A 446,511-nucleotide genomic window follows, 5' to 3' on the forward strand; every position below is an offset into this window, starting at 1 on the left:
TATTCGTCGGGCGTGTAGATCACCGCCTTGATCCACGGTTCCTCGATGCTCTCGATCCGGTTGGTGTCAGGCCAGTCGGCCGGGTTGTGGAGCATGATCTCCTTCGCGTCCTCGGTCTTCGTATGGCCGAGCTGGATGCGATAGACCACGCTGGGCGCGGTGGTGATCAGGTCGAGGTCGTATTCGCGGCTGAGGCGTTCCTGGATGATCTCGAGGTGCAGCAGGCCGAGGAAGCCGCAGCGGAAGCCGAAGCCCAATGCGGCGGAGCTTTCCATCTCGTAGCTGAAGCTGGCGTCGTTGAGCCGCAGCTTGGCGATCGATTCGCGCAGCTTCTCGAAATCGGCGGCGTCGACCGGGAACAGGCCGCAGAACACCACCGGCTGCACTTCCTTGTAGCCGGCGAGCGGCTTTTCCGCCCCGCCCTTCACCGTGGTGATGGTGTCGCCCACGCGGGCCTGCTCCACCTCCTTGATCTGCGCGGTGATGAAGCCGATCTCGCCCGGGCCGATTTCGGCCAGGTCGATGCGCTTGGGGGTGAAGGCGCCGACGCGGTCGATCAGGTGCTGGGTGCCGCCCTGCATGAAGCGGACCTGGAGGCCTTTCCTGATCACGCCGTCGAGCACGCGGACGAGGATGACCACGCCGAGGTAAGGATCGTACCAGCTGTCGACCAGCATGGCCTTGAGCGGGGCGGCGCGGTCGCCCTTGGGCGGCGGGATCTTGGCGACGACCGCCTCCAGCACGTCTTCGATGCCGATGCCCGACTTGGCGCTGGTGAGCACCGCTTCGGACGCGTCGAGGCCGATGATGTCCTCGATCTCGGCCTTGACCTTCTCGGGCTCGGCGGCGGGCAGGTCGATCTTGTTGATCACCGGCACGATCTCGTGGTCGTGCTCGATCGACTGGTAGACGTTGGCGAGCGTCTGCGCCTCGACCCCTTGTGCGGCGTCGACCACCAGCAGCGCGCCTTCGCATGCGGCGAGCGAGCGCGAGACTTCGTAGGCGAAGTCGACGTGGCCGGGGGTGTCCATCAGGTTGAGCTCGTAGGTCTCGCCGTCCTTCGCGGTGTAGTTGAGGCGGACGGTCTGGGCCTTGATGGTGATTCCGCGCTCGCGCTCTATGTCCATGTTATCAAGGACTTGCTCGCTCATCTCGCGGTCGGTCAGCCCGCCGGTGAACTGGATCAGCCGGTCGGCCAGCGTCGACTTGCCGTGGTCGATGTGGGCAATGATGCTGAAATTGCGGATGTGCGACAATTCGGTCATGCCGCGCCCTTAGCCGCAGCGATGCCGCGTGTCAGCAGCCGATGATCACCCGTGCGCCGCCCTCGTCGCGGCAACGTCTACTTGCAGGAATGTCGGCCTGCTACGAGTTCCGTCATTGCCGATATTCGTCGGGTTGTAATTGCCGGGCGGTAGCGCAGCGAGCGGCATCCCGGCAGCGGCCAGAGCATAGGGGCTGATACGATGGCGGGTGCACAGGCCGTCGGCCCCGTCGCTGATCAGCGGGATTTCAAACAGCAGGCCCTGCGAGAAACCCTCCGAACGCACCACCTGGCCGACGACCAGTTGTCCGCCACCCAGATCGAGCACCAATTGAGTGCCGAGCGGAACATCGAGCAAACCTTCGATCGCCGCGCCGGTCTTCGAGAGATTGCGCATCACCGCTTCGTAGCGGTGGTCCTCGTGGATCACACCGATCCGGCGGAACATTCGTTTGCGGTCCGCCCGGTGCTTGGGCGGGCCTTGAGGGTCGAATTCGAGCTTGCCGTTCGTGAGGCGCTCGAGAACTTCATCCTGAGGCAAGCCGCGCGAGAAGATGTACCCTTGGATGTGACTGGCACCGAGTTCCTTGACGAGCGCGAGTTCGTCCATCGCTTCGACACCCTCGGCGACGGTTTCCATCTTTAGCGCATTTGCGAGGCTGACGATCGCAGTGATGATCGCGGCGTTGTTGTTGTCGTCTTCGGTGGCACCGCGAACAAATCCCTGGTCGATCTTGATCTTGTCGAACGGTGCAGAGCTGAGATAACCGAGCGACGAATAGCCGGTCCCGAAATCGTCGAGTGCGAGACGCACACCGAGTTCCTTCAGCGCGCGAAACACCAGCTGGGTTCCCTTGGGGTCGCCAAGGAAAACGCTTTCGGTCACTTCGAGTTCGAGCCGACTCGGCTCGAGCCCGCTCTCGGCGAGTGCCTTCTTGACGATCTTGGGTAGGTCGGCGGTCGCGAACTGGACTGCCGAAACATTGACTGCAACCCTCAGGTCTCCCGGCCATTCGGCAGCTTGCCGGCACGCTGTGCGCAGGACCCATTCGCCCAGCGGATTGATCAGATCGGTATCCTCGGCAACGGGTACGAAATCCTGCGGACTGATCCAGCCACGCTCGGGGTGGTTCCAACGAACAAGAGCCTCGAATCCGCTAACGTGATTGTCTTCGCTTTTCACGAGCGGCTGGAAATGCAGCTCGAGCTGGTCTCCGACGATTGCATCACGAAGGTCTTCCTCGATTTCGCGTCGAAGGTTAGCTCCGTCCTTCAGCTCTGCGGAGTAGAAGCGATATTGCCCGCGCCCTCCACCCTTCGCCGCATAGAGCGCAAGGTCGGTTGCGCTTACGAGTGCGTCGGGTTCGATCCCGTCATAGGGAGCGATCGCAATTCCGATCGAGGTGCCGATGATCGCCCGGCTTCCGTCGAGTGAATACGGCTGTGAAATCATCTGGATCAGGCGGTCAGACAGGTCTCCCAGCTCTCCGCGATCGTCGATGTCGGGCAGGATGATCTGGAATTCGTCGCCTCCGAGACGGCCGATTTCTCCTCTATCCCCGACAATGCGGTTCAGACGTTGCGCCACTTGCTTGAGCAGATCATCGCCTGCCGGATGTCCGAGCGTATCGTTGACTTGCTTGAACCGATCGAGATCGAGCATCATTAGAGCGCAACTGCGCTTTGCGGCCTTGTATGCGATCAGTGTCGCGGTCAGGCGCTTGCTCATCCGGTGACGGTTGGCGAGTCCGGTCAGCGAGTCATATTGCGCCATGCGAGATGCATCGCGCTGGCTTTCGCGCACAGCGGTTATGTCCTTCGCGCTGCCACGATAGCCCAGAAAGCGGCTCGTCGAATCAAACTGCGGCTTGCCCGAAATCGACCACCAGAGTTCGTGGCTGCACCCGGCGAGCCGAACCGGCAGCTCGACAATCGAGTTCCGTGCGGTCAACAGGAATCCGAGCGGTCGCTGCGAATGTTCCTCGTCGTCGCGGTCGAGTTCGAACAGATCCGCTAGGGCGGACCCGTTGAGATCCGGTGCGCGCTCTCCGAATTGCGCCGCTGCCCTTTCGGACAAATAGATAAGTCTTCCGTTTTCATCGGTCGCCCAGAACCAACTTATCCCGAGGTCTTCGAACTGGTCGAGCAGCGCCAGGCGCTGGCCGGAACTGAGCGCTGCGCCTGCTTGGCCGTGGGCGCGCGAAGGACCGGAGGCGTGGTCGCCACCCGACTTCTTCGCAAACAGACCGCCAAGTGCCATCGCTAACCTTCTTCCTTGATCGGTGCGTACCCGCGCCAGCAAGCTTCCAACCGACGCAAACTTATCGCAAATCAGCTAATTTAATCTTTATCCTTTAGATAGAACACTCACTGACCGCATCGGGCCGGATGCGCCGCCTAGAGATCGATGAATCGCCCGGAATTGTCCTGACGGAGCGGCTTGGAGAACTCGACTCCCATCCTGTTTTCGGTACTCCAGCGAGAAGTCGCCGTTACGATCAGGGTATCCGAGAGGGCGATCTTGAAGATCGTCCCTGGAGGCACGTTCCAAAGCCCTTCGACCATCGCTCCCGAGATCGAGATGTTGCGGACCGTTCCATTGTAGTGATGCCCGGAATTCTCGATAACGACTTTACGCAAGACTTTGCTGCGCGGCGACCGCGCTTGTCGCGGCCCCTGGGCGATCGCCTCCAATCCAGTCTTCAGCCGGTTGGTCGCGTCCTCTTGAGAGAGCGCCTTTTCGTAGATGTAACCCTGAACGTGACTGCAACCGTACATCCGGACGAGGTCGAGTTCGTCGAGCGTTTCGACACCCTCCGCCGTGGTGTCCATGTTCAATGCCTGCGCAAGGCTGGTGATCGACGCGATAATCGCACCATTGCGGCTACCGGCGATTGTTGCACCGCGCACAAACGACTGGTCGATCTTGATCTTGTCGAATGGCGCCTTCTTGAGGTAGCCGAGCGACGAGTATCCTGTTCCGAAATCATCGAGCGCCAATCGGACTCCGATACCCTTCAGGGCCGCAAACATCGCGTCGGTGCCTTCGTCATCATTGAGGAACACACTCTCGGTAATCTCGAGTTCGAGCCGCGACGGATCGATTCCGGCGTGCGCAATCGCGTTGGCGACGATCGTCGGCAAGTTGTTGTTGGCGAACTGCAGGGGTGAGACGTTTACCGCACACCGTACCTCCGCAGGCCATCCAGCTAGGTCCTGGCAAGCGGTGCGAATTACCCATTCCCCAATCGCATGGATAATGCCGCTTTCCTCGGCAATGGGGATGAACTTGGCCGGCGAAAGCCAACCTTGCTCCGGATGATTCCAGCGCAGCAGTGCCTCGAAGCCCGAAATCTTCTCGGTCGAGGTGTGAATCACCGGTTGGTAGTAGAGTTCGAGATTCCCCTGCGTGACTGCATCTCGCAAATCCTCCTCCAGCCGACTGCGCTCCTCGGCAGCCGAGTGAAGATCGGCAGCGTAGAAATGGAACCGTCCACGACCGCCATCCTTGGCAGCGTAGAGCGCGAGGTCGGCATTGCGGATCAACGCTTCGCTGCTGGTTCCGTCGTGGGGTGAGACCGCGACCCCGATCGATGCGCCGATGACGACGCGCTGGCCTTCGATCGAATATGGTTGCGAGAGGTTCGCGATAATCTCGCGGGCTAGAGCAGCCAGGGCGTTGCGTTCATAGCGACCGGGAACAATAACCTCGAACTCGTCACCACCCAGGCGTCCGACACGCCCCATCTTACCAACCGTGCGTTCGAGCCGCTGTGCAACCTGCTTGAGCAAAGCGTCACCTGCGGGGTGTCCCATTGTATCATTGACGTGCTTGAAGCGGTCGAGATCGAGCAGGAACACGCTGCATTCGCGATGCATGTCGAGCGGTGCCGATAGGATCTTCTCGAGGCTCTGCGCCATCTGGAACCGGTTCGCGAGTCCGGTCAGCGAATCGAACCGCGCGAGCCGGGTCACGTGCTCGGCATTCTTCTTCTTCTCGGTCAGGTCGGTCCCCGACCCGCGGAACCCGCAGAAATTGCGAAAACTGTCGAAGATCGGTCGTCCGTTGACCGACCACCACCGCTCCTCGACCGTTCCTGCCCGCACCGCAAGTTCGGTAAATGCGGAACGCGCCGAAAGGTGGAAGTTGAGCGTCCGCTCTCCTTCACGGTTGTCGTGGTCAAGCTCGAACAGCTCGGTAAAGGGACGACCGACCAAGTCTTCCGCTGGCTTGCCGAGTGCGCGGGCCACGCTGTCCGAAACGTAAGCGATCTGGCCTCTCCGGTCGGTCTCCCAAAACCAACCCTGACCGGTATCCTCATAGTCGCGCAGGATGTCTTCCGCGCGATTGCGGATTCGCTCCCGCGCCTGGCTGCGTTCCGCCTCTACCCGCTGGATCCCCGCTTGGTATTTGTTAACCGCCCCAAAGACGACAATCGCAACAGATACCACGCCCAATGCTTCCAGCGAGCCGTCCACGACGGCAAATGTGCCCCAGCACGCCACCTGGGCGCAGAACCGGGGGACGAGCCGAGGCCCGAGCAAGGCAAGCGCAACGGCATTCAGGCAGACCAACTGAGCGACCCCGACAATGGCGTCCAGTCCGCCTGTCTGCATCCAGTACGAAATAGCGAATGACATCAACGCGACCGGGATCGGAATCGTGAAAGCCATCAGCGCAAAGCGGAATATCGGGCGAGGCGCGACACGGCGCTCCAACGCAGCCAACTTCCCGGAAAAAACGACCATGACCCCGGCAATTGAACCTGCAACGAGCGTCGGCACCGGTGGCGCGGCCATCGTCGTCGGCACCGCCAGGATCACTGCGACAAGGATGAACAGGGCCATCCTGTTCCAGTCGAACGGAATACAAAATGCCGTATCGTCGGGGATCAGGGTGCTCGCGTTCTCCGTACTGCGCTCGACCCGGCGCCCGCTGGACTGGCTACGACGATCACCTTGCGTATCCTCGTCTCCCCGATCGGCGAGTTCGTCAATTTCGACCTCGAACTGCTCGAGAGAGGCCTGCCCCGGGCGCACGCGCTGCCTCGCGTCGCGTGTCTCGCGCGAGCGATCGTCGGCTTTTGCAACGGCTGAACGCAATCCGGCCATGACAGCGCTTTGCCTTAAGCGGTTTGAAATTCGGTTAAGCGCGAAACCTTTCAATGCCCTGCAGCCAAGACCGCAGCAGCGCCTCCGATGGTTAACCGACCCTTGCCCAGCTTATCTGCGGGCTTGCTTGCCAAGGAAGATGGTGATTGGCATTAGTCACGCGAGGGGAAAGAGGAGACGACAATGGCGGAACCAGCTTCTGGAGATGCCTTGGGCTCAACTACCGCGCTGGGACCGTTGACCGGCCTTGTGCGCGAGGATTTTGCGGGGGCAGTGGCGCTGCTTTTGCGCGAAACGATGTCCGATCCGGGGCGGACCATGCGCCACATGGCGGATATCAACCAGGACATGATCAAGATCATATCCGGTACCAGCGACCTGGCGCCCGATCCGAAGGACAAGCGTTTTCGCGATCCGGCATGGCAGTTCAACCCGTTCCTGCGGGCCGGAGCCCAATATTACCTCGCGGTGCAGAAGGGGATGCACAACTGGCTCGCCGACCTGGAACTCGACGCGATCGAGCGCGACCGGGCCAATTTCATCTCGCAGATCATCATCGACGCCCTCTCGCCGACCAACACGCTACTCGGCAATCCGACGGCGCAAAAGCGGCTGGTCGACAGCGGCGGCCTCTCGTTGGTGAAAGGGTTACGCAACGCCTACAACGACATAGTCCACAACAAGGGTATGGTCAGCCAGGTCGACAAACGGCCGTTCAAGCTCGGCGAGAATGTCGCCACCAGCAAGGGCTCGGTGGTGTTGCGGACCGAGATGATGGAGCTGATCCAGTACGCGCCGACCACCGACGAGGTTTACGCGATCCCCCAGCTGACGATTCCGCCGCAGATCAACAAGATGTACATCAACGATCTGAGCCCCGAGAAGTCGGTGGTGAAATGGCAGGTCGACAACGGCATCCAGACGTTCGTGATCAGTTGGCGCAACCCATCGCCCGAGCAGGGCAAATGGGGCATGGCCGATTACGTCGCATCGTGTCAGGAAGCGATGGAAGCGGTTGCCAGGATTACCGGATCGGAAAAGGTCAACGTGTCCGCCGGATGTTCGGGCGGGCAAACCGCTTCGGTGCTTGCCAGCAAGCTTGCCGCTGAAGGAAGCGACCTGCTCGGTGCTTTGACTTTGATGGTCTGTGTCTTGCATCCGATGCAGAACGATATCGAGGCTGGCTCGTTGATGACCGACAACGGCCTTGCATTGGCGAAGCGCCGCGCAGCCAAGGCCGGGATCATCAAGGGCGACGATCTTGCCCGCGGGTTTGCCTGGCTCAGGCCGAACGATCTGATCTGGAACTACGTCATCAACAACTACTTGCTCGGCGAGGATCCACCCGCCTTCGATGTCCTGTTCTGGAATTCGGACACCACCAACCTTTCTGCCACCCTGATGGGCGATTTCCTCACGCTCTTCGAAACGCTGGCGTTCACCCGCAAGGGCGAAGTGGAGATGGCCGGCCATGCGGTCGACCTCTCGAAGGTCGATGCAGACGTTTTCATTCTTGGCGGGACGACCGATCATATCACGCCCTGGAAGGCCTGCTATCGCTCGACACAGTTGTTCGGATCGGACGATGTAACCTTCGTCCTCAGCCAATCCGGCCACATGCAGGCGATCCTCAATCCGCCGGGCAATCCGAAGGCGAAGTATTACCTGCCCAAGGACCGCAGCGCGCCGCCGCCGCCGAATGTCGAAGACTGGCTGGCGAGGACTGAGGAAATTGCCGGTTCGTGGTGGCCGTACTGGACCGAGTGGCTGCAGCAGCGATCGGGCTCGAAAAAGAAGGCCCCAAAGCAGCTCGGCAACAAGAAATATCCCCCGCTCGATCCGGCACCCGGACTCTACGTTCTCGAACAATCCTGAAAGGATACAACTGCTTGACCGATCCCCTATCCGGAGCAGACGTCTCGATCATGCATGCGGGCGGACGCGACCTGCGGGTCGCACGCTGGCGGCTTGACCAGCCCTCCGAGCATCTCCCGGTGCTGTTCTTCAACGGGATCGGTGCCAATATCGAAGTTGTTGCGCCGCTTGCCGAAGCGCTTTCCGACCGCGGGTTCGTCATGTTCGACATGCCCGGCGTCGGAGGGTCTCCCGAACCCACCGTTCCCTACAACGCTTTCACGATGAGCTGGACAGCTGCAGAGCTGCTCGACCAGCTCGGGATCGAGGAAGTCGACGTCATCGGGATCAGTTGGGGCGGCGCGATGGCGCAGCACTTCACCTTGCAGCATTCCGCCCGGGTGAGGCGGCTGGTGCTCGTTGCGACCACAGCCGGGATGCTGATGGTGCCCGGCAACCCTGCTGCACTCAGCAAGATGGCCGATCCGCGTCGCTACATCGATGCGGCGTTCATGGAGAAGCACTTTGCCACGCTTTACGGCGGGGCGCTTGGCGAAACCGCCGGCAAGGGCGACCATATCAAGCGGATGAAGCCGCCCACGCGGCGCGGATACTTCTACCAATTGCTCGCGATGCTGGGTTGGACGAGCGCCCCAGCACTGCCCTTCCTGAAAAAGCCGACGCTGATCATGATGGGTGACGAGGACCAGATCGTTCCGGTGATCAACGGGCGGTTCCTCAACGCACTGATCCCGGGCAGCGAACTAGATATCTTCGAAGGCGGCGGACACCTGTTCCTGTTGAGCCATCGCGAACAGGCGGTGAGCTCGATCAGGCGGTTCCTCGCCAGCGAAGAAGAACTGGAGCAAGCTGCCTGATGCGCCACATCGCGATCGTCGGTTCGGGGCCAGCAGGCTACTACACCGCCGAAGCGGCGCAAAAGCTCTGGGGCGACGACGTATGCGTTGATGTGATCGACAAGCTACCGGTTCCCTATGGCCTTATCCGGACCGGCGTTGCACCCGATCACCAGTCGATCAAGGGCGTGAGCCGCCGCTACGAAAAGACAGCCCTCACTGACAACGTTCGCTTCGTGGGCAACCTGACGATCGGGCAGGACGTAACCGTGGCGGAACTGCGCTCGTTCTACGACGCGGTCGTGTTCGCGACCGGCGCTCCGCACGATCGCAAGCTCGGACTTGAAGGAGAAGACCTCGCGAACGTGTTCGGAAGCGCGGCGTTCGTGGGCTGGTACAACGGCCACCCGCAGTTCGCGGGGCTTGACCCGGACCTGTCTGGCAAGAGCGCGGCGGTCATCGGAATGGGCAACGTTGCGCTCGATGTGGCGCGCCTGCTGTCCAAGACCGAGTGCGAGTTCGAAGGGAGCGACATCGTTTCGCACGCGCTCGTGGCTTTGTGTGGCTCTTCTATCGAAACGGTCACCATCGTCGGCCGGCGCGGCCCGCACCAGATCATGATGACGCCCAAGGAACTGGGCGAACTGATGCACCTCGAGCGTGCTAGCCCTCGCGTTGACCCGGCAGACTTGCCCGATGTCGAGGAAGACGTTTTCCTCGAGCCGGGCTTGCGCAAGTCGGTCACCTTGCTGCGCGAGTTCGCCGCGATCCCCGAGAGCGAACGCGCCGACAAGTCGGTCGAAATCGATTTCGACATGTTCGCGAGCCCTGTTCGCTTTATCGGAACCGAAAAGGTCGAAGCGCTGGAGGTTGAGCGGACGAAAGTCGAAAATGGCCGGGCGGTTGGAACTGGTGAATTCTACACGATCCCCGCCGACCTTGTCGTCACTTGCATCGGCTACCGCAGCTCACCGATCCCGGATGTCCCGTTCGACGAACGTGCGGGTAAGTTCGCCAACACCGACGGACGGATACTTCCCGGGCTCTATTGCGTCGGCTGGGCAAGCCGGGGGCCAACCGGAACGATTGGCACCAACCGACCGGACGGCTTTTCCGTTGTGGATCGGATCGCCGAAGATCTTGCAGCGGGAACAATCGGCGGTGTCAGATCGGGTCGGGCCGGGCTCGACAAGCTGATCGCCGAGCGTGAACTCGATGTCGTCACCTTCCGCGACTGGAAAAAGATCGAACAGGCCGAGGAAGCCGCTGCGCGCGAAGGTTCTCCGCGCGAGAAGTTCGTCGACATCGAAGCGATGATCCGCGCGCGCGGATAAGCGCAAACCGATTGGCGCCAGATAGCGTCGCCTAGTCTCGATCGCGCTGGACTCATCGGTTGCAATGTGGAACCTTCCCGACAGAGACCAAGCAAGAGGATCCCTGTCATGCCCGCATTCGACCTGATCATCCGCGGCGGTACCATCGTCGACGGAACCGGCGCGCAACGATTCACCGGAGACGTGGCGATCAAGGACGGCTTGATTGCACAAGTCGGAGAAGTGCGCGGAGACGCAGCAGAGGAATTCGACGCGACCGGTTTGCTGGTCACGCCCGGCTTCGTCGATGTCCACACCCACTACGACGGCCAAGCGACCTGGGACCAGGAGATGGCTCCGAGCAGCTGGCACGGAGTCACAACGGTTGTCATGGGCAACTGCGGCGTCGGCTTCGCGCCGGCTGCGCCCGACCGCCACGAATGGCTGATCGGCCTTATGGAAGGTGTCGAGGACATTCCCGGCACTGCGCTCGCCGAAGGTATGAAGTGGGATTGGGAAACCTTCCCCGAATACCTCGATGCTCTCGAGAAGCTTCCGCGCACGGTCGATGTCGGCACCCACGTCCCGCACGGTGCTGTGCGCGCCTATGTGCTTGGCGACCGCGAACAGCCGGGCGCGATTCCGACAGACGAAGACATCGACGCAATGGGCAAGATCGTCGAGGAAGGGGTGCGCGCCGGCGCGCTCGGTTTTTCCACCAGCCGGACGGTGCTGCATCGCTCCGTCGATGGCGAGGTAGTACCCGGCACGACCGCTACTGCCGACGAACTCGTCGCGATCGGCCGCGCAATGGGCCGCGCCGGACACGGCGTGTTCGAGATGGCCAGCGACATGATGCGCGAGTGGGACGAATTCGGCTGGATGGGCAAGATGAGCCGCGAGACCGGCCTGCCCGTCACCTTCGCCGCGCTCCAGTCGATTGCCAAGGAACTGCCGCTCGAAGAGCAGATCTCATCGATGCGAGCGGAAAACGACAATGGCGCGAACATCGTCGCTCAGATTGCATTACGCGGCAACGGCATCGTGATGGCGTGGCAAGGCACGGTCCATCCCTTCCGCCTCAAACCCAGCTGGCAGGAAATCGCCGAGCTGCCATGGGAGCAACAAAAGGCGAATTTGTTCGATCCCGAGTTCAAAAAGCGGCTGTTAGCCGAAGAGCACGACTTCTCCGAGGTGAACAAGGACATCATCGGTCTGATCATGGTCGTCTGCGGCGGCTGGAACATGCAGTACGAGATGGACCCCGACTTCGACTACGAGCCGCAAGCCGACGAGAGCATCATGGCGCGCGCGGCGGCCGCGGGTGTATCTGGCGACGAATACGCGTACGACCTCCTTTGTCGCGATGACGGAAAGGGATTCATCTACCTTCCGATCCTCAATTACGCCGACGGCAACCTCGATTTTCTCGAGGCTCTTCAAGCGAGCGATGATACCGTGAACTCGCTCAGCGACGGCGGCGCGCACTGCGGTACGATTTGCGACGCAGCGAGCCCTACGTTCATGCTTCAACACTGGGTGCGCGATCGCAAGCGGGGCGGCAAAATCGCCATCGAGCACGCGATCAAGCGCCAATGCCAGGACACCGCGCGGCTCTATGGCCTCGAGGATCGCGGCGTGATTGCCCCGGGCTATCTAGCCGACCTCAACGTGATCGACTTCGACGCTATCAAGCTCGGCAAACCTTGGCTGGCGTTCGACCTACCCGCCGGTGGGAAGCGCCTGTTGCAGAAGGCCGAAGGATATGTCGCGACGATCAAGGGCGGCGAAGTCACCTTCCGCAATGGTGAATGGACCGGCGCAACGCCAGGTGGGTTGATTCGTGGGCCGCAGCAGGTGGCGATGCTGGAGGCTGCCGAATGAAGGCGGTCCGCACCGGCGCATCGCCTTCCACCCTCGAAACTCTCGAATTGGTCGATATCCCGGAAGCAGCCGCGCCCGGGCCGGGTGAAATAACAGTCGCGCTCAAGGCGAGTTCGCTCAACTTCCATGACTTCGCTGTCGTGTCGGGAATGATTCCCGCTGCGCAGGGTCGCATCCCGATGTCGGACGGTGCAGGCGAAGTCATTGCGGTCGGCAGCAACGTCAACGAATTTGCCGTGGGCGATCGCGTTGTCAGCACATTCTTCCCCGATTGGCTCGACGGAGCGCCTCCCGCGACTGCATTTCGCGGGGTGCCGGGTGACGGGATCGACGGCTACGCCCGCGAGGCGATCACTGCACCGACGACCTGGTTCACGCGCGCACCGGCGGGTTACAGCTATGCCGAAGCGGCAACGCTGACATGTGCCGGTCTCACAGCATGGCGCGCGCTGTTCGTCGACGGCAGTACCAAACCGGGCGACATCGTGCTGATCCAGGGTACCGGCGGGGTGTCGATCTTTGCGCTCCAGTTCGCCAAGGCAGCAGGCGCGACGGTGATCGCAACCAGTTCGAGCGCGGAGAAGCTGAACAAGCTCAACGCGCTGGGGGCCGACCATCTGATCAACTACAAGGAAGTCGAAGCCTGGGGGCCGCACGCGCTGGCCCTCACCGGAGGTCGCGGAGTGGATACCGTGGTCGAGATCGGCGGTCCGGGTACGCTCGACCAGTCGATGCTCGCCACCCGCGTAGGTGGTCACATTGCCCTGATCGGGGTACTCACCGGCGTTGCGGGACCGGTCCAAACCGCATTGTTGATGGCCAAGAACCTGCGCGTACAGGGCCTGACCGTCGGCAGCAGGGCGCAGCAACTCGCGATGATCGCGGGGATCGAAGCCAACGGGATCAAGCCCGTAATCAGCGATACGTTCCCGCTGGCGGATCTGGCCGACGCCTTCCGCCACCAGATCGCCAACAAGCACTTCGGCAAGATCGCTGTCGCGATCTGAACCGAATCACGCTCAGGGCTCGATGACGATCCCCGTCGAAGGGTCGATCTTCCCTGCCAGCGTGTCGAGATAGGCGCGGCGCGCGGCCTCGAGGCCTGCTTTCCGGTCGATCCGTATCGAGCCTGAGACCGAAGCGAGAAACTGCCCCCAGGCTTTCGCGATCATGGCGACCGCCTCTTGCGGGCCAACCTCTTTGAACAGCGCAACCGCATGATCGGGCGCGAAAAACAGGGTCGGTGGCGGGCCCGGCAGGGCCTCATCAGAAGCAAGCGTACTCGTGCGTGCTTCGACGTGGGTCGCGCCAACGAGGCACGAATACTTCAGGTTATCCTGAAGCGTTCGGTGGACCTCGCCGAGAAGCGCTGCATTTCCCGCAAAATCGACCGACACGCTCGGCTCTTGAGGAAGCGCCACTACATCGTCGTAGGACAACACCTCGTCATAGAGCCCGCTTTCGCGCACGAAACTGACGTTCCCCGAAGAGGTCAGCCCGATCCGCCTGACCTGCGGCGAGTTCTGGCTGGCGACGCTCGCCAGCCCCATCGCGGTCTTCGATGAGGCGCTGGTCAAGATCACCTGCTCAGCACCGAACCAGCCGTTCGCGCGCATGAAGTAATCGATCAGGAACCCGGTCTTGAACAGAGGGCCGAATATCATCCGTTCGCCTTCGTGCATCGGATCGTGCTCGGGATCGGCGGCAAGCCGGGAATACTGGTTGTAGATCGGGCTCATCGGCTGCCGGTGCGCCGAAGTATCGACAAACCCGGAAGGCGAAACGCTGCCGGGCACGACATCGAGATGCGTGCCCATAGGCAGATATCCGTAGACCCGTTCCCCGACGGCGACATCGGGACAATTGCTCTCGATGACCTCGGCGTGCCCCCACATCGGCACGATGCCCTTGCCTTCGGGTGCCGGGAAAAAATTCCAATATCCGAACCCGTCACCGACAACCGCATAAGTGACGTTATTCGCCGTCACCGAGAAGCTCTCGATCTCCAGCCGCACAGCGCCCTCGCCCAACGGCTCCTGTACCACATCGGCCAGCTCGGCCTGGTCGAGTTGCTGCTTGGTGACGTGAACTTGCTGGGCCATGCCGTACTCTCCTCTTCGGGAGAGCAAGCTAGCGCGACCGAACGGCCAATGCGAGCGCTTACACCCGCATCGGCATCAGCACGTAAAGTGCCGGGCTCTTCTCGTCCTGCCGAATCAGGGTCGGCGCACCAGCGTCGGCCAAGTGCATCTCTACCGTATCACTGTCGATTTGGTGGAGGATGTCCTTGAGATAATTGGCGTTGAAGCCGATTTCGAAGCCTTCGGCGCGATAGTCTGCCGGGACTTCTTCCGCCGCAGTCCCGTTGTCCGGGCTGGTAACCGACAACGTGACCTTGTCGTTCTCTAGCCCCATCTTGACCGCGCGGGTCTTCTCGGTGGCGATCGTCGCCACACGGTCGACGCCTTCGTAAAGGCTCCTGGGATCGAGCTTGAGCAGCTTGTCGTTGCCGGTCGGGATCACGCGCGAATAGTCGGGGAAGGTGCCGTCGATCAGCTTGCTGGTAAGGACCACCCCGCCCTCGCCGCCAAGCGTGAAGCGGATCTTGCTCGCCGAAAGGTCGACCTGGACGTTGCCGTCGAGCGCTTCGTCGAGCAACTTGCGCAATTCGGCGACCGCTTTGCGCGGCACGATTACATCGGGCATTCCCTCTGCACCTTCCGGGCGCGGGATCGTGAACCGGGCGAGCCGGTGCCCGTCGGTAGCCGCCGCCTTCAGCACCGGCTGTTCTTCATCCGAAACGTGGAAGAAGATGCCGTTGAGGTAATAGCGGGTTTCCTCGGTACTGATCGCGAAGCGCGTGCGGTCGATCAGGTCGGCGAGCGTCTTGGCGGGAATCTCGAAGCTCGTCGGCAGGTCGCCCTCGACGATCACCGGGAAATCGTCGCGCGGAAGCGTCGGCAGCTGGAACCGGCTGCGCCCGGCCTTTACGACCATTCGGTTGTCGGCGGTTTCGAGGCTGACCTGGCTGCCTTCTGGCAACTTGCGGGCGATATCGAACAGGAGGTGCGCCGAAACCGTGATCGCGCCGCCAGCGTCAACCGATGCTGCCGCGATATTTTCTACCACCTGCAGGTCGAGGTCGGTTGCCATGACCTTGAGCGAACCGCCGTCCGACGCGTCGAGCAAGACGTTCGACAAGATAGGGATCGTGTTGCGCCGCTCCACGACCGACTGGACGTGGGAAAGACACCTGAGGAGTGTCGCGCGTTCGATGGTGGCCTTCATCGGTGCTCTTTCAGCCTTCTGTGCGCGCTCGCGACCGGAATCGCCCGCCAGCGCCGGAATGTGTCCTTCGAACCTTAGCGATGGTGTGGGGCGGGACAAGGGCACGGGGCTCCGCTTGGCAACGGCAAGCTCGATTCCTTGGGGATAATTGCCGCTAAACGCCTCTCAGAAGCCGCTTAGCGCGGTTTTGTGGCCATCAGAGCATTGCCATACCGCCGTTAACGTGCAGCGTCTGTCCGGTGATGTAGCCGGCTTCCTTCGAGGCCAAATAGGCGACCGCCGCACCGATATCGCTTCCCTCGCCCATCCGTGCCATTGGGATCTTCGCATTGATCGCATCCTTCTGCGCATCGGAAAGTGCATCGGTCATCGCTGTGCGAATGAAACCGGGCGCGACGCAATTGACGGTAATCCCGCGGCTGGCGAGCTCCTGCGCCAGGCTTTTGCTCATTGCGGTCAGGCCGCCTTTCGCAGCGGTATAGTTCATCTGGCCGGGATTGCCGGTCGCGCCGACAACGCTGGTGATCGAGATCATCCGGCCGAACCGGGCTTTCATCATCGGCTTGGCCGCTGCACGCATCAGGCGAAACGACGCCTCGAGATTGACCCTGATCACCTGGTCCCACTCGTCATCCTTCATCCGCATCGCGAGGTTGTCGCGGGTGATCCCGGCATTGTTCACGAGGATGTCGAGCTGCCCCAGCGTGTCGATTGCGGCAGGAACGAGATGCTCGACGCTTTCGGAATTCGACAGGTCGCAGGTAATCTCGACATGATCGCCGCCGATATCCTCGTTGAGCTCTTCGCGGAAACTCCGCAGCTTGTCGGCGTTCGAGCCCGAGAGCGCAAGGCGCGCACCCTGCGAAGCGAGCGTGCGCGCGATGGAAGAACCGATGCCGCCGCTCGCCCCGGTTACGAGTGCGGTCATTCCTGTCAGATCGAACATCTCAATTACTCCCCGATCGGTTTGCGGGCGAGAAACTGTACCGTTTCGCTCAGCCCGTGATGATACTTGCCTTCGTTGACCTCGCGTTCGACTTCGCGCGCGATGACGATGTCTAGAGCTGCGAAATCCTGCCGCAGCATGGCCTCGGTGAAAGTCCGCTCGCTCTGCGCGGGCGGCGGACCGCCAAAGCCCGGAAGCTCGTATTTGCGGGGCGTGTAAGCCTCAATCAGCACAGTCCCGCCCGGCTTGAGCGCGCGGACGATACGCGCGTGCACGCCGATGCGAAACGGCGGTGGCAGGTGGACGAAAATCGACACGATCGAGTCCCATCGTTCCGCGCCCATGTCGAAGTCAGCAAGATCGCCTACAACCGTCTGGATAGTCACGCCCCGCGCTGCGGCAAGTTCCTGCGCCCTGCCGAGCCCGACCGCAGACTGGTCCATCGCCGTAACCTCGAACCCGCTTTGCGCGAGCCAGACTCCGTTGCGCCCCTGCCCATCGGCCAAGCACAAGCATTTACCCTTGCGAAGCGAAGCGGTTTCATCCCGCAGGAAGTCGTTCGGCTGGTCACCGTAAGCCAGTTCCGCTTCGCTGAAGCGTTTGTCCCACATCGCGTCAGAGCGCCTTTGCCAGTGCTTCGAGGTCGTCCATTGAAATAACGCTGTATACGCTGGAATCCCCGTCGATCCGCCCGATCATCGGTCCGAGCACCTTGCCGCCCAGCTCGACGAATTCCGCGACCCCCGCCTCACGCATCGCCAGCACGCTTTCGCGCCAGCGCACGCGCCCGCACACCTGCTTTACCAGCAGGTCTTGCTCGATCGCAGGATCGGAAACGGCAGAAGCAGTGACATTGGCATAAAGCGGCAGCGCCAGCGCTCCCGGCGGAGTTGCCGCCAACGCCTCGGCCATCGCGTCCGCAGCCGGTTGCATCATGTCGCAGTGGAACGGCGCGGAGACGGGCAGCAAAATACCGCGCTTGATGCCGTAGTCTTTCACAAGCCCCACCGCGCGATCGATCGCTGCCTTCGCGCCGGATAAGACAACCTGCGTCGGATCGTTGTCGTTGGCGACTTGGCAAATTTCGCCTTCAGCAGCCGAATCGGCCAAGGCCTGCGCCTTTTCGAGGTCAGCCCCAAGGAGCGCGCACATCGCTCCCTCACCAACCGGCACCGCCGCCTGCATAGCCCGCCCACGCAGCTTGAGTAACCGGGCGGTATCGGCAAGACCAAATGCACCCACGGCACACAACGCGGTGTACTCGCCGAGCGAGTGTCCGGCGACGCAATCGCCCTTGTCCACCAGCGAAACGCCGAACTCCTGCTCGAGCACCCGCAGCGTGGCAATCGCGTTCGCCATGATCGCAGGCTGGGCATTCTCGGTCAGCGTGAGCTGGTCTTCCGGCCCCTCGGTCATGATCGCCGAGAGCTTCTGGCCGAGCGCATCGTCGACTTCTTCGAACACCGCGCGCGCGGCGGCGCTGGCAGCTGCCAGCTCGGTGCCCATTCCGACCTTCTGGCTCCCCTGCCCGGGGAAAACGAACGCTCTCATCGTATTCTCCTGAATCGTTGCCTGCGCGCCTATGCGCCAAGCGGCGGCGCGGCAAGGCCGAAGGGAACGATACGGTTGTCGGCAGTATGCCCGAACTCGGCGCGCCCGAGGTAAGGCACCCCTGCCCGCTCGCACCAGAACTGCGCGATTTCCTCCGCCGTCTGTCCGAACGGGCGGTCGTTTTCGGGCACGTCGGTGACCGAGCCGAGACGAAGCCCTGCAATGCCTTTCAGGTATGGCATCAGCGCAAAGAACAGCCGGTCGATCGCGTAAAGATACTCGTGCACTTCCTCGACCATCACGACGTGGCCGGTAAGGTCGGGCATCAGCGGCGTTCCGCTGAGCATCACCAGCGTGATCAGGTTGAAGGCAACGGTCGGCTGCTTGCCGATCGTCGGCTCGAGCCCTTCCTCGCTCCCGGCAAACCAGGCCAGCGAACGCAGCACGCACGCCCCGTTGTCGTTGCGCCCCACGTCGACCGGCATCGGTCCGCTGATCGGACGCCCGATCCTGTTGCGATAGAGTCCGGCAAGCAGGTACCCGCAGTCCGAATACCCGATGTAGGCCTTCTTCTTCGCGGAGGCGTTCATCCGCGCAATCGCATCCTCGGCGATCCGGTCGGAGCCGTAACCGCCGCGCGCGAACCACACTGCATCGACCGTCGGGTCGTTAGCGCAATCGAGCAGCGCCAATAGCCGCTCCTCGTCGATCCCGGCGAAATGGCCAGCTTCGGCAAAGCACTGTGGATGAAAATCGAGCGTCAGGTGCGGGAAACTGGACTTGGCCAGCGCAGTCACCTTTTCAGACACCTCTGGTCTGATCGGAGCGCCGGGCGCGCAAATCGCGATGCGGGTCATGCGCGCTTCATATCAGCCGGTTCACATTTGACGAGTCCCGCACTAGCCAGAGAGCTGCATGACCCAGACCGCCAACCTTGCCGACACGCCCTGGTTCTTCTGCGGAATCGGCGGATCGGGAATGCTCCCGCTGGCGCAGATCCTGCACGGCCTCGGGGCAGAAGTCGCCGGGTCGGATCGCAGCCATGATCAAGGGCGCACCCCGCAAAAGTTCGAATGGCTCGAAGAACACGGCTTCACGCTGTTTCCGCAGGATGGCAGCGGAGTCTCCGCGGGCAATCAGGTCATCGTCGCCAGCGCTGCAGTGGAAGACACGGTGCCCGAGATGGTTCGCGCTTCCGAATTGGGCTGCCGCCGGATGTCACGCGCGCAATTGCTCTCGACTCTCTTCAACGCAGCCGAAAGCAGCATTGCGGTTGCCGGGACAAGCGGCAAATCGACCACCACCGCGATGCTCGGCTGGATACTTCACAAGGCGGGCCGCGATCCGACGATCATGAACGGCGCGGTCATGAAGAACTTCGTCACGAGCGAAACCCCATATGCCAGCGCCCGGGTCGGCGGCGGCGATCTGTTCATTAGCGAAGTCGACGAAAGCGACGGGTCGATCGCGCTCTATCGCCCATCGGTCGGCCTGCTGCTTAACGTCAGCCTCGATCACAAGTCGATGGAGGAGCTGCGCCAGCTCTTCGGCGATTTCCTCCATGTATCCGTGGCACGCGCGGTCAACTTCGACAGCGCTGAAGTGCGCACACTCGCTACGGGCCTGGGCAACCTGACCAGTTTCGCGATCGACGCTCAGGACGCGGACCTCGTGATCGAGCCAGGCAGCATCGACGACGGCCAGGTCGCGATCGCTGCAACCATTGTCGACCGGCGCGACGAAAGCCGTCACCCGCTCAGGATCGCGATGCCCGGCCGCCACAACCTTGCCAATGGACTCGCGGCGATCGCTGCCGCCAGCGCGGCGGGGGTTGCGGTGGCGGAAGCAACCAAGGCGCTGGACAGCTTTACCGGCCTCGCCCGCCGGTTCGATATAATCGGGACCACCGACAGCGGCGTGAGCGTGATCGACGACTTCGGGCACAATCCTGAAAAGTGCGCCGCGACCCTGCGCACCCTAAAGGCACATCCGGGCCGGGTGATCGTATTCTTCCAGCCCCACGGCTACGGCCCCCTGCGCCAGATGGGCGACGAACTGGCCGAAACCTTCGTATCCGAACTGGGAGACGGCGACCGCGTGATGTTCTCGGACCCTGTCTATTTCGGCGGAACTGTCGATCGTAGCGAAGGGTCCGAACGGATCATCCGGTTGATCGAAGCCGGAGCGGACGCTGACGGCAAGGAAATCCAGGCCGACTATATCCCGACCCGCAAGGCCATCGCCGACAGGATCGTGCAGCTGGCACGGCCGGGAGACCGGATCGTGGTGATGGGCGCGCGCGACGATACTCTGACGGGCTTCGCGCGCGATATCTTCCAGCGGCTTGCCTAGATGGCGGCAGGACCGGCAGATTCGCGTACTTGGGCGCGGCGATAGCCCTCGCGGTCCTTGAGCCGCTCTCGATACGCCTTGAGCGGTTCGGGCACGCCTTCATCCAACCCGACGCGTTCGGCCAGCATCAACGCATACCCGCAGCAGATATCCGCCACCGTGAAGCGGTCGGCACACAGGAACTTGCGGCCTTCCAGTCGCTGCTCCAGCTTTACCAAGCGCTTCCAGAACCATTTGGCATAGGCATAGCCTGCCTCTTCGAACCCCTTGTCCTTCTCGAACAAGGCGAACCGCATGAAGACCGTTTGCGGAAACGTGATCGTCGCGTCGGCGTGATAAGTGAAGTCGCAATAGGCGGCATAGTCGGGCTGGCCAGGAGCCACCGCGAGAGGCGTGAATCCTTCCTTCGTCGCGAGGTAGTGCGCGATGGCGCAACTTTCGGTCATCCGTACGTCGCCATCGACCAGCAGCGGCACCGTGCCGAGCGGGTTTTGCTCGAGATACTCAGGTGCCAGGTAGCGCGGCGGGAACGGGAGCAGTTCCAGCTCCAGCTCGACCCCGGCTTCTTCTGCAGCCCATGTCGCACGAAATCCGCGCGAACCTGCGCACGTATATAGGACCGGAGCCCCGGTCATCGGACGGCGATCAATCTGTCAGACACAATCCCACCCCTTTGCGATAAACGAGCCGTTGGATCGCCGGATTGCCGCTTGTCGAAGTGCCGCGCAAGGCTTGCAATTGCCGTCGATCCCGCTATGTGCGCGCCTTCCCTGCCGCAAGGCGGGGATCAAGAAAGCCGGAGGGGCCCCGTGGATCCGCCACGGATCAGCCAGCGATCGGCATTGTGAAAGGACGCGACAATGGCTCTGTACGAGCACATTTTCCTCGCGCGCCAGGACCTGAGCCAGGCTCAGGTCGATGCACTGGCCGCGACCGCCACCGAGATCGTCGAGAAGCTCGACGGCAAGGTGACGAAGACCGAGACCTGGGGTCTCAAAAGCCTCGCCTACAAGATCGACCGCAATCGCAAGGCGCACTTCGTGCTGCTCAACATCGATGCCCCGGGCGCCGTGGTTGAAGAGCTCGAGCGCCAGACGCGCATCAACGAAGATGTGATCCGTTACATGACGATCCGTGTCGAAGAGCACGAGGACGGCCCGAGCGTGATGATGCGTAAGGGCGATCGTGATCGCAAACGCCGTGACCGTGAGGAGCACGATTGATGGCCCGCCCGTTTTTCCGCCGTCGCAAGTCCTGCCCGTTCTCGGGCAAGAGCGCGCCTAAGATCGATTACAAGGACGTGCGCCTGCTGCAGGGCTTCATGTCCGAACGCGGCAAGATCGTTCCGAGCCGCATCACCGCCGTTTCGGCCAAGAAGCAGCGCGAGCTGGCCAAGGCCATCAAGCGGGCACGCCACATCGGCCTGCTGCCCTACATCGTGAAGTAAGGAGGGCAGAACCGATGGATATCATCCTGCTCGAACGCATCGCCAACCTCGGCGGCATGGGCGACGTCGTGACCGTCAAGGACGGTTATGCGCGCAACTTCCTGCTGCCGCAGAAAAAGGCGCTGCGCGCCAACGAAGCCAACAAGAAAGTGTTCGAGGCCAACCGCGACCGGCTCGAAAAGGAAAACGCCGAGCGCCGCACCGACGCCGAAAAGGCTGGCGCGAAGCTCGACGGTGTCGAGATCGTGCTGATCCGCGCTTCCTCGAACGCCGGCCACCTCTACGGCTCGGTCAACGTCCGCGACGTGGTGCTGGGCCTTGAGGAAAAGGGTCACGCGGTCGACAAGCGTCAGGTCGTGATGGGCCACCCGATCAAGGTGCTGGGCATCCACGACGTGACGATCGCGCTTCACCCCGAAGTGCACGTGACCGTGAAAGCCAATGTTGCCCGTTCGGACGACGAAGCCGAACTGCAGCGCCAGGGCGTCGACGTGATCGGCCAGATGGCCGAGGAAGAGCGCGCCGAGAGCGAAGGCTTCACTGAAGCCGTCGATCCGACGCTCGAACCCGGCGAAATCCCGGCCGACCTGCTCGAGGACGCTCCGGCAACAGCCGAGGCGGAAAAGGCCGACGACGCAGACGCCTGACCCGGCATTCAAACGATTATGACGAGGGCGCGGTCCGCAAGGGTCGCGCCCTTTTCGTTTGTTCGCTCGCGCGCTATCTGCTCGCGATGAAAAATATCGAATCAATAATAATTGAACTCAAGGCGCACTACGAACGCGCCGTTACCACCCTCCGCGATGATATCCTGGCTTTCGCCGACAACGGCACGCTTCCTGCACCGGGCAAGCGCAGCGATGGCAGCTACGCTTATCCCGAACTTCGGCTCCATTTCGCAGGCGAAGGCAACCCGACCGACCGTTCGCGCGCATTCGGGCGACTCGAAACCGAAGGGACCTATACAACCACGATCACGAGGCCCGAACTGTTCGAGGATTACCTGCGCGAACAGCTTGGCCTGATCGCCAGCGACTACGAAGTCGAGGTGGAAGTCGGCAGTTCCAGTCAGGAGATCCCGTTCCCCTATGTACTCGATGGGGAGCAGGGCGCGCGGATGGCCGGAATCGCCCCGCAAGAACTCGCCAAGCATTTTCCCTCAACCGACCTCGCGCTGATCGGTGACGAGCTGGCGGACGGGATCAATTTCGGGTTCGAAAACGAGCCGCTGCCGCTCTCGCTGTTCGACGGGTTGCGGACCGATTACTCGCTGGCGCGGCTGGCCCACTATACCGGCACGCGGACCGAAGACTTCCAGCACTTCATCCTGTTCACCAACTACCACCGATATGTCGATGAATTCGTTGACTGGGGTGCGCGGCAGATCGGCTCGCATGGCTATACCGGCCTGACCGGAGCTGGCGGGCTTTCGATTGACCGGGCGACTGAAAATGCGCGCGAGCAATTGTCGGACACTGCGTGGCGCAGGCACCAGATGCCGGCTTATCACCTGATGCGTGGCGACAAGGCGGGCATCACGTTGGTGAACATCGGTGTCGGTCCTTCCAATGCCAAGACGATCTGCGACCACCTGGCAGTGTTGCGCCCGCACAGCTGGCTGATGATCGGCCACTGCGGGGGGCTGCGTTCGAGCCAGAAGATCGGCGACTTCGTGCTCGCGCATGCATATCTGCGCGACGACCACGTTCTCGATGGGGTACTTCCCCCTGAAATCCCGATCCCGCCTATTGCCGAAGTCCAGCAGGCGCTTGCCGGAGCGGCAGAGTCGGTCTCGGGCACGCAAGGTGCCAACCTCAAGAAGCGGATGCGCACGGGCACCGTCGTCACCACCGACGACCGCAACTGGGAACTGCTCTATTCGCGTTCGGCCATGCGGTTTTCGCAAAGCCGCGCAATCGCGATCGAGATGGAGAGCGCGACCATCGCCGCGCAGGGATATCGCTTCCGCGTTCCCTACGGCACCCTGCTGTGTGTCAGCGACAAGCCGCTCCACGGCGAGATAAAGCTACCCGGACAAGCGAACCAGTTCTACGAGGAAGCGATCGCCGCGCACCTGCAGATGGGCATCGAGGCCTGCCACCGCCTGCGCGCCGAAGGCGACCGCCTGCACAGTCGGAAGCTTCGCGCCTTCAACGAGCCGCCGTTCCGATGAGTAGCGTTGGCCTCTCGCGTTCGGTTGCGGGTCGCAAGGCGATCGTCACGGGCGCGGCAAGCGGCATGGGCCGTGCCACGGCGCTGTTGCTTGCAGAAGAAGGCGCACAAGTCGCAGTGACCGACCGCGACCTTGCCGGATGCGAAGCGGTCGCTACAGAGGCTGGTCCCAACGCGCACCCGTTCGCGCTCGATGTCGGCAATGCAGTGGCCATCGCCAGCACGGTCCCGCAAATTGCCGAGGCGCTGGGCGGGATCGATATCCTCGTGAACAACGCGGGCGTTTCTTCGTTCGCGCCGCTCGACGCGGGCGAGGAATACGATGCGACGTGGGATCGCGCGCTTGCTGTCATGCTCACGGCGCACCAGCGAATGGTGCGCGCTGCCCTGCCCTGGCTACGGCAAAGCGATGCCGCCCGAATCGTTAACGTCGCATCGACCGAAGGATTGGGCGCGACACCGGGAGATACGCCGTATGTCGCCGCCAAATCGGGTGTTGTCGGACTGACCCGCGGACTGGCGGTCGATCTCGGCAAGGATGGCATCACGGTCAACTGCGTGTGCCCCGGCCCGATCCGCACCGCCATGACCGACGCTATCCCAGCCGAACACAAGGCGATCTTCGCCAACCGCCGCACGGCCCTGCGACGCTATGGCGAGCCGGAGGAAGTTGCGCACATCACGCTGAGCCTGGTGCTGCCCGCAGCAAGTTTCATTACCGGCGCTGTGATCCCGGTCGATGGCGGACTCATGGCGCGCAACGCCTGAGGCGGTCTAGCCCTTCCCCTTGGTCCTGGTTTTCCCGGCCACGGCGTTGTCCTCGATGAACTTGATGATCATCCCGGCAATATCCTTGCCGGTCGCTTCCTCGATGCCTTCGAGCCCGGGCGACGAGTTGACCTCCATGATCACCGGTCCGTGATTGGAACGGAGCATATCGACCCCGCACACGTTGAGCCCCATCCGCTTGGCCGCGCGGACCGCGGTCGAGCGTTCCTCCGGTGTGATCTTGATCAGCGTGGCGCTACCGCCCCGGTGCAAATTGGAGCGGAAATCATCGGGCGCGCCGGTCCGCTGCATCGCCGCGACGACCTTTCCGCCGACGACCAGTGCGCGAATATCCGTCCCTCCCGCCTCCTTGATGAACTCCTGCACGAGGATATTTACATTCGCTCCGCGAAACGCCTCGATCACAGACTTCGCGCTGGCTTCGGTTTCGGCCAGCACGACCCCGATCCCCTGCGTGCCTTCGAGCAGTTTGATGACCACCGGCGGCCCGTTGACCGCCTTGATTATCTCGCTGGTCTGCTTGGGATCGTGGGCAAAGGCAGTCAGCGGCAGGCCGAGGCCGTGCTTGGCGAGGATCTGCATCGAGCGGAGCTTGTCCCGGCTACGCCCGATCGCCACGCTCTCGTTCAGCGGCCACACGCCCGCCATCTCGAACTGGCGCAGGATCGCCAGCCCATAGTTGGTAATCGACGCGCCGATACGCGGGATCACTGCGTCGTATCCACTGATCGTCCTGCCTTCGTACGCCACAGTCGGGCGATGACTGGCGATCTGCACGGTACACCGGAGCGTGTTGAGTATGTCGAGTTCGTGCCCGCGCGATTTGGCCGCCTCGACCAGGCGCTGGTGCGAATAGAGCGACGCATTACGCGCCAGCATCGCGATTTTCATTTGAGCAATGTCCTGCGTTCGGCGGCGTCCGACTGGAGATACGAACGCCCGCTATCGACGAGAAAGCGCCCCCTTAGTGCGGTGCGACCGATGAGGATAGGGAATTTCATGTCGGAGCGATCACTAAGGCTGAATTCCGCTGGGAACAGCAGGCTACCGATGCGAAGTTGCGTCTTGATGATAGGGCGCGATTCGGTCTCGCCATTCGAACTGGTGATTGTGCGCCGGTCTACCCGCGGAACTTCCACGGTTACCGGCTCGCTCGAGCCATGCCCGACATCGAGCAGGAAGCGAAGCCAGCGCTGCCCGTCGCGCTCGAACCGTTCGACCTCGCTAGCGTGCAAGCTGGAGGTGCGCGCGCCGGTGTCGATCTTGGCCGGGATCCGGGCCGACGTTAGATCGGGCAGCGCGACCAATTCGCGCCACCCGACCAGTGCCCGATCGTTCTCCCTGCTTGCCACTACGCCTTGCGCCGATCAGCCGGTCAGGAAGTCGGCTATGGCTTGGCCGAGATCAGCGTGCGTGACCGAGCCCATATGAGTCCCCGGCACTTCTGCAAGCGTGGCGTCGGGCAAGGCCTCGACCAGCCTGCGGGGATCGCCATTATCGCGATCCTCGGTGCCGCAGACAACCAGAGTGGGCATGGCGATCACTGCGAGGTCCGCCGGATCGGTGTCCGCAATCGAAGCGATCAACAGCCCCACAGCTTCGCGATCGGTCCCGCTTGTCTTGAGGAACTGCTGCGCGAAATAGGCCGGATCGCCGGGTTTGATCGTGCCGAAACGGGCGATCACGTCTTCGAAGTATTGCCTCCTCCGCAGCCACCCGGTGACCCCTTCGAGGCCCATCCCACCGAGGACGAGACGGCGCGGGCGCAGGCCCGAGACGACACCCCTAACCGAAGTGCGCGAGCCGAGCGAGAAGCCGACAAGGTCGAAATCACCTAAGTCGAGGTGCGCAACAAGCGCCGCCAGGTCGAGCGCCAGCACATCGGGCGGATAGGCCGCCGGATCGTGCGGCGCAGCGCTCTGGCCGTGCGCGCGCAAGTCGGGCATGATCGCTTCGAACCCGGCATCGGCGAGCAGTTGCGCATGGCCGAAACGGATCCAGTTGGTTTCGGCGCTCGAAAACAGGCCATGGAGAAGCAGTACGGACCGCCCTGCGCCCAATCGGTGGAGCGCCATCTCGTCGCCACCGAACCCGGGATAACTCTCGGTTCTGACGTTGGTCATTCGGGTACCTCGAGTCCGGCCGCGTGCCAGCGATCGGCAACGCTCTTTGTTTCATCGCTGCGCTGTCGCGGAAGAGCGCTGGTATCAAGCCATGCTTCATGGATCGATTCGGCTCCGGCGTGGGCGACAGGCACGAAGCCCGACGGGTCATCGAAACTCCCGACGGTCAAATCCATCCCGGTGCCATCGTTGAACATGAATCCGAGCGGCGTGCCGCAGCGCGAACAGAATGGTCGGCGCGCAATAGGGCTGCTGGCGTACCAGTCTGGCTCGCTTTCCCAGGCGACCGCCTCGAACGGAAGTTGCACGAATGCCGCTGCAACTCCGCCGGTAGCCTTCTGGCACATCCGGCAGTGGCAAAGGTATGCCTCCGCCTTACTGACATCGGCATGATAGCGAACGCGGCCGCACTGGCAGCCACCACTCGAGGTCTTTTCGGTCATGTCCTCCCCTTAGCGCGACTGCTGGTCGGGCAAAAGCAATTGCGGAGCGTGTCGCCAGTGTAGAACCTTGCATATAATAAGCATCCTTATTATATGCGCACGCATGGAGAAGAACATAGGATACGTCCTGTCGGACAGCGCGCGACTGATGCGGCGCTCGTTCAACGAGCAGGTGCGTTCTTTGGGCATAACCTCGACCCAGGCACGCCTGCTGCTGATGCTCAATCGCCATCCCGGCGAAAACCAGACCGCTTATGCCGAGCGGCTTGAGGTCGAACCGATTACCCTCTGCCGGATGGTCGATCGCATGGAAGAAGCCGGCATGGTCCAGCGCCATCCCGATCCTCGCGATCGCAGGGCGCGAATACTGCAACTTACAAATAAAAGCCGGAAAGAGATTGAACGCATCCAGCAAGCCACTAAAGTATTGATGGATAATATGCTGGCTGGTCTGGACGAAGAGGAGGAAGCACAGCTGATGGCGCTGCTGGGTCGCGTGTCTGACAATCTGGCGAACGGTTCGAAGGAGCTCGCAGCACATGGCTGAAGCAGATCCCGCACAGCCGCTCGAGGGCACCTCGACTTCCGACGATACACAAGCGCCTGCGAAGGAAAAGCGCTCCTGGAAGCGCCTGGCGCTGATGATCTCGCTGCCCCTGCTGTTGGTCGTGGGTGCGGCACTTTACTGGCTGAGCCTGCAAGGCAAGGTCTCGACCGACAATGCCTATGTCCAGCAAGACAAGGTCTCAATCAGCTCAGAGGTCGGCGGCAAGATCGTCGAAGTAGCGGTGAAAGACGGGCAGACCGTCAAGCAAGGCCAATTGCTCTTCCGCATCGATCCGGAGCCGTTCCGGTTGCAGATCCAGCAGGCCAACGCACAGATCGCGCAAGCGCAAGCCAACCTAACGGCGTTGCAGAACTCGCCCGACCTCTCCGGTAGCAATATCGCCGCGGCCCGAGAAACCCTGGCTTTCAATCAGGCGACTCTTGCGCGCCAGGAGGCGCTTTGGAAGCGCGGGTTCACGACCAAGGCCGAGCTCGATGCGGCACAGCACGCTGTAGCGCAGTCGAAAGCCGATATCGCGGACGCGATCAACAAGCAGGATGAGGCGCGTGCGAAGCTTGCCAATGGCCCGCAAGTTCCCGGTGAAAACCCGCTGATCGCCGCAGGCCGCGCGCAGCAAGCAGTCGCCGAACTCAACCTCTCGCGCACCGAAATCCGCGCTCCGGCGGATGGGCGGGTGGCGCAATCCGACCGCCTCCAGCTCGGTCAGCAGGTCTTGCAGGGCCTGCCGGTCCTCACGCTGGTTAAGTCGCAGGATTCGTACGTCACCGCCAATTACAAGGAAACCGACCTGGCCAACATGAAGGTTGGGCAACCTGCTTCGATCAGGCTCGATTCCTATCCCGGCCTCAAGCTCAAGGGCCATGTCCAGTTCATCGGTGCCGGTACTGGCGCGGAATTCTCGGTCCTTCCTGCGCAAAACGCGACCGGCAACTGGGTGAAGGTCACCCAGCGCGTTCCGGTCCGCATTGCTATCGACGGAAAGAGTCCGCGCCAGCTGATCGCAGGTCAGTCCGCCGAAGTGACCGTGTACACCGACGGACGCAAGTGATCGCGCCACAATGGCGAGCATAGCGCAAGAACGGAAACAACCGCGCAGGCGCCAACCGCGCAAACCGATTGCCGATGTCATCTCGAACCCAGCGCGCAACTATCCCGCGCTGATCGTCGGTGCGATGATGGCATCGCTGCTGCAGGTGCTCGACGGCACGATCGCCAATGTAGCCCTCCCCCATATGCAAGCCGCACTTGGTGCGACCGCGGATACCGTAACCTGGGTACTGACCAGCTATATCATCGCCGCGGCTGTTGCGATGCCGATCACCGGTTGGCTGGCCGATTTGGTGGGAGCCAACCGGCTGTTCATGCTCGCGGTGGTCGGCTTCGTCGGGGCCTCGATGTTGTGCGGAACGGCACAAAATCTCGAACAGATGGTGATATTCAGGGCGATTCAGGGGGTCTCCGGTGCCTTCGTTGCGCCGCTCAGCCAGAGCTTCATGCTCGATTCCACCCGCCCGAGCCGCCAACCGACAATGATGGCAGTGTGGTCGGCGGGGATCATGATCGGTCCGATCCTCGGGCCCATCATCGGTGGATGGCTGACCGAGAATGGTTCGTGGCGCTGGGTGTTTTACGTCAACGTTCCGGTCGGCGCGCTCGCCTTCACAATGCTGGCGCTGGGCCTGCCTTCGCGTCCACGCAGAAAGCGACGGTTCGATATCCCCGGTTTCGCAATGCTCGGGATCGGCCTCGCGGCCATGCAGCTGCTGCTTGATCGAGGAACCCAGATCGATTGGTTCCAGTCAGCCGAAGCGTGGGTCTACGCGATCGTCATCGCTTCGGCGATCTGGATGGCAATAATTCACTTCGCGACCACGGACAACGCATTGCTCGATCCGCACATCTTCGCGGACCGCAATTTCCTGGTGGCGTTCGTGATGATGTTGCTGGTGGGCGGCATCCTGTTCGCGACGATTGCCCTATTGCCGCCTCTCATGCAGCATTTGCTCGGCTATGACGTTATCACTACCGGTCTGGTGCTTTCACCGCGGGGCATCGGCGTGCTGGTCAGCATGCAGCTGGGCGGATACCTCCTGAGGCGGCAGGTCGATGCCCGGATTGTCATCGCAACCGGATTTGTGATCGCGGACCTTGCGATGTGGCAGATGGCACATTGGTCGCTCGAGGTCGATATGCAGCACTTCATCTGGACTGGCGTGTTGCAGGGTCTCGGCATCGGCCTGGTGTTCATGCCGCTCAACTACACAGCATTCGCAACGCTCGATCCCGCAAAGCGAACCGATGCTTCGAGCATGCTCAACCTCGCACGTAATGTAGGTTCGTCGGTCGGAATCTCGATCGTAACAGTGTTCCTTGCGCGCAATATCCAGATTTCGCACGCGGACCTGGCCAGCCACGTCACATCCGCGACGACCGACCTGATCGACGTGGCAACGGTCGATCGTTTCCAGATCTTGGGGAACGGCATCCTTCAGGTCATCGACGGCGAAGTCAATCGGCAGGCGGCGATGGTCGGTTACGTTGACGATTTCTACCTGATGTTCTGGATGACCCTGGTCACTATGCCGCTGGTGTTCCTGATGGACCGGATTGTTCCGCCTAAGCCGGGCGAGATGCCAACCCCTTCTGAGTAAGTCGCCACTTCGCCATTTCGATCCGGTCCTGGCCGAAGAACGGTTCGCCATCGACCACCAACGTCGGCACGCCCCAATGTCCTGCTGCCGCGAGTGAATCCTGGTTGGCGGCGATCTCTTTATCGAGCACCTCGGCCTCGGCGCTGACAGCGGCATCCAATTCGACAAGATCAAGGCCGGCCCGTGCGGCCGCATTCGCAAGATGGTCGCCTTCGTGCCAATCATCGACCTCGCCCGACCAGATGATCTTGGAAACCTCGTCGGCAAACGCCAGACCGCAGCCGAGCCGCTGGGCGATCTGACCCATCCGGGTCAGGCGGTAGATATAGGGCTGATCCTCCGACACTTTGCGCGTCATCATGTCCTGCACCACCGGATCAGGGCGCGGCCAGCGATACGGTATGCCCAGCATCTGTGCAGAGCGCGCCGAGTCGATAAAAATGTAACGCCCCTGAAGCGCATTGGTGAACAAGATATCGGGGTCGCGGATCGCGATCGGATAGACCGGCCTGAGCGCGATATCCACGTCGTGCGTTTCGGACAGTTCGCGATAGCGCCCGATCGCCAGATAGCTGTAGGGCGAGCGAAAGCTGAAATAAAGGTCTGCGGAAAGGGTCATTCGCGCAGGCTACGCCGTTGGCGGGCGAGCGTCACCCCTTCTTGAGGCAGCGCCGCCCGAGCAGCTCCGCGATCTGCACCGCGTTAAGCGCGGCACCTTTGCGCAGGTTGTCGCTCACACACCAGATGTTGAGTCCGTTCTCTACCGTGGGATCCTCGCGCACGCGGCTGATGAAGGTCGCTCCGTCACCGACGCATTCGATCGGGCTGACGTATCCACCGTCCTCGCGCTTGTCGATCAACATGACGCCCGGAGCCTCACGCAGGATGTCCATCGCCGCCTCGGCCGAAAGTTCCTTCTCGAACTCGAGGTTGATCGATTCCGAATGTCCGACGAAAACCGGCACCCGCACGCAAGTGGCAGAGACCTTGATCTTGGGGTCGAGGATCTTCTTGGTCTCGACCACCATCTTCCACTCTTCCTTGGTCGAGCCGTCATCGAGAAATACGTCGATGTGCGGGATCACGTTGAACGCGATCTGCTTGGTGAACTTCTTGGGCTCGACCGGATCGCCGACAAAGATCGCCCGGCTCTGCTCGAACAATTCGTCCATGCCCTGCTTGCCCGCGCCCGAAACCGACTGGTAGGTCGACACGACGCACCGCTTGATCCCGGCGGCATCGTGCAGCGGCTTGAGCGCCACGACCATCTGCGCGGTCGAGCAGTTGGGATTGGCGATGATGTTCTTCTTCGAATAGCCCTCGATCGCATCCGGGTTCACCTCGGGCACGATCAGAGGCACGTCAGGGTCCATCCGCCAGTAAGAGCTGTTGTCGATCACCACGCAGCCCGCAGCGGCTGCCTTGGGCGCGTATTCCTTGGCCGGTCCACCGCCCGCGCTGAACAGCGCGATATCGTAGCCGGAGAAATCGAAATGCTCGATGTTCTTGCACTTGAGCATCTTGCCGGTGTCGCCGAACTCGACTTCGGTCCCGGTCGAGCGCGAGCTTGCTACCGCTGCGACCTCGTCGCACGGAAACTCGCGTTCGGCGAGCACCTGCATCATTTCCCGACCGACATTCCCGGTCGCCCCGACAACGGCTACGCGATAGCCCACTTGATGATACTCCGGATTCAATTGAATTTGCGCGACGCAGGTAATTGCCCGACAAGCACTTGGGAAGCCCCTGGAAGGAGAGAATACCTATGACTCCGTCCTCCATCGCCGAATGGCGTGCCGATGCAAAGCACTTCACCTTCGATGGGCAACAGATTGCCTACTGGACCGGCGGGAGCGGGAAACCGCTACTGCTGGTCCACGGTTATCCGACCGCGTCGTGGGACTGGCACAAGGTGTGGAGCACTCTCGGCGAGCAGCACAGCCTGATCGCGCCCGACATGATCGGCTTCGGCCTGTCGGACAAGCCGCGCTCGGGATATTCGATCCATCGGCAAGCGGACATGCACCTCACACTGCTCGATCATCTCGGGATCACTGAATTCGACGCACTGGTGCATGACTACGGAGTGTCGGTCGGGCAGGAATTGCTCGCTCGCCGCAAGGAAGGGACCGGCGCGCAAGGCTTGGAGCAAGTCGTATTCCTTAATGGCGGACTGTTTCCTGACCAGCATCGCCCGCGGCCGATCCAGAAGCTGGGCATTTCGCCGGTCGGCTTCCTGCTTGGCTGGACGATCAACCGGGAGAAATTCGGCAAAGGATTTTCGGAAATGTTCGGGCCGAATACCCAGCCAAGCGCACAGGAACTCGACGAATTCTGGGCGCTCATCTCCCACAATCGCGGCAACCGCATCATGCACAAGCTGCTGCACTACATCGCCGACCGCAGGGAGCACGCCGAGCGGTGGTTCGACGCGCTCAGGTCCGCGCAAGGCGATATCGGCCTGATCAACGGTGCGCTCGATCCGGTCTCGGGTCGCCATGCCTACGAAGCGTGGCGCGAACGACTACCCGATGCCCGCCACCACCTTATCCCGAACGTGGGCCATTACCCGCAGGTCGAAGACCCGCAAACGGTCGCGCGCGTCGCGCTGGAATGGTTGACCCGCTGAACAACAGGCCAAGGATCAGGCAAAGTCCGTCAGGTGGAGAACCAGCATCACAGCAGCGCCGACCGACCCCACCAACCCAACCAGCGCAACCCATTTGCTAGCTGCATGGCGGCGAATGGCGAGGAAGTTGACCAGGGCGAACACGATCAGGAAAACGAAGCTTCCGCCTTCGACCAGCTCCTCGATCCCGCCCACGAGCACCAGCACGATTGCGAGCGAGGAAATCACGATCGTCCCGAACCACGGCACATCGCGCTCGTCACGGCTGGCGAACAGTCTGGGCATCTCGCCATCCTGTGCGGCCTGTTCGGCGAGCCGCGCAGTCGCGAAAACAGTGGCATTGATCGCCGAACCGGCGGAGAAAGTGGCCGCAATCGAAACAGCGATAAAACCAATCATGCCGAGGGCCTCGCGCCCTGCGACTGCCAGCGCCACTTCCTTGTGTGCAACGATTGCGTCGGCCCCCGCGAGCATACCGGCACCGAGCGCAACTACGATGTAAGTCAGCGTTGTAACGATGATTGCCAGCGGCATCGCGACAGCAATCGTGCGCGGCGCATCGCGCATTTCCTCGTAATCGTAGCTGAGGAGCTGGAAACCTTCGTAGGCCATGAACACCACGCCCATCCCGATCAGCGCTTCACCGAAGCCGACCGGGTGCCCGGCTGCAAGTACGAGGCGATCCGGTGCCCAGTGCCACAGTCCAATGCCCGCCAGAGACAGCAGGATCGCCAGCTTGCCCCACACCGCGACTTTTTCCAGTAAGGTCGCCTCCGCCGCCCCGATCAGATTGATGCCGGCAAGAATGACGATTGCGGCGATCCCTGCCAGTTTCGCCGTCCAGGCAGGCATCGAGAGCGCGTAGGCCGCATAGGACCCAAAGGTCACCGCATAGACCGACACGGTCAGCGTATATCCCGCCACAAGCACCCAGACGACGATCCGGGCGGCCCATTTCCAGCCCGTTTCCCGCAAATAGGCATATGAACCGCCCGATTGACCGATCTGCCGAGTCAACTTGGAATAGGAATGGCCGGAGGCGAGCGCCACGATCCCGCCGAGCAGGAAGCTGACCCAGGTCCACTCGCCCGCAACCGAAATGACGACCCCGAGCGTCGAGAATATACCTCCGCCGATCATCCCGCCCACGGCCATGGCCCATGCCCCTCCGGGACCGAGCACATGGCCGTTGTCAGGAGAACCCGGCGGGCTACCTGCCACCCGGCGGCACCCCGTTGCGTTCGAGGAAGTCAAAGATCGTATCCCACACGTGGACGCTGATCTTCGGCCCGGCGACCCTGTGGGTGTATCCCGGGTAGAGCATCATATCGAACGGCACCGCGTTGGCCTGGAGCTTGGCAATCAACGCGCTCGAGTTCTCGAACACCACATTGTCGTCGCTCATCCCATGGATCAACAGCATGGGATCGGCGATCTTCGTCGCGTCGCCCATCGCATCGGACTTTTCATAGGCAGCCGCATCGGCATCAGCGGTCGGCAGGCCCATGTAACGCTCCGTGTAGGCGGTGTCGTAGAGTTCCCACTTGGTCACCGGCGCGCCGGCGATACCGGCTGCGTAATAGCCCGGATCGGCCTCGAGCATCTTGAGCGTCATGTAGCCGCCATACGACCAGCCATAGATCGCGATCCGCTTGGGATCGACATAGTCAAGCGACTTGAGGAATTCGGCGCCGGCTTTCTGGTCGGTCACCTCGATCCCGCCCATCGCGCGCCAGATCGGCTTTTCGAAGTCGACCCCGCGGTTCGAGCTGCCGCGGTTGTCTATCTCGAACCAGATATAGCCGCGATCAACGATCTCCTGCTGAAGTGTGCCACCCCAGCTCTTCTTCACTGTTTGCGAGTGCGGACCACCGTAGTGGCTGAAGAACACCGGATAGCGTTTGCCCGGCTCCATCTTCGGGGTGATCATCTTGTAATAGAGCGTCGCCCCGTCTGCGGTCTTGAACGTCCCGAAGGTCGGTTCATGATGCGCGGAGAGATACGGCGCGTATGGGTGGCTGGCATCAAGCGCGTTCTGCTCGATCCAGGTGATCCGCTTGCCGCTCGTATCGGCGAGGTAGCTCTGCGGCGGTTGGTCGGGGTTCGAGCGGGTCACGATCAGCGATCGCGCCTGATCGTCCATCGAAGCGCCGTTGGAAAATTTCAGGTCGGTCAGGCGCTTCGGTTCTCCCCCGGGATGAGAAAGCGAAAGCGAATAAACCTGCTCTGCGAGAACATCGTCCTTCGTGCCCGTGAAGAACACCGTACCGGATTTCTGGTCTACACCATCGAGGCCAGTAACGACCCACGGGCCCTTGGTTAGCTGGGTCCACTTGCCCTTGGCGAAGTGGTAGAGATGGCCAAAACCGTCGCGCTCGGACCGCCAGATCAGGCTGCCGTCCTTGAGCCACTTGTAGTCGTTGGTCAGGTTGATCCAGTGGTGCGGCGCGGCCTGTTCGGTGAACAGCACCCTGCTCTTGCCCGTCGCCGGGTCGATTGCGAGCATGTCGAGCCGGGTCTGCAAGCGGTTTAGCCGCTGGACGTAGAGCGTCTTGCCGTCAGGTGCCCAATCGACCCGCGCAAGGTAGATGTCCTTGTCAGGCCCGAGATCGACCTCGACGCGGTTCTGGCCGTCCGGGTCCATCACGAACAGCTGCGCTATCACGTTCGGGGTGCCCGCTGCCGGGTATCGTTGATCATAGGTTCGCGTGCCGTCGGCACCTATCGAAGCGCGCGTGACCACGCCCACCGGGGCTTCGTCGAAGCGCTCGACCGCAATCCGCTTCTCGTGCGGCGACCACCAGTAACCGGTGTAGCGTGCCAGTTCTTCCTGGGCGACGAATTCGGCTTCGCCCCAATGGACCGTGTCGGAGGTTTCATCCGGCGTGATCGCCTTCGCTGGCGCGCCGCCGACGGTTCCGGTCCACAGGTGTCCGTCGCTCACGTAGGACAGGTACGTCCCATCCGGGCTCAGCACCGGGTTCAGCTCATCGCCGCTGCTGTCGGTAAGCCGCTGCACGCTGCCGTCGATACCCGTGAGGTAGAGATCGCCGTCGATCGGCACGAGGATGTGTTTGGAATCGTTCGACCAGTCGTATGTAACGATACCCTTGAGCCCGCCGATGCGCTTGCGCTCGCGCTGCATCTTCTCCGCTTCGGACAGCTCGCGCCCGCTCCCGAGCTTTTCGGAATCGACGAGCATCGCCCATTTGCCGGTTTCGCGATCGTAGGCCCACAGGTCGTAGCGCTCGCGATCGTCGCTACGGTTGCGCAGCAGCGTCAACCAGCGGCCATCAGGCGAAAGCTTGACCCCGCGCGGGCTCGCACCGTCGAGCGACGGGCTGGCAAAGACCCGCTCCAGCGTCAGTTGCCCCGTCTGTGCGGCGTCTGATTGTGCAGTCATGGGCGCAGTGATCTCCCGGGCCTCGGTTGTAGTGGAAACGGCAGCCACAGCTGCCAGGCTCGCAGTGGCGAACCAGAATCGAAATGTCATTGTCGGTGCAACCCCGAAGTTGTCTATTGCGCTCCCCTTGAGCGTCGCGTGCCGCCTTCATAACCAATTCGCCACCAGTGGAAAGGGGTAGCCGAACACCGTGTGCGTGCCGCTCATCGATCCATGAAGAAAGGGGCGCCCCGGCTGGTTGCCGAGACGCCCCTCTTCGGTGATTGCAATACCTGCTGGACGGCCAGCGTCAGGCGTTCTCGCGACGCTCGGCGATACGGGCGCGCTTACCGGTGCGGCCGCGCAGGTAGTAGAGCTTCGCCCGGCGCACCACGCCGCGGCGGACCACGGTGATGCTTTCGATGTTCGGCGAATAGAGCGGGAACACGCGCTCCACACCTTCGCCGAAGCTCATCTTGCGGACGGTGAAATTGCTGTTGATGCCCCGGTTCGAGCGCGCGATGCACACGCCTTCGAAGTTCTGGGTACGGGTGCGGGTGCCTTCGACGACGCGCACGCCCACGCGGACGGTGTCGCCAGCGCGGAATTCGGGAATGTCCTTCCCTTCGGTGAGGCTCTCGACGGCTTCGGCCTCGAGCTGCTGGATCAGGTTCACTGGTCCGGTTCCTTCGTTTCTCGCTGCACACCAGAGGCAGGTCGGCCCCGAGCGTTACCGTAACGCTCCCAAAGGTCCGGCCTGCGTAGCCGTGTATCTTCCTCGGCGCGGTGTTTCCGCCACGCCGCAATCTTCGCATGATCCCCCGATCGCAGCACTTCAGGGATCGTGCGCCCTTCCCATTCGACAGGTCGGGTATAGTGCGGATACTCGAGCAAGCCTTCCTCGAAGGATTCCTCGGCCCCGCTGGACGGCGCGCCCATTACGCCGGGAAGCAGGCGAATGCAAGCGTCGAGAAGCGTCAGCGCCGCCGGTTCACCGCCTGACAGCACGATATCGCCCAAGCTGACCTCTTCGACCGGCCGTGTCTCGAAGATTCGCTCGTCGAATCCTTCGAACCGCCCGCACAGGATTGTGACCCCCGGGCCCGCCGCCAGTTCGCGCACACGAGCCTGGTCGAGCGGCTTGCCGCGCGGGGTCATCGCCAGTACCGGGCACTTGGGTTGGCAGCGCAGCGCGTGGTCGACTGCTGCAGCAAGGATATCAACCTTGAGCACCATCCCCACCCCGCCGCCCGCAGGCGTATCGTCGACGGTATGGTGCTTGTCGGTAGCGAAGTCGCGGATCTGGATGGTGTCGAGCGACCAGCGCTGCTCCTCAAGCGCCCGCCCGGCGAGCGATAGCCGCAGAGGCCCGGGAAACATCTCCGGATAGAGCGTGAGGATAGTAGCGGCGAAAGTCATGCCACCACGAACCCTGCTACGATCACCACCCGTTCGGAATTCCATTCGGGCACGGCTTCGTCCGTCAGTGGTACCATGAAGCGCTTGCCGTCAGGGCGTTCGATTTCGAGAATGTCGGTCGCGCCGAAGTTCTCCACCGAGACGACCGCGCCCAGCGGATCGCCCGCATCCGAAACGGCGGGCAAACCGATCAAGTCGGCGTAGTAATACTCGCCCTGTTCGAGCGGCGGCATTTCGCCGCGTGGAACGGTCAGTTGGGTACCGCGCAGCGCTTCGGCATCGTTGCGGCTGGCGACTTCGGCGAAACGGGCGATTGCGCCGCCCTTGCCGTCATCGCGAACCTTCTTGAGCGTCAGTGCGCCATCGTTGAAGCTGGTATAGCGGGAGAGCGCCGCAGCGCCCTCCCCGAACAGCTTCAGGCGGACCTCGCCCGCCACGCCGTGCGCGCCGGTGACGGCGGCCAGCATGACGGGTTTGTCCGCAGCCAAGGCTTAGCCCTCGGCCTTTTCCTCGCCGGCGTCTTCGGCGGGAGCTTCCTCTGCGGCAGCCTCTTCAGCCGGCGCTTCCTCTGCGGCTGCTTCTTCTGCAGGCGCTTCTTCTGCAGCGGCTTCTTCAGCCGGGGCTTCGGCAGCAGCTTCCTCGGCCGGAGCCTCTTCGGTCACGGCCTCTTCCGCCGGTGCCGCTGCTTCTTCTTCGGCAGCCTTGGCAGCTTCGGCGGCTTCAGCAGCCTTCTCGGCCTTCTCTTCGGCGCGCGCCTTGGCGGCTTCACCCGGTTCGCCCTTGTTCGGGTTGTTGCGCGCGGCACGTTCGCGGATGCCGGCGGCATCGAGGAAGCGAGCGACCCGGTCGCTCGGCTGTGCACCGACCGAGAGCCAGTGCTTCGCACGGTCGCCGTCGAGCTTCACGCGGTTCTCGTCGCCCTTGGCGAGCAGCGGGTTGTAGGTGCCGATCTGCTCGAGGTACTTGCCGTCGCGCGGGCTGCGCGCGTCAGCGACGACGATGCGGTAGTAGGGGCGCTTCTTCGCGCCACCGCGCGAGAGACGAATTGCAATTGCCATTACGTGTTACCTTTCCAGTTCAAATTACTTAAAAATCACTTCTTTTTCATCAAATCCTGCAGGTTCGGCGGGATGTTCCCGCCCGCCCCACCAAGGCCTGGGAGCGACGGCGGCATCGCGCCGCCCAGTCCGCCCATTCCTCCGGGTCCGCCCATACCGCCGAGATCGCCGCCACCTGCGCCGAACATCGCGGCAAGGCCCTTGAGCCCGCCCATCTTCTTGATCTGCTTCATCGCACGCGCCATTTCCTGGTGCATCTTGAGCAGCTTGTTGACGTCTTGCACTTCGGTGCCGGACCCGGCCGCCACGCGGCGCTTGCGCTTGGCGTTCATCAGTTCGGGGCGCGTGCGTTCCTTGGGCGTCATCGAACCGATGATCGCGTCCATGTGAACCAGCACCTTGTCATCCACCCCGCCGGCCGCCATCGCCGCCTTGGCCTTCTTCATGCCCGGTAGCATCCCGGCGAGCATCCCCAGCCCGCCCATGTTCTGCATCTGCTTGAGCTGCATCCTCAGGTCGTTGAGGTCGAACTGGCCCTTCGCCATGCGCTTGGCGAGGTGTTCCGCCTCTTCCTGCTTGACCGTCGCCGCCGCCTTTTCGACGAGGCTGACGACATCGCCCATGCCGAGGATGCGGTCGGCCACGCGGCTGGCGTGGAATGCTTCGATCGCGTCAAGCTTTTCGCCGGTCCCCGCGAACTTGATCGGCTTGCCGGTGACCGCACGCATCGACAAAGCCGCACCGCCGCGCGCATCGCCGTCCATGCGGGTCAGCACCACGCCGGTCAGCGGCACTTCGCCGCTGAAGCTTTGTGCGACGTTCACCGCGTCCTGCCCGGTGAGCGAATCGACTACCAGCAGCACTTCGGTCGGGGCCGAAACGCTGGCGACCGCTTTCATTTCGTCCATCAGCGCCTGGTCGACGTGCAGGCGGCCTGCGGTATCGAGCATCAGCACGTCGATGTTCTGCAGCTTCGCGGATTCGAGCGCACGGCGCGCGATATCGACCGGCTGTTGCCCCTGTACGATCGGCAGCGTCGCGACCTCGACCTGCTCGCCGAGCACTGCCAGCTGCTCCTGCGCAGCGGGCCGCGCCACGTCGAGCGAGGCCATCAGCGCCTTCTTGCCATGCTTCTCGCGAATATACTTGGCGAGCTTGGCAGTGGTGGTGGTTTTGCCCGAACCCTGCAGGCCAACCATCATCACCACGACCGGCGGCTTGGCTTCGAGCAGCAGGCCCTGGTGTTCCTCACCGCCGAGCATCTCGACCAGCTCATCGTGGACGATCTTGACGACCTGCTGTCCCGGCGTGACCGAGCGCAACACGTCCTGCCCCACGGCCTTTTCGGTAACCGCATCGATGAACCGACGCGCAACCGGCAGCGCGACATCCGCCTCAAGCAGCGCCACGCGGATCTCGCGCATCGCTTCGCGCACTTCGGTTTCGTTGAGCGAACCGCGACCGCGCAGGCGGTCGAACACGTTGCCGAGGCGATCGGACAGATTGTCGAACATGCGCTCGTTCACTCCACTCGCAGCTGGTGGGCCGCGTCAAATGCCAAAAACGCCGGCGGACGAAACCTCGTCGGCCAGCGTGCGATCGGTTGGATCGACTTTTATCCCAAACGAATGGTGGAGCCTAGCGGGATCGAACCGCTGACCTCCTGCATGCCATGCAGGCGCTCTCCCAGCTGAGCTAAGGCCCCGAGCCATTCATGTACCGGCCGAAACCGGGCTACCTTGCGGCAGGACGCGCCCTTTATTGGCCGCGCCCTGCCAATGCAAGGGTTAATCAGTGGTCGTCGTCGTCGTCATCCGACGAGGTCTGCACGCCGAGATCGTCATCACCACCCAGGTCGACGTCATTGTCCGGCGAATCGTCGTCGTCGTCGATGTTCTCCAGATCGTCGTCGGCGAGGTCGCTGTCGGCGTCCTTGTCCTTCTTCTTCTCGTCCTCTTCGAACGGGATCGGCTGCTTCGACTTCAGAACCGGCTCGGGATACCATTCCTCACCGCATTCGATGCAGGTAACCGGCTCGTCCTTGCCGAGGTCGTAGAAGCGTTCCCCGCATTTGGCGCACGTACGCTTGGTGCCCCATTCTGGTTTGACCATTGTCTGTCCTTGGCTTGGCCCCGACACGCGAGCGCGCGGAGCGTGAAACTGTGCTGTGCTTGATGGGTGCGCATGACCCTTGAATCAAGAGCGCTGTCAAGAGCGCGCGCGCCTTGCCACAGGGCATGGGCGCTGTCAAAGAGCCGCGCGCATCGCCTGCATTTATTCCGGAGCTAACTTGACCGCCCACCCCACTCCGCGCCGATTTTCCGCCACCGGCCCGCTGACCGGACGCCTGCGCGTGCCGGGCGACAAGTCGATCAGCCACCGCGCGGTGATGCTCGGCGCACTGGCAGTGGGCGAGACCCGCGTCACGGGCCTGCTCGAGGGTGAAGACGTATTGGCCACCGCCGCGGCGATGCGCGCAATGGGCGCACAGGTCGAGAAGGTCGGCGACGAATGGCGCATTCGCGGGGTCGGCGTGGGCGGATTGCTCCAGCCCGAAACTGCGCTCGACATGGGCAATTCGGGCACCTCGACGCGCTTGCTGATGGGCCTCGTCGCCAGCCACGGCATCACCGCTGCGTTCACCGGCGATGCCAGCTTGTCGAAGCGACCGATGGGCCGCGTAATCGACCCGCTCGGTCTGATGGGCGCAAACTTCACTCCTTCGCCCGGCGGCACATTGCCGTTGATGATGACGGGTGCCAGCCCCGCCGTGCCGATCGCCTACCGCTTGCCCGTCGCCAGCGCGCAAGTGAAAAGCGCGGTATTGCTCGCCGGGCTTAACACGCCGGGGATCACTAGCGTGATCGAGCCGGTTCCGACCCGCGATCATTCCGAACGGATGCTGCGCGGCTTCGGCGCGACGCTCGACATCGCCCAAGAAGGCGGAGAGCGCGTGATCCGCATCCACGGCGAAGCGGAACTGCAGCCGCAACAGATCGAAGTGCCCGGCGATCCGAGTTCGGCGGCCTTCTTCTTGGTCGCGGCGAGTATCGTCCCGGACAGCGACCTCGTGATCGAGAACGTCGGGCTCAATCCCACCCGTGCGGGTCTCGTCGAAGTACTGCGCCAGATGGGCGCGAGCATCGATGAGCTGGACCCGCGCGAAGTCGGCGGCGAGCCTGTCGCAGACTTGCGTGTGCGCCACGCACCGTTGAGCGGTGTCGAAGTCGACCCGGAGACTGCCCCGAGCATGATCGACGAATTCCCTGTGCTGTTCGTCGCAGCCGCGCTCGCGCAAGGGCGTACGGTGACGCGCGGGCTGGAGGAACTGCGGGTAAAGGAAAGCGACCGCCTGGCCGCAATGGCCGCCGCTCTCGCCGCCGCGGGAGCGCGGGTAGAGGAGACCGAGGACGGTCTCGTCGTCGATGGCACCGGCGGCGATCCGCTTTACGGCGGTGGCCCGATTACGACCCATCTCGACCACCGCATCGCCATGAGCATGGCGGTGGCAGGGCTCGCCTCCAAGGACGGGGTGGAAGTCGACGACACCCGGCCGATTGCAACCAGCTTCCCCGCATTCGAAGTGCTGCTGGCCGAGGCGATGGCGTGAGCGACTGGGCGACGCTCGTCGGATTCGCCGGAATGGCCTGCATCATCGGGGCCTATGCCTATTTGACATGGAACAATGCGCCTAACCCGTTCGTGCTGCATGGCACCAACCTGACCGGCGCGGCGCTGCTGACGGTTTCGCTGCTGGTCCACACCAACTGGCCGAGCCTGGTGCTCGAAGGCTTCTGGGCGGCAATTGCGCTCTGGGGGATCACCAAGGCCGTCCGTGAGCGCAGGAGCGAGCGATGATCATTGCTGTCGATGGACCGACTGCATCGGGCAAGGGAACGATCGCAAAGGCATTGGCCGCCCACTTTGGTTTGCCTCACCTCGATACCGGGCTGCTCTATCGCGCGGTCGGGCGGCAGGTAGAATTGAACGGCGGCGATCCTGATAGCCCGGACGACGCACTTGCCGCGTGCGACTTTGCTGATGATCTGCTCGGGGACCCTGAACTACGCAGCGAGGCGACCGGCGGACTTGCAAGCCGGGTTTCGATCCATTCCGTCGTGCGGCAGGCGCTGCTCGATCGCCAACGCGACTTCGCAAGCCAGCCCGGCGGTGCAGTACTCGACGGCCGCGATATCGGGACGGTGATCGCGCCCAACGCTGACGCGAAGCTGTTTGTCACCGCCAGCATCCAGGCGCGCGCAGAGCGTCGGTGGCTCGAGATGCAGGGCCGCGAACTCGACCTCGAGCTGCGCGAGATCGAGGCCGACATCGCAGCCCGTGACGAGCGCGACATCACGCGGACCGATGCCCCGCTGCGCGCAGCCCCCGATGCGCTGGTAATCGATACTTCGTCGCTCGACCGGGATTCAGCGATCGCGGCCGCAATCAGGGCCGTCGAAAACGCCGTTTCGGCCAGGCAGTAGCCTGAAAAGCACAGCAACGATCATGCAATTGCCTTGCTTGTTCGCACAGCAAGGCGCAATTAACCCGCATTCACAACATGGTCGCATCGGGTCGCTTGTGGTCGTCCACGGACGGTAAGCCACAGCGGCAACCTGCACGTCGCGTGGTTTCCCGTCGTTTACGGGAGAGAACGCATGAAGAAGACTTTGTTGGCCGCCGTGATGTTCGGCGCAATTGCCACTCCGGCCCATGCAGAACACTGGGACGTGATCAGCACTAAGCTGAAAGACGGTTGCACGATGGGCAAGTACATGGAAATCGTGAAGGACTTCAACGCATGGGCCAAGCCTTACGGCTACCATGCCACGATCCTGACACCGATTCAGGCCCAGGACCTGACGACCTTCTGGTGGATCGGCGTCACCGAAAACACGGCGAAGTTCGGCGAAACCTGGGACACATGGCGCGACGCGTTGGCGGACCCGAACTCGGCACCATCCAAGCTGCAGACGCGGTTTGATGCCTGCGGAACCGATACTTCACGCACCGGCTACGACGCGCAGTAGGCCAGACCGCAACGGCCTGAGGGGAAGCGCAGCGGAGATTTGCCCGCCGCGCTTCCCCACTCCACCAATCTGCAACAGCCGATCCCAGCCCCTAAATCGCTTGCCTTTTGGACCCGTTTCACCTAGGCGCGCGCCGTTCTCGAAATCCCCGGATTGAAAGAACCCGTGTGGCGGCAATCGGCACCACGCGGCCTCGGCCCTCTTGCCCCGTTGGCCCCGCAATCGTGCGGGAGACGGGTAAAGACCCCGGAAAAACCGGTGGCCGGTAGCAAAACGAACGTACAGGACTGAAAACAGATGGCTTCTACTGCCAATCCCACGCGCGCCGATTTCGAGGCGCTGCTCAACGAACAGCTCGGCGGCGCCGGCGAAGACGGCTTCGAAGGCCGCGTCGTCAAAGGCACCGTGACTGCAATCGAAAACGGCATGGCCGTGATCGACGTTGGCCTGAAGAGCGAAGGCCGCGTCAACCTCAAGGAATTTGCGCGCAACGACGATGAACACGGCCTCGAGGTCGGTTCGGAAGTCGAAGTGTTCGTCGACCGCGTCGAGAACGCCGACGGCGAAGCGATGCTCAGCCGTGACCGCGCCCGCCGCGAGGCCGCGTGGGACAAGCTGGAAAGCGAGTTCGGCGAAGGCAAGCGCGTCGACGGCCGCATCTTCGGCCGCGTCAAGGGCGGATTCACCGTCGACCTCGACGGTGCCGTGGCCTTCCTGCCCGGCTCGCAAGTCGACATCCGCCCGGTGCGCGACGTGACCCCGCTGATGGATATGCCGCAGCCGTTCCAGATCCTGAAAATGGATCGTCGCCGCGGCAACATCGTCGTCTCGCGCCGCGCGGTGCTCGAAGAAACACGCGCCGAACAGCGCAGCGAGCTGATCAGCGACCTCGCCGAAGGCCAGGTGATCGACGGCGTCGTCAAGAACATCACCGACTACGGCGCGTTCGTGGACCTCGGCGGTATCGACGGCCTGCTCCACGTAACCGACATGAGCTACAAGCGGGTCAACCACCCCAGCGAAGTGATCAATATCGGTGACACCGTGACCGTGCAGATCGTCCGCATCAACTCCGACACCCAGCGTATCAGCCTGGGCATGAAGCAGCTCGAAAGCGATCCATGGGATGGCGTGGGCGCGAAGTATCCGGTGGGCATGAAGCTGACCGGTACCGTGACCAACATTACCGAGTACGGCGCGTTCGTGGAAATCGAACCGGGCATCGAAGGCCTGGTCCACGTTTCCGAAATGAGCTGGACCAAGAAGAACGTCCACCCGGGCAAGATCGTCAGCACTTCGCAGGAAGTCGAAGTGATGGTGCTCGAAGTCGATGCCGACAAGCGTCGCATCTCGCTCGGCCTCAAGCAGGCCCAGCGCAACCCGTGGGAAGAGTTCGCAGACCTGCACCCGGTCGGCTCGAAGGTCACCGGCGAAGTCAAGAACGCAACCGAGTTCGGCCTGTTCATCGGCCTTCCGGGCGACGTCGACGGCATGGTTCATATGTCCGACATCGCGTGGGGCATTTCGGGCGAAGACGCGCTGGCGCTGCACCGCAAGGGTGAAGAGGTCGAAGCGATCGTGCTCGACGTCGACATCGACAAGGAGCGCATCAGCCTCGGCATGAAGCAGCTCGAGAAGGGTGCGCCGACCGAAGCCGGTGCCACCGGATCGCTCAAGCGCGGCGAAGTCGTCACTGTGACCGTCCTCGAAGTCCGCGATGGCGGCCTCGAAGTGCAGGTTGGCGAAGACGGCGCGACCGGTTTCATCAAGCGCAGCGACCTCGGTCGCGACCGCGACGAGCAGCGTCCGGATCGCTTCCAGACCGGCCAGAAGCTCGATGCGATGGTCACCGGATTCGACCGCTCCAAGAAGCCGAACTTCTCGGTCAAGGCGCGCCAGATCGCCGAAGAGAAGGAAGCAGTGGCCCAGTTCGGTTCGTCCGATTCGGGTGCCTCGCTCGGCGACATCCTCGGCGAAGCGCTCAAGCAGAAGGGCGAGTAACCCTCCCCTCTTGCCGCAAGGCAATACGAAAGGCCCGCCCGCTCACCCGAGCAGGCGGGCCTTTTCTATGTCGTGCATCGGCGGTAGGCATGGGAAGCTGAAGCAGCCAAGCGATAGGAAGCCGCCAACTCCATGCTCGAAATTCACCAGTTCCCGTGCCTGTCCGACAACTACGGCTATCTCGTCCACGACACCGCTTCGGGCGAGACGACCTGCATCGATACGCCGGATGCCGCCGAATATCTCAAGCAGGCCGAAGCGAAGGGGTGGAAGATCACCCAGATCTGGAACACCCATTGGCACCCCGACCACGCCGGGGGCAACGAAGCGATCAAGGCCGCGACCGGCTGCGCGATCTCCGGCCCCGCCGAAGTGACCAAGATCGCTCCGCTCGATCGCGAACTGACAGCAGACGATACCGTCGCCCTTGGCGATCACGTTGCGAAAGTGATCGACGTGTCGGGCCACACCAACGGCCACATCGCATTCTTCATGCCCGACGACGGCGTGGCGTTCGTAGGTGACAGCGTGTTCGCACTCGGCTGCGGGCGGATGTTCGAAGGCGAGCCGCAACAGTTCTGGGGCAGCCTCTCGCGGATCAAGACGCTACCGCCCGAAACAATGCTATACTGCGCGCACGAATACACCGCATCGAACGCCAAATTCGCGAGCCACGCAGACCCCGACAACGCCGCACTAGCGGCCTATGTCGCGGAGATCGCTGCCAAGCGCGCGAACGATGAGCCGACCGTCCCTGCCCAACTGGGCCGCGAGCTGGCGACCAACCCGTTCCTGCGGGCCGACGATCCGGCAATGCAGCAGCGTTGGGGCGGCGCAACCCCGGCAGAGACGTTCGCCGCGCTCCGCTCTGCCAAGGACAATTTCTGAGGACCATGCAGGCCCTTGTGGTCGAGCAGCTGTCGTCCGATTTGTCGGGCGTAGGGCTTGCCGAATTGCCAGTGCCTGAGCGACAGCCCGGCGAAGTGCTGGTGCAGGTGCGTGCGGCCTCGCTCAATTTCCCCGACCTGCTCATGACGCAGGGCAAATACCAATTCAAACCCGATCTCCCGTTTGTCGCCGGAATGGAGCTGGCCGGAGAAGTAGTCGAGGCAGGCGCGGATTGCGGCTTTTCGCCTGGCGACCGGGTTTGCGGCGGAGCGAAGACCGGGGCAATGGCCGAATTCTCAAGCGTAGCCGCTTCCTCCCTCCGGCCGATTCCCGACGGGCTGGACTTTACTGCAGGGGCGGCTCTTGGGGCAGCCTACGGCACGGCCTACACCGCGCTGGTAGAAATCGGCGGCCTCAAGGCGGGACAGTGGGTCCTTGTTCACGGTGCCAGCGGCGGGGTCGGTCTCGCCGCGTGCGATCTTGCCCGGGCGATGGGCGCGCGGGTGATCGCTGCGACCCACGACGAAGCCAAGGTGGAGCGCATCCGCAAAGCGATTTCGCCCGACGCAGTGATCGTCAATCGGGATCGCTTTCGCGAGCAGGTCATCGAATTGACCGGCGGCGCATTGTGCGACCTTGTCTACGACCCGGTCGGAGGCGACGTGTTCGACGAAAGCACCCGATGTGTCGCCTTTGGCGGCAAGTTGCTGGTGATCGGGTTCGTCTCGGGGCGGATCCCGGAAATCGCCGCCAACATCCCGCTGATCAAGGGGTTTTCGGTCGTGGGCGTGCGAGCGGGAGAATACTCCCGGCGCTTCCCGGAGCGTGGTGCTGCGATCAAGGCCGAAGTGACTCGTCTCGCCAGCTCAGGCGCGATCCACCCAACGATCGACCGGACCCTGCCGCTTGCACAATGGCGCGAAGGATTCGCCGCGATGGCGGGTGGCGAAATCGTGGGGAAAGTGGTGTTCGAACCCTAACCGGGCTGCAAACCGCAGCTTCAAATGTCGGCGATCGCCTTGTCGACCAGCTTCGCGTCGGCGTCCGCGCCATGCCCTTCGGCGATCAGCTGGCGGGCAGCTGCAGCAGCCGCTGAACTTGCCTTGGCACGCAGCTCGGCAACGACTGCGCGTTCGGCTGCGGCGATCTTCTCTTCGGCCATCTTCTCGTGACGCGCGACCAGCGCTGTCGCGTCGTCCTTGGCCTTCTTGACGATCGCCTTGGCTTCTTCCTCGGCAGCGGCCTTGAGCTCTTCAGCGTGCTTCGCCGCGTTCTTCACCTTCTGCTCGTACTCGGCCTTGAGCGCTTCGGCTTCCTTGCGAAGCGTCGCCGCTTCGTCGAGGTTCTGGCGAATACCTTCGATCTTCTTGTCGAGCATCGCGCCGACGATCTGCGGCACCTTGAGGTAGATCATCAGCGCGATCAGCGCGAGGACCGCCATCGCCCACCAACCACCGGCGTTGAGCATCAACGCGGTCGGCTCGGCGTGCTCGCCACCGTGTTCGGCAGCAGCTTCGGCAGCGGCGGAGAGGATCGTGAAATCAACCATTGGTCATTACTGCCTTCACCGCAGTCCCCGCCTTGGCAGCGGTCACCTTCGCACCCGACACCTTGGCGACGATATCCTGCGCCGCTTCGGCCGCAACCGCCTCGATGCTTTCGAGCGCCTTGGAGCGAGCCTCGGCAATGCGGGCATCGGCTGCGGCGATCTTCTCGCTGATCGCAGCGTCCGCCTTGGCGACACGCTTTTCGGCATCGGCCTGCGACTTCGCCTTGGCCTCGGCCGCAATCGTCCGGGCATCGGCGTGCGCTTCCGCTTCGGCAGCGAGCGCCTTGTCATGCACGTCCTCCGCCTCGGCGCGCGCCTTCTCGGCGGCAGCCAAGTCGCCCGCGATCTTGGCATCGCGATCTTCCACGACCTTCTCGATCTGCGGCACCATCCGCCTGGCGATACCGAAGTAGATGATCCCGAGCGTCACCAGCAGCCAGAACCACTGGGATTGATAGACGACGAGGAGTTGGGTCAGTTGAGGCATTGGACCAATTCGTGCTTGAGCAGCCTGCAATCGCCCCGGCGCAGCGCGGTTACGCGCCTTGCCAGGGCAATTTCAGTGCAGATCAGACCGCGTAGAGGATGATCATGGCGACCGCGAACGCGATCAGGCCAAGAAGCTCCGCCGCGGCGAAGCCGATGAACAGGCGGCCCTGCTGGCCGTCTGCCGCACCCGGGTTGCGCAGGGCGCCCTGCAGGAACGAACCGAACACGAAACCGACGCCGATGGCGGCGGCACCGGTGCCGATGGCCGCGAGGCCGGCGCCGATCACTTTTGCAGCTGCGAGATCCATTTCAAATTCTCCGTTTCAAATACGTAATTGATAATCAGGACATCAATGCAGGTTTACCGCATCGTTGATGTAGAGCGAAGAGAGCAGCGCGAAGACGTAAGCCTGGATCGCGCAAACCAGCAGCTCGAGCGCATTTACGCCGAGCACGAAAACGAACGAGATCAGGGCAATGACGTAGCCGGTCACCGTGCCCGAATTGATCCCCTGGACCACGAAGTTTCCGAAAACCTCAAACAGGATGTGTCCGGCGATCATCGCCACGAACAGTCGCAGCGCAAGGCTGAACGGGCGGACCATGAAGCTGATGAATTCGATGATCGCGATCAGCGGGACCATCACCTTAGGCGTGCCATGCGGCACGAACAGGCTGAAGAAGTGCAGCTTGTGGCGCCAGAACCCGACAATCAGCACGATCGAGAAGCTGATGATCGCCATCAGCCCGGTCACCGTGAATTGCGCGGTTACCGCAAACGGGTGGCCGCCCGGGATGAAGCCCGACGGGAACAGGCTGAGGTAGTTGGCAAACAGGATGAACGTGAAGATCGTGAAGATCCACGGGGTGAACTTGCGTCCTTCCGGCCCGATGCTCGACAGCGTCATGCCGGAAATGAATTCCACGAACCCTTCGACCATCACCTGCCAGCGGCCGGGAACCAGCTCGCGCTTCATCCCGCCCCACATGAACACCAGGATGCAGCCGAGGATGAGACCCATCCACAGCGCCGAATTGGTGAACTGGAACGGAGACGCGACCAGGTGATCACCCACAACGGGGTTGATCATGAACTGGTGCATAGGGTCGATCTTGGCAGATGCGGCCACGGTTTCTCTTTCCTGTTGCTGCCCCGCGCCTATTCGGCGCGGTCGTTGTCCGCACCCTTGCCGATGCGGAGGACATTGATGCAGGCACCCACGAACGCGAGGAACATCATCGTGATGGTGATCCACGGCAGGGTGTTGAAGACTTTATCGAGTGCGAACCCGACGATGATCCCGCCAAGCGGATATCCGACCATCGTCGAAGCGACCTGTAGCGCGTTACCGCGAACCGCGTTGACCGCGAAGTGTTCCTTGGAAACCCGCTCGTCCTCGGACTGGCGCGCCGCGGCGATCCGCTGCTCGAGCGAATCGAACTGCGGGTCTTCGCCCATGGGTTCGTTCTCGGGGTCGTTAGCCACGACAGGTAGATCGCCTTGCGCAGGGTTGCCGATATACGCCTACGGCCGGGGGCTTCCCGGCCGAGACGGGCCGTCCTTAGGGATGCCAAAGTGGCAAGTCAACAGCCCCTGCTGCAGTGCAAACAGGTGCCCGATTTCAGGGGGAGAAAGCGGTCAGGAAGGGCAGCGGCTGTCGCGCGTCGGCGGAGCGCTGGTGCGGGTCTGCCACGAACCGTCAGGTGCCTGGTATTTTTCACCCGGAACGGTCTTGAGGATAGCGATGCACCCCGCCGTGAACGCATATTCTTCTAGCGTGGCATTGGCCGCCTGCGCCCGGTTGGCATAGAGCGCGCGACGCTTGATGTTGATATCGTTGACGATTCGTTCGAGCGCCGGGGTGCTTGCGCCGACGATCCCGAGATAGCCATCGGTCTTCTCGCCAATCTGGCCACTTGTCCGCGCGGCTTCGTAGGCGGGATCGCGCTGAGCGAACGAAGGCGTCGCGACAAGCACCATCGCGGCAGTCGCAGCAAGCGCGAAATTCCTGGTCAGCTTGGCAATCATCAGAAGATATCCTCGTTCTTGTCGATCGCGTTCGTCGCATCGGACGCGAGCCGGTAGATCACTTCCTGCCGGATATTGATGTTCAGTTCGATCACGATCGGCTTTTCAGGGGCATTCACCGAAATGCACCCGCCGAGCGCAGCCGATCCGGCCATCGCCAGCATTACACCCCGCATCGTGCGCCACTTGGATCGCTGCCCCTGCATGGAAGGAGTTCTCGCAGGCGACGCAGCACGGGTCAATTCGGCGTCGATCATGGCTTTTTCTCGCTTTCGTGAGTCTGAACGGTCGGTTCGACCGCCGTTTTGCTTTTCGGTTCGGTTGGGACTTGCGGCGACGGGGCCGGCTCGGCGGGCAACGCGCTGTCCGGCTTGACATCGACCACCGCTTGCGTCGGCTTGCCATTGGCATCGAGCAACCCGAGATCGCGCGGATCGCGCACGGCGGTGGGATCGTACATCGATCGCAGCGATCCGATCAGTTTGTAAAACGGCGCAGCGATATTGACGTTGAAGCGGATTGGCAGCTTGGCGAGCTGGCGGGTGACGAAATTGCGTTTGGCCCCTGCCCCTTGCGTGACTCCGTCGAACCGCACCTTGGTGACGATCTCGCCGGTCAGCGGCCCATCCATCCCGATGCTCATCTGCTTGTAGTCGAGCGACTTGAGCGCGTTAAACGCGAAATTTGCGATCGCGCCCTTGTCCTTGTAGGTCAGGTCGCCGAGGTAAGAGACGTTGCCACCCGGCGCGCGCGCGATCAGCAGCCCACTTTCGATCCGGCCGTTGCCGTCCTGGTCGAAGGTGATCGGCAGCGTGCCATCGAAGGTTCCGGTGGCCGCCAGGTTCTGGAAGTTCCAGTGCTGGACGAACTTCGCGGCATCGAGCCCGGTGATCTCGAACACATAGTGGCGTTCTTCGCTGATCCCCAGTTTCAGCTTTGTCGGACGCAAGACTAGCGATCCGCCCATGAACGGCCAGCGTGCGCCTGCCACCGAGAGGAGCTCGCCATTGCTTATCGCGTAAGTGACGACCCCATCGTTGACCTCGATCCCGGGATTGACCGATTTCACGTACAGCTTCTGGTCGGGCGCGGTGGTCATCCCCAACAAGTCGCTAAACTCGACCGTGCCCGAAGCGCCAGAGACTGGGCCGAACGCGGCCGCAAAGTCGACCCCATCGGACGAGAACTGGCCCGAGCTGGTCACGTGGTTCGGATTCCAGTCGATCCTTCCGCTGCCTTGCACCGTGCCCTTGGCATTGGCGATAACGCCGAGCATCAGGTAGCTGAGCTCGTCGGGCTGGAGCTGCTTGTCGAACACCAGTCCGGGTACCGAGAGATCGGCGTGCCCAGTCCCCTTTGAAAGATTGTGAACGATGTTCACCGCCATCACTTCGCGTTGCGGCTTGGGCGCGCGCAGCACGGCATCGGCATGGATCACGTTGTCCTTCAGCGTCAGTGTGCCGCCGGTTCCGGCGAGCGGGTCGAACCGCTGGACCTTGGCGCGGTCCTGCAGGATGAAACTGCCGTCGGTGAGGCTGAGCGCGCCGTCGGCATAGCGCCAGCTCCCCTTCGCGCCGAGCAAGTCGAGCGGAATTGCAGACAATCGCACATCGCTATCGGCGATAGTCCCTGATAGTTCTTCCCCGAATTTCGCGGACAGGTTGGCGATGCGGAATTCGTTGACCGCATCGTGCGGACCGAGCGCAACCTCCATATCGCTCGCGTCGATCGTGCCGGGATAGGAGATTTCGACCGCTCCGCCGGTCAGGCGGATCGGCGTTTCCGCCAAGGTGCCCGAGAGATCGAGCGAGGGGATCTCCGCAGCCATCGCCACGCCGCCTCCAGCGCTGCGCAAGATCGGCTGCCCGCCCTTCGGACAGAGTTGCAATGCGTGCTGATCGAGCGACAACGAGGCGAATTGGAGCTGCTCAAACGAAACCGCGGTGCATTTGCGCCACATCGCCAGCCCGGCGCCGGGCGACCAGCTTCCGTCGATCGGAACTGCGAGGGCTTGCGCCGATCCACCGGGTAACGGCCCGCTGGCGATTGCCCTCCCGGCAAACCCCAGCTTTCCGCCGCGCCCCTGGGCGATCACCAGTTCGGGCACCGCAAGTTGCCCGTCGCCAACCGAATAGTTCGCCATATGCAGGCGCAACACTGCGCTGCCACCCCCCGCGCGTTCCATCCGGCCGGTGATCCGCGGCAATCCCGCCCCGCCCGTTGCCACGTTGCCGGAAAAGTGCGGCGCGCCGCCGTCGGTTCGCGCCAGCTGGACTTGCGACAAAGACAGCAAGGTCGCTCCACTGCCACCGCGCAGGCTTGCTTGCGGAATGACAAGGCTGTCGACCTTGCCTGTGCGCCTCGCGGCTAATTCAGCGGTCAGGCGGCTGGCACGCCCTTCGCGCGCAAGTGCTACGCGGACCTGCCCAAGCATCGGGCCCAGGAGCGTCTCGCGCATGGCTTCCTGGCCGGAACCGAGAGCGTGATCGAGCCCCGCCCCCATACGCACACCGTTGCCCTCGACCGACGACCGCAGGTCGACATTGGTAAATCCCCGATCCGCCCGCATCGTGCCGTCGAACGTAACGATTGCCGCAAGAGCTTGGGGCAAGGTGAGCCCGCGTGCCGCCAGCGTATAGTCGGAAGTAAGCCCTTGTTTGCCCCAGGCTCCGTGGACCGTGCCGGTCACACCGTTCGCGGCGACACCGCTCATGGCGACCTGGCCGGTATCGAGCGTGCCGGTCCCTTCGATCGTGGCAAGGTCGGCGCTCGAACCCGCATCGAGCGCCACCGCGGCGTTGGAGAGCACAACGCCCTGCTGCGGACAAGCAAGCCTCGAAAGGCGTACGGGTCCGGTCAGGTTGGGCTTGCCGCCGTTGGTAGTGATTTTGCCGAAAAGCGTCGCACGATCAGCTTCGCACCCACCAATCGAAAGCTCGGGAGCAATGACCGCGAGGATCCCCTTGAAACCGCTGTCGAGCGGGCCGGCACCCTCTGCCTTGAAGCCGATCGGGCCATGATCCGATTCGATCACGCCGCGTGCATCGACCAAAGACAGGTCGAGTTTTGGCAGGCCCGGTGGGCCGCTCGACGGTGCATTCAACACCGTGTCGAGCGAACCGAAGCTCAGCTTGCCATCGTGGTACCGCCCATAGACGCGCGGTCTGACCAGCCGAACGCTACCAAGCGTCGGCGCGCCGAAGTCGTAATCGAGGGTTACCACGGCGCGCTCGATGGTGAGGTCGGGGTGCTGCGGGTTACCGACGACGATATTGCTAAGGACCTGCCGCTCCGGCCCCACGTGATCGATCTTGTAGGTTGCCGGCAGGTCGTATTTCGCCAGCTGCCCGGCAACGATACGATTGGCGATGCGGTCGCGGGCCAGCCACGCTCCGGCGAACGCAATCACGACGAGAACTGCCACCGCGATGAGTACGCGAACAGCCAGCACGCGCGGGCTGCGGGGCAGCACGTCGTCGGTCGTTTCGCCGCTGTCGAACTCGCCTTCGGCCATTGCTCCCCACTTGCGCGCAAGCCCCGGCAAAGGCAATGCATGCTCTGACAACGCGATGATGGGGCAAAGGTTGCCGCAGGCTGAAGATACTCAACCTACGAAGAAAAAAGTGCCTGCGCATAGTGGCGAAGGGCATCGCGCGCGCTTGCGGCGGCGACTGATCGACGGCGGTGCCGATGCGTTGGCCGATTACGAACTGCTCGAATACCTCCTGTTCGGGGCCAACCCGCGCGGCGACACCAAGCCTGCCGCAAAGGCACTGCTCGATCGCTTTGGAAGCCTTGCCGGAGTGCTCAACGCCGATCCACGCAGCTTGCAGGAAGTCCCCGGAGTGGGCGAGACCGCCGCGGCAGCGCTCAAGGCAGTAGCGCTCGCCACGCGCCGCAGCGCACGCAGCGAAGTGCAAGACAAGCCGGTGCTGGGCAGCTGGCAGGCCTTGCTCGACTACCTGACGATCGACATGGCGCACCTCACCGTCGAGCGCGTGCGGGTGCTTTACCTCGACACGCGCAATCGACTAATCATTGATCACCACGTCGGCGACGGGTCGATCGACGAGGCGGCGATCCATCCACGCGAAGTGGTCAAGAAAGCGCTCGAGATCGGCGCAACCGCGATGATCCTGGTCCACAACCACCCGAGCGGAAATCCCGAGCCGAGCCGGGCCGACATCCAGATCACCCGACGCATTTCCGAAGCGGGGCGTTTGCTCGGCATCGTCGTCCACGATCACGTGATCATCGGCCGCGATGGTCATTCGAGCCTGCGCGCCAAGGGTCTGATCTAGCAATGTGCGTTGCGGCAGTGGCGTGGCACGCGAGCGAACGCTGGCCGCTTGTCGCGATCGGCAATCGCGACGAATTCCACGCCCGGGCAGCTGCGCCGCTAGCCCGCTGGGCAGATTCGCCGAAGGTGATCGCCGGGCGCGACCTCGTCGGCGGCGGAACATGGCTTGGCATGAGCGAAGCGGGTCGGTTCGCGCTTGTCACCAACCTGCGCGGGTTCGGACTGCCAGACCCGGACAAGGCCTCGCGCGGGGAGATGGTGCGCCGTGTTTTGGCAGAAGCCGACGGCCCCGCCTCGCTCCACGAAAGCGACCTCGCGGGCTACAACCCGTTCAGCCTGTTTGTCGCGGAAGCGGCTAGCGGTTTGTCCTTCCACACCAATCGCCCCGCCACCCTGCACACGGCCCTGCCCGCGGGTATCTATGGCCTCTCGAACGGCTCGCTCGACGAACCGTGGCCTAAGGCGCTGGCCCTCAAGGTAGCGGTCGGCGACTGGCTCGAGCATGGCTCAAGTGAAATTGATCCGCTGTTTGCCGCGCTTCGCAGCGAAGAGCTGCCGGATGGCGGGATTGCCGCACGCGAACCGTCGGACATCGCGCTCGAACCACAAGATACCCCACCGTTCATCAACCGACCGGTCTATGGAACGCGGTGCTCGACGGTAGTGATCATCGACAGTCGCGGCCGTGGCCGGATCGCCGAGCGCAGCTTTACCGAGAATGGCAGCGAGGTCGGTACGGTCGAAATCGAATTCGAATGGCCCGGCTTCGACTGACGAAGATCACCCGTTGGCGCCTACTTGCCCGGCACGATCCCGAATGCTGCGAACCGCGCCTTCGAATCGGGATTCATCCGTAGCACCTCTGCGATGTCCTTTTCGCCGCCCGCCTTGTCGCCCATCTTGATGCGCACCACTCCGCGCATGAACCGACTGGCATAGATCCACGGAGACGCCTCGAGCGCTGCGTCGTAATCGGCCTTCGCCTCGGCAAGCTTGCCCTGGCGGAAATAGGCCATTGCGCGGCTGTCGAGCTCGGGCGCGGCCCAGTTCGACTTCTCAACCGCAGTGTTGCACGTCGCCATGATCTCGGCATCGACCATGTTCCAGATCCCCGCTTGCCAGCACAGGTTGTTGAGCAGCTGCGGATCGCCCGGACGACGGGTCAGAGCCTTTCGAATCAATGCAAGGCCTTCGGTCCTCTGGCCCGCCCACATCAACGCTTCGGCTTCCACGTTTTGCGCATTGGCGGGCGTCTTGGCCAGGTTCGCGTACTCCTTCGCCAATGCCAGCGCCTCGTCGCCCTTGCCCATTCGTCCAAGCAACATGACTTGGGCCGAATACGACTTGCCCTTGCCCTCAAGCGATTCGCCCGCGCGATAGTCCGCAAGCGCCCCGGGCAGGTCTCCGCGCCCCCATTTCAGGCTGCCACGGGTGTAGTAGAGGTCGACGGATGCGCTCTTTTCGATCGCCACGTCGTAATCACTCTCGGCACCTGCAAGGTCTCCCGTACCCCAACGAAAACTGGCGCGACTTTCGTAGTCATTGGCCTGTTCGGAGGGCTCGGCGGATGAATCGTTGGCAATCAGTTTGGCGTAGGCCGCCTCTATCGGAGCAAGCAGCTTGCGACGCGCGCCGACATAATCCCAGTTCATCAAGGTTTGGGCCGGGGCTTCCAGCTTTGGCAGGTTGTTCGAAATTGCCGCATCGCTGCGCGCTGCCGCCGGGATATCGGCAGCCGGAAGCTCGTCGGCCGCAGCGCGAACCGACTGATCGAGCGTGAACTTTCCATCGCTCAGCGATGCTTCGGATTTGATTTCGATGCCGGCAATCGAAGTGTCGATCGACTTCTTGCCGGAGGTCGAAAATCCCTTGCCGCCGTCGGGCAGGAGCATCGAAAATGCATAACCCTGGTAGGTCGGCCCCGTCAGCAAGAGGGGGACATCCTTCCATTCAGCTCGCGCGCGGTCGGCGTCGAACGAGATGTCTGCCACAGGCGTCGCCGGAGGGTGCATCTCGGTCACTTCGTTGTTGCGGTTCCATGGCGTGGTGCGGATGCCGCTGGCGGTAATGTGCGCAATACCCGATGCATCGTCGTAAGTGATCGCGGTGCTGACCGGCTGGCTGTCATCGATCACCGGCTTGATAATCGAAATGACAGCGGATCTCAGGGCATCGCCTTCCAGTTGGTCTGCCGCGGTGCGCAATGTCGCAGCGATCGGGCCGCTGAGTGCGATATCCAGGTTGTAGAGTACCGGGACATAGATCCCGGCGCTGCTGTCGTATGTCAGCGTGACCTGTTGGGTCGGCGCTTCGGGAAGCCGCTTCGGTAGCGCCATCAGGTCCGCACCTTCCTCCCGCAGAGGCAGGCCATAGCGAAAATTCGGTACCGTCGCGATGTTCGCCAGGCGCGTGCCGGATGTAGTGCCATCGAGCCAGTATTCCTTCCCGGCGATGGTCGCGTGCACCACCACATGGTCGAAATCGCCCGGCATCGGCAATAGGTCGGGCAAGGTATCGCCACCGTTGCTCAGCACGAGGAATGGCTCCGCCTTGATCCCCAAGGCCTTGAGCAAAGACAGCAGGAGCACGGATTTTGCCTTGCAGTCTCCGTAGCGTTGCTCCCACGTTTCATCCGGTTTCTGCGGGATGTAATTGCCCCCGTTCATCCCGTTGAGGAGATAGCTGATCTTGTCCTGCACCAGCCGTGTCGCAAGTACGGCCTGCGCCAGCGGATCGTCGGTCTGGCTCTTGATCGCCTTTACCTGATCATTCAGCGGGCTGTTCGGCCCGAAGCCGACTGCGGAATCGAACACGGATGCCATCTTCTTCGAAACAGCATTCCAGTCGGCGAACGTCGTCGCCTGAACGATCGGCGGGAAGTTGAACCGTACCGGAGCATTCTGTGCACCGTCGGGAACCTTGGGCAACGGCAGGTCGATCGTAAGAGTTGTGGTTCCGTTCCGGTCCACGGTCTTGAGGTCGTCAGGCCCGTGGAAGGTCGCCCACCTGACCGGCTCGCCGGTTGGCCACGAAATGGAAAGCGATCCAGTCTCAAGCGGCAGCGGCTTGGTCGGCATCGTATCGAACGCCTGCATCTGCTGACCGAGCGCCTGGTCTTTCAGAGTAATCGTGTAGGAGATCCGCAGGATGTCCCCAACCTGCGCGCCGGGAACCACCAGGGTCGCAGTGCGGGAGCCATCGACTTCGCGTTTCTCGAGGTTCTTTTCGCGCCGGAGAACTTCGAACTTTGCGCCCTGTTTGATCAGGTCGATCGTCTTCCCGTCGCGGATCAACTCGATCCGATGCACGATCAGGTCGCCCTTGTCGGGCATCCACTGCGCCTTGATCGTCCCGGCCTGCGTCAGCATTGTCGGGGTGGACAAACGGATCGCAGAATCCTGGTAGGTTGAAACCGTACCTCCCTCCATATGGATTTGCTTGTCGAGCAAAGCGACCGCCGGACCCGATTTCTCGGCATCGTCGAGCGATTTCGGCGCGACCCACTTCGCCGGCGGAGCGTAGATCACCGTGTCGCCGGCAATGGCAGGTGCGGACAGGCAGGCAACAGAAGTCGCTGCCAGGAAGTAGTACTGATATTTCATGATTGCGCCCCAATACAATCGCGTTGCGGGCCGCCCGGCGTGATCGGGCCATCTCCCTTATGAAGTATTACTTAGCCACAACTTGGTTCGCCCGCCAAGCGATAGTTTGCTTTACGATCAGAACCATGCGTCGCACCTTGGGTTGCGCGGCTCTTTCGCAGGGCGGTCGCTTCGCAAAGTCGGGTATGTCCGGGCTTGCCATAGCGAACGCACGCACCTAGCCGCTGCCTCGAAATCAATTTGATCCGACCGGAGTCGAACATGGTCCCCCGTTACGCCCGCCCCGCAATGTCCGCTATCTGGGAGCCCGAGGCTCGCTTTCGCATCTGGTTCGAGATCGAAGCCCACGCAACCGAGAAGCTGGGCGAACTTGGGGTGGTGCCGGAAAGCGCCGCCAAGGCGCTGTGGGACTGGTGGGCAACCGACCCGAAGATCGACGTTCCCGCGATCGATGCAATCGAAGCGGTGACCAAGCACGACGTGATCGCGTTCCTGACCTGGGTCGCCGAACAGGTCGGCGACGAGGCGCGGTTCATGCATCAGGGCATGACCAGCAGCGACGTGCTCGACACGACGCTGGCGGTCCAGCTGGCCCGCGCGAGCGATATTCTGCTCGAAGACCTCGACCTGCTGCTGGCCGCGATCAAACGCCGTGCGGAAGAGCACAAGTACACTCCCACAATCGGCCGAAGCCACGGCATCCACGCCGAACCGGTGACTTTCGGCCTCAAGCTGGCGCAGGCCTATGCCGAGTTCGCCCGTTGCCGCCAGCGCCTCATCAATGCGCGCGCTGAAATCGCCACATGCGCGATCAGCGGAGCAGTTGGCACTTTTGCCAACGTCAATCCGCAGGTGGAGGCACATGTAGCCGAACGGCTCGGGCTGGCAATCGAGCCGGTATCGACGCAGGTGATCCCGCGCGATCGCCACGCGATGTTCTTCGCCACGCTGGCAGTGATCGCAGGGTCGATCGAGCGCGTCGCCGTCGAAATCCGCCACCTGCAGCGCACCGAAGTGCTCGAAGCGGAGGAATACTTCTCCCCCGGCCAGAAGGGTTCGAGCGCGATGCCGCACAAGCGCAACCCGATCCTGACCGAAAACCTGACTGGACAGGCCCGGATGATCCGCGCCTATGCCCTGCCCGCGCTGGAAAACGTGGCCCTGTGGCACGAGCGGGACATCTCGCACTCTTCGGTCGAGCGGTTCATCGGGCCCGACGCGACGATCACGCTCGACTTCGCTCTCGCGCGCCTCACCGGCGTGATCGACAAGCTGCTGGTCTATCCCGAACGGATGCAGAAGAACCTCGACCGTATGGGCGGGCTGGTCCACTCGCAGCGCGTGCTGCTGGCGCTGACACAGGCGGGCGTGAGCCGCGAGGACGCCTACCGTCTGGTCCAGCGCAACGCGATGAAGGTATGGGAATCGGACGGCGCGCTGTCGCTGCTCGACCTTCTCAAGGCCGATCCCGAAGTCACCGCCGCGCTCTCCCCGACCGAGCTCGAGGAGAAGTTCGACCTCGATTACCACTTCAAGGAAGTCGACACCATTTTCGACCGGGTGTTCGCGGACTAGCGCCGCCCTTCCCTTCCACTACGCATCGCCCTAGAGACTGCACGAACGACAACAACACCGGGAACCGAGATGCAGATCGTACGCACCATCGTCTGGACCGTCCTGGCCGTCCTGCTGTTGGCTTTCAGCTACTTCAACTGGAAGCCTGTCGAAGTGCAGATCTGGTCCAACCTGGTGCTGGAAACCAAGGTTCCCGTCCTCGTCATCATCTCGTTCCTGCTTGGCCTGGTCCCGATGTGGCTGCTGCATCGCGGGGTCAAATGGCGCCTGGGCCGCCGCATCGGCGCACTTGAAAGCGCTGCCCGCTCGAATGCAGTGCGCGCCGCCACGCCCCCGATCGAACGCAGCGAACCGCCGAAAGCGACAGTCGACAAGCCGTCATCGGGGAACGAGCTTCCCTGATGAGCAATCCGGTCTATCTTGCCCTCGACGTCCACCAGCTCGACGCCGCGAAGGCGTTGGCCCAGAAGGTCAAGGCGCATGTCGGCGGGGTCAAGCTCGGCCTCGAGTTCTTTTGCGCGCATGGGCACCATGGGGTGCGCGAGATCGCACAGCTGGGCTTGCCGATCTTCCTCGACCTTAAACTCCACGACATTCCCAACACCGTCGCCGGAGCGATGCAGGCGATCCACGTGCTCGAACCGGCTATCGTGACGATCCACGCCAGCGGCGGGCGGGCGATGATGGAAGATGCCAAGGCCGTCGTGGGCGATAGCTGCAAGGTCGTCGGCGTTTCCATGCTCACCAGCCTCGACGAGCGCGATCTTGCCCAGACCGGGGTTTCCGGCTCTGCTCACGACCAGGTCATGCGGCTTGCGGAATTGGCCGAGAAGGCGGGGCTCGACGGGATCGTCTGCTCGGGCCACGAAGTGAAAGCGGTCCACAAGCAGTGGAAGAACGGGTTCTTCGTGGTTCCCGGCTTGCGACTGCCCGAGCATGCCAGCGGCGACCAGAAGCGCGTTGTCACCCCGCGAAAGGCGCGCGACGACGGGGCGAGCGTGCTGGTGGTCGGTCGCCCGATCAGCCGCGCGGACGATCCGGCTGCCGCTGCCCGGGCAATCGAATCCACGCTCTAGACCGAGCTTGCCTGCCGATGTCCGTTACCTTCCGGCCCGCCACTATTGACGACCTGTCCGCGCTCCACCCGGTGATCGAGCGAGCCTATCGCGGTGATACAGCGCGCCAGGGATGGACCCACGAGGCCGACCTGCTCGATGATACCCGCACCGACCGCGCAGAGCTGGAAGCAATCGTCAGCGACCCGGAACAGGTCTTGCTGATGGCCGAAGAGGACGGCGTGCCAATTGGTTCGGTCAATGTCGTGCGGCGAAGCGCCGAGGTCGCCTATCTTGGCCTGCTGTGCATCGAGCCGCTGCGCCAGGCAGGCGGGCTCGGCCGCCAGCTGATCGCTGCTGCCGAGGAATACGCACGCTCGACTTTCGGCTGCACGACGATGGAAATGACCGTGCTGGAACAGCGCACCGAGCTGATCGAATATTACCTGCGGCGCGGCTATCAACGAACCGGCGAACGGCGCGATTTCCCCGTCCCGCTCGATCCGCCCTATTTCATGGCAGTGCTGGCCAAATCATTGGTGTAAGGTATGGGGGCGCCATGTCTGAAACCATGATCAAGATTTGCGGGCTCAAGACGCCCGAAGCGATCGATGCCGCAGTAGACGCGGGCGCGACGCACGTCGGGCTCGTCCATTTCGAGCCAAGCCCCCGCCATGTCAGCCTCGAAGATGCCGCCAAACTGCGCCGCCGCGTACCGGCAGAGGTCAAGGTCGTGCTGCTGCTGGTCAATATGGACGTGATCCCCACCGGCCAGGCGCTCGACACGGTGCAGCCCGACGTGGTCCAGTTCCACGGCAACGAATCTTCGCAATGGGTCGGTCTGGTCAGGGACAGGACGCATTACGAGGTGTGGAAGGCGTGGGGCCTGCGCGACAGGCAGTCGCTGGTCGATATCGGCGATTTCGAGGGCAAGATCGACCGGGTGCTATACGATGCTCCGGCGAAGAAGCTACCAGGTGGCAACGGCTATCCGCTCGACTGGAACCTGCTTGCCGGGCATGAACACCGCATCCCGTGGGGCTTGGCGGGCGGCCTGACCCCCGACAATGTCGCCAAGGCGATCCGGATGACCGGCGCGCCGCTCGTCGATGCATCCTCCGGGCTCGAAAGCGCACCCGGCGTGAAGGACGTGGACAAGATCGCTGCCTTCTGCAAAGCGGCGCGCGAAGCATGAACACGCCCAATTCCTTCCGCACCCAGCCCGACGAGCGTGGGCATTTCGGCGATTTCGGCGGCCGCTACGTCGCCGAGACGCTGATGCCGCTGATCCTCGATCTGGAAAGGCATTACAATGCGGCCAAGACCGACCCGTCGTTCCACGCCGAATTCGAGGATTTGCTGGAGCACTACGTCGGCCGCCCCAGCCCGCTCTATTTCGCGCCGCGCCTGACCGAGGAATTGGGCGGAGCGCAAGTCTGGTTCAAGCGCGACGAGCTCAACCACACTGGAGCGCACAAGATCAACAACTGCATCGGCCAGATCCTGCTGGCGATGCGGATGGGCAAGACCAAAATCATCGCCGAAACCGGCGCTGGCCAGCACGGCGTCGCCACCGCCACCGTTTGCGCGCGGTTCGGGCTGCCGTGCACGATCTTCATGGGCAAGACCGATGTCGAGCGGCAAGCGCCCAACGTGTTCCGCATGAAGCTGCTCGGCGCGGAGGTGATCCCGGTCACCAGCGGCGCGGCGACGCTGAAGGATGCGATGAACGAGGCGCTGCGCCACTGGGTCGCGCACGTCGAGGACACGTTCTACATCATCGGCACCGCCGCCGGACCGCACCCCTACCCGGAGCTGGTGCGCGATTTCCAGAGCGTGATCGGCAAGGAAGCGCGCGAGCAGATGCTTGGCCGCACCGGCCGCTTGCCCGACCTGCTGGTCGCGGCGATAGGCGGCGGCAGCAACGCAATCGGCCTGTTCCATCCCTTCCTCGACGACCCGACCGTGAAAATGCTCGGCGTCGAGGCGGCGGGCCACGGGCTCGACAAGCAGCACGCAGCGAGCCTTGCGGGCGGGTTCCCCGGCGTGCTCCACGGTAACAAGACCTACCTGCTGCAGGACGAAGACGGGCAGATCGCCGAAGCGCACTCGATCAGCGCGGGGCTCGACTACCCCGGCATCGGCCCCGAGCACGCGTGGCTCAAGGAAACCGGCCGCGTCAACTATACCGCAGTGACCGACACCGAAGCGCTCGAAGCGTTCCAGCTGCTTTGCCGCACCGAAGGGATCATCCCCGCGCTCGAACCGAGCCACGCCATTGCAGCGGTCGCCAAGGTCGCCCCGACGATGGACAAGGACCAGATCATCCTCGCCAACCTGTGCGGGCGCGGCGACAAGGACATCTTCACCGTCGCCGATGCGCTGGGAGTGGAGATGTGACCTTTTCTCCCGGACGTGCGCTCGTATTCGCTTTGATCGGGTTGCCGATCGGCTTCATCCTGTCGGCCCTTCTGTTTGTCGCGCTGGAACGCGAAATCGCGGCTCCCGCGATTGCACCTTATGCGCTGGCGATTGCCGTTCTCGTGGGGATTGGCGCAGGATTGAGAAAGGCTGGGGAATGACCCGCCTCTCCTCCGCATTCGCAAAGGGGCGTCCCGCCCTCGTCTGCTTCCTCACTGCAGGAGACGGCGACACTGCCGCCAACCTCGATGCTCTGGTCGATGGCGGCGCGGACGTGATCGAGCTGGGAATGCCGTTCACCGATCCGATGGCCGACGGCCCGGCGATCCAGAAGGCCAACCTGCGCAGCCTGGGAGCGGGCACGACTACCCGCGACGTGCTGCTGGTCGCCAACGAATTCCGCGAACGGCACCCGAGCGTGCCGCTGGTGCTGATGGGCTATGCCAACCCGATGGTGCGGCGCGGCCCCGAATGGTTCGCCGCCGAGGCCAAGGGTTGCGGCGTCGACGGAGTGATCTGCGTCGATATTCCGCCCGAGGAGGACGATGCGCTCGGCCCCGCGCTGCGCACACAAGGCCTCGACCTAATCCGTTTGGCCACGCCGACCACCGACGATGCGCGCCTGCCCGCCGTGCTCGAAGGATCGAGCGGCTTCCTCTATTACGTCGCGGTCGCCGGGATTACCGGGATGCAACAGGCCGCGATCGAATCGATCCGCGACAACGTCACCCGCATCAAGCGCGCCACCAATATCCCCGTCGCCGTTGGATTTGGTGTGAGGACCCCCGAACAAGCTGCTCAAATCGCGCGCGTTGCCGATGGCGTCGTAGTTGGTTCGGCGCTGGTCGAACTTGTCGAAAAGCATGGTATCCATGCCCCCGAACACATTCGCGCGCTGACCGCATCGCTTGCCGAAGCGGTTCATTCCGCCGAGAAGGAGACCACATGAGCTGGCTCAACCGCGTCCGCAATTCGCTCCCCTTCGTCGCCAAGCGCGAAACGCCCGACAACCTGTGGATCAAATGCCCGAGCTGCCAGGAGATGCTGTTCGTCAAGGAGTTCGAGGAGAACCTCTCGGTCTGTCCGCGCTGCGGCCATCACGGACGGATCGATGCCGACACCCGGCTGGCGCAGCTGCTAGACCCCGGTTTCGACCTGCTCGAGCAACCGCAAGTCAAGGAAGACCCGCTCAAGTTCCGCGACACCAAGAAATACACCGACCGGCTGAAGCAGGCGCGCGCGAAGAGCCCGCATGCCGATGCGTTCAGCGTCGGGTCGGGCGCGATCGAGGGGCGCCCAGCTGTCGTCGGTGTGCAGGACTTCGGCTTCATGGGCGGCAGCATGGGAATGGCGGTGGGCACCGCGTTCTGCGCCGGTGCCGAGCGGGCGCTTACCCGCAAATGCGGCTACATCGTCGTCACTGCGGCGGGCGGCGCGCGGATGCAGGAAGGCATCCTCAGCCTGATGCAGATGCCCAAGGCCACGGTGATGACCCGGCGGCTGAAGGAAGCGGGCCTGCCCTACATCGTCGTGCTGACCGACCCGACCACCGGCGGGGTCACGGCCAGTTACGCCATGCTGGGCGACATCCACGTCGCCGAACCGGGAGCGCTGATCGGGTTCGCCGGGCAACGCGTGATCCAGGACACGATCCGCGAGCAGTTGCCCGAAGGCTTCCAGCGCGCCGAATACCTGCTGAAGCACGGCATGGTCGACATGGTCGTCCCTCGCGCCGAGCTGAAGGAACAGCTGGCGACCCTGCTCGATTACCTGAGCCCGGCCAAGGCCGCCTGAGGGCACACCCTTGAAGGACTTCGCGCGGTCCGACGATACGGCGGTCCAGGCGCAGCTCGACCGGCTGGCGGCGCTCAGCGTGCCGCACGGGCGGTTGGGGCTGGAGACCATCCGCGCACTGCTCGCACGCATCGACGATCCGCACCTAGCGTTGCCACCGGTGTTCCATGTCGCCGGGACCAACGGCAAGGGATCGACCTGCGCATTCCTGCGCGCGATGCTGGAGGCGCAGGGCTACACCGTCCATGCCACCACCAGCCCGCACCTGGTGCGCTACAACGAGCGTATCCGCATCGCGGGCGAGCTGATCTCGGACGAGGCGCTGGCCGCCTTGCTGGCCGAAGTGCTCGACCTTGGTGATGGCCTGAACCCCAGCTTCTTCGAAGTGACCATCGCTGCGGCGTTCCTTGCCTTTGCGCGCACGCCTGCCAACGCCTGTGTGGTCGAAGTCGGCCTCGGCGGGAGGTTCGATGCGACCAACGTGATCGAGAAGCCCGCGGTGTGCGGCATCGCGACGCTCGGGATCGATCACGAGCGGTTCCTGCTCGCTCCCGAGGACGGCACGCCCGCCGAACCGATCTCGCGGATCGCGTTCGAGAAGGCGGGGATCGCCAAGCCCGGTGTGCCTCTGGTGACGCTCGGCCCCTCGATGCGCGCTGCCGCAACGCTAATGGAAGTGGCCGAAGCGCGCGGTGCACCGCTGCTGATGGAAGGGGTCGACTGGCTGACGCACGTGGGCACCGATGGCTTCCATTTTATCGATGCGGAGACCCGGCTCGCCCTGCCATTTCCGACCATGCCCGGCCGCCACCAGGTGATAAACGCGGGGCTGGCAGTGGCGATGCTGCACTACCAAAACCACCTTGCGGTCTCACCCGAAGCGATGGCCGAAGGTATTCGCGCGGCGAACTGGCCCGCACGGCTCCAGCGCCTCTCCCCCGGCCCGCTCGTGGGCACGCGCGAAGTCTGGCTCGACGGCGGGCACAACCCGGACGCGGGGCAAATGCTCGGGAAGCAATTCGCGGGACATCGCGCGCACCTGATCATCGGGATGATCGAGGCCAAGGATCCCACGGCGATCACCGGGCCGCTATCGCGCAGCATCGCAAGCATCAGCGCAGTGCCTGTCCCCGGTCACGACTTTCATCCGGCAGAAGCATTCGGGACCGAAGCGCGCGCGATGCCCGATGTCCCGACTGCGCTTGCCGCCCTGCCCGACGACGGATTGCCGGTGCTGATCGCAGGCTCGCTCTACCTCGCGGGCGAGGTGCTGCGGCTCAATAATGAAGTGCCGGATTAGATCTCCGGATCGTCTCGCGCGTCGCCTTCACCGACTTCACCGGCCGTGCCCATGGCGGCATCGACCAGCCCGGTCCGCATCATCCACCAGAAAATCGCGATCCCCGGCAATGCGATGACGGTCGTCAGCAGGTAGAAGTCGACATAGCCGTACGTCTCTATCAGCGCCCCTGCCGTCGTCCCGGTCAGGAAACGCCCGACGATGCTCGCGCCCGCGCTGATCAGCGCGTATTGCGCCGCCGTGAATCGCAAGTCGCACAGCGCCGAGAAGTAGGCAACAACCACTACCCCACCGTATCCACTAGCGAAATTCTCGAACCCGATCGCCCCGGCCATGCCGAGATTCGAATGCCCCGCCGCAGCGAGCAGCGCGAAACTGAGGTTCGATACCGCCATCAGGATCAGGGCGATGAGAACCGATCGTTTGAGGCCAAGCTTGGCGTAGAGGATGCCCCCGACGAACACACCGACGATCAATGCCCAGAAGCCCACGCCCACGTCGTAGAGCGCGATCTCGTCGTTGGTGAAACCAAGGTCGTTGAACAGCAGGCGGAAGGTCAGGTTGGCCAGCGTGTCGCCGATCTTGTGGACTAGAATAAATGCCAGCACCAGCCATGCGCCGTTGCGGCGGAAGAACTCGCTGAACGGCCCGGCAATCGATTGCCAGACTTCACCCATCGAACGCTTCTCTGCCGTCACCTGGTGCCTCGTCGGTTCGCCAAGCACGATAACGGTCAGCATCGCCGGCAGCGCGAACACCGCGCACGCCATGTAGGCTGCGCTCCAGCCGATGCGTTCCGCAACGACCAGCGCAACGGCCCCTGCGGCAGCTGCACCGATACGCCAGCCATACTGGCTCATCCCCGAGCCGACGCCGAGCTGGTAGGGCTTGAGGGTCTCGATCCGGTAAGCGTCGATCACGATATCGAAACTGGCCCCGGCAAGGCCCAGAAGGACAGCGCTCGTCGCAGTCCAGTAAATGTCCGCCTTGGGGTCGGCGAGCGCGAGGTTGAATACCGCCGCGACAACCAGCACCCCGATCAGGAGCATCCACGAAACGCGTTGTCCCAGCACGCCCAGCACCGGAAGCCGGACCCCGTCGATGATCCACGCCCACAGCGGCTTCAGGTTGTAGACGAAGAACGCCAGCGTGAACGCAGTCACGGTCGACTTCTCGATCCCGTCCTGAGCCAGCCGAGTGGTCAGCGTCGATGCCAGCAACGCGAAAGGGAAGCCGGACGAAACGCCGAGGAAGAAAGCGGCGAGCGACTCCTTCTCAAGATAGGGCCGCACCGAGTCCCACAGGCTGCGCCGTTCGTCGGATATTCCCTCGGCCATTCCCTAGCGTCCTTCCCGTTTCGCAGGTTTCGTGCGACACTTATCGCAGGAAGAGAGGAATAAGGAAGCGCTGCAATGGCCCAGACCATGACCGCTCCGGGGAAAAGACCGACCGACGGGCAACTGGCCCTCGCCGAGGCCGTTGCGCGCGGCGAGCAGCGCAAGGACGCAGGCGTTACCCGTGTTCCGACCGAGGTCTATACCGACCCGGATCACTTCGCGCGCGAGAAGTCCGCGCTTTTCGATCGCCTGCCGCAAGTCATCGCGCCATCCGCCTTGCTGCCCGAGCCGGGCATGGTCGTGCCGCACGATTCGACCGGGCGGCAACTGCTGATCACCCGCGACAAGGCAGGCGAGATTCACGTGTTTCACAACGTCTGCCGCCACCGCGGCACGCGTCTGGTCGAAGGGACTGAAGCGGAATGTGCGGCGCGGCTGGTGTGCCCCTACCACGCGTGGACCTATCGCTTGGACGGGACGCTGCTGGCGCTCCCCCGGCCCGATACTTTCCCGGGAATGGACAAGGCGGATTACCACCTTGCCGAACTGCCGAGCTGCGAGGCTGGCGGGTTGATCTGGTTTTCGCCTGCTCCCGAGGCCGATTTCACTCATGCCCGCATGATCGGCGAGGATATGGCGGCGTTCGATGCCGCCAACCACTATCTGTTCCGCCGCAAGACCCACACGGTGCGCGGCAACTGGAAGCTGATCATGGATGCCTTCCTTGAAAGCTACCATGTGCTGCGGCTCCATGCGAACACCATCGGGCCGTTCTTCAAGGACGGCGTGACAAGCGGCGATTTCATCGGGCCGCACGCGCGCTCGGCGGTCGGGCGCGCCGAAGAGCTCGAAGGGATCGACCTCACCGACATGCCCTCGCTGCGCCGGTATGTGACGTTCGCCTACCAGCTGCTGCCCGCCACGATCATCATCCCCAGCCCGGACTACATCAACGTGATGGTGCTGATGCCTCAGGCGCACGACCTGACGCTGGTCGAGGACTTCATGCTGATCCCCGAGGCGCCCGCGACCGACAAGGCGCGCGATCACTGGGAACGTAGCTGGGCGCTGCTCGACGGAGGGGTGTTCGCCAGCGAGGATTTCCGCGCGGCGGAGCTCGGCCAGCAAGGCCTCGAGACGGGTGTAGTCAAGGAATTGACGCTCGGCACGCTCGAAGGCGGGATCAACCGCTTCCACGAGACCGTGATGGAGGCGTTGCGCGCGGCGAATTGAGCGCGTAGGCGCGCCGCCATGTCTCAGAGTGACCGACCACAGGGCGAACGTATCGCCAAGCTCCTCGCGCGTGCAGGCGTGGCCAGCCGCCGCGAGGTGGAGCGCATGATCGAAGCCGGACGCGTGGCGATCGACGGCAAGGTGCTGGAAACCCCGGCGACGATCATCCCCGACCTCAAGGGCGTGACGGTCGACGGCAAGCAGGTTGCCCGCGCCGAACCCACCCGCGTGTTCGCGTTCAACAAGCCGACCGGCCTGATCACCGCCGAACGCGACCCCAAGGGCCGCCCGACGATCTATGCCGCGCTCCGCAATGCCCTTCCTCGCAATGCGCCGCGGCTGATGCCGATCGGACGGCTCGACATGAATACCGAAGGCCTGTTGCTGCTTACCAACGATGGCGAACTCAAGCGCGCGCTAGAGTTGCCCTCGTCCAATATCCCGCGCACATATCGCGCGCGGGCATTTGGAGATGTGCAGCAGCAACAGCTTGAGGAACTGATCGAAGGTGTCACGATCGACGGGATGCACTATGGCCGGATCGATGCCGATTTGGAGCGCAAGACCGGGCGCAACCAGTGGATCGTGATGACCATCACCGAAGGCAAGAACCGCGAAGTGCGCCGCGTGCTCGAACATCTTGGGCTCGAAGTGAACCGCCTGATCCGTGTCGGTTACGGCCCGTTCGAACTGGGCGACATGCCGCGCGGCACCGCGCTCGAAATCCCGCAAGTCCAGGTAGAGCGACTTCGCAAGCATTTGGCGCGCGAGAACCGATGAGGATCGTTGCCGGTCAATGGCGCGGACGGAAGTTGGCTGCGCCCAAGGGCGAGGCGACCCGGCCGACTGCCGATCGAACCCGCGAGACCCTGTTCAACATGCTTGTTAGCCGGCTCGGCAGTTTCGAAGGGCTTTCGGTGGCAGACCTGTTCGCGGGCTCGGGCGCACTTGGACTGGAAGCATTGTCGCGCGGCGCAGCTTCGTGCCTGTTCGTCGAGCAGGACGAGGCTGCGGTGAAAGCGATCCGCGCCAATGTCGCTGCGCTCGACGCCCGCGCGCGCTGCGATGTGCGTGCATCCTCAGTCTTGAGCCTCGGCCCAGTCCCCCAGCCGTTCGACCTGATCCTGCTCGATCCGCCCTACGACACAGGCGCGGGAGCAGTTGCGCTCGACCGGCTGCAACGGCTCGGCTGGATAGGTCCGGCGACGTGGATCGCGCTCGAAACCGGAGCGAAAGAGGTAGTCGAGGTAAAGGGGTTTGAAATTGCCGCGGAGCGGAAGGTCGGCAAGGCCAAGCTCAGCCTGCTGCGCGCTGCCTGACCGGAAGGTGGTGCCACGCCCCGCAAAAGGGGCAATGCGGGGCGCAGCAAACCGAAGTCAATGATCGGCGTTATGCGGCATCGCGCTCGCCGGCTCGCCGGGCCAGTAACCCAGCGGCCTGGTGCCCTTGCCTGTCGCGGCATACCGGTTGATGCACGCGCTCTGCTGATCGCTCTTGCAGATCGGCAGCTTCGCCGGGAGAGGCGCGGTGTCGGTGGCGGGCAATTGCTGAACGACCGGATCGCTTACGAACTGGACGTTGTCCGCCCCGCTGTCCGCCATTGCCGCAGCCGGGATAGCCAATGCAACAACACCGATGGTGGCAATAAGGGTACGGTTCATGGGTTCGTCTCCATATTTGTCCCTGTTGCCCACTTTCAACGTGCGACCCGGTGCAAGAGTTCCCCACGCGACCTTGCACGCCCACGCCATGTTCCCTAGTTGTTCACCGCCCCGATGAGCGAAAACCTGCCCCTCTACCCCGGCGGTCCGGAAACCGCGCTGCCAGCCTATGCCGCGCGATTGAATGCGCCCCAGCAAGAGGCGGTGCTGACAACCGAAGGGCCGGTCTTGATGCTTGCAGGAGCGGGCACCGGCAAGACCGCCGCGCTCACCGCTCGCCTCGCACACCTGATTGCCATGCGCCGGGCCTGGCCGAGCGAGATCCTGTGCGTGACCTTCACCAACAAGGCAGCGCGCGAAATGCGCGAGCGGGTCGGCGGGCATATCGGCGAAGCGGTGGAAGGGATGCCTTGGCTCGGCACGTTCCACTCGATCGGCGCGAAGATGCTGCGCCGCCATGCCGAACTGGTGGGCCTGCAGTCGAACTACACGATCATCGATACCGACGATCAGTTGCGACTGCTCAAGGCGCTGATCAACGAGCATGGGCTGGATGAAAAGCGTTGGCCCGCGCGCCAGCTCGCTGGACTGATCGACCGCTGGAAGAACCGCGGGCTCAACCCCGGCGATCTCGATGCAGTGGAGAACGAAGCGTATGCCAACGGGCGCGGGCAACAGTTCTACATGCTCTACCAGGAGCGGTTGAAGGCGCTCAACGCGTGCGACTTCGGCGACCTGCTGCTGCACATGCTCAACATCCTGCGGCGCGAACCCGAGGTGTTGGCGATGTACCAGCAGCGCTTCAAATACATCCTCGTCGACGAATACCAGGACACCAACCAGGTCCAGTACCTGTGGCTGCGGCTGCTCGCGCAGGAGCGCAAGAACATCTGCGTTGTTGGTGACGACGACCAGTCGATCTATTCGTGGCGCGGCGCTGAAGTCGCCAACATCCTGCGCTTCGAGAAGGATTTTCCCGGCGCGAAGGTGATCCGGCTGGAGCAGAACTATCGCTCCACCCCGCACATCCTCGCCGCCGCTTCGGGCCTCATCGGCGAGAACAGCCGGCGGCTGGGTAAGGAACTGTGGACCGAGGCGGGCGGCGGCGACAAGGTCCGCGTGATCGGCGTGTGGGATGCGCCCGAGGAAGCGCGCCGGGTCGGCGAGGAAATCGAGCGCCTCGAACGCGAAGGCCTGCCGCTCGACAGGATCGCGATCCTCGTGCGGGCGCAATACCAGACGCGCGAGTTCGAAGACCGGTTCATCCAGATCGGCCTCAGCTATCGCATCGTCGGCGGATTCCGGTTCTACGAGCGCGCCGAAATCCGTGATGCGCTGGCCTACCTGCGGGTGATCGCCCAGCCGCAGGACGACTTGGCGTTCGAGCGGATCTACAACCAGCCAAAGCGCGGCCTCGGCGCGAAGACGCTAGAGGCGATGCATCGCCATGCACGGGCCAGCGGCCTGCCGCTCGCCGCGGCTTCGCTCCAGCTGGCCGACAGCGACGAGCTTCCCAAGCGCGCCAGCGGCACGATCGCGCGGCTCATGAGCCAGTTCCTCCACTGGCGCGAGTTGGCCGAACAGGTCGCTCCATCCGAATTGCTGCGGACAGTGCTCGACGAAAGCGGCTACGATGCGATGCTCAAGGCGGACAAGACTGCAGAAAGCGCCGGACGGGCGGAGAACCTGTCAGAACTTGCCCGTGCGATGGAGGAATACGAGACGCTCGGCGACTTCCTCGAACACGTCGCGCTGGTGATGGACAACGACCGCGCCGACGACGGCGAGAAAGTCACCATCATGACGATGCACGCCGCCAAGGGGCTCGAATTCGACCAGGTGTTCCTGCCGGGATGGGAGGAAGGCGTGTTTCCCAGCCAGCGCGCGCTCGACGAAGGCGGGCTCGCGAGCCTCGAGGAAGAACGGCGCCTGGCCTATGTCGCGATCACCCGCGCGCGGCGGCACTGCACGATACTCCACGCGGCAAACCGGCGAATCTACGGCCAGTGGACCAGCAGCATCCCCAGCCGTTTCGTCGGCGAATTGCCCCCTGACCACATTACCGAAGAATCGACTCTCACCGGCGGGGCTTCGCTATGGCGCGCCGGGCTGAGCGAGCACGACGATCCGTTTGCGCACGTCTCGTCCAATCGCCCCGACCGCTCGCGCATTCGCGGGCCCGGTTGGCAGCGCGCGCTCACGACAGGATACGACGCTGCGCCCAAACGGGTGAAGGAAACCACCCGGTCCGCTGCCAGCTTCGCCGCCAAGCCGCGCACCGACATCGCGATCGGCACCCGCGTGTTCCACGACAAGTTCGGATATGGAACTGTCACCGACCAGGAAGGCAACAAGCTCGAAATCGAGTTCGAACAGGCCGGCACCAAGCGGGTGATCGACAGTTTCGTCAGCGTCGCGTGAAGCGGCTGTAGGCTAGGGGCGGCTCCGTCTGGGAACCGCCCCAGCTCATCGATTACTGCTGCTGCGCCCCGTCAGATGACTGCATCCCGTCTACGCTCTTGCTGACGAGGATATTGACCGAAACGCGGCGGTTCTGCGCCTTGCCGGCAGCGGTGCTGTTATCCGCCAGCGGATCGGACTCGGCCATCCCGGTCGGGGTCAGCATCCGCCAGGGCTTCCAGCCGCAGTGCTGCTGCAGATAGTTGACCACACGTCCAGCGCGGCGTTCGCTGAGGATCTGGTTGTAGTCCTCGCTGCCCACCGAATCGGTGTAGCCAACCACCAGCAACAGCGCGCCGTTCATGCCGTCGGCCTCCGAGGCTGCCGCGCACAGGTCGCTCTCCGCCTTGGGTGAAAGGTTCCACTTGCCGGTATCGAAGAACACGTTGGTGGTGTCCTTGATGTTGTACTTGTCGATGTCGGCCATCCGCCCACGCAGCGATTCGGCCAGCGCGGCGTTCCTGCTGATCCCGGCCTTGTTTTCGCCGATCGCCTGATCCTGTTGGCCGAAGCGGGCAGCCGTACCGGTGTGGATCATGGTCGCCGTCTTGAGATCCTTGGCCTTCAGCTTGACCTCGCTCGCGATGAGACCGTTGTTCCACTGAACCGTCTTGATCGCGACCGGCAGCCCGCTGAGCAGGGATTCCGATCCGAGCGACTGCTTGCTGATCCCGAGGAAACCGCCGCTGGCTTTCACCTCGGTCGCCTGACTGATCAGCACAGTGGTCTTGGTCCCGTTTACCTGCGTGACTTCCATCTTGTCGCCAAGGCGATCGGAGATGAAGCCATCGACCTCCGGTCCTTCGGGCATCCCGGACAGGTCGGCCGGTGTCGTGCCATGCACGGTTGCAACTACATCACTCGGCTGCTGGTCTTGCTGCTGGGCCGATGCACTCAACGGCATCGACACCGCGGCTGCGGCACACAACAAGGCAACTCCGGTCGGTTTGAAAATGACACTCATCAAGCTACTCCTTCGAATTGCGCGAGCTGGCCCTGCGTTTTCGCAGTCAATCTTGCCTTCGCCGCCATTGCGGCGAGCATGTCTGCCAGAACCCCTTGTCTCGCGGAAATTGGTTTGCGGCATAAATGTCGCTCCCGGCCATCGGTTCCCTTGCCGTCCGCAACAAAATTTCCTCGCCCTTGATCTTGCACGGCAATTTATCCGGACTTTTTGCTCGGGCGGGCTATTATTCCGACGAACTGCAACCGGCCCGCAGTGGCGCTCCTACAACTTGTAGAACGCTGCAATATGCCCCCAGGCCTCGTCCGCATTTTCGCACCAGCGGAACAGGTTGAGATCCGCTTTGTTGATGGTGCCTTCTTCAGCCAATGCATCGAAATCGACCACTCGGCTCCAGAAGTCCTTGCCGAACAGCAGGATCGGGATCGGCTTCATCTTACCGGTCTGGATCAGCGTCAACAGCTCGAGGAATTCGTCGAGCGTTCCGAACCCACCGGGGAAGACCGCCACAGCCTTGGCGCGCAGCAGGAAATGCATCTTGCGCAGCGCAAAATAGTGGAACTGGAAGCTGAGGTACGGCGTCACATAGGGGTTAGGTGCCTGTTCGTGCGGGAGCACGATATTGAGGCCGATCGATTCCGAACCGGCGTCGCTCGCACCTTTGTTGGCCGCTTCCATGATCGAAGGGCCCCCGCCCGAGCAGATCACGAACTGGCGCTTGCCCTCCTGGATGATTGCCTTGTCGCTAACCAGCTTCGCAAGGTCGTAGGCGACCTGGTAGTACTTGGCCTTCTCCGCCAGCCGCTCGGCCACCGCGCGATTTTCATCCGTCGCGGAAGCGAGCAGTTCGTCGACTTTGTCGGGCGCCGGGATCCGGGCAGAGCCATACATGACGAGGGTGGAGCCGACGCCCGCTTCCTCCAGCAACATCTCAGGCTTGAGCAGTTCGAGCTGGAAACGCACCGGGCGCAGCTCTTCGCGCAGCAGGAAGTCGGTGTCGCGAAAAGCCAGCCGGTAGGCCGGATGGCGGGTTTGCGGAGTGTCGGGCGTGCCCTTGTCGGTGAATGCCGCTTCCTGTTCGGCGCGGTAGAATCGGCGACCCTTCAGGTCGCGCTCTGGATGTTCGTTTTCATCAGTCATCCCCGCGCGATAGTCGTGCGTCGGACGCTGGGCAAGTTTCTGCAAACGGCGAGGAAGCTGGATGCCCCGTGAGGATTCGAACCTCAATTGACGGAGTCAGAGTCCGTAGTCTTACCATTAGACGACGGGGCATCGGCGCGCTTTGCCGGGATGCTCCTCGGCGCGCGAGAGGGCGCACTTAGTTGGACGACCCGGTCAGGTCAAGGCCACCGAACACCGATCTATTGCCGACGCTCAAATCGAACGCTAGCATTGGCGCCAGGTGCCCGTAGCCAAACCGATTTGTCTGGCGAGGGTGTTATTGGAAAGAACGCGCAATGGCGGACATGTCTCCGCCGGACAACAACAGAAGGGCTGCTCGAAGAAGGGGCAAAAGGTCCGGCAAAGTAGCCGATTTTCGCTACAAACGCCCCTCTCAGCCAGACAGCAGCGCCAGCGGCGAACAGCCGAAGCGGCGCGACGGGAAGACAAGCGAGACCGCCCGCCCGGAAGGACCCGCGGTCGGCGCATTGCCGGGCCATCGTCACGGACCACACCCCCGGCAAGCCTACGCGGCGCTCGATCTCGGAACCAACAATTGCCGGTTGCTGATCGCGCGACCATCGGGCGAGAATTTCACGGTGATCGACGCGTTCAGCCGCGTCGTCCGCCTGGGTGAAGGGCTCGCCACCAACGGTCGCCTGAGCGACGAAGCAATGGATCGTGCGGTCGGGGCGCTCGGCGTTTGCGCCGACAAGCTGCGCCGTCGCAACGTCTTCCTCGCCCGCTCGGTCGCGACCGAAGCCTGTCGGCGCGCGTCCAATGGGGAAGAATTCATCGAGCGCGTCCGCCGTGAGACCGGGATCGCGCTCGACATCATTTCCGCACAGGAAGAGGCGCGGCTGGCAGTACTCGGCTGCCACGTTCTGCTCGAAAGCGGCACTGGCCCTGCCCTCATCTTCGATATCGGCGGCGGTTCGACCGAACTGGTGTTGGTCGAACAGACCCAGACAGTCCCCGAAATCGTCGACTGGGTCAGCGTGCCGTGGGGCGTCGTCTCGCTAACCGATACGGTCGGCCGCGTCGAAGGCGACGAGGCTGCGCGAAACGACCGATACGCCGAGATGCGACGGGTCGTGCTGGAAAGCTTTGCGCCGTTCGCGGAGCGGATCACCGACTATGCACAACAGGGCGCAGAAATTCGCCTGCTCGGCACCAGCGGCACGGTGACCACCCTCGCCAGCCTGCATCTCGAATTGCCGCACTACGACCGTCGCGCAGTCGACGGCCTGATCGTCGAATCGAAATCGATGCGTGAGATCTCCGCGCGACTCTCCACCATGTCGCGAGACGATCGCAGCGCGCTGCCGTGCATCGGCCCCGACCGGTCGGAACTGGTGGTGGCGGGATGTGCGATTCTCGAATCGATCCTCGATATCTGGTCCGCAGACCGGCTCGGCGTGGCCGATCGCGGCATTCGCGAAGGCATCCTTCGCTCGCTTATGGCAAGCAACGCATGAGCCGCTCGGGCCGCAACCCCGACAAGCGGGTACGAACTGCACGGGGGCGTACGGCATCTTCGAACCGCTGGCTCGAACGCCAGCTCAACGATCCTTATGTCAAGCAGGCCAAGGCCGAAGGGTATCGCAGCCGCGCGGCCTACAAGCTGATCGAGCTCGACGAAAAATATCGCCTGCTCAAGGGCGCCAAGCGGGTCGTCGACCTGGGCATTGCGCCCGGCGGCTGGAGCCAGGTCGTGCGCAAGCAGGTGCCGCAAGCCGCAGTCGTCGGGATCGACCTGCTCGAAACCGAGCCGCTCGAAGGCGTCACGATCCTGCAAATGGATTTCATGGCCGATGAAGCCCCTGCCGCGCTCGAGAGCGCGCTGGGCGGGCAAGCAGACCTCGTACTGTCGGACATGGCCGCCAACACCGTTGGCCACAAGCAGACCGATCACTTGCGCACGATGGGCCTCGTCGAGGCCGCTGCATGGTTCGCGGTGGAGAACCTTGCGCCCGGTGGCGCGTTTGTCGCCAAAGTGCTGGCAGGCGGCACCGATGCCGACCTGCTGGCCTTGCTCAAGAAGCACTTCCGCACCGTCAAGCACGCCAAGCCACCCGCGAGCCGCAAAGGCTCGAGCGAGTGGTATGTCATCGCGCAAGGGTTCAAGGGCGCCGACTGACGGCGCCCCTCACCTGACAGAGCTAAAGGCAGCCGACTTGCACCGGCTCCGCTTACTTTGCTGCAGCAGCAGCTGCCGGGGCGGCGGCGTCCGACGCGCCATCGGCCGGAGCGGCTGCGGCGGTCTTGACCGCGGGCAGCGGCGGACCACCGCCGAGCGAACGCAGGTAGAGGATGATATCGGCGCGATCTTGCGCATTCGACAGTCCTGCGAAGCCCATCTTGGTACCCGAGGCGAACGCCCGCGGGCTGGTCAGCCAAGCGTCAAGGTTCTCGTAGGTCCAGTTGCCGCCGTGACCCGAAAGTGCGCTGGAGAACGAGAACCCGTTCTTTCCTTCGCCGATCGGTGCGCCGACGGTTCCGTAGAGGTTCGGGCCCTGCTTCACGCCTTCGCCCTGGTTGAAGGTGTGGCACGTTCCGCAACGGCCCGCAGCGTCCTTCTCGCCCTTGGCAGCATCGCCGGTGGCCAGCAATTCGGCCAGGCTCGGCCCCTTGGGCGCAGTGCTGCCTTCCTCGACCACGCCCTCGATGGGATAGCCCATGTGGTGCGGCCGGTGGACCCTGTCGGCCAGAAAGTACTTGGCGCTGATGCTTGAAAGGCCGAGTGCGACGATTCCGGAGAACAGAACCCAGCCAGCGGCGGTATTGAAACGGTCGTCCATGCGTGCAGTAATCCCGCGATTTCTCAAAAGTGGCAATCGGAAGGCAAGAAACCCGCGGCTGCTCTAATGGGGCGTTTGCGCAGGCGCAAGTGCGCAAAGCCCTTGCCGCCCGATTGACGCACAGCTACGCGCCGCAACGCCGATGGATAGCTTCCCCGCCCCCGCCCGCGACATGGTCGCGAAGATGCGCGCCGCCGCCGAGGCCGAGCCTGCGCGCGCGGTTGCCTACCAGGGCTCGCCTGGAGCCAATTCGCACCGCGCGGCAATCGAAATGGTGCCGGGCTGCCTGCCGTTGCCGTGTTTCTCGTTCGCCGACGCCATCGATGCAGTGAAGGCCGGTCGCGCGGGCGCCGCGGCGATTCCGGTCGAGAACAGCCAGCACGGACGGGTTGCCGATATCCACTTCCTGCTTCCCGAAAGCGGCCTGTCGATTGTTGGCGAGCACTTCCTGCGCATCAATCATGCGCTGATGGCCGCACCGAACGAAGGCGGGACACACGGCCCGTTCGAATTCGCGCTGAGCCACCCGCAAGCGCTCGGCCAGAGCCGTCATTTCCTCAAGGAGCGGGGAATCAAGCCGCAAGCGCACTCGGACACCGCCGGCGCTGCCGCCTACGTCGCTGAAATGGCCGATCCGCGCCTTTCGGCCATCGCACCGCCATTGGCGGCCGAACTCTACGGCCTCGATATCGTCGAGAACGACGTCGAAGATGCTGCCGACAACACCACCCGGTTCCTGCTGCTCGCGCGCGATCCGCTACCACCCGAAACGATCGCCGGACGCGCCGCAATCACGACCTTCGTGTTCGAAGTGAAAAACATCCCTGCCGCGCTCTACAAGGCACTCGGCGGATTTGCGACCAACGGCGTCAACATGACCAAGCTGGAAAGCTACCAGGTCGGTGCCAGCTTTGCCGCGTCGATGTTCTATTCCGACATCCTCGGTGCCCCGGGCGATCCCGCGGTCGATCGCGCGCTCGAGGAGCTCGCGTTCCATTCGAAAGAGCTGCGGATGCTCGGGACTTATCCGCAAGCACGCGAACGCGGCTAATTCAGGCACTTGCGCGCATCTGCACTGCGTGTCACCACTGCTCACCGTGACGACAGGCGCGGGGGAATTGGCGAAGGCCGCCGATGCGTGGGATGCGACCCGCGCAGACCAGTCGATCCAGTTCGCTCCGCTCAAGGCACCTCCAGCGCCTGAGGAACCCGCATGGCTGAAGGCGCTGTTCGATTGGCTGGGCGAACTATTCCGACCGGTCGGCAGGGCATTGGGCGAATCATGGCCGGTCCTCAAATGGGTCCTGCTGGCGATTGCCATTATCGCGATCGGGTACCTGATCTGGCGCCTTGTCGCGCCGATGCTCGGGTGGACTCCCGAAAAGCGGGAAGAGGAGGACGAGGAAACCTGGGCGCCGGATCACAGCGTGGCGATCGCCTTGCTCGAAGATGCCGACCGGCTCGCATCCGAAGGCCGGTTCGATGCGGCGACTCACCTGCTCCTGCAGCGTAGTGTCGGACACATTGCCGACGTTCGTCCCGACCTGGTCGACCCGTCGACAACCGCGCGCGAACTGGCTGGCCTCGCAGCACTGCCCGATGGCGCGCGGAACGCATTTTCCACGATTGCATCACGCGTGGAACGCAGCCTGTTCGCGCTATCCCCGCTCGACCAGAACGACTGGAGCGCCGCGCGGGCAGCTTATTCGGAGTTTGCCCTCGCGAGGATCGGCCGTTGAGCAGCGCCCGCCGTTCCCCATTCAGCGCGAAGGTCGTGCTTGGCCTGCTGTTGTGCGGCTCGCTCGCCTTCCTCGCGACGCTCTATTTCATTGGCACCGGCCGGACCGGATCAAGCACTGGCGAAGCCCATGCCGCGTCGCGCGGACTCAACGGGTATGCGGCGCTCTACACAATGCTCGAAAAACAGGGCTACGCCGTCTCGCAATCGCGCGACCGGGCTGGCCTGAGAAGCAAGGGTCTGTTGATCTTGACTCCGTCGCTACAAGCCGAACCGGATGAGATTTCGCAGGCAATCGCCAACCGCCGCTACATCGGGCCGACACTGCTGATCGTTCCCAAGTGGTTCGCGTTCGCGCCGCCTGCGACTTACAAGGACAAGAAAAGCGGCTGGGTCCTCTTGGCCGGTGCGACCACGCCCGAGTGGCTGGAAAAGCTCGGCGACGACTTGTCGCTCAAGGCGAAGCTCGGCGAAGTTGCAAAGGGCAAGTCGCAATGGTCAGGCCTGGGGCGGTCGGGTTCGCTGCCGAAGCCGACAAGCGTCCAGGAACTGACCGGTGGGAACTTGATCGAGCTGGTCAAGGACTCGGCGGGCAGGATGCTGGTCGGGTATGACAACGACAACGGGTGCTACCCAGTCCTCGACGAAGCGGCGGATGTCACCGACGACAATGCCGATAAATGCGACGGTGACCGCTGGAACCTGACAATCGTGGTCGAGCCCGACCTGATGAACAACTATGGCCTCGAAGACCGCAACCGGGCGATGCTGGCCGCGAAAATTGTCGAACTGACCCGCGAAAAGCAGGATATCCCGATCGTGTTCGACCTTTCGCTTGCGGGGCTCGGAGGGGCCAAGAACCTGCTGACTCTAGCAGTCACGCCGCCGTTCCTTGCCGCTACCCTGTGCCTTTTGATCGCGATGATCGCGATTGGGTGGCGCGCGTTCCTGCGGTTCGGGCCGCCGCTGGCGGAAGGCCGAGCAAACGCCTTTGGCAAGCGGCAGCTGGTAGCCAATTCGGCCGGGTTCCTCGTGCGTAGTCGGCGGCTGCGCCTGCTGACCGCACCCTTCGCAGCGTTGGTCGCCAGACGGCTGGCAAACGCCTTGGGCCTGCGCGGCGCGGAACCGGCTGCAATCGACGCGGCGCTGGCCCGGCGGGCACCCGATTCACCGCCGTATTCACAACTGGCCGAGCAGCTCAGGCAAGCGCGCGGTCCATCCGAAATCCTGCGTGCAGCGCACGCGCTCAAGTCGCTCGAAGGGACGATTACGCCATGACCATGACCCTCGATGAGGTTCGCACCCTCGCCGCATCGATCCGCGCCGAAGTCGGCAAGGCGATCGTCGGACAGGACGAAATTGTCGAGCACCTGCTCGTCGCCCTGCTGGCCGAAGGACACGTGCTGCTCGAAGGGCCGCCGGGGACCGCGAAGACCTTCCTCGCGCAATGTTTTGCAAGTTCGCTCGGGCTCGACTTCGGTCGGATCCAGTTCACACCGGACCTGTTGCCAGGGGACATCCTCGGCTCGAACTTGTTCAACTTCCAGACCAGCCAGTTCACTCTCACCCGCGGGCCGATCTTCTGCGACCTGCTGCTGGCCGACGAGATCAACCGTACGCCGCCCAAGACCCAGGCCGCACTGCTCGAAGCGATGCAGGAACGGCGGGTGACGCTCGACGGCGAAACGCATTCGCTGCCCGATCACTTCATGGTCGTCGCCACGCAGAACCCGATCGAGAACCAGGGCGTCTATCCCTTGCCCGAAGCACAGCTCGACCGGTTCCTGTTCAAGCTGCTGGTGCCCTACCCATCCAACGAAGAGGAAGCGGCGATCGTCGCCCGCTTCGGCCAGCGCCAAGGCACCCCGCGCGCCGCCGACTTCGGGATCGGCGCAGTGACCGATCGCGAGAAGCTTGCTTTTGCAGCCGGTGCGCTCGGGCAAGTGACGGTAGCGCAGGAGATCGTCGATTATGTCGTGCGGCTGATCCGCGCGACGCGCGAAAATTCGGAGATATCCAGCGGCGCATCCCCCCGTGCGGCGGTCCAGCTCGCCAACGCAGCCCGGGCGCGGGCCGCGCTCGAAGGGCGCAACTACGTGATCCCCGACGACGTCAAGGCGCTCGCCACAGCCGTGTTGCGCCATCGCCTGGTGCTCAGCCCCGCCGCCGAAATCGAAGGCCGCGATATCGAGAGCCTCGTCGCCCAGCTGGTCGAAGCGACCGAGGCACCGCGTTGACGTGAGGTTTCCGCTCGTCCCCACTGCCCGCGCCGTCTGGATCGCTGCACTCGCTGCGCCGGTCGCGCTGGTCGTGGCGGCGGCACTTCCCGGTGCGTGGATGGCGGCCCCCGCCGCCGGGCTGACGCTTTTGCTTCTCGTTGCCCTCGACGGGCTGGTGGCGGGGCGGCTGGTCGACTGGCGGATCGCAGCGCCGCAGGACTGCGAAGTCGGCGAGCCTTTGCAGGTGGCTGTGCTCGCCGAAATTGCCGGCAAGGTCGGCAATGGTACGGTCGATGCCGCATTGCAGTTCGACCCGCGGCTGGCGCCGGAAGGCCGCGCCATACTCGCACTTGCGCCGCTGGTCGACGATGCGAGTTGGTCGGGCACCGCTGGCCTGCAACCCGTACGACGCGGTACTGCGGCATTGGAGCGTGTGTGGCTGCGCTGGACCGGGCCGCTCGGGCTCGGCGCGCGGCAGGTTTCACACCAGCTCGAGGATGAAGTCCGCGTGTGGCCCGACCTCGCACCCGTCCGTAGCCCCGCGCTCCAGCATTTCCTGCGCGATGCGCAATTCGGCCTGATCGCGCGGCGAATTCGCGGCGAAGGCACCCAGTTTGAAGCGCTCAGCGAATACGAACCGGGGATGGATCGCCGCCGGATCGACTGGAAGGCGAGTGCGCGCCACACCCGGCTCTATGCCCGCGAGAACGAAAGCGAGCGCAACAACCAGATCGTGTTCGCGTTCGACTGCGGACAGGCGATGTGCGAACCGGTCGACGGCCTGCCGCGGATCGACCGCGCCGTGTCCGCAGCGCTCACCGCCGCCTACGTCGCACTCAAGGGCGGCGACAGGGTCTCGTTGTTCGGCTTTGCCGCGCGGCCCGAAGTGGCAACCCCGTTCTACGGCGATTCGCGCCAGTTCCATCGGTTGCAGACCGCGGCTGCGGGGCTCGACTACCATGCCGAGGAACCGAACTTCACGCTGGCGCTGGCGACCCTTTCGGCCCGGCTCAAGCGACGCAGCATGATCGTGGTTTTCTCTGACTTCACCGATCCGACCGGCGCCGAACTGATGATCGAAAGCCTGGGAAGACTGGTCGACAAGCACCTGATCCTTTTCGTGACCATCGCCGATAGCGAGCTGGCCGAGCTCGAAGCGGTCGATCCCGACAGCCTCGAAGCGCTGGCCACCGCCGTCACCGCCGATTCGCTCTCTCGCCAGCGCGCGCTCGTGCTCCAGCGGCTACGGCAGATGGGCATCGACGTGATCGAGGCCCCGTGGGACACCATCGGCTATCGGCTGATCGACGCCTATCTTGCGATCAAGCGCGCAGGAGCGATCGGATGAAGGCACCGATCCTTTCCGGCCTGTTCGCCAAGAAGGCGCTTGCCCCTCCCCCCGACATCGAGGCGGCGGCGCTGCGTTCGGATCGCTTCCGTCTCGCTCGGCAGGGCGATTGGGAACGACTCGAACAGATCGTCCGGACAATGGAAAGCGGACGCTTGCGGCGCCTTTCGGACGAAGACGTAGTCGAACTGCCGACGCTCTACCGGACTGCGGCATCGAGCCTGTCGGTCGCGCGCGAAACGTCGCTCGACGCGGCCACGCTGGCCTACCTCGAATCGCTGGTCCAGCGGGCGTGGTTCCAGGTTTATGGGCCGCGTCAGGGCTTCTTCCGCTGGCTCGGCGGGTTCCTCGGCGGCGGCCTGAGCGCGGCGGTGCGGGAGATCTGGCTCGAAATCCTCATCGCGCTAGCGGTCATGGTGGCCGGCGCCATCGCAGGTTGGCTGCTGGTCAGCGGCAACCAGGACTGGTTCTATTCGCTGGTACCGAGCGGCCTGACGGGCGACCGCGTCCCCGGTGCCTCGCGCGAAGCGCTCCTGAAATCGCTCGATACGGTCAAGGGCCCCTCGGGTCTTTCGTTCTTCGCCGCCTACCTGTTCCAGAACAATGCCAGCGTTTCGATCCTCGCATTCGCGCTCGGTTTTGCGTTCGGCGTCCCGACGTTGATGATTCTGCTCAAAGAAATGGCCACGCTCGGGGCGATGGTGTGGCTGTTCGCCAGCAAGGGACTAACCCTGCAGTTCGTCGCGTGGCTTTCGGTTCACGGCACGACCGAGCTGTTTGCGATCCTGCTCGCCGGTGCGGCCGGGCTGCACGTCGGGCGATCGATGGCGTTTCCCGGCGACCGTTCCATCCTTGCGGCAACGGCGGAAAGCGGTCGCCGCGCAGCGATCGTGATGGCCGGAGTGGTGATGATGCTGATCGTTGCCGCAATTCTCGAATCTTTCGTCCGGCAGCTGGTCGGTTCGACGCTTGACCGTTTCCTCATCGGCGGTTCGATGCTGGCGCTGTGGTGCACCTATTTCTTCGCCTTCCGACGCGATCCGACGGGGGACTACCAATGACAGCCGCGAGCATCCGCTTTACCCGAGACCCCAAGCGCGAGCGGATCTGCGTGACCCCCGAAGGGATCGCCCTGACATTCGTGGTCGCCACTCGCTCGGCGCGCCTCGGGGCGTTGCTGATCGACTACATGATCCTGCTGTTCGGCTCGATTTTCATTTCGATCGCGATGGGCATGATCCTGGGCGGGATCGGTTCGCTGGTCGATGCCAAGCCGGCGGGTGCGGCAGAGTTCGTTGTCGCGCTGTGGGTGATCCTGTGGTTCGTCGCGTGGAATGGCTATTTCATGATATTCGAGCTGTCCGCACGCGGTGCGACTCCCGGTAAGCGCCTGACAGGCATCCGCGTCGCTGCGCGCCCTGCGAGCGATCACGAGGGCAGCGCCCGGTTGACCGCAGAGGCCGTGATCGCGCGCAACCTGCTGCGCGATATCGAGCTGTTCCTGCCGCTTATCCTGGTCATGAGCGCACCCTCGGGTGCGGGCGGCCCTGCCGGACTAGCCGCAACTGCCTGGTTCCTGGTGTTTGCGTTCTTCCCGTTCTTCAACCGCGATGCCCTGCGCGCGGGCGACCTGATCGCGGGCACATGGGTCGTCGAAGCGCCGCGCACAAAACTGGCCGACGCATTGTCGGTGGAAGGAGCCGCCAAGGGAGCGAGCAGTGTTACCGGGGCGACCTACCAGTTTGGCGATGCCGAGCTCTCGATCTACGGCGAGTACGAGCTACAGACACTCGAACGCATGCTGCGCGATGGGCAGCAGGAGGCGCTGGAGGCGGTTCATACCGCCATCTGCACCAAGATCGGCTGGTCGCCCGGAGCGGGTGACGAACGCGCGTTCCTTGAAGCATTCTATGCCCAGCTTCGCGCCAAGCTGGAGGGCGATATGCGCTTCGGAAAGCGCAAGGCGGACAAGTTCAGCGCCTGAACCCGTCCGCCTTCATATCCGAGAGATTCGGCGGATTACTTGGCCTTCCACTTCATGACCCGGAACAGCATATCGCCGGCCGCATGCCGATATTCGGAGCGCTTGGCCGAACCTGCCTGCATGTCCTGCACGGTCATCTTCATGTAATCCTGATAGGCCTTAGCCCGCGCCTTCCCTTCATCGTTGTCGACGAAGTGCGGGAACCATGTGATCAGGTAGACGTCGGGTTCACCTTCGCGCGGGTACTGGTTGACCCAGATCTGATAGCCGTCGATCCAACCCTGCGATTTCGCGAAGTCCTGAGACTTGCGGTACTGGTCCGCGAGGTAGGTGGCATATTCGAGGCTGTGGCCGTCGTCGACCTTGATCATGCTCATTTCGACATAGTCGCCGGGCTCGACAGGCCATGCGTCCTGGGCATTGGCTGCTTGCGGGGCGACAAATGCCAGGGTGGCACCGGCAATCGCGGCGAGAGCGAACTTCTTCATCGGGTTTCTCCTCACACGTCCGGCGGCGGCAGGATTGCTGCCGTCGGTTACTTGTGCAGAGGCACGGGCGACCCGTGCGAACCCGATTGACTTTGGTTTCAATCGCCAGTCCACTTGCATTCGCAGCGCTGGCGGGAACCATGCCGTCCCTCGGCGCGCGGACATAAGCACCGGAAAAGGTGGATGTCCAGTAGCATGGGGGAACGTTACCAGATGCCGCGATACGCGATCCGGACTGATGACCTGACCAACGCCGACGTGCTCGCATTGCTCGATACGCACCTCGCGGAAATGCATCGCTGGTCGCCGGAATGCAAAGTGCACGCGATGCCCGCCGAGCGCCTGCGCGCAGACGACATCACCTTCTATTCGGCGTGGGACGGCGAGCGCCTGGCCGCGGTCGGTGCGCTCAAGGAACTCGGAGATGGCCGGGCGGAGATCAAGTCGATGCGCGCTTCTCCCGGCTATCGCGGCAAGGGCGCGGCCCGTGCAATCCTCGACTTTCTGATCGCCGAGGCGCAAGCTCGCAAGATGCGCTGGCTTGGCCTTGAAACCGGAAATACCCTCGAGTTCGAGCCCGCCCATGCGCTCTATGCGCGCAACGGATTTACTCCCTGCCCACCGTTCGGCGATTATGTGTCCGACGATTTCAGCATCTGCATGGAGCGATACCTGTAGTGCCCGATAGGCGCGCCTTCCTTGCCGGCAGTGCTGCCCTCGTCGCCGGCGCATGCGTGCCGGTTCGGACCGACACCGGCGGGCGGATCGATGCGAAGCTGCACCTTATCGAAGTCGCGAATGGGGGCGCGCTGGGGGCCGCTCTGCTCGACCCGCTGAGCGGGGACGTGATCGGCAATCGGGCGGACGAGCGCTTCGCGTTGTGCTCGACCTTCAAGGCGAGCCTCGTCGCGCTGGTGCTCGACCTGGGAATAGCCGGGAAGCTCGACCTCGGCGAAGTGGTCTACTGGACGCAAGCGGACCTGCTTTCCTACGCCCCGTTCGCGAAGCAGCGCCTTGCAAACGGCGCGACGATCACCGAGCTTGCGGGTGCAGCGCAGATCCTGTCGGACAACACTGCGGCGAACTTGTTGCTGCAGAGGGTCGGCGGACCGGAGGGCCTGACGGCGTTCTGGCGCTCGCTCGGCGACGAGGTCAGCCGGCTCGACGATATCGAGGGCGCGCTGAACCACGTGCTGCCCGGCAGCGAGCGCAACACCACGACACCGCGCGCGATGGCGACGACGCTGGCCAAGATCCTCTATAGCGGCGCGATCGCACGCGAAGCTTCGGACCAGCTCAAGGCGTGGATGCGCGAAACGCAGACTGGTGCGAAGAAGGTCCGCGCCGGCCTGCCGCAGGGGTGGGATGCAGGGGACAAGACCGGCAATTCGGGTGGCTGGCCCGACATGTACGGGGTCAGCGCCGACATCGGCTTCGCGGTTCCTCCCAATGGCGCGCCGATCATCTTCGCTGCATATCACCGCGCAGCCGCGCTCGGCGCACCGAGTGCCAATGCCGATGCCGCGCTCGCGCAGGTAGGCGAAGCGATCGGTCGCTTGCCCTGAGCCAGCTGCCTGCGCTCAGTCGCCCTTCGTCGGTTCCTCGTCGGAAAAAATCGCGACTTCGTTTGTGCCTTCGCTGGTTGCGCGGCCGCGATACATCCCTGGGGTGTTCATCGCGAAAACCGGCTCGCCGTCTTTCGACATGACGATCACGCCACCGTCGCCGCCCATTTCGCCAACCTCGGCGATCACCTTGTCGGCCGCAGTCTGCACGTCTTCCCCGGCGAGCAGCATCCGGTCGCAGATCTCGTGCGCAACGCCGACGCGGATGAAGTATTCGCCCCACCCCGTCGCCGAAACGGCGCACGCCCGGTCGTCGGCCCAGGTGCCCGCACCAATCACCGGAGAATCGCCAATGCGGCCCCAGCGCTTGCCGGTCATCCCTCCGGTCGAGGTTCCTGCCGCGAGATGGCCCGACTGATCCATCGCCACGGCCCCAACGGTGCCGAACTTGAACTCGACGTCGAGCGCGGAAAGATGCTCCTTCTTGAGCTTCTCGAGCTGCTTCTTGCGCTCTTCAGTTGCGAACCACTCGGGCGGGACGATCTCGAGGCCCTGTTCGGCAGCGAATTGCTCCGCTCCCTTGCCTGAAAGGAAGACGTGCGGACTGTGCTCCATGACTGCCCGCGCCAGCAGGATCGGGTGGCGCACATCGCCGACCCCGGCCACTGCCCCGGCTGCGCGGTTCGTGCCGTCCATGATCGAGGCGTCCATCTCGTTGGTGCCTTCCCACGTATAGACCGCGCCGCGTCCGGCATTAAATTTGGGATCGTCTTCCAGAACCGTGATCGTCGCGGTCACCGCATCCATCGCGGTGCCGCCTTCGCGCAAAACCTTCGCCCCGGCATCGAGCGCCGCTTGCAGCGAAGCGCGATACTCGGCCTCCTTTTCTGGAGTCATGCGCGCGCGGGTCAGCGTACCGGCACCGCCGTGCAGCGCGATCGACCACTTGCCGTCGGGCCTGGCCTCTTCGGCACTTGCCGGAGCAATTGCCGCCAGCGCCGCGACGCAGCCCATGATGAGTGTCAGGTGATGCAATGTCATATCCCCCAGCTGGCCGTAAATCGAACGGCGGCTTCAGCATCCATATGCATGGAGCGACCAGTGCGAGGCAATCACCTTCCTTGCGCTTGCCCACCGCGCAGATGGCGGGTTTGCAGTCGCAGGTTTACCGCGTAGGGCGACAAGCGATGATCCTGCGCCACGCTACCCAAGCCGACGCCGCCGCACTCGCCGATTTCGCGCGCGATGCCTTCGCCGCGGCTTTCGCTCAACTCTACAAGCCCGAAGACCTCGCAGCATTCTTTGCAGATTGGCGCAGCGAAGAAATCTACGCGAAGGCGATCGGCGATCCGGACACTACGGTGACCCTCGCGGAAGAAGATGGCCGCATCCTCGCCTACTCGCTGATCAAGCGCGACGCGCATTTCGACGAGCGACCCGAACCGCGCCCCGCCCATCCGACGTTCCTCAGCCAGCTCTACTGCGCCTACGAAGCGACCGGGCGCGGCCTCGGGGCGGCTTTGATGGACAAGATAATCGCTGACGCCCGCGCCTGGGAGTCCGACGCGCTGCAGCTGTCGGTGTTCAGCGAAAACTTCGGGGCGCAGCGGTTCTACCAGCGCTACGGCTTCGAAAAGGTCGCCGATATCGACTTCTGGGTCGGGAACCATCGCGACGACGAATTCCTTTACGAATTGAAGTTGTAAGAACGACAGGAGGAGAGCATGGCTGGACGGGAATTCGGGTTCGAGAACACCACCGACGACGTGCTCGACGGGATCGACCTGACAGGCCGGTCCTTCTTCATCACCGGGGCCTATTCGGGACTGGGTAAGGAGACCGCACGGGCGATCGCTGCACGCGGTGCGGATGTAATCCTGTCCGGCCGCGATGCGGAAAAGCTTGCCGCAGCGGCCGAGGAAATTTCGGGCGAAACCGGCGCAAACGTCGAAACCATCGTGTGCGACCTCGGCGATCTCGCCAGCATCCGGGCTTGCGGCAAGGAAGCGCGCGAGCGGTTCGCCAAGATCGACGTGCTGATCAACAATGCCGGCGTCATGGCCTGCCCGCTTGCTCGCACGAAAGACGGGTTCGAGATGCAGTTCGGCACCAACCATCTCGGTCACTTCCTGCTCACCAGCGAACTAATGCCGTTGATCGAGCAGGGCGCGCGCCAGCGGATCGTCAACCTGTCGAGTCGTGGGCACCATTTCGACGGCGTGCACCTCGACGATCCGAATTTCCTGTCGCGCGAATACGACAAGTGGGCTTCCTACGGCCAATCGAAGACCGCCAACGTGCTGTTCGCGGTCGGTCTGGAAAGCCGCTTCGCCGACAAGGGTATCCACGCCTACGCCGTCCACCCCGGCGGGATCATGACCAACCTCGGCCGACACCTCGAGCCGGAGGATATCGAACGCCTGCGCAAGCGCGTCGAGGACACTTCGAGCGGGACCGGCCTGACCTTCAAGACCATCCCGCAAGGCGCGGCGACCACCTGCTTCGCGGCAACCGCGCCCGAGCTTGAAGGTGTCGGTGGAGTCTATCTAGAAGACGTGGCGGTCGCCCAGGTGGACGATGACGATCCCTCCGGCAGCGTACGCTCGTATGCGGTCGATCCCGCCACGGCAGACGCGCTGTGGTCGCTTAGCGAGGAACTGGTCGGGACACGCTTCGCCGCCTGAGCGGCTACAACCACTTCCAGCGCCAGAACAGGTATACTTGGAGCGAAAGGATCGCTGCGCACAACCCGCACACGATCCAGAACGCAATATTGGAGTGGACGCCGGGCATACCGCCGACATTGATACCGAGAAGGCCGGTAATGAAGCTCAAGGGCAGGAAAATCGCAGCGACAATCGTCAACATGTAGCTCGTCCGCTCAGCAGACGCGAGCGACCGGCCCCGCAGCTCGTCGAGCAGGACGACCGAGCTTTCCTTGCTGACGTCGATATCGTCGAGGAAGCGGCGCAGAAGCGCAATCGTTTCGGCGATCTCTCGCCGGTCGTGGCCTTCGAACCAATCGGGCGCGTCCCGGCTGATAGCCTCAAGCGCGACGTGCTGCGGCCCCATATGTCTCTTTAGCGCGAGGCAGTTCCGGCGGATCGAGGTGATCTTGCGCAGCAGCGGATCGGGCTCTTCCTCGTCGAAGTCGAGCTCCTCAAGTTTGTTGAGCTCGTCGTTCATGTCGACGATCGCCGCGTTCATACGGTGGACCATATGTTCGGTCAGCGAGGTCACAAGGGCTCCCGCATCGGTCGGCCCGCGCCCGTTGTCGATCTCCGACAGGGTGTCGCGCGGGGTCTGCAGCGAGAGGCGACGAAGCGTAACGACGCGAGCGCCGTCGCTCCAAAGCTGCATCGAGACCATGTCTTCCGGCTGCGCGCCCGGGTTGAAATTGATCCCTCGCAGCGTGGCAACGAGCACCTCGCCGTCACGGAATGCGCGCGGGCGGGTCGCGTCGCTCGTCAGCAGTTCTGCGGTCGGCTCGGGGATTTCCAGCTCCTGCTCGAGCCATTCCTGAACCACCGGCGCGGTTCGCTGCAAGTGAACCCACAGGACCTCGCCCGGTCGCGCTGGTCGCCAGCCCTGCACTTTGTTCCAATCGATGGGGCGGCCGCCGCCTTTCCCATCGAGCACCCGACCAAACAGCATCGGCCCGTCGGTGGCTGCATCATCGGTCTGCTCTAGCGGTTCGCGCATGGTGGCCGGGTTGTGCATCAACTTGTGACGGTTGTCATCTGCCGGAGCACGCCGGGAGGACGCGCGGTTTCCTACCGCATTTTGCGATGGTAAGGCGACACCGATGACCGAAGTTCGCCAAAAGGGTCGCAAAATTGCATCAATCGGCCCATATGGCCGTTGCCGATATATGGCACTGGGAAACGATGTTTTTGATTTCAGGACTGTGTTCCATGTGTTCCACCTTTCAGGAAACAGAGCGATAAAATGAACGCAATCCGCCCGTGGCGCACGGTCGAGCGCCGTAAATCGCGCCAGATCATGGTCGGAAACGTGCCGGTAGGTGGCGATGCGCCGATCACCGTGCAGACGATGACCAACACCCCGACTTCCGACGCGAAGGCAACGATCGACCAGATCCGCCGCTGCGAGGATGCGGGTGTCGACATCATCCGGGTTTCGTGCCCCGACAAGGACAGCACCGCCGCGCTGCCCGAAATCGTTCGTGCCGCGCAGGTGCCGATCGTCGCCGACATCCATTTCCACTACAAGCGCGCGCTCGAAGCCGCCGACGCGGGTGCTGCGTGCCTGCGGATCAACCCCGGCAACATCGGCTCGAGCGAACGGGTGGAGGAAGTCGTCCGCGCCGCCAAGGCCAACGGCTGCGCGATCCGCATTGGAGTGAACGCCGGCAGCCTCGAAAAGGACCTGCTTGAAAAGTACGGCGAGCCCTGCCCCGAAGCGTTGGTCGAAAGCGCGCTCGATCATATCAAGCTGCTGCAGGACCACGACTTCCACGAATACAAGGTAGCGGTGAAGGCGAGCGATGTGTTCCTTGCGGTCGCGGCCTACCACGGCCTCGCCGAGACCGTCGATTGTCCGCTGCACCTCGGAATTACCGAGGCGGGTGGACTGATCGGAGGGACGGTCAAATCGTCGATCGGCATCGGCAGCCTGCTGTGGGCGGGAATAGGCGATACGATCCGAGTCAGCCTGTCGGCCGAGCCCGAGCAGGAAGTGCGGGTCGGGTTCGAGATCTTGAAGGCGCTGGGCCTCAGGACACGCGGCGTGCGCGTGGTCTCGTGCCCCAGCTGCGCGCGACAGGGCTTTGACGTGATCCGCACCGTGCAAACGCTCGAAGACCGCTTGCAGCACATCAAGGTGCCGCTTTCGCTCTCGGTGCTCGGCTGCGTGGTCAACGGCCCCGGAGAAGCGCGCGAGACCGATATCGGCATCACTGGCGGAGGCGCGGGCAAGCACATGGTCTACCTCTCGGGCGTAACCGACCATCACGTGCAGTCCGAAGACATGCTCGACCATATCGTCGAACTGGTCGAGGCCAAGGCGGCCGAGATCGAAGCCGCGATGACCGACGCGGGGGAAGCGGATGAGGTCGTCGAAGCGGCTGAATAAGAGAAGGTTTCATTGGGTCGCCGTTGTGCTCTGAACGAAGGAGTTGGCACGTGGCGGATTTGGAAACGGACTACCTGGTTGTCGGCGCTGGTGCGGTCGGCATGGCATTCGTCGATACCCTGCTCGAGGAGGATCCCGACTGCCACATAACGATCGTCGACAAGCATGCGCGTCCGGGCGGGCACTGGAACGACGCCTATTCGTTCGTCAGGCTTCACCAGCCGAGCTCGACATACGGCGTCAACTCGTTGGAGCTGTGCACCGACCGTGTCGATCTTCGAGGCCACAACGCGGGGATGTATCCGCTGGCAACGCAGGCGGAAATCCTCGCTTACTACCAGCGCCTGATGGACGATCGGTTTCTGGCCAGCCGCCGCGTCGCCTATTTTCCGCTAAGCGAGTACCACGAAGATAGCGGCGGCCCCGCAGTGCGCGAATTATTGTCAGGCAAAGCGAGATCGATCGAAGTCCGGCGCAAGCTTGTTGATGCGACGTGGTACCAGACCTCGGTCCCAGCGACCCACAAGCCTGCGTTCGAGATCGCGCAAGACACCCGTTTTGCGATTCCCGGAGACCTGCCGAGCTTGTGGAAAGCGCCCGAGAAACTTCCCGAACATTATGTCGTCCTCGGCGGTGGCAAGACGGCGATGGACAGCGTGGTTTGGCTCCTCGAAGCGGGTGTCGCAGCCAGCAAGATCGGTTGGGTCCGCCCGCGCGATTCGTGGATGATGAACCGCCGTTTCCTGCAACCAGCCAAAGTGAACTTCGAAGGCCTGATCGACTTTCAGAGGTTGCACGTGCTCGCGGCTGCCAATTCAGACACCGGGGAGGAGATGTTCGCCAGGCTGGAAGAAGGCGGCGTCATGTTGCGGATCGATCCGCAAGTGACGCCCGAGATGTTCCACTACGCGGTTATCTCCGAAGGTGAAGTGGAGATGCTGCGCACGGTCAAGGCGGTGTATAGGCAAGGCAGGGTTACACGCGTCGAACCGGGTCGTCTTCATTTCGGCGATCACATTGAGTCCGTGCCGCGCGATACTCTGTTTATCGACTGCACCGCCACTGCGGTTCCGTTCGAGAGGCGAGCGGACGATCGCCCGATCTTCGATGGAAATCGCATCACGCTTCGCCTCGCGAGGGTACCGTTCGTTCCCTATTGCGCGGCGCTGGCGGCGTTCCTCGAAGCGAATTTCCAGACAGACGAGGAACGCAACGCACTCGTTCCGATCGCGCCGCTGACCGATACCAGCGATACTTATCCGTTCGGATTCATGTGCAACATGATAAGCGCGGGAATCCTGGGACAGAACGAGAAGACCAACGCTTTCAATAACCGCAGCCGCCTTGATCCGATTGGTCCTGCCCTTGCCGAACTCATCGCGGAAGGAAGCCCGAAGCTTGCAAAGCTTGAGCAGTTCGGCAGGGAACTGGAGGAAAACATGCCGAAAATAATGGCTCTCGGGATGAAGGCGAAGGCGATCCATGAGGCCGCGTGATCGACCTATTCACCTCTCCGATAGAATTGCGCTATAGCCTTTGCCGACGATGAACAGGCGCGATCTCATCAAGCATTCGCTGGCGGCAGGCGCTGCGGGGCTGGTGCTGCCGAGGATCGCGCGCGCCACGCCGCTCCCGGCAACCCCGAATGCGCTCGGCCAGCGCGATCGCCAGTTGTTCGCGATCGCCAAGGAGCAGATGGAAAAGCATTCCGCGAACTTGTGGCGCACCGACCTCGTCGGGATCGCCGATTACGGGCTCCGCTCGAGCGAACCGCGGTTCCACTTCTGCAATTTCGAGACCGGCAAGGTCAGCTCGTTTTACGTCGCGCATGGTGCCGGGTCCGACCCCGAGCATGACGGTTGGCTCGACTGGTTCTCCAACGTCCCGGAATCGATGTGTTCGAGCCAGGGTGCATACATGACCTATGGCTGGTACACCGGCAAATACGGCACTTCGATCCGGCTCGATGGCCTCGATGCGAGCAATTCCAACGCACTCGACCGCGCGATCGTGATGCACCGGGCTGCCTATGCCGAGCCGGCGTTCCTCGCCAAGTGGGGCAAACTCGGCCGTTCGAACGGCTGCTTCGCGATGAGCGAGGAAGACTTCAAGGTCGCCCTGCTGCAGATGGCCGGCGGGCGGTTGCTTTTTGCCGACCGGCTCGGGATCGGGCAGGACGGGCAGCACGTCGCCGTGCCACCCGCCGACTTGCGCGGACCGCCTTCGATGCAGCCCGAAACGCGCCCCGACGCAGCGTAAGTTCTTCTCAGGATTGCTCTAGTTCGTCTGCAGGTCGTCGACGATCTCGACGACCTTTTCGCTGGTCTTGCGCGCGCGGTTGGCCTCGCGCGGCTGATCGAAGCTTGCCAGCACCGGGGCATCGCGGTCGTAGATGTCGTCGAACTGGCGCAGGTTGCCGTCGATGTCGGTGCCCATCGTGAAATAGGTGATGTAGACCGGCATCTGCTTCTCGATCGGCACCCGGGTGTACTTTCCCGAGGTGCTGATCGCGACAGCCTCGTCGGCCGCTTCCTTCCTCGTTTCCGGCGTGTTTGCGAGGTTGCCAAGGATAGCGAGTGTGATCGCCAATTCCTGCGCCCGCTCGGTCCGGATGCAGCCGTGGCTGAGCGCGCGGTTGTCCCGATTGAACAAGCTGCGCGCGGGCGTGTCATGCAGGAAGATTGCGTGCGGATTGGGCATGTCGAGCTTCATCAACCCGAGCGAATTGTTCGCACCGGGTTGCTGGACGACCGTCACGAAGCCGGTCTTTGGATCCTTCCATCCCTTGTAGCCTGCTGCCTTTGCCCAAGTGGGATTGGTGAGCACTTTCGTGCCCAGCCCCTCGCCCTTCACGATCGACTGCGGGACCGTCCACGTCGGGTTGAAAATCACGCCTTCGACCTGCTCTGCCAATTGCGGCGTAGCGGTGCGTCCGGGTTTGCCGACGATTGTCTTGTAGGTCGAAATGATCTGGTCGTTCACCGTCAGGCGCAACTGATACTCGGGCACGTTGGTGATGAGGTATTGCTGGCCGAGGTCGCGCGGGAGCCAGCGCCAGCGATCCATGTTGGCTTCGATCAGGCGCCGGGCTGCGGGATCGATGGTCTCCGCAAGCGCATCGCGAAGCTTGGCATAGTCCGGGTTCGACGGATTGAGCGCAAATAGAGACGCAGCGATCGTATGGGTCGCCAGCGCATCGGCCATGACCTTGCCGGTTGGATAGAGGTCAGGGTCGGGATCGACCACGAACCACTGGATGCGGTCTTCCATCGGCGTGCGGCCATCGCGCAAGTCCTCGACAAGCCAGGCGAAGGACCGGCTTGCCGCCTGGTTGAGCGCATCGCTGGGACCGGTGGCGATTGCTGCACGCAGGGCGTCCGGCTGATAGTCGGCAGGCTCGAGCCCTTCACTGCCGATGCTCGTGATCACGCCCAGCAATGCCCGCGCGTCGGCCAACGACCACACCTGGACCATCGGATCGACCTGCTGGACGACTGGCGTGGCAATAGCCTGCGGCTCGGCCGCAGTGACCCCGTCCGCACCGTTTGTCACCGGAGCCGGTGTTACCACTGGAGGCGGCGGCGGAAGCAGGTTCTCTGGCCCCTTGTCTTGCGCGAAAGCCGCCCCCGGAACCGATAGTACTATCCCCCCGACCATCCACGCGCGCTTGAAACGCTTGATCACTGTATTCCTTCCAAAGTCCCCAAACAGCGCCGATCGGCGATGAACCGATCGTGCGGCCGCAATATTACGCCTAAGCAGCTGACCCTTCAACGCGTCAGCCTGACTGACTGCTGAATCAACGGATCCTTGCGCTCCGGCGGGATGACCGCAGCGCTTGCCGCGACTATGGATACGCCATGAATCGCGCCGAGCATCCACTGCTGCCCGTTCTCGTCGCAGCCTTCGCGATCGGGCTACTCTCGTTGATGGACGCGTTCATGAAGAACGCGGCGCTGGCCGTGGGGGCTTACAGCGCCCTCTTGTTGAGGGCACCCATCGGTCTCGCGCTTGCAGGACCGACATGGCGAGCGTCCGGTGGCAAGTGGCCCGCATGGACGACCCTGCGAATCCACGTAGTTCGCGGTGTCGTGATCTCGTGCATGGCATTCACCTTCTTCTTCGCCCTAACCCGATTGCCGCTGGCACAAGCGATAGCGATCAGCTTCATCGCTCCTCTGATTGCGCTGTTCCTTGCCGGTCCGGTGCTAGGCGAGCGGATCGAGCGCAGGGCAATCGTCGGTGCCGTGCTCGGGCTTGCCGGGGTGTTCGCGATCCTTGCCAGCAAGATTGCGCAGGAGGCGATGGGGGACGGCGCCCCGCTCGGTATCGCAGCGGTCATCCTGTCGGCCGTGCTCTATGCGTGGAACCTCGTGCTCCAGCGCCAACAGGCTCTCGTGGCCAAGCCGCTGGAGATCGCCACGTTCCAGAACGGTATCGTGTTCCTGGCATTGCTCGGCTTCGCTCCGTTCTTTCTGCAATGGCCGGAGCTGCGCGCATGGGGCGACATTGCAATCAGCGGTGTGCTTTCGACCAGCGGAGCGATGTTGTTCGCGTGGGCTTATGCTCGTGCGGAAGCACAACGGCTGGTGCCGATCGAATACACCGGGTTCCTGTGGGCCGCGTTGTTCGGCTGGCTCTTTTTCTCCGAAGAGGTGACGCCGGGAACCCTCGTCGGAGCGGCGCTCATCGTCGTCGGTTGCCTGATCGCAACGCGCCGCAAGCCCTCAGTCGCTGTGCCCGAACAAGCGGTCGCCTAAAGTCCCGCAAAGCGGCAGCAAAGCGATTCCTTCGCACCTGCATCATTGTCTCACTTGACCTGAGCGAACGAACCGCGCAGGTGCGCCAGCACATAGACAAGCAGGAATGCCGCCCGGCCCGATGCCGGCCATGCGCGGCGTATCCGATAGCCACTCGCGAAAGGATTGAAGCGCGCATGACCCAGGTCGGCAAGGACACGCTCGGAACCCGCAGCACCATGACCGTAGGCGGCAAGCAGTACGCCTATTACTCGTTCAAGAAGGCCGCCGAGAAGATCGGCGACGTGTCGAAGCTGCCGTTCAGCATGAAGGTGCTGCTCGAGAACATGCTCCGCTTCGAGGACGACGGCTTCACGGTCGGCGAAGAGCACATCCGCGCGATTGCCGACTGGCAGAACAACCCGGTAACCGGCGAGGAAATCCAGTACCGCCCGGCGCGCGTGCTGCTGCAGGATTTCACCGGCGTTCCCTGCGTGGTCGACCTTGCCGCAATGCGCGATGCGATCAGTAAGCTCGGCGGCGATACCGCGAAGATCAACCCGCAAGTGCCCGTCAACCTGGTGATCGACCACTCGGTGATGGTCGACGAGTTCGGCACTCCCAAGGCTTTCGCCCAGAATGTCGAACTCGAATACCACCGTAATGCGGAGCGCTACGACTTCCTCAAGTGGGGCTCGAAGAGTTTCGAGAACTTCACCGCCGTGCCTCCCGGCACCGGCATCTGCCACCAGGTGAACCTCGAATATCTCGGCCGCGGCGTGTGGTCGAGCGAAGCCGAGGACGGCGTGACTGTCGCCTATCCGGATACCTGTGTGGGTACCGACAGCCACACCACGATGATCAACGGCCTTGGCGTGCTTGGCTGGGGCGTCGGCGGGATCGAAGCGGAAGCCGCGATGCTCGGCCAGCCGATCTCGATGCTGATCCCCGAAGTCGTCGGCTTCAAGTTCACCGGCAAGCTGTCCGAAGGCGTGACCGCGACCGACCTCGTGCTGACCGCCACACAGATGTTGCGTGCACACGGCGTGGTCGGCAAGTTCGTCGAATACTACGGCCCGGGCCTTGGAGCATTGAGCCTCGCTGACCGCGCGACGCTCGCCAATATGGCTCCCGAATACGGTGCAACCTGCGGCTTCTTCGGGTTCGACGACAAGACGCTCGACTACATGCGCCTGACCGGTCGCAGCGACGAACAGATCGCGCTGGTCGAGGCTTATGCCAAGGAACAGGGCCTGTGGATCGATCCGCACCACGAGCCAGTGTTCTCCTCGACGCTCGAACTTGACCTCTCGACTGTCGTCCCCAGCCTTGCCGGCCCCAAGCGCCCGCAAGACAAGGTGATCCTCCCCGAGGTTGACGAGCTGTTCAATTCGGACCTCAAGAAGCTCTACGGCAAGGATGCGCCAGCGCGCGTCGATGTCGATGGCCGCGACCACGATATCGGTGACGGCGACGTGGTTATCGCCGCGATCACCAGCTGCACCAACACCTCGAACCCCGATGTGCTGGTTGCCGCCGGCCTCGTGGCGAAGAAAGCCAACCAGAAGGGCCTCAAGCCCAAGCCCTGGGTCAAGACCAGCCTCGCGCCGGGATCGCAGGTGGTTACCGACTACCTCGTCAAGGCGGGCCTGCAGGATCACCTCGACGCGATCGGGTTCGACCTTGTCGGCTACGGCTGCACCACCTGCATCGGTAACTCGGGGCCGCTCGCCCCGCCGATCAGCAAGGCGATCAACGGCAACGATATCGTCGCTGCCAGCGTCCTTTCCGGTAACCGCAACTTCGAAGGCCGCGTTTCGCCCGATGTGCGTGCTAACTTCCTCGCTTCACCGCCGCTGGTCGTTGCTTATGCGCTCAAGGGCACTGTCACCGAAGACATCACCGAAACCCCGATCGGGCAGGACCAGGACGGTAACGACGTGATGCTGGCCGATATCTGGCCGACCAACGCCGAAGTCGCCGAAGTCCGCTCGGGCGCGATCGACCGGGCGATGTTCGAAACCCGCTATGGCGACGTCTACAAGGGTGACGCACACTGGCAGGCGATCAAGGTCGAGGCGTCGGACACCTATCGCTGGAACCCGGTCAGCACTTACGTCGCCAGCCCGCCGTTCTTCGAGGGCATGGAAATGACCCCTGCCCCGATCACTGACATCGTCGATGCGAAACCGCTGGCGATCCTCGGCGATTCGGTCACCACCGACCACATCAGCCCGGCCGGTGCGATCAAGGCCGACAGCCCTGCCGGCACGTATCTGCAGGAGCACCAGGTCGCCCGGCAGGACTTCAACTCCTACGGCAGCCGCCGCGGCAACCACGAAGTGATGATGCGCGGCACGTTCGCCAACATCCGCATCCGTAACGAAATGGTCCCAGGCGTCGAGGGCGGGATGACCAAGTACAACGGCGAAGCGATGCCGATTTACGACGCTGCGATGAAGCACAAGGCGGACGGCACGCCGTTGGTGGTGGTCGCGGGCAAGGAATACGGCACCGGATCGAGCCGCGACTGGGCGGCCAAGGGCACAATCCTTCTCGGCGTGCGTGCAGTAATTGTCGAAAGCTTCGAGCGCATCCACCGCTCGAACCTTGTCGGCATGGGCGTGCTCCCGCTCCAGTTCACCGGCGGTGATACGCGCCAATCATTGGGGCTGACCGGCGACGACAGCTTCACGATCAAGGGCCTTGCAGACCTAACCCCTGGTCAGGATGTCGAAGTCGAAGTCACGAAGACCGATGGTTCGACTGCGACGTTCACCGCCAAGTGCCGGATCGATACCGCTAACGAGATGGAGTATTACCGCAACGGCGGCATCCTCCAGTACGTGCTGCGCAAGCTGGCTGCATAGTGCTCGCGCACCGAATCCTGCTCGCTGCGGCGGCTTCGGGCGCGTTGCTGCTTGGCGGTTGCCACGCGGAAGCGACTGCACCTGCGCAACACGAGCAAGTGAAGGCCGGTTCCGTTGATCAGGTCGATAGCTCGCAGCTGGAGAGTCTGACCCAGCAGGGCACGGCCATCCTGGTCGACGTCCGTTCGCCGGAGGAGTTCGCTGCAGGCCATATCGCAGGGGCGGTGAACCAGCCGCTCGAAAGCTTCGATCCGGCAAAGGTCCCGCAAGAGGTAGGCAAACAAACCGTACTCTATTGCCGCACTGGAAAGCGTTCCGAAATCGCGGCGGGAAAGATGGCCAAGGCGGGTGAAGACGCGACCCACCTGACCGGCGGGATCGTCGCCTGGGAGAAGGCGGGACTGCCTATCGCCAAAGGCGAGTGAAGCCAGCCTTCAGTGCAACAAAGAAAGGGGCGGCTCTGAGACGGAACCGCCCCTTTCGCTTACGGCCGACCGGGGGGTCAGGCCGCTTGCTTGAGCTTCTTCTTGCGGCGCGCGAGGACTGCGGCGGCCGCTGCGCCAAACAGCAATGTCATCGGCGGCGCGGGCACCGGGGTGCCGCTGCTGCTCGAGCTCGACCAGCCACCGCTGGACGAAGAGCCGCTCGACGACGAGCTGCTGCTCGATGAGGAAGAGGAAGACGAACTGCTCGACGACGATGACGACGAGCTGGTCGAACTGGTCATGTTGCCCGTGCTCGAACTGTAACCGCTGGAGCTACCCGACGAGGAGCCGCTCGACGACGAACTGCTGCTCGAGGAAGACGAGCTCGAAGAACTGCTCGACGAGGACGAGGAACCGCTCGAGCTCGACGAACCGCTGCTGCCGCCACCGCTCGAAGTGGTCCAGCCCGAGGTCGAACTGTGGTGACCCGAGGAGCCGCCGTGGTGGCCGCTGCTCGAGCTGTGATGCCCGCTGCTGCCCGAGCTGGTCCAGCCCGACGTCGAACTGTGATGGTATCCCGACGATCCGCCGTTGTGGCCGCACGAGCCGCATCCGCTCGACGAACCGCTCGAAGAACCCGACGACGACGAGGACGACGACGAGCTGCTCGACGACGAGGAGGACGACGACGAGGACGAGCTGCTCGAAACGTTACCCGACGAGCTCGACGTCGAGCTCACTTTACCCGAGCTGCTGGTCGAGCTCACCGTGCCGGACGTCGAACTCACGTTGCCCGAACTGCTGGTCGAACTGACCGTGCCGGAAGTCGACGAAACAGTTCCCGAAGTCGAGCTGATCTGGCCCGAGCTGCTGGTCGTCGTGCTGGTCAGTCCGCCCGTCGAAGTCGAAGTCGAACCGCCGTTGTTCGAATTGTTGTTGTTGTTGTTGATGATGATGCTGCCGGTGCTCGATCCCGAGCTGCTGCCCGAGGACGAACCGGTCGTGGTCGAGCTGACCACCACGCTGCCGCTGCCGCTCGAACCGCCGCCGAAGAAGCCGCCGAAGAAGCCGCCACCGAAACCGCCGAAGCCGCCGCTGCCGCCGATCACGGTCACGCCGCCACCGCCGCCACCCGACACCGGCGGAGCCGGCGGGAGCGGCGCAGGCACTGCCGCCATCGCCATCTGGTAAACCGGCGGGCAATCCTCAGCGACAGCGCCGTGAACCGATCCTGCACCGACACCCTGGCGGGCATAAGCACCAGCAACCGGCACTGCCGGTCCGGCCGCTTCGCAAGTCACTTCACGCCGCACGATCGTGCGCTTGCGCTTTACCACCCGCGGGATGTGACGTTTGGCGTGGTGGTAGGTCTTGGTGTACTTGACCGGCACCGCCTTCGTCGACTTGATGTTCGTCGCGTCCGCTGCCTGTGTCTCGGCGACATGCACTGCACCGCCCGCCAGCAGGACGGTTCCCGCTGCGGTCGCGGACAGTTTCGCGAGGGCCATTTTTACCGACATGGGCGTGTCTTTCGTTTCCTGTCGGGGAAATCCGGCACGGCGGCTCCGCGCTGGTTACTCCCCTGTCATCACAGGAAACGGCAGGCATCCCTTACCGACAATTGAATTAACCAACATTATTTGCCGGATCGGCCACTTTTCTGGCCTTCAGGCTGCTCGCCAGGTCGCTATGTCCCAAACTGGAACCGCTTCCCTAACGCCACTTAACGATTGGGGCGGCAATCAGGCAGGTTCGCCACCGTTCGGCGCGAATCACTTCGCGCTGTCGAACAGCCCGCCCTGCGGTTTTTTCGGCGGCGTCATGTCGAGGTGATCCCACCCCGCATCGTTGAGACAGCGCCCGCGCGCGGTACGAGCGACGAGCCCGAGCTGGATCAGGTACGGCTCGATCACTTCCTCGATCGTATCGCGCGGTTCGGAAAGGCCCGCCGCAAGCGTTTCCACTCCCACCGGGCCACCTTTGTAGATGCCCGCGATCATCGTCAGGTAGCGGCGGTCCATCGCATCGAGCCCGAGCCGGTCGACTTCGAGCCGGTTCAGCGCTTCGTCCGCGACATTGGCGGTCACCGTCCCGCCGCCCGCGACATGGGCGAAATCGCGCACCCGTCGCATCAAGCGACCCGCGACGCGCGGCGTGCCGCGGCTGCGGCGGGCAATCTCGCGCGCACCGGCACCGTCAATCGGCAGGTCGAGCAGCCTTGCCCCTCGGCTAACCACCTGTTCGAGTTCCTCGACCGAGTAGAAATTGAGCCGGACGGGAATCCCGAAGCGGTCGCGCAGCGGGGTGGTCAGCAGCCCCTGGCGGGTCGTCGCGCCGACCAGCGTGAACGGCGGCAGGTCGATCCGCACCGAGCGCGCCGAAGGCCCCTCGCCGATGATGATATCGAGCGCGCGGTCTTCCATCGCGGGGTAGAGAACCTCTTCGACAACCGGATTAAGTCGATGGATCTCGTCGATGAACAGCACGTCGTTGGGCTCGAGATTGGTCAGCAGCGCGGCGAGGTCGCCCGCCTTGGCAATCACCGGGCCGCTGGTCGCGCGAAAGCCAACGCCGAGCTCCCTGGCGATGATCTGCGCCAGCGTGGTCTTGCCCAGCCCCGGCGGGCCGAAGAACAGCACGTGGTCCATCGCTTCGCCACGCCCGCGCGCGGCCTCGATAAACACCCGCAAGTTGTCGCGTGCCGCCTCCTGCCCGATGAATTCGGTGAGCGATTTCGGGCGCAATGCGGCATCGGGATCGTCGGGCTGCCTATCAGGCGTGTGGAGGGGAACGGGGTCGGTCATTCTTCAAACTTCTCAATCCAAGGTGATCGTCCCTCTTTTTTGTATCTCTGAATCTTTTCGTTAAACGGATTCAAGAAGCCCTCAGGAATCTTTCTGTCAAAGATAAATCCCTTTAATCTTTGATGGATCTCATCCCAAGCTTCGTCGTGAGGGATACGACCTACAACGGCGAACTGGTCGTCTGCGAATCGTCCATAGTTATACATTTTGTCATTCAGAAAGCGCACCTTCGCCACGTCCATCAAGAGGTCGGAAAGGCCAAGCACTACAAGCTCATCACCCTGATCAAGTTCGAAGCTGTTGAACCGCGAAATCATTATCTGAATGCTGCTCATCAACTCCGCGACATGTCTGACACTTTGCTTGCCTCTGAGAGTTTCGACGAACTCCTTCATTTCGGTAATGACGTTGTTGGGCACCGAGATTGGTTCTAGGCGGGTAGGATGCTCTTCACGCTCAGACCGTTCGGAAAAAGCTGCTCCAAAGTCTCTGCGGACCATGATTTGGTGTCCGATTTGTTGAGCAGCGGCGCGGCAAATCTCGTTGATGGCGGACAGTGCAAGCGGCAAGGTGGCTCTTGCCGCGCTGTGACGCCGCTTGGTCCGAACTTTCTCTTGGCGATCAGATTGATCGATTTGCTCTCTAATCTTTCTAACCGTCAACCACGCACCAAAGAGGGCCACAACCGCAGCCGCCAGCGTCTGCCAGTAGTAAAGCCAGATGATCATGTCAGAAATACAGCTCACCCCGCTGCCCTCTTCAAAGCGACGCGGATCAGCTCGCTCTCGCTTGCGTCGTCTCCCAGTTCGCCTTGTGCAGTGGCGACGGCCCGGGCAGCCACGGCGGGCTTGAAGCCGAGGTTCTCGAGCGCGCTCACCGCATCGGCGCTCGCGCCGCCGGACAGCGGGATCGCGCTTCCGCCACCACCCGAAACCGTGGGAAGAGCGCCCGCCTTATCCTTCAATTCATTGACGATTCGCCCCGCCAGCTTCGGCCCTACACCCTGCGCGCGAGCCACCATCGCCGCATCGCCTTTGGCGCACGCCGTTTGCAACTCGGCGGTCTCGAGCGCCGAGAGTATCGCCAACGCGACCTTGCTGCCCACGCCCTGCACCTGGGTGAGCAGCCGGAACCAGTCACGCTCCCCGGCAGTGGCAAAGCCTAGCAGGCGCATGTCGTTCTCGCTCACCTGCAGGTCTGTGAAGACAGTGCAACCCTCGCCCACTTCGCCCAGCGCAGAGAGCGTCCTGGTCGAACAATGCACGAGGTAGCCCACGCCCGCGACGTCGATCACCGCCCAGTCGGTGCCGGTTTCGTCGAGCAGGCCTTTGAGCTTGGCGATCATGGAATTCTTGCTGCGCTACCACTTCGTTGCTTGAGCGCAATGTGTGGCGGACAGAACGGGAACAGTCCAGCCTCGCTAGACACTTGCCCGCAACTAAGCCAAAGCGACGCCCTATGAGCTGGAACACTTTCGGACGCGTGCTGCGCTTTACAACCTGGGGCGAAAGTCACGGCCCGGCGCTGGGCGCAGTGCTCGACGGGTGTCCGCCTGGGCTTGCGCTGTCCGAAGCCGATATCCAGCCGTTCCTCGACGCGCGGCGGCCGGGCCAGAGCAAGTTCACCACCCAGCGCAAGGAACCCGACGCGGTAAAGATCCTCTCGGGCGTGTTCGAGGGCAGAACCACCGGCACCCCGATCAGCCTGATGATCGAGAATGTCGACCAGCGCAGCAAGGATTATTCCGAAGTCGCCAAGGCCTACCGCCCCGGCCACGCCGACTATGCCTACGATGCGAAATACGGCTTCCGCGACTATCGCGGCGGCGGACGCTCGAGCGCGCGTGAGACCGCGGCGCGGGTAGCGGCGGGCGCGGTGGCGCGGCTGGCGATCCCCGAAGTGACGATCGTCGCCTATGTCAGCGAGATCGGCGGCGACGCGATCGACCATAGCGCGATCGACCTTGCCGAAATCGGCAACAACCCGTTCTTTTGCCCCGACCCAGCTGCGGCGAAGCGGTGGGAAAAGTTGGTCGACGACGCGCGCAAGGCGGGATCCTCGCTCGGCGCGGTGGTCGAGTGCGTTGCAACAGGTGTGCCTGCCGGCTGGGGCGCGCCGGTCTATGCCAAGCTCGACGCCGACCTCGCCGCAGCGATGATGGGCATAAATGCGGTCAAGGGCGTCGAGATCGGCGACGGATTTGGTGCAGCCAGACTGACCGGCGAGACCAATGCCGATCCGATGCGCCCCGGTAACGAGGGACCGCGCTTCGAAGCGAACCACGCAGGCGGGATCGCGGGTGGCATCTCCACCGGACAGCCTGTCGTGGTGCGGGTGGCGTTCAAGCCGACCAGCTCGATCCTCACACCGGTCGAAACGATCGATCGCGACGGCAACGCGACCGAGATTCGCACCAAGGGCCGCCACGATCCGTGCGTTGGCATTCGCGGCACGCCGGTGGTCGAAGCGATGATGGCGCTGGTATTGGCAGACCACAAATTGCTCCACCGCGCGCAGTGCGGATAACCTGCTGATCGAGCGCCAGTTTCGCGTCCGGAAATTGATCGCTAAAATCGATCAATATTGCGCACTCAATCCATTTGATTGATCGTCATGAAACTCTCATAGCTGTTGTTCATTGGTCCCCTGGGGCCACCGATTCACGCGCAACAAGGAGAGACAATCATGGACGCCAAGACCGGATCGATCACGGGCAAATGCCCATTTACCGGAGACACCGGCACGCGCCCGCTGCTCGGCCGCACCAACGAGGATTGGTGGCCGGATAACCTGCCGCTCAACCTGATGAGCGATCGTGGGCTCTCCCCCAGCCCGATGGATCCCGGTTTCGACTATGGCGCGGCGTTCGACACGCTCGACTACAGCGCGGTCAAGGCCGATCTCACCGCGCTGATGACCGACAGCCAGGATTGGTGGCCGGCGGACTATGGTCACTACGGCCCGTTCTTCATCCGCATGGCGTGGCACGCAGCGGGCACCTATCGCGTCCACGACGGCCGCGGCGGCGCGGGCGAAGGCCAGCAGCGTTTTGCCCCGCTCAACTCGTGGCCCGACAACGGCAACCTCGACAAGGCCCGCCGCCTGCTCTGGCCGGTCAAGCAGAAGTACGGCGATGCGCTGAGCTGGGCCGACCTGTTCGTGCTCGCGGGTAACGTCGCGATCGAATCGATGGGCGGCCCGATCTTCGGCTTCGGTGGCGGTCGCGCGGACGTCTACTACCCCGAGAAGGTCTATTGGGGCACCGAAGACGAGTGGGTGAACACCGGCGCGGAAACCCGCAACCAGCCCGACAAGGGTTGGTCGATCGAAGACCCACTCGGCGCGATCCAGATGGGCCTGATCTACGTCAACCCGGAAGGCCCAGGCGGCAACCCGAACGACATGGAAGGCATGGCGCGTGACATCCGCGACACGTTCAAGCGCATGGCGATGAACGACGAGGAAACCGTCGCGCTGACCGCTGGCGGCCATACGTTTGGCAAGTGCCACGGCAACGGCGACGCGGGCCTGCTCGGCCCGGCACCCGAAGGCGCGGATATCGCGGCGCAGGGCTTCGGCTGGAATAATCCCGGCGGCACCGGCGTGCTCGACGATGCCATCACCTCGGGCATCGAAGGGCCGTGGACCAACACCCCGTTCGAATGGTCGCAGAACTACTTCCGGCTGCTGTTCAAGTACGAATACAAGCTGACCAAATCGCCCGCCGGTGCGAACATGTGGACGCCGATCGACCCCGATCCGGAAGATCTCGCCCCATCGGCAGGCGATCCGAACGTGAAGGTGCCGACGATCATGACTACCGCCGACATGGCGATGAAGATGGATCCGGAATATCGCAAGATTTCCGCCCGCTTCGCGGAAGATCACGAGGCGTTCAAGGACGCTTTCGCCCGCGCATGGTTCAAGCTGACGCACCGCGACATGGGGCCCAAGGCACGCTACCACGGACCGGAAGTTCCGGCGGAAGACCTGATCTGGCAGGATCCGGTCCCGGCCGGCTCCACTCCGTCGGATGCCGACGTTGCGGCCTTCAAGACCGCGATCCTCGCCAGCGGCCTGACCGTGAGCGAACTGGTCAAGGCGGCGTGGGCATCGGCTTCGACCTATCGCCGGACCGACCACCGCGGCGGTGCCAACGGCGCCCGCGTGCGGCTCGCCCCGCAGAAGGACTGGGTAGTCAACGACCCGGCCGAGCTGGGCAAGGTGCTCGCCAAGATCGACGAGCTGCGCGGCAACCTGTCGATGGCGGACGCGATCGTGGCAGCCGGTTCTGCAGCCGTCGAGAAGGCGGCCAAGGACGCCGGCCATGCGGTCAGCGTGCCGTTCACCGGCGGTCGCGGCGATGCAACCGACGAACAGACCGATGCGGAGAGCTTCGACTACCTCAAGCCGCTGGCTGACGGGTTCCGCAACTACCGTGCGGGCAAGCTGACCGTGAAGACCGAAGATGCACTGGTCGACCGGGCCGACCTGCTCGGCTTGACGGTTCCCGAGATGACGGTGCTTGTCGGCGGCCTTCGCGTACTCGGCGCAAATGCCGGCAACACTGCGCACGGCGTCTTCACCGATCGCAAGGGCCAGTTGACCAACGACTTCTTCGTCAACTTGCTCGACATGGCGACCAAGTGGTCGGCGACCGATGCGGACGAGGAAGAGTTCGCCGGCACCTGCCGCAAGACCGGTGCTGCCAAGTGGACCGCCACCCGCGCGGACCTCATCTTCGGTTCGAACTCGCAGCTGCGCGCCGTCGCCGAAGTCTATGCCCAGAACGGCAACGAAGCGAAGTTCGTCAACGACTTCGTCGCTGCGTGGACCAAGGTGATGAACGCCGACCGGTTCGATATCTGATCGGTAGACGTGATCGAGATCGACCCACGCGGGTCGCAGGAAACCCCCGGCAGCAATGTCGGGGGTTTTCCAATGCTGACGATCGCGCCGCCAGGCGCTATGGGGCAGCCGATGAACTCCCCGCCTGGCCCTGTTCGCGTCGCCGCGCTCTATTGCTTCACCCGGTTCGAAGATTGTGCCGCCTTGCGCGAGCCGTTGCTCGCGCGGTGCCGCGACTACGCGATCCGCGGCACGTTGCTGCTCGCCCCCGAAGGGATCAACGGGACCATTGCCGGCACATCGGCGGGCATCGACGCGATGCTCGCCCATATCCGCGCCCTGCCGGGTTGCGGAGAACTCGACGTAAAGTTCTCGACCGCGTCGGAAGTGCCGTTCCACCGCATGAAAGTGCGGCTCAAGCGCGAGATCGTGACGATGGGGCAGCCCGACATCGACCCGCGCCAATCAGTCGGTACTTATGTCGAGCCGGACGACTGGAACGAGCTGATCTCCGACCCCGAGACGATCGTGATCGACACGCGCAACGACTACGAAGTCGCGGTGGGCACGTTCGCCGGGGCAATCGACCCCAAGACCACGAGCTTTCGGGATTTTCCCGCCTGGTTCCGCGCCGAACGCGAACGCTTGCTCGGCGAAGGCAAGCCGCCGAAAGTGGCGATGTTTTGCACCGGTGGCATCCGGTGCGAGAAGTCGACCGCGTTCCTGAGGCAGGAAGGGGTCGAGGAAGTGTTTCACCTCAAGGGCGGAATCCTCAAATACCTCGAAACCATGCCCGAGGAAGAAAGCCTGTGGCGCGGCGAATGCTTCGTGTTCGACCGCCGGGTGACGGTAGGGCACGGATTGTCGGAAGGAAGCTACGGTCTGTGCCACGGTTGCCGCCGCCCGGTGAGCGAGGCCGACCGGCAATCGCCGCTGTTCGAGGAAGGTGTCGCCTGCCCCGCCTGCCATTCCGAGCGCAGCGAAGAACAGCGCGCCTCCTATCGCGAGCGTTCGCGGCAGGAAGCGCTTGCCGCCGAGCGCGGCCACGCGCATGTCGGCGCGATCTTCGGCGATCCGCTGCCGGATTTGGCAAGAGAGACAGATGACTGAAACCTATTCCCACAAGGCCCGGATTGCCGCAGCGGCGATTGCCTCGCTGGAAATCATCGCGCTCAGCCTCCAGACCGGGCTTGGCACCGCGAGAGACGGCTCTGCGCTGCTCGCCATTGCCGGAATGTTTCGGTTCTTCACGATCTGGACGAATTTCGCGGTGGCAATCCTGCTCGGCTTGGTCGCACTCGGCAGGAATGTGTCGGACCGGGTACTCCTGAGCCTCGAAACGGCCATCGCGATCGTCGCGATCGTCTATCACCTGCTGCTGGCCCAGTTGATGCACGAAACCGGTGCCGGCTGGTGGACCAACCAGGTGTTCCATAGTGCAGCACCGGTCCTGACAATCGGCTGGTGGCTGGCATTCAGCCGAGGCCGAATGGCCGAATGGCGCGATGTCTGGTGGGTGATGGCGGCGCCGATCGTGTACACTGCGACGATCCTCGCGATTGCGCAGCACACCCATTTCTACCCTTATTTCTTCCTCGATGTGGCACAGTTCGGGTGGGCCCGGGTCGGCTTCAATATCATCGGGCTCGGCATTGGCTTCTTGCTGATGGGTGCTGCGTTGCTGGGAATCGGACGGGCGATCACCCGCAAGCGAGGCTAACGCGCGCGCTTGAGCACGAGGTAGAGCGCACCCTCCCCGCCGTGCTTTCGGTGCGCCTTGCGGATCGCCGCGATCGCGCTGCCGTGGGGGCCCGCCGCCAGCCAATCGAGGATATTGGCACGAATTGCTCCGCGACTGGTCGCACGATCCGCTGCCGGAGCGCCCCGCTCCTTCCCCGCGATCAGCAACACGACCCGCGCGCCCATCGCGCGGGCCTGCGCAAGTCCAGCGTCGAGCCGTCCATGTGCCGCTTCGAGCGTATGGCCGTGCAGGTCGAGCGTGAAATCGGGTTCGATCGCACCGCGCACGAACCTGCGATCCCAGTGCGAATCGAGCCCGGGATCGGGGACTGGCCGAGGGGGCCTTTGGGCCGGTCGTGAAGGCTTCGTCGCGTTAGCCTGTCGAACGCTGGTGGATGATTGGGAAGCTGAAGGTCGATCTTCGGGCGGCTCAGCTAGCGGCTCGGCCGCTCTTCCAGCCATTGGCGTAACGGTTGCTGCGAGCCGCTCCCACGCGGCCGCCTCTTCCACTGTCAGGCCGCGCGGATGGCTCACTTGCCGAGCAGCCGCGCCAAGGTGCCGCGCGGCAACAGCACCAACGCCTTGCCGTGCCCGCTCATCCCGCCGGCGATCTCGCGCGCCTCGTCACCTGCGCCCCAGAACGTGTCGAATCGATTGGGCCCCTTGATCGCCCCTCCGGTATCCTGCGCGATCCACAATCCGTTGGCGATCGGACGGTCGGTTTCAAGCCACACCGGCGCGCCGAGCGGCACGAAAGCCGGATCGGCAGCGACCGAGGATTCCCGTTTCACCGGCACGCCCAGCGCGCCGATCGGTCCGGTACCGGTCAATTCGCGGAAGAACACCCAGCTCTGGTTGAGGTCCATCAGCGCCTTACCTTCAACCGGATGCTCACGGAGGTAGGCCATGATGCCCTGCATCGAGGGCGGATATTGCCCCGGCCCGTCGCCGATCAGGCCCTGTTTGCGCATCGCGGCGCCGATACTGGTGTATGCGTGGCCGTTCTGCCCGGCATAGCCGATCCGCATGACCGCGCCGTCGGGGGCGACCAGGCGCCCTGAACCCTGGACCTGGAGGAAGAAGAACTCGACCGGATCGGCGACCCAGGCGATCTCCAGCCCCTTCCCCGCGAGTGCCCCGGCCTCGATTTGCTCGCGGGTGTAATAGGGCACGAACTGGCCGGTTTCATCGTATCGCCCGAGCGGCGGGCGGCCCGTGCGCCGGGCTTCGGGCGTATCCGCCGGCCAAGCCCGCACCAGATCGGGCGGCAAGCCGTAGACCGGCACGTCGTAACCGGCGATGTGCGTCCGGCTGCCGCGAATTTCAGGCTCGTAGTATCCGGTGGCAAACGCCTTTCCGTCTCCGACCTCGGCGGTCTCGAAGTAGCGGACGAAAAAAGCCTTCGCCTCGAGCGGGCTCCACGCATCGGCGGCGGTGCAAGCGATCTGCCAGCCGGCTCCGGTAGTCAGCTGGGACTTGTCGGTCCGTTCAAGCAGCTTGGGACAGCTTTCGCGGAACGAGAACAGCGCATCGGCGGCATCGCGCGCATCGAATGCCAACGACGCGACCGGAGGGCCCGCGCGCACGCCTGCTGCAAGCGCATTGGCTGGTGGCGGCGGAGGTTGTTCGGGTCGCGGCGTCCGCACGCAACCGGCGAGCAGGGCCAGCCCGGCCAGTGCTATGCCAAGCCGTGTCGCGCCCCCCAGCACGGCAGAAGATCAGGCTTCGTCGGTTTCGTCGAGCAGCCAGTGCGGGTCCGGGTTGCGCACATCGCGGCTGAAGGTCCACAGATCGCGTGCTTCGACAGCGTCGTCGAGCGAACCGGCGATGACGTTGCCATCCTTGTCCCGGGTCACCGCCGCGATGTCGGCCACGAAACGGACACGGACGCGCGCGGTCTTGGCAACCAGTTCGGCCATGTCGATCTTCACGTCGTCGATCCGTACCAGCCGGTTTTCGAGCGTTTCACCAGCCTGTTCACGCGCGGCGATCGCGGCGTCGAACCCGGCATAGACGTCGGCGTCGGTCAGTTCCTTCAATGTTTCCCGATCGCCTTTCCAGAACGCCTCGAGAATCATCGAATAGGCACCCTTGGCACCGTCAAGGAAAGCTGTGATGTCGAAAGAGCGGTCGGCTGCGGCGATGTCCTGCACTCCGCGTTCGACGGCCAGTGGAGCGCCTTCCAACGCTGCCGCACGCGGCGGCTGCACGGGCCGCAATGTCGGCTGCTGCACAGGCTGGTCGGCAGTGTCGCCGGCATCGAAGCGCTGCGGCACAGACTCTTCCTCGTGCTCCGCCCGGCGCCCGAGCACCGAATAGAGACGCAGGCCCAGAAAAGCTGCGATCATGGCGAGGATGATGATCTGGAGAACCACGTTTAGCCTTGTCTTTCCTCTGTAACGAAGCGGTGCTTCACCGCCGTTGATCCATAGGTGCCCTAGATAGGTACAAAATACAAATGAACAACGCCTGATGAGGGCATTCGGGTCCGCCGTTGCGGTCCGCAGCGCGCGGTGCTACGCGGCGGGCCGATCACGGGCGCACGACTGCCCCAACCAGCGAAATACAGGATACGATACGACATGGCCGACGAAGGCGACGTTCTCACCGATCTCAACATGGACCCGGCAGCGGGCGGCAATGGCGCGGACAATCAGCCCGTCGCCGGCATTATCCAGCAATATGTCAAAGACCTGTCGGTCGAAAATCCGAATGCGCCGGCTTGCTACCAGTGGCAGAGCCAGCCGGAAGTGGACATCCAGTTCAACATCGCGGCCAGCCAGGTCGACGCGGAGATCCACGAGGTCGAGCTGAAGATCACCGCCAATGCCAAGGCTCCGGAAGGTAGCTTCTACCTTGTCGAGGTGGTCTACGGCGGGCTCGTCGGGATGCGCAACCTGCCCGACGAACAGGCGCACCATTTCCTTTATGCGGAGGCCCCGCGCCTGTTGTTCCCGTTTGCGCGCCGGATCGTCTCCGATGCGACCCGCGACGCGGGCTTCCACCCGATCCAGATCGACCCGATCGATTTCAACGGGCTCTACATGCAGCAGCTCCAGCGCAAGGCGGAAGAAGAAGCCGCTGCGGCCGCAGCTGCTCCGCCGGCGGGCGAAGCCTGAGCCCGCTAGCCTCAGCGTAGTTCGGCGGACATGAGCTCGCTCGTCCGCAACGTCGGCACTATCGGCGGCCTGACTGCGGTCAGCCGCGTGTTCGGATTCGTGCGCGACATGCTGCTCGCCCGTGTGCTTGGCGCCGGGCTGGCGGCCGACGCCTGGCAACTCGCCTTCACCCTGCCCAATACCTTCCGCCGGCTGTTCGCCGAAGGCGCGTTCAGCGTGGCGTTCGTGCCGATGTACACCCGGCGGCTGGCGGGCGATGGCGGCGAAGCAGCCGCCGACGAATTTGCGACAGACGTGCTCTCGGTGTTCATCTGGGTGCTGCTGGGTTTCTCGGCGATCTGCATGATCGCGATGCCCGGGATCGTCTGGCTGCTGGCACGCGACTTCCAGGCGGTGCCGGGCAAGTTCGAGCTGTCGGTGATGCTCAGCCGCGTCACCTTCCCCTATCTCTCGCTCGTCAGCCTGGTGGCGATGCTTTCGGGCCTGCTCAACGCCCGTTCACGGTTTGCACCTGGGGCGTTTGTGCCGGTGCTGCTCAACATCGTGATGATCGCAGGCATCATTACAGGCTGGTACCTGCGAGGCGCCGGTGGCGACGACCGGATCGTCGCGTGGTCACTGGCCATCTCGCTATCGCTCTCGGGCGTGGCGCAACTCGCCTATATGTGGTGGGCGAGCCACAAGGCCGGGGTCAAGCTCAAGGTCAGCGCGCCGCGCTTCACGCCCGAGGTAAAGCGCCTGGGTATGCTGATCCTGCCTGCCACCTTCGGCGCCGGAATCTACCAGGTCAGCCAGCTGGTCGACACGTTCTTCGCCACCAGCCTGCCGCAAGGTTCCCTGGCGCTACTCAAATATGCCGATCGGTTGAACCAGATGCCGCTGGGCATCTTCGGGATTGCGCTGGGCACAGCGATCTTGCCGATGCTGGCACGCCATATCCAGTCGGGCGACCGGCGCGAGGCGCAGCGGCTGCAGGCCAACGCAGTCGAGATAGCCACGCTGCTCTGCCTGCCAAGCGCGGTCGCGCTCGCGATCTGCTCCGAAGCCTTCACCGCCGGTATCTTCCAGGGCGGCAAGATGACCGCTGCCGATACCGCGATCATGGGCAATATCGTGATGGCGCTGGTCGCGGGATTGCCCGCATATGTGCTGGTCAAGGTGTTCCAGCCTGCGTTCTTCAGCCGCGAGGACACCCGCACGCCGGTTTTCGTCGCCGCCGGTGCGCTGGTGATCAACATTGCGCTCAATTTCTACGTCGTGCCGCGCTACGGGATCGTCGGTCTCGCCGCCGCAACGGCCACCACTGCAACGCTCAACGTCCTGACGCTCTATACCATCCTCCAGCTACGCGGATGGTTCTCGATGACCTGGAAGCTGGCCGAACGCATCGTTCGCCAACTGCTCGCGACAGCAGCGATGGGTGCGGTGCTGTGGTGGCTCACGCCGGAGTTGCAGCCGTTCTGGAGCGGGTCCGCGATCGACCGCATCTGGTCGCTCGGTGCGCTGGTCGCGATCGGCGGTGTTGTGTTCTTTGCTGCCGCATTCCTTGTCGGAGCGCTCGACAAGGACCTGATCGCCCAGTTGCGCCGCCGCCGCCAACCCGTGCCCAAGGACTCGGGCCCGCCCAACCTTTCCGAGTAGGGGCTTTCGCGCCGCACCGCCCGGCGCTATGGCGCTTTTCCATGAACCCGATGCCTTCATTCGCAAACGCTGCGCCGTGCCGGTTTTTCGTGCGCGGCCGGGCGGCCTGGCGATGGCTGTGATCGCCTGATCCAGCTTGCGGCCCGGCACGGGCCAGCCCAACCGTTTTGCGAATCCATTCTCTGAAAGGCATTTATCCATGCGTGTCGTTTCCGGCATCCAGCCCACCGGCAGACCCCATCTCGGCAATTATCTCGGTGCCATCCGCAACTATGTGAAGTTGCAGGACGACGCCGTCGCTGCGGGCGGCGAGTGCCTGATCTTCATCGCCGACCTCCACGCGATCTCGATGCCGCACGATCCGGCCGAGTTGCGCGCCTCGACGCTCGAACTGGTTGCGACGCTGGTCGCGTGCGGGCTCGATACGAACAAGACCGTGCTGTTCAACCAGGCGCAGGTCCCTGCCCATGCCGAGCTGCAATGGCTGCTGTCGGGCACCGCACGGATGGGTTGGCTTAACCGGATGACGCAGTTCAAGGACAAGTCCGGCAAGAACCGCGAAGGGGCCAGCATCGCGCTGTTCACCTACCCGGTGCTGCAGGCGGCTGACGTGCTGCTCTACCAGGCGACGCACGTGCCCGTGGGCGAAGACCAGAAGCAGCACCTGGAGTTGGCGCGCGATATCGCGCAGAAATTCAACAACGACTTCTGCGCCGAAGACGCCCCGTTGTTCACTCTGCCAGAACCGATCATCCCGCCAGACGCGGCACGGATCATGAGCTTGCGCGATGGGACTAAGAAGATGAGCAAGTCCGACCCGAGCGAGATGAGCCGAATCGAGCTGGCCGACGACGCCGACACGATCATGAAGAAGATCAAGAAGGCCAAGACCGATCCCGAGCCGCTGCCGGGCGACAAGGCGGGCCTGGCAGATCGTCCGGAAGCGGAAAACCTCGTGTCGATCTGCGCCGCGCTGACCGGCGAAACGGTCGATGCGGTCTTGGCGCGCTTCGAGGGGCATGGCTTCGGCGCGTTCAAGCCAGTGCTCGGCGAAGCCTTGGTCGAGACGTTGAGCCCGATTTCAAAGCGCTACCGCGAACTGCTCGAAGACCGCGAGTCGCTCGACGCGATACTTGCGAAAGGTGCCTTCCGCGCCCGCGAAATCGGCACTCCGACGCTCGACGGGACCTATTCCGCGCTTGGCCTTGTGCGAGGGCGGGATCGCTGAATCCGGCGCTCGGGCGAGACCGTTTTGATTGATCCGGCAACAGCTTGACCTGTCCCGCGTTCAAACACGGTTCACCACGGGCGCTTTACACTTCGCCGTATCGGTGACAGCGTGCGACGGTTGCTGAAGGGGTTGGGCCGTTTCACGCTCACGCCTTGATATGCGAGGTAAAATCTCATGACCATGCCCACACACTGGGTTCGCTCCGCCAAGCTGATCGTCGCGTCGCTGGCGTTCGCCGCGCTTGCGGCCTGCGCCACCCCCTTCAACGCGCAGGTTTCGCGCTTCCAGACCGATCTGCCCGCGCCAGAAGGCCAGACCTTCGCGATCGTGACCAACAATCCGAACCTGCAGGGCGGGCTCGAATTCTCGATCTATGCAAAGGATGTCGCCGCACACCTCGAGAAGCTCGGTTATGCTCGCGCAGCGTCGCCGCAGGCGGCCAGCTTGCTGGTGAATTTCGATTACGGTGTCGACAACGGACGCCAGTACGTGGAGCGCGATCCACTTGCTCCAAATCCGTATTTCGATCCGTGGTACGGGTATAGCCGCTATTACTACTCCCCCCGCTATTGGGGTAGCCCGTGGGCCTACGGCTTTTACGACCCGTTTTTCGACAACGATCTCAATTCCTACACCGTCTACACCAGCAAGATCGACCTGAAGATCAATCGGGCGAGCGACGGCCAGCCGCTGTTCGAAGGCCGCGCGCAAGCACTGTCGACCTCGAACCACCTGCAGTACCTGGTCCCGAACCTCGTCGAAGCGATGTTCACCGGTTTCCCGGGCGACAACGGCAAGACGGTCAGGATTTCGATTGCGCCTGAAAAAATGGCGGCCAAAAGGCCCGACTGACCGCGCGATCGGGCATCATCGGTGCGGATCCCAGTTAATGCCCTCCGCTGAGCTTGAGCCGGATGTGATCGAACATCGGTCCGTATAGTCGCTGGGCGAATTCGACCCCGACATAGCCGCCCTCGGACCAGACAACGCTCGCGTCGTATGGACCGAGGGTCTCGATCCGGATGCTGATACGCTCACCACCTCGGAGCCCGCTGAACTTGTCATAAAAGCGGCACCCGCTGTCGGACAGGTCCTTCAAGACGACCTCGCGCCGGACGCCGTTGGCGAGGCGATATTTGCCCCACACTTCGATCGGATAGCGATCGGAATGGCGATGCTCGCTCGGCATGCCTCCCCCATGTGCAACAACGCGTACGTCATAGCACAGTTTTCCGCAGAAGTCCTTCGTACAACTACTGAGGCGGCGGATGGCTCGCGCCACTGCTATCCCAAGCGCGCGTGTCCTCCGGTCGAGCCGAAGCCACCCGCTCCGCGCCCGGTCGCATCGAGCTCGGTCACTTCGCTCCAGCGCGCCTGCACCACCGGAGCCAAGACCAGTTGCGCGACCCTGTCACCGCGCGCGATGGCAAACGGCTCGGTGCCGTGGTTGATGAGGATCACCTTGAGTTCGCCGCGATAGTCCGAATCGATCGTGCCGGGCGTGTTGGGCACGGTGATCCCATGCTTCAGCGCAAGCCCCGAACGCGGGCGGACTTGGATTTCGTATCCTGCCGGAATGGCCAGCGCGAGACCGGTTGCGACCGCGTAGCGCGCACCGGGCGCAATCGTCACGTCTTCGGCCGAGAGCACGTCCATCCCTGCCGAGCCGGGCGTAGCATAAGCCGGCAGCGCCAGCCCCTCGCCATGCGGCAAGCGCTTCACGCTCACGGAAACGGGATCGGTCATCAATAGGCCCTCATGCTACGCATCGAGGGGCAATTACTGGTCGCGCGGGTCCACCTTGTCGAGCGCTTCGGCGAGCTTTTCCGCAAGCGCCATCGCGACCTGTTCCTTGGGCATCTCGGGCAGGTCTTCCACGCCGTCGCTGCTGACGATGTGGACGGTGTTGGCATCGCCGCCCATGACATCGCCCGACACGTCGTTGGCGACAATCCAGTCGGCTGCCTTGCGCTTTCGCTTGGTCTTGGCGTTCTCGACCACGTCCTCGGTTTCGGCTGCAAAGCCGATCAGCACCTTGGGACGCTGCTTGCCCGCCGCGACGATCGCGAGGATGTCGGGGTTCTCTGCCAGCAGCAGTGCGGGCGGCGCTGAACCGCGCTTTTTCATCTTCTCGGACTTGTAGTCCTTGCTGCGCCAGTCGGCGACGGCAGCAACCATGAACGCAGCATCGGCCGGCAAGGCCTTCTTGACCGCATCGGCCATTTCGCGCGCGGATTCGACGTCGATCCGGTCAACTCCCGGCGGAGTCTGGAGATGCACCGGGCCGGCCACCAGGGTAACCCGCGCACCAAGCGCCGCGGCCGCGGCAGCAATGGCAAAACCTTGTTTGCCGCTCGAGCGATTGGCGATGTAGCGAACCGGGTCGATCGGCTCGTGCGTCGGCCCGGCAGTGACCAGCACGTGGCGGCCGAACAGCGGACGATGATCCGGGGCCACCTCGAACTCGGGCTGGCCTTCGAGCGGATCTTCCTCGATCGAAAATTCTTCCGGCACCGGTTCGGGTGCCTGTTCGCCGGTCCCTGTCTTGACCGTGTGGTTGATCGCTTCTGGATCGGTCGGCGGTGCCGAACGCGCCTTGCCCTTGGTCGCCATCAGCGGACCGGACAGGTCGGGTTCGGGAAGCGGTTCGGCGTCTTGTTCCTCCGCGGGAGCTTCGCCGTCTTCAGACAGTCCCTCGGGCGCGTCCTCAAGCTCGGCCTCGTGCTCGGACAGCTCTTCGATCTCTTCTTCCTCGGGCGATTCCTCGCGCGGCTGGCGCGAGCGCGGGATAAGCGCGGAAAGCAGGCTTCCAAAGCCGCCCTTGCTTTCCGGCTCCGGCTCACCCTCTTCGCCCAGCACCTCGGCTTCGTCAGCATCATCGGCCAGCTTGGCCTCCGCCGGAGTGGACTTTGCCGAAGGCGGAGGCGGCGGCGCGACTTCACCCGGGTCGAGCCCGAGCTGGTCGGCAATGGCTGCCCAGATCACCGGCGGTTCGGGCAAGCGGCCCGGGCCAAATTCGCCGCACGCCATCGTCCCCTCGTCGGGATCGATAACGGTCACACCAGCATCACGCAGCCATTCAACGTTGCGCTGGGTGGTCGCGTGCTCCCACATCCGCACGTTCATCGCCGGGACCGCCATGACCGGCTTGTCGGTCGCCAGGATCAGCGTCGTGGCGAGATCGTCGGCGATACCGGCGGTCATCTTGGCCATCAGGTCCGCCGTCGCCGGGCAAACGACCAGCAGGTCGGCTTCCCGCGAAAGCTGGATATGGCCCATCTCGACCTCGTCCTTGAGATCGAACAGGCTGGTGTAGACCTTGTTTTCGGAAAGCGCGCCTAGTGCGAGCGCAGTCACGAACTGGCTGCCGCCTTGGGTCAGCACACAAGTGACGTCCGCCCCGCCCTTGCGGATCAGGCGCACGAGCTCGCACGCCTTGTAGGCCGCGATGCCGCCCCCGACGACGAGCAGGACTTTCGGGCCGCTCAAGCGCAGCGATTCCCGCGTGTCACGTGATGGCCTTGCGACCAGGTCGTGCATCTGCAATCCCACTGTTTCATCGCGCCAGACTAGCCCCGGCGCATACCGGTTGCCAATCCTCAACCCGCAATGGTTAAGATTACGCTAGCGCCGACCCGTAATGCACGAGTAGGAATCGGGTAACCGGAGGAGAAAAAGTACCATGCGCCTGATAGTAACCGCCCTGCTTTTCGCTGTCGGATTGCTGTTCATCCTCCTGGGGTTGAACTTCCTGGTGTTCCCGGTGAACGCAGGCGGCGGATTCGGCCTCAACGCCAATGGCGCACAAGGCCTGGCGGTCCTGCGGGCGGATTTCCCGGCAATGTTCTTTGTCGGCGGCGCGACGATGCTGTGGGGGGCCTGGAAGCGAAACGGAGAGCTACTGCTCGTGCCGGCTGCGATTTTCGGCCTTGCCTTGCTCGGAAGGTTCGTATCGCTGGCGCTCGACGGCACCTACCCCGCGTTCTGGTTGCCGATGGCGGTAGAGGCGACCGCCGCAGCCCTCGCATTGATCGGCAGCAAGGTACTGCCGCACGAAGTGGTCTAGAAATGCACCAACCCCACGGCGAACGCCGCAGCAACGGCAGCCCCGCCAATTAATCCACCCAGCAACAACTGAAGCCAGTTGAGCCGCGATTTGCGCCTGCGGTCCCACATCAGTTCTATCTCGGGGAGCGGCGGCGGTTCGGGTGCGCCTCCCTTGGCGGGGAACCTCTCCTCCACTCGCCGGACCAGGTCCGGCAGGCGCAGGAGCGTCTCAGCGTCTTTCTTGATCCGGTCGGCGAGCGCGGCTTCCGGGCCAAGCTCGTCGCGAATCCAGCTGCGCACGAACGGCGCTGACACATCCCACATGTTGATCTGCGGGTTGAGGCTGGTGGCAATCCCTTCGACCATCACCATCGTCTTTTGCAGCAGAAGCAGGTGCGGCTGGGTCTCCATGTCGAAATCGCGGGTGATCGCGAACAGCCCGTCGAGCATCTGGCCCACGCTCAGCTCGCTCACCGGCTTGCCGCGCATCGGCTCGCCCACCGCACGCAGCGCGGTCGCGAACTCGTCGACCGAGTGGTAGCTCGGCACGTATTGCGCTTCGAAGTGGATTTCCGCCACGCGGCGATAGTTCCCGGTGGTCAGGCCATAAAGGATTTCCGCCAGCCATTGCCGTGCGCGGCGGTCGATCCGCCCCATGATCCCGAAATCGATCGCGGCAATCGTCCCGTCGGCGCGCACGAACAGGTTTCCCTGGTGCATGTCGGCATGGAAGAAACCCCCGCTGATCGCCTGGCGCAGGAACGCCAGCACCAGCCGTTCGGCCAGCTGTGGCAAGTCGTGTCCAGCCGCGATCAGCTCGTCGCGCTTGGAAATCTTGATCCCGTCGATCCAGTCGACGGTCATCACCCGGCCGTTGGTGCGATCCCAGTCGATCGAGGGAATCATGTAGCCCTCGACGCCGTGCATCGATTCGGCGAGTTCGCTGGCCGAGGCCGCTTCGCGCCGCAGGTCGAGTTCGCGATTGGTCCAGCGCTTGAAGTTGGCGATCGTTAGACGCGGTCGCAGCCGCTTGGCTTCGCCGCCAAACGCCTCGAGGTGTGCCGCGGCCCATTCATACGTCTCGATGTCGCGCGCGAGCCGCTTGCGGATGCCGGGACGAAGCACCTTGACCGCCACTTGCCGCCCTTCGGTCGTCACCGCCCGGTGGACTTGCGCGATCGAGGCCGAGCCGACGGGCTCCGGGTCGATTTCGGCGAAAAGCTCGCTCGTCGCCCTGCCGAAGCTGGACGCAATCGCCTGCTCGATTTCGGCAAAGGCAATCGGCGGGAGGTCGTCCTGCAACGTCAGCAGGTTGTTCGCAGCCGCTTCACCCACCAGGTCGGGTCGCGTCGCAAGCGACTGGCCGAGCTTGATCGCCGCCGGACCGATATCCTGAAACGCGCCGGCATAATCGGGCACGTGCGGCTGGTTCGTGCCGAAACGGGCAATGCGTGCAAGTCGCTTGACCTCGGGCGGCGTGTTCGGATCGCGCTCGATCCCGCGCAGGGCACCGTGGCGCGCCAGCGTCCGCCCCCACTTGAGCAGGCGAAAGATATGGGTGACGGGCCGCGTCACGTCAGATCTTCCACCCCGAATGGATGGCGACGAGCCCGCCAAGGATCGGCTCGACCTTTGTCCGGCTGAACCCGGCCTTGCGGATCATCGCTTCGAATTCGGGCATCGGCGGGAACCGGCGGATCGATTCAATCAGGTAGCGATACGAATCCTCGTCGCCAGCAACCAGCTTGCCGATCTGCGGCACCAGCTTGTGCGAATAGGCATCGTAGACGTCCTTGAAACCGGGCCATTCGGTGGTCGAGAATTCGAGGCAATAGAACCGCCCGCCGTGCTTCAGCACTCGGTGCGCCTCTGCCAGCGCCTTGTCGATATGGGTAACGTTGCGGATGCCGAACGCGATCGTGTAGGCATCGAACAGGCGGCTTGGATAGGTCAGCTCTTCCGCATTTTGCCGCGACCAGCTGAGCCCGTCGATCCCGCGATCGAGCGCGCGCTCGATCCCCACGTCGAGCATTTCCTGGTTGATGTCGGCCACGGTCACTTCCGCGCCGCGCGCGGCCATGCGGAAGGCGATGTCGCCCGTCCCGCCCGCCATATCGAGGATCGCTTCGCCCGGTTGCGGCTTCACCCGGCGGACGAACTTGTCCTTCCACAGCCGGTGCATCCCGGCTGACATGGCATCGTTCATCACATCGTACTTTGCCGCGACGTTAGAAAACACCGCACCGACGCGGCGGGTCTTTTCATCGGGTGCAACGTCTTCGTAGCCGAAGGATACCTGTTCGCTTGCCTGCTTGCTCATGGGCAAGCGCCTTAGGGGCAATTGCCGCGCGGGCAAAGGGTGTTAGAGAGCCTGCGATGCCCGAGCTTCCCGAAGTCGAAACCACCGTGCGCGGGCTTGCCGCTTTCCTCGAAGGCGAGACCATCGTGCGCGTCACGCAGAACCGGCCCGACTTGCGTCGCCCATTCCCGCCGGATCTTGTACAGGCGCTGACCGGAGCGAAGGTAACGTCGCTCGGGCGGCGCGCAAAGTACGGCTTGATCCACACCGACCGCGATCGGACGATGGTATTCCACCTGGGCATGAGCGGGCGCTGGCGGATCGACCCCGAACGCGCCGAGAAGCACGACCATCTCGTGATCGAGACGGCCGGGCACCGCTTTACCTTGAACGATGCGCGACGGTTCGGGTCGGTCGACCTGATCGATACGCCGAGCCTCGAAAGCTGGCCGGCATTCGCCGCGCTCGGCCCCGAACCGCTTGGGCCTGGCCTGACTACCGCGCACCTGAAGGCAGCGTTCGCGGGCAGGAAGCAGGCGATCAAGCTGCTCTTGCTCGATCAGCGGATCGTCGCCGGGCTCGGCAATATATATGTGTGCGAGGCGCTGTTCCGCGCCGGGATCGATCCACGCAAGGCAGCGGGACGCGTGAGCAGAGCCAAGCTGGAGTTGCTCGTCCCGGCAATCCGCGAAGTGCTTGAACAGTCGATCGTCGATGGCGGTTCGACCTTGCGCGACTACGCCAGGCCCGATGGCGAGCTGGGGTATTTCGCGACCCGCTTTGCGGTCTACGGACGCGAGGATCAGCCTTGCCTTCAGGGCGATGGCGGCAAGATCCGTCGGGTCGTGCAGGGCGGGCGCAGCTCATGGTTCTGCCCGCGCTGCCAACGATAGCGGCGAGATGGCTAGCCGATGCTTGACGATTCGCCCCCTTCCCGCTAGGGGCGCCGCTTTCCGGCGGATACCCGCCGTTAGCAACATTCGACACACAGGTTTTCGGCCGCTTGCCTGACGGGCGGCCAGCAGTAAGGACAGACATGGCCAACACGCCGCAAGCCAAGAAGCGCATCCGCCGCAACGACCGTCGCGCGGAAGTCAACACCGCCCGCATGAGCCGCATCCGCAGCTTCATCAAGAAGGTCGAAACCGCAATTGCCGGTGGTGACAAGACGGCCGCTGCCGAGGCACTCAAGGAAGCGCAGCCGGAATTGATGCGCGGCGTTGCTCGCGGCGTGGTCCACAAGAACACGGCTGCCCGCAAGATGAGCCGGCTCAGCAAGCGAGTCGCTTCGCTCTGAGTCGCGAGTCGCCCCATCTCGGGGCCGCTTGATCATCATCCGAACACGATAACGCCGGTGCAATTGCGCCGGCGTTTTTGTTGCACCTGCGAGAGCAACTGTAACCGAACTGCAAAAAACCTAGGGATTCTGCCGATTCGCAAGCCTTGCACTGCAACGTAGTTATTTTTCAATGCTTTATATGCAATTGCTGGGGTTTCGGCGAGTCAACAGGTTTTATTTCATTTTTTTTGCACCCTGCCCCTTGCAAGCCGCGCCGCGCTGTTCAATTGAATGCCCGGTCAGCAGCAGGACAGCGCTGATTCTAACATCACTGGACACGACGTTTGAGCCTTAACCGGGGGGTTTTGAGGCACGCCGAAGTTTTGTCCAGCGACGGGGCAAACAGACAGGATCGGCGAATGCCGGATTTCGGGGACGGGGACTGGCATCGATGACTGATATGAACAGCGGCGTGGGGTCGACGCGGCGCAAGGGCGGTGAGGGCAATATGGAAGATCTGGAGGCAGTAAACCTGGCAGCCGATTGGGCAGACATCAGCCAGGGCCTCCGAAAAGATCTTGGCCACCAGCTTCACAGCCAGTGGATCAAGCCGATCCAGGTCGGCGGGATCGACAAGGACAGCGGCACACTCAATCTCTACCTGCCGACCGAGTTTTCTGCCAACTGGGTCAACGACCGGTTCCACGACCGGCTGAGCCTGGCGTGGAAGATCGCGCGCGGTGAAGTCCGCCACGTCAAGATCATGGTCCACCCTGGCCGCCGCAAGCTGCCCGAACTCAATTTCGGCAATGGCCGCGCGGCGAACGATGGCGGCGACACCAGCATGATCGCGGTTTCGGCCAGCTCGATCGGCGATCGCGGGTTCACTTCGTCGGTCGGTCTGGATCCATCGCTGACCTTTGCCGCATTCATCACCGGCGAAGCCAACGTGCTGGCCTGCAACGCCGCGCAGCGGATGGCCGCAACCGAACAACCGCAGTTTTCGCCGCTCTACCTCAAGGCCGCAACCGGCCAGGGCAAGACCCACCTGCTCCACGCGATCGGTCACGCGTATCTTTCGGCCCACCCCCGCGCGCGGATTTTCTACTGCAGCGCAGAGCGGTTCATGGTCGAATTCGTCCAGGCGCTGAAATCGAACCAGACGATCGAATTCAAGGCGCGCCTGCGCAGCTTCGACTTGCTGCTGGTCGACGACATCCAGTTCATCATCGGAAAGGCGAGCGCACAAGAAGAGCTGCTCTACACGATCGATGCGCTGCTGGCCGAAGGCAAGCGGCTGGTGTTTGCCGCCGACCGCGCGCCTCAGGCGCTCGACGGGGTCGAGCCGCGTCTGCTCAGCCGCCTGTCGATGGGCCTCGTTGCCGATATCCAAGCGGCCGACATGGAGCTGCGCCGCAAGATCCTCGAATCGAAGCTCACCCGCTTCGCACCGCTCGACGTTCCCGCCGATGTGATCGACTTTCTCGCCCGCACGATCACCCGCAATGTGCGCGAGTTGGTCGGCGGCCTCAACAAGCTGATCGCCTACGCCCAGCTGACCGGGCAAGAGGTCTCGCTCCAGCTCGCCGAAGAGCAGCTGACCGATATCCTTTCGGCCAACCGCCGCCGGATCACGATCGACGAGATCCAGCGCACGGTGTGCCAGTTCTACCGTATCGACCGTGCCGAGATGGCCAGCAAGCGCCGCGCGCGCGCCGTTGTTCGCCCGCGCCAGGTGGCAATGTACCTCTCGAAGGTGCTTACGCCCCGCTCCTACCCTGAAATCGGGCGTAAGTTCGGCGGGCGCGACCATTCGACGGTAATCCACGCGGTGCGGCTGATCGAGGACCTGCGCCAGCGCGATGCCGACATGGACGGCGACGTGCGCAGCCTGCTGCGACAGCTGGAAAGCTGAGCGCATTGCGCTATGGGGGCTTCATGTCCCCGTCAGACCATTTCCACGCGCTCCCCGTCAATCTCCCGGCAACGTTCTGGCAAGCTGCCAAGCGCGGCGTCCGCTGCCGCTGCCCGCGTTGCGGCGGCGGCGAGCTGTTCGGCAAGTGGCTCAAGCCGGTCGAGCGCTGCCGCACCTGCGGTCAGGACTGGACCCATGCACGGGCGGACGATGTCCCGGCGTACATCTCGATCCTGCTCACCGGCCACCTGCTCGCCCCGCTGATCATCTTCCTGTTCGCGGACCTCGACCTGTCGCTGTGGGCGGCGGCGGCGATCATCTTCCCGCTCGCGACCGGAATGGTGATCGGCGGGCTGCAGCCGATCAAGGGCGCAGTGATCGCGTTGCAATGGTGGCTGGGGATGTTCGGTTTCAAGCGTGAGCGCCCCGCCGAGGCCACGCCTGCCCTCCCCGATACCCAATGAGTATTTCGCCCGAACGCCTGCCGCGGTTCGCACGCCATATCGTGCTGCCGCAAATCGGCGGCGCGGGGCAGGTCGCGCTGGCGCAGGCGCATGTCATGCTCGTAGGCCTCGGCGGGATCGGCAGCCCGGCGCTGCAATACCTCGCCGGAGCCGGCATCGGGAAGTTGGCGCTGGTTGACGACGACACCGTCGACGCCAGCAACCTCCAACGCCAGACGATCTATTCGGAGCGCGACATCGGCCACGGCAAAGCCGTTTCCGCGCGCCGCTGGCTGGCCAATTTCGATCCGAAGATCGCGGTTGAACTCGACGATCGCCGGATCGATGCCGCGCGCGCACCGCAGATCGTGGCAGGGGCCGATCTCGTGCTCGACGGAACCGACAACTTTGCCACCCGCCTCGCAGTATCGGATGCGTGCGTTGCAGCGGGCGTTCCGCTGCTCAGCGCCGCTGTCGGGCGGTTCCAGGGCCAGGTCGGTGCGTTCGCGGGGCACCTGGCGGACCATGCCTGTTACCGCTGCTTTGTCGGCGACGCGTTCGACGCGGAAGACTGCGACACCTGCGCCGACGAGGGGATGCTGGGCGCGATGGCCGGATGGGTCGGCACGTTTGCGGCGATGCAGGCGGTGCGCATCCTCCTCGCCCCGACCGGCGGGATTGGCGATCCGCAGTGGGGCAAATTGCACCTGCTCGACGGACTTCAACCGGGCATGCGGACGATGACTGTGCCCAAGGATCCGCAGTGCAAGGGCTGCCATAGCGCCTAGGCCGGGCGACGAATTCGTTTGCCGCTCCTGGGATTTAGTGCTTCGGTCCCGACAGGGGGCATCGACTGATGGAACAATCCCGGCCATTCGGCATCTGGACTGCGACCGCTGTCGTAGTCGGCACCATGATCGGCGCGGGGATATTCGTGCTTCCCGCAGCCCTCGCGCCTTACGGCACCACCGGCACGGTGAGCTGGATCATCGCCGGGGCGGGCGCCATCACGATAGCACTGGTCATATCCGCGTTCGCCGCCAGTCGGCCCGATGAACCGAGCACTCTCGCGATTTGCGGAGATATCCTTGGACTGATGCCTGCCCGGCTGATCGCCTGGGCCTATTGGACATCGGTTTGGACCAGCATGTCTATCGTCGCCATCACGGGCGCGGCATACCTGCTGCACCTTTTTCCCGCCGCCCCGCAGGGCACGTGGGCTAACGCGATCCTCGCCACTGCAATCATCGCGATCGTTTCAGCTGCAAACCTGCGCGGGGCAGGCACAGCCGGGAACCTGCAGGTTGTAACAACCCTGCTCAAGGTCATACCGCTTGCGGTCGTGATAGGCGTTGCAGCGTGGCTGGGAACCTCGTCGCCGCAAACCTTCTCTGCAACCCACGTCCCGTCCTTTTCGCTGGCTCTTCTGACCCCAACCCTTGCGATCACGTTCTACGCAATGGTGGGCTTCGAGACCGCCGGCCTGGTGGCAGAGCGGGTTCGCGATCCCGCGCGCAATGTCGCGCGCGCAACGGTAATTGGCGTATTGGCGGTGCTTGCAATCTATTGGGTCGTCAGCACCACCATCGTATATGCAGTTCCGACGACAGAACTACAGCACAGCAACGCCCCCATCGCAGACTTTGTTGCCAAGTTCGTTGGCACCGGTGCCGGCGACGCAGTCGCGCTGTTCGCGGCCATTTCCGCCATAGGCTGCCTCAACGGTATGGTGTTGGTAACCGGCGAAATTCCGCTTGGCCTTGCAAGGGACGGGCAAATACCCGGCTGGATGGCACCTACCAATTCACGCGATGTCGCTGACCGGCCTTTGCTGTTGGGCAGCATTCTCTCGATCGCGCTCATCCTCGGCAGCGTGACGGGCCTTGGCGAACGGGTACTGGATTTCATGCTGCGCCTGACAAATGCGTCGGCAATCGTGTTCTATGGCGGAATTTGCATCGCCGCAATCGCGGCCCGTTCGAAGCCCGTCCACGCCTTCATCGGTTTGGGTTTCTGCGTCTGGATGCTCTACGGAACCGGCTGGCAGGCTGGCGGGCTTGGGATGCTGCTGATGGCCGTTGCAGTTCCTTTGCACTTCCTGATCGGCGGACGCACGACGGCGCGCGGGACCGCGCCGGCCTAGGCCGCGTGGACAAACTCCGCACGAGCCACGGTTCGAGACCCATTTGGCTGCTTGCGAGGCGCAAAACCGAAGTCAGAGTGGGCCTCTTGCAAGGTTTTGCAACGAAGCAGGCGGCCAAATGGGCCGAACCCCGCAGGGGCCGGGCCGAAAAGCGCCATTTCTGCGTCGTTCTTCCTCGAATATGCCAGCATATCCTTCGTCCTCACTCCTTGAACTGACGCTTTTCGACTCCGGCCGTGACCGTGAGGAATTTGTCCACGCGGCCTAACCCGCCAATACTTCCTCGACCCACGCCGGCACGACTTCGCTCGCCGAGCCAAGCCGCGTCTCGTCGAACCAGCTGCTGCCCTGGCTGCGCTCGAGGTTGAGTTCGAGCGTCTGCGCACCAAGGCTCCTGGCATCGCGCACGAAGCCCGCCGCGGGATAGACCGCCCCGCTGGTGCCGATCGACACGAACAGGTGCGCGGTGCGCATCGCCGCGTAGATCTCCTCCATCCGGTAAGGCATCTCGCCGAACCACACGACGTCGGGCCTAAGCGCGCGCGCACCGCAGCGCGGGCATGGCGGGCGGTCGGCAAGCGGACCGGTCCAGCGGCTGCGCTCGTCGCAATAGGTGCACCACGCATTGAGGTGTTCGCCGTGCATGTGCAGCACCCGGCTGGCGCCGGCCCTCTCATGCAAGTCGTCGACGTTCTGCGTCACGATCAGCAGGTCGCCATTCCACGCACGATCGAGCCGAGCGAGCGCATCGTGCGCCGGGTTGGGCAGCTTCTCCTGGATCGCCGCGCGACGCATGTCGTAGAACCGCAGCACGAGGTTGGGATCGCGCTCGAACGCCTCGGGCGTCGCGACATCCTCGACCCGGTGCTGCTCCCACAGGCCCCCGCCGCCGCGAAAGGTGTCTATTCCGCTTTCTGCACTGATCCCGGCACCGGTCAGGATCACGATATTGCGAATGTCTGGCATGGCTCGATCCTAGGCCGCGTGGACAGATTCCGCACGAACCACGGTTCGAGACCCATTTGGCTGCTTGAGAGGCGTAAGACCGAAGTCAGAGTGGGCCTCTGGCGAGGTTTTGCAACGAAACAGGCGGCCAAATGGGCCGAACCCCGTAGGGGCCGGGCCGAAAAGCGCCAATTCTGCGTCGTTCGTCCTCGAATATGCCAGCATGTCCTTTGTCCTCACTCCTGGAATTGACGCTTTTCGCCTCCGGCCGTGACCGTGAGGAATCTGTCCACGCGGCCTAGCCCATGCAAGCGGTCCGGCAAAAGAGCGTGTTCCACCTTGGTCTCAATTCTTTGAAGTGATACCGCTCGTCCTTCTGACGCGCTTGGTGGAGGGGCGAGGACATGGGCATGAAGATATTCGCGATGATCGCAGCGGCGGCCTTGGCCTCGGCGGCAACGGCGCAGGATACCGCGCCTCCGCTCGCCCCCGCCGAACCGCTCAGCACCTACCTCGACAACACCGGCCGGCCCGATGCGTGGTCGGGCGGCGAGCGGATGGTGCCGATCACCACGCCCGACGGCACCTTCAAGGTATGGATCAAGCGTTACGGCAACAATCCGCACATGAAGCTGCTGCTGCTCCATGGCGGACCTGCGATGGGCCACGACTACATGGCCGCGTTCGACAGTTTCCTCCCCGCGACGGGGATCGAGTTCTACCAATACGACCAGCTCGGTTCGGGCTGGAGCGACCGCCCGGACGACGACAACCTGTGGACGATCCCGCGCTATGTCAGCGAGGTCGACCAGGTCCGCAAGGCGATCGGCGGCGACGCCAGCAACTTCTGCCTGCTCGGCCACAGCTGGGGCGGTATCCTCGCGATCGAATACGCCCTCGCCCATCCGGACAAGATCAAGTGCCTCGTCATCTCGAACATGATGGCTTCGATCCCCGCCTACAACGAATACGCAGATAAAGTGCTCAAGCCGCAGCTCGATCCGGCCAAGCTGGCGCTGATCGAAAAGCTCGAGGCCGAAGGCAAGACCGACGACCCCGCCTACATGGGCACGCTGATCCCGGCTTGGTACGAACAGCACATCCTGCGGCGCCCGTTCGACCAGTGGCCGATCGGCGCGATGCATTCGTTCGAACGGGCCAACCAGCACATCTACGTGTTGATGCAAGGGCCAAGCGAGATGGGTGCCGGCGGGACGCTCGTGAACTGGGACAGGTTCAACGACCTTGCCAACATCGCCTTGCCCACGCTGGTGATCTCAGGCAAATACGACACGATGGACCCGGCCTACATGGCAAAGATGGCTGCCAAGCTGCCACACGGCGAGCTGCTCGCCACCAACGGCAGCCACATGGACATGTACGACGACCAGGCGACCTATTTCGCCGGGCTGAACGCATTCCTGCTGCGGCAGGCCAGGACCGGAAGCTGAGACACGCCATGACACGTATCGGGATTGTCGGCAGCGAAGGACGCATGGGGCTTGCGCTGGCCGAGGCGGTGGCCGACGCCGGGCTCGACCTCGCAGGAGGCGTCGATCAGGGCGGTGACTGCGCGCGTCTGGCGGATTCGAGCGATGTGCTGGTCGATTTCTCGTCGCCGCTGGCGCTCGAAGGAAACCTCCACGCCGCGGTGGGAGCAGGAATCCCGATCCTCGTCGGAACGACCGGGCTGGAAGAGCGGCACCACACCGCGATCGACGCCGCCGCTCGGGTGATCCCGGTGCTGCAGACGGGCAATACCGCGCTCGGCGTCACCTTGCTCGCGCATCTCGTCAAGGAAGCCGCGTCCCGGCTCGGACCCGAATGGGATATCGAGATTCTCGAAATGCATCACCGGATGAAGGTCGATGCGCCCTCGGGCACTGCGCTGCTGCTCGGGCAAGCCGCAGCGGATGGGCGCGGGATCGACCTCGCCTCTCATTCCGAACGCGGGCGCGATGGGCAAACCGGCGCGCGCAAAGAAGGCGCAATCGGCTTCGCATCGCTGCGCGGGGGAACCGTCGCTGGCGAGCACAGCGTGATCCTTGCGGGCGAACATGAACGCCTGACCCTGTCGCACAGCGCGGAAGACCGGATGATTTTCGCACGCGGCGCGGTCAAGGCGGCCCAGTGGCTGGTGGACAAGACCTCGGGAAGATATGGAATGCAGGATGTTCTAGGACTATAGGTCAAATCTTCAGGTTCGATCGCATATAAAGGGGGCTATATGCGCCGGACCACGTCTGTTCTTTTGCTTATTGTACTATCAGGATGCTCGACACTGCAGGGCAGGCCAACACCTGTTCTTGACATGGGGAACATCGTAACGGCTGCCAGGGCACTCAAGCCGGACGAGACGCTCGAGAAATATTCCAAGCTCAACGATGCGAATAAGGAACGTGCCTACCGCGATCAGGTGTTGTTCACCTACATGGCCGCCATCGATGCCCGCTATCGCAATTTCATCGCGGGCCTGTCGAGCCAGAGGAAGGGTGGCAACGCACTTCTCTCGACTTTCGCCTTGTATACCAGCGCACTCGCCTCGGTAACGACCGGCGACACAGCCACCGGTTTCGCAACAAGCTCAACATTTCTTCAGGGCACGCAAGGCCAGCTCAACAAGGAATTATTCTACGAGCAATCGTTGCCGGCCATAATCGCTTTAATGGAAAGCGAACGCGCCAAGGTCAGGGCCCAGATTCTCACAAATCTGAAGATCGACAGAGCAAAAACCAATGTCGAGTATGGCCTGAGCGAAGCGTTCGTGGATATTGGGAAGTATGAGGATGCAGCTTCGGTTGAGAAAGCTGTTGCCCGACTCGTCCAGCAAGCGTCGCAAAAGCTCACTAGCGCCGAATACAACGAAGATAATGCTATCAAGGGCTTGTACGAAGCGCGCGAGAAAGCCGAACAACCGAAAGATCAATGACCAAAGACCAGATCTTCGAATTCTTCCGGCGGCTGGCCGAGGACAACCCCGACCCGCAGACCGAACTCGAGTTCGGCAACGCCTACCAGCTGGTCGTCGCGGTCGCGCTTTCGGCGCAGGCGACCGATGTCGGCGTAAACAAGGCCACCCGCGCACTGTTCGCCAAGGTGAAGACCCCGCAGCAAATGATCGCGCTGGGGGAGGACGGCCTCAAGGAATACATCAAGACGATCGGGCTGTTCAATTCGAAGACCAAGAACGTCATCGCGCTCAGCCATATGCTGGTCGACGATTACGGCGGCGAAGTTCCCGACAGCCGCGACGAGCTGGTCAAGCTGCCCGGGGTCGGCCGAAAGACCGCCAACGTCGTGCTCAACTGCTGGTTCCACCAGGAGACCTTTGCGGTCGACACGCACATCTTCCGCGTCGGCAACCGCACCGGGCTCGCCAAGGGCAAGACGCCCGAGCAGGTCGAGGCCAAGCTGGAAAAGCGCGTGCCGGAACCGTTCCGGTTGGGCGCGCATCACTGGCTGATCCTGCACGGGCGCTACGTGTGCAAAGCGCGCACGCCCGAATGCTGGCGCTGCAAGGTCGCGGACCTGTGCAGCTATCGCAAGAAAGTGCTGGAGAAGCCCAAGGGTCGCGGCTGACCGCCCTGCCCCTTATTTCGCCGCGCGTGCCTTCACCGCGAGGCCCGGATCGTCAGTGAACACGCCGTCGATCCCGGCAGCAGCAATCGCCTTGAACGCGGCCGCGTAGTTGCCCTTCGCCGCCGGATTGGTGCCGATCTGGAGCGCTGGCGGCAGGAACGCATTTTCCTTGCGCAGCGTCCAGCCGTGGATCTTGAGGCCTGCGGCGTGGGCATCGGCGACCAGCGCGGTAGGCTTGCCGTCAGGGTCGACAAGCTCGCGGAAATCCGGCCCGATCGCGTCGGCATATTTGGCGATATCGGCGAGCCCGCTCGGCGTGGCCATGTTGGCATAGCTCATCCCCGGTTCGTCTGCCGGGCCACCTTCGCGCTCGACCAGCTGGACCAGCTTGAAACGGCTGCGCTGCTTGAGGCGCTGCAACGCCCCGACCTCGAAGCATTCGATGAACACCGGGTAGTCGGCTGTTACACCGTACTTTTTAAGATCGAGCAGCAGGAGGTCGACGGTATCGATGCCCTGCTCCTGCAGCAGGAAGGTCGGGTGCTTGAGTTCGAGATAGAGCCCCACCTTGCGGCCCGTCTCGGCTTGCTTCGCGCGCACCAGCCGGACGATCTGCGCCAGCGTCGGCACCTGGTAGAGCCCGTCGAACTGCGCGTTGATCGGGCGGAGGCCGGGCAAGCGCTCCTTGGCGTGGAGCGTTTCGAGCTCGGCCAGCGTGAAGTCTTCTGCGAACCAGCCGTTGATCAGCTTTCCATCGATTTCCTTCGCCTTGCGGCGGTCGGCGAATTCGGGGTGGTCCGCTACGTCGGTGGTATCCGTCAGGTCGTTTTCGTGCCGCGCGACGAGAACCCCGTCCTTGCTCACGACGAGGTCAGCCTCGATGTAGTCGGCACCATCGTCAATCGCCTTTTCGTAAGCCGCCAGCGTATGCTCGGGCCGTTCGCCGCTGGCACCGCGATGGGCGATGATCAGTTGGGCATGAGCGGTGGCGGGAACGGTCATGGCAAGTGCCGCAAGGGCGAGGAAGATTCGCATGGAGGCGGTTGTGGCAGCGCCATTGCGAACGTCAACCGAGCACGCGCGCAATCGCGGCGCGCACCTGCACTTCCCGTTCGCTCCAGTCGCCCGAAATGACTTCGTAAGTCACGCCCGTCCGTTCCAGCATGTCCTGCGCCGTCGCCGCGAACTTCGCGCGCAATTCGGCCGTGCCGAAGAACCGCGTCCCGTCGGCAATCCACGGCACATCGGGCGCAAACAACAGGTAGAGTTCAGCCTTGTCGTAGGTAAGCAATTCCTCCGGCACTTCGCCGAACAGCATCTGCGCCCATGCGGCGGTCATCAGAGGGTCGGTGTCGAGCAGCACCAGGGGCGGGTTGTCCACGCAAGCGGCGCGCATCAACCTGTCCTGCTCGCGTGCGATCGACAGCAAGTCCGCCATCGTGAAATCGGTAGTGACCTCCTCGGCATACGTACGCCCGTATTCGGGGACGAGCGGGCAGCCCAGGTCGGCGGCAAGCGTCTTGGCGAGCACGGACTTGCCGGTGCTTTCCGCGCCGTGGAAGCAGACCCGGATCACGCTGGCGCTTCTCCGCGCCGATCGGCCTTGGTCCACTCCACCAGCCCAAGCACCGACAGCACGAGGAACACGACATAGAGCCCTGCCAGCAGGTGGAGGTCGCGGATCACGTAGAGCGCAATCGAGGCGACATCGATCACGATCCACAGCACCCAGTTCTCGATCCGGCGGAAGTTGAGCAGGAACTGCGCGGCGACGCTCATCCCGGTTACCACGCTATCGGCCATCGGCAAGGCGGCATTGGTCCAGCGCGACAGTGCCAACCCCAGTCCGATGCTCACCACGCCGGTCGCGATCGCCCAGATAATTCGCGAACGCCATCCCATCCAGCGCACCGGCACCTGGTTGTGCGAATCCTTGACCTCGCTCCACAGCCACCAGCCCCAGGCGTTCACCACGAAAAAGAACACCTGCAACCCGGCCTCGGCGTATAGCCGCGCTTCGAACAGCACCACCGCGATGCAGCTGACCATCACCATCGCGGCGGGGAAATTCCACACCGACCGGCGAACCAGCATCACGATGTTGACGAGGCCGAATACCGTTCCGGCGATTTCAAGCAGACTCAATGAACCGGTTCCTCAGCCCAGTGCAGCAGACCATGCCGCAGGATCGAACCCGACCAGCACGCCGCCCGGATGTACCGCCACCGGGCGCTTGATCATCGAGGGATGCTCAACCATCAGCGCGATCGCCTTGGCCGCATCGATCCCGGACTTGTCGGCTTCGTCGAGCTTGCGGAAGGTCGTGCCGCGCCGGTTGAGCAACACTTCCCAGCCGACCTCCTTTTCCCACTCACGCAATTTGCCTGCGTCCGCACCCTCTTTCTTGTAGTCGTGGAAGGTATAGGAAATCTCCTCCCTTTCCAGCCACTTGCGCGCCTTTTTCACGGTGTCGCAATTGGGAATGCCGTAAAAATCGATGCTCATTTTCCGCCCCTTGACGTGAATTCATGGATGAGCGGATCGTCGCACCCGAACAAGGTATAGCTTTGATAGTAGTCCGCGCGGCCCTTCGCCTGCACCGCGCGGTGTTCGGCGATCCGCCCCCACGCGCGCGCCGAGGCTTCGCTGTCCCACTCGCTGATCGCAACCACTTCGCCATCGTCGGCGGTGTATGACTTGAACGAGAGGTAGCCTGGCTGCGCTGCAGCCAGCGCTTCCATCGCAGCCGCATCGGCAGCGTAGGCATCCGCATCCATGTCGGCGCGTTTGCGGTTACGGAACACCACCAGGTACATCAGCTTCCTCCCAGGTGCGCATCGGCTATCGCAACCGCCAGCGCGTCGGCCGCGTCGGCTCCGGCGACGGCGACTCCCGGCAAGAGCACCTTGAGCATTGCCTGCACCTGCGCCTTTTCCGCCCCGCCCGTGCCGACCACCGCCTTTTTCACCGCTCGCGCCGCGTGTTCGCGCACCGGGACGCCAGCCCGCCCGCACGCGGCGAGGACAGCGCCGCGCGCTTGCGCCAGCTTGAGCGTCGACTGCGGGTTCTTGTTGGAGAACACTTCCTCCACCGCCACCCGGTCGGGATCGTGCGCAGCGATCACTGCCGCAATCGCATCGTGCAAGTGATGCAGCCGCTCGGCCATTGGGGCCTTCGCCTGGGTAGGCACTTGCCCGTTGGCGATGTGCGAAATCCGGCTGCCTTCTGCCCGGATCACGCCCCAGCCGGTGCAACTGAGCGAGGGATCGAGGCCGAGGATGATCACGCCAGCGCGGTCACAGCCGCAAGCCGAAGCGCGGCCCGACCTGCATCATCGCGAGATAGAGCGCTACGGTCAGGACGCATCCCGCCAGCAATGCGATCCAGAAGCTCGTCCCCGAACGCAGCAGCGCCGGTATAAGCAGGAACATCGGCAAGCTGGGCAGTACGTACCAGAAGGTCGCTTCGGCATGGATCGCCATGTTTTCCGCATCGGGTCGCGCGTGCCAAAGGAAGATCATCCCAAGCACGGAAACCAGCGGCAAGGACGCGACGATCGCCGCCGTCGCCGGCAGCCGCCGCCCGATCTCGGAAATCGCGGTGATCATCGCGCCCGCGAGCAATGCTTTCGCGAGCAGCGACCACATCAGCCCAGCTTCTCCATGATCGCGTCGTCGACCTCGTAGTTGCCCCACACGGTCTGCACGTCATCATCGTCGTCGAGCGCGTCGATCAGGTTGAACAGCGTCTGCGCGCTGCCTTCGTCGACGTCGACGGTGATGTTGGGCTTCCACGCCAGCTTGACGCTTTCCGCTTCGCCGAGCGACTGTTCCAGAGCGCCCGCAACCTCGTGGAGCGTTTCCATCTCGGTCCAGATGGTGTGGCCGTCTTCGCTCGATTCGACATCGTCGGCACCGGCTTCGATCGCCGCTTCGAGGACTTTCTCCTCGTCGCCTGCGCTTGCCGGGTACTCGATCATCCCCTTGCGCTCGAAGCCGTGACTCACCGCCCCGCTTGCGCCGAGGTTGCCGCCGTTCTTGCTGAACGCGGTGCGCACATTGGTCGCAGTGCGATTGCGGTTGTCGGTCAGCGCTTCGACGATCAACGCCACCCCGCCCGGGCCATACCCTTCGTAACGAATCTCTTCGTAATCATCGCCTTCGTTGGCACTGGCCTTGTCGATCGCACGCTGGATGTTGTCCTTGGGCATCGACTGCGCCTTGGCGTTGTTGATTGCCAGCCGCAGGCGCGGGTTCATGTCCGGATCGGGCGTGCCCATCTTGGCCGCCACGGTGATCTCGCGCGAAAGCTTGGAAAACATCGCGCTGCGCTTCTTGTCCTGCGCGCCCTTGCGATGCATGATGTTCTTGAATTTGGAATGACCTGCCATGGGTTCGTTCTGACCGTGTGATTTCCTGATAAGGTGGACGGGGGCATTAGCCGCATGGACGGGCAGCCGACAAGGGCCGGAATTGGCCCCACGATTCCCAGCGCGATCCTGAGCGAGTGGAGACGGTTGGGCGGGTTCCTGCGCAATCCGGTCTTGCCCGACAGCGCGACCCTGCGCCCGAGCACAGCGATCAAGACGCTCGCCCCGCTTTACCTGCTCGACATGATCCTGATGGCGCTGCTGATCGGGGCGATGTTCACGGCCAAGGCAATGGGCATCAAACTGCCCGAACACATGCTGAGCGACATGAAGCTTGGCCCCGAATTGCTGGCCTACATCATCGTCCTAGCTCCGATCGGGGAGGAGACGCTTTTTCGCAGCTGGCTTTCGGGTCGCGCGGGTCACTGGATCGCACTGGCGCTGATCCTTCTCGGTGGCGCATTGACTGCCGCCCTCGCCCCCGGCCACTCGGGCCCGAACGGGCTTCCGGTGACGTTGGGCATTCCGCTGCTGACGCTGGCGGCGGCCCTGACCGTCCTGTGGGCGAAGCGCGGTCGACCGCCGCTCGGCTGGTACCAGCGCCATTTTCGGTGGTTCTTCTATCTCAGCGCGGCGGCGTTCGCCTCGATCCACCTGATGAACTTCGTCGGCGTGGCGCATCCGGTGCTGCTGCTTCCGCTGGTGCTGCCGCAACTGATCCTCGGGCTGCTCCTCGGCTACCTGCGGGTCAATCGCGGGTTGTGGGCCTCGTGCCTGATGCACATGCTGCACAACGCGCTGTTCATCGGCCTCATCCTGGCGACCGGCGGCAACTGATCAGAGCAGGCGTTGCCACCAGCTGACGTCGCGCCACGCGCCGAGCTTCCAGCCGACCTCGCGATAGACGCCCACTGCAGTGAACCCGACTGCCTGGTGCAACCCGATGCTGGCATCGTTTGGCAGCGCGATCCCGGCGAAAGCAGCATGGTAGCGACCAGCGAGACGTGCGAGCAGGTCGCCGTAGAGTGCCCTGCCCACGCCATGGCGCCTGAATCCCGGATCGACGTAAATTGCTACGTCGCATGACGAGCCATAGGCGGCGCGGGTCCGATGCGGAGAGCCGTAAGCATACCCGGCAAGTTTGCCGTCGTGCTCCGCCACCAGCCATGCATGGCTATGACCGTACTCCGCGATCCGCAGTGCCATCTCTGCTTCGCTCGGTGGCTCAAGCTCGAAGCTGACCCACGTATCGCGTACGAACGGCGCGTAGATCGCCGCGCAGCCAGGCGCATCGCGCTCGTCGGCCGGGCGGACGATTAGCGTCACATCGGTGCATCCGGAGTGAGAATGATCATGACGCTTGCACCGCTCCTTCGCCGATCGGGCGGTCAGCCGAGGCCGAGCGCCGCCTTGTAGGTGTCGAGCACCATTTCCATTTCGTTCCGGTCGTCGGGCTTCATTTTCCGCAACCGCACGACCTGGCGCATGATCTTGGGATCATAGCCGACCGCCTTGGCCTCCGCATAGACGTCGCGGATATCGTCGGCGATGCCCTTCTTCTCTTCCTCGAGGCGTTCGATACGCTCGATCAGCAGGCGCAGGCGGTCGTCGGTGGCATCGGCCATGTAAAGTCAACTCCAATGGTGTGAGAATCGGTTGGCCGTTCGATAGCTTGCGACCCGCCCTCGCGAAACCCGCTAGAGCGGCTAATCCGCGCGATTTTTCGCGATGCTGGCATCCATCCGCGCGATCTGTTCGTCGGTCGCGGGTGACTGGTATTTCGCCTTCCATTCCTCCATCGGCATCCCGTGGATCAGTTCGCGCGCCGCGCCCTTGTCGCCCGGGTAGCCGGCATCGCGAATCCAGTCGGCGAGGCAGTTGCGGCAGAACCCCGCCAGCCCCATCAGTTCGATGTTCTGCGCGTCATGGCGATGGCGCAGGTGGCGGACCAGCCGACGAAACGCGGCAGCCGCCACGGCATCGTCCAGCGCATCCAGCGGGTCACCCGAATTCGTATCCATAGTTACCATCCATCCTTGTAATGTAACCTCGCCCTGCCATAGGCGAGAGCCATGCAAAAGCTCGATCCGCGCAAGCGCAAGGTCAAGATCCTCGCTACCGTCGGCCCCGCGAGCCGCGATCCGGCGATGCTGGAAAAGCTCCACCGCGCCGGAGCGGACGCGTTTCGCGTCAACATGAGCCACGGCGACCATGCCACCCACGCCGAAACGATCAAGGCGATCCGCGCGCTCGAACGCACCAGCCAGCGCCCGATCGCGATCCTCGCCGACCTGCAAGGACCCAAGCTGCGCGTTGGCACGTTCAAGGATGGGCAGGCGGTGATCCGCCATTCGGGCCACTTCACGCTCGACCGCAATCCCGAACCCGGCGACGAAACCCGGGTCGAGCTGCCCCACCCGGAACTGTTCGAAGTGCTCCAGAAGGGCCAGCGGCTGCTGATCAACGATGGCAAGATCAAACTCAAGGTGCTCAAGGCGGGCAAGGACGAGATTCTCTGCTCGGCCGAGGTCGGTGGGGTGATCTCCGACCGCAAGGGCGTAAACGTGCCCGATGCCGAAGTGCCGATCCCGGCACTGACCGAGAAGGATCGCCGCGACCTCGCCTTCGCGGTCGAACAGGGGGTCGACTGGATCGGCCTGTCGTTCGTCCAGCGCCCCGAGGACCTTGCTGAAACGCGCAAACTGATGGGCGGAGCGGGGCCAGAGCGCCCGGCCCTTTGCGCCAAGATCGAAAAGCCGATGGCGGTACGGCGCCTGCACGAAATTCTCGAACTGAGCGACGGGATCATGGTGGCGCGCGGCGATCTGGGCGTCGAGCTCGATCCCGAGGAAGTCCCTCCGCTGCAGAAAAAGATCGTCAACCTCGCGCGCGGTGCGGGCAAGCCGGTGATCGTGGCGACGCAGATGCTCGAATCGATGATCGAAAGCCCGACCCCGACCCGAGCGGAGGTATCCGACGTTGCCAACGCGGTCTACGACGGGGCAGACGCGGTGATGCTCAGCGCGGAAACGGCTGCCGGCGAATGGCCGGAAGAAGCGGTCGGGATCATGGACCGGATCGCGCAGAACGTCGAACGCGACGATGCCTTCCTCTCGCGCGTCCGGTTCCTCGACACCCCGCCAGACAGCACCACGGCAGACGCGCTGGCCCATGCCTGCATGACGATCGCCGATACGGTCTCGGTGAGCGCGATCACGGTCTTTACCGGTTCGGGCAGCACCGCCCGCCGGGTTGCCCGCGAGCGCCCGAGTGTGCCGATGCTCGTTCTGACGCCTTCAACCAAAACCGCCCGGCGGATGGCGCTGCTGTGGGGCGCGCACGCAGTCGCCACCAAGGATATCGGCAGCTTCGAAGAGATGATCGCCAAGGGCAAGCGGATGGCTCTGCGCCACGGCTTCGGGCAGGCCGGCAGCAAATTGATCGCGCTCGCCGGTGTCCCGTTCGGCACGCCCGGATCGACCAACCTGCTTCACGTCGTGACCCTCAGCGGAGACGAGCTCAAGAAGCACGGCGGCTGACAGGAAAACGGCCGCTGCACCCGGAAGTGCAGCGGCCGCCCTCTTGGATTACCGGTCGATCAGACCAGCGCGTCGCGCTTGACCGTGATCACCTGCGAGTAAGTGAATTCCTTCAGACCCTCGACGCCGTATTCGGCGCCGAAGCCGGACTGCTTGTGGCCGCCGAACGGTGCGAACGGCGACAGGTTGAGGAACTCGTTGACCCAGACCGTGCCGGTTTCGAGCTGCTCGGCGATTTCCACGCCCTTTTCGGTATCCTTGGTCCACACCGCACCGGCGAGGCCGTAGTCCGAATTGTTGGCCCGCTCGATGACTTCGTCGATGGTCGAAAACTTCATCAGCGGCATGACCGGGCCGAACTGCTCCTCGGCCACGATGCGGGCATCCTCGGGCGGATTGTCGAGGATCGAGATCGGCACATAGTAGCCGCTGCCGCTCGGGTCGACATCGCCGCCAACAAGGAACTTGTAGCCGTTATCCTTGGCGTCCTGGATCAGCTCGCAGACCCTGTCGAACTGCTTCTTGTTCTGGATCGGGCCGACCCCGGTCCCTTGCTGCGACCCGTCCCCGACGGCCACGTTCTTCGAGTAGTCGGCAATCGCCTTGCTCAGGTCGTCGTAGATATCCTCGTGGATATAGATCCGCTTGGCCGCCACGCAGATCTGGCCCGCATTGGAAAAGCTCGACCAGAACAGCTGCTCGGCCACCTTCTCCACGTCGGCATCGGGCAATACGATCGAAGCGTCGTTGCCGCCCAGCTCGAGCGTGATCCGCTTGAGGTCTGCGCTGGCGCCTTCCATGATCTTCTTGCCGGTCGCGGTGGAGCCGGTGAAGGTGATCTTGTTGATGTCCGGGTGCGAGGTGATCAGCGGCCCGAGGCTGTCTTCGCCGGTGATGATGTTCACCGTTCCGGCCGGGACGACGTCCTTGATCAGCTCGCCGATCCGCAGGGTCGTGAGCGGGGTAAACGGGCTCGGCTTGAGCACGATCGTGCAGCCCGAGATGAGCGCCGGGACGATCTTCTGGAAGGCCATCGCCACCGGGAAATTCCACGGCACGATCCCGCCGACCACGCCGACCGGGACGCGGCGCGTGCGGCTGAGGCGCACATCGTCGTCCTGGTTGATCACGTCGTCGAGCGTCAGGGTCGACTGCGCCGACGCGAACGCGGTGGTCATCATGATTTCCTGCTGCGCCTGGATATGCGGCTTGCCCTGTTCGGTCGTCAGCAGTCGGTAGAGTTCGTCGGCGTTGTCCTTGATGACCCCGGCAATCGCCTGCACGACCTTGGTGCGTTCTTCGGGCGTGGTCTTGCGCCAGGTCTTGAACGCACGCCGGGCAGCCGCAACCGCACGATCCAGCTCTTCCTTGCCGCACGCCGGGACAGTCGCGATGACCTGCTCGTTCGCCGGGTTGATCACGTCGAGCGTGGCAGCAGTGCCGACCATCTCGCCATCGATCAGGTTCTTGTAAGCATCGACCATTTCCTGGGTCTCCTATCGTTGGGACCGGCCGCCGAAAAAGGGGGGGCGGCGACTCGGCCAAGTTTCTGAACGCAACCTACCACTCCGGCCCGGCACCGCCCACCGCTGCTGCGGTGGGTCGGGCCGGATTTGCGGACGGCCAGCCTATTTACTGTCTTCCAGCGCCTTGTCCTCGTTGGCGCGCTTGATGATGTACTGGCGGATCGCTTCTGCATCTGCCGGAGTCAGCGCCTTTGCGAAACTAACCATTCCGTTGTGCTGCAATGCGCCTTCGAGCACGACCGCCTTGATCGCATCCGGGCTGTCGATCGTTGGCGAATGCCGCAGGTCGGGCACAAGACCGCCGGAGATCGCACCGTCGCCATGGCACACGATGCAATAGCGGCCATAGAGGTCGCTACCCAGCGCAACCTGCTCCGCAGTTCCCGTGAACGGCGGCGGATCGAGCACCCGCTTGGCCATCGGCGGGGCCGCCGGCAGCTTGGCGGTGCCGCCCAGCTTGAACACCAGCAGGCGGCTGATGTTGCGCGTCGGGCCGGACTTGTCGGCCACCGCGCCCGCGACAAGGTCGTAAACTCCGCCCCAGCCTGCCAGGACAGCGACGTATTGCTCGCCATCGATCGAGTAGGTAATTGGCGCTGCGACGATCCCGGTCTGCGCCGGGAAGCTCCACAGCTTGGTGCCCTTGTCGGCACTGTAGGCCACAAACTGGCTCGCCGCGTTGCCCTGGAACACGAGGTTGCCAGCCGTCGCCAACGTGCCGCCGTTCCACGGTCCCTTGAGCTCGACCGACCAGGCCTTGGCTTGCTTGACCGGGTCCCACGCCAGCAACGCACCGGTGGTCATTGCACGCGCCGCGGCGCGAGCAGCCTTGTCGGCCGGCAACGAGGTCTTTCCGCCGTCGAGCCCGATCTGGTAACCGATCGCGGTCGGCTTCCAGTCCTTCTGGGCGAGATAGGCCTGCGCCACCTGGTTGGTCGGGATATAGACCAGCCCGGTCTTGTCGCTCATGCTCATCGCCTGCCAGGTATGGGCGCCCATCGCACCGGGTAGCGAGATGAAGGCCTTGCCGGTCTTTTCGTAGCGGGCATCGGGATTGATCTTGGGCTTTCCGGTCTTCGGATCGATCCCGGTGGTCCAGTTCTGCGTCGCAAACGGCTTCGCGTTCAGGAACTGCCCGGTCTTGGCATCGAGAACGTAGAAGTAGCCGTTCTTGGGCGCGTGGAGCGCGACGTGGCGCATCTTCCCGCCGATTTCCAGATCGGCGAGCATGATCTGCGCGTCGCTGTCGAAGTCCCAACGATCTTCCGGGGTTTCCTGGAAGTGCCAGCGGTATGCACCGGTATCGGCGTCCACCGCAACGATCGAGGCGGTGTAGAGTGCATCACCGTCACCGCGATCGACCGCGTTCGGGTTCCACGGCTCGGCATTACCCGTGCCGAACAGCACGAGGTTAGTCGTCGGGTCGTACGTGATCGCGTCCCACACGGTGCCGCCACCGCCGAGCTTCCACCATTCGCCGCCCCAGGTCTTGGCGGCATCTTCCATAGCCTTGGCGTTGGGGCCTTCCTTGTCGAATCCGTCAGCGGGATTGCCGGGCACGGTGTGGAAGGTCCACACCTCGCGCCCGGTCTTCCAGTCGAACGCGGAAATCGATCCGCGCGCCTTGTATTCCGCACCGCCGGAACCGATCAGGATCAGCCCCTTGGCCGCTCGTGGAGCGCCAGTGATGGTGTAGCTTTCCTGGTCGGGCACAGCGACGACCGACCATGCCACCTTCCCGTCCGACTGGTTGAGCGCCACCAGCCGGCCGTCGAGCGTGGCGACGTAGAGCTTGTCGCCATAGAGTGCGGCACCGCGGTTGACTGCATCGCAGCAGGCGCGAACCAGAGTTTCGCGCGGCACCTGCGGATCGTAAGACCACTTCAATGCACCGGTCTTGGCATCGTAGGCGAACACCTTGGACCACGCGGTAGTCACGTAGAGCACTCCGTTGTGCATCAACGGCGTGCCTTCCTGCCCGCGCGCGGTGTCGAGGTCGGCGTACCAGGCGAGGCTCAGCTTGCCGACGTTCTTGTCGTCGATCTGGTCGAGCGGGGAATCGCGTTGTTCGGAATAAGTCCGGCCATAGGTCAGCCATTCATTTCCGGCGGCTGCTTCGATCAATGCATCCGTCACGCCGGTCGTGGGCGGGGTAACGGCGGCGGCTTCTCCGCCACCCTTCTCGCCCGTCATCTTGCCACAAGCCGCAAGCGGCAGCGCAAGCGCTACCACGATCGCCAATCCCAAACGCATCCTCATCTCCCACTGTTCTGCTGCAAATGCCCGGGATCGTTCCGCCCCGGATCGGTTGCATCGAGGAACCTTGTGGCAGGACCGCGCGCCCGATGCGAGTCGATAATTTCGTCGGTCTCGCTCTGGACGCAACATTGGGCGCTGCTAGGCTGTATCCGGACGGGGCTTGAACGACTGGGAGATGCACCGATGTGCGATGATACCGATCTTGCCGAATTTCGCCGCCGTGGGGGCCTCAGCCGCCGCGAATTCGGCGCAGCAGGGATGGCGACCGGCCTTGTCGCTTGCACGCAGGGTTCGACCGGCGCGGCGAGCGCTGCCAGTGATAGCGCCACATCGGCGATGGCAGGGGAAATGGTCTCTATCCCGACCGAGGACGGGACGATGGATGCTTATTGGGTCCATCCCGCAACGCCCTCGGCAGCAGTGATCATCTGGCCCGACATCGCGGGCATCCGCGATGCCTTCAAGGCGATGGCCGGAAGGTTGGCAGGCGAAGGCTATGCGGTCCTCGTCGCCAATCCCTACTACCGTGATACCCCTGCCCCGCAGTTCGCCGACTTCAAGGATTTCCTCGACACCGGCGGGTTCCAGAAAGTCACTCCGTGGCGCGAGAAGCTCGATGCCAATTCGATCGGACGCGACGCGAAGACGCTTGTCCAGTGGCTCGACCTGCAAAGCGCGGTCGACACGTCGAAAGGCATCGGCACGCAGGGCTATTGCATGGGCGGGCCGTTCACCGTGTGGACCGCCGCCGCCGTCCCTGCTCGGGTGCGCGGATCGGCCAGCTTTCACGGCGCGGGAATTGTTCGCGAAGGCCCGCAGAGCCCGCACTTGATGCTCAAGGACACGAAGGCAAGCTTCCTGTTCGCAATCGCGCAGAACGATGATGCCAAGCAACCCGAAGCCAAGGACATGCTGCGCAAGGCCGCCGAAGCCGCGGGCCGGCCGGCCGAGATCGAAGTTTATCCTGCCGATCACGGCTGGTGCGTGCTCGACACGCCGGTCTACGACAAAGCGCAGGCGGAGAAGGCGTGGAGCAGGCTCAACGCGCTTTACCGAACTGCGTTGGCCTAGGCGCTTTCCTACTCTGCGCGAACCGTCCTAAACCCGCAAGCGATGGCTTGCGACCTACCGACGATATCGATCCGAAGCGACGGCGCGCCCGCCGAACTGCTCGCGACCCCGAAAGTCACACACCGGGCCGAAAAAGTCCTGCAATCCCCGTGTGCAACACGAACAAAGTCACACTTTTCTAATCCGGAAATAGCGTTCCGCTATCGCACGGCCTTTCGGGCTGGCCGCATCCGGTTTTCCTTGCCCGCCGCCCTCTGCCCGCTAGGATGCGGACAGAGGAGATTATGATGGGTTATTTTCTGATCCTGCTGCTGGTTGCGCTGCTCGTATTCCTGATGAGCAGCGTGCGCGTCGTCCGCCAGGGCTACGTCTATACGATCGAGCGGTTCGGACGATTCACCAAGTCGGCCGATCCGGGCCTGCACATCATCACCCCGTTCATCGACCGGGTGGGTCACAAGATCAACATGATGGAGCAAGTGCTCGACATTCCGGGCCAGGAAATCATCACCAAGGACAACGCGATGGTCGGGGTCGACGCAGTGGTGTTCTTCCAGGTGCTCGAAGCGGGCAAGGCCGCTTACGAGGTATCGGGACTGCACCCGGCGATCATGGCGCTGACCACCACCAACCTGCGCACCGTGATGGGCAGCATGGATCTCGACGAAACGCTCTCCAAGCGTGACGAGATCAACGCCCGGCTGCTGTCCGTGGTCGATCACGCGACTTCGCCGTGGGGCGTAAAGATCACCCGCGTCGAGATCAAGGACATCCGCCCGCCGCTCGACATTTCCGAGGCGATGGCGCGGCAGATGAAGGCCGAGCGCCTGAAGCGCGCCGAGATCCTCGAGGCCGAGGGCGACCGGGCGAGCCGGATCCTGCGCGCAGAGGGCGAGAAGCAGTCCGCGATCCTTTCCGCAGAGGGCAAGCGCGAAGCCGCCTTCCGCGACGCCGAAGCGCGCGAGCGTGCGGCGGAGGCCGAAGCGCGCGCGACGCAGATGGTGTCCGACGCGATCGCACAGAGCGGCAATGCGGCGATCAACTACTTCATCGCACAGGAATACACCAAGGCGGTCGGCAAGTTCGCGACCAGCCCGAATGCCAAGACGATCCTGTTCCCGGTCGAAGCGACTCAGCTGATCGGTTCGCTCGGCGGGATCGGCGAGCTGGTGCGCGATGCGATCAAGCCGGGCGACGTTAATGTTACGTCGACCGTGCCGTCGGCATCCGGCACTCCTCTGCCCTCAGGGCGGTCGCGTACCTCGGTCCCGCATACCGGGCGCAGCAGCAGCTGATGGACTGGCTGACCGACATCGATAGCTATTGGGCGTGGCTGGCCCTCGGGCTGCTGCTGGCGATCTTCGAGATGCTGGTGCCGGGCGTCTACCTGATCTGGCTGGCGCTCGCCGCGCTGGTCACAGGGGCGCTGACCTATGTGCTCGACTTTGGCGTCCCGCTGCAGATCGTGAACTTCGTGTTCCTGTCGTTGATCATCGTCTATTCTGCACGGCGAATAGTACGCGACAACCCGATCGAAAGCACCGATCCGTTCCTCAACAACCGGATGGGTCGGTTGGTCGGCCAGACCGGGACAGTCAGCCTCGCCATAACCAGTGGAACGGGCCGGGTCAGGCATGGTGACAGCGAGTGGAACGCGCGCGGGCCCGACCTCGATGCCGGCACGCGCATCAAGATCACCGGCTACGAAGGCGGGACATTGATCGTCGAGCCGCTGGCCCGGATCGAGGACCAGAGCGGCGAGGAAGGAACCGCACCCGCCTGATGCGGGCTATCCGGCGACGGTTTCGTTGAACCGCCCGTATTTGCGATAGCGGGTCATCCAGCGATCGAGGAACAGGCCGAGCGGTCGCGGAGCAATGCCCAGCTGCTTCATGCCGGGCAGCTTGCCGCTCGGCACGTTGCCTTCCTTGAGCATGATCCACTGATCGGTGCCCATCGGCGTACCCGGGAGCGCGGCAAAAACCGCCGACAGTATGTCGGGCATTTCGATGAAAGTGCGCTTGCGATGTTCGCTCGCCGCGATCCGCTTGTGCAGCTCGAACATGGTGATCGCTTCCGGCCCGCCGATCTCGAACGTCTTGCCGCCGTGCGCCGCCGGATCGGCAAGCGTCGCGGCAATCGCTTCCGCCGCATCGTCAACGAACAGCGGCTGGAGCGGCGAATGCGGCGCGAACACCGGCAGGACAGGAGCGATCGCGATCAGTCCGGCGAACATCTGGATGAACTGGTCGTCCTCGCCGAACAGCACCGAAGGCCGCAGGATCGTCGCCTTGGGAAACGCAGCCAGCACGGCAGCTTCGCCTTCTGCCTTGGCGCGGGCGTAGCCGCTGGCCGAATCGATACCAGCACCGATCGCGCTGACGTGGACCATCGCGCTTGCTCCCGCCTTGGCAGCGGCTCTGGCGACATTGCCAGCGCCCTCGCCCATCACTCCGGCAAGATCGCCCGAGAACGTGCCCACGAGGTTCACTACCGCGTCCGATCCGGAAACAACCGCGGCAACCGTGTGCGGCTTGGTCACATCGCACGGAAGGAATTCGATCTGGCCCAGTTGCGCCAGCGGCTTGAGCTTGAAGCCCTTCTCCGGATGCCGGCTGGCGATCCGCAGGCGCGCCCCGCGCTCGAGCAGCGCCTGGGCCACATGGTCACCCACGAAGCCGCTGCCGCCGATAATCGTCACCAGCTTGCCGTTGAGGGGATTGCGCGTTGCCATGGGTCTACCTCTGGAAGGTCGATTGGAGATGTGAATCTGTCCAGGCCGCCCTGCCAAAATGGAGCGCACGCTGCAACTGCGCATCGCCATGCGAAGTTCGTTGACAACAACCCGCCCGCTTCGCTAGTGGCGCCCGCCTACCCGCAGCCGGACTTCGATGACCGGAGCGCATGTGTGCCCAGATGGCGGAATTGGTAGACGCACCGTCTTCAGGTGGCGGCGCTCGCAAGGGCGTGGAGGTTCGAGTCCTCTTCTGGGCACCATTTCATCGATATTTGAGGGCGCCGGGACCACGGGCGCGGTGAGCGAAGCCGGTCTCGTTTGCGAACCTTGTGTTGCCTTTCGTCGCCTCGTATCGTCTCACTCGGATTGATCGAATCCGGGGGTGAAGTTTGGTCGACGTGTTCGTCTCGTATGCCCGCAGTTCGTCCGCACAGGCGCGTGCGGCGGCCGAGCGCCTGCGCGACAGCGGTTACACGGTGTGGATCGACGACGACCTGCCCGCCCACCGATCGTTCTCGACCGTCATCGAGGAAAACCTGACCGCAGCTTCCGCTGTACTTGTGCTGTGGTCCGAGGATGCGCGCGCATCGCGGTGGGTGCCCGCCGAGGCGGACATGGCCTATAATGCCGACAAGCTCGTGCAAATGAGCCTTGACGGGGCGTTGCCCCCGCTGCCGTTCAACCGCGTGCACTGCGAAGTCGCGACCGGATGGCACGGCGAGCGCGATGCTCCTGCCTGGCGCAAGATCGACGCGAGCATCGCCGAGCTGGTAAAAGGCAAGCAGCATCGCGAGCTAGCGCCCGCACCCACGCGCCATGCGACCCGGCCCCTGCGAGAAAGAATGCTCGCGGTGCTGCCGTTCGACAACCTTTCGTCGGACGAGGAGCTGACCTTCTTTTGCGACGGCGTTTCGGAAGAAATCCAACGCTCGGTTGCTGACGGCAGCGACCTCAAGGTAGTAGCCCGCTCCTCCAGCTTCCAGTTCCGCGGCGCAGACAAGGACACTGCCAAGGTGGCCGCCGCGCTCGGCGTCTCGCACCTGCTCGACGGCTCGGTCCGCCGTGGCGGATCGAGAGTGCGGATCAGCGCCGAGCTGGTCGACTGCACAACCAGGAGCGCCATTTGGGGCGACCGCTTCGACGGCGACCTAGAAGACGTATTCGAATTGCAGGACTCGATCGCACAGGCAGTGGCAAAGGCGCTCAAGGTCGCCCTCGCCCCGAAACCCAAGGAGCGATCGATGCCTCCGGATCTCTACGAAGAATTCATACGTGCTCGAGGCTGGATGGCCGAAGGCGATGCGATGTTCGACGATTCAGCAACGCGGGCGGTCCCACTGCTGGAAAAGGTCATCGCTGGAGCGCCCGACTTTGCTCCGGCTTGGGAACTGCTCGCCACCGCGCGCGCTTGGGAACTGCGGACCGGCCTCTACGAAGGGGAATACTCCATCGGGCGCGATAGCGTGATTCATGCGGCCCACACGGCTCTCGAGCTCGACCCGAGGCGCGGCGGGGCCTACGCTTCGCTTGCTAAGCTGGAGCCGTGGGGTTCTTATGAATCGCGCGAGAAGCTTCTATCGAAGGCACTTCAAGTGTCGCCGCGCGATCCGGCAATCCTGACCGACATGAGCGATTTCTACTGGAGCGTGGGCCGATTTCGCGATGGGCTGGCGCTGGCCGAACAGGCTTGCGAACTCAACCCGCTCATGCCCTCGGCGCAGCTTCACGTATCACAGATGCGGCTCTATACCGGCGACTATGAGGGCGGGATCGAAATGAACCGCAGGATCAGGCGCCGGTGGCCCGACAACCCAGGCATCCTTCTTTCGTTGGTCAACAGTTCCAGCTTCCTCGATTTCTGGGATGCTTACGATGAGGCAGTCCCCTTCATCGAGAATTTCAGCGGCTGGCAGGTCAAGGACATGCGAGCAGCCAAGGCCTACGCCGATGCCAAACGCAGTATGGATCCGGACCTGATCGAGAAGCGCGTGGCGCGCTATGTCAAGCTGCTCGACGATACCGGCACGATGCCGCTCAACCTCATCCTTTCGATCGCTGCGCTAGGTAAGCTCGAGTTCGCGCTAGATCTCGCCGAGCGGGCCAACTACGATTACGTGTTCGATCGTGACGGAGCGCGCCCGAGCATCTACTATCCTGGCACGATCCTCGCGCGGTGGAGCGAACCTCTGCGTTCACCACGTATCACACGCCTGTGCCGCAGGCTTGGGTTGGCGGACTATTGGGTCAACACAGATCAATGGCCCGATTGCGTCGAGTGGGTGCCTTACGATTTCAAGGAGGGAATCCGCGAAACACTGGCTGCCCCCGCCTAATCGGCGTCCTTCGGACCGTAAGTATAGAGCGTGCGATCGACTTCGAATCGCGCATTCGAGGTGAATGACATCGCGAACTCGACAACAACCTTCGTCCGCGCCATGCTCCAGTCGGCAGGCAAGTCGTCGTCGGGCACGGGCGTGGGGATCGTGTGACCGTGCTCGTCCTTCGGACGGGGATCGGTGAGGCCGAACAACTTCACGAATTGTTCCTGCATGGTGTCCGACCACATGAATGACAGCTCAACATCTTTGCCTGCATAGAACTGCGGCATCTTTGTAACAGTGTGACTTATCCGCGAAGCGATTATCGCCCGATATGCAGCCGACTGCATGTCGAACACGTCCCGGAACTGCTTGAGAGTGTTGATCTCGATAAAGTGGGTTGGATCCGCGTCCTGCGCATCGGGTTGAATTTCGAAGAAAGGAACAATGCTGAGCAGAGCACCACTGAATGACCCAATTTGCCTGTTCGCGAGCATCAGCGAGGCCTTGTCGACCGGAGCGGCATTCTCCTTCATGCGAATGTGCATGACCGCTAGCTCGCGCGACTTGGACCTCGGGCTGAACTCGCGAAACCCTTGCGTTGAAAGGTCGATGTGGAGGTTGTCAGGCTCAAATCCTTCGTTAAGCGTGATGCGGCCAAGCTGCTTCTCGCTGCCCCAGATTTCGCGACTTGAGAACATTACCGTGCTACTGTCGTCGAAGTAGAACGGCTGGATCCACACGATCTTGTGGTCGCCTAGCAGGTTGTCCTTGTTCACTTCGTAGCGCTCAGCGGGAAACGACCAGAACACTTCCTTGTGCGCAAGGGTGTCCCATCCCTCTTTGCCGCTGTAGCCGCTCGAGAAATCGACGTGGTCGGCCACTGTGAGCATCCCGATACAGTCACCCGCCGTCGCCCGATAGTAATACGGCGACCGATCGGGACCCGCCGAATTCAGATGGGTATCGAGGTACTCCTGCATGCAAAGCGGGTGCGCCTTGATGATGAAATTCCAGATGCGCGACCCGGTCGCGATCCAGGGGGGGATCAACTGCTGAGTGGTGAACGATTCGACGAATTCGGTCATCGCCTCGCTCCTTTCCCGAACAATCCCTTGATCGGACGGAACCAGCGCGCGGTCAGGTCGCTCATCCCGGGCCGTGCGACAATTCCATCTCCGGCATCGATCGGAAATTCGTGGATGACCCGCATCAGGTCGTAGTCGACGTCGGCAGTGAACCGGAAGGCCGCTGTTGGGCTGGTCGAGATACATCCCGGTGGGCGTTCCTCTTTCAAATCGAGAAACACCCGCAGGATGTCGCGGAAGCTTCCGAAATCGTGGAACTTTATCAATACATCCATTTCATCATACAATCGCAGGTCGCGGACGTTCGTATAGTGGGAACGACAAGTGACCAGTGCCTGGTAGACGGCTTTTTCCGGATGCGCGGCGTCGCGGTATTGCTTGAGGCCTACCGTGCGCATCGAGGTGGGGATGAGACCAGCCGAAATGTAATCGACGAAATTAGATAGATCGCCCATGCGTTCGATCGCGGCGGCGACCGCCGGACTGTCGAGCAACGTTGCGAGCGACAGCTCCGGCCTCGCGCCGAGCCTGAATGTCGGCAGAAGCGGGCCGGTCGTGACTTCGAGAAACGGCAGCATCTCCTGATACTCGCCAGGCACATCGGTCTTCCAGCCCGGCATCATGACCGAACCACTGAAGCTGTCGGGGAATTCGAATTCGCCGATGTCGATATCCGCCAATAGCTTGCCCAGCCCGAGCATTTCCCGCCCGCAAACGCACGACCACGGCTTGTCGACAACGATGAACGGAAGGATGCAGTTGGGCTCGCTTTTAGTGAAGAGGCCCGAGGTGCCATTGCCGTAGCGCATCACCGGAATCGAAACGAAGACCTCGCGCTGACTGGTAGTCCCGCGATTGGGATACGGAACTTCACCAGTATCCTCAGGCAGGCGGTTCGAGCTGACCATCTCGGGATAGTCGAGGAACATCAGCATCAGGTACGGCCAGCTTGACAGCGGACGGTATTCGAAGCCGCGCTCTTCGCGCGAGCCGAGGTTGAGGAACTTGTCGCAGTATGCTTGCACCGCCGGCAACTGCGCCTTCCACAGGAAGGAATTCACCGTCACCTTGGGGAAATGGTAGGGCGGCGGCACATCCTGGCTGGCGGCCGATTGGACATAGAGCCGCGAATGCCAATGATCGCTCATACCGTTGCCTCCCTGGGAGTGGCAACGAACTCGGCTGCGCCGGCTTGGACGATGAAATCGGATCCGAACACCAGTGACGGGGTCTGGAAACCCGGTTGAACCTGTCCATCGCGGATCCGGTGCAAGGCTTCGGCCGAGGTCAGCGCGCTTGCCGAATAGCCGTCCAGTACGTGCATGCGGATCACACGGGGCCGGCGCCAGCGATCGTGCGCTTCGACCACCAAGGTATAGCCGGTGCCTTCGGGTAAGCCGCCGGGAGGCTCCTCCGGCCAGATCTTCGATGTCGCGGCCCCAAGGCTGCGCCACGGCCCCGCCCCGGTAACCCGCGCAGTGAGCCCGGCCATGCGATAGCTCGAGCGGTGCCACCATGGCTGCTCGGTAAAAGTCTCGATGCTCCGGACCCCGGTCGAAAGCTCGCAGGTCACGACATCTGCCCAGGTCATTGCAGTCGCTTCGCTCAACCGGCCTGCGAAGTCGAACGCGCGCACCAGGCTGCCGGCCGGAACCGGCACCAGCTCCCCGTCCCGCCTCACCACAAGATCGGCATCGAACACCCGCGCCGCGCTCGCCACGCTACCAGCCGAAACGGCGTGCAGGCACGAAAATCCGATGTAGAATTTGACCGTGTCGGGCCAGGTCTCGACCGCGCGCTTGAGCAGGCAATCGCTCGCCGCAATCGTCAACCCCATACCGGGAAGCAGCATCACCCCCGCTTCACGTGCTGCCTCGTCGTGCGCGAGAAGCTGCCCGAACACCGGCCATTCCCCGGCGAGGTCGAGATAATGGCACCCCGCCTCTATGCAGGCATCGGCCATCCGTATTGCGGTATCGAGATACGGACCCGCAGCGTTGAGCACGACCGAGGCGCCGTCGAGCGCGTCGACGATCGTGGCGTGATCCGACAGGTCGAATGCACACCATGGGAGATGGAACCTGTCCGCCACTTCCGCGACCCGCTCGGCATCGCGCCCCGCGATGACCAACGGCATCGTACCGGCGATCTCCTCGAGGATCTTCTGCGCGGTGAAACCCGTCGCGCCATAAAGGAGCACATGCCCGGTCATTTGCGGTCGAAAATCCAGCGGACAAGGCCGAGCAGGAAATCTCGGTCCTCGCCTTCGGGGCATTCGCCGTAGGCTTGGTCAAATTCCTCCAGGGCGCATCCGGCCATCGCCGCCGCTACCCGCTTGCCATAGGCGATCGAGCCCTTTTCGTGCATCAATTCGGCCAGCCATTGCCCATCGGCCCGGCCGCGCTCGCCGCGATCGCAGGCAAGGAAGGCGTCGATCCGCTTGCGCTCGGCTGCACTCGCTGCCTCGCGGACATGGATCAGCATCAGCGTTCGCTTGCCTTCGAACAGATCGCCCCCGCGCTCCTTGCCGTAGCCCGGATCGGCGGTCAGGTTGCGCAAGTCGTCCTCGATCTGGAACGCGATGCCAAGGAAATGGCCGAACCCCATCAACCGGGCGGGGTCGACGCGTCCGCGCGAGCCGACAATCGCCCCGAGTTGCGCAGGCCAGATCATCCCCATCCACGCGGTCTTCTTCAGCGCCATGCGCAAGTAATCGGCGGTCGTCAGCCCGGTGACGTTGTTGTCGCGCCACCCCAGCTCGAGCGCCTGGCCTTCGGCGGTCTGGCGCGCCATCTCGATCGTCGCATCGATGACTTGGCGGGCGACCTCGGGCCCGCAAGGGCGAACCGCGTCGAGCAATGGGCGAAAGGCGGTGAACATCAGCGCGTCACCGGCATTGATCGCCAAGGGCACGCCGTGCAGCGCGTGGAGCGTCGGGCGGCCCCGCCGCTCTTCGCTGCCATCCTGGATATCGTCGTGGATCAACAGCGCGTTGTGCAACAGCTCGACCGCAGCAGCACAGCGCACAACCGATTGCAGCTCACCGCCGAACAGGCGCGCGTTGGCGATGCAGATCGCCGGACGCATCATCTTGCCGCCACGCCCGGGATAATCGGCCAGAAGATCGTCGAGGAACGGAGCAACCGAAGGGTTGGTGAGGTAGCGCGTCAGTTCCCCGCGGGTGGCGCTGGCGTATCGGTCGAGCAGCCCGGCTGGGAGGCATCCTGCGGCGCTTTCCGCGCTTGTCGCCCCCTCCTCCATCACCGCCTAGTCCTTGACCTGCACGACGATGACACCGAGCGGGATGTCCTGGCTGAGCGCCGTGACCATTCCTGAATAGACCCCCGCCGGCTGGTTTGGCGGCACATCGATCGTTACCAGGAGCCCTCCCGCTGAAACGTCCGCCTCGAATTTGATCCCGGCTGCGTCGATCGCGGGATTGTTTCCTTCTCTCGGAACGAGCGACGTCGAGGTAATTTCCCACACCCCGGTCGGGTTCGTTGGACGATCGAGCTCCTTGACCAGCGCGGCAGCCTTCTTGCCTGAAAACTGTATCGTGAGCGGAAGCTTTCGGTGATCCTGCCGGTGGTGTTCGCGGTGTGGTTGGTGCACCTTGACGCCGTGCTGAGCGGAACCGTTTGTCTTGCCCTTGGCCTTGCCCTTGACGGGCTGGATATCGCGAAATCCCGGCACGGCGGAAGCGGTTTCGCCGGGAGGCGGTGGGCCGCTCGCTGCGGCAAACTGTGCCAGCAGTTGCTCGCAGATGTCGAAAGTCGTGGTGCTCAACTGCCGCGTGAGGTCGAGCAGCCGGTGAGCCATCGCCTCGACATCGTAGGGCACCTTGCGAAAACTGTAGTTCCCCTGGCGGAACAGCTCCGCCGCCCGCCGCCCCTGGGCGATCGTTTCCGACAGCACATCATAACCCGACCGGACCGCTTCGGCGACGGCCTCGTCGATATGGAGCGCTTCGCCAGAATTGGCAGTTTTGGCTTTCGCGTGCCAGCGATCGTGGTGGTGGCCATCGTCGGGACCGAATTTCGGTCCTTGCTTCGCAGCCTCCGGTTCCGCGTGGCCCGGGTGCGGCGCGGCCGCTGCTATGTTTGCACCACTTCGGTCGGGGCGTTGACGAGGGGTGGGCTCGCGCTTGATCCGTTCCTTCTTCGACTTTGACGTTACGCGCTTCTTGCCGCGCTTGCCCGAAGCAGCATCATCAGGGGTGGTCATAGGCGGTGATGTCCTCCAACCTGGGGAGCCCGCTCAGCGCATGCGCGGCGAGCAAGCCCGACATTACAGCTCCTTCGACGCAACCCGAATGAAAACCGCTATCGGTCCAGTCACCCGCGAGAGTCAAATTGTCATAGGTTATGTCGAGCGGTGATATCCGGTACCGCCAGCTTCCAGGCGTATGAATAACGTAGCGATCGGAAGGGTTTACGTTTGCACGCCAATATTGCGAGGCAAACCGCGCCGGCCCTTTGGACTTACGCCCCTTCTCCGCCGGTTTGAGAATTTCCCAACGAAATTCGCCGCTTGAGTCGAATGCGCGGGGCCAGATTGCGCGAACCGGACCCTGCAGGAAACCTTCGGCGCTGGCCTTCACTTCAGCCGCGCGCCGCGCCGGATACCCGCTGTCGTCGTCCGCTGGCGGTTCGGGCGGATCGCGCAGCGCGGCGCAGAAATAGACCGAGGTCGCAGGCGGGTCCTTCCACCCTTCTTCCGGCACGACGTGCGCCATGTCGCACCACGTGTCGAACGGCTTGGCAAAAGCACCGGTAATGTAGGTCGGGCCCGGCCAGCCAAGCGTTTCCAGATCTTCGGTCAGCCAGACCTGGAATGCCTGCGAAGCAACAGTGGTGACATTGTCGCACATCGCCTTCCAGCGAGGATCGTGGGCCACGATTTCGCTGGCGACATAGGGCACCGCGGCGACCCCGACCGTCAGGGCGACGAAGTCAAAGTCCTCGCCGACGTCGAGCGTCTTCTCCCCTGCCCGCCGCCGATCCCAGTGCGATTCGAGGTTCCACCCTTCCTTCGCGATCCGGTCGCCCTCGCGCAGTTGTTCGAGATCGGGTTCGGACGGCCAGCACGGCTTGCCTTGAACCTGCACTAGCGGATCGTATTCCCCGCCCCCCTTAACCGTCGCCTGCACGTCGAAGGTGAGTGTCGCGACATGGCCCTTGCCCCGACCCAGCCCCATGTTGGTTAGGCGGTGGAAGAATTCGAACTTTACTCCACGCGCTTTCATCGCGGTGTAGAGCGGCGCGAACACAACGTCTCCCATTCCCGCGCGCATTCGCCACATGAACGCGCCGCGATAGCCGAAGAACGTGCGCAAAGTGCCGCGCAGCCCTTGCCCCGCCGATAGCGACGGGCGATCGGGATCGCCGTTCACGTAACCCATCGAAAGATCGTAGAGCCCGCGCAGGAATGGCGATTGCAGCGCACGGTCGGATGCGCCGTTGATCTTCATCCATTCGCGGCATTCGTAGTCGTCGATCGCGTCGAGGCCATCGGGGTCGGACATGATGCCATAGCGCATAAGGCCCGTAATCGTAGCCAGCGTAAGATCGGCCACTTCCCACATGAAGCGGTTGGGATCGTCGGCAATCCAGCGATCCTCGATCCATTGGCGGAGCTGGCCGAGTAGACCGTCAGCCGATCGCAACAGCCCGTCGGCCGTCTCGGGCGTGACCGAACGGATGAGTGCCGCCAGCACGCCCAGCCCCTCGGCCAATGCCGCAGCGCTCGCAAAAGTGCCGAGCCTGGCGAGGTAAGCGAGCCGCGAGACGATGTCGCCGTCGGGCGGACGATCGAACCAGGTCGCCGGATTATGGCCATCGACCTGGGTATCGAGGATCAGCGAGCGGAACAGTTCGAACGCGCGTGCCATGTAGAACGCCATCGTAAACGGTTCGTCCGGCGGGCGCGGATCGCCCGGCAACCCGGCCCGGGCAGGCATTCTGACAAACCATTTCTGGAAGCCGCCGTTCTCGCTGGCGGAACACAGCGCAATATCGTTCTCCGGCGTCCACGCATCGCGCCAATCGCCGTAAACATGCCCCTGCCCCGCCGCCTCGAGCTCGGCATGGCATTCGCGCATCATCCGGAAGGCGTTGTCGTAAAACCCGAGCCAGATATGCAGCCCGTGTTCCTCGATCCGTCCGCTCGCGCCGCGACCAGAAGCGCCCTTGCCTCCCAGCCGCCAGCCTTCCTGATAGACAGTGACTTCGTAGCGCCCGTTATGCTGTGGCTTCGACAGCTCCCACGCCAGCGCCATTGCCGCACACCCGCCGCCAATCACGGCAACCCGGATCGGCGCGTCGCTCAAGGGCGCGCCCCTGGGCGCATATGCGGATCATAAAAGATTGGGCCGGAATCAAACAACTCGCCACCTTCCGCGATTCTGACCCGTTATTGATTGCATAAGAACCGAAATTTGAACGCATGGCAACCCGGTCGGGGCGAGCGGACCGATACTGGCTGAACAGATCGCAGTCATACGCAATGTCGCGCCTCATACGTGGCTGCGCTTACAGACAGCGATCAGGCGGGCTTCTTCCGGAGAGCGGAGCGACCGTCTGTCAGGCCCTGCACCATCGCCGGCAGGAACAGCAACACCAGCGGAACGGCGGCGACCAGCCCGAAGATGATCGCAGTCGCAAGCGGCTTTTGCAGCCCCGCGCCCCGGCTGATCCCCAGCGCGAGCGGGGATAGCGTGAGTATCGCGATCAGCGCGCTCATCAGGATCGGGCGTAGGCGATTGGTGGCGGCGGCATGAAGCGCACCAATCGAGACAGGCTCGTCGCGGTCGATCTCTGCGAAGAAGAACACGATGAGTTCGGTCACCATCCCGATCACCATTGTCAGCCCCATCAGCGCCGAGATGTCGAGCTCGATGCCGGTGATCCACAAGCCGCACAGCACCGCCCCGGCGCTGAGCAGCACCGTGACGATCGCCGAGATGGTCCACGTCAGCCGTTCGAACAGCAGCGTCAGCAGCAGCGCGGCCAGCAGCAGGGCCGATCCGAACACGATCGTCATGTCGGTAAAGCTCTTCTGCTGTTCGGCATAGAGACCGCCGTATTCGACCCGGATCGACGGTGGGAGGTTGAGCCCCGCGACAGTGCTCTTGACCCGTTTCATCGCAGTGCCGAGGCTGATCCCGTTGAGGCGCGCGGTAACATCGATGAACGGCGCGAGGTTCTCGCGGGTCAGCTGCTTCTGGCCGGCTTCGATCGACACAGTGGCAATCTGGCTCACCCGCACGCTGTGCCCGTCGGGCGCAACCAGCGGCATGGTCGCGATCTGGCTGGCACGTTCGCGCAAGTCGCGCGGGCTGCGCAGCCGGATGTCGATCATCTGTTCGCCGACCCGCACCTGCGTCGCCGGGCTGCCATCGACCATCGCTTCGAGTTGGCTGGCGATCGCTTGCGGGTCGAGGCCCTGCTGCGCGGCCGCGCCGGGATCGACCTTCACCGAAATCGCATCACCCGCAACCCTGAGCCCGTCGACGACTTCGGCAACCCCGTTGATCTGGCCAAGCGCCTTTCCGACTTTCCTTGCCGCACCTTCGAGCGCCTTGGGATCGTTGCCGAACAGCTTGACTTCGATCGGTTGCGGCACGGCGGTGAGATCGCCGATCAGGTCTTCCATCAGCTGCGCGGTATCGATCTGCAAACCGGGCACCTGATTTTCGGCCTTGGTGCGGATTTCGTCCATCACATCCCAGATCGGGCGCCGAGAACCGCCCTTGAGCCGGATGAAGTAATCGCCTTCGTCGGCCTCGGTCAGACCGCCACCGAGCTGCAACCCGGTACGGCGCGAATAGCTGGCGACTTCGGGGGTGGAGGTAATGATCTTTTCCAGCTGGCGCAACTGCCGGTCGGTATCGGCCAGGGCAGCGCCGGGTTGCGCCTTGTAGTCGAGCACAAACCCACCCTCGTCCATCCTGGGCATAAATCCTGACGGCACGTGGGTAAGCGAAAAATACCCCCCGAGCCCCAGCAGCACCGCAACCACCAGCGCGAACAGTGCTGGCCGGACGAAAACCCGCTTGGCCAGCCGCCCATAGGCGTGCTGGAGCCGGTCGATCATCCCGCTCGCCTTCTCGGCAGCTTCGGCGTCTTCGTCGCGCAGCCAGTAGGCAGCGATCAGCGGTATCGCGAAGCGGGCATAGAGCAGCGAAATCGTAAGCGCGGCAACGATCGTGATCGCCAGCGCCTTGAAAAACCCGCCTGTCACGCCGCTGATGAACGCCAACGGCACGAACACCACGATCGTCGCGCCGGTCGATCCGACCAACGGCTTGCCCATTTCCGCCGCAGCCTCGAGCAGCGAAGGCGTATCGGTGCTCTTGCCCTCCTGCATCCGCCGCATGATATGCTCGAGCATCACCACGGCGTCGTCGACAATGAGGCCGACGGCAGCCGCCATGCCGCCCAGCGTCATCATGTCGAAGTGCATGCCCATCGCGTAGAGGATGAGGCAGGTCGCCGCGAGCACGCCCGGAAGCATCGCTGCGGTGATCGCCATCAGCCGCGCCGAGCGCAGGAACATGAACAGCACCAGGCCCGCTAGCAGCGCCCCGATCAGGATCGCATCGCGCACCGCTTTGGCTGCGCCCGCGACCAACTCCGACTGATCATAGAACGGTGTCACCTTGACGCTGCTGGGCAAGGCGAGCGCTTTGATCTGCGCCTGCACGTCGTTGACCACTTGCACGGTGTTGCCGCGCAGCGATTGGCGCACGTTCACCAGTACCGCGTTCTGCCCGTTCGAATTGACCAGCGTATAGTTGGGTGCCGACGAAGGGATGACCTGCCCGATACTACCGAGCGTGACCACGCTACCCGTCCCGCCGGCGGTCTTGACCGCGATCGATGCGATATCCTGCGGGGTCGACAGCTTGCTCTGGACCAGCACGAGATACAGGCGATGGCGATCGGCTATCTTGCCCGCACCGATCACGACATTGGCGTTCGCCAGAGCGCTCGCGACATCGGTCGGGGAAACGCCCATTGCGGCCATCCGCGAAGGGTCGAGACGAACTTCGAATTCGCGCGGCGATCCGCCCAGCACATCGACCGCCGCGACCCCTTTGACCGAAGTCAGCGCCGGGCGGATGCGCAGCTCGGCGATCTGGCGCAGGTCTTCCTGGTTGAGCGTCGGAGACGTGAGCGCGAGGCCGTAAACCGGGAAGATCGTCGGATCCATCCGCCGCACATCGAACTGGATGCCTGGCGGCAGCGCGCTTTGCATCGTCGCCAGTTCGCCTTGCGTAGCGAGCTGCGCGGCAACCATGTCGTGCCCCCAGTCGAAATCGAGCGCGAGTTCGGCCGAGCCGCGGCTGGTGGTCGAGCGGATCCGGGTGACCCCGGGGATCGAGCGCAACGCCAACTCGAGCGGGCGGGTGATCTGCGCTTCCATCCGTGCCGGGTCGCGCTCGCCCGCATCGACTGCAACGACAACGCGCGGATAATCGATGTGCGGGAACAGGCTGACCGGCAGCTTGGTCGCCGCCATCAACCCGCCCAGCGTCAGCAGCAAGATCGCCAGCCAGATGGTGCGTGCGTGATGGGCAAGCGAGCGCATTACTTGGTGCGCACCTTCATGCCATCCTCGAGCGCGGTCCCGCCCTGGGTCACGACCTTGTCGCCCGCTGCGACGCCGTTGGCTATCGCCACGATCTTGCCGTCGGTCGCTCCGATGCTCACGTCCCTGCGGTGGGCAACCCCCTTGCTTACGACGAACACATAGGGCTGCCCCGCGTCGTCGAGCAGCGCCGAGTAAGGAACGGTTACGGTATCACCCGACATCTGCACGGTGACCGTGCCCTTCAGCGGCTGGCCAGCGCCCACTTGGAAACGCGCCGGGACCGTTACGTAGATCGATGCAAGCCGGGTCTGCGGATCGGCGGAAGGATCGACCGAAACGATCGGGACGGTCGCACCTGGCCCTCCGCCCGGCGCATCGAGCTGCATCCCGGCCCCCCGAGAGAGGTGCGCGACGAGGCTCGGGTCGATCCCGAAGCTCGCCTGCAGCGCGCCGCTGCGACTGATCGTGACGATGGGAGTACCGGGGCTCACGAGGTTACCCGGCGCGCTGTCGACCGACCGGACAAAGCCCGGCCCCGGAGCGCGAATGGCAAGCTGGCCTTGCTGGACCGACAGTGCAGAAAGGGCGGCGCTGGCAGACTGGGCGGCGGTGCGGGCGCTTTCGACATCGGCGTCGCTCATCAGGCCATCGGCCCGCAGCCGCTGCGCGCGGGCGTAGGCGGCCTTTGCAGTCTGCGCTTCGCTGGCGAGGCGAGCGCTGTCGGCGCGGGTTGCCGGGCTGGGAGACAGCGCCACGACCAACTGGCCGCGCGAGACGGGCGAACCGACACTGGCGGCAATTCGGCTCACCACCGCTTCGACCGGTGCTGACAGCGTGAACTGGGTGTCCGCATTCTGTTCGACCATCCCGTAAAGCGTCTGCGTCGAGGCCACGCTGCCGGTCTGCGCGGTCGCCAGCGAGACGAGCGCGGACGGCACAGCGCTGGTGTCCCCGCCCGATGAACCCGAACAGGCGGCCAGCGACAGGCTTGCTGCCAAAACCAACCAGCGAAATCTCATTGCGGCCATGCCTCCCGCGGGGTTCCCGTCAACAATTCGAGCGCGATCATCTGTTCATCGTAATCCTGTTGGGCTTGGGCGAGCTGGATCTGTCGGTCGCGCAGCGCCTGCTCGGCGCTTTCTGCGGCTTCGAGCGACAGGTCGCCGCGATCGGCCGCCGTGCGCGAAGCCGCCGCGAAGTGCTCGATCCGATCGATCCCGGCCAGCGCGTCGGCCTTGCGCTGGAGCGCTGTGCGAACCCCGGCCTCGGCAGCGGCAATATCCGCCCGCGTCTGGAACAGGCGGGCCTGGTATTCGGCCTTGAGCGCCGCGCGGGTCGCGCGTTCGACGGCAATCGTGCCGCGATTGCGGTTCCACAGCGGCAAGGTGAAATCGACCGCCGGACCGAGCAGCAAGTTCCCGGCTGAATCCCGCTGGGAGTTGAGCGTCAGGCCGAGATTGGGAAACTGGTCGAGCACGGCCTTGTGAACCGCGGCTTCCTGCGCAGCGTAGCCTTCGCGCAATGCGGCCAGGTCGGTCCGGTTCTTCTCGGCGAGCCCGAACAGCGCGGAGGCTGGAGGCGGCGAGGCAATGTCCGGAATCGGGGCGAGCGCCAGCGGCTGATCAGGCCTCAGGCCCAGCAGGCGACGCAGATCGCCTTGCGCGGTAACGAGGCTTTGTGCAGCGGTGTTGTAGGTGTCGTCGGCGCTGAATGCAGCGACGCGTGCCGCCTGGAGCCGATCCCCGGCAATATCGCCCCGCGCCGAGGCGCGTTCGTTGCGATCGAGCAGCGAGCGAGCGGAATCGCGCGACTTCTTTGCCAGCGAAACGATCTGCTGGAGTTGCTCGATCCTCACAGCCTGGATCTTCGCTTGCCCGGCAGTCTGCCATTCGGCCCATGCCAGGTCGAGGCGGACCTGCTCGCCCTGCGCGACTGCCCCTTGCCGGCGCACCGCGCGGGTGCGCAGCGCATTGAGGTCGAACCCCAGCGCGCCGGACACATCCAGCATCGTATCGGGCCCGCTCGCCACTTTGCTAGCACCAATCGAGAAGGTTGGATCGGGCAGCAGGCCGGCGGCAAACACCTGGGCTTGTGCGACCCCGCGTCTGGCGCGCAGCGCGGCAAGGTCGGGGTTGTTGGCTACTGCCAGCGTGGCGATCGCATCGAGGCCGAGCGGCTTGGAAAGGTCGATCGATACCGGCTTGAGCCATGGCCGTTCGACCGCGCTCGCGCTTTGCTCGAGCACCGACGCCACCGGCTTCTCCAGCGCGTTACTGTCGCTTGCCAACGGGACCGGCACATACGTGGCGCACCCCGAGAGCATCAGCATGGCGGCCACAATCGCTATGCGCATCCAGGCATCCTGTTGAATATAAGTCTTACCGCCAGACCAGGTTGAGCATCGTCGAGTTCGAGCCGCGCGCTGTGGGCTTCAGCGACGGCTTCCACCAGACTCAGGCCAAGGCCATGACCTGGAGTGGAGCGCGCTCCGTCAAGCCTGACGAAGCGCTGCATCGCGCGCGCTCTGTCTTCCCGGACAATACCCGGGCCGTTATCGGCGACGAACAGGCTCACCCGCTTTCCCTGCATTGAAGCTCCAATCCGGATGGTAGAGCCAACCGGCGTATGGCGCATGGCGTTTTCGACGAGGTTGGACAGCGCTTGTGCCAGGAGATCGCGATCGCCAGGCACCAGCGCCTGCCCCGGATCGTTGTGCAATTCGAGGGTATGCCCCGATTCCTCTGCGGCGGGCTCGTGTGCCTCGGCAATCGCTTGCGTCAGTTCCGCAAGGTCGACCTCGCGAAAATGCTTTTGGATGCCGCCGCCCTCGACTTCCGAAATTCGCAGGATCGCAGAAAACAACCGCAGGATATCCTCGCACTTGTCGATAGCGGCTTCGGCATGGTCGCCCCGCTCGGCCTCGGGAGCATTGAGAAGCGTTTCCAGCTGGCCACGAAGCTGCGTGAGCGGCGTACGCATGTCGTGCGCGAGGTCGGAGGTTACTTGCCGCAGGTTGGCGAGCAACGCCTCGATCCGGTCGAGCATGGCGTTGAGCGAGATCGCCACCTGGTCGAACTCGTCACCGCGCTCGGTCACGTCGGCGCGGCCACCAAAATTGCTCGACGCGAAAGCGATGGACCCCTTGGCAATCCCGTCCAATCGGCGGCGCAGGTACCGGCCGAGCATCAAGGCGAAGATCGCGCCGAGCGCGAGCGTGCCGGCAAATGCAAACGCAAACACCACCAGGATCGTCTCGTCGAGGTGGTCGAGCGGTTCGAGGTCTGCGGCGACTACCAGCTTGTTGCCGTCGGGGAGCCGGGTTGCCAGTGCGCGCGCGGCATCGGGACCTTCCAGCGGGTCTTCGAATGTAATCCGGCTCCAGCCGATCGGCGGTTCGGCCAGTTCCATATGCCCCGCAATCTTCTTGCCTCGGGAGGAGAACACCGCGAATTCCAAAGCGTTGGCCGCGCTTGCTTCGCGCACCGCAATTGCTTCGGTGAGACCGACGTAGCGCTCGCTGTTGAATTCACCGACCAGGCTCACGCTCGCCTGCTCGATCGTGTCGTCGATCTGCTTCAGGAAGGCAGTGTGCACGGCATAAAGCACGGTCGCCCCGATCAGCAGGGTCGCCAGCGCAAAGCATGCGGCCGAAACGACCGCGATACGATAGGCAGCACTTTGCGGAAGCAGCCTCATGCAGCGTGGACCCGGTAGCCGGTTCCGCGACGGGTTTCGATCAGATCGTCTAGCCCGCCCTCGTTCAGCTTTGCGCGCAGCCGGCTCATGTGGGTTTCGATGATCTTGGTTTGCGGGTCGAAATGGAAATTCCACACCCGTTCGAGCAGCATCGTGCGGGTCACGAATTCGCCGGGATGCCGCATCAGCTCCTCAAGCAAGCGGAATTCCTTGGGCTGGAGCAGCACGGGCTGCCCGGCGCGGCGCACTTCACGCGTAAGGAGATCCATCTCGAGTTCGCGGGATGCCAGCCGCGTCTGGACCTCGCTGGGTGATCGGCGTCGTGACAGGGCGTTGACCCGTGCGACCAACTCGCTGAACGCAAACGGTTTGACGAGGTAATCGTCCGCCCCGGCGTCGAGCCCTTGCACGCGGTCCTCGATCTGGCCCAGCGCGGTCAACATGATCGCCGGGTCGTCGATATTGGCGGCTCGCAGCGTACGGAGCACTTCGAGGCCGTCGCGCCCCGGCATCATCCGGTCGAGCACGATCACATCGAACGGTTCGTCCAATCCAAGGCGGAGCGCTTCCTCTCCGTCACTGGCGACTGCAACGCTGTGCCCAAGCTCGGCGAGACCGCGCGCGATAAATTCGGCGGTCTCGGTGTCGTCTTCGGCGAGGAGGATACGCATTGCGGCCAGAGTCAGCAGCGGCTCGCCGCGATCGCAGCGAGGACCGTCCCGCTCGCCGAGCTGTATGTCGTCGCACGTGTGAGCATTTGCAGAACTGCTGGTCCCCCTGTTTTGCGATGTTCGCATAGATCACGATCGATGCCGGGATACAAACTGCACATCGGCAATTTGTACCCCGGCGCCCTGCGAGTTGCGACCCTCAGGGCATCTTTGAAAAGTAGTGTTCGAGACCATCGACAAGGTCGAGTTCGCGGGTCGAGGCGCGCCGGGCCAGCGCGACGTCCTTGGCTTGCGCGGCCTTGCCCATCGTATCGAGCGCAGCGGTGAAGTCTGCCTTGAGCTTCGCATCGGTCACTTTCGGCTCAACGAGCGCCCATTTGCCCTCGGCGAAGGCAAGCGCGGATTGCGCGTCATCCCATCGCGGAGGGCTGGCGGAAAGGTCAGCCTGGAAGCGGAAACCCGAATAGTCGAGCAGGCTCACCGCTTGCGGCACACGGCCCGTGTCCGCCGCGCTTTCCACCAGTGTGCGGTAACCCTCCACAGCGGCGAGCGCGACGCCTGTGCGGTCATCGGTCTTGATCGCGCTGTCGATCGCATCGAGCTGCGCTTCGAGCCGTTCGCCTTGCTTGCCGTCAAGAATGCTGGCCACTCCGGCTGCGGCAGCCTTGGCCTTGTCGACCAGCGCCGCGAGCTCGGCCGAACTGGTGCTTGGGGCGGATTCGGTGAGGTTTTCGAATGGCTCGGCGGCATCGAGCAACTGCTTGTTGCGCGCAGCAACCTCGCTGGCCGAAAGGCCGGACTCGGGAGGAGTTTGTGCGGCAGGCGTTTCGGGCGCTGCCGGGGAATGCGGCGCACTACACCCGGCGAGCGCAGCCGCTGCCGCAACGGGGAAAGCGAAAGTCCATCGGGACAAGGTCAATTGAGGCTCCATTTCCACACAAGGTTATGGGCCGAACGGCGCGGGTCAAACCAATGTTCCCTAGGTTGGGAAATCGTATCCTCCGCGGACAGGGCAGTTCACACACCGAGTAGTGTCGATGTTAAGCTGGCGTCATCGCTTTGTGGCGGAGCGGGAGGGATTCGAACCCTCGATACGGGGTTACCGTATACACACTTTCCAGGCGTGCGCCTTCGACCACTCGGCCACCGCTCCGCATGCCTGTGTTGGCAGGCGCTGCCCTCTAGCTGCGGCTTGAGCCGCACGCAAGGCGTGCGCGTTGGGGGCTGCGCCCCCGCCTGCGCTGCGCTTCGGCCCCGACCACTCGGCCACCGCTCCGCATGCCTGTGATGGCAGGAAGCGGGCACCTAGCGGGCGCGAGCAGTGCTGACAAGCGGCAGGTTGTTGATCCTTGCCATCCGCGCGCCGCGTGGCACAACGGCGGCCATGAACAAGCTCATCCTCGCCGCGGCGATACTTGCCTCCCCCGCCCTTGCCGCCGACGAAGCACCTGCGCCGCCAACGCCGGCCTCGGTCGTCGAAGCCGCCAAGCCGAGCGAGTGGAAGGCGATCGATCCGGCCGACCTGCTGGTGATGGACCTCGCGCCCGATGCGAAGGGCAACAAGCGGCAGGTCATCATCCAGCTGATGCCGCCACCGTTCAGCCAGGGATGGGTCGACAATATCCGCACACTCGCAAGGGCGCACTGGTGGGATGGGACGAGCGTCTACCGCGCGGTCGACAACTGGGTCGTCCAATGGGGCGACGGCGAAGGAGAGGACCCGGCCAAGGCCAAGCCGCTGCCCAAGGGGCTGAAGGTGGTGCCGGAGAGCGAGTATGTTGCTCCCGCCACAAAGGCCGAGCTGACAAATTTGGCAGACGGGGCAAGCTTTGGTGCTTCCGGTCTTGCGAAGACAACGTCATTTCTGAGTGATCCATATGCGTCGCTTACCACTTTCTACGAGGGCTGGCCGATCGCCACTTCATCTAATGCCAAATGGCCAACCCACTGCTACGGCACCGTCGGCGTCGCGCGCGACCTTTCACCCGATACCGGCACCGGGGCGGAACTCTACTCCGTGATCGGGCAGGCCCCGCGCCAGCTTGACCGCAATATCGCGGTTGTCGGGCGCGTGATCGAGGGGATCGAGAACCTCTCGACCCTGCCGCGCGGCAAGGGCGATCACGGGGTCTATGCCGACAAGAGCCTGCGCGTGCCGATCATCTCGGTCCGGCTGGGCAGCGACCTGCCCACCGCCGAGCAGCCGCACTTCGAATACCTCGACACGGGCAGCAAGAGCTTCGCCGAGTACGTTCACGTCAGCGCCAACCGCAACGATGCGTTCTACAAGGTGCCCGCAGGCGGCATAGCGCTGTGCAACGTCAAGGTGCCGATCCGCCGCGTTCCCGGTGAGTGAGACGCTCTCGTTTGCTGCGCCGCTCACCCGCTGGCGGGGCGACAGGGGAACCTATCACCTCGTGACGATCGCGGGCGAGGCTGCCGACCAGCTCGCCATGCACGCCCGCCTGCACCGGCTCGAGTTCGGTCGCAGCCGCGGGTTCGGTTCGGTCAAGGTAACCGCGCGGATCGGCGAAACACACTGGAAGAGCTCGGTATTCCCGCAGCGGAAGCAATCCGAATGGATCCTGCTGGTCTCACGCAGAGTGATGCGCGCCGAAGACCTTGCGGCGGGCGACACGGTCCGCCTCGAACTCGAACTGCTCTAGAGCCGCTGCATCAGTTCGATCCGGTTACCGAACGGATCGGACACGTCGCCGCGATCGTAACCATCGAGCGGGGAACCTTCGGTAAAGGTCACGCCCGCATTCGCCAGCTTCAGCCTCAACGCCGCAAGGTCATCCACCAACAGCGCAGGATGCGCTTTCCGCGCGGGGCTGAACGGATCCTCGACACCCAAGTGGATATGCGCCTCGCCGCCTTCGAACCAGCACCCGCCGCGCTTGGCGAGGTCCACGGGCTTGGCCACTTCGGCCAGGCCCAGCACCTCGGAGTAGAATCCACGAGCAGCGTCTTCACCGCCCTTCGGCATTGCCAGTTGGACATGGTCGAGACCGACAATCGCCATCGTCAGAGCCTCTCCGCTTCAGCAACAGCATCGCTTGCGCGCAGGGCGCTGACGATCCGGGTCAGGTGGGCAAGGTCGGTCACATCGGCCTCGACTTCGTAAGTCACGAAAGGCCGGTCGGACTGGGTCTGCGCGAGCGAGACGACATTCGCGTGCCCTTGGGCGAAGATTCCGGCCATTTCCGCAAGCGTTCCCGGCCGATCGTACAGCGTCACCGAAACACGCCCCAATGCGCCGTGGCTGCGCTTGCCCCAGCGCAGGTCGATCCAGTCGGCATCGACCCCGTTTGCCAACTCGAAGCAATCGATCCGATGCACCACGACCGTCTCATTAGGGCGGCGCAGGCCGACAATCCGGTCACCCGGTACGGGATTGCAGCAGTTTGCGAGCGTGAATCCCACACCCGGGGTCAGCCCGCGGATCGAAATCGCGCGCTCCTGGTGTTGTTGTTCGTCGCCGTCCTCGAATTCGGCAGTGCTGCCCGGCACCAGCGCTTCCATCACGTCGCGGTCAGGGATCTTGGCTGCGCCGATGGCATACATCAGTTCGTCGGCGTCCTCGAGATCGAGCCGCTCGACCGCCTCGCGGATAGCCTTCTTGCCGATCCGTGCGGGCAAGCGCGCGGCGATCTCGTCGAACAGCTGGCGGCCCAGTGCAGCGACTTCCGCTCGCTCTTTCAGCCGCACTGCGCGGCGAATCGCGGCGCGCGCCTTGCCGGTGACGACGAAACCGAGCCACGAGAGTTGCGGCTCGGCCGACTTGCCTTTGATGATCTCCACCACGTCGCCATTGTTGAGCGGAGTGCGCAGCGGCATATGCCGCCCGTTGATCTTGGCCCCCACGGTCTGCGCACCAAGGTCGGTGTGGACCGCGAACGCGAAATCGACTGCAGTCGCTCCCTTGGGTAGCTGGAACAGCGCACCTTTGGGGGTGAACGCGAAGATCCGGTCCTGGTAGATCGCCAAGCGCGTGTGTTCGAGTAGCTCCTCGGGGTCGTTGCTGGCATCGACGATCTCGATCAGGTCGCGCAGCCAGCCGACCTGCCCATCGGGCCGGTCGCCTTGCTTGTAGGCCCAGTGCGCAGCCAGCCCGAACTCGTTCGTGCGGTGCATCTCGCGCGTGCGGATCTGCACCTCCACCCGCATCGAGTTCTCGTAGATCAGCGAGGTGTGGAGTGAACGATATCCGTTTGTCTTGGGCGTCGAGATGTAGTCCTTGAACCGGCCCGGGATGAACTGCCACGTGTGGTGCAGAACCCCCAATGCGCGGTAGCAATCGTCGACGGTTTCGGCGATCACGCGAAACGCCATAATGTCGGTCACCTGCTCGAAGTTGACGTGGCGTTCGGCCATTTTGCGCCAGATCGAATAGGGGTGCTTCTCGCGGCCCGAAACTTCGACGGCAAGCCCCGCCCCGGCGAGCGCCTGCTTGATGTCGAGCGCGATCGCATCGACCTGCCCGCCGTCCTGCGCGCGGATCTGCTCAAGCCTCCCAGTGATCGTCTGGTAACCTTCGGGCTCGAGCTGCTCGAATGCGAGCAGCTGCATCTCGCGCATGTATTCGTACATCCCCACCCGTTCGGCCAGCGGGGCGTAGATATCCATCGTTTCGCGAGCGATCCGCTGGCGCTTTTCGGGCGACCTTATGAAATGCAGCGTGCGCATGTTGTGCAGCCGGTCGCCCAGCTTCACCAGCAGCACGCGGATATCCTCGCTCATCGCCAACAGGAACTTGCGCAGGTTCTCTGCCGCGCGCTCGTTTTCCGGCATGGCCTCGATCTTGGAGAGCTTGGTCACGCCATCGACCAAGCGGGCAACGTCGGTACCGAAATTGGCCTCGACGTCGTCGATCGTCGCGAGCGTATCCTCGACAGTGTCGTGCAGCAGCGCAGTAATGATCGTTTCCTGGTCGAGCTTCAGGTCGGTCATCAGTCCCGCCACTTCGACCGGGTGGCTGAAATAGGGATCGCCGCTGGCGCGCTTCTGGGTGCCGTGTTTTTGCACCGTGTAGACGTAGGCGCGGTTGAGTAGCGCCTCGTCGGCGTCCGGATCGTAGGCCTTGACCCGTTCAACAAGTTCGTACTGGCGCAGCATACAAGGCCAAACTTGCGGTGCAGTCAGGCGATACGCAAGCGAAAGTCTTTGCGGAGGAAATTTTTGACCGGACCTTTGCGCATGGCGACTCACAGCTATCAATTAACAAAAAACGCAATCGATGTTGCATGTAACGCAGGAGCCATCCGGATGAGGATCGGATAAAGATGCGGATAGATTTCTACTTTCCTGTTGTTTTCAAGTATATTAGTCATGATATGAGGGGATGCAGGTCGACAGGCGTCGATCGCGCTTGCGACAGCTCCGCGATTGCCCTATTGCGGAAACACTTACATGGTTTGATAAGGTATACACCGATGGAAACCGAGAGCGCCCTTCTCCTCGCGCGCATCCAGTTTGCCTTCACGGTCAGTTTCCACTTCATCTTCCCGTCGTTCTCGATCGGGCTGGCGAGCTATCTCGCGGTGCTCGAAGCGCTATGGCTCAAGACCGGCAAGCAACTCTACCTCGACCTGTTCAAGTACTGGCTCAAGATCTTCGCGGTGGCGTTCGCGATGGGCGTCGTCTCGGGCATCGTGATGAGCTACCAGTTCGGCACCAACTGGGCGGTGTTCTCCGACAAGGCAGGCCCCGTGATCGGGCCGCTGATGGCTTACGAAGTATTGACCGCGTTCTTCCTCGAAGCCGGGTTCCTCGGCGTGATGCTGTTCGGGATGGACAAGGTCGGGCCGAGGCTCCACTTCGTCGCCACGCTGATGGTCGCGGCGGGCACTTTTGTCTCGGCATTCTGGATCCTGTCGGTCAACAGCTGGATGCAGACCCCCACCGGCTATGTCATCGGTGCCAACGGCCAGTTCCTCCCCGGCCCGAGTTGGCTGGCGATTATCTTCAACCCCAGCTTCCCCTATCGGCTCATCCACACAGTCCTCGCGGCCTACCTCACCACCGCCTTCGTGGTTGGCGGGGTCGGTGCGTGGCACCTGCTGCGCGACAAGGCCAACCTCCACGCGCGTAAGATGTTCTCGATGGCGATGTGGATGGCGACGCTCGTCGCGCCGGTGCAGATCTTCATGGGCGATGCGCACGGCCTCAACACGCTTCAGCACCAGCCGGCCAAGGTCGCGGCAATGGAAGGACATTTTGCCGCCGAAGGCGACAACCAGCCGCTGATCCTGTTCGGCCTGCCCGACCAGGAAGCGGCCAAGGTCGATGACGCGATTTCGATCCCCTATGCCGGGTCGCTGATCCTCACGCATACGCTGCACGACCAGATCAGGGGGCTCGACACCTTCCCGCGCAACGATTGGCCCCCGGTGGCGATCGTATTCTGGTCGTTTCGGATCATGGTCGCGATCGGGTTTGCCATGCTCGGGCTGGGGCTGTGGAGCCTGTTCGCGCGCTGGCGCAAGCGGATGTACGAATGGAGCTGGCTGCACCGCGCGGCCGTGATCATGGGCCCTGCCGGGTTCGTCGCTGTGATCGCCGGATGGGTAACGACCGAAGTCGGCCGCCAGCCATACGTGATCTATGGCCTCCTGCGCACAGCCGACGCGGCAAGCCCGCTGGCAGCGCCCGCCCTTGCAACATCGCTGGCAGCGTTCGCGGCGGTCTACTTCGCGGCGTTCGGCGCAGGGGTGTGGTACATCCTGCGCCTGATGAAAGCTCCTCCGAAGCAGGGCGAGTTCGGGGTGAAGCGTACCGAGAAGGGGCCGGTGCGGACCGCCGGATTCACGCCTGGCCTGCACCAGGACACACTCGGCACTCCGGAAGTGCCCGCCAAGGATGGGAGTGCGGAATGATGGGCAGCATCGACCTCACCACCATCTGGGCGTTCATTATCGCCTTCGCCGTGTTCGCCTATGTCGTGATGGACGGGTTCGACCTCGGCATCGGAATCCTGTTCCCCACGTTCGAAGTGGGCGCTGAGCGCGACCGGGCGATGAACGCGATCGCGCCGGTGTGGGACGGTAACGAAACCTGGCTAGTGCTCGGCGGCGGCGGCCTGTTCGCCGCCTTCCCGCTGGCATATTCGGTAGTATTGCCCGCGACCTACCCGCTGATCATCGCAATGCTGCTGGGCCTGGTGTTTCGCGGGGTCGCGTTCGAGTTTCGCTGGCGCGACCCGGATCACCGCAAATACTGGGATTTCGCCTTCACCGCAGGATCGTTCGTCGCTGCGATGGCGCAAGGGATGACGCTCGGCGCGCTGCTGCAAGGGATCACCGTGGTCGATCGTGCCTATGCCGGCAGCTGGTTCGACTGGCTCACGCCCTACACGCTGCTGACCGGCCTTGGCACGGTCGCAGGCTACGCGCTGCTCGGATCGACCTGGCTGGTGTGGAAGCTCGACGGCGTCGGGCAGTTCCACGCGCGCAAGCTGGCCATTCGCTCGACTGTCGCGACGCTGGTGCTGATGGGAGCTGTCAGCCTCTACACCCCGCTGCTCGATACGAACTATTACGCCCGCTGGTTCACCATGCCGAATTTCGTATTCGCGAGCCAGGTGCCGCTGTTGACGGTCATCATCGCCTATTTCCTGTTCCGCGGGCTGGTGAAGGGACGCGAGGCCTCGCCGTTTTTCCTCGCGCTGGGGCTGTTCCTCTTGGGCATGGCGGGACTCGGGGTTTCGATGTGGCCCTATGTCGTGCCGCCGGGAATTACTATCTGGGACGCAGCCGCACCGCACCGCAGCCAGGTGTTCATGCTGGTTGGCGTGGCGCTGACGATGCCGCTGATCATCGGATACACCGGGTGGGCCTATTGGGTGTTCCGCGGCAAGGTCGGCTCCGACGGATATCATTGATGCCGCCCGACCCGACCGACCGGCCGCTGTGGCAGCGGCTGCTGTGGATGGCCGCGATATGGGCCACAAGCGTCGCGACCATCGGCGCGGTCGCAACGGTCCTGCGGCTGTGGCTCAGTCCTTCGTAAGCACCACCTTGTCGACCGCGCCCTGCGTCACGGCATGATAGCCTGACCGCGTCCTGGCGTAGATCCGCCGCGCGATCGGCTGGCCCCACACGCCTTGCTGCATCAGCGTCGCGAACAACGGGCGGACGAACTTCGTACGACCCACCGTCGAGAGGAACGTGTCTGCTTCGGCAACCGCTGGCTCATAGCGATTGGCGAGCGCGAGGTTGAGCCACAGGAACAGCTCTTCGTTGTTGCCGGTCTTCGCCAATCCGAGGGCATTATCGAGCGCTGCAAGCTGGTCCGCGCTCCGTTGCTGCGGCAATTCCTGCAGGAACCGTTGGCGTTCGGCGGAAGTCCACCCGTCCCATGCCGCCTTGACCGGGATCGTACCGCTCTCGGAATAGGCCTTGGCTGCTCCGTCGACCGCCGCAAAGGCCGCGGGATCGGGCTGATAGACGTTTGCTGGAAGGCCCGGATCGAAGATCCACTGGTGCAGCATCAGCGCCTTGGCTTCGGCCTTGCTCTTGACCAGGTGCGCCAGCATGTCGTCGTAGATCATCTGCGAGGTCGCGGGTTGGAACGCGTGTCCATCGAACCACTGGCGCAGCCATGCGTCAAACCGCGCGCGGCCGACTGCGTGTTCGAGCGTCGCCATGAACGCTGCACCCTTGTTGTAGATGATCGCGCTCCCCGCGCTTTCGGTTCCGTCGGGCTGGTGGAGCGCGGTGCCCGGCGCGTCGTAGCCAACCCGGTTGAGCGTGTTTTCCATCGCGGCAAACGAAAGCAGCGCCTCCTGCTCGGCGCGCTTCTTGCCGTAGATCTGCTCGACGATCCGGTTCTCGAAGTAGCTGGTAATCCCTTCGTTAAGCCAGCCGTCGCCCCACACCGCGTTGGTCACAAGGTTGCCCGACCAGCTGTGCGCCAGCTCGTGCGCGACCAGCCCGGTCAGGCTGCGGTCGCCCGCAATGAAGGTCGGTGTAAGGAAGGTCAGCGTGGGGTTCTCCATGCCGCCGTAAGGGAAGCTCGGCGGCAGCACGATCATGTCATACCGGCCCCAGCGGTATGGTCCGTAGAGCGTCTCGGCAGCACTCACCATCTTCTCGGTATCGGCGAGTTCGTTCGCGGCGGCATCGAGCATCGCAGGCTCGGTCCACACGCCCGTGCGGGGGCCGAGCGAGCGGAACGCGATGTCGCCCGCCGCCAACGCAATCAGGTAAGGCGCGACCGGATGGTCCATTTCGTAGGTGAACGCCCGGCGGCCATCGCCGAGATCTTCCGGTTCCCCGACCGCGAGGCCCGACATGACCACCGTCAGCGGCTTCGGCGCAGTAATCCGCGCTCGCCAGGTCTGGCGAATGCCGGGGCTGTCCTGCGTGGGAATCCACGTGCGGTTGAGGATCGCTTCGCCCTGGCTGAACAAGTAAGGATACTTTCCGCCTGCAGTCTGCTGCGGCGAAAGCCATTGCAATGCGTCGGCGTCATGCGCGGAATAGGCGATCTTGACCGTGCGGTTCGCGCCTCCAGGCCCGATATCGATCGTCAGCGGTGCTCCCTTGTCGCCGCTTGCCTCGCCTACGGCATAGGCCAGCGCATGGCCCTGCCCATCAGTTACACTGGCGATATCGAGCCCGCGATCGTCGAGTACCAGTGTCTTCGCGCCAGGTGCTGCAAGCACAGATAGCGTTGCGATGCCACCGATCGTCCGCGCGTCGAAATCGAGCGCCAGGTCGAGATCGACATGCGTAACCCGCGCGACCTGCGGCTGCGCATAAGTCGAAGTATCGAGCGCCTCGGGCGAATTCAGGATCGGCGCAACCGCGACAGAAGCCGGCGCCGCGTTGGTGTCGGCGTCTGCGGGCACTGTTGAACAGGCAGTGGAGGCCAGTAACAGGGATACGGTAGCAGCAAAACGGCGCATCGATCTCTCCAAGTGGGACGCTGGCTGGACCGATAGCGCGGCAGATAGGAACATGGCAACGCGTCCTTGGCGGCAGGTCCCAATCGCCACCGGGATATCGTATTCATCTTGGCAAACACGCGTCGCGCGACTTAAGTGAACGTTATCAACAAGGCGGCCGGAGAGATATCTATGCGCACTTTTCTTGCATTGGCAGCGGTAATGGCGCTCAGCTCTGGCGGTGTCGCGGCCGGGAAGCAGGTGGACGCATCTCCGCCGACAGACCAGGCTACGGGCGGGAAAGTGCTGTTCTACGACGGGTTCGATGGAACTGGCCTCGATCGCAAGGAATGGAACGTCGTCGGCACCGACTTCTGGGTCAACAACGAGCAGCAGGCCTATGTCGATTCGCCGGAAACCGTCTCGATCGTTCAGGGTCTCGAGGGGGCAAACGGCGGCGCGCTGGCACTGACTCCGGTCTATCAACCCGGGGTCGATCCGAACCCGCAACGTCACGCCGATTTCCTCTCCGGCCGGATCAACAGCCGGGGAAAGTTCGACTTCACCTATGGCAAGGCTGAAGCGCGCATCCGCCTGCCAGCCGATACCGGCATCTGGCCCGCGTTCTGGCTGCTTGGCTATGGCGAGTGGCCGAAGACCGGCGAGATCGACATCATGGAGAATGTCGGCGAGCCCGACTGGTACGGTGTCGCGCTCCACGGCAAGGGATATTCGGGCGAGACCCCGCTGGTGAACAAGTACTTCTTCCCCGCCGGTATCGACGTGACCCAGTGGCACACCTACGCGGTCGACTGGCGCAAGAACGAGATCCTGTTTTCGGTCGATGGGCGGCTGACCTACCGCGTCACCCGCCCGATGGTCGAACATTACGGCAAGTGGGACTTCGCCAACCGCAAATACATCATCCTGAACTTCGCGCTCGGCGGAGCCTACCCCTACAAGACCAACGGCATCGAAGAGCCGTATCAGGGAATGCCGCAATCGACCGTCGAGCGGATCAAGGCGGGCAAGGTCGCGATGTACGTCGATTGGGTGAAGGTCACCGCATCGAAAAACTGATCCATCAACTCCAGGTCGCTTCGGGCGGCAGGCTCATCAGGATTGCGTCGATATTGCCGCCGGTCCTGAGGCCGAACAGCGTGCCGCGATCGTAGACGAGGTTGAATTCGGCATAGCGTCCGCGCCATTCGAGCTGAGTCCGCTTGTCCTCGGCCGTAAACTCCGCCTGCATCCGCCGCCGGACGATCTTCGGGAACACATCGAGGAACGCGCGCCCGACGTCTTGCGTGAATGCGAAATTGCGCTCGAATGCAGCCGCTCCACCATCCTCGCCTTCGCATTCGAGATGGTCGTAGAAAATTCCGCCCACTCCACGCGCAACGCCGCGATGCGGGATGAAGAAATACTCGTCGGCCCACTTGCTGAACCTGTCGTAGTAAGTCGGGTTGTGGCCCGCACAGGCAGCGCGGAATGCAGCATGGAACTCGGCGGTGTCATCCTCGTAAGGGATCGGCGGATTGAGGTCCGCCCCGCCCCCGAACCATGCCTTGCCGGTCACGAGGAAGCGCGTGTTCATGTGAACCGCCGGCACGTGCGGGTTGGCCATGTGCGCCACCAGGCTGATGCCCGTCGCGGTAAAGCCCGGGTTCTCCTCGCTCGCCCCGTTGATCGTATCGGCAAAGCCCGGAGCGAAGTTGCCGTGGACGGTCGAGACATTGACCCCGACCTTCTCGAACACCTTGCCCTTCATCACCCCGCGCGTGCCGCCGCCGGGCTCGTCGTTGCCCTCTTCCTCGCGCTGCCACGAGGTGTATTCGAACGCTGCGTCCGATCCCGCCTCGCGCTCGATGCTCTCGAACGCAGCGCATATCTGGTCACGCAGGTCTTCGAACCAGTCCTTTGCGCGGGTGGTGTATGGGGCCCAGTCGGTCATCGCCCACACCCTTGCCAAGCCTGCGCGGCTGGGGCAAGAGCAAGCCATGGTTCCCGTTTCGTTCGCAGGTGAGGAATTCGCCCTTATGGCCGGCCGCGCGCTCTACTGGCCGCGCGAGCGTGCGCTGCTGGTGGCCGACCTGCACCTTGAAAAGGCGAGCTTCTACGCCAGTCGCGCAGGGCAGATGCTGCCGCCCTACGATAGCCGCGAAACCCTCGAGCGGCTCGCGCTGGCGATCCGCGAAACCGGCGCGCGACGGGTGTTCACTCTGGGGGACAATTTCCACGACTCGGCAGGGCCAGAGCGGCTCGAGCCGCATGCCGCCGGGATGCTCGCAGCGCTCACCCGCGCGACCGACTGGGTATGGATCACCGGCAATCACGACGCCCAGATGGAGCGCACTGCGGGCGGGACGCTGGCCGAAGAGCTCGAATTCGCCGGACTGGTGCTGCGGCACGAAGCCAAGCCCGGGGAAAGCCGCGCCGAGCTATCGGGCCATTTCCACCCGCGCCTGTACCTTACCGTGCGCGAACGCCATATCCGCCGCCCTTGCGCGGTAGTGGCTCGCGGCAAGCACGGGGCCGACCGGATGATCTTGCCCGCATTCGGCGCGCTGACCGGCGGGATGAATGCGGCAGATCCGGCGATCGTGGAGGCACTCCAGCCCGCCAGCGAGATCGATGCACTGGTGCACGCGGGTGGCAAGCTGGCCACATTCCCGCTGTGGCGTGCGGCTGCGTAAGCAATCCCCTTTGCGATTTGCAGCGATAATCCCTAAGTAGCGCCCACGACAACACGGCAACCCCAAGGAGACTGCCCCATAGCCCGTCCACCCCGGCGCTCGATGACGCCGCCCGTAAAGAGCGGCCCGCGCTTTGATAACATGATCCAGTCCGACAAGGTTCGCGTCATTGACGAGAACGGCGAGAACCTCGGCGTAATGTACACCCGCGAAGCGATCGAACAGGCCGCCGACGTCGGCCTCAACCTCGTCGAGGTTTCGCCCAACGCTGACCCGCCGGTGTGCAAGTTCCTCGATGTCGGCAAGTACCGCTACGAAGCCCAGAAAAAGGCCAATGCCGCGCGCAAGACGCAAAAGACGCAGGAGATCAAGGAGATCAAGATGCGTCCCAACATCGACACGCACGATTATGACGTGAAGATGCGCAGCGTGATGAAGTTCATCGGCGAAGGCGACAAGGTCAAGATGACCCTGCGTTTCCGGGGCCGCGAAATGGCGCACCAGGAACTCGGCATGGACCTGCTCAGGCGGGTGCAGGAAGATGTGGCCGAAGTCGCCAAGGTCGAAGCGTTCCCGCGCCTCGAAGGCCGCCAGATGCTGATGGTGCTGGCTCCGAAATAGGCTGGCGGTGCCGCCATGGCAGCGGCATTTTCCCCACACACGACACTCCATCCCCTTTGTCCCGCCGCGCGTGCTTGCTAGGCCCGCGGCGGGCCAACGGGAGGATGCACGCGCGATGACTGCTCAGCGGATCGGATTCATCGCCGGACTGGTCGCTTTCGGCCTGACCGTTGCCCTGCCTGCGCCTGCCGGGATGCCGCCGCAGGCATGGCTCGTCGCCGGGCTGGTGGTATGGATGGCCGCGTGGTGGATGACCGAGGCGCTGCCGCTGACGGCGACCGCGCTGTTGCCGTTCCTCGTGCTGCCGATGTCGGGCGTGATGACGGCCAAGACAATAGCCAGCACCTATTATTCGCCGATCCTGTTCCTGATCCTCGGGGGTGCGTTCATCGCACTGGCGATCGAACGAACCGGGCTGCACCGCAGGCTCGCGCTCGCCCTGCTCAAGTCGGTCGGGGCGAGCGGCGGCCAGAGCCGCCTGCTGTTGGCGTTCATGGTGACCGCCGCGATCCTGTCGATGGCGATCTCGAATACTTCCACCTCGCTGATCATGATGCCGATGGCGCTCGCGGTGCTGAACGGCGGCGGAATGGACGAGAGCCACAAGGAGGGGCTCAACGGGGCGCTTCCGATGGGGATTGCGTTTGCCGCAAGTATCGGCGGGCTAGGAACGATCGTCGGTAGCCCGACCAACGCCATTGCCGTGGGGCTGGCGGCAGAGCTGACCGGTGTACGCATTACCTTCGCGCAATGGACGCTATACGGCCTGCCGATCGTGATCGTGGGCATTCCGCTCGCCGCATGGATCATTTCGCGCGTCCAGCGCGTGGCCGAGCACCCGTTCGATGTCGCCGGTGCGCGCGCAGCGATCGACACCCATTCGGCGTGGACTTTGCCCGAAAAGCGGTTGATCCCGCTGATTGCGGTCACCTTCGGCCTGTGGCTTACTCAGGCATGGATCGAGCCATACCTGCCCAAGGGCGCGCTGACTGACGGGACGATTGCCGTCGCCGCCGGGCTTGCGCTGTTCATCCTGCCCGACGGGACCGGCCGCCCGCTACTCAACTGGGAAGAAGCCAATCGCGCCCCGTGGGGTGTGATCATGATGTTTGGCGGCGGTCTGGCGCTGGCCGCGGGCATGAGCACTTCGGGCCTTGCCGACTGGCTCGGCCATTCTCTGCTCCCGCTCGCCAGTGTGCCGCTGGTGGTCGTCGCGCTCGCTGTGGTCGCGATGATGATCGTGGTCACCGAGTTCGCCAGCAACGTCGCCACCGCCAGCGCGATTATGCCTGTCGTCGCCAGCCTAGCGGTGGCCTTGGGAGTAGATCCTATCCTGCTGGCGATGCCCGCTGCGCTGGCCGCGAGCTGGGGCTTCATGCTGCCCGCCGGAACCGGACCCAACGCGATCGCCTGGGCGACCGGGCGCATTTCCCTCCCCCGAATGCTCGGCGCGGGATTTGCACTCGACATTGCCGGTGCGTTTCTGATCGTCGGACTGGTGTGGGGAATGATCTGGGCGACTGGTTACGGTTGAAATCAGTTTCTCAGCCCGGTAATCGGCACGTCTGACTCAGGCGTTTCGGCGGAGATGCGATCCTGCGGAGGTTAGGATCGCCAGCGCCCCGGATGCACGTATTGGCTCCCGCCTTCCTGGGAGCGTGAGACGCAAAGGAAGGACGCCTGCGATGGCTCATCCCAAGAATACCCGCGACTTGAGGCCCAGCACCTTGATGATGGGCCACGGCTACGATCCTGCACTGTCCGAAGGCAGCCTCAAGCCGCCGGTGTTCCTCACCAGCACCTTCGCATTCGAGAACGCGGCAGCGGGCAAGCGCCACTTCGAAGGGATCACCGGCAAGCGCCCCGGCGGCGCAGACGGCCTCGTCTATTCGCGGTTCAATGGCCCCAACCAGGAAATCCTCGAGGATCGGCTGGCGATCTGGGACGGCGCGGAAGACGCGCTGTGCTTCTCCAGCGGGATGACCGCAATCTGCGTGCTGATGATGAGCCTGTGCGCGGCGGGTGACGTGATCGTCCATTCCGGCCCACTTTATGCCGCGAGCGAAGGCTTCGTCGCCAAGACGCTCGCCAAGTTCGGCGTGACCTATGTGGACTTTCCCGCCGGCGCGAGCCGCGAGGAGCTCGACTCGGTGATCGCCAAGGCCAAGGCGCAGGCAGAGGCACAAGGCGGCAAGGTCGCGATGATCTACCTCGAAAGCCCGGGCAACCCGACAAACGCGCTGGTCGACGTCGAGGCAGTCTGCGCAGCGCGCGACGCAGCACTTGGCAACGACCATGCTTGCCCGATCGCGATCGACAATACCTTCCTCGGGCCGCTGTGGCAGCGCCCACTCGATCAAGGGGCGGACATCGTGGTCTATTCGCTGACCAAGTACGTTGGCGGCCATTCGGACCTCGTGGCGGGCAGCGTCGCAGGTGCGAAGAAGTGGATCGACCCGGTGCGGATGCTGCGCAACACGATGGGCGGGATTGCCGATCCCAACACCGCGTGGATGCTGCTGCGCAGTCTCGAGACGGTCGAACTGCGGATGAGCCGCGCGGGCGAGAATGCCGAGAAGGTCTGCGCCTTCCTGAAGGGGCACCCCAAGGTCGAACGGCTGGGCTATCTCGGGATGATCAACGATCCGCGCCAGCAGGACATCTTCAACCGCCATTGCACCGGCGCGGGCAGCACGTTCTCGGTGTTCATCAAGGGCGGCGAGGCAGAGTGCTTCCGCTTCCTCGACGCGCTCAGGATCGCCAAGCTCGCGGTCAGCCTCGGCGGGACCGAGACGCTCGCCAGCCACCCGGCGAGCATGACCCACCTTTCGGTGCCCGACGCGCGCAAGACGAGCCTAGGGATCTCCGACAACCTCGTGCGGATCAGCATCGGGATCGAAGATGCCGACGACTTGATCGCCGACTTCGAGCAGGCGCTCGAAGCGGTCTGATCGGGCCGATCGACCGGACGATCAATCGTCGTCCGGGATCGTCACCTTGAACGGGTTGGACTTGCTCGGCTCGGTCGGCAACGGCGGTCGCGGAAGTTCTGCGTCGCTGTTGGCCGCTTGCCAGAGCATCGCCGCAAGGATCGTCGCCGCCTGGCGTACATCGTCCGACGGAGCATGGTCGAGCGTATCGATGCTCGAGTGATGCACGCGTGAGCCGTAGTCGAGCGGATCCTGGATGAACTGGAAGCCGGGCAGGCCCACCGCTTGCATATACTGGTGGTCAGTCCCGCCGGTCCGGCTCATCACCACTGCGGTCGCGCCCATCGACGCGAACGGTGCAAGCCATTTCTTGAGCATCGGTGCGGCGGCAACGTTGTCCTCGGCATAGATCCCGCGGATCTTGCCCGCGCCGTTGTCGAGGTTGAAGTAGGCCTTCATCCGGTCGTAGTCCGGTCCCTTGGTGATCGGGAACCTGGTGGTCCACTCGGCGAAACGGGCGACTCCGTAGGCATTCGTGTCGACAGGGCGGGTCGCCAGGTGCTTTTCGATGTAGGCGATCGAGCCGAGCAGGCCCTGCTCCTCACCAGACCATAGCGCGAAGCGGATCGTGCGCTTGGGCTTCACGCCCAGGCTCTTGATGATCCGCGCCGCCTCGATCACGACGACGCTCGGCACCCCGTCATCGGTCGCTCCATCGGCGGCGATCCAGCTGTCGAAGTGTCCGCCAGCCATCACGTAACCCGCCTTGGGATCGCTGCCCTGGATATCCGCCACGAGGTAATCGGCGGTCGTATCCTGCGGGTTTTCGTGGGTCGCAATATTGAGCTGGATTACCGGCGGCGTGCCCGCAACTTCGAGCCGGGCGAGCCGACGATAGTCTTCGCTAGAAAGCTCCATGAACGGCAGCGCCAACCGGTTGGCCGGGTCGATATTGTAGCCCTCGCCGGTCACGAGGCCGTTTTCACGGTAGCTCTTGCGAACGATCGCCAACGCCCCTTCGGCCTTGAGGAATCTGGAGAGTTTGAGCTCGAAATCGACCCGCTTCACGAACCCCTTGTACGGCTCGAGATTGTCGCTCGGCAGCGTGAATTCGTCCTTGCCCGAAAGATCCTTGGCATCGAAACGGGTGAACATCGGCCTCGACGACTGGCTCGCTTCCCCCGGCAGGTTGACCATCACGATCTTGCCCTTGAGCTTGCCGCGCCAGCGTTCGAAATCGGCCTCCTTGGCCATCGGGGCGAGGATCACCGGCGCGCTGACCGTGCCCTCGGTCGCAGGAGTCCACGCAACCGGCTGCGACGTCATTACTTTCATGCGCGGCGCGATCATCGTCGCATTCCACGAATCGAGATTCCAATTGACCCCGAACGGGTACGATTCCTTGTGGACGTTGGTCAGTCCGTACGCTTCGAACTTGGCCAGAGCCCATGCGGCCGCCTTGTCGAAATTCTCCGAATTGGTCAGCCGCGGGCCGATCCCGTCCATCAGCTGCGAGGCGTTGGCCATTGCCTGGCTGTGGCTCAGCCCTTCATCGATGATCTGCGCGATCTGCCCATCGGTGGCATCGGCTTGCACGCCGGATAGCGGCATTACGGCGAAAACCAGCGCAGCCGCGCCGGCAAGATACGTCTGCTTCATCGAAATCCCCCAGGACTCAAATTGTCGTGGCGCGGTGCTCCCACTTTTTCACCGGCGGGGCAAGGCGACAATCCATCCTGCAGGTCTCTAGCGAGTGATCAGCCTTTCCACTCGCGGCGCTCTTCGGCCTGCCGCAGGACTTCGTAGGCTACCTGAAGGGCGTGGAATTGCTTGGCGGCCTCCGCATCGCCCGGCTTCACATCGGGATGAACTTCCTTGGCCATCGCCCGCCAGGCCTTCTTGACCACCGCGAAATCGGCATCCACCTCGAGGCCGAGCAACTCGAGGGCACGCATTTCATCCGCACTGCGCGAACCATCACCGCTCCCTGCCCAGCCGTAGTGCGCGGCTTCGGCAAACCCCGCGTTGTCGCGCTTCTCGTTTGCGGCACGCTCGGCCGCCTCTTCCTTGGAAAGGCCTTCGAAGTAGTCCCACTTGGCATTGTATTCGGCTGCGTGCTGCTGGCAGAAGTACCACTTGTCCGGGCTGTTGGGTGATTTCGGCGCGGGGCAATCGCCCGGCTCCTTGCAACCGTGCCGATCGCACAACCGCACGGTCGTCGCTTCGCGCGACGAGCCATATCCGCGCCAGCGCGGGAAGCCCCAATCGTTCGATCGGCGGGCTTTGGCCATCAGGATTGTGCCTCGTTCACTTGGGTATCCTAGGGATCGGCGCGATGTTTTGGAAGGCGCGCCAACGATTTCGCAACCAATATGTTGCAATGCAAAAAGTTAGTCCTTAAATGCAACCTGTGATGTTCAAGATGAGCAAACAATTGACAATTGCCGCCACCGCTTCGGTGCTCGCGCTGTCTGCGCTGGCACTCCACGCGCCCGCAATTGCGTCCGGATCACTAGTCGGCGGGGCGACTTTGCTGCCGGCAACCGCGCAAATGTCGGCGCCGGCACTGCCGACGCTCGACATCTTGCCGTTCTGAGCGCTTACTCCACCACCACGGTCACGTCGCGGCGGTTCTTGGCCCACGCAGCCTCGTTCGAACCGAGCGCGACCGGGCGTTCCTTGCCATAGCTGACGGTGGTGATGCGATTGGCATCGACACCCAGCGAAACGAGGTAGTTCTTCGCCGCGTTCGCACGGCGCTCGCCCAGCGCGAGGTTGTATTCGCGCGTGCCGCGCTCGTCGCAATTGCCCTCCACCCGTACGTTTATGCTCGGGTAGCGCAGCAGGTACTGCGCCTGTGCCTGAAGAGCGGCCGCATCGGCGCTATCGATGTTGTACTTGTCGGTATCGAAGTAGATCACGTTCTGCCCGTTCACCGCATCGACGAAGTGTTCCTGCGTGCCCAGCGTCGGGCCGGTCGGCTGCTGCGGCGGGGTCGGGGTCGCGGCGACCGAGGGTTCCGGTTCGGGTGGAAGCGATGCGGGCGGTTCCTTCTTGCAGCCCGCCAGCATGACGGTGCCCGCCATCAGCGCGGCGATTACGATGCGACGATCCATCTTGCGTCTCCTTCTCGATGAATTCCCGGGGGGCCGGACGATTCCTGCCACCCTTGTATACCAGAAAACGAATTACGGCAGGACCGGCCCCCAAGCCGGATCCGACGCATCGACCGGGGTCGGTAGGCGGCGCAAGTTGCGCCCGGTCAGGTCGACCTGCCACAAGGCGGTATGGCCCGAATTGGGCGCCGTGCGGAAGAACTGGATCACGCGACCGTTGGGCGACCACGTCGGACCTTCATCCTGCCAGCCGTTGGTCAGCACCCGCATGTCGCGGCCCTGCGGCGTCATCACCGCAATGTCGAAATCACCGCCGATATGGGTGAACGCGATCAGGTCGCCGCGCGGGCTCCATTCGGGCGTCGCGCAGCGTCCGCCGAAGAAACTGATGCGGTGCTGGTTCATTCCGTTGGCATCCATCACGTAGCACTGCTGGCTGCCCGAACGGTCGCTCTCGAACACGATCTGGCTCCCGTCGGGCGAATACGAGCCACCGATATCGATTCCCGGGTTGTCGGTCAGTCGCACGCTCGGCCCACCGCTGGCGGAAATACGGTAGATGTCGGTGTTGCCGTTCACCGCCATCGAATAGAGAATCCACTTGCCGTCCGGGCTCCAGCGCGGCGCGAAAGTGGGATTGCGGCTCTGCGTGACGAGGTGCTGCTGGCCGGTTCCGATATCGTAGATGTAGATGCGCGGATTGCCGTCGAGATAGCTGAGATACAGCAGCTTGCTATAGTCGGGCGAATAGCGCGGGGTCAGCGCAGTCGCCCGGCCGGTAGTGATGAAGCGGTGGTTGGCGCCGTCCGAATCCATGATCGCCAGCCGCTTGATACGGTGATCCTTCGGCCCAGTTTCCGCGATGTAGGCGATCTTGCTGTCGAAGAACGGACTTTCGCCCGACAGACGCGAATAGACGAGATCCGAGCATTTGTGCGCCGCGCGCCGCCAATCCGCTGGGGGCACGATCCACCCGCCGCGCGTCAGCTCCTTCTGCAGCTGCACGTCGTAGAGGTAACAGCCTACGATCAGCTTGCCATCGCCGCGTGCGCGGACGTAGCCTTCGACGAGCATTTGCGCCCCGCGGCTCGACCAGGTCGCCCAGGTGGGAGCGGTAATCTCGCCATAGGCCGGCTGCGGCAAGGCGGCGGGACCGGTCGGTTTGAACAGGCCGTTGAACTTGAGGTCATGGTAGATCACTTGCGCCAGGCTCTTGCCGAGCGCTGCAGTGCCGCCGGTGCTCGCTGGCGTCGCCACATCGTAATCGGTCGCGAACCCGGGTATCGCGACGCCAAGGTCCTGCCATTGGCTTTCGTCGGTCACGGTGAACGACAACCCGCCATCGTCGGGTTTGGCTTGATCGACCGTTTCTACCTTGCCGCCATCTGGTGCAGGGGTCGAAAGATCGCTCGGAGGCGCGCTCGAAGCGTCTTGGGCCAGCGCCGGACCAGCGGAGAGCGCCAACACGGCGGCGAGGAATACGATCAGCGGTTTCATTTCGAGAGGTTCCTGTCGAATTTGGCGCCGTCGATCGTCTTCCACACGTTGTAGTATTCGGGCGGCAAGTTGAACGGCGCGGCGAGTTCCACGGCGCGAATTGCCCGCTCGGCATGGAGCGGTGCTTGCGGCCGGTTGGATGCGGTAACACCCGATTGGCTAACAACGCGCGGCGTTCCCGCGAGCGAACCATCGGGATTGAGCCTAAACGAAAGCACAGTCACGAGCAGGTCCGCGTCGGCACCTTGCGGCGCTTGCCAGTGCGGCTTGATCTGGCGGATGATCGCCTGGACCACCGAAGCGCGCGCGCTCGGCCCGATCTGGCTCGCCGGGATGCGGGTGTCGTCGGTCGTCGTGCTCGATCCGGAGCCCGCGAGGAAATTCGACCCGATTAGGCTGCCACCGGCCTTCTTGGATGGAGCCGACTTTGCAGGTGCTTGCTTTGCGACCGGTTTGGGCGGCACGGTCTTGGGTTGTGGCACCGACTTGGGCGCCGGTTTGGGCTTGGGAGCGGTTGTCGCGACCGGTCTCGGCGGCTCGGGCGCCGGCTGCACTTGCGGCAGCGGTGCCGGTTCGGGCGCGAGTTCGGGTGCCATCGCCGCACGACTATCGGGCACTGGAGCGGGTGCCTGCGCCTGCAATCCGACATCTGTTGCAAGATTGACCGTCATCCGCTCCGGCTGAGGCAGCGGCTGGCGACTGTTCGGCTGCAGGATCAGCACCACCGCCAGCAGCACGTGCAGCCCCAGCGCGACGCCGAGGCCGATACGTTCTTCATGGCTGAGGTGTGCGAGTGCCATCTCCCGACCGGACGCTACGGTGCCGAGACTGAACTGTTGGTGACCAGCGAAATCGAATTGAACCCGGCGTGGTTGAGCTCTCCCATCACCGCCGCCACCCGGCCCCAATCGAGCACCTTGTCAGCGCGCAAGGTTATCAGCGGTGCCTTGCCGCCACTACGCGGGAGGTTGTCGAGTGCTTGCGACAGGCCGCCAGCGGGTACCGGGACGGCATCGATGTAGATCTCGCCGGCAGCATCGATCGAGATGGTTACCTGGTCGGGTTGCTGGTCGAGCGGGTTGGCACGGCTGTCGGGCAGGTCGACCGGCACCCCGGCGGTGAGCAGCGGAGCGGTGACCATGAAGATGATCAGCAGCACCAGCATCACGTCGACCAGCGGCGTGACGTTGATCTCCGCCATCGGCGTGCGCGCCCGGTTACCTCCGCGCGCGCCGGCCCGGTGCAGGCCCATCGCCATCAGAGCGATTCCAGCTGACGGCTGAGCCCCGCATGGAACTTGTCTGCAAACCGCTGAAGGCGCGCCTCGAAGGCGTTCACCGCATGGCTGAAACGATTGTAGGCGATAACCGCCGGGATCGCCGCGAACAGGCCGATCGCGGTGGCGAACAGAGCCTCGGAAATGCCCGGCGCGACTACCGCGAGCGAGGAATTCGACTGGCTGCCGATCTGGAAGAAGCTGTTCATGATCCCCCAGACGGTGCCGAACAGCCCGACAAACGGCGCCACCGAACCGACCGTCGCGAGGAAATTGAGCCGGTTGGCAAGATCGTCCGCTTCGGTCGCAACCTGCCCGCTCATCGCCCCGGCGAGACGCTGGCGCAGTCCTTCGCGATCCTTGACCCCGCCCTTGGTCGAACGGCGCCATTCGCTCATCGCCGCCGAGACGACCCGGGCCGACGGGTTGTCGCGCGCTCCACGCTGCTTCATCAGCGCGTCGAAATCGTCGGCCTGCCAAACCTCTTCCTCGAAGGCGTGGCTCTTGCGACGCACGCTACCCATGCGAAGCGAAAAGCTGACGATGATCATCCACGTCCAGATACTCGCGAGCAGCAGCCCGGCGAGTACCGCCTTCACCACGATATCGGCGTCGAGAAACAGCTGCAGGGGATCGAGCCGGCTCGGCACGGTCAGTGCAGACAGCATGAAGAATGCAGGATTGGTCATTGATTTCCTTCGGAAAAACTGGCGAACGCCGTGCGCCATTCGGCTGGCTGGCGACGCGGGCGACCTTCCGGACTGATGAACCCGACGCGGACGGTCTGTTCGGCGACAAGCTCGTCGCCGCGCATCGCGCGCTGGACGATCCGGACGCTCGCCGCCCCCATTTCGGTGCAGCGGCTTTCGATCACGATATCGTCGTCGAGCCGCGCGGGTGTGGCGTAGCGGATGTGCAGGTCGGCGACGGCATAGGCCCCCTCGCCCGCTTCGATCGCGGCACGCTGGTCGATGCCGAGCATCCGCACCAGGTCGCTGCGCGCACGTTCGAACCAGCGCAGGTAGTTGGCGTGATAGACAATGCCCGACAGATCAGTGTCTTCATAATAGGCACGCACGGCGAACAGGTGCGTGTCGCCGCGGATCACTCCGCCAGGTGGGGTGGGCGTGGTCGTCATCTCCGGCTTGCGTCTAGCGGAGGGGCGAGTCACCCGGCAAGCGGCAATCTCGACGAACGGCGCGGGGCGCGCGACGAACCCCCTTCAGGCGATCATCCGGCCCAACGGCTGCCCGCCGAACAGGTGGACATGCAAGTGCGGGACTTCCTGGCCGCCGTGATAGCCGACATTGGCGAGCAAGCGGTATCCCGGCCCGACCAGGCCGTGCTCGCGCGCCACGTTGCCGACGGCGCGGATAAACCCGGCAATCTCTTCCGCCGGAGCCTTCGCCGCGAAATCGTCCCAGCTGACGTATTTCCCTCTCGGGATCACCAGAATGTGCAGCTTTGCCTGCGGATTGATGTCGTGAAAGGCGATCGCCCATTGGTCCTCATAGACCCGCTTCGACGGGATTTCGTCGCGCAGGATCTTCGCGAAGATGTTGTCGTCGTCATACGGCAGGGTCGGATCGATCGGCATCAGGAGCTCCTGCTGGCTTTCTCGTCGAGGCCCGAAATGCCCTCTCGCCGGTCGAGTTCGGCCAGTACGTCAGTAAGGGGCACGCCCTTTTCGGCGAGCAGGACGAGCAGGTGGAACAATACGTCCGCGGCTTCCCCTGTCAGCTCCTCATCGGAACCGGACAGCGCGGCAACTACCGCCTCGACCGCTTCCTCGCCCAACTTGCGGGCAATTAACGGCAGGCCGCGCGCGTGGAGCTGCGCGACATAGCTACCCGATGCATCGCCGGATGCGATCCGCTGGCGGATTGTGGCTTCGAGGCGGTTTAAGGTATCCATCGCCTTCGCTCATGGCGGGGCGCGAGGGCACTGGTCAAGCGATCAGTCGCGTTTGGAGCGCTTCTTGGCCGCCTGGCGACCAACAATGACGCCGATCACGCCAAGCCCGAACAGGCCCATGCTGCCCGGTTCGGGCACTGGAGTGCTGGCTGCAAAGGCCGGGCTGGCGGTAAGCAGGAGGGCGATAACAGGGAGATAGCGCATGGTGCGGTTTGCCGTAATCCCGGATGATTCGGCAATCGACCAGCGCAGTCCTGTCCCGCAACGGGACCGCATTTAAGTCGAAACTTCAGGCCCGTGCGGGCAGTCCGGCGGCGCGCAGCGCTTCGTGCGCTTCCGCGATGGTGTAGGTGCCGAAATGGAAAATGCTGGCAGCCAGCACCGCGCTGGCGTGGCCCTCGGTCACACCTTCGACGATGTGCTCGAGCGTACCGACGCCTCCGCTGGCAATGACCGGGACCGATACCGCATCGGCAATCGCGCGGGTCAGCTCCAGATCGTACCCGGCTTGTGTGCCATCACCGTCCATCGAAGTAACCAGCAATTCGCCGGCGCCAAGCTCTGCCAGCCGCACCGCATGTTCGAGCGCGTCGATCCCGGTTTCCTTGCGTCCGCCGTGGGTGAATATCTCCCAGTGATCGCCGACCCGGCGCGCATCGACCGAGGCAACCACACACTGGCTGCCCATCTTGTGCGCGATATCGGCGACGACTTCGGGCCGCGAGACGGCGGCGGAATTGACCGCCACCTTGTCCGCCCCGGCAAGCAGCAGCGCGCGGGCATCCTCTACCGTGCGCACCCCGCCGCCGACGGTCAAAGGCATGAAGCACACTTCCGCCGTCCGCCGCACGATATCGAGCAGGGTCCCGCGCCCTTCGTGACTGGCGGAAATATCGAGGAAGCACAGCTCGTCCGCGCCGGCCTCGTCGTAGGCCTTGGCCTGCTCGACCGGATCACCCGCATCCTTCAGGTCGACGAAATTGACCCCCTTGACCACGCGCCCGTCGGCAACGTCGAGACAAGGGATGACGCGGATACGGACGGTCATGATCCAATGATCCAGATTAGGCTTCCAACAAGGAAGAGTAGTGCGCAGAAGCAGTTCCATGCCGTCGCGAACCAAAAAGCCCTTGGTCGATCCTGACGTGAGAAATGGGGCTCGGGGGTCCCTATGGGAATAAGCGGTGTCATATTCCCGCTCCGAAGTCCTTTGGCGATCCAAACTGCCATGACAGCAAATGAAAACAACCCAATGACCACCCAGAATGGCGAACTGTTCACGCCCGCGCCCCCATCGCAATTGCGGCGGCAAGGTCCAGCTTGCCCTCGTAGAGCGCGCGGCCGGTTATCACGCCTTCGATCCCGTCTCGCGCGTGGAGCGAGAGGACATGGATATCGTCGAGCCCCTTCACACCGCCGCTGGCGATCACCGGGATATCGACGCTGCGCGCCAATTCCACCGTCGCATCGATGTTGCAGCCCTTGAGCAGCCCGTCGCGGCCGATGTCGGTGAACAGCAGCGAGGCGACCCCGGCATCCTCGAACCGGCGGGCAAGATCGACCACCGGCACGTCGGACACTTCGGCCCAGCCTTCGGTCGCCACCATCCCGTCACGCGCATCGACCGCAACCACGATCCCGCCCTCGAACTCGCGCGCCATGTCCTTCACGAACTGCGGGTCCTTGAGCGCTGCCGAGCCCATGACCACCCGCGCCACGCCGAGGTCGAACCAGCCCTCGACCGCCTCGCGGTTGCGGATGCCGCCGCCTAGCTGTACATAACCGGGGAACTCCGCGACGATCGCCTCGACCGCTTCACGGTTCTCCGCTCGCCCCGCAAACGACCCGTCGAGGTCGACCACGTGCAAGTGCTCCGCACCGGCTCCAGCGAAGATCATCGCCTGCGCGGCGGGGTTATCGCCATAAACGGTTGCGCGGCCCATATCGCCTTCGGCCAGCCGCACGACTTCGCCGCCCTTGAGGTCGATGGCGGGGAACACGATCATGGCTTCCACTCCAGGAACCGTTCGAGCAGCGCAAGGCCATAGGCCTGGCTCTTTTCCGGGTGGAACTGCACGCCCAGCAGGTTGTCGCGCGCGACCGCTGCGACCAATCCCCCGCCGTGGTCGGTCATCGCGGCGATGTCGTGCCCGCTGTCGGGCTGGAAATGGTATGAATGGAGGAAATAGGCCTCGCCCACCTCGACCAGTTCGGCCCCGTCGTGGTGCGGCATCGGGCGCACGTCGTTCCAGCCCATGTGCGGCACCTTGATCGCAGGGTCGGTCCGCTCGATCGGCAGGACTTCGCCTTCGATCCAGCCGAGGCCGAGCGTGCTGCCGTGCTCCCTGCCTCGGGTGGCGAGTAGCTGCATCCCGACGCAGATCCCGAGGAACGGGACGCCGTCCTGCAGCACCCGCTGTTCCATCGCCTCGACCAGCCCGGGGATCTTCTTGAGCCCGTGCGCGCAGGCCTTGAACGAGCCGACGCCGGGCAGCACCACGCGCCGCGCACCTGCGACGATTTCCGGGTCCGAGGTGACATGGACATGCCGCGCTCCGGCGGCGAGCAGCGCGTTATGGACCGACTGGAGGTTGCCCGCGCCATAGTCGATTAGCGCGAGTGCTTCAGCCACCCAGTTGCCCCTTGGTACTGGGGATCGCCCCGCCCTTGCGCGGGTCGAGCTCCACTGCCGCGCGCATTGCGCGGGCAAATCCCTTGTAGATGCTCTCGCAGATATGGTGGTTGTTGGTGCCGTAAATCAGCTCGACGTGCAGCGTGATGCCGCAGGCTTGCGCCACCGAATGGAACCAGTGTTCGATCAGCTCGGTATCCCATTCGCCGAGCTTTTCCTGGCTGAACCCTGCGCGCCACACCAGGAACGGGCGACCGGAGATATCGAGCGCGACGCGCGCCAGCGTTTCGTCCATCGGCGAATAGGCGCTGCCGTATCGCCCGATCCCGCCCTTGTCGCCCAGCGCCTGAGCAAGCGCCTGGCCGAGCGCGATCGCGCTGTCCTCGGTAGTATGGTGCTGGTCGACATGCAGGTCGCCATCGACCTTCATCGTCACGTCGATCAGCGAATGGCGCGAGAACTGCTCGACCATGTGGTCGAGAAAGCCGATCCCGGTGGCCACGTCATAGCTGCCGCTGCCGTCGAGGTTCACCTCGACGAGGATCGCGGTTTCGCTGGTCTTTCGCTCAATTTTGCCGGTGCGCATGGGTTGCCGCCTATACGCGCGGCTGGGCATGGCGCAAGCTTTCCCGCTTGACCGGGCGCGCGCGGATAGCCACCTAAAGCACGCAATGAGTGATGAAACGCCCGATAGCCTGATCCCGTACGACGAAATCGTGCAGGAGGCGCTGCGCGCCGTGGTGGGCCGTGTGCTGGGCGAAATCGAAGCCGGCGGCGGCACCCTGCCGGGCGAGCATCACTTCTACATCACGTTTAAGACCGGCGCGCCCGGGGTCACCATCCCGCCGCACCTGCGCGAGCGCTTCCCCGACGAGATGACCATCGTCCTGCAGAACAAGTTCTGGGACCTGAAGGTCGACGAGGACGGATTCACCGTGGGCCTCAGCTTCAACCAGGTTCCCGCGAAGCTCGATGTCCCGTTTTCCGCAATCACCGCTTTCGTCGATCCGGCGGTCGATTTCGGACTGCAATTCCAGGCAACCTCGGGCGAGGTCGAGCCCGAAGCGCACGACGATGCCGAAAACGACGGTGGAGAGGGCAAGCCTCACCCCGCGGTCACCGAAAGCGAAGACGGCTCGAACGTCGTCACGGTCGATTTCGGCAAGAAGAAGTAGGCTGCACCTACGGCCAAGGGAGCATCGATGTTCGGTCGCTCGAAACGCACCAAGGAAAATCTGGTCGAGCCGGAAGCGGAAGCTCCGGATTTGGCCGAGGACGCGCCCGAGCCGCTTGCGCCCGCGATCGAACAAGAGGCGATGCGTGGCCCGTCCCCCAACCCCGCCACCAACCTGATGATCCACGACGTTGCACTGCGGGTCGGCGGACGGATGCTGCGCACGTCGCTTGAAAAAGGGCTGCTATCCAACCGCTACGGCCAATCGCGCGCCAAAGAGATGATCGATGGCCGCTCGGGCACGTCGGCGCTGGCCAGTTACCTCGCAACGCGCATGGCGACACGCTCGCTGCCCGGCGCAATCGTGGTCGGCACGGGACTGTTCGCCAAGACGATGTTCGACCGTAGCAGGGCAAAGCGAAGGGTGCGGCGCGAAGCCGAACGCGCGCTGCGCAAGCAGAAGAAGCTGCCGCCCGCAGATTGACCATCGCGACGTGCGGGGTTGATTTCTTTACCGCCTATGCGGCAACAGCGCGCATGGCCGACTCCACATCCGCAACGTCTCCCCTCGCCCGGCGCGGACTGATGTTCATCCTGTCCTCGCCAAGCGGCGCAGGCAAGACGACGATCAGCCGGATGCTTCTTGCAGCGGACGGCGAGATCAAGCTCTCGGTCTCGGTCACCACCAGGCCGCCACGCCCCGGCGAGATCGATGGGGTCCATTACCACTTCGTGTCGGACGAAAGGTTCGACGCAATGGTGGCGGAAGACGACTTTTACGAATGGGCCCCGGTGTTCGGGTATCGCTATGGCACCCCCAAGGGTCATATCCGCAACGCGCTGAAAGATGGGCAGGATTTCCTGTTCGACATCGACTGGCAAGGCACCCAGCAGCTCTACCAGAAAGACCAGCAGGATGTTGTGCGGGTATTCATCCTGCCGCCGAGCATCAAGGAACTGCGCCGTCGCCTCGAATCGCGCGCGCAAGATAGCGATGACGTAATCGACAGCCGGATGGAGCGCGCCCGCGGCGAAATCAGCCACTGGGACGCTTACGACTACGTAGTGATCAACGACGACGTTGACGCGTGCTTCGCCAAGGTCGCCAAAATCCTCCACGCCGAGCGCATGAAGCGCCAGCGCCAGACCGGCCTGATCCCGTTCGTGCGCGAATTGATGAGCTAGCGACGGCGGAAAGCTGACTGGCAGCGAACGAAACGTTTGCGGACTGCCATCACGCCAATTTTTTATCCCAGAAATTGGCCAGCGACAGTCCTCTAAAATCCAAAGCCGAGCCTTGTTGGTTCAACGTGTTGAGCGAAATGCCAGATCAGTCGCGGCGGACCGCTTCCCCATTGCGCGAGCAATGGCGACCTGACGTTGATCGGCAGCGGAAGCGCGAGCTGCTTTCACGCATTGCCTTATTTCGGATAGATCTTCCTCATTCCACCAGCTGGTGGTCCGACAGGCACGACGTATAGCATGGGCGATCCGGTGATCGAGTTCGGCTTGACCTTCCTGTGTTGTGATGTCGATGTCGTGGTATCCGACGATTACTGTCTTTGGCTCCTGCGCCATAGCAGGTGAAGCCACGGCGACCAAAGCGATGGTCGCGGCTATAATAACTTTCAGCATGGCAAAGTCCTCTCGATAGTGCGGCAGTCAAAGCGCCGCAGAGGGGAAATGATGCCACCTTGAAAGCGAGCGGGCCTGACCCCGGAGCTAATCATTCGCGCATCGGAAGCTGATCCTTCGCTGATCAGGCTTCCGTGCTTCAAAATCGTATGGTCTTCATTCGATGGATGTTCTGGAGTAATTCAGACCGAGAATGTCGGAGTGATCGCCAATGCCTCCCGCCGCTGCATTCGAACAAACGAATGGCTTTGCTCCAGAAGAGCGGATCGATCTCGCGCATCAGGATTCGTTTGTTCTTGGACCGCTGACGATCCAGCCTGCGCTGCGTCGGATAGCTCATTCGGACGGCGAAGAGGAATTCCTGCAGCCACGTGTCATGCAGGTGCTGGTGGCGCTCTTTCGCGCAAATGGCCGGATTCTATCGCGGGATGATCTCATCCAGTCGTGCTGGGATGGCAGGATCGTGGGAGAAGCATCGATCGATCGCGTGATTTCGCAATTGCGCAGGGTTTCGGAGGGAATCGGGCGGCGCGCGTTCTCAATCGAAACTATCAAACGGGTTGGGTATCGCCTTGCCTTTGCGGAGGGCATTTCGGCCGAGGATGCGTACAGCACAACTGCGGTTGGAAATTCGGACCTGCAGTCAACTTTTGTGGGAAGACTTCCCCGCCGACGGATCCTGGTGTTCGGCGGCGGCGCAGTTCTGCTCGCAGCTGCGAGCGCAGGCGGATTTTTCATTCGGCGGCTCACTGATCCGGCGATACCGCCCGAAGCTCAAGCGCTCATTGCGCAAGGTTGGCAAGCGTGGGCTCAGGCGACAGCCGATGGTCCTGACCAGGCGTTGGGATTCTTCCGAAGGGCGACCGAATTGGCACCTAACTATGCCGACGCCTGGGGACTGCTTGGTTGCGTCTACGCGGATGCCTCGCATCGCGATACGATAGAGCGCGTCGCGACGTTGCGTGATCATTCGCGATCCGCAGCGCAACAGGCACTGGAGCTAGACCCACACAATGCCTACGCTCGTGTCGCTTTAGCTTATGACCGACCGATGATGGGCAATTGGCTGCACATGGAACGGGAATTCCAGCGTTCACACCGGGAGCAGCCCGATCGGCAGATCGTTATTCATGCAATCGGAAGCACGCTTCTTCGGGTGGGACGCTGTGCCGAAGCTGCCTCCGAACTGAAGCGTATTCGGATCAAGCCCGATGCTCCAATTACCTACCTGTTGAGGGTTGTCGCGGAGTGGGGGGCGAATCGTATCGAGCAGGCAGATCGGCTGATGGAAGAAGGTGTCGGGCTCTACCCTGCTCACTCTGCTCTCTGGGAAATGAACCTACAGCTCGCCATGTTTGGGGGCAATCCGCGCAAGGCAATCGCGCTGATTGACGACGAGCAAGCGCGTCCGGCAGGCATGGATCAAGGCGAGATCGATCGCCTGCTTCTCCTTGGGGAAGCGATCGCGAGCCGTGATCCTGACAAGGTCGAGCGTGCGGCGAAGAACGAAAAGGCAAGGGCGCATCGAAGTGAGATCGATGCTCAGAATGCCATTCTTGCCGCTGCAGCGCTCGGGCGAACGAACGACGCCTTCGTTATCCTAGATGCGTTCTATTTTTCGCGTGGTTTCTTAGTGCCCGACAGCCCGCCGCAGAGCGGTGACGCAAGCGAGGCGAGGCTGGACGAGCGCAGCACCGCATTTCTCTTCTTGCCAGTAATGCGACCGATTTGGGCCGATCCGAGGTTTGGTAGTATCACTTCGGCTCTCGGTTTGGAGCGCTACTGGCAAGAAGCTGGAGTTCAGCCGGATTTTCGTCGGGCCTAGTCAGTCGGCGTCCTTCGCAGATGCTCAAATTATGGCTTTGAACGCAACGCGACAATCGTAACCGTAGGGCGTCGTTCCATCCTGCGTGCGATCGCAGCCTGACGCTGCGCGCGCGCGTCAGCATAAGCGGCTTTCATGCAGTGATCGATGTCAAAGTACTCTTTCGCATTCATCCAGACGTCTGCACCGCAGACATTTCGAACGGCTTCGTCGATCCGATTGTCGAACGCAGCCTGTCCTTGCGGGGTTGAAATATCGAGATCTTCGTATCGCACTGGGACCTTTACCGGCTTTTGCGCCATGACTGGCGATGCGACAGCGACCAACGCTAATCCCAAGAAGGCAGTAGTTCGTAGCATGGCAAGATTCCTCTCGATGCCGCAGCCAACAAAGGTGCCGCGGAAAGGAAAACTTGCCACTTTAAACGCGGGCGCACCTTACCATGAAGCTAATCGTTCGCGTATCGGAGGCTGATCCTTCGCTGATCAAGGCTTCGATCGACCATTCCACACCAATCTAGATGTTTCCTGCTGCGTCGGAATAACAATGTCCGCTAACCACCCCATTGCAGACATTGAGTTGCCAGTACCAGATCCTGAGAGCGGCCAGTCCGGAATTTCCCTCACTCCTCGGGCGGCTGCCACAGTTCCAGCTTCACGCCCGCCGGATCGACGATCCACGCGAATTTGCCATAGTCCTCGCTTTGGCGATCGAGCACTTCGACGCCTTCGCTCTCGATCCGCGCGACCATTCCATCGAGGTCGTCGACCATCAGGTTGATCATGAACGGCTGGTCTGATGGCTTCATGTAGTCGGTGTCCGCCGGGAACAGGCTCCATTGCTGGAAGCCTTTCGAGACGTCGGTGAACATCGCGCTGCCCCAGTCGGTCAGGTCGAACCCGAGCACGCGTTGGTACCAATCGCGCATCGCGTCAGGGTCCGCCGCCTTGTAGAAAATACCGCCTATGCCGAATACTTTGGCCATCGTTCGTTCCTCCCCAGGAAGCGAACGCGATAACACGGACTATCCGTTCCGGCGAGCGCCCGATTGATCCGTTTCAGGGCCGTCCGGCGCGCGGCACGTCGACCTTGGCGGCAACGATCTTGCCGAGTTTTTCCGCCGAAACGATATCGCGGTGCGACGTGGGGGCGACCGCCATGAACAGCGTCTTCCCGTCCGCCCCGCCCAACATGCAGGCAAACGTGTTGAGATCGCCGGTCGGCACCGTGTCGAGCACCTTGCCGCCCTCCCCGATGCGAACGCATTGCGGCGAGAGCGGATCGGCGATCCACACCGCACCTTCGGCATCGAGGCAGATTCCGTCGGGCACGTGCGGCGCGGTCGGCGCCCACACCCGGCGATTGGAAAGTGAGCCGTCAGTACCGATATCGAACGTGGTCAGGCACATCGCCAGCGTTTCGCCGATGATCATCGTCTTGCCATCGGGCGTGATGACCGTGCCGTTAGGGAAACTGAGCCCGTCCGCCGCATCGCTGACGCTGCCGTCCGGTTCGACCAGCGCGAGCACGGTCTTCGGGTGGTCGGCAATCACAGCTTCCGGCCCGCGCGCATCGAGATCGGCATCGAGGTCGAACCCGAAGTTGCCGACATAGGCACGGCCATGCGCGTCGACGACCATGTCATTGGCCCAGAAATTGGCATGACCCGAGAGATCCGCATGGAGCGCGAACCGCCCGTCAGGCCAGCGCCGCCACACCTCCTGCGCTTGCATCTTGACGACCAGCAGCGAACCGTCGGGCATCCATCCGAGACCCGACGGCTGTCCGCCGTCGTCGAACTGCACTTCGACCCGAAGGTCGCTACCGTCCTCGTTTACCGAGCAGACCTGGTGAGCATAGAAGTCCGAGAACCACAGCCGACCGTCATGCCACCGCGGCCCTTCGCCGAAATGGATACCCGAAACGACTTCGTGCAGTTCGCTGGCCATGGCTCAGCGCCCCGCTGCCGGGTCCGCGAAGTGGGTCGGCAGGTGCGCGTTCACGATGCCGCCATCGACAGTGAGCGTTTCGCCGATCGTGTAGTCTCCCGCGCGACTGGCGAGATAGACCGCCGTTCCGCCCATATCCCACTTGTCGCCCACGCGCTTGCTGGGAATGCCCTTGGCGCTTTCCGCTTCCATGTCGCGCGCCACGCGGTTCATGTTCGACGGGAACGCCCCCGGTGCGAGGCTCGTCACGTAGATATGATCCTTCACTAGCCGCGCGGCCATGCGACGGGTCAAGTGGATCAGCGCCGCCTTGCTCGCCTGGTAGCTATAGGTCTCCCACGGATTGACGCGCTGCCCATCGACCGAGGTGATGTTGATCACCTTGGCAGGACGATCGGCGCTGGCCGCAGCCTTGAGCAGACCGTGCAGCTTTTGCGTGAGGAAGAACGGCGTCTTGACGTTCAGGTCCATCACTTTGTCCCAGCCAGCCTCGGGGAACTCGTCGAATTCCGCGCCCCACGCCGCACCGGCGTTGTTGACGAGGATGTCCAGCTTCGTCTCGCGGCTGGAAATTTCCGCCACCAGCTCGTCGATCCCTTCCATGGTCGAGATATCGCCCTGGATCGGGATGACCTTTTCGCCCAGTTCAGCGGCAGCCTCGTGCAATTCGCCGCCCTTACGCGCGGTGATATAGACCTTGGCACATCCGGCAGCGAGGAAGCCTTCGACGATCATCCGTCCGATACCCCGGCTACCACCGGTGACGAGCGCGATCCGGCCATCGAGGCCGAACATTTCCTGCAGGTTCATCCAATCTCTCCCGTTCGGCTCAGTAGCCGCTCATCTCTGCCACACGGCCCGCGTGGTAATAGACATCGCCCATGAACTCGGCGAGCGCGCGGTCGCGCTTCATATAAAGCCCGATGTCGTACTCGTCGGTCATACCGATGCCGCCGTGCATCTGCACGCCTTCCTTTACCGCGAGGCCCGCCGCCTTGCCGACCTTGGCCTTCGCGACCGAGGCCATCAGCGAGGCGTTCTCGGCCCCGGCATCGAGCAGTTGCTGCGCCTTGATGACCACGGCACGGGCGATCTCGACCTCCGAATAGAGGTGCGCCGCACGGTGCTGCAGCGCCTGGAATTCACCGATCAGACGCCCAAACTGCTTGCGCTGCTTGAGGTAGTCGATGGTCATGTCCATCGATCCACGCGCCACGCCGACGCCTTCGGCCGCCGCGCCGACGCGCCCGGCATCGAGCACGCGATTGAGTACGTCGCGACCACCGTCGACTTCGCCGATCACGGCATCGCCATCGAGCTCGACAGCGTCGAAGGTCACATGGCTTGCCATCGAGCTGTCCACCAGCCGCACCGAGTTATGGCCCACGCCGGCGGCATCCTTGGGCACCGCGAACAGGGTCACGCCCTCAGCATCGTCGTCAGACCCGGCGGTACGCGCAGCGACGACGATCATGTCCGCGCTCGCGCCCTGGACCACGAAGTCCTTCTTGCCGGTCAGCTTGAACCCGTTGCCCGACTTCTCAGCCTTGCAGGCGATCCGGTCGGGATTGTGCTTGGGGCCTTCGTCAATCGCCACGGCGAACACGCTGTCGCCCGCCAGCAGGCCCGGCAGGTAGCGGCCCTTGAGGTCGTCGCTGCCCAGGCCCAACGCGGTCGCAGCCATCACCGAGCTAGTAAGGAACGGCGAAGGGGTCAGGTTGCGTCCGATTTCCTCGAGCACGATCCCGGCTTCGACATTACCCATGCCCATGCCGCCATCGGCTTCGGGAACGAGTATCCCGGTGAAGCCCATTTCGGCCATCTGCTTCCACAGGGCATGGCCGAAACCATCCTTGCAGCCCTTATCGCGCCAGTGGCGCAGCTGCTTGGCGATCGCGCCTTCCTCGCCCATGAACTGGGCAGCGGTGTCGGCCAGCATCGTCTGGTCGTCGTCGTAATAAAGAGGCATCGATCAGGCTCCCGGCAGTTCGAGGATACGTTTGGCGACGACGTTGAGCATGACCTCGCTGGTCCCGCCCTCGATCGAGTTGGCCTTGGTCCGCAGCCAGCTGCGGGCCTTCGAGCCGCCGTTCGATTCCTCGCTGTCCCATTCAAGCGCGGCCGAACCGCCCGCCGCCATGATCAGCTCGTTGCGACGCTTATTGAGCTCGGTCCCGGCGTATTTCATCATGTTCGGCTGGGCGGGGTGCGCCTTGCCGACCTTGATCTCGTCGAGGAACTTCTCGCCCATCGCCGAATAGGCCAGCGCGTCGACGTCGAACATCGCCAACTCTGCACGCAGCACCGGATCGAGAACGCCTCCGGCCGCACGAGTAAGCATCGCGCCGATCCCGGCCCCGCGCTCGGTATCGCCAGCGCCAGAGATCATCTCGCGCTCGTGGCCAAGCAGGTACTTGGCTACGTCCCACCCGCGATTCACTTCGCCTACCTGCGCGGGGATGCCGTCGGCGTATTCCTTGGGCACCTTCACGTCGTCGAAGAAGGTCTCGCAGAACGGGCTGTTGCCGCTGATCAGCAGGATCGGCTTGGTCGAAACGCCTGGCGAGGTCATATCGAACAGCATGAAGGTGATGCCGCGATACTTGTCGTTCTTGTCGGTGCGGACGAGGCAGAAGATCCAGTCCGCCTTGTCGGCGTAGCTGGTCCAGATCTTCTGGCCATTGACGACCCAGTGATCGCCCTTGTCTTCGCCGAACGTCTGCAACGACACCAGGTCCGACCCGCTGCCCGGCTCCGAATAGCCCTGGCACCAGCGGATTTCGCCGCGGGCGATTTCATTGAGGAAACGCTGCTTCTGCACCTCGGTGCCGAAATGAAGCAGCGCCGGGCCAAGCATCCAGATACCAAAGCTCTGAAGCGGGGCGCGCGCGTGGATCCGCGCCATTTCCTCGCGCAAGACCTTCGCTTCTGCCGGGGAGAGCCCTGCGCCGCCATATTCCTTGGGCCACGCCGGGACGGTGTAGCCCTTGTCGCGGCACACTTCGAACCATGCTTTCTGCGCATCGTTCTTGAAAGTGGCATTGCGCCCGCCCCAATAGATATCGGCGTCTTCGCGCACGGGCTCGCGCATTTCGGCGGGGCAGTTCGCTTCCAGCCACGCGCGGGTTTCTGACCGGAACTGGTCGAGATCGGACATCGCTCTCTCCTTCTCTTTCGGCGCGACCGTAGGAGCGATTCCCGCCCCATCGCAAGGCCTGAATTGATGCCATACCGCTGCTACCGCCTTGCCGTAGCGTCAAGCGATCGAGCGTTGACGAAACGCGGCAGTCCAGTAACGTACCCGGTATACGAAAGGCCCGTGCACAGAGGCCGCAGGAGAGCGATGCAAGCCCCCGATTCCCCCCGCAGCTCGGTCGGCGCGCGAGTCGCCAACTGATGATTCCCGCATCGGAAAAGCTGCCGACCCGGATCGTGGTCGCCAACGGCTTCGGGTCGATCGCTTACGGGGTCAAGGACAACGGCTTTTCGACATTCCTGCTGATCTTCTACAGCCAGGTCGTGGGGCTCGATGCCAAGCTCGTCAGCCTTGCGCTGATGTTCGCCCTCATGGCCGACGCCTTCGTCGATCCTCTGATCGGCCACCTGTCCGACCGGACATACACCCGCTGGGGTCGCCGGCACCCGTGGCTCTATATCGCGCCTTGGCCGCTCGCGGTCGCGTGGATGATGCTGTGGTCCCCGCCCGAGGACCATACCCATATCTTCCTCTACCTCGTGGTGGTCGCGATCCTCGTACGGACGCTGGTTTCGGCTTGTGAGGTGCCTTCGCAGTCGCTCGTGGCAGAGCTCACCACCGACTACGAGGAGCGCACCCGGCTGACGCGCTTTCGATACCTGTTCGGGTGGGCCGGAGGATTGCTCGCTTTCTTCCTCGCCAACGCGGTGTTCCTGCGTTCCGACGCGACCCACAAGTTCGGCCAGCTCAATCCCGATGGCTATTGGAAATATGGCCTCGCCGGTGCGATCATCATGCTCAGCGCGGTGCTGATCTCGGCGATCGGTCTCCACCGCCGGGTTGCGCACTTGCCGGCAACGCGGCCCGAGCCAAGCTCGCCGCTCCATGCCTTGAAGGAAATTGGCCAGTCGCTGCGTCATCCCGCGGCAGTCATCCTGCTTTCCGCCGCGCTGATCGCGATTTCAAGCACGCAGATGACCTTCACCATCGCCAACTTCCTGTACCTCTATGTGTGGCAGTTCAGCGAGTTCTTCTTCGCGCTGCTGCCGTTCCTGCTGATGGCTTCGGTGTTCCTCGCGTTCACAGTGGTCCAGCCGCTCCATCGCCGGATCGGCAAGCGCGCCACTGCGGTTGCATGCGGGTTCGTGACGACCGGCTTCTGGATTACGCCCTATGCCTTGCGTCTCGGCGGGATCTGGCCGGTCGAGGGCACGACCTTTTCCAGCATCCTGTTGATGAGCTTCATGTTCGTTTCGAACGCCGCCGCGGTCTCCGGCATGGTTTCCGCACAATCGATGCTCGCAGATGTCGTCGAGGCTTCGCAGCAGGAAACCGGGCGCCGCACCGAAGGGGTGTTCGCATCCGGCTGGATGTTCGTCCAGAAATGCGGGACAGCTGTCGGCATCGGCATCACCGGCGTGCTGCTCGATTATGCCGGGCTGCGCAGCCATGCGATCCCCGGCCAGGTCGATCCGCTGGTGATCGACAAACTGACGATCGCCTACGCGGGGATCGTGGTTGTCGCGGCAGCGGCCTCGACCTACACCTTCAGCCGGTTCCCGATCTCGCGCGCCGACCACGAAGCACGGCTGAGTGCGCTGGCGGCCGCCGCAACTATCGATCACGACGCGGATGGAGCTCATCCGTAGAAATTGACGAACGGCCTTGGCGGGCGAATGCGACTCTGCCACGGTCCTGAATTGAAACCGACTCGCGAATGGCCTGTTTCGAGGGCGAGTCACCAAAAGAGGAATAGCGGACATGGATTTCGACCCCACCGAACGGCAGACCCACTGGCGCGACCGCGTGCGCAACTTCATCGAAAACCATGTCCGTCCGCGCGTCGGCGACTACGTCGCACAGGACAAGGAAGGCGAGCGCTGGAAAGTGATCCCGGTGATCGAAGAGGAAAAAGCCCGGGCCAAGGCGCAAGGGATCTGGAACCTGTTCATGCCGCCTCAGTCCGGTCGCGCACACGTCGACGACACGTTCGAATTTGAAGGGCCTGGCCTGACAAACCTCGAATACGCGTTGTGCGCGGAAGAAATGGGCCGCATCGGTTGGGCCAGCGAAGTATTCAACTGCTCCGCCCCCGACACCGGCAACATGGAAGTGTTCCACCGCTACGGAACCCGCGAGCAGAAGGAACAGTGGCTCAGGCCGCTGATGAACGGCGAGATCCGCTCCGCCTTCCTGATGACCGAGCCGCAGGTCGCCAGTTCGGATGCGACCAACATCGAATGCTCGATCAAACGCGACGGCGACGAATACGTCATCAACGGGCGCAAGTGGTGGTCGTCGGGCGCGGGCGATCCGCGCTGCTCGGTCGCAATCGTGATGGGCAAGACCGATTTCGAGGCCAAGCGCCACCAGCAGCAATCGATGATTGTGATGCCAATGGACGCGGAAGGCGTCGAGATCCTCCGCTACCTGCCGGTGTTCGGCTATGACGACGCGCCGCACGGTCACATGGAAATCAAGCTCAACAACGTGCGCGTTCCCGCCAGCAACATGCTGCTTGGCGAAGGGCGCGGGTTCGAAATCGCGCAGGGCCGCCTCGGGCCGGGCCGCATTCACCACTGCATGCGCACGATCGGGGTTGCCGAGGAAGCGCTTGAGAAGATGTGCAAGCGGCTCCAATCGCGCGTCGCATTCGGCAAGCCGATCTTCCAGCATTCGATCTGGGAACAGCGCGTGGCGCAGGCACGGATCAATATCGACATGACACGCCTGTTGTGCCTCAAGGCAGCCGACATGATGGACAAGGTCGGCAACAAGGCCGCCGCGCAGGAAATCGCCATGATCAAGGTCCAGGCGCCGAACATGGCGCTACGGATCATCGACGATGCGATCCAGGCTCACGGCGGCGGCGGCGTGTCGGACGACTATGGTCTGGCCAGCGCCTACGCCCACCAGCGCACGCTGCGCCTGGCGGACGGACCGGACGAAGTCCACGCCCGCGCGATCGCCCGGATGGAATTCGCCCGCCACGCACCGTCGCCTGACGAGGAATCGTTCAGCTCGGGCGACATGGGGGCCACCCGATGAAGGCTGCCGTCCTTATCGAGCCGAACAAGCCGCTGGAGATCGAGGAACTCTCGATCTCCAAGCCGGGCCCGCATGAAGTGCTGATCCGGACTGCGGCTTGCGGGCTTTGCCATTCGGATCTCCACTTCATCGAAGGAACCTATCCGCACGCCCTGCCCGCTGTGCCCGGACACGAAGCTGCGGGGATCGTCGAAGCGGTCGGCAGCGAGGTTCGCACCGTCAAGCCGGGCGATCACGTCGTTTCGTGCCTCAGCGCGTTCTGCGGTCACTGCGAGTTCTGCGTGACTGGCCGAATGGCGCTGTGCCTCGGGGGTGAGACCCGCCGAACCGCAGACCAGGCCCCGCGCATCACCCGGCCTGACGGCAGTACGGTCAACCAGATGCTCAACCTCTCGGCCTTTGCCGAACAGATGCTGATCCACGAGCACGCCTGCGTGCGGATCAATCCCGAAATGCCGCTCGACCGGGCGGCAGTGATCGGATGCGCGGTCACCACCGGTGCCGGTGCGGTGTTCAACGCCTGCAAGCTGGTGCCGGGTGAGACCGTTGCAGTGGTCGGTTGCGGCGGCGTAGGACTTGCGGCCATCAACGCCGCCAAGATTGCCGGCGCGGGCCGCGTGATTGCCTGCGACCCGGTGCCCGAGAAGCGCGAGCTGGCCAAGGCCTTAGGTGCTACCGATGCTGTCGATGCGCTGGCCGAAGACGCCGCCCAGCAGGTCATCGCCATGACCGGCGGCGGGGTCGACCACGCGATCGAGGCGGTCGGACGGCAGGCATCGGCCGACCTGGCCGTAAAAGTACTGCGGCGCGGCGGAACAGCCACGATCCTCGGGATGATGCCGCTCGACTGCAAGGTCGGGCTTGGCGCGCTGGACCTGCTCGGCGGCAAGAAGCTGCAGGGCGCGATCATGGGGATGAACCGCTTTCCAGTCGACCTGCCGCGCCTGGTCGATTTCTACATGCGCGGCTTGCTCGATCTCGACACGATCATTGCCGAAAGGATCCCGCTGTCCGGCGTCAACGACGGATTCGAGAAGATGAAAAAGGGCGACAGCGCGCGCAGCGTGATCGTGTTCGATCAATGAGCGTGCCCAGCCCCGAAATCGCCGACGCGACGAAGGCGTTCTCGGGCACGGTCGAACCGTCCGAGGCCGATCATCTCGACGAAGCCAGGCTCACCGCGTGGATGGAAGCCAACGTCGAAGGGTTCGAAGGACCGCTGACGCAGGCCAAGTTCAAAGGCGGACAGTCGAACCCGACCTACAAGATATCGACCCCGAACAAGAACTATGTCCTGCGCCGCAAGCCATTCGGCAAACTGCTACCCAGCGCGCACGCGGTGGACCGCGAGTTCCGTGTCCAGTCCGGCTTGCACAAGGTCGGCTTCCCGGTCGCGCGGCAGTTCGGCCTGTGCACCGACGACGATGTGGTCGGTTCGTGGTTCTACGTGATGGACATGGTCGACGGCCGCACGATCTGGGATGGTGCCATGCCCGGTGCCACTGCCAACGAACGCCGTGCAGTCTACGATGCGATGGTCGATACCCTCGCCGCGCTCCACAACGTCGATATCGAGGAAGCGGGGCTCGAAACGTTCGGCAAGCCGGGCAACTACTTCGGCCGCCAGGTCGATCGCTGGACCAAGCAGTATCGCCTGTCGGAAACCGACACGCTGCCGTCGATGGAGAAGCTGATCGAGTATCTCCCGGCGACCCTTCCCGAGCAAACCCGGACGAGCGTGGTCCACGGCGATTACCGCATCGACAACATGATCTTCGCGAAGGATCGCCCCGAGGTACTCGCTGTGCTCGATTGGGAGCTGTCGACGCTCGGCGATCCAATGTCGGATTTCACCTACTTGTGCATGATGTACGTCACCGAGAACGGCGGCCGGTCAGGCGTGATGGACCTCGACCGCACGGCATTGGGCATTCCCGAACTCGACGAAGTCGTCGAACGCTATTGCAATGCCACTGGCCGCACCGAAGTGCCCGACATGAACTGGTTCTTCGCCTACAACTTCTTCCGCCTTGCGGGCATCCTCCAGGGGATCAAGAAGCGGGTGATCGATGGCACCGCCAGTTCGGCTCATGCCAAGGCGCAATCGGACCGGGTTGCTCCTCTGGCCGACAAGGCATGGGAATTCGCGGTGAAAGCAGGCGCCAGCTAGGCGCGCGTCAGAACCGGGTATTCCAGCGCAGCGCCACGCCCTTGTCGTCGGGCAATGATGCGATGTGCCCCGGATCCTTGCGGTAGAACAGGCTGGCCGAAGCGCTGCCGCCCCACAGCGGGCCGCTCCACGCCAGTTCACCGTCCATCTCGCGTCCGTGCGGGGTGAGCGGCAGTGTGCGAATGCCGTAGGTCGTTCCCAGCGTCGCATAGTCGTAGGAAATCGGCAGATCGAGCGCGAGCCCGCCGCTTTCGACCCGTAACGGCTGCGAAACCCGCAAGCCAAGCCTGTCGGCATGTGCGAAAATCCCGATCCGCTGCACGTCGAGCGACCACGCACGGCTTGTCAGGTTGGAACCTGAAGTTATGAACCCGGCATGGTCGGCGCGGGTCCATCCCTGGCGAAACGCACCGCCCAGTCGCCAGCCCTCGGCAAACCGCCACCCGGCAGTGGCATCGACGAACAGCGTATTCGCCCCGCCCCCACCGAGCGAATTGGCGAAATATCCGCCGAGCACGGTGCGATCTTCCTGCAACCACGTCGCTCCCAGCGAAGTATCGACCGGACCGAAGCGCCGGTCGGCAGTGAGCGCGAAGTTGCGGGTGCCGTATCGTGCACGCCAGCGATCGAGCACGCCGTTGGCCTCGCGAACCGTGCCGAGCCACGCCTGTCCGCTTTGCCCGCTGAAGGTCAGGCCCCAGCGCCCCAACCGCTGTCGAAACGCGAATGAGGCATCGGCGCTCTCTGAGAAACCCGTGTCGCCATTGGCGTCGCGTGCGATCAGGAATGCTGGCCGCTCCTGCCCTTGAACCTGTGCGACAAGCCCATTGGCGCTCTCGCGAATGGCAAATCCCATCGTCGTGGTCGGCGCAAGCTTGAGCGCGACCTGAGCAGCCAGCACCCGCGACTGTTCGGCATCCTCCTGCGTCAGGCGAAGCGGTGCGGACCAGCCGGGCGTGCCCTGCGCGCCACCAGCCACCGTGAAAGCCAGCGACACATTCTTGCCGCTCGCACCAAGCTGCCTTGTCCCGGCGTCGACCGCGCCAAGCAGGCGCGGCATGACGGCCGCTGTGCGCATCGTCGGCCCCAGGTTCACGTTGTAGGCCCGCCGGTAACCGTCGAGGACCACTGCATCGAGCGTGATCTGAGTCATCGAATCGCCCATCGCCGAGGAAGCGACGGCCGCGCTGTCGGCCAGCGGGACCAGAGTCGAGCTGCCCGCCATAGTCGTCGTGCCCTGCGGTGCAAACGCGGCAGCAATGTCGAGAATTCCGTGACCGTAAGTGGAATCGACGCCTGTCACCCCTGCGTCGGTTGCCGAATCAAGCAGTATCTTGACCATTTCAGCACCGGTGAGGTTGGGAAAAGCCTGCTTGAGCAGTGCGACCGCCCCCGCCACTTGCGGCGCGGAAAAGCTCGTGCCCGACAGGACCGTGACGTAATCGCCATCGGCCTTGTGGGTGATCAGCATCGTGCCGTTCTGGTATTCGCAGCACACTCCCTCGCCGAGCGCGGTGAGGTAATAGGCCGCGTCGCTGCCCGCACGGTTGCTGAAGCTCGAGATCACGCCTTTGTCGTTGACCGACCCGACAATGATGACATTGGCGCCACCGGCAGCCCTGACCTGGCTGGCAAAAGGATCGGGGTTGTTGGGGTCGATCTTGGGATCGCTTCCATCCCCCCCATTGCCAGCTGCGACCACGACCACCACGCCCGCTGCGGCGGCATTGGCGATCGCCTGTTGCATCGTTGCCGTGATGCCGTCCGCGCCACCGAGGCTGAGGTTGATCACCGTCGCTCCGGCTGCGACCGCATGGTTGACCCCCTTGGCAATATCAGTGTCGTCGAACAGGCAGCCGCTATCCGGATTGTTGGGGTCGAACGTCGCGCAAGACCCCGGCTGGTCGGCCCGCAAAGCGACGATCGTGGCATCGAAGGCAATCCCCATTACGCCGGAATTGTTTCGCGCCGCTGCTGCTACGAGCGCAACCTGCGTGCCATGACCGTCCTGGTCGTCGATCGAGCGTGTTCCGGCGACATCGACGCTCTTGGGATCGATCCGTCCGGTGAATTCGGAAGTCGTCGTGTCGATCCCTGTATCGACAATCCCGATCTTGATGCCCTGTCCGGTCGCTCCTTGCTGCCATGCGGTGATTGCATTGTGGAACGCGGGCCCGGTCGATTGCTGGTATTCGGTGGTGTTGAAGTTGGTCGTCGATGGCGTGGGAGTCGGCGTCGAAGGAGTGGTCGTCGTGGGAGGCGGAGTCGAGGCAACGCTTCCACCGGAGCCGCCGCATCCGCTCAAGACGACAACGAAGAGGGCCACAACACCGCATCTCAAGCGCGTTTGCGCTCCAGCTTTGCGACTTGCCGATGTTCCGTTGCGTCCCATGCCTGCGTCCCACGGTGCAATTTGCAGCGGATAGTCCATAGCACGGATTGCTAAAGCGTCCCTGAACACGAATTCATGGACCTTTGCATATTGCCGCGCACCCAATCGGCTTGCAGCGGGCCACCGGTCTCGCTAGCGCCTCCCCGACCAACCCAACAGGATTTGCAGCTATGCCCGACGACACCGCCCAGCTTGCCGCCGCCATCGATGCCGCGTGGGAATCGCGGACCGAGGTCACGCCCGGTAGCGTCGAGGTGGCCGATTCCGTTGCGGAGGCGCTGCAATTGCTCGACGATGGCAATGCGCGGGTGGCCGAGCCTGACGGCAACGGCGGCTGGCACGTCAACCAGTGGCTCAAGAAGGCCGTGCTGCTCAGCTTCCGCCTGCAAGACAACCGAGTGATGGAAGGCGGCAGCGCAGGCACCCCCGCTTTCGACAAGGTTCCCAGCAAGTTCGCCGGCTGGGGCGACAACCGCTTTCGCGATGCAGGGTTCAGGGTCGTGCCCGGCGCTGTGGTGCGGCGCGGCAGCTATATCGCGCCCGGTGCGGTTCTGATGCCGAGTTTCGTCAATATCGGCGCATATGTCGGCGAGGGTGCGATGATCGACACCTGGGCGACGGTCGGTTCGTGCGCGCAGATTGGCAAGAACGTGCATATCTCGGGCGGCGCAGGCATCGGGGGCGTGCTCGAACCGCTCCAGGCCGACCCGGTGATTATCGGCGACGGGGCCTTTATCGGCGCGCGCGCCGAGGTTGCCGAAGGCGTGCGGGTGGGCGAAGGCGCGGTGCTGTCGATGGGCGTCTATCTCGGCGCATCGACCAAGATCGTCGATCGGGCGACCGGCGAAGTACACATGGGCAAAGTGCCGCCTTATGCAGTGGTCGTGCCCGGTTCGCTGCCGGGCAAGCCTTTGCCCGACGGCACGCCGGGCCCGAACCTTTACTGCGCTGTGATCGTCAAAACGGTGGACGCGCAAACCCGCTCCAAGACCGGCATCAACGAGCTCTTGCGCGACTGACACGATCTCATAGCGGATCGGAACGCTCGCTCGCCCGGATCGTTGGAGTGGCGGACGGGTAATCCGATCAGGAGATCGTGAGCCATGAACACCCGAACCGACCAGATAGTCGAAACCGAAACCCATGCCAGCGGCGGCTCGAAGGAAGGTGTCGTTCGTTGGGTGCTGGGGGTCGGTCTGATCCTCGCCATCGCGTCTCTCTCGCTGATCTGGATCAACGGAGCGACCGACCACCCGATCAGTTCCGGCCAGGGCGACGTGAGCGCACAAATTGCCCAACAAAAGGCGCAGGATGACGATATGCCCGATGCAATCGCGGCCAACAAATCAGACGAACTCAGCCCCGGAAGCGAGAATTACAGCTACAATGGCATGCTCGAGATCGAGCAAAACAGGCACGCGACACAGCAGCAGTAACGCGCGCGTCGATGACCTGAGAAAGACAGTAGCCTGAGACTAGAACGCAGTCGGATTCTCGATCGGCGGATCCGAACGATGCGCTGTCGCATAGGCTTCGGCAGCCTTCATCACCCGCATGATGTTTCCACTCGATATCTTCTCGAGGTCAGTCTTCGAATATCCGCGCCGCGCGAGTTCGGTGAACAGTGCGGGATACCCGCTCACATCCTCTGCCCCGACCGGCCCGACTTCCATCCCGTCGTAATCGCCGCCTACGCCGACATGGTCGATCCCGGCCACTGCACGGATATGGTCGATATGGTCGGCCCAGTCGCTGATGGTCGCCTGAGGAGCGGGATTGGCCGCTTCCCACGCCTTCATCGCCGCGGCAGCCTTGTCGGGCTGGCCGAGCCACAATGCGTTGAGTCGGGCTTCCTCTCCCGCCTTGGCGGCACCCCATTGGCGCAGCTTTTCGCTAAGGAACGGCGGATACCCGACGCTCATCACCACCCCGCCGTTGTCCTTCAGGCGCGCCAGCACGGCATCGGGAACGTTGCGGGAGTGGCCATCGACCGCCCGCGAGCCGGAATGGCTGAAGATCACGGGCACCTTGGCTACGTCGAGCGCATCCATCATCGTTTTCTCGCTGACATGGCTGAGATCGACCAGCATCCCCAACCGGTTCATCTCGCGCACTACGTCGCGGCCGAAGTCGGTGAGTCCGTTATGAGCGGGCGTATCGGTGGCGCTGTCGGCCCACGGGGTGTTTTTCGAGTGGGTCAGCGTCATGTAGCGCGCGCCGAGTGCATACATCTGCCGCAGGACCGCGAGGCTGCCGTTGATCGAATGGCCGCCCTCCATCCCGATCAGCGAAGCGATCTTGCCCGCCTTGCGCGCAGCAATCACGTCAGCGGTCGAAGTGGCGAGCTGCATCCGGTCGGGGTGGCGCGCCACCACCCGCTTGATCACGTCGATCTGCTCGAGCGTGGCCTGCACCGGCGCGGAACCTTGCAGGTCGGCGCTGACATAGACCGACCAGAACTGCGCCCCGACATGCCCCTTGGCCAATCTCGGCAAGTCGGTGTGCATCGACGGCCCGCCGTATTCAGTGACCGGCTCATCGGTGGTGTCGTTGAAGTCGAAACTGGCGAGGACATCGCGCATCCGCTCACGCAGCTGCTCGGGTACGTCGTTATGCCCGTCCCACACCGGTGCTTCAGATAAAGCAGCTTCAGCCACCTGTTGCGGGGTCTGCGCGAACGACGGCGTCGCCACCATCAATGCCGCCATGCCGATCGCCAGGTATTTCATTGCCTTGCCCCCCATTCACCGATTTCCCCAGGAGAAGTGGTAACCCTTCTTAGGACGTGTGACCATCTCCAACCTTCACGCTACAAACGTGGCCATCTGCAAGCAACCGGAGGAACCGTGAGCGAAGCCGACAGGATCATCGAACGACTGGACCTTGCACCGCATCCCGAAGGCGGTTGGTTCAAGGAAACGTGGCGTGCGCCGATTGCGAGCGGGCAACGCGCATCGTCGACCGCTATCCTGTTCCTGCTGAAGGCAGGCGAGTGCTCGCATTGGCACCGCGTCGATGCCGCCGAGATTTGGCTGTGGCACGCCGGCGATCCGCTGATGCTGTCAATGTGCGAATCCGACGAAGGACCGGCGGAGCGGATCGAACTCGGGCCGCCGTCGACCGCAACCAGATTGCTCCAGGCCGTCGTCCCGCCCTACTGGTGGCAGGCAGCCGAACTCGCTGGTGGCGGCCAGGAAGGATATACGCTTGTGTCCTGCGTGGTTGCGCCGGGCTTCGAGTTCGCGGGGTTCGAACTCGCACCGCCGGATTGGAAGCCGGGCAAAGGCGGCCAAGCAAGCGAGATGCACCAGCACGAGAGGAAACTCTGACGTGACTCGCAAACGTAGCGCCACTCGCTGGTTACTGGCGGTTCTCTATGCCGCCGCCGGCTACCTGCACATCATGCTGCCCGCGCCGTTCGTGAAGATCACGCCGACTTGGGTGCCTTACCCGGGGATCGTCATCGCACTGACGGGAATCGCCGAACTGCTCGGTGCGGTGGGATTGTCGCAGCCATGGTCACCGCGACTGCGGCGAGCGGCGGGAATTGGTCTGGCACTCTATGCTCTGTGTGTCTGGCCCGCCAACTTCCATCATATGGCGCTGGACATGGCACGCCCCGATCACGGGCTGGGGTTGGCCTATCATGTCCCCAGACTGCTCGCACAACCGCTGCTGATCTGGGCTGCGCTGTGGGCGAGCGAAGCGACCGATTGGCCGTTCGCTCGCCACACGAAACGCTAGGTGCTGTTCGCCGGAGCGATCAGCTCATGTGCTTCGAAACGGCACCGGTCATCTTGAACATCGAGATCTGGGCCGAGCCGGTCACCTTGCCGAGCGCACCATCGGGATTGATCTGGCGCTTGTCCTTGCTGTCCTGCAGGCCGTGCTTCTTGATGTAGTCCCACACCTTCGAAGTCACCTGGGCGCGAGTCATCGGACCCTTGCCGACAACGGCTTCGAGTTCCGGCGTCAGGTTGACCGGCTTCTGGAGTGCATTGTTCTTACCAGCCATAATCTGGTCCTTTCGTGTTTGTTATGGTCAAAAGTTAGTCGAAATCGTCGCCTTCGGTCCAGTCCTCCTCCGCTTCGGACCGGGCATAACTGCCTGTGCAAACCGCCGCAGCGACCACATGACCGTCGATTGCGGCGAAAACCTCGTCTTTTCCGGCGCCCGGCATCAGCGTGAGAGGCAAGTCGAGCGCGAACAGTTGGAACACGTAATCGTGCGCCTCATCGTCGTGCGGGGGCTGCGGCAAGAGCCATTCGGAATTGCCGAACCCGTTCTTGCCGACGCGCGGCGGAACTTCGCCTTCGAGCAGCTTTCCCTTCTGCGCAGGCAGGCCCCAGACCAGCCAGTGGACGAACGGGTCGTCGCCCACCGCATCGGGATCTTCCACTACCAGCACGAGTTCGTGCGCGCCGGGCGGCGGCGCGGTCCACTCCAGAGGCGGGGCGACGGCGTCCTCCTCGTCGGCGGTAAAGCAGGGATCGAGTTCCTCGCCATCGCGAAAAGCCGGGCTCGACAGCGTGAACCCGCCGCGCCCGAGCGTCTTCTCATCGGCCATGCGGGCAATCGCCAGCCGACCGTGCGCCGGCCGAGGTGCACCTCGGGGCGAACGCAATGCCGGCGCGAGCCACGCTGGAACCGTATCTGCCATCCGGCCCTTCTCCCTTTCCTACGCCGCTGACCCTAGGCGCATCGCGGTCCCGCCGCGTCTAAGCAACCCCGTAAAGGCGCTTTTCGACACCATTGTGGGGCGTTTCGTCGCGCTTTTGATGCTATTTTCTTGGATTCGCGACCTTTTCGCAGGTTGGCGATGCCGTTTACCTAGCCTTCGCCCCGGATGGACGGGATATCGATCACGTCGAGCGACTCGCGCAGCAGCCGCTCGGCCCGGTTCCGGGCTGCCGTATCCGGCAAGTTGAGCGAGCGCGCTAGCGCCTTGCCCATCAGCGCATCGCCCAGCGCCATCAGGACAAGGGTCAGGGTGTTTTCGTGCAGCGCCTGGACGCCTTCGTGGGTCGCCGCTTCCCCCGGGGCGATTTCGTCGACCAGTTCGTGGATCGTCTCGACAATCGGATCGAGCGCGTCTTCGTTGCCGCTGAGCAGCATCCAGCTGGCGAGCGCGCCGGCCCCCTCCTTGTCGAACGCATCGAATGTCAGGTCGACCACTTCGCGCGGCGAACCCAACCCCGCGCGGCTTGCCTCGACCGCTTCCTTGATGGTTGCGCAAACTGTTTGCGCGAGGTGCGCGGCGAGCGCTTTCTGAAGGCCGGAAGCCGATCCGAAGTGGTGCAGCAGGTTCGCATGCGTGCGTCCAATGCGTCCACCGACCGCCTTGAGCGTGACCGATTGCGGCCCGGTTTCGATCAGCAGGTGGCGTGCTGCTTCGAGCGCAGCGGTGCGCGATTCTTCAGGGCTGAGGCGCTTGCGACTTGCCATCGATTCACATGCTTAATAAAATCATAATCATGAGCGACACCGAACATGCACGCCTAGAGCGCCCGGTCGCTGCGGGCAAGCCCGCGAATGGTCCACCCAGCGCGACTCCGGCCGAACACGAGCTGATCGTGCGCGACGAGCGGTTCTGCCGCGAGAGCCGCCCCCCGCGCTGGTGGCACTCGAACGATCCTGTGGCGACTGCATGGTACAACTCGGTCAGCGCCAGCCTTCCGCGCGGCGAAGCATTCTTCATCGACACGCTCAAGAAGTTCCGCGGCAAGATGCCGCCACACCTCGAAGCGCAAGTGAAGGCTTTCGTGCGGCAGGAAGTGAACCACACCCGCGAACACGTCGCTTTCAACCGCCTGACCGCCGCGCACGGCTACGACGTCGAGTCGATCGATCGCGGGATCTACGACATGCTGGAGATGATCGACGGACGTCCGGACGAATTCTACCTTGCGGTCAGCTTCTCGCTCGAACATTTCGCTGCCGTCATCAGCAACCGCCTGCTGTCCGATCCGCGCTATCTCGAAGGGGCTGATCCGGAGGTCGCGCACCTGTGGCGCTGGCACGCGGCAGAGGAAATCGAGCACAAGGGGCTGGTTTACGACGTGTGGCTCTATGCCACCCGCAATTGGTCGGCGTGGAAGCGTTACAAGACCCGCGCTTTGGTCGCGGCGCTCATCACCAAGAAGTATTTCGGCAACCGCATCCGCGATGCGGTCGGCCTGCTCGAGCAGGACGGGTTCGACAAGCGCATCGCGCGGCGCAAGCTCTATGCTTTCCTGTGGCTCAAGCCGGGCATGATGCGGCGGATGTTCTTCGAGTGGGCCGCGATCCTGATGCCCGGCTTCCACCCCTGGAAGCACGACAACAGGGCGCTGATCCAACGATACGAGAGCGATTATCCCGCTGCCGTGATGCCCGCAGAATAGCCGCTACGAGGCAAATTCCTTGTTTTTTCTGAAGTCTTCGCACCTCTGCGAGGGGTAAATTGTGCGTCGCACAATCCACTATTGACACTTGTGTAAGTTATTTATACTTACATTCATGTCAGTAATTGGAGCTCCGCCATGAATGCGCCTGTCACCTTCGACGACGTGAAATCGGTTACCCCTACCCCTGAAGACCTTACCATCACCGTTCGCGACCGCCGGTTTGCGCGCGGCGCACAGCCGCGCCACTGGTGGCTCAATGACGATCCGGTCGCAACGGCCTGGTTCAACGCCCTGTCCGCCACATTCCCGCGCGGCGAAGCGTTCTTCATCGAAGCGGTCAAGGCGCACCGTGACGGCGCCGATCCCAAGCTCGAGGCAGAAATCCGCGCGTTCGTCCGCCAGGAAATAAACCACACCCGCGAACATATCGTGTTCAACAAGCTCGCCGAAGCGAGCGGCTATGACGTCGCCTTCATCGACAAGCGGGTCGAGGAAATGCTCGCACTGACCAAGGACCGCCCGGTGATCCTCAACCTCGCGGCAACGATGGCGCTCGAGCACTTTACCGCGATGCTGGGTCACGAACTGCTGGCCGATCCGCGCCACCTCGAAGGTGCGGAAGGCGATTTCGGCGACCTGTGGCGCTGGCATTCGGCGGAAGAGATCGAACACAAGGGCGTTTCCTACGACACCTGGCTGCACGCGACCCGCGACTGGAGCCGTTGGAAGCGCTGGAAGGTGAAGAGCCTGATGATGCTCGTCGTCACCCGTCGGTTCATCCACCACCGGGTGCAGGACACCGCCGCGCTGCTCGCGCAGGATGGTCTCACAGGGTGGAAGTGGAAGGCGAAAATCTGGGCCTACCTGCTGGTCAAGCCCGGCTTCCTGCGCAAGATCACCGGCCAGTGGCTCGCCTACTTCCTGCCCGGCTTCCACCCGTGGAACCATGACGATCGCGCGTTGATCGCGCAGTACGCCGACGGCGAGTTTCCCGACGCGGTGCTCGCAGCCTGATTCGGCCCGAAATCGAGTGACGGCTACGCCGCACGCATTTGCGGCGCACCGTCCTCGTCCTGCTCTGCCTCGCGCACCAGCTCCACCGCCGGGGCATCGCCGCCACGGCCGAGTGAGACGTGCGGACGCACGATTCCGGTCGGACGGAAGCCCGCCTTGCGCAGCACCCTGCCCGACGCAGGGTTGTCGACGAAATGGCTTGCTATCAGCCGCTTATGGCCGATAGCTGAGGCAATGTCGCACACCGCCCGAGCCGCCTCGGTAGCGAGACCACGGCCCCACCACGGGCGCGCCAGCCAATAGCCGAGCTCGGTCTCGCCGTCGCGATCGTGGATCCCGATGCACCCGATCGGCTGCGCTCGATTGGCGTCAGGCAACACCATCAGGAACGTAGGATAGTACGGATCGTGCTCGCGCGAGACGAACGCGCGGGCATGGTCGGGCTCATATGGCCATGGGGCACGCGCGAGGTTCTTCACTACCCCTTCGTCGGCAATGCCGGCGAACACGGCCTGCCAGTCCTCGGGCCAGGCAGGGCGCAGGAACAGGCGCTCGCTGCGATGGAACATCTCTCACTCTCCTCGGCTCCATGCGTTGGCCCGATAAGGCTGGCGCATGACAACGGCGTTGCGGCGAACCGGAATTCGCCGGGTTGTGAGGGAGATACGACAAGAGGGAGACGGGTTGGCCCCATCTCCCTCTTCGTGCCGGTTTTCGAGTCCCGGCGGGGGGCCATCCCGTGGACGGCCCCTTTATCGGTCCGTCCGGTTTACTCGGCGGCTTGGGCCTGCATGTCGACCGAAACGTATTTGCGGCCGAGCTTGCCCTTGTGGAATCGCACGCGGCCCTCGGTGAGGGCGAACAGCGTGTGATCCTTGCCCATCCCGACGTTGGCGCCCGGATAGAACTTGGTCCCGCGCTGGCGCACGATAATGTTGCCCGGAATCACTTCCTGGCTGCCGAACTTCTTGACCCCGAGGCGACGGCCAACGGAATCGCGACCGTTACGCGACGAACCGCCTGCTTTCTTGTGTGCCATTGTCTCGTGCCTTCCTTACTTGTCTTCGGTCTTCTTGGCGGCCGGCTTCTTGGCCGGGGCCTTCTTCGCCGGAGCCTTTTCGGCAGCAGCAGCCTTCGGGGCAGCAGCCTTCTTGGCCGGAGCCTTCTTCGGAGCAGCAGCCTTGGCAGGCGCTTCTTCCTTCGGAGCTTCGGCCTTCTTCGCCGGAGCCGCCTTCTTCGCGGCGGCCTTGCCCTCACCCACGTCGGTGATGCGCAGCAGGGTCATCTGCTGGCGGTGGCCAGCCTTGCGGCGATAATTGTGGCGGCGCCGCTTCTTGAACACGACGACCTTCTCGCTCTTGGCCTGAGCGATGATTTCGGCCGACACGACAACCTTGCCGGCATCGGCCAGCTTGTCGCCTTCGCCGGCGAGCAGGACGTCGCCCAGCGTAACGGTGTCGCCGGCATCGCCTGCCAGCTTCTCAACCGCGATCTTGTCTCCGGCGGCAACCCGGTATTGCTTGCCGCCCGTGCGCACTACAGCGAACATGGTGGTTTTCTCTCAATCTCGTGTGGTCCGCCCCCTAGGGAGCGACGCATCCGGCCACCCGCCGATTGGCAGGTGCTCGGAAAGATGGGTGCCGTTAGGGGAAAGGGTGCGCCAAGTCAACGCCGTCCGGGGCGGAATTGCGCCAATGCTGGATTGGCGTGTCGCGCGTGCTATGGGCCGACGAGTGAAGTCAATAACGCGCCTCCTCGCCCTTGCCCCACTGGCACTCGTTGCGGCCTGCGCGACGCCGTCGAACTATCCCTCGCTAGCGATCCGCCCAGGCGAGCGGGTGCAAGGTACCTTCCAGCCCGATGTAGCACCAAGCGATTCGCCGAGTCTGGCACCTGTTCCAGACGCTCCTTCTGCAGCAGACCAGCAGGCGAAGATTGCAGCGCTCGTCACACTCGCCCAGAACAGGCACGCGCAATTCGAAAGCGCGGTCCCGGCGGCAGTCCAACTCGTCGCCGCCGCCGGGGAAACGGGCAGCGACAGCTGGGCCACCGCGCAAATCGCGCTAGCCGACCTCGACGCGAAGCGCAGCCTTGTCGCAGTCCCGCTGGCAGACGTCGACGCGATGTATGTCGACGATACGCTGGCGGCGGCCCATCGGCATGATGCCGACGCAGCGCGCGGTACGATCCTGGACCTGCTCCGTCAGGAAGACTCGGTGCTGGCGGGCTTGCGGGCTAGATTGCCCGGGTGACAGGTCAATCGGTCCACCGCGCCCGGTCCGCGTAGTCCGCATCGCGCGGCTCGATCCAATGCCACCCGTCGGCGCGCTTCTCGCGCTTCCAGAACCATGCGGCGGATTTCAGGTGGTCCATCAGGAAGTCGACTGCCTCGATCGCATCGCGGCGGTGTTTGGAGGCGGCGGCGACCAGCACGATCGGATCGCCGAGCACCATCTGCCCAACCCGGTGCCACGCCAGCACGCCATCGAGCGGCCAGCGTTCAAGTGCAACGCCGACCAGCCGCTCCATTTCAGGCAAGGTAAGCGGCTCGTAGTGGCTGAGTTCGAGCGCCTCGACGGCTTCATCCGGACGGACTTGCCCGGAGAAGCTGGCAATCCCTCCGCTGGCAGTGTGGACCGCCGAGAATGCCGCGAGGGCTGCGCTGGGCTCCAATCCGGCGTCGAGCAGCCGCACATCGGCAGGCACCGCGATTTGCATCTTAGCCGCCGCTGACAGGCGGCAGGAGCGCCACTTCATCGCCGTCTTGCGCGGCAAGTGCGGTCTTGTCGGCAAGCACCTTGCCGCCACAGGCGACGTTGACCCGTTCGAGCTGTAACTGCTCAGCGACTGCTTCGGGAACAGCGGCCAGCAACCCGCTCCAGCTCAGCGGAGCGGCCATCTCGGTTTCGGACATTCCGGCCAGATCGCGCAAGGGGCCGAGGAAAAGCACCTTCACCGCCACTCGATCAGCCTCCGGTGACGGACATGTGGCGCGGCTGAGCCGGATCGGCACCGCGCTCCGAGATCGCAAAGTGGTGCCGCTCGGGCTTGATCAGCATCGCTTCGTCGAGCGCAGTCGCCAGCGCCGCGTCGGGGTCGCCAGAGCGCATCGCAGCACGCAGATCGACCCGCTCCCCGCCGCCGAGGCAGGGATAGAGCTGCCCGGTCGTCGTCACGCGAATGCGGTTGCATCCGGCGCAGAAGTTGTTGGTCAGCGGCGTGATCAGACCCAGCCGACCGCCGGTCTCCGCTACGTCGAAATACCGTGCCGGGCCTCCCGTGCGGTAGTCGGTCGGGCTGAGCGTCCAGCGCTCTTCCAGCGCGTCCTGAACTGCAGGCAATGGCAGGTAATGGTCGACCCGGTCGCCCTCGATCTCGCCCAGCGGCATGACTTCGATCAGCGTGACGTCGTGCCCTTCGCCATGCGCCCACTCGATCAGGTCCGGCAGCTCGTGCTCGTTGATCCCCTTGAGCGCGACCGCGTTGATCTTGACCGCGAGCCCCGCTGCCTTCGCCGCCGCGATCCCGGCGAGTACGTGCGGCAGACGGTCGCGGCGGGAGAGCATCGCGAATTTCTCTCGGTCGAGCGTGTCGAGCGAGACGTTGATCCGCCGCACTCCGGCCCCGGCAAGCGCCACCGCGTGCTGCGCCAACTGGGTGCCGTTGGTGGTCAGCGTCAGCTCGTCGAGACCGTCGCCCAGCTTGCGCCCCAGCGCCTGGATCAGCTCGATCACGTCGCGCCTCACCAACGGTTCGCCCCCGGTGATGCGAATCTTGCGAATCCCGCGATCGATGAACCCCAGCGCCAGCCCGTGCAGCTCTTCGAGGCTCAACACCTCACGCTTTGGGAGGAACTTCATAGCCTCGGGCATGCAGTAGCTGCAGCGCAAGTCGCACCGGTCGGTAACCGAGAGGCGCAGGTAGGTTATCTGGCGCTGGAACTGGTCGACGAGCATCGCGCTACCCTGCCGCAATTCCGCCTGCGTGGCTATCACCCTTACTGATAAGCGGCAGGTACTGGCCAGTGACGCCCGGCGCACGGTCGAGATAGGCGAGCGCTTCGGCAAGCGCTTCACCGCTGCCTCCCGCCACGAGATTGACGCGTTTGGGAGCGGCCTTGCGTGCAAGATCACGAACCGCCGCAAGGCGCCAGTCGCGATGATCGTAAGCCGCAGGCGGCATCACGATTACCAGCCCGTCTTCCGCATTGGCGATTGCGGCCAGCACGCGAGGGAGCCATTCGGCATGAAAGCGGGATGCGGCAGCCAGCGCGCCCTCGGGAAGGGTATCGATCCGCAGTACCGCCTGCGGCATCAGCGGCGTTCCCGGCGCAGGGTCATCCCGATCTTCTCATCCGCCTCGGCGATCGCCAGCTTGACGATCTTGACCGTCACGGCGGAGACCCGCGCGTCGGCGACGAACAGCGTCTCGCAGATATGATCCGCCACCGCTTCGATCAGCTTGAAATGAACCCCCGGCGGCAAGGCCTGCGTCGCCGCGAACTTCAGGTCCATGTAGTTCTTGCTCGCTTCGAGCGGGGTATCGTGCGCGTAGTGGTCCGCCGGCTTCATTTCGGCGGTGATCGAAATGCGCAGCGGTTGCGGCTTGCCGGTCTCTTCTGAATAGATCCCGGTCAGCACGTCGACCTCGAGGTCGGCAACTTCAAGCGTGAGCGAATCAGCCATCAATTGCCCTTAGCCCGGATTCGACCATCGCGCGAAGATCGCGGTCGGAAGCAGACGCGCGCCTTCCCCCTCCTCGCGCACGGCAAGATCGCCATGCTCGATCTTGCCCGGTAGCCCAGCAAACAGCTCCGCGAGCAATCCGCCCAGCGCAAGGCTGCTCATTCGCACCGCATAGACAGTGAGGAACAGGAAGCGGCTGTCACCGTCGAGCAGTTGGCGGCAATCGGAAACCAGCGGCGCAAGCCCTTCTTCGATCCGCCAGGTCTCGCCGTTCGGCCCGCGCCCGAACTTGGGCGGATCGAGAATGATCCCGTCATAACGCCGCCCGCGCCGCACTTCGCGCGCGGCGAACTTGGCGGCGTCGTCGACCAGCCAGCGGATCGGGCGCTCGGCCATTCCCGCCAGTTGGGCGTTCTCGCGCGCCTGCGCGATCGATTTCTTGCTGGCATCGACGTGCGCGACGGGCCCGTGCGCGCTCAGCGCCAGGCTGCCAACGCCGGTATAGCCGAACAGGTTGAGCGTTTGCGCATCGTCGCGCCCGGCCAATTGCCCGCGCATCCAGCGCCACACCGGGTCCATGTCGGGGAAGAAGCCGAGATGGCGGAACGGAGTGCAACTGGCGGTAAAGCGCACTTCGTTCCACGCCAGTGGCCAGCCATCCTGCGGCACTTCGCGCGCGAACTGCCAACGACCACCGCCGTCCTCGTCGGAACCCGATACGAACTCGCCATCCGCATCCCAATCGCCGATGCGCGGCGACCACATGGCCTGCGGCTCCGGACGGATGAACTTGTAGGGGCCGTAGCGTTCGAGTTTCCGGCCATGCCCCGAATCGACGAGGCCATAATCGGGCCACCCCTCGCCCGCCATCAGGACCGGTTGTTCGATCAGCCCCGCCATCAGGCCGACGGGGTTGCGTGCTCGGCGACGAACGCGCGCACCGCTTCGTAATCGCCCGGAAGCTCGACGTAGCGCTCTTCGCGCGAGAACAGCTCGCCCACGCGCGCGGGCAGGTGCGGGCGGGTGCCGGTCGCGCGTTCGACTGCATCGCGGAACTTGGCCGGGTGCGCAGTCGCGAGCGTGACGATCGGAATGTTCCCGGGCAGGTCCGCATTGCGCGCGGCATGGAGCCCGATCGCAGTGTGCGGATCGAGCACTTCGCCGCAGCTCTCCCACGCCCAGCGCATCGCCTGGCCCATCTCGTTCGGATCGGCCCGCGCGCTGGTGAACAGCGCGGCTGCACCGTCCCGCTGGGCATTGGTCAGGCGCATTGCCTTGCTGGCTTCGAACCCGCGCATCTGCTCCGCCAGCGCCGCGCCATTGCGCCCACCGACATCGAACAGCAGCCGCTCGAAATTCGAACTGACCTGGATGTCCATGCTCGGCGCAGCAGTGGAAGTCACAGTCCCGGCGGAATAGTCGCCATCGGCCAGCGCGCGGTGGAGGATGTCGTTGACGTTGGTCGCGACGATCAGCCGCTCGATCGGCAGGCCCATCTGCGCCGCGACATACCCGGCGAATACGTCACCGAAATTGCCCGTGGGCACTGCGAACGCAACCTTGCGCTCGGGCGCACCGAGTTGGAGCGCGGCGGCAAAATAATAGACCACCTGCGCCATTAGCCGCGCCCAGTTGATCGAGTTGACCGCGCTGATGCGGAACCGTCCGGTCATCTCCGGATCGGCAAACATCCGCTTCACCATCGCCTGGGCATCATCGAACGAGCCGTCGATCGCGATGTTGTGGATGTTCGGCGCGAGCACCGTGGTCATCTGGCGGCGCTGGACGTCGCTTACCCGGCCGTTGGGGTGGAGCATGAACACGTCGACCTGCGCGCGGTTCGCCAGCGCATCGATAGCCGCGCTGCCGGTATCGCCGCTGGTCGCTCCGACGATCGTCAGGTGGTCGCTACGGCGCGAAAGGAACTCCTCGAACAACAGCCCGAGCAGTTGCAACGCCACGTCCTTGAACGCCAGCGTCGGACCGTGGAACAGCTCAAGCACCCAATGCTGTTCGTCGAGCTGGACGAGCGGCGTCACCGCGGCATGGGCGAACCGCCCGTAAGCATCCTGGCACAGATCGAGCAGGCGTTCCGGCGCGAGGCTGTCGCCGACGAACGGCTGCATGACCTTCGCCGCCAGTTCGGCATAAGGAAGCCCGCGCAGGTCAGCGATTTCGGCAGGCGAAAACTTTGGCCAAGCACTGGGTAGATAGAGCCCGCCATCGCTGGCAAGCCCGGCCAGCGTGACCGCCTCGAAATTGAGCGCCGGTGCGCTTCCACGGGTGGAGATATAGTCCATCGGGAAGCGCGGTTAGCCCGTGGCCGCGCGCGCGGCAAGCAAACCCGGCTTTAGTCCTGCGAAGCGCGCCATTTCTTGCGCAGGCTCAGTCCGTAGATCACCAATGCAGTCGCCGCGAACAGGAACCATTGCACCGCATAGAACCACGACCGATTGTTTTCGTCGTTCGGATCGGGCTGCTTGGACGCCAGCAAGCCGGGTGCGGGATCCTCGGCAACGATCATCAGCGGCCGTTCGATCTTGCCTCCGAAGAGTTTGTCGGACCCGGTCCGCTCATCGGGTGCGCGGATGGCGATTCCGGTCACTTTCCCGCCTTGCCAGCTTGGCTTGAAGCCGGGCTGAAGGGCGACACCTGCATCCACCGGGAAACGCGCGTTGTTGCTTGTGGAAAGGCACTCTGCGATCTGCCGCCAACCGGCATCGCCGTTGGCACTTTCGCCCCCGCGAACCGACCAGCCCAGCACCTTGTCGCACGTCGCCTCAAGGCGCCGATAGCGCAAACTTTCATCGGTCGGGTTGCGATAGGGATACGCGGCGACCGGCAGTCGTGCGCGCTCGAACATTGCTTCGTGCATCGCATCGCGTTCGCGCGCACGCCCGATCTGCCACACGCCCAGCGCAGCCATTGTCGCTGCGGCCGCCAACACCATGATCGTTGGAACCACCGGGACGCGCCTGCTCACTTGCGCAGCTTCCCCTCGCCGGCCTTGTTGCGAAACTCGCTCGCGAGCAATGCCGCCTTCGAAATCCTCAGGCCGCCCAGCACCAGCACAGTCGTCAGCGGGATCCAGATCACCGCTTGCAGCCAATATGGCGGATCGACCGCGAGCTGGAGCCAGATCGCAAGACCTGCCACCAGCCCGCCGATCACAAGGATCAGGATCGCCGCGGGTCCGTCACCGACGTTATACTTGGCAAAGTCCAATCCGCAGGCGCGGCACCTGGGGGCGAAGTTCACCAGCCCGGCAAACAGCGTCTTCGCGCCGCACTGGGGGCACAAACCGGAAAGGGCAGCCTGGCCGATGCCGGGCTGCCCCTTCGGTGAATCCGAGTTGTCCGGCATCATCCGTGGATCGGTGCGCCCCAGCCGCCCCAGATGTAGACGACCACGAACAGGAACAGCCACACCACGTCGACGAAGTGCCAATACCACGCAGCCGCTTCGAAACCGAAGTGCTGCTTGGGGGTGAAGTGGCCCTTGTATGCGCGCACGAGGCACACGGTCAGGAAGATCGTGCCGACAATCACGTGGAAGCCGTGGAAGCCGGTCGCCATGAAGAAACCCGAGCCGTAAGTATTCTCGCCGAACGCGAACGGTGCATGGGCATATTCATATGCCTGGATGCTGGTGAACAGCATGCCGAGCAGGATCGTGAGCCACAGTCCCTGCTTGGTACCCTTGCGATCGCCATTGATGAGGCAGTGATGCGCCCAGGTAACCGTAGTTCCCGAGCAAAGCAGGATCAGCGTGTTGAGCAGCGGCAGGTCGAACGGATCCATTACCGCTTCGATCGCCTTGGGTGGGAACACCCCGCCGATCACGTCGGACAGTTGGCTGGGGAACAGCGCGAAATCGAACCACGCCCAGAACCAGCCGACGAAGAACATCACTTCCGAAGCGATGAACAGGATCATGCCGTAGCGCAGGTGCAGCTGCACCACCGGGGTATGATCGCCCGCCTGCGCTTCCTTCACGATGTTCGAGAACCAGCTGAAGAACGTTGCGATCAGGCCCGCGATGCCCAGGCCCAGCACGATGTGCCAGCCATGCATCGTGTCACGGTGCATGAACAGCACCATGCCGCTGGTGAAAGTCAGCGCCGAGATCGATCCGATCAGCGGCCAGATGTCGGGCGGAAGGATATGATATTGGTGGTTTTTGGCGCCGGCCATGTCAGTTCAGTCCCTATTCGAGCTCGCCCTGATCGAGCATTTGCATCAGCTTTAGTGCGCAGCTCCCACCGGGTCCAGTGGTCAATGCGCGGGTTTCCCGCATTCGCTTCGCGCGCACCTTAATCGATGTCGTCGACCCTATGGAAGGTGTAGCTCAGCGTAATCTGTTCGACCGGTGCCGCATCGGGGTCGTTGCGGATCGCCGGATCGACGTAATACAGCACCGGCATCACCACTTCCTGCCCCGGCTGGAGCGTCTGTTGCGTGAAGCAGAAGCACTGTATCTTGTTGAAATAAAACCCAGTCTGTTCCGGAGACACATTAAAGCTCGCGGCCCCGACGATCGGCACGTTCGAATTGTTCTTCGCGCGGTAGAACGCCATGTGGCGCTCCCCCAGCTTGACCGTCTGGGTGATCTGTTCGGGCCCGAAGCTCCACGGCATGTCGGGGGCAGTGTTGCCGTCGAACCGCACCGATATTTTCGCGGCCCCGAGCTTCGCACCCTCGGCCGCCGCAGCCGCCGCCTTGGATTCGCTTGCTCGCTGGGTCGTACCCGCAAACCCGGTCACCTGGCAGAACAGGCGATAGAGCGGAACCGCGGCGAACCCGAGCCCGAGCATCGCCAGCGCGACGGTCAGCCCGATAAGGCCGAGCCGCAGGTTGCTGCGTTCGAGGCTCAACGTGCTCATCGGCTAGTGGATCCGGACGAGCGTGATCGCGTAGAACAGCACCACGACGAACGTGAGTGCGAGCGCCAGCGCGACGTTGCGCCCTTTGCGGCGACGCTTGTATTCGGCTTCTTCTTCAGGAGTCATCCCAACAGCCCCTGCCCAGAAAAAGCGTGGTCCGCAACCAGCATCGCGAACAGCGCGAAAAGATAGACAATACTGAAACCGAAAAGCCGCTTTTCGGGCTTCATCGTATCGCTTTCCTGCGTGCGGCGCAGGGCAACTGGCAGCGACAGCGCAAGGAATGCCAGCGACAATCCGATGGCAGAGATGCCGTAGATCGCACCGGTCCCGCCGATCCACCACGGCGCGGCGGCCAGCGGCACCAGCAATACCGTGTAGAGCAGGATCTGGTGGCGGGTTGCCACTTCCCCCTTCACCACCGGCATCATCGGGATCCCCACCTTGGCATAATCGCTCTGCACGAACAGCGCGAGCGCCCAGAAGTGAGGCGGCGTCCAGAAGAAGATGATCGCGAACAGCAGCACCGGCATCAGCGTGATGTGACCGGTCACCGCAATCCACCCGATCAGCGGAGGGAAAGCTCCCGCGCCGCCTCCGATGACGATATTCTGCGGCGTCCGCGGCTTGAGCCAGATGGTGTAGACTACCGCGTAGTAGACGATCGAAACCGCCAGGATCGTTGCGGCCAGCCAATGGATCGCAAGACCCATGATTACTACCGAAGCGGCGGACAGGAAGATCCCGAAATCGCGCGCGTCGACGCGGTGCATCCGGCCTTCGGGAAGCGGGCGCCGAGCCGTGCGCTTCATCCCGGCGTCAAGGTCGGCTTCCCACCACTGATTGAGCGCTGCCGCCCCTCCCGCACCCAGCGCGATGCACAGGATCGCAGTGAAACCAAGCACGGGATGGATATGACCGGGGGCTGCCAACAGCCCGCACAGCCCGGTGAAGATCACCAGGCTCATCACGCGCGGTTTGGTCAACGCGAGGAAGTCGCGCCAGTCGGTCGGCAGCTGGAGGACGGCAGGCTGGGTCATCGAAACACGGTCGCTATAGGTCGGCATTCGGCAAGCCTCAATGCCCCTGCGGCAGTCTGCCGAGCCAGTCGAGCAGCAGCCGGTTGACCTCTTCGGGCTTCTCCTGCTGCGTCCAGTGGCCGGTGCCGGGCAAGATATGCCCCTCAACCTTCGGAGCGAACATTTTCACCAGTGCGACAGGGTCAGCGACGGCACCGAACAGCGTCGTCGCCGGATCGCGTTCGCCGCCGATGAACAGCGCGGGTTGCTCGATCCGCCGGCCCTTCCAGCCTTGCAGCCACGCGAAGTCGTTCTCGTGGTTGCGGTAACGGTTGAGCGGACCGCGAAAGCCCGAACGGCGGAATTCGCCTTCGTAGAAATCGAGGTCGGCCTCGGTCAGCCACGGCACCGGCTTGGGATCGGGCAAGCCTTCGAGGAAGGTCGCACCGAGCGGTTTGTCCCACGACGAGCTGGGCGGCACATCGCCGCTGATCGAATACATCATGCGGTGGACCCAATCGCGCGGATCGGCTTCCGCTTCCGCCTCGGCCACACCCGGCTCCTGGAAATATTCCTGGTAGAAGAACTTGCCTTGCGAGGTGAAGTGCTCGCGGAACACCTCGGTGAACGGACGGTTCGGAACCCCGGCGAACGGCACCGACAAGCCCGCGACTGCGCTGAATTGCTCGGGGTGGGTCAATGCCGAATTCCACACGATCGGCGCGCCCCAGTCGTGCCCGACCAGGATTGCCGGTGATTCGGGCTGGAGCGCCTTCGCCAGCCCCACCAGATCGCCGACGATATGTGCGAGCGCGTATGCTTCGACCGGGTGCGGCTTGCCCGACCCGCCATAGCCGCGAACGTCGATCGCACATGCGGTGAAGCCTGCGTCAGCCAGCGGGGCAAGCTGGTGGCGCCACGAATACCAGCTTTCGGGAAAACCGTGGACGAGGATCACCAGCGGTCCGCTGCCTTCGATGGCGCAGCGCAGGCTCAGCTCACCGACATCGATCATGCGCATTTCGGGCATCGCGAATCTCCCTCTCCCCCGGATAGCAAGCGACCGGCCCACGATGGACCGGCCGGATGCTCTTTGTCGAGCCGCGATGCGGCGCGAGATCGGCTTAGTGGTGATCGGCCTCAATCACCGGCAGCGTCTCGAACTGGTGGAACGGCGGCGGGCTGGACAGGGTCCATTCCAGCGTCGTCGCGCCTTCGCCCCAGTAGTTCGCCGGGGCCTTCTTGCCCATGGTGAACGCGTAGACGATGTTGGCGAAGAAGAAGATCATCGACCCGGCCATGATTTCGTAGCCGTGTGACGCGATGCTGTTCCAGTACTCGAACGCCGGGGTGTAGTCCGGGATACGGCGCGGCATACCGTCGAGGCCGAGGAAGTGCATCGGGAAGAAGATCACGTTCACGCCGATGAAAAAGCCCCAGAAGTGCAGGTGCGCGAGCAGTTCGGAGTGCATCCGCCCGCTCATCTTCGGGAACCAGTAGTAGAAACCCGCGAACAGCGAGAACACCGCGCCCATCGACAGCACGTAGTGGAAGTGCGCCACAACGAAGTAAGTGTCGTGCACTACGTCGTCGATACCGCCGTTGGCGAGATAGACGCCGGTCACGCCGCCGACGGTGAACAGGAAGATCATGCCCAGCGCCCAGACCATCGGGCTCTTGAACTCGATCGAACCGCCCCACATCGTCGCGATCCAGCTGAAGATCTTCACGCCGGTCGGCACAGCGATGACCATCGTCGCGGCGGTGAAGTACATCTTCTCGTTCACCGAGAGGCCGGTGGTGTACATGTGGTGCGCCCACACGATGAACCCGACCACGCCGATGGCGACCATCGCGTAGGCCATCCCGAGGTAGCCGAACACCGGCTTCTTCGAGAAGGTAGAGACGATCTGGCTGATCATGCCGAAGCCCGGCAGGATCATGATGTACACTTCGGGGTGGCCGAAGAACCAGAACAGGTGCTGGTAGAGGATCGGATCGCCACCGCCAGACGGCTCGAAGAAAGTCGTGCCGAAGTTGCGGTCGGTGATCAGCATGGTGATCGCTGCGGCGAGCACAGGCAGTGCCAGCAGCAGCAGGAACGCGGTGACCAGGATCGACCACACGAACAGCGGCATCTTGTGCAGCGTCATGCCCGGGGCACGCATGTTGAAGATCGTGGTGATGAAGTTGATCGCGCCCATGATCGAGGCCGCACCGGCAAGGTGCAGCGAGAAGATCGCGAAGTCGACCGCCGGCCCTTGGGACCCGACCGTCGATAGCGGTGCATAGACCGTCCAGCCCGTACCCGCGCCGTTACCGGCGACGTCGCCTGGAAGGAATGCGGAAATCATCAGCGAGGTGAAGCCCGCAACGGTCAGCCAGAACGAAATGTTGTTCATGCGCGGGAACGCCATGTCCGGCGCGCCGATCATGATCGGAACGAACCAGTTGCCGAAGCCGCCGATCATCGCCGGCATGACCATGAAGAACACCATGATCAGGCCGTGCGCGGTAATCAGCACGTTCCACAGGTGGGTGTTGGCGTCAAACGAGGCCTGGCCGCCCATGAAATCGACCCACCAGCCGAGATACTGGATGCCCGGATGCGCCAGCTCGGCACGCATGATGCCCGAGATGGCACCGCCGATGATCCCCGCGGTAATCGCGAAGATCAGGTACAGCGTGCCGATATCCTTGTGGTTGGTGGACATGAACCAGCGGGCGAAAAAGCCCGGCTTGTGGTCCGCATCGTGATGCTCGTGCCCGTCGTCGTGGGCCTGGAAAGTATCGGCGGTAGTGGCCATCGATCTGGTCTCTCAGTCTTTATATATTAGCGTGTTCTAATATCAGTGCGCGGCTCAGGCGGCAACCTTGGCGTCCGCCGGAGCGTCCGAAGCGGTTGCCGAGGCGTCGGTCTTTGCTGCTTCGGCAGCGGCGGCTGCCGGATCGGCCTTCAGCCCCGCCTTGTCGATCGTGCCGCCCTGCAGCTTGATCCAGGCATCGAACTGCGCCCGCGGCACCGCCTCGACGGCGATCGGCATATAGCCGTGCTTCGAACCGCAAAGTTCCGAACACTGGCCATAGTAGATGCCCGGCTGGTCGACGTAGAACCGGCGCTCGTTCAGGCGGCCCGGGACCGCGTCGAGCTTGAACCACAGCGACGGCACGGCAAACGAGTGAATGACGTCGGCGCCGGTGGTCTGTAGGCGAATCCATTCACCCGCCGGGACGACCATGCGATTGTCGACCGCCAGCTGCGCGGGCAGGCCGCGCTTTACCGCTTCGGCGTCGGGAAGCATGTTCGAGATCACTTCGAACCCGCCGTTGTCGGGGTAAGTATAGCCCCAGTACCACTGGTAGCCGGTGACCTTGATGGTCAACGCATCCTTCGGCGGCGACTTGTACTGGATCGAGAGCAAGTGGATCGACGGCAACGCGATCCCGACCAGGATCAGCACCGGAACCAACGTCCACACCACTTCGATCAGCGTGTTATGCGTGGTCTTCGAAGGGACCGGGTTCTTGCTCGCCCGGAAGCGCCACATGACATAGAGCATCAGCACCAGCACGAACGCGCTGATCAAAACCATCACCCAAACGAGCGCGAAGTGGAATTTCTCTGCAGTGATCCCGATCGGCGAATACTGCTTCTGCACATCGACCCCGCCAACGGTCGGCTGGCCCTTGATCCATTCGGGGCCGAGCGGCTTGTAGACGACCGCATCGGTCACCTTGGCCGCATTGTCGTTGGCTGCCGTCGCCGCGCTGGCGGCAGGTGCAGCGGCTTCGGTTGCGGCGGGCGCGCCTTGCGCCAACGCCGCTTGCGGGCTCAGCGCCAACATCATTGCAGCCCACAGCGGAGCGAGGAAACGCACGATAGTGCGAACGGTCAATTTGCCGGGAATCATTGGTGCGAAGCTTTCCGTTACCCTGTGTTTTCGTATCGAACCTGCGTGCGAGCGACACAGGATTCGCCCCCCTGAAGAGGCTTTGCGGTCAGGGCTATACGCGCGCTTGCCCCATGCCTCAAGCGCTTCTAGGGAGATTTTCACCCGGCCGTTGCGCCAATCCCACAAGCCCCCTTTGCGAGCGAGCTGTTCGATGACCGACGACGAGGTATTGCAGGAATTCCGCGCCAGCCAGGCACTGCTCGAAGGGCACTTCCTGCTCTCGAGCGGGCGACACAGCGCGCAATACCTGCAATGCGCCCGGGTGCTGATGAACCCGGAACGGGCCGACCGGCTGGCCCGCGCGCTGGCACAGAAACTGCCGCGAGAGATTCGCTCCGAGATCGATGTGGTCGTCAGCCCGGCGATGGGTGGGATCATTATCGGCCAGGAAATGGGCCGGGTGCTTGGCAAGGACGCGATCTTCCTCGAGCGCCCCACCGGCACGTTCGAGCTGCGCCGCGGCTTCGCGCTCGATTCGGGCGCGAAAGTGCTGATGGTCGAGGATGTCGTAACCACCGGCCTGTCCAGCCGCGAAGCGATCGAGGCGGTCGGGCGCGAAGGCAGCGAAGTGATTGCCGAAGTCTCGCTGGTCGACCGCTCGGCCGGCGAAGCGGACCTGGGCGTGCCGTTCTTCCCGCTTATCGAACTCGCCGTGCCCAGCTATGCCGACGACGAAGTGCCGCCGGAATTGGCATCAATCGAAATCACCAAGCCGGGCAGCCGGAAGTAACGTGACCAACCCACGTCCCCTCCGCCTCGGGGTCAACATCGACCACGTCGCCACGATCCGCAACGCGCGTGGCGGCGACCATCCCGATCCGGTGCGCGCCGCGGAAATCGTCGCGGCAGTCGGCGGCGACGGGATCACTGCGCACTTGCGCGAAGACCGCCGCCATATCCGCGACGAAGACCTTGCCCGGATTCAGGCGGCGACCGACCTGCCGCTCAACCTCGAGATGGCGGCAACCGAGGAGATGCTTGCCATCGCGCTCCGGCACAGTCCACACGCCGCGTGCATCGTGCCGGAAAAGCGCGAGGAAGTGACCACCGAAGGCGGACTCGACGCAGCCGGACTGCACAACCGGCTCGCCCCGATCGTCGCGCGGCTGAGCGATGCGGGCATCCGCGTCAGCCTGTTCATCGAACCGAGCGAGCACCAGCTGGAAGCGGCGCGCAAGCTCGGCGCCCCGGTGGTCGAATTCCATACCGGCGAATACGCGCATGCTTCAGGCGAGGAGCAGGCCCGCCAGCTCGAAAGAATCGCACAAATGGCAGCACACGCGGTCGATCTCGGCATCGAGCCGCACGCGGGGCACGGCCTGACCTACGACAACGTCCAGCCGGTTGCCGCGATTCCGCAGCTCGCCGAACTCAACATCGGGCATTACCTGATCGGGGAGGCGGTGTTCGTCGGGCTCGAGACCGCTGTCAGGCGGATGCGCCAGCTGATGGACGAGGCCCGCGCATGATCATCGGCGTCGGATCGGACCTCACCAATATGGACCGCATCGCCAATTCGCTCGAACGGTGGGGGGAGCGCTTCGAACGGCGCTGCTTTACCGAAATCGAGCGCGCCAAGGCCGCCAGGCGCCCCTACACCCGCGTCGGCACATTCGCTAAGCGGTGGGCCGCCAAGGAGGCGTTCGTCAAGGCGGTCGGCACCGGGTTCAAGCGCGGGGTCTACCAGATCGACATCGGGGTTGTGAACGCGCGCTCGGGTGCCCCTACCCTCGCCCTCACCAATGGAGCAGCGGCAAGGCTTGCGGAAATCGTTCCCGATGGCCATGAGCCGATCATTCATCTTACCCTAACCGACGATCATCCATGGGCGCAGGCCTTCGTCGTAATCGAGGCCAGACCGCTTTGACCCCTCCCACCGGCTCCGCTGCACCTTCCGCCGCAGAGGCAAATCCCGTGACCGAAACCGACAAGCCGCGCGAAAAGATCAACTGGATCGCCGAACTGCGCGGGCTCGCGCTGATGCTGCTCGCGGTGCTGGCGTTCCACACATTCGTCGCAAAACCGTTCTACATCCCTTCGACTTCGATGGTCCCCAACCTGATGGTCGGCGACCGGCTGGTGGTCTCGAAATATCCCTACGGCTGGAACTGGTCGTCGATCAGTTTCCACCTTTTGCCGCGTGCGAAGTGGCGGATCTGGCCAGCAACGCCGCAATATGGCGACATCGTGATCGTCGTGCCGCCCGACAGCAACGAAGATTATATCAAGCGGGTGATCGGCCTGTCGGGCGACAAGATCGCAGTGGTCAACGGGCAGGTGATCCTCAACGGCAAGCCGGTGCCGCAAGCGGTCGAGCCGGACTTGCGCATCCCGGTCGATGCGCAAACTTGCGAAGGGCATCCGTGCCTGAATTACTTCGACAATTACCGCACCCGCCTACCCGACGGGAAGCAGGTCTACGAAGTGCCGGTGCTGCGCGAAACGCTGCCAAACGGGGCAACCTACCTCGTCATCGACCACCGCGACCAGCCGCTCGACAATTATCGTCAGGTCACGGTCCCCAAGGGATATGTATTCCTGATGGGCGACAATCGCGACCATTCGGCCGACAGCCGCGCCCCGCTGTGGGAGCAAGGCCTGGGCGGCCCGGTGCCGCTGTCGGATGTTGGCGGTCGCGCCGAATTCATCACCTTCTCGCTCGATGGAACGACCAGCTGGAACCCGCTGACATGGTTCTCCTCCTTGCGCACCAACCGGGCTTGGACCACATTGCGTCCGGCAATCGTGCACAGGGGCGAAACGGATGGATCACACTGACGGGGGCAGCGGTCCGGGAGAGCCGCAAGCGGAACGCAGCAGGCCGGGAATCGGTGCCAGCCCCAGCCGGATAGCAAGTCGCAGGATGCGCTATGAAGCCGGTCGCGCGCTGGCCTGGGGCGCAGTGATCGGATTGATCGCGCTGTCGATCTACCTTGCCCAGTCGTTGCTGGTGATCTTCGGCGCACTGGTGTTCGCATCGATGATAGACGGCGGCGCGCGCCTCATCGGCAAGGTCGTCCCAATCGGGCGCGGCTGGCGCGTCGCGATGGTCCTCATCCTGACCGTGGCGTTCCTCGCCTGGCTGGTCATTTTCGCCGGCTCGCAGATCTCGCAGCAGGCGGCACAATTCCCCCAGATCGTGAGTGCCCAGGCCGATAAGTTCATTGCCTTGTTGCGCGCGCACGGGTTCGACATCTCGCAGACGCAGGTCCAGTCGGTTATCGGCAGCGTTGCCAGCGGGGTCGGTACGCTCAGCCGCGCGATCGGTGGCGCGGTCGGCGCAATCGCCACTACGGTCCTGATCCTGATTATCGGGATCTATCTCGCGCTCGATCCGCGCGCTTACGAGCGCGGGGTGGAATGGATGGTGCCCGAAGAGCGGCGCGAGGCGTTTTCTGACACCCTCAGCCACATGGCCTACAATATGCGGCGGCTGCTCGCGGGGAGGCTGCTCGGGATGGTGGTCGAAGGCGTGTTCACATACGTCCTCCTCTCGATCATCGGCGTGCCGATGGCGGCCTTGCTGGGGATCATCACCGGCCTGCTCGCATTCATCCCGAATATCGGCGCGATCATTTCCGGGCTGCTGATGGTGCTTGTCGGCTTTTCAGGTGGAACGGAAATGGGTCTATGGACGCTGGCAACCTATTTCTTCGTCCAGAATTTCGACGGCTACATCGTGGTGCCGATGATCGCCAAGAAGACGGTCGATCTCGCTCCGGCCTTGGTGCTGGGGTTCCAGCTGATCATGGGCGTGCTGTTCGGTGTGCTCGGGCTGATGCTCGCCGATCCGATGCTGGCGATGATCAAGGTTGCGCTCGAACGGCGCGCGCACCGGTTCGACGTCGCCGACATGACCCGCTCTAGCCGCAAAGCAGCCGGCTGATCGATGGCGCGCAGGTTCCTCCAGATCGTCGCGGTCCTTATCGTGATCGTGATCGCAGGTTCGTTCGCGCTGCGCATGTGGTCGACCGAGCTGACCAAGCTGGCGCTGGTACCAAGCAAGGCGTTCGAGACGCAGCAGCCCCTCAAGGTCAATGCCTACGCCGATCCGAAAATGTGGCTCGCCCGGCCGGGGATGGGGGCTGCGGACCCGGCACGCTGGCAACCGGCCGCGCAAGAGCCGCGCAGCGCACTGCCGGCACGGGCCGATCTAGCGCCCAAGCAGCAGGATTATGCGGTGTTCTTCGTCCACCCGACCGCATATCTCAACCGGGCGCACTGGAACGCTCCGCTCGATGACGCGGACGCGCAAAAGGTCGCCAGGCTCTACGTGAAGAGCATGGCCAGCCCGTTCAACACCGCATCGCAGATCTGGGCACCACGCTATCGCGAGGCGACCTTCGGTGCGTTCCTGACCGATAAGCCGGAAGGCCAAGAGGCGATCGATGCGGCCTACGCCGATGTCAGACAGGCCTTTGCATATTTCCTGTCGCAAGTCGGGCCGGACACGCCGATCGTGCTCGCAGGGCACAGCCAAGGCGCGCTCCACTTGTTGCGGCTATTGCGCGAGGATGTCGCAGGCAAGCCGCTCGCAAACCGGATCGCAGCGGTCTATGCAGTCGGCTGGCCGATTTCGCTCCAGCACGACGTTCCCGCACTTGGATTTCCGGTGTGCGGCAGCGCTGACCAGTCGGGCTGCCTGATGAGCTGGTCGAGCTATGCCGAACCGGCAGACCCGAGCATGGTGCTCGACGTCTATCGCAAGTCGATCGGCTTCGACGGTCAGCGTCGCGGTGGCAGCGCCCTCGTTTGCACCAATCCACTCACGGGCAGAGCTGGTGGTGATGCACCCGCAAACGCGAATCTCGGAACGCTGGTGCCAGATGGAGAGCTTACCAAAGGTTCGCTTGTGCCGGAATTGGTTCCCGCCCGCTGCGACAAACGCGGGTTACTGCTGATCGGACCTCCGCCGGAAATGGGCAACGCCGTGCTGCCGGGCAACAACTACCACGTTTACGATATCCCGCTGTTCTGGGAGAACCTCCACCAGGACGTTCTACGACGCGTGGCGGCATGGCGGGCGGCGCATTGATCACCGACAACGCCGCCGATTTCGGCGAGGCGCTGGCCGACGGCGGGGTGCTGCTTGCACTCGACCTTGGCACGAGGACCATCGGCACCGCGACGTGCGACGCGGGCTGGCGGTTCGCCACGGCCGGCAAGACGCTGTCACGCGGCAAGTTCGGGCGCGACCGCGAGGTACTGGGAGCACTCGTCAACGAGCGGGGCGTTGCCGGGATCGTCATCGGCCTTCCGCGCAACATGGACGGCAGCGAAGGCCCGCGCGCGCAAGCGAGCCGCGCCTATGCCCGCAACCTTGCTGAAGCGTTCGGCCTGCCGGTGCTGCTATGGGACGAGCGCTGGAGCACGATGAGCGCCGAACGCGCAATGATCGACCAGGACCTGAGCCGCGCCAAGCGCGCCGAGAAGATCGACAGCCATGCGGCGGCCGTCATCTTGCAAGGCGCGATAGACCGGCTCGTAGGAGCGGCGTTCTAGCGTTCGGTCAGTCGAACGTGCGCTGGCCGACGACGCTGAGACCGTAGCCTTCGAGCGCGACCAGCGAATGTTCGGTGTCGGACAGCAGCACCATGTCCTGCACACCCAATTCTGTGAGGATTTGCGCACCGCCGCCATAATCGCGCTGCTCGCTCGAAGGCGGGAAGTTCTCCGAACGACCGAGACCGTTGGCCATGTCGATCGTCTGGCTGAAATAGGTCCGGGTCGGGCGGCTGATCAGGACTATTACGCCCGAACCTTCCTCGCCAATGATCTGCATCGACTTCTCGATGATGTCGCTGCGCTTGTTCTGCTCGCCGAAGATGTCGGGGAACACCGACAGCGCGTGCATCCGCACCAGCGTGGGCTTCGCCGGATCGATCGCGCCTTTCACCAGCGCGAGCATCTCGTCGTTGGTCGCCTTGTTGTAGAACGTGATCGCCTGCCATTCGCCGCCCCAGCGGCTAGTGAAGCGGCGTTCGTTGCGGCGCACGATCACGTGGTCGTGCTTGCGGCGATAGGCGATCAGGTCGCGGATCGTGCCGATCTTGAGATCGTGCAGCCGTGCGAACCGCACGAGGTCGTCCATCCGCGCCATCGTGCCGTCGTCGTTCATGATCTCGCAGATCACGCCTGCTGGGTTGAGGCCCGCGAGCCGCGAGATGTCGACCGCCGCTTCGGTATGCCCTGCCCGCACAAGTACGCCGCCGTCGCGTGCGACCAGCGGAAACACGTGGCCGGGAGTCACGATGTCGTCGCGCGTCTTCGTTCCGTCGATCGCGACCGACACGGTGCGCGCGCGGTCGCCCGCGCTGATCCCGGTGCTGACGCCTTCGCGCGCTTCGATCGAGGTCGTGAATGCGGTCTCGTGACGCGTACGGTTATTGCGGCTCATCAGGTCGAGCCCGAGCTGGTCGACCCGCTGGCGGGTCAGCGCGAGGCAGATCAACCCGCGCCCGTGGGTCGCCATGAAGTTGATCGCGTTGGGCGTCGCCATCTGCGCGGGGATGATCAGGTCGCCCTCGTTCTCGCGGTCCTCGTCATCGACCAGCACGAACATCCGCCCGTTGCGCGCTTCGTCGATGATTTCCTCTGCGCTTGCCATCACCGGGCGCTCGTCGTTCGCAGCGAGGAACGTATCGAGCTTGGCAAGCGTATCGGCAGTGGGGTTCCACTTGTCATCGGTGCAATCGCGCAGCGAATTGGCGTGGAGACCGGCTGCGCGCGCCAGCGCAGTGCGGCTCATGCGGTTTTCGGAAACGATTTCGCGCACGCGGACGATGGTCGGGTTGAGAGTGGTCTGAGTGCTCATGCGACTCGCTATATCACATTAAAATGTGATTACCACACCTCAATGTGATAGGATTGCCTCGACAATGTCAGCAAGCCAGCGTCGCGGCGCCTCGCGCTTGCCGACATCTGCCACGAATTCCTGCCCTCGCGCAACCGCTTGCAGGCGATTTCCCGGCAGCCAGCGATCCGCGCGGTCGTGATAGCTGAGCCCTCCCGGCTTGAGCCAGCCAGGACGCTTCCACAGGCTCGGCGGACCTCCCGGAACGGTCAGTCGTAGCGAATCGTGATCTGCGCGCGCGGTCCGCCCTTCCCCGCGATAGATAACATCGTTGCGCGCGTGCATTCCCAGCGCATGGGGGTGGCCCATAGCGACCAGCTCGTCGCGCACTTCAGAGCTGCAATTGCACAAGTCGATCATCTCGCGCACGCGGAGGTAACCGAAGATGCGATGGTGCGGTTCGCCTGTCCGCTCCTCGCGAAACAGGCCGAAGAACACGAACCAGTCCCCTGCCCCGACACCACGATTGGCAAGGTGGGTCTGCGCTGCGCCGCACTGGCCGAACAGGCATTCGCCGCTTGCGGCAAACATCGGGTCATGGTGGCAATGGTCACTGCCCGCATGGCGCTCCTTGCTCGCCGCGCGGACATGCTCCCCTAGCCCAAGGTCGTCCCACGTCGTGCACGAATGCCCGCCGCTCGGAATCGGCAGGCTGATCGGCTTGCCATCGATTATCGGCGAAGCTCCACCACCCGCTGCACTATCGAACCCCTTGCGGCTGAAGACGATCCGCATCGCCTATTCGACGGGAGCAAGGCTCGCTGCCGAGCGGGCGATCGAGTCGGGATCGTGCGTGAACCGACCGCCTGCCCTGCGCATGGCAAGTGCGAAGATTGCATCAGCCATCATTGTCGCCTTGACCGAGCGATACGCGCGATACCTGCCGTGCATGAACAAGTTGGTCAGCGGCGCGAACACGATCCCCAGCCGTTCGAGCAGCCGCCGGTCGCCTTCGCGGCGCCCACGCAGCAGGCCCGGGCGCAAGATATCGAGCCGCTTGAAGCCGAGCCTGCTGAGGTCACGGTCGACCTCGCCCTTCACCTGCAGGTAGAAATTGCGGCTGGCGTAATCGGCCCCGGCGGAACTCACTGCGATCATCCGCTCGATACCGTGCGAGCGCGCCGCACGGGCGGTATCGAGCACCAGCGTTTCGTCCACTGCGCGAAACGTCTCTTCGCTGCGCCCTGCCTTGCGCCAGGTCGTGCCGAGCGCGCTGACCAACACATCGGGCGCGATCGTCGCCAGCACGTCGCCCCATCCGGCGGGGTCGGCAACATGTAGTTCCATCCGAGCGCCACGCGGCAAGGGCATCTCGCGCCGCGCGATCGCGACAATCTTGACGTCGCTGCGCCCCACCGCCCGCTCGATGAGCGTGCGCCCGATCAGGCCCGATGCGCCAACCAACGCGATCCGCACAGGGTCAGACATTGCGTAGCCCGTCGGGCACCTTGCCGTAGATCCGTGCGCACTGGTCGATCGCAAACCGGTCGGTCATCCCGGCGATGAAATCAGCCAGCTTGCGGCTGCGGTTGGGTTCGCTTTCGGGAAGGATCGCTTGCCAGTCGCGCGGCAGCTGGTTCGCGTCCTGCGAGTACGCTGCAAACAGCCTGCCCACGACGTCGCGCGCCTTCTCCGCCGCCGAGATCTGGTCCGGGTGGTAATAGAGCTTGTCGTACATGAACCGCTTGAGACCCCGTTCGGCGGTTGTCATTTCAGGAGAAAACCCGGCCAATCGCCCCGAATGCTCGCGCACTTCGGTAACGCTCGCTACATCCGCCACGTTTGCACGGGTATGCTCGATCACGTCGTTGACCATCGCGCCGATCTGGCTGCGGACCAGTTCGCGCAGCTGCAATTCGCGGCTTGCACTTGGGAACCGGCGCTCGACTTCGCGGAAGCGGTCGGCCAGCAGGTCGATCTGCATGAGGTCGTCCAGATCGAGGAAGCCGGCGCGCAGCCCGTCGTCGATATCGTGATTGTCGTAGGCAATATCGTCGGACACCGCTGCCACTTGCGCTTCGAGGCTCGGCCAATTGCCGAGATCGAGCGTGAAGGCTTCGTCGAGCTCGTGAAGCGCCCAGCCCGGCGCGTTGATCGGCCCGTTGTGCTTGGCAAGCCCTTCGAGCAGGTCCCAGGTCAGGTTGATCCCGGGATGCCCGATATAGGGGCTTTCGAGGCGCATCAGCATCCGCAGCCCTTGCGCGTTGTGATCGAACCCGCCCCGCATCGCGAGCGCCTCTTCGAGCGCGGTCTCGCCCGCATGGCCGAACGGTGGGTGGCCGATGTCGTGCGCGAGGCACAGCGCTTCGGTCAGGTCTTCGTCGAGGCCGAGCGCGCGGGCGATGACGCGCCCGATTTGCGCCACCTCAAGGCTGTGGGTCAGGCGGGTGCGGTAATGATCGCCGTCCGGTGCGATGAACACTTGCGTCTTGGAGCGAAGCCGCCGGAACGCGATCGAATGGATGATCCGGTCGCGGTCGCGCTGGAATTCGCTACGCGGGCCGCGCGCACCTTCCCGGTTTTCCGGGAATTCACGGCCGCGCGGAGCGGCGGGGTCGGCGGCGTAACAGGCACGGGTCATGACAGGTCGATGCAGCCCTTAAGGGGCAGGAGCGCGCTCGTCCATTTTCGGCATCGTGGCAATCCACCGCTCGACCGCTTCCAGCCCCGCTTCATCGACGGTCTGCCTGCCAAGCTCGGGCATCGCCACCCCTGGTTCGGTACTGGCCATGCGGTGCACGAGGATCGACTGGTCGGGCCTGCCGGGGACGATGTCGTAGAGCAAGTCGCCGGCACCGCGTCCCGCGGCGACCGGGTGCTTGTAGATCCCGATCGACAGCGGATCGGTCTGTTCCCAGCGCAAATCGAGGCCAGAATTCGATGCGGTCGCGCCGGGCCGATGGCAATGCGCGCAGTTGGCTTCGAGATAGCCGCGCGCCGCCGCTTCGGCAGAGACCACCGCACGGTCTTCCCACAGCGGCACCGGATCGGAGACTTGCGGAACCTTGTCGAGCAGCCCCGCATCGTGGAACCGCGTGAGCCACGCGGTAGAGAGGTTGCGCGCCTTCGGGCCGATCGGCGTGACCTGTCCGTTGAGGCCGTGACATTCCTTGCACTGGTTCTTGTTGGGCACGCGGTAGTCGATCTGCTCACCTGCAGGCGTCGTCACCGGGACCCGCGCTCCTGCAACAGCAAGCCGCGCTTCGGTCTGCGCGTTGTTCCACAAGTATGGCAGCGCGAGCCAGCCGTCCGCCCGGTGAAGCAGCACGCGTGTCTCGACCAGCTGGCGCTTGCCGTCCTTTTCGAACGCGAATGTCTTGATCAACGCCGCACCGACCGGGAGATCGAGCAGGTTCTCGCCGTCGGCATGGGCCTGTTTTCCGTCAGGGATATAGACGAACCGCAGCTTCTCCGCCCCGTCGGACCACAGCGGCGTGTTAAGCCGATAAGGCGTGACCCGCGCCGCCGGAACTTGCGCTGGCGCATCGGCGAAGAAGCCGAAATCGGCCAGTTGGCGCGGCAGGCCGGGATCGAGGATAGCGGCATCGTTGACCTGCGCGTGCTGCGGCGAAGCGGCGATCGCCCCCGCAGCAGTCACCAATGCGAGCCCGAGGATTGCGTGGCGGATCACGTAGCGAGCCGTGCCTCCAGCGAAGCCGGAGCGCCGATATCGCCCATGTCGACCGGGTTGTCGGCGGAAGGCACATTCAGCGGGCCGGGGTTGGCATCGGCCACCGACTGGCCCTGCTTCGTGAGGTTGAGCGACCAGCCGGGCGTGCCCGCCGCCGCATAGAGCGCAGGCGTGTTCGCATCCTGTGTCAGCCCGTCCCACAGTAGCGTCGGCAGTTTTCCGCCGAACGCTTGCACCACCGGAGCAATACCCGGCAGGTCGGGATCCTTGCCGTTTCCGTGCGCCAGGTTCGGCCCGATCACGACGTCGCGCGGATACGGGTTGTACCGCGGATCGTCGAACGGCTTGGTGTAGGTCACCACGACGATCCCTGCAGTAGGGTTGTCGGCGATCATGTTGTTTGCGACCCACACCTTCTCGTTCGCCATCACCATGATCCCGGTGCCGCGCGGCACCCCGCCAACAATGTTGCCCTTGGGTGCGAAGTTGGCTGTGGTATTGCTGCTGACGAGGTTCTCGCGCACCACGACATTGCCGCCGCCCATCTTCGGCAGGTTCGGCAGGTCGAACACCAGTATCCCCCCGGTGTTTCCGGTCGCGAGGTTGCGCTCGACAATCGCGTCACGGCTGTTCTCGATTTCGATTCCGGCGACGTTCTCGCGCGCGATCGAATTGCGCACGGTGATCTTCTCCGACTGGCCGACGTAGATCCCCGCATCCGACGCGCCCGACACTTCGCACCCTTCGATCAGCACACCGGTGCTTTCGACCGGGTAGATCCCGTAAGCGCCGTTGGTCGATTTCGGCCCGTCGGTCCACGTCACCCGGACCCGCTGGTAGACGATCCCGTCGGCATCCTTGGACTTGATCCCGTCGCCCTGGGGGTTCTCGATCGCGAAATCGCGCAAGGTCACGTTGTCCGACGTGACCAGCAGCCCTTCGCCCGCACCCTTCTGGCCGGTGAAGTCGAGCACCGTGGCGTTCATCCCCGCGCCGCGCACCGTCACCCCGTCGACGTCGAGGCTCAGACCATCCTCGAGCTCGAACCGGCCCGGGCCGAGCACAACCTCGTCGCCCGGTTCGCTCATTATAAGCGCCTCCTGCAATCGTTCGGCCGCGCCGTCCCCGGCGGCGACCTCGTGCGTAGCGGCATAGGCGGGGCTCGCGGCGCACAGCGCCAGCGCGGTCATACAGGTCATCCTCATGGCGGAGATGCTGCTACTTACACTCGTGCAAGTCAATCACGCGCGGTGCAATAGATTGCGCTTGTGCGACTCACCGAGCGAGCGCAGATTCTCCTTCCCAACATAGAGTGGAGCATTGTGAAATGATGCATGCGAAGCTTGTTTGCGCAGCCCTCGTGCTGGCCGTAGTGGCAACACCTGCCATGGCCGAAGACTGGGATTTCAGCCTCGGCAACCACACCGGCAAGACGGTCGTGAAGATCGAGGTTTCCCAGGCGGGCAAGAATCAGTGGACCGACCAAAAGGGTGCCGACACCCGGCAGACGCTTGTCGAAAACGGCAACGACTGGACTGTCCACTTCGACAAGCCGGACAACGTTTGCAAGTTCGACTTTCGGCTGACCTACAAGGACAACAGCACCGAAGTGTACGGCGGGATCGACGTATGCAACGATGCCTGGGCGGACCTGTCGTACAAGGACGGCAAGCCGGTCATCACCGGCGAGGACGACTGACCGCGCTTACTGGCACCGAGGAAGGCAGGGCGCCTCAGTCGAGCGCCTTGACGATCTCCTCGACCATCTTCTTGGCGTCGCTGAGCAGCATCATCGTCTGGTCCATGTAGAATACGTCGTTGTCGACGCCGGCATAGCCCACGCCGCCCATGCTGCGTTTGATGAAGAACACCTGCTTGGCCTTGTCGACGTCGAACACCGGCATGCCATAGATCGGCGAGCTCTTGTCGGTCTTGGCCGCCGGATTGACCACGTCGTTCGCGCCGATGATGAAGGCAACGTCGCACTGGGCGAACTCGGAGTTGATGTCTTCCAGTTCGAACACTTCGTCGTACGGCACGTTGGCTTCGGCCAGCAGCACGTTCATGTGCCCCGGCATGCGCCCCGCGACCGGGTGGATCGCGTACTTCACCTCGACACCCTTCTCCTTGAGGATGTCGGCCATCTCGCGCAGTGCGTGCTGCGCCTGCGCCACCGCCATGCCGTATCCGGGGATGATGATGACCTTCTCGGCCTGTTCGAGCATGTAGGCCGCGTCTTCCGCGCTGCCGGTCTTGTAGGGGCGCTGTTCGCCGCCACCGCCGCCGGACGACGAGGCGTCGGCCCCGAACCCGCCCGCGATGACCGAGATGAAGCTGCGGTTCATCGCGCGGCACATGATGTAGCTGAGGATTGCGCCCGAGGAGCCGACCAGCGCGCCGGTGATGATCATCGCGGTGTTGTGCAGCGTGAAGCCCATCGCTGCTGCCGCCCAGCCCGAGTACGAGTTGAGCATCGATACCACGACCGGCATGTCGGCCCCGCCGATCGGGATGATGAGCAGGAAGCCGATAATGAATGCAAGCGCGGTGATCACGCCGATCACCCACAGGCCCTGGTCCTGCGTGAAATACGCCACCAGCCCGAGGATCGCCGCCACCGTGCCGAGGTTGATCACATGCCGCGCGGGGAGGATGATCGGCGCGCCGCTCATCTTCCCCGCAAGCTTGAGGAACGCGATGACCGAACCGGAGAAGGTGATCGCACCGATGGCAATGCCGAGGCCCATTTCCACCCGGCTCTGCGGTTCGATCATGCCTTCAAGGCCGGTAATTCCGAATGCCGAGGGGTTGAGGTAGGCCGCCCAGCCGACCAGCACCGCGGCCATGCCCACAAGCGAGTGGAATGCAGCAACCAGCTGCGGCATGTCGGTCATCTTGATTCGCCGGGCGATGAACCAGCCAATCGAACCGCCGATGGCGATGGCGGCGAGAATTTCGAGTGCGGTCGTATAGTCGGGAACGAACGCGAAGGTTTCGTTCGATCCAGGCTGCGAACCCGGAAGCGACGGGCCGACACCGGAATACAGACCTCCGGGAAAATGCACCACCAGCGTCGTCACCACCGCGATGGTCATGCCAATCATGCCATAGCGGTTGCCCGCGCGGCTCGATGCCGGGCTCGACAGCCCGCGCAGCGCGAGGATGAACAGCACGCCCGAAGCGAGGTAGGCGAGCAGCGCCCACGCGGGCGGCGCGGCGTGTTCGATCACTTGCCGCTCTCCTTCGCCGCTGGCTTGTCCTTCTTCTTGTACATCGCCAGCATCCGCGCGGTGACTGCGAAGCCGCCGAAGATATTGACGCTCGCCAGCACCACCGCCAGCAGCCCAAGCCACTTCGACCCCGCGCTCCCCGCAGCGGCCGCCGCGATCAGCGCACCGACCACGATCACCGATGAAATCGCGTTCGTCACCGCCATCAGCGGCGTGTGCAGCGCCGGGGTGACCGACCAGACGACGTAGTAGCCGACGAAGCACGCCAGCACGAAGATCGAGAGGATGCTGATAAAGTCCATTGGCTTATCCCTTCAGCCTCTCGTTGACGACTGCCCCGCCCTGCGTCAGCCGCACGGCGTCGCCGATTTCCTCGTCGAGCACGGGCTTGCCAGCTTCCTTGTCCCAGAAGGCGGAGAGGAAGTTGTAGAGGTTACGCGCAAATAGCGCCGATGCGTCGGCAGCGAGCGTCGCGGGGGTGTTGGCATAACCCATGATCTTCACGCCGTGTTTTTCGACAACCTGGTCGGGCACCGAACCTTCGACGTTCCCGCCTTGTGCCACCGCGAGGTCGAAGATCACGCTGCCCGGCTTCATCGTGGCGATCTGCGCATCCGAAATCAGCCGCGGCGCTGCGCGGCCCGGGATCAGCGCAGTGGTGATCACAATATCCTGCTTGGCGATATGGCCCGAAACCAGTTCGGCCTGCGCCTTCTGGTATTCTTCGCTCATCTCGGTGGCGTAACCGCCCGAGCCTTCGCCTTCGATCCCTTCGACACTTTCGACGAAGATCGGCTTCGCGCCGAGCGACTGGATCTGTTCCTTGGTCGCACTGCGCACGTCGGTGGCCGAGACTTGCGCGCCAAGGCGCTTGGCCGTCGCAATCGCCTGCAATCCGGCAACGCCCACGCCCATCACGAATACGCGTGCGGCCTGTACGGTCCCGGCAGCGGTCATCATCATGGGGAACGCGCGGCCATACGTATCGGCCGCGGCGATCACCGCCTTGTAGCCTGACAGGTTCGACTGGCTCGAAAGCACATCCATGCTTTGCGCGCGGGTGATGCGCGGCATGAATTCCATCGACAGCGCCTCGAGCCCTGCCTTTGCGTACGCCTCGACCCGATCGCGCCCTTGTACTGGAGTGGGGCCGAACGGATCGAATGTCGCGGCGACCCACGCGCCCGCCTTCGTGCCCGCGAGCGCTGTCGGATCGGGTGCCTGTACGCCGAGCACGATGTCCGCGTCCTTCACTACCGCAGCGGCAGCACCGACCTCGGCTCCGGCGTCGGAATAGGCTGCATCGGTGATCGACGCGGTCGCCCCCGCGCCGTGCTCGACCGCGACGGTTGCACCCAGCGAAATGAACTTTTTCGCCGTTTCGGGAGTCATCGCCACGCGGGTCTCCCCCGGCGCGGTCTCCTTGAGGACTGCGATCCGCAAGGGTCGGGTCAGCGAGAGATGATCAGGATAACGATTAGGGTAATGATCGCGATTGCCGGAACCGCCACCCGCAGCAGCGTGGTGAAGCTGCCGTAAGTCGCTTCGTGCGCTTTCATGTCGTTCGTATCTGCCATTGATATTCCAGCCCCTGGTAAAGTGCGTTTCGCTTGCCTCCCTATCGCGGCCCTGCGCATCGCTCAAGCCCTCCGGTGATAGCCTTAAGCCGGTCTTTACCCAATCGCCGTATAGCGAACCACTGGACCATAGTGGGATGAACCGGGGGAACATGGCAGACGGTGAAGACCGCCTCCTGATGTTGATCGACGACGAGCCGGCGCAAAGTCGGCTGATCACTGCGCTCGCCGCCCGCGAGGGTTGGCGCACGCTGGTCGTCGCCGACTCGGAAAGCGCGATTGCCACGCTGGGCACCCGCCAGGGGATGCAGCTGTCCGCGATCATCCTCGACCAGTGGGTTCCGGGCGACGATGCCTGTTCGCTGATCGAGGAACTCAAGGCCCGCCGCCCGGGCCTGCCGATCCTGATGCTGACCACCAGCGCCAGCCCGCTACTCGCAGTCGAGGCGATGCGCTCCGGCGCGACCGACTATCTCATCAAGCCCGTCGCGCCCGATCGCCTGATGCAGGCGCTGCGCAGCGCGACTCGCCAGGAAGCCGCGCGCGACGAATTGCAACCGCTGACCGAAAAATTCGGCGCAGTGCTCGATTTCGACACGATGGTCGGCACCTCGCCGCCATTCCGCGCAGCCCTCGCCAAGGCGGCCAAGACCGCACGCGGCCACGGCAATGTCCTGATCGAAGGCGAGAACGGCACCGGCAAGGAAATGCTGCTGCGCGCGATGCACGCCGCGTCTCCGCGCGCCAAGGCACCATTCCGGCTGATCAATGCGCGCGGTGTCCCGGCAAATTCGATCGAATCGGTGCTGTTCGGGCACGAGAAGGGCGCATTTCCCGGCGCGTTCGAACGCCAGATGGGCGCGCTGCAGTTTTGCGACGGCGGCACGCTGGTGATCGACGAGGTAGACCGGCTCGACATGGCGCTGCAGGCCAAGCTGGCCGAAACGCTCGCCAAGGGCGTCGTCCGCCCGGTCGGGGCCAACCACGGTTACCGCGTGGACGTGCGGGTGATGAGCGCCAGCAACGTTCCGCTCAGCGATGCCCAGTCGGCAGGCTATTTCCATCCAGAGCTGCTCGAACAGCTTGCAGCCACCCGGATTGCGCTGCCGCCGCTGCGCGAGCGGACCGGCGATATTCCTTCGCTGTCGCGCTATTTCCTCAGCCAGATCGGCGAGCAACCCGGCCTGCGTGCACTCTCGATCACCGATAGCGCCCTGTCCCTGCTGTCCGCCTACGACTGGCCGGGCAACGTCCGCCAGTTGCAGCAAGTGTTGTTCCGCGCGGCGGTGTTCTGCGAAGGCGATGCTCTGACTGCGGACAGCTTCCCGCAACTCACCGAACTGCTCGGCGACGAATTCGACGACCCGCGCGATCCGCGCCAGGACGGGGTGGGCGTGATGCTCTACACCGAAGACGGCAACCTGCGTTCGCTCGAAGACATCGAAGCCGACGTGATCCGCCTGGCCATCGGCCACTATCGCGGACGCATGACCGAAGTCGCGCGCCGCCTCGGCATCGGCCGCTCGACGCTCTACCGCAAGCTCGGCGATCTCGGAATCGACAACGCCGCCTAAGGGCCACTGGGAATCGACAACGCCGCCTGAACCCACTAGCCGGACGGGATGACAGACCCGCTCGACTTCTCCGGCCGCTCCGCACTCGTAACCGGCGCCGCCTCCGGCATCGGCACCGCAACCGCCCGCTGGCTCGCCGATCACAACATCGATACCTTGCACCTCGTCGATGTCGACGCCGACGGGCTCGCGGCGCTCGACCTGCCGTGCAAGGTCGAAACCTACGTCCACGACGTGTCCGACCCGCAGTTCTGGGGCGGATTCGAGCGCGCGGTCGGCAAGCTCGATCATGCCGCGGTAAACGCCGGGATCGGCAGTGGTGGCGAGATCGCCGAACAGAGCTTCGAGGACTGGCGCCGGGTGATGGCGGTCAACCTCGACGGCGCGTTCCTCACACTCGCCGCTGCGCTGCGGCTGATGCGCGCCAACGGCGGCGGCAGCGCGGTCGTCACCGGCTCGATCACCGCGGTAAAACCGGTCGCCGGGATCGGTGCCTACGGCGTTGCCAAGGCCGGCGTTGCGCACATGGCCCGGATCGCTGCGGCGGAGAATGCCGCGCACAATATCCGCGTCAACGCGATCGCGCCCGGCGGGGTCGACACCAACATCTGGAACGCGGGCGAAGCGTTCCAGCAAGCGGTTGCCGCACACGGCCGCGAGGCGGCAATTGCGGCAATGGGCGATAGCCACCCACGCGGCCGTTTTGCCACCGCCGACGAACTCGCGCGCGACATCGGCTACCTGCTGTCGGATATGTCCGCCAACGTCACCGGCACCGTGCTGGTGAGCGACGGCGGTTACTCGCTCTAGCGCGTCCTACGCAGGCAATTCGCTGAAGTCGGTCAGCGCCGCATCGCGCAGGCCGCGCCACACGTTGCGCGCCTGCACTGTCTCGAACACGTCGTGGACCCGCAGCAGTTGCACGCCCGCGTCCATCCCCTTGGTCGCCAGCGCGATGCTGCCTCCCACACGCTGCTCGGCAGGCACTTCGTTGCTCAGCGCGCCGATCATCCGCTTGCGGCTGACACCCAGCATCAGCGGCTGCCCGAGCGCGTGGAACAGCGGCAGCGCATTCAAAAGCGTGAGATTTTCGGTCACGTTCTTGCCGAATCCGATGCCCGGATCGAGCACGATCCGCGCGCGATCGATCCCGGCCGCGATCGCTGCGTCGCGCCGCTCCTTGAGCCAATCGAACACGTCGAGCGCCACTGCGGCATAGTCCCCGCCGTCGTGCAGCCGCTCGCCCTCACCCGGCGCATGCATCAGCACCACCGGGCACCCGCGTGCGGCAACGAACTCCGGGCTACGCGGATCGTGGCGCAGCGCGGACACATCGTTGATCATGTGCGCGCCGGCATCGAGCGCAGCCTCCATCACCGCCGGGCGGCGCGTGTCGACGCTGATCGCCGCGCCCATCTGCGCACAGTATTCGACCGCCGGGATCACGCGCTTCAGCTCGTCGCCTTCCCACACCGCCGGTGCGTTCGGCCGGGTGCTTTCGCCGCCGATATCGACCAACGCTGCGCCCGCCTCGAGCATGCGCGCGGCGTGCGCCGCCCCATCCTCGGGCCGGTCGAGGAACTTGCCCCCGTCGGAAAAGCTGTCGGGCGTAACATTGAGGATCCCCGCGACCTGCGGCTGGTCGAGCCGGATCGTGCGCTCGCCCATCTGCAGCGGTGCATGCGCCTTGGCGAGACTAGCCCATTGCTCCGCCGCTTCACCGGCAACGCTCTCGGGCAAGGTCGCGAAAGTCTCCTCAGCTGTCGCAGGCGTAAATCGCTCTCGCTGCGTCACCGTGCCATCCCGCCGCACGATCGCGGCGAAGCGATGCGCGTAGACCAGTCCGCCCGCCAGCCGGACGCAATCGCCCTCTTCGCTCTGCGGGCTGGTGGAAAGGCCGATGGGCTGGAGATAGATGCGATCGGTCATAGCCCCACCGCCCTAGCGCAAACCGCGCCCGATGGAACACATGGAACGCTGTCCTGGAACAGGAATCGCTGGGGACAAATCGGCGGAGCAATGGTCATCGGAGCGGGTTAGCGGCGGGGTTCGGTGTAGGACAGGTTCGATATCGCCGCCGGGGCCATCGAATATCCTTCGCGCAAGTGGCTACTATTGCTCTGCAAATTTCGCTGATCCGCCCGGGCAGATGTATCGCGGCACCTTTTGGCCGGTTTGCTTGGCGACCGAGAGAATGGTCTCTTCGATCCAGCCTGCGTCCATGATGTTCATGAACGACCCGTCATCCGCAAAGTTTATGTTGGCACCATTGACCACCATGAAACCTTCGGCGCCGTCCTTGCTCTGGAACGTGTGGATCGAACCGCCGGGTTCAAACAGATAGCTACCTGCAGTCTGAACATCCTCGGGATACTCGACGTAAGCCCACGAACCGGCTGTCGTATAGAAATGAACCGATCCCGTATGGAAATGCTTGGGCAGGATCGTGCCCGCATCGAAGCGCGCATAGAGTACCCAGACCCCGTTCTCGGCGTCGAGGAAGCAAGGCGTGACGTGCACGCCTGGCAAGACATCTTTCACTTCACCGGCAGAATTGCGATTCAAAGTCAGTAGCCGGTCTTGACTGTTGATGGTTCCAGCAAAGTTCATGGCAAGCTCTCCCTCGCGAACTGACGGAAATTCATGAACCCGATTCCTTGCGCAAACCGACCGAGAAATATTGTCCTATTACGACATAAATTTGTCTTTGAACGACATATGCGCTAATCAGATTGATCATGAATGAAATCATTCGCGCCGCTGCAATTACCGGATTCCGTCGATTGGTCAGGGATCTTGGTGGCGATCCAGGCCATATCCTGCGTTCCGTAGGCCTCAATGATGCCATGCTTGCAGAACCCGACCGGTACATACCGTATCGCAATGTCGTGTTAGCATTCGAAGAAGCCGCCCGAGTGCTGGGCATTCCCGATTTCGGCCTTCGGCTGGCAGCGCGCCAGGATATGAACTTTCTTGGCACTCTGGCGCTCGCCATACAATCGGCATCCAGTGTCCGGGACGGGCTCGCCATCGCCGCCAGGAACATCCACTTCCACACTCCATCGATCAGCATGGAAGGAAGCGGTTCCGATCCAGCCGGATACGAGCGTTTCAGACTGGATATCTTGTTTAAGGAACCGATCGAAATCCCCCAGGCTGCCGAGCACGCGATTGCACATATGTGCAAGGTGGTTCGTGTTCTCTCGGACAATCAAGTGCGCCCATCGCGCATTCATTTTCGGCACCGAAAGTTGGCCAGGGAGCGATGCTACGTCGACCATTTGGGCACCGTCCCGAGATTCGCCTCCGGCTTCGATGGAATTGAACTGCGTTCGGACGAAATCAGGAAGGACCTGCCAACCGGCAACAGGCAATTACAGGGGTTCGTCGAGCGATTCCTGATTGGTGTTGCCCCGCCTTCGGACCTTGCCTTGCCAGATCAAGTACGAGATGTCCTGAGACAGTTGATGCGAGTCCAGCAGCCTGGGCTAGAGGACATTTCCCGCGTCTTGCGGCTACACCCACGGACACTGCAACGTCGGCTAAAGGCATCCGGCACGACCTTCGAGTCCATTCAGGACGAAATGCGGCGCGAACTCGCGGAATCCCTGTTGGGTCAAGGAGAGGTACCCTTGGCAGTCGTCGCACAATCGGCCGGGTTCTCTGACCAGCCCGCTTTCAATCGGGCGTGCCGCCGCTGGTTTGGAATGACGCCGGGCTCGAAGCGAAAGACCTGGCAAGAGGACCATCGCACCGCTCAATTCGGTGCAGCCTGAATTACTATGCCCGCAAATGCCTCGATGCGAGACGACTCAGGTGTGAAAGGCCCGCCGCCTCAATCCTCGTTCGCTAGCAGATACAGCTGCCGCGCCGCGTCGATCGGCTTCACTTCCCCGCCCTGCTCCATGTGCCAGAAGGACCAGCCGTTGCAGCTCGGCGCACCTTGCAGGTCCTTGCCGAGGCCGTGGATGCTGCCGGTCTGCTTCTCGAAAGCGAGCGAGCCGTCGGCACGCACAGTCGCGGTCCAGCGGCGTTTCTTGTCGAATACCTTGGTGCCCGGCGGGATCAGCCCGGCCTCGACCAGCGCGCCGAACGCCACCTTGGGCGCGGCCTTGCGGCTCTGCATCGTGGTGAGCGCGGATTCGTCGAGCGGCAGCTCCTTCTCGATCCGCTTGAGCGCCGCATCGCGATAGACGCCTTCGCGCTCGCAGCCGATCCATTGCCGGTCGAGGCGCTTGGCGACTGCGCCGGTTGTGCCGGTGCCGAAGAACGGATCAAGCACCACGTCGCCGCGCTCGGTCGTCGCCAGCAGCACGCGATAGAGCAGCGCCTCGGGCTTCTGGGTCGGGTGGACCTTGTGCCCGCCTTCCTTCAGCCGCTCGTTGCCGCTGCAGATCGGCAAGACCCAGTCGCTGCGCATCTGCAGTTCGTCGTTCAGCGTCTTCATCGCGCGATAGTTGAAGTGATACTTCGCCTTCTCGCCGTGGCTCGCCCACAGCAGCGTTTCGTGCGCGTTGGTGAAGCGGGTGCCCTTGAAGTTGGGCATCGGGTTGGTCTTGCGCCAGACGATGTCGTTGAGGATCCAGAACCCCAGGTCCTGCAGGATCGCGCCGACGCGGTAGATGTTGTGGTAGCTGCCGATCACCCACAGCGCGCCGTCGGGCTTGAGCACGCGCTTGGCCTCAGTGAGCCATGCACGGGTGAAATCGTCGTAGGTCTTGAAGCTGTCGAAGCGGTCCCACTCGTCGGTTACCGCATCGACCTGGCTGCCGTCGGGCCGGTTGAGGTCGCCACCGAGTTGCAAGTTGTATGGCGGATCGGCGAACACGAGGTCGATTGAGGCATCGGGCAATTTGCGCATCGCCTCGACGCAGTCGCCCGTCAGGATCTGCCCCAGCGGCAACTTCTGCGCTGCAGTGTCAGCGGCATTCGCAGCGCGCCGAGCGCGCATTTTCGTGGCCTCGATGACCCCCATCAATCTCATCCCCGTCTTGAGTTATCCACAGGGTGAGTCCAACCGGACTCCGCGTCAAGCACAGAGTTTGCCCGATTATGGTTAACGCCGCGTCAACCATGAAAGAACATAAGGTGTCCGGCACAAGATATTGAGTCCGTGCCGATTCCCGAGACTCGATATCGTGGGGTGTGGCGCGGAAGACTCGCTATTCGTCAACCTTCGCATTTTCCCGGTCCAGCTCCGCGCCGCGCGGATCGTGCGTGGCCGCGGCAATCCCGGCGGGAGTGAATTCCATCAGTTCGTCGGTCTTCGGCGAATAGCGCGGCCAGCCCGGCAGACCGGGACCGTTGGGATCGCCGGTCATGGCGAAATTCACGAGATAGGAACTGATCGTATCGCCCATGTCTTCGTCGCGCGGGGTCGTGGCCTCGCCGTACTTGATCGCTTGCGTATCGAAGAAGAACGGGATGTCGGTCGCGTGCCACGCGCCTTTGTCGTTCAACGCTTGGGCGACGTAGGAAAAGCGATACTCGTAAACCGGGACACCTTGCCTGGCGATTGTGCCTGCAACGGCGCGCGCGCCCGCCACCATGTATCCGGCCTTGCCGCCGATATCGTCGCCGGTCGCGCCGATCATCAGCGGGACGTGCGAGAATTCTCCCGAAGCGTAGGCCTTGGCAGCATCGACCGCGATCTTGCCGTCGACGAACGGACTGGAGAACGTGCGCACCTCCCCCGGCTTGATCTCGAAGTTGGCGAGGTTGAGCCCGCCGACCACATCGTCTGGCGCAAGTGCGCGCAGCTTGGCCAGCGATCGCGGATCGCCAGCAGCAATTCCCTTGGTCCTGGCGAATGCCAGCCCGTCCCGCTCGGCTTCGCGAAGACCGCCTGCCTCGATAGCCTTGGCATCGCCACCCGACATTACCACCGCCTTGGCAAAGAGACCTTTGGCCAGCGGCGAAGTCAGCAGGAAATGGACAGAGTATCCGCCTGCGGATTCGCCGATGATCGTCACGTTGTCCGGATCGCCGCCGAACGCTGCGATGTTGCGTCGGACCCATTTGAGCGCGGCGATCTGGTCGAGATAGCCGTAATTGGCGAAGAAGCCGCTGTCGCCATTCGCTGCGGTCAACTTCGGATGCGCGAAGGTTCCGAACCGGCCAAGGCGATAGTTCGCGCTGACGAACATCACGCCCTTCTTCGCGAGCTCCGCCCCGCTGTAGGTCGGCGGCGAGGACCCTCCGTTGACGAAGCCCCCGCCGTAGATCCAGAAGATCACCGGCAGCTTGCCTTTGGCCTGCGCGGGCTTCCACACATTGAGGTAGAGGCAATCCTCGGCTGGCGGCGTGCCGAGTGGCGCGGCGTCGCTGGCGAATGGTTTCTGCATACAGTCATGGCCGTATTGGGTGGCATCGCGCACGCCGCTCCAGCTCGCAGCCGGTTGTGGCGCCCGCCAGCGCAGATCGCCGACCGGCGGGGCTGCAAAGGGAATGCCCTTCCAACTGATCACCCCAGCATCGTCCGAACCGCGTACCACGCCGCTCTCGGTCTTCGCTTCGCTTGGCGGCAAGGCTTGACTGCAACCCGGCACCAATGTGGCAATCATCGCCGCCGTCAGAAGGTTTCTGCGCCCCCGCCCCATCGTATGTCCTCTTGCTCGATCCGGCGCGATCATGGCCAGCATCGGATTTCAGTCAAGCTGCGCTTACTCAGAACCGGATTATGCTTGCGTTGGTCGTAGTGATGGCGGACATCACTCTCGGTCGCGCAGTCAGGGAGGGACGGCATGGCACTCAAGGTAATCGGCGCGGGTCTGGGGCGGACGGCCACGTTCACCATGAAGTTCGCGTTGGAGCACCTGGGTTTCGGGCCCTGCTTCCACATGGCCGAAGTGTTCGCCGACGGCAGGCGGCAGGTGCCGTTGTGGCTCGACGTGATCGCCGGCAAGCCCGACTGGGACGAAGTGTTCAAAGGCTTCCACTCCACCACCGACTACCCCGCCTGCACGTACTGGCGCGAGCTGGCCGAGTTCTATCCGAACGCCAAAGTGCTGCTGACCGTGCGCGACGCAGACAGCTGGTTCGAATCGGTGACCGAGACGATCTTTTCCGAAGCCATGCAGGGCGGCCTGGTGGGCACACCGCGCGGCGACATGATGAAAGGCGCGATTTTCGATCACTTCGGCGGCGGCGACATTCGCGACCGCGCCTTCATGACCGACTGGTTTGAGAAGCGGAACCAGGATGTGATCGACTCCCTTCCGCCCGAACGGCTGTTGGTGTTCCACCCGCGCCAGGGCTGGGGGCCGCTGTGCGAGTTCCTCGGCGTGCCGGTGCCGCCCGAACCCTTTCCGCGGGTCAACAGTCGCGACGAAATCCAGCAGGCACACGAAGATCGCAAGGACCTTCCATCGGACCCGGACGCTGTCGAAGAGTTCGGCCGCAACTACATCGCCCGGCTCAAGGTCAAGGCGTTCGGCGGCTAAAGCAGCACCATTTGCGCCACCGGGGCGAAGCTCTTCCGGTGGAGCGGGGTCGGGCCGTGAAGGCGCAGCGCCTCCATGTGTTCGGCGGTGCCGTAGCCCATGTTGCGCTCCCACCCGTAGTGCGGATGGTCCTGCGCGGCGGCGCGCATCAGCCGGTCGCGCCATTCCTTGGCGATGATGCTGGCCGCGCCGATCGCCGGTTCCTTGCCGTCACCGCCCACGATCGCGCGGGCAGGCCAGCGCCACCCATCGCACCGCCCATCCGGTGTCATGTTCCCGTCGACCAGCACTTCACCCGGATCGCGCCCAAGCGCTTCCGCCAGCCGCTGCGTCGCCAGCGTCATCGCCAGCATCGTAGCGCCAAAGATATTGAGCCGGTCGATCTCGTCGGGCTCGACGATCCCCACCCCCCACGCGCAGGTCTGCCGCATCAACGGATCGAGCCGCGCACGCGCCTTCGCGGTCAGCTTCTTCGAATCGCCGATCCCGTCCGGGCAAGGCTCGCAAAGCACGACTGCAGCGGCTACAACCGGCCCTGCCAGCGGCCCGCGCCCGGCCTCGTCAACCCCGGCGACCAGCGGCGCAGGCGCGAAATCGGAATGGGGAGTTCCACAGAGCATGACCAGGACGCAGTACCTCGCCGCCATCCTATCCACGGTGCCGCTCGCGCTCGCAAGTTGCGGGACGCAGGCAGCGGGGGACAGTGCTGTCGTTGCGAGCCCTTCCGCCGAGGTGGAACGCCCGTTCACAGTGACCGAGCATGGTGCGTTCGACGAACCGTGGGGTGCCGACTTCGCGCCGGGAACCAGCGTGCTGTTCGTCACCGAGAAGCCGGGCACGATGAAGTTCGTCGACGTGGCAACGGGCCGGTCCGGCAGCGTCTCTGGCCTGCCCAAGGTCGATTATGGCGGACAGGGCGGCCTTGGCGATGTCGCTTTCCTTCCCTCCGAAGCGGCCCCCGCACTCGGCACACGGACGATCTTCCTGACATGGGCCGAAGCGGGATCGGGAGACACGCGCGGCGCGGCGCTCGGCAAGGGCACCCTCACCTGCGACCAGCCCAACGCTTGCCATATCGAGGGCCTTACGGTGATCTGGCGGCAAGTCCCCAAGGTCACCGGGCGCGGGCACTATTCGCACCGCATCGCCTTCGCGCCCGATGGCAAGACGATGTTCGTTTCCAGCGGAGAGCGGCAGAAGGGCGCGCCGGCGCAGGATGCCACGACCAACCTCGGCAAGATCGTCCACCTCAATCTCGACGGGACGCCTGCCGCAGGCAATGCACTGGCGAAAAACGACGGCGCGCAACCCGATATCTATTCGATGGGCCACCGCAACGTGCTGGGCCTGCAGTTCGATGCGAGCGGCCAGCTGTGGGACCTCGAACACGGGCCAAAGGGCGGCGACGAACTCAACCGGGTGGTGAATGGCGACAACTACGGCTGGCCGGTGGTCTCCGACGGCGACAACTACAACGGCACGCCGATCCCGCGCCATTCGACCCGCCCCGAATTCCATGCCCCCGCGATCAGCTGGAACCCGGTGATCGCACCGGGCGATTTCGTGTTCTATTCGGGCAAGCTGTTTCCGCAGTGGAAGGGCGATGCGGTAATCGCCTCGTTCGCCGTGCCCGGACTGGTGCTCGTCAGGACCGATGGCGACAGCGCGCGGGAAGTCGCCCGTTACCCGCTCGATCGCCGCATTCGCGAAGTGGTCGAAGGGCCCGATGGCGCGCTGTGGCTGCTCGAGGACGGGCCGGAAGGGCACCTGCTTGAGCTGCGGCCGAAGTAGCTGCCCCATCGGGCGGCTCGCGAAAGCCTCGATTGTGCGCCATCTCGGTTGCTGCCATAGATCGCGCTTCTTCGGGCGGATGAAAGCGACAAATGGCAACCGATCGGATTGATGCCGGCGCAGGATCGTCCTCCGACCACAGCGCACCGCCCTCGAAAGGGAACGACATTGTCGGTCACCCTCGCGGCCTGTGGGTACTTGCCGGGACCGAGCTGTGGGACCGGGTCTCGTTCTACGGCATGCAAGCGCTGTTGGTGCTCTACATGGCGGGCCAGTTGCTGGTGCCGGGACGGGTCGAGCACATTGCCGGGTTCGGCGCCTATCGCGCAGTCGTCGAGCAGGTTACCGGACCGCTCGTGCCCGAAGCGCTCGCAGCGCAAACCTTCGGCATCTACGTCGCCATGGTCTCGCTGTTCGCAGCGTTCGGCGGGTTCGTCGGCGACCGCTGGATCAAGCGCAGCCACGCCGTAATCGGCGGCGGCCTGCTGATGACGATGGGCCACTTCGCGCTCGCATTCGACCGCACGTTCCTGGTTGCGCTGGTGTTGCTCGTGGTCGGAGCGGGTCTGCTGCGCGGCAATATGATGGCACAGATCAAGGCTCTCTATCCCGAAGGCGACCGGCGCGAAGGCGACGCCTTCCAGATCTACTACCTGATCCTCAACTTCGGCGGCTTTGTCGCCCCGATCATCACTGGCACACTCGCTGCATTCGTCGGTTGGCATATCGCGTTCGGTTTTGCCGGGTTCGGCATGTTGCTTGGCCTCGTCATCTATCTTGTCGGTATGCGTCACCTGCCCAGGCAGGTCATGCCGCCGAAGCGAAAGCGAAACGACAGTCCGCGCGTTCCGCTGACCCGCGGCGAGAAGCGGCGAGTAGTGGGCCTGTTGTTGTTCTGGCCGATGATCACCGCCTTCTGGGTCACGCAAAGCCAGATCTGGAACGTCTACAACCTGTGGGTGCGCGACCATGTCGACCTGCAGGTCGGATCGTTCACCGTGCCGGTTCCATGGCTCCAGTCGCTCGACGGACTGGCGCCTGCGGTCTTGATCCCGACTATGCTTGCGGTGTGGCGCTGGCAGGCGAAGCGCGGCCACGAACCGGGCCTCGTCGGCAAGCTCTCGATCGGCTGCTTTATCTTTGCGGCAGCGGTAATGCTGCTCGCTTCGGGGCACATGTTCGCCGGAAGCGGCGGCGTGCCTTTGTGGCTGCCGGTGTGCTTCCACATCGTCGCCAACCTTGGTTACGTCTACATCGCACCTGCATCGACCGCGCTTTTTTCGGCCGAAGCGCCGCCGTCGCTGCGCGGGACGATGATCGGCCTCAGCTCCCTGACCACCTTCTTTGCCGGCTTCATCAGCGGCTGGCTGGGCGGTCTCTACGTCACGCTCTCGCCCGCCATGTTCTGGACGATCCACGCGGCCATTGTCGGCGGGGCGGGCCTCGTCATTCTGATCATCGGCCCGCTCGCTTCGCGCCTTTTTGCCAGTGGCGATCCGATCGCGATGGGGTGACGGGTGACCCGATGTCCTTCTAGATGGTAAGGCTATCCCGAGATCGGTAAACAAGCCTGCGGAGGCAATCATGAAGTACACCAAGCTCGGCCGGACCGGCCTTGATATTTCGCGGCTTTGCCTCGGTTGCATGACCTTCGGCGAGCCGAACCGCGGCACCCACGAGTGGTCGCTTGGCGAAAAGGCGAGCAAGCCGATCCTGCGCAAGGCAGTCGAGGCGGGAATCAATTTCTTCGATACGGCCAACGTCTATTCGGACGGCAGTTCGGAGGAGATCGTCGGTCGCGCGCTCGAAGACCTCGCGCCGCGCGAGGAACTGGTCATCGCCACCAAGGTCAACGGGCGAATGCACCCGGGGCCGAACGGCGCGGGCCTGAGCCGCAAGGCGATCATGCAGGAAATCGACGCCAGCCTGAAGCGGCTCGGCACCGACTACGTCGATCTCTACCAGATCCACCGCTTCGACTACGACACGCCGATCGAGGAAACCCTCGAAGCGCTGCACGACGTCGTGAAGGCCGGCAAGGCGCGCTACATCGGTGCCTCGTCGATGTACGCTTGGCAGTTCGCCACGATGCTCCACGTTGCCGAGGCCAACGGCTGGACGCGGTTCGTGTCGATGCAGAACTACGTCAACCTGATGTACCGCGAGGAAGAGCGCGAGATGCTGCCGCTGTGCGCGCAAGAAGGCATCGGGGTTATCCCGTGGAGCCCGCTGGCGCGCGGCCGCCTGACCCGCGACTGGCAGGACGAGACCAAGCGATCGCAGACCGACCAGTTCGGCAAGTACCTGTTCGGCCGCACCGAAGAAGCGGACCGCAAGGTTGTCGAGGCGGTCGCCAAGATCGCCGAGGAGCGCGGGGTTCCGCGCGCGCAGATCGCGCTCGCCTGGGTGCTCGCCAAGCCTGAAGTCTCCGCCCCGATCATCGGCGCATCGAAGGAAGCCCACCTCGACGATGCAATCGCGGCACTCGAGATCGATCTGACCGAAGACGAGATCAAGCGGCTGGAAAAGCCCTATATCCCCCACGCGGTGGTCGGATTCAGGTGAACCATCCCATGCCCGAATGGCCCTCCTGATCGGGCCCAAGCCGATTTCCCGTCGACACGCGCTGCGAGCGCCCCTAACGGCGCGCGCACATGGCTTCCATCGTTCCCCTCGAAGCGGTCGACCCGCAGCTGGTCGAAGACCTGCTCGATGCCGCGTTCGGGCCGGACCGGCACGCGCGCACCGCCTATCGTATCCGCACGGGAATGGACTGGTTGCCTGCATTGAGCTTCGCCGCGCTCGATGACGACGACTACCTCGTCGGCTCGATCCAGCTGTGGCCGGTGGCGCTGACCGGGACGGGTGGGGACGGAAAGCCCCGCGCGCACCCGATGCTGATGGTCGGCCCGGTGGCGGTGATGCCCGGGCGGCAGGGAGAAGGGTTCGGCAAGGCGCTGATGGCGACCGCGCTCGGCGCGATCGACCCCAAGGCGCCGCTGCCGCAAGTCCTGATCGGCGATGCCGAGTACTACGGCCAGTGGGATTTCTCCGCCCGGATGACCGGCGGATGGCAGTGCCCCGGTCCTTACGAGAAGCACCGCCTGCTTGCCCGCGCGAGCAGCGACGCGGTCCTGCCGGTGGAAGGAATGCTCGGCCCGTGGATCGGAAACTTGGCGAACTGACCGCGATCTGGCATCCGCGCTCAGGACGCCATGCCATACGAACCGCCACCTGAAATCGCCGGACTGTCGCTGGCAGAGCTCGCCGAGCAGGTGGCCGCTCGCAAATTGCCGCCGGTCGACAGCTGGAGTCCTGCGGAAACGGGCGAAAGCCACATGGCGATCGCCGCCGACGGCAGCTGGACCCACGAGGGCAGCGTGATCGCCCGGCCCGCAATGGTCCGCGCGTTCGCTTCGCTGCTGATGTGCGACGCAGCGGGGCGGCACTGGCTGGTCACTCCGACGCAGAGGCTTTCGGTGGAAGTTGCCGATGCGGCCTTCATCGCCACCGACATGACCGAGAAAGACGGCGCGCTGGCATTTCGCCTCAACACCGACGAGATCGTGATCGCCGGGCCGGACAATCCGCTGGTCGCGCGCGGCGATGCGGAGACCCCGGCGCTCTACCTTGCCGTGCGGCACGGCTGCGAAGCACGGCTCAATCGCTCGACCTACGAGCAGCTCGCGCTCGCTGCCGACGATGCGTGGCGCGTGGCCAGCAGGGGCGAGAGCTACTCGCTGGTGCCGGCATGAGCGTGCTCTACGACCGCCTGACCCGCGCGCTGGAGATCGGCCACGCGCGCGAGGTCGACCTGCTCGAAGACGCGATGGCCGTGCCGGACGACCTGCGCGCGGCAGCCGTGCTGATCGCGGTTACCGATCGGCCCGAGAATGCTGGTGGTCCGGGCGTGATCCTCACCCATCGCCCCGACACGATGCGCCAGCACGCCGGGCAGGCCGCGTTCCCCGGCGGCAAGCTCGATCCCGGCGAGGATGCGGTCGAAGCGGCCTTGCGCGAAGCCCACGAAGAGATTGCGCTCGACCCGCGCGAAGTGAAGATCATCGGCCCGTCGGACCCGTTCCGCACCCGCACCGGCTACGACATCACGCCGGTGCTGGCGGTCGTGCCGCCGGATCTGCCGCTGGTGCCCAACCCGGCCGAAGTGCGCGAAGTGTTCGAACCGCCGCTCGGCTTCATCCTCGACCGCGCCAACCAGGTCCGGCGGACGGTGGAATGGGAAGGCGCGCCGCGCACCTATTTCGAGATCATGTGGCAGGGCCACCGCATCTGGGGCGTGACCGCGGCGATCATCGGCAACCTCTCGCGCCGCCTCCCGATGACGGAGCTGTTCGATGGCTAGGCTGCCTGACGCCGACTGGACCCGGCGCGAAGGACTCGCGCAGCTGGTGGCGGCGCTGGGCGGGCCGGAGTGCGTGCGGTGGGTCGGCGGCGCGGTGCGCGACACCCTGCTCGACCATCCGGTGCGCGATATCGACGCGGCGACCACCTTGCATCCCGACGATGTGATCGATCGCCTCAAGCAGGCAGGCATCCGCGTGGTGCCGACCGGGATCGACCACGGCACGGTGACCGCGATCCTGCCGGGTGGCCCAGTCGAAGTGACCACTTTGCGAAAGGACGTCAGCACCGACGGTCGGCGCGCCACGGTCGAGTTCGCCAGCAATTGGCAAGACGATGCCGCGCGGCGAGACTTCACCATCAACGCGCTGTTCGCCGATCCACAGTCCCTCGAGGTGTTCGACTATTTCGGCGGGCTGGACGACCTTGCCGCGCGCCGGGTGCGCTTCATCGGCCACGCCCGCGACCGTATCCGCGAGGATCACTTGCGGATACTGCGCTACTATCGCTTCCAGGCGCGCTTCGGTGCCGAGCTCGACCGGGAGGCGGAGGATGCCTGCGCCGACCTGGCGGGCACGCTCAAGGGCCTCAGTCGCGAACGGGTGGCGTGGGAGCTGCTCGCACTGCTTGCCCTGCCCGATCCCTCGCCCACCGTCGCCCGGATGCGCGAATGCGGGGTCCTGCCGGTGGTCCTGCCCGAGGCAGGTCCGCACGAGGTCGAAAATCTTGTGCGCACAATCGAATCGGAGCGCACGTTCGGGATCGATCCCGACGCTATTCGCCGCATGGCCGCGCTACTGCCCCCGGTGCGGGCAATCGCCGAGACCGTCTCGGCGCGCTTGCGGCTCTCCAGGGCGCAGCGCGAGCGGCTAACCTGCGCTGCGTCGCGCACTGCCAACGATGCGCTCGACCAGAAGGCGCTGGCCTACGAGAACGGGACCGCTTGCGCGATCGACCGCATTCTCCTCGGCGGTGGCGACCCGTCGCAGCTGGTCGGCTGGCAAGCGCCGACTTTCCCGCTCAAGGGCGGCGAGATCGTCGCGCGCGGCGTTTCGGCCGGGCCCGAGGTAGCGCGCATCCTGCGGTCGGTCGAGCGCCGCTGGATCGCGGAGGGCTTCCCCCCGCGCGAACGGGTCGAGCAGTTGCTGGCCGAAGCATTGGCCAACTGACGGCATTCAGGATCCCAAGCGGCTGCGTTGAGTGACCGAAATGGGGTGGGAAGCGGGCCCTAATTAGTTTCTTGGCTGCTAGCCCATCGACCCATGAGGTACCTAACGCTTGGGATTGTGTATCGGACGATCCAAATGATGCAGGCAGCGCCTGCCAAAACCTGATTGATCAGGTTTGCAGGCTGAGTCATCAGAGTCAAATAGCGATCAATACCAATATGATAGAGCTGAATAGCACCGTATGGCACCGCCAGAAGTGGGGCGGTGATCGCGATTACAGACTTTGATGGAGTCGGCTCCCAACGTCCCAGCATTTCGAACCTTCTCACAAAGAGGTTGTTCGGCTGCTTCTACAAACGAAAGCGTTGAATGTCGAACGTCCGCGATCGGGTCGTTAGCGGAATGTCCGCATTGGCGCCCTCAGTCATCACACCGGACAGAATTCGGCCAGCAATTTCGCTCTGTCCTACGCGGGGTAAATCGGCCACCCTGCCCGACATGACCGGCGCACCCTCACTCGTCTCGCCTCTTTACCAATTCGGCCCACGCCATGTGTGGACTTCGTATTCCCCGAAAGTCACACCGCGCAATTCTTCAACGCGCGCAAGCCGCTGCGATCCCGCGCGATTTCGCCGAAAGTCACATCCTTCAAGGCCGAGGATAGCGTTCCATCCCCGCCGGACCGCCGTTCAATCGTCGGCCATCCGCAGGAGCCCCAAGCCCCTAGCTTTCCGCCCCCACCCCGCCTAGCACGGGTTTCGAAACGCAACTCGAGGAGAGATTCGATGCCCACCACCGGCAAGCAGCTGTTCACCACCCTCACCGCCGACGGCACGCTGACGGTCGAGATCGTCGATACCCAGTTTCCCGATCCCACGGGTAACCAGGTGCTGGTGAAAATGGAGGCCGCGCCGATCAACCCGAGCGATCTCGCGATCCTGACCAGTGCGGCGGACCTCGAGAATGCGGACTACTCGCCCGGCAAGTTCGTCGCCAATATGCCCGAACCGTTCAACACCGGATCGAAGGCACGCCACGGGGCGCGACTGCCGGCCGGCAACGAAGGCGCGGGCACCGTCGTCGCGACTGGTGACAGCGACATGGCCAAGGCGCTGATGGGCCAGCGCGTCGCCTGCGTGCCGGGCAATGCCTATTCGCAATACTGCATCGCCGATGCCGCGATGTGCCTGCCGCTGGGCGACCACTCGGCGGAAGAAGGCGCGAGCGCGTTCGTCAACCCGATGACCGCGCTGGGCTTTGCCGAGAACGCCAAGATGGATGGGCAGAAGGCCATCGTCCACACCGCCGCCGCATCGAACCTGGGCCAGATGCTGATCAAGATCTGCCAGGAAGACGGGCTGGAGCTGGTCAACATCGTCCGCAAGGCCGAGCACGTCGACCTGCTCAAGGGCCTCGGCGCGAAGTGGGTGGTCAATTCGTCGGACAGCGACTTCATGGCGCAGCTGCGCGCGGCGATCGATGCGACCGACGCGTTCTACGGCTTCGACCCGATCGGTGGCGGCCACGCGACCGACAACGTGTTCAAGGCGATGGAGCAGGTCGCGGTATCGAAGATGACCGAATACAGCCGCTACGGCTCGAACCAGCCGAAGCGGATGTTCATCTACGGCCGGCTCGACATGGGGCCGACGATCCTCACCCCCAGTTACGGCTTCGGCTGGACGTTGTCGGGCTGGTTGCTGACCCCGTTCCTCCAGCAGGCGGGCATGGAAACGATGATGCGGATGCGCCAGCGGGTGCTCGCCAACATCACCACCACGTTCGCCAGCAGCTACAAGCGCAAGGTCAACCTCGAGGAGATGCTGACCAAGGACGCGGTGACCGACTATCGCCAGATGAAGACCGGCGAGAAGTACCTCGTCACGCCGTGGAGCTGAGTTAGCGCCTATCGAACTCGGCCTGCATCGCCGCCGGATCGCTGGCCCCGGCGGCGAGCAACAGCTGGAGCAGGATGCGGGCCTTGGGCGGATTGAGCGCGCGGGCGGCGACAAAGCCGTTGGCCTCGTCCTCCGGCTCGCGGTCGACCAGCCCCTGGTCGATCCGGCTGGCGCGGACCACCGCAACGCCCTCGGCGGCGAGCTGCTTCAGGGCCTGCCGCACGGGGTCGGGCATGTTGCCCTCGCCCACACCAGCGACGACAACGCCGCGCGTTTGCGGCGAAGTCAGGCGGGCGACGTAGTCCGGCTCGATCCCCGCCCAGATGGGCAGGATCGGCACTTCGGGAAGGTCGGGCGAATAGGCGAACCGCGCGGCCTCGCCCACCCGCCACGGCGCGCCGAACCAGTCGAGCGCACTGGGGGTGACGAGGCCGATCGATTCGCGGGGGTAACCGCGGAAGGCGTCGGTGCCGCGGGTGTTGACCTTGCGCACGTCGCGCGCGGCGAACACCCGGTCGCCCATCACCACCAGCACCCCGCGCCCCGCGGCGTCGGGATCGCTCGCCACCCGCACCGCGTTGGCGAAATTGCGCAAGCCGTCCGACCCCACCGCATCGGCAGGCCGCATCGCACCGACCAGCACCACGGGCTTGGTTGTCGGCAGCGTCAGGTCGAGCAGGAACGCGGTCTCCTCGGCCGTGTCGGTGCCGTGGGTCACGATCACGCCGGCGATGTCGGGGGCGCTCATCGCCTCAACGATGCCTTCGTGCAGCGCACTCCAGATCGCGGGCGTGATATCTTCGGAGCCGATATTGGCGACCTGCCGACCCGACAGCTCAGCCGAAAGGTCAAGCTCGGCAACGTGGGCGAGCAATTCGTCGATCCCGATTTGCCCGGGGCGATAGTCGTGGCGGGTCGCTGAACCGGCCTTCCCGGCGATCGTGCCGCCGGTCGCCAGCACCAGGATGTGCGGATTTCCCATGCCCGGCCCCTAGCCCCGATTGACCTGCGCCGCCAAGCGGCTAGAAGCGCGCGCACCCGGATGGGGCGCTTAGCTCAGTTGGTAGAGCATCTCGTTTACACCGAGAGGGTCGGCGGTTCGAGCCCGTCAGCGCCCACCAGTTTTCGCTGGACAAGACCGCCCAGCAGGACGGCTTTGCGCGAAAACTCCCGAGCACAAGCGAAGCGCGCCAGGTGCTCCCCGCTCAATCCCCCGGATCGACAGCTTCGTCGACCAGCGCGCGCGCCTCGGGGCTCGACCAGTCGTAGCCGCCAACCACCCGGGCGACTTCGCTACCGCTCGAATCGTAGAGCACCGTCGTGGGCAGCACGCCGTCGCCGAACTTTGTCGAAAGCTTGGTATCGGGATCGAGCCACGGCTGGAGGTGCTTGAATTTTTCCTTGGCGAAAAACGGCGGAACCAGCTTCTTGCCCTGCAGGTCCTGGCTGACGGTGATCACGCGCAGCCTGCCCTGGTATTCGCCCGCCAGCGCGTCGAGCATCGGCATCTCTTTGATGCACGGCGCGCACCACGTCGCCCACAGGTTGAGCAGCACCGGCTGGCCCGAAAGCGCGGCGGTGTTGAGCGTCTTGCCCACCGGATCGACCACGTTGATCGCGGGCATCAGCTCACCCGCATGGCTGCGATCGACAACCCCTGCGAGCGTTTCCGGCGCCGCCGGCACACTGGAAGCACTCGGCTGTTCTTGCGGCTGGGCCGGTTCCTGCTTACTGCACCCCGCCAGCACGGCAGCCGAAAGAACCAGCGTGAGCGACGACTTGAAGAACGATAGCGACAAGGGGGCAAACTCCATGTGGGGTGGGCGCTTCGCTGAAGGGCCTAGCGCGATCATGCGCGAAATCAACGCTTCGATCCCGTTCGACAAGGCGCTGTGGCGGCAGGATATCCGCGCATCGAAGGCACATGCGCGCATGCTGGGCAAGACCGGGATCATTTCCGAGAAGGATTGTGCTGCGATCCTTGAAGGTCTCGACAAGATCGAGGCCGAGTTCGCCACAAACGGCGTGCCGGAGGACTGGGACCTCGAGGATATCCACATGACCACCGAGAGCCGGCTGGCCGAACTGATCGGCCCGGCGGCGGGACGGCTGCACACCGCGCGCAGCCGCAACGACCAGGTCGCGACCGACTTCAAGCTGTGGGTCGACGGCGCGCTTTGGTCGGCACAGGCCGCTTTGTCGGCTCTCCAGCAAGCGCTGGTCACCCGCGCCGGAGAACATGCCGATAGCGTCATGCCCGGATTTACCCATTTGCAGACCGCGCAGCCGGTGACGCTCGGCCACCACCTGATGGCCTACTATGAGATGTTCGAACGGGACATCAGCCGGATTTGTTCGGCAAGCGTCCATCTTAGCGCTTGCCCGCTTGGCAGCGCTGCCCTCGCCGGGACGGGATTTCCGATTGATCGCGACATGACGGCGGAGGAGCTCGGGTTTTCGAATGGTCCGACTCGCAATTCACTCGATGCCGTCTCCGATCGCGATTTCGCGCTCGATTACCTGTTCTTCGCCAGCCAGTGCGCGCTGCACCTTTCGCGACTGGCGGAGGAATTGATCCTGTGGGCCAGCCAGCCGTTCGGCTTCGTGAAAATGCCCGATACGCTCTCCACCGGCAGCAGCATCATGCCGCAGAAGAAGAACCCCGACGCGGCCGAGCTGGTGCGCGGACACGCCGGGCGGATCATCGGCTGCACCACCGCGCTGATGGTGACGATGAAGGGCCTGCCGCTCGCCTATTCGAAGGATATGCAGGACGACAAGCCACCGGTGTTCGAAGCGGCAGGGCTGCTCGAGCTGTGTATTGCCGCGATGACCGGAATGATCGCCGATTGCCATTTCAACACCGAGCGAATGCGTCAGGCGGCCGAGCTTGGCTATGCCACTGCGACCGACCTTGCCGACTGGCTCGTGCGTGAAGCCGACATCCCGTTCCGCGAAGCCCACCACATTACCGGGGCGGCGGTGAAGCTGGCGGAGAGAAAGGGTATAGCACTCGACGAACTCGCGCTCGACGAGCTCAGGGCAATCGACTCGCGGATCGACGAGCGGGTCTATGCCGCGCTGTCGGTCGAAAGCTCGGTTGCCGCACGCGCCAGCTATGGCGGGACCGCGCCCGAACAGGTAAGGATGCAGGTCGCCGCAGCACGCAAGGCGCTGGGGATGGAGGACTGATGCGCGCATTTGCCGCCATTGCCGGACTGATGCTGCTCGCCGCCTGCGGGCAGGTCGCCGATCTCAAGCCGGTCGCGCAGCAGTCGCTGCCGCCGACACCCTATGGCGCGAAGGCCCAGCCCGATGCCGAGAGCCTGCTGGGAGTCGACACACAGGCCGCGCCAAAACGCTCTGTGGAACTGCGCGAACGCAGCGAAGAGCGCGACGACGACCCGTTCGACCTGCCGCCGCAATAACTCCCACGCAGACCCACGCTTAGGCGCTGCCAAGTACGACTTGCTCGACTCGCGCCGCACGACGCGGCAAAGGCGCTGACCGATGGACCATTTCCAGCTCCGCGACGGCGTGCTCCACGCCGAAGACGTGCCGCTCCCCCGGATTGCGGAGGAGGTCGGCACACCCGTCTACGTCTATTCGCGCGCCACGCTCGAACGCCATGCCAAGGTGTTCCGCGAGGGGCTGGCGGGCGTAAAGGACCCGCACATCGCCTTTGCGGTGAAGGCCAACCCCAACCTCGCGGTCCTCAAGGTGCTGCAACGCAAGGGCTATGGCGCGGATGTCGTCAGCGGCGGGGAACTGACTCGCGCGCTGGCGGCGGGAATGGCGCCGGACAAAGTGGTGTTTTCCGGGGTCGGCAAGACCCACGCCGAATTGCTCCAAGGGCTCGAAGCGGAGATCGGGCAGTTCAACATCGAGTCCGAGGAAGAGGGTTACGAACTGGCAGCAGTCGCGCGCCGACACGGTTACAACGCCAACTGCGCATTGCGGGTCAATCCCGACGTCGATGCCCGCACGCACGAGAAGATCTCGACCGGCAAGCGCGAGAACAAGTTCGGGGTCCCGCTCGATCGCGCGGCGGAGATCTACGGCGCGCTGGCGGCTGAGGATGGCCTCACCATGCGCGGCGTCGCGGTGCATATCGGCAGCCAGCTCTCGACGCTCGAGCCGCTCGAGGTCGCGTTCGAAAAGCTTGGACGCCTGATCGCGGAAATCCGCGCTGCGGGCCACGCGGTGACCCATGCCGACCTAGGCGGAGGCCTGGGCGTGCCTTACAAGGCCGGCGACACGATGCCCTCTCCGGCGGAATACGGGGCGATGGTCGCGCGTGTGACCGCCGATTGGGACGTGCAGCTGAGCTTCGAGCCGGGACGTGTAATCGCGGGCAATGCCGGGGTGCTGCTGACCCGTGTGATACGCACCAAGCGCAGCGGCAACGGACCGCCGTTCGTGATCGTCGATGCCGCGATGAACGACCTCGCCCGCCCGGCGATGTATGGCGCGTGGCACGATTTCGATGCGGTCGAGCCAAGCGGCGAACGGATGACCGCGCATATCGTCGGCCCGATCTGCGAGACCGGCGATACCTTCGCGATGGATCGCGAGATCGATGCCCTGTCGGCAGGAGACCTCGCTGTGTTCCGAACCGCCGGTGCTTACGGCGCGACGATGGCCTCAAGCTACAACAGCCGCGGCTTCGTGCCCGAAGTGCTGGTCGACGGCGACAAATTTGCTGTGGTCGCCGAACGCATCGCCGCCCACGCGATCATGGACGCGGAAAAAGTCCCCGACTGGTTGGCATGATCAGCCTGCCGCTCTTCCACCAGGTGCGCGGCCAGCGGGTCGTGGTGGTGGGCGACGGCGATGCGGCCGATGCCAAGCGGAGACTTGTCGAGCGGGCAGGCGGGATTTGCTGCGGCGAGCCGGAGGCCCATGCGGCACGGCTCGCGTTCGTCGCGCTCGAAGATGCTCGCCAGGCAGCCGCGGTGGCTACCCGCCTGAGGACCAAGGGCCTGCTTGTGAACGTCACCGACCGGCCCGAACTATGCGATTTTACCGTGCCTAGCGTGCTCGATCGCGATCCGGTGCTGGTCGCGGTAGGGACCGGAGGCGCGTCGGCAGGTCTCGCCAAGCATTTGCGGCTGCGGCTCGAGGCATTGCTGCCGCCGAGCCTTGGTGCACTGGCCACTCGGCTACACACTGCTCGCACTGCGCTGCGGGAGAAGTTTTCCGACGACGCAGACCGGCGCAAGGCGCTCGATGCAGCTCTCGGCGAAGGTGGCGCCCTCGATCCTTTTCGCGAAGGGGCAGCAAAGCGGGTCGATGACTGGCTTGCCGGAGACCTGGCGGCCAGTGGATCGCAAGTCGTCGAGATCACGCTCGCCAGCGACGACCCGGACGATCTCACGCTTCGGCAAGCGCGCTGGCTTGGCGCAGCTGACACAGTGCTCCACGGGGACGATGTTGTGCCGGACATCCTCGCCCGTGCACGCGCCGACGCAGTGCGCGGGCCGCTCGGCGGTGAACCGGGAAACGGCCTGACGGTGGTGCTAAAGCGCGCCTAGCATCAGGCCGCGCCGATCGCTTGCAGGCGAGAGATCAGCGCATCCTTGTCGAACGGCTTGATCACATATTCGTCGGCACCGGCAGCAATCCCACGATGGATGTCCTTCGCGCCCGAATTGGTGGTGCAGAACACGATCCGCGGCTGGCGCGGGGATTCGATGGCGCGCAGCGCAGTGACGAACTCGATCCCGGTCATCACCGGCATGTTCCAGTCCGTGATGACGAGGTGCGGCATTGCTGCCTTGCAGCGCGCGAGGCCCTCTTCGCCGTTTTCCGCCTCGATCACCGCGTAGCCGATACTTTCGACGATTTGCCGGGCGACTTTGCGGATCACCCGCGAATCGTCGACCAGCAGGCAAGTGCGCTGCTGACCTCGTGCAGGTTGCGTGGGGGCCGGCGCCTCTACGCGCGGCTGCGCAGGCTGCGGTGCAGTGTTCGGGGCATGGCCCGAGAGCTGCGGCGAACGTTTGATCAGTTCGTGTATGGCACGAACTCCTCTTCCCCATAGACCGGACGATCATCGAAGATTTCCCGGTCGCCGATCGGCTTCTGCGCCGGAGCCCCGGCGTTGGTCGCAGCTTGTTCGGCAGGCGTCATGCAGACATGAAGGTATGGCACCCAGACGTCACCGAATTCGGCCTTCTGGTACCATACGTCGAGTACGTCGTAGCTCGCCCAGCAATTGTTGGGCTCGCGAAGGCGGATACCCTCGCCGATCCGCGGCACGCTGGCAAACCGGATTCGCTCTTGCGTCTGGTGCGTCTCGTTCTGGATTTCGACTTCGATCACCGCTGCGGCACCCCTCGTGTTGAGCAGGCATCCTAACCAGAAATCCTTGATGAAAGTTCAATGACCCGCCGCTAGCGCGCGGCGCCCTCCGGATCAGATTAGCGCTTTGGCGCCCTTGCCGATTTCGGCAAAGTAACGCGCCATCGCGTCCGCCGTGCTGTCGGACAAGGCGATGAACGCGCGGCGACGGTCGGATTCATCCTCAACCCGCACCAATAGCCCCGCTTCGCTCATCATCCCGATCCACCTGAGAGCAGTTGTCGGCGGCACACCGCTGGCGATGCACAGGCTGGTGACCGAGACGCGGGTGTGCTCCGCCCGTGCAGCCGTAAGGTCGAGCAGGATATCCCACGCCGGGTCGGCAAACAGCTCGCGATCGAAGAACTTCGCGCGCGCCTGGCGCTGGGCGATAATCTGGCGGACCAGCCGCGGATCGGGCAGCGGCGGGCGCGGCTTGCGGATCAGGTTGCGCTCGTTATCGTCCGCGCCCTTGAAGCCATCGGCCGGTGACTCGAGCCGGAAAGCGCTGTCCTCACCCAACGGCTGCCCCGCCGAAAGCCGGTCGAGCCGCGCGGCGATATCGCTGACCTGTTCGGTCAACCGGACCAGCGTCAACCGGTCTTCATCGGACAGCTCGCGCACCCGCATGGGGGCAATCATGGTTAAAGCCCGCGTCAGCGCAATTACGTGTTCGCCCGGAGTCGGATCGACAAGGATCTGCGCCCTCGACTGCGCGAGGCACCCGAAAACCGCGTCGAGCGCTTCGGCGCTGGTCCACACCACCAGCTGCGTTGCCGCCTTCGCCGCGCGCATGTCGAACCGGGTGAGCGCCGCCAACGTCTCCGCGTCCGCCAACGGGCAATCGAGCACAATGACGTCAGCCGGAATATCCTCCCGATCGCTGTCCAGCTCGCCTGCCAGGTCGAATTCGAGCACATCGACCCCGCTGGCCGAAATGTCGGCGCAAACACGCGCGCGCACGTGCGGCCGAACGGCATGGACCGCGACGGCCCGGCCAAGATGATCGACATTGTCAGACGTGGCGTAAGCGAAATCGGCTTGCTTCATCCCCGCGACTCCAACCGCAATCTTTCGAACAAATGCGGAACAAATCGCAGGAAGTCAAGAGATCGCAATCGGATAGTGCTCACCACCCGATGCAGTCATGCCGCCAGGATCAGTCGAGGAACGGGTCGCGCACCAGGATCGTGTCTTCGCGCTCGGGGCTGGTCGAGATCAGCGCGACAGGGGTTTCGATCAGTTCCTGCACCCGCTGGACGTACTTGATCGCTTGCGCGGGCAAATCCGCCCAGCTGCGCGCGCCGGCAGTGGTTTCCTGCCACCCGTCCATTTCCTCGTAGATCGGCTCCACGTTCGCTTGGTCGGCGGCATGGCTCGGGAAATAGTCCATGATCTTGCCGTTCAGGCGATAGCCGGTGCAGATCTTCACCTTCTCGAACCCGTCGAGCACGTCGAGCTTGGTCAGCGCGATGCCGGTGACGCCCGAGATCGCGCAGCTCTGGCGCACCAGCACAGCATCGAACCAGCCGCAACGGCGCTTGCGCCCTGTCACGGTGCCGAATTCATGTCCGCGCTCGCCCAGCCGCTGGCCGGTTTCGTCCTCAAGCTCGGTCGGGAACGGGCCGCTGCCCACGCGTGTGGTGTACGCCTTGACGATCCCGAGCACGAAGCCGGTGCTGCCCGGCCCCAACCCCGAACCGCTCGCGGCGGTGCCGCTGACGGTGTTCGAGCTGGTGACGAACGGGTAGGTGCCGTGGTCCACATCGAGCAGCACGCCCTGCGCGCCCTCGAACAGGATCTTCGCCCCGGCCTTGCGGACCTTCTTGAGCCGCTTCCACACCGGCTGGGCATATTGCAGCACGAACGGCGCGATTTCCCGCAGGTCGGCAAGCAGGCGCTCGCGATCGACCGGCGGCTCGTCGAACCCGGCGCGCAACGCATCGTGATGCGCGCACAAGCGATCAAGCTGCGGTTCGAGCTCGTCGAGGTGCGCAAGATCGCACACCCGGATCGCGCGGCGGCCGACCTTGTCTTCGTAGGCCGGGCCGATCCCGCGCCCGGTGGTGCCGATCTTGCCCGAACCGGCAGCAGCCTCGCGCAAGCCGTCGAGGTCGCGATGGATCGGCAGGATCAGCGGACAGTTGTCGGCGATCGCGAAATTGTCGGCGTTGATCGCAACGCCCTGCCCTTCGAGCTTTTCGATCTCGGCTTTCAATGCCCACGGGTCGAGCACCACGCCGTTGCCGATGATCGACAGCGTGCCGGTGACGATCCCGCTGGGGAGCAGGCTGAGCTTGTAGGTCGTGTTGCCGACCACCAGCGTATGCCCGGCGTTGTGCCCGCCCTGGAAGCGCACGACAGCATCGGCCCGGCTCGCCAGCCAGTCGACGATCTTGCCCTTGCCCTCATCGCCCCATTGGGCGCCGATCACGGTGACGTTGGCCATGCTTACACTCTTCCCCCTGCCCGGGGGATCCTCAAGGTCCTTCGACAGGACTCGACCAGGGGATGGAGATGTGGGGGCCAAACCGGCCCCGGATGCGCGGCGCGCGTTAGAGGCGGGCAATGGCCTGAGTCAAGCGAGCGATGCGGACGGTGTCGAATCATCGGCATTTTGGGGCGGCGTTCAGTTTCGGAGGAGGTCTGCTGAACCGTGGAACACATGGAACACAGTCCTGAAAGAGAAAAGCCCGCTCGCTTCAGCATCCGGCTGTTGCTGCGCTTGACTATGAGAGATTGGACGTTGGCCATTATTGCGATCCTGCCGTGCAGACGCGCCGTAGGAAAGGTGGTAATGAGGAAGAGCGACCCGATTGCGGACGAAGAATTTAGGCGTCATAATCATTTCATGACGCTTCGCGACAAAGCACATTTGAGGGAAGCCCTTGAGGAAATCTACCGGGAATTCGCCGCACCTACGCCATCAGTGATTGAAGGGTGTCCTTGCTGTATTGCGACACGAGGCGTTGATGTTCTTTTGAATACTCCGCTGCGCGAGATCACCGGTCAGCAGATTTGGCGATACGTTTCTGGTGCGTTCCTAACGATCGGCAACGAGGATGATTTTCGATATTTACTACCTAGAATCTTGGAGATTTCGGTTACCGATCCGGGAAACGCAAATGATCCGGAAATCGTCATCGGCAAGCTGGGCCTAGCGAGTTGGCGAGAATGGAAGGCGAATGAGCAGCGAACGATTGAAAGACTCTTGGATGCCTGGTTTTATGATGCTCTAGTCAATGACTTAGACAACGCCAAAGACGGCTGGACTAGTTGGGAAACGGAGAGCGTTCTATGCGGATCAGCACGTGCCGGACTGGCGCTGGAAAGATGGACTGGCCCGCTGCAAGAGCCAAGTAGTGCGCCGGTGTTGGCCGACCTGAGATTGCGATTTCCCAAAGACTTGTCGGGGTTTTGGAGTGACGCTCCGACAGGCCTGAAAGAGCTGGCAATGATCATATCCGACGGCCGCGCTTAGGTCCGCCTTCCACCCCAAAGCCGACAATCTCCTCTCGCAGCCCCCGCGACAAATCACGACAAAATGCCGCTGGACGCGCGCATGACTTGGGAGCATCCGAGCTCGCGGGGGCTCCCAGAGTAGGAGTTTTGCTTCATGCGAATGTTCGTAATTTCCGGCATCGCCTTCGCCAGTCTGGCGCTCGCACCATTGCAGGCAGCCGATTCCGCCGGCCCGAAACCCGATTGCCACCAAGAAATCACCCAACTTTGCGGCATGGATCGCACACAGTTCGGTGCCTGCCTGCAGCAGAACTTCTCCAAGCTGAGCAAGACCTGCCAGACGCGGATCAAGCGCTTCATGGCGATGCGGCGAGAGGAAGCAGGCGACCGTATGCAACACCGCGATTCCGGCCAGAACGACGCGCCGCCGCAAGACCGCAGTTCCGACAGCGGCTCGTAAGGCGCTGGCAACCGATATTCGCCTAGGCGCGACAATTCACGACATTTTGCGACTGGCCTTCGCTGCTCTTGAACGGCGATAGTGCGGCCATCAGGCAAGCGAAGGACAGTTCGCCATGAGGAAATCGGCTCTTTTCATTCTCGCGTTCGCGGTTGCGGCCCCTGCGAATGCTGCAGACCGCAATCTGCAAGCCGTCGAGCGGCCCGCCCGGGCGATGCAGACGATCTCGTTTGGAAGCGACCCGTTGCAGGCGCTCGACTTCTGGGCCGGCTCGGGGCGCAGCGCGCCGCTAGTGGTGTTCGTCCACGGCGGCGGGTGGAAGCGCGGCGACAAGTCGATGATGCAGGGCTCCGCCAAGCTCGCCGACTGGCAGGCGAAGGGATACGCGGTCGCATCGATAAATTACCGGCTGGTGCCCGTATCGACCGTCGAAGACGAGGCGGCGGACGTTGCCGCGGCGGTAGCATGGCTGCGCTCGCAAAGCGCCCGGCTGGGGATCGACCCGCAGCGGATCGTGCTGGTAGGGCACAGCGCCGGAGCGCATCTCGTCGCGCTCGTCGGCACCGACCCGCAATGGCTGCGCGGCGCGGGAATGGCGCTGGGTGACCTGCGCGGCGTGATCGCGCTCGACGGCGCAGCCTACGACGTCCCGCGCCAGATGTCCGACGGGAACCGGATGATGCAGGGCACCTATCGTCAGGCGTTCGGCACCGATCCCGGACGCCAGCGCGCGTTGTCACCCACGATGCACGCGGCGAGGCCCAATGCCCCCGGGTTCCTGCTGCTCCATGTCGATCGTGCGGACGGCACATCGCAGACCAACGAACTCGGCGCGGCACTGCGCAAGGCGGACACCCCGGTCGAGATCGATGCAATCAATGGCAAGGGCCTGCGCGGCCACATGGAGATCAACCGCAAGCTGGGCGAGCCGGACTATCCGGCGACTGCAATCGTCGATCGCTGGCTGGCAGCGCGGTTCGGGGGCTAGAGCTTGACCGGCTCCGCGCCGTCGAGGCGGTGCGTGCAGCCGAGTGCCGCCGGGTCTTCGCCGTCCTGCAACGCAGCTACCGTTCGCCAGCCGATCGCGCGGAAACGTTCCGCCGCGTCCTCGTCATGGCCGAGCGGCAGGTACAGCGTATCGCGCTGCGGCCCGGCATCGAGCGTGTCGGCCAGCCGGTCGATGAACAGCGAGAACCCGGTCGCAGCCTCGTTGCTACCGCCGATGCGATATGTGCCGCCCCGGCCCAGAGTGCCACGAACCCCCTCGGCATAAAGCGTGAAGCCGAACCAGCTCTGGTATTCGAAGCCGTGCCGCTCGGTCGGATCGAGCGTCAGGCGCGCCTTGCCGCCGACCTTGGCGGCAATCGCCTTGAGGCCCGCGATCCGGCTGGCGAGCGCGCCGCCCGCATCGATCGCCGAAAGCCGCTCAATCGCTTCGTCGAACGGTCCGGCGGCGTAAAGCAACGGCAGGTAGGCTTCACCGCCCGCGCCCTTGAGCGCCCCGGCGTCCTTGGCATCGAGTTCGCGCCGCACCGCTTCGACCTGCGCCGCATCGAGCGGCAACGCCTTCTGCGCCAATGTGTCGACAAGGTCGGGCAGCGTGAAATCGACGCTGATCCCCGTGGCACCCGCCGCTGCCAGCGCGGCGATCGCCACGCTGACGACTTCCGCCGCCGCCGCTTCGCCGTCGCTGCCGACCAGTTCCGCGCCCAGCTGGAGCCGTTGGCGCGCCGGATCGAGCTGGTCGCTCGCGATCGTCGCGGTCTCGCCCGCGTAGCACAGCCGCAGGGGGCGCGGCGCATCGGCCAGACTAGTTGCCGCGATCCGGCCGAGCTGAACGGTCATGTCGCTGCGCAGTGCCAGCATCCGGAGGCTCGCTGGATCGACGAAGCGGAACATCCGCCGGGTGGCAACGCCGTCCATCCGCTCGGCCAGCGAGCGTTCGAATTCGACCAGTGGCGGGATCACCCGGTCATAGCCATGCGCATCCATCGCATCGAGCGCTGCCCGGCGCGCGCGCGCCAGCACCTCCGCCGAGCGCGGCAGGCGATCTTCGAGCCCGATGGGCAGCAGGTCTCTGGTCGGGTCGGTCATGTCCCATGGGGCCTTGTGCAAGTCGTCATCCCCGCAAGAGCGGGAATGACGACGTTTTGCAAGGCTTCCGCCGAGCTCAGAACTCGAGCGCCTTCACGGTCTTGACGCCTTCGAGCTTGCTGGCCTTGTCGATCACGTCCTGCGTGATCGGGTTGTCGACGCTGAGCAACAGCACCGCTTCCCCGCCGGCATCGCGCCGCCCGAGGTGGAAGGTGCCGATGTTGATGCCGCTTTCGCCAAGCAGGGTACCGATGCGGCCGATAAAGCCCGGCGCGTCCTCGTTGACGATATACAGCATATGGCCGGCGAGTTCGGCCTCGATCCCGATCCCGAACATCTCGACCAGGCGTGGGTTTTCGTTGCCGAACAGCGTGCCGGCGACCGAGCGATCGCCCTGGCTGGTGCCGACGGTAACGCGCAGCAGGGTGTTGTACGCGCCTTCGCGCTCGTGCCGGATCGAACGCACGTCGAGCCCGCGCTCCTTGGCGAGGTAGGGCGCATTGACCATGTTCACGGTGTCCGAATACTGCTTCATCAGGCCCGCAAGCACAGCTGCTTCAATCGGCTTGCCCGCCAGTTCCGCCGCCGCGCCTTCGCGCTCGATGCTGATCTGCGTCAGGTTGCCGTGCGCCAGCTGGCCGACCAGGCTGCCGAGGTTTTCGGCGAGCTTCATGTAGGGCTTGAGCTTGGGCGCTTCCTCGGCGCTCAGCGACGGCATGTTGAGCGCGTTGGTGACGCCGCCGTTGACGAGATAATCCGCCATCTGCTCGGCCACCTGCAGTGCGACGTTGACCTGCGCTTCGGTGGTGCTTGCGCCAAGGTGCGGGGTGCAGATGAAGTTCCTTGTGCCGAACAGCGGGCTCTCCTTGGCGGGTTCGCTGGCGAACACGTCAAGCGCGGCCCCGGCGATATGCCCGCTTTCGAGCAAGTCCTTGAGAGCCGCCTCGTCGATCAGCCCGCCGCGCGCGCAGTTGACGATCCGCACACCCGGCTTGGTCTTCTCCAGCCGTTCGCGGCTGAGGATATTGCGGGTCTGGTCGGTCAGCGGGGTGTGCAGGGTGATGAAGTCGGCCCGCGCGAGCAGCGTTTCGAGATCGACCTTCTCGACCCCGAGTTCGACCGCGCGATCTTCGGTCAGGAACGGATCGTAGGCGATCACCTTCATCTTCAACCCCAGAGCGCGGCTGGCGACGATCGCACCGATATTGCCTGCACCGATCAGGCCGAGCGTCTTGCCGGTCACTTCCACGCCCATGAACGCGCTCTTCGGCCATTCGCCGGCCTGTGTGCGGGCATTCGCCTCGGGCAGCTGGCGGGCAAGCGCGAACATCAGCGCGATGGCGTGTTCGGCGGTGGTGATCGAGTTGCCGAACGGGGTGTTCATCACCACCACGCCCCTGCCGCTGGCATAGGGGATATCGACGTTATCGACGCCGATCCCGGCGCGGCCGATGACCTTGAGGTTGGTCGCCGCGTCGAGCACTTCCCTGGTCACCTTGGTCGAGCTGCGGATGGCAAGGCCATCGTAGTCGCCGATGCGCGCGATCAGCTGCTCGGGCGTTTCGCCGGTGATTACATCGACATCACAGCCGCGCTCTTCGAAGATCTTCGCGGCATTGGGGTCCATCTTGTCCGAGATAAGGACTTTGGGCTTGGTCATTTGGGTTCTCCGTACGTCCCCGGGAAAACGGGGACCTCGTGCAATAATTCAGGGGGTCGAGTTCCTGCGGCCCCGCCTGCGCGGGGCCGGCAGTGTCAGGCCGATGCCGCTACGGTGGCGTAGGCCCAGTCGAGCCACGGCTCGAGCGCCTCGACATCGGCAGTATCGACCGTCGCGCCGCACCAGATGCGCAGCCCCGGCGGGGCATCGCGGTAACCGGCGATGTCGTAGGCCGCGCCTTGCTCTTCGAGAGCCTTGGCCATCGCCTTGATCGTATCGGTATCGGCACCGGCGACCGTGAGGCAAACGCTGGTGTTCGAACGGCTCGCAGGATCGGTGGCGAGATGGCCGAGCCAATCGCGCTGCTGCACGATCGCATCGAGGGCAGCGGCATTGGCATCTGCGCGCGCCTTCATTGCGGCAAGGCCACCGAGCGACTTGCCCCATTCGAGCGCGAAGATCGCGTCTTCTACTGCCAGCATCGAAGGGGTGTTGATCGTCTCGCCCTTGAACACGCCTTCGATCAGCTTGCCGCCCTTGGTCAGGCGGAAGACCTTGGGGAGCGGCCAGGAGGGGGTATAACTCTCCAGCCGTTCGACGGCGCGTGGGCCAAGGATCAGCACGCCGTGCGCACCTTCACCGCCGAGCACCTTTTGCCAGCTGAAGGTCAGCACATCGACCTTGTCCCACGCGATGTCCTGCGCGAACACCGCGCTGGTGGCATCGGCAATCGCAAGGCCTTCGCGGTCGGCAGCAATCCAGTCGCCGTTCGGCACGCGCACGCCCGAAGTGGTCCCGTTCCAGGTGAACACCACGTCGTTCGTCCAGTCGACCTGGCCCAGGTCGGGCAGCTGGCCGTAATCGGCCTCGATCACGGTCGGATCGATCTTGAGCTGCTTGACCGCATCGGTCACCCAGCCCGAACCGAAGCTTTCCCACGCCAACGTGGTGACCGGGCGCGCGCCGAGCATCGTCCACATCGCCATCTCGACCGCGCCGGTATCCGAACCCGGCACGATGCCGATGCGGTGCGTCTCAGGCACCTCGAGCACTTCGCGGATCAGGTCGATGCAGTATTGCAGGCGCGCCTTGCCGATCTTCGAGCGATGCGAACGCCCGAGCGATTGGGTGGCCAGTTTGTCGGGGGACCAGCCCGGCGGCTTCGCGCAGGGACCGGAAGAAAAAAACGGACGCGCAGGCTTGCGCGCCGGAACCGTAGTATCAGTCATGTCTGACTCTCCTTGCAGAGAGCACGCGCGGCGTTGGGACCGCGTGGCCCGCTGGCCGCACTAGTGTTGCAGCGCAGCAAGTCAAGCGCATTCGATCAGGACAGGGCATGCAAGGCGAGTCGATCCAACGCGCAATAACAACGCTCTGACGGATGCAGTGCGAAAGGGACGCTTGTGGAAAAGATGAAAGTGAAACGATTTAACCGCACTAAATCATACCTTTACCGCGCAACATAAAAATTTTTAAAGTGCAGCAAAATTGGGTAAGGTCCAGCTCCTCGAAACAGGAGGAAGAGAGGGGTTTTGAAATGGAAAAAATCGGAGGACTCGCAGCTGCTCTTGCAGTGCTGCTGGCGATTATTGCCGGCTTCGTGGCCATTCCCGGGCTCAATGTCGCGCTGATTATTCTCATCCTGGGGATCGTCGGCGGAATCGCCGCCAGCCAGGACGGCGCAGTCAGGATGTTCCTGGGCGTCATCGTGCTTCCGGCTATCGGCACGGCCCTCGGGACCATCCCGGCGATCGGCGAGCACCTGACCACGATCTTCAACAGCCTCGCAGTGGCGGCGGCGGGCGTATCCGCCTCGCTGGTGGCCCGTCGGCTGTATGAAATGGTCATGGGCGCATTCAAGGGGCTTGCCTCCGGCAGCTGACCCTTCGGGACTCACATTGGAGGGGCGGCGTGCGGCGCACGTCGCCCTTTCATTTTGGGCAACGGGGCCAGCCCTCCCCCTCGCCAAGCACGCCAGTCTTCATTATGGGCGCTGCGAATGGAAATGACCGACCTTCGCGTTGCGCTGTTCAGCGGCAACTATGCCATGACCGTGGACGGTGCCAACAAGGCGCTGAACCGGCTGGTCGAGTACCTGCTGCGCCAGGGGGCAGCGGTGCGGGTCTATTCACCGACAATTGCCGAGCCGCCGTTCACGCCGCAGGGTGACCTGGTTTCGCTGCCCTCGTTCGCCATTCCGGGCCGCAATGAATACCGTGTGCCGATGGGCATCAACACCAGCATCAGGCGCGATCTCGAAGGGTTCGCGCCCAATGTCCTGCACATCGCCTCGCCGGACTTCAGCGCGCGCGAGGCCGCCAAGTGGGCGCGCGACCGAAGTATCCCGGTAGTTGCCAGCGTGCACACCCGGTTCGAGACCTATCCCCAGTATTACCGCATGGGGTTCCTCGAACCGGTCATCGAAGCGTGGCTGCGCAAGCTCTATCGCCGGTGCGACGCATTGCTCACACCGTCACCGAGCATGATCGACACGCTGCGCTCGCAAGACATGAATGACGATATCGGGCTGTGGAGCCGCGGGGTCGAGCACGCGATCTTCAATTCCGAGCGACGCGATCTTGCATGGCGGCGCAAGCTTGGAATCGCCGATGACGAAGTAGCGATCGGGTTTCTCGGGCGGCTGGTGCTCGAAAAGGGCCTCGACATCTTCGGCGACACGATCCTCGAACTCAAGAAGCGCAGCATCGCACACAAAGTGCTGATCGTCGGCGATGGCCCGGCGCGTAAGTCATTCGCCGAGCGGGTGCCCGATGCCTGTTTCGCGGGCTTCCAGACCGGAACCGATCTCGGCCGCGCGGTGGCTTGCATGGATGTACTGCTCAACCCCTCGGTCACCGAGACTTTCGGCAACGTTACGCTCGAAGCGATGGCGTGCGGCGTTCCGGTCGTCGCTGCCGATGCAACAGGGGCTGCGAGCCTCGTCGACAATGGTGTGACCGGCTACCTCGTCGCACCGCGCGATGTCTCCGCCTATGCGGACAAGCTTCAGGGCTATGCCGCCGATCCCACGCTGCGCAAGGCGCACGGCGCGGCTGGCGAAAAGAAGGCCGAAGCCTTCGAGTGGGACACGATCAACCAGGCCGTAGCCGACACCTACCTGCGGGTGCTGGCCCACAAGGGCAAGTCGACCGGCAACTAGCGCAGGACGCCCGCCGTGCTCTGGCGCACGATGTACCACAGCAGCAACAGTTGGACGGCCCAAATCACCGCGTTGAAAATGTGAACTCCGGGCGTGTCGATGCTCGCGGGCATTGTCGAGGTATATTGCACCAGCGTCATCACCGCGAGGCCGAGCAGGCCGACAAGCAGCGAGTGAAACGCATAGCGGCTGCGCGCCAGCACCAGGATCGACGCGACGAACGATCCCCACACGCCAAACGCCCAGAAGGCGACCTGCCATGCCGGAAAGCCCAGGAAATAAGCCCGGGTTTCGGCATCGAATTGCGCGAGATAGGTGTCCGGGAAAGCGTGGGTGCCGACATAATCGGCCACTCCGCCGAAGTTGAACAGCAAGGTCAGCAGGCCAACGACCCACAGGTGCCACGGTGCACGCGGTTTTGCAGCAGAAGCCATTTCGATCCTCCCCCGATCGTTTTGGTCGGGGAAGGATAGCACTTAACGATGCGGGGGCAAATCGCTGCTGGACCCACCCGCGCAAACGGTCACAGCCGTTCGATCTTCTTGGCGAGCTCATCGATCAGGTCGACAATCTCGTTGAGCCGATCGCCGTGCAGGTTGCCTTGCGCCCGGTGCATCCTGAGCGCGTTACGCAGGTTTTCCATCGCCCGCTGGATATGGAGGTGCGGAGAGCCGCGCCGTTCCTCGCCAAACGAGCCGAGGCGCTCCATGATCGCTTCGACATCGTCGGATTTGTCAGCCAATTCCGCCCGCCCTGCATCGGTCGCGGCAAACGCCTTGCGCGGGCTGTCGTCGCCCTGCTCCTCGATCAGGCCTTCGTCGGCGAGCATCTGGAGCGTGGGATAAACCGCGCCCGGGCTCGGCGCGTAAGCACCCCCGGTCAGATCCTCGATCGCTTTGATCAATTCGTAGCCGTGGCGCGGTTCGTCGGCGAGCAGCTGGAGCAACGCCAACCGCAATTCGCCGTGACCGAACATTCGCCCACGCCGGTGCCGTCCGCGTCCGCCGAAGCGGCCGCCGCCACCGCCGAATGGTCCGCCGGGTCCGAACGGGCCATCTTCGCCAAAGGGTCCATCGGGGCCAAACGGGCCTTCGGGGCCGAAGACCTTTGCGAATTCGCGTTCGGCCTTTTTCCAGCCGTTCCGCGCACCACGCGCTTCATGGCAGCGCCTTCCTTGATGTCTCATATTCGTATTCCTTTCGATGCTTCACGATATATCTTAGTAATAACGAACTTCAAGACCCCCTCGCCAAAAAATTCGCCTGCCCCTATTTGCTTCCGCGATGGCCGACCTTTTTGCCAACGATCCGCCTCCGGGCACTGCCTTCGCTGAGCCGCGCGAGGATGCGCCGCTGGCTGACCGGCTTCGTCCGCATTCGCTGGCGGATGTCGTCGGGCAGGAGCACCTGACCGGCCCCGAGGGCGCGATCGGGCGGATGGTCGCGGCGGGCAAGCTTTCGAGCATGATCCTGTGGGGGCCGCCCGGTACCGGCAAGACGAGCATCGCCCGGCTGCTCGCCGAAGCGGTGGGAATGCGCTTCGAAGCGGTCAGCGCGGTATTCTCCGGGGTTGCCGACCTCAAGAAGGCATTCGCCGCCGCCGACAAGGCCGCCGCAGCCGGCCAGCGAACGCTCTTGTTCGTTGACGAGATCCACCGCTTCAACCGCGCCCAGCAGGACGGCTTCCTGCCGTTCGTCGAGCGCGGCACGGTCACGCTGGTCGGCGCGACGACCGAGAACCCGAGCTTCGAGCTCAACGCTGCGCTGCTCAGTCGCGCGCAAGTGCTGGTGCTCCATCGGCTCGACGCAGCCGCGCTCGAACAGCTGCTCGCCCGCGCCGAGGAGCTCGAAGGCCCGCTTCCCCTCACCGATCAAGCCCGGACGGCCCTGATCGCCAGCGCCGACGGCGACGGGCGCTTCCTGCTCAACCAGGCCGAAACGCTCTACGCCGCGAGCATCCCGGAACCGCTCGATCCGGCGGCGCTCGGGCAATTCCTCCAGCGGCGCGTGGCGGTCTACGACAAGGACCGCGAGGGGCATTACAACCTCATCTCCGCGTGGCACAAATCGATCCGCGGGTCCGACCCGCAGGCAGCGCTCTATTATCTCGCGCGGATGCTGGTGGCGGGCGAGGAGCCGCTGTTCGTGCTGCGCCGGATGGTCCGTGCGGCAAGCGAGGATATCGGCCTCGCCGATCCGCAGGCGCTTACCCAATGCCTTGCGGCGAAGGACGCCTACGAATTCCTCGGCAGTCCGGAAGGCGAACTGGCGATTGTGCAGGCGTGCCTCTACCTCGCCACCGCGCCCAAATCGAATGCCGCCTACAAGGCGCAGAAGGCCGCGTGGAAGAGCGCGAAGGAAACCGGCAGCCTGATGCCGCCGCAAAACATCCTCAACGCGCCGACCAAGCTGATGAAGGATATCGGCTACGGCGAAGGTTACGCCTACGACCACGATGCCGAAGGCGGGTTTTCCGGCGCGAATTACTGGCCCGAAGAGATGGAGCCGCAAGCGTACTACGCCCCGGTCGAGCGCGGGTTCGAGCGCGAGGTGAGGAAGCGCCTCGAATACTGGGACAAACTGCGGCGAGAGCGCGCGGGCGCATGAAGCCTGGCCGCTTCCGGCATTTCCTCGCGATCGACTGGTCCGGCGCGGTCGGCCCGCGGCAGAAGGGAATCGCGCTCGCGCTGACCCGCGCCGATGGCGGGCCGCCAGTGCTGGTCGATCCGGGGCGCGGGTGGAACCGGGAAGACGTGCTGGCGATCCTGCGCGAAGACCTGCCTGAAGATACGCTGGTGGGCATGGACCTCGGGATCGCCCTGCCCTTCGCCGATACGGGCGCGTTCTTCCCCGGGTGGAACCGCAGCCCACCCGATGCCAAGACGCTGTGGGCATTGATCGACGAACTCTGTGCCGACGACGAACATCTCGCCGCGACGAGCTTCGTACGCCACCCGCAAGCCGCGCGCTATTTCCGCCATTCGCGGGAACACGTCGGCGACCGGTTCCACTTGTCCGATGCAGCCACCCGCGAGGGCCGCTTTCGCCTCGCCGAACACGCCCAGCGCGCGCAAGGCGTGCGTCCGGTGAGCAACTTCAACCTCGTCGGCGCGGCCCAGGTCGGCAAATCGAGCCTGACGGGGATGCGCCTACTTCACCGGTTGGAAGGCTGCGTGCCGGTTTGGCCGGTCGACCCGCTACCCCAGAGCGGCTCAGTTATCGTGGAGATGTACACTTCGCTCGCCGCGCAGGGTGCCGGTGTGCGCAAAGGGGCAAGCAAGATCCGCACCTTTGAGGCGCTCAATGATGGGCTGGACTTGCTTGGTTGCCCGCCCGTAACCGGCAGCGGGCCAATCGACGACCATTCGTCCGATGCCCTCGTCACCGCTTCATGGCTGCGCACCGTGGCGCACGATCCGGCCTATTGGAATCCGGCAGGACTGAAGCCAGAGATTGCCTGCACCGAAGGCTGGACGTTCGGCGCGTTATAAACCGCCCTATCGCTTCGCTACTTGAGGGAGTATTTGCGGCCCTACCGCTTCGCTACTTGAGGGCAGGAACACATTGCACTAGGGCTCCGCATCCTTCGGGGAACGCCGGCTTAGCTCAGTTGGTAGAGCACCTGATTTGTAATCAGGGGGCCGCGGGTTCGAATCCTGCAGCCGGCACCAGTTTTTCGAGAATCGCAAATGTCCGGGGGACATTCGTGGCCGAAAAACTCCCAAGCGAAGCGCGGGAGGCAGCGAAGCGCAAGCGAGGGGCAATTGTCTGCCCGGACTGCACCCGCGAAGCGCTATCCCCGCCCGCGATATGGCGCGACGCCTTGGTCGGGCACCCACAGCCCCTCGGGCACCGGGCCAGTCTGCCAGAACACGTCGATCGGGATGCCGCCGCGCGGGAACCAGTAGCCGCCGATACGCAGCCACGTTGGTTGCATTTCGCCGCGCAGCCGGTGGCCGATGCCGACCGTCACATCCTCGTGGAAGCCCGCATGGTTGCGGAAGCTGGCGAGGAACAGCTTGAGGCTCTTCGATTCGACGATCGTATCGGCCGGGGCATAGTCGATCACCAGGTGCGCGAAGTCGGGCTGGCCCGTTACCGGGCACAGCGAAGTGAACTCGGGCGCGGTGAACCGGACGCAATACAGCGATCCGCGCCGCGGATTGGGGACATAATCGAGCTGCGCCTCGTCGGGTGAAGCGGGCAAGGGGCTGGTCTGCCCGAGGTGCAGGGTGCTGGGTGTGTCGCTCATGCCGCGCATCTTGCGCGAAACGCGCTCGCAGGCAAGCGAGCGGTGGACTTGGCGCTTTCATTGCCTATTCACCGCCGCCGCAACACTGCGTTGCACCGCTTGCATCATGCCATGAAGAAAACGCTCGTCTCCGGTCTGCTCGCAATAGCCCTCGCTGCCCCGCTCGCGGCGCAGGATACGACCGTGCCGCCGCAGCAATCGCCGGGGACGTTCAGTCTGCCGCCCGCGCCGAGCCCGACGCCGACAACAAGCGACGTGCAAGGGCCGATCGACCCGCAGGCCCCTTACGAAACCCGCCCGCGCGCCGAAGTGCCCGCGCCTTCGCCGACGCCGCGACCCACGCCGACCGCCGCGCCGACCGCATCGCCCACCCCGGGGCAGACTTCGGTGCGCCTCAACGGCAGCTCGCTGCCGCGCTTTACCCCGGCGCCGTCCCAGACCGGAAACGGAAGCTCGGACAGAGCCAACGCTTCGCCCGAGATCGAGATCACGCCGACCGATACCCTTGCGCAACCAACTGTCGCACCACCGCCCGAATCGGCAAGTGCGATGCCCAGCGCGCCTCCGGCAGCAGCTACCGTAACCGCGATGCCGAGCGGCGCTGGCCGTTCGGATAACTTGTTCTACGCCCTGGTCGCGCTCGCCGCGCTCGCGGTAGGAGCGCTTGCCATCGTGTTCCTGCGACGGCGGCAGGTAGCGAACTCCCGGCCGCCCGAAATCGTCCGCCCGCGGCCGGTCATGCCACTGGAGTCCAATTCCGGCCCTGCCAAAGCCACTCCCGCCAAGCCGCCAGCACCCAGTCCAGCGGTCCCTGCGCGATCCCCGGTGCTGGTCGAAGCCGTGCCGATGACCTTGAGTCGGTCGATGATGAATGCCACGCTGGAGGTGCATTTCGCGTTGACCAATCGCAGCGGGCATCCGCTGAGCGACGTCGCGATAGAAGCCGACCTGATCAGTGCGCATGGGCGCGAACCGGCCGAACGCCAACTGGCCGACCCCGCCGCCAGCCTGCCCGCAATCCAGCAGGTCGGTCCGCTCGAGATCGAGGGGCGCACCGAATTCGATGCTCGCATCTTGTTGCCAGTCGGAAAGATCAGGCCGCTGGCGCAGTCGGGCGGCCAGCCCTATGTCCCGCTGCTACGCGTGCGCGTGACCGCAGAAGGAGAACAGCCGAGCGCGCGGACTTTCCTCATCGGCAAGATTGCGCCTGCCCAGCCGACGCGCGTGATGCCGTTCCAACTGGACGAGATGCCGCAGGTCCACAGCGATATCGGATTGAAGCCGCTCGACTGACCGCGTCCCCGCCGCTAGGTCTGCACGCGATGGACACGCTCGTATCGACCGACTGGCTGGCGCGCGAACTCGGTGCCACCGACCTGGTGGTGCTCGATGCTTCGCGACACCTTCCCGCCGCTGGTCGCGATCCGGGAGCCGAATTTCTAGATGGACACATCCCCGGCGCGCGGTTCTTAGACCTTGGGCGGCTCACTGATCCCGCGTCGCCGGTCGGCGCGACTTTGCCGGGGTCCATTCAGGCCTCCGTCGTCTTGGGCGCACTTGGCCTCGAGCGCGAACAACGAATCGTGATTTACGACGACAGCGCGGTGAAGACCTCAGCGCGCGCATGGTTCATACTTGCCGGCTATGGCTTTGAGCATATTGCAATCCTCGACGGTGGGATCGCCAAATGGCGAGCGGAAGGCCGACCGATCGCAAGCGGCAAGGCCGATCTTGAACCGCGATTGCTTCCGCCAACAGAGTTTCAAGGTAACGTCCGGCGGAAGCAGCAGATGCTCGCCAACCTCGCCACCCGCACCGAACAGGTCATCGACGCGCGCGATGCCGGTCGCTTCACCGGCGAGACGATCGACACCGTGCACAACCTGCCGGGCGGGCACATACCGGGCGCGCGCAACGTGTTCTTCGCCGAGCTCTACAATCCCGACGGCACCTTGCGCCCAAACGACGAGCTGCGCAGCGCGTTCGAAGCCGCCGGAGTGGATCTTGCCGCGCCGATCGTCACCAGCTGCGGCAGCGGCGTGACCGCGTGTGCGCTCCTGTTCGCGCTCGACCGGTTGGGCAAGCGCGACACTGCGCTCTATGACGGCAGCTGGAGCGAATGGGGGGCCGATCCGGCCACACCCAAGGAAACGGGGCTCGCCGCCTGACGATGGCCAAGGACAAACACGACGATATCCGCCCCGCGACTCGCCTCGTCACCGGAGGGCGCCGACCAGAATGGACGGGGGCGGTGGTCAACCCGCCTGTCTGGCGCGCCAGCACACACCTTTACGAAGACACCGCCGCTCTTAAGGAAGGCAAGAAGGGTAACCGCGACGGGCGGTTCTTTTATGGTCGCCGGGGGGCCCCGACCCAGTGGGCCCTGGCCGAGGCGCTGACGGAGCTTGAACCGGGCGCGGCGGGAACGGTGCTCTACCCCAGTGGCGTCGCCGCGCTTTCCGGCGCGTTGCTGGCGGTGCTGAAGCCCGGCGACGTGCTGCTGGTGACCGACAATGCCTACGATCCCACGCGGACGATGGCGACCGGGCTGCTCAAGCGATTCGGGGTCGAAGCGCGGTTCTTCGATCCGCTCGACCTCGATGCGTTCGCCGATGCGTTTTGCGACCGCACCCGCGCGGTGATGCTCGAAAGCCCCGGCAGCCTGACGATGGAAGTGTGCGACGTACCTGCGATGGCGGCCATCGCGCGCGACAAGGGCGCGGTCAGCCTGCTCGACAACACCTGGGCCAGTTCGCTCGGCTTCGCCGCTCTCAAGCATGGATGCGATATCGCGATCCAGGCGCTTACCAAGCATGTCGGCGGGCATTCGGACCTTATGATGGGCAGCGCGACGGCTGCCGAACCGTGGCACACCCGGCTGCGCCGCACCGCGCAGGCGCTTGGCCATGTGGTCTCGCCCGACGACGCGGCCCTTGCCACCCGTGGACTGCGCACGATGGGCATCCGGCTTCGGCAGGAAACCGAGAGTGCACTGGCACTCGCCGAATGGCTCGAAACGAGACCCGAAGTCGGCAAGGTAATGTGTCCGATGCTGCCAGGCTCACCCGGACACGAGCTGTGGAAGCGTGACTTTACCGGCGGCTGCGGGTTGTTCAGTTTCCTGCTGACGACCGATGACGATGCCGCGCGCGCGCGCTTTATCGACGCGCTCGATTTGTTCGGCATCGGCTATTCGTGGGGCGGGTTCGAAAGCCTCGCGCTGCCGGTCGACCCGGCCTTCGACCGCACGGCTACGCCTTGGCCGCCAGCCGGGTGGGCTGGTGACAAGGCGCTCGCAATCCGGCTATCGATAGGCCTCGAAGACCCCGACGACCTGCGCGCTGACCTGGAACGCGGGTTTGCCGCCATGGAGAATACATGATTTCCTTGCTGTCAGCCGCCGCTGCCACGCTTCCCACGCCAAGTGCTGTCCCTAGCGACATAGCGAGCGACATGGCCAAGCCGAGCGATGTAGCGACCGATGCGGGAGTGAAGGCGGCCGAAGGGATCAAGGCAGCGGTCGGTAGCAAGAGCGCGACCGTCGGAGACGTGATCCAGTCGCTCGACAACATCGCGATCAACATCGGCAATTTCCACTTCTCGGTGTGGGACGCGATCGTCGTGCTGATCGTGATCGGCGTGGTCTATGTGCTGGCCTGGTCGATCAGCAAGGGTGCCCGCGCGATGCTGCGGCGGATGACGCGGCTTGACGTGACCCAGCGCATCCTTGCCGAAAAGCTGGTTACCCTCGCAGTGTGGGGAATCGCGATCCTTTCGGGGATGAACTTCCTCGGCATCGACCTGACTGCGTTGACGGTGTTCTCCGGCGCCTTCGGCCTCGCCATCGGCTTCGGCCTGCAGAAGACCTTCGGCAACCTGATTGCCGGGATCATCCTGCTGATGGACCGTTCGATCAAGCCGGGCGACGTGATCGCGATTGCCGACGCGGCCGGCAATTCGACCTTCGGCCAGATTCGCAAGATCGGCATCCGCGCCGTTTCGTTGGTCACGCGCGACCAGAAGGAATACCTGATCCCGAACGAAAACCTGATGATCAACCAGGTCGAGAACTGGTCCTATTCGTCGAAGAACGTGCGCATCCAGGTGCCCGTAGGGGTATCCTACAATTGCGATATCAAGCTGGCCGAAAAGCTGATGCTGGATGCCGCCAAAAGCGTGCCGCGTATCCTCAAGACTCCCCCGTCGACAGTCTGGCTGGACGGATATGGAGACAGTTCGGTCAACTTCATAATCCAGTGCTGGATCGACGATCCGGAGGATGGAATCGGCAATATCCGGTCCGAAGTACTCAAGAAACTATGGGACCTGCTGGCCGAAAACGGTATCGAAATCCCGTTCCCGCAACGCGATCTCAACTTGCGTAATAACGACGAGTTCCAGCAACTTGTCGCCGCCATCTCGCAACGCGTCGAACTGGGCGGATCGAAGTCAGATTAGAACTTGCGAGTTATCTGAAATAGCTCCGCTTCGCAGGTAATTACGGAAGCTTTCAAAAACTTCGCTTCTCTGCCGGACAGGCATTCTGGTTGGCGCAAACCCGGCCACGCGACCATTTGCGACCCGCTATGGAAGCGATCGGAACAGTCTATCTCGTTGGTGCAGGACCGGGTGATCCGGACCTGCTGACGCTGCGAGCGGCGAGCCTGCTCGAGCGAGCGCGTATTGTCGTGCACGACGGGTTGGTCGATCCGCAAGTACTTGCACTTGCCCCTGCCGATGCGCGGCTGGTTTCGGTCGCCAAACGGCGCGCGCACCACACTCTCCCGCAAGAAGATATCTGCGCGCTGCTTGTGCGTGAAGCGCTTGCCGGCAACGATGTCGTACGGCTCAAGGGCGGCGACCCGCTGGTGTTCGGGCGCGGCGGCGAAGAGGCCGAGGCGTGCCGTGCGGCTGGCGTGCCGGTAGAGATCGTCCCGGGGATCAGCGCCGCCAACGGTGCCGCAGCTGCTGCGCAGATCGCCCTGACCCATCGCGATGCCGCCAGCGTGGTCAGCTTCGTCGCCGGACAATGCAAGGGCCTGTCAGACCAGGACTGGACCGGGCTGGCCGGCAAGGGCCGTACGCTGGTCATCTACATGGGCGTGAAGACGGCCCCGGCAATCGCCGAGAAGCTGATCGCAGACGGTCTCGCACCCGACATGCCCTTGGCAGTGATCGAGAACGCCTGCCGCCCGCAGATGCGGGTGCTGCGCGGCCCGCTTGCCGCGCTCCCGGACATCGTCGTGCGCGAAGCGGTCCAAAGTCCCGCGCTGATCGTGATCGGCCAAGTTACCGCGCGCGAAGATCACGCGCTCGCCACTCTCGCGCTGGAGGCGCAGTCATGAAAATCATTACCGGCAACGACCTGAAGAGCGGCGCGGTGACCTGGTGGACCGGCTACGAATGGTCGCTCCACGTCGCCGATGCGATCGATGCGGGCGACAACGCCGAAGCGATCGCCGCGCGCGAGGAAGCTGCACGCCGGGTCAACGCGCCCTACGTGATCGCGGGAGAAGTGAATGCCGAAGGCAACGTCCGCCCCGCGCATATCAAGGATCGCATCCGTGCGCTGGGCCCGACCGTGCGCCCTGACCTCACCGTCAAACCGGCCGATCCCGCCATCGGCACCTGGGTTATCTAGGGGTGATCTGATGTATCGCTACGACCAATACGACCAGGCGATGGTCGATGCCCGAGTGGAGGAATTCCGCGATCAGGTCCGCCGCCGGCTCGAAGGGCGCATCACCGAAGACCAGTTCAAGCCGCTACGGCTGCAGAACGGGCTCTACCTCCAGCTCCACGCCTACATGCTGCGGGTCGCGGTGCCTTACGGCACACTCAATTCCACGCAGATGCATGCATTGGCAGACATCGCCGACAAATACGATCGCGGATACGGGCACTTCACCACCCGGCAGAACATCCAGTACAACTGGATCCGGCTCGACCAGACGCCCGACCTGCTGGCCGATCTCGCCAAGGTCGAGATGCACGCGATCCAGACCAGCGGCAACTGCATCCGCAACATCAGTTCGGATCACTACGCCGGGGCTGCTGCCGACGAGATCGCCGATCCGCGCCCCTATGCCGAACTGCTGCGGCAATGGTCGAGCTTCCACCCGGAATTCCTCGCCCTGCCACGCAAGTTCAAGATCTGCGTGATCGCCAGCGAGGCCGACCGCGCGGCGATGAAGCTGCACGACATCGGCATTCGCATCGTCAGGAACGCTGCGGGCGAAATCGGCGCGGCATTCTACGTTGGCGGGGGGATGGGCCGCACCCCGATGATCGCGCCGTGCATCAACCCGTTCGTGCCGATCGACCGGCTGGTGACTTATTGCGAGGCGGTGCTGAGGGTCTACAATCGCCACGGTCGGCGCGACAACAAATACAAGGCGCGAATCAAGATCCTCGTGCACGAACTGGGAGCGGAGGAATTCACTCGCCAGGTCGAGCAAGAATTTGCGCACATGCTGGCGCAGGATATCGAACCGCCACTGGCCGAGCTTGAGCGGATCGCGGCCCATTTCGCCCCGCCTGCATTCGAAACCGACCTCGACGAGAGCATAGACCGTGCAGACCCCGATTTCGCGCTGTGGGTCGATACAAACACCGTGCCGCACAAGGCCTCCGGCTATGTCTCGGCCGTGATCAGCCTCAAGCCCGTCGGCGGGATACCCGGCGACGCCAGCTCCGCCCAGATGCGGCTGATGGCGGATCTCGCGAGGCAATACAGCTTCGACGAATGCCGCGTGACACACACCCAGAACATCGTGTTGCCGCACGTACGCAAGGCCGACCTTCACGCGCTATGGACCGCGCTGGAGGCTGCGGACCTGGGCACAGCCAACCTCGATCGCGCGGGCGACATCATTGCCTGCCCGGGGCTCGACTACTGCAGCCTCGCCAACGCGCGCTCGATCCCGGTCGCGCAGCAGATCTCGCAGCGCCTTTCGCCGAAGTCGGCCGAACTCGGCGAACTCAAGATCAAGGTCAGCGGGTGCATCAACGCCTGCGGACACCACCACGCGGGCCACATCGGCGTACTCGGTGTGGACCGCAAGGGGGTCGAGAATTACCAGCTCCTGCTCGGCGGAAGCGAAGCCGAAGACACATCGCTCGCCAAGATCACCGGCCCCGGTTTCGACGAAGCAGGGATCGTGAATGCGGTCGAGAAGGCGACCGAGGTCTATCTCGCCCAGCGCAGCAACGGAGAGCGCTTTCTCGATACCTATCGCCGGATCGGCATCGATCCGTTCAAGGAGGCGATCTATGGCTGACCTGCTGCGTTTTCGCGATGACGAACCGGTCGATCACCCTGCGGTAACGGTCGATTCGTATCTCGGGCAGGACGATGCCGCCGCCGTGCGGATCGAACCGGGCGACGACGCACGTGCACTGATCCCGCACATTGCCGCGCTCAAGCTGGTGGAAATCAACTTCCCCGCCTTCACCGACGGGCGCGGCTATTCGGCGGCGCGCGTGCTGCGCGAAGCAGGATACACCGGCGAATTGCGCGCAGTGGGCGATGTCTTGGTTGATCAGCTTTCGGCGATGCGCCGCTGCGGGTTCGACAGCTTCGAGCCCGACCGGCCGTTCGACGCGGCAGAAGCCAGCGCGGCGCTCGCGACCTGGCCCGATGTCTACCAGCCTGCTGCGGACGCCCGCGCCCCGATCTGGCGCCTGCGCCATGGCTGAAGCCGATCCCATTCGCCTGCGCGACCGGATCGATGCTGGCCCCCGCTTTACTGCCAACGATGCGGAGAGACGGAACCAGCGCTTCCACGGTGCCGATACCCGCGCGTTGCTCGAAGCGGTGTTGACGCTCGGGATCGCCGGACGGGTAGCGGTCGTGTCGAGCTTCGGAGCGGAAAGCGCGGTGCTGCTTCACCAGGTCGCGCGAATCGCACCGGCAACGCCCGTGCTGTTTCTCGATACCGGCAAGCATTTTGCGGAAACGCTCGCTTATCGCGATGCACTCGTGGCGCAATTGGGCCTGACCAACCTCGTCGTCCTGGAGCCCGATCCGGCAGACCTCGCAACGCGAGACGAAAGCGGGTTGCGCTGGTCTTACGATCCCGACGGATGCTGCGAGATCCGCAAGGTTCGGCCGCTCGCGCGCGCATTGTCGCGGTTCGATGCATCGATCACCGGGCGCAAGGCGTTCCAGGCGCAGACTCGGGCCGCCCTGCCCCGGTTCGAACTCGATACCTCGGATGCACTCGGTCGGCTCAAGGTCAACCCGCTGATCGACTGGCAGGCGGACGATCTCGCGGCGCATTTCGCCGCGCACGATCTGCCGCCGCACCCGCTGCTCGAAGACGGATATCCTTCGATCGGTTGCTCACCCTGCACCAGCAAGGTCGCGCCGGGTGAAGACCCGCGCTCGGGCCGCTGGAAGGGCTGGGACAAGACCGAATGCGGCATCCATTCGCCGGTCAGGCCGGGGCCGGACGGCGAGCTTCCGCCCGGTTACGAACCGGTCTTCTGATCATTCGCTGCGCAGTTAACGTGATATACGGGGCCGATCGTGTATGCCTCGCTGCGCGATGACTGACCCCGCCCCAAATTCCACGATTCCAGCCGCCACGCCGGCGCTCGATGGCTTGCCGGGCAGCCCTGCGGCGCTCGCGCTGCTGTGGCTGGCGACAGTCTTCGCGCAATTCGCGCTGCAGTTCGTTGACGGCGCAACTTACGCCCACGTTTCTGCAGCCCTCGCACCGGGTTCGCTAATGGTTCTCAGCGCGGTGGTGGCGGGAGTCCTGCTGGGAGATCGCGCGCCCACTGCCCGGCTGATCGGCTTCGCGCTCCTGTTCCTGCTCGTGGTTTCGCTGATCCGCGCAGTTGCGGTCGCAATTCTCGGCGTATTGCCCGAGGCGGTCGAGCGCCTTCACCTGTTTGAGGCCTTCTGCGCGCTGTTGTTCCTCCCCGCAGGCGTACTGGCATTGCGCAAGTTGGCCCCGATGTGGCGCACAGTGGCATCCGCCAGCGCGATGGCACTGGCGTTGTTCGCCGCGACGAGCTGGCCGGATACCCGGCACGGCATCGAACGCGCGCTCGACCCGCTGTTTGCCAGCAATGCGGCGCGCTTGCCGCGCTCGCTGGTCTACGAGGTTGCGCCCGACCAACTGTTCGACAGCCAGCAAGCGCTGGTCGACCGGGAGGTGGACGCCAATCGGGCTCCGTTCAACGCCACCGACACGCTGGTGCTGGGGATCGCGGCGGATGGCTCGCAAGAGTTGTTCGCGCGCGAGGCGGGCGAAGCGCTCGGCAGAATCGAAGGCCGCTACGGTGCCAGGCACACGAGCGGGCTGCTGCTCTCGAATACCGAGAACGACCTGCTGCGAACCCCGCTGGCAACCCGCGCAAACCTCGTGCGCACGCTGGCGAAGTTCACCGCCGGTCGCGACCCAAGCAAGACCACCGCAATCGTCTACATCGCAGGGCACGGCGCGATGAACGCCACCGTCGCTACGCGGCTGCCGACCGATGACGAGTTGCGACCGATCAACGCTAGCTTCCTTGCCAAGGCGCTCGACGAGGCCGGGATCGGCAAGCGAATCGTGATCGTTTCAGCGTGTTTCGGCGGCAGCTGGATACCAGCGCTTGCCAATCGCGAGACGATCGTGATGGCTGCCGCTGCGCCCGACCGGACCTCGTTCGGGTGCGACGACACCCGGCGGCTGACGATCTTTGGCCAAGCGATGCTCGAAGGACCGCTCGCCAAAGGCGCACCGTGGCAACAGGTATTCGCCGCTGCCCGCAATTTCGTCGCGCACGAGGAAGCCCGGCTCAACGTCGAGCCTTCCGATCCGCAATCCTACGTCGGCAAGGACATGCAGGCCGTATGGAGCGAACCCGCTAAAGTGAAATAGGCCGCCGGGCGGCACCGGCAGTCATTTGCATGCCGATCCCGCCCGCAGTCACGCACGCCTATTCGGGTACGCGTTCGACCGTCACCGATTCCTTGGTGTCCGGATTTTCGCTGGTCCAGACCCCCTTGGCGTCGATGCCTTCCTTGTTGCAGACCTCGGTCGCGTCGGGTTCGCTCTTTGTGTAGCAATATTCCGACGGCGATTTCTGGTCCCAGGTGCCGCTTTCGACCACCTTGCCATCGGCCATTGCGGTGTAAGTCCCGTCCGCCTTGAGCTCTTCCATCGTCACATCGCCGTTGGCGGCAGTGATCTTGTATTTGCCGACCGGCGACTGACCGTCAGCGGCAAGCGACGTGGATGCATCGGACGGTGCGTCGGACGTTGCTTCCATCGCCGCCCCGGCGCTTGCCTGGGCGTCGGGCGTGGTTGCCGACTGCGAACAGGCAGCAAGCGCCGCAATCGCGGCCAAGCCAATGATATTTTTCATGATAGTCTCCCCTCGAGTGGCACGTGGTGGCAGCCGTTCCTGCCGATGCGACTCGCGATCCCGGTCGCACAATGCACGCACGCGAGGCTTCCCGCTAGAGCCAACCCTGCGCGCGGTACCAGTTGGCGGTTTCCTTTAGTCCCTCGGGGGTAGCGATGCGCGGAGCCCATACTTCGGGAGGGACCTGCCAATCGGTCCGTGCGACCCAGTCCGGATGGCTCATATACCCGACCCGGTCGGGCGTGAGCTTCGCTGCATCGCCCCGAACCAGTCCGTCGATCCGCGCGGCGAAATGCAAGAGCGGCTTGGGCAAGTGGAGCACCAGCGGCCGGCTATCGACTGCCTCGCCGATCATCCGGGCCATGTCGGCATGGCTCCATCCGCCCGGCTGCCCATCGTCGGGTTCGAACATCCGTCCACTCACCATATCGCCGCCGGGAAGCATGGCGACGAGCAAGTCGGCAAGGTCGCGCGCATGGATGATCGACGAAGATCCGCCCGGCGGCATCGGCACCACGCCAAGCTTCGCCGCCTTGAACAGGTCGAGATAGTCCTTGTCACGCGGGCCATAGACGCCGGGAGGGCGCACGATCGTCCAGTCGAGATCGCTCGCTTCGACCAGCCGCTCGGCGCGTTCCTTCGAGGCTCCGTAGGCCGACAGCCCCGGCTCTCGGGCTGAGAGTGACGAGACGAACACGAAGCGCGGCACACCTGTCGCTGCAGCCGCTTCGAGCAACATCTGCGTGCCGGTGATATTGGCCGCTTCGAACGCGGCCGGGTCGGGCGCATTGGTCAGGCCGGCAACGTGGAGCACGCTATCCGCCCCTTCGACGAGGCGGGCGAGCGCGGTTTCGTCCGACAAGCTGCCGCCGACCCACTCGATATCGCTGGGCGCTTGCGGGATGGTCCGGGCAAGAGCACGCACCGCGATGCCTTCGTTCGTCAGCGCTTCGCACACCATCTGGCCGACGAAACCGGTCCCGCCGGTCAACGCGACGAGCGGGCGGTCGCTCACAGAAGGACCATGTGATCGCGGTGGACCACCGCTGCGCGCGGAGCATAGCCGAGAAGCTCGGCCTGTTCGGTCGCCTTGTGCCCGGCGATTGTGCGGCACTCGTCAGCGTCGTACTCAGCCAGCCCCTGCGCCAGCGCGGAGCCATCGGCAGCTGCGATCGTCACCAGATCGCCGCGCCGGAACTGACCATCCACCATCGTGATCCCGGCGGCCAGCACGCTCGCCCCCTTGCCCAGAGCTGCACGACAACCGTCGTCGACTCTAAGTGCACCCTTGACGGCGATTCGCCCGCCGATCCACGCCTTGCGCCCGGCATCGTTGCGCCGCGGGACGAATACGCTCGACCGGCCGCTTTGCAGCGCACTGGCGAGCGGCTTGTCGGATGTGCCGTTGACGATCGCCAACGCGATCCCCGCCCGGGTGGCGATCTCCGCCGCCTGGATCTTCGAGGTCATCCCGCCCGAACCCATGCCCGAAGTGGAGCTTTCACCGGCCATCGCCTTGATCCGAGCATCGATCTTCTCGACCAGCGGCACGAGCGTGGCCCCGTGCTCGCGCGGATCGCGGTCGTAGAGTCCGTCAACGTCGCTCAGCAGAACCACTCCATCGGCCCGCGCGGCTTGCGCCACGCGGGCGGCCAGCCGGTCGTTATCACCGAAGCGAATCTCGGCGGTCGCAACCGAATCGTTCTCGTTCACCACCGGCACCACGCCGCGTTCGAGCAAATGGACCAGCGTCGCCGACGCATTGAGGTAGCGGCGGCGATCCTCGAGGTCGTCGAGCGTCACCAGCATCTGAGCGGCAGCCAGTCCGCGTTCGGCGAGCAGTTCGGCCCACAGGCCCGAAAGCGCGATCTGCCCTACCGCCGCTGCCGCCTGCGCATCGGCGAGGCTCGCCCGCCCGCCCCTGGCGAGACTCAGCCGCGCCGCGCCGAGCGCAATCGCGCCGGACGACACCACCACCACTTCCTGCCCCGTAGCGCGCGCGGCAGCGATTTCTTCCACCAGGCCGGCCAGCCAATTGCGCCGCACACCGCCGTCCTTGCCGACAAGCAGCGCCGAGCCGACCTTGATCACAAGGCGGGCGCAACGCGCCGGATCGAGCAAGTCAGTGAGGTTCGTTACAGGCATTGACGCGGCGCTTAGCGAATCCCGCAAGGCTCGTCACGCAATCGCGAGGCTAAGCCTAGATCGGCGACCATTCGCCGGCTTCGTCTTCCGCGTCGTCGACTTCGACGCCCTTGGTCTCGGTCGCGGTCCGGTCGGGGAGATAGGCCAGCACGGCATCGAGCAGTTCCTCGACACCCTGCCCTGTCGCGCCGGAGATGGCGAACACCTTGTCCGCACCCGCTGCACGCAGTTCGGCGGCGAACCCTTCGACTAGCTCGGCATCGGCCAGGTCGACCTTGTTGAGCACGATCAGGCGCGGTTTTTCCTCCAGCCCTTCGCCGTATGCCGCCAGTTCGTCTTCAACTGTACGCATCGCCGCAGCCGGGTCCTCGCCAGAGATGTCGACCAGGTGGATCAGCGCGCGGCACCGCTCGATGTGACCGAGGAAGCGGTCGCCGATCCCCGCACCTTCGGCGGCACCCGCGATCAGCCCGGGAATGTCCGCCAACACGAATTCGCGCCCGCGATGGCGGACCACGCCGAGCTTGGGCACGAGCGTGGTGAAGGCATAGTGCCCGACTTTCGCTTGGGCGTTCGAGACCTGATTGATGAAGGTGCTCTTGCCTGCGTTGGGCAGGCCCACCAGCCCGACATCGGCGAGCAGCTTGAGGCGCAACCAGACCCACATTTCCTGCGATGGTTCGCCCGGCTGATGCTGGCGCGGGGCACGGTTGGTACTGGTCTTGTAGCTGGCGTTGCCGCGACCGCCCAGACCGCCTTCGAGGATCACCATTCGCTGCCCGACCTCGGTGAAGTCGGCGATCACGTCTTCCTTGTCTTCGGACAGGACCTGCGTGCCCACCGGCACTTCGATCACCAGCTCCGGCGCGCTCGCTCCGGTGCGATCCTTGCCCATCCCGTGCCCGCCGCGCTGGGCCTTGAAGTGCTGCGAATAACGAAAATCGATCAGCGTGTTGAGTCCGGCCACGGCTTCGAACACCACGTCGCCCCCGCGCCCGCCGTTGCCGCCGTCGGGTCCACCGTACTCGATATACTTCTCGCGGCGGAACGAGACCGCGCCCGGGCCACCCGCGCCGGACTTGAGGTAGATCTTGGCTTGGTCGAGAAAGTGCATGGTTCTTTGTCTAGCCTCAAACGCCGGCGGGGCCATCCGGCCCCTTGGGCTTCCGGCCTGACCGGCCGACGCGCGTTCGCGCTTGCGAGCCCATTCGGGCTCGAACCCACGCAATCCGGCTTCGTTAGGCGCTGGATCGGTTCGCGACAAGCGAACCGCAAGGCCGAACGGCCGCCCGCAGCACCGAAGGTGCGAGGAAATCGCACGCGCGGATGCGTGTGCGCAAGACAGGAAACGAACCAGATCCTGATTGAAAATCAGGATCTGGTGGAGCCGAGGGGGATCGAACCCCTGACCTCGTCATTGCGAACGACGCGCTCTCCCAGCTGAGCTACGGCCCCGTTCCAGTCGCTCCTGCCGGCGAGCCGGTCAGGAAGGGCGCGCATTAGCGAAGCGCGCCCGCCTTGCAAAGGGCAAATTCAGTTGCCCGAACCACTCGTAGCGGACGGCCCATAAGTCGCGCTGCCAGCGGCGGCGGTCGGCACCGACGTGGGCTGCGCGGACGAACTCGCAGGTGCCTGTGCCGCTGCGACCGGAGGATCGAGGATGGTGTTGGCTGCTGTACCGGCCTGCGGCGTCGCCACTGCATCCGATGGAGCAACGGGCACGCTTTCGATCGTGCCAGCGCTGCCCTCGCTGCCCACTGCGGTTGCCTGCCCCGCTGGTGAGGCGGGCGGCGGCGTGAACACCGGCGCCAACGGATTGGGAGACGATGGCGGCGGCGGGGCGTACGTGGCGTTCATCGAAACGCGCGCATCGGGGACTCCATACTCCCGATTCCATTCGGCGAGCGCCTTGCTGTAGGCTTCGTAGGCTTCGAAGAAGTTTTCGTAGACCCCTTCGATCCGTGGCAGGTTGCTTAGCGCGAAGGCGTCGATATCGGTCGGCTGACTGGCGAGCGCTTCGGAGGAGATCTCGTTCGCGGTATCGCAGAACTGGATCTTCACCGGCGGCAAGGCGAAGAAATTATACACCTGCGTCAGGTAGTTATCCATCACGTCGCGGTAATTGCTGCTGTAGCGCGCACGAAACGCGCTCATCAGGTTACGGTTGGTCGCCGCCAGCGACTTTCCGTTCCTTTGCAGCATCTCCTTGTAGGCGGGCAGGATGCTCGACCACTTGGGATCGAGGCAATTAAGCGCCGCGACATTCATCGCCGAACGGAAGTTCCACGTCACCTGGCCCGGCGTGAGGTGGTAGTTGGGCGTCATCCGCACGCCGCTGAGATCGACCCGGGGCACCACGAAATCGGCGCTCGCACCGAGCGGGGGGAGCGGTCGCGGGGGGATGACTTTGACCGGCGGCGGCGGTGGTGGTGGCGGAGGCGGAGGCGGAGGCGGCGGAGGCGTAGCGCACGCGGCAAGCACGGCCAGCCCCCCGGCCACCGCGATTATGCGGATACGCGTGGCAGTGATTTCGAACATGCAGCGCGGCCCTCCTCTGCCCGCAACGGTCATATCCTGGCACCCATTGCGGGCCGATGAAGCACCGACCCTATCGCTGCCATCGGCCAAAGAAAATGCCCGAGGCGCGAGTTGCGCCCCGGGCACGATGAACCGATTCGTCTTTGCGGCAAATAGAGCCGATCAGCTCCGGCTGTTGCCCATGAAGCGCAGCAGGAACAGGAACATGTTGATGAAAGCGATGTAGAGAGTCAGTGCCCCCAACACGACCTGCTTTCCCTCCCACGGAGTGCCACGAACATGAGCGTACCCCTCCTTCAGAGCTTGGGTGTAATACGCTGTAAGACCCGCGAAGATCAGTACACCGAGCGCACTAATTGCCAAGTCGAACGCTGTCGAATGAAAGAAGAACAGGTTCAAGACCATAGCGATGATGAGTCCAATCACGCCCATCATCAGGAAGCTACCCAAAGCCGAGAGATTCTTCCCTGTGGTGTAGCCGAACAAGCTCATGCCGGCGAAAGCACCTGCCGCAGCGAAGAACGTCGCGCCGAGAGACTGACCGGTGTAGAGGATGACAATATAGGAAATCGACGCTCCGAACAGCGCTGCATACGCCCAAAACATAGCTTTGAGCGTGCCAACGCTAAAACGTTCTGCCCCGCCAAACCGAATAGCCAAAACGATACCGAGCGGCGCAAGCATCACGATCCAACCCAGCAAAGTGGGCTGAATTGCTTGTCCTTGAGGGGTGCTGATCACTTGATAAAGTGAATTGAGCAGGCTCTGCGAATTGGCGAAAACCAGAGCAATAACTGCCGAGAGGAGCACGCCCGACGCCATGTAGTTGTAAATCGACAGCATATGCCGCCGCAGGCCCTCGTCGAAAACGACCGCGCCACCGGCGCGCGGCACCGAGCCGAAGCCGGTCTGCGTCGTGCGAGGTTCATTCCAGTTGGCCATAGTAACCATCTCCATTGGCCCGCCGCACGTGTGGGCGAGTTACCGGGCAAATATCGAGGCTGGAGCGGGCTTTTTCAAGCAAAACCGGACGCAATCGGGCCGATTTTCGGCGTTAACCCTCGTCTCGCGCGGCTTCGGCCATTTCGCGCCCGCGGTCGCGGGTCGCGCGCAGCGTTTCGGTAAGCAGCCGGGCCAGCGCGTCGTTTTCGTCGAGGACGTCGAGGCCCTTTTGCGTCATGCCGCCGGGGCTTGCGACCCTTCGTGCCAGTTCGCCGGGGGGATCGGGCGATTGCGCAGCCAGCGCCGCCGCGCCTTCGACCATCTGCACCGCCAGCCGCTCGGCCTGTGCATGATCGAGGCCGAGACGTGTCGCTCCTGCAGCCAGAGCATCGATGAAGCGATAGACGAACCCCGGCCCCGACCCGGCGAGCGCGGTCACGAGATCGAACTGCGCTTCGTCCTCCAGCCACTCGGCGGTTCCCAGCATTGCGGCCATTTCGGTCAACGTCGCGCGCTGGTCTTCGCTGAGGCCCTGCGCCACCAGCGCATTGGGCGACTTGCCCAGCGCCACTGCAAGGTTGGGCATCAACCGGGCAATCCCGCCGGCACGCGGGAACCGGCGGGCGAGGCTGTCAAGCTCGACCCCGGCAAGGATCGAGACGAACACCGTCCGCCTCCCCACTATGGGCTCCAGGCCGGGCGCGACGTCTCCCAGCTTCTGCGGCTTGACGCCCAGCAGCACCGCATCGAACGGCTCGCCTTCGGGCCATGCGTTTACCAAGGTCATGCCATCGGGAGCGTCAGCGCGCGTCGGATGATAAATCGTGAAAGTATCCGCCGGTACGCCAGCCGCGCGCCAGCCATCGACCATCGCCCCGACCATGGTGCCGAAACCAACGATCAGGATGCGTTGAAAATGGCTCATCCTAGCGATGTAGGGCCGCAAGGCCGCCGGGGCTAGGCCTCTCCGGCAGCGTCCACCATCGCGCTGTCGAGCGCATCGCGCGGCGATTTGTCACCCCACAGTACGAACTGGAACGCCGGATAGAACCGGTCGCACTCGTCCACTGCGGTCTCGACCAGTCCCTGCGCCTGACCGAGGCTCAGCAAGCCATCGTCACCAAGCAGCAAACCATGCCGGTAAACCAGCATCCCGCCTTTCGACCAAACATCGAAGTGTCCGAGCCAAAGTTGCTCGTTCACCATCGCCAGCAGCTCGTGCGCCGGCGCGCGCTTGGTGTCGGCAACGCGAATGTCCGGCAGGCACAACAGCTGCAACACGTTGTCTGTGCTGCGCCAGATGGCGCGCACCTGGTATGTCGCCCAACTCCCTTGAATTTCAGCAGAAATCTCGTCCGCCGAGACGATTTCATGCGGCCAGTCGCGCGCATCGAACAGCGCCGCGAGCATCTCGATCGGCGCGGCATCGTCGTCCTCGACGAAGGGCTGCTCGGCGGTTCTCATCGGGCTGCAGGCTTGTGCGACTTCATGGCGGCACTGGTGGACGATCACCCCGCCCACCCGCAATCTTGACGCGTCCGGTTGCTGGGGAGAACTCGATAACCTTGTTCAAAGGTTGTGCAAAAACGGTGGACGACGGGCCAGCCTATTTGAGCGGATCGACCGCCTCTCCCTTTGCGCTGGTAAACCGGTAACTGTCGATCCCGGCCGCTTTCAGGTCGTTCACGAACTTGTTGGCGTCCCTCACCGAATCGAATGGTCCGGTGACCAGCCGGTTCGTGCGGTTGAGCCTGGCGGTGTAGGGATCGCGCTTGCCGAGCAGTTTCGGCTCCTTTTTCGCCAGGCGCTGCCAAGTGAATCCGAGCGCCTTGATGTTTTGCCCGATACCAACTTGCACCCAGATCCGGCTGGGGACCGGCGGCGGTGGCGGCGGAGCGGGTGGAGGAGGAGGCGCCTCGCGCTTGACCTTGATTGCGGTGATATCGACCGCGCCCGGCCTTGCCTTGGGTACTGCGGTCGAAGGCGCAAGGTCGGCAAACGCATCCGCCACGCTTTCAGGGGCCGATGGCGGCGGAGGCGTAGTAGCAGAGGTCGGAGCAGCCGCTGTCGGAGCAGCCGCGGTCGGCGCATCGCTGGTCACGACCTGCCGGATAACGACCGGCGGTGGCGGGGAAGGCGGTGATGGTGGCGGCGACGGTGGCGGGCTTGCCTGCGCTTGCCTCACCGCATCGAGGCGACTGGTCGCTTGCCCCGAACCAACCTTGGCGAGGTCGAAGCCGGCTGCGGCATCGGCCTTGGGCGGAAGTTCGCCATTGCTGTCCAGCGCAACCTGCGCGGTTGCAGCCGATTCCGGGGCTTGAGGAGGCGGCGGTGGCGGTGGCGGCGGTGGGGCAGGAGGGGGTGGCGATGGCGGCGGGCTCGATTCCACCGGAGAATAGGTAATTTTCAATCCTTTGGCGCGCGCAGCCTTTTCCGCTTCGGCCACCTTGCGCGCTTCCCGCTCGGCCCGCTTGCTTTCGCGGCGCGCGGCAGCAGCAGCCTGGGCATCATCCTTCGAGCTGGCAGTGGTGCGTGGTCCCAGCGGCGTTCCGCTGGGGGTCAGCCTCGAATCGACCGAAGCGACGCTCGTCCCACCTGCCTGTGCAGGAGGTGTTCCCGCGAATTGCGCGTACCGCGGATCGTCACGCCCGATCTGCGCGGCGCGGGGGAACCGACCGAGGTTGGCCGCCGCCGCCTGCTGTGCCCGCGTGAGCTGCGGCATGTAGTCGAGGTAGGGGATCATCTGCGAGGCCATGTTCGCCGGCATCACCGCATTGGCAATCGAAGTCGCTTCCTGCTTGTCGCCTATGATCGCCAGGCCGAATGCGCGGATACGGTATGCCCCGAAATCGCGCTTCTGCAACAGCGGCAGCAGTGTCGCCTCGAACCCGCGCTTGTCGCCCGAAATTGCCTGGCTGAGCGCAAGCCGCCGGGTCGTCTCTTCGTCGGCCCCGTGCGACAGGTCGAGCCGGTACTGCGCCTGCGCCGCAGCGTTGTTGCCCACCAGGTCGTAAGCGAGTCCGCGTTCGGACGCGATTTCCGCCGGGTCCGCTCCCGCGGCCACCGCCTGGTCGAACAGTTCGATCGCTTCGACCGGGCGATCGGTCCGCACCGCTGCCTTGGCGAGCCCGACCTTCACCACCGGGCTGCCCGGCTTGAGTTCGTCCGCCCGCCCGAAGAAGCCGATTGCAGCATCGGTATCGTCGAGCGCCAGCGAAGCGTTGCCCGCATCGATCAGCGCATCGAAGTCGGTCCCGTTCTGCGCCAGCCGCCGCAGGGCATCGCCGAGATCGGCAGCAGCGGGAGGCGGGGTCGGCTGGACGACCGCGCGATCCTGCGCGCGCACCGTCGTTGCGACCAGTGCCAGAGGCATCAGCGCGGCAATGGAAATGGAGGCGCGGGCGATGGTTTTGGTGCGGCGCACGGGCATGACGGTGGCCCTGCCTGTCGGCGTCTTAACAAGCGCCGAACGGGCAGGCGGCACTCCTGTTACTGGTTGTTCTGGCGCCCGAGGAAGCGCGGAATGCTGAGCGAAGCCGAATCGTCGTCCCCATCTTCATCCTCTTCCTCGTCGTCGGACGTCGAGGGGCCGGAGCCGCGTGAGAGGTTGGCCATCCGCTCGAACAGCGTGCTACCTGCGCCGGACCCACCGCCGCCGCCACCGCTACCGGAGCCTTCTCCATCGTCGCCGGAGAGCAGGGGCCGGCGGCGCCCGCCCGGATTGGGCTGGAGGGGTTCGTCCTCGGCCACGAGGCGGTCGGCATCGAGCAGCAGCTCGTCCTGCTGCGGCGGTGCTTCGTCGCCTTCGCCCTCATCTTCGTCGTTGCGCAGACCGGCAAGCGGGTCGACGATTCCATCGACGTCGTCGTCTTCGTCGTAATCGTCGTACTCGTCGCCTTCTTCATCTTCGCCGAGATCGACTTCGGCTAACCCGGCAAGGTCGAGCGGTTCCGGCTCCGAGGCTTCAGCCGCTTCCGGTTCAATCGCTTCGGGCTCGTCCTCGACCAGTTCGCTTTCTTCGGGCAACTCGAGCGCGGGACGCTTGGGCGTGCGCGGGCCACCCAGCGAGAACGAGCGATTTTCGCCCGAAGCGCTGGATTCGGCGCTGCCGTCGATCCCGGTCGCAACCACCGAAACGCGAATCTTGCCTTCGAGCTCGGGGTTGAACGCCGAACCCCAGATGATGTTGGCATCCTCGTCGACCAGTTCGCGGATGTGGTTCGCAGCCTCGTCGACTTCGAGCAGCTTCATGTCCTCGCCGCCGATGATCGAGATGATCACGCCCTTGGCGCCGGCCATGCTGACGCCGTCGAGCAGCGGGTTGGCGATGGCGCGTTCAGCGGCTTCGAGTGCGCGGTTCTCGCCCTCGCCCTCGCCGGTGCCCATCATCGCCTTGCCCATTTCCTCCATCACCGACCGCACGTCGGCGAAGTCGAGGTTGATCAGGCCCGGCATCACCATCAGGTCGGTGATCGAGCGAACGCCCTGCTGCAGCACTTCGTCGGCCAGCTGGAACGCTTCCTTGAAGGTCGTTTCCGCCTTGGCGATCAGGAACAGGTTCTGGTTGGGAATGACGATAAGCGTATCGACGTGCTTCTGCAGCTCTTCGATACCCGCTTCGGCAGCCCGCATCCGGCGGGTACCTTCGAACAGGAACGGCTTGGTCACCACGCCCACCGTCAGCACGCCCTTGCGGCGTGCCGCCTCGGCGATCACCGGCGCGGCGCCGGTGCCGGTGCCGCCGCCCATGCCGGCAGCGATGAAGCACATATTCACACCGTCGAGCGCGTCTTCGATCTCGGCGACGGTTTCTTCCGCGGCGGCCTTGCCGACTTCGGGGCGGGCACCGGCGCCCAACCCGCCGGTGATGTCCGGGCCGAGCTGGATGCGTGTCGGCGCGCCCGAATTGGAGAGCGCTTGCGCATCGGTGTTGGCAACAAGGAAATCGACCCCTTCGATGCTCGCGGCGATCATGTTGGCGATGGCATTGCCGCCTGCGCCGCCGACACCGACTACGGTGATCCTCGGACGAAGGTCTTCAGTTGCAGCTGGGCCGATATTTATGCTCATGTCATTTCCCTCCGGGGAACGCGCAATCGATAGTACAATTTTCGCGAGTTTGGCACAAAGCGCTTAAGGCGGGCATAGGTAGGTATCCCTTATCCACAGCGCGCAATTTGCCGGTAAAACAGGCTGATTCACGGAATAGCGGCGAAACCATCTAGAAATACTCCCGAACGGCGCGAAGAACGCGGGTGACGATCGCCATTCCCGAATAGCTGGTGGTCGGCTGGTAGGACGGGCCGATCGCGCGAATGTCGACCGGGTCAGCCGCCGCGTAAAGGCACAGCCCCGTGAGCGTTCCGAAGCTCGCGGTGGCGGTCGCTTCGCCCAGCCCGCGCAGCGCGGGCGGCTTGCCAACCCGCACCGGATGACCCAGCGCGCTCTGCAGATATTCCGCGATTCCAGCGAGTTCCGCCCCGCCGCCGGTTACCACGATCTGCCCGCCCTTGGTTCCGGCAAAACCCATGTCCTTGAGCGCGCGATTGACCTCTGTCGCCAACCGCCCGAGCTGTTCGGTGATCACCGAGACCAGTTCTGCGCGGGGAATGCGGTTCTTGTCGTCTGCTCCGCGCGCCGGAGTGGCCGTTGCTTCGTCCTCGTCTGGCCCGTGAACCGGGATCATGTCCTTGTAGTCCGACGGGCTGGCGATTGCCGAGCCATACCGGCTTTTGAGCCGCTGCGCCTGGAAACGCCGGATGCCGAATGCGCTGGCGACCGCATCGGTGATGTCGGACGAGCCGAACTGGATCGCCGATAGCCCCAGCAACATACCGCCCGCATAGAGCGCGACATTGGTCACTTCACCGCCGATCTCGATCAATGCGGTGCCGAGCTCGCGCTCTTCCGGTGTGAGGCACGACTGGCCCGACGCGAGCGGGGTCGCTACGACCGCCTCGACTTCCAGGTGCGCCTTCTGCACCGCTTCGATCAGGTTCCGCACCGGCGCGCCGTCAGCCAGCATGACATGGATATCGACCCCGAGGCGTTCGGCATGGAGGCCGCGAGGGTTAGCGACGCCATGCGCCCCGTCGAGCGTGTAGTGCGCGGGCTGCGCGTGGAGCACCATCCGCCCGTCGGGCTGGATCGAATCCCGCGCCGCGACCAGCAGGTGTTCGACGTCGTCTTCCTCGACCCGTCGCCCGCCGATCTCGATCTCTACCTTGGCAACCCGGCTCGCCAGCCCTGCCCCCGAACATCCGACCCACACGCTGGAAATGCTCGTACCTGCGTTCTTCTCTGCCCGCTCCACCGCATCGCGGATGGCATAAGTCGCCGCGGCCATGTCGGTCACATAGCCGCGCTTGATCCCCTGGCTCGCCCGGTTGCCCGAACCGAGCACGATCATCTCGCCGGTTTCCGACAGGCCCATGATCATCGCCGAGATGCGGAACGATCCGACATCGACCGCCCCGAAGACCCTGACGATGCGCGGCAAACCCATCATTCACCTCCCTTGGTGCTGAGCGCCTGATGTTCGGTCCGCCCCGGGATGCGCAAATAGATCCGGTCGGGCACGCGCATGTCGAAGGTGGCGACCTTCCCGCCGATCAACCGGTTGACGCCGTCAAGCCGAGCGAACGAGACCAGCGCGCTGGAGCCTTCGTTCTGCCCCTGCGGCAGGGCAAGCACTTGCCCGGTCTTGAAGGTGAGGTTCCAGCGGCGGTTGCCGATCCATTCGGCGGCGACGATCTGCGGCTTGAGCGCGGGCGCGGCAGCGATCAGCCGCGTGAGGTCGGGCATTTGCCGCGCCGAGCCCGGACCGGAAATCTCCAGCATACCCTTGGCGGCACTCGGCTTGATCGGTTCGAGCTCGTGCCCGGTGCCGTCGATCAGCACCAGTCGGCCCGGTTTCTTGAGCACCGCCGCCGGTTTGCGCTCGACGATGTCGATCACCAGCGTCGTCGGCAGTTGGCGGCTGACCCGCGCATCGGCCACCCACGGCAGCGCGAGCAATTGCTGGCGCAGTTGGTCAAGATCGACCGACGGCATCGGACGATCGCGCTGGGCGAACGCGATATTGTAGACCTTCATCTCGTTCATCCGGTGAATCCCGGTCACACGAACGTTGCGCGCCACGAACCCGGCATCCGCCGCCACTCCGGCAACTTGCGCCTGCGCCAGAGCCGGCAACCCGGCGAGGCTGGCGACGAACCATGCCAGCGCCACCGCGCCGCCGATGATGATGGCAAGAAACACCCGGTGAAGCTGCTCTTCGGTGAACGGCAGGATCGCCATCACGGCGTCCATGAACCCGCTGGTCCTGGCCTTGGCCTTTCGCGCAGTGTTTGCGCGGCTGCGCGCAGCAGCCGCACGGCGCACGCCCTTGCCCTTGCGGTTGATGGTCTCAGCCATCGGCACCCGCTCCCTTCGCCGCGCCCCGCAGCGCCTCGGCAACGATCGCCTCGACCAGGTCTTCGTAGCTCATCCCGCAATAGCGCGCCTGTTCGGGCACCAGGCTAAGCGGGGTCATCCCCGGCTGGGTGTTGGTTTCGAGCACGAACAGCCCGTCTTCGCCGCGCTCGTCGTCCCACCGAAAGTCGGTCCGGCTGGTGCCCTTGCAGCCAAGCACCTGGTGCGCCTTCACCGCATAACCCATGCACAGTTCGGCGATCCGCTCGGGAATATTCGCCGGGCAGACGTGCTCGGTCATCCCGTCGGTGTACTTGGCGTCGAAATCGTAGAAGCCGGACTTGGGCACCAGCTCGGTCACGGTCAGCGCGCGCGGCCCTTCTGCCCCGTCGATCACCGCTACGGTCAGCTCGCGGCCTCGGATGTAGGGTTCGGCGAGCAGGCGATCGAATTCCTGCCACGGTCCGGGCACGTCGCGGCGGATCGGGTTGCCATAATTGCCATCGGCGGTAACGATCGCCACGCCTACCGAGCTGCCTTCGTTGACCGGCTTGAGCACGTAAGGGCGCGCCAGCGGATCGCGTTCGTAAAGCTCTTCGCACTCGACGATCCGCCCGCCGGGCATCGGGATGCCGTGCGGCACCAGCGCCTGCTTGGTCAGTTCCTTGTCGATCGCGATCACCGAAGTGGCGAGACCCGAATGGGTATACGGAACGCCCATCAAGTCGAGCATCCCCTGCACCGTGCCGTCCTCTCCCGGCACGCCGTGGAGCGCATTGAACACGACGTCGGGCGCGGCCTCGGCGATCCGCGCGGCGACTTGCCGATCCATGTCGATCCGGGTGACTTGATGCCCGCGCGCCTCGAGCGCCTTGGCGACGCCCTCGCCGCTCATCAGCGAAACCGGCCGCTCGTTCGCCCAGCCGCCCATCAGCACCGCGACGTGGAGTTTGGGAAGGGTCACGGCCGACCCACCCGCTGGATTTCCCATTCGAGGGCGATGCCCGAATTGGCGTAGACCTTGCGGCGAACCTCTTCGCCCAGCCCTTCGATGTCGGCGCTGGTCGCGTTGCCGGTATTGATAAGGAAGTTGGTGTGCTTTTCGCTCACTTGCGCGCCGCCCTTGGTCATCCCGCGACAGCCCGCCGCATCGACCAGCTGCCACGCCTTGTGCCCAGGCGGGTTCTTGAAGGTCGATCCGCCGGTCTTGGTCCGCAGCGGCTGCGATTCCTCGCGCGCCTTGGCGATGCGGTCCATCTCTGCGCCGATTTCTTCAGGAATGCCTTCGCGTCCCTGGAAGCGTGCGGCGACCACGATCGCACCGTCGGGCAGCACCGAGTGGCGATAGGTGTATTCGAGGTCCGCCTTGGGCAGCGTCACGAACGAACCGTCGGGCAGGATCACGTCGCAATCGACCAGCACGTCGGCCACTTCGCAGCCGTATGCACCCCCGTTCATCCGCACGAACCCGCCCACGGTGCCGGGAATGCCGCGCAGGAATTCGACCCCAGCAATCCCTGCATCGCGCGCCTTGGATGAGACGAGGATTCCGCTCGCGCCGCCGCCGCATTCGAGCACCATGTCGCGCCGCGCCTCGACCGTAGCGAACGCCTTGCCGAGGCGGATCACCACGCCGGGAACGCCGCCGTCGCGCACGATCATGTTCGAGCCGAGCCCGAGCGCCATCACCGGCAAGGTCCCGCCCAGCCGGTCGAGGAATTCCTTGAGGTCCTCGAGGTCGGCGGGCTCGAACAGCCAGTCGGCATTGCCGCCGGTCTTGAACCAGACATAGGGCGCAAGCGGTGCGTTGGGCGTCAGCTTGCCGCGGATGCCGTCGGTGTTGAACGGGGCACTCGCAGTGGTTTCCGTGGTCGAGCCCGGCGCACTGCCGGTATCGTACATGTTCCAGTCGTCGGGCTGCACACTCATGCGGCGCGCTCCTGCGCGATGGCATCGGCGAGGCCCGCCGCCCAGCGGGTGATGTCGCCCGCACCGAGGCACACCACGAGATCGCCCGACTGCACTTCACCTGCCAGCACGCGAGCGAGTTCCTCACGGTCCGCCACTTCGGCAGCAAAGCGGTGCCCGCGGGACTTGATCCCCGCGACCAGCGCGGTCGAATCGATCCCTGGAATCGGGTCTTCGCCCGCTGCGTAGACCGGCGCGGCATAAACCTGGTCGGCTTCGTTGAAGGCGTTCCGGAACTCGTCCATCAGGTCGCGCAAGCGGGTGTAGCGGTGCGGCTGGACCACCGCGATCACACGGCCTTTGCCCGCACCGGTGACGCTTTCGCGCGCGGCGGAAAGGACTGCGCGGATTTCCACCGGATGGTGCGCGTAGTCGTCGATCACGGTTGCGCCATCGACCGTGCCGACCTTGGTGAACCGTCGCCGCACACCGCCGAACTGCGCAAAGCCGGTGCGGATCACTTCGTCATCGCAGCCCATTTCCAGCGCCACGGCGATCGCGGCGAGCGCGTTCTGCACGTTGTGGCGGCCCGGCATCGGCAAGTGGACGCCGGAAATGACCCGGTCTTCCTCTCCGCGCTGGCGCACTGTCACGTCAAACACATTGCCGCCCGCTTCGGGGCGCACATCGGTGGCGCAGATGTCCGCCTGCGGGGAAAAGCCGTAGGTCACAACACGCCGGTCACGCACCTTACCGATCACCGCTTGCACTTCGGGGTGGTCGATGCACAGCACCGCCGCGCCGTAGAACGGCACGTTGTGGATGAACTCCACGAATGCGCGCCGCACGCCGTCAAAATCGCCGTAGTGATCCAAGTGCTCGGGATCGATGTTGGTGACGACCGCGATGGTCCCGTCGAGCCGCAGGAAACTGCCGTCGCTTTCGTCGGCTTCGACCACCATCCAGTCGCTGTCACCCAACCGCGCGTTGGAGCCGTATTGCTCGATGATTCCGCCGTTGATAACGGTCGGGTCGACGTTTCCGGCATCGAGAAGTGCGGCGATCATGCTGGTCGTGGTGGTCTTGCCGTGAGTACCGGCGACAGCCACGGTGTTCTTGAGCCGCATCAACTCGGCAAGCATTTCCGCGCGGCGGACCACCGGGATGCGGTTTTCCAGAGCTGCGACGACTTCGGGATTGGTCCGCTTCACAGCAGTCGAAGTGACGACCACCGCCGCGCCTTCGACGTTGTCCGCGGCATGGCCGATGTGCACGGTGATCCCGCGCTGGCGCAGGCGCTCAACGCTCGGCCCTTCTGTGAGGTCGGAACCCTGCACCGAATAGCCGAGGTTCTTCATCACTTCGGCGATGCCGGACATCCCGATCCCGCCGATGCCGACGAAGTGGATCGTCCCGATATCGGTACCGACACCTTTCATGCCGCGCGATCTCGCGAAGATGCCTGGCCTGCGGCTTCGCCATGCGCCGAGCCCCGCAGCCCTTCACCGGCGACGCGGATTTCGTCCATCAGTTCCGCCCCGCCGAAGCTTTCGACGAGGTCAGCGAGGTCTTCCACTGCCTTGGGACGCCCGCAGTTCCACGCCGCGTGGGCGGCAGTGGCCAGCGTTTGCGGATGCTGCGCCATCGCCTGGATCTGTTTGGCGAGCTGCTTGGGAGTGAACCCGGCCTGCCGGATCATCCGCGCACCGCCAGCCTGCACCAGCTCTTGCGTGTTGACGGCCTGGTGATCGTCGGTCGCAATCGGCAGCGGCACAAGGATCGCGGGCCGACCCACTGCAGTCAATTCGGCGATCGTCGAAGCGCCGGCGCGGCCGATGAACAGGTGCGCGTCGGCCAGCCGCGAGGCCATGTCCTCGAAGTATGTTCCGAGCTCTGCCGGAATATCGTGGCTGCGATATCGCGCGCGGACCGCATCGACGTCTTCCGCACGGCACTGCTGGGTCACCTGCAAGCGCTGGCGCAGCGCGGGCTGCAGCATCGCAAGCCCATCGGGCACAATCTCGCTCAGCACGCTCGCGCCCTGGCTGCCGCCAGTGACGAGCACGCGCAGCAAGCCGTCCTCGGTGAACGCCGGGAACGGCTCTTCGCGCAATGCGAGCACTTCGGCGCGCACCGGGTTGCCGACCAGGTGGACCCTCTCGAGCAGTTTGGGCTTGAGCCGCTCGACATCGGGGTAAGCGGTTGCGATCGCTTGAACCCGGCCTGCAAGCAGGCGGTTCACGCGGCCCAGCACGGCGTTTTGCTCGTGGATCACCGCAGGGATTTCCGCCGCAGTTGCAGCGAGCAGCGCGGGCAGCGAAGGATACCCGCCGAACCCGACGACGGCGGTCGGCCCGAAGCTTTCGAACAGCCGCATCGCCATCTTGCGCCCTTCGAGCACCGCCTTGATCCCGCCGGGCCAATGCAGCGGGTTCTTGCCGAAGCGACCGGCGGGCAGGACGTGCGCGGGCAGGAAGTCGGGCTTGCCCGGCAGGTTCGCCCCGCGCGTATCGGTGACCAGCGCAACATGGTGGCCGCGCCGGTCGAGCTCGGTCGCCAGCGCGAAAGCAGGGATCAGGTGGCCGCCGGTGCCGCCGGCTGCGAGGACGAAATGGCGTGATGCGCCGGTCATTGATCGGCTCCTTTGGTGAGGAGGGCCTTGAGGCCCGGCGTTTCGCGATCGAGGAACGGGTTGCGCCGCGTCAACGCCAGCAGCAACCCCACCGCAAGGCACACCGCGATAGTCGACGAGCCGCCGTAGCTGACCAGCGGAAGCGTCATTCCCTTGGAGGGAAACAACTGCAGGTTGACGAGGATATTGATGAACGCCTGCCCGCCGATCTGGGTAATCAGCCCAGTCGCGGCGAGCAGCGTGAACTGGTCGTCTTCGTCCACCAGCCGGGTCAAAACGCGGATCACGATGCCAAGGTAGAGCAGCACGATGAAGGCACAAGCGATCAGGCCGAATTCCTCGCCGATCACCGAGAAAATGTAGTCGGTGTGCGCTTCGGGCAGGTTCATCTTTCGCACACCCAGCCACAGCCCGCTGCCCAACCAGCCTCCCGCAACGAGCGTGCGGTGCGCGAGGTCGACCTGGTCGAAAGCAGTCCCGCCACCCAGGAAGCTGTCGATCCGGTGGCGCGCGTTATCGTAGAGGAAATAGGTCGCGGTCAGCGCGACCATCCCTGCCCCGGCGAGCATCCCGATGCGCTTGAGCGGGATCCCGGCGAGCAAGATGATCGCAAACCACACCCCGCCGAACAGGATCGTCCCGCCGAGGTCCGGCTGCATCATCATGAATGCAGCGACGACCACCATGATCCCCGTGACGATCGATAGGACGGGGATATTCGGATCGCGCGCGCGCCAGCTGACGATCCACGCCAGCAGGATCGCGAAACCGGGCTTGAGGAATTCGGACGGCTGGAAACCGATGCCGAAGTTGATCCACCGCCGCGCGCCGTTGACCTCGCTGCCGATCACCGGGACGAGCATCAGGAAAACCAGCATCGTCACGGCGAGCACGATGCCCGCCCGGCGCGCATTGTCGCGGCTCAGCGCCGATGCACCGAACAGCGCAGCGAGACCCAGCACGTCCCAGCGCAGCTGCGCCCAGTAGAAATAGAGCTCGGGCAACTTGATCTTGGCAGTCGAGAGGCGGTGCGCGCTCGCCGGGCTGGCAGCGGCAACCGCGACCATTCCGACCGCCATCAGCAACAGGATCAGGAACAGCAGCACCTTGTCAACCTCGCGCCACCACACGCGCAGGTCGTTGCGGAAGCTCAATTGGTAGGTCGCTGCACGCGCGGTATCGCCCGGTGCGCGCGGGATCCAAGGCTGGGTTGCGCTCATGCGGCGTCCCCCAGGCAGCAGGGATCCGGCGCGGGTTCGCCGCCGGTCAGCGCATCGACCAGCTGGCAAAAGCGTTCGCCGCGCTGCTCGTAGTCCTTGAACTGGTCGAAGCTGGCGCAGGCCGGGCTGAACAGCACCACGTCGCCCGGGCTGGCATTGGCGATCGCGCGCGAGATTGCTTCGCACAGCATTTCCGCGCGTTCGACCTTGACCTGGCCCTCGAGCAGTTCGGCAAAGCGCGGCCCGGCCTCGCCGATGGTGTAGGCGACCGCGACATTACCGATATGCGCTTCGGTCGCGCCGAGCCCGTTTTCCTTGGGCAATCCGCCAACGATCCAGTGAATCCGCCGCCTGCCGTTCTCGGGCGGGTAGGCCGCCAGCGCGGGCGCGGTAGAGTCGGTGTTGGTCGCCTTGCTGTCATTGATGAACAGAACGCCTTTGTGTTCGGCGATCCGCTCCATGCGGTGCGGGAGGCCGGTGAAGGTTTGGAGCGCTCGGATGATAATCGCCTCATCGATCCCGAGGATGTCCGCAACTTCCACAGCCGCTCTCGCGTTTTCGAGATTATGTGGACCCTGCAGAGACGGCCAGGTGGCTTGGTCTCGTTTCTTGATACCTTTGTGATCAAAAACATCTTCGATGAAGCTCGCAATCGCTCCTTGCGCACCTAGCTCGAATTTGACTTCCTCATTGATGCTGCTGATCTTGTTGTGTCCAGCAGTCTGCATCTCGAACAGCCGCGCCTTGCTCGCAGCGTATTTCTCGAAGCTGCCATCGTAGCGGTCGAGGTGATCGGGCGTCACATTCAGCAGCACCGCTACATCGCAGTCGAGCGAGTAGGTCAGGTCGATCTGGTAGCTCGACAGTTCGAGCACGTAGACCCCGCCTTCAGGCAGCGCATCCTGCGAAAGGATCGGCAGGCCGATGTTGCCACCCATGAGTGCGGGAACGCCCGCAGTTTTCAGGATATGCGTGACCAGCGCGGTAGTAGTGCTCTTGCCGTTGGTGCCGGTGATGCCGACGACCTTGTGCGGCGGCAGCGAAGCGCGGGCCTGCGCGAACAGTTCGATATCGCCGATCACCGGCACACCGAACTGCGCCGCGCGCTTGGCGATCGGGTGGGTGTTGAGCGGCACGCCAGGCGAAACCACGACGCCATCATACCCCGTAAGGTCGATCTCCAGCGGATCGGCCAGCAGTACGTTGGCAGGATCGACCCTGTCGCGTGCGTTGTCCTGCCGGTCCCACGCGGTCACTTGCGCCCCGCTCGCCAGCAGCGATTCGACCGTCGCCAGCCCCGACCGGGCGAGGCCGAGGACGGCGTAGCGCTTTCCGGCAAAGGCGGGGCTGGTGATCATCGCAGCTTCAGCGTCGCAAGGCCGAGCAAGGCGAGCACGATCGAGACGATCCAGAAGCGGATTACGACGGTCGATTCCTTCCACCCCAGTTGCTCGAAATGGTGGTGTATCGGCGCCATGCGGAACACCCGCCTGCCGGTTCGTTTGAACCAGAACACCTGGATAATCACCGAAAGCGCTTCGAACACGAACAGCCCGCCGACGATCGCCAGCACGATCTCGTGGTGGCTGGCGACCGCAATCGCGCCGAGCGCGCCGCCGAGCGCAAGGCTGCCGGTATCGCCCATGAACACCGCCGCCGGGGGCGCGTTGAACCACAGGAACGCGAGGCCCGATCCCATGATCGCCGCACAGAAGATCGCCAGTTCGCCTGCCCCGGCCACATGCGGGATACCGAGGTAGGCGGAGAAGTCCTCGCGGCCCGCCAGATAGGCGATGATCGCGAACGCTCCCGAAGCGATGATCACCGGCATCGTCGCCAGCCCGTCGAGTCCATCGGTGAGGTTCACCGCATTGCCCGCACCGACCATCACGATCGCCGCGAACACGTAGTAGAACGGCCCCAGCGGGATCCCGCTCTGCATCATGAACGGCACGTAGAGCACGGTGTTGATCTGGCCGACGATGATCCACGCGGCGACGCCCGCGACGATGAATTCGAGCAGCAGCCGCACCCGCCCCGGCACGCCGCGGTGGCTGGCCTTCGAAACCTTGTCGTAATCGTCGAGGAACCCAATCACCCCGAAGCCGAGCGTTACCGCAAGGCAGGCCCACACGAACGGGTTCGACAGGTCCATCCACAGCAGCAGCGAGAGTGTGAGCGAGATCAGGATCATCAGCCCGCCCATCGTCGGCGTGCCGCGCTTGGCGAGGTGGCTTTGCGGGCCGTCTTCACGGATCGGTTGCCCCTTGCCCTGCCGCACGCGCAGCATGGTGATGAACTTCGGCCCGATGAGCAGGCCGATCATCAGGGCGGTCAGCAGGACGGCACCCGCGCGAAAGGTCTGGTAGCGTATGAGGTTAAGTACGCCCTCGAAATGCAGCCACTCTGCGATCTGATAGAGCATTCAGCCTTCCCGGCGCGTTGACCCGCGATCGACGAAATGGGCAACCACCCGGCCGAGCCCGATTGCATTCGAGCCCTTGACCAGGATCGCATCGCCCGCGGCGAGCCCGAATTCCTCGAGCGCACCGATCGCCTCGCCTGGCCCATCGCAATGGGCGAAGGCGAGTCCGGCGGCAAGCGAATTGCTGCCCGGTTTCCCCAGTTCGCGTGACAGGGCGCGCATCTCATCGCCCACCAATACTGCAAAGTCGACCTGTGCCTCGGCCAGCGGCTCGGCCAGCTGGGCATGGAAACCGGGTCCGAAGTCGCCCAATTCCTTCATGCTACCGAGCACTGCGATGCGTCGCGTAGCCGGGGTCTGGCCGAGCTGGCGAAGGGTCGCGCGCATCGAGGCAGGATTGGCGTTGTAGCTCTCGTCGATCAGCAGCGCATGGCCTCCGGTCACTGCGATCCGGTGGCGCGCACCGCGGCCCTTGAGCCCGCCCATCTCGGCGAGCGCAAGCCCTGCCGCGGCAAGGTCGCCGCCCGCCGCCTTGACCGTGGCCATCACCGCCAGCGCGTTCGAAATCCAGTGCTCACCCGGTTCGGCGACCGTGAAGCACAGCCGGGTGCCGGAAATGTCCGCCGTCACCAGCGCGCCGCCGTTGGCGCTCGGGATCGCATCGAGCAAGCGCGCGTCGGCGTGAGCGCTGCGCCCGAAGCTGACGACCTGCGCGCCGCACGCCTGGGCGTGGCCGCGCAGCCGTTCGAAATGCGGGCTGTCGGCCGGGATCACCGCCGTGCCGCCTTCGACCAGCCCCGCAAAGATTTCGCCCTTGGCATCGGCAATCGCTTCCTCGCTGCCGAGATTCTCGATGTGTGCCGGGGCAATCGTGGTCACGACCGCGATGTGCGGGCGAACCTGCCGCGTCAGGTGGTCGATCTCGCCCGCATGGTTCATGCCCATTTCGAAAACGCCGAAACGGCTGCGCGCGGGCATCCGCGCGAGGCTGAGCGGCACGCCGACATGGTTGTTGTAGCTGCGGACGGAACGGTGCGCCGCCCCGCGGCTCGTCCGGTCGAGCGCAGCAAAGATCGCTTCCTTGACCCCGGTCTTGCCGACCGAGCCGGTGACGCCGATCCGCACGGCTTCGGCACGCTCACGTGCGGCAGCAGCAAGCGCTTCGAGAGCAGCGGAGGTATCCTCCACGAGGATATGCGGCCAGTCGATCGGCTCGCTGACCAGCGCGGCCGCGGCCCCGTTGGCGAATGCCTTGCCGATGAAGCGGTGGCCGTCGGTGCTTTCGCCCTTGAGCGCAATGAACAGGTCGCCAGCGCGCACGTCGCGTGAATCGATCTCGACGCCCGACACCTGGAACGCCCCGCTCGCCGTGCCGCCAACGGCTTCGGCGATCGTTTCGGCGCTCCACAGTGCCAGCGGGAGCCGGTCGCGCGCCACGCGCGGCCATGACAGGATGGCCCGGTTGAGGCTCATGTCAGGCTCCCCTCCTGCGCCGCGCATTCGCGCGCAACGGTGACATCGTCGAACGGCAGTATGCGCATCTGGTCTCCGGCTCCTACGATCTGGCCCTGTTCGTGTCCCTTGCCGGCGAGGAGGACGATGTCCCCCGCCCCGGCCATGCTAACAGCAGCCGCGATCGCATCGCGCCGCCCGGCAATTTCCTGTGCGCCCGGCGCGCCCGACAGGACCGCGCGGCGTATGTCCGCCGGGTCTTCCCCGCGCGGGTTGTCATCGGTGACGATCACGACATCTGCCTGCTGGCTAGCGACCCGGCCCATTTCGGCCCGTTTGCCCTGATCGCGATCTCCGCCCGCTCCGAACACCACCAGAAGGCGCTTTTCCACATGTGGGCGCAGCGCAGCGATGGCTGCTTCCAGCGCATCGGGTGTGTGGGCATAGTCGACATAGACCGGCGCGCCCTCGCGATTGATCGCTGCACGCTCCAGCCGCCCGCGCACCGGCTGCAAGCGCGAGAGGTTGGCGAAAGTCGTTTTCGGATCGCCGCCGGTCGCGATGACGAGGCCCGCAGCGACCAGCGCGTTCGCCGCCTGGTAGGCACCGATAAGCGGTAGCGAGACCTTGGTGGCCGCGCCGTCGTATCCGACCTGCAGGTCCTGCCCCAACTGGGTGGGAGTGCGGGCGAGCAGGCCGATCCCATCCGCCTGCCCGCCCACTGCCAGCACGCGTAACCCCCGTTCGCGTGCGTGCTCGGTTGCCTTGGCGGTCCAATCATCACCGCCTTGCCAGATCACCGCAGTTCCGCCTTCGGCGACGACTTCGTCGAACAACCGCATCTTGGCCGCGAAATAGTCGTCCATCGTCGCGTGGTAATCGAGATGATCGCGGCTGAAATTGGTGAATGCGCCCGCTGCCACCCGCAGACCTTCGTTGCGATACTGCGACAGGCCGTGGCTCGAGGCTTCGTAGGCGACGTGGGTCACCCCTTCGCGGGCGAGGCCGGTCATATTCGAAAGGAACGTGACGATATCGGGCGTGGTCAGCCCGGTCGAAACGCTGCCGTCAGGCGTGGTGACGCCGAGTGTGCCGATCGAGGCTGCGCTGTTGCCCGCCATCCGCCACAGTTGGCGCGCCATCTCGACTGTCGAGGTCTTGCCGTTTGTACCGGTCACCGCGACGATCGTCTCGGGTACCGGCACGAAGAACTTAGCCGCCAGTTGCGCGAACAGCCTGCGCGGAGTGGGGTCACCAATGTGCAAAGCGCCTTCGACTTTCGCCTCCGGTCGGGCGACGACCGCAATCGCTCCGGCAGCGACAGCAGCGAGGATGAAGTCCTCGCCGTTGACCGCGCTGCCCTGGAACGCGCCGAACACCGTGCCGGGGGCGACCTTGCGATGATCGATCGCGAAGCCGGTGACGGCGTTGTCGCCGAAACCGTTCGCGTCGATTCCGCAGTCGCCGACGAGCGTGGAGAGCCTCATTCGCCTTCCGCCGCTGCCTTGCCGCCCTCGGATTCCGGAACCAGCGGATCGAGGTCCGACAGGTCGACATCGCGCGAGGTATCGGGCGGAATGCCGAGCATCGGCCCGATCCGCGGGATCAGCCGCCCGACGATCGGCACGGCGTTCCACGCGGCGGTGCGCTGGTAACTGCTCGCGGCGGTGCCCTTCGGCTCGTCGAGCATCGCGATCACGACATAGCGCGGGTGGTCCATCGGGAACGCGGCCGCAAAGGTCGACACCAGCGAATGATGGCGATAGCCGTGCGCTCCGGGCTTTTCGGCCGATCCGGTCTTGCCGCCGACGCGGAAGCCCGGCGCGTTGGCGCCCCGCCCGGTGCCGTATAGCGCGACCATGCGCAGCAGCTGGCGCATTCGTGCCGAAGTCGATGCCTTGAACACGCGGTGCCCGCGCGGAGCCTCGCCGGGCTTGAGTTTGTAGAGCGTCGACGGACGCCAGATCCCGCCGTTGACCAGCGCGGCATAGGCGCTGGCGAGATGCAGCGGAGTCACCGCCACGCCGTGCCCGAAACCGACGGTCATCGTCCGCAGGCGCGGCCAGTCCTTCCCCGGCCAGATCGGGAAGCCGCGCGCGGGCAGCTCGATCTCGGGGCGCTTGTTCATGCCCAGGTCGATCAGCGTCTGGCGCATCCGGGCACCACCCAAGGTGTCGGCAATCCGCGCAGAGACGGTGTTTGAGGAATGGATCAGCGTTTCCGGCACGTTGAGCGAGTCGCCCATGTTGTGCAGGTCCTTGATCGTGAACCCGCCCATCTTGATCGGTTCGGCATCCCACTTCTTGCCGAAATCGCGCACCACCCCGGCATCGATTGCAGCGGCAATCGTGATCGGCTTGAAGGTGGAGCCGAGTTCGTAAACCTGGTTGGTGATGCGGTTGAAGCTGGTCGGAAACTTGCCTTCGGCTGCTTCGGCCTTGGTCAAAAGCAGGTCGCTCGGCTTGACGTTGTTGGGATCGAATTCGGGCAGCGAGGCCATTGCCAATACTTCACCGGTGTCGACGTCAAGGACGATCCCGGCCCCGCCCATCGCGTTGACCATCTTCATCCCGCGCCCAAGCTCGTCTTCCAATGCGCCTTGCACCCGCGTATCGATCGACAACTCGACCGGGGTCCCGCGCTTGGCCGGGTCCTTGAGCCGGGCATCGAGTGTCTGCTCCATCCCGAGCTTGCCGTTACCGTTCGCGTTGACGAAGCCGAGCACGTGCGCGGCGAGCGAACCTTGCGGGTAGTAGCGCTGGGTTTCCTTCGGCAGTTCGAGCGCCGGTTCGCCGATCGCCAGCACCTTGTTCGCCTGTTCGGGCAGGATACGGCGCTCGAGGTATCCGCCGCGACCGGCGGCAAGCTTCTTCTCGACCTTCGCTTCGTTCATGTCGGGGAAGATCGCCTTGAGGTCGGCAGCGACGACCTTGGGGCTCTTGACCAGCGGGGAGCCACCAGCGAGCGCGCCTGGATCGTACCACAGCGCGAATGCCGGGAATGCGCGGGCGAGCACTTGTCCGTTGCGGTCGGTGATCTCGCCCCGCGGCGGCAGCAGTGCATCGACGAGCGAGGTCGACTCTGTGCTGTGATCGTCAAGTCCGAGGTAGCCGATGCGTCCCAACGCCGCGATGGCGATGGCAACAAACAGTCCCGCTACCAGCAGCACGCGCAAGCGTGCGACGGTCAGCTGGCGACGGCGCTGGGTGACAAGGTGCACCCGGCCGGAAGAAATCGCCGTGCTGACCGATATCGCGGTCACCGAGCGGTATCCGCCAGGATCTCTCCACCGTGGACCAGCGCTGCGGCAATCGCGCCAGTTTCGATCCGGCTATGCACCGGCTTGCCTGTTAGCGGCGAAACCATTTGGCGGAACGCCCCCTGGTCGCCGGTCTCGTCCGCCCGCGCGACGCGGATCGGAGCCGGAGCATCGGGGCGGCGCACTTCGCCGAGCGCGGCCAGCTGGCGTTCGCCTTCGAGATACTGGTCGGCGGTCGGCGGCTTGTAACCGAAATCGACCGCGTTCCACTGGGCCAGCTGCTGCTGGCTGGAACGGGTTTCGAACTCGGTCTGGAGCATCTGGTTCTGGCCTTCGAGCGAAACGATGTGACGCTCGGCCAGGCGCACCTGGCTCTTCACCGAATTGACCTTGAAGGTTAGCGCGAAAAAGGCGGTGAAACACAATGCCAGGGTCACGGCCCAGCCGAACTGGCGCAAACGACTTCCGGTAACCATCATGCAGCCTCCCTTGTCGGAATGGCGGTGCGGACCGCGTGGCGCAAAGTGGCCGAGCGGGCGCGCGGATTGCGATCTGTCTCCGCCTCGCTCGGGCGGATTGCCTTGGATACCTGGGTAAACGTGGCGGGGGCCGCGTCGACTCGCGGCAAGTGGCGCGAGCCGCCGGTGTTGGCGCCCGACGCTTCGCGCAGGAATTGCTTGACGATACGATCCTCGAGGCTGTGAAAGCTGACCACCGCCAGCCGCCCGCCTTCGCGCAGGACCTGTTCGGCTCCGGACAGTCCCTGCTCGAGTTCGCTTAGCTCGGCGTTGACGTGGATCCGTACCGCCTGGAAGCTGCGGGTCGCCGGATCCTTCGGCGCGCCGGGGCGATAGCCCAATGCCTTGCGCACCACGCGGGCCAGGTCGCCGGTTGTTTCGAGCGGCCGTGCTGCAACAATCGCGCGGGCAACCCGGCGGCTCTGGCGCTCCTCGCCATACTTGTAGAGCACATCGGCGATCGCGCCTTCGTCGGCTTCGTTGAGGAAATCGGCTGCGCTCTCGCCCGTTTGCGCCATGCGCATGTCGAGCGGGCCGTCGGCGGAGAAAGCGAAACCGCGCTCCGCCTGGTCGAGTTGCATCGAGGATACCCCGATATCCATCACCACGCCGTCCACGCGGGCAACGCCCGCTTCTCCGAGAGCTGCGACCATCTCGGAGAAGCGGCGCGCGTGGAGTGTAAGGCGCGGCGGATTTTCCTCCGTCTCGCGCCAAGTGCGCCCCAGGGCAATGGCATCGGGATCACGGTCGAATGCATGGACGCTCGCGCCTGCATCGAGCAGCGCGCGGGTATAGCCGCCGGCGCCGAAGGTAGCGTCCACGATTACGTCACCGGGCTGCGGGTCGAGCGCGGCGATCACCTCGTCGAGCAGGACGGGGATATGTGGGGACGCGGTCATTTGCCCTTCCCCTTGCCCGAGCCCTTGACGTCGCTCTTGGCCATGAAATCCGCGCAGGCGGCCTTGGCGGCGGCCCAGTCGTCGCCCATCCGCATCAGCTCTTCGGGGTTCCAGATGGTGAACTGCCGCCCGCCGCCCTGGAAGAACAGCGAGTCTCCGATATTGGCGAGCGAGCGCAAGTAATCGGGCATAACGAAGCGACCCGAATCGTCGAACGGCACACGCGCGAAACCGAACAATTGCGATTCGCGGGTGTCGCGGTCGTAGTCGAGTCCGAAACGGTCTTCCTCGCGGTCGATCTGGGCGAACAGCTCGGGCATCCGCGAAAGGCCGAAGCCGGTGAGGCAGTTAAACCGGGCGTGCTTGTCGAGGCAGAGGATCTTGCCGTCGCTAGAGGCCTTCACGGCGTTGCGGAACAGCGGCGGCAGGACGAAGCGATCCTTTTCGCCGATTGGCGAAAAAGCCTGCCCGCTGAAACCACTGAAACTTCCCGTCGCCAAAACCCCGAGCCCCTCATGCGGGAGATCCCATTCCCCGCGAACACACCTCTCCCGCTCCCGGCAGCGCGAGCGCTATCGGGTCGCGCCGCCATTGGGCGACGCGCAGCGAAAACAGCATCTTCGATGGACGGTGGTATTAACCAACCTCCGCCGGGGATGGAAGGGAAAATTAGGGGATTAGTGGGGATTATACGATTAATTATTGAATTTATTAATTTTCTTGCAGCACCAACAACCTTACTGCGAACTCAGTCTCCCTCGGTATAGTTAAGCGACTCCGGGCTGTCCCGCACTTTCCCCGGCCCCTCACCCGTGATTTCCCGTGGTTCAACCTCCAAACGCCGTGTCGACGAGTCGCCGCAGGACCAAACCGGCCCTGCCGCCGTCCCGACGCAAGTCGAACAGCGCGGTATCGGCGACAATCGTCGCATGGCCCTTGCCGATGGCGCACGCCGCAACGAGGCCCTTGTCCGAAAGCTGGCAGTTCACGCCGTCGGCCTTCACGAGAGCGAAGGTCCCCGCCATGTCGACCGGCAGCTGCTGCCCTGCCACGCTCACGGTCCGCTCTCCGCCAGCCTGATCCGGATCGAAGCGCAGCTCGAGCCCCCAATGCGCGAGGATCGGCGAGAGTAAAGCAACATCCTGCGGCCTCCGTTTGTCGCCTAGTGCGAAGCGCGAATCCGCGGTCACCCATGGGTCGGCAAACAGCAGTAGTCGCCCGCCCGCCCTGACCCAGCGATCGAGCGCTACGTTCTCCGCAGGCGACAATGGGCGCGGCTGGACAAGCAGCAAGCGTTGCAGGCCGGTGAGCGGATCGGACTTGTCGGCTCGCGCGACCGCCCCCGCCAGCGAATCGAGCGGAACCAGCGTCCAGTCAGCCTCCAGCGCAGTGCGCGGCCATGGAGGCGGCTGGTCGTTGTCGAGCACGCCGGCGACATCAGCGCTTTCGTTCCAATAGACCGGCAGTGACGAGACGAGCCCTACTTCGGGGCGTTCGCCAGAGGCATGGCTGGCGCTGCGATACGCGGCAACGAACGGTATGCCGATCGCCAGCAGCTCGCCGATCGCCACCACTGCGGCGAACCCGATCACCAGGCGGCGGCGGGTGATCCGCATGGGCTCAGGGAGCGTCGGTCGGGACCGGGGACGGGCTGGCAGTGACCACGGGCGTCGGAGTTGCAGCCGGCAGGTCGGGCACGACACCGGCATCGGCCAGCGGATCGCTCTGCGGCGTGGAGGTCTCTGCCGGAACGGTCGCTGCCGCTTCGGGAACGCTGGTCGCTTCGACTTCCTTCGCGCGATTCTCGATCACGTTGGCGATCCCGACCAACAGGACGATCCCGACCAACAGCGAAAAGCCGACCTGCAGCCGCTGCACCGCTTCGGCGCGCGAGCCGCCCAATGGCACAGGTGTCCCGGGATCTACCGAGGGCGGGTTACGTCGGGAATTGAAAGGCTGGTGGGCCATGCAGCGCAGGCTAGACTATCCGCAGGGTCAGTCAATCGCGGCGCGGGGCCGAGCGGCTTACGAGCCTTGCAGCCAGTCGAATACCGGAAGGCCTTTCGCCGCGAGCCATTCGGGATTGTAGAGCGTCGACAGGTAGCGGAAGCCGGTGTCGCACAGGATCGTCGCGACGCGCGCATCGGGCCCGAGCTGCTTGCCCAGCGCCACCGCGCCAGCCACGTTGATACCCGAAGAGAGGCCCAGGCAGACCCCTTCGTCACGCAGCAAGCGGGCGACCCAGTCGAGCCCCTCTTCGTCCGAAACGCGGAACTGGGTATCGACCGGTGCGCCTTCGAGGTTGGCGGTAATCCGGCCCTGCCCGATGCCTTCGGCAACCGAGCTGCCTTCGGACTTCAGCTCGCCTTCGGCATAGTAGCTGTAGAGCGCCGCGCCATGGGGATCGGTCAGCGCGATGGTTACGTCTTCATTGTGCCCCTTGAGGCCCATCCCCACTCCGGCGAAGGTCCCGCCCGTGCCCACCGCGCAAGTGAAGCCGTCGATCCGCCCTTCCATCTGCTGCCAGATTTCTTCGGCGGTGCCCTCAATGTGCGCCTTGCGATTGGCGGTGTTGTCGAACTGGTTGGCCCACACCGCGCCCTCTGTCTCCTCGGCCAGCCGGCGGCTGGTGTGGACGAAGTGGTTGCAGTCGGCAAACTTGGTCGGCGGCACCAGCACCAGCTCCGCACCAAGCGCGCGCAGGGTCGCCATCTTCTCCTGGCTCTGGTTGTCGGGCATGACGATGATCGTGCGATAGCCGCAAGCATTGGCGACCAGCGCCAGCCCGATCCCGGTGTTACCCGCGGTGCCTTCGACCACTGTGCCGCCCGGTTCGAGCTCTCCGCGCGCTTCCGCGTCGCGCACGATCCATAATGCCGCGCGATCCTTCACGCTGCCGCCCGGATTGGTGAATTCGCACTTACCCCAGATTTCGCACCCAGCAGCTTCGCTGGGGCCCTTGAGCAGCACCAGCGGAGTGTTGCCGATCAGGTCGAGGGTATTTTCGCACACGCGCAGGTTCGTCATGGCCGTCGAACTAGGTCCGCCCCACTTCAGGCGCAACGCAGTTCCGCTTCGCCCCCTGACACTGTGCCTTGCGCTTCAGAGCGCCGGCCGTCAGTCTTCCTGCGCGATCGTGACCTTGAGGCCGTCGAGATCGTCGGTGAACGGGATCTGGCAGCCGAGCCGCGAATTCTCGTCGCGATGGTCGCTGCTTTCGAGCAGGTCGTCCTCGTCTTCGCTCATCGGGTTGAGCTTGTCCTTGAACGACGGATCGACATGAACGTGGCAAGTGGCGCACGAGCAGCAGCCGCCGCACAGCGCCAGCAATTCGTCGAACCCGTTGTCGCGGATCGCTTCCATCACGGTCAGGCCATCGGCCACGTCGATGGTCGATTCCTCTCCGGCGCGGTTGACGACTGTCAGCTTCGGCATCTCGCAAATTCCCGTTCGTAAGTGTCGTGCCCCCTGTCGGGCTTTCGGCGGGGCTGCTACGGGCTGTTCGCCGATTTGGCAAGCGGGCACGGAGAGGACTGATGGGGCTGAGCGCGGAGAAGATCAAGTCGGGGCTCGACCATGTCGCAGCGCAGGAGCCCGCGATCGCCCGCGCGCTGGAAGCGGCCGGATACCCCGAACCACGCATCCGCGAGCGCGGCTATCGCACCTTGCTCCGCGCAATTGTGGGACAGCAGGTCTCGGTCGCTGCGGCAGCAAGCATGTGGCGCAAGCTCGAGGCAGAACTGGGCGAGGATATTCCCGTGCACGACCTGCTGGGGCGCGATTTCGACACGCTGCGTGCGTGCGGACTTTCGCGCCAGAAACAAGGCTATGCGCGCTCTCTGTGCGAGCTGGTCGCAGCCGGGGAAATCGATTTCGATGCCCTGCCCGACGACGACGAGGAAGCGATCGCCCAGCTCACGCAGGTCAAGGGCATCGGCCGCTGGACGGCGGAGATCTACCTGCTGTTCGCCGAAGGCCGGCCCGACATCTGGCCGGCTGGCGACCTGGCGGTCCAGGCGGGTCTTGGGCGCATCCTCGGGCTCGAAGAGCGGCCGAGCGAGAAGGAAACCCGCGCGCTGGCCGAAGCGTGGCGGCCGCATCGCGGGGCAGCCGCGATCTTCACCTGGCATTGCTATAACAACCCGGCGCTTTAGGGTACGCAATCGCACGTCACGACACGCCGCTTGCGCTTATGCAGGCTGGCGCTAGGGATGGCTGCGGAGAGATAAACATGAGCGATCGCAAGGCAATTTTCATCACCGGTGGCGGATCGGGAATCGGACAGGCCATCGCCGAGTATTTTGGCGGGCGCGGCTGGTTCATCGGTCTCGGCGATATCGACACCGCCGGGATGAGGGAGACCGAAAGCCGGGTCGGCCCGGGTTCGTGCTACAGCCACCAGTTCGACGTGCGCGACCGCGCCGCGTGGGACACCGCGCTCGAAGGTTTCTCGATGGCTGCAGGCGGGCGGATCGACGTGCTGGCAAACAATGCCGGGATTCCGCTGGGCGGATCGCTCTCGGAAAACACGCTCGAGGAAATCGGTCGCTGCATCGACATCAACCTGAAGGGCGTGTTCTACGGCGCGCAGGCGGTGCTCCCCTATCTCAAGAAAACCGCGCCGGGCAGTTGCCTGCTCAACACCGCCAGCGCGGCGGGAATCTACGGCAGCGGCGGGGCGTCGGTCTATTCGGCAACCAAGGCCGGCGTGCGCAGCCTGACCGAATCGCTCGACGCCGAATGGGCCGAATTCGGTATCAACGTGCGCAGCCTGTGCCCCGGGTTCATCGACACCCCGTTGATCGACAAGACTCCGAACCAGTCGACCAACGAAGCGATCCGCGATCGAGTGAAGGCCGCCGGACTCGAGATTACCCCGCCGCTCGCCGTCGCCCAGGCTGAATGGGACGCGGTGCATGGGGAAAGGCTGCACACGCTGGTCAACTCGACCGCCCGGCAACTGGCGTTCGGCACCCGCTGGATGCCCGGCCGAGTACGCAAGCGTGCGCGCGGAATGGCCCGCCCGCTGGGGGTCTAGGCTCCGTCAGACCATCGCGTCGATCGCAGTTGCCATATCGGCATCGCGCTGGCTCAGCCCGCCCGCGTCGTGCGTAGTCAAATTAATCTCGACCCGGTTGTAGACGTTGAACCATTCCGGGTGATGGTCGGCTTTCTCGGCTAGCAGCGCAACCCGCGCCATGAAACCCCACGCCGCATTGAAGTCGGCGAACACGAACGTCCGCTCGATCGCCTTGCCCTCGCGCGCCAACGACCAATAGGGGTGCGCCGCCAACAGGCTGGTGCGTTCGCTCTCGGTCAGTTCGGCGATTGCCATAGTGCGCTCATTTCTACTTATCTTGTCGGTCTTGCACCTTTCGCCTAACCCGCATGTCGATGCAAGCGACGGGACTTACCGCATGGGAGTTGTTTTGCCGCAGGGGCGACCGGCTCCTGTTCGGCTCGCTCGACCTGTGGCTGGACAAAGGTGCCGCCTTGCATCTGGTCGGCCCCAATGGTGTTGGCAAGAGCAGTCTGCTGCAAATCCTCGCAGGCCTGCGCAAACCATCTTTCGCGCCCGAGCTGAGCAAGGTTTGCGACGGCTACGGCATTGTGAACTGGCAGGGCACCGTCGGCCTGCTGAACGAGCGTCATGCGCTCGATCCGGAATTGCCTCTCGGACAGGCGCTCTCGTTCTGGTCAAAGCTGGATGGCTGCACGACCGACATTGCTACAACGGGTTTGGCGGGTCTCGAGGATGTTCCGGTACGATATCTGTCTACCGGTCAAAAAAAACGAGCAGCACTAGCGCGCCTGCTGGGGCAAGGCGCGGACCATTGGCTGCTCGACGAACCGCTCAACGGGCTGGATAGCGCGGGTGTCGAATTGGTCGAGCACATCATCGCCGAGCGAAGGAAGTCAGGTGGTGTGGTTGTGGTCGCTTCGCACCAGCCGATCACTCTGCCAGACTGTCAGACAATCGATCTCAGGGACCATCCCTGGTGATTGTCCTCGCTCGTTTGCTGCGCCGCGACCTGGCACTGTTGCTCGGCAACGGGCGCGGCGGGCCGTTGCTGCCAGTGCTGTTCTTCGTGGCGGTGGCGATACTGTTCCCGTTCGCGGTCGGCCCCGATGCGCCTCTGCTCGCGCGGACCGGCGGCGGCGTGCTGTGGATCGCGGCATTGCTTGCCAGCATCCTGCCGATCGACCGGTTGGTGGCCCTCGACGTCGAGTCCGGGGTGTTCGACCAGCTCGCGCTGCGCGGCGTATCGGAAGAGCTTGCAATGGTGTCGCGCCTGCTGGCGCACTGGCTCAGCTTCGGGCCGCTGTTGCTGCTTGCCACGCTGATCGCGGCGGCGCTGCTGGGATTGGACAGCACGACGCTGGTCACGCTGCTGCTGGGCCTTCTCGCCGGTACCCCGGGGCTGGCTGCTGTCGGTCTAGTGATCGCTGCGCTGACCACTGCGGTGCGCGGCGGAGCAGCACTTGGCGGGTTGCTGCTGGTGCCGCTCGGCGTTCCGATCCTGATTTTCGGTGCCGGTGCCCTCGCGAGGCCCGATGGCACGGCGCTCGCGCTATGCGCCGCAATCAGCCTTGCGCTGTGCGCGATCGCCCCGTTTGCGGCAGCAGCCGCAATCCGCGCGGGCCGGGAAAGCTAACTATTCCAAAGCACTAGATGCTGCGATTGCAGCACGCCCGAATGAGGCGCATGGTGCCCGAAAAATAAGGGGGTGCCACACCATGAACCAACTCAGTTTCGACAATCCGGTATTCGCGACATACGCCGTATCGGCCTCGCTGATGATCCTGCTTGCGGTTGCAACCGCATGGATCACGGTGGTCCAGATGATGCGCGTCAAGGGCGGTTTCCGTGCGCCAGAGGACATGAAGAAGACGCCGCTCAACCCGACACCCGCCGCCGACCAGACCGCGCCCAAAGAACCGGTCGAGCGCTTTCGCCGGATCATGCAGAACCACCTCGAGAACATCCCGTTCTTCATCGTTATCGGACTGTTGTTCGTGCTGACCGGTCCCTCACCCGCGCTCGCGCACTGGCTGTTCTACGGCTACGTGGTGTCGCGCGTCCTGCACTTCCTCGCCTATTCGACCGCGCAAATCCATGAAGTCCGCGCGACGTTCTGGACTATCGGGTCGGTGATCATCATCGCGATGTGCGTGATGGTGATGCAGGCGGGATGGGCTGCTGCGGGGTAGCCGCCGGACCTCAGTTGTAAGGCGGCTTGTCCAGTCCCTTGGGGCTGAGCGTGAAGATCTCGCAGCCGTCTTCGGTGATGCCGATCGAATGCTCGAACTGCGCCGATAGGCTCTTGTCGCGGGTCACCGCGGTCCACCCGTCGCTCAGCAACTTCACCCACGGCTTGCCGAGGTTGATCATCGGCTCGATGGTCATGAACATGCCGGGACGCAGCTCCGGCCCTGTCCCAGCCTTCGCAGCGTGAACCACTTCGGGCGCATCGTGGAACAACCGCCCGAGGCCGTGTCCGCAGAACTCGCGAACCACGCCGTAGCGGTGCTTTTCAGCATGTGCCTGGATCGCCGCGCCGATATCGCCCAGCCGCGCGCCGGGCTTCACCTGCTCGATCCCGATCATCAGGCATTCGTGAGTAACATCGACCAACCGCCTGGCCTTAAGCGGCACGTCGCCAACGAGGTACATCCGGCTGGTATCGCCGTGCCACCCGTCGAGGAGCGGAGTGACGTCGATGTTGACGATGTCCCCGTCCTTGAGCTGCTTGTCGCTGGGGATGCCGTGGCACACCACATGATTGATCGAGATGCAGCACGAATGGGTAAACCCGCGATAGCCGAGCGTTGCCGGGACCGCACCGCCGTCGAGCGTCATCTGCCGCACGACATCGTCGAGCTCACCAGTGGTCACCCCCGGCTGGACCAGCGGGGCCAACGCGTCGAGGATTTCGGCTGCCAGCCGCCCCGCCTTGCGCATCCCTTCGAACCCTTCGGGCCCGTGGAGCTTGATGGTGCCGTCGCGGATGACGGTCTCGTCGCCGGTGATGGTCTGGTATTCGGTCATGCCGCCCACTTAGCGATTGCGGCCGCGAATTGCTACTTCGCCGCAAACGCCGCCTTGTATTCGGGTCGGACGGTTGCGAGCACAGCTGGCGTCACCGGCAGGGTAATCTCGTAGGCCCCCTCGGCATAGGGCCCCGCGACATAGGGCCCGAACCAGATGCCGACCTTGTCGAACTTGCGGCCATCGCTCGAGCCGACAAACACCGTTGCGTCCTTCACGTGCTGGCACGAATCGAACCCGTAATCCTGCCCGGTCGGAGCGGGTTTGTAGTCCGCGCCGCGCCGCGTCTTCCGCGCGGCATCGAGCGCCCTGCACAGCGCCGGCTGGAGCGCCTTGTCGAGCACCGCGGGCGAAGTGAACATCTCCACCCCCGCAACCACTTTGCCCTGTTTGTCGAGCCATACGTCGGATTCGCGCCCATACATCCCGTGCGCTCCGCCAGTGTACATCGCGATGTCCGCCGACAGGCTGAGATAGCCCGGAACCTCGGCAACGACCTTCCACGTCTTGCTGAAATTGCTTGTCCGGCACGAAGCGCAATCGGCTGGCGTCGCCGAGAGCGCATCGATCCAGCTCTTGCGGTTCTTGCGCATGATCGCCTCGCGCTCCTGCATCAGCAACGCTGCGAGTGCGGGGCGATCGGTGACGGCGGCGGGCCACGCATACTTGAAGTCCCACTGCCCGCCGTCCTTCGCTTCGCTCTTGGCAAAGCTCACGCCCTTGTCGGTGCTATTCGAAGTTGCCGACGCGCTCGACTTGCCCGTGGCCGCGCTGCTGGCGTTTGCTCCGGCAGCAGCGTCGGTGGCCTGTCCTGCGCCGCCCGAACCCGAACAAGCCGCAAGCGCCAGCGCCATGACAATCGGCAACATCGAGCGAAGGGGCATTGGAATTCTCCGGCCAACAGGCGATAGGGCACCGCTATGACCAAGAAGACCGACCTTATCCAGCCCGATCGCGGGCAAGACGCCATCGCTATCCATCTGGTGGACAAGGAAGGCTTTGCCGACTGGGCCAAGTCGCTGACCAAGGGCCAGCGCGCCGCGCTCGAGGCGCAGAAGTTCGATGGCGGCGGCTACCAGGTCGGTATCGTCCCTGACGGCGACGGCTGGTTCGCGGTCGGCGGAGTGGCCGATCCGGCGGACCTGTCGAGCTGGTGCATGGCGAAACTCGCCGAGAGCCTGCCCGAAGGCACCTATCGCCGGGTCGGCGGCGAACCGGGTCCATCCCTCGTCGGCTGGCAGACCGCGCAGTATCGCTTCACCCGCTATCGCGACGATCCCGATGCGCCGGGTAAGCGCGTGCTGCTGACGAGCGACGCCAAGGCGATCGAACCCGCGCTTGCCGAAGCACACGCGATGATGAAGGTGATGGACCTCGTCAACACGCCTGCCGAGGACATGGGCCCCGCTTCGCTCGAAGCCGAATTCGAAGCGCTCGCCAAGCACCACAAAGCCGAGTTGTCGGTGGTCAAGGGTGACCAATTGGAACGCGAGTACCCGATGGTCCACGCGGTTGGCCGCGCGGCATCGCGCGAACACGCCCCGCGCTTGCTGCACCTTGCATGGGGTAGCGAGAAGAACCCGGTGCTGGCGATCGTCGGCAAGGGCGTGTGCTTCGATTCCGGCGGGCTCGACATCAAGGGCGCGAGCGGCATGGCGCTGATGAAGAAGGACATGGGCGGTGCGGCCCACGCGATCGCGCTCGCCGGGCTGGTGATGGGATCGGGCCTCAAGGTGAAGCTCCACCTGCTCGTGCCCGCGGTCGAGAACGCGATTTCGGGCAATGCCTTCCGTCCGGGTGACGTGCTCCAGACCCGCAAGGGACTGACGGTCGAGATCGGCAACACCGATGCCGAAGGCCGCCTGATCCTCGGCGATGCGCTGACCCGTGCGAGCGAGGAGAAGCCCGACCTGGTTATCGACTTCGCGACGCTGACCGGCGCTGCCCGTGTGGCGTTAGGGCCGGACCTGCCTGCGCTGATGACCCGGCGCGACGAAACCGCCGATGCCCTGATCGCGGCGGGCAAGGCCAACGACGACGAGCCGTGGCGGCTGCCTCTGCCGCATGCCTATGTCGAGTATCTCAAGTCCGATATTGCCGATACCAACAACGCCGCCACCAACGGGTTCGCCGGAGCGAGCGTGGCCGGCCTGTTCCTCGACAAGTTCGTCGGCGAAGGCATCGACTGGGCCCATTTCGACACCTTTGCTTGGCGTCCTGCGGCCAAACCCGGGCGGCCCAAGGGCGGCGCGCCACTGGGGTTGCGCGCGGCGTGGCACATGCTCCGCCAGCGCTACGGCTGACCCGTCCGGGGGCAACCCGCCTGCCATGCTTGCCCGCGCGGCCAGCACGGTCTAAGCGCGCTGAAGATTTCCCGCAGGCGCAAGAAAAGAATTTCGTGAGTACGACCGGCGAATACGGACTTCCCGAAGGGCAGCTTTCGCTGTCCGGCCCTGTCGTGCGTCCGGAGCCCGGCACACTGCCGATCCGGGGCGACCTGGCGCATATCGCGCTGGCTGACCGCTACCTCGTCGCCGCATACGTCGTGCCGGTCGTGCGCGAGATCGGACCGGCGGGCGCACCGCTCCTGATCAACCCGCGCGACGATGCCGAAGCGGTTACTCTGCTCGAAGCGGGCACACGGTTCGAAGCGCTCGACTATGCGGGCGACTGGTGTTGGGGCTGCGTCGGGCCGGACGGGCCGAGCGGGTACTTGCGCACCGCGCTGCTCGCCTGACCATGTCCGCTACCGTTTTCATCGATGGCGCGGCCGGGACCACCGGCCTCGAGATAGCCGACCGGCTCGCCGGACGGAGCGAGTTTTCGCTCGTTGCGCTCGACGATGCCAGCCGCAAGGATCCCGCCGCCCGGCGCGAAGCGCTCAACGCAGCCGATTTCGCGATCCTTTGCCTGCCCGACGATGCCGCCCGCGAAGCGGTGGCGCTGGTCGATCCGGACAGCAAGGTGCGGTTGATCGACGCGTCGAGCGCGCATCGGGTTTCCGATGGTTGGACCTATGGCTTTCCCGAGCTGGTCGGTCGCGACGCGGTCGCTGGCGCGCGGTTCGTCGCCAATCCGGGATGCTATCCCACCGGCTTCCTCGCGCTCGTCGCACCGCTGGTGCGCGCGGGGCTGCTGCCAGCCGACTGGACCTACACGGTCAACGCCGTTTCAGGGTACTCGGGCGGCGGCAAGGGGCTGATCGCGCGGTTCGAGGCCGATCCGGCGATCGGCTGGCGCGGCTATGCTCTCGGCTTCGGCCACAAACACTTGCCCGAAATGGCACGCTACGCCGGCCTGCCCCGCCCGCCGGTGTTTACGCCCGCTGTAATCGCCGCGCACCGCGGAATGGCGGTGAGCGTTCCGCTGGCCTTGTCCGCAATGGAAGCTGCGCCTTCGCCCGCCGCGATGCGCGACGCGCTGTCCGAATTCTACGCCGGATCGCCGATCATCAAGGTCTGCGATCCTCCAGAAAGCGGCGAGATCCTGCTGCGCGCCGATGCCGCGCCGTGGGACGGGCTCGAACTGTTCGTGCTGGCATCGCCCGATGGCAGCGAGGCGCAGCTGCTCGCCCGGCTCGACAACCTCGGCAAGGGTGCGAGCGGCGCGGCAGTACAGAACCTCAACCTGATGGCGGGGCTCGATGAAACCGCCGGATTGCAGCTCACTGCCTGAAAATCAGGCACTGCCTGCCCGATCATCAAGCACCGCATTGCCGCAAGATTGCGCCAACCGCACCTGCGGTTGAACGAATGTTGCCAAAGTCCCCTTTAAACGCGGCGTTTGATCGCCTAGTGCCGTGGAATCGAGCCTTGGCACGATTCTTGAAGATTCGTTAGCCAAGGGAATTCCATCCAGTCGGCTGCCGGGCCTTGCGGCACGAACGGTCGACGCGATCCGGGCCTATCGGATGCCCAGGGGGTCACGTGAAAAAGATCGAAGCGATCATCAAGCCGTTCAAGCTCGACGAAGTGAAGGAAGCGCTCCACGGAATCGGCGTGTCCGGCATAACCGTGCTCGAAGCCAAGGGTTTCGGCCGCCAGAAGGGCCACACCGAGCTCTATCGCGGCGCAGAATACGTCGTCGATTTCCTGCCCAAGGTAAAGTTAGAGGTGGTCGTGCCCGACGCCCTTGCCGAGCGCACCGTCGAAGCGATCGCGGGCGCTGCCCAGACCGGGCGGATCGGCGACGGCAAGATCTTCGTTTCCACCATCGAAAGCGCGCTGCGCATCCGCACCGGCGAGAAGGACGACGCGGCGATCTGAACCATCGAGGCAGGTCGATTCACCTGCCCTGCTCCAACCCCCCGGCGCCATATGATCCGGCGCTGACCAACAAGAGGAAGACCAAATGTCCAAAGCGAAAGATGTCCTCAAGCAGATCAAGGAACAGGAGATCGAATGGGTCGATCTGCGGTTCACCGATCCCAAGGGCAAGTGGCAGCACCTGACGATGGTGTCGGGCGTGCTGGGCGAGGACGAGCTGGAAGACGGCCTGATGTTCGACGGCTCGTCGATCGCCGGCTGGAAGGTCATCAACGAATCAGACATGATCCTCAAGCCAGACCTCGACAGCGTTTACGTCGATCCGTTCTCGGCCACCCCGATGATGATCATCTTCTGCGACATCGTCGAACCTTCGACTGGCGACTGGTACGACCGCGATCCGCGCTCGACCGCCAAGCGCGCGGAGAACTACCTCAAGTCGACCGGCATCGGCGACACGGTCTATGTCGGCCCGGAAGCCGAGTTCTTCATGTTCGACGACGTGAAGTTCTACGACGGCTACACCGGCAACGGCTTCTCGATCGACGATATCGAATTGCCGACCAACACGGGCCGCGACTACGAGGCGGGCAACATGGGCCACCGTCCGCGTGCCAAGGGCGGATACTTCCCGGTCGCCCCGGTCGATAGCGCCACCGACATCCGCGGCGAAATGGTCGCCACGATGATGGAGATGGGCCTGCCGTGCGACAAGCACCACCACGAAGTGGCCGCTGCCCAGCACGAGCTCGGCCTCACTTTCGGCACGCTGGTCGAAACCGCCGACCGGATGCAGATCTACAAGTATGTCGTGCAGCAGGTCGCCCATGCCTATGGCAAGACCGCGACCTTCATGCCCAAGCCGATCAAGGAAGATAACGGCTCGGGTATGCACACCCACATGTCGATCTGGGACGGCGGCAAACCGCTGTTCGCGGGCAACGGCTATGCCGGTCTGTCGGAAATGTGCCTCTACTACATCGGCGGCGTCATCAAGCACGCCAAGGCATTGAACGCGTTCACCAACCCGACCACCAACAGCTACAAGCGGCTGGTGCCGGGCTTCGAGGCGCCGGTGCTGCTGGCCTATTCGGCTCGCAACCGCTCGGCCTCGTGCCGTATCCCTTATGGTGCGGGCGAGAAGGCCAAGCGCGTCGAGTTCCGCTTCCCTGATGCGATGGCCAACCCCTACCTCGCCTATGCCGCGCTGCTGATGGCGGGCCTCGATGGGATCCAGAACAAGATCCACCCGGGCGAGGCGATGGACAAGAACCTCTACGACCTGCCGCCGGCAGAGCTCGCCGAAGTGCCGACCGTGTGCGGATCCTTGCGCGAAGCCCTCGAAGCACTCGAAGCGGACAACGAGTTCCTGACCAAGGGCGACGTGTTCACCAAGGACCAGATCGACGCCTACTGCGAACTGAAGTGGGAAGAAGTCAGTCGCTGGGAAACCACCCCGAGCGCGGTCGAATTCGACATGTACTACAGCGCCTGATCCTGACGCTGGCGCAAAAATCAGGGGCGCCCGGGAAACCGGGCGCCCCTTTTCGTCGAAGCTATAAGGGCTGGATCCCCGCCAGGCCGGCCCAATTCGGCTTCGACTACTTCAGCGTCGCGAGATAATCCGCGAGCGCATCAAGCTGCTGTTGGTTGTGCAACCCGGCGAACGGCATCCGGTTGCCCGGAACGACCTGTCGCGGATTGGCAACGTAGTCCTTGAGGTTGTCCTCGGTCCAAGTCAGCCCGGACTTGCGCATGGCAACCGAGTAGGCGAATCCCGGGATGCTGCCGGCCTTGCGTCCAACCACGCCGAACAGGTGCGGCCCGATAGACGATCCACCTTCCTTCTTGTTTGAATGGCAGACCGCACAGTGAGCCATGAACACCTGCTGGCCCGAAGTGGTCGATGACGAGGCAATGGCCGCCGGTGGACTAGCCACGGCAAAGGCGATTGCGAGCGCGCCAGCCGCGCCGGCGAGGTTCAGAAGGCGAGCCATGAGTAAACCCTCACTGCATTGTTGTCCGATGCATTGGCACCGGCTCCATCGTAGTTGGTGCTTGCGCCGTTAAACTTGCCGTAGAACGTCGCTTGCAGGCCGAGCTGCAGGTTTACCCGCTTGCCCAGCGGACCATTGCCGTCGCCCCACGGCGAATAGTCGAGCTGGAGCATGACCCCGTTGCTGTCGGGGCTGGCCGTGCTGCTGTCGTAGAGCGCGGAATTGCTGTCGCCGGTGATCGAGAATGCCCCGATCGTTGCGCCCAGCTTGTTGTGCCAGTGGTAACCGAAGTCGCCGCGCAGTTCGTTGAGGCCGACGCTGGCGCAATCGGGACCGGTCATCGGTCCGATCATGCCGAGCGCACAGCTGGCGCGATAGTTGGCGTTTTCATGCACGTAGCGCGCCTGCGCCGAGAGCACATCGCCCGATGCCAGCTGCTTCTGCCACGAGGCATCGAACCCCAGATCGGTGTAATGGTCGGTGAAGCCGCTGCTCATGTCGCGATCGGGATAGACGTTGGCGTTGAGCACGAATGCACCAAGTTCCAGCGTCCCGCCTCCTGCATTGCCCTGCCAGGCGACGCGGCCATAAGGCGCAAGGCCGTGGATGTTCCCCGGTCCGCCCGACGGATCTGCACCCAGCCAGTTGAGCGTTCCCGCTGCGGGCGTGGTATAGGCCCCACCCTCCAGGTAGAACTTCTGGCCGATCCAGGCGTAGGCGCTGAGCCCGACCGATTCGGTGGCCAGCCCATCATCGATCAACGGCGCTGCGTCGGGCGTGCCCGAAACCGCCGTGTCGGTGTAGGGGAATCCCCACGCCGGGGTGGTGTTCCACGCATCCTGCACGGTCGGGCTGTTGTTCAGCGTCAGACCGAGGGTGGTATCGGCGCCGAACAAGTTGGCCTTGGTCACGGCGCGGATATCGGTGTTGTCCCATGCCCAAGCCTGACCCACGCCATCGTAGGTGGTTTGCGAGAACATGCCGAAGTGCTTGCCGAGCCCACCGGCGATGAAGATGCTGCCCTGATCGAATGCGACGTTGTCGTTCTGGTCGAGGCCGTCAGGCGCAGGCACCTGGTCGCGCTTAGTGTGCGTCAACGAGGCAACCGCCATCGCGGCGAGCGGCACACTCTTCTGTGCCCGCAGGGTATAGCCGTCGAGCTTGAACTCGCGCCCGAACGGCGTGAGCTGCGGGCCGAACCCGCCGACATGGCATGCGCTGCACGGCAGCCCGGTCTGTTCCGCAAATGCCGGAACCGCCTTGGCCGAGTGGACCGGCAAGGTCATGATCGCGCCAGCGGACACCAGAGGAAGGAGGAGCAGCGAGCGCTTGATCCAGGTGGAACGGGTGCTGGCTGCGGGCTTGCGTTGCTGGGCAACTTTACGATCCGGTGTCATGGCCTGGTACTCCTTTGGCGAGTTGGCACCGAGGGCAATGGGCTCGACCGGATCCGATCTCATTGATCTGAATCAATCACGGCATTTGTAGCACAGCAGTGTGGCATTTTTGTCCGGTGAGCAGGGAGGCCGTTCCCGTGCAGGGCGAGAAACCATTTTCCTACAGTCCCCTGCCCTCCTTATTGAGTCACCCCCGTTCGCCGCGCGATGGAGGTCTTTTATGCAACGCAAACCCGTTTTCGACGCTGTCCGGCGCATGCTCGGGCGGGGCTTTCGGCAGGACGAAGTCGAAACGCTCGACCGCGCTTGCGACAACGCGGAAGAATCGGTCCAGGACAGTGTTCCATGTGTTCCACCACGCCATGTTTCCGCTGCCGGAATCGCGCTGATCAAGCGGTTCGAAGGGTGCGCGCGGGTGCGCGGCGATGGCCGGGTGGAAGCCTACCCCGACCCGGCAACCGGCGGCGCGCCATGGACCATCGGCTGGGGCGCGACCGGCGCGGGTATCGGCCCCGGTACGGAATGGACGCAGGAAGAGTGCGACGCCCGGCTCGAGTGCGACCTGGCCCGCTATGCCGCCGAGGTTGCGCGCACGATCGGCGCGGCACCGACCAGCCAGAACCAGTTCGATGCGATGGTCAGCTTTCACTATAACACCGGGGCGATTTCCCGGGCGACGCTGACGCGCAAGCACGTGGCGGGCGACTACGCCGGTGCGGCTGCCGAGTTCGCGCGCTGGAATCGTGCGGGCGGGCGAGTCGTCGCCGGCCTCATGCGCCGCCGCGCCGCAGAAGCGGACCTCTATGCTTCGGCGAGCCCACCCTCGCCGCGCGGTCAGTAGTCCTTGCTCGCTTGCGCAACGATCGAAGACCGTCCGATTGTCGACACCGAGCCGAGTAGCGAGAGCCACGAGGTAATCCGGAATTCGGTGTCGGTTGCGCTGTACCCGCGCCCGTCGGTCACGATCTCGATATAGGCGCGCCGACCAATGTTCTTGCCCACTGCGATACCGGTACCGCGCCCGATGGTCGGGTCGGCGCTGACGATCCGCAATCGGTCGAGCCCGATGGCACTGCGCAGCTGGTTGATCGGGTCGAGCCCGCCGCCGCCGTGGAGCGAGGCCACCGCAGCACCCAGTTGCAGCACGTCGGTCGCCGAAAGCTGCGTGATCGAATCGCCGAACAGCAGCCGCGAGAGGATCTCTTCCTCGGGCAGCGACGGATTGGAAGTGAACGTGATCCGCGAACGCAATGCGCTACCCTGGACCTTCGCGGTCACTTCGAGGCTGTTCTTGGTGGTGGTCGCTTCGATATCGAGCCGTGGATCGATCGAGGTGTTCTCATCGAAAGTGATCCGCCCGCGGGTCAGGTCGAACTGCGTGCTGGCGAAAGTATAGGTGCCGCGCACCGCGCTGGCTGTGCCGCCGATACGCGGATCGGCGGTGGTCCCGCGCAGCCGGATATTTGCGCTCCATTCGCTGTCGAGCCCCATTCCGCGCACGTCGATCCCATCGTCCGATTTCGCATCGACGAGGTATCGCCACGGGACGCTGGGCGCGCGTTGGGGTGCTGCATCGGCCGGTCGGTTGACTTCACGGGTCTTGATCTGCGGCAGCTGGGTGACGTCTGCGGCCGTGCCCAGCTTCCAGCTGGCGCGGTCGATCTGCAACCGGCCCGCAACCATGCCGCCCACACCGCTCGAAACGATCCGCATCGGGCCGGTAACCGCCGCGGTCAGTCCGCTGGAATCGAGCAACGCGGCATTGTGCGCCGCCAGTCGCAAGTCGAGCTGCGGCCCGCGCGTCGAGCTCATGCCGCTCAGCCCCACGGTTCCGCTGCCGAGCACGGTCCCGCCGTTGGGAGCAGTACCGGAGAACGAGGTGAGACGCAGCTGCGAGCCGTCGAAGGTGCCGCGCCCCTTGACCTTGGTCAGGTCGGTCCCGGTCAACCCGCTGCGCAGCCGCAAGTCGTCGCTCGAAATCGAGCCGCGTACTTGCGGATTGTCGAGCGTCCCGGTCACATCGGCGGCCGCCGAAACCGGGCCGGTGAGGTCGAAGGTGTTGACCGCGACCAGCCGCCACAGCGCGTCGGCCGGACCGGCATAGCGCAGCTGCGCAAACAGGTCCCCAGCACGCAATCGATCGAACAGCGTCCCGCTGGCAGGAAGGCTGGCGATGCGCCCCTGCAATCGCCCGAGTCGTTTGCCGTCGGCGCTGTCGACCACTGCGCGAGTTGCGATCCGGTCACGGTCGAGCTTCATCACCAGCGCAAGATCGATCGGCCGAGAGGTAAGCAGCAGGCCGGAGCGGGTCAGGCCCTTGACCTGGACTTTCGCCTCGCCGGTCGGAACGCCGTCGGGCTCGCGAGCAAGATCGACCACGCCCGAAATGGAGCCCCCGAGATCGAGCGCGTCGGATGCAATGTCGGTCAGCGTCAGCGGCATGTCGGCCAGCTGGAGATGCGCGCTCGCTGCACCCGTGCCGAAGCTGCCCTCCGCGATCATCGAGCCTCCGCCATAATTGAGCTGGGTCGGCTGCAGCTGCCAGCCACCGCCGGGCCGCTTCTCGATCACTGCACGGCGCGGCATGGCGATTGCGCCATCGCGATAGCTTCCGTTTGCCGCCACGGTGTATCGGCCAGGAGCGGCTTCGGCAGCGAGCTGCAGTCCGAAACGGCTGCCTCGACGCCCGGCAATCGAGGCGTTTATCGTGCCGATCCCGCCCGCCAGCTTGGCCTTCGCGGCGAAGCGTCCCACGAACATGCGGCCGTAGCTGATGCCCATTGCGAAGACCGATCCGTCGATCCGGCTGGTTCCATTTGCCAGCGAACCGGTGCCTTTGACCGTTGCCCGCGCGACCGACATCGGAGTCAAACCGCCGAAAACGGCATCGCGAACCTTGAGATCGACGGTAAAGTCCTGTCCGCCGTCCCGCGGCTGAAGGCCGATCGTTCCATCGAGCCCGCCGCCCTTCAGCGCCAGTGTCCCGTCCGCTCCACCCCCCGCCAAAGCGAGGTCGCCGGTTATCGCGGTCTTCCAGACATCGAGATGCTTGATCGCCAGCGTGGTAGGTCCGCTGGCTGGCGCGGAAAGTGCCATCGATCCGGCAAACGGACCCAGTGTCGAGCCGCCCTTGGTCTCGATTCCCAGACCGCCCTCGATCGGGGTGAGCGCCACGCGGACATCGCGCAATCCTGCAGCGGGAACCGGATTGGCAAACACCAGAACCGCGTCCGGGCCGCGATCGGAATAGGCCCCGTCGATCGTGAACTTGCTGTAGTCGCTGCTGCGCCCTTGGCCCTTGAGTGTCGTCTTGCCTTGGCCGTACGCTCCGGCAGCGGTCAGCGTGAGCTTCGCTGCATCAAGCTTTAATCGGTTCACGCGAAGCGGCGCACCCGCGGCCAGCGAAACTCCGCTTGCAAGCCGGATGTCCGGGCCTGCGAGGCTCGCTACAGTCGGGTTCGCTACTTGCGGTACGCGTGCTGTCAGGTTCGCCGAGAGGCTCCACGCCGCTTTTCCACCAATCGCAAGATCGATCGCGGCTTGGGCATTGGCCTTGCCGACCGACGCGAGTTCGATCCCATTCGCTGTGACTGGGCCGGTAAACCGGTACGTACTCTTGGCAAGGTCCCCCGCGAACGCCAGCCGAGCAGTGGCCCCGTGGAAATCAAGCGCCAGCCGGTCGCTCGAGATTTTGCCGCCCGCCAACGTGGCATCGCCGCGCAGGGTGCCGCTGACCAGCCGCGAATCGACTTGCTGCGTGCCGGTGATGACCCGTGCGATCCGGGCATCGAGCGGGACCAGCCAGCGCTTGCCGTCGTAGCGTATGGTCGCTTGCTGGAGGATTCCTTCGATCCGGGTCGAACCGGATACGATCTGCGCAACCTGCAGGCGATGCTCGACCGCAAGCTTGCGGAATGGCCCGTCGAGCATCGCGGAGAGAAGCGCGCCCTCGACTTTGCTTCCCGCTCCGAATGCCGCAGGATCGGTCAGGCGCAAGTCGACCGCCAGGTCTTTGGCAGCATTGTTACCGAGGTCGATTGCTCCCTTCGCGCTGCCGCGCATCCCTCCTCCGACGACCTGCAATCGGCCATCGAGCACGCTGTTCACCAGCGTGCCGGCGCCGGAATAGGTCACGGTCTTGCCAGCGAGGCGTGCTGCCACTCCGCTCAGCGCATCGCCCGGCTGCGCATTGCCCGAAATGGCGTATTGGCCGCCATCGTTGCGCAGCCGGAAAGCGACGAATTGTTTGCCGTCGCGAGTGACCAGACCGCGCCCCTGCCACTGCTTCCACGTTCCCTTGCCGAACAGTCGCGCATGGTAGCCGGATTTGGACCCGATCAGGCCGGCGACCACGCCGTCCTTCGCAGCGAGGTAATCGAGGTCGAGGTCGAACCTGTCGCCATCGGGCTCAGCGTCAATCAGCGCGTGCAGCCGGTCCACGTTGCCAAGCTTGCCGTCCGCCTTGAGATAGACCCTGCCTTGCTTGACATCGGCGCGGGCAAGCAGGTTGATTCTTTGCGCTTCAGCCCCGGCTATGCCGGGAGCCACGGTCAGGTTGTCGATCCGGAAGCGATCGAGCCTGATGTCGAAGTTGGGTAGCGTGGGCGAATTCGGGTTGGACTTGAGTAGTTGCGGCCTGCGCAGCAGCGTCCCGCGATGCGTCACCAGATTGCGGATATCGAGCCCGCTGGTGAACCAGTGGAATGGACGCCAGTCGAGATCGACCTGCGGTATTTGCAGGAAGTCGCCCTTGGGATCGGCCACTGTCACGTCACGCAACACTGCCTTGCCGAACAGGTTGCCGTCGATCCGCCCGATCCGGATCTGCATCCCGGACGCAGGCGACATCTTGGCAATCTGGTCGGTCACCAGGCGGTGGCCGATCGGGCTGTTGAGGACAACTACTGCCACACCGAACAGCAAGAGGACCACGCCGAGGCCGCGCATCGCCATAAACCGCAATCGCCGCCGGAACGACGGGCGAACGACGATCGTCTGGACCTTTTCTTCAAGGGCAGGATCGTCGGCCATCAGAACGCTTGCCCCAGCGATACATAGACGCCGATCCGGCTGTCGGTCGGGCGCGGGTTGATGGGGGTCGCAATATCGACGCGCAGCGGCCCGAACCCGGTCAGGTAGCGCACCCCGATCCCTGCCCCGACGCGGACATCATCGAAAGTCGGCGTCACGCTTTGGCTGACTGCTCCAGCATCGACGAACGGCACGACCTGCAGCGCTCCGTCAAACAACGCGGTACCGATCCGTGCTTCGAGCGAAGCCTCTGCCAAGGAGCGACCGCCGGTCGCACCGCCATAGGCGTCGAGCGGGCTGATTGCCTGGTAGGCGTAGCCGCGTACCGACCCGCCGCCACCTGCATAGAATCGCCGTGATGGGGCAATGGCGGCGAGCGGCGCACCGGGAATGGCACCCAAGCGTACCCGCCCGGCTAGCACAGACTTTGTACCGATCGCCTTGTAGAACGAGGCGTCGACCTGTGTCCGGACATAGAAGCTCTGCACGCCGTTGTTGGTCGATACTTCGGGGGAAATCCGCCCGGCCAGCCGGTAACCGCGGGTCGGGTTGAGCAAGTCGTCGGAGGTGTCGATCTGCGCGTAGGTCGGCAGTGCGGCAATGAAGTAGGTGAGGAACGGACTCTTCTTGCCGACTTTCTTCAACTCGCGCTGCCGCGTGGCGACCAGCTCGAGGCCGGTGCTCCAGCTGAACGGCTTCTGGAACAGCAGCGTGGAGGTTTTCTCCAGCGTGCCGATCATGGAAAGCGTATCGGCATCGTAGGCGTCGGTCGAGATCGTCGAGGCAAATGTGTCGATCGTCAGGATCTTGTCGCGGCCGTGGAAGTTGTTCTTGCGAAAGGTGACGCCGCCGAGTTGTTCCTGCGTGCCGGCAATCGCGCGTACGCGCAGCATCCCTTCGGGCGGGAACAGGTTGCGGTGTTCCCAACTGCCCTGGACGCGGAAACCCTCGCCAGTGCCGTAGCCGATTGCCCCGGCGATTGTGCGCAGCTTGGCTTCGGTCAGCGCGACATCCATGTCGACCGTGCCTGGCTTGTCGCCATCGGGCTGGGTGACTGCGCGGGGGGTCACTGTGGCCGATGCAACCAGCCCCGTGGCAACGATCGCCCGGCGCAGGTCCACTGCAAGGCTGCGCCGGTAGACGTCGCCAGCCTTGAACCGGGCAATCTCAGCCAGATGATTGCTCGACAAGAAACGCGGTTTGTCGGAAACGACCTGGCCGATCACGAACTTGCCGTTCGGATGCACCGGCATCGCCAGGTCGCCGGTGAGCGTATCGTGATCGATGAGCAACGACGGCGGGTCGATCTTGGCGAACGGATATCCGCTTTCGCCCAGCGCAGTGTCCAGATTGGCCCGTTGCGCTTCGATCACGAAGCTCGATAGCGGATCGCCGGTCTGGATCGCGAATGCCTTGCGCAAGGCTTCCGCGTCGGGCGCACGCGACAGGTCTCCGAGGTTGATAGAGCCGAACTTGAACTGCGTGCCGGGCACGATGTCGAAGCGAACCTGCGGGCGATCGGCGGACTTGATTTCTCCACCGAGCGAGCGGAACACCTGCCCGTCGTAGTAGCCATAGTCGCGCAGCAGGGTGCCGAGCAGTTCCTCATCCGATCGTGCGCGTACCGCCAATTGGGCGACATTGTCCTTGCCGCTATCCAGCTCGGCTATCGTCGAGAGCGAACGGTAATGGCTCGCAAAATCCGCGCGCTGGGGGAATGCAGAGGGATCTTCCGGGAAGGCGAGCTCGACTTCTCGCGTAATGCGCACGACATCGCTGCTCGACTCCGTCGGCTGGTTAGCACCCATGCCAACGTCGGCAAATTCGATCGACGTATCGGGCGACAGCGGAACCAACTGCGGCAAATCGATCTGGTCGGGCCACGGAAGCGCGATCAGCGGTGAATCGGCAAACGGGGAGTCGGGCTCTGGTGCGTTGGCACTTGCCGCATCATCTCCGGTTTTTGGCGGAGCACCATGCCCGGCCCAGGCATCGGGATCTGCGACCGCCGAATCAGGGATCAGGTCGCTGGGCGACGTTGGCGGCTGGCTTGCAGCGGTCTTGTCGGGAGCAGGTGAGGGTGCTGCAGGCGACGCCTGGGTCTGCTGTGGCGGTGAAGAGCTCGCAGCAACCGACTGCGCCAGCGCCGTTCCGGGAATCGCTGCCAGCGCCAGAACCGACGCGGCAATCAGCTGCAGGCTAGTCGGCGAAACCGATTTGCGGGAGCGAAGCATCCTTGGCCGCGCTTGCCGGCCGGTCTTCTCGCCGCGGAGCGCGCATGGCGTCGGCAATGAGCCGATCCTGCTCTGCTCGGCTGAGACGCCGCCATCCGTCGCGTTCGAGCAGCTCGAGGGGGCGGTAGCGGACCTTGTACTGCATCCTGTCGGAGCCCTCGACCCAATAGCCGAGATATACATAGCCCAGGCCTTCCTCGGCAGCGCGGCGGATGTGGTCGAGAATGATGTAGTTGCCAAGCCCGGTTCGCGCCTCGTGTTCCGGGTCGTAGAACGAGTAGATCATCGACAACCCGTCGCCCTGCCGGTCGGTCAGGCAGGCACCGACGAGGCGGCCCGGCTGCGACCCTTCGGCGGGCTCCCTGTACTCGATGACATAGCTGGAGACAGGCGTGTGTTCCACCATATCCGCGTAGTCGATGTCGTCCATCGCGGCCATGCCGCCCCCCGGGTGACGCACCCCGAGATACTTGCGAAGCAGGTCGAACTGTTCGGTAGTCGCCCATGGACGACACTCGGTAGCAACGAGGTTGCTGTTGCGTTTCAGGTTACGCTTTTGCGTGCTCGAAGGTTCGAATTCACGCGCGGGGATCCGGACCGAGATACACGCCTGGCAATCGAGGCAGCTCGGCCGGTAGGCAACCGTCTGGCTGCGGCGGAACCCGATGCGCCCTAATGCTTCGTTGAGCTGGTCGGCGTGCGGGCCCTTGAGTTCGGTGAACACCTTCCGCTCGCTCCGCCCCGGTAGGTACGGACACGGCGCCGGGCTGGTCACGAAAAACCGGGGGAATCGAACTGGTGCCGTCACGGATCTGGCTGCGTCCTCTTGTCAGCGAGAATCGGGTGTGGTGCGAACTTGGGAGGACTATGCCTTGCGAGGACCGTCGGTAAAAGACCCTTAACCATCTATCTTGGTTAACAAAGACTTATTTTGCACAACTGATATTTGGTTACTGGCACACCGGGGAAACTACCGGATTCGCGCACCGGGAATCAGTCGAGTTCGACCTGGCTCACGGCGTAACCCTTGCCCTTGAGCGCAGCGACCAACGCCTCGAGCTGATGCCGATCGCGTGCTTCGCACTCGATATCTGTAATCAGCCCCTTGGCCGGCAGCGTCGTGAAGATCCGCTGATGGTAAATCTCGATGATGTTGACATTGTGCGCGTCGAACTCGCGCATGACCTTGAACAGCGCGCCGGGGCGATCCTGCAAGGTGATCCGCAGCCGCGCAAGGCGACCCGACCGCGCGAGGTCGCGCAGCAGGACATTGGCCAGCAAGCGGGTGTCGATATTGCCGCCGCACAGAACCAGCCCGATCTTGCGCCCCTCGAACCGTTCGGGATGCGCCAGCACCGCCGCCAGTCCGGCCGCGCCAGCGCCTTCGACGACGGTCTTCTCGATCTGCAACAGCAGGCTGACGGCACGCTCGAGCTGGGCTTCGTCGACCAGCAGGATGTCGTCGACCTGTTCGGCGATCACCTGCGACGTGAATTCCCCGGGGGCCTTGACTGCAATGCCTTCCGCGAGAGTGTCACCACCGCATGGCAAGTCGGCCCCTTTGATGCGATCGTACATCGAAGGATAGAGCGCCGCCTGCACGCCCACCACATCGAGCGGCGGATCGAGCGACTTGGCGACGGTCGACATGCCCGAAATGAGCCCGCCGCCACCGATCGGCACGACAATGCAATCGAGATCCGGCGCGTCGGCGAACATTTCGAGCGCGACAGTTCCCGCTCCCGCGGCCACGTTCGGATCGTCGAACGGATGGACAAACGTCAGCCCCAGTTCCTTCTCGAGCTTGCGCGCATGGGCGTAGGCCTCGTCGAACGTTTCGCCTTCGAGCACGACGTTGCCACCGACGCTTTCGGTCTGCATGACTTTTACAGTCGGGGTCGTGCGCGGCATCACGATCGTTACCGGGACGCCTAGTCGCGTTCCGTGGTAGCTGAGCCCCTGCGAGTGGTTGCCCGCCGAGGCCGCGATTACGCCGCGCGCACGCTGCTCGTCGGTCAGCTGCAGAAGCGCGTTGAGCGCGCCGCGCTCCTTGTAAGCAGCAGTGAACTGCAGGTTCTCGAACTTGAGCCAGATCTCCGCACCGCAAATCTGCGACAGCGTGATCGAGTGCATCGTGGGCGTGTGCACCACTGCGCCGGCAATGCGTGTTTGCGCTGCGCGAACGTCGTCGATTGTCAGCGGCAGGTTGGTTGCCGGGCGGCTGGCGGTATTGCTCTGGCTCATCGTGCGATGCGCCCTAGGGGATTCCGCGCGCCGGGGGAACACGCGATTTGCCACGCTTTGCACTGCCCGGAAAACCGCTATGGATGGGGTCATGCCGAAGTTCCGATTGTTCGCCGCTGCCCTTGCTGGCCTGATCGCCCTCCTCTCCGCATCGGTTCATGCCGACACACTGGTCGACAACATCCAGGGAATTTCGGTCGATCGCGAAGGCAAGGTCACCCGTTTCACCGGGATTTGGATCGACAACAACGGGCGTATCAAACAGTTACTCGCACGCGGTGACAAGCGACCCGAACACCCGGCCTACGTTGTCGACGGCAAGGGTGAATACGTCCTCCCCGGGCTGATCGATTCGCACCTTCACGTAATGGGCATCGGTTTTGCGTTGCTGACGCTCGACCTGTCCGACACAACCTCGCTGGCCGAGGCGCAAGCCAAGATCAAAGCCTACGCCGCCGCCAATCCCGACCACCGCTGGATCCTGGGATCCGGCTGGAATCAGGAGAAATGGGGACTCGGCCGATTCCCGACCGCGGCCGAAATCGATTCTGTGGTACCCGATCGCCCGGTCTTGCTGGAGCGCGCCGACGGCCATGCACAGTGGGCCAACAGTGCCGCAATGGCCGCTGCCGGGATCACCGCCAAGACCGCGGACGTGCCGGCTGGCCACATCGAGCGATTGCCCGGCTCGCGCCAACCGGCAGGCGTTTTCGTCGATGGCGCGGTCTCGCTGTTCGACAAGGTCGTGCCCGAACCGCGCCCGGCCGATCGCGACCTCGCGCTTGCCAAGGCGCAACAATTGCTGCTGTCCTATGGCGTCACCGCCGCGGCTGACATGGGCACGACAATCGAGGACTGGCAGAGCTTCCGCCGGGCCGGGGATTCGGGGGGGCTGCGGATCCGCATCATGTCCTACGCACTGGGCACCAAGGCGATGGAACTGATCGGCGGACCGGGACCCACACCGTGGCTCTACAACGACAAGCTGCACATGGGCGGCGTGAAGCTCTACCTCGACGGCGCGCTCGGTTCGCGCGGAGCGTGGCTGAAAGAGCCCTATTCCGATGATCCGAAGAACACAGGACTGCCGCGGTTGACGGGCGACCAGTTGCGGAACCTGATGAGCCGCGCGGCGCTCGACCATTTCCAGGTCGCGGTCCACTCGATCGGCGATGCGGCCAATGCGGAAATGCTCGATGCGATCGACGAACTCTCCGAAACTTACAAGGGCGATCGGCGGTGGCGAATCGAACATGCGCAGATTGTCGATCCGGCGGACATTCCGCGCTTCGGAGAACACGGGATCATCGCCTCCATGCAGCCTACGCACCAGACCTCTGACCGGCTGATGGCTGAAGCCCGGCTGGGGCCGGACCGGCTCGGCGGGGCCTACGCCTGGCGCTCGATCGCAGCCGCTGGCGGGCATCTTGCATTCGGTTCCGATGCGCCGGTCGAAAAGCCCGACCCATTCGCCGGGATCGCCGCGGCGATCAGCCGGACCGATGCCAATGGCGAGCCGTTCGGCGGGTGGATGCCGCAGGAGACGGTCACCAGAGAAACCGCGCTGGCAGCCTATACGGCTGGTGGCGCGTGGGCCGGATTCGCCGAGGGACGCTTCGGCGAGCTCAAACCCGGCGAATGGGCCGACTTCGTCATCGTCGACCGCGATCCGTTGTTGGCCTCGCCTGAACAAATCCGCGCCACCCATGTGCTGCAAACATGGGTGGGCGGCGAGAAGTTTTACGAGGCATCCGCGAACTGAGACAGGGAGCCATTAACTCAATGTCAACTATCGGCTTCTAGGCCGCGAGATACCCCGTTCGGCAATTCGGCACGCGCTTGGCGCGCTGTGCCGAATCCGCATTCTTTTTCCGGGAACACCCCGGAAATACGAGCGTTAAGGGGCCAAGAGTGTGATTCCCGGTCGGTTTACGTAATCGAATTCGTATCGGCCGGACGTTAAAGGGTTGGATTGTCGCGAGGGAACCGGGCGGAATTTACAAGCAATTGCTCTCATTTGCGGTTGCTTCAGGCCCTTACATCCCTTAAGCCGTTCCACAGATCGAATTTATTGCTTCTAGAGGGAGACACTAGAATGAAGTTCCGTAACATTGCAGCCGCCACAGCTGCTGTATCGCTGGCAGTTGCTCCGGTTATGGCTCAGGCCGCTCCGGCATCGCGCGCTTCGGCTCCGGCCAAGGACACGAGCAAGCTGGCAGGCGGCCCGCTCATTCTGGCTGTTCTCGCCGTTTCGGCGATTATCGCCGGTGTCGTGATTGCCGCGAGCAACAACAACACCGCTGTCAGCCCGTAAACCGGGCGGCACGTTCGATTTCAGAAGAACGGGGCCCCGGCCCCGTTTTTTTGTGCCTGAATTCTGTTGTCGGCCGGCGCTCGCGTGCTTTCAGCCGGAAGCGGGGATACTTTCGAGCGCAGAACGACGTAGCTTCGCTTCCACGGCGACCATCCGGCTGCCAGCCGCTTCCGCACGGCGCCACAGCCGGTCCTGCTCCTCGCGCGACGACATGACGCTGGCCTGCGCCTCGATACATGCGAGTCGCATGCGGTCGCTTGGATGACAGACCGCGAAATCTGCTGCCAGATCCCTCGCCGCCTCGCTGCCCAAACCCACAGCGATGCGCATGAACGTCTCGTTCGCTCCGCTTGTCAGCACCCGTGCGACCGTGCCCGCCGCGGTGTCGAAAGCGTATTGGTCGAACCACGGCTGCACCGGGCAGGTCGCCATGACATTGAGCGAGATCGACAACGAACTTGGCGGAAACTGCGCATGCACGTCGCGGTGCGCGCGATAGTGCATGATCTTTCCAGGACTCAAGGTCGCCCGCTCGACGAACCGCAAGCCCGCATCCTCGCCGGGAAAACCGGCGATGCGTTCGTAGTCGAACTCGTAGTAGTCGCTGGCGTAGCCTGGCCCGAAATAGCCCACGGTCAGGAAATCGAAGTTGTGATCGTGCGGCAACCCGTAGGCGAACGCCTGCGCACCGCTCGCTTGCATGATGTGCTCATCCTCCGACGGCCAGATGTTGGCGCGCAGGAAAAACCCACCGCGCGCGGGAGACAGCATGATCGCCTGCGGTCCGTAACCGCCGTTGTCGCTGTCGCTGGCCGCCGCCTGCGCGAGTTCGGCTGCGAGAATATCGCCAAGGAAGGTGCGGTTGTTGGCCAACCGCTTGAGCCAGCGCGCCGTACCATCGACGCTGTCCCGATCGCTGGGATCGAACCCTTCGGCCGCGATCGCATCGCGGCATTCCTCGAGCGAGCATTCCGTTTCGTCGGCGATCGCGATCACGCGGGGCATGGTTCGCGCTCCAGTTCGGCGAGTTGCGGATAGCGCGCAACCAACTGTGCACGCAGCGCTGCGGCATTGCCCGCCAGCGGATCGGACGGTTCGCGGGCAATTGCGCACAAGCGGGTGAAGCCGATTGCAGTATCGAGCGCGAGGCATTCGCGCAGCGCCTGCCAGCGAACGTCCGGGTCGCCTGAATGCGTTAGCTCGACCAACCGTGGCACGGCGTCGGGATGCTTCGTCCGCGCCAGCACTGTCAGCGCCATCAACCGGCGGCTCGACTTGCGATCGCCTGACGCGCGGTGGACCAACTCGCCGGTATCGATCCGGAATTCACGGCTCGGCTCGGGGTCGTTCGCAGTGCGCGACAGGCGGAGCGTGACGAGCCGACCATCGATCGAGTCGAACATTCGCGCCGAACGCGAACCTTCTTGCACGAGTCGATCGCCCGGTTCGAACTCCCGGGATTCGTGAGCAAAGCGCGCCTGCTGGTCACCACCGCTGCGTGTGACCAGCCGGATCCTGGCCTTACCCGCCAGGCACACCTCGTGGCGCTCGGCATCGACGAAGGCGATCGTCTGCTGCTTCGGGCATTGCGAAAAGGCGAACCCGTCATGCATCGTCAGTGCCAGCGCCGCAGGACCCTGCGCAGCGACCTGGACCAGCGCGTAGCCGTGCTCGTACTGGAAGCGCATCGGTATCGTCACCAGCGGGTCGAGCCGCATCTGCTCGACCACCGTTTCGACCAGGTCGCCGACAAACGCCTGCGCGGCCTTCGGATCATGCACCAACGGTTCGAGCACCGGACACTCCGCCAGCGGAGCCCCGGCAGCGTAGTCGCGCATCGCGTCCATCGCCGCGACCACCTCGGAGCGGGCGTGCCACGCGGTCATCGCTTGCCTCAAGCGCTCGGCGGAAAGGAGCTGCGGAGCAGGGTCGCTCCGCAGCTCGGCAAGGATCGGGTCGATCCGCACCCGGTCAGAGCCCGAGCAGTGCGAGCCCGTTGCTCTGTTCGTAGAGGTAGACCATCAGGATCACGAGGCGGTCATCGGTGTACGATGTCGAAAAGTGCGACAGGCTACCGAAGATTCCGGTCATGGTTTCAAGGCTGGGCAAGCTGGCAAGCTCGATCGTCGGCAAGTTCATGGGCAAGTCTCCCTCGATGGGCGCGACCCCTTCGCACCCGGCTGGCGAACCCTGCCGAGCGTTGTTCCCGTTTCGAAATTAAATTGTTGTAATATCCCCCTACGCCCGCCACCCATGCCGCCGATGGCCAGTTTCCCGGAAACCTTCGATCCGAAATACCTGTCGCACTACGTCATGCGCAGGGCCCATCCCGGTTGGCTGGGGATGCGTTACGTCGACAGCGGTGAAGATTGGGTTGAACTCGAGCTGCCCTGGCGTGCGGACCTGGTGGGCGACGAAGAGCGCCCGGTGCTCGCCTCGGGCCCGATCGTCAGCCTGATGGACATGGCCTCGGGCATGGCGATCTGGACCGCCAACCGGGTGTTCAAGCCCGTCGCAACGCTCGACCTCAGGGTCGACTACATGCGCCCAGCAAAGGAACGGAATTCGGTGTTCGGCCGGGTTCGGTGCTATCGCCGCACCCGCTCCGCCGCGTTCGTCAACGGGATCGCGCACGACGGCGATCCGGACGATCCGGTTGCGCACATCGCGGGCGTGTTCATGTACATCAAGGCGGAGGGGATCATTGGCTGAATTGCTGACCGCCTACGCCCGCTCGCTCGGCATATCAGTGGATGACGATGCCGGCGAGACCCCGGTTCTGCGGCTCGAATTTTCTCACGATATCGAGGGGCGCCCCGGCGCGCTTCACGGCGGGGCAACCGCTGGCCTGCTTGAAACCGCAGGCTATGCTGCGCTTCGGACCGAACTCGAGCGGCGCAAACGCGTCCACCTGCTCAAACCGATCAACATCACGGTCGAATATCTCTCCGCCGGATTGCCGAAGACCAGCTTCGCGCAAGGGCGGATCGTGCGGCTTGGACGGCGCAATGCCAACCTGACGGTCGAGGCCTGGCAGGACGATCGTAAGCGCCTCATTGCGACCGCAGTGATGAATATCCTGATGGTGTCCGAAGGCGAATGAGCTCAGTTGCCGCCCGAGGGCGGAGCGGCGTTCGCATCTGTGGGCTGGCCGGGCGAAACCTTGAGCCCGTTCTGGTCCAGGCGCAGGTCGATTGGAATGCCGTTGACCTGTGTAGAAACCGTCACTCCATCCTGCCCGACCTGCAGCCGCGATCCCTTGTCGTCGAGCGGGATATCCTTGAGCTCCGGCACATCCATCGGCTTGATCGGCCCGCCCGGATCGGTGCTGGCGGTCGGTTGGGGCGCCGGCGCAGGAGCGGGGCCGCGCAGCGCCGAGACCATGAAATCGTGCCAGATGCGTGCCGGGATCCCGCCGCCATGGATGCCCTTGAGCGGGGTGTTGTCGTCGTTGCCGACCCACACGCCCACCACCAGGTCCCCGGCGAAGCCCACGAATAGCGCGTCGCGGTTGTCTTGTGTGGTGCCGGTCTTGCCGTAGTTCGGGACGGACAGCATCGCTGCACGCCCGGTTCCGTTGTTGATGGTCGCGCGCAACAATTGCTCGATCTCTGCATGGTTCTTGGCCGAAAAGCTGTGCCGCTTGCTCCAGTTCCACGCCTGCACAAGCCAGCCACCCTGCGATTGCACGAAGGCGTGGGGCTCCACCGGAAAGCTATTGCCAGCCACTCCCGCATAGGCGGCAGTAAGCTGCATCAGCGTGGTCGATGCGGTGCCGAGGGCAAGGCTGGGATCGCCAGCCGGCATCGGCCCGGTCATGCCCAGATCGCGCGCCATCGCGATTACCTTGTCGCTGCCCACGGTCTTGAACAACCGGACTGCGGCTACGTTGCTCGAGTGTGCGAAGGCGTCCTCGAGCGAAATCGTCTTCGAGTAATTCCCTCCGGCATTCTGCGGGCGATAGCTGCCTTCGGTGATCGGCATGTTGTCGATCCGGTCATCCGGCGTCATGCCCGAGCGCAGGGCGGCAAGGTAGACGAACAGCTTGAAGGTAGAACCGGGCTGGCGCTTGGCCTGCGTTGCGCGGTTGAATGGCGACTTTTCGTAGTCCTTGCCGCCAATCATTGCCACGACTTCGCCGTTGGGGCGCATAGCTACCAGCGCGACTTGCGCCTTGCCGACCGGTGCCCGCTCGACCACCCGGCGGGCGATCGACTGGAGCCGCGCGTCGAGCGTGGTGGTCAAAGTGACGTGCGAATAGCCCTGGGGGGTCATCTGGCGCGCCTGGGGCAGCGCCCAGTCGGCAAAGTAAGTGCCGGTCGGCAAATCGGGCCGGTTGCGGACGTGCAATTTGGGCGGACGGATCCGCGCAGCTTGCGCCCTGGTGATCATCCCTGTCTCGACTTCGGCCTGGACGACCATCTTCATCCGGTTGGCGGCCCGCTGGTAGTGCTTGGTCGGCGCATAGGCGGAAGGAGCCTGCACCAGCCCGGCGAGCATCGCCGCTTGCGACCGGGTGAGGTCTTCGGGTTCGCGCGAGAAATAGTGCAGCGAGGCAGCGCGAAGGCCGTAGGCATTGTCTCCGAAATAGGCGTTCGAGAGATACCGCTCGAGGATCTGGTCCTTGCTCAGCCATGCCTCCAGCCAGAACGCGATCAGCATCTCGCGCGCCTTGCGGCCCAGCGTCTGGCGCGGGGTGAGGAAAGTGAACTTGGCGAGCTGCTGGGTGATCGTGCTGCCGCCTTCGGTCCGGTTGCTGGTGAGGTTCGACCATGCAGCGCGGGCGATCCCACGCGGATCAATCCCCCAGTGGCTGTAGAACCGGCGGTCCTCGATCGCGACGAACGACTGTGGCACGTATTTCGGGAGCTTTGCTATCTCGACCGGCTTGTCGATATTCGCGCCATTGCGCGCAATCGGCGTTCCGTTCGATGCAAGTAGCGTCAGTTGCGGCGGGGCGATCGGCTGGAGCGACTTGGACAGCGGCGCGGTAACCGCCAGCCACGCGACCAGCACGATGAACAGGCCGATGAGCCCGGCCACGATCCGCACCGCCCACCGTAGCTTGCCGCGCCCCTTGCGAGCGGGAGCAAGATCATCGTCGGACAGCGGCGCGGCGCGATCGAGCCGATGGTCCCACTCATCGAACTGCGCGTCGTCGAGCGGCCCGTCGCCGTAGGAATCGTGGAGGGCGAAATAGCCGCGGTGCCCGTCGCCTTCGCGACCGGCACGCCCCTGCTTCTTCCATGAATCGAACGGCGACATCACTACTGTATTATCAAGACAATACAGTTAGCGCTAGCCGATATGTGCTGAACCCCGGCTGACGCAATTCAACACGTCCGCTCCCGAATCAGAGGACGATCTCTAAGGCCTGTCCGTCAGCAACCGAGAGATAATCGGCTGCCAGTTCGTAGCCGAGATCGCCATACGACGCTGCGGTCATGTGCGACAGGTAATCGACGTTGTTGATATACCCCGTCATGATCTCGTTGCCGTAGGTCGCCTCGTCCCAGTGCGATCCGGCAGTACCGCTTCCGCCATCGGTCTCGACATAGATTTTGGTTGTGCCGAACTGGATATTTGATTGCGCCTTCGCCAGCGTGCCGGTGAACAAGTTGTTCGTATCGACCAGCCCGAGCATGTCCCAGATCGAACCGAAGCCGAGGCTGTGGCCCATTTCGTGGAACACGATGTCGTCGAACAGGCCGAGTGCATTGAAGTCGTTCGCGTCGGCCACGTCGAACTGCATGATCGCGGTCGCCGGAAGCGAGCCTTGCGTGCGGACCGATGTCGGGCCCGCCTGGCCGAGAATACCGCCGGTCCCGTCGATCGCTGTGATTTCCGCCTGGATAACGATATCGTCGACCGTCCGCGGCTTCCCGGCGCCGATCACCTTCACATCGGCAACATCGCCAGCGATCAGCTGCGAATAGAAGTCCGCAGCGCGCTCGAAAATATTGACCAGTTCCTGTGTCCAGCCATCGCCGGTGAACTCGATCGTGATGTTGTAAGCGCCGTCGGCACCGCTGGTATACGACGCGGGCGGCGTATAGCCACCGCCACCACCACCGCCACCGCCACCGCCGGGCTTACCGCCTCCGCCGCCGTTGCCGCCTTTTGCGGCCGACATGTCGACACCGACATCCGCGGTATGGATTACATGGGTCAAGTCGATGCCCAACACTTGCGGCGTAGTATGCGGCAGGACGAAATCGGGCAGCCCTCCACCCCGGCTGACTAGCGTTCCCTGGGCGTGCTCATTGGTGTCCCGAATCTCCCGGGCCAAATCGAAATTGCGCATTGGTATCCCCCCTTTGCTCAACTTTCGTACGGACGCGCATATGGCGCGAATGTCGCACAAGCCTACGCCTGAAGGGAATGAATGCAACCTACCCGGTAGTTCGGCTGGTCGTCATTTCGACACGATTCGCAGGCGAAACTTAACCATAACAGCAGGTTAAGCACGAATGTGCCGCAATAGAACGAGCGCAAGAATGTAGTTCCGTCACCCTTACCGGCCATGAGGCGTAACCCTTGAGCTACCTTCGGTCAGTTCTTGGCGACCACGCTTTCGGGCAGGTCCACGCCGAACACGCGCTGGTAGTATTCGGCCACCAGCACTCGCTCGGCCTCGTCACACTTGTTGAGGAACGACAGGCGGAAGGCGAACCCGATATCGTTGAAGATTGCCGCGTTCTGCGCCCAAGTGATCACCGTGCGCGGGCTCATCACGGTCGAGATATCGCCGTTGATAAACCCCTGCCGCGTGAGATCGGCGACCTTGATCATGTCGGCGATGGTCTTGGCATCGGTGTCGGGATTCTTGGCCGCGACGATCTCCTGCTCGGTCTCGGCGGGCAGGTAGTTGAGGCCGACGACGATGTTCCAGCGGTCCATCTGCCCCTGGTTGATCGCCTGCGTGCCGTGATAGAGCCCGCTGGTATCGCCCAGCCCCACCGTGTTGGCGGTCGCGAACAGGCGGAAATGGGGATCGGGCCGGATCACCCGATTCTGGTCGAGCAGGGTCAGCTTGCCTTGCTGCTCGAGCACGCGTTGGATCACGAACATCACGTCCGGGCGGCCGGCGTCGTATTCGTCGAACACCAGCGCAACCGGGTGCTGCAGCGCCCACGGCAGCAGCCCTTCGCGGAATTCGGTGACCTGCAGCCCATCGCGCAGCACGATCGCATCGCGGCCGACGAGGTCGATGCGGCTGATGTGCGCATCGAGGTTGATGCGGATGCACGGCCAATTGAGCCGCGCGGCGACCTGCTCGATGTGGGTCGACTTGCCGGTGCCGTGATAGCCCTGGATCATAACCCGCCGGTCGTGCGCAAACCCCGCCAGGATCGCGAGTGTCGTATCCGGATCGAACACGTAGTTCTCGTCGAGGTCGGGCACGCGCTGGTCGGCCTTGCTGAATGCGGGCACCGTCCAGTCGACATCGATGCCGAAAGTCTCGCGCACGCTGACTTCGGTGTCAGGTGCGGGCAGGATGGTCTTGTGGGAAGTGTCGAGCGCGTCGGTCATGTCATTCATCTCGCCCGGGGACTAGACGCGGGCGTCGCTCCTCGCAAGCGCGATGCGCTGGCATTTTTGCTGTTGGCCGCCCAAGCGGAGTTCAGGATGTCAGCCGGTCTGGAAAGCGGAAGCGTTGCGCAGCCGCTCTCGCGAGAGCGGCATCTCCGCGAACGGTCGGCGCCCCGAACACGCCCTGCGGTGGGCTCTCGCGATAGAATGCGGCGAGGATCGGCATCGGATCGGGTGCCGAAACCACCGCCTGTGCCTCGGCAAAGTCGCCGCGCGAAACCTCCATCGTCTCTCCCAGACGGGCGAGAAAGCGCGCTCCGCCGATCTCGAAGCCAAGCATGATTTCCTCGCTGGCCGAAGTGCCGCAATAGTTTCCCTTGAGAGACAGCAGTGCTGCCACAGGCGATGTGCCGATCGAAGGATCGTGTGCGCGGGCCGCCAAGCCCCAACGGCACAGCGCGAGGAGCGCCGGCTCAGCAGCCCGGCCCCATTCGGTCAGCGCATAGAATTGCGCCGCAGCGGGTTCAGTGATTTCCTGCCGTTCGACTACTTCGTTGGCGATCAGGCTTTCGAGCCGCTCGGTCAGCACCCGGGCGCTGATCTTCGGCAGCGCGTGACGCAATTGCGAAAATCGCCGCGGACCCAGCAGCAGCTCGCGCACAATCAACATCGCCCAGCGTTCGCCAAGAACCTCGAGCGCAAAGGCCGCGCCGCAGGCATCGCCGTACCACCGACCGTGAGTGGACTCCGCGATCTTAGTATTGTTCTGTAACTTCATAGTTGTTTTTTGTAACTCTTACGCGCAACGTTCGCAAGCGTCGATTCGCAACTGGGAACGAGGAGAGCCAGCAATGGGAGACGATCGCGGAGCATTCATCTGGTACGAACTGATGACCCCGGATCCCGCCGGAGCCAAGGCATTCTACGACGCCGTTGTCGGGTGGGATATCGATGCCGAGAATTCGGTTCCAGACGGCACAATGGACTACCGTATGATCAATCGCAGTGACGGCGGTTTTGCGGGTGGCGTCCTCGGAATCACGCAGGAGATGAACGACCACGGTGCGAGAGCTGGCTGGTTCGGATATGTCCATGTGCTCGATGTCGACGCGGCGGCGTGTGCGGTCACTGACGCTGGCGGCACGATCCAGATGGGACCGATGGATATGGCAGGCGTGGGCCGGATGGCGATGGTCGCCGACCCACAAGGCGCACCGCTCTACCTGATGACTCCCACCCCGCCACCCGACAATCCCGACGCGGAAAGCGACGTCTGGGCTGAGAATGAACCGCAGCGGTGCGCCTGGAACGAACTGGCGACCGCCGATCCGTCCGCTGCAATCGAACTCTACACCGCCCTGTTCGGCTGGTCGCTGCCAGAGCCTATGGATATGGGGCCGATGGGCAAGTACCAGTTCATCGCCCACGATGGCATGACCATCGGTGCGATCTTCGGCAAGCCCGAAACGATGCCGGATCCAGCGTGGACCTACTACTTCCGCGTACCTTCGATTACGGCCGCGATTTACGAGATTGCCAAGGGTGGTGGCCAGGTCACGACTGGGCCGCACGAGGTGCCCGGCGGAGATCACATCGTGCAGGGAATCGACCCGCAGGGAGCTCCGTTCGCCTTGGTCGGCGCGCTCAAGGAGTAACCGCGATGACCGCAAAGAACACCATCTGCCTCTGGTTCGACCGCGACGCGCTGGAAGCCGCGCAGTTTTACGCCGAGACCTTTCCCGAAAGCGAAGTGACCGGCGTTCACCGGGCCCCCGCCGACTTTCCCGACGGCAAGGCGGGAGACGTTTTGACGGTTGAGTTCACGGTGTTCGGCGTGCCGTGTCTCGGGCTCAATGGCGGCAAGGCGTTTCCGCAGACCGAAGCATTCAGTTTCCAGATCGCAACCGACGATCAGGCCGAAACCGACCGCTACTGGAACGCGATCGTCGCCAATGGCGGCGCGGAAAGCGCATGCGGCTGGTGCAAGGACAAGTGGGGACTCAATTGGCAGATCACCCCGCGCACGCTTACAGAAGCGCTGGCCGCAGGAGGCGACGAAGCGAAGCGCGCCTTCGAAGCGATGATGACAATGGGCAAGATCGACGTGGCCGCGATCGAGGCGGCGCGAAGAGGAGGCTGAGCCATGACGCGCAAGATCACCGGAGCCGCATTCCTCTCGCTCGACGGTGTGATGCAGGCCCCGGGCGGGCCAAGCGAGGATTCCACCGGCGGCTTCGACCAGGGCGGCTGGGTGTTCAAGGCGTGGGACGACGAAATCGGCGAGACGATCGGATCGCTGTTCGCTGGCGAATATGACCTGCTATTGGGGCGGCGAACCTACGATATCTTCGCTGCCTACTGGCCCTATGTCGAAGGCGATGAGGCGTCGATGGGAGAGGCCTTCACCCGCGCAGGAAAGCATGTGCTGACCCGTCGCAATGCTCCGCTGGAATGGGTCAATAGCCACAAACTCTCCGGCATCGACGAAGTCGCGACACTCAAGCAGAGCGAAGGCCCCGACCTCATCATCCAGGGATCGAGCACGATCTATCCCGGCCTTCTCGCCGCCGGATTGCTCGACAAGCTGATCCTGATGACCTTTCCCGTCACGCTGGGCCATGGCAAACGTCTGTTCGGCGAAGGTACGCCGCCCGCGATGCTCGAAATGGTCGATCACAAGGTCACCGCCAAAGGCAGCGTGATCGCCACCTATGTGCCTGCCGGGCCGCTCCCGCCCTACCCGCCGTTCGGCCCTGAGCCGAGTAAGAGCGAACGCGAGGCGGAACGGCAGCAGGCAATGAAGGAAGGAACCTGGTGATGGCTCAACACGAAGGAGGATGTGCGTGCCGCGCGGTCCGCTATCGCCTGACCGACGATCCGATCGTCGTACATTGCTGTCATTGTACCTGGTGCCAGCGCGAGACCGGCAGCGCATTCGCGGTCAACGCGGTGATCGAGGCTGACAGGGTCGAACTGATCTGCGGAAAGCCCGAACGGATCGACACGCCTTCGGCCAGCGGCAAGGGTCAACCGATATTCCGCTGCCCGAACTGCAAAGTCGCATTGTGGAGCCACTATGGCGGGGCTGGCGACAAGGCGAACTTCATCCGTGTCGGCACACTCGACGAACGCGCGGCCTGTCCGCCCGACGTTCACATCTTCACCGAAAGCAAGCAGCCGTGGGTCGTGATTCCGGACGGCGCGGAATCCTTCCCGGTGTTCTACTCGGGCAAGGACGTGGTGCGGATCTACGGCGAAGAAGGTGCCGCTCGCTGGCGGAAACTGAGGGAGGGCTGAAATGGCCGACTATACGTTCTACACCAACCCGATGAGCCGTGGGCAGATCGCGCGATGGGCATTGCACGAAGCAGGTGCCGACTACGACACCGTGCTGGTCGACTGGCAGGCCAAGCCCGCCGAATTCCTTGCCGCCAACCCGATGGGCAAGGTGCCGACGATCATCCACCACCACGGCTCGCACGATCACGTCGTCACCGAAGCGGCGGCGATCTGCCACTACCTCGCCGAAATGACCGCGCCCGAGCTCTTGCCGAACGCTGAAGAGAAGGCCGACTACTTCCGCTGGCTGTTCTTCGCAGCGGGGCCGCTCGAGCAGGCAGTGGTGGCAAACAGCATGGGCTGGGAAGTCGCTCCCGAGCGCGAGGGCATGGCTGGCTTCGGGACTTACGAACGGACGATCAACGCGATCGACGGTTGGCTGGGCGAACACGACTATGTCTGCGGCGACCGGTTCACGATGGCCGACGTCTATGTCGGCAGCGCAGTCGACTGGGGCCTGGCTTTCAAGTCGATCCCGACGCGCCCTTCGTTCGAAGCCTATGCAGCGCGGCTGCGCGAACGCGATGCCTACAAGGCGGCCAAGGCGATCGACATGCGGCTGATCGCCGAGGCGCAGAAGGCTTAGGAGAAGGCGGAGCTGCCTTTGAGGAGTTGGTAGGCCTCGACCACGCGGCCCAGCCGCGCCTCGTGGCTGCGGTCACCGCCATTGCGATCGGGGTGGTAGCGCCGCACCAATTCCGAATAGCGCCGCCGCAGCCCGCGCCGATCAACCGACGGCGACAAGTCCATCGCGTTCAAGGCTTCGCGTTCGCGCGGGGTAAACCGGGCATAGTGCGCGTTGGCATCGGCCCTGCGGCGGATATCCGCCGCCCGCGCCCCGATTGCTTCGAGCGGATCGTCGAAGTCGGCCCATCTCGGCACGCCGCCCGCTCCGCCATCGGCGCGGAATGCACGTGCGGTGCTCGAATTGCTCCACCCGGCACCCGGCGACTGCGCTTCCCAGATTTCTTCCGCGCTCATCCCTTCAAACCAGTCGTATTCGGAATTGAACTCGCGAACATGGTCGAGGCAGAACCAGCGCCATTCGCCCGGCCCGTCAAAACCGGCCGGCAGCACACCCGGCGCACGGTACTCGCCAGGTTCGTTGCAGCCGGTGGCATCGCAGGTGCGCCCGGTATCTTCGTGTCGTCCGTGGAATCGCGTTTCCCGCATTCGCACAAGGATGGGCATGGACATGACGCTTGTGAACCCCCAAATCGGCGGACATGACCGGTCCCTTGCAAAACGAAATGAACGACCTGCTGAATGCGGCGTTCACCCCCATCCGCCTCGAAGTCATCAATGACAGCGCCAAGCATCACGGCCATGCCGGTGACGACGGCAGTGGCGAATCGCACTTCACTGTCGTGATCGAATCCGAATCGTTCGTCGGAAAGTCGCGGCTCGAACGACAGCGGATGGTCAACGCCGCGCTGGGCGACATTCCCGGCCAACGAGTCCACGCGCTGGCTATCCGCGCCGTCGCACCGGGAGAAGCATGGTGAGCAATCTCGAAACGATCGCCCCCGTCACCCACGACCTCGGCGGGTTCAAGGTACGCCGCGCGATCCCGACCAAGGGCCGAACGATGGTCGGCCCGTTCATCTTCGTCGACGAGTTCGGCCCGGCCCGGCTCGACGTCGGTCAGGCGATGGACGTGCGCCCGCATCCACACATCAACCTCGCCACCGTCACCTGGCTGTTCGAAGGCGCGATCGACCACCGCGACAGCATCGGGAGCTTCGCGACGATCCGCCCCGGGCAAGTCAACCTGATGACCGCAGGCAGCGGGATCGTCCACTCGGAGCGCAGCCCGCAGGCGGAACGCGACGCAGGCCCGCGCCTGTACGGGATGCAGACCTGGCTCGCGCTGCCCGACGGGCGCGAGGAAATCGACCCGGCGTTCGAAGCGGTGCGGGACCTGCCCGTGGTCGAGGACGATTGCGCCAAGGCGATCGTCATCATGGGCAGCCTGTGGGGCAAGACCGCGCCGACCACGACTTACGCCGAAACGATCTATGCCGAGATCGTGCTTGCCCCCGGCGGCAGCCTTCCGATCGATGCCGAGGCGGACGAGCGCGCGGTGATGCTGGTCGGCGGCGAAGCGAGTATCGACGGGCAGTCGCTCGAACCGTTTGCACTGACCGTGCTGACCCCCGGCGCCGCGATGCGGCTATCGTCGGAGGCCGGCGGGCGCGTGATGCTGCTCGGCGGCGAAGCCTTCACGACCAAGCGCCACGTCTGGTGGAATTTCGTCAGTTCCAGCCGCGAGCGGATCAACCAGGCCAAGGACGACTGGCGCGCCGGGCGTTTCGCGCAGGTGCCCGGCGACAGCGACGAATTCATCCCCCTCCCCGACCGCCCCAACACAGTGAGCAACCCATGAGCTTTACCGACCAGACTGCTTGGATCACCGGCGCATCGAGCGGCATCGGCGCCGCGCTCGCCCGCGAATGGGCCGCACGTGGGGGGCACGTCATCCTCTCCGGGCGCGATGAAGCGCGGCTCGCCGCAGTGGCAGGCGACATATCTACCGACACGCTGGTGTTGCCGTTCGACGTGCGCGACGATGCGGCGCTGGCCGAAGCAACCAAGAAAGCACTCGAATGGAAAGGCGGCGTCGACCTCGCGGTCGCCAATGCCGGAATCTCGCAGCGTTCGGCAGCGGTCGAAACCGCAATGCAGGTCTATCGCGAGATCATCGAGGTCGACCTGATCGCCCAGATCGCCTTCGCCCAAGGCCTGATCGGCCCGATGACCGCGCGCGGCCGTGGCCACCTTGCGTTCATTTCCTCGATCGCGGGCAAGGTCGGGGTGCCGATGCGCACCGCCTATTCCGCCGCCAAGTTCGGCCTTGCGGGATATGGCGATGCGCTGCGCGGCGAACTGTCGCAGACCGGGGTGCAGGTCCACACGATCTACCCCGGCTCGATCCGCACCGACGTCAGCCGCAACGCGCTCACCGCCGACGGCTCGGCGCGTGGCAAGAGCGACAAGGCGATCGATGAAGGGATCGATCCGGCAGACGCGGCGAAGACAATGCTCGACGCCATCGCTGCCGGAACGCGCGAGATCATCGTTGCGCGCGGTTCGGAAGAGGCGCTGGGCGAGCTTCGCCGCACCCCCGATCAGTTGTTCGACCAGGTCGCGGCAATGGTCGCGCAAGGGTATATGGAGCGCCTCAAGGGAGAGTAGGCATGGAGATGAAGCGCGTTGCGCTCGCCAACGGGATCGAACTCGACGTGGTCGACGAAGGGCCGCGCGATGCGCCCGCGCTGATCTTCCTCCACGGCTTTCCCGAAAGCCACCGCACCTGGCGCAACCAGGTCGCGCATTTCTCCGATCGCTATCGCAGCATCGCACCCGACCAGCGCGGCTATCGCGGATCGTCGAAGCCGCAGGACGTCGAATCCTACACCACCGACAAGCTGATCGGCGATGTATTCCTGCTCGCCGATGCGCTGGGGGTCGATACCTTCACGGTGATCGGCCACGACTGGGGCGGCGCAATTGCCTGGGGCGTGGCGCTGGGCGGGCAGATGAATGGCCGGGTTATCCGCGCGGTGATCGCCAATGCGCCGCATCCGGCGGTGTTCCAGCGGCTGCTCTACACCAACCCCGTCCAGCGCGAGGCGAGCCAGTACATGCGTGGGTTCAGGGACACCGCGAACGATACGCTGGTGCGCGAGCACGGCCTCGCCGCGCTGTTGCAGCAGGAAATCAGGTGGGATCGCTCCGATGCGATGGAGCCGGAAGAGCGCGAAATGCTGCTGGCCGACTGGCAGGATCGCGAAGCTGCGTTCGGAATGCTCAACTGGTACCGCGGGGCGCAGATCGACGTGCCGCCGCTCGATGCACCTTACGAAATCCCGCAAGGTTGGGCGCCGCCGACGCTGCCGCCGCTGTCGATCCCCACGCTGGTGATCTGGGGCATGGACGATATTGCCCTGCCGCCTGAAAACCTTCTCGGCCTCGGCGACGTCGTCACCGACATGACATTGGTCGAAGTGCCGGGCTACGGCCACTTCGTGCCGTGGGAAGCGCCCGACGCGGTCAACGCTGCGATGGACGAATTCCTGGCGAAGACGGAATGAACTTTGGAAGCGGGTTCCCGGCTATCGAAACGACCGCTTTCGGAACGAGGCTCGTCCAGCCGGAACGACCGCCATGGGGTGGGAAGCGGACCTAACGCTTTGGGCGCTCCAAGAACTGAAACCATTTCGGCGGTTGCAGGTGAAGCGACAGCATTGCGCTAGGAATGCCGAGAAGCAGGCTTCCAAAGAATAGTAAGACTCCCAATCCGCCGCGGGGTTGATAATGCACAAGTGCTCCCCCGCAAGCGCCAGCAGCGAAAAACAGGGACCATCGTATGAGTTCAAGCTGCCGTGTCGTCATTTGCAGATGGTGGCAGGCCGCGACCTTGTCCGCAATCGGGTCGTTACCTGCTCGTCCGCTTTTGACCCCAGTCGCCGATTCGCTTGGTATTGAAGAAGTGATGTCATCCAATGACAACTAAACTCCTTAGGATGTGTCGGAAATTGCATCATGATTGATTTTGTAATAGATTTCTACATTTCAATTCACTGGGTATGGCGTAATTCGTACTCTCCTTTCTTGGGGATCAGATCTCGGGAAGAGGCGAGTCAGTTGAGTAAGAGGTTGTCAGCATCTATTTATAGCACATTTGTCTTATCTATTTGTTTTTCATCATATCTGCAAATAAGGCACCCAAATGTACTCCCTTTTCAGGGTAATTCGCCATACTTTAACGCACTATTCATCATGACTGCAATAGTGGTAATTGATTTGAAAATATATTACATGTTGAATTCGAAGAAAGATCGAGAATTAGAATTCGAAAGAAATAGCATTCTGTACAAGTACGCTTTATCTGCATCAGCTATATTAATATTCTGCGCTATGCCTGCAATATTACTATTTTTAATACTAGATAGCAAATGAATCACCTTCACGCATTACATAATCCAAAAATCAGACACGGCCCGACTTTGCCGTTCCTGCACTTCTGCTTGGACCGGTTCGGTCAACGTCGATCGCGGTTACACCGCCTTTAACGAGATTGATCAATTGGCATCAAGATCAGGCTCACACCCCCCTTGACTCACGTCCCGATTATTGGCGGGCGCCGTCAACAAGCCTCGGATAGAACCTGTCCTTCAGACGCTTCTTGTACCGGTCGGGCAACGGCTCGTTGATCCGGTCGTATGCGGCGGTTAAGCGCTCCCAATTCTCTGCTGCCGATTTCAGTCGATCGATTGAGCGACGTTTGGCTTTCGCCGCCTCCCGGTAGATTTCGGCCCATATGCTGACATTCCGTATTCGGGTCGATAGCAGAAAGTCTGCATCCCGCCGAAACACCCTAAGCGCTACTCGTCGATCCACTTGATCCATGCGCCGTGCGGGTGTGCTTGCGCCAGGAACGCTTCGCCCTCGCCGCCCGGCCAGTAGCGCACGCGCAGTTCGTGGCGGTGGGTGTCGCGGTTGGCCTCCAACGCGATCCATGCCAGTGGCTTGTCCGCGCTGGCCTCGGCCCCCGCCTCCTCCATCGCGGTGCGCACCCGCTCCTGCTGGTCCTTGGGCACGTATTGCCAGACGATCGAGTGCATCAGCACGCGAGTGGTGCCCGCCTCCTGCGGCTTGGCCAGTTCCGCCTCGACGAAATCGGCGGCGTTCATCTTGACGATGTCGGGCGCTTTCTCTGTCGCCGCAGCAATTGCCGCTTCCAGCCGGTCGAAGCGCACGGTGTGTTCGGGCCAGATATACGCCTTGAGCCGCAAGGCCTGTGCCGGATCGGTCAGGTCAACCGGGGTCACGTCGCAACCCTTGAGCGAGACGATCTCGATATCGCGCTGGGGAGGCGGATCGCCCTTCCACTCGGGCGCAAAACGCATCACCGGACTCGCCGGTCCGGTGGTCGTGCCGCCAAGGTCGTAGGCGTAGCGGTCCATCATCAGGTTGATCCCCGCGCTCGAGCCGATCTCGCGGCATTCGAAGCGCGGCGGCAAGCCCTTGCTCGCCAGCCACAGCATTGCAGCGGCAAAGTTGCTCGACCGGCCCGCTTCGTTGGTCTGCGGCGGCCCGGCGAGCCACGCCATCAGCGGCGCTTCGTGCGCGCGGATCGCATCGCCCACCAGCGCAACATCGTCGGCCGAAGGGCGTTCGTAAATTCCGCGCAGCTCGGGCTGCTGGCCTGACAGGTAAAGCGCATGGATCCCGCCCGCGACGCGCAGCGGCAGCGCATCGGCCAGCGGCGCGCCCTGCCACTTGCGGATCCGGTCGAGCAGCGCGCCGGGCGTATCGCTCTCGACCAGCTTGGCCACGGCTCCCACCACCCGCGCAGTAACCGGCGCGCCGGCGTGCTCACAATAGGCGACCTGGTTGGCGAAAGCCGTCTCCACCGCGCCCGGCCCGCTCGCGTCGATATCGACAAACTGATAGCTCGGCTTTTCGCCTTGATCGGCCATTGACGTTGCCCTTTCCACCTGCGCGCCCTAAGTGCGCCGCGCCATGTCCGTTCCGCTGACCTTCGCCGTCCCCAAGGGCCGTATCCTCGACGAGGCGCTGCCGCTGATGGCGCGCGCGGGCGTCGTGCCCGAAGCGGGCTTCCACGACAAGGCCAACCGTTCGCTTTCGTTCGCCTGCGACGACCCGGCGATGCGAGTGATCCGGGTGCGCGCGTTCGACGTCGCGACGTTCGTTGCGCACGGTGCGGCGCAGGTCGGGATCGTTGGCGCCGACGTGATCGAAGAATTCGACTATTCGGACCTCTACGCGCCGGTCGATCTCGACATCGGATATTGTCGCCTGTCGGTTGCCGAACCGGCTGACGGCGCGGCCTCGATCGACGGGGCGAGTCACGTGCGCGTCGCCACCAAGTACCCCAATCTCACCCGCCGCCACTTCGAAGTGCGCGGCGTACAAGCCGAATGCGTGAAGCTGAACGGCGCGATGGAGATCGCCCCGGCTCTGGGCCTCGCGGGCCGGATCGTCGACCTCGTATCCAGCGGGCAGACGCTGAAGGACAACGGGCTGGTCGAGGTTTCGACTATCATGGAGATCACTGCTCGGCTGATCGTCAACCGCGCGGCGCTCAAAACCGATCCGCGGGTTGCCGCGCTGGTCGACAGGTTCCGCGAGATCGCGGCATGAAGCGCCTGAAGATCAGCGACCCTGGTTTCGACGCAGCGTTCGCCGCGATTGTCGAGGACCGTCGCGAGAGCGCGGGCGATGTCGCGAGCGACGTCGCTGCGATCCTCGCGCGAGTGAAGGCCGAAGGCGATGCTGCTCTCGCTGAACTGACCGAGAAGTTCGACGCTCACCCGCTGGCGAGCGAAGCCGACTGGCGAATATCGCCCGAGGATTGCCGCGCGGCATACGACGCACTCGATCCGCAGCTGCGCGATGCGCTCGATCTCGCCGCCGAACGCATCCGCGCCTACCACGCTGCGCAAGTCCCCGCCGATCGCGACGAAGTCGATTCCGCAGGCGTCCGGCTCGGCGCGCGCTGGCGGCCGGTCGATGCCGCGGGGCTTTACGTTCCCGGCGGGCGCGCGGCCTATCCATCTTCGCTGCTGATGAACGCGATCCCCGCGAAGGTCGCCGGGGTCGAGCGGCTGGCTGTCGTCACCCCCACGCCCAACGGGCAGACCAACCCGTTGGTGCTTGCTGCAGCACATATCGCCGGGGTGGACGAGATCTGGCGCGTCGGCGGCGCGCAAGCGGTCGCCGCGCTCGCTTACGGCACGCAGCGGATCGCCCGGGTCGATGTGATCACCGGCCCGGGCAACGCGTGGGTCGCGGAGGCCAAGCGCCAGCTCTACGGTGTGGTGGGGATCGACATGGTTGCCGGCCCGAGCGAAATCCTCGTGATCGCCGACGGAGCGAACGATCCCGACTGGATCGCTGCCGACTTGCTCAGCCAGGCCGAGCATGACCCCGACGCGCAATCGATCCTCATCACCGACGATGCCGCGTTTGCCGACATGGTTGCAGCGGCAGTCGACGCGCAGTTGTCCAAGCTCGCGACCGAAAGCGTTGCACGGCCAAGCTGGAACGATCACGGTGTGATCGTGGTGGTCGAAAACCTCCAGCAGGCGATCCCGCTCGCCAACGCGCTCGCTGCCGAACACATCGAGCTGGCGATGGCCCAGCCCGAACCGTTCCTCGACGCAGTGCGCCACGCGGGCAGCGTGTTCATCGGGCGAATGGCACCCGAAGCGGTTGGCGATTACGTCGCCGGACCCAACCACGTGCTGCCCACTGGGCGGCGCGCGCGGTTCGCCAGCGGGCTGTCGGTGCTCGATTTCATGAAACGCACGAGCTTTATCGAGCTTAGCGACCAATCCTTCCGGCGGATCGGCCCTGCTGCTGCCGCGCTGGCCCATGCCGAAGGGCTGCCGGCGCACGCCAAATCGATCGAAGTGAGGCTCAAGTGAACACCCCCAAGCGCAGCCAGGCCCGCTCGGCCGCCCGCCTCGCCGCGGTCCAGGCGCTCTACCAGTTCCAGATGGAAGGCACCGCGACCGCCAAGCTGCTGGACGAGTTCCACCAGCACCGCCTTGGCGCGACGATCGACGACGAGGAGTTCGCCGACGCTGCCTACGCCGGGGCCGAGACCGATTTCTTCGACGATGTGGTGCGGGGCGTGATCGCGCGGCGGGAGGAGCTCGACGAACAGGTTTCCGCCAAGCTTGCCAGCGGGTGGACCGTGGCGCGGCTCGACAAGACGATGCTCCAGATCCTGCGCTGCGGCACCTACGAACTGCTCGCCCGACCCGACGTACCGGTGGCGAGCGCGATCAGCGAATACGTCGACGTCGCCAAGGCCTTCTTCGACGACCGCGAAGCCAAGTTCGTCAACGGCGTGCTCGACGCACTGGCCAAGGACGCGCGCTGAGCGGCGAGGCCGCCTTCATCGACACACTGCGGCAGATCGCCGCCGATCCCGCCGCACGCGGGCTGTTGGACGATTGCGCGGTGCTTTCGCTTGGCAGCGAAACGCTGGTGCTGACCCACGATATGATGGTCGAAGGCGTTCACTACCTGCCCGATCAGGACATGGCCGACGTCGCGTGGAAGTTGGTGGCGGTGAACCTGTCGGACCTCGCAGCCAAGGGCGCGCAGCCGCTCGGCGTGCTGCTCGGTTTCATGCTGGGCCAGGACGATGCGCGGTTCGCCGACGGCCTGGCTGAGGTCCTCAATGCCTACGACGTGCCCCTGCTCGGCGGGGATACCGTGTCCGGCGGGCCGCCGCACGCATTCGGGCTGACCGCTGTCGGCACCGCGACGCACACGCCGGTCCCGTCGCGAAGCGGCACCAGGCCGGGGGATGCGGTCTGGATCACCGGCCCGGTCGGCGCGGCGATGCTGGGGTTGGAGGCATTGCGGGATGCGAGTGGCAAAGACAGCACCGCTTATCGCCGCCCGGTGCCGCTCCTGTCGGCAGGACAAGCGCTTGCGCCGATTGCCAGCGCGATGATGGACGTTTCGGACGGCGTGCTGCTCGATGCGTCGCGGATGGCCGAGGCAAGCCGGGTCACGATCGCGATCAAAACCGCAGCCGTGCCGATCGCCACGCCCGAAGATCGCCGCTCCGAAGCGCTGCGCTGGGGTGAAGACTACCAGTTGCTGTTCACCGCGCCCGATGGCGTCCAGCCGCCCGTGCCGGCCCACCGGATCGGTGAAGTTGTGGACCGCCAGGACAGCGCGCTGCTGCTCGACGGCAAGCCTCCAAATCCGGATGAACGGCTCGGCTACCAGCACGGCTCTCAAAAGTAGTACCAATGAGCGGGGCACAGCCCCGGGTTTTGGGCTTGCGCCTCTTTGTCGCGCCCTTATACCCACGCCCCGAGCCGCGAGGTAACAGCCCGTGGCAGCAAACCGCATGATAATTGCAGGGGGATGTTCGTGAATCTCGTTTTGACAGCCATCGTTCTAGGGTTGCTCGCAGTCGTTTATGGCTTCGTGACCAGCCGCCAGGTGCTCGGGAAGAGTGCCGGCAGTGAGAAAATGCAGGAAATCGCCGGGGCCATCCAGGAAGGCGCACAAGCCTACCTCAAGCGCCAATACACCACGATCGGCATCGTCGGCGTGGTCGTGGCCGTGCTTGTCGCGTTCTTCCTCGGCCCGATCAGCGCCACCGGCTTCGTGCTCGGCGCGATCCTGTCCGGCGTTGCCGGGTTCATCGGGATGAACATCTCGGTCCGCTCCAACGTGCGCACCGCGCAGGCGGCAAGCGAAGGCTTGCAGCAGGGCCTGACGCTGGCGTTCCGCGCCGGGGCGATCACCGGGCTGCTGGTGGCTGGCCTCGCGCTGCTCGCCATCTCGGTGTTCTTCTATGTGCTGACCGACCGGATGGGCATGGCAGCCAACGACCGCGCAGTGATCGAGGCGCTGACCGCGCTGGCCTTCGGCGCTTCGTTGATCTCGATCTTCGCGCGTCTCGGCGGCGGCATCTTCACCAAGGCCGCAGACGTCGGTGCCGACCTCGTCGGCAAGGTCGAAGCGGGTATCCCGGAAGACGATCCCCGCAACCCGGCGGTGATCGCCGACAACGTTGGCGACAACGTGGGTGACTGCGCCGGTATGGCCGCCGACCTGTTCGAAACCTATGTCGTTACCGTCGGTGCAACGATGGTGCTCACTGCGCTGCTGCTCAAGGGCGCGGGCGATATGTTGCCCAACCTGATGGCGCTGCCGCTGCTGATCGGCGGCGTGTGCATCGTAACCAGCATCGTCGGCACCTATTTCGTGCGCCTCGGCGGCGGAAACAACGTGATGGGCGCGATGTACAAGGGCTTCCTTGTCTCGGCGATCCTCGCGGTCCCGGCGATCTGGTGGGCAACGAATACTGCGCTCGGTGGCATGGCGACCGAGTTCACCGTGAACACCACCACCTTCAACGGGATGGACCTGTTCTGGTGTTCGATCCTCGGCCTTGTCATCACCGGGCTGATCATCTGGATTACCGAGTACTACACCGGCACGGGCTTCCGCCCGGTGCGCTCGATCGCCAAGGCGTCGGAAACGGGTCACGGTACCAACGTGATCCAGGGCCTGGCGATTTCGCTTGAATCGACCGCACTGCCGACGCTGGTGATCGTCGCCGGCATCATCATCGCCCACCAGATGGCGGGCCTGATCGGTATCGCCTACGCGGCGACCGCGATGCTGGCGCTGGCCGGAATGGTCGTGGCGCTCGACGCCTACGGCCCGGTGACCGACAATGCCGGCGGCATCGCCGAAATGGCCGGTCTCGACGACTCGGTGCGTGAAAAGACCGACCTGCTCGACGCGGTCGGCAACACCACCAAGGCGGTGACCAAGGGTTACGCGATCGGTTCGGCCGGCCTCGCCGCGCTGGTGCTGTTCGCTGCCTACACCACCGACTTGCGGGAATTCTTCCCGACGCTGAACGTCAACTTCAGCCTCGAGAACCCGTATGTCATCGTCGGGCTGCTGCTCGGCGCGCTGCTGCCGTACCTGTTCGGTTCGATGGGCATGACCGCTGTCGGCCGCGCTGCGGGCGACGTGGTGATCGACGTTCGCGACCAGTTCGCTAACGACCCGGGCATCATGGCCGGGACCAGCAAGCCGAACTACGCCAAGACGGTCGATCTCGTGACCAAGGCGGCGATCAAGGAAATGATCGTACCGTCGCTGCTGCCGGTGCTCGCACCGATCGTGGTTTACTTCGTGGTCAGCGCGATTGCCGGTAACGAAAACGGCTTCGCCGCGCTCGGCGCGCTGCTGCTCGGCGTAATCGTCGGCGGCCTGTTCGTCGCGCTTTCGATGACCGCCGGAGGCGGCGCGTGGGACAACGCGAAGAAGTACATCGAAGACGGCAACCATGGCGGCAAGGGCTCTGAAGCCCACAAGGCCGCAGTGACCGGCGACACCGTTGGCGATCCTTACAAGGATACTGCGGGCCCGGCGGTGAACCCGATGATCAAGATCACCAACATCGTGGCGCTGCTGCTGCTTGCAGCTCTGGCGGGTCACGCCGCAGGCTGACTGTAACCATCCCGCTTCGGGACACGAGGCCCCGTCCGGCACGCGTCGGGCGGGGCTTTTTGGTAAGCGTTAAGCCTTCCGCAGCGTTCGCTTGGTATTCGCGCGGTGCGACCAGGCTGGTTGCGACAAACAAGGGTTAACGCGACGCAGTGGAGCAACCGCTCGACCTGACACCTGATGGACGCGGCGAATCTTCGCGGTTCGCAGCCGTTTCCTGGCGCGATTTTTCCGCCCACGAGGCATGGGACCACTTGCCCGCCCGCGCAGCCGAACCCAATCCGTTTGCCGAACGCTGGTTCGTGATGTCGGGCCTCGAAGCTTTCGATGAGGCGGGCGAAGTCATGCTGGCTTCGCTTGAAGTGGACGGAGAGCTCGTCGGCGTGCTGCCATTGGCCCGCTACCGCAGCTATGCCCGGTATCCGTTCCCTCACATCGCCACCTGGTTCCATCCGAACGCGTTCTGCGCTGCGCCGCTTGTGGCTGCGGGGCACGAACACGCTTTCTGGCGCGAACTGCTTGGCTGGGCAGACGCGCACCCGGGACTGGCGTTGTTCCTGCACCTGTCGCACTTGCCGGAACACGGACCGCTCTACGCGGCGTTGCGCGATGTCGTCGCGAGCCAGGCACGCGCCGCAGCGATCGTCCACCGGATGGAACGCGCGATGCTCGCATCCGATCTTTCGGCGGACGATTATTTCGCCGGATCCTTGAGCACCAAGAAACGCAAGGAGCTGCGCAGGCAGGCTCGCCGTCTCGACGAGGAGGGCACCGTGCGCTTCGATCGCCAGACTGGGTCGGACGGGCTGGACACATGGACCGAACAGTTCCTCGCCCTCGAAGCCGCGGGGTGGAAAGGCCAGGAAGGCTCGGCCCTCGCCAGCGCGCCAGATACAATTGAATTCTTCCGCAAGGCACTCGACGGAGCGGCACGGCACGACCGGCTCGAGCGGCTGGCCTTCTATCTCGACGACCAACCGATCGCGATGTTGGCGAGCTTCATCACTGCGCCTGGTGCCTACAGCTTCAAGACCGCGTTCGACGAGGACTACGCCCGTTTTTCGCCCGGCGTGCTGCTCCAGCGCGAGAACCTCGCGCTGCTCGACCGCAACGAAGTGGACTGGTGCGATAGCTGTGCGGCAGCCGACCACCCGATGATCGACCATATCTGGCGCGAAAAACGCAGCATCGTGCGCGTTTCGCTCGCCATCGGAGGCGCACCGCGCCGCCTGCTCGCCAACCTTATCCTGCGCGCCGAGACCGGTGCATTCGCCAAGGGATTGTAACAAATGGACGCCGCAACCGGATTTACCGCGCTCGACACCTTCGTCTTCGGCCCTCAAGCGCGCGCGCAATTTGCCGCCGCCTATCCGGAAACGCCCACGGTGTTCGCGCATAACCTCGCCGCGCACGATCTCTTGACGCTCGATGCGCTCGCCGGTCTCTCGGGCGAGCTTCCTGAAGCGTCGATCGAATACAACCGCGGGGACCTGCCGATAGGGGTGGACGGCAAGCCCGGTTCGACCGGCATCAGCATCGAAGACACGATCCGCCACATCGCCACCAGCGAGAGCTGGGCAGTGCTCAAGAACATCGAACAGGTGCCGGAATACCGGGCGCTGCTGCTGTCGCTGCTCGGCGAGCTCAAGCCGGAAATCGAGCGGAAGACCGGCGCGATGCTGCGTCCGCAGGGGTTTATCTTCATTTCGAGTCCGAACGCTGTGACGCCGTATCACTTCGACCCCGAACACAATATCCTGCTCCAGCTGGTCGGGTCGAAAACGATGACCCAGTTCCCGGCTGGCGATAGCCGCTACGCGCCGGACACGACGCACGAGACCTATCACTCGGGCGGACCGCGCGAGTTGACCTGGTGCGACGAGCTCGCCGAGGGCGGTCGCGAATTCGCGATCGGCCCGGGGGAGGCCTTGCTGGTGCCGGTGATGGCACCGCACTTCGTTCGCAACGGGCCCGCGAGCTCGATCTCGCTGTCGATCACCTGGCGCAGCGACTGGAGCTTCGCCGAGGCCGATGCACGCTGCTGGAACGGCGTACTACGAAAAGCGGGTATCGATCCGCGCGCACCTGGCCGCTGGCCACACTCCAACAGGGCCAAGGCGCTGGCCTACCGCGCGTGGCGCAAGATCGGCCTTGCAGGGTGAAACAAGCACCTCGTTGACGTGAACGTAAAGCTGCCGCAAGGCAGCGCGCATGACCGATAAACCGACCGATGAGCAGCTCGTCGCAGACCTGGTAGCGCTGCTCGATCCGAAATCGCTGGGGAACGATCGTTTCGAAGGGCCGCGCAATCCTGGCGGCGTGGGCCGGGTGTTCGGCGGGCAGGTCATTGCGCAAGGACTGATTGCAGCGGAGCGGACGGTTGGCGAAGACCGCGCGGCGCATTCGCTCCACGCTTACTTCCTTCGGGGTGGGAGCGAGGAGCACCCGATCGAATATTCGGTCGACCGCCAGCTCGACGGCGGAAGCTTTTCGAACCGGCGGATCGTGGCCAGCCAGCCAGGGCGGGACGGCGCAATGCAGCCGATCCTCAACATGGCGGCGAGCTTCCAGAAGGACCAGCCGGGCCTCGAGCACGAGCGAGTGGCGTTTCCTCAGGTCCCCTCGCCCGACGAGCTGCGGACCGACGAGGAATTGCGCGACGAAATCGCCCCGACCCTGCCCGAACGGGTGCGCTATTTCTTCACCCGCCCTCGCCCGATCGAGATCCGCGCAGCCTCCGGCCGTCACTGGTTGACCGAAGGGCCGCAGGAGCCGGTGCAGAATTCGTGGATCCGTGCGCGCGCGCCGCTGCCCGACGATCCGCGGATTCACCGTGCGGTGCTGGCCTACCTGTCCGACATGCAGCTGCTCGGCACCAGTATCATGCCGCACGGCCTGTCGTGGATGCGCGGCGAAGTGAAGAGCGCCAGCCTCGATCACGCGATCTGGTTCCACGCCCCGTTCCGTGCCGACGAATGGCTGCTCTATTCGTGCGACAGCCCGTGGTCCGGCGGCAGCCGGGGCTTCAACCGCGGGCAGATCTTCCAGGACGGCAAGCTGGTTGCGAGCGTGGCGCAGGAAGGGATGATCCGCCGGGTCGAGCCCAAAGCGCGGTAGCCTGCCCCGTCCTTTGGGCCGATTCTAACCCGGTCTTAACCTCGATGACCGAATCTTGCCGGTTCCAGCAGGAGGAAACCGGTGCCGATTGACGCCCGATTCGAATTTCGCAACGACAACGAGCGCCGCGAGGCGCCCCGGCGCATTCTGCGGCTAGGAATTACCGGGCGCACGTCCGGCAGCGACGGGGCGCAAGCTGCAACCGTCCGCAACATTTCCGCAACCGGAATGTTGATCGAATGTGCAACGGAGCTTTCCACCGGCGATTCGATCGCCGTGATTCTACCCGAAGCCGGCGAGCGCGAAGCGCACGTAGTATGGGCGGAAGCGCCGATGTTCGGTTGCCAGTTCTCCGAGCCGTTGAGCGACGCGATGCTGTCAGCTGCCGAACTGGCGGGCGAGATCGGTCTGCCCTCGCCCGCTACCGACGAGGATTTCGGCGAACGCTTGCATCGCCTGCGCACCGAACGCGGGTTGTCGCTCGGCGACATTGCCGACAAGCTCGGCGTCAGCAAACCCACGGTGTGGGCGTGGGAACACGGCAAGTCCCGCCCGATCGAGCGTCGACTTGCTGGCCTTGCCGAAGTGCTCGGCGTGACTCCCGCCGGGCTTCAGCCAGCCCCACCCAGCCAGGACGAGATTATCGCCCGCCACCGCCAGCGTCTCGCCGAGATGTACGGCGTCGATCCCGAACGCGTGCGCATCCTGATCGAGCTCTAGGGGAACCACTCCGCACCAGATTCCGCTTGCCAACCGGGTCCATGTTCGGACATGACGAACATGGTTAACGAGTCGTTTTTCTGTGGATAATCATAATGTTAGGATAGTCCTAACCCCACACTAACGAACGCTTCGCTGACTACGACGAACGGGCCTTTCCGTTCGGCGATCGCGTTAGCTTCACGCTGGCGCGATGGGGGCAAACAAGCTGACGGGGCTGTGGGATCTGGCCTGTCAGTGGGGTGGACAGGGGTCACGATTCGCATGTGGGGCAAGCTTTCGCCGAGGGAATGTGCGGCGCTCTATCGACTGGTAGCGGACAGTCCGCGCGACCTGGTGCTCAAAACAGACCGACGCGGCCGGATCGTCCACGCAACACCCGCCAGCGCGCGGCTGGGGTTGGCGTTCGAGGGCGACCCGGTAGGGCGAAACCTGCTCGAGTTGATCCATCCCTCGTGCGCGGCGGAGGTCATCGCTGCACACCGCGCAGTGCTTGTAGGGGAGCGCGACGATAGCGGGTGGATCGAAGTGCTGGCCGAAGCGCAGGCCGGCAAGCAGCGATGGTTCGAACTCAAGCTCGGCCCGCTTCCGCACGGAGACGGCGCTGTCGGTCTGATGCGGTCGATCGACGACAAGCGCCAGCTCGAAGATCGCCTGTTCGCCGCTTCGCTGACCGACCCCCTTACCCAGCTAACCAACCGCGAAGCGTTCACCCGGATGCTGCAGCACCTGGTCGAGGCACGCACTGGCGGGCACCTCGCGCTGTTCGACCTCGACCACTTGCGCACGCTCAACTTGCGCCACGGCCATAGCGGCGGCGACCGGGTGCTGGTGGCATTCGCCCGCCTGATGCAGAGCCTGCTTGGCCCGGGCGATATCCTCAGCCGGATCGGCGGCGGCACCTTCGGCGTGCTCCTGCCGCAGACCGGCGAGCAGGAGGCCGCCGACGAATGCGCGCGGATCGTTGCCGCGCTCTCCGAGCTAGCGGAAGGGCCGCACACCCAACCCTCGCTCACCACCAGCGCCGGGCTCGCTTCGTTCAAATCCTCCGCCGACGCCACTTTGAGAGCCGCCGAACTGGCATTGCTGAGCGCAAAGGCGCACGGCCGCAACCGGCTTGTGCGCGCAGCAAGCGGCCCGCCGCAGTGGCGAAAGGCCGTCGGTTGGTAGGATCAGTGAAAGTCAGGCCGCGACAGCGGCGGCCAAGGTAGCACGGATCTGCCTGAGCCGGGCGATGATTTCCGGGGATATCGACGCACCCGAGGCCTCGACAGCCGTCTTTGTAACAGGCTCAGGTGCGATTTCCCGCGAATCCGCCTCCGGAATATCCGGAGTGGATGCATCGATGTCCGGCTTGGCGGCTTGTCTTGCAGGCATACTCGAAGCTGTAGGCGGACTTTCCTTCAGCAGCGTTACAGCCCCTTTAATGGTATAGCCTTCGACGTTCACCAGCCGGTCGATCTGACGGACCAGCTCGACATCGTCCGGGCGATAGTAGCGCCTGCCGCCGCTCCGCTTGAGCGGATCGAGCATCGGGAACTGCTGCTCCCAGTAACGCAGGACGTGCGGCTTGATCCCCAGCGCTTCGCCGACTTCGCCGATCGTGCGCAGTGCGCCCGCATCCTTGCCGTCGTCGAATTCGCCGATCATCGCCGCATCCCCTTGTTATCCCTTGGCAACACGCTCCTTGAGCAGTTGGCTTGCGCGGAACGTCATCACCCGGCGCGGAGTAATCGGAACTTCCACCCCGGTCTTGGGATTGCGCCCGATGCGCTGCTTCTTGTCGCGCAGCACGAAGCTGCCGAAGCCGGAAATCTTGACGTTTTCACCATTGGCCATTGCCTGGCCCATGTGGCCGAGGATCTCCTCGACCAGGTCGAGCGCCTCCGCCCGTGAAAAGCCCATCTTGCGGTTAATAGTATCGGCTAAATCTGCCCGGGTCAGCGTACCCACCGAACGCATCATATGACCCTCCCTTTGCGATCGTGCGACCCGATTGCTGGGGGAATGATAACCAATGTTGCATATTGCCGCAATCCGCGGAATTCAGATTTTCGCTGGAAATCTGCGGGATTTACATCCGGATCAGGCTAGCACCCCAGGTAAACCCGCCACCCATCGCTTCGAGCATCACCAGGTCGCCCGGCTTTATGCGTCCGTCCCGTACCGCAACATCGAAAGCCAGCGGTACCGATGCGGCAGAGGTATTGGCATGGCGGTCGACCGTGACGACGACCTTTTCCGGAGGCAGGCTTAGCTTGCGCGCCGTCGCATCGAGGATTCGGGCATTGGCCTGGTGCGGCACCACCCAGTCGATATCGGCGGCAGTGTAGCCAGTATCGCCAAGCACTTCACGCAGCACATCGGCGAGATTGACGACCGCGTGGCGGAACACCTCGCGCCCCCTCATCCGGACCTTGCCAACGGTGCCAGTGGTCGACGGGCCGCCGTCGACATAGAGCAATTCGTTGTGCGCACCGTCGGCGTGAAGTTTGGTCGAGAGGATACCTTGCGCTTGAGGGCCATCCGCAACTTCGCGCGCTTCGAGAACCAGCGCGCCCGCGCCGTCGCCAAACAGCACGCAGGTCGCACGATCCTCCCAGTCGAGGATCCGGCTGAAGGTTTCCGCGCCGATCACCAGCGCCTTCTTGGCCATTCCGGTGCGTAACATCGCATCGGCAGTACCGAGCGCGTAAAGGAACCCGGAGCAAACCGCGCCGACATCGAACGCGATCCCGCCCTGGCAACCGAGCGCATCCTGCACCCGAGTTGCAGTTGCCGGGAATGTCTGATCCGGGGTCGCCGTAGCGAGCACGATCAGGTCGATCTCACTGGCATCGATCCCGGCCGCATCGAGGGCAACGCGCGCGGCATCGGTCGCCAGCGTCGACGTCGTCTCGCCCTCGCCCGCAATGTAGCGATTGCGGATCCCGGTTCGCTCTACGATCCATTCGTCGCTGGTGTCGACGGTCTCGGCCAGTTCTGCATTCGAGACGGCGCGCTTCGGCAGGGCCGAACCGCTGCCGGTGACCACCGAGCGAATCACGCGGCTTCCCCAGCGTCGGGCTGCGCGGCCTGGAGCGTGCCGAGATCGGCCAAAATACGTTGTGTCAGGTCTTCCTCCAGTAGCCGCGCGGCAACCGCGACGGCGTTGGCGACGCCAGCCGCGCTCGCGCTGCCGTGGCTCTTCACGACCACGCCGTTAAGCCCAAGGAACACCGCGCCGTTATGGTTGTTGGGATCGAGATGGTGGCGCAACAGTTCGGTTGCCGGGCGCGAAACGAGGAACCCGAACTTCGAGCGCAGCGAACTGGTGAAGGCGTTGCGCAGCAGGTCGGTCACGAACCGTGCGGCACCTTCGATCGCCTTGAGCGCGATGTTCCCGGAAAATCCGTCGGTCACCACCACGTCGCATTCGCCGCGATTGATCTTGTCGGCTTCGATGAACCCGTCGAACTGCATCGCGAGGCCGGTCGCAGCGCGCAAGTGTGCGGCGGCATCCTGCAACTGGTCGGTACCCTTGATTTCCTCGGTGCCGATATTGAGCAATCTGACGCGCGGCTCGGCCCGACCGGTGACGATCCGCGAGTAGGCCGCGCCCATCACCGCGAACTGCACGAGGTTGCGCGCATCGCAATCGGTATTCGCGCCCAGATCGAGCATGATCACGTCGCTGTCGCCCAGCGAAGGCATCAACGCAGCAAGCGCGGGCCGGTCGATCCCCGGCATGGTGCGCAGCGCGAGCTTGCTCATCGCCATCAGCGCGCCTGTGTTGCCGCCGCTCACGGCAGCGCCCGCAGCGCCTTCCTTCACGGCATTGACCGCCAGCCCCATGCTGGTGGTCTTGGCGCGGCGAAGCGCCTGCGTGGGCTTTTCGTCCCCGCCGACCACGTCTTCGCAATGGAGGATTTCCGACGCCCCCCGCATATTGGGGTGCTTGTCGAGCGCGGCCTTGATCCGCGTTTCGTCACCCACCAGCAGGAACTGGAACTGGTCGTGCTGGCGCCGGGCAATTGCGGCGCCCTCTACCATCACGCGCACGCCTTCATCGCCGCCCATCGCATCAACAGCGATACGCGGCAGGCTCATGGCGCTCTCCGGTCAGTTTGCAGGGCGGTCAGAGACCGACGGCGACGACTTCGCGACCGTTGTAGAACCCGCAGTGCGGGCACAGGTTGTGCGGACGCTTCAGTTCGCCGCAGTTCGAGCATTCGTGGAATGCCTCGGCCTTCAGCGAATCGTGTGCGCGGCGCATGCCCCGGCGCGACGGGCTAACTTTTCTCTTGGGGACAGCCATTGCGTCACCTGTTCCATCAATAATCGTTGTTCGGGTTCGCCCTAGGCCAAGCTCCAATGCCGCACAACCCATCGGGTTGCGTGCGCGCATGTTGCCCTGCCGTGGCGGGAAGGCGCGGCCTATAGCGCAATTCTGCACAGTTGCAAGCGTGCGCGATCATGGTAGCGAGTGTCTCGCAACCAGAGGGGGAGCCCGAATTCATGTCTGTTATCCTGCCCGTTACGCTGACATCGGCCGCCGCTGCGGCGATCATCAACATCTGGCTCAGCATCCGCATCGCCCGCCTGCGCGGCGCGCACAAGGTCAGCGTCGGCGACGGTGGCAACGAATCGCTTACCCGCCGGATGCGCGCGCAGCTGAACTTCGTGGAGAATACCGCGTTCGTTCTGATCCTGATCGCGGCGATCGAATTGACCGGCCATGGCGCACCGTGGCTCGCGTGGGTCGCGGCGATCTACATGCTCGGCCGGGTTGCGCACGGGTTTGGGATGGACGGCGGCAAGGCGCAGATCGGGCGATCGATCGGCACCTCGATCACCCTGCTGGTCCAGCTTGGCCTCGCGGTCGCAGCCGTGCTGGTGGTGTTCGGCGTAATCTGACGCGCATGCGCGGCCCGGTTCAGCCGAGCGCGTAGTCGCTCACGAAGGCGTTGGTCTTGCGTTCCTGGCCGAACGTGCTCGTCGGGCCGTGGCCGGGAATGAAGGTCACGTCGTTGCCCAGCGGCCAGAGCTTCTGGGTGATCGAATCGAGCAGGTCCTGGTGATTGCCGAGCGGGAAATCGGTCCGCCCGATGCTCCCTTGGAACAGCACGTCACCAACGATCGCGAACTTGCTCGGCTTGTGGACGAACACCACGTGTCCCGGAGTGTGGCCCGGGCAATGGATCACATCGAGCGTCAGGTCGCCCACGGTCACGGTATCGCCGTCGACCAGCCAGCGGTCGGATTCGAACGGGCGGCCTTCCATTCCCATCCGCTTGCAGTCTTCTTCCAGCCGGGCGATCCAGAACCGATCCGCTTCATGCGGGCCTTCGATCGGCAAGCCCAACTCCTCAGCCAGCATCCCGGCCTGCCCGCAGTGATCCATGTGGCCGTGCGTGATCAAGATCTTCTCGAGCGTCACCCCGGCTTTCTCGGCCGCGTACTTGAGCTTGTCGAGCTCGCCCCCCGGATCGACCAGCGCGCCCTTCATCGTCTTGGTGCACCAGATCAGCGAGCAGTTCTGTTGGTAGGGCGTGACGGGCAGGATTGCAGCGCGCATCGCTGGTGCGGATTGGGGCGGTGTCGGCTTGGCGGTGTCAGTCATGCGCATGGAGATGGAGCCAGCGGAGCCACGATGCAAGCGTTCGACTAGAGCCGCCCGCTCTTCCACACCACCCGGCCGATGATCTCCAACTCGGCGAGCGCGACCTCGACCGGCGGATAGGCGAGGTTCTGGCTCAGCAGCGCAGCACGCCCCGGCCCCGCCGAGGCAAGCCGCTTGACCATCAGCGTATCGCCCAGCCGCACCACGTGGATGCCGTCGCGCAAGGATCGCTGCGCGGTATCGACCAGGATCTCGTCGCCGTCGCGCAGGATCGGGTCCATCGAATCGCCAGCCACCGTAATCGCCGACAGCCGCGCCCCGGCGAGGCCGTGCTCGCGCAGCCAGCGCCGCGAGAAGCGGAAGCTGTCGAAAGCCGCCTCGCCGCTCGCCACCGCGCCGGGACCGGCCGAGGCATCGACCGTAAGGCGCGGCACTTCGATCCAGTCTCCGCCGCGGGGAGCGGCGACGGGTCGCGAGATTTCCTCCACGCCGCCGAGTTCCGAATCGGGCACGCCAAAGAACTGTGCCAGCGTCCGCCGGTCACTTTCCTCCAGTTTGCGGGGGCTACCCTTGCGGATGAACTGCTGCAAGTAACTGGAATTGCGCCCGATCATGTCGGACAACCCGGCGAGGCTGACGCCCCGCTCGCTCGCGAGGTCGAGCAGCCGCTGGCGCGGGTCGGATCGGGAGGGTGATTCCATTTTTCCTTCCTACACGTAGGATTTTTCCTAGACAAGTAGGATTTCACCCGCAAGCTAAGGGCCTCGATCGCGCAAACCGATTCGCCAGGAAGGCCCCGCCACAATGCTGATTCGCTCCATCGAGAAATTCCTCCGCGAGCACGACATGGCTCCGACCAGGTTCGGCCGCCTCGCTGCGCAAGATCCCCGTTTCGTGCTGGACCTGCGGATGGGCCGCGAGCCGCGCCCCGAAACGGAAAGACGTGTGGAACATTTCATGAACAAATATGCGGAGAGCGTCCATGCTGGCTGACACCGACCACCGCCCCGTGCGCCTGCACGCCGCCCCGCGCGGCCCCGGGGCACGACTGCGAGCCGCGATCGCCGACTTGGCCGAACAAGTGGCGCAGATCACCCATCACCGGGAGAAGCCGTGGGCCAGCGTGACGTTCGAAGGCGCACGCCATAACTTAGCGCTGGTGTTCGAGGGGGCCGAGGCGGTCGCCGCGGGCGAGCGATTCATCGCCGCACTGCCCGAACACGAGTTCGCAATCCCCGGCCAGCTGGTCGCCGATGCCAGCGTGACCGAAGTCGACCATACACTCGCCCCGTCACCCCGTCTTGTGGTGACCTGCGAGCTGCTGTTGCTGAAGGACGCCTGATTACCTTCTCGCGTGGAAATCTCGGCCGACCCTGCTTGACAAATGGAATCGTATTCCGTTTATAAGCGGAATATTATTCCACATATGAAGGATCCAGCGTCATGCCGATTGTCCACGTACACCTCAAAAAAGGCACCTCGACCGCGCATCGCCTGAACATTGCCAAGGGAATCAAGAGGGCCTTGCGCGAGGTCCTTATGCTTCCGGAAGATGACTACAATCAGATCACTTTCGAGCACGAACCCGAGAACATGATCTACGACCCGAACTTCTTCGGCCTGCCGCGCAGCGAGCGGATGGTATTTATCTCGATGAGCTTCAATCATCGCTCGGCCGAGTTGAAGGCGCAGCTGTTCGATCAAGTGGCCCGGAACGTGGTCGAGGAAGCTGACCTCAGGATCGAAGATGTCATGATGAACATCATCGAGACCGCTCGCGAAAATTGGTGGGCACATGGTCGTACGATCAATCCCGAGACCGGTTTCGATTCGCGCATGGTCGATGCGCCTACCTGACGCTATGGCCATTGCATGACTAGCGCCCCGCCCGCTCCCCACTCCAAGCGCAAACGCGCCGATGCCCGGCGCAATCGGGACCGGATATTTGCCGCTGCCAAGGAATGTTTTGCTGCGGCTGGCCCCGCCGTACGGATGGAAGACATTGCCCGTGCAGCCGACACCGGCATCGGCACACTCTACCGGTCCTTCGGTAACCGCGCGGGACTGGCAGAGGCCATCTTCAGAGACGCACTGGAACGGCTGGTCGAAGCCGCGAACCAATCTGGCATGGCCGACTCAGACCCAGAGGCGTCGCTACAATCCTGGATCGCTATCTACGTCAGCGAAATGCAAGCCAAACGGACGATGCTTGCCGACCTCACCCCGCTGTTCGAAGCCGATCCTTCGATCCTACCCGATGCGCGCGCCAGTGCCGCAGCGGCGCTGGGAAAGCTGCTCGACTGTGCCCAGGCCGCAGGCAAGGTTCGCCCGGATATCGATGGCGAGTCGCTGATGTTGCTGGTCAATGGGATCGCCGTCGGACCAGCCAGCGGAACTGACGCAACACGGCGCTTGTTGCAGGTGGTCTTTGATGGCCTATCGAGTACCCGTGGCAGGGCCGGTAGCTAGTTCAGCGGCGCTCTGTCCAAATCCTGCGTCAATACCCCCGCACCGGGTCGAAGATCGGCTCAAGTGGTTCGCCGGCCACGTAGCGGTGGCAGTTGGCGATGAAACGCTCAGCGGAGCGGATGAACATCTTGTCCTGCGCGCGGCCCGAAAGGTGCATCGTCACTTGCGCATTGGGCAGCGACCACAGTGGGTGATCGGCGGGCAGCGGTTCGGGGGTCGTTACGTCGAGCAGCGCGCCACCGATCGACTTCGCTTCCAAAGCAGCAACCAGCGCATCCTGGTCCACCACCGCGCCGCGGGCGATGTTCACTACCACCGCGCTGTTCTTCATCGCCGCGAGTTCGCTCGCGCCGATCATGCCGTCGGTTTCGGGGGTCGCTGGCACAGCCAGTATCACCCAATCGAAACTGCCGAGCTGGCCGCGCCATTCGTCCGGACCGAGCGCCCCATCCACCGCCGAGCGGCGCACCGGCACGACCTCGACGTCGAACGCCTCGAGCCGGGTCTTGATCAGCGAACCGATCCCGCCGAGGCCGAGCAGCAGCGCGCGGCTGCCCGCCAGCTCGATCTTGCCGGGCGAATCCTCCAGCCACTCGTGCCGATCCATCGCGCGCACAACCTCGCGATAGCCCTTGGCGTGGCTCAGCATCAGCATCACGACGTATTCGGCGATAGTGATCGCGTTGATGCCAACGCCGTTGGTGATCGTTACGCCGCGTTCGGCCAGCAGGCTGAGCGGCATGAAATCGAGGCCTGCGTAGATCGAGCTCAACCACTTGAGCTTTGCCGCGCGCTTCGCAGCCTCGATCATCACGTCCTTGTCCTGCTGGTCGAACCAGGCGATCTCCGCCTCGGGGATCAGCTCGTAGAGCTTCTCGACCGAAGAGAACCAGCGCGGTTCGATTTCGGCGGGCAGGTGCCCTTCGAGCATCGGCCGCACGAGGCCGGAAATCACTGCAACGGTCATAGCTTCCACTCCCACCCCAACGGGTCGCCATCCATCGCCTCGACGCCCTTGGCCGCGAGCTCGTCACGGATGGCGTCGGAGGTGGCGAAGTCCTTCTCCGCCCGCGCAGCCTGTCGTCGGTCGAGCGCGTCTTCGATTTCGGCTTCGGTAATTTGCGCGTCCTTCGGCCGGATGCGGAGGTCCGCGCGGGTAAGCTTATCGAGGCCAAACCCCAAGACAGTGTCCATCTTCAAAAGCCCAGCAAACTTCACCGACTTCTCGTCTCTCTTGTCGGCAATGGCGCGTTCAAGAGCAGTCAGTGCCACAGAGGTATTCAAATCGTCTGAGATCGACTCATCAAAGCCAAAAATTAGGCTCCCGATGGGTGTATTCGGAGGACCAATTGCCAATGCTGGACGTGCTTCACGCCTTAGCTGTTCTACTGCCTTCACGATCCGCTTCAGCCGGGTAAGCGCCGCCTGCAGCCCTTCCCAGCTGAACTCCAGTTCGCTGCGATAGTGCGCCTGCAAGCACATCATGCGGTAGGCGAGCGGGTGGTAGCCCTTGTCGACCAGCAGTTGCAGGCGCAGGAACTCGCCCGCGCTCTTGCTCATCTTCCCCGACCGTTCGACGAGGAAGTTGTTGTGCATCCAGATCCTCGCGCCCGAGCACGCGGCATCGTCGAGCGAACCGCATTCGCAGAACGCCTGGTTCTGCGCGATCTCGTTGGGGTGGTGGATCTCGCGGTGGTCGATCCCGCCGGTGTGGATGTCGAACGGGAAGCCCAGTAGCTTGCCGCCCATCACCGAGCATTCCAGGTGCCACCCGGGCGCGCCCTTGCCCCACGGCGAATCCCATTCCATCTGGCGCTTCTCGCCCGGCGGGGTCTTGCGCCAGATCGCGAAGTCGGCGGCGTTGCGCTTGCCCTCGACGGTATCGATCCGGCCCTCGCCTTCATCGGTTACGGCACGGGCGAGCTTGCCATAGTCAGCGACCGTCGACACATCGAAATAGAGCCCGCTGTCGAGCTCGTAGCAATGCTCGGGCGCGATCGCCTTTGCGAAGTCGATCATGTCCTCGATGTAGTCGGTCGCGATCGACCAATTCGCCGCATCCGGCACGCCTTTATTCATCGGCCCGCGGATATTGAGCGCCTTCACGTCCGCCCAGTATGCCTCGGTATAGTGCTTCGCGATGTCCCAGATCGACTGCGCCTTTTCCGCAGCCATCTTCTCCATCTTGTCCTCGCCCGCGTCGGCATCGTCGGTCAGGTGGCCGACATCGGTGATGTTGATCACGTGGGTGAGCTTGTAGCCCTTCCAGCTGAGCGTTCGACCGAGCACGTCGGCAAAGACATACGCCCGCATGTTGCCGACGTGGGGATAGTTGTAGACCGTCGGGCCGCAGGTATAGACGCGCGCTTCTCCGGGATGGACGGGTTCGAACGTCTCGAGGCTGCGGGTCAGGCTGTTGAAGAGCTTGAGGTCGGTCATCGATGCGCGCTTTGGCCCGCGCGGCGGCGGGCGGTCAAGCGCCGAAGCCTTCCCAGCGCACGACTTCGCCGAGCGGCGCGCGCTTGACATCGAAAGTGTTGACCGGCGCATTGGGATCGCGATGGCCGATCGCCACCCCGCAGAACAGGATGTGGTCCTCCGGGATATCGACCACTTCGCGGATCGCATCGGAATAGACCGCCCAAGCTTCCTGGAAGCAGGTGTCGAGCCCTTCCTCGCGGCACAACAGGGCAATCGTCTGCAGCCACATGCCGATGTCCGACCATTGCGGCGGGCCCATGTATTTCGGCGTGTGGACCAGCATCATAACCGGCGCGCCGAAGGCGCGGAAGTTGTGCGAAAACCACGCAAGCCGCTGCGCCTTGTCCTCGCGCGCGATGCCGAGCGCGGCGTACATGTCCTCGCCCACCCCGAAGCGCCGCGCCTCGTACACCCCGTCGAGTTCGGGCGGGTAAATGTGGTATTCGGGCTTGAGCGCCGCGCGGCCCTTCGGAAACTCCAGCGCCACCCGGTCGAACAGTGCCTGCATCGGCTCCGCCGTGAGGATCACCGCATTCCACGGCTGGACATTGCCGCCCGAAGGCGAACGCTGGGCCTTTGCAAGCACCCGTTCGAGCACCGCTTGGTCGACCGGCGCATCGAGAAATGCCCGAATCGAGCGGCGGGACAGGGTGGCTTCGGAGACGCTCACCCTTCCACCTCGAACAAATCCGCCAGCTGTTCGATGATCGTCCCGCCGAGCTGTTCGACATCCATGATCGTCACCGCACGCTTGTAGTATCGGGTGACGTCGTGGCCGATGCCGATCGCGACGAGCTGTACCGGCGACTGCTTCTCGATCCAGTCGATCACTTTCCTCAAGTGCTGTTCGAGGTAGCCCGCGCTGTTGACCGATAGCGTGCTGTCGTCGACCGGCGCACCGTCGGAAATCACGATCAGGATGCGGCGATCTTCTGCCCGTGCGAGCAGCCGGTCGTGCGCCCACAGCAGCGCCTCGCCGTCGATGTTTTCCTTGAGCAGCCCTTCGCGCATCATCAGCCCGAGGTTGCGGCGCGCGCGGCGCCACGGCTCGTCGGCCTTCTTGTAGACGATGTGGCGCAGGTCGTTGAGGCGGCCGGGTTGCGGCGGCTTGCCGTCGGCGAGCCACTTTTCTCTGGACTGCCCGCCCTTCCACGCACGGGTAGTGAAGCCGAGCACTTCGGTCTTTACCCCGCACCGTTCGAGCGTGCGGCCGAGGATATCCGCGCTGATCGCCGCGATCGAGATCGGCCGCCCCCGCATCGAGCCGGAATTGTCGATCAGCAGCGTGACGACAGTATCCTTGAACTCCTGGTCGCGCTCGATCTTGTAGCTCAGCGAATGGCCCGGACTGATGACCACGCGGGCAAGCCGCGCGGCGTCGAGCAGCCCTTCCTCCTGGTCGAAATCCCAGCTGCGGTTCTGCTGCGCCATCAGGCGGCGCTGGAGCCGGTTGGCGAGCCGGGTAACGATGCCTTGCAAACCGGTCAGCTGGCTGTCGAGATACTGGCGCAGGCGGTCGAGTTCTTCCGCATCGCACAGCTCGGGCGCTTCGATCACTTCGTCGAACTTGGTGGTGTAGGCGGTGTAGTTGAAGCTTTCCGGCAGGTCGGTCCACGGGCGGTTCGGGCGCACGGGCATCATGCCCTCTTCGCCGTCGTCGTCCGGCTCGCCTTCGCTCATTTCCTGTTCGGAGGTAGTTTCGCTTTCGCTGTCGGCGTCACTGTCACCTTCGGTGACTTCGCCCGCAACCTCGGTGGTCTGCGGCTCGCCGTCGCCTTCGTTCTGCTCGTCGCCGTCCTGGTCCTGGTCTTCGCCGTTCTCGTCCTCGCCGGTTTCCTCTTCGGACGGCTGGTCGAGATCGTCGGGCACCACCAGGTCGAGGTGGCGCAGCATATCGAGCGCGAGGCCCTGGAACGCCTTCTGGTCGTCGAGCGACAGCGCGAGCGATTCGAAGTCCGAACCGGCGCGTTCCTCGATGAAATCGCGGACCATGTCGACACCCGCCCGGGCGCGCTCGGGCACCGGCTGGCCGGTCAGCTTCTCGCGCAGCAGCAGCCCGAGCGCGGACTGAACCGGCACGTCCTGCGGCGACTGCGCGCGGGCTATCGGGTCCGATGCGGTACGCAGTTCGGTGGCGGCATCGAGATTGTCGCGCATCCCGCTGAAGTTGTTCGCGCCAAGCGCTTCGTAGCGGACCTGCTCGATCGCATCATAGCAGGCCCGTGCGGTCGGTTCGCTCGGCGCGTTCTTCGCGTGGAGTGCTTCGTTGTGATGGCGCAGCTTGAGCGCGAAGCTGTCTGCGAATCCGCGCGCTTCGCGCGCCTGGTCGGGCGGCAGCGAGCGGCCTGGCAGCGGCACGCGGAAGTTCTTGCCGCTGGCGCTCGGCGCATCGGCGCTCCACGCGACCTCCACCTCCGGCTCGTGCGCGATCGCGCGCGCCGTTCCGGTCAGCGCGTGCTTGAACTGGTCGAGGGGAGTCTGGTCTGCCAATCTGCTAACTTAGATAATGCTCTGCCCGGTCTTTGCCCAGTCGGCGAGGAAGCCTTCGATGCCCTTGTCGGTCAGGACATGGTTGGCCAGCGCCTTGATGACCTTGGGCGGCGCAGTCATCACGTCGGCGCCGATCCGCGCGCTTTCGAGCACGTGGATCACGTGGCGCACCGATGCGACGAGGATTTCGGTCTCGAACGCGTAGTTGTCGTAGATCAGGCGGATGTCGCGGATCAGGTCCATCCCGTCGAACCCATTGTCGTCGTGCCGCCCGACGAACGGCGATACGAACGTCGCCCCCGCCTTCGCCGCGAGCAGCGCCTGGTTGGCGGAGAAGCACAGCGTAACGTTGACCATCGTACCGTCACCGGTCAGCGCCTTGCAGGTCTTGAGTCCGTCGATCGTCAGCGGCACCTTGATGCACACATTGTCGGCGATCCTGCGGAGCACTTCGGCCTCTTTCATCATCGTCGGATGATCGAGCGCGACCACTTCCGCGCTCACCGGGCCGTCGACGATCGCGCAGATTTCCTTCGTCACTTCCATGAAATCGCGGCCCGACTTGTGGATCAGGCTGGGATTGGTGGTCACGCCGTCGAGCAGGCCGGTTTCGGCAAGCTCCCTGATGTCGTCTATTTCGGCGGTGTCGGCGAAGAATTTCATCGGTGTCTGGCTCCCGGGGAATGCGATTCCCCCGCAGCCTTAGCGGGCACGGCGGCGCGCGGCTAGAGCGCGCCGACCAGCACTTTGGGTAACCGGCAAACGAACCGGTAATAGTGCGCTACGCGGACCTTGCCGCCCGGCCCCGCCGGTGCCCATATGGCCCAAGCCATGAACCGCGTCCGCCTCCTCGTCCTCAACGCCGCGCTCGGCCCGCTCGATTACCGCGTGCCCGAGGGGATGCAGGTCGAGCCGGGATCGGTGGTGATGGCTCCACTCGGACCGCGGCAAGTCGTCGGGGTCGTGTGGGAGGAGGAGCGACTGCCCGCCGAACGGGTGGCGGAAAGCCGCTTGCGCCCGCTGGTCGAAGTGCTCCCCGTCCCCCCGCTCAAAGCCGAACTGCGCCGCCTGATCGAATGGACCGCCGACTATTACTGCGCGCCGCTGGCATCGGTCGCGCGGATGGTTCTGTCGAGCGGCGGGGCGCTCAAGGGCCCGGCAACGATGACCGAATACCGCTTGTCGGGTGGGATGCCCGAGCGAATGACCCCGCAACGCGAACGGGCAATCGGCGCTCTCGAAGGCGAGCAGGCGAACATGCGCGAACTGGCAGGCCTCTCGGGCGTCAGCGAAGGGGTGCTGCGCGGGCTGGTGAATCAGGGTGTGCTCGAGCCGGTCGAAGTCGATTGCGACCGCCCCTACCCGGAGGCGCGCGCCGACTTTGCAGAGCCGGTGCTGAACGCCGCGCAGCAGGAAGTCGCCGACCGGTTCGTGAGCGCGGTGGAAGAGCATCGCTTCGCGCCGTTCCTGCTCGACGGCGTCACCGGCTCGGGAAAGACCGAGACCTATTTCGAAGCCATCGCCGCATCGCTGCGCGCAGGGCGGCAGACGCTGGTGCTGCTGCCCGAGATCGCGCTGACCGAAGCCTTCCTGCGGCGCTTCGAGGACCGCTTCGGCGCGGCTCCGGTGCTGTGGCATTCCTCGCTCAAGGCGACCGAGCGGCGGCGGGCATGGCGGGCAATCGCCAGCGGCGAAGCGCAAGTGGTGGTCGGCGCGCGCTCGGCACTGTTCCTGCCCTACGCGAAGCTCGGGCTGATCGTGGTCGATGAAGCGCACGAGACCAGCTTCAAGCAGGACGACGGGGTGCGCTACAACGCCCGCGACGTGGCGGTGATGCGCGCCCGGTTCGAATCCCTGCCGGTGATCCTCGCCAGTGCGACCCCCGCGCTTGAAAGCCTGCAGATGGCCGCGAGCGGGATCTACGAGAAGCTCGATCTCGAAAGCCGCTATGGCGATGCGCTTCTCCCGGCGATCGATACGGTCAACCTAACCGAGGAGCCACCCGAGCGCGGGCGCTGGCTTGCCCCGCGGCTGGTTGCGGCAATGCAGGAACGGATGGAGCGCGGCGAGCAGTCGCTGCTGTTCCTCAACCGGCGCGGATTCGCCCCGCTGACGCTGTGCCGCAATTGCGGCTTCCGCTTCCAGTGCCCCAATTGTTCGGCATGGCTGGTCGAGCACCGCCTGTCGCGGCGGCTCGCCTGTCACCATTGTGGGCACGAGACCGCCCCGCCTCCCGCTTGCCCCGAGTGCGGCGAGCCCGATTGCCTCGTCGCCTGCGGCCCGGGGGTGGAGCGGATTGCAGACGAAGTCGCCGCAATCCTGCCTGACGCGCGGGTAGCCGTCGCGACCAGCGACACGCTCAACACGCCCGAGAAGGCCGCTGCGTTCGTCGCCGCGGCGGAAGAAGGCGCAATCGACGTGATCGTCGGCACCCAGCTCGTCACCAAGGGGTTTCATTTCCCCGAGCTGACACTGGTGGGGGTGGTCGATGCCGACCTCGGGCTCGAAGGCGGCGACTTGCGCGCGGCCGAGCGGACCTACCAGCAGGTCGCGCAAGTCGCGGGCCGTGCGGGTCGTGGGGCCAAGCCGGGCGAAGTGCTGATCCAGACCCGCCATCCCGAAGCGGCGGTGATCGCCGCGCTCGCCAATGGTGACCGCGACGCATTCTACGACGCCGAAACCGAAGCGCGCCGCCACGCGGGCGCACCGCCGTTCGGGCGGTGGGCGGCGATCATCGTTTCGAGCGAGGACGAAGCCGAAGCGCGCGAGGCCGCCAACCGCATCGGCGGAACCCGGCCCAATGTGCCCGATGTTGCGATCATCGGCCCGGCGCCCGCGCCGCTATCGCTGCTGCGCGGCCGCTATCGCTATCGCTTGCTGATCAACGCGCGCCGCAGTGCGCAAGTGCAGGATGTTATCCGCGACTGGCTGGGCGCGCTCGAATTCCCCGGCGGTGTTCGGGTCAGCGTCGATATCGATCCCTACAGCTTCGTTTGAAGGTCAGTCGTCGAGTTGCGCTTCGTCGAAATCGGCGCGGGCGACTTCGATCGCATAGCTGTTGGCCATCGCCCAGTTGCCCAGTGCGGCAATCGGGCCGGTGAGCGATTCGCCCAGTTCGGTCAACGCGTAGTCGACCCGCGGCGGAACGGTGGGCTTGACCGAGCGGCTGACCAGCCCGTCGCGTTCGAGGCCGCGCAACGTACGGGTGAGCATCCGCTGCGAAATGCTGTCGATCTCGCGCCGCAATTCGTTGAAGCGTTTGGTGCCGCGGGCAAGGCTCATCACGACCCGCACGGACCACTTGTCGCCGATGCGCGAGAGGACATCGTTGACCGCCCGGCAACTGGGCTGGTCCGGCACATGCATGGTCACACGGGTGTTCCCATCGGACAAAAAAGTGCCTTCTTGCGGAGTGTGGGTGAGAGTTTCCATATGGCCTGTAGGTAACGATCAGTAACCTATTTGACAAGAAACAAGGACCCTCTCCCCATGCAAATCCTGCGAATCGACAGCGCGACGACCGGCGAAAATTCCATCAGCCGCAAACTGACCCAGATGCTGACCGATCACTTCACCGCGAAATACCCCGACGCCACGCTGGTCACTCGCGACCTCGCAGCCGATCCGCTGCCACACATCGACCCGATCACCACCAAGGCGATCCGCACTCCGCCCGAAACCCACGACGAGGCGGTCGCGGCGGCCTTTCCCTCGCAGCGCGCTGTGCTCCACGAATTCCTCGCTTCGGACATCGTGATCGTCGGCGCACCGATGTACAATTTCTCGATTCCCTCGCAGCTCAAGGCATGGCTCGACCGGCTCGGCGTTCCCGGTGTCACTTTCCGTTATTCGGAAAAGGGGCCCGAGGGACTTGCCGGCGGACGCAAGGTGATCGTCGCCTCTTCGCGCGGGGGCGCCTATTCGAACGAAGACATGGCCGAAAACCAGGAAAGCCTGCTGGCGACGATGTTCGGCTTTATCGGTGTCGACGATCTGACCTTCGTCCGGGTCGAAAAGGCCGGGTTCGGACCGGAAGCCGTCGAGCAGGGCCTGGCAGCGGCGCGCGAACATATCGCCGCGCTTTAGGCAGATCGCCGCGCTTTAGGCCGCGTGGACAAGATCAATCGACTGGACTTCTCCTCGATTGCCGCCGAATGTCGCGCGCAATCGAGGAGAGAAACCCCATGCTGACCGTCCACCACCTGCGCATCTCGCAATCCGAACGAATCGTCTGGCTGTGCGAGGAGCTGGGGCTGGACTACGAGCTGAAGCTCTACAGTCGCCGCGAAGACAACCGGCTGGCGCCGGACGAATACAAGGCGCTGCACCCGATGGGCATCGCCCCTGTGATCGAGGACGACGGCCTGGTGCTGGGCGAGAGCGGCGCGATCATCGAATACATCGTTGCGAAATACGGCGACGGGCGGCTGGTCCCGTCGATCGACAGCCCCGACTTCGCCGACCACTTGTTCTGGTTCCACTTCGCTAACGGCACCTTCATGACCAATGGCATGATGGCGATCGCCGCGATGCAGGCGGGCGCAAGCGAATTGCCACCGTTCGTCGCCGACCGCACCGCGAAAGCGTGGGCGATGGTCGAACAGCGGCTGGGCGAGGCGCCCTATTTCGGCGGCGCGGAGCTGACCACGGCGGATATCATGATGGGCTTCCAGCTCACCACCAGCCGTGCTTTCAACGACATGACCATCGGCCACCTGCCAAACTTGCAAGCGTACTTGAAGCGGATCGGGGAACGGCCCGCCTACCAGCGGGCAATGGCCAAGGCTGAGCCGGGAATGCCGCCGAAGCTGGACTAGGCTGCGAGAGCCTCCGCTTCGCGCGCGAGGCGACGACGCGTCCACCAAGGGCGGACAAGTTGCCCTTCCCGAACGGCCTTGACCGTCAGCCACGCGCCGGCCCCACCAGCGATCGCGAGAGCAACGGCTGACGCCTCAAGTCCGAACTCTCCGCCCGACAGCCAGACCGAACCGGCGGGGTGCGCAGCAAGGACGCCATCCACTTCGTTGCCGGACACCGGCACGTCGAACACGAATCCCTGCGTGACATTCCAGCCGAAGTGCAGGCCAATCGAAAGCCACAGCGAGCGGGTCAACATGTATGCTCCGCCGAGCAACACGCCCGCTTCCACCGCGATCGCGAGCGAACTGAACCACGTGGCGTTCGGGTTCATGATATGCGCTACGCCGAACAATGCCGATGTCGCCGCGAGTGCGAACCAGCTGCCGCCGAAATCTTCCAGATATCGGAACAAAATTCCGCGGAACATGACTTCTTCGACTACTCCGGCCCGCAACCCGGCAATGAACAGGAGCATCGCCCACGACGTCATCCCTCCCCAGCCGTCGACACGATAGCCACCGAGTGCGAAGACCACCGCGAAGATGACGGTCATCAGCAATGCCGATCCGGCGATGCCGATGAGAAGCATCCGCCCGGCACCGGACCACGCAAGATCATCGCGGCGATTATCCCCGAGGCGAGGGATCAGGAACTTCGCCAGCAGCAAGGCCAGCGCGGGTGCCAAGAGGCCGTTGAGTACGATCTTTCCCGTCTTGGAAAGTGGAATGTCGAACTGCGCGAACAGGTAGGTTACCCCAGCAAATACGGCCACGAATGCCGCTATCGCGACGACGAGCGAGACGAGCGGGAAGTCCCAGATTTCGCGCCAGAGAGGTTTCTTGGTCATCGTGCCGTATTAAAGGCGCAATACACCAATGCAAGTCATTCGACGCCTTCGCGCTTGAGCAGCTCGCGCTTGATGTCGAGCCCGTATGCGTAGCCGCCGAGGTTGCCTCCCGTGCGGATCACCCGGTGGCACGGGATCAGCACCGCCACATTGTTGCGGGCATTGGCGCTGCCCGCCGCGCGCACCGCCTTGGGATTACCAGCAGCCGCGGCAATCTCTGCATATGTCCGCGTTTCGCCCGCGGGAATCGCCCTCAGTGCCTTCCAGCACGCTTCCTGGAACGCGGTGCCTTTCACGTCGAGCGGGATGTGCCCGAAGCCGGGAGGCGCGTCGCCCGGTGCTTCGACCGCTGCAACGACTTCCTCAAGCAATGAGGAGAATGCGTCGCTGCCTTCGACGAGGTCGGCGTTGGGGAACCGGGCGCGCAATTCGTCCTCACCTTCGAAGAACGACAGCCGGCATACGCCCTTGTCGGTCGCTGCGACAAGCATTTCGCCAAGCGAAGTATCGACCACCGCCCAATGGATCGTCGCGCCCTTGCCGCCGTTGACCCATGCACTTGCCGCCATGCCTAACCTACCTTTTGTCTCGTCGTAGAACCGCGAGGGCGCTGAATAGCCCGCCGCGTAGATTGCGCCGGTCACGCTGCCTACCCCGGACAACGCCTCACGGACCCGTTCCTCACGCAATGCGCGGGCATACGCTGCCGGCGACAAACCGGTGTGGCGAGTAAACACCCGCTGGAAATGGCTCGGCGAATAGCCGGTCACTTCGGCCAGTTCGGCGAGCGTGACCGCGCCCTCGGCCTGCTTGATCTCGTCGATCGCTGCGAGCACTGCGGCCTCGTCACGTCCGACATCGTCGGGCAGGCAGCGCTTGCAGGGCCGCAAGCCGTGCGCCCGCGCCTCTGCCCCGGTAGCGAAGAAACGCACGTTGTCGCGCTTGGGATGCCGCGCCGCGCACGACGGACGGCAATAGATCCCGGTCGTCAGGACGCCGGTCACGAAGCGACCGTCAAACGCCTTGTCGCGCCGCAGCACCGCCGCCCAGGCCGCATCGCTGGTAATCTGGTCAGACATCGCAATCCCCATCATAGCGTTCGATCCGTGCGGCGAAACACCCATGCATGGCGTTGTGCGCGTCGATGTAGCCGACTGCTTCGTCGGCCAGGAGGTCGCGAAGCACGGCGTCGACGTTATCATCAAGCGCGAGCGCGGCGCGGTGGAGCGTGCCGTCGAAGGCGTAGCAGCGCAGTGCAATGGGCCGACCGCGCAGCACCGGCGGCAGCGCATCGACACACTCTGCGGCCGCATCGGCATCCTTGCGCACGAAGATCGCGAACGCATTGCGATAGGGCGTGTCGACTGCGTGATTGGTGAAGTGGACCAGCACCAGCTCCTCTCCCGGATCGGCATCGCGCAGGCTGACACGGCACGGGTATCGTCCTTCCGGCCCGGCAATCACCCGGCTCGCCAGTGCGCTTTCGAGTGCGACCTCGTCCATCTCGAACAATGGCGCAAACTGCGCCGGTTCGAGGCCGCGAATTCGATAGGTCATGGATAGCTCCTCTGTCGTTCGAGGCTGTTACATGCCGCTAATCGACAAGGCGTGCATCCCGACGCTTGCGGTCAAACCGCCGGCAGGCGTAGAGGATGCAGCCGGATGGGACGTTTCCTCACATTCCTCGCTGCTTTGCTTGCGCTTTCGCTACCGGCGATTTCGCATGCCGAACCGGCCGATATCACTGCTGCGGCGCGCGGGGTGGTGCGGGTGGTGATCGTCGGCACCGATGGCCAGCAGGTGTTCCCGGTCAGCCACGGTTCCGGGTTTGCCGTTGCGCCCAACCTGATCGTCACCAACGCCCATGTCGTGCGCCAGGCGCAAATGGACGACACATTGCGGATCGCGGTGGTCCCGTCGGATGGCAATGGTTCCGACTATGCCCGGATCGTCGCTGTCTCAGCCTCGAAGGACCTCGCGCTGATCGAGATCACCGACAAGATGCGCCTCCCTCCGCTCACGATCGCGGGGACGCCGGCTGGCGATGGCGAGGAAGTCATCGCGGTGGGTTATCCGATGAATGTCGATCGGGCGCAGGGCCTGTCGCTTGACGACATTTTCAGGCCCCAACCGCCGGTCAAGAGCCGCGGGTTCGTCTCGGGCGAGCGCCCCAGCCGCGATATCGATACCGTGCTGCACACAGCGCCGATTGCGCGCGGAAATTCGGGCGGGCCGCTGCTCGACAACTGCGGGCGAGTGCTCGGCGTCAACAGCTTCGGTGCCGATTCGGACGGCTCGGACGGCGAATTCTATTTCGCGGTGTCCGACCGCGAACTGCTGCCGTTCCTGCGCAGCAACAACGTCTCGCCTTCGGTCAACGCGCTACCGTGCCGCTCGATGGCGCAACTCAATGCATCCGAACGCGAACGGATCGCCAACGAGCAGGCTGCTGCGCGCGCGCGGCTGGCGGCGCGGGTCGAGGCCAACCGGACCGCCCGCGAACGTGCCCAGCTCGAAGCCGAGCTCGCCGTGATGGGCGAACGCGAGAACGCGATGGCGCTGGCGACGATACTTCTGCTTGCGGCCTGCGGGTTTGGACTGGCGGCGAAGGGTGCGCGCGGGCGTGACGATGGCGGGAAGCGGATGCGGATCTATGCCGCAAGCGCAGTCGTCGCCGGAATTGCCTGTATCGGCATCTGGTTCACCCGCCCCGGGATCGACGCGATCGACCGCAAGGTGGCCGATGCGATGGCGGCGCGCGGCGACGGGGCGAACGCAGGCGAGGGCAATGGAAGCGGCGCGGTGAACGGTCAGCAAGAATTGGTCTGCACGATCGAGCCCAACCGCAGCAGGATCGTCAGCGAAGCACCGCAGGACACCGCTTTCTCGTGGAACGACAACGGCTGCGTCAACCACCGCACGCAATACGGGTTTGCCAACGGCCAATGGACCCGGCTGTTCGTGCCGAAGGATGACGATACCGTCTCGATCAGCTCCTACGATCCGGCCACGCATACCTTCCGTACCGATCGCTATCCGCTCTCGCAATCGGAGATGGCACAGGCGCGCGATGCACGCAGCAAATACACCGCTCCGGCGTGCGGTGCGGCCAGCGCGGCCAGCCGTTTGGGCGAAATGCAGTCCGGCGTGGTTTCGCTGCTGCCCGACCAGCCCAACGAACGGTTGGTCTATACCTGCAAGGCCAAGACCGGCCCCAGTCTGCCCTAGGCGGCGAGCGCTTCCCCGCTCAGCGTGATGCGGTGCATCTCGCGTGCATAGCCTTGATAGTCGTTGCAGGCGAAGTGCCAGGTCGTGCGGTTGTCCCAGATCGCCACTGTCCCGTCGCGCCATTGCACGCGGCCCTGCAGGTCCGGATTCATCGCTGCAGCGTAGAGTTTCTGGAGGAGCGGCAGGCTCTCTTCGCGCGTCCGCCCGACGATATTTATCGTGAAAGCCGGGTTCACATAGAGCAGCCGCCTGCCGGTGCGCGGGTGGCGGATCACTACCGGGTGGGTCGCGCCGGTCTTGAGTGCCTGCCCGCGCAGTTCGCTGCCTTGGTCGGTCTGGGCATAGACGCCTTCTGGCGAATAGATGTGATCGGCGGTGTGGAATGCCGCGAGGTCCTCGATCTCCGCCTTTGTCTCGTCGTCGAGCGAATCGTACGCCTCACCCATGTGGATGAACATTGTGTCTCCGCCAGACGGCGGCAGTGTCCGCGCGACGAGGATCGAGCCCATCGCCGGAACCTGGTCATACGAATGATCGGTGTGCCAGCCGCCGCCGATATTGGTTTCCTGGTCCGCCCGCTTCCCGACTATCGCAATCTCGGGATATTCGTCCTGCAGCGGGAAGTAGTTGTTGATGTCGATCCCGCCCCATCGCTCGGCAAGTGCGATATGGTCTTCGGGCGTGAGCGTCTGGTCGCGCAGCACGGCGACGCCGGCACCGAAAACGAGGTCCTTGAGCGCTTCGAGATCCGCACCGGCAATGCTCGCCAGATCGATTCCCGTCACCTCAACGCCCACATGCGGAGCCAGCTTTTCTACCTGCATGACATCTTCTCCAATGGTCCTGTTTGTGGCCACATTACACCCCTTGGCCACCGAGCGATAGACAACTGTGCTTGGCCCGGTTGCATTGCGGCAAACCCGATGATAGGGGCGCGCCAACCAGACCGGGCCGCACTCGTGCGCGCCCGCCAAAAAGGTCGGGTTGCACGATATCTTTTTCCGATCCTTAGAGGACGACGACGCGTGGAGACTTCCGCCGGTATTCAGGCCAGCCTGCCAGGGCGCTATGCGTCTGCCCTGTTCGATCTCGCGAGCGAGGCGGGCACGGTGACGGCGGTCGAATCGGACCTTGAGACGCTGACCGCAGCGCTCGCCGAATCGGCCGACCTGCGCGAGCTCACCACCAACCCCGAAATCAGCCGCGCCGCGAAAGGCACGGCGATCGAGGCCGTGTCCAAGACGCTCGGCCTGTCCGATCTCACCGGCAAGTTCCTCGGCGTGCTCGCCGAAAACCGCCGCCTTTCTTCGCTGGGCGACATGGCCCGCGCGTTTCGCCAGATCGCAGCTGCCCAGCGCGGCGAAGTCACCGCCGAAGTTACCAGCGCACACGCGCTGAGCGACGCGCAGCTCGACGAGCTGAAAGCCAAGCTCACCGCGCGCGAGGGCCGCACCGTTAAGCTTACCGCCACCGTTGACCCCGACCTGCTCGGCGGTCTCGTGGTGACCATCGGATCGCAGCGCATCGACAGCTCGATCCGTACCCGTCTCAACTCACTCGCACACGCCATGAAGGGCTGAAAATGGAAATCCGCGCAGCAGAAATCTCCAAGGTCATCAAGGACCAGATCGCCAACTTCGGCACCGAATCGGAAGTTTCGGAAGTCGGCAGCGTTCTCTCGGTCGGTGACGGTATCGCCCGCATCCACGGGCTCGACCAGGTCCAGGCGGGCGAGATGGTCGCATTCGCCAACGGCGTGCAGGGCATGGCGCTCAACCTCGAGGCCGACAACGTCGGCGTCGTGATCTTCGGCTCGGACGCCGAGATCAAGGAAGGCGACAGCGTCAAGCGCACCGGCACCATCGTCGACGTTCCCGTCGGCAAGGGCCTGCTCGGCCGCGTGGTCGATGCTCTCGGCAACCCGATCGACGGCAAGGGCCCGATCGAAGCCGCCGAACGTCGCCGCGTCGAAGTGAAGGCCCCGGGCATCATCCCGCGCCAGTCGGTCAACGAACCGGTGCAGACCGGCCTCAAGGCGCTCGATGCGCTGGTCCCCGTCGGCCGCGGCCAGCGGGAGCTGATCATCGGCGACCGCCAGACCGGCAAGACCGCCGTCGCGATCGACACCTTCATCAACCAGAAGGAAGCCAACGCCGGCGACGACGAAGGCAAGAAGCTTTACTGCATCTACGTCGCGGTCGGCCAGAAGCGCTCGACCGTCGCGCAGATCGTTCGCCAGCTCGAAGAGAACGGCGCGATGGACTACTCGATCGTGGTCGCTGCGACCGCGTCGGAGCCGGCCCCGCTGCAGTACCTCGCGCCCTACACCGGCTGCGCGATGGGCGAATTCTTCCGCGACAACGGCATGCACGCCGTGATCGTGTACGACGACCTTTCCAAGCAGGCGGTCGCCTATCGCCAGATGTCGCTGCTGCTGCGCCGCCCGCCGGGCCGCGAAGCCTATCCGGGCGACGTGTTCTACCTGCACAGCCGCCTGCTCGAGCGCGCGGCGAAGATGAATGCCGATAACGGTTCGGGCTCGCTCACCGCGCTGCCGATCATCGAAACGCAGGCGGGCGACGTGTCGGCCTACATCCCGACCAACGTGATTTCGATCACCGACGGCCAGATCTTCCTCGAAACCAACCTGTTCTACCAGGGTGTGCGCCCGGCGATTAACGTCGGCCTGTCGGTTAGCCGCGTCGGCGGCGCCGCGCAGACCAAGGCGATGAAGAAGGTTTCCGGCTCGATCAAGCTCGAGCTCGCGCAGTACCGCGAAATGGCCGCCTTCGCGCAGTTCGGTTCGGACCTCGACCCGGCGACGCAGAAGCTGCTGAGCCGCGGTGCCCGCCTGACCGAGCTGCTCAAGCAGCCACAGTTCTCGCCCATGCCGTTCGAAGAGCAGACCGTATCGATTTTCGCCGGCACCAACGGCTACCTTGACGCAATCCCGGTCGACCAGGTGACCGAATACGAAGCCGCGATGCTGACCCACATGCGCGCCGAGCACGCCGATATCCTCAAGGAAATCCGCGACAGCAAGGCGTTCGAGGACGGCACGAAGGAAAAGCTGGTCAAGGCGCTCGACGCTTTCGCCAAGCAGTTCGTCTAAGGGGTAGCCAGTGGCTTCGCTCAAGGAACTCAAGGGTCGGATCAACTCGGTCAAATCGACCCAGAAGATCACCAAGGCCAAGCAGATGGTCGCGGCGGCCAAGCTGCGCAAGGCGCAGATGGCGGCTGAGTCCGCGCGTCCATTTGCCGAGCGCATGGCGGCCGTGATGGCGAGCCTGGCCACCAAGATGGCCGGGCGCGACGATGCGCCCAAGCTGTTCCGCGGCACCGGGAGCGACAACCGGCACCTGCTAGTCCTCGTCAACACCGACAAGGGCCTGTGCGGCGGCCTCAACTCGAACCTCGTCAAGGAAGCCAAGGCCAAGGCCAGGAAACTCACCGCCGAGGGCAAGGACGTCTACTTCTACCTCGTCGGCCGCAAGGGCCGCGCGCCGATCAAGCGCGATTATGCCAATCGCATCGAGCAGATGTTCGACACTTCGGAAGTCCGCACCCCGGGCTATGCCGAGGCTGAAGCGATCACCGCCGAGCTGATCGACCTGTTCGAAGCGGGCAAGTTCGATGTCGCGCATCTGATCTACCCGACCTTCAAGTCGGCGCTGGCGCAGGACCCGACCAGCGTGCAGCTGATCCCGGTTCCGGCAGCCGAAATCGCCGAGACCAGCGCCGCAGCGGTCGAATACGAGCCCGACGAGGAGGAAATCCTTGCCGAGCTGCTCCCGCGTTACCTCAAGACCCAGCTGTTCGGCGCACTGCTCGAACGCGAGGCGTCGGAACAGGGCGCATCGATGACCGCAATGGACAACGCCACGCGCAACGCCGGCGACCTGATCAACAAGCTGACGATCCAGTACAACCGCAGCCGCCAGGCCGCGATCACCACCGAACTCATCGAGATTATTGCGGGCGCGGAAGCGCTCTAAGAGACCCAAGGCAAGGAACGAAAAATGGCCACCGCCCCCGTCCTCAACCAGACCACCAACGGCACTATCAGCCAGGTCATCGGCGCTGTCGTCGACGTGACCTTCGAAGGCGAACTGCCGGCAATTCTCACCGCGCTGGAAACCAAGAACGGCGACAACACGCTGGTTCTCGAGGTTGCCCAGCACCTCGGCGAGAACACCGTGCGCACCATCGCGATGGACGGCACCGACGGCCTCACCCGCGGCCAGCCGGTGGTAAACACCGGCGCGCAGATCTCCGTCCCGGTCGGCCCCAAGACGCTCGGCCGTATCGTCAACGTCGTCGGTGAGCCGATCGACGAGCGCGGCCCGATCGGCGCCGACCAGACTGCCCCGATCCACGCGGAAGCCCCGCCGTTCGTCGACCAGTCGACCGAAGCGGCGATCCTCGTCACCGGCATCAAGGTGATCGACCTGCTCGCGCCCTACGCAAAGGGCGGCAAGATCGGCCTGTTCGGCGGTGCCGGTGTGGGCAAGACCGTGCTGATCCAGGAACTGATCAACAACATCGCCAAGGGCCACGGCGGCGTGTCGGTGTTCGCCGGCGTGGGTGAGCGCACCCGCGAGGGCAACGACCTCTACCACGAGTTCCTCGACGCCGGCGTTATCGCCAAGGATGCCGACGGCAACGCGACCAGCGAAGGTTCGAAGGTGGCGCTGGTGTTCGGCCAGATGAACGAGCCTCCGGGCGCGCGTGCCCGCGTGGCGCTATCGGGCCTGACGATGGCGGAATACTTCCGCGACCAGGAAGGCCAGGACGTGCTGTTCTTCGTCGACAACATCTTCCGCTTCACCCAGGCGGGTTCGGAAGTGTCGGCGCTGCTCGGCCGTATCCCGTCGGCGGTGGGCTACCAGCCGACCCTGTCGACCGACATGGGCAACCTGCAGGAACGCATCACCTCGACCACCAAGGGTTCGATCACCTCGGTGCAGGCGATCTACGTCCCTGCGGACGACCTTACCGACCCGGCTCCGGCAACTTCGTTCGCGCACTTGGACGCGACCACCACGCTCTCCCGCGCGATCTCCGAGCTGGGCATCTACCCGGCGGTGGACCCGCTCGATTCGACCAGCCGCGTGCTCGAGCCGCGCGTCGTCGGGCAGGAGCACTACGAGACCGCCCGCCGCGTCCAGGAAATCCTGCAGAAGTACAAGTCGCTGCAGGACATCATCGCCATTCTCGGCATGGACGAGCTTTCGGAAGAAGATAAGCTGACTGTCGCCCGCGCGCGCAAGATCCAGCGCTTCCTCAGCCAGCCGTTCCACGTCGCAGAAGTGTTCACCAACATCCCCGGCAAGTTCGTGCAGCTCGAAGACACCGTGAAGTCGTTCAAGGCCGTCGTCGACGGCGAGTACGACCACCTGCCGGAGGCCGCGTTCTACATGGTCGGCGGGATCGAGGAAGCGGTCGAAAAGGCCAAGAAGCTGGCCGAGGACGCCTAAGTCGATGGCCCTGCACTTCGAACTGGTCACGCCGGAAAAGCTGGTCCGCTCGGACGACGTCCACATGGTCGTCGTGCCGGGGACCGAAGGCGACTTCGGCGTACTCGAAGGCCACGCCCCGGTGATGAGCACCGTGCGCGACGGCGCGCTGGTGGTCTACGCCAGCGAAGGCGCCAGCCCGGAAGAAATCCAGGTCCGCGGCGGATTTGCCGAAGTGGGCGAAAACGGCCTTACAGTTCTGGCAGAGCGCATCGAGGACTGACCACTCGGTCATCACCGAATTGAAGCGCCCCGGCATCGTCCGGGGCGTTTTCGTATGCGATACCTTCGTTTGGAGGTCGCAGATCAGCTCGTCGTAAAATCACACCATTTCAATTGATTAACCGGATATACACCACATTTCTCAAGTCGGAATAAAGCTTCTCCGCGCAATTCTCCCGGTGACGGGGGCACGAGGAGCAAGACGATGGCCTATCCCTATACCAGCACCGTCGCCGAAGCGATCAAGCGCGCCGGGCTGCCCAAATCTCACCGCATCCACTGGTCGGAGAACCGCAAGGCCGAGGTGGTCCGCGCGGTGCGCGACGAAGTGATCAGCTTCGAGGAAGCACGCGAGCGCTACCTGCTCAGCCGCGCCGAATTCCGCGAATGGGAAGCGCAGCTGGGCGAAGCCGAAGCCGAAGACGCAGCGCCCGTCCGCGAACGCGAGGACGCCTGACTAGCGCTTTGTGCGCAATGTCGGCGCGTGAAAATCGGGCGGCTTGTTCGCTACCCAAGCGACGAACTTCGCCATTGCCGGGTTGGCAAGGATCACGGCCCGATCCTCTCCGATCCTTGCGAGCTCGGCATTGGTGAAGTTGGCGTGGATCGCGCGGTGGCAGATCGGGTGGAGCGGCACCGTCCCGCGGCCCTTCTTGGCCCTTGGTACCGGATGGTGCCATTCGATGCGCGCACCCAAGGCGCGTTCGCATAGCCAGCAGGTTTGCACTTCAGGCATCGCGAGCGATTAGCTTTTTTCGGCGATCAGGGTAAGCTGCGCCCGAGGGAGGACGCAGCCATGACGACCCTACGAGCCTACCACCTGCCCGGCCGCTGGGGGCTAGTGACCACCAGCCCGTTCTGCCTCAAGCTCGACGCGTTCATGCGGATGACCGGGATCGAACACGAATCGATTACTGCCACGACGCCGTTCGCGGGGCCGAAGAAGAAAGCGCCGTGGATCGAGCACAAGGGCATGACGCTGGGCGATTCGGCGTTCATCATCGACTACCTCAAGGCCGAGTTCGGCACGGACCCCGACGCCGAACTCACGCCCGAGCAGCGCGGCAAGGCAACCGCGATCCAGCGACTGGTCGAGGAGAACCTCTACTGGGCGCTGGTCTATGACCGCTGGCGGCGCGACGAGAACTGGCCAATCCTCAAGAACTCGGTCCTGGGCGACATTCCTGCGCCGGTTCGCGCGATCATCGCCCCTTATGCGCGCCGCGCGGTGCGCAAACAGCTCGCGGGACACGGCATGGGCCTCCACTCGCCCGAAGAAATCGCCGAGATCGCCAGCAAGGACATTTCCGCGCTCGCGGGGTTGTTGGGCGAGAACGACTGGTTTTTCGGCAACGCCCCGGGCCTGACCGACGCAACCGTCTATTCGCTGCTCGCGAATATCGCCTTCGTCCCGTTTTCCAGCCCGATGAAGTCGATGATCGCCGAGCACTCAAACCTCACCGCGTTCCTCGATCGGTTCCGCAGCCGGTTCTATCCGGAATGGGAGGCCTAGGCTGACGCGATGGATCGGATAGGCGAAGCGGGCCAGCTTCCCGCTCCCGATAGTACCGACGCCATTCCACGGATCGGGGTGCCGGCCTGGCGCGCCCGCGCGATCGAATTTGCCATCCTGGCAGTGGTCGTGTTCGGTGTACGATCGATCTGGTTCGGCGATCCCATCGTCGACTTCGACGAGCAGCTTTATTCGCTGATCGGCTGGAAGATGACCCACGGGCTATGGCCCTACACCGACTTGTGGGATCGCAAACCGTTCGGCCTGTTTGCCCTCTTTGCCCTCGCCCATTGGATCGGCGGACCCGATGCAATCGCTTATCAGATACTTGCCGCGCTGTTCACTTTCGTCGGTGCGTTACTAGTCGCCGATCTGGCACGGCCAATATCTGGGCGCGGCGGAGCAATCATTGCGGGAGCCCTCTATTGCTTGCTGATGTGCCGCTTTGGCAGCGCAGGTGGACAAGCCGAGGCATTCTTCATGCCAGTCATGCTGGGAATGGTCTGGTTGCTGCGCGATCCGCTCCATCCGCGCTTCCTGAGCCGGGCGGCAGTAGCGATGTTGCTGGGCGGCTTGGCCTTGCAGATCAAGTACACCGCCATCCCCCAGTGCCTGTTGTTGGGCGGGTGGGCGCTTTACTGGCTGTGGCGCCGTGCGATGCCGCTTGGCAGGCTTGCCGGTGTAGCCTGCGGCTTCGCGATACTCGGACTTTCGCCGACAATTGCAGTCGGCCTGCTCTACCTCGCCAATGGACACTTTAGCGATTTCTGGTTCGCGAATTTCGTATCGTTCTTCTTGCGCACGCCCTTCCACAACGATTTCCCCGTCGGTTACCTGATCTGGATTCTCGGTCCGTTGACAATGATGGCATTGCTCGGGCTTTACACCGCACTTAGGCTCAATCCTCCGGTCGAGCGGCTGCGGTATCTCTTGTTCGTGCTATGGGGACTATCCACGATCACAACCGTATACCTGCCACCGACCACCTACCCGTACTACTTCGCAGCATTGGTGCCGGCGGCAGTACTGGTTGCCGCGCCGATGCTCGATACCCGGATCGTGCTTGGTCGGATCGTCGGCCCGATGATGATCCTTGGGACCCTGATGATCCTCGGCCTGCCGCAGCAGCGCGCCTTTGCGAAGCGCGATACAGCCCAGACCTTCGCGCTGGCCAATGCGATCAAGCCACACCTTTCTCCGCATCACTGCCTACTGGTGTTCGACGGACCCACGGCGCTCTATCGCCTGACGAACAGCTGCCTGCCGACCCGGTTCATCTATCCTGACCATCTTAACAACGACCTCGAACACGATTCCCTTGGCACGCCGCAAACCGTGATCATGCGGGAAGTCCTGACAAATAGGCCACCGGTGATCGTGACCAGCGAGGAAATCGTGACGGTGCAAAACAAGGCGGTTCACGAAATGGTCTATCGTGCGATAGATGAGCATTATCGAAAGCTCACCAGCAGCCAAATCGCTGGGCGGACCATAGTAGCCTGGCTCCGCAAACCTTCCTGAATCCCCCCGGCGTTACTTCCCCTTCAGTTCCGCCTTGCGCTTCTTCATCGCGTCGTGGAAGCGGTCGGCCCAGCCGGGTTTGACCAGTTGCTCGCCGCGTACCAGACGCAGTTCGCCATCGGCGACGTCGCGGTTGACGGTGCTGCCCGCAGCGACGATCGCGTCGGCCCCGATGGTCACCGGGGCGACCAGCGCCGAATTGCTGCCGATGAAGGCACGCGGGCCGATAACGGTCTTGTGCTTGAAATACCCGTCGTAATTGCAGGTGATCGTCCCGGCACCGATGTTCGCTCCTGCGCCGATCTCCGCGTCGCCGAGATATGTCAGGTGGCTGGCCTTGGCACCCTCGCCCAGCACCGCCTTCTTCATCTCGACGAAATTGCCGACCTTGCTGCCCTGCTCCATCACCGCGCCGGGTCGCAAGCGAGCGAACGGGCCGACCGAGCAGCCTTCGCCCACGGTTGCGCCCTCCAGGTGGCTGAACGCCCTGATCTGCGCGCCGTCAGCGACCGTCACCCCGGGGCCGAAAACGACGTTTTGCTCCACCGTCACGTCGCGCCCCAACTCGGTATCCCAGCTGAAGAACACCGTCTCGGGCGCGCGCAGCGAGGCGCCATTGGCCATCGCTTCCTCGCGCTTCAATTCCTGCCACTGCGCTTCGGCAGCAGCGAGCTCGGCGCGCGAGTTGATCCCGGTCACTTCGCCCGGATCCTCGGTTGCGATCACGGCGCAATGATCGCCGTCGGCATTGGCGACGTTGACGATATCGACGAGGTAGAATTCGCCCTGCGCGTTGTCGTTGCCGATCCGCCCCAACAGGTCGAACATGTCGCCTGCGCGCGCGGCCATCACGCCCGAGTTGCACAGGCGGCACGCGCGCTCGTCTTCGCTGGCATCCTTGAACTCGACCATCTTGACGATGCGTCCGGTGTCGTCGGCGATCACGCGGCCATAGTGGCCCGGCTCGTCCGGCTCGAAGCCGAGCACGACGACGCGCGGGTTGTCGCTTGCATGCAGCCGGTCGAGCATCGCTTGCATCGTCTCGCCCTTCACGAACGGGACGTCGCCATAAAGAACCAGCACATCGCCCGAAAAGGCCGACAGGGATTCCTCGGCCTGTTGCACTGCATGGCCGGTGCCGAGCTGCGGCTCCTGCAGGCAAGTTTCCGCCCGGTCGCCCAGCGCCGCTTCAAGCTGTTCCTTGCCCGCGCCGACCACGACGACCTTCTTGGCCGGCGAGAGCGCATCGACGGTCGCCAGCAGGTGATCGAGCATCGGACGGCCCGCAATCGGGTGGAGCACCTTGTGCAGGTCGCTCTTCATGCGGGTACCCTTGCCCGCGGCGAGGATGACGGCGGCAAATTCAGTCATGTGCGCGGCCATGCCACCAAATGCTTGCGGATTGAAGAACCATCCTCCACCGCTGAGGCATGACTGCCATTCCCTTCGACGCCGTGGGGTTCGACCTCGACGGCACCTTGCTCGACACGTTCCGCGATCTCGGGGCTGCAGTGAACCACGCGCTCGAGCTAGGCGGTTTCGAGCCCGTCCCGGTCGGCAGCTCGAAGGATCTGATCGGCGGCGGGGCGAAAATCATGCTCGCTCGCGCGGTTGAAGCGCAGGGCGGGCTGCCCGAGGAGGAGTTCCGCCCGCTCTACAAGGCGATGCTGGCATTCTATGCCCAGAACAATGCGGTCCACACGCGCCCGTACCCCGGCGTGCGCGAGACGCTCGACGCGCTCGACGCAATGGGAGTCAAGTCCGCCGTAGTGACCAACAAGTTCGAGGAATTCGCGCGCTCGATCCTCACCCAGATGGGCCTCGCCGAGCGCTTCGTGACGATCATCGGTGGCAATAGCCTGGGCAAGGGTCCGGACGGCAGCTTCCTCGCCAAACCCGCACCCGAACCGCTGTGGGCAGCGCAGGAGCGCTGCGGCGGCGGTCGGATGGCCTTCGTGGGCGACAGTTCCTACGACGTGAAGGCGGCACTCGCTGCGGGCGTTCCGGTGGTCGCGGCGGCCTATGGCTATTGCGACAAGCCTGCTGCCGAGCTCGGCGCGCACGCGGTAATCGATTCGCTCGACCAGCTGGTCCCGGCGCTCGCTGCGCTCTGACGCTACGGCACCGCGACCTGTCGTTAGTGCGGTTGCAAGCGCTTGCGGAAAGTGCCACTGCCGCGCCACGTTTCCCTTTACGTAAACCGAAGATCGGAGAGAGCCATGACCATTTCCTTCAAGGACAAAGTCGCCATCGTGACCGGCGCAGGCGGCGGCCTGGGCCGCGAATACGCGCTCGAGCTGGCGCGCCGCGGCGCGAAGGTCGTGGTCAACGATCTCGGCGGTTCGCGCGACGGCACCGGCCATTCCGACATGGCGCTCAAGGTGGTCGAGGAAATCAAGGCAGCCGGCGGCGAAGCGATGTCCAACGGCCACTCGGTCACCGAATACGACCAGATGGTCGAAATGGTCGCGCAGGCAAAGGAAAAGTGGGGCGGCGTCCACGTCCTGATCAACAATGCGGGCGTGCTGCGCGACAAGACATTCGCCAAGATGGAACCGGCAGACTTCGAATTCGTGCTCAAGGTTCACCTGACCGGCTCGGCGTTCGCCACCAAGGCGTGCTGGGAAACGATGCGCGAACAGTCCTATGGTCGCATCCTGATGACCGCTTCTTCCACCGGCCTGTTCGGCAACTTCGGCCAGGCCAACTACGGCGCGGCCAAGCTAGGCCTCGTCGGCCTTGCCAAGACGCTCCAGCTCGAAGGCGCAAAGTACAACATCCGCGTCAACTCGCTAAGCCCGGTAGCCGGCACGCGCATGACCGCGGACCTGTTCCCCGAAGAAGCCTTCAAGCTGTTCGACCCGGTGAACGTGGTACCGGCGGCGCTGTTCCTCGTCAGCGAGGATGCACCGACCAACGCGATCGTCGGCGCGGGCGCAGGCGGGTTCCACTCGGCATGGGTGGAAATGAACGAAGCCGTGTGGCTGCCCGAAGCAGAGCGTACCGTGGAAGGCTTTGCCGCGCATTGGGACCAGATCAGTTCGGAGACCAACCTCCACGCCCCGCAGTCGGGCTCGGACCAGTCGGCCGCGATCCTCAAGGCGATGCAGAAGGTCACCGGCACCGGCCCGTCGAGCGCACGCGGCTGATCGGCTTACCCACACCACCGTATTGACACACTAATACACTTCGGCGTATCGCTCCCCCATCCAACAGGGGAGGATACGCTGTATGTATTCCGACGACGACCTGCAGTCGGCGGTTGAATCCGGGGCATTGAGTGCCCAGGCCGCCGATGCATTCCGCGCTCATGTTTCCGCCCGGCACGAAATGCCGGCGGGCGACGAAGAGCATTTCCGGCTGATTACCGGCTTCAACGATATTTTCGTGACCATCGCCGCGGTGATGATTCTCGTCGCGATGGCGGGGATAGGCCAGGCGATCACGCCGTCGCTCGACGGTCCGCCGCCGTTCTCCGGCGCGCTGATCGCAATCGCCGCGTGGGGCATGGCCGAATTCTTCACCAAGAAGCGGCGCATGGCGCTGCCGAGCATCGTGCTGCTGCTGGCGTTCGTCGGCGGCGTGTTCGAAATGCTGCTCGGCTTCATGGTGATGGCATTCGGTGACATCGACCATCCCACCCGCGCGGTCACCATGTTGTTCGCCGGAATCCCGCTGCTCACGGCCGGGGCGGCATGGCTGCACTGGCGCAATTTCCAGGTGCCGATCACGGTTGCTGCCGGGGCTGCTGCCCTTGCTGCCACGGCGATCGCGCTGATTGTTGCGGTGGTCGGACCAGGCAATATTTCGCCCGACGGGTTCCTGCTCCCGCTGGTGTTCATTGCCGGGATCGGCGTGTTCGCCCTCGCCATGCGCTGGGACATGAGCGATACCGCACGCCGCACCCGCCGCAGCGACGTCGCCTTCTGGCTGCACCTGCTGGCCGCACCGATGATTGCCCACCCGCTGTTCCATTGGCTGGGCGTGACCGGCGGCACCAACATCGGGCTTGCTTCGGTGATCGGGGTGCTGGTGGTCTACGTAGCGCTCGGCCTTGTCGCGCTGGCAATCGACCGCCGTGCGCTGCTGGTGTCCGCGCTGGCCTACGTACTGTTTGCGCTGACCTGGCTGTTCGACCGGTTCGGCGCGGTCGAACTCAACGTGGCGCTGACCGCGCTGGTGATCGGCTCGGCGCTGCTGACGCTGTCGGCATTCTGGACACCGATCCGCCGCACGGTTGTCGAGCAGCTACCCGCAAACTTGCGCGAGCGCCTGCCCGCATCGGGGTTCGCACTCGCGGCGTGACGGCATCGGAATCAGAATAAAATTGCATAAAAAGGTATCCCCGCGCATCAATTGCGCGGGGATTTCGTTGTTAGGTGGAGTGCGTTACGGAGATGGCCCTAGCAAAAGGTTTGGACTCGCTCGCGCGCAGGACGAAATCCGCGAGCTACGCGACATATGCAGTAATGGTATGCGCGGTCCTAATGGCCGGCCCAGAATTGCTTCAAGTATTTGGAATAGTCCGGCTCGACAGAGAAGGATCAGCCTTCGTCGTTTTGGTTTACAGTTTGGCCTCGTTGGCCTTCGTCTTCAGCCTGCTAATCTCGATCGCGCTTGTGTGTCGTTGGATATATCAGGCGCACGCCAACTTAAGAGCCGCCGGAATAGAGACAGAATTCACGCCCGGTTGGGCGGTCGGTTGGTTTTTTGTTCCCATAGCCAATCTTGTTATGCCCTTCAAAGTAATGCGTGAACTTTGGAATTGCAGTCATATGATTGCAATCCAATATGGCGGCGAGGGCGATGGCGAAATCAAGACATGGTGGGGGTGCTATCTCGCAAGCGGATTCCTCGGGTGGGCGAGCCAACCGAGTGGAAATAGTGGCAGCAGCTTTGACAACCTACTCACCCTTAGTATTACACTGCTTGCATTTACGAGTGCTTGGTATCTACAGAAAATCATGCGTGAAGTCAGCGAAGGCCAGCGGAACCAAATGAACGCGTCAGCTATTTTTTCCTGACCAACTTGAATCGAACTTAGTCCGTGACCGCTTTGACCAGCCGGCGCTCCATCGGGGCGAGGACGCCGCTCAATTCGTGACCGCGCTTCAGCACCTGCCCGTGTTCGCCGAACAGCGTCCACATACCCTGCCTGCCGCGCAATGCGGGGCGCTTTTCGACCCTCGCCTGCGGACGCTCGGCGGTGCGGCGGAAGGCGGCAAAGGTCGCGCAATCCTTGGTAAAGTCCATCGCGTAGTCGCGCCATTCTCCGGCGGCGACCATCCGGCCGTAGAGGTCGAGGATCTTCTGCAGCTCGTCGCGGGCAAACCCGACCTGGCCCGGTGTGCGACCGGGGAAGGAAACGACGGTACCGGGCAACGCTCCCCCGGAAGGCGGATTCATCAGCGATCCGTCCCGCTACGCTTGGTCGGCGGGGTATCGCCGGTGACGGCGCGCAGCTCGGCGATCTCCGCCCGCAAGGCCGCGATATCGTCTTCCAGCTTGGCGACGCAGTCGCGGCTCGGCTCGCAGGGTTCGTCGCACGGGGTGCCGTAGGGAATGAATTCCTTGAGCCAATCTTCCGCGGGGACGAGCGTCGAGCGTGCCTTGAGGCCGATCATCGTTGCGCCTTCGGGCACATCGTCGGTTACCACAGCATTGGCCCCCACCCGCGCGCGGGCACCGACAGTGATCGGGCCGATGATCTGGGCGCCCGAGCCGATGATGACGTTGTCCGCAATTGTCGGGTGCCGTTTGCCCTTCTTGCCGTTGGTCGGGTTGGTCCCGCCCAGCGTCACGCACTGATAGATCGTCACATTGTCACCGATTTCGGCGGTTTCGCCAATCACCGTGAAACCGTGGTCGATGAACAGGTTCCTGCCGATCGTCGCACCGGGATGGATATCGATTGCGGTCAGGAAGCGGCTGAAATGGTTCACCATGCGCGCCAGCAGGTAAAGTTTGGCTTCGTAGAGCCAGTGCGCGATGCGGTGCATGAACAGCGCCCAGACGCCCGGATAGAGCAGGATTTCCCACCGCGAATGCGGTGCGGGATCGCGCGCGCGGATCGAATCCAGGTAACTGGTCAGCCCTTGGAACATGAGGTGAATCCTCCCACCAAACCGCCACAATGGCAAGCCGAGGCTAAAACAGCCGCGGTTGCTCTGCCCCTTGCACCGCCTCCAGCGCATCGCGCCAGATCGACAGCGTCGACGGCACCTTGCGCTCCAGGGTCAGCCGGTCGATTGTTTCGACCAGCGCCTCGATCCCGGCAAAGCTGCGTTCTACGCGGGGCACGAGATAGGTAGGTGCGCCTTCGCCCAACGCAAGACCGCGCGCTTCGGCATGAACCCACAAAAGGTCCTCCACCATCGCGTCGTCGGGCACCCCGATTTCCAGGTGAAGCGCTGCGCCCATGCGGCTCCGCAGGTCCGGCAGGGCGATCTCCCACGGATCGCGGTCGGTAATAAGCAGCAGCGCAGTGCCGCTCTCTTGGGCTCGGTTCCAGCGGTGGAACAGCTCTGTTTCGTCGATAGCGTCGGCACCGTCGATCGTTTCGCCGCCTTGGGCAGCGAACCATCGGCCCAGCAGGCTCTTGCCCGAACGCGCCGGCCCCGCGAGTATTGCGGTACCGAACGGCCAATTGGCGGAGTCTCCAAGCGCTTCAACCGCCGCAGTGTTGGCATTGCCGATTACGATGCGGACCGGGTCGTCGGCCCGCCGCAATTCGAGCGGCAGGGCGATCTGGCCCATTAGCGGCTGATCGCGAGCGCGTTGCCACCCTCGCGGACACTGAAGCCGCGCGAGCGGAGCGCACCGGCGAGCTCCGAGAGGCTGCCCCCATAGCTGACCGACATCACCGAAGTGCCGCCGATCGCGAGGCTGGAGGTAACGGCACCGCGCACGCCCGGGGTCGCCCTCACCGCTGCAATCGTCGCATCGACCGCGCCTGCGTTGGGCGTCGCAAACTGGACGACGTAGCGCGAGACGACAGCCACCGGCGCGGGAGTGGAGGCAGCAGTCGCGTCGCCCGGCAGGACTGCACCAGCGGCAACCGCGGCATCGCTCGCCTGGTCCATCGCCTGGGCAGCACGCCCGAGATTGATTAGCCGCTGGATCGCAGGGTCGATCTGCGGCGCACCGAAATTGAGCGTCGGATCGGGCTTGAGCTTCCCGTCGGTCAACGCCTGCTCATAGATCGTGTTGAAGCGTTCGACCGCCTTGCCGAGCATGTCCTGCAGTTCGGATGGACCCTGTGCGGTCATCTTGAAGCTGCCGAGATAGGTGTTGTCGGGGCCGTAGCGCGCGGTGAAGGTCCCGTCGATCGGCCCGCCCGGCCAGCGATAGCGCAGGTCCGCCAGCGCCATCAGCACGTCGGTCGCGCCGAACTGGTCGAGAACGCCGCGCCACCAGGTGCGGCTCCGCCGCGTGATCTGGCCCGCAGTCAGAAGCAGCGAATCGCCGTTGGCCCCAGACGGCCGGACATAATCGATCCGGCTCCCGCCCGGCTGGTATTCGGCCCAGGCGCGCTGCCACGGGTTGCGCACTTCGTAGACCGTTTCGGTCCCCGCGCTGAACGTCACCGGAATCAACAGCAGCGGGGCGGAACGCGGCCCGATTCCGCCCTTGCCGAGGAATGCCCCTGCGCGGGCATGGTCGAAACTGATCCCGAGCCGCGCGATGTAGCGGTGCGGCCCCAGCTCCTCGCGTTGGATGACTACCGCCGACACCAGCGATTCGACCTGGCTTTCCGGAAGTGCGGGCCCGTTGAGCTTCTTCCACGCCTTCTGGATCGCCAGCTTCCAGCCTTGCTGGCGCGCGTCCTGCGCGGTCTTGGCGGTAACATCGACATCGATCCCGCCGACATCGATATCGCTCGACGAAGCGACTGCTGCGATCCCGCGATCGCCCGAGACCTGCGCGATCAGCGCGCGACCGGCGAAGACGGCCAAAGCCAGCCCGGCCAGCGCGAATATCGCTAAGAGGAACGTATGGCGCCGTGGGCGCGGGAGGGTCATCTGAAGGGCCATAGGGGAAAATTCAGGGCCTTTTGCCCAAACGGGCATGGAAATCCAAGCGCGAATGCGTAAGGCGGATGCCATGTCGACGAATGGTCCGCCTCCCAAGTCCTACACCTACGAATCCGCCGGCGTCTCGATCGACGCGGGCAACGCGCTGGTCAAGGCGATCGGCCCGCTGGTCAAGGCCACCGCCCGCCCCGGTGCCGACAGCGAGATCGGCGGATTCGGCGGGTTCTTCGATCCGAAGGCGGCGGGATACAGAGATCCGCTGCTGGTTGCGGCCAACGACGGGGTGGGCACCAAGCTCAAGCTGGCGATCGATCACGATCGGCACGACAGCGTCGGGATCGACCTCGTCGCAATGTGCGTCAACGACCTGATCGTGCAAGGCGCGGAGCCGCTGTTCTTCCTCGATTACTTCGCCACCGGCAAGCTGGAGACCGGCGTGGCGGAACGGGTGGTGGCGGGCATCGCCAACGGCTGCAAGATCGCCGGCTGCGCGCTGATCGGCGGCGAAACGGCGGAAATGCCCGGCATGTATGCCGCCGGGGACTACGACCTCGCAGGTTTCTGCGTCGGCGCGGTCGAGCGCGGCGACCAGCTGACCGGCGACAAGGTCGCGCCCGGCCATGTGCTGCTCGGGCTTGCTTCGTCGGGCGTGCATTCGAACGGGTATTCGCTCGTCCGGCGGCTGGCCGAAGACATGGGCTGGCGGCTCGACCGCCCGGCCCTGTTCGACAACGAACGGCTGCTGATCGATTGCCTGATCGAGCCTACGCGGATCTACGTCGCGAGCCTGCTGCCGGTGGTCCGCAGCGGACGGATCGACGCGCTGGCGCACATCACCGGCGGCGGGCTGCTCGAAAACATCCCGCGCGTGCTTCCTGCAGGCGCGCACGCGGTTGTCGACGCCGATGCGTGGGATCAGCCGCGACTGATGGCTTTCCTGCAGGCACAGGGCAACATCGAGCCGGGCGAGATGGCGCGCACGTTCAACTGCGGGATCGGCATGGTTGTGGCGGTCACCGCAGAAAATGCGCGCGAAGTCGCTGCCGAGCTCGAGGCGGCAGGCGAAGACGTGACGCGAATCGGCGAAGTCGTCGAAGGGCCGCGCGGTTGCACCGTACGCGGCGCGGCGGGCACTTGGTCGGGTCGTGAGGATTGGGAAGCGCAGCACCTTGCCTGATCGTGCAAAGGTCGCCGTGCTTATCTCTGGCAGCGGGACCAATATGGCCGCGCTGCTCTATGCCAGCCGCCTGCCCGATGCCGCTTACGAGATCGTAGTCGTCGCGAGCAACGATCCCAGGGCCAAGGGGCTGGAACTCGCCACCGCCGAAGGCATCTCCACCTTTGCGCTGTCGCACAAGGGAATGCCGCGCGCCGAACACGATGCGGCGATGGACGCCGCCGTGCGCAAGAGCGGGGCGCAATACATCGCGCTGGCCGGATACATGCGTATCCTGACGCCGACCTTCGTGAACGACTGGGCTGGGCGGATGGTCAACATCCACCCTTCGCTATTGCCCAAGTACCCCGGTCTCGACACCCATGCGCGCGCGATCGCGGCGGGCGACACGGCTGGCGGCGCGTCGGTGCACCTCGTCACCGAAGACCTCGACCTGGGCGAAATCCTTGGCCAGGTCGAGGTCGCCATTCGCCCGGGGGAAACACCCGACAGCCTCGCCGCGCGGGTGCTACTGGCCGAACACCAGCTCTATCCGCGCGTGCTCAACGCCTACGTTGCGCGCCCGTTCGATCCCGAATGGCTGGTGGCGCAAGTGCGCGAGCGGGCGATGGCGATGCCCGAAGCGGAAGAGACGGTCAGTCACGGGATGCCGTGCTTCGGGATTGTGAAAGGCAAGAAGTTCGCGTGGGTCAGCCTCGACCATCACGGCGACGGTAAGACTGCGCTGCTCGCCAAGATCAGCGGCGCGGACGAACAGGCGATGCTGGTCGAGCGCGACGCAGAGCGGTTCTATCGCCCGCCCTACTTCGGCGACGGGTGGATCGGCATCCGGTTGGACCTCGGCGATACCGATTGGGACGATATCGCTGCGTGGATCGAGCGCAGCTGGCGCGCGGTCGCACCGAAGAAACTGACCAAGCTGGTGGACGCTGCCGACGCGTTCTGACGGCAGCGCCTACCGGAGCCTAAGCCGCTAGTTGAACTTACCGATCCCCGGGATCACCTTGCCAACCTGCTTGCGATACTCGACGTACCGCTCACCGAAGTGGACCACGAGATCGCGCTCCTCGTAAGAAATCCCGATCAGGATATAGATCGTGAAGCCGATCGCCAGCAGCAGGTGGCTGTAAGTCATGTCGGGCGTCGCCCACACCGCAAGCAGGATCCCGCTGTAAATCGGGTGGCGCACCCACTTGTAGAACAGCGGCGTCTTGAACGAGATCGGGTTCGCCGGCTTGCCGGTAAAGTGCGTCCACGCCTGTTGCAGGCCGAAAAGCTCGAAGTGATTGATCAGGTGGGTGGCAATGAACAGGATCACCCAACCCGCACCGAACAGGGCCCACATGGTGTTGCGCAGCGCCGGTGATTCGAACTGCCACACTGTGCCGCTGATCGGATGCCAGAAGGCGAACATGATCGCGAGGCAGATCGCGGTGGTCAGGCAATAGACCGAGCGTTCCAGTGGAGCGGGGACGATCTTGGTCCAACCAGCCTTGAAGGCAGGCCGCGCCATCACCGAATGCTGCAGGCCAAACAGGGCGATCAGCGCCAGGTCGACAATCGCTGCGACGCCCGGCGCAGCGGCCATTCCCTTGTTGACCGTAGTCGGCAACAAATCGATCCCGCCGACGAAGCCAATCAGGTAAACGAACGAAACGAAAAACGCGAAATAACAGAGCACCGAAGTAAGAAGCGTAAGCGTGCGAGCCATCGCAAATCTCCCAGATTGCGAGGCGACCCGGAGCGTCCCTGTGGGAGAGCTATCACCGCATTCGGCAATTGCGCAATCGAAACGGAGCGGGCCTTCACAGCCCATACGAAGAAGCCGCCCCTTGCGAGGCGGCTTCGTTCGTCAATGATTTCGGGAATTCAGCCGGTTCGGCCTGATCAGCCGACAATCTCTTCGGGCTTGAAGAAAAACGCAATTTCGATCGCGGCGTTCTCGTCGCTGTCCGAACCGTGGACCGAATTAGCCTCGATGCCTTCGGCATAGGTCTTGCGAATCGTGCCTTCAGCGGCATCGGCGGGGTTGGTTGCGCCCATGATGTCGCGATTGCGCTTCACCGCATCCTCGCCTTCGAGTACCTGCACGACCACCGGACCGCTGGTCATGAATTCGACCAGTTCGCCAAAGAAGGGGCGTTCCTTGTGGACCGCGTAGAAGCCTTCGGCCTGATCCTTGGTCATGTGGATGCGCTTCGAAGCGACGACGCGCAGGCCGGCTTCTTCCAGCATCTTGGTGACCGCACCGGTCAGGTTGCGGCGGGTGGCGTCGGGCTTGATGATCGAAAAGGTGCGGGTGACCGCCATGATGGGTTCCTTGCGAGCGATTGTAGGGTTGTTGTGGGGGTTTCGCGCGCGCCCCTAGCGCCGGGTTGCACGCAGCGCAAGGCTCACGCCTTCTTCACCCACTTGCCATCTTCCTGCGCGAAATAGGCGCGGGTTACATCCTCGCGACCGTCGAACGCCCGCCAGGTCGCGCGCGCCGCCGGGGTTCCCGCTTCCCCGAACAACAGGAATACCCGCTCGAACCCTCCCGCCTCGGCGCGCCAGTCACCGTCCGCCAGCACGCAAAACCGCGCACCGTTGGCCGCTTCGCAGGTATCCGAGAGCAGGATCGGCTGGCGGGCGGCGTGGGGCCCGGACGCTTCACCATTGGCGAGAAACGCCTGCGGATCGCTGTCCCACATCGCCTTGCCGAACCCTGCCCGTCGAGCCGGGTCAGCATCGACCACCAGCAGCCGCTCGCCCGCCTGCCGGGTGCGCGCCGCCACGAGGGCCACGACGCGCTCGAGAGGATCGCGCGAGAGCTGCCAGAAGTCGAGCTGCATCAGCTCTCGACGGTGTCCCTGATGAATCGCTCGAGCAAGCGCACGCCGTAGCCGGTCGCCCCCTTGTCCCATGTCTGCCCGGGCTTTTCGGACCACGCCATCCCGGCGATGTCGAGGTGCGCCCACGGGGTATCGTTCTCGATGAACCGCTGGAGGAACTGTGCCGCGGTGACCGACCCGGCGTAGCGCGGACCGATGTTCTTCATGTCCGCGATCGGGCTGTTGAGCAGCTTGTCGTAAGCCGCCGACAGCGGCATCCGCCAGAGCTTGTCGCCGGTCTGCTTGCCTGCCGTCAGCAGGCTCTCAGCCAGCTCGTCGTTGTTCGAATAGCAACCGCCGTTTTCGTGGCCGAGCGCGATGATGATCGCACCCGTCAGAGTGGCAAGGTCGACGATCTTCGCGGGCTTGAACTCGCGCTGGGTCCAGGTCAGCGCGTCGCTCAGCACCAGCCGCCCTTCGGCGTCGGTGTTGAGCACTTCGACCGTTTGGCCCGACATCGTGGTGACCACGTCACCCGGGCGCTGGGCATTGCCGTCGGGCATATTCTCGACCAGCCCGACAACCCCGACCACATTGACCGGAGCCTTGCGCGTCACCAGCGCGAGCATCGCGCCGACGACCGCGGCCGAACCGCCCATGTCCCACTTCATGTCTTCCATGCCCGGTCCGGGCTTCAACGAGATACCGCCGGTATCGAAGGTGACGCCCTTGCCGACGAACGCGACCGGGGCATCGCCCTTCTTGCCGCCCATCCACTTGATCGCGAGGATCCGCGATTCGCGGATCGAGCCCTGCCCGACCCCGAGCAGCGCGCCCATGCCGAGCTTGGCCATCTCCTTTTCGTCGAGCACCACCAGCTCCGCCCCGGTGCCCTTGAACTGTTTCTGGCACCGCTCGACGTAGCTTTCCGGGTAGATGATGTTGGCCGGTTCGGTCACCAGCTCGCGAGCGAACTCGACCCCGGTGGCGACGGCGGACGCTTCGGCCCACGCAGCTTCCGTGCCGTCAGCCGCGTTGACGATGACGGCCTTTTCAAGCGTCGCCTTCTGGTCGTCCTTCAGCTTGGTGCGATAAACATCGTAGCGCCAGCTGCGAAGGCGCAGTCCGAGCAAGATCGACGTCGCTTCGGCAGCGGTGAACCCCGACAGGTCGACCGCGATCGCAGCTTCGCCCGAACGCAGGTACTTGCCGGCCAGCGCAGCGCCCGCCTTCTCGCAATTGATCGCGCGGTCCGCATCGTCTGCCTTGCCCGCCCCGGCTATGGCTACGCGCACGAGATGTCCCGCCCGTTCGGCAAAGCCTTCGAAGCACTGCCCCGCGCGGCCCTTGAACCGTGCTGCGGCGGCACCATCGGTGATCGCGCGTTCGAGACCGTCAATCGGCGCCCCTTCGTTCACGATACGGGCGACGAGGCGTGCATCTTCCGGCACAGCGGCAGCGAATTCGATTTTCATGGAAGCTCCCGGGAATAGTGGCAAATCGGCAGCAGGGGCGCGAAACCCCGGTGCCGGTGCTGATCGCGATTGCGATTAGGCGTGGTCGGTGCGATAGGCAAGCCATGCCCCCCGCCCCGACAGGAATTGCGCAGGCCCGGTTGCGTCGCTTGCCGAGGAGCATTGCCGGATCGGCTGCGCTGGCGGCAGGGCTGTTTGCCATGTCGGCGGCTGCGCAGGACTTCACCGCTCCCGAAATCCTGCCAAGCAATGCACCCAATCGGTTGCAAGTGGATGCAGCCGATAGCCTCCAGACGGCGGACGCGTCTGAAGCCGCAACCAAGGTCACCTTCGAAGCCGACCAAGTGGCTTACGAAAGCGATTCCGAGATGCTCGTCGCCACCGGCAACGTCGTGCTGCGCAGCGACGATCGTTCGGTTCGTGCGGACAAGGTCACCTACAACAGCAAGACCGGGCAGATCGTCGCCACCGGCAACGTCCGCTTCGTCGACGAAGACGGCAACCAGGTCTTCAGCGACCGCATCGAATTGACCAGCAAGTTCCAGACCGGGACGATGGACGATGTACTGCTGGCGCTTCGCGAAGGCGGGCGGCTCGCCGCGGCGCGGGGCAAGCGCCTTCCCGACGGGACGATCGAACTCGACAAGGCAGCCTATTCAGGCTGCCCGGTGGAGGGTGCAAACGGGTGCCCCAAGAAGCCGTCGTGGCGGATCACTGCCGACAAGGTCTATTTCGACCCGGCCGAAAAGCACTTGCGGTTTCGCGGCGCGTTCCTCGACCTGTTCGGGGCCCGCCTGCTGCCGCTGCCCGGCCTCGCCGTGCACACCGACGGCCGCGCGCAATCGGGCCTTCTGATCCCCCAGGTCCAGGTTTCGCAGACCAACGGGCTTGAGATCAGCGACACCTATTACTGGCGGCTGGCGAACAACATGGACCTGGCGACGACAGCCTATGTGTTCACCCAGGCGCCGCCGATGGGCTCCATCCAGTGGCGCCACCTGACCAGCCTCGGCGCGTACCAGATCACCGGCTACCTCACGACCAGCCGCCGCAGTTCGAGCACGGGCGCGACTGCCACGAGCCAGCAAAGCGCCCGCGGGTATTTTGCCAGCAACGGGCGCTTCCAGTTCGACCCCAACTGGAGCCTCGACTACTCGATCCGCCGGGCGAGCGACCGCACGTTCCTGCGCCGGTATGACATCAGCTACGACGATCGCCTGCGCTCGCTCGTCAAGCTCGAACGGACTGGGGAGACGAGCTACTTCGTGCTCGCCGGGTACGCCACGCAGACGCTGCGGCTGGGGGCCAACCAGGGCCAGGTGCCGGTGGCACTGCCGCTGATCGATTATCGCAAGCGCATGTCGGGGGGGCTGCAGGGCAGCACGCTGCAGTTCGAAGCCAACACGCTCGCGCTGACCCGCAGCAATGGCCAGGATACCCAGCGCGCCTTTGCCAGCGCCGAATGGGACTTGCGGCGCATGACCGGCATGGGTCAGGTGGTCACGCTGACCGCGCTGGTGCGGGGCGATGTCTACCACTCGTCTGCCAACGACCTGACCACGACCGCGATCTATCGCGGCAATCCGGGATGGGAAGCGCGCGGAGTCGCGACCGCTGCAGTCGACATTCAGTGGCCGTTCGTGGGCCGTGCATTCGGCGGCACGCAGGTATTCACCCCGCGGATCCAGTTCGTCGCCAGCCCGCCGATCCGCAACCTCGCGGTGCCGAACGAGGACTCGCGGGCAATCGACCTCGAAGACAGCAACTTGTTCGCACTCAACCGCTTCCCTGGCTACGACCGGGTCGAAGACGGCGCGCGGATGACATACGGTTTCGACTGGCAATTGCAGCGCCCCAACTGGCGGATCAGTACCACGGTCGGGCAGTCGTATCGCTTCACCGGCCAGAGCAGCATCTTCCCCGACGGGACGGGACTGTCGCAGCCGCTCTCAGACTTCGTCGGGCGAACCGACGTGCGCTACAAGAATTTGATCAAGCTCACCCACCGGTTCCGGCTCGACAAGGATAACCTGGCGGTGCGCCGCAACGAGCTCGACGCGACGGTCGGTTCTGCCGCGACCTATGCCGAAATCGGCTACCTGCGGCTCAACCGGAATATCTCCAGCACCATCGAAGACTTGCGCGACCGCGAGGAACTGCGCGCCGCAGCACGCGTGGCGTTCGCGAAATACTGGTCACTTTTCGGATCGGGGGTGTTCAACCTTACCAACCGCGAGGAAGACCCGACGCTGACCTCGAACGGGTTCTCGCCGGTCCGCACGCGGCTGGGGCTGGCTTACCAGGACGACTGCCTCGAGCTGGGTCTCGCCTGGCGGCGCGACTACGTTGACACCGGCGACGCGCGGCGCGGCAATACCTTCCAGGTCTATTTTGCCCTGCGCAACCTCGGCTTTCGCTAACGAAATCCGTCGCTCGGTGATTGGCGTTCGCAAGGCGTTGGCAGCACCGGACAAACACGCTATCCGGCCCCACCGGGTTGAACTGCACTCAGCTTGGGTTAAGCCGCTTGGCGGCAACCGCATACCGCTACCTGCCGCTGGGACCGGCGTATCAATCGGAAAACACGCGTGATCGAAAAGACTGTTTCGAACCTGATTAGCGGCCTTGCCGCGCTGGCACTGGTCTCCGCGCCTATCGCCGCCACCGCGCAAGATGCGCAGGCGGGAGCGAACCCGGTGGATACCGGAGCTTCGGCGTCCGACGATGGCGGGCTGAACTTGCCGGCCAATGTCGCGCTACTTGGCCAGAGCGACCCGAACGATCGCAAGCCAACCGCGAAAGTCAACGGTCAGATCATCACCGGGACCGATATCGACCAGCGCGTCGCGCTCGTGGTTGCGGCGAACAAAGGGCAGATTTCTCCGCAGGAGATGGAGCGCTTGCGCGCGCAGGTACTGCGCAACCTGATCGACGAAACCATCGAGATCCAGGCTGCGAAATCGCAGGACATCTCGCCGAAGCCCGAAGAAATCGAGCAGACCTATGCGCGGGTCGCCGAACAGAATTTCAAGCAGGCGCCCTCCGCGCTCGACGCCTACCTCAACAAGGTCGGGTCGTCGCCCGGCTCGCTCAAACGCCAGATCGAAGGCGAACTGGCGTGGCAGAACCTTTTGCAGCGCAACGTTTCACCGTTCGTCAATGTGTCGAGCGACGAGGTCAACGAGATGCTCGACCGCCTCAAGGCGTCGAAGGGCACCGAAGAATACCGGCTCGGCGAGATCTACATGGCTGCGACCCCGGCCAACCAGGCGCAGGTCCAGGCCAACATGCAGAAGATCATGGAGCAGCTGCGCCAAGGCGGCAGCTTCGTGGCTTACGCCCGTCAGTATTCCGAAGCATCGACAGCAGCGGTTGGTGGAGACCTCGGCTTCGTCCGGCTCGAAACCTTGCCCGCCCCGCTCGCCGCAGCAGCGCGCCAGATGCAGCCCGGCCAATTGGTCGGCCCGATCGCCAATTCCGGCGGCTATTCGATCCTTTACCTGATCGACAAGAAGCAGTTGTTGATGGCCGACCCGCGCGATGCGACGCTCAGCCTCAAGCAGATCTCGCTGAACTTCCCCAAGGGCACGACGCAGGAACAAGCCACCCAGCGTCTCAAGACCTTCACGGAGCAGGTCAAGGCGATCAAGGGATGTGGAGACGCAGATGCGGCGGCAGCCGCGATGGGGGTCGACATCGTCAGCAACGACAACATCAAAGTCCGCGCGCTGCCCGAGCAGCTGCAGCAGATCATGCTCAACCTGAATATTGGCCAGACGACACCACCGTTCGGTTCGGTTGAAGACGGCGTGCGTGTGCTGATGCTGTGCGGTCGCGACGATCCGCCGAGCGCCGGCACCCCGACCTTCGACGAGCTGCGCAACCAGCTCGAGAACGAGCGGGTCGACAAGCGCGCCCAGCGTTACCTGCGCGACCTGCGCAACGACGCGATCATCACCTACAATTGACGCAGGCGGTGGCTCCTCTTGCGGTTTCGCTGGGGGACCCTGCCGGGATCGGGCCGGAGCTGATCGCCGCCAGCTGGGCGGCGCGTGACGAAGCCGGCCTGCAGCCGTTTTTCGCGTGCGGCGGGGCAGGTTTGCTTGCCGCGGCAGGCGCATCGCGGGAGCTGAGCGTTCCGGTAGAACGAATTGCCGATCCGGCCGAAGCAGCGGCAGTGTTCCCGCGTGCCTTGCCGGTGCTCGGCGAAGTCGATGGACCCTGGAACCCCGGTCAGCCGGACTCTGGAGGCGCGCGGTTGGCCCTCGCTTCGCTCAAGCAAGCTGCCGAGCTGGCAGTTGCCGGATCCGCAAGCGGCATCGTCACCGGCCCGATCGCCAAGGCCCTGCTGGCCGAAGTCGGTTTCCGCCATCCCGGACAGACAGAATTCGTCGCGGAGGCGTGCGGCGTGGCGGCAGAGGACGCGGTGATGATGCTCGCCGGGCCGCAACTGCGCACGATCCCGCTGTCGGTTCATGTGCCGCTCTCGCAGGTGCCCGCGCTGCTTTCGACAGACCTCATCTGCCGCCGCGCGCGGATCGCCGCCGAGGCGCTCCAACGCGATTTCGGCATCGCGCGCCCGCGCATTGCGATTGCCGGCCTCAATCCCCACGCGGGCGAGAGCGGGCGGATGGGCGACGAAGAGCAAAGCATCATCTCCCCTGCAATCGAAACGCTCATGGCCGAAGGTATTGCAGCTACCGGACCGCATCCGGCCGATGCGCTGTTCGCGCCGCACGCGCGCGACGACTACGACGTAGCGCTGTGCATGTATCACGACCAGGCGCTGATCCCGATCAAGGCGCTCGATTTCGATGCCGGGGTCAACGTCACGCTCGGCCTGCCGATCATCCGCACCAGCCCCGATCATGGCACCGCGTTCGCTATCGCCGGAACCGGCAAGGCCCACCCGGGCGCAACGATAGCGGCGATCCGCATGGCCGGCGAATGTGCCGCACGCCGCGCAAATGGTTGACCTGCCGCCGATCCGCGAAGTCATCCAGCGGCACGGCCTGAGCGCGAGCAAGGCGCTGGGGCAGAACTTCCTGCTCGACGAGCGGTTACTGAGCCGGATCGCCGCGATCCCGGGCAGTCTCGACGGCAAGGCGGTGCTCGAAATCGGCCCCGGGCCCGGCGGGCTCACCCGCGCGCTGCTGCGTGCCGGGGCCAAAGTGACCGCAATCGAGATGGATCGCCGCTGCCTGCCTGCGCTCGCCGAACTCGACGCCGCGTTCCCCGGCCAGCTGGCAGTGGTCGAAGGCGACGCGATGAAGCTCGATCACGATGCCTTGCTAGGCGAGCCATACGCGGTGCTCGCCAACTTGCCCTACAACGTCGGTACCGCGCTGTTCGTGCGCTGGCTCGGCGGAGAGGCGTGGCCCCCGCAATGGACTTCGCTCACGCTGATGTTCCAGCTCGAAGTTGCCCAGCGGATCGTCGCGCAATCCGGGACTGGCGCTTATGGGCGATTGGCGCTGCTGGCCCAGTGGCGCAGCAATGCGAGGCTGGCGATGAAAGTCCATCGCAGCGCGTTCACCCCGCCGCCCAAGGTGATGAGCGCGGTAGTCCACGTCGAACCGAAGGAACAACCCGAAGGCGTTTCCGCCCGCACGCTCGAGCGCCTGACCGAAGCCGCCTTCGGCCAGCGCCGCAAGATGCTGCGCCAGAGCCTCAAGGGCGTGTCCGGTGCAATCGCTGCCCTGGAGGCGGTCGGCATTGACCCGCAGCGCCGCGCGGAAACGGTTTCGGTGGATGAGTTCGTCGCACTCGCCCGTGCGCTGGATGCAGCCGCCTAGACACCCCCTAGACACCAAAACCTATGTCTCTAGAGCGGTTGCACATGCAACAACTCGCCCAGACCCTTGCCGACCGGATCGACCAGGACGCGATGCTCGCTAACGCGACAGCGTGGAGCGCGGTCAACACCGGCACCGCCAACCTTGCCGGGTTGGCCGTGCAGGCACAGCTGCTGGCCGATGCGTTCGCCGCGCTGCCGGGAACGATCGAACTGGTCGAACCTGCGCCGGTGACAGCGATCGACAGCGCAGGTCACGAAGTCGAGAAAGCGCACGGCCAGCACATGGTCCTACGGGTGCGACCCGCTGCCGAGCGGCGTTTCCTGTTCACCGGGCACATGGACACCGTGTTTCCCGCCGATCACTCGTTCCAGGGCCAGACATGGCTCGATGAGGAGACGCTCAACGGGCCCGGCCTAGCCGACATGAAGGGCGGCCTGGCAGTGATCCTTCATTCGCTGGCCGCGTTCGAGACGCTGCCCGAGGCGCAGCGCGTCGGCTACGACGTGCTGGTCAACGCCGACGAAGAGACCGGCTCGCTGTCGTCCTCCGCTCTCATCGAGCAGCTCGCGCAGGGCAAATATGCAGCGCTGACTTACGAGCCGAGCGCGCTGCCTGACGGCACTCTCGCCCACGCGCGCGGCGGCAGCGGCAACTATTCGCTCACCGTTACCGGCAAGTCGGCCCACGCCGGGCGTAACCCGCTCGACGGGCGCAACGCGATCGTCGCGGCCGCCACGCTGGCGGTGCGGCTCAAGGACTTGCAGCGCGACGATATCAGCGTGAACCCCGCCAAGATCGAAGGCGGCGCGGCCAACAACGTCGTGCCGGACCACGCGATCCTGCGGTTCAACATTCGCCCCAAGGCACCCGACGCTGCTGAGCGGTTTATTAATGAAATGAATGCTCTGCTGGGCGAAGTTAAACAGTCGCAGGAAGTCGATATTGCGGTCCACGGCGGGATCACCCGTCCGCCCAAGCCGGTCGGTGCGCGAGCACAGAAGCTGTTCGACCTTGTGCGGGATTGCGGCGCAGTGCTTGGTCAGGAAATCGGCTGGCAACCTTCCGGCGGAGTATGCGACGGCAACAACATTGCCGCCACTGGCGTGCCCGTGGTCGATACGATGGGCGTGCGTGGCGGCAAGATCCACTCGCCCGACGAATTCATGATCGTCCCTTCGCTGTCCGAACGCGCGGCGCTGTCCGCACTCGTCCTCTCGCAACTCGCATCCGGAGACGCCTTGTGAGCTTCCTCCTGCGCTCGGCGCGCATGTCCGACCTCGAGCCGCTGTACGAAATGGCCAAGCTGACCGGCGGCGGGTTTACCAACCTGCCGGCCGACCGCCCGGCGCTGACAACCAAGCTCGAACGCGCCGCTGACGCATTCGGCCGCGATGAGGACACGCTGGCCGACGAGCAATTCGTGCTGGTGCTCGAAAACGCGCAGACAGGCGCGGTGCGCGGCACTTGCCAACTGATGACGCAGGTCGGCCAGCGCTGGCCGTTCTATTCGTATCGCCTGACCACCCTCACCCAGCATTCCAAGGAGCTCGACCGCACGGTGCGCGCGGAAATGCTCAGCCTCGTCACCGACCTCGAAGGGGCGAGCGAAGTGGGCGGGCTGTTCCTCCATCCGGGCGAGCGCGCGGGCGGGCTCGGCCTGCTGCTGGCGCGCAGCCGCTACATCTTCATCGCGATGCACCGTGCGCGCTTTGCCGACCGCATCCTCGCCGAGCTGCGCGGGATCATCGACGAGCGCGGCGGAAGCCCGTTTTGGGACGGGGTCGCGGGCCGGTTCTTCGGGATGAGCTTCCAGGATGCGGACTATTTCAACGCGATCAACGGCAACCAGTTCATCGCCGACCTGATGCCCAAGCACCCGGTCTATATTGCGATGCTGCAGGAGGCCGCCCGCACCGCGATCGGCGTGCCGCATCCTACCGGGCGTGCGGCGATGCGGATGCTCGAAAACGAAGGCTTCCGCTACACCGGCTACGTCGACATTTTCGACGGCGGCCCCACGATGACCGCGCAGACCGACGATGTTGCCTCGATCGCCAATTCGAAGGCAGCAAAGATTTCCGGTGTCGATCTCGACAAGGGGGAAAAGGCTATCCTCGCCTGCGGCCACTTGCAGGACTTCCGCAGCTGCTACGGCATCCGCGAATTCGCCGATGACGGCTCGATCCGGATCGACGCGCAAGCGGCCGACCTGCTCGACGTGAGCGTAGGCGACACAGTGTGGAGCGTCGCGAGGTAGTCAACTTGGTCCGTTCGTGTCGAGCGAAGTCGAGACACGAGCCGCAAACGGTTCTCGACTTCGCTCGAACCGAACGGAGGTAGCATTGGTCACCGAAATCAATTTCGACGGGATCGTCGGGCCGAGCCACAACTACGCCGGCCTCAGCCTCGGCAACCTTGCCGCGACAAGCCATGCGGGCGACGCCAGCTATCCGCGCGCCGCCGCACTGCAAGGTATCGCCAAGATGCGCCACAACATGGCGCTGGGCCTGCCGCAGGGCTTCTTCGTGCCGCTGCCCCGCCCCAACCCCGATTACCTGCCGCGGCTTGGCGCCACTCCGGAGACCGATCCGGTGCTGACCGCGCAGTCGTGGTCGGCCAGTTCGATGTGGACCGCCAATGCGGCCACCGTCAGCCCTGCGCCTGACAGCGCAGACGGGCGCTGCCACCTGACCCCGGCGAACCTCGTCACCATGCCGCACCGGGCGCAGGAATGGCCCGATACCATGCGCCAGCTCGCGCTTGCGTTTGCAGACCGCACGCATTTCGCGCTGCACGATCCGGTCCCGCCGACTTTCGGTGACGAAGGCGCGGCCAACCATATGCGGCTGTGCGAAGGGCACGGCGCGCCAGGGGTCGAAGTGTTCGTTTATGGCCGCAGCGGCGGCGCATTCCCCGCCCGCCAGCACGAGCAGGCCAGCCGCGCGGTCGCTCGCCTGCACGGCCTCGACCCGGCTCGGACTGTCTTCGTCGAACAGGCCCCCGAAGCGATCGCCGCCGGGGCATTCCACAATGACGTGGTCTCGGTCGCCAACGAGCGGGTGCTGTTCACCCATGCCGAGGCCTTCGCCGACCAGCAAGGCGCCTACGATGCGATCCGCGCGAAATTTCCCGCGCTCGAAGTGGTTGAAGTGCCTTCCGATGCGGTGTCGCTCGGCGAAGCGATCAAGACCTACCTGTTCAATGCGCAGCTGCTCACGCTGCCAAGCGGAGAGATGGGCCTGGTAGTGCCGACCGAATGCACCGACAGCCCGGCGGTGAGTGCGTGGCTCGATTCGATGGTGGCGAGCAACGGCCCGATCCGCCGCGTCCTGCCGGTCGACGTGCGGCAATCGATGGCCAACGGCGGCGGCCCGGCGTGCCTGCGGCTGCGGGTGGTGGCTGATCCGGCGACGGTCGACCCGCGGTTCATCTTGAGCGAAGCCAAGGCCGACCTGCTCGAACGCACGATCACCGCCAACTGGCCCGAACAGATCGACATGGCCGACGTCGGCAATCCGGCGCTGGCGAAGGACATCGTCGCTGCGCGGCAGGCCCTGCTCGAAGCGCTCGATCTATCCGAACTGGGTTAACGCGCTGGACTGTCCGTCGGCAGCGTTTACAATAGCTTCCACGTTAACCACTGCGTTCCGCAGGAATCCGTCACTGGCACGGTAATTGCTGCAGAGGGCGTTAAGGATTTCGGGGAAACCATGCTGCGCAAGATAGGCCGCCTGTTCGTGATCAAGACGCGCTTCGAAGCGTGCCTGATCATCTACGCGCTGGCCCTTGGCGCATGCGAGCGCGGCATCGTCTACATGCACCAGTTCCCCGGCTTCGGCGGCAAGCTGCTGTTTGTCGCCGCTACCGGATCGGTGTTCTTGGCCGGCGCGAAGATCTTCGACTGCCTGAAGTTCGAGAAGGAAAGGCGCGAGGCTGAGGCGGCTACAGCCGAGGCGAGCGCCGGCTGACGGTCTATTTGCACATTACGACACGTGTAAGTGGGGGTTTCTGTTGCTAGGCACCCCCGGGCCCCCGGTTTCCGATTCTGTTACCCGGTTCGGTCCGAACCGTGCTCATAGCTTTGTAAGATCAGGCCGTTAGGCCGTCAGGTTACGCAGCGAGAGCAAGTGCTTCGTTGTCGTTGGCACTTATGAGTTTTGAGCCTTTAACGGGTTACTCAGCCCGGGCGAAAACAGTGCTTTTCAACACACGTCGATCCTGGTTCGGCCCCGTCATCGTGCCCTCTATTGAGAGGAGCGGTGGTGGAGCCGCCGGGTACTGCCCCCGGGTCCGCTGTGCCTATTGCACACCGCAATTTATCGCCATAGCCCGCCGAAACGGGCACACCTTATATAGGCGCTGGGTGCTTAATGTGAAGTGAGCGGAGGTTTTGTCTCATGCAGCCGCATCTGCGGCTGCGCCCTCCCGGCTGCTCCCCTCGCTAAGCTACGGGGCCGGTCCGGGCGCGCATTCGCGCTTGCGGCCGCGGTGCGACCGGGGGACCGTCATCGTCAGCCCCCCGGATGGGCGAGCCTGGCTACTTCTTCAAAGCATCGCGGATTTCGGTCAGCAGGTCGATCTCGCTCGGGCCGGCCGGTGCCGCCTCTTCCTCGACCTTGTTCCGCTCCATCAACTTGGTGGTGTAGCGGACCATCAGGAAGATGATGAACGCCAGGATCAGGAAGTTGATCACCACCGAGATGAAATCGCCCCACGCGAACACGTTGGCGCCCGCTTCGCGCGCTGCGGCGAGCGAGCTGCCGGGTGCAACGGTGCCGCTGAGCACGACGTACTTCGCCGAGAAATCGACATCGCCGAAGATCGCACCGACGATCGGCATGATCAGGTCGGCTGTGAGCGCGCTGACAATCTTGGCGAACGCCGCGCCGATGATCACCGCGACGGCGAGGTCCATCACGTTACCCTTGGCGATAAATGCCTTGAAATCCGCAAGCATAGCGATCCTCCCTGAGTTTTTCGGGTACAGTTGTGTGCCATCATGGCGGCACGGTGCCAAGGGCGAATCCGGGTTGCTCCCCAACCGCTTGCAGCACGAAATTCGGGCGAGGTTTCCTTGAATCGGGCTGAGGGTGTGCTATCTTCACAATACAGACCGCGCGCGGTCCGCGTGCGACCAGAGGAGTGTGTTCTCAAATGGATATTCGTTCTTTCGGCCGCTTTGCGCTGATCGCGCTGGCCTCGCTTGGCCTCGCCTCGTGCGGCATCAATACCGTCCCGACCAAGGAAGAGGCAGCGAAGGCCCAGTGGGGCGTGGTGCAGAGCGCCTACCAGCGCCGCGCAGACCTGATCCCCAACCTCGTGCAGACGGTGAAGGCTGCTGCCACTTCCGAAAACCAGATTCTCACCAATGTGATCGAAGCCCGTGCCAAGGCAACCGCGATCAACGTCACCACGCAGGACCTGTCGAACCCCGAGACGTTCAACAAGTTCCAGGCCGCGCAGAACCAGCTGACGCAGGCGCTTGGACAGCTGCGCACCGTGGTCGAGAAGTACCCCGAGCTGCAAAGCCAGCAGCGCTTTGCCGACCTGATGACCGCGCTCGAAGGTTCGGAAAACCGCATCAATGTGGAGCGCGACCGCTACAACCAAGCGGCGCAGGATTATAACACCACGATCCGCACCTTCCCCTCGATCATGGCGGCGAAGATCGTCTACGGCTCGAAGCCGCTGTCGTACTTCACCGCCGCGCCAAATGCCGACACCGCGCCGAGCGTCGATTTCGGCAACATGGGCGCGAGCCCAGGTGCCGCACCCGGCGGTGCGAACGATAATGCCGCCCCCGGTGCCGCGCCTGCTGCTGCAGGGCAGTGAATTAAGGGCATCATCGAGTGAAGTGGGTGGCGTGCCTCGTGCTTTTGTCAGTCTTAGCTGGCTGCGCATCTGCGCGTGCCTATCCACCACGCCCGGAAGGGCCGGTGCTCGATCAGGCCAATGTATTTCCGGTGAGAGACGAAGCCGCGCTCAGCAAGCGCTTGACCCAATACTGGGCCAAGAGCGGCAATGCGCTGGTCGTGGCCACGATCAGCTCGCTCGAAGGCAAGTCAATCGATGACTACGCTTTGGGCCTGTTCAACGATTGGGGCATTGGGGATGCAAAGACCAATCGTGGGATTCTCGTGCTTCTTGCGCCGAACGAACGAAAGGTACGAATCGAAATTGGCTGTGGCCTCGAAGGAGTGATTTCAGACTCCATCGCCAAGCAGGTGATCGAAAATCAGATGACACCGCTCTATCGCCAAGGCCAATTTGAACGTGGCACGATTGCGGGAGTAGATTCCCTGATCGCTCATCTTCAATCACCTGCTGCGGCGAATGACAATGGTCCGCAAACGCAGCGTTGCCGGGTCGCAGCCAAGGCGAAGGCAGCATGACGAATTTGGGCCGCCTTTCGATGTTCCTCGTCGCAATGTTCGCGTTTATCGCGACGCCCGTGGCGGCGCTCGATTTCCCGCCGCATCCCAGCGGACCGATCTACGACGAGGCGGGGCTACTCACGCCGGCTGACACGGCAAAGCTCGACCAGCAGCTGCGCGATCTCAACCAGCAGACCGGCGATGCCGTGATCGTCGCCACGGTCAACAGCCTGCAGGGCGATTCGATCGACGACTTCGCGGTCAAGCTCTACTCCGCATGGGGCATCGGCGGGAAAGAGCGCGACACCGGCGTGCTGCTGCTGGTTGCACCCAACGAACGCCAGATGCGTATCGAGGTCGGTTATGGCCTGACGCCCTACATCACCGACATTCTCTCGGGCCGGATCATCCGCGACATCATGCGTCCGAAATTCAGGGCGGGCGACATGAGCGGCGGGATCGTCGCCGGGGTCGATGCGATCGTCCACCAGTTGTCGTTGAGCCCGACCGACGCCAAGGCCGTGGCAGAAGCGGCAGCGGCTGCAGAGAAGAATCGCCCGGACGAAAGCGGAATACCCGTTGGCGCGATAATATGGATGATGTTCATCCTGTTCTTCATCATCCTGCCGGCCTTCAGTCGACGGAACGGACTGCGCTATCGCAGCGGGATGGGGACCGTAGGCAATATCCTGCTGTGGAGCGCACTCAACGCAGCCAGCAACAGCGGCCGCGGCGGCAGCTGGGGTGGCGGAGGCGGATTTGGCGGCGGGGGCTTCGGCGGAGGTGGCGGCTTCGGCGGATTCGGTGGCGGCTCGTCCGGCGGCGGCGGTGCTTCGGGAGGTTGGTAGGCGATGCACAAGCTGACCGAAGCAGACCGGCAAGCAGTAGCCCACGCGGTAACCCGGGCGGAGGGTGATACCGCGGGCGAGATCATGACCGTGGTTGCCGAACGGTCGGACGGTTACACCGATGTCGCGCTCGTCTGGGCAGTGGCCGCGGCATTCACCGCGATCGCCGCGCTGTGGTTTTTGCCGGAGTTCTATCTCGGGCTGGTCGACCGCCTGCTCGGCGAGTGGAATGCCCAATGGACCCCACGCGGGATCTTCGGGCTGGCGCTGTTCGTCGGTATCCTGAAGTTCGCCGGCACCTGGCTGATCCAGCTGTGGCCGCCGCTCAAGTATTTCCTCATTCCCGGCCCGATCAAGAGCAAGCGCGCCTATGCCCGCGCGGTGCAGATCTTCCGCGTCGGGGCCGAAAAGCGCACCACCGGGCGCACCGGGATCCTGATCTACCTCTCGCTGCGCGAACACCGTGCGGAAATCATCGCCGATGAAGCGATCACGTCATGCGTCGAGCCCGAAGTTTGGGGCGACGCAATGGCAGCAATGCTCACGCACCTGAAGGATGACCGGATCGCTGACGGCATGGTCGCCGCGGTCGAGAAGGTCGGCGAAGTGCTCGCCGCACACCTGCCGCGCCAGCCGGACGACGTAAACGAGTTGCCCGATCGCCTGATCGAGTTGTAGGCGCTGGCGGGTGACCGATCGCCCGCTCCCGCCCGACGCAACCGCCCCCGAAACCATCCAGTGGACCGGCAGGTACATCACCGCCAAGAAGCGCGGCCGCTGGGAATATGTCGGCCGTCCGAACAACATTCGCGCAGCGGTGATCCTCGCGGTCGAAGACGGGCACGTGCTGCTCGTCGAGCAATACCGCGTGCCGCTCGGCAAGCCGTGCCTCGAAATGCCCGCCGGGCTGATCGGCGACGAGGATGAACACGCCGGAGAGGATCCGCTGGCCGCCGCAGGGCGCGAGCTCGAGGAAGAGACCGGCTGGCGGGCCGCGCACCTCGAATCGCTCGGCGAGTTCTGGTCCTCCCCCGGAATGGTCAGCGAGAGCTTCACCCTGGTGCGCGCGCGCGGGCTGACGCAGGTCGGCCCCGGCGGCGGGGTCGGCGGCGAGAACATCACCCCCTATCGCGTGCCCCTTGCAGCGCTCCCCGCTTTCGTCGAAGAGCGACGGAAAGCGGGCGTCGGCATCGACGTCCGGATAATGGGCCTGCTGCTGGCGGGCGAACTCGATACGGGAGAATAAGATGGCAGGACGGGTAGCGGGCAAGCTCGCGCTGGTAACCGGCGCGGCGCAGGGCCTCGGCGCGGCGCATTCACAAACGCTGGCACGCGAAGGCGCGCGGGTGCTTTGCACCGACATCAACGGTGCCGGGGCGGAAGAAACCGCCGCTGCAATCAACGCCGCGCATGGTGCCGGGACTGCCTTTGCCATGCAGCACGATGTCACCAGCCCCGAGCAGTGGGACGCTGCGATCGAGATGGCGCGCGACGAACTCGGCGGGCTGTCGGTACTGGTCAACAATGCGGGCGTCGGCGTGCGCGGCAATATCGAGACCTGCACACTGGAGGAATGGCGTCGCGGGTTCGCGATCAATGTCGATTCGGTGTTCCTCGGCTGCCAGAAGGCGCTGCCGCTGATGAAGGACAACCAGCCCGGCTCGATCGTCAACATTAGCTCGATCGCCGGCCTGATCGCGAGCGATACGATGCCCGGTTACAACGCCAGCAAGGCGGCGGTGTGGATGCTGTCGAAATCGGTGGCGCTCTATTGCGGTAAGATGGGGTGGAATATCCGCTGCAATTCGGTGCATCCGACGTTCGTCGATACCCCGATCCTCGACGGGATGACCAAGAGCACGGGCCATCCGAAGGAAGTGATCATGGGCAAGCTGGCGCGGCAGATCCCGTTGAAGCGGGTCGGTGTGCCGCAGGAAATCGCCGATGGGGTGCTGTTCCTGGCCAGCGACGAGAGCAGCTTCATGACCGGGGCCGAACTCAAGCTCGACGGCGGCATCAGCGCGATGTGACGAAAGGTGTGAGGGAGCCCTCGGGAGGGCTCCCTCAGTCGGCGATCAGCGCGATCGCGAGATAGACCAGGATCAGCGAGCCGAAGCCGATGATGGTCCCGGCCGCAAAGCCGACGCGGACGATCAGCGGATCGATCCCGAAGTAGTTGGCGATACCGCCGCAGACCCCGAAGACCTTGCCCCGTTGGTGATCGAGCGCGAAACCCTTGCGGCTCGGCTGGACCACCGGTTTGCCGGTGTCGTACTTGCTCATGCGACGAGCACCGAGGTCAGGACGGGGTTGGTGGCGGGAACGATAGCGAATGCGAACATCGCTACCGTCAGGCTCAGCGAAAGGGCCGCAGCGGCCGCCTTGCCGGAAATGTTGTCGAGGAATTGCATTGTCTGTGTCCTTTTTCAGTCTGTCCGGCGGACCATCCGTCGGATGCCAACAGCTTTGCAGGGGGTGTGCCAGTTTCGAAAAATGGCGGAATTCTGCGATTTTTGCTCACCAGTCGCCTGACTGCCTGTTAATCTCTCGCTCATATTAGGGAAAATTCACCAACAATTGGGATTGATGTTTTCCGGGTGGTCGGGACTCCGCTGCCAAGCTATCTGGCACCCAGTCCATGGCGCTCGACCGCATCACTCTCAGCCACTTCCGCAACCACCGCGAAACCACGCTCGATGGCGCGGCGCGGTTCAACCTGCTGGTGGGCGAGAACGGTGCGGGCAAAACCAACGTGCTGGAAGCAATTTCGCTGTTTGCGCCGGGGCGCGGATTGCGCCGCGCGCCGCTGAGCGAGATCGGCGGCAGCGACGGCCCGGGCGGGTTTGCCGTCGGAGCCTCGCTGGTAACCGGCGAGGAAGAACCGGTGCGGTTGGGCACGCTGGCAGAACCGGCTCGCCCCAACCGTCGGCTGGTGCGGGTCAACGGCGCGGAAGCGAGCGCAGTCTCGCTCGGTGAATGGCTTGCGATCTCGTGGCTGACCCCGGCGATGGACCGCCTATTCGCCGAAAGCGCGGGTGCGCGGCGACGCTATATGGACCGGCTGGCTGTGGCGCTCGATGCGGCCCACGCGCGGCACGCGGCGCGTTACGAAAATGCTCTTCGCGAACGCAACCGCCTGTTGTCGGGGGACGATACGCCCGATCCGGCATGGCTGGAGGGAATAGAGGGGCAGATGGCACAAGCCGGCGCGGCACTGGCAGGCGGCAGATCGCGACTGGTGGAATCTCTGTCGCACGAACTGGAGCGGCTCCCGAGCGAACCGTTCGCCCGCCCCGAACTGACCTACGAAGCCGGAGGACCAATCGAAGCAGACGCGCTTGCAGCCAACTGGCGAACGAGCCGCGGGCGCGACCGCGCTGCCGGACGCACGCTTACCGGCCCGCATCGTGACGAGCTTGTCGTTCGCATGGCAGGCAAGGGCCAGCCCGCCGATCGCTGCTCGACCGGCGAGCAGAAGGCAATGCTGATCGCGATCACGCTCGCCCACGCGGGGCTGGCTGCGCAGGGCCGCGCGAGCCTGTTGCTGCTCGACGAGGTCGCCGCGCACCTCGATCCCGTCCGTCGCGAAGCCCTGTTCGCCCGCCTCGCCGACAACGGGGCGCAGGTGTGGTTCACCGGGACCGAGCGCGCGCCATTCGCGGCCCTCGATGGCGAGGCGGCAGTGTGGCGCGTGAGCGGGGGAACGGTGCTGCGCGAGAGCTGATCGAAGGGCGGTCGGATACTCGCCCACCCCTGGCAGCCCGTTTGCGGAGACTAACCTATATCCGCAAGCAAAGCTGCCAGCTGCTCGAGCTGTGCGGGCAACCCGGCTGCGGAGCCTTGCATCGCCTCGTCGAGCGCTTCTTTCGACGGATAGAGCTCGTGGAACGTCAGCAGCGTCTTCCCGCCCTGCTCCTCGAAGGTCACGGTGGTCACCGCACATTCTGCCTCTTCCTCGTTGGTCCACACGATCTTCCGATCCGGCACCACTTCGAGGTACTTGCCGTGGAACGCCATGGTGTCGGTTTCGCCCGCAGCGAACACCAGCCGGTAAGTCCCGCCGGTGCGCACGTCCATCTCGCAGCCGATGAGCGTAATGCCGAAACCTTCCGGCACCCACCACCGGCGGAATATCTCGGGCTCCGACCACGCCTTGAAGACGGTGTGTGGCTTGGCATCGAACGTGCGGGTAACGACCAGCTCCCGTTCGGACTTGCGCTCGACCGAAGTGCCGCCGTGCGCAGCGGGGTGGCTATTCGCTTGCCGATCCATCATGTTCCTCCTGCTCCATCTCGAGGATAATCTTGTCCAGCGCGTCGAACCGCGCCTCGAAAAGCTGTCGCTGGTGTGCGATCCACCCAGCTTCCGCTGCGAGGTCGCGCTGACCGAGCCTGCACGTGCGGACCCGCCCGACCTTTTCGGTGACCACGAGGCCTGCGCGCTCGAGCACCGCGATATGCTTGCGCATCCCCGTCAGCGTCATGTGGAACCTGTCCGCGAGGCTGGTGATCGAAGCATCGGCCCGGCCGAGCTGTTCGAGGATCCCGCGCCGCGTCGCGTCCGCCAGCGCTGCGAAGGAGAGATCGAGGGATGCTGCTCTATACTGAACCATTTGGTTCAGTATTAGCGCGAAGCCCTCCCGATGGCAAGCGGGCACCGCTTGGCTCCCGCCTGCGAAGTCCGTAAGGCCATTCCTATGGCCGATTGTGGATGTGATCCGGGTTCCGTCGATACGAAGGCTCAACAGCGCGTGCTCCGGGTCGCGCTCGTTCTGAACGCCATCATGTTTATCGTCGAAGTCGGCTCCGGAATACATGCGGACTCGACCGGGCTCGTCGCCGATGGGCTCGACATGCTCACCGACGCTTCGGTCTATGCCGTTGCTCTCCTGGCAATCGGACGAAGCGACTTATTCAAGGCGCGAGCCGCAACTCTTAGTGGGGGATTGCTGTTCATCGTTGGCCTTGGCGTTGTCGCTGAGGCCGTGAGACGATTCTTCGTCGGAGCAGAACCTGCAGGCATCTGGATGATCGCAATCGCTCTCGCGGCGCTTGCAGTAAACGCCTTCGTGTTGGGGCTCCTGCAAAAGCAGCGCAGCGATGAAGTTCACATGCGCGCGGCCTGGATTTTCACCCGCGCAGACGTGGTCGCCAACGCCGCAGTGATCCTCTCAGGCCTGGCGGTCATGTTGACTGGAGTGATCTACTTTGACCTTGTGGTCGGGGCGGCCATTGGGCTTTTCGTGATCAAGGAAGCGGCAGAGATACTACGAGAAGCGAGACATGCCGACCGCTAAGGGTGCGTGACGGGCGTTCGATCTAGCTTTGATGCCTTAGAGCTTCTTCCGCCTCACGGCGCGCAGCACGCTCCCATTCGGCCCTCTCACGATCCAGCATCAACTTGCGGGCCTGATTGGCCAATCCGCGCCATGATTTTTCAGCTCGGGAGTGTCGCTCCTTCACGTTCTGAAGCGTCGCTTCCTTGGCTTCCCTGGCCGCTTCGCGTGCCCGGGCATCATAAAATTCAAACGTTTGGCTCATTACTTTGCCTCACAAAACGTTGCACCAATCGGTCTGGGTATCCCTCCCGCATGCCGGGTCGCAAAAACACGCAGGAGGGACTCGGTCAGGCCGTTCAGTCGGCGGCCGATAGGTTCACTGCACTTGCCTTGCCATTGCGGCCGGTTTCAATTTCGTAGTTGAGGCGCTGCTCCTTATCGAGCGTTTGCATGCCAGCGGCTTGTACGGCGCTGATGTGGACAAAACTGTCAGCCGATCCGTCATCGGGCTGGATGAAGCCATAGCCCTTGTCAGCGTTGAAAAATTTTACGGTTCCGGTCTTACTCATGATGGTTCCTTTCAAGAACGCGAGAAGTTGCCGCGCCGCGACGTGCGGAGCGGTCGTGCGTCAAATCGTCCGTTGAAAGGAAGTCGTCGTCTGGTTTGCGCCGGGGCCAACGAAGGCAAGCGGCGGTAGTCAAAAGCCGAAGTCCGTCGCAAATTTCGACGTCAGCAAGGTCTCTTTAGCAGGTTTGGAGCTTGTTCCCTAATTTTCATTTCAATGTGAACCGCCGTCGAAAAATATCTGAGCGTCCGCAATCCGGTCGTTAGCCGAATAGCGGCTTTTCGGTCCAAAGCCCGTAAATAGCCGACTTATAATCGCGCTGTCCTACATGCCGTCGGATCGCCATGCTGCCTGCATGAAACTCGCGGCTGCCCCGACCGGAAAACCCGCTTCCGAGGGCACTTACGCCAAGGCGGTTTTCTTGTTTCAGGACTGTGTTCCATGTGTTCCAGCCGTGGCTGGCGCGCGACGAGCCGTTGTGCGTCTGACGCACCAATCGTTCCGGATTGTCACATGGAAGCGGCGCGTAACGCGCCGCCGTCTAGCCCTTGGCCTTCGCCTCGAGCGCGGCGATGCGTTCGGCGAGCTTCTCGTTCTCCTCGCGCGCCTTCGCGGCCATGTCCTTCACCGCGTCGAACTCCTCGCGGCTGACAAAGTCGAGGCCGCCGAGCGCCTCGCGCATCCGCTCGCGCGCACCGTCGCGCGCTTCGCGGGTCATGCCCGCAAAGGTGCCGGCCGCCGCATTAGCCATTTTCACGAAGTCGGAGATCAGGGGGTTGTCGCTCTGCATGGCTGCTATGTGGCCTTCGCGGGCGCGCGCCGCAAGTCAGATCTGCACGCGCTGCACCGCCGCGTCCGGCCCTTCGATCCCGCCGTTGGGATTGAGCTGGAGGAACTGCCAGTTGAGCAGCGTCGCGAACGCGATCCATGCGAGATACGGCAGCAGCAGCAGCGCGGCGAGCCGCCGCACCCGCCAGAACAATGCGATGGTGACGATCACCAGCACGTCGAGCACGCCGATTACCACCAGCGCGCCCTCGATGTTGTGCATCGCGAAGAACACCGGCGACCACGCGAGGTTGGCGATGAACTGCAGCGCGAACACCGCGATCGCCAGCCCGCGCCCGCGCGCGCCCCAGGCCGCGCAGACGATCGCCAGCGCCAACCCCATCATCACATAGAGGACGGTCCACACGATCCCGAACCACATCGGCGGCGGGAAAGTCGACGGCAGCTGGAGCGACTGGAACCACATCCCGTCCGCCCCGCTGCCTGCCAGCTGGCCCGACAGGAAGCCGAGCAGCACGACCAGCGGCACAGTGAACAACGCCCAGCGCACGAAACTGGCCCGCAATTGTCCGCGCGATGCAATGCCGGTCATGAAGCCTCCCGAAGAGTGATTCGTCGGTGCGATATTGGCGCGCAGCTTGCCGCACCGCAACACGCGCCGACGTGTTTCACCCCCGGTGTGCCGAGATGAGAAACTCCACGTTGCCTTCCGGGCCGGTGATCGGGCTCTCGACGATGCCCTGCACGGTCCATTCCGCGCCTTCGAGCCACGCGCGTACTTCGTCGCACACACGCGCGTGCAGCGCCGGGTCGCGGACCACCCCACCCTTGCCCACTTCCTCGCGCCCGACCTCGAACTGCGGCTTGATCAGCGCGACCAGCCGGCACTGCGGCGCGGCCAGCTCGAGCGGCCGTTCGAGCACTTTGGCAAGCCCGATGAAGCTGGCATCGCACACCACCCAGTTGCACGGTGCGTCGATCTGCCCAGGGGTCAGGACTCGGGCGCTGGTCTGCTCGAGCACGGTGACGCGCGGATCCTGCCGCAACTTCCACGCGAGCTGGTTGGTGCCCGAATCGACCGCGAACACCCGTTCCGCCCCGTTCTGCAGCAGCACGTCGGTGAACCCGCCGGTCGAGCTGCCGATATCCATCGCCGTCGCGCCCGCCGGATCGAGCCCGAAGTGCTCGATCGCGTGCGCCAGCTTGATCCCGCCGCGCGAAACCCACGGGTGGTCGCGGCCGCGCACCTCGAGCGGAACGTCTTCGGCTAACTGGTGGCCGGGCTTTGCCAGCTTGGTCTCGCCGGAGAACACGAGGCCCGCCATGACCAGCGCTTGCGCACGGGTGCGGCTTTCGGCCAACCCGCGTTCGACGAGCAACTGGTCAAGGCGGCGTTTCTTCGTCATTGACACTGCAGCGCCTAGCGCGCGTTGGGCCTGAGTGGAACCAGGAGAGACGATCATTCGCACCCCCCGCCTATCCGCAAAGGCCGCTATTGCGCTTGTGTGTCTCGCCGCGAGCGGTTGCACCGCTCCGGCACCGCCGCCATTACCCCCGGTCGCCAAGCCCGCCCCCAAACAGGTACCAAATCCGACGCCGGAACCGGTCACGCTCGACCCCGCACCAAGCTTCACCAACTGGATGGATGCCCCGGTGACCCCGGGCGATTGGTCCTACACCGCCGAGGCTCGGGGCGGATTGGCACAGTTCGGCGTTGCAGGCGCCGCGCCGCTATTGTGGATGCGCTGCGATCGTGCGCGCGGCACAGTCACGCTGTCGCGCGCGGGGACTGCGCCTGCCGCCGTGCCGGTTCGGATCATCACCGAAACAGAGACCCGATTGCTCAACGGATTGCCGCAGCGAGATGGCACCGCCGCACTCACGGTGACACTGCCTGCGGCCTCGTCGTTCCTCGACGCGATCGCGTTCTCGAAAGGGCGCTTCGCGTTCGAGACCCCTGGCCTTCCGACACTCTACGTGCCCAGCTGGCCCGAGGTTACCCGTGTTATCGAGGATTGCCGCTAGGCTTCTTGCGCCCCTGCGGCGGGCATAAAAATACCCGCCGGAGGTGGCGGGTCACAAACGCTGATACTGACGGGGAAAAAGATAATTGCAAGACTTGTGTTGCGATTCGTTTGGACTCACATTGCCAGTCAGAGGTCGCGGTGGCCGCGGTTCTCGACCCCGCAGTGAAACGCGAAGGGTTTGGCTTTCTAGCGCGAAAGGAGGTGATCCGATGTCTCATGGTTCAGCAGGGAGGTCGGTGACGACCCGCGCGGAGCACTATCGGTAGACTTCACTTCGCCGATAGAGGCTTCGTGAGCGGCTTCACTGGCCGCTGACCATGCGAAGGGCGGTTCCCGACGGGCGGAGCCGCCCTTCTCATCTTTTCGGGGGTGGGCGAAATTTGCAGTCAATCGGCCCGGATCGCACGAATTCGTGATATATCCGCGCGATGGCCAGCTATCTCTCAAACTCCAAGGCGCGCAGGTTCTACGATCTCGTCGGGCGGATCGAGGATACGCAGGCGTTCTACGAGGACCCGGCGCTCGATATCCTTGTCGCTCGCGGTCACTTCGAAAACGCCACGTCGATGTTCGAATTTGGCTGCGGCACGGGTCGTCTGGCCGAGCGTTTGCTGTCGGGCCCGTTACCGCCCGACGCGGGCTATACCGCGTGCGACATCAGCCCGAAGATGGTCAGCCTTGCACGAGCCCGGATCGCGAAATTCGGCAACCGCGCAAGCGCCTTCGAGGCGAGTGGCGATGCGGAGCGGGATTTCGGGGAAGGTCATGTCGATCGGGTGGTCACAGCCTACGTGCTCGACCTCCTTTCGCCTGCAGACATCTCGGCTTTCCTGTCGGCCGCTGCGAAACATATGCTCCCGGGCGGTCTCCTCTGCGCCGCAAGCATCGCACCGGGCGAAACGCTTCCCTCGAGCGTGATCATGGGTGTGTGGGCGAGGTTGCACGGCCTCGCCCCGATCCTCACCGGCGGATGTCGGCCGATCGCACTCAGAGACCTGATCGGTGCGGCCGGATGGAATATCATCGACGCACAGAAGGTCGCGGCATGGGGCGTGACGTCGCAGGTCGTGATCGCTTCTCCCCCCTTGCCCTGAAACCGCGCGCGCACTACGCGGCGAAGCATGGATTTCACGCATCTCCCCCACCCCTCGCCTACCCCTGCAGACGCGCGGGAAAAGGCGATTGCCGACCCCGGTTTCGGCACGGTGTTCACCGACCACATGGTCCTGATCGAATACGAGGAAGGCCGTGGGTGGCACAGCGCCAGCGTGGGCCCGCGCGAGCCGATCACACTCGATCCGGCCGCCAGTGTCCTCCACTACGCGCAGGAAATCTTCGAAGGGATGAAGGCCTACAAGCACCCAGACGGGAGCCTGGCGCTGTTCCGCCCCGAAGCCAACGCGCGGCGCTTCAATGCCTCGGCCGACCGTATGGCGATGCCGCACCTGCCAGAGGACGTATTCGTCCAGTCGGTGCAGGAACTGGTGCGCAAGGATGCCGACTGGTTCCCCGCGGTCGAAGGCGGCTCGCTCTACCTACGGCCATTCATGTTTGCCTCGGAAGCGTTTCTCGGCGTGCGTCCGGCGAAGAAGTACAAGTACCTCGTGATCGCCAGCCCGGTGGG

The 446,511-nt window shown here is 64.0% G+C and carries 469 protein-coding genes, 7 tRNA genes and 1 other RNA gene (2 of these 477 only partly in view); 230 read left to right on the forward strand and 247 right to left on the reverse strand.

The annotated features are described in order from the left end of the window. From lepA to CJO11_RS02450, 3 genes are all read right to left on the reverse strand, one after another. A protein-coding gene (gene lepA / locus CJO11_RS02440) for a translation elongation factor 4 (RefSeq protein WP_095011283.1) crosses the window boundary here: on the reverse strand, positions 1-1,265 show its 5' portion. Its footprint begins 553 nt before the window's first position; only the first 1,265 of its 1,818 coding nucleotides appear in the window; it begins with the start codon at positions 1,263-1,265; its stop codon lies beyond the left edge, outside the window. 45 nt (positions 1,266-1,310) lie between these two features. Then, positions 1,311-3,524: an EAL domain-containing protein gene (locus tag CJO11_RS02445; protein WP_095011284.1), complete on the reverse strand. Its 2,214-nt coding sequence runs from the start codon at positions 3,522-3,524 to the stop codon at positions 1,311-1,313. 137 nt (positions 3,525-3,661) lie between these two features. Continuing rightward, positions 3,662-6,367 carry an EAL domain-containing protein gene (locus CJO11_RS02450; protein WP_240504532.1) on the reverse strand — a complete coding sequence of 902 codons (2,706 nt, stop codon included), beginning with the start codon at positions 6,365-6,367 and terminating at the stop codon, positions 3,662-3,664. A 192-nt stretch (positions 6,368-6,559) separates the two neighbouring features. Between CJO11_RS02450 and CJO11_RS02455 the strand changes: the two genes are divergently transcribed. The 5 genes from CJO11_RS02455 (at position 6,560) to CJO11_RS02475 (ending at position 13,291) form a co-directional block, all read left to right on the forward strand. Then, positions 6,560-8,251: a PHA/PHB synthase family protein gene (locus CJO11_RS02455; RefSeq protein WP_095011285.1), complete on the forward strand. Its 1,692-nt coding sequence runs from the start codon at positions 6,560-6,562 to the stop codon at positions 8,249-8,251. Between the two features lie 14 nt (positions 8,252-8,265). After that, positions 8,266-9,108, forward strand: coding sequence for an alpha/beta fold hydrolase (locus tag CJO11_RS02460; protein WP_240504533.1), 843 nt, complete (start codon positions 8,266-8,268; stop codon positions 9,106-9,108). Continuing rightward, a complete protein-coding gene (locus CJO11_RS02465) occupies positions 9,108-10,421 on the forward strand; it encodes an FAD-dependent oxidoreductase (protein ID WP_095011287.1) in 1,314 nt (437 codons plus the stop codon). The genes CJO11_RS02460 and CJO11_RS02465 overlap by 1 nt, the downstream gene beginning before the upstream one ends. A gap of 108 nt (positions 10,422-10,529) precedes the next feature. Beyond that, a complete protein-coding gene (locus CJO11_RS02470) occupies positions 10,530-12,284 on the forward strand; it encodes an N-acyl-D-amino-acid deacylase family protein (protein WP_095011288.1) in 1,755 nt (584 codons plus the stop codon). Beyond that, positions 12,281-13,291 (forward strand): zinc-dependent alcohol dehydrogenase family protein, encoded by a 1,011-nt coding sequence (locus tag CJO11_RS02475; protein ID WP_095011289.1) that lies wholly within the window; start codon positions 12,281-12,283, stop codon positions 13,289-13,291. The genes CJO11_RS02470 and CJO11_RS02475 overlap by 4 nt, the downstream gene beginning before the upstream one ends. Positions 13,292-13,303: 12 nt before the next feature. Here the strand turns inward: CJO11_RS02475 and CJO11_RS02480 are convergent, their stop codons facing one another. From CJO11_RS02480 to CJO11_RS02505, 6 genes are all read right to left on the reverse strand, one after another. Continuing rightward, positions 13,304-14,386 (reverse strand): DUF2855 family protein, encoded by a 1,083-nt coding sequence (locus tag CJO11_RS02480; protein WP_095011290.1) that lies wholly within the window; start codon positions 14,384-14,386, stop codon positions 13,304-13,306. Positions 14,387-14,444: 58 nt separating this feature from the next. Continuing rightward, the gene (dnaN, locus tag CJO11_RS02485; protein ID WP_095011291.1) at positions 14,445-15,572 is read right to left on the reverse strand and encodes a DNA polymerase III subunit beta; all 1,128 of its coding nucleotides are present in this window, start codon (positions 15,570-15,572) and stop codon (positions 14,445-14,447) included. Positions 15,573-15,768: 196 nt separating this feature from the next. Further along, positions 15,769-16,518, reverse strand: a complete 750-nt coding sequence (gene fabG, locus CJO11_RS02490) for a 3-oxoacyl-[acyl-carrier-protein] reductase (protein ID WP_095011292.1) — start codon at positions 16,516-16,518, stop codon at positions 15,769-15,771. Positions 16,519-16,523: 5 nt separating this feature from the next. After that, the gene (locus tag CJO11_RS02495; RefSeq protein ID WP_095011293.1) at positions 16,524-17,129 is read right to left on the reverse strand and encodes a class I SAM-dependent methyltransferase; all 606 of its coding nucleotides are present in this window, start codon (positions 17,127-17,129) and stop codon (positions 16,524-16,526) included. A 4-nt stretch (positions 17,130-17,133) separates the two neighbouring features. After that, positions 17,134-18,069, reverse strand: coding sequence for an ACP S-malonyltransferase (fabD, locus tag CJO11_RS02500; RefSeq protein WP_095011294.1), 936 nt, complete (start codon positions 18,067-18,069; stop codon positions 17,134-17,136). A gap of 29 nt (positions 18,070-18,098) precedes the next feature. Next, positions 18,099-18,926: an LD-carboxypeptidase gene (locus tag CJO11_RS02505; RefSeq protein WP_095011295.1), complete on the reverse strand. Its 828-nt coding sequence runs from the start codon at positions 18,924-18,926 to the stop codon at positions 18,099-18,101. A 58-nt stretch (positions 18,927-18,984) separates the two neighbouring features. Here CJO11_RS02505 and CJO11_RS02510 point away from each other — a divergent pair, with 58 nt between their 5' ends. Continuing rightward, positions 18,985-20,421, forward strand: coding sequence for a glutamate ligase domain-containing protein (locus tag CJO11_RS02510; protein ID WP_095011296.1), 1,437 nt, complete (start codon positions 18,985-18,987; stop codon positions 20,419-20,421). Here CJO11_RS02510 and CJO11_RS02515 read toward each other — a convergent pair. Beyond that, complete coding sequence (locus CJO11_RS02515) at positions 20,418-21,056, reverse strand: glutathione S-transferase family protein (protein WP_095011297.1); 639 nt, start codon at positions 21,054-21,056, stop codon at positions 20,418-20,420. The genes CJO11_RS02510 and CJO11_RS02515 overlap by 4 nt on opposite strands. Before the next feature lie 225 nt (positions 21,057-21,281). Here CJO11_RS02515 and rpsF point away from each other — a divergent pair, with 225 nt between their 5' ends. From rpsF to CJO11_RS02540, 5 genes are all read left to right on the forward strand, one after another. Then, positions 21,282-21,644 carry a 30S ribosomal protein S6 gene (rpsF, locus tag CJO11_RS02520; protein WP_095011298.1) on the forward strand — a complete coding sequence of 121 codons (363 nt, stop codon included), beginning with the start codon at positions 21,282-21,284 and terminating at the stop codon, positions 21,642-21,644. Continuing rightward, entirely contained in the window at positions 21,644-21,868 is a 225-nt protein-coding gene (gene rpsR, locus CJO11_RS02525; protein WP_095011299.1) for a 30S ribosomal protein S18, read from the forward strand. Before rpsF ends, rpsR begins: the two co-directional genes overlap by 1 nt. A 14-nt stretch (positions 21,869-21,882) precedes the next feature. After that, entirely contained in the window at positions 21,883-22,515 is a 633-nt protein-coding gene (gene rplI / locus CJO11_RS02530; RefSeq protein WP_095011300.1) for a 50S ribosomal protein L9, read from the forward strand. An 86-nt stretch (positions 22,516-22,601) separates the two neighbouring features. After that, positions 22,602-24,041 carry an AMP nucleosidase gene (locus CJO11_RS02535; RefSeq protein WP_095011301.1) on the forward strand — a complete coding sequence of 480 codons (1,440 nt, stop codon included), beginning with the start codon at positions 22,602-22,604 and terminating at the stop codon, positions 24,039-24,041. Further along, positions 24,038-24,808, forward strand: a complete 771-nt coding sequence (locus CJO11_RS02540) for an SDR family NAD(P)-dependent oxidoreductase (RefSeq protein ID WP_095011302.1) — start codon at positions 24,038-24,040, stop codon at positions 24,806-24,808. The genes CJO11_RS02535 and CJO11_RS02540 overlap by 4 nt, the downstream gene beginning before the upstream one ends. 6 nt (positions 24,809-24,814) lie before the next feature. Here CJO11_RS02540 and rimK read toward each other — a convergent pair whose 3' ends face one another. The 4 genes from rimK to CJO11_RS02560 are packed head-to-tail and all read right to left on the reverse strand — an operon-like array spanning position 24,815 to position 27,395. Next, complete coding sequence (gene rimK / locus CJO11_RS02545; RefSeq protein WP_095011303.1) at positions 24,815-25,720, reverse strand: 30S ribosomal protein S6--L-glutamate ligase; 906 nt, start codon at positions 25,718-25,720, stop codon at positions 24,815-24,817. Next, complete coding sequence (locus tag CJO11_RS02550; protein ID WP_095011304.1) at positions 25,717-26,181, reverse strand: ATP-dependent zinc protease family protein; 465 nt, start codon at positions 26,179-26,181, stop codon at positions 25,717-25,719. Before CJO11_RS02550 ends, rimK begins: the two co-directional genes overlap by 4 nt. 15 nt (positions 26,182-26,196) lie before the next feature. Then, the gene (locus tag CJO11_RS02555) at positions 26,197-26,952 is read right to left on the reverse strand and encodes an alpha/beta fold hydrolase (protein WP_095011305.1); all 756 of its coding nucleotides are present in this window, start codon (positions 26,950-26,952) and stop codon (positions 26,197-26,199) included. Beyond that, positions 26,949-27,395: a GFA family protein gene (locus tag CJO11_RS02560; RefSeq protein WP_095011306.1), complete on the reverse strand. Its 447-nt coding sequence runs from the start codon at positions 27,393-27,395 to the stop codon at positions 26,949-26,951. The genes CJO11_RS02555 and CJO11_RS02560 overlap by 4 nt, the downstream gene beginning before the upstream one ends. A 103-nt stretch (positions 27,396-27,498) precedes the next feature. On the opposite strand from CJO11_RS02560, the gene CJO11_RS02565 reads away from it, so the two are divergent. Genes CJO11_RS02565 through CJO11_RS02575 form a run of 3 tightly spaced genes read left to right on the forward strand, consistent with a single transcriptional unit; the run spans position 27,499 to position 30,614 of the window. After that, positions 27,499-27,942 carry a MarR family winged helix-turn-helix transcriptional regulator gene (locus tag CJO11_RS02565; protein WP_095011307.1) on the forward strand — a complete coding sequence of 148 codons (444 nt, stop codon included), beginning with the start codon at positions 27,499-27,501 and terminating at the stop codon, positions 27,940-27,942. Next, on the forward strand, positions 27,935-29,011 hold the full coding sequence (locus tag CJO11_RS02570; RefSeq protein WP_095011308.1) for an HlyD family secretion protein: 1,077 nt from the start codon (positions 27,935-27,937) through the stop codon (positions 29,009-29,011). The genes CJO11_RS02565 and CJO11_RS02570 overlap by 8 nt, the downstream gene beginning before the upstream one ends. Positions 29,012-29,021: 10 nt before the next feature. Next, complete coding sequence (locus CJO11_RS02575) at positions 29,022-30,614, forward strand: DHA2 family efflux MFS transporter permease subunit (protein ID WP_095011309.1); 1,593 nt, start codon at positions 29,022-29,024, stop codon at positions 30,612-30,614. On the opposite strand, the gene CJO11_RS02580 is transcribed toward CJO11_RS02575, so the two are convergent. Further along, positions 30,580-31,233 carry a 2-hydroxychromene-2-carboxylate isomerase gene (locus tag CJO11_RS02580; protein WP_095011310.1) on the reverse strand — a complete coding sequence of 218 codons (654 nt, stop codon included), beginning with the start codon at positions 31,231-31,233 and terminating at the stop codon, positions 30,580-30,582. The genes CJO11_RS02575 and CJO11_RS02580 overlap by 35 nt on opposite strands. 31 nt (positions 31,234-31,264) lie before the next feature. Further along, positions 31,265-32,290: an aspartate-semialdehyde dehydrogenase gene (locus tag CJO11_RS02585; RefSeq protein WP_095011311.1), complete on the reverse strand. Its 1,026-nt coding sequence runs from the start codon at positions 32,288-32,290 to the stop codon at positions 31,265-31,267. An 89-nt stretch (positions 32,291-32,379) separates the two neighbouring features. On the opposite strand from CJO11_RS02585, the gene CJO11_RS02590 reads away from it, so the two are divergent. After that, entirely contained in the window at positions 32,380-33,243 is an 864-nt protein-coding gene (locus CJO11_RS02590; protein ID WP_095011312.1) for an alpha/beta fold hydrolase, read from the forward strand. A 15-nt stretch (positions 33,244-33,258) separates the two neighbouring features. Here CJO11_RS02590 and CJO11_RS02595 read toward each other — a convergent pair whose 3' ends face one another. The 9 genes from CJO11_RS02595 to CJO11_RS02635 all read right to left on the reverse strand — a co-directional run bounded on the left by CJO11_RS02595 (position 33,259) and on the right by CJO11_RS02635 (position 41,214). After that, the gene (locus CJO11_RS02595) at positions 33,259-34,398 is read right to left on the reverse strand and encodes an APC family permease (protein ID WP_095011313.1); all 1,140 of its coding nucleotides are present in this window, start codon (positions 34,396-34,398) and stop codon (positions 33,259-33,261) included. Positions 34,399-34,453: 55 nt separating this feature from the next. After that, positions 34,454-36,646: a S9 family peptidase gene (locus tag CJO11_RS02600; RefSeq protein ID WP_240504534.1), complete on the reverse strand. Its 2,193-nt coding sequence runs from the start codon at positions 36,644-36,646 to the stop codon at positions 34,454-34,456. A gap of 289 nt (positions 36,647-36,935) precedes the next feature. After that, complete coding sequence (rplS, locus tag CJO11_RS02605; RefSeq protein ID WP_095011315.1) at positions 36,936-37,301, reverse strand: 50S ribosomal protein L19; 366 nt, start codon at positions 37,299-37,301, stop codon at positions 36,936-36,938. Next, positions 37,298-38,044, reverse strand: coding sequence for a tRNA (guanosine(37)-N1)-methyltransferase TrmD (gene trmD, locus CJO11_RS02610; RefSeq protein WP_095011316.1), 747 nt, complete (start codon positions 38,042-38,044; stop codon positions 37,298-37,300). The genes rplS and trmD overlap by 4 nt, the downstream gene beginning before the upstream one ends. Continuing rightward, entirely contained in the window at positions 38,041-38,511 is a 471-nt protein-coding gene (gene rimM, locus CJO11_RS02615) for a ribosome maturation factor RimM (protein ID WP_095011317.1), read from the reverse strand. Before rimM ends, trmD begins: the two co-directional genes overlap by 4 nt. 24 nt (positions 38,512-38,535) lie before the next feature. After that, positions 38,536-39,102 carry a 30S ribosomal protein S16 gene (gene rpsP, locus CJO11_RS02620; protein WP_095011318.1) on the reverse strand — a complete coding sequence of 189 codons (567 nt, stop codon included), beginning with the start codon at positions 39,100-39,102 and terminating at the stop codon, positions 38,536-38,538. Positions 39,103-39,137: 35 nt separating this feature from the next. Next, positions 39,138-40,616, reverse strand: coding sequence for a signal recognition particle protein (gene ffh, locus CJO11_RS02625; RefSeq protein ID WP_095013172.1), 1,479 nt, complete (start codon positions 40,614-40,616; stop codon positions 39,138-39,140). Positions 40,617-40,731: 115 nt separating this feature from the next. Continuing rightward, positions 40,732-40,807: transfer RNA gene (locus tag CJO11_RS02630), tRNA-Ala, on the reverse strand. A gap of 86 nt (positions 40,808-40,893) precedes the next feature. Further along, positions 40,894-41,214 carry a TIGR02300 family protein gene (locus CJO11_RS02635; RefSeq protein ID WP_095011319.1) on the reverse strand — a complete coding sequence of 107 codons (321 nt, stop codon included), beginning with the start codon at positions 41,212-41,214 and terminating at the stop codon, positions 40,894-40,896. Positions 41,215-41,392: 178 nt separating this feature from the next. Here CJO11_RS02635 and aroA point away from each other — a divergent pair, with 178 nt between their 5' ends. The 7 genes from aroA (at position 41,393) to CJO11_RS02670 (ending at position 48,001) form a co-directional block, all read left to right on the forward strand. After that, on the forward strand, positions 41,393-42,712 hold the full coding sequence (gene aroA / locus CJO11_RS02640) for a 3-phosphoshikimate 1-carboxyvinyltransferase (RefSeq protein ID WP_095011320.1): 1,320 nt from the start codon (positions 41,393-41,395) through the stop codon (positions 42,710-42,712). Beyond that, positions 42,709-42,960 (forward strand): CBU_0592 family membrane protein, encoded by a 252-nt coding sequence (locus CJO11_RS02645; protein ID WP_420823143.1) that lies wholly within the window; start codon positions 42,709-42,711, stop codon positions 42,958-42,960. Before aroA ends, CJO11_RS02645 begins: the two co-directional genes overlap by 4 nt. Beyond that, positions 42,957-43,586, forward strand: a complete 630-nt coding sequence (locus tag CJO11_RS02650; RefSeq protein ID WP_095011321.1) for a (d)CMP kinase — start codon at positions 42,957-42,959, stop codon at positions 43,584-43,586. The genes CJO11_RS02645 and CJO11_RS02650 overlap by 4 nt, the downstream gene beginning before the upstream one ends. A gap of 174 nt (positions 43,587-43,760) precedes the next feature. Then, the gene (locus CJO11_RS02655) at positions 43,761-44,132 is read left to right on the forward strand and encodes a hypothetical protein (protein WP_095011322.1); all 372 of its coding nucleotides are present in this window, start codon (positions 43,761-43,763) and stop codon (positions 44,130-44,132) included. Positions 44,133-44,429: 297 nt separating this feature from the next. Then, a complete protein-coding gene (gene rpsA / locus CJO11_RS02660; RefSeq protein ID WP_095011323.1) occupies positions 44,430-46,133 on the forward strand; it encodes a 30S ribosomal protein S1 in 1,704 nt (567 codons plus the stop codon). A 132-nt stretch (positions 46,134-46,265) separates the two neighbouring features. Beyond that, on the forward strand, positions 46,266-47,021 hold the full coding sequence (gene gloB / locus CJO11_RS02665; RefSeq protein WP_095011324.1) for a hydroxyacylglutathione hydrolase: 756 nt from the start codon (positions 46,266-46,268) through the stop codon (positions 47,019-47,021). Between the two features lie 5 nt (positions 47,022-47,026). Next, on the forward strand, positions 47,027-48,001 hold the full coding sequence (locus CJO11_RS02670) for an NADPH:quinone oxidoreductase family protein (RefSeq protein ID WP_095011325.1): 975 nt from the start codon (positions 47,027-47,029) through the stop codon (positions 47,999-48,001). A 20-nt stretch (positions 48,002-48,021) separates the two neighbouring features. Here CJO11_RS02670 and CJO11_RS02675 read toward each other — a convergent pair whose 3' ends face one another. The 8 genes from CJO11_RS02675 to CJO11_RS02710 all read right to left on the reverse strand — a co-directional run bounded on the left by CJO11_RS02675 (position 48,022) and on the right by CJO11_RS02710 (position 54,602). Beyond that, on the reverse strand, positions 48,022-48,570 hold the full coding sequence (locus CJO11_RS02675; RefSeq protein WP_095011326.1) for a F0F1 ATP synthase subunit B family protein: 549 nt from the start codon (positions 48,568-48,570) through the stop codon (positions 48,022-48,024). Further along, the gene (locus CJO11_RS02680) at positions 48,563-49,057 is read right to left on the reverse strand and encodes a F0F1 ATP synthase subunit B family protein (protein ID WP_095011327.1); all 495 of its coding nucleotides are present in this window, start codon (positions 49,055-49,057) and stop codon (positions 48,563-48,565) included. The genes CJO11_RS02675 and CJO11_RS02680 overlap by 8 nt, the downstream gene beginning before the upstream one ends. Before the next feature lie 82 nt (positions 49,058-49,139). Next, positions 49,140-49,367 carry a F0F1 ATP synthase subunit C gene (locus tag CJO11_RS02685; RefSeq protein WP_095011328.1) on the reverse strand — a complete coding sequence of 76 codons (228 nt, stop codon included), beginning with the start codon at positions 49,365-49,367 and terminating at the stop codon, positions 49,140-49,142. 42 nt (positions 49,368-49,409) lie between these two features. Next, on the reverse strand, positions 49,410-50,189 hold the full coding sequence (locus CJO11_RS02690; RefSeq protein ID WP_276270697.1) for a F0F1 ATP synthase subunit A: 780 nt from the start codon (positions 50,187-50,189) through the stop codon (positions 49,410-49,412). A gap of 29 nt (positions 50,190-50,218) precedes the next feature. Then, a complete protein-coding gene (locus tag CJO11_RS02695; protein WP_150124964.1) occupies positions 50,219-50,545 on the reverse strand; it encodes an AtpZ/AtpI family protein in 327 nt (108 codons plus the stop codon). Between the two features lie 153 nt (positions 50,546-50,698). Next, complete coding sequence (locus tag CJO11_RS02700) at positions 50,699-51,088, reverse strand: YdbL family probable chaperone protein (RefSeq protein ID WP_095011331.1); 390 nt, start codon at positions 51,086-51,088, stop codon at positions 50,699-50,701. Further along, the gene (locus CJO11_RS02705) at positions 51,088-51,294 is read right to left on the reverse strand and encodes a YnbE family lipoprotein (protein WP_240504536.1); all 207 of its coding nucleotides are present in this window, start codon (positions 51,292-51,294) and stop codon (positions 51,088-51,090) included. The genes CJO11_RS02700 and CJO11_RS02705 overlap by 1 nt, the downstream gene beginning before the upstream one ends. 47 nt (positions 51,295-51,341) lie before the next feature. After that, the gene (locus CJO11_RS02710; RefSeq protein WP_095011332.1) at positions 51,342-54,602 is read right to left on the reverse strand and encodes an intermembrane phospholipid transport YdbH family protein; all 3,261 of its coding nucleotides are present in this window, start codon (positions 54,600-54,602) and stop codon (positions 51,342-51,344) included. 58 nt (positions 54,603-54,660) lie between these two features. Here CJO11_RS02710 and radC point away from each other — a divergent pair, with 58 nt between their 5' ends. Together radC and CJO11_RS02720 are read left to right on the forward strand one after the other, a co-directional pair. Beyond that, positions 54,661-55,389: a RadC family protein gene (gene radC / locus CJO11_RS02715; protein WP_240504625.1), complete on the forward strand. Its 729-nt coding sequence runs from the start codon at positions 54,661-54,663 to the stop codon at positions 55,387-55,389. A 2-nt stretch (positions 55,390-55,391) separates the two neighbouring features. Then, positions 55,392-56,162: an NRDE family protein gene (locus CJO11_RS02720; protein WP_095011333.1), complete on the forward strand. Its 771-nt coding sequence runs from the start codon at positions 55,392-55,394 to the stop codon at positions 56,160-56,162. 20 nt (positions 56,163-56,182) lie between these two features. Here CJO11_RS02720 and CJO11_RS02725 read toward each other — a convergent pair whose 3' ends face one another. Further along, positions 56,183-58,990: a DUF3857 domain-containing protein gene (locus CJO11_RS02725; protein ID WP_095011334.1), complete on the reverse strand. Its 2,808-nt coding sequence runs from the start codon at positions 58,988-58,990 to the stop codon at positions 56,183-56,185. Between the two features lie 261 nt (positions 58,991-59,251). Here CJO11_RS02725 and purB point away from each other — a divergent pair, with 261 nt between their 5' ends. The 10 genes from purB (at position 59,252) to CJO11_RS02775 (ending at position 67,135) form a co-directional block, all read left to right on the forward strand. Further along, entirely contained in the window at positions 59,252-60,565 is a 1,314-nt protein-coding gene (gene purB / locus CJO11_RS02730; protein ID WP_095011335.1) for an adenylosuccinate lyase, read from the forward strand. Positions 60,566-60,634: 69 nt separating this feature from the next. Next, complete coding sequence (locus CJO11_RS02735; protein WP_095011336.1) at positions 60,635-60,967, forward strand: DUF1049 domain-containing protein; 333 nt, start codon at positions 60,635-60,637, stop codon at positions 60,965-60,967. Beyond that, complete coding sequence (pyrF, locus tag CJO11_RS02740) at positions 60,967-61,641, forward strand: orotidine-5'-phosphate decarboxylase (protein WP_095011337.1); 675 nt, start codon at positions 60,967-60,969, stop codon at positions 61,639-61,641. The genes CJO11_RS02735 and pyrF overlap by 1 nt, the downstream gene beginning before the upstream one ends. Positions 61,642-61,658: 17 nt before the next feature. After that, positions 61,659-62,165 (forward strand): GNAT family N-acetyltransferase, encoded by a 507-nt coding sequence (locus tag CJO11_RS02745; RefSeq protein WP_095011338.1) that lies wholly within the window; start codon positions 61,659-61,661, stop codon positions 62,163-62,165. A 14-nt stretch (positions 62,166-62,179) separates the two neighbouring features. Then, positions 62,180-62,815 carry a phosphoribosylanthranilate isomerase gene (locus CJO11_RS02750; protein ID WP_095011339.1) on the forward strand — a complete coding sequence of 212 codons (636 nt, stop codon included), beginning with the start codon at positions 62,180-62,182 and terminating at the stop codon, positions 62,813-62,815. Then, the gene (gene trpB, locus CJO11_RS02755) at positions 62,812-64,020 is read left to right on the forward strand and encodes a tryptophan synthase subunit beta (RefSeq protein WP_095011340.1); all 1,209 of its coding nucleotides are present in this window, start codon (positions 62,812-62,814) and stop codon (positions 64,018-64,020) included. Before CJO11_RS02750 ends, trpB begins: the two co-directional genes overlap by 4 nt. A gap of 41 nt (positions 64,021-64,061) precedes the next feature. Then, the gene (locus CJO11_RS02760) at positions 64,062-64,202 is read left to right on the forward strand and encodes a hypothetical protein (RefSeq protein WP_205651093.1); all 141 of its coding nucleotides are present in this window, start codon (positions 64,062-64,064) and stop codon (positions 64,200-64,202) included. Next, positions 64,199-64,990 carry a tryptophan synthase subunit alpha gene (gene trpA, locus CJO11_RS02765; RefSeq protein WP_095011342.1) on the forward strand — a complete coding sequence of 264 codons (792 nt, stop codon included), beginning with the start codon at positions 64,199-64,201 and terminating at the stop codon, positions 64,988-64,990. Before CJO11_RS02760 ends, trpA begins: the two co-directional genes overlap by 4 nt. Then, complete coding sequence (accD, locus tag CJO11_RS02770; protein ID WP_095011343.1) at positions 64,987-65,835, forward strand: acetyl-CoA carboxylase, carboxyltransferase subunit beta; 849 nt, start codon at positions 64,987-64,989, stop codon at positions 65,833-65,835. The genes trpA and accD overlap by 4 nt, the downstream gene beginning before the upstream one ends. Positions 65,836-65,845: 10 nt before the next feature. Continuing rightward, positions 65,846-67,135, forward strand: coding sequence for a bifunctional folylpolyglutamate synthase/dihydrofolate synthase (locus tag CJO11_RS02775; RefSeq protein WP_095011344.1), 1,290 nt, complete (start codon positions 65,846-65,848; stop codon positions 67,133-67,135). Here CJO11_RS02775 and CJO11_RS02780 read toward each other — a convergent pair. Then, positions 67,132-68,472 carry an AmpG family muropeptide MFS transporter gene (locus tag CJO11_RS02780; RefSeq protein WP_095011345.1) on the reverse strand — a complete coding sequence of 447 codons (1,341 nt, stop codon included), beginning with the start codon at positions 68,470-68,472 and terminating at the stop codon, positions 67,132-67,134. The two genes, CJO11_RS02775 and CJO11_RS02780, sit on opposite strands and share 4 nt — an antisense overlap. Positions 68,473-68,547: 75 nt before the next feature. Between CJO11_RS02780 and CJO11_RS02785 the strand changes: the two genes are divergently transcribed. Genes CJO11_RS02785 through rsmD form a run of 3 tightly spaced genes read left to right on the forward strand, consistent with a single transcriptional unit; the run spans position 68,548 to position 71,024 of the window. Beyond that, positions 68,548-69,705, forward strand: coding sequence for an aromatic ring-hydroxylating oxygenase subunit alpha (locus CJO11_RS02785; protein ID WP_095011346.1), 1,158 nt, complete (start codon positions 68,548-68,550; stop codon positions 69,703-69,705). An 18-nt stretch (positions 69,706-69,723) separates the two neighbouring features. Further along, positions 69,724-70,485 (forward strand): pseudouridine synthase, encoded by a 762-nt coding sequence (locus tag CJO11_RS02790; protein ID WP_095011347.1) that lies wholly within the window; start codon positions 69,724-69,726, stop codon positions 70,483-70,485. After that, complete coding sequence (gene rsmD, locus CJO11_RS02795; protein WP_095011348.1) at positions 70,482-71,024, forward strand: 16S rRNA (guanine(966)-N(2))-methyltransferase RsmD; 543 nt, start codon at positions 70,482-70,484, stop codon at positions 71,022-71,024. The genes CJO11_RS02790 and rsmD overlap by 4 nt, the downstream gene beginning before the upstream one ends. A 57-nt stretch (positions 71,025-71,081) precedes the next feature. Here the strand turns inward: rsmD and CJO11_RS02800 are convergent, their stop codons facing one another. Next, the gene (locus CJO11_RS02800; protein ID WP_150124965.1) at positions 71,082-71,366 is read right to left on the reverse strand and encodes a hypothetical protein; all 285 of its coding nucleotides are present in this window, start codon (positions 71,364-71,366) and stop codon (positions 71,082-71,084) included. Between the two features lie 114 nt (positions 71,367-71,480). On the opposite strand from CJO11_RS02800, the gene CJO11_RS02805 reads away from it, so the two are divergent. Then, positions 71,481-73,787: an ATP-dependent helicase gene (locus tag CJO11_RS02805; RefSeq protein WP_095013176.1), complete on the forward strand. Its 2,307-nt coding sequence runs from the start codon at positions 71,481-71,483 to the stop codon at positions 73,785-73,787. A 52-nt stretch (positions 73,788-73,839) separates the two neighbouring features. Here CJO11_RS02805 and CJO11_RS02810 read toward each other — a convergent pair whose 3' ends face one another. The 3 genes from CJO11_RS02810 to CJO11_RS02820 form a co-directional block, all read right to left on the reverse strand. Beyond that, positions 73,840-74,790 carry an OmpA family protein gene (locus tag CJO11_RS02810; protein ID WP_095011350.1) on the reverse strand — a complete coding sequence of 317 codons (951 nt, stop codon included), beginning with the start codon at positions 74,788-74,790 and terminating at the stop codon, positions 73,840-73,842. 264 nt (positions 74,791-75,054) lie between these two features. Further along, positions 75,055-75,930 carry an LOG family protein gene (locus CJO11_RS02815; protein WP_095011351.1) on the reverse strand — a complete coding sequence of 292 codons (876 nt, stop codon included), beginning with the start codon at positions 75,928-75,930 and terminating at the stop codon, positions 75,055-75,057. 58 nt (positions 75,931-75,988) lie between these two features. Next, positions 75,989-76,062 (reverse strand) — tRNA-Gln (locus CJO11_RS02820). Positions 76,063-76,247: 185 nt separating this feature from the next. Here CJO11_RS02820 and CJO11_RS02825 point away from each other — a divergent pair. Together CJO11_RS02825 and CJO11_RS02830 are read left to right on the forward strand one after the other, a co-directional pair. Beyond that, positions 76,248-77,429: a Ppx/GppA phosphatase family protein gene (locus tag CJO11_RS02825; protein WP_095011352.1), complete on the forward strand. Its 1,182-nt coding sequence runs from the start codon at positions 76,248-76,250 to the stop codon at positions 77,427-77,429. Then, a complete protein-coding gene (locus CJO11_RS02830) occupies positions 77,426-78,091 on the forward strand; it encodes an RlmE family RNA methyltransferase (protein ID WP_095011353.1) in 666 nt (221 codons plus the stop codon). The genes CJO11_RS02825 and CJO11_RS02830 overlap by 4 nt, the downstream gene beginning before the upstream one ends. A gap of 52 nt (positions 78,092-78,143) precedes the next feature. On the opposite strand, the gene CJO11_RS02835 is transcribed toward CJO11_RS02830, so the two are convergent. Further along, entirely contained in the window at positions 78,144-78,752 is a 609-nt protein-coding gene (locus CJO11_RS02835) for a c-type cytochrome (RefSeq protein ID WP_095011354.1), read from the reverse strand. A gap of 142 nt (positions 78,753-78,894) precedes the next feature. Here CJO11_RS02835 and CJO11_RS02840 point away from each other — a divergent pair, with 142 nt between their 5' ends. The 7 genes from CJO11_RS02840 to CJO11_RS02870 are packed head-to-tail and all read left to right on the forward strand — an operon-like array spanning position 78,895 to position 86,041. Next, the gene (locus tag CJO11_RS02840) at positions 78,895-79,803 is read left to right on the forward strand and encodes a prephenate dehydratase (protein ID WP_095011355.1); all 909 of its coding nucleotides are present in this window, start codon (positions 78,895-78,897) and stop codon (positions 79,801-79,803) included. A 28-nt stretch (positions 79,804-79,831) separates the two neighbouring features. Then, on the forward strand, positions 79,832-80,491 hold the full coding sequence (locus CJO11_RS02845; protein ID WP_240504537.1) for a hypothetical protein: 660 nt from the start codon (positions 79,832-79,834) through the stop codon (positions 80,489-80,491). Next, complete coding sequence (locus tag CJO11_RS02850; RefSeq protein ID WP_095011357.1) at positions 80,488-81,768, forward strand: DUF4350 domain-containing protein; 1,281 nt, start codon at positions 80,488-80,490, stop codon at positions 81,766-81,768. The genes CJO11_RS02845 and CJO11_RS02850 overlap by 4 nt, the downstream gene beginning before the upstream one ends. Further along, the gene (locus tag CJO11_RS02855) at positions 81,765-82,727 is read left to right on the forward strand and encodes an AAA family ATPase (protein WP_205651094.1); all 963 of its coding nucleotides are present in this window, start codon (positions 81,765-81,767) and stop codon (positions 82,725-82,727) included. Before CJO11_RS02850 ends, CJO11_RS02855 begins: the two co-directional genes overlap by 4 nt. A gap of 1 nt (position 82,728) precedes the next feature. Then, entirely contained in the window at positions 82,729-84,057 is a 1,329-nt protein-coding gene (locus CJO11_RS02860; protein ID WP_240504538.1) for a DUF58 domain-containing protein, read from the forward strand. After that, on the forward strand, positions 84,054-85,118 hold the full coding sequence (locus CJO11_RS02865; RefSeq protein WP_095011358.1) for a stage II sporulation protein M: 1,065 nt from the start codon (positions 84,054-84,056) through the stop codon (positions 85,116-85,118). The genes CJO11_RS02860 and CJO11_RS02865 overlap by 4 nt, the downstream gene beginning before the upstream one ends. Next, complete coding sequence (locus CJO11_RS02870; RefSeq protein WP_095011359.1) at positions 85,115-86,041, forward strand: RDD family protein; 927 nt, start codon at positions 85,115-85,117, stop codon at positions 86,039-86,041. Before CJO11_RS02865 ends, CJO11_RS02870 begins: the two co-directional genes overlap by 4 nt. Positions 86,042-86,076: 35 nt before the next feature. Here CJO11_RS02870 and CJO11_RS02875 read toward each other — a convergent pair whose 3' ends face one another. Continuing rightward, positions 86,077-86,529: a hypothetical protein gene (locus CJO11_RS02875; protein WP_240504539.1), complete on the reverse strand. Its 453-nt coding sequence runs from the start codon at positions 86,527-86,529 to the stop codon at positions 86,077-86,079. Between the two features lie 195 nt (positions 86,530-86,724). Between CJO11_RS02875 and CJO11_RS02880 the strand changes: the two genes are divergently transcribed. Both CJO11_RS02880 and bla read left to right on the forward strand, forming a co-directional pair. After that, complete coding sequence (locus CJO11_RS02880) at positions 86,725-87,207, forward strand: GNAT family N-acetyltransferase (protein WP_240504540.1); 483 nt, start codon at positions 86,725-86,727, stop codon at positions 87,205-87,207. A 56-nt stretch (positions 87,208-87,263) separates the two neighbouring features. After that, positions 87,264-88,094, forward strand: coding sequence for a class A beta-lactamase (bla, locus tag CJO11_RS02885; protein WP_205651095.1), 831 nt, complete (start codon positions 87,264-87,266; stop codon positions 88,092-88,094). A 15-nt stretch (positions 88,095-88,109) separates the two neighbouring features. On the opposite strand, the gene CJO11_RS02890 is transcribed toward bla, so the two are convergent. Beyond that, complete coding sequence (locus tag CJO11_RS02890; protein WP_240504541.1) at positions 88,110-89,135, reverse strand: isoaspartyl peptidase/L-asparaginase family protein; 1,026 nt, start codon at positions 89,133-89,135, stop codon at positions 88,110-88,112. A 146-nt stretch (positions 89,136-89,281) separates the two neighbouring features. On the opposite strand from CJO11_RS02890, the gene CJO11_RS02895 reads away from it, so the two are divergent. Both CJO11_RS02895 and CJO11_RS02900 read left to right on the forward strand, forming a co-directional pair. After that, positions 89,282-89,800: a GNAT family N-acetyltransferase gene (locus CJO11_RS02895; RefSeq protein ID WP_095011363.1), complete on the forward strand. Its 519-nt coding sequence runs from the start codon at positions 89,282-89,284 to the stop codon at positions 89,798-89,800. An 18-nt stretch (positions 89,801-89,818) separates the two neighbouring features. Continuing rightward, the gene (locus tag CJO11_RS02900) at positions 89,819-90,778 is read left to right on the forward strand and encodes an SDR family NAD(P)-dependent oxidoreductase (protein WP_095011364.1); all 960 of its coding nucleotides are present in this window, start codon (positions 89,819-89,821) and stop codon (positions 90,776-90,778) included. Positions 90,779-90,782: 4 nt separating this feature from the next. Here the strand turns inward: CJO11_RS02900 and CJO11_RS02905 are convergent, their stop codons facing one another. Then, positions 90,783-91,796, reverse strand: coding sequence for a CorA family divalent cation transporter (locus tag CJO11_RS02905; protein ID WP_095013180.1), 1,014 nt, complete (start codon positions 91,794-91,796; stop codon positions 90,783-90,785). 246 nt (positions 91,797-92,042) lie between these two features. Between CJO11_RS02905 and ispG the strand changes: the two genes are divergently transcribed. The 3 genes from ispG to CJO11_RS02920 are packed head-to-tail and all read left to right on the forward strand — an operon-like array spanning position 92,043 to position 95,447. Next, positions 92,043-93,188, forward strand: coding sequence for a flavodoxin-dependent (E)-4-hydroxy-3-methylbut-2-enyl-diphosphate synthase (gene ispG, locus CJO11_RS02910; protein WP_095011365.1), 1,146 nt, complete (start codon positions 92,043-92,045; stop codon positions 93,186-93,188). A 50-nt stretch (positions 93,189-93,238) separates the two neighbouring features. Continuing rightward, the gene (locus CJO11_RS02915) at positions 93,239-94,684 is read left to right on the forward strand and encodes an NAD(P)-binding protein (RefSeq protein ID WP_095011366.1); all 1,446 of its coding nucleotides are present in this window, start codon (positions 93,239-93,241) and stop codon (positions 94,682-94,684) included. Between the two features lie 49 nt (positions 94,685-94,733). Continuing rightward, the gene (locus tag CJO11_RS02920) at positions 94,734-95,447 is read left to right on the forward strand and encodes a murein L,D-transpeptidase catalytic domain family protein (RefSeq protein ID WP_095011367.1); all 714 of its coding nucleotides are present in this window, start codon (positions 94,734-94,736) and stop codon (positions 95,445-95,447) included. An 18-nt stretch (positions 95,448-95,465) separates the two neighbouring features. Here CJO11_RS02920 and CJO11_RS02925 read toward each other — a convergent pair whose 3' ends face one another. Next, complete coding sequence (locus CJO11_RS02925; RefSeq protein WP_476718426.1) at positions 95,466-96,869, reverse strand: L,D-transpeptidase family protein; 1,404 nt, start codon at positions 96,867-96,869, stop codon at positions 95,466-95,468. A 179-nt stretch (positions 96,870-97,048) separates the two neighbouring features. Here CJO11_RS02925 and CJO11_RS02930 point away from each other — a divergent pair, with 179 nt between their 5' ends. From CJO11_RS02930 to CJO11_RS13320, 4 genes are all read left to right on the forward strand, one after another. Next, positions 97,049-97,948, forward strand: coding sequence for a DMT family transporter (locus tag CJO11_RS02930; RefSeq protein ID WP_095011368.1), 900 nt, complete (start codon positions 97,049-97,051; stop codon positions 97,946-97,948). A gap of 176 nt (positions 97,949-98,124) precedes the next feature. After that, positions 98,125-100,797 (forward strand): aconitate hydratase AcnA, encoded by a 2,673-nt coding sequence (gene acnA / locus CJO11_RS02935; RefSeq protein WP_095011369.1) that lies wholly within the window; start codon positions 98,125-98,127, stop codon positions 100,795-100,797. Beyond that, positions 100,797-101,222: a rhodanese-like domain-containing protein gene (locus tag CJO11_RS02940; RefSeq protein ID WP_240504542.1), complete on the forward strand. Its 426-nt coding sequence runs from the start codon at positions 100,797-100,799 to the stop codon at positions 101,220-101,222. Before acnA ends, CJO11_RS02940 begins: the two co-directional genes overlap by 1 nt. A gap of 90 nt (positions 101,223-101,312) precedes the next feature. Beyond that, entirely contained in the window at positions 101,313-101,546 is a 234-nt protein-coding gene (locus CJO11_RS13320) for a hypothetical protein (RefSeq protein ID WP_095011370.1), read from the forward strand. A gap of 9 nt (positions 101,547-101,555) precedes the next feature. Here the strand turns inward: CJO11_RS13320 and CJO11_RS13325 are convergent, their stop codons facing one another. Further along, complete coding sequence (locus CJO11_RS13325; protein ID WP_205651096.1) at positions 101,556-101,834, reverse strand: hypothetical protein; 279 nt, start codon at positions 101,832-101,834, stop codon at positions 101,556-101,558. On the opposite strand from CJO11_RS13325, the gene CJO11_RS02950 reads away from it, so the two are divergent. After that, positions 101,814-102,413 carry a hypothetical protein gene (locus CJO11_RS02950; protein ID WP_095011371.1) on the forward strand — a complete coding sequence of 200 codons (600 nt, stop codon included), beginning with the start codon at positions 101,814-101,816 and terminating at the stop codon, positions 102,411-102,413. The genes CJO11_RS13325 and CJO11_RS02950 overlap by 21 nt on opposite strands. A 581-nt stretch (positions 102,414-102,994) precedes the next feature. On the opposite strand, the gene ruvB is transcribed toward CJO11_RS02950, so the two are convergent. The 3 genes from ruvB to ruvA are packed head-to-tail and all read right to left on the reverse strand — an operon-like array spanning position 102,995 to position 105,371. After that, positions 102,995-104,026, reverse strand: a complete 1,032-nt coding sequence (gene ruvB / locus CJO11_RS02955; protein ID WP_095011372.1) for a Holliday junction branch migration DNA helicase RuvB — start codon at positions 104,024-104,026, stop codon at positions 102,995-102,997. Further along, on the reverse strand, positions 104,023-104,754 hold the full coding sequence (locus CJO11_RS02960) for a hypothetical protein (RefSeq protein WP_095011373.1): 732 nt from the start codon (positions 104,752-104,754) through the stop codon (positions 104,023-104,025). The genes ruvB and CJO11_RS02960 overlap by 4 nt, the downstream gene beginning before the upstream one ends. Positions 104,755-104,768: 14 nt before the next feature. Further along, the gene (gene ruvA / locus CJO11_RS02965) at positions 104,769-105,371 is read right to left on the reverse strand and encodes a Holliday junction branch migration protein RuvA (protein WP_095011374.1); all 603 of its coding nucleotides are present in this window, start codon (positions 105,369-105,371) and stop codon (positions 104,769-104,771) included. A gap of 113 nt (positions 105,372-105,484) precedes the next feature. On the opposite strand from ruvA, the gene aroC reads away from it, so the two are divergent. The 4 genes from aroC (at position 105,485) to CJO11_RS02985 (ending at position 110,594) form a co-directional block, all read left to right on the forward strand. Continuing rightward, complete coding sequence (gene aroC / locus CJO11_RS02970; RefSeq protein WP_095011375.1) at positions 105,485-106,552, forward strand: chorismate synthase; 1,068 nt, start codon at positions 105,485-105,487, stop codon at positions 106,550-106,552. Positions 106,553-106,711: 159 nt separating this feature from the next. Then, positions 106,712-108,895: a catalase/peroxidase HPI gene (katG, locus tag CJO11_RS02975; RefSeq protein WP_095011376.1), complete on the forward strand. Its 2,184-nt coding sequence runs from the start codon at positions 106,712-106,714 to the stop codon at positions 108,893-108,895. 111 nt (positions 108,896-109,006) lie between these two features. Further along, positions 109,007-109,984 (forward strand): oxygen-dependent tRNA uridine(34) hydroxylase TrhO, encoded by a 978-nt coding sequence (gene trhO, locus CJO11_RS02980; RefSeq protein ID WP_095013183.1) that lies wholly within the window; start codon positions 109,007-109,009, stop codon positions 109,982-109,984. After that, positions 109,977-110,594: a Pr6Pr family membrane protein gene (locus CJO11_RS02985; protein WP_095011377.1), complete on the forward strand. Its 618-nt coding sequence runs from the start codon at positions 109,977-109,979 to the stop codon at positions 110,592-110,594. Before trhO ends, CJO11_RS02985 begins: the two co-directional genes overlap by 8 nt. Here the strand turns inward: CJO11_RS02985 and CJO11_RS13465 are convergent. The 3 genes from CJO11_RS13465 to CJO11_RS03000 form a co-directional block, all read right to left on the reverse strand. Next, positions 110,591-110,902 carry a Smr/MutS family protein gene (locus CJO11_RS13465; RefSeq protein WP_338064654.1) on the reverse strand — a complete coding sequence of 104 codons (312 nt, stop codon included), beginning with the start codon at positions 110,900-110,902 and terminating at the stop codon, positions 110,591-110,593. The two genes, CJO11_RS02985 and CJO11_RS13465, sit on opposite strands and share 4 nt — an antisense overlap. A gap of 242 nt (positions 110,903-111,144) precedes the next feature. After that, on the reverse strand, positions 111,145-112,296 hold the full coding sequence (gene mltA, locus CJO11_RS02995; RefSeq protein WP_420823157.1) for a murein transglycosylase A: 1,152 nt from the start codon (positions 112,294-112,296) through the stop codon (positions 111,145-111,147). Between the two features lie 36 nt (positions 112,297-112,332). Next, positions 112,333-112,989: a Tim44/TimA family putative adaptor protein gene (locus CJO11_RS03000; protein ID WP_095011379.1), complete on the reverse strand. Its 657-nt coding sequence runs from the start codon at positions 112,987-112,989 to the stop codon at positions 112,333-112,335. Positions 112,990-113,196: 207 nt separating this feature from the next. On the opposite strand from CJO11_RS03000, the gene secB reads away from it, so the two are divergent. The 4 genes from secB (at position 113,197) to CJO11_RS03020 (ending at position 117,457) form a co-directional block, all read left to right on the forward strand. Next, positions 113,197-113,733 (forward strand): protein-export chaperone SecB, encoded by a 537-nt coding sequence (gene secB, locus CJO11_RS03005; protein ID WP_095011380.1) that lies wholly within the window; start codon positions 113,197-113,199, stop codon positions 113,731-113,733. A gap of 30 nt (positions 113,734-113,763) precedes the next feature. Further along, positions 113,764-115,374 (forward strand): murein biosynthesis integral membrane protein MurJ, encoded by a 1,611-nt coding sequence (murJ, locus tag CJO11_RS03010; RefSeq protein WP_095011381.1) that lies wholly within the window; start codon positions 113,764-113,766, stop codon positions 115,372-115,374. Positions 115,375-115,573: 199 nt separating this feature from the next. Beyond that, entirely contained in the window at positions 115,574-116,602 is a 1,029-nt protein-coding gene (gene trpS / locus CJO11_RS03015) for a tryptophan--tRNA ligase (protein WP_095011382.1), read from the forward strand. Between the two features lie 177 nt (positions 116,603-116,779). Further along, entirely contained in the window at positions 116,780-117,457 is a 678-nt protein-coding gene (locus CJO11_RS03020) for a DUF4136 domain-containing protein (RefSeq protein ID WP_095011383.1), read from the forward strand. A 34-nt stretch (positions 117,458-117,491) separates the two neighbouring features. On the opposite strand, the gene CJO11_RS03025 is transcribed toward CJO11_RS03020, so the two are convergent. The 3 genes from CJO11_RS03025 to CJO11_RS03035 all read right to left on the reverse strand — a co-directional run bounded on the left by CJO11_RS03025 (position 117,492) and on the right by CJO11_RS03035 (position 120,145). Next, positions 117,492-117,794, reverse strand: a complete 303-nt coding sequence (locus tag CJO11_RS03025) for a PilZ domain-containing protein (protein WP_095011384.1) — start codon at positions 117,792-117,794, stop codon at positions 117,492-117,494. 95 nt (positions 117,795-117,889) lie between these two features. Beyond that, positions 117,890-118,351, reverse strand: a complete 462-nt coding sequence (gene dut / locus CJO11_RS03030; RefSeq protein ID WP_095011385.1) for a dUTP diphosphatase — start codon at positions 118,349-118,351, stop codon at positions 117,890-117,892. A gap of 33 nt (positions 118,352-118,384) precedes the next feature. Next, a complete protein-coding gene (locus CJO11_RS03035) occupies positions 118,385-120,145 on the reverse strand; it encodes a bifunctional phosphopantothenoylcysteine decarboxylase/phosphopantothenate synthase (RefSeq protein ID WP_095011386.1) in 1,761 nt (586 codons plus the stop codon). 142 nt (positions 120,146-120,287) lie between these two features. Between CJO11_RS03035 and CJO11_RS03040 the strand changes: the two genes are divergently transcribed. Continuing rightward, positions 120,288-120,671 carry a DUF4345 family protein gene (locus CJO11_RS03040; RefSeq protein WP_095011387.1) on the forward strand — a complete coding sequence of 128 codons (384 nt, stop codon included), beginning with the start codon at positions 120,288-120,290 and terminating at the stop codon, positions 120,669-120,671. On the opposite strand, the gene ubiB is transcribed toward CJO11_RS03040, so the two are convergent. Both ubiB and CJO11_RS03050 read right to left on the reverse strand, forming a co-directional pair. After that, positions 120,668-122,227 (reverse strand): 2-polyprenylphenol 6-hydroxylase, encoded by a 1,560-nt coding sequence (gene ubiB / locus CJO11_RS03045; protein WP_095011388.1) that lies wholly within the window; start codon positions 122,225-122,227, stop codon positions 120,668-120,670. The two genes, CJO11_RS03040 and ubiB, sit on opposite strands and share 4 nt — an antisense overlap. 1 nt (position 122,228) lies before the next feature. Then, positions 122,229-122,972 (reverse strand): class I SAM-dependent methyltransferase, encoded by a 744-nt coding sequence (locus tag CJO11_RS03050; RefSeq protein WP_095011389.1) that lies wholly within the window; start codon positions 122,970-122,972, stop codon positions 122,229-122,231. A 56-nt stretch (positions 122,973-123,028) separates the two neighbouring features. Here CJO11_RS03050 and mutM point away from each other — a divergent pair, with 56 nt between their 5' ends. From mutM to CJO11_RS03080, 6 genes are all read left to right on the forward strand, one after another. Beyond that, positions 123,029-123,844 (forward strand): bifunctional DNA-formamidopyrimidine glycosylase/DNA-(apurinic or apyrimidinic site) lyase, encoded by an 816-nt coding sequence (gene mutM / locus CJO11_RS03055; RefSeq protein ID WP_095011390.1) that lies wholly within the window; start codon positions 123,029-123,031, stop codon positions 123,842-123,844. A gap of 143 nt (positions 123,845-123,987) precedes the next feature. After that, the gene (rpsT, locus tag CJO11_RS03060; protein WP_095011391.1) at positions 123,988-124,248 is read left to right on the forward strand and encodes a 30S ribosomal protein S20; all 261 of its coding nucleotides are present in this window, start codon (positions 123,988-123,990) and stop codon (positions 124,246-124,248) included. A gap of 433 nt (positions 124,249-124,681) precedes the next feature. Then, the gene (gene dnaA, locus CJO11_RS03065) at positions 124,682-126,145 is read left to right on the forward strand and encodes a chromosomal replication initiator protein DnaA (RefSeq protein ID WP_240504543.1); all 1,464 of its coding nucleotides are present in this window, start codon (positions 124,682-124,684) and stop codon (positions 126,143-126,145) included. Between the two features lie 23 nt (positions 126,146-126,168). Further along, positions 126,169-126,609 (forward strand): DUF983 domain-containing protein, encoded by a 441-nt coding sequence (locus tag CJO11_RS03070; RefSeq protein WP_095011393.1) that lies wholly within the window; start codon positions 126,169-126,171, stop codon positions 126,607-126,609. After that, complete coding sequence (locus CJO11_RS03075; protein WP_205651098.1) at positions 126,606-127,376, forward strand: HesA/MoeB/ThiF family protein; 771 nt, start codon at positions 126,606-126,608, stop codon at positions 127,374-127,376. Before CJO11_RS03070 ends, CJO11_RS03075 begins: the two co-directional genes overlap by 4 nt. Before the next feature lie 68 nt (positions 127,377-127,444). Continuing rightward, complete coding sequence (locus tag CJO11_RS03080; protein ID WP_095011394.1) at positions 127,445-128,731, forward strand: APC family permease; 1,287 nt, start codon at positions 127,445-127,447, stop codon at positions 128,729-128,731. A 264-nt stretch (positions 128,732-128,995) separates the two neighbouring features. Here CJO11_RS03080 and CJO11_RS03085 read toward each other — a convergent pair whose 3' ends face one another. After that, entirely contained in the window at positions 128,996-129,697 is a 702-nt protein-coding gene (locus CJO11_RS03085) for an NAD-dependent deacylase (RefSeq protein WP_095011395.1), read from the reverse strand. Positions 129,698-130,086: 389 nt separating this feature from the next. Here CJO11_RS03085 and CJO11_RS03090 point away from each other — a divergent pair, with 389 nt between their 5' ends. From CJO11_RS03090 to nth, 4 genes are all read left to right on the forward strand, one after another. Further along, positions 130,087-131,127, forward strand: coding sequence for a proline iminopeptidase-family hydrolase (locus tag CJO11_RS03090; RefSeq protein WP_169829122.1), 1,041 nt, complete (start codon positions 130,087-130,089; stop codon positions 131,125-131,127). 8 nt (positions 131,128-131,135) lie between these two features. Beyond that, complete coding sequence (gene dapB / locus CJO11_RS03095; RefSeq protein ID WP_095011397.1) at positions 131,136-131,864, forward strand: 4-hydroxy-tetrahydrodipicolinate reductase; 729 nt, start codon at positions 131,136-131,138, stop codon at positions 131,862-131,864. A gap of 123 nt (positions 131,865-131,987) precedes the next feature. After that, positions 131,988-132,605, forward strand: coding sequence for a hypothetical protein (locus CJO11_RS03100; protein WP_095011398.1), 618 nt, complete (start codon positions 131,988-131,990; stop codon positions 132,603-132,605). Then, positions 132,602-133,255 carry an endonuclease III gene (gene nth, locus CJO11_RS03105; protein WP_095011399.1) on the forward strand — a complete coding sequence of 218 codons (654 nt, stop codon included), beginning with the start codon at positions 132,602-132,604 and terminating at the stop codon, positions 133,253-133,255. The genes CJO11_RS03100 and nth overlap by 4 nt, the downstream gene beginning before the upstream one ends. A gap of 12 nt (positions 133,256-133,267) precedes the next feature. Here the strand turns inward: nth and CJO11_RS03110 are convergent, their stop codons facing one another. Genes CJO11_RS03110 through CJO11_RS03145 form a run of 8 tightly spaced genes read right to left on the reverse strand, consistent with a single transcriptional unit; the run spans position 133,268 to position 137,645 of the window. Beyond that, the gene (locus CJO11_RS03110; RefSeq protein ID WP_095011400.1) at positions 133,268-134,290 is read right to left on the reverse strand and encodes a glycerophosphodiester phosphodiesterase family protein; all 1,023 of its coding nucleotides are present in this window, start codon (positions 134,288-134,290) and stop codon (positions 133,268-133,270) included. A 31-nt stretch (positions 134,291-134,321) separates the two neighbouring features. After that, complete coding sequence (locus tag CJO11_RS03115; protein WP_095011401.1) at positions 134,322-134,831, reverse strand: AAA family ATPase; 510 nt, start codon at positions 134,829-134,831, stop codon at positions 134,322-134,324. Then, positions 134,828-135,400, reverse strand: coding sequence for a nicotinamide riboside transporter PnuC (gene pnuC / locus CJO11_RS03120; protein ID WP_095011402.1), 573 nt, complete (start codon positions 135,398-135,400; stop codon positions 134,828-134,830). Before pnuC ends, CJO11_RS03115 begins: the two co-directional genes overlap by 4 nt. Before the next feature lie 12 nt (positions 135,401-135,412). Then, positions 135,413-135,760: an ArsC family reductase gene (locus tag CJO11_RS03125; RefSeq protein ID WP_095011403.1), complete on the reverse strand. Its 348-nt coding sequence runs from the start codon at positions 135,758-135,760 to the stop codon at positions 135,413-135,415. Further along, complete coding sequence (locus tag CJO11_RS03130) at positions 135,757-136,071, reverse strand: antibiotic biosynthesis monooxygenase family protein (RefSeq protein WP_095011404.1); 315 nt, start codon at positions 136,069-136,071, stop codon at positions 135,757-135,759. The genes CJO11_RS03125 and CJO11_RS03130 overlap by 4 nt, the downstream gene beginning before the upstream one ends. Further along, on the reverse strand, positions 136,071-136,541 hold the full coding sequence (ruvC, locus tag CJO11_RS03135; protein WP_095011405.1) for a crossover junction endodeoxyribonuclease RuvC: 471 nt from the start codon (positions 136,539-136,541) through the stop codon (positions 136,071-136,073). The genes CJO11_RS03130 and ruvC overlap by 1 nt, the downstream gene beginning before the upstream one ends. 10 nt (positions 136,542-136,551) lie before the next feature. Beyond that, the gene (locus CJO11_RS03140) at positions 136,552-136,902 is read right to left on the reverse strand and encodes a DUF3147 family protein (RefSeq protein ID WP_095011406.1); all 351 of its coding nucleotides are present in this window, start codon (positions 136,900-136,902) and stop codon (positions 136,552-136,554) included. Continuing rightward, positions 136,902-137,645 carry a YebC/PmpR family DNA-binding transcriptional regulator gene (locus tag CJO11_RS03145; protein WP_095011407.1) on the reverse strand — a complete coding sequence of 248 codons (744 nt, stop codon included), beginning with the start codon at positions 137,643-137,645 and terminating at the stop codon, positions 136,902-136,904. The genes CJO11_RS03140 and CJO11_RS03145 overlap by 1 nt, the downstream gene beginning before the upstream one ends. A 54-nt stretch (positions 137,646-137,699) precedes the next feature. Here CJO11_RS03145 and CJO11_RS03150 point away from each other — a divergent pair, with 54 nt between their 5' ends. Next, complete coding sequence (locus CJO11_RS03150; RefSeq protein WP_095011408.1) at positions 137,700-138,461, forward strand: CPBP family glutamic-type intramembrane protease; 762 nt, start codon at positions 137,700-137,702, stop codon at positions 138,459-138,461. Here CJO11_RS03150 and CJO11_RS03155 read toward each other — a convergent pair whose 3' ends face one another. The 3 genes from CJO11_RS03155 to CJO11_RS03165 all read right to left on the reverse strand — a co-directional run bounded on the left by CJO11_RS03155 (position 138,462) and on the right by CJO11_RS03165 (position 139,645). Continuing rightward, positions 138,462-138,950 (reverse strand): GNAT family N-acetyltransferase, encoded by a 489-nt coding sequence (locus CJO11_RS03155; protein WP_205651099.1) that lies wholly within the window; start codon positions 138,948-138,950, stop codon positions 138,462-138,464. A gap of 62 nt (positions 138,951-139,012) precedes the next feature. Next, positions 139,013-139,249 (reverse strand): DUF2312 domain-containing protein, encoded by a 237-nt coding sequence (locus tag CJO11_RS03160; protein ID WP_095011409.1) that lies wholly within the window; start codon positions 139,247-139,249, stop codon positions 139,013-139,015. 81 nt (positions 139,250-139,330) lie between these two features. Continuing rightward, positions 139,331-139,645 (reverse strand): DUF1244 domain-containing protein, encoded by a 315-nt coding sequence (locus CJO11_RS03165; protein WP_095011410.1) that lies wholly within the window; start codon positions 139,643-139,645, stop codon positions 139,331-139,333. 51 nt (positions 139,646-139,696) lie between these two features. Between CJO11_RS03165 and pyk the strand changes: the two genes are divergently transcribed. Beyond that, on the forward strand, positions 139,697-141,163 hold the full coding sequence (pyk, locus tag CJO11_RS03170) for a pyruvate kinase (RefSeq protein WP_095011411.1): 1,467 nt from the start codon (positions 139,697-139,699) through the stop codon (positions 141,161-141,163). A 59-nt stretch (positions 141,164-141,222) separates the two neighbouring features. Here the strand turns inward: pyk and CJO11_RS03175 are convergent, their stop codons facing one another. Both CJO11_RS03175 and CJO11_RS03180 read right to left on the reverse strand, forming a co-directional pair. Next, positions 141,223-142,647, reverse strand: coding sequence for an aldehyde dehydrogenase family protein (locus CJO11_RS03175; RefSeq protein WP_095011412.1), 1,425 nt, complete (start codon positions 142,645-142,647; stop codon positions 141,223-141,225). A 144-nt stretch (positions 142,648-142,791) separates the two neighbouring features. Beyond that, positions 142,792-144,948 (reverse strand): PQQ-dependent dehydrogenase, methanol/ethanol family, encoded by a 2,157-nt coding sequence (locus CJO11_RS03180; RefSeq protein ID WP_338064655.1) that lies wholly within the window; start codon positions 144,946-144,948, stop codon positions 142,792-142,794. Between the two features lie 183 nt (positions 144,949-145,131). Here CJO11_RS03180 and CJO11_RS03185 point away from each other — a divergent pair, with 183 nt between their 5' ends. The 3 genes from CJO11_RS03185 (at position 145,132) to CJO11_RS03195 (ending at position 147,802) form a co-directional block, all read left to right on the forward strand. Further along, positions 145,132-146,019: a dienelactone hydrolase family protein gene (locus CJO11_RS03185; protein ID WP_095011414.1), complete on the forward strand. Its 888-nt coding sequence runs from the start codon at positions 145,132-145,134 to the stop codon at positions 146,017-146,019. A 287-nt stretch (positions 146,020-146,306) separates the two neighbouring features. Then, positions 146,307-147,314 (forward strand): SPFH domain-containing protein, encoded by a 1,008-nt coding sequence (locus tag CJO11_RS03190; protein WP_095013187.1) that lies wholly within the window; start codon positions 146,307-146,309, stop codon positions 147,312-147,314. After that, complete coding sequence (locus tag CJO11_RS03195; RefSeq protein WP_095011415.1) at positions 147,314-147,802, forward strand: NfeD family protein; 489 nt, start codon at positions 147,314-147,316, stop codon at positions 147,800-147,802. The genes CJO11_RS03190 and CJO11_RS03195 overlap by 1 nt, the downstream gene beginning before the upstream one ends. 6 nt (positions 147,803-147,808) lie before the next feature. Here CJO11_RS03195 and CJO11_RS03200 read toward each other — a convergent pair whose 3' ends face one another. Next, on the reverse strand, positions 147,809-148,753 hold the full coding sequence (locus tag CJO11_RS03200; protein WP_095011416.1) for a complex I NDUFA9 subunit family protein: 945 nt from the start codon (positions 148,751-148,753) through the stop codon (positions 147,809-147,811). Between the two features lie 176 nt (positions 148,754-148,929). Between CJO11_RS03200 and CJO11_RS03205 the strand changes: the two genes are divergently transcribed. Continuing rightward, positions 148,930-149,016: transfer RNA gene (locus CJO11_RS03205), tRNA-Leu, on the forward strand. 138 nt (positions 149,017-149,154) lie between these two features. Beyond that, the gene (locus CJO11_RS03210) at positions 149,155-151,089 is read left to right on the forward strand and encodes a TIR domain-containing protein (protein WP_169829123.1); all 1,935 of its coding nucleotides are present in this window, start codon (positions 149,155-149,157) and stop codon (positions 151,087-151,089) included. Here CJO11_RS03210 and CJO11_RS03215 read toward each other — a convergent pair. The 13 genes from CJO11_RS03215 to CJO11_RS03275 form a co-directional block, all read right to left on the reverse strand. Further along, on the reverse strand, positions 151,086-152,162 hold the full coding sequence (locus CJO11_RS03215; RefSeq protein ID WP_095011418.1) for a hypothetical protein: 1,077 nt from the start codon (positions 152,160-152,162) through the stop codon (positions 151,086-151,088). The two genes, CJO11_RS03210 and CJO11_RS03215, sit on opposite strands and share 4 nt — an antisense overlap. Next, positions 152,159-153,310 carry an acetoacetate decarboxylase family protein gene (locus tag CJO11_RS03220; RefSeq protein WP_095011419.1) on the reverse strand — a complete coding sequence of 384 codons (1,152 nt, stop codon included), beginning with the start codon at positions 153,308-153,310 and terminating at the stop codon, positions 152,159-152,161. The genes CJO11_RS03215 and CJO11_RS03220 overlap by 4 nt, the downstream gene beginning before the upstream one ends. Continuing rightward, complete coding sequence (locus tag CJO11_RS03225; RefSeq protein ID WP_169829124.1) at positions 153,307-154,374, reverse strand: saccharopine dehydrogenase family protein; 1,068 nt, start codon at positions 154,372-154,374, stop codon at positions 153,307-153,309. Before CJO11_RS03225 ends, CJO11_RS03220 begins: the two co-directional genes overlap by 4 nt. Next, positions 154,371-155,423 (reverse strand): polyprenyl synthetase family protein, encoded by a 1,053-nt coding sequence (locus tag CJO11_RS03230; RefSeq protein WP_095011421.1) that lies wholly within the window; start codon positions 155,421-155,423, stop codon positions 154,371-154,373. Before CJO11_RS03230 ends, CJO11_RS03225 begins: the two co-directional genes overlap by 4 nt. A gap of 6 nt (positions 155,424-155,429) precedes the next feature. After that, complete coding sequence (locus tag CJO11_RS03235) at positions 155,430-156,386, reverse strand: hypothetical protein (RefSeq protein WP_095011422.1); 957 nt, start codon at positions 156,384-156,386, stop codon at positions 155,430-155,432. After that, a complete protein-coding gene (locus tag CJO11_RS03240) occupies positions 156,373-158,490 on the reverse strand; it encodes an FAD-dependent oxidoreductase (protein WP_240504544.1) in 2,118 nt (705 codons plus the stop codon). The genes CJO11_RS03235 and CJO11_RS03240 overlap by 14 nt, the downstream gene beginning before the upstream one ends. A 215-nt stretch (positions 158,491-158,705) precedes the next feature. Next, complete coding sequence (locus tag CJO11_RS03245; RefSeq protein WP_095011423.1) at positions 158,706-161,753, reverse strand: efflux RND transporter permease subunit; 3,048 nt, start codon at positions 161,751-161,753, stop codon at positions 158,706-158,708. After that, on the reverse strand, positions 161,753-162,784 hold the full coding sequence (locus CJO11_RS03250; protein WP_095011424.1) for an efflux RND transporter periplasmic adaptor subunit: 1,032 nt from the start codon (positions 162,782-162,784) through the stop codon (positions 161,753-161,755). Before CJO11_RS03250 ends, CJO11_RS03245 begins: the two co-directional genes overlap by 1 nt. Continuing rightward, entirely contained in the window at positions 162,772-164,109 is a 1,338-nt protein-coding gene (locus tag CJO11_RS03255) for a TolC family protein (protein WP_095011425.1), read from the reverse strand. The genes CJO11_RS03250 and CJO11_RS03255 overlap by 13 nt, the downstream gene beginning before the upstream one ends. Next, positions 164,100-165,452: a HAMP domain-containing sensor histidine kinase gene (locus CJO11_RS03260; RefSeq protein WP_095011426.1), complete on the reverse strand. Its 1,353-nt coding sequence runs from the start codon at positions 165,450-165,452 to the stop codon at positions 164,100-164,102. The genes CJO11_RS03255 and CJO11_RS03260 overlap by 10 nt, the downstream gene beginning before the upstream one ends. After that, positions 165,449-166,123: a response regulator transcription factor gene (locus CJO11_RS03265; protein ID WP_095011427.1), complete on the reverse strand. Its 675-nt coding sequence runs from the start codon at positions 166,121-166,123 to the stop codon at positions 165,449-165,451. Before CJO11_RS03265 ends, CJO11_RS03260 begins: the two co-directional genes overlap by 4 nt. Positions 166,124-166,322: 199 nt before the next feature. Beyond that, entirely contained in the window at positions 166,323-167,054 is a 732-nt protein-coding gene (locus CJO11_RS03270; RefSeq protein WP_095011428.1) for a hypothetical protein, read from the reverse strand. Positions 167,055-167,185: 131 nt separating this feature from the next. After that, a tRNA-Ser gene (locus tag CJO11_RS03275) sits at positions 167,186-167,276 on the reverse strand. A 231-nt stretch (positions 167,277-167,507) separates the two neighbouring features. Between CJO11_RS03275 and CJO11_RS03280 the strand changes: the two genes are divergently transcribed. Both CJO11_RS03280 and CJO11_RS03285 read left to right on the forward strand, forming a co-directional pair. Beyond that, positions 167,508-168,479, forward strand: a complete 972-nt coding sequence (locus CJO11_RS03280) for a peptidylprolyl isomerase (protein ID WP_095011429.1) — start codon at positions 167,508-167,510, stop codon at positions 168,477-168,479. Continuing rightward, positions 168,472-168,789: a DUF1905 domain-containing protein gene (locus tag CJO11_RS03285; protein WP_095011430.1), complete on the forward strand. Its 318-nt coding sequence runs from the start codon at positions 168,472-168,474 to the stop codon at positions 168,787-168,789. The genes CJO11_RS03280 and CJO11_RS03285 overlap by 8 nt, the downstream gene beginning before the upstream one ends. Here CJO11_RS03285 and CJO11_RS03290 read toward each other — a convergent pair. Together CJO11_RS03290 and CJO11_RS03295 are read right to left on the reverse strand one after the other, a co-directional pair. Next, positions 168,786-169,148 carry a VOC family protein gene (locus tag CJO11_RS03290; protein ID WP_095011431.1) on the reverse strand — a complete coding sequence of 121 codons (363 nt, stop codon included), beginning with the start codon at positions 169,146-169,148 and terminating at the stop codon, positions 168,786-168,788. The two genes, CJO11_RS03285 and CJO11_RS03290, sit on opposite strands and share 4 nt — an antisense overlap. A 2-nt stretch (positions 169,149-169,150) precedes the next feature. After that, entirely contained in the window at positions 169,151-171,241 is a 2,091-nt protein-coding gene (locus CJO11_RS03295) for a RelA/SpoT family protein (RefSeq protein WP_095011432.1), read from the reverse strand. A gap of 317 nt (positions 171,242-171,558) precedes the next feature. On the opposite strand from CJO11_RS03295, the gene CJO11_RS03300 reads away from it, so the two are divergent. From CJO11_RS03300 to CJO11_RS03310, 3 genes are read left to right on the forward strand one after another with little or no spacing between them, the layout of a single operon-like run. Then, complete coding sequence (locus tag CJO11_RS03300) at positions 171,559-173,001, forward strand: cytochrome ubiquinol oxidase subunit I (RefSeq protein ID WP_095011433.1); 1,443 nt, start codon at positions 171,559-171,561, stop codon at positions 172,999-173,001. Further along, positions 172,998-174,005 carry a cytochrome d ubiquinol oxidase subunit II gene (gene cydB, locus CJO11_RS03305; RefSeq protein ID WP_095011434.1) on the forward strand — a complete coding sequence of 336 codons (1,008 nt, stop codon included), beginning with the start codon at positions 172,998-173,000 and terminating at the stop codon, positions 174,003-174,005. Before CJO11_RS03300 ends, cydB begins: the two co-directional genes overlap by 4 nt. Then, a complete protein-coding gene (locus CJO11_RS03310) occupies positions 174,005-174,133 on the forward strand; it encodes a DUF2474 domain-containing protein (RefSeq protein WP_095011435.1) in 129 nt (42 codons plus the stop codon). The genes cydB and CJO11_RS03310 overlap by 1 nt, the downstream gene beginning before the upstream one ends. Here CJO11_RS03310 and CJO11_RS03315 read toward each other — a convergent pair. Beyond that, the gene (locus CJO11_RS03315) at positions 174,120-175,976 is read right to left on the reverse strand and encodes a M1 family metallopeptidase (protein ID WP_338064656.1); all 1,857 of its coding nucleotides are present in this window, start codon (positions 175,974-175,976) and stop codon (positions 174,120-174,122) included. The two genes, CJO11_RS03310 and CJO11_RS03315, sit on opposite strands and share 14 nt — an antisense overlap. Before the next feature lie 228 nt (positions 175,977-176,204). On the opposite strand from CJO11_RS03315, the gene CJO11_RS03320 reads away from it, so the two are divergent. Continuing rightward, positions 176,205-177,092, forward strand: coding sequence for a glycoside hydrolase family 16 protein (locus tag CJO11_RS03320; RefSeq protein WP_205651100.1), 888 nt, complete (start codon positions 176,205-176,207; stop codon positions 177,090-177,092). Positions 177,093-177,096: 4 nt separating this feature from the next. On the opposite strand, the gene hemF is transcribed toward CJO11_RS03320, so the two are convergent. Next, entirely contained in the window at positions 177,097-177,966 is an 870-nt protein-coding gene (hemF, locus tag CJO11_RS03325; protein WP_095011438.1) for an oxygen-dependent coproporphyrinogen oxidase, read from the reverse strand. A 46-nt stretch (positions 177,967-178,012) separates the two neighbouring features. Here hemF and pdeM point away from each other — a divergent pair, with 46 nt between their 5' ends. The 4 genes from pdeM (at position 178,013) to CJO11_RS03345 (ending at position 182,280) form a co-directional block, all read left to right on the forward strand. Next, the gene (pdeM, locus tag CJO11_RS03330; protein WP_095011439.1) at positions 178,013-178,708 is read left to right on the forward strand and encodes a ligase-associated DNA damage response endonuclease PdeM; all 696 of its coding nucleotides are present in this window, start codon (positions 178,013-178,015) and stop codon (positions 178,706-178,708) included. A gap of 102 nt (positions 178,709-178,810) precedes the next feature. Next, complete coding sequence (infC, locus tag CJO11_RS03335; protein ID WP_095011440.1) at positions 178,811-179,329, forward strand: translation initiation factor IF-3; 519 nt, start codon at positions 178,811-178,813, stop codon at positions 179,327-179,329. A 115-nt stretch (positions 179,330-179,444) separates the two neighbouring features. Further along, positions 179,445-180,863 (forward strand): SLC13 family permease, encoded by a 1,419-nt coding sequence (locus CJO11_RS03340; RefSeq protein ID WP_095011441.1) that lies wholly within the window; start codon positions 179,445-179,447, stop codon positions 180,861-180,863. 151 nt (positions 180,864-181,014) lie between these two features. Next, positions 181,015-182,280 (forward strand): cystathionine gamma-synthase family protein, encoded by a 1,266-nt coding sequence (locus CJO11_RS03345; RefSeq protein WP_095011442.1) that lies wholly within the window; start codon positions 181,015-181,017, stop codon positions 182,278-182,280. Between the two features lie 21 nt (positions 182,281-182,301). Here CJO11_RS03345 and CJO11_RS03350 read toward each other — a convergent pair whose 3' ends face one another. Beyond that, positions 182,302-183,918, reverse strand: coding sequence for a M20/M25/M40 family metallo-hydrolase (locus tag CJO11_RS03350; RefSeq protein ID WP_095011443.1), 1,617 nt, complete (start codon positions 183,916-183,918; stop codon positions 182,302-182,304). A 98-nt stretch (positions 183,919-184,016) separates the two neighbouring features. Further along, positions 184,017-184,550 (reverse strand): J domain-containing protein, encoded by a 534-nt coding sequence (locus CJO11_RS03355; protein ID WP_095011444.1) that lies wholly within the window; start codon positions 184,548-184,550, stop codon positions 184,017-184,019. A gap of 122 nt (positions 184,551-184,672) precedes the next feature. On the opposite strand from CJO11_RS03355, the gene CJO11_RS03360 reads away from it, so the two are divergent. Then, on the forward strand, positions 184,673-184,855 hold the full coding sequence (locus tag CJO11_RS03360) for a hypothetical protein (protein WP_095011445.1): 183 nt from the start codon (positions 184,673-184,675) through the stop codon (positions 184,853-184,855). 4 nt (positions 184,856-184,859) lie between these two features. Here the strand turns inward: CJO11_RS03360 and pal are convergent, their stop codons facing one another. The 13 genes from pal to hisB all read right to left on the reverse strand — a co-directional run bounded on the left by pal (position 184,860) and on the right by hisB (position 193,280). Further along, positions 184,860-185,375, reverse strand: a complete 516-nt coding sequence (gene pal, locus CJO11_RS03365) for a peptidoglycan-associated lipoprotein Pal (protein ID WP_095011446.1) — start codon at positions 185,373-185,375, stop codon at positions 184,860-184,862. Positions 185,376-185,447: 72 nt separating this feature from the next. Continuing rightward, on the reverse strand, positions 185,448-186,872 hold the full coding sequence (tolB, locus tag CJO11_RS03370) for a Tol-Pal system beta propeller repeat protein TolB (protein WP_095011447.1): 1,425 nt from the start codon (positions 186,870-186,872) through the stop codon (positions 185,448-185,450). Further along, positions 186,869-187,672 carry an energy transducer TonB gene (locus CJO11_RS03375; RefSeq protein ID WP_095011448.1) on the reverse strand — a complete coding sequence of 268 codons (804 nt, stop codon included), beginning with the start codon at positions 187,670-187,672 and terminating at the stop codon, positions 186,869-186,871. The genes tolB and CJO11_RS03375 overlap by 4 nt, the downstream gene beginning before the upstream one ends. Before the next feature lie 14 nt (positions 187,673-187,686). Continuing rightward, positions 187,687-188,130 (reverse strand): ExbD/TolR family protein, encoded by a 444-nt coding sequence (locus tag CJO11_RS03380; RefSeq protein ID WP_095011449.1) that lies wholly within the window; start codon positions 188,128-188,130, stop codon positions 187,687-187,689. Then, positions 188,130-188,837, reverse strand: coding sequence for a protein TolQ (gene tolQ, locus CJO11_RS03385; RefSeq protein ID WP_205651101.1), 708 nt, complete (start codon positions 188,835-188,837; stop codon positions 188,130-188,132). Before tolQ ends, CJO11_RS03380 begins: the two co-directional genes overlap by 1 nt. After that, positions 188,834-189,286: a YbgC/FadM family acyl-CoA thioesterase gene (locus CJO11_RS03390; protein WP_095011450.1), complete on the reverse strand. Its 453-nt coding sequence runs from the start codon at positions 189,284-189,286 to the stop codon at positions 188,834-188,836. The genes tolQ and CJO11_RS03390 overlap by 4 nt, the downstream gene beginning before the upstream one ends. An 84-nt stretch (positions 189,287-189,370) precedes the next feature. Further along, positions 189,371-189,745 (reverse strand): histidine triad nucleotide-binding protein, encoded by a 375-nt coding sequence (locus CJO11_RS03395; RefSeq protein ID WP_095011451.1) that lies wholly within the window; start codon positions 189,743-189,745, stop codon positions 189,371-189,373. Next, the gene (locus tag CJO11_RS03400; protein ID WP_095011452.1) at positions 189,745-190,062 is read right to left on the reverse strand and encodes a phosphoribosyl-ATP diphosphatase; all 318 of its coding nucleotides are present in this window, start codon (positions 190,060-190,062) and stop codon (positions 189,745-189,747) included. Before CJO11_RS03400 ends, CJO11_RS03395 begins: the two co-directional genes overlap by 1 nt. A gap of 42 nt (positions 190,063-190,104) precedes the next feature. After that, positions 190,105-190,266, reverse strand: coding sequence for a PEP-CTERM sorting domain-containing protein (locus tag CJO11_RS03405; RefSeq protein ID WP_169829126.1), 162 nt, complete (start codon positions 190,264-190,266; stop codon positions 190,105-190,107). Between the two features lie 85 nt (positions 190,267-190,351). After that, on the reverse strand, positions 190,352-191,110 hold the full coding sequence (gene hisF / locus CJO11_RS03410) for an imidazole glycerol phosphate synthase subunit HisF (RefSeq protein WP_095011454.1): 759 nt from the start codon (positions 191,108-191,110) through the stop codon (positions 190,352-190,354). Between the two features lie 229 nt (positions 191,111-191,339). Further along, positions 191,340-192,068, reverse strand: a complete 729-nt coding sequence (hisA, locus tag CJO11_RS03415) for a 1-(5-phosphoribosyl)-5-[(5-phosphoribosylamino)methylideneamino]imidazole-4-carboxamide isomerase (RefSeq protein ID WP_095011455.1) — start codon at positions 192,066-192,068, stop codon at positions 191,340-191,342. Next, positions 192,065-192,694, reverse strand: a complete 630-nt coding sequence (hisH, locus tag CJO11_RS03420; protein WP_095011456.1) for an imidazole glycerol phosphate synthase subunit HisH — start codon at positions 192,692-192,694, stop codon at positions 192,065-192,067. The genes hisA and hisH overlap by 4 nt, the downstream gene beginning before the upstream one ends. Continuing rightward, the gene (hisB, locus tag CJO11_RS03425; protein ID WP_095011457.1) at positions 192,687-193,280 is read right to left on the reverse strand and encodes an imidazoleglycerol-phosphate dehydratase HisB; all 594 of its coding nucleotides are present in this window, start codon (positions 193,278-193,280) and stop codon (positions 192,687-192,689) included. Before hisB ends, hisH begins: the two co-directional genes overlap by 8 nt. Before the next feature lie 85 nt (positions 193,281-193,365). Here hisB and CJO11_RS03430 point away from each other — a divergent pair, with 85 nt between their 5' ends. From CJO11_RS03430 to gmk, 3 genes are read left to right on the forward strand one after another with little or no spacing between them, the layout of a single operon-like run. Next, positions 193,366-193,869: an SspB family protein gene (locus tag CJO11_RS03430; RefSeq protein WP_095013190.1), complete on the forward strand. Its 504-nt coding sequence runs from the start codon at positions 193,366-193,368 to the stop codon at positions 193,867-193,869. 27 nt (positions 193,870-193,896) lie between these two features. Continuing rightward, a complete protein-coding gene (locus CJO11_RS03435; protein ID WP_095011458.1) occupies positions 193,897-194,352 on the forward strand; it encodes a hypothetical protein in 456 nt (151 codons plus the stop codon). A 53-nt stretch (positions 194,353-194,405) separates the two neighbouring features. Continuing rightward, a complete protein-coding gene (gene gmk / locus CJO11_RS03440) occupies positions 194,406-195,053 on the forward strand; it encodes a guanylate kinase (protein ID WP_095011459.1) in 648 nt (215 codons plus the stop codon). Between the two features lie 120 nt (positions 195,054-195,173). Here the strand turns inward: gmk and CJO11_RS03445 are convergent, their stop codons facing one another. Continuing rightward, on the reverse strand, positions 195,174-195,503 hold the full coding sequence (locus tag CJO11_RS03445) for a UrcA family protein (protein ID WP_095011460.1): 330 nt from the start codon (positions 195,501-195,503) through the stop codon (positions 195,174-195,176). Positions 195,504-195,714: 211 nt separating this feature from the next. Between CJO11_RS03445 and CJO11_RS03450 the strand changes: the two genes are divergently transcribed. After that, positions 195,715-197,328, forward strand: coding sequence for a winged helix-turn-helix domain-containing protein (locus tag CJO11_RS03450; RefSeq protein WP_095011461.1), 1,614 nt, complete (start codon positions 195,715-195,717; stop codon positions 197,326-197,328). A gap of 29 nt (positions 197,329-197,357) precedes the next feature. Here CJO11_RS03450 and CJO11_RS03455 read toward each other — a convergent pair whose 3' ends face one another. The 6 genes from CJO11_RS03455 to CJO11_RS03480 form a co-directional block, all read right to left on the reverse strand. Then, complete coding sequence (locus tag CJO11_RS03455) at positions 197,358-197,747, reverse strand: UrcA family protein (RefSeq protein WP_150124967.1); 390 nt, start codon at positions 197,745-197,747, stop codon at positions 197,358-197,360. Between the two features lie 203 nt (positions 197,748-197,950). After that, positions 197,951-198,313, reverse strand: a complete 363-nt coding sequence (locus CJO11_RS03460; protein WP_095011463.1) for a VOC family protein — start codon at positions 198,311-198,313, stop codon at positions 197,951-197,953. 73 nt (positions 198,314-198,386) lie between these two features. Then, complete coding sequence (locus CJO11_RS03465; protein WP_095011464.1) at positions 198,387-199,277, reverse strand: SMP-30/gluconolactonase/LRE family protein; 891 nt, start codon at positions 199,275-199,277, stop codon at positions 198,387-198,389. Between the two features lie 3 nt (positions 199,278-199,280). Then, complete coding sequence (locus tag CJO11_RS03470; RefSeq protein WP_095011465.1) at positions 199,281-200,087, reverse strand: SDR family NAD(P)-dependent oxidoreductase; 807 nt, start codon at positions 200,085-200,087, stop codon at positions 199,281-199,283. 19 nt (positions 200,088-200,106) lie between these two features. Next, complete coding sequence (locus CJO11_RS03475) at positions 200,107-201,246, reverse strand: acyl-CoA dehydrogenase family protein (protein ID WP_095011466.1); 1,140 nt, start codon at positions 201,244-201,246, stop codon at positions 200,107-200,109. A gap of 3 nt (positions 201,247-201,249) precedes the next feature. Further along, entirely contained in the window at positions 201,250-202,434 is a 1,185-nt protein-coding gene (locus tag CJO11_RS03480; protein WP_095011467.1) for an acyl-CoA dehydrogenase family protein, read from the reverse strand. 239 nt (positions 202,435-202,673) lie between these two features. Between CJO11_RS03480 and CJO11_RS03485 the strand changes: the two genes are divergently transcribed. The 4 genes from CJO11_RS03485 to CJO11_RS03500 all read left to right on the forward strand — a co-directional run bounded on the left by CJO11_RS03485 (position 202,674) and on the right by CJO11_RS03500 (position 207,691). Continuing rightward, positions 202,674-204,122, forward strand: coding sequence for an MFS transporter (locus tag CJO11_RS03485; protein ID WP_095011468.1), 1,449 nt, complete (start codon positions 202,674-202,676; stop codon positions 204,120-204,122). Positions 204,123-204,234: 112 nt separating this feature from the next. Continuing rightward, on the forward strand, positions 204,235-205,521 hold the full coding sequence (locus CJO11_RS03490; protein ID WP_095011469.1) for an acyl-CoA dehydrogenase family protein: 1,287 nt from the start codon (positions 204,235-204,237) through the stop codon (positions 205,519-205,521). Further along, on the forward strand, positions 205,518-206,606 hold the full coding sequence (locus CJO11_RS03495) for a Zn-dependent alcohol dehydrogenase (RefSeq protein WP_095011470.1): 1,089 nt from the start codon (positions 205,518-205,520) through the stop codon (positions 206,604-206,606). Before CJO11_RS03490 ends, CJO11_RS03495 begins: the two co-directional genes overlap by 4 nt. Continuing rightward, a complete protein-coding gene (locus tag CJO11_RS03500; RefSeq protein WP_095011471.1) occupies positions 206,603-207,691 on the forward strand; it encodes a phosphotransferase family protein in 1,089 nt (362 codons plus the stop codon). The genes CJO11_RS03495 and CJO11_RS03500 overlap by 4 nt, the downstream gene beginning before the upstream one ends. A gap of 7 nt (positions 207,692-207,698) precedes the next feature. Here the strand turns inward: CJO11_RS03500 and CJO11_RS03505 are convergent, their stop codons facing one another. Further along, positions 207,699-210,017 (reverse strand): S8 family peptidase, encoded by a 2,319-nt coding sequence (locus tag CJO11_RS03505; protein WP_169829127.1) that lies wholly within the window; start codon positions 210,015-210,017, stop codon positions 207,699-207,701. A gap of 236 nt (positions 210,018-210,253) precedes the next feature. On the opposite strand from CJO11_RS03505, the gene dapD reads away from it, so the two are divergent. Next, positions 210,254-211,102 carry a 2,3,4,5-tetrahydropyridine-2,6-dicarboxylate N-succinyltransferase gene (gene dapD, locus CJO11_RS03510; protein WP_095011473.1) on the forward strand — a complete coding sequence of 283 codons (849 nt, stop codon included), beginning with the start codon at positions 210,254-210,256 and terminating at the stop codon, positions 211,100-211,102. Between the two features lie 84 nt (positions 211,103-211,186). After that, positions 211,187-211,519, forward strand: coding sequence for a hypothetical protein (locus CJO11_RS03515; protein WP_095011474.1), 333 nt, complete (start codon positions 211,187-211,189; stop codon positions 211,517-211,519). A gap of 39 nt (positions 211,520-211,558) precedes the next feature. Here CJO11_RS03515 and CJO11_RS03520 read toward each other — a convergent pair whose 3' ends face one another. After that, positions 211,559-212,827: a dipeptidase gene (locus tag CJO11_RS03520; RefSeq protein WP_240504545.1), complete on the reverse strand. Its 1,269-nt coding sequence runs from the start codon at positions 212,825-212,827 to the stop codon at positions 211,559-211,561. Positions 212,828-212,929: 102 nt separating this feature from the next. On the opposite strand from CJO11_RS03520, the gene CJO11_RS03525 reads away from it, so the two are divergent. Both CJO11_RS03525 and CJO11_RS03530 read left to right on the forward strand, forming a co-directional pair. Beyond that, positions 212,930-213,412, forward strand: coding sequence for a cupin domain-containing protein (locus tag CJO11_RS03525; RefSeq protein ID WP_095011475.1), 483 nt, complete (start codon positions 212,930-212,932; stop codon positions 213,410-213,412). A 1-nt stretch (position 213,413) separates the two neighbouring features. Next, positions 213,414-213,827, forward strand: a complete 414-nt coding sequence (locus CJO11_RS03530) for a DoxX family protein (protein WP_276270782.1) — start codon at positions 213,414-213,416, stop codon at positions 213,825-213,827. A 19-nt stretch (positions 213,828-213,846) separates the two neighbouring features. Here the strand turns inward: CJO11_RS03530 and CJO11_RS03535 are convergent, their stop codons facing one another. From CJO11_RS03535 to CJO11_RS03545, 3 genes are all read right to left on the reverse strand, one after another. Next, entirely contained in the window at positions 213,847-214,098 is a 252-nt protein-coding gene (locus CJO11_RS03535; RefSeq protein ID WP_095011477.1) for an SWIB/MDM2 domain-containing protein, read from the reverse strand. A 34-nt stretch (positions 214,099-214,132) separates the two neighbouring features. Next, a complete protein-coding gene (locus CJO11_RS03540; RefSeq protein WP_095011478.1) occupies positions 214,133-214,744 on the reverse strand; it encodes a YbhB/YbcL family Raf kinase inhibitor-like protein in 612 nt (203 codons plus the stop codon). 170 nt (positions 214,745-214,914) lie between these two features. Next, a complete protein-coding gene (locus CJO11_RS03545) occupies positions 214,915-215,529 on the reverse strand; it encodes a TetR/AcrR family transcriptional regulator (protein ID WP_095011479.1) in 615 nt (204 codons plus the stop codon). Between the two features lie 29 nt (positions 215,530-215,558). Here CJO11_RS03545 and CJO11_RS03550 point away from each other — a divergent pair, with 29 nt between their 5' ends. Next, a complete protein-coding gene (locus CJO11_RS03550; protein WP_095011480.1) occupies positions 215,559-216,467 on the forward strand; it encodes a metal-dependent hydrolase in 909 nt (302 codons plus the stop codon). A gap of 138 nt (positions 216,468-216,605) precedes the next feature. After that, positions 216,606-217,484, forward strand: coding sequence for a metal-dependent hydrolase (locus CJO11_RS03555; RefSeq protein ID WP_095011481.1), 879 nt, complete (start codon positions 216,606-216,608; stop codon positions 217,482-217,484). 23 nt (positions 217,485-217,507) lie between these two features. Here the strand turns inward: CJO11_RS03555 and CJO11_RS03560 are convergent, their stop codons facing one another. The 3 genes from CJO11_RS03560 to rplU all read right to left on the reverse strand — a co-directional run bounded on the left by CJO11_RS03560 (position 217,508) and on the right by rplU (position 219,033). Further along, positions 217,508-218,053 carry a GNAT family N-acetyltransferase gene (locus CJO11_RS03560; protein WP_095011482.1) on the reverse strand — a complete coding sequence of 182 codons (546 nt, stop codon included), beginning with the start codon at positions 218,051-218,053 and terminating at the stop codon, positions 217,508-217,510. 200 nt (positions 218,054-218,253) lie between these two features. Further along, positions 218,254-218,523: a 50S ribosomal protein L27 gene (gene rpmA, locus CJO11_RS03565; protein ID WP_095011483.1), complete on the reverse strand. Its 270-nt coding sequence runs from the start codon at positions 218,521-218,523 to the stop codon at positions 218,254-218,256. Positions 218,524-218,538: 15 nt separating this feature from the next. Further along, positions 218,539-219,033 carry a 50S ribosomal protein L21 gene (gene rplU, locus CJO11_RS03570; protein ID WP_095011484.1) on the reverse strand — a complete coding sequence of 165 codons (495 nt, stop codon included), beginning with the start codon at positions 219,031-219,033 and terminating at the stop codon, positions 218,539-218,541. Positions 219,034-219,217: 184 nt separating this feature from the next. On the opposite strand from rplU, the gene CJO11_RS03575 reads away from it, so the two are divergent. Beyond that, positions 219,218-219,736: a hypothetical protein gene (locus CJO11_RS03575; RefSeq protein ID WP_150124968.1), complete on the forward strand. Its 519-nt coding sequence runs from the start codon at positions 219,218-219,220 to the stop codon at positions 219,734-219,736. 4 nt (positions 219,737-219,740) lie between these two features. On the opposite strand, the gene CJO11_RS03580 is transcribed toward CJO11_RS03575, so the two are convergent. The 16 genes from CJO11_RS03580 to coxB form a co-directional block, all read right to left on the reverse strand. Beyond that, positions 219,741-220,241, reverse strand: coding sequence for a molybdenum cofactor biosynthesis protein MoaE (locus CJO11_RS03580; protein ID WP_095011486.1), 501 nt, complete (start codon positions 220,239-220,241; stop codon positions 219,741-219,743). After that, positions 220,204-220,440 (reverse strand): MoaD/ThiS family protein, encoded by a 237-nt coding sequence (locus CJO11_RS03585; RefSeq protein ID WP_240504546.1) that lies wholly within the window; start codon positions 220,438-220,440, stop codon positions 220,204-220,206. Before CJO11_RS03585 ends, CJO11_RS03580 begins: the two co-directional genes overlap by 38 nt. A gap of 10 nt (positions 220,441-220,450) precedes the next feature. Next, entirely contained in the window at positions 220,451-221,440 is a 990-nt protein-coding gene (gene moaA, locus CJO11_RS03590) for a GTP 3',8-cyclase MoaA (protein ID WP_095011488.1), read from the reverse strand. Positions 221,441-221,444: 4 nt separating this feature from the next. Next, positions 221,445-221,798 (reverse strand): Rossmann fold domain-containing protein, encoded by a 354-nt coding sequence (locus CJO11_RS03595; RefSeq protein ID WP_095011489.1) that lies wholly within the window; start codon positions 221,796-221,798, stop codon positions 221,445-221,447. Next, on the reverse strand, positions 221,798-222,169 hold the full coding sequence (locus CJO11_RS03600) for a dihydroneopterin aldolase (RefSeq protein ID WP_095011490.1): 372 nt from the start codon (positions 222,167-222,169) through the stop codon (positions 221,798-221,800). Before CJO11_RS03600 ends, CJO11_RS03595 begins: the two co-directional genes overlap by 1 nt. 9 nt (positions 222,170-222,178) lie before the next feature. Beyond that, positions 222,179-223,069 (reverse strand): class I SAM-dependent methyltransferase, encoded by an 891-nt coding sequence (locus CJO11_RS03605; RefSeq protein WP_095011491.1) that lies wholly within the window; start codon positions 223,067-223,069, stop codon positions 222,179-222,181. Continuing rightward, entirely contained in the window at positions 223,069-224,469 is a 1,401-nt protein-coding gene (thrC, locus tag CJO11_RS03610; RefSeq protein WP_095011492.1) for a threonine synthase, read from the reverse strand. Before thrC ends, CJO11_RS03605 begins: the two co-directional genes overlap by 1 nt. Before the next feature lie 50 nt (positions 224,470-224,519). After that, entirely contained in the window at positions 224,520-225,152 is a 633-nt protein-coding gene (locus CJO11_RS03615) for an SURF1 family cytochrome oxidase biogenesis protein (protein ID WP_095011493.1), read from the reverse strand. Next, a complete protein-coding gene (locus CJO11_RS03620) occupies positions 225,149-225,532 on the reverse strand; it encodes a DUF983 domain-containing protein (protein ID WP_095013192.1) in 384 nt (127 codons plus the stop codon). Before CJO11_RS03620 ends, CJO11_RS03615 begins: the two co-directional genes overlap by 4 nt. Next, on the reverse strand, positions 225,532-226,362 hold the full coding sequence (locus CJO11_RS03625; protein ID WP_095011494.1) for a cytochrome c oxidase subunit 3: 831 nt from the start codon (positions 226,360-226,362) through the stop codon (positions 225,532-225,534). Before CJO11_RS03625 ends, CJO11_RS03620 begins: the two co-directional genes overlap by 1 nt. A gap of 119 nt (positions 226,363-226,481) precedes the next feature. Continuing rightward, on the reverse strand, positions 226,482-227,051 hold the full coding sequence (locus tag CJO11_RS03630; protein ID WP_095011495.1) for a cytochrome c oxidase assembly protein: 570 nt from the start codon (positions 227,049-227,051) through the stop codon (positions 226,482-226,484). Positions 227,052-227,054: 3 nt separating this feature from the next. Then, the gene (locus tag CJO11_RS13425; protein ID WP_276270796.1) at positions 227,055-227,177 is read right to left on the reverse strand and encodes a hypothetical protein; all 123 of its coding nucleotides are present in this window, start codon (positions 227,175-227,177) and stop codon (positions 227,055-227,057) included. Beyond that, positions 227,174-228,091, reverse strand: a complete 918-nt coding sequence (locus tag CJO11_RS03635; protein WP_095013193.1) for a heme o synthase — start codon at positions 228,089-228,091, stop codon at positions 227,174-227,176. The genes CJO11_RS13425 and CJO11_RS03635 overlap by 4 nt, the downstream gene beginning before the upstream one ends. A gap of 37 nt (positions 228,092-228,128) precedes the next feature. Beyond that, positions 228,129-229,100, reverse strand: coding sequence for an alpha/beta fold hydrolase (locus CJO11_RS03640; RefSeq protein ID WP_169829128.1), 972 nt, complete (start codon positions 229,098-229,100; stop codon positions 228,129-228,131). Positions 229,101-229,194: 94 nt separating this feature from the next. Further along, positions 229,195-230,877: a cytochrome c oxidase subunit I gene (gene ctaD / locus CJO11_RS03645; RefSeq protein WP_095011496.1), complete on the reverse strand. Its 1,683-nt coding sequence runs from the start codon at positions 230,875-230,877 to the stop codon at positions 229,195-229,197. A 54-nt stretch (positions 230,878-230,931) separates the two neighbouring features. Then, positions 230,932-231,918, reverse strand: coding sequence for a cytochrome c oxidase subunit II (gene coxB, locus CJO11_RS03650; protein ID WP_420823158.1), 987 nt, complete (start codon positions 231,916-231,918; stop codon positions 230,932-230,934). Positions 231,919-232,174: 256 nt separating this feature from the next. Between coxB and pyrE the strand changes: the two genes are divergently transcribed. From pyrE to ruvX, 7 genes are read left to right on the forward strand one after another with little or no spacing between them, the layout of a single operon-like run. Further along, positions 232,175-232,753: an orotate phosphoribosyltransferase gene (gene pyrE, locus CJO11_RS03655; protein ID WP_095011498.1), complete on the forward strand. Its 579-nt coding sequence runs from the start codon at positions 232,175-232,177 to the stop codon at positions 232,751-232,753. 1 nt (position 232,754) lies between these two features. Further along, entirely contained in the window at positions 232,755-233,492 is a 738-nt protein-coding gene (locus CJO11_RS03660; protein ID WP_240504548.1) for a pyridoxine 5'-phosphate synthase, read from the forward strand. After that, positions 233,489-233,890 carry a holo-ACP synthase gene (acpS, locus tag CJO11_RS03665; RefSeq protein WP_095011500.1) on the forward strand — a complete coding sequence of 134 codons (402 nt, stop codon included), beginning with the start codon at positions 233,489-233,491 and terminating at the stop codon, positions 233,888-233,890. Before CJO11_RS03660 ends, acpS begins: the two co-directional genes overlap by 4 nt. Next, entirely contained in the window at positions 233,848-234,801 is a 954-nt protein-coding gene (gene lepB / locus CJO11_RS03670) for a signal peptidase I (RefSeq protein WP_095011501.1), read from the forward strand. Before acpS ends, lepB begins: the two co-directional genes overlap by 43 nt. Continuing rightward, a complete protein-coding gene (locus CJO11_RS03675) occupies positions 234,788-235,909 on the forward strand; it encodes an AI-2E family transporter (RefSeq protein ID WP_095011502.1) in 1,122 nt (373 codons plus the stop codon). Before lepB ends, CJO11_RS03675 begins: the two co-directional genes overlap by 14 nt. A 3-nt stretch (positions 235,910-235,912) precedes the next feature. After that, positions 235,913-237,058, forward strand: coding sequence for a DUF3089 domain-containing protein (locus CJO11_RS03680; protein WP_095011503.1), 1,146 nt, complete (start codon positions 235,913-235,915; stop codon positions 237,056-237,058). Then, positions 237,040-237,525 carry a Holliday junction resolvase RuvX gene (ruvX, locus tag CJO11_RS03685; RefSeq protein ID WP_095011504.1) on the forward strand — a complete coding sequence of 162 codons (486 nt, stop codon included), beginning with the start codon at positions 237,040-237,042 and terminating at the stop codon, positions 237,523-237,525. Before CJO11_RS03680 ends, ruvX begins: the two co-directional genes overlap by 19 nt. 7 nt (positions 237,526-237,532) lie before the next feature. Here the strand turns inward: ruvX and ribB are convergent, their stop codons facing one another. From ribB to CJO11_RS03715, 6 genes are read right to left on the reverse strand one after another with little or no spacing between them, the layout of a single operon-like run. Then, entirely contained in the window at positions 237,533-238,837 is a 1,305-nt protein-coding gene (ribB, locus tag CJO11_RS03690) for a 3,4-dihydroxy-2-butanone-4-phosphate synthase (RefSeq protein WP_095011505.1), read from the reverse strand. A 39-nt stretch (positions 238,838-238,876) separates the two neighbouring features. Beyond that, on the reverse strand, positions 238,877-239,611 hold the full coding sequence (locus CJO11_RS03695) for an Nmad3 family putative nucleotide modification protein (protein WP_095011506.1): 735 nt from the start codon (positions 239,609-239,611) through the stop codon (positions 238,877-238,879). A gap of 3 nt (positions 239,612-239,614) precedes the next feature. Continuing rightward, entirely contained in the window at positions 239,615-240,304 is a 690-nt protein-coding gene (locus CJO11_RS03700; RefSeq protein WP_095011507.1) for an NAD(P)H-binding protein, read from the reverse strand. Next, positions 240,297-241,457: a deoxyguanosinetriphosphate triphosphohydrolase gene (locus CJO11_RS03705; RefSeq protein WP_095011508.1), complete on the reverse strand. Its 1,161-nt coding sequence runs from the start codon at positions 241,455-241,457 to the stop codon at positions 240,297-240,299. Before CJO11_RS03705 ends, CJO11_RS03700 begins: the two co-directional genes overlap by 8 nt. 18 nt (positions 241,458-241,475) lie before the next feature. Then, positions 241,476-242,507 carry an SO2930 family diheme c-type cytochrome gene (locus CJO11_RS03710; RefSeq protein ID WP_095011509.1) on the reverse strand — a complete coding sequence of 344 codons (1,032 nt, stop codon included), beginning with the start codon at positions 242,505-242,507 and terminating at the stop codon, positions 241,476-241,478. Then, positions 242,504-243,712 (reverse strand): parallel beta-helix domain-containing protein, encoded by a 1,209-nt coding sequence (locus tag CJO11_RS03715; protein ID WP_095011510.1) that lies wholly within the window; start codon positions 243,710-243,712, stop codon positions 242,504-242,506. The genes CJO11_RS03710 and CJO11_RS03715 overlap by 4 nt, the downstream gene beginning before the upstream one ends. A 167-nt stretch (positions 243,713-243,879) precedes the next feature. On the opposite strand from CJO11_RS03715, the gene CJO11_RS03720 reads away from it, so the two are divergent. Then, on the forward strand, positions 243,880-244,206 hold the full coding sequence (locus CJO11_RS03720) for a hypothetical protein (protein WP_150124969.1): 327 nt from the start codon (positions 243,880-243,882) through the stop codon (positions 244,204-244,206). Positions 244,207-244,240: 34 nt separating this feature from the next. On the opposite strand, the gene CJO11_RS03725 is transcribed toward CJO11_RS03720, so the two are convergent. From CJO11_RS03725 to CJO11_RS03740, 4 genes are read right to left on the reverse strand one after another with little or no spacing between them, the layout of a single operon-like run. After that, positions 244,241-245,737 carry an NAD(P)(+) transhydrogenase (Re/Si-specific) subunit beta gene (locus CJO11_RS03725; protein ID WP_240504550.1) on the reverse strand — a complete coding sequence of 499 codons (1,497 nt, stop codon included), beginning with the start codon at positions 245,735-245,737 and terminating at the stop codon, positions 244,241-244,243. Next, on the reverse strand, positions 245,734-246,039 hold the full coding sequence (locus tag CJO11_RS03730) for an NAD(P) transhydrogenase subunit alpha part 2 (protein ID WP_095011512.1): 306 nt from the start codon (positions 246,037-246,039) through the stop codon (positions 245,734-245,736). The genes CJO11_RS03725 and CJO11_RS03730 overlap by 4 nt, the downstream gene beginning before the upstream one ends. Before the next feature lie 4 nt (positions 246,040-246,043). Further along, entirely contained in the window at positions 246,044-247,180 is a 1,137-nt protein-coding gene (locus tag CJO11_RS03735; RefSeq protein ID WP_205651102.1) for an NAD(P) transhydrogenase subunit alpha, read from the reverse strand. 8 nt (positions 247,181-247,188) lie between these two features. Next, positions 247,189-247,314 carry an aa3-type cytochrome c oxidase subunit IV gene (locus tag CJO11_RS03740; protein ID WP_150125040.1) on the reverse strand — a complete coding sequence of 42 codons (126 nt, stop codon included), beginning with the start codon at positions 247,312-247,314 and terminating at the stop codon, positions 247,189-247,191. Between the two features lie 152 nt (positions 247,315-247,466). Here CJO11_RS03740 and CJO11_RS03745 point away from each other — a divergent pair, with 152 nt between their 5' ends. Next, complete coding sequence (locus CJO11_RS03745; RefSeq protein WP_095013198.1) at positions 247,467-248,888, forward strand: sigma-54-dependent transcriptional regulator; 1,422 nt, start codon at positions 247,467-247,469, stop codon at positions 248,886-248,888. A 48-nt stretch (positions 248,889-248,936) separates the two neighbouring features. Next, a complete protein-coding gene (locus tag CJO11_RS03750; protein WP_095011513.1) occupies positions 248,937-249,698 on the forward strand; it encodes an SDR family NAD(P)-dependent oxidoreductase in 762 nt (253 codons plus the stop codon). Between the two features lie 6 nt (positions 249,699-249,704). Here CJO11_RS03750 and folP read toward each other — a convergent pair whose 3' ends face one another. After that, complete coding sequence (folP, locus tag CJO11_RS03755) at positions 249,705-250,817, reverse strand: dihydropteroate synthase (RefSeq protein WP_095011514.1); 1,113 nt, start codon at positions 250,815-250,817, stop codon at positions 249,705-249,707. A 183-nt stretch (positions 250,818-251,000) separates the two neighbouring features. Next, complete coding sequence (locus CJO11_RS03760) at positions 251,001-251,498, reverse strand: 2,4'-dihydroxyacetophenone dioxygenase family protein (RefSeq protein WP_095011515.1); 498 nt, start codon at positions 251,496-251,498, stop codon at positions 251,001-251,003. Positions 251,499-251,626: 128 nt separating this feature from the next. On the opposite strand from CJO11_RS03760, the gene CJO11_RS03765 reads away from it, so the two are divergent. Further along, positions 251,627-252,664 carry an AraC family transcriptional regulator gene (locus tag CJO11_RS03765; protein WP_095011516.1) on the forward strand — a complete coding sequence of 346 codons (1,038 nt, stop codon included), beginning with the start codon at positions 251,627-251,629 and terminating at the stop codon, positions 252,662-252,664. A gap of 59 nt (positions 252,665-252,723) precedes the next feature. Here CJO11_RS03765 and CJO11_RS03770 read toward each other — a convergent pair whose 3' ends face one another. Together CJO11_RS03770 and CJO11_RS03775 are read right to left on the reverse strand one after the other, a co-directional pair. Continuing rightward, entirely contained in the window at positions 252,724-253,839 is a 1,116-nt protein-coding gene (locus CJO11_RS03770; RefSeq protein WP_095011517.1) for a site-specific DNA-methyltransferase, read from the reverse strand. 211 nt (positions 253,840-254,050) lie between these two features. After that, positions 254,051-255,487 carry a carboxylesterase/lipase family protein gene (locus CJO11_RS03775; RefSeq protein ID WP_095011518.1) on the reverse strand — a complete coding sequence of 479 codons (1,437 nt, stop codon included), beginning with the start codon at positions 255,485-255,487 and terminating at the stop codon, positions 254,051-254,053. A gap of 144 nt (positions 255,488-255,631) precedes the next feature. Here CJO11_RS03775 and CJO11_RS03780 point away from each other — a divergent pair, with 144 nt between their 5' ends. Further along, on the forward strand, positions 255,632-256,330 hold the full coding sequence (locus CJO11_RS03780; RefSeq protein WP_095011519.1) for a sulfotransferase family protein: 699 nt from the start codon (positions 255,632-255,634) through the stop codon (positions 256,328-256,330). Here the strand turns inward: CJO11_RS03780 and CJO11_RS03785 are convergent. Then, positions 256,327-256,950, reverse strand: a complete 624-nt coding sequence (locus CJO11_RS03785; RefSeq protein ID WP_095013199.1) for a ribonuclease HII — start codon at positions 256,948-256,950, stop codon at positions 256,327-256,329. The genes CJO11_RS03780 and CJO11_RS03785 overlap by 4 nt on opposite strands. Here CJO11_RS03785 and CJO11_RS03790 point away from each other — a divergent pair. The 8 genes from CJO11_RS03790 (at position 256,949) to CJO11_RS03825 (ending at position 265,550) form a co-directional block, all read left to right on the forward strand. Next, the gene (locus CJO11_RS03790) at positions 256,949-258,121 is read left to right on the forward strand and encodes a PQQ-dependent sugar dehydrogenase (protein WP_095011520.1); all 1,173 of its coding nucleotides are present in this window, start codon (positions 256,949-256,951) and stop codon (positions 258,119-258,121) included. The genes CJO11_RS03785 and CJO11_RS03790 overlap by 2 nt on opposite strands. A 92-nt stretch (positions 258,122-258,213) precedes the next feature. Next, complete coding sequence (locus tag CJO11_RS03795) at positions 258,214-259,635, forward strand: peptide MFS transporter (RefSeq protein WP_095011521.1); 1,422 nt, start codon at positions 258,214-258,216, stop codon at positions 259,633-259,635. Positions 259,636-259,705: 70 nt separating this feature from the next. Further along, a complete protein-coding gene (locus CJO11_RS03800; protein WP_095011522.1) occupies positions 259,706-260,686 on the forward strand; it encodes an aldo/keto reductase in 981 nt (326 codons plus the stop codon). A gap of 89 nt (positions 260,687-260,775) precedes the next feature. After that, entirely contained in the window at positions 260,776-261,306 is a 531-nt protein-coding gene (locus CJO11_RS03805; RefSeq protein ID WP_095011523.1) for a GNAT family N-acetyltransferase, read from the forward strand. A gap of 30 nt (positions 261,307-261,336) precedes the next feature. Then, positions 261,337-261,876: a DUF1285 domain-containing protein gene (locus tag CJO11_RS03810; protein WP_095011524.1), complete on the forward strand. Its 540-nt coding sequence runs from the start codon at positions 261,337-261,339 to the stop codon at positions 261,874-261,876. After that, complete coding sequence (locus CJO11_RS03815) at positions 261,873-262,484, forward strand: CoA pyrophosphatase (RefSeq protein ID WP_095011525.1); 612 nt, start codon at positions 261,873-261,875, stop codon at positions 262,482-262,484. The genes CJO11_RS03810 and CJO11_RS03815 overlap by 4 nt, the downstream gene beginning before the upstream one ends. Further along, positions 262,477-263,652 carry a CCA tRNA nucleotidyltransferase gene (locus tag CJO11_RS03820; protein WP_095011526.1) on the forward strand — a complete coding sequence of 392 codons (1,176 nt, stop codon included), beginning with the start codon at positions 262,477-262,479 and terminating at the stop codon, positions 263,650-263,652. Before CJO11_RS03815 ends, CJO11_RS03820 begins: the two co-directional genes overlap by 8 nt. 785 nt (positions 263,653-264,437) lie before the next feature. Continuing rightward, a complete protein-coding gene (locus tag CJO11_RS03825) occupies positions 264,438-265,550 on the forward strand; it encodes a zinc-binding dehydrogenase (RefSeq protein WP_095011527.1) in 1,113 nt (370 codons plus the stop codon). A 1-nt stretch (position 265,551) separates the two neighbouring features. Here the strand turns inward: CJO11_RS03825 and CJO11_RS03830 are convergent, their stop codons facing one another. Then, positions 265,552-266,532, reverse strand: coding sequence for an asparaginase (locus tag CJO11_RS03830; RefSeq protein WP_095011528.1), 981 nt, complete (start codon positions 266,530-266,532; stop codon positions 265,552-265,554). Between the two features lie 63 nt (positions 266,533-266,595). Between CJO11_RS03830 and CJO11_RS03835 the strand changes: the two genes are divergently transcribed. Next, a tRNA-Val gene (locus CJO11_RS03835) sits at positions 266,596-266,671 on the forward strand. Between the two features lie 84 nt (positions 266,672-266,755). Here CJO11_RS03835 and CJO11_RS03840 read toward each other — a convergent pair. Next, positions 266,756-267,364 carry a TlpA family protein disulfide reductase gene (locus CJO11_RS03840; protein WP_240504552.1) on the reverse strand — a complete coding sequence of 203 codons (609 nt, stop codon included), beginning with the start codon at positions 267,362-267,364 and terminating at the stop codon, positions 266,756-266,758. Between the two features lie 37 nt (positions 267,365-267,401). Here CJO11_RS03840 and argH point away from each other — a divergent pair, with 37 nt between their 5' ends. The 4 genes from argH (at position 267,402) to CJO11_RS03860 (ending at position 271,084) form a co-directional block, all read left to right on the forward strand. Then, complete coding sequence (gene argH / locus CJO11_RS03845; RefSeq protein WP_420823145.1) at positions 267,402-268,742, forward strand: argininosuccinate lyase; 1,341 nt, start codon at positions 267,402-267,404, stop codon at positions 268,740-268,742. Continuing rightward, positions 268,742-268,978, forward strand: coding sequence for a hypothetical protein (locus CJO11_RS03850; RefSeq protein ID WP_095011531.1), 237 nt, complete (start codon positions 268,742-268,744; stop codon positions 268,976-268,978). Before argH ends, CJO11_RS03850 begins: the two co-directional genes overlap by 1 nt. 82 nt (positions 268,979-269,060) lie before the next feature. Next, positions 269,061-270,323 (forward strand): diaminopimelate decarboxylase, encoded by a 1,263-nt coding sequence (gene lysA, locus CJO11_RS03855; protein WP_095011532.1) that lies wholly within the window; start codon positions 269,061-269,063, stop codon positions 270,321-270,323. Beyond that, positions 270,320-271,084, forward strand: coding sequence for a precorrin-2 dehydrogenase/sirohydrochlorin ferrochelatase family protein (locus tag CJO11_RS03860; RefSeq protein ID WP_095011533.1), 765 nt, complete (start codon positions 270,320-270,322; stop codon positions 271,082-271,084). The genes lysA and CJO11_RS03860 overlap by 4 nt, the downstream gene beginning before the upstream one ends. A 2-nt stretch (positions 271,085-271,086) precedes the next feature. On the opposite strand, the gene CJO11_RS03865 is transcribed toward CJO11_RS03860, so the two are convergent. The 4 genes from CJO11_RS03865 to CJO11_RS03880 all read right to left on the reverse strand — a co-directional run bounded on the left by CJO11_RS03865 (position 271,087) and on the right by CJO11_RS03880 (position 274,341). Next, positions 271,087-271,440, reverse strand: a complete 354-nt coding sequence (locus CJO11_RS03865) for a response regulator (protein ID WP_095011534.1) — start codon at positions 271,438-271,440, stop codon at positions 271,087-271,089. A 116-nt stretch (positions 271,441-271,556) separates the two neighbouring features. Then, entirely contained in the window at positions 271,557-271,874 is a 318-nt protein-coding gene (locus CJO11_RS13345) for a hypothetical protein (RefSeq protein ID WP_240504554.1), read from the reverse strand. A gap of 93 nt (positions 271,875-271,967) precedes the next feature. Continuing rightward, positions 271,968-272,942: a helix-turn-helix domain-containing protein gene (locus CJO11_RS03875; protein WP_095011535.1), complete on the reverse strand. Its 975-nt coding sequence runs from the start codon at positions 272,940-272,942 to the stop codon at positions 271,968-271,970. Between the two features lie 109 nt (positions 272,943-273,051). After that, a complete protein-coding gene (locus tag CJO11_RS03880; protein WP_095011536.1) occupies positions 273,052-274,341 on the reverse strand; it encodes an adenylosuccinate synthase in 1,290 nt (429 codons plus the stop codon). Positions 274,342-274,689: 348 nt separating this feature from the next. Here CJO11_RS03880 and CJO11_RS03885 point away from each other — a divergent pair, with 348 nt between their 5' ends. From CJO11_RS03885 to CJO11_RS03895, 3 genes are all read left to right on the forward strand, one after another. Beyond that, on the forward strand, positions 274,690-275,373 hold the full coding sequence (locus CJO11_RS03885; protein WP_150124970.1) for a hypothetical protein: 684 nt from the start codon (positions 274,690-274,692) through the stop codon (positions 275,371-275,373). A gap of 135 nt (positions 275,374-275,508) precedes the next feature. Beyond that, on the forward strand, positions 275,509-275,814 hold the full coding sequence (locus CJO11_RS03890; protein WP_150124971.1) for a hypothetical protein: 306 nt from the start codon (positions 275,509-275,511) through the stop codon (positions 275,812-275,814). A gap of 115 nt (positions 275,815-275,929) precedes the next feature. Continuing rightward, positions 275,930-276,802 (forward strand): alpha/beta hydrolase, encoded by an 873-nt coding sequence (locus tag CJO11_RS03895; protein ID WP_095011539.1) that lies wholly within the window; start codon positions 275,930-275,932, stop codon positions 276,800-276,802. Here CJO11_RS03895 and CJO11_RS03900 read toward each other — a convergent pair. The 3 genes from CJO11_RS03900 to CJO11_RS03910 all read right to left on the reverse strand — a co-directional run bounded on the left by CJO11_RS03900 (position 276,799) and on the right by CJO11_RS03910 (position 280,797). Then, a complete protein-coding gene (locus tag CJO11_RS03900) occupies positions 276,799-277,908 on the reverse strand; it encodes an ATP phosphoribosyltransferase regulatory subunit (protein ID WP_095011540.1) in 1,110 nt (369 codons plus the stop codon). The genes CJO11_RS03895 and CJO11_RS03900 overlap by 4 nt on opposite strands. A gap of 76 nt (positions 277,909-277,984) precedes the next feature. After that, positions 277,985-279,568, reverse strand: coding sequence for a phosphoglycerate dehydrogenase (serA, locus tag CJO11_RS03905; RefSeq protein ID WP_095011541.1), 1,584 nt, complete (start codon positions 279,566-279,568; stop codon positions 277,985-277,987). 95 nt (positions 279,569-279,663) lie between these two features. Continuing rightward, positions 279,664-280,797 (reverse strand): phosphoserine transaminase, encoded by a 1,134-nt coding sequence (locus tag CJO11_RS03910; protein WP_095011542.1) that lies wholly within the window; start codon positions 280,795-280,797, stop codon positions 279,664-279,666. Positions 280,798-281,105: 308 nt separating this feature from the next. Here CJO11_RS03910 and CJO11_RS03915 point away from each other — a divergent pair, with 308 nt between their 5' ends. Both CJO11_RS03915 and CJO11_RS03920 read left to right on the forward strand, forming a co-directional pair. Then, a complete protein-coding gene (locus tag CJO11_RS03915; RefSeq protein WP_095011543.1) occupies positions 281,106-281,450 on the forward strand; it encodes a hypothetical protein in 345 nt (114 codons plus the stop codon). A gap of 117 nt (positions 281,451-281,567) precedes the next feature. Then, complete coding sequence (locus tag CJO11_RS03920; protein ID WP_095011544.1) at positions 281,568-282,728, forward strand: glycosyltransferase family 4 protein; 1,161 nt, start codon at positions 281,568-281,570, stop codon at positions 282,726-282,728. Here the strand turns inward: CJO11_RS03920 and CJO11_RS03925 are convergent. Both CJO11_RS03925 and CJO11_RS03930 read right to left on the reverse strand, forming a co-directional pair. Continuing rightward, positions 282,725-283,162, reverse strand: coding sequence for a hypothetical protein (locus CJO11_RS03925; protein ID WP_095011545.1), 438 nt, complete (start codon positions 283,160-283,162; stop codon positions 282,725-282,727). The genes CJO11_RS03920 and CJO11_RS03925 overlap by 4 nt on opposite strands. An 89-nt stretch (positions 283,163-283,251) precedes the next feature. After that, positions 283,252-283,914, reverse strand: a complete 663-nt coding sequence (locus CJO11_RS03930) for a PadR family transcriptional regulator (protein WP_095011546.1) — start codon at positions 283,912-283,914, stop codon at positions 283,252-283,254. Between the two features lie 97 nt (positions 283,915-284,011). On the opposite strand from CJO11_RS03930, the gene CJO11_RS03935 reads away from it, so the two are divergent. The 3 genes from CJO11_RS03935 to CJO11_RS03945 all read left to right on the forward strand — a co-directional run bounded on the left by CJO11_RS03935 (position 284,012) and on the right by CJO11_RS03945 (position 286,398). Then, the gene (locus tag CJO11_RS03935) at positions 284,012-285,334 is read left to right on the forward strand and encodes a replication-associated recombination protein A (protein ID WP_095011547.1); all 1,323 of its coding nucleotides are present in this window, start codon (positions 284,012-284,014) and stop codon (positions 285,332-285,334) included. Next, complete coding sequence (locus CJO11_RS03940) at positions 285,331-286,218, forward strand: hypothetical protein (RefSeq protein ID WP_095011548.1); 888 nt, start codon at positions 285,331-285,333, stop codon at positions 286,216-286,218. Before CJO11_RS03935 ends, CJO11_RS03940 begins: the two co-directional genes overlap by 4 nt. A 104-nt stretch (positions 286,219-286,322) precedes the next feature. Further along, positions 286,323-286,398 (forward strand) — tRNA-Thr (locus tag CJO11_RS03945). A 122-nt stretch (positions 286,399-286,520) separates the two neighbouring features. On the opposite strand, the gene queF is transcribed toward CJO11_RS03945, so the two are convergent. After that, positions 286,521-286,979, reverse strand: a complete 459-nt coding sequence (queF, locus tag CJO11_RS03950; RefSeq protein ID WP_095013200.1) for a preQ(1) synthase — start codon at positions 286,977-286,979, stop codon at positions 286,521-286,523. Positions 286,980-287,090: 111 nt separating this feature from the next. Between queF and CJO11_RS03955 the strand changes: the two genes are divergently transcribed. The 10 genes from CJO11_RS03955 to CJO11_RS04000 all read left to right on the forward strand — a co-directional run bounded on the left by CJO11_RS03955 (position 287,091) and on the right by CJO11_RS04000 (position 296,854). Further along, positions 287,091-288,272 (forward strand): hypothetical protein, encoded by a 1,182-nt coding sequence (locus tag CJO11_RS03955; RefSeq protein ID WP_095011549.1) that lies wholly within the window; start codon positions 287,091-287,093, stop codon positions 288,270-288,272. A gap of 29 nt (positions 288,273-288,301) precedes the next feature. Continuing rightward, positions 288,302-289,147, forward strand: coding sequence for a sulfurtransferase (locus CJO11_RS03960; protein ID WP_095011550.1), 846 nt, complete (start codon positions 288,302-288,304; stop codon positions 289,145-289,147). A gap of 2 nt (positions 289,148-289,149) precedes the next feature. Beyond that, a complete protein-coding gene (gene metC / locus CJO11_RS03965) occupies positions 289,150-290,361 on the forward strand; it encodes a cystathionine beta-lyase (protein WP_240504555.1) in 1,212 nt (403 codons plus the stop codon). Next, positions 290,358-291,437: a mechanosensitive ion channel family protein gene (locus CJO11_RS03970; RefSeq protein WP_095011552.1), complete on the forward strand. Its 1,080-nt coding sequence runs from the start codon at positions 290,358-290,360 to the stop codon at positions 291,435-291,437. The genes metC and CJO11_RS03970 overlap by 4 nt, the downstream gene beginning before the upstream one ends. 128 nt (positions 291,438-291,565) lie before the next feature. Continuing rightward, a complete protein-coding gene (gene cobA, locus CJO11_RS03975) occupies positions 291,566-292,324 on the forward strand; it encodes a uroporphyrinogen-III C-methyltransferase (RefSeq protein ID WP_095011553.1) in 759 nt (252 codons plus the stop codon). Next, positions 292,321-292,620, forward strand: a complete 300-nt coding sequence (locus CJO11_RS03980; RefSeq protein ID WP_095011554.1) for a DUF2849 domain-containing protein — start codon at positions 292,321-292,323, stop codon at positions 292,618-292,620. The genes cobA and CJO11_RS03980 overlap by 4 nt, the downstream gene beginning before the upstream one ends. Before the next feature lie 10 nt (positions 292,621-292,630). Then, on the forward strand, positions 292,631-294,259 hold the full coding sequence (locus CJO11_RS03985) for a nitrite/sulfite reductase (RefSeq protein ID WP_095011555.1): 1,629 nt from the start codon (positions 292,631-292,633) through the stop codon (positions 294,257-294,259). Beyond that, positions 294,252-294,677, forward strand: a complete 426-nt coding sequence (locus CJO11_RS03990) for a DUF934 domain-containing protein (protein ID WP_095011556.1) — start codon at positions 294,252-294,254, stop codon at positions 294,675-294,677. Before CJO11_RS03985 ends, CJO11_RS03990 begins: the two co-directional genes overlap by 8 nt. Beyond that, entirely contained in the window at positions 294,670-295,470 is an 801-nt protein-coding gene (locus tag CJO11_RS03995; RefSeq protein ID WP_095011557.1) for a phosphoadenylyl-sulfate reductase, read from the forward strand. Before CJO11_RS03990 ends, CJO11_RS03995 begins: the two co-directional genes overlap by 8 nt. Before the next feature lie 58 nt (positions 295,471-295,528). Then, positions 295,529-296,854, forward strand: coding sequence for a C13 family peptidase (locus CJO11_RS04000; RefSeq protein WP_169829129.1), 1,326 nt, complete (start codon positions 295,529-295,531; stop codon positions 296,852-296,854). A 58-nt stretch (positions 296,855-296,912) separates the two neighbouring features. Here the strand turns inward: CJO11_RS04000 and CJO11_RS04005 are convergent, their stop codons facing one another. From CJO11_RS04005 to CJO11_RS04155, 30 genes are all read right to left on the reverse strand, one after another. Next, positions 296,913-297,341 (reverse strand): hypothetical protein, encoded by a 429-nt coding sequence (locus CJO11_RS04005; RefSeq protein WP_095011559.1) that lies wholly within the window; start codon positions 297,339-297,341, stop codon positions 296,913-296,915. 94 nt (positions 297,342-297,435) lie between these two features. Continuing rightward, entirely contained in the window at positions 297,436-298,356 is a 921-nt protein-coding gene (locus tag CJO11_RS04010) for an NAD-dependent epimerase/dehydratase family protein (protein ID WP_276270839.1), read from the reverse strand. Further along, a complete protein-coding gene (gene proB / locus CJO11_RS04015) occupies positions 298,353-299,486 on the reverse strand; it encodes a glutamate 5-kinase (RefSeq protein ID WP_095011560.1) in 1,134 nt (377 codons plus the stop codon). The genes CJO11_RS04010 and proB overlap by 4 nt, the downstream gene beginning before the upstream one ends. A 55-nt stretch (positions 299,487-299,541) precedes the next feature. Further along, complete coding sequence (gene obgE / locus CJO11_RS04020) at positions 299,542-300,600, reverse strand: GTPase ObgE (RefSeq protein WP_095011561.1); 1,059 nt, start codon at positions 300,598-300,600, stop codon at positions 299,542-299,544. A 265-nt stretch (positions 300,601-300,865) separates the two neighbouring features. After that, positions 300,866-300,941: transfer RNA gene (locus CJO11_RS04025), tRNA-Ala, on the reverse strand. A 78-nt stretch (positions 300,942-301,019) separates the two neighbouring features. Further along, positions 301,020-302,024: a hypothetical protein gene (locus tag CJO11_RS04030; protein ID WP_150124972.1), complete on the reverse strand. Its 1,005-nt coding sequence runs from the start codon at positions 302,022-302,024 to the stop codon at positions 301,020-301,022. Positions 302,025-302,186: 162 nt separating this feature from the next. Continuing rightward, positions 302,187-302,966, reverse strand: coding sequence for a Bax inhibitor-1/YccA family protein (locus tag CJO11_RS04040; RefSeq protein ID WP_095013202.1), 780 nt, complete (start codon positions 302,964-302,966; stop codon positions 302,187-302,189). Positions 302,967-303,078: 112 nt separating this feature from the next. Further along, the gene (locus CJO11_RS04045) at positions 303,079-303,891 is read right to left on the reverse strand and encodes a pyrroline-5-carboxylate reductase family protein (RefSeq protein ID WP_095011563.1); all 813 of its coding nucleotides are present in this window, start codon (positions 303,889-303,891) and stop codon (positions 303,079-303,081) included. A gap of 32 nt (positions 303,892-303,923) precedes the next feature. Continuing rightward, positions 303,924-304,430 (reverse strand): type III secretion system chaperone family protein, encoded by a 507-nt coding sequence (locus CJO11_RS04050; protein WP_095013203.1) that lies wholly within the window; start codon positions 304,428-304,430, stop codon positions 303,924-303,926. A 142-nt stretch (positions 304,431-304,572) separates the two neighbouring features. Continuing rightward, the gene (locus CJO11_RS04055) at positions 304,573-306,390 is read right to left on the reverse strand and encodes a tetratricopeptide repeat protein (protein WP_169829130.1); all 1,818 of its coding nucleotides are present in this window, start codon (positions 306,388-306,390) and stop codon (positions 304,573-304,575) included. A gap of 65 nt (positions 306,391-306,455) precedes the next feature. Beyond that, the gene (ftsZ, locus tag CJO11_RS04060) at positions 306,456-308,036 is read right to left on the reverse strand and encodes a cell division protein FtsZ (protein WP_095011565.1); all 1,581 of its coding nucleotides are present in this window, start codon (positions 308,034-308,036) and stop codon (positions 306,456-306,458) included. Between the two features lie 151 nt (positions 308,037-308,187). Next, positions 308,188-309,471 carry a cell division protein FtsA gene (ftsA, locus tag CJO11_RS04065; protein ID WP_095011566.1) on the reverse strand — a complete coding sequence of 428 codons (1,284 nt, stop codon included), beginning with the start codon at positions 309,469-309,471 and terminating at the stop codon, positions 308,188-308,190. Next, positions 309,471-310,382 (reverse strand): cell division protein FtsQ/DivIB, encoded by a 912-nt coding sequence (locus CJO11_RS04070; protein ID WP_095013204.1) that lies wholly within the window; start codon positions 310,380-310,382, stop codon positions 309,471-309,473. Before CJO11_RS04070 ends, ftsA begins: the two co-directional genes overlap by 1 nt. Further along, positions 310,375-311,370: a D-alanine--D-alanine ligase gene (locus tag CJO11_RS04075; protein ID WP_095011567.1), complete on the reverse strand. Its 996-nt coding sequence runs from the start codon at positions 311,368-311,370 to the stop codon at positions 310,375-310,377. Before CJO11_RS04075 ends, CJO11_RS04070 begins: the two co-directional genes overlap by 8 nt. Further along, a complete protein-coding gene (gene murB, locus CJO11_RS04080; protein ID WP_095011568.1) occupies positions 311,340-312,308 on the reverse strand; it encodes a UDP-N-acetylmuramate dehydrogenase in 969 nt (322 codons plus the stop codon). The genes CJO11_RS04075 and murB overlap by 31 nt, the downstream gene beginning before the upstream one ends. Beyond that, on the reverse strand, positions 312,305-313,726 hold the full coding sequence (gene murC, locus CJO11_RS04085; protein WP_095011569.1) for a UDP-N-acetylmuramate--L-alanine ligase: 1,422 nt from the start codon (positions 313,724-313,726) through the stop codon (positions 312,305-312,307). Before murC ends, murB begins: the two co-directional genes overlap by 4 nt. Continuing rightward, complete coding sequence (gene murG / locus CJO11_RS04090) at positions 313,723-314,919, reverse strand: undecaprenyldiphospho-muramoylpentapeptide beta-N-acetylglucosaminyltransferase (RefSeq protein ID WP_095011570.1); 1,197 nt, start codon at positions 314,917-314,919, stop codon at positions 313,723-313,725. The genes murC and murG overlap by 4 nt, the downstream gene beginning before the upstream one ends. Beyond that, the gene (locus CJO11_RS04095; RefSeq protein WP_095011571.1) at positions 314,916-316,139 is read right to left on the reverse strand and encodes an FtsW/RodA/SpoVE family cell cycle protein; all 1,224 of its coding nucleotides are present in this window, start codon (positions 316,137-316,139) and stop codon (positions 314,916-314,918) included. The genes murG and CJO11_RS04095 overlap by 4 nt, the downstream gene beginning before the upstream one ends. Further along, positions 316,136-317,497, reverse strand: coding sequence for a UDP-N-acetylmuramoyl-L-alanine--D-glutamate ligase (gene murD, locus CJO11_RS04100; protein ID WP_095011572.1), 1,362 nt, complete (start codon positions 317,495-317,497; stop codon positions 316,136-316,138). The genes CJO11_RS04095 and murD overlap by 4 nt, the downstream gene beginning before the upstream one ends. Then, positions 317,494-318,564, reverse strand: a complete 1,071-nt coding sequence (gene mraY / locus CJO11_RS04105) for a phospho-N-acetylmuramoyl-pentapeptide-transferase (RefSeq protein WP_095011573.1) — start codon at positions 318,562-318,564, stop codon at positions 317,494-317,496. The genes murD and mraY overlap by 4 nt, the downstream gene beginning before the upstream one ends. After that, entirely contained in the window at positions 318,565-320,037 is a 1,473-nt protein-coding gene (locus CJO11_RS04110) for a UDP-N-acetylmuramoyl-tripeptide--D-alanyl-D-alanine ligase (RefSeq protein WP_095011574.1), read from the reverse strand. Continuing rightward, positions 320,034-321,503, reverse strand: a complete 1,470-nt coding sequence (locus tag CJO11_RS04115; RefSeq protein WP_095011575.1) for a UDP-N-acetylmuramoyl-L-alanyl-D-glutamate--2,6-diaminopimelate ligase — start codon at positions 321,501-321,503, stop codon at positions 320,034-320,036. Before CJO11_RS04115 ends, CJO11_RS04110 begins: the two co-directional genes overlap by 4 nt. Next, positions 321,500-323,278: a peptidoglycan D,D-transpeptidase FtsI family protein gene (locus tag CJO11_RS04120; protein ID WP_095011576.1), complete on the reverse strand. Its 1,779-nt coding sequence runs from the start codon at positions 323,276-323,278 to the stop codon at positions 321,500-321,502. The genes CJO11_RS04115 and CJO11_RS04120 overlap by 4 nt, the downstream gene beginning before the upstream one ends. After that, positions 323,275-323,754, reverse strand: a complete 480-nt coding sequence (locus tag CJO11_RS04125) for a hypothetical protein (RefSeq protein ID WP_095011577.1) — start codon at positions 323,752-323,754, stop codon at positions 323,275-323,277. Before CJO11_RS04125 ends, CJO11_RS04120 begins: the two co-directional genes overlap by 4 nt. Beyond that, on the reverse strand, positions 323,751-324,692 hold the full coding sequence (gene rsmH / locus CJO11_RS04130; RefSeq protein WP_095011578.1) for a 16S rRNA (cytosine(1402)-N(4))-methyltransferase RsmH: 942 nt from the start codon (positions 324,690-324,692) through the stop codon (positions 323,751-323,753). The genes CJO11_RS04125 and rsmH overlap by 4 nt, the downstream gene beginning before the upstream one ends. Beyond that, positions 324,689-325,192, reverse strand: coding sequence for a division/cell wall cluster transcriptional repressor MraZ (locus CJO11_RS04135; protein ID WP_169829131.1), 504 nt, complete (start codon positions 325,190-325,192; stop codon positions 324,689-324,691). The genes rsmH and CJO11_RS04135 overlap by 4 nt, the downstream gene beginning before the upstream one ends. A 327-nt stretch (positions 325,193-325,519) precedes the next feature. Next, complete coding sequence (locus tag CJO11_RS04140; protein WP_095011579.1) at positions 325,520-326,308, reverse strand: Gldg family protein; 789 nt, start codon at positions 326,306-326,308, stop codon at positions 325,520-325,522. 4 nt (positions 326,309-326,312) lie between these two features. Continuing rightward, positions 326,313-326,660 (reverse strand): hypothetical protein, encoded by a 348-nt coding sequence (locus tag CJO11_RS04145; RefSeq protein ID WP_169829132.1) that lies wholly within the window; start codon positions 326,658-326,660, stop codon positions 326,313-326,315. 57 nt (positions 326,661-326,717) lie between these two features. Then, positions 326,718-327,719, reverse strand: a complete 1,002-nt coding sequence (locus CJO11_RS04150; protein WP_095011581.1) for a cysteine synthase A — start codon at positions 327,717-327,719, stop codon at positions 326,718-326,720. Positions 327,720-327,809: 90 nt separating this feature from the next. Then, the gene (locus CJO11_RS04155) at positions 327,810-328,127 is read right to left on the reverse strand and encodes a 2Fe-2S iron-sulfur cluster-binding protein (RefSeq protein ID WP_095011582.1); all 318 of its coding nucleotides are present in this window, start codon (positions 328,125-328,127) and stop codon (positions 327,810-327,812) included. Between the two features lie 101 nt (positions 328,128-328,228). Between CJO11_RS04155 and CJO11_RS04160 the strand changes: the two genes are divergently transcribed. Both CJO11_RS04160 and CJO11_RS04165 read left to right on the forward strand, forming a co-directional pair. After that, a complete protein-coding gene (locus tag CJO11_RS04160; protein WP_095011583.1) occupies positions 328,229-328,846 on the forward strand; it encodes a DNA-3-methyladenine glycosylase family protein in 618 nt (205 codons plus the stop codon). A gap of 77 nt (positions 328,847-328,923) precedes the next feature. Then, on the forward strand, positions 328,924-329,730 hold the full coding sequence (locus CJO11_RS04165; RefSeq protein ID WP_095011584.1) for an SDR family oxidoreductase: 807 nt from the start codon (positions 328,924-328,926) through the stop codon (positions 329,728-329,730). A 6-nt stretch (positions 329,731-329,736) separates the two neighbouring features. Here the strand turns inward: CJO11_RS04165 and CJO11_RS04170 are convergent, their stop codons facing one another. Next, positions 329,737-330,027: a 4a-hydroxytetrahydrobiopterin dehydratase gene (locus tag CJO11_RS04170; protein ID WP_095011585.1), complete on the reverse strand. Its 291-nt coding sequence runs from the start codon at positions 330,025-330,027 to the stop codon at positions 329,737-329,739. 53 nt (positions 330,028-330,080) lie between these two features. On the opposite strand from CJO11_RS04170, the gene ccmA reads away from it, so the two are divergent. The 3 genes from ccmA to CJO11_RS04185 all read left to right on the forward strand — a co-directional run bounded on the left by ccmA (position 330,081) and on the right by CJO11_RS04185 (position 331,904). Then, entirely contained in the window at positions 330,081-330,695 is a 615-nt protein-coding gene (gene ccmA, locus CJO11_RS04175; protein WP_338064659.1) for a heme ABC exporter ATP-binding protein CcmA, read from the forward strand. Then, positions 330,692-331,348: a heme exporter protein CcmB gene (locus tag CJO11_RS04180; protein ID WP_095011586.1), complete on the forward strand. Its 657-nt coding sequence runs from the start codon at positions 330,692-330,694 to the stop codon at positions 331,346-331,348. The genes ccmA and CJO11_RS04180 overlap by 4 nt, the downstream gene beginning before the upstream one ends. Positions 331,349-331,430: 82 nt before the next feature. Beyond that, entirely contained in the window at positions 331,431-331,904 is a 474-nt protein-coding gene (locus CJO11_RS04185; RefSeq protein WP_095011587.1) for an MAPEG family protein, read from the forward strand. Between the two features lie 10 nt (positions 331,905-331,914). Here CJO11_RS04185 and map read toward each other — a convergent pair whose 3' ends face one another. Together map and CJO11_RS04195 are read right to left on the reverse strand one after the other, a co-directional pair. Further along, the gene (gene map / locus CJO11_RS04190) at positions 331,915-332,742 is read right to left on the reverse strand and encodes a type I methionyl aminopeptidase (RefSeq protein WP_095013207.1); all 828 of its coding nucleotides are present in this window, start codon (positions 332,740-332,742) and stop codon (positions 331,915-331,917) included. Positions 332,743-332,774: 32 nt separating this feature from the next. After that, complete coding sequence (locus CJO11_RS04195; RefSeq protein ID WP_150124973.1) at positions 332,775-333,626, reverse strand: DUF3298 and DUF4163 domain-containing protein; 852 nt, start codon at positions 333,624-333,626, stop codon at positions 332,775-332,777. Between the two features lie 36 nt (positions 333,627-333,662). Between CJO11_RS04195 and CJO11_RS04200 the strand changes: the two genes are divergently transcribed. From CJO11_RS04200 to glnA, 5 genes are all read left to right on the forward strand, one after another. Next, positions 333,663-335,045, forward strand: coding sequence for a leucyl aminopeptidase family protein (locus CJO11_RS04200; protein WP_095011589.1), 1,383 nt, complete (start codon positions 333,663-333,665; stop codon positions 335,043-335,045). A gap of 95 nt (positions 335,046-335,140) precedes the next feature. Next, positions 335,141-335,479 carry a hypothetical protein gene (locus CJO11_RS04205; RefSeq protein WP_095011590.1) on the forward strand — a complete coding sequence of 113 codons (339 nt, stop codon included), beginning with the start codon at positions 335,141-335,143 and terminating at the stop codon, positions 335,477-335,479. A 2-nt stretch (positions 335,480-335,481) separates the two neighbouring features. Further along, a complete protein-coding gene (gene argC, locus CJO11_RS04210) occupies positions 335,482-336,417 on the forward strand; it encodes an N-acetyl-gamma-glutamyl-phosphate reductase (RefSeq protein ID WP_095011591.1) in 936 nt (311 codons plus the stop codon). A 251-nt stretch (positions 336,418-336,668) separates the two neighbouring features. Then, positions 336,669-337,007, forward strand: a complete 339-nt coding sequence (locus CJO11_RS04215) for a P-II family nitrogen regulator (protein WP_095011592.1) — start codon at positions 336,669-336,671, stop codon at positions 337,005-337,007. A gap of 85 nt (positions 337,008-337,092) precedes the next feature. Then, positions 337,093-338,502 (forward strand): type I glutamate--ammonia ligase, encoded by a 1,410-nt coding sequence (gene glnA, locus CJO11_RS04220; protein WP_095011593.1) that lies wholly within the window; start codon positions 337,093-337,095, stop codon positions 338,500-338,502. A 106-nt stretch (positions 338,503-338,608) separates the two neighbouring features. Here the strand turns inward: glnA and CJO11_RS04225 are convergent, their stop codons facing one another. Beyond that, positions 338,609-339,004 carry a c-type cytochrome gene (locus tag CJO11_RS04225; RefSeq protein WP_095011594.1) on the reverse strand — a complete coding sequence of 132 codons (396 nt, stop codon included), beginning with the start codon at positions 339,002-339,004 and terminating at the stop codon, positions 338,609-338,611. Continuing rightward, a complete protein-coding gene (locus CJO11_RS04230) occupies positions 338,989-340,401 on the reverse strand; it encodes a cytochrome C (RefSeq protein ID WP_095011595.1) in 1,413 nt (470 codons plus the stop codon). The genes CJO11_RS04225 and CJO11_RS04230 overlap by 16 nt, the downstream gene beginning before the upstream one ends. A gap of 220 nt (positions 340,402-340,621) precedes the next feature. Here CJO11_RS04230 and CJO11_RS04235 point away from each other — a divergent pair, with 220 nt between their 5' ends. Continuing rightward, positions 340,622-341,242: a lysozyme gene (locus CJO11_RS04235; RefSeq protein WP_095011596.1), complete on the forward strand. Its 621-nt coding sequence runs from the start codon at positions 340,622-340,624 to the stop codon at positions 341,240-341,242. Here CJO11_RS04235 and CJO11_RS04240 read toward each other — a convergent pair. The 4 genes from CJO11_RS04240 to CJO11_RS04255 form a co-directional block, all read right to left on the reverse strand. Then, the gene (locus CJO11_RS04240; RefSeq protein WP_095011597.1) at positions 341,236-345,432 is read right to left on the reverse strand and encodes a translocation/assembly module TamB domain-containing protein; all 4,197 of its coding nucleotides are present in this window, start codon (positions 345,430-345,432) and stop codon (positions 341,236-341,238) included. The two genes, CJO11_RS04235 and CJO11_RS04240, sit on opposite strands and share 7 nt — an antisense overlap. Continuing rightward, on the reverse strand, positions 345,432-347,666 hold the full coding sequence (locus CJO11_RS04245; RefSeq protein ID WP_095011598.1) for an autotransporter assembly complex protein TamA: 2,235 nt from the start codon (positions 347,664-347,666) through the stop codon (positions 345,432-345,434). The genes CJO11_RS04240 and CJO11_RS04245 overlap by 1 nt, the downstream gene beginning before the upstream one ends. Continuing rightward, positions 347,632-348,474, reverse strand: a complete 843-nt coding sequence (locus CJO11_RS04250; protein WP_095011599.1) for an arginyltransferase — start codon at positions 348,472-348,474, stop codon at positions 347,632-347,634. The genes CJO11_RS04245 and CJO11_RS04250 overlap by 35 nt, the downstream gene beginning before the upstream one ends. Before the next feature lie 185 nt (positions 348,475-348,659). Then, complete coding sequence (locus CJO11_RS04255) at positions 348,660-349,910, reverse strand: threonine ammonia-lyase (protein ID WP_095011600.1); 1,251 nt, start codon at positions 349,908-349,910, stop codon at positions 348,660-348,662. A 91-nt stretch (positions 349,911-350,001) separates the two neighbouring features. On the opposite strand from CJO11_RS04255, the gene CJO11_RS04260 reads away from it, so the two are divergent. Then, a complete protein-coding gene (locus CJO11_RS04260; RefSeq protein ID WP_095013208.1) occupies positions 350,002-351,672 on the forward strand; it encodes an amidohydrolase in 1,671 nt (556 codons plus the stop codon). A gap of 333 nt (positions 351,673-352,005) precedes the next feature. Continuing rightward, positions 352,006-352,224: a hypothetical protein gene (locus CJO11_RS04265; RefSeq protein WP_095011601.1), complete on the forward strand. Its 219-nt coding sequence runs from the start codon at positions 352,006-352,008 to the stop codon at positions 352,222-352,224. Positions 352,225-352,314: 90 nt separating this feature from the next. Here the strand turns inward: CJO11_RS04265 and CJO11_RS04270 are convergent, their stop codons facing one another. The 3 genes from CJO11_RS04270 to CJO11_RS13260 all read right to left on the reverse strand — a co-directional run bounded on the left by CJO11_RS04270 (position 352,315) and on the right by CJO11_RS13260 (position 354,363). Further along, positions 352,315-353,229 (reverse strand): transposase, encoded by a 915-nt coding sequence (locus CJO11_RS04270; RefSeq protein WP_095011602.1) that lies wholly within the window; start codon positions 353,227-353,229, stop codon positions 352,315-352,317. Then, positions 353,217-354,110: a HEAT repeat domain-containing protein gene (locus CJO11_RS04275; protein ID WP_205651105.1), complete on the reverse strand. Its 894-nt coding sequence runs from the start codon at positions 354,108-354,110 to the stop codon at positions 353,217-353,219. Before CJO11_RS04275 ends, CJO11_RS04270 begins: the two co-directional genes overlap by 13 nt. A gap of 85 nt (positions 354,111-354,195) precedes the next feature. Further along, positions 354,196-354,363, reverse strand: a complete 168-nt coding sequence (locus CJO11_RS13260) for a hypothetical protein (protein ID WP_169829133.1) — start codon at positions 354,361-354,363, stop codon at positions 354,196-354,198. A 123-nt stretch (positions 354,364-354,486) separates the two neighbouring features. Between CJO11_RS13260 and CJO11_RS04280 the strand changes: the two genes are divergently transcribed. Further along, the gene (locus CJO11_RS04280) at positions 354,487-354,936 is read left to right on the forward strand and encodes a PaaI family thioesterase (protein ID WP_095013209.1); all 450 of its coding nucleotides are present in this window, start codon (positions 354,487-354,489) and stop codon (positions 354,934-354,936) included. Beyond that, positions 354,929-355,327, forward strand: a complete 399-nt coding sequence (locus tag CJO11_RS04285; protein WP_095011604.1) for a PaaI family thioesterase — start codon at positions 354,929-354,931, stop codon at positions 355,325-355,327. Before CJO11_RS04280 ends, CJO11_RS04285 begins: the two co-directional genes overlap by 8 nt. A 2-nt stretch (positions 355,328-355,329) precedes the next feature. On the opposite strand, the gene CJO11_RS04290 is transcribed toward CJO11_RS04285, so the two are convergent. The 4 genes from CJO11_RS04290 to CJO11_RS04305 all read right to left on the reverse strand — a co-directional run bounded on the left by CJO11_RS04290 (position 355,330) and on the right by CJO11_RS04305 (position 360,535). After that, positions 355,330-357,489, reverse strand: a complete 2,160-nt coding sequence (locus tag CJO11_RS04290) for a transglycosylase domain-containing protein (protein WP_095011605.1) — start codon at positions 357,487-357,489, stop codon at positions 355,330-355,332. An 88-nt stretch (positions 357,490-357,577) separates the two neighbouring features. After that, entirely contained in the window at positions 357,578-358,357 is a 780-nt protein-coding gene (locus CJO11_RS04295; protein ID WP_150124974.1) for a leishmanolysin-related zinc metalloendopeptidase, read from the reverse strand. A gap of 419 nt (positions 358,358-358,776) precedes the next feature. Continuing rightward, complete coding sequence (cobS, locus tag CJO11_RS04300) at positions 358,777-359,766, reverse strand: cobaltochelatase subunit CobS (RefSeq protein ID WP_095011607.1); 990 nt, start codon at positions 359,764-359,766, stop codon at positions 358,777-358,779. 82 nt (positions 359,767-359,848) lie between these two features. After that, entirely contained in the window at positions 359,849-360,535 is a 687-nt protein-coding gene (locus tag CJO11_RS04305; protein ID WP_095011608.1) for a winged helix-turn-helix transcriptional regulator, read from the reverse strand. Positions 360,536-360,608: 73 nt separating this feature from the next. On the opposite strand from CJO11_RS04305, the gene CJO11_RS04310 reads away from it, so the two are divergent. From CJO11_RS04310 to CJO11_RS04330, 5 genes are read left to right on the forward strand one after another with little or no spacing between them, the layout of a single operon-like run. After that, positions 360,609-361,412, forward strand: a complete 804-nt coding sequence (locus tag CJO11_RS04310) for a VOC family protein (RefSeq protein WP_095011609.1) — start codon at positions 360,609-360,611, stop codon at positions 361,410-361,412. 5 nt (positions 361,413-361,417) lie between these two features. Beyond that, positions 361,418-361,897, forward strand: coding sequence for a VOC family protein (locus CJO11_RS04315; RefSeq protein WP_095011610.1), 480 nt, complete (start codon positions 361,418-361,420; stop codon positions 361,895-361,897). 3 nt (positions 361,898-361,900) lie between these two features. After that, complete coding sequence (locus tag CJO11_RS04320) at positions 361,901-362,575, forward strand: dihydrofolate reductase family protein (RefSeq protein WP_095011611.1); 675 nt, start codon at positions 361,901-361,903, stop codon at positions 362,573-362,575. Further along, positions 362,575-363,054: a GFA family protein gene (locus CJO11_RS04325; RefSeq protein WP_095011612.1), complete on the forward strand. Its 480-nt coding sequence runs from the start codon at positions 362,575-362,577 to the stop codon at positions 363,052-363,054. Before CJO11_RS04320 ends, CJO11_RS04325 begins: the two co-directional genes overlap by 1 nt. 1 nt (position 363,055) lies before the next feature. Continuing rightward, the gene (locus CJO11_RS04330; protein WP_095011613.1) at positions 363,056-363,682 is read left to right on the forward strand and encodes a glutathione S-transferase family protein; all 627 of its coding nucleotides are present in this window, start codon (positions 363,056-363,058) and stop codon (positions 363,680-363,682) included. Here the strand turns inward: CJO11_RS04330 and CJO11_RS04335 are convergent. Continuing rightward, on the reverse strand, positions 363,679-364,269 hold the full coding sequence (locus CJO11_RS04335) for a J domain-containing protein (RefSeq protein ID WP_095013210.1): 591 nt from the start codon (positions 364,267-364,269) through the stop codon (positions 363,679-363,681). The genes CJO11_RS04330 and CJO11_RS04335 overlap by 4 nt on opposite strands. A 53-nt stretch (positions 364,270-364,322) precedes the next feature. Between CJO11_RS04335 and CJO11_RS04340 the strand changes: the two genes are divergently transcribed. The 4 genes from CJO11_RS04340 to CJO11_RS04355 are packed head-to-tail and all read left to right on the forward strand — an operon-like array spanning position 364,323 to position 367,190. After that, positions 364,323-364,601 (forward strand): BolA family protein, encoded by a 279-nt coding sequence (locus tag CJO11_RS04340; protein WP_095011614.1) that lies wholly within the window; start codon positions 364,323-364,325, stop codon positions 364,599-364,601. Further along, the gene (locus tag CJO11_RS04345) at positions 364,595-365,482 is read left to right on the forward strand and encodes a pirin family protein (RefSeq protein ID WP_095011615.1); all 888 of its coding nucleotides are present in this window, start codon (positions 364,595-364,597) and stop codon (positions 365,480-365,482) included. The genes CJO11_RS04340 and CJO11_RS04345 overlap by 7 nt, the downstream gene beginning before the upstream one ends. Further along, positions 365,479-366,291: an SDR family NAD(P)-dependent oxidoreductase gene (locus CJO11_RS04350; RefSeq protein WP_095011616.1), complete on the forward strand. Its 813-nt coding sequence runs from the start codon at positions 365,479-365,481 to the stop codon at positions 366,289-366,291. Before CJO11_RS04345 ends, CJO11_RS04350 begins: the two co-directional genes overlap by 4 nt. A gap of 2 nt (positions 366,292-366,293) precedes the next feature. Beyond that, a complete protein-coding gene (locus tag CJO11_RS04355; protein ID WP_095011617.1) occupies positions 366,294-367,190 on the forward strand; it encodes an alpha/beta fold hydrolase in 897 nt (298 codons plus the stop codon). A gap of 1,293 nt (positions 367,191-368,483) precedes the next feature. Here CJO11_RS04355 and CJO11_RS04365 read toward each other — a convergent pair. After that, positions 368,484-369,581, reverse strand: coding sequence for a DUF2332 domain-containing protein (locus CJO11_RS04365; protein WP_095011619.1), 1,098 nt, complete (start codon positions 369,579-369,581; stop codon positions 368,484-368,486). Between the two features lie 43 nt (positions 369,582-369,624). Here CJO11_RS04365 and hisG point away from each other — a divergent pair, with 43 nt between their 5' ends. From hisG to CJO11_RS04415, 10 genes are all read left to right on the forward strand, one after another. Further along, positions 369,625-370,266 carry an ATP phosphoribosyltransferase gene (gene hisG / locus CJO11_RS04370; RefSeq protein ID WP_095011620.1) on the forward strand — a complete coding sequence of 214 codons (642 nt, stop codon included), beginning with the start codon at positions 369,625-369,627 and terminating at the stop codon, positions 370,264-370,266. Then, complete coding sequence (hisD, locus tag CJO11_RS04375) at positions 370,263-371,552, forward strand: histidinol dehydrogenase (RefSeq protein WP_095011621.1); 1,290 nt, start codon at positions 370,263-370,265, stop codon at positions 371,550-371,552. Before hisG ends, hisD begins: the two co-directional genes overlap by 4 nt. After that, positions 371,549-372,013: a transcription antitermination factor NusB gene (gene nusB, locus CJO11_RS04380; RefSeq protein ID WP_095011622.1), complete on the forward strand. Its 465-nt coding sequence runs from the start codon at positions 371,549-371,551 to the stop codon at positions 372,011-372,013. Before hisD ends, nusB begins: the two co-directional genes overlap by 4 nt. Next, positions 372,010-372,894, forward strand: coding sequence for a thiamine-phosphate kinase (gene thiL, locus CJO11_RS04385; RefSeq protein WP_095013211.1), 885 nt, complete (start codon positions 372,010-372,012; stop codon positions 372,892-372,894). Before nusB ends, thiL begins: the two co-directional genes overlap by 4 nt. A 129-nt stretch (positions 372,895-373,023) precedes the next feature. Next, positions 373,024-375,129, forward strand: coding sequence for a sodium-translocating pyrophosphatase (locus CJO11_RS04390; protein WP_095013212.1), 2,106 nt, complete (start codon positions 373,024-373,026; stop codon positions 375,127-375,129). Between the two features lie 149 nt (positions 375,130-375,278). Next, complete coding sequence (locus CJO11_RS04395; RefSeq protein ID WP_240504556.1) at positions 375,279-376,412, forward strand: GNAT family N-acetyltransferase; 1,134 nt, start codon at positions 375,279-375,281, stop codon at positions 376,410-376,412. A gap of 3 nt (positions 376,413-376,415) precedes the next feature. Beyond that, a complete protein-coding gene (locus CJO11_RS04400; RefSeq protein WP_095011623.1) occupies positions 376,416-377,288 on the forward strand; it encodes a cupin domain-containing protein in 873 nt (290 codons plus the stop codon). Positions 377,289-377,337: 49 nt separating this feature from the next. Further along, positions 377,338-378,243 (forward strand): acyl-CoA thioesterase, encoded by a 906-nt coding sequence (locus CJO11_RS04405; RefSeq protein ID WP_095011624.1) that lies wholly within the window; start codon positions 377,338-377,340, stop codon positions 378,241-378,243. A gap of 81 nt (positions 378,244-378,324) precedes the next feature. Next, the gene (locus CJO11_RS04410; protein ID WP_095011625.1) at positions 378,325-378,963 is read left to right on the forward strand and encodes a helix-turn-helix domain-containing protein; all 639 of its coding nucleotides are present in this window, start codon (positions 378,325-378,327) and stop codon (positions 378,961-378,963) included. A gap of 264 nt (positions 378,964-379,227) precedes the next feature. Beyond that, positions 379,228-380,133, forward strand: a complete 906-nt coding sequence (locus CJO11_RS04415) for a sensor domain-containing diguanylate cyclase (protein ID WP_095011626.1) — start codon at positions 379,228-379,230, stop codon at positions 380,131-380,133. 12 nt (positions 380,134-380,145) lie between these two features. On the opposite strand, the gene CJO11_RS04420 is transcribed toward CJO11_RS04415, so the two are convergent. The 5 genes from CJO11_RS04420 to rpmF all read right to left on the reverse strand — a co-directional run bounded on the left by CJO11_RS04420 (position 380,146) and on the right by rpmF (position 383,260). After that, a complete protein-coding gene (locus CJO11_RS04420) occupies positions 380,146-380,613 on the reverse strand; it encodes a MerR family transcriptional regulator (protein WP_095011627.1) in 468 nt (155 codons plus the stop codon). Positions 380,614-380,628: 15 nt separating this feature from the next. Further along, a complete protein-coding gene (locus CJO11_RS04425) occupies positions 380,629-380,928 on the reverse strand; it encodes an integration host factor subunit alpha (protein WP_205651106.1) in 300 nt (99 codons plus the stop codon). A gap of 109 nt (positions 380,929-381,037) precedes the next feature. Beyond that, the gene (locus CJO11_RS04430) at positions 381,038-382,009 is read right to left on the reverse strand and encodes a beta-ketoacyl-ACP synthase III (protein ID WP_095011628.1); all 972 of its coding nucleotides are present in this window, start codon (positions 382,007-382,009) and stop codon (positions 381,038-381,040) included. After that, complete coding sequence (plsX, locus tag CJO11_RS04435) at positions 382,006-383,052, reverse strand: phosphate acyltransferase PlsX (RefSeq protein WP_095011629.1); 1,047 nt, start codon at positions 383,050-383,052, stop codon at positions 382,006-382,008. The genes CJO11_RS04430 and plsX overlap by 4 nt, the downstream gene beginning before the upstream one ends. A gap of 28 nt (positions 383,053-383,080) precedes the next feature. Continuing rightward, positions 383,081-383,260 (reverse strand): 50S ribosomal protein L32, encoded by a 180-nt coding sequence (gene rpmF, locus CJO11_RS04440; RefSeq protein WP_095011630.1) that lies wholly within the window; start codon positions 383,258-383,260, stop codon positions 383,081-383,083. A 200-nt stretch (positions 383,261-383,460) separates the two neighbouring features. On the opposite strand from rpmF, the gene CJO11_RS04445 reads away from it, so the two are divergent. Then, positions 383,461-383,859 (forward strand): MAPEG family protein, encoded by a 399-nt coding sequence (locus CJO11_RS04445; RefSeq protein ID WP_095011631.1) that lies wholly within the window; start codon positions 383,461-383,463, stop codon positions 383,857-383,859. Positions 383,860-383,878: 19 nt separating this feature from the next. Here the strand turns inward: CJO11_RS04445 and CJO11_RS04450 are convergent, their stop codons facing one another. Continuing rightward, entirely contained in the window at positions 383,879-384,520 is a 642-nt protein-coding gene (locus CJO11_RS04450; RefSeq protein WP_095013215.1) for an MBL fold metallo-hydrolase, read from the reverse strand. A gap of 89 nt (positions 384,521-384,609) precedes the next feature. Beyond that, a complete protein-coding gene (locus tag CJO11_RS04455; RefSeq protein ID WP_095011632.1) occupies positions 384,610-385,266 on the reverse strand; it encodes a S24 family peptidase in 657 nt (218 codons plus the stop codon). 103 nt (positions 385,267-385,369) lie between these two features. On the opposite strand from CJO11_RS04455, the gene CJO11_RS04460 reads away from it, so the two are divergent. The 4 genes from CJO11_RS04460 to CJO11_RS04475 all read left to right on the forward strand — a co-directional run bounded on the left by CJO11_RS04460 (position 385,370) and on the right by CJO11_RS04475 (position 387,034). Continuing rightward, the gene (locus CJO11_RS04460; RefSeq protein ID WP_095011633.1) at positions 385,370-385,558 is read left to right on the forward strand and encodes a hypothetical protein; all 189 of its coding nucleotides are present in this window, start codon (positions 385,370-385,372) and stop codon (positions 385,556-385,558) included. After that, on the forward strand, positions 385,548-385,907 hold the full coding sequence (locus tag CJO11_RS04465) for a hypothetical protein (protein WP_169829134.1): 360 nt from the start codon (positions 385,548-385,550) through the stop codon (positions 385,905-385,907). The genes CJO11_RS04460 and CJO11_RS04465 overlap by 11 nt, the downstream gene beginning before the upstream one ends. A gap of 197 nt (positions 385,908-386,104) precedes the next feature. Then, a complete protein-coding gene (locus CJO11_RS04470; RefSeq protein ID WP_205651107.1) occupies positions 386,105-386,422 on the forward strand; it encodes a tautomerase family protein in 318 nt (105 codons plus the stop codon). A 15-nt stretch (positions 386,423-386,437) separates the two neighbouring features. Next, positions 386,438-387,034, forward strand: coding sequence for a TetR/AcrR family transcriptional regulator (locus tag CJO11_RS04475; protein WP_095011635.1), 597 nt, complete (start codon positions 386,438-386,440; stop codon positions 387,032-387,034). A gap of 28 nt (positions 387,035-387,062) precedes the next feature. Here the strand turns inward: CJO11_RS04475 and CJO11_RS04480 are convergent, their stop codons facing one another. Genes CJO11_RS04480 through fsa form a run of 5 tightly spaced genes read right to left on the reverse strand, consistent with a single transcriptional unit; the run spans position 387,063 to position 392,668 of the window. Then, positions 387,063-388,001, reverse strand: coding sequence for an NAD(P)-dependent oxidoreductase (locus tag CJO11_RS04480; protein ID WP_095011636.1), 939 nt, complete (start codon positions 387,999-388,001; stop codon positions 387,063-387,065). After that, the gene (cysS, locus tag CJO11_RS04485) at positions 387,998-389,473 is read right to left on the reverse strand and encodes a cysteine--tRNA ligase (RefSeq protein WP_095013217.1); all 1,476 of its coding nucleotides are present in this window, start codon (positions 389,471-389,473) and stop codon (positions 387,998-388,000) included. The genes CJO11_RS04480 and cysS overlap by 4 nt, the downstream gene beginning before the upstream one ends. Positions 389,474-389,507: 34 nt before the next feature. Continuing rightward, positions 389,508-390,185 carry a nitroreductase gene (locus CJO11_RS04490; RefSeq protein ID WP_095011637.1) on the reverse strand — a complete coding sequence of 226 codons (678 nt, stop codon included), beginning with the start codon at positions 390,183-390,185 and terminating at the stop codon, positions 389,508-389,510. Continuing rightward, a complete protein-coding gene (gene cobT, locus CJO11_RS04495; RefSeq protein ID WP_095011638.1) occupies positions 390,182-392,005 on the reverse strand; it encodes a cobaltochelatase subunit CobT in 1,824 nt (607 codons plus the stop codon). Before cobT ends, CJO11_RS04490 begins: the two co-directional genes overlap by 4 nt. Before the next feature lie 9 nt (positions 392,006-392,014). Further along, positions 392,015-392,668 (reverse strand): fructose-6-phosphate aldolase, encoded by a 654-nt coding sequence (gene fsa, locus CJO11_RS04500; protein WP_095011639.1) that lies wholly within the window; start codon positions 392,666-392,668, stop codon positions 392,015-392,017. Between the two features lie 168 nt (positions 392,669-392,836). On the opposite strand from fsa, the gene CJO11_RS04505 reads away from it, so the two are divergent. Continuing rightward, on the forward strand, positions 392,837-395,002 hold the full coding sequence (locus CJO11_RS04505; protein ID WP_095011640.1) for a primosomal protein N': 2,166 nt from the start codon (positions 392,837-392,839) through the stop codon (positions 395,000-395,002). 3 nt (positions 395,003-395,005) lie between these two features. Here CJO11_RS04505 and CJO11_RS04510 read toward each other — a convergent pair whose 3' ends face one another. Further along, positions 395,006-395,437, reverse strand: coding sequence for a winged helix-turn-helix transcriptional regulator (locus tag CJO11_RS04510; RefSeq protein WP_205651108.1), 432 nt, complete (start codon positions 395,435-395,437; stop codon positions 395,006-395,008). Between the two features lie 57 nt (positions 395,438-395,494). Here CJO11_RS04510 and CJO11_RS04515 point away from each other — a divergent pair, with 57 nt between their 5' ends. Together CJO11_RS04515 and CJO11_RS04520 are read left to right on the forward strand one after the other, a co-directional pair. Next, on the forward strand, positions 395,495-396,091 hold the full coding sequence (locus CJO11_RS04515; protein ID WP_095011642.1) for an FMN-dependent NADH-azoreductase: 597 nt from the start codon (positions 395,495-395,497) through the stop codon (positions 396,089-396,091). A gap of 98 nt (positions 396,092-396,189) precedes the next feature. Next, positions 396,190-396,822 (forward strand): glutathione S-transferase family protein, encoded by a 633-nt coding sequence (locus tag CJO11_RS04520; protein ID WP_095013218.1) that lies wholly within the window; start codon positions 396,190-396,192, stop codon positions 396,820-396,822. Here the strand turns inward: CJO11_RS04520 and CJO11_RS04525 are convergent. Genes CJO11_RS04525 through CJO11_RS04535 form a run of 3 tightly spaced genes read right to left on the reverse strand, consistent with a single transcriptional unit; the run spans position 396,819 to position 399,269 of the window. Further along, the gene (locus CJO11_RS04525) at positions 396,819-397,712 is read right to left on the reverse strand and encodes a CPBP family intramembrane glutamic endopeptidase (protein ID WP_095011643.1); all 894 of its coding nucleotides are present in this window, start codon (positions 397,710-397,712) and stop codon (positions 396,819-396,821) included. The two genes, CJO11_RS04520 and CJO11_RS04525, sit on opposite strands and share 4 nt — an antisense overlap. A gap of 35 nt (positions 397,713-397,747) precedes the next feature. Beyond that, the gene (locus CJO11_RS04530; RefSeq protein ID WP_095011644.1) at positions 397,748-398,791 is read right to left on the reverse strand and encodes a bifunctional transcriptional activator/DNA repair enzyme AdaA; all 1,044 of its coding nucleotides are present in this window, start codon (positions 398,789-398,791) and stop codon (positions 397,748-397,750) included. Continuing rightward, entirely contained in the window at positions 398,784-399,269 is a 486-nt protein-coding gene (locus tag CJO11_RS04535; RefSeq protein ID WP_095011645.1) for a DUF1203 domain-containing protein, read from the reverse strand. Before CJO11_RS04535 ends, CJO11_RS04530 begins: the two co-directional genes overlap by 8 nt. A 105-nt stretch (positions 399,270-399,374) precedes the next feature. Between CJO11_RS04535 and CJO11_RS04540 the strand changes: the two genes are divergently transcribed. Continuing rightward, entirely contained in the window at positions 399,375-400,940 is a 1,566-nt protein-coding gene (locus tag CJO11_RS04540) for a S1C family serine protease (protein ID WP_095011646.1), read from the forward strand. On the opposite strand, the gene CJO11_RS04545 is transcribed toward CJO11_RS04540, so the two are convergent. Then, positions 400,937-401,764 carry a TauD/TfdA dioxygenase family protein gene (locus tag CJO11_RS04545; RefSeq protein ID WP_095011647.1) on the reverse strand — a complete coding sequence of 276 codons (828 nt, stop codon included), beginning with the start codon at positions 401,762-401,764 and terminating at the stop codon, positions 400,937-400,939. The two genes, CJO11_RS04540 and CJO11_RS04545, sit on opposite strands and share 4 nt — an antisense overlap. Before the next feature lie 201 nt (positions 401,765-401,965). Here CJO11_RS04545 and CJO11_RS04550 point away from each other — a divergent pair, with 201 nt between their 5' ends. The 6 genes from CJO11_RS04550 (at position 401,966) to CJO11_RS04575 (ending at position 407,135) form a co-directional block, all read left to right on the forward strand. Next, a complete protein-coding gene (locus CJO11_RS04550) occupies positions 401,966-402,520 on the forward strand; it encodes a F0F1 ATP synthase subunit delta (protein WP_095011648.1) in 555 nt (184 codons plus the stop codon). Between the two features lie 2 nt (positions 402,521-402,522). Continuing rightward, a complete protein-coding gene (atpA, locus tag CJO11_RS04555) occupies positions 402,523-404,052 on the forward strand; it encodes a F0F1 ATP synthase subunit alpha (RefSeq protein ID WP_095011649.1) in 1,530 nt (509 codons plus the stop codon). 10 nt (positions 404,053-404,062) lie between these two features. Then, entirely contained in the window at positions 404,063-404,935 is an 873-nt protein-coding gene (locus CJO11_RS04560) for a F0F1 ATP synthase subunit gamma (RefSeq protein ID WP_095011650.1), read from the forward strand. A 24-nt stretch (positions 404,936-404,959) separates the two neighbouring features. Beyond that, positions 404,960-406,417, forward strand: a complete 1,458-nt coding sequence (gene atpD / locus CJO11_RS04565) for a F0F1 ATP synthase subunit beta (protein WP_095011651.1) — start codon at positions 404,960-404,962, stop codon at positions 406,415-406,417. Between the two features lie 4 nt (positions 406,418-406,421). Further along, entirely contained in the window at positions 406,422-406,679 is a 258-nt protein-coding gene (locus CJO11_RS04570; protein WP_095011652.1) for an ATP synthase F1 subunit epsilon, read from the forward strand. A 204-nt stretch (positions 406,680-406,883) separates the two neighbouring features. Next, positions 406,884-407,135, forward strand: a complete 252-nt coding sequence (locus CJO11_RS04575) for a DUF1153 domain-containing protein (RefSeq protein ID WP_095011653.1) — start codon at positions 406,884-406,886, stop codon at positions 407,133-407,135. On the opposite strand, the gene CJO11_RS04580 is transcribed toward CJO11_RS04575, so the two are convergent. Beyond that, entirely contained in the window at positions 407,136-407,414 is a 279-nt protein-coding gene (locus CJO11_RS04580; RefSeq protein WP_095011654.1) for an HNH endonuclease, read from the reverse strand. A 60-nt stretch (positions 407,415-407,474) separates the two neighbouring features. Between CJO11_RS04580 and CJO11_RS04585 the strand changes: the two genes are divergently transcribed. Together CJO11_RS04585 and CJO11_RS04590 are read left to right on the forward strand one after the other, a co-directional pair. Next, entirely contained in the window at positions 407,475-408,191 is a 717-nt protein-coding gene (locus tag CJO11_RS04585) for a glutathione S-transferase family protein (protein WP_095011655.1), read from the forward strand. Positions 408,192-408,200: 9 nt separating this feature from the next. Beyond that, positions 408,201-409,712: an ArnT family glycosyltransferase gene (locus CJO11_RS04590; RefSeq protein ID WP_095011656.1), complete on the forward strand. Its 1,512-nt coding sequence runs from the start codon at positions 408,201-408,203 to the stop codon at positions 409,710-409,712. Between the two features lie 12 nt (positions 409,713-409,724). On the opposite strand, the gene glmU is transcribed toward CJO11_RS04590, so the two are convergent. Further along, complete coding sequence (glmU, locus tag CJO11_RS04595) at positions 409,725-411,083, reverse strand: bifunctional UDP-N-acetylglucosamine diphosphorylase/glucosamine-1-phosphate N-acetyltransferase GlmU (RefSeq protein ID WP_095013219.1); 1,359 nt, start codon at positions 411,081-411,083, stop codon at positions 409,725-409,727. A gap of 59 nt (positions 411,084-411,142) precedes the next feature. Between glmU and CJO11_RS04600 the strand changes: the two genes are divergently transcribed. The 4 genes from CJO11_RS04600 to CJO11_RS04615 all read left to right on the forward strand — a co-directional run bounded on the left by CJO11_RS04600 (position 411,143) and on the right by CJO11_RS04615 (position 414,736). Then, the gene (locus CJO11_RS04600; protein WP_095011657.1) at positions 411,143-411,826 is read left to right on the forward strand and encodes an HAD hydrolase-like protein; all 684 of its coding nucleotides are present in this window, start codon (positions 411,143-411,145) and stop codon (positions 411,824-411,826) included. A 105-nt stretch (positions 411,827-411,931) separates the two neighbouring features. Then, complete coding sequence (locus tag CJO11_RS04605; protein WP_095011658.1) at positions 411,932-412,861, forward strand: SDR family NAD(P)-dependent oxidoreductase; 930 nt, start codon at positions 411,932-411,934, stop codon at positions 412,859-412,861. Positions 412,862-412,943: 82 nt separating this feature from the next. Continuing rightward, positions 412,944-414,017: a hypothetical protein gene (locus CJO11_RS04610; RefSeq protein ID WP_095011659.1), complete on the forward strand. Its 1,074-nt coding sequence runs from the start codon at positions 412,944-412,946 to the stop codon at positions 414,015-414,017. A gap of 182 nt (positions 414,018-414,199) precedes the next feature. Beyond that, on the forward strand, positions 414,200-414,736 hold the full coding sequence (locus CJO11_RS04615; RefSeq protein ID WP_169829135.1) for a DUF4328 domain-containing protein: 537 nt from the start codon (positions 414,200-414,202) through the stop codon (positions 414,734-414,736). Positions 414,737-414,752: 16 nt separating this feature from the next. Here the strand turns inward: CJO11_RS04615 and CJO11_RS04620 are convergent, their stop codons facing one another. From CJO11_RS04620 to CJO11_RS04635, 4 genes are read right to left on the reverse strand one after another with little or no spacing between them, the layout of a single operon-like run. Then, positions 414,753-415,118: a DUF2794 domain-containing protein gene (locus CJO11_RS04620; RefSeq protein ID WP_095011661.1), complete on the reverse strand. Its 366-nt coding sequence runs from the start codon at positions 415,116-415,118 to the stop codon at positions 414,753-414,755. After that, complete coding sequence (gene epsC, locus CJO11_RS04625; protein WP_095011662.1) at positions 415,118-415,816, reverse strand: serine O-acetyltransferase EpsC; 699 nt, start codon at positions 415,814-415,816, stop codon at positions 415,118-415,120. The genes CJO11_RS04620 and epsC overlap by 1 nt, the downstream gene beginning before the upstream one ends. A 43-nt stretch (positions 415,817-415,859) precedes the next feature. Further along, a complete protein-coding gene (locus CJO11_RS04630; RefSeq protein ID WP_095011663.1) occupies positions 415,860-416,468 on the reverse strand; it encodes a P-loop NTPase family protein in 609 nt (202 codons plus the stop codon). After that, positions 416,468-417,733 (reverse strand): heavy-metal-associated domain-containing protein, encoded by a 1,266-nt coding sequence (locus tag CJO11_RS04635; RefSeq protein WP_240504558.1) that lies wholly within the window; start codon positions 417,731-417,733, stop codon positions 416,468-416,470. Before CJO11_RS04635 ends, CJO11_RS04630 begins: the two co-directional genes overlap by 1 nt. 82 nt (positions 417,734-417,815) lie before the next feature. Here CJO11_RS04635 and purM point away from each other — a divergent pair, with 82 nt between their 5' ends. Together purM and purN are read left to right on the forward strand one after the other, a co-directional pair. Continuing rightward, on the forward strand, positions 417,816-418,922 hold the full coding sequence (gene purM / locus CJO11_RS04640; protein ID WP_095013220.1) for a phosphoribosylformylglycinamidine cyclo-ligase: 1,107 nt from the start codon (positions 417,816-417,818) through the stop codon (positions 418,920-418,922). Further along, positions 418,891-419,868 carry a phosphoribosylglycinamide formyltransferase gene (gene purN / locus CJO11_RS04645; protein WP_276270900.1) on the forward strand — a complete coding sequence of 326 codons (978 nt, stop codon included), beginning with the start codon at positions 418,891-418,893 and terminating at the stop codon, positions 419,866-419,868. The genes purM and purN overlap by 32 nt, the downstream gene beginning before the upstream one ends. Positions 419,869-419,895: 27 nt before the next feature. Here purN and mddA read toward each other — a convergent pair whose 3' ends face one another. The 4 genes from mddA to CJO11_RS04665 all read right to left on the reverse strand — a co-directional run bounded on the left by mddA (position 419,896) and on the right by CJO11_RS04665 (position 423,207). Further along, entirely contained in the window at positions 419,896-420,633 is a 738-nt protein-coding gene (gene mddA, locus CJO11_RS04650) for a methanethiol S-methyltransferase (protein ID WP_095011666.1), read from the reverse strand. A 176-nt stretch (positions 420,634-420,809) separates the two neighbouring features. Next, positions 420,810-421,232: a nucleoside-diphosphate kinase gene (gene ndk, locus CJO11_RS04655; RefSeq protein WP_095011667.1), complete on the reverse strand. Its 423-nt coding sequence runs from the start codon at positions 421,230-421,232 to the stop codon at positions 420,810-420,812. Between the two features lie 83 nt (positions 421,233-421,315). Further along, complete coding sequence (locus CJO11_RS04660) at positions 421,316-421,753, reverse strand: DNA polymerase III subunit chi (RefSeq protein ID WP_095011668.1); 438 nt, start codon at positions 421,751-421,753, stop codon at positions 421,316-421,318. Next, the gene (locus CJO11_RS04665; RefSeq protein WP_095011669.1) at positions 421,753-423,207 is read right to left on the reverse strand and encodes a leucyl aminopeptidase; all 1,455 of its coding nucleotides are present in this window, start codon (positions 423,205-423,207) and stop codon (positions 421,753-421,755) included. The genes CJO11_RS04660 and CJO11_RS04665 overlap by 1 nt, the downstream gene beginning before the upstream one ends. A gap of 104 nt (positions 423,208-423,311) precedes the next feature. On the opposite strand from CJO11_RS04665, the gene CJO11_RS04670 reads away from it, so the two are divergent. The 8 genes from CJO11_RS04670 (at position 423,312) to CJO11_RS04705 (ending at position 432,973) form a co-directional block, all read left to right on the forward strand. Next, entirely contained in the window at positions 423,312-425,627 is a 2,316-nt protein-coding gene (locus tag CJO11_RS04670; RefSeq protein WP_240504559.1) for an LPS-assembly protein LptD, read from the forward strand. Between the two features lie 168 nt (positions 425,628-425,795). Beyond that, complete coding sequence (locus CJO11_RS04675; RefSeq protein ID WP_095011671.1) at positions 425,796-427,175, forward strand: peptidylprolyl isomerase; 1,380 nt, start codon at positions 425,796-425,798, stop codon at positions 427,173-427,175. 8 nt (positions 427,176-427,183) lie between these two features. Further along, complete coding sequence (pdxA, locus tag CJO11_RS04680) at positions 427,184-428,182, forward strand: 4-hydroxythreonine-4-phosphate dehydrogenase PdxA (RefSeq protein WP_240504560.1); 999 nt, start codon at positions 427,184-427,186, stop codon at positions 428,180-428,182. Then, complete coding sequence (gene rsmA, locus CJO11_RS04685) at positions 428,175-429,002, forward strand: 16S rRNA (adenine(1518)-N(6)/adenine(1519)-N(6))-dimethyltransferase RsmA (protein ID WP_095011673.1); 828 nt, start codon at positions 428,175-428,177, stop codon at positions 429,000-429,002. Before pdxA ends, rsmA begins: the two co-directional genes overlap by 8 nt. 44 nt (positions 429,003-429,046) lie before the next feature. Then, positions 429,047-430,249: a hydrolase gene (locus CJO11_RS04690; RefSeq protein ID WP_095011674.1), complete on the forward strand. Its 1,203-nt coding sequence runs from the start codon at positions 429,047-429,049 to the stop codon at positions 430,247-430,249. Continuing rightward, entirely contained in the window at positions 430,246-431,262 is a 1,017-nt protein-coding gene (locus tag CJO11_RS04695; protein WP_095011675.1) for an arginine N-succinyltransferase, read from the forward strand. The genes CJO11_RS04690 and CJO11_RS04695 overlap by 4 nt, the downstream gene beginning before the upstream one ends. An 85-nt stretch (positions 431,263-431,347) precedes the next feature. Then, the gene (locus CJO11_RS04700) at positions 431,348-432,595 is read left to right on the forward strand and encodes an N-succinylarginine dihydrolase (protein ID WP_095011676.1); all 1,248 of its coding nucleotides are present in this window, start codon (positions 431,348-431,350) and stop codon (positions 432,593-432,595) included. Positions 432,596-432,715: 120 nt separating this feature from the next. After that, entirely contained in the window at positions 432,716-432,973 is a 258-nt protein-coding gene (locus tag CJO11_RS04705; protein WP_095011677.1) for a hypothetical protein, read from the forward strand. Positions 432,974-433,039: 66 nt separating this feature from the next. On the opposite strand, the gene ssrA is transcribed toward CJO11_RS04705, so the two are convergent. Together ssrA and mscL are read right to left on the reverse strand one after the other, a co-directional pair. Then, positions 433,040-433,386: a transfer-messenger RNA gene (gene ssrA / locus CJO11_RS04710) on the reverse strand. 156 nt (positions 433,387-433,542) lie between these two features. Then, on the reverse strand, positions 433,543-433,962 hold the full coding sequence (gene mscL / locus CJO11_RS04715) for a large conductance mechanosensitive channel protein MscL (RefSeq protein ID WP_095011678.1): 420 nt from the start codon (positions 433,960-433,962) through the stop codon (positions 433,543-433,545). A 197-nt stretch (positions 433,963-434,159) separates the two neighbouring features. On the opposite strand from mscL, the gene CJO11_RS04720 reads away from it, so the two are divergent. The 6 genes from CJO11_RS04720 (at position 434,160) to CJO11_RS04745 (ending at position 438,257) form a co-directional block, all read left to right on the forward strand. After that, on the forward strand, positions 434,160-434,837 hold the full coding sequence (locus CJO11_RS04720; RefSeq protein WP_095011679.1) for a LemA family protein: 678 nt from the start codon (positions 434,160-434,162) through the stop codon (positions 434,835-434,837). Between the two features lie 104 nt (positions 434,838-434,941). Then, positions 434,942-435,397, forward strand: coding sequence for a TPM domain-containing protein (locus CJO11_RS04725; protein ID WP_240504561.1), 456 nt, complete (start codon positions 434,942-434,944; stop codon positions 435,395-435,397). Further along, positions 435,394-436,227 carry a TPM domain-containing protein gene (locus tag CJO11_RS04730; RefSeq protein ID WP_095011680.1) on the forward strand — a complete coding sequence of 278 codons (834 nt, stop codon included), beginning with the start codon at positions 435,394-435,396 and terminating at the stop codon, positions 436,225-436,227. The genes CJO11_RS04725 and CJO11_RS04730 overlap by 4 nt, the downstream gene beginning before the upstream one ends. 3 nt (positions 436,228-436,230) lie before the next feature. Continuing rightward, positions 436,231-436,905: a TPM domain-containing protein gene (locus CJO11_RS04735; protein WP_095011681.1), complete on the forward strand. Its 675-nt coding sequence runs from the start codon at positions 436,231-436,233 to the stop codon at positions 436,903-436,905. Positions 436,906-436,915: 10 nt separating this feature from the next. Further along, a complete protein-coding gene (locus tag CJO11_RS04740) occupies positions 436,916-437,473 on the forward strand; it encodes an NUDIX hydrolase (protein ID WP_095011682.1) in 558 nt (185 codons plus the stop codon). Between the two features lies 1 nt (position 437,474). Then, positions 437,475-438,257 carry an SDR family oxidoreductase gene (locus CJO11_RS04745; protein ID WP_095011683.1) on the forward strand — a complete coding sequence of 261 codons (783 nt, stop codon included), beginning with the start codon at positions 437,475-437,477 and terminating at the stop codon, positions 438,255-438,257. Between the two features lie 34 nt (positions 438,258-438,291). Here the strand turns inward: CJO11_RS04745 and CJO11_RS04750 are convergent, their stop codons facing one another. Then, complete coding sequence (locus tag CJO11_RS04750) at positions 438,292-438,510, reverse strand: PspC domain-containing protein (protein WP_095011684.1); 219 nt, start codon at positions 438,508-438,510, stop codon at positions 438,292-438,294. After that, positions 438,507-438,638 (reverse strand): hypothetical protein, encoded by a 132-nt coding sequence (locus tag CJO11_RS13430; RefSeq protein ID WP_276270910.1) that lies wholly within the window; start codon positions 438,636-438,638, stop codon positions 438,507-438,509. Before CJO11_RS13430 ends, CJO11_RS04750 begins: the two co-directional genes overlap by 4 nt. Positions 438,639-438,865: 227 nt before the next feature. Between CJO11_RS13430 and recF the strand changes: the two genes are divergently transcribed. Further along, complete coding sequence (gene recF / locus CJO11_RS04755; RefSeq protein ID WP_095011685.1) at positions 438,866-439,951, forward strand: DNA replication/repair protein RecF; 1,086 nt, start codon at positions 438,866-438,868, stop codon at positions 439,949-439,951. Positions 439,952-440,001: 50 nt separating this feature from the next. Here the strand turns inward: recF and CJO11_RS04760 are convergent, their stop codons facing one another. Both CJO11_RS04760 and CJO11_RS04765 read right to left on the reverse strand, forming a co-directional pair. Further along, positions 440,002-440,502: an SRPBCC family protein gene (locus tag CJO11_RS04760; RefSeq protein WP_240504562.1), complete on the reverse strand. Its 501-nt coding sequence runs from the start codon at positions 440,500-440,502 to the stop codon at positions 440,002-440,004. Next, positions 440,480-440,839: an ArsR/SmtB family transcription factor gene (locus tag CJO11_RS04765; protein ID WP_095011687.1), complete on the reverse strand. Its 360-nt coding sequence runs from the start codon at positions 440,837-440,839 to the stop codon at positions 440,480-440,482. The genes CJO11_RS04760 and CJO11_RS04765 overlap by 23 nt, the downstream gene beginning before the upstream one ends. A 30-nt stretch (positions 440,840-440,869) precedes the next feature. On the opposite strand from CJO11_RS04765, the gene CJO11_RS04770 reads away from it, so the two are divergent. Then, the gene (locus tag CJO11_RS04770) at positions 440,870-441,523 is read left to right on the forward strand and encodes a cation diffusion facilitator family transporter (protein ID WP_240504563.1); all 654 of its coding nucleotides are present in this window, start codon (positions 440,870-440,872) and stop codon (positions 441,521-441,523) included. Between the two features lie 22 nt (positions 441,524-441,545). Here CJO11_RS04770 and CJO11_RS04775 read toward each other — a convergent pair whose 3' ends face one another. The 5 genes from CJO11_RS04775 to CJO11_RS04795 form a co-directional block, all read right to left on the reverse strand. Further along, positions 441,546-441,767, reverse strand: a complete 222-nt coding sequence (locus CJO11_RS04775; protein ID WP_095011689.1) for a hypothetical protein — start codon at positions 441,765-441,767, stop codon at positions 441,546-441,548. A gap of 94 nt (positions 441,768-441,861) precedes the next feature. Next, entirely contained in the window at positions 441,862-442,074 is a 213-nt protein-coding gene (locus CJO11_RS04780) for a cold-shock protein (RefSeq protein ID WP_095011690.1), read from the reverse strand. 538 nt (positions 442,075-442,612) lie between these two features. Then, entirely contained in the window at positions 442,613-442,861 is a 249-nt protein-coding gene (locus tag CJO11_RS04785) for an accessory factor UbiK family protein (protein WP_095011691.1), read from the reverse strand. 36 nt (positions 442,862-442,897) lie between these two features. After that, a complete protein-coding gene (locus tag CJO11_RS04790) occupies positions 442,898-443,452 on the reverse strand; it encodes a TspO/MBR family protein (protein ID WP_095011692.1) in 555 nt (184 codons plus the stop codon). A 76-nt stretch (positions 443,453-443,528) separates the two neighbouring features. Continuing rightward, on the reverse strand, positions 443,529-444,266 hold the full coding sequence (locus CJO11_RS04795; RefSeq protein WP_095011693.1) for a TlyA family RNA methyltransferase: 738 nt from the start codon (positions 444,264-444,266) through the stop codon (positions 443,529-443,531). A gap of 34 nt (positions 444,267-444,300) precedes the next feature. Here CJO11_RS04795 and CJO11_RS04800 point away from each other — a divergent pair, with 34 nt between their 5' ends. The 3 genes from CJO11_RS04800 to CJO11_RS04810 form a co-directional block, all read left to right on the forward strand. Then, positions 444,301-444,885 (forward strand): hypothetical protein, encoded by a 585-nt coding sequence (locus tag CJO11_RS04800; protein WP_240504564.1) that lies wholly within the window; start codon positions 444,301-444,303, stop codon positions 444,883-444,885. Positions 444,886-445,315: 430 nt separating this feature from the next. Next, a complete protein-coding gene (locus CJO11_RS04805; protein ID WP_095011694.1) occupies positions 445,316-445,981 on the forward strand; it encodes a class I SAM-dependent methyltransferase in 666 nt (221 codons plus the stop codon). Positions 445,982-446,008: 27 nt separating this feature from the next. Continuing rightward, positions 446,009-446,511, forward strand: partial view of a branched-chain amino acid aminotransferase gene (locus tag CJO11_RS04810; protein WP_095011695.1) — the beginning only. Its footprint extends 574 nt past the window's final position; only the first 503 of its 1,077 coding nucleotides appear in the window; the start codon lies at positions 446,009-446,011; its stop codon lies off the right edge, out of view.

The sequence above is a fragment of the Tsuneonella mangrovi genome, from assembly GCF_002269345.1.
In the GTDB taxonomy this organism is placed as follows: domain Bacteria; phylum Pseudomonadota; class Alphaproteobacteria; order Sphingomonadales; family Sphingomonadaceae; genus Tsuneonella; species Tsuneonella mangrovi.

Bases quoted from the DNA above. Each gene is read 5' to 3' on its own strand.
- CJO11_RS04310 (WP_095011609.1), top strand. From the start codon at position 360,609: ATGGGAGACGATCGCGGAGCATTCATCTGGTACGAACTGATGACCCCG.
- CJO11_RS02815 (WP_095011351.1), bottom strand. From the start codon at position 75,930: ATGACTGATGAAAACGAACATCCAGAGCGCGACCTGAAGGGTCGCCGA.
- mutM (WP_095011390.1), top strand. From the start codon at position 123,029: ATGCCCGAGCTTCCCGAAGTCGAAACCACCGTGCGCGGGCTTGCCGCT.
- CJO11_RS03485 (WP_095011468.1), top strand. From the start codon at position 202,674: ATGATTCCCGCATCGGAAAAGCTGCCGACCCGGATCGTGGTCGCCAAC.
- CJO11_RS03640 (WP_169829128.1), bottom strand. From the start codon at position 229,100: ATGCCCGAAATGCGCATGATCGATGTCGGTGAGCTGAGCCTGCGCTGC.
- CJO11_RS04720 (WP_095011679.1), top strand. From the start codon at position 434,160: ATGGATATTCGTTCTTTCGGCCGCTTTGCGCTGATCGCGCTGGCCTCG.
- lepB (WP_095011501.1), top strand. From the start codon at position 233,848: ATGGGCGCAGGCCTTCGTCGTAATCGAGGCCAGACCGCTTTGACCCCT.
- CJO11_RS03775 (WP_095011518.1), bottom strand. From the start codon at position 255,487: ATGGGGCGGGGGCGCAGAAACCTTCTGACGGCGGCGATGATTGCCACA.
- CJO11_RS04535 (WP_095011645.1), bottom strand. From the start codon at position 399,269: ATGACCTATCGAATTCGCGGCCTCGAACCGGCGCAGTTTGCGCCATTG.
- CJO11_RS02825 (WP_095011352.1), top strand. From the start codon at position 76,248: ATGGCGGACATGTCTCCGCCGGACAACAACAGAAGGGCTGCTCGAAGA.
- cobS (WP_095011607.1), bottom strand. From the start codon at position 359,766: ATGAATGACATGACCGACGCGCTCGACACTTCCCACAAGACCATCCTG.
- CJO11_RS03355 (WP_095011444.1), bottom strand. From the start codon at position 184,550: ATGGCCAAAGCCCGCCGATCGAACGATTGGGGCTTCCCGCGCTGGCGC.
- CJO11_RS03430 (WP_095013190.1), top strand. From the start codon at position 193,366: ATGAGTGATGAAACGCCCGATAGCCTGATCCCGTACGACGAAATCGTG.
- CJO11_RS03185 (WP_095011414.1), top strand. From the start codon at position 145,132: ATGTGCGATGATACCGATCTTGCCGAATTTCGCCGCCGTGGGGGCCTC.
- CJO11_RS04775 (WP_095011689.1), bottom strand. From the start codon at position 441,767: ATGAGCCAAACGTTTGAATTTTATGATGCCCGGGCACGCGAAGCGGCC.
- CJO11_RS03460 (WP_095011463.1), bottom strand. From the start codon at position 198,313: ATGGCCAAAGTATTCGGCATAGGCGGTATTTTCTACAAGGCGGCGGAC.
- CJO11_RS03625 (WP_095011494.1), bottom strand. From the start codon at position 226,362: ATGGCCGGCGCCAAAAACCACCAATATCATATCCTTCCGCCCGACATC.
- CJO11_RS04605 (WP_095011658.1), top strand. From the start codon at position 411,932: ATGACCATTTCCTTCAAGGACAAAGTCGCCATCGTGACCGGCGCAGGC.
- CJO11_RS02515 (WP_095011297.1), bottom strand. From the start codon at position 21,056: ATGACCGGGGCTCCGGTCCTATATACGTGCGCAGGTTCGCGCGGATTT.
- CJO11_RS04165 (WP_095011584.1), top strand. From the start codon at position 328,924: ATGAGCGATCGCAAGGCAATTTTCATCACCGGTGGCGGATCGGGAATC.
- CJO11_RS04465 (WP_169829134.1), top strand. From the start codon at position 385,548: ATGCTGGCTGACACCGACCACCGCCCCGTGCGCCTGCACGCCGCCCCG.
- CJO11_RS03075 (WP_205651098.1), top strand. From the start codon at position 126,606: ATGAGTATTTCGCCCGAACGCCTGCCGCGGTTCGCACGCCATATCGTG.
- CJO11_RS03960 (WP_095011550.1), top strand. From the start codon at position 288,302: ATGGACACGCTCGTATCGACCGACTGGCTGGCGCGCGAACTCGGTGCC.
- CJO11_RS03815 (WP_095011525.1), top strand. From the start codon at position 261,873: ATGAGCGTGCTCTACGACCGCCTGACCCGCGCGCTGGAGATCGGCCAC.
- CJO11_RS04515 (WP_095011642.1), top strand. From the start codon at position 395,495: ATGCAAATCCTGCGAATCGACAGCGCGACGACCGGCGAAAATTCCATC.
- CJO11_RS03695 (WP_095011506.1), bottom strand. From the start codon at position 239,611: ATGCGGATCGTCTTCAGCCGCAAGGGGTTCGATAGTGCAGCGGGTGGT.
- CJO11_RS03090 (WP_169829122.1), top strand. From the start codon at position 130,087: ATGAAGATATTCGCGATGATCGCAGCGGCGGCCTTGGCCTCGGCGGCA.
- CJO11_RS02505 (WP_095011295.1), bottom strand. From the start codon at position 18,926: ATGACCCGCATCGCGATTTGCGCGCCCGGCGCTCCGATCAGACCAGAG.
- CJO11_RS03600 (WP_095011490.1), bottom strand. From the start codon at position 222,169: ATGGCTGATTCGCTCACGCTTGAAGTTGCCGACCTCGAGGTCGACGTG.
- CJO11_RS03140 (WP_095011406.1), bottom strand. From the start codon at position 136,902: ATGTGGTCGCTGCTCGCGAAAGCATTGCTCGCGGGCGCGATGATCACC.
- CJO11_RS03070 (WP_095011393.1), top strand. From the start codon at position 126,169: ATGTCCCCGTCAGACCATTTCCACGCGCTCCCCGTCAATCTCCCGGCA.
- CJO11_RS02835 (WP_095011354.1), bottom strand. From the start codon at position 78,752: ATGGACGACCGTTTCAATACCGCCGCTGGCTGGGTTCTGTTCTCCGGA.
- trpB (WP_095011340.1), top strand. From the start codon at position 62,812: ATGAACACGCCCAATTCCTTCCGCACCCAGCCCGACGAGCGTGGGCAT.
- CJO11_RS04475 (WP_095011635.1), top strand. From the start codon at position 386,438: ATGACTAGCGCCCCGCCCGCTCCCCACTCCAAGCGCAAACGCGCCGAT.
- CJO11_RS02870 (WP_095011359.1), top strand. From the start codon at position 85,115: ATGACAGCCGCGAGCATCCGCTTTACCCGAGACCCCAAGCGCGAGCGG.
- CJO11_RS04620 (WP_095011661.1), bottom strand. From the start codon at position 415,118: ATGAATCCGCCTTCCGGGGGAGCGTTGCCCGGTACCGTCGTTTCCTTC.
- CJO11_RS04520 (WP_095013218.1), top strand. From the start codon at position 396,190: ATGCTGACCGTCCACCACCTGCGCATCTCGCAATCCGAACGAATCGTC.
- CJO11_RS04400 (WP_095011623.1), top strand. From the start codon at position 376,416: ATGGACGCCGCAACCGGATTTACCGCGCTCGACACCTTCGTCTTCGGC.
- CJO11_RS04330 (WP_095011613.1), top strand. From the start codon at position 363,056: ATGGCCGACTATACGTTCTACACCAACCCGATGAGCCGTGGGCAGATC.
- CJO11_RS04705 (WP_095011677.1), top strand. From the start codon at position 432,716: ATGCTGCGCAAGATAGGCCGCCTGTTCGTGATCAAGACGCGCTTCGAA.
- CJO11_RS03980 (WP_095011554.1), top strand. From the start codon at position 292,321: ATGAAAATCATTACCGGCAACGACCTGAAGAGCGGCGCGGTGACCTGG.
- CJO11_RS04770 (WP_240504563.1), top strand. From the start codon at position 440,870: ATGGCAAGCGGGCACCGCTTGGCTCCCGCCTGCGAAGTCCGTAAGGCC.
- CJO11_RS04335 (WP_095013210.1), bottom strand. From the start codon at position 364,269: ATGCGGGAAACGCGATTCCACGGACGACACGAAGATACCGGGCGCACC.
- CJO11_RS03860 (WP_095011533.1), top strand. From the start codon at position 270,320: ATGATCAGCCTGCCGCTCTTCCACCAGGTGCGCGGCCAGCGGGTCGTG.
- CJO11_RS04280 (WP_095013209.1), top strand. From the start codon at position 354,487: ATGGCCAGTTTCCCGGAAACCTTCGATCCGAAATACCTGTCGCACTAC.
- CJO11_RS03850 (WP_095011531.1), top strand. From the start codon at position 268,742: ATGCGCGCATTTGCCGCCATTGCCGGACTGATGCTGCTCGCCGCCTGC.
- pyrF (WP_095011337.1), top strand. From the start codon at position 60,967: ATGAGCAATCCGGTCTATCTTGCCCTCGACGTCCACCAGCTCGACGCC.
- cydB (WP_095011434.1), top strand. From the start codon at position 172,998: ATGATGGGCAGCATCGACCTCACCACCATCTGGGCGTTCATTATCGCC.
- rpmA (WP_095011483.1), bottom strand. From the start codon at position 218,523: ATGGCACACAAGAAAGCAGGCGGTTCGTCGCGTAACGGTCGCGATTCC.
- CJO11_RS03620 (WP_095013192.1), bottom strand. From the start codon at position 225,532: ATGCCGGACAACTCGGATTCACCGAAGGGGCAGCCCGGCATCGGCCAG.
- CJO11_RS04425 (WP_205651106.1), bottom strand. From the start codon at position 380,928: ATGATGCGTTCGGTGGGTACGCTGACCCGGGCAGATTTAGCCGATACT.
- CJO11_RS02475 (WP_095011289.1), top strand. From the start codon at position 12,281: ATGAAGGCGGTCCGCACCGGCGCATCGCCTTCCACCCTCGAAACTCTC.
- coxB (WP_420823158.1), bottom strand. From the start codon at position 231,918: ATGATGTTGGCGCTGAGCCCGCAAGCGGCGTTGGCGCAAGGCGCGCCC.
- CJO11_RS03820 (WP_095011526.1), top strand. From the start codon at position 262,477: ATGGCTAGGCTGCCTGACGCCGACTGGACCCGGCGCGAAGGACTCGCG.
- murJ (WP_095011381.1), top strand. From the start codon at position 113,764: ATGAGCTCGCTCGTCCGCAACGTCGGCACTATCGGCGGCCTGACTGCG.
- CJO11_RS03230 (WP_095011421.1), bottom strand. From the start codon at position 155,423: ATGGAGGAGGGGGCGACAAGCGCGGAAAGCGCCGCAGGATGCCTCCCA.
- CJO11_RS04095 (WP_095011571.1), bottom strand. From the start codon at position 316,139: ATGAGCGCAACCCAGCCTTGGATCCCGCGCGCACCGGGCGATACCGCG.
- accD (WP_095011343.1), top strand. From the start codon at position 64,987: ATGAGCTGGCTCAACCGCGTCCGCAATTCGCTCCCCTTCGTCGCCAAG.
- CJO11_RS04260 (WP_095013208.1), top strand. From the start codon at position 350,002: ATGCCGAAGTTCCGATTGTTCGCCGCTGCCCTTGCTGGCCTGATCGCC.
- katG (WP_095011376.1), top strand. From the start codon at position 106,712: ATGGACGCCAAGACCGGATCGATCACGGGCAAATGCCCATTTACCGGA.
- CJO11_RS03925 (WP_095011545.1), bottom strand. From the start codon at position 283,162: ATGGCTTCTGCTGCAAAACCGCGTGCACCGTGGCACCTGTGGGTCGTT.
- CJO11_RS04075 (WP_095011567.1), bottom strand. From the start codon at position 311,370: ATGGGAAATCCAGCGGGTGGGTCGGCCGTGACCCTTCCCAAACTCCAC.
- CJO11_RS03180 (WP_338064655.1), bottom strand. From the start codon at position 144,948: ATGAGGATGCGTTTGGGATTGGCGATCGTGGTAGCGCTTGCGCTGCCG.
- CJO11_RS04660 (WP_095011668.1), bottom strand. From the start codon at position 421,753: ATGCAGCTCGACTTCTGGCAGCTCTCGCGCGATCCTCTCGAGCGCGTC.
- CJO11_RS04295 (WP_150124974.1), bottom strand. From the start codon at position 358,357: ATGTCGGCCGCAAAAGGCGGCAACGGCGGCGGAGGCGGTAAGCCCGGC.
- rpsA (WP_095011323.1), top strand. From the start codon at position 44,430: ATGGCTTCTACTGCCAATCCCACGCGCGCCGATTTCGAGGCGCTGCTC.
- murB (WP_095011568.1), bottom strand. From the start codon at position 312,308: ATGAGTGTGCAGCCCGACGACTGGAACATGTACGATACCGGCAGTGCG.
- CJO11_RS04785 (WP_095011691.1), bottom strand. From the start codon at position 442,861: ATGCAGAGCGACAACCCCCTGATCTCCGACTTCGTGAAAATGGCTAAT.
- CJO11_RS04040 (WP_095013202.1), bottom strand. From the start codon at position 302,966: ATGGCCAACTGGAATGAACCTCGCACGACGCAGACCGGCTTCGGCTCG.
- CJO11_RS03895 (WP_095011539.1), top strand. From the start codon at position 275,930: ATGAGGAAATCGGCTCTTTTCATTCTCGCGTTCGCGGTTGCGGCCCCT.
- CJO11_RS04320 (WP_095011611.1), top strand. From the start codon at position 361,901: ATGACGCGCAAGATCACCGGAGCCGCATTCCTCTCGCTCGACGGTGTG.
- CJO11_RS04510 (WP_205651108.1), bottom strand. From the start codon at position 395,437: ATGGAAACTCTCACCCACACTCCGCAAGAAGGCACTTTTTTGTCCGAT.
- fabG (WP_095011292.1), bottom strand. From the start codon at position 16,518: ATGTTCGATCTGACAGGAATGACCGCACTCGTAACCGGGGCGAGCGGC.
- CJO11_RS04140 (WP_095011579.1), bottom strand. From the start codon at position 326,308: ATGCGGATCACCCGCCGCCGCCTGGTGATCGGGTTCGCCGCAGTGGTG.
- folP (WP_095011514.1), bottom strand. From the start codon at position 250,817: ATGACCGATCGCATCTATCTCCAGCCCATCGGCCTTTCCACCAGCCCG.
- cobA (WP_095011553.1), top strand. From the start codon at position 291,566: ATGGAAGCGATCGGAACAGTCTATCTCGTTGGTGCAGGACCGGGTGAT.
- CJO11_RS03635 (WP_095013193.1), bottom strand. From the start codon at position 228,091: ATGACCCAGCCTGCCGTCCTCCAGCTGCCGACCGACTGGCGCGACTTC.
- CJO11_RS04450 (WP_095013215.1), bottom strand. From the start codon at position 384,520: ATGCGCGCTGCAATCCTGCCCGTCACGCCCTACCAACAGAACTGCTCG.
- CJO11_RS04545 (WP_095011647.1), bottom strand. From the start codon at position 401,764: ATGCAGGTAGAAAAGCTGGCTCCGCATGTGGGCGTTGAGGTGACGGGA.
- CJO11_RS03150 (WP_095011408.1), top strand. From the start codon at position 137,700: ATGGACGGGCAGCCGACAAGGGCCGGAATTGGCCCCACGATTCCCAGC.
- CJO11_RS03900 (WP_095011540.1), bottom strand. From the start codon at position 277,908: ATGACCGACCCGACCAGAGACCTGCTGCCCATCGGGCTCGAAGATCGC.
- CJO11_RS03930 (WP_095011546.1), bottom strand. From the start codon at position 283,914: ATGAGACATCAAGGAAGGCGCTGCCATGAAGCGCGTGGTGCGCGGAAC.
- CJO11_RS03400 (WP_095011452.1), bottom strand. From the start codon at position 190,062: ATGGATACCTTAAACCGCCTCGAAGCCACAATCCGCCAGCGGATCGCA.
- rpsR (WP_095011299.1), top strand. From the start codon at position 21,644: ATGGCCCGCCCGTTTTTCCGCCGTCGCAAGTCCTGCCCGTTCTCGGGC.
- CJO11_RS02705 (WP_240504536.1), bottom strand. From the start codon at position 51,294: ATGCAGGGGCAGCGATCCAAGTGGCGCACGATGCGGGGTGTAATGCTG.
- ribB (WP_095011505.1), bottom strand. From the start codon at position 238,837: ATGAGCACTCAGACCACTCTCAACCCGACCATCGTCCGCGTGCGCGAA.
- CJO11_RS03595 (WP_095011489.1), bottom strand. From the start codon at position 221,798: ATGCCGCAGGCGGTACTGCGGATCGATACCCTTCCCGAGGGCGCGCTG.
- ctaD (WP_095011496.1), bottom strand. From the start codon at position 230,877: ATGGCCACTACCGCCGATACTTTCCAGGCCCACGACGACGGGCACGAG.
- CJO11_RS03715 (WP_095011510.1), bottom strand. From the start codon at position 243,712: ATGAGGATGACCTGTATGACCGCGCTGGCGCTGTGCGCCGCGAGCCCC.
- CJO11_RS03465 (WP_095011464.1), bottom strand. From the start codon at position 199,277: ATGGCCAGCGAACTGCACGAAGTCGTTTCGGGTATCCATTTCGGCGAA.
- rsmD (WP_095011348.1), top strand. From the start codon at position 70,482: ATGAGGATCGTTGCCGGTCAATGGCGCGGACGGAAGTTGGCTGCGCCC.
- CJO11_RS04590 (WP_095011656.1), top strand. From the start codon at position 408,201: ATGGATCGGATAGGCGAAGCGGGCCAGCTTCCCGCTCCCGATAGTACC.
- CJO11_RS02700 (WP_095011331.1), bottom strand. From the start codon at position 51,088: ATGATTGCCAAGCTGACCAGGAATTTCGCGCTTGCTGCGACTGCCGCG.
- CJO11_RS03300 (WP_095011433.1), top strand. From the start codon at position 171,559: ATGGAAACCGAGAGCGCCCTTCTCCTCGCGCGCATCCAGTTTGCCTTC.
- CJO11_RS02535 (WP_095011301.1), top strand. From the start codon at position 22,602: ATGAAAAATATCGAATCAATAATAATTGAACTCAAGGCGCACTACGAA.
- CJO11_RS02495 (WP_095011293.1), bottom strand. From the start codon at position 17,129: ATGTGGGACAAACGCTTCAGCGAAGCGGAACTGGCTTACGGTGACCAG.
- murC (WP_095011569.1), bottom strand. From the start codon at position 313,726: ATGAAAGGTGTCGGTACCGATATCGGGACGATCCACTTCGTCGGCATC.
- CJO11_RS04415 (WP_095011626.1), top strand. From the start codon at position 379,228: ATGTGGGGCAAGCTTTCGCCGAGGGAATGTGCGGCGCTCTATCGACTG.
- CJO11_RS02655 (WP_095011322.1), top strand. From the start codon at position 43,761: ATGAAGAAGACTTTGTTGGCCGCCGTGATGTTCGGCGCAATTGCCACT.
- CJO11_RS04200 (WP_095011589.1), top strand. From the start codon at position 333,663: ATGACCAAGAAGACCGACCTTATCCAGCCCGATCGCGGGCAAGACGCC.
- CJO11_RS03560 (WP_095011482.1), bottom strand. From the start codon at position 218,053: ATGTTCCATCGCAGCGAGCGCCTGTTCCTGCGCCCTGCCTGGCCCGAG.
- radC (WP_240504625.1), top strand. From the start codon at position 54,661: ATGGGGCAAAGGTTGCCGCAGGCTGAAGATACTCAACCTACGAAGAAA.
- CJO11_RS02920 (WP_095011367.1), top strand. From the start codon at position 94,734: ATGAACAGGCGCGATCTCATCAAGCATTCGCTGGCGGCAGGCGCTGCG.
- murD (WP_095011572.1), bottom strand. From the start codon at position 317,497: ATGATCACCAGCCCCGCCTTTGCCGGAAAGCGCTACGCCGTCCTCGGC.
- CJO11_RS04735 (WP_095011681.1), top strand. From the start codon at position 436,231: ATGCACAAGCTGACCGAAGCAGACCGGCAAGCAGTAGCCCACGCGGTA.
- CJO11_RS02720 (WP_095011333.1), top strand. From the start codon at position 55,392: ATGTGCGTTGCGGCAGTGGCGTGGCACGCGAGCGAACGCTGGCCGCTT.
- CJO11_RS02840 (WP_095011355.1), top strand. From the start codon at position 78,895: ATGGATAGCTTCCCCGCCCCCGCCCGCGACATGGTCGCGAAGATGCGC.
- CJO11_RS02785 (WP_095011346.1), top strand. From the start codon at position 68,548: ATGGCCCAGACCATGACCGCTCCGGGGAAAAGACCGACCGACGGGCAA.
- CJO11_RS03085 (WP_095011395.1), bottom strand. From the start codon at position 129,697: ATGCCAGACATTCGCAATATCGTGATCCTGACCGGTGCCGGGATCAGT.
- CJO11_RS03290 (WP_095011431.1), bottom strand. From the start codon at position 169,148: ATGGCGATTGTCGGTCTCGACCATGTCCAACTGGCAATGCCGAAGGGC.
- CJO11_RS03255 (WP_095011425.1), bottom strand. From the start codon at position 164,109: ATGCGCATAGCGATTGTGGCCGCCATGCTGATGCTCTCGGGGTGCGCC.
- cysS (WP_095013217.1), bottom strand. From the start codon at position 389,473: ATGACCGACCTCAAGCTCTTCAACAGCCTGACCCGCAGCCTCGAGACG.
- CJO11_RS02590 (WP_095011312.1), top strand. From the start codon at position 32,380: ATGACTCCGTCCTCCATCGCCGAATGGCGTGCCGATGCAAAGCACTTC.
- rpsT (WP_095011391.1), top strand. From the start codon at position 123,988: ATGGCCAACACGCCGCAAGCCAAGAAGCGCATCCGCCGCAACGACCGT.
- glnA (WP_095011593.1), top strand. From the start codon at position 337,093: ATGTCCAAAGCGAAAGATGTCCTCAAGCAGATCAAGGAACAGGAGATC.
- CJO11_RS03220 (WP_095011419.1), bottom strand. From the start codon at position 153,310: ATGAGCGATCATTGGCATTCGCGGCTCTATGTCCAATCGGCCGCCAGC.
- CJO11_RS04115 (WP_095011575.1), bottom strand. From the start codon at position 321,503: ATGAGGCTCTCCACGCTCGTCGGCGACTGCGGAATCGACGCGAACGGT.
- obgE (WP_095011561.1), bottom strand. From the start codon at position 300,600: ATGCACTTTCTCGACCAAGCCAAGATCTACCTCAAGTCCGGCGCGGGT.
- rplU (WP_095011484.1), bottom strand. From the start codon at position 219,033: ATGTTCGCTGTAGTGCGCACGGGCGGCAAGCAATACCGGGTTGCCGCC.
- CJO11_RS03825 (WP_095011527.1), top strand. From the start codon at position 264,438: ATGCCCACCACCGGCAAGCAGCTGTTCACCACCCTCACCGCCGACGGC.
- ruvB (WP_095011372.1), bottom strand. From the start codon at position 104,026: ATGACCGACCCCGTTCCCCTCCACACGCCTGATAGGCAGCCCGACGAT.
- CJO11_RS03250 (WP_095011424.1), bottom strand. From the start codon at position 162,784: ATGGCCGCAATGAGATTTCGCTGGTTGGTTTTGGCAGCAAGCCTGTCG.
- CJO11_RS03450 (WP_095011461.1), top strand. From the start codon at position 195,715: ATGCCTCCCGCCGCTGCATTCGAACAAACGAATGGCTTTGCTCCAGAA.
- CJO11_RS13430 (WP_276270910.1), bottom strand. From the start codon at position 438,638: ATGCAATTCCTCGACAACATTTCCGGCAAGGCGGCCGCTGCGGCCCTT.
- CJO11_RS04795 (WP_095011693.1), bottom strand. From the start codon at position 444,266: ATGACGAAGAAACGCCGCCTTGACCAGTTGCTCGTCGAACGCGGGTTG.
- gmk (WP_095011459.1), top strand. From the start codon at position 194,406: ATGGCCGACTCCACATCCGCAACGTCTCCCCTCGCCCGGCGCGGACTG.
- CJO11_RS04345 (WP_095011615.1), top strand. From the start codon at position 364,595: ATGGTGAGCAATCTCGAAACGATCGCCCCCGTCACCCACGACCTCGGC.
- CJO11_RS04195 (WP_150124973.1), bottom strand. From the start codon at position 333,626: ATGCCCCTTCGCTCGATGTTGCCGATTGTCATGGCGCTGGCGCTTGCG.
- CJO11_RS03910 (WP_095011542.1), bottom strand. From the start codon at position 280,797: ATGACTGATACTACGGTTCCGGCGCGCAAGCCTGCGCGTCCGTTTTTT.
- thrC (WP_095011492.1), bottom strand. From the start codon at position 224,469: ATGGACTATATCTCCACCCGTGGAAGCGCACCGGCGCTCAATTTCGAG.
- CJO11_RS03535 (WP_095011477.1), bottom strand. From the start codon at position 214,098: ATGGCTGGTAAGAACAATGCACTCCAGAAGCCGGTCAACCTGACGCCG.
- aroC (WP_095011375.1), top strand. From the start codon at position 105,485: ATGAGCTGGAACACTTTCGGACGCGTGCTGCGCTTTACAACCTGGGGC.
- CJO11_RS02900 (WP_095011364.1), top strand. From the start codon at position 89,819: ATGGCTGGACGGGAATTCGGGTTCGAGAACACCACCGACGACGTGCTC.
- rplI (WP_095011300.1), top strand. From the start codon at position 21,883: ATGGATATCATCCTGCTCGAACGCATCGCCAACCTCGGCGGCATGGGC.
- pyk (WP_095011411.1), top strand. From the start codon at position 139,697: ATGCAAAAGCTCGATCCGCGCAAGCGCAAGGTCAAGATCCTCGCTACC.
- CJO11_RS03810 (WP_095011524.1), top strand. From the start codon at position 261,337: ATGCCATACGAACCGCCACCTGAAATCGCCGGACTGTCGCTGGCAGAG.
- CJO11_RS04110 (WP_095011574.1), bottom strand. From the start codon at position 320,037: ATGAGCCTCAACCGGGCCATCCTGTCATGGCCGCGCGTGGCGCGCGAC.
- purB (WP_095011335.1), top strand. From the start codon at position 59,252: ATGGTCCCCCGTTACGCCCGCCCCGCAATGTCCGCTATCTGGGAGCCC.
- CJO11_RS03990 (WP_095011556.1), top strand. From the start codon at position 294,252: ATGGCTGACCTGCTGCGTTTTCGCGATGACGAACCGGTCGATCACCCT.
- CJO11_RS03830 (WP_095011528.1), bottom strand. From the start codon at position 266,532: ATGGGAAATCCGCACATCCTGGTGCTGGCGACCGGCGGCACGATCGCC.
- proB (WP_095011560.1), bottom strand. From the start codon at position 299,486: ATGCCTGTAACGAACCTCACTGACTTGCTCGATCCGGCGCGTTGCGCC.
- CJO11_RS03555 (WP_095011481.1), top strand. From the start codon at position 216,606: ATGAATGCGCCTGTCACCTTCGACGACGTGAAATCGGTTACCCCTACC.
- map (WP_095013207.1), bottom strand. From the start codon at position 332,742: ATGACCGAATACCAGACCATCACCGGCGACGAGACCGTCATCCGCGAC.
- ftsA (WP_095011566.1), bottom strand. From the start codon at position 309,471: ATGGGTTTGCCGCGCATCGTCAGGGTCTTCGGGGCGGTCGATGTCGGA.
- CJO11_RS04610 (WP_095011659.1), top strand. From the start codon at position 412,944: ATGTATTCCGACGACGACCTGCAGTCGGCGGTTGAATCCGGGGCATTG.
- CJO11_RS04470 (WP_205651107.1), top strand. From the start codon at position 386,105: ATGCTTCCGGAAGATGACTACAATCAGATCACTTTCGAGCACGAACCC.
- ruvA (WP_095011374.1), bottom strand. From the start codon at position 105,371: ATGATCGCCAAGCTCAAAGGCCTGCTCGACGAAACCGGCACCGACTGG.
- CJO11_RS03035 (WP_095011386.1), bottom strand. From the start codon at position 120,145: ATGCACGACCTGGTCGCAAGGCCATCACGTGACACGCGGGAATCGCTG.
- CJO11_RS04245 (WP_095011598.1), bottom strand. From the start codon at position 347,666: ATGCTTCGCTCCCGCAAATCGGTTTCGCCGACTAGCCTGCAGCTGATT.
- trpA (WP_095011342.1), top strand. From the start codon at position 64,199: ATGACCCGCCTCTCCTCCGCATTCGCAAAGGGGCGTCCCGCCCTCGTC.
- secB (WP_095011380.1), top strand. From the start codon at position 113,197: ATGGCCGACGAAGGCGACGTTCTCACCGATCTCAACATGGACCCGGCA.
- CJO11_RS02560 (WP_095011306.1), bottom strand. From the start codon at position 27,395: ATGACCGAAAAGACCTCGAGTGGTGGCTGCCAGTGCGGCCGCGTTCGC.
- CJO11_RS03320 (WP_205651100.1), top strand. From the start codon at position 176,205: ATGCGCACTTTTCTTGCATTGGCAGCGGTAATGGCGCTCAGCTCTGGC.
- CJO11_RS04445 (WP_095011631.1), top strand. From the start codon at position 383,461: ATGTCTGTTATCCTGCCCGTTACGCTGACATCGGCCGCCGCTGCGGCG.
- CJO11_RS02465 (WP_095011287.1), top strand. From the start codon at position 9,108: ATGCGCCACATCGCGATCGTCGGTTCGGGGCCAGCAGGCTACTACACC.
- CJO11_RS03745 (WP_095013198.1), top strand. From the start codon at position 247,467: ATGGCAGACGGTGAAGACCGCCTCCTGATGTTGATCGACGACGAGCCG.
- CJO11_RS03550 (WP_095011480.1), top strand. From the start codon at position 215,559: ATGAGCGACACCGAACATGCACGCCTAGAGCGCCCGGTCGCTGCGGGC.
- CJO11_RS02670 (WP_095011325.1), top strand. From the start codon at position 47,027: ATGCAGGCCCTTGTGGTCGAGCAGCTGTCGTCCGATTTGTCGGGCGTA.
- CJO11_RS02780 (WP_095011345.1), bottom strand. From the start codon at position 68,472: ATGGCCGAGGGAATATCCGACGAACGGCGCAGCCTGTGGGACTCGGTG.
- CJO11_RS02735 (WP_095011336.1), top strand. From the start codon at position 60,635: ATGCAGATCGTACGCACCATCGTCTGGACCGTCCTGGCCGTCCTGCTG.
- acnA (WP_095011369.1), top strand. From the start codon at position 98,125: ATGACCCAGGTCGGCAAGGACACGCTCGGAACCCGCAGCACCATGACC.
- CJO11_RS03840 (WP_240504552.1), bottom strand. From the start codon at position 267,364: ATGGAGTTTGCCCCCTTGTCGCTATCGTTCTTCAAGTCGTCGCTCACG.
- CJO11_RS04455 (WP_095011632.1), bottom strand. From the start codon at position 385,266: ATGGAATCACCCTCCCGATCCGACCCGCGCCAGCGGCTGCTCGACCTC.
- CJO11_RS13425 (WP_276270796.1), bottom strand. From the start codon at position 227,177: ATGACTCCTGAAGAAGAAGCCGAATACAAGCGTCGCCGCAAAGGGCGC.
- CJO11_RS03080 (WP_095011394.1), top strand. From the start codon at position 127,445: ATGGAACAATCCCGGCCATTCGGCATCTGGACTGCGACCGCTGTCGTA.
- CJO11_RS04350 (WP_095011616.1), top strand. From the start codon at position 365,479: ATGAGCTTTACCGACCAGACTGCTTGGATCACCGGCGCATCGAGCGGC.
- pyrE (WP_095011498.1), top strand. From the start codon at position 232,175: ATGACCGACGACGAGGTATTGCAGGAATTCCGCGCCAGCCAGGCACTG.
- CJO11_RS03680 (WP_095011503.1), top strand. From the start codon at position 235,913: ATGGCGCGCAGGTTCCTCCAGATCGTCGCGGTCCTTATCGTGATCGTG.
- CJO11_RS02875 (WP_240504539.1), bottom strand. From the start codon at position 86,529: ATGAAGAAGTTCGCTCTCGCCGCGATTGCCGGTGCCACCCTGGCATTT.
- hisA (WP_095011455.1), bottom strand. From the start codon at position 192,068: ATGATCGTGTTCCCCGCCATCGACCTCAAGGGCGGCGAAGTCGTGCGG.
- CJO11_RS03475 (WP_095011466.1), bottom strand. From the start codon at position 201,246: ATGCCTCTTTATTACGACGACGACCAGACGATGCTGGCCGACACCGCT.
- gloB (WP_095011324.1), top strand. From the start codon at position 46,266: ATGCTCGAAATTCACCAGTTCCCGTGCCTGTCCGACAACTACGGCTAT.
- CJO11_RS04145 (WP_169829132.1), bottom strand. From the start codon at position 326,660: ATGGCCCACCAGCCTTTCAATTCCCGACGTAACCCGCCCTCGGTAGAT.
- CJO11_RS04045 (WP_095011563.1), bottom strand. From the start codon at position 303,891: ATGAGCCATTTTCAACGCATCCTGATCGTTGGTTTCGGCACCATGGTC.
- CJO11_RS03225 (WP_169829124.1), bottom strand. From the start codon at position 154,374: ATGACCGGGCATGTGCTCCTTTATGGCGCGACGGGTTTCACCGCGCAG.
- CJO11_RS04505 (WP_095011640.1), top strand. From the start codon at position 392,837: ATGAACCGCGTCCGCCTCCTCGTCCTCAACGCCGCGCTCGGCCCGCTC.
- CJO11_RS03915 (WP_095011543.1), top strand. From the start codon at position 281,106: ATGGAAAAAATCGGAGGACTCGCAGCTGCTCTTGCAGTGCTGCTGGCG.
- CJO11_RS04665 (WP_095011669.1), bottom strand. From the start codon at position 423,207: ATGAAAATCGAATTCGCTGCCGCTGTGCCGGAAGATGCACGCCTCGTC.
- CJO11_RS02905 (WP_095013180.1), bottom strand. From the start codon at position 91,796: ATGCGCGAACCGCTAGAGCAGACCGATGATGCAGCCACCGACGGGCCG.
- atpA (WP_095011649.1), top strand. From the start codon at position 402,523: ATGGAAATCCGCGCAGCAGAAATCTCCAAGGTCATCAAGGACCAGATC.
- CJO11_RS04420 (WP_095011627.1), bottom strand. From the start codon at position 380,613: ATGATCGGCGAATTCGACGACGGCAAGGATGCGGGCGCACTGCGCACG.
- CJO11_RS02710 (WP_095011332.1), bottom strand. From the start codon at position 54,602: ATGGCCGAAGGCGAGTTCGACAGCGGCGAAACGACCGACGACGTGCTG.
- CJO11_RS03160 (WP_095011409.1), bottom strand. From the start codon at position 139,249: ATGGCCGATGCCACCGACGACCGCCTGCGCCTGCTGATCGAGCGTATC.
- CJO11_RS04540 (WP_095011646.1), top strand. From the start codon at position 399,375: ATGGGACGTTTCCTCACATTCCTCGCTGCTTTGCTTGCGCTTTCGCTA.
- murG (WP_095011570.1), bottom strand. From the start codon at position 314,919: ATGACCGGCGCATCACGCCATTTCGTCCTCGCAGCCGGCGGCACCGGC.
- CJO11_RS04170 (WP_095011585.1), bottom strand. From the start codon at position 330,027: ATGGCAATCGCCGAACTGACCGAGAGCGAACGCACCAGCCTGTTGGCG.
- CJO11_RS03740 (WP_150125040.1), bottom strand. From the start codon at position 247,314: ATGGCAGATACGAACGACATGAAAGCGCACGAAGCGACTTACGGCAGC.
- dapB (WP_095011397.1), top strand. From the start codon at position 131,136: ATGACACGTATCGGGATTGTCGGCAGCGAAGGACGCATGGGGCTTGCG.
- plsX (WP_095011629.1), bottom strand. From the start codon at position 383,052: ATGAGCCTGCCGCGTATCGCTGTTGATGCGATGGGCGGCGATGAAGGC.
- CJO11_RS02600 (WP_240504534.1), bottom strand. From the start codon at position 36,646: ATGACTGCACAATCAGACGCCGCACAGACGGGGCAACTGACGCTGGAG.
- CJO11_RS03390 (WP_095011450.1), bottom strand. From the start codon at position 189,286: ATGACGACCACGCCCACCCCACCTGGCGGAGTGATCCGCGGCGACACG.
- argC (WP_095011591.1), top strand. From the start codon at position 335,482: ATGTCCGCTACCGTTTTCATCGATGGCGCGGCCGGGACCACCGGCCTC.
- CJO11_RS02745 (WP_095011338.1), top strand. From the start codon at position 61,659: ATGTCCGTTACCTTCCGGCCCGCCACTATTGACGACCTGTCCGCGCTC.
- CJO11_RS02805 (WP_095013176.1), top strand. From the start codon at position 71,481: ATGAGCGAAAACCTGCCCCTCTACCCCGGCGGTCCGGAAACCGCGCTG.
- CJO11_RS03875 (WP_095011535.1), bottom strand. From the start codon at position 272,942: ATGAAGCAAGCCGATTTCGCTTACGCCACGTCTGACAATGTCGATCAT.
- CJO11_RS02790 (WP_095011347.1), top strand. From the start codon at position 69,724: ATGTCTCAGAGTGACCGACCACAGGGCGAACGTATCGCCAAGCTCCTC.
- CJO11_RS03675 (WP_095011502.1), top strand. From the start codon at position 234,788: ATGGATCACACTGACGGGGGCAGCGGTCCGGGAGAGCCGCAAGCGGAA.
- rimM (WP_095011317.1), bottom strand. From the start codon at position 38,511: ATGCTGGCCGCCGTCACCGGCGCGCACGGCGTGGCGGGCGAGGTCCGC.
- CJO11_RS02635 (WP_095011319.1), bottom strand. From the start codon at position 41,214: ATGGTCAAACCAGAATGGGGCACCAAGCGTACGTGCGCCAAATGCGGG.
- CJO11_RS03310 (WP_095011435.1), top strand. From the start codon at position 174,005: ATGCCGCCCGACCCGACCGACCGGCCGCTGTGGCAGCGGCTGCTGTGG.
- CJO11_RS04780 (WP_095011690.1), bottom strand. From the start codon at position 442,074: ATGAGTAAGACCGGAACCGTAAAATTTTTCAACGCTGACAAGGGCTAT.
- CJO11_RS04805 (WP_095011694.1), top strand. From the start codon at position 445,316: ATGGCCAGCTATCTCTCAAACTCCAAGGCGCGCAGGTTCTACGATCTC.
- CJO11_RS03920 (WP_095011544.1), top strand. From the start codon at position 281,568: ATGGAAATGACCGACCTTCGCGTTGCGCTGTTCAGCGGCAACTATGCC.
- CJO11_RS03520 (WP_240504545.1), bottom strand. From the start codon at position 212,827: ATGGGGGGCAAGGCAATGAAATACCTGGCGATCGGCATGGCGGCATTG.
- CJO11_RS03890 (WP_150124971.1), top strand. From the start codon at position 275,509: ATGCGAATGTTCGTAATTTCCGGCATCGCCTTCGCCAGTCTGGCGCTC.
- CJO11_RS03705 (WP_095011508.1), bottom strand. From the start codon at position 241,457: ATGACCCGTGCCTGTTACGCCGCCGACCCCGCCGCTCCGCGCGGCCGT.
- CJO11_RS02650 (WP_095011321.1), top strand. From the start codon at position 42,957: ATGATCATTGCTGTCGATGGACCGACTGCATCGGGCAAGGGAACGATC.
- CJO11_RS03260 (WP_095011426.1), bottom strand. From the start codon at position 165,452: ATGAGGCTGCTTCCGCAAAGTGCTGCCTATCGTATCGCGGTCGTTTCG.
- pdeM (WP_095011439.1), top strand. From the start codon at position 178,013: ATGGTTCCCGTTTCGTTCGCAGGTGAGGAATTCGCCCTTATGGCCGGC.
- CJO11_RS03245 (WP_095011423.1), bottom strand. From the start codon at position 161,753: ATGCGCTCGCTTGCCCATCACGCACGCACCATCTGGCTGGCGATCTTG.
- rpsF (WP_095011298.1), top strand. From the start codon at position 21,282: ATGGCTCTGTACGAGCACATTTTCCTCGCGCGCCAGGACCTGAGCCAG.
- CJO11_RS03345 (WP_095011442.1), top strand. From the start codon at position 181,015: ATGGCTCATCCCAAGAATACCCGCGACTTGAGGCCCAGCACCTTGATG.
- hisB (WP_095011457.1), bottom strand. From the start codon at position 193,280: ATGCGCACCGGCAAAATTGAGCGAAAGACCAGCGAAACCGCGATCCTC.
- CJO11_RS03295 (WP_095011432.1), bottom strand. From the start codon at position 171,241: ATGCTGCGCCAGTACGAACTTGTTGAACGGGTCAAGGCCTACGATCCG.
- serA (WP_095011541.1), bottom strand. From the start codon at position 279,568: ATGACCAAGCCCAAAGTCCTTATCTCGGACAAGATGGACCCCAATGCC.
- CJO11_RS03940 (WP_095011548.1), top strand. From the start codon at position 285,331: ATGAAGCCTGGCCGCTTCCGGCATTTCCTCGCGATCGACTGGTCCGGC.
- CJO11_RS02480 (WP_095011290.1), bottom strand. From the start codon at position 14,386: ATGGCCCAGCAAGTTCACGTCACCAAGCAGCAACTCGACCAGGCCGAG.
- CJO11_RS03515 (WP_095011474.1), top strand. From the start codon at position 211,187: ATGAACACCCGAACCGACCAGATAGTCGAAACCGAAACCCATGCCAGC.
- CJO11_RS04600 (WP_095011657.1), top strand. From the start codon at position 411,143: ATGACTGCCATTCCCTTCGACGCCGTGGGGTTCGACCTCGACGGCACC.
- CJO11_RS03495 (WP_095011470.1), top strand. From the start codon at position 205,518: ATGAAGGCTGCCGTCCTTATCGAGCCGAACAAGCCGCTGGAGATCGAG.
- CJO11_RS04340 (WP_095011614.1), top strand. From the start codon at position 364,323: ATGACCGGTCCCTTGCAAAACGAAATGAACGACCTGCTGAATGCGGCG.
- CJO11_RS04615 (WP_169829135.1), top strand. From the start codon at position 414,200: ATGGCCGGCCCAGAATTGCTTCAAGTATTTGGAATAGTCCGGCTCGAC.
- CJO11_RS04125 (WP_095011577.1), bottom strand. From the start codon at position 323,754: ATGATGGTTACCGGAAGTCGTTTGCGCCAGTTCGGCTGGGCCGTGACC.
- CJO11_RS04460 (WP_095011633.1), top strand. From the start codon at position 385,370: ATGCTGATTCGCTCCATCGAGAAATTCCTCCGCGAGCACGACATGGCT.
- CJO11_RS02445 (WP_095011284.1), bottom strand. From the start codon at position 3,524: ATGGCACTTGGCGGTCTGTTTGCGAAGAAGTCGGGTGGCGACCACGCC.
- nth (WP_095011399.1), top strand. From the start codon at position 132,602: ATGACCAAAGACCAGATCTTCGAATTCTTCCGGCGGCTGGCCGAGGAC.
- CJO11_RS04585 (WP_095011655.1), top strand. From the start codon at position 407,475: ATGACGACCCTACGAGCCTACCACCTGCCCGGCCGCTGGGGGCTAGTG.
- CJO11_RS03195 (WP_095011415.1), top strand. From the start codon at position 147,314: ATGGACTGGCTGACCGACATCGATAGCTATTGGGCGTGGCTGGCCCTC.
- CJO11_RS03500 (WP_095011471.1), top strand. From the start codon at position 206,603: ATGAGCGTGCCCAGCCCCGAAATCGCCGACGCGACGAAGGCGTTCTCG.
- CJO11_RS04240 (WP_095011597.1), bottom strand. From the start codon at position 345,432: ATGGCCGACGATCCTGCCCTTGAAGAAAAGGTCCAGACGATCGTCGTT.
- CJO11_RS02510 (WP_095011296.1), top strand. From the start codon at position 18,985: ATGACCCAGACCGCCAACCTTGCCGACACGCCCTGGTTCTTCTGCGGA.
- CJO11_RS04155 (WP_095011582.1), bottom strand. From the start codon at position 328,127: ATGCCGAAGCTGACAGTCGTCAACCGCGCCGGAGAGGAATCGACCATC.
- CJO11_RS04265 (WP_095011601.1), top strand. From the start codon at position 352,006: ATGAAGTTCCGTAACATTGCAGCCGCCACAGCTGCTGTATCGCTGGCA.
- infC (WP_095011440.1), top strand. From the start codon at position 178,811: ATGACGCCGCCCGTAAAGAGCGGCCCGCGCTTTGATAACATGATCCAG.
- CJO11_RS03025 (WP_095011384.1), bottom strand. From the start codon at position 117,794: ATGCCGAGCGAGCATCGCCATTCCGATCGCTATCCGATCGAAGTGTGG.
- hemF (WP_095011438.1), bottom strand. From the start codon at position 177,966: ATGACCGACTGGGCCCCATACACCACCCGCGCAAAGGACTGGTTCGAA.
- CJO11_RS03760 (WP_095011515.1), bottom strand. From the start codon at position 251,498: ATGAACTTTGCTGGAACCATCAACAGTCAAGACCGGCTACTGACTTTG.
- ftsZ (WP_095011565.1), bottom strand. From the start codon at position 308,036: ATGAGCATAAATATCGGCCCAGCTGCAACTGAAGACCTTCGTCCGAGG.
- CJO11_RS03730 (WP_095011512.1), bottom strand. From the start codon at position 246,039: ATGGACTTTATCAGCATCCTCTCGATCTTCGTGCTGGCGTGCTTCGTC.
- CJO11_RS02855 (WP_205651094.1), top strand. From the start codon at position 81,765: ATGACCATGACCCTCGATGAGGTTCGCACCCTCGCCGCATCGATCCGC.
- CJO11_RS04365 (WP_095011619.1), bottom strand. From the start codon at position 369,581: ATGGCCGATCAAGGCGAAAAGCCGAGCTATCAGTTTGTCGATATCGAC.
- CJO11_RS04790 (WP_095011692.1), bottom strand. From the start codon at position 443,452: ATGACCGGCATTGCATCGCGCGGACAATTGCGGGCCAGTTTCGTGCGC.
- CJO11_RS03780 (WP_095011519.1), top strand. From the start codon at position 255,632: ATGGCACTCAAGGTAATCGGCGCGGGTCTGGGGCGGACGGCCACGTTC.
- CJO11_RS03770 (WP_095011517.1), bottom strand. From the start codon at position 253,839: ATGCGCGCTCGGCGCGCTGCGAATGCCGCTGACACTGCAGCGCAGAAG.
- CJO11_RS03605 (WP_095011491.1), bottom strand. From the start codon at position 223,069: ATGGCGGGGCTGATCGAACAACCGGTCCTGATGGCGGGCGAGGGGTGG.
- CJO11_RS02555 (WP_095011305.1), bottom strand. From the start codon at position 26,952: ATGACCAACGTCAGAACCGAGAGTTATCCCGGGTTCGGTGGCGACGAG.
- CJO11_RS04570 (WP_095011652.1), top strand. From the start codon at position 406,422: ATGGCCCTGCACTTCGAACTGGTCACGCCGGAAAAGCTGGTCCGCTCG.
- CJO11_RS04405 (WP_095011624.1), top strand. From the start codon at position 377,338: ATGACCGATAAACCGACCGATGAGCAGCTCGTCGCAGACCTGGTAGCG.
- CJO11_RS03270 (WP_095011428.1), bottom strand. From the start codon at position 167,054: ATGGAGCCTCAATTGACCTTGTCCCGATGGACTTTCGCTTTCCCCGTT.
- CJO11_RS04730 (WP_095011680.1), top strand. From the start codon at position 435,394: ATGACGAATTTGGGCCGCCTTTCGATGTTCCTCGTCGCAATGTTCGCG.
- CJO11_RS03935 (WP_095011547.1), top strand. From the start codon at position 284,012: ATGGCCGACCTTTTTGCCAACGATCCGCCTCCGGGCACTGCCTTCGCT.
- atpD (WP_095011651.1), top strand. From the start codon at position 404,960: ATGGCCACCGCCCCCGTCCTCAACCAGACCACCAACGGCACTATCAGC.
- CJO11_RS02830 (WP_095011353.1), top strand. From the start codon at position 77,426: ATGAGCCGCTCGGGCCGCAACCCCGACAAGCGGGTACGAACTGCACGG.
- CJO11_RS04530 (WP_095011644.1), bottom strand. From the start codon at position 398,791: ATGTCTGACCAGATTACCAGCGATGCGGCCTGGGCGGCGGTGCTGCGG.
- recF (WP_095011685.1), top strand. From the start codon at position 438,866: ATGGCGCTCGACCGCATCACTCTCAGCCACTTCCGCAACCACCGCGAA.
- CJO11_RS03020 (WP_095011383.1), top strand. From the start codon at position 116,780: ATGACCATGCCCACACACTGGGTTCGCTCCGCCAAGCTGATCGTCGCG.
- fsa (WP_095011639.1), bottom strand. From the start codon at position 392,668: ATGAAATTCTTCGCCGACACCGCCGAAATAGACGACATCAGGGAGCTT.
- CJO11_RS03165 (WP_095011410.1), bottom strand. From the start codon at position 139,645: ATGGATACGAATTCGGGTGACCCGCTGGATGCGCTGGACGATGCCGTG.
- CJO11_RS03340 (WP_095011441.1), top strand. From the start codon at position 179,445: ATGACTGCTCAGCGGATCGGATTCATCGCCGGACTGGTCGCTTTCGGC.
- CJO11_RS02960 (WP_095011373.1), bottom strand. From the start codon at position 104,754: ATGATCATCTGGCTTTACTACTGGCAGACGCTGGCGGCTGCGGTTGTG.
- CJO11_RS04185 (WP_095011587.1), top strand. From the start codon at position 331,431: ATGAACCAACTCAGTTTCGACAATCCGGTATTCGCGACATACGCCGTA.
- glmU (WP_095013219.1), bottom strand. From the start codon at position 411,083: ATGACTGAATTTGCCGCCGTCATCCTCGCCGCGGGCAAGGGTACCCGC.
- moaA (WP_095011488.1), bottom strand. From the start codon at position 221,440: ATGCTCGTCGACCAGTTCCAGCGCCAGATAACCTACCTGCGCCTCTCG.
- CJO11_RS03175 (WP_095011412.1), bottom strand. From the start codon at position 142,647: ATGGTCGATGCTTACAAGAACCTGATCGATGGCGAGATGGTCGGCACT.
- ispG (WP_095011365.1), top strand. From the start codon at position 92,043: ATGAACGCAATCCGCCCGTGGCGCACGGTCGAGCGCCGTAAATCGCGC.
- CJO11_RS03145 (WP_095011407.1), bottom strand. From the start codon at position 137,645: ATGGCAGGTCATTCCAAATTCAAGAACATCATGCATCGCAAGGGCGCG.
- CJO11_RS02800 (WP_150124965.1), bottom strand. From the start codon at position 71,366: ATGAACCGTACCCTTATTGCCACCATCGGTGTTGTTGCATTGGCTATC.
- dnaA (WP_240504543.1), top strand. From the start codon at position 124,682: ATGACTGATATGAACAGCGGCGTGGGGTCGACGCGGCGCAAGGGCGGT.
- CJO11_RS03540 (WP_095011478.1), bottom strand. From the start codon at position 214,744: ATGGCAGATACGGTTCCAGCGTGGCTCGCGCCGGCATTGCGTTCGCCC.
- CJO11_RS03040 (WP_095011387.1), top strand. From the start codon at position 120,288: ATGCGCCTGATAGTAACCGCCCTGCTTTTCGCTGTCGGATTGCTGTTC.
- CJO11_RS03405 (WP_169829126.1), bottom strand. From the start codon at position 190,266: ATGCGCTATCTCCCTGTTATCGCCCTCCTGCTTACCGCCAGCCCGGCC.
- CJO11_RS03885 (WP_150124970.1), top strand. From the start codon at position 274,690: ATGAGGAAGAGCGACCCGATTGCGGACGAAGAATTTAGGCGTCATAAT.
- rsmA (WP_095011673.1), top strand. From the start codon at position 428,175: ATGGTTGACCTGCCGCCGATCCGCGAAGTCATCCAGCGGCACGGCCTG.
- CJO11_RS03200 (WP_095011416.1), bottom strand. From the start codon at position 148,753: ATGGCAACGCGCAATCCCCTCAACGGCAAGCTGGTGACGATTATCGGC.
- CJO11_RS03490 (WP_095011469.1), top strand. From the start codon at position 204,235: ATGGATTTCGACCCCACCGAACGGCAGACCCACTGGCGCGACCGCGTG.
- CJO11_RS03795 (WP_095011521.1), top strand. From the start codon at position 258,214: ATGGCAACCGATCGGATTGATGCCGGCGCAGGATCGTCCTCCGACCAC.
- CJO11_RS04750 (WP_095011684.1), bottom strand. From the start codon at position 438,510: ATGAGCAAGTACGACACCGGCAAACCGGTGGTCCAGCCGAGCCGCAAG.
- CJO11_RS03470 (WP_095011465.1), bottom strand. From the start codon at position 200,087: ATGAACCTGCAGGAAATGTTCGGCCTCGATGGCCGGATCGCGCTCGTC.
- CJO11_RS13325 (WP_205651096.1), bottom strand. From the start codon at position 101,834: ATGCGGCTCGTGCGGCCACAACGGCGGATCGTCGGGATACCATCACAG.
- CJO11_RS02565 (WP_095011307.1), top strand. From the start codon at position 27,499: ATGGAGAAGAACATAGGATACGTCCTGTCGGACAGCGCGCGACTGATG.
- CJO11_RS02880 (WP_240504540.1), top strand. From the start codon at position 86,725: ATGGGGGAACGTTACCAGATGCCGCGATACGCGATCCGGACTGATGAC.
- CJO11_RS13260 (WP_169829133.1), bottom strand. From the start codon at position 354,363: ATGAACTTGCCGACGATCGAGCTTGCCAGCTTGCCCAGCCTTGAAACC.
- CJO11_RS03880 (WP_095011536.1), bottom strand. From the start codon at position 274,341: ATGGCCAACGTCACCGTGATCGGCGCCCAATGGGGCGATGAGGGCAAG.
- CJO11_RS02455 (WP_095011285.1), top strand. From the start codon at position 6,560: ATGGCGGAACCAGCTTCTGGAGATGCCTTGGGCTCAACTACCGCGCTG.
- CJO11_RS04575 (WP_095011653.1), top strand. From the start codon at position 406,884: ATGGCCTATCCCTATACCAGCACCGTCGCCGAAGCGATCAAGCGCGCC.
- CJO11_RS02570 (WP_095011308.1), top strand. From the start codon at position 27,935: ATGGCTGAAGCAGATCCCGCACAGCCGCTCGAGGGCACCTCGACTTCC.
- CJO11_RS03970 (WP_095011552.1), top strand. From the start codon at position 290,358: ATGATTTCCTTGCTGTCAGCCGCCGCTGCCACGCTTCCCACGCCAAGT.
- CJO11_RS04275 (WP_205651105.1), bottom strand. From the start codon at position 354,110: ATGACCGCGTGGCACGCCCGCTCCGAGGTGGTCGCGGCGATGGACGCG.
- CJO11_RS04355 (WP_095011617.1), top strand. From the start codon at position 366,294: ATGGAGATGAAGCGCGTTGCGCTCGCCAACGGGATCGAACTCGACGTG.
- argH (WP_420823145.1), top strand. From the start codon at position 267,402: ATGCGCGAAATCAACGCTTCGATCCCGTTCGACAAGGCGCTGTGGCGG.
- rimK (WP_095011303.1), bottom strand. From the start codon at position 25,720: ATGAAAATCGCGATGCTGGCGCGTAATGCGTCGCTCTATTCGCACCAG.
- CJO11_RS03630 (WP_095011495.1), bottom strand. From the start codon at position 227,051: ATGAGCACGTTGAGCCTCGAACGCAGCAACCTGCGGCTCGGCCTTATC.
- CJO11_RS03050 (WP_095011389.1), bottom strand. From the start codon at position 122,972: ATGAGCAAGCAGGCAAGCGAACAGGTATCCTTCGGCTACGAAGACGTT.
- CJO11_RS04670 (WP_240504559.1), top strand. From the start codon at position 423,312: ATGCCCCCCGCCCCGACAGGAATTGCGCAGGCCCGGTTGCGTCGCTTG.
- CJO11_RS03360 (WP_095011445.1), top strand. From the start codon at position 184,673: ATGTTCAAGATGAGCAAACAATTGACAATTGCCGCCACCGCTTCGGTG.
- CJO11_RS03125 (WP_095011403.1), bottom strand. From the start codon at position 135,760: ATGAGCATCGATTTTTACGGCATTCCCAATTGCGACACCGTGAAAAAG.
- CJO11_RS02750 (WP_095011339.1), top strand. From the start codon at position 62,180: ATGTCTGAAACCATGATCAAGATTTGCGGGCTCAAGACGCCCGAAGCG.
- CJO11_RS04270 (WP_095011602.1), bottom strand. From the start codon at position 353,229: ATGCCCCGCGTGATCGCGATCGCCGACGAAACGGAATGCTCGCTCGAG.
- ruvX (WP_095011504.1), top strand. From the start codon at position 237,040: ATGGCGGGCGGCGCATTGATCACCGACAACGCCGCCGATTTCGGCGAG.
- hisF (WP_095011454.1), bottom strand. From the start codon at position 191,110: ATGACCGTCCGTATCCGCGTCATCCCTTGTCTCGACGTTGCCGACGGG.
- CJO11_RS04635 (WP_240504558.1), bottom strand. From the start codon at position 417,733: ATGACCCTCCCGCGCCCACGGCGCCATACGTTCCTCTTAGCGATATTC.
- hisD (WP_095011621.1), top strand. From the start codon at position 370,263: ATGAAGCGCCTGAAGATCAGCGACCCTGGTTTCGACGCAGCGTTCGCC.
- rpmF (WP_095011630.1), bottom strand. From the start codon at position 383,260: ATGGCTGTCCCCAAGAGAAAAGTTAGCCCGTCGCGCCGGGGCATGCGC.
- CJO11_RS04150 (WP_095011581.1), bottom strand. From the start codon at position 327,719: ATGACGAACCTGCGCGTGTGCGAAAATACCCTCGACCTGATCGGCAAC.
- CJO11_RS02680 (WP_095011327.1), bottom strand. From the start codon at position 49,057: ATGCCTCAACTGACCCAACTCCTCGTCGTCTATCAATCCCAGTGGTTC.
- CJO11_RS03100 (WP_095011398.1), top strand. From the start codon at position 131,988: ATGGGGAACATCGTAACGGCTGCCAGGGCACTCAAGCCGGACGAGACG.
- CJO11_RS04630 (WP_095011663.1), bottom strand. From the start codon at position 416,468: ATGGGCCAGATCGCCCTGCCGCTCGAATTGCGGCGGGCCGACGACCCG.
- CJO11_RS04000 (WP_169829129.1), top strand. From the start codon at position 295,529: ATGACTGACCCCGCCCCAAATTCCACGATTCCAGCCGCCACGCCGGCG.
- CJO11_RS02470 (WP_095011288.1), top strand. From the start codon at position 10,530: ATGCCCGCATTCGACCTGATCATCCGCGGCGGTACCATCGTCGACGGA.
- tolQ (WP_205651101.1), bottom strand. From the start codon at position 188,837: ATGACCAATCCTGCATTCTTCATGCTGTCTGCACTGACCGTGCCGAGC.
- ndk (WP_095011667.1), bottom strand. From the start codon at position 421,232: ATGGCGGTCACCCGCACCTTTTCGATCATCAAGCCCGACGCCACCCGC.
- CJO11_RS04230 (WP_095011595.1), bottom strand. From the start codon at position 340,401: ATGACACCGGATCGTAAAGTTGCCCAGCAACGCAAGCCCGCAGCCAGC.
- mscL (WP_095011678.1), bottom strand. From the start codon at position 433,962: ATGCTTGCGGATTTCAAGGCATTTATCGCCAAGGGTAACGTGATGGAC.
- CJO11_RS03380 (WP_095011449.1), bottom strand. From the start codon at position 188,130: ATGGCGATGGGCCTGCACCGGGCCGGCGCGCGCGGAGGTAACCGGGCG.
- CJO11_RS04580 (WP_095011654.1), bottom strand. From the start codon at position 407,414: ATGCCTGAAGTGCAAACCTGCTGGCTATGCGAACGCGCCTTGGGTGCG.
- rsmH (WP_095011578.1), bottom strand. From the start codon at position 324,692: ATGACCGCGTCCCCACATATCCCCGTCCTGCTCGACGAGGTGATCGCC.
- CJO11_RS03700 (WP_095011507.1), bottom strand. From the start codon at position 240,304: ATGTCTGACCCTGTGCGGATCGCGTTGGTTGGCGCATCGGGCCTGATC.
- CJO11_RS04525 (WP_095011643.1), bottom strand. From the start codon at position 397,712: ATGACCAAGAAACCTCTCTGGCGCGAAATCTGGGACTTCCCGCTCGTC.
- CJO11_RS03480 (WP_095011467.1), bottom strand. From the start codon at position 202,434: ATGTCCGATCTCGACCAGTTCCGGTCAGAAACCCGCGCGTGGCTGGAA.
- CJO11_RS03765 (WP_095011516.1), top strand. From the start codon at position 251,627: ATGAATGAAATCATTCGCGCCGCTGCAATTACCGGATTCCGTCGATTG.
- CJO11_RS02675 (WP_095011326.1), bottom strand. From the start codon at position 48,570: ATGGTTGATTTCACGATCCTCTCCGCCGCTGCCGAAGCTGCTGCCGAA.
- ccmA (WP_338064659.1), top strand. From the start codon at position 330,081: ATGTCGATGCAAGCGACGGGACTTACCGCATGGGAGTTGTTTTGCCGC.
- CJO11_RS03995 (WP_095011557.1), top strand. From the start codon at position 294,670: ATGGCTGAAGCCGATCCCATTCGCCTGCGCGACCGGATCGATGCTGGC.
- mddA (WP_095011666.1), bottom strand. From the start codon at position 420,633: ATGGCTCGCACGCTTACGCTTCTTACTTCGGTGCTCTGTTATTTCGCG.
- CJO11_RS03790 (WP_095011520.1), top strand. From the start codon at position 256,949: ATGACCAGGACGCAGTACCTCGCCGCCATCCTATCCACGGTGCCGCTC.
- CJO11_RS02580 (WP_095011310.1), bottom strand. From the start codon at position 31,233: ATGACCCTTTCCGCAGACCTTTATTTCAGCTTTCGCTCGCCCTACAGC.
- tolB (WP_095011447.1), bottom strand. From the start codon at position 186,872: ATGAAACCGCTGATCGTATTCCTCGCCGCCGTGTTGGCGCTCTCCGCT.
- CJO11_RS04315 (WP_095011610.1), top strand. From the start codon at position 361,418: ATGACCGCAAAGAACACCATCTGCCTCTGGTTCGACCGCGACGCGCTG.
- CJO11_RS03750 (WP_095011513.1), top strand. From the start codon at position 248,937: ATGACAGACCCGCTCGACTTCTCCGGCCGCTCCGCACTCGTAACCGGC.
- CJO11_RS03375 (WP_095011448.1), bottom strand. From the start codon at position 187,672: ATGGCACTCGCACACCTCAGCCATGAAGAACGTATCGGCCTCGGCGTC.
- fabD (WP_095011294.1), bottom strand. From the start codon at position 18,069: ATGAGAGCGTTCGTTTTCCCCGGGCAGGGGAGCCAGAAGGTCGGAATG.
- acpS (WP_095011500.1), top strand. From the start codon at position 233,489: ATGATCATCGGCGTCGGATCGGACCTCACCAATATGGACCGCATCGCC.
- purM (WP_095013220.1), top strand. From the start codon at position 417,816: ATGTCGACGAATGGTCCGCCTCCCAAGTCCTACACCTACGAATCCGCC.
- dapD (WP_095011473.1), top strand. From the start codon at position 210,254: ATGCCCGACGACACCGCCCAGCTTGCCGCCGCCATCGATGCCGCGTGG.
- CJO11_RS02725 (WP_095011334.1), bottom strand. From the start codon at position 58,990: ATGAAATATCAGTACTACTTCCTGGCAGCGACTTCTGTTGCCTGCCTG.
- CJO11_RS02540 (WP_095011302.1), top strand. From the start codon at position 24,038: ATGAGTAGCGTTGGCCTCTCGCGTTCGGTTGCGGGTCGCAAGGCGATC.
- hisG (WP_095011620.1), top strand. From the start codon at position 369,625: ATGTCCGTTCCGCTGACCTTCGCCGTCCCCAAGGGCCGTATCCTCGAC.
- CJO11_RS03395 (WP_095011451.1), bottom strand. From the start codon at position 189,745: ATGCCGATCGATCCGACCCTGCCGTATGACGACGACAACATCTTCGCG.
- CJO11_RS03435 (WP_095011458.1), top strand. From the start codon at position 193,897: ATGTTCGGTCGCTCGAAACGCACCAAGGAAAATCTGGTCGAGCCGGAA.
- CJO11_RS03985 (WP_095011555.1), top strand. From the start codon at position 292,631: ATGTATCGCTACGACCAATACGACCAGGCGATGGTCGATGCCCGAGTG.
- CJO11_RS03955 (WP_095011549.1), top strand. From the start codon at position 287,091: ATGAAGAAAACGCTCGTCTCCGGTCTGCTCGCAATAGCCCTCGCTGCC.
- CJO11_RS04005 (WP_095011559.1), bottom strand. From the start codon at position 297,341: ATGAAAAATATCATTGGCTTGGCCGCGATTGCGGCGCTTGCTGCCTGT.
- CJO11_RS02895 (WP_095011363.1), top strand. From the start codon at position 89,282: ATGATCCTGCGCCACGCTACCCAAGCCGACGCCGCCGCACTCGCCGAT.
- CJO11_RS04070 (WP_095013204.1), bottom strand. From the start codon at position 310,382: ATGGCTGAGACCATCAACCGCAAGGGCAAGGGCGTGCGCCGTGCGGCT.
- dnaN (WP_095011291.1), bottom strand. From the start codon at position 15,572: ATGAAGGCCACCATCGAACGCGCGACACTCCTCAGGTGTCTTTCCCAC.
- CJO11_RS04225 (WP_095011594.1), bottom strand. From the start codon at position 339,004: ATGGCTCGCCTTCTGAACCTCGCCGGCGCGGCTGGCGCGCTCGCAATC.
- CJO11_RS03130 (WP_095011404.1), bottom strand. From the start codon at position 136,071: ATGTACCTGGTGGTGTTCCGTAACCGCAAACGCGCCGACATGGATGCG.
- CJO11_RS04480 (WP_095011636.1), bottom strand. From the start codon at position 388,001: ATGACCGTTGCAGTGATTTCCGGCCTCGTGCGGCCGATGCTCGAAGGG.
- CJO11_RS02985 (WP_095011377.1), top strand. From the start codon at position 109,977: ATGACTGAAACCTATTCCCACAAGGCCCGGATTGCCGCAGCGGCGATT.
- trhO (WP_095013183.1), top strand. From the start codon at position 109,007: ATGAACTCCCCGCCTGGCCCTGTTCGCGTCGCCGCGCTCTATTGCTTC.
- CJO11_RS04050 (WP_095013203.1), bottom strand. From the start codon at position 304,430: ATGAGAACCGCCGAGCAGCCCTTCGTCGAGGACGACGATGCCGCGCCG.
- CJO11_RS02595 (WP_095011313.1), bottom strand. From the start codon at position 34,398: ATGGCCGTGGGCGGGATGATCGGCGGAGGTATATTCTCGACGCTCGGG.
- epsC (WP_095011662.1), bottom strand. From the start codon at position 415,816: ATGTTCCAAGGGCTGACCAGTTACCTGGATTCGATCCGCGCGCGCGAT.
- CJO11_RS04030 (WP_150124972.1), bottom strand. From the start codon at position 302,024: ATGTTCGAAATCACTGCCACGCGTATCCGCATAATCGCGGTGGCCGGG.
- CJO11_RS04765 (WP_095011687.1), bottom strand. From the start codon at position 440,839: ATGGTTCAGTATAGAGCAGCATCCCTCGATCTCTCCTTCGCAGCGCTG.
- CJO11_RS03545 (WP_095011479.1), bottom strand. From the start codon at position 215,529: ATGGCAAGTCGCAAGCGCCTCAGCCCTGAAGAATCGCGCACCGCTGCG.
- CJO11_RS03190 (WP_095013187.1), top strand. From the start codon at position 146,307: ATGGGTTATTTTCTGATCCTGCTGCTGGTTGCGCTGCTCGTATTCCTG.
- CJO11_RS04235 (WP_095011596.1), top strand. From the start codon at position 340,622: ATGCAACGCAAACCCGTTTTCGACGCTGTCCGGCGCATGCTCGGGCGG.
- CJO11_RS03215 (WP_095011418.1), bottom strand. From the start codon at position 152,162: ATGACCGAATTCGTCGAATCGTTCACCACTCAGCAGTTGATCCCCCCC.
- CJO11_RS02890 (WP_240504541.1), bottom strand. From the start codon at position 89,135: ATGACATTGCATCACCTGACACTCATCATGGGCTGCGTCGCGGCGCTG.
- CJO11_RS03280 (WP_095011429.1), top strand. From the start codon at position 167,508: ATGAACAAGCTCATCCTCGCCGCGGCGATACTTGCCTCCCCCGCCCTT.
- lysA (WP_095011532.1), top strand. From the start codon at position 269,061: ATGGACCATTTCCAGCTCCGCGACGGCGTGCTCCACGCCGAAGACGTG.
- CJO11_RS03350 (WP_095011443.1), bottom strand. From the start codon at position 183,918: ATGAAGCAGACGTATCTTGCCGGCGCGGCTGCGCTGGTTTTCGCCGTA.
- ffh (WP_095013172.1), bottom strand. From the start codon at position 40,616: ATGTTCGACAATCTGTCCGATCGCCTCGGCAACGTGTTCGACCGCCTG.
- CJO11_RS04290 (WP_095011605.1), bottom strand. From the start codon at position 357,489: ATGTCGCCGTTCGATTCATGGAAGAAGCAGGGGCGTGCCGGTCGCGAA.
- trpS (WP_095011382.1), top strand. From the start codon at position 115,574: ATGCGTGTCGTTTCCGGCATCCAGCCCACCGGCAGACCCCATCTCGGC.
- CJO11_RS02810 (WP_095011350.1), bottom strand. From the start codon at position 74,790: ATGAGTGTCATTTTCAAACCGACCGGAGTTGCCTTGTTGTGTGCCGCA.
- CJO11_RS02575 (WP_095011309.1), top strand. From the start codon at position 29,022: ATGGCGAGCATAGCGCAAGAACGGAAACAACCGCGCAGGCGCCAACCG.
- CJO11_RS03580 (WP_095011486.1), bottom strand. From the start codon at position 220,241: ATGAAGTGGCGCTCCTGCCGCCTGTCAGCGGCGGCTAAGATGCAAATC.
- CJO11_RS04745 (WP_095011683.1), top strand. From the start codon at position 437,475: ATGGCAGGACGGGTAGCGGGCAAGCTCGCGCTGGTAACCGGCGCGGCG.
- CJO11_RS04160 (WP_095011583.1), top strand. From the start codon at position 328,229: ATGGGGCTGAGCGCGGAGAAGATCAAGTCGGGGCTCGACCATGTCGCA.
- CJO11_RS04760 (WP_240504562.1), bottom strand. From the start codon at position 440,502: ATGATGGATCGGCAAGCGAATAGCCACCCCGCTGCGCACGGCGGCACT.
- metC (WP_240504555.1), top strand. From the start codon at position 289,150: ATGGCCAAGGACAAACACGACGATATCCGCCCCGCGACTCGCCTCGTC.
- CJO11_RS03805 (WP_095011523.1), top strand. From the start codon at position 260,776: ATGGCTTCCATCGTTCCCCTCGAAGCGGTCGACCCGCAGCTGGTCGAA.
- rpsP (WP_095011318.1), bottom strand. From the start codon at position 39,102: ATGGCAATTGCAATTCGTCTCTCGCGCGGTGGCGCGAAGAAGCGCCCC.
- pal (WP_095011446.1), bottom strand. From the start codon at position 185,375: ATGGATCGTCGCATCGTAATCGCCGCGCTGATGGCGGGCACCGTCATG.
- CJO11_RS03785 (WP_095013199.1), bottom strand. From the start codon at position 256,950: ATGCTCTGTGGAACTCCCCATTCCGATTTCGCGCCTGCGCCGCTGGTC.
- CJO11_RS04325 (WP_095011612.1), top strand. From the start codon at position 362,575: ATGGCTCAACACGAAGGAGGATGTGCGTGCCGCGCGGTCCGCTATCGC.
- CJO11_RS03265 (WP_095011427.1), bottom strand. From the start codon at position 166,123: ATGCGTATCCTCCTCGCCGAAGACGACACCGAGACCGCCGAATTTATC.
- CJO11_RS02865 (WP_095011358.1), top strand. From the start codon at position 84,054: ATGAAGGCACCGATCCTTTCCGGCCTGTTCGCCAAGAAGGCGCTTGCC.
- CJO11_RS02930 (WP_095011368.1), top strand. From the start codon at position 97,049: ATGAATCGCGCCGAGCATCCACTGCTGCCCGTTCTCGTCGCAGCCTTC.
- dut (WP_095011385.1), bottom strand. From the start codon at position 118,351: ATGACCGATCCCGTTTCCGTGAGCGTGAAGCGCTTGCCGCATGGCGAG.
- CJO11_RS03235 (WP_095011422.1), bottom strand. From the start codon at position 156,386: ATGACCACCCCTGATGATGCTGCTTCGGGCAAGCGCGGCAAGAAGCGC.
- CJO11_RS04255 (WP_095011600.1), bottom strand. From the start codon at position 349,910: ATGAGCCAGAGCAATACCGCCAGCCGCCCGGCAACCAACCTGCCGCTG.
- trmD (WP_095011316.1), bottom strand. From the start codon at position 38,044: ATGACTTTCGCCGCTACTATCCTCACGCTCTATCCGGAGATGTTTCCC.
- CJO11_RS03800 (WP_095011522.1), top strand. From the start codon at position 259,706: ATGAAGTACACCAAGCTCGGCCGGACCGGCCTTGATATTTCGCGGCTT.
- CJO11_RS02685 (WP_095011328.1), bottom strand. From the start codon at position 49,367: ATGGATCTCGCAGCTGCAAAAGTGATCGGCGCCGGCCTCGCGGCCATC.
- CJO11_RS03445 (WP_095011460.1), bottom strand. From the start codon at position 195,503: ATGCTGAAAGTTATTATAGCCGCGACCATCGCTTTGGTCGCCGTGGCT.
- mraY (WP_095011573.1), bottom strand. From the start codon at position 318,564: ATGCTCTATCAGATCGCAGAGTGGCTGCATTTCGAGGGCGTACTTAAC.
- CJO11_RS04690 (WP_095011674.1), top strand. From the start codon at position 429,047: ATGCAACAACTCGCCCAGACCCTTGCCGACCGGATCGACCAGGACGCG.
- CJO11_RS04305 (WP_095011608.1), bottom strand. From the start codon at position 360,535: ATGAAGTTACAGAACAATACTAAGATCGCGGAGTCCACTCACGGTCGG.
- CJO11_RS03110 (WP_095011400.1), bottom strand. From the start codon at position 134,290: ATGCGAATCTTCCTCGCCCTTGCGGCACTTGCCATGACCGTTCCCGCC.
- queF (WP_095013200.1), bottom strand. From the start codon at position 286,979: ATGAGCGACACACCCAGCACCCTGCACCTCGGGCAGACCAGCCCCTTG.